390 protein-coding genes, 8 tRNA genes and 1 riboswitch are annotated in these 431099 nt (G+C 72.2%); of the genes, 150 read left to right on the top strand and 248 right to left on the bottom strand.

Annotation, left to right across the window (positions count from 1 at the left end; all coding sequences use genetic code 11):
- On the bottom strand, positions 1 to 149 hold a 149-nt coding region (locus tag ACZ6WH_RS27330; protein ID WP_469731414.1), incomplete at its 3' end, for a hypothetical protein.
- Positions 150 to 284: 135 nt separating this feature from the next.
- Here ACZ6WH_RS27330 and ACZ6WH_RS27325 point away from each other — a divergent pair.
- The 6 genes from ACZ6WH_RS27325 to ACZ6WH_RS27300 all read left to right on the top strand — a co-directional run bounded on the left by ACZ6WH_RS27325 (position 285) and on the right by ACZ6WH_RS27300 (position 5400).
- Positions 285 to 1670 carry a type III PLP-dependent enzyme domain-containing protein gene (locus tag ACZ6WH_RS27325; protein ID WP_469731368.1) on the top strand — a complete coding sequence of 462 codons (1386 nt, stop codon included), beginning with the start codon at positions 285 to 287 and terminating at the stop codon, positions 1668 to 1670.
- Positions 1671 to 1745: 75 nt separating this feature from the next.
- Complete coding sequence (locus tag ACZ6WH_RS27320; RefSeq protein WP_469731366.1) at positions 1746 to 3107, top strand: APC family permease; 1362 nt, start codon at positions 1746 to 1748, stop codon at positions 3105 to 3107.
- Positions 3108 to 3327: 220 nt separating this feature from the next.
- Positions 3328 to 3732 carry a hypothetical protein gene (locus ACZ6WH_RS27315; protein ID WP_469731364.1) on the top strand — a complete coding sequence of 135 codons (405 nt, stop codon included), beginning with the start codon at positions 3328 to 3330 and terminating at the stop codon, positions 3730 to 3732.
- Complete coding sequence (locus ACZ6WH_RS27310; protein ID WP_469731362.1) at positions 3729 to 4493, top strand: transcriptional regulator; 765 nt, start codon at positions 3729 to 3731, stop codon at positions 4491 to 4493. The genes ACZ6WH_RS27315 and ACZ6WH_RS27310 overlap by 4 nt, the downstream gene beginning before the upstream one ends.
- An 82-nt stretch (positions 4494 to 4575) precedes the next feature.
- Positions 4576 to 4968, top strand: a complete 393-nt coding sequence (locus tag ACZ6WH_RS27305) for a roadblock/LC7 domain-containing protein (RefSeq protein ID WP_469731360.1) — start codon at positions 4576 to 4578, stop codon at positions 4966 to 4968.
- Between the two features lie 57 nt (positions 4969 to 5025).
- The gene (locus ACZ6WH_RS27300) at positions 5026 to 5400 is read left to right on the top strand and encodes a hypothetical protein (RefSeq protein ID WP_432855300.1); all 375 of its coding nucleotides are present in this window, start codon (positions 5026 to 5028) and stop codon (positions 5398 to 5400) included.
- Positions 5401 to 5433: 33 nt separating this feature from the next.
- On the opposite strand, the gene ACZ6WH_RS27295 is transcribed toward ACZ6WH_RS27300, so the two are convergent.
- Positions 5434 to 6306, bottom strand: coding sequence for a MurR/RpiR family transcriptional regulator (locus ACZ6WH_RS27295; RefSeq protein ID WP_432855303.1), 873 nt, complete (start codon positions 6304 to 6306; stop codon positions 5434 to 5436).
- Between the two features lie 167 nt (positions 6307 to 6473).
- Between ACZ6WH_RS27295 and ACZ6WH_RS27290 the strand changes: the two genes are divergently transcribed.
- A complete protein-coding gene (locus ACZ6WH_RS27290) occupies positions 6474 to 7886 on the top strand; it encodes a purine-cytosine permease family protein (RefSeq protein ID WP_469731358.1) in 1413 nt (470 codons plus the stop codon).
- Between the two features lie 9 nt (positions 7887 to 7895).
- Positions 7896 to 8300 carry a hypothetical protein gene (locus ACZ6WH_RS27285; protein WP_469731356.1) on the top strand — a complete coding sequence of 135 codons (405 nt, stop codon included), beginning with the start codon at positions 7896 to 7898 and terminating at the stop codon, positions 8298 to 8300.
- A 395-nt stretch (positions 8301 to 8695) separates the two neighbouring features.
- Here ACZ6WH_RS27285 and ACZ6WH_RS27280 read toward each other — a convergent pair whose 3' ends face one another.
- The gene (locus ACZ6WH_RS27280; protein WP_399719813.1) at positions 8696 to 10078 is read right to left on the bottom strand and encodes a cystathionine beta-synthase; all 1383 of its coding nucleotides are present in this window, start codon (positions 10076 to 10078) and stop codon (positions 8696 to 8698) included.
- A gap of 202 nt (positions 10079 to 10280) precedes the next feature.
- On the opposite strand from ACZ6WH_RS27280, the gene ACZ6WH_RS27275 reads away from it, so the two are divergent.
- From ACZ6WH_RS27275 to ACZ6WH_RS27265, 3 genes are all read left to right on the top strand, one after another.
- Positions 10281 to 11306: an SGNH/GDSL hydrolase family protein gene (locus tag ACZ6WH_RS27275; RefSeq protein ID WP_432855313.1), complete on the top strand. Its 1026-nt coding sequence runs from the start codon at positions 10281 to 10283 to the stop codon at positions 11304 to 11306.
- Between the two features lie 217 nt (positions 11307 to 11523).
- The gene (locus ACZ6WH_RS27270) at positions 11524 to 12744 is read left to right on the top strand and encodes an acetyl-CoA C-acetyltransferase (protein ID WP_469731354.1); all 1221 of its coding nucleotides are present in this window, start codon (positions 11524 to 11526) and stop codon (positions 12742 to 12744) included.
- Between the two features lie 409 nt (positions 12745 to 13153).
- Complete coding sequence (locus ACZ6WH_RS27265) at positions 13154 to 14044, top strand: hypothetical protein (protein WP_469731352.1); 891 nt, start codon at positions 13154 to 13156, stop codon at positions 14042 to 14044.
- A 70-nt stretch (positions 14045 to 14114) separates the two neighbouring features.
- On the opposite strand, the gene ACZ6WH_RS27260 is transcribed toward ACZ6WH_RS27265, so the two are convergent.
- Entirely contained in the window at positions 14115 to 14435 is a 321-nt protein-coding gene (locus tag ACZ6WH_RS27260; protein WP_432855321.1) for a hypothetical protein, read from the bottom strand.
- A 98-nt stretch (positions 14436 to 14533) separates the two neighbouring features.
- Between ACZ6WH_RS27260 and ACZ6WH_RS27255 the strand changes: the two genes are divergently transcribed.
- Positions 14534 to 14764 (top strand): DUF4287 domain-containing protein, encoded by a 231-nt coding sequence (locus ACZ6WH_RS27255; RefSeq protein WP_030617501.1) that lies wholly within the window; start codon positions 14534 to 14536, stop codon positions 14762 to 14764.
- A 127-nt stretch (positions 14765 to 14891) separates the two neighbouring features.
- On the opposite strand, the gene ACZ6WH_RS27250 is transcribed toward ACZ6WH_RS27255, so the two are convergent.
- The 9 genes from ACZ6WH_RS27250 to ACZ6WH_RS27210 all read right to left on the bottom strand — a co-directional run bounded on the left by ACZ6WH_RS27250 (position 14892) and on the right by ACZ6WH_RS27210 (position 23306).
- Positions 14892 to 15776 (bottom strand): Bax inhibitor-1/YccA family protein, encoded by an 885-nt coding sequence (locus tag ACZ6WH_RS27250; protein ID WP_432855324.1) that lies wholly within the window; start codon positions 15774 to 15776, stop codon positions 14892 to 14894.
- A gap of 100 nt (positions 15777 to 15876) precedes the next feature.
- Entirely contained in the window at positions 15877 to 17247 is a 1371-nt protein-coding gene (locus ACZ6WH_RS27245; protein WP_469731349.1) for a nucleobase:cation symporter-2 family protein, read from the bottom strand.
- Entirely contained in the window at positions 17247 to 18332 is a 1086-nt protein-coding gene (locus ACZ6WH_RS27240) for an isopenicillin N synthase family dioxygenase (protein ID WP_469731347.1), read from the bottom strand. Before ACZ6WH_RS27240 ends, ACZ6WH_RS27245 begins: the two co-directional genes overlap by 1 nt.
- Before the next feature lie 243 nt (positions 18333 to 18575).
- Complete coding sequence (locus tag ACZ6WH_RS27235) at positions 18576 to 19502, bottom strand: LLM class flavin-dependent oxidoreductase (RefSeq protein WP_469731345.1); 927 nt, start codon at positions 19500 to 19502, stop codon at positions 18576 to 18578.
- 91 nt (positions 19503 to 19593) lie between these two features.
- Complete coding sequence (locus ACZ6WH_RS27230; RefSeq protein ID WP_469731343.1) at positions 19594 to 20178, bottom strand: NADPH-dependent FMN reductase; 585 nt, start codon at positions 20176 to 20178, stop codon at positions 19594 to 19596.
- Positions 20179 to 20350: 172 nt separating this feature from the next.
- Positions 20351 to 20956, bottom strand: a complete 606-nt coding sequence (locus ACZ6WH_RS27225; RefSeq protein ID WP_432855338.1) for a DsbA family oxidoreductase — start codon at positions 20954 to 20956, stop codon at positions 20351 to 20353.
- 38 nt (positions 20957 to 20994) lie between these two features.
- Positions 20995 to 22230, bottom strand: coding sequence for an MFS transporter (locus ACZ6WH_RS27220; RefSeq protein WP_469731341.1), 1236 nt, complete (start codon positions 22228 to 22230; stop codon positions 20995 to 20997).
- Positions 22227 to 22916 (bottom strand): YczE/YyaS/YitT family protein, encoded by a 690-nt coding sequence (locus tag ACZ6WH_RS27215; RefSeq protein ID WP_469731339.1) that lies wholly within the window; start codon positions 22914 to 22916, stop codon positions 22227 to 22229. Before ACZ6WH_RS27215 ends, ACZ6WH_RS27220 begins: the two co-directional genes overlap by 4 nt.
- Before the next feature lie 63 nt (positions 22917 to 22979).
- Positions 22980 to 23306, bottom strand: a complete 327-nt coding sequence (locus ACZ6WH_RS27210) for a VOC family protein (RefSeq protein WP_469731337.1) — start codon at positions 23304 to 23306, stop codon at positions 22980 to 22982.
- Positions 23307 to 23481: 175 nt separating this feature from the next.
- On the opposite strand from ACZ6WH_RS27210, the gene ACZ6WH_RS27205 reads away from it, so the two are divergent.
- A complete protein-coding gene (locus ACZ6WH_RS27205) occupies positions 23482 to 24150 on the top strand; it encodes a TetR/AcrR family transcriptional regulator (protein WP_432855350.1) in 669 nt (222 codons plus the stop codon).
- A gap of 203 nt (positions 24151 to 24353) precedes the next feature.
- The gene (locus ACZ6WH_RS27200; RefSeq protein WP_432855352.1) at positions 24354 to 25142 is read left to right on the top strand and encodes a response regulator transcription factor; all 789 of its coding nucleotides are present in this window, start codon (positions 24354 to 24356) and stop codon (positions 25140 to 25142) included.
- Positions 25143 to 25311: 169 nt separating this feature from the next.
- On the opposite strand, the gene ACZ6WH_RS27195 is transcribed toward ACZ6WH_RS27200, so the two are convergent.
- From ACZ6WH_RS27195 to ACZ6WH_RS27085, 23 genes are all read right to left on the bottom strand, one after another.
- Positions 25312 to 26604, bottom strand: a complete 1293-nt coding sequence (locus tag ACZ6WH_RS27195; protein ID WP_469731335.1) for an MFS transporter — start codon at positions 26602 to 26604, stop codon at positions 25312 to 25314.
- Positions 26601 to 27512, bottom strand: a complete 912-nt coding sequence (locus tag ACZ6WH_RS27190) for an alpha/beta hydrolase (RefSeq protein ID WP_469731333.1) — start codon at positions 27510 to 27512, stop codon at positions 26601 to 26603. The genes ACZ6WH_RS27195 and ACZ6WH_RS27190 overlap by 4 nt, the downstream gene beginning before the upstream one ends.
- A 127-nt stretch (positions 27513 to 27639) precedes the next feature.
- Positions 27640 to 27771 carry a hypothetical protein gene (locus ACZ6WH_RS27185; protein WP_432855361.1) on the bottom strand — a complete coding sequence of 44 codons (132 nt, stop codon included), beginning with the start codon at positions 27769 to 27771 and terminating at the stop codon, positions 27640 to 27642.
- A gap of 27 nt (positions 27772 to 27798) precedes the next feature.
- Entirely contained in the window at positions 27799 to 28005 is a 207-nt protein-coding gene (locus ACZ6WH_RS27180) for an acyl-CoA carboxylase subunit epsilon (protein WP_432855364.1), read from the bottom strand.
- 10 nt (positions 28006 to 28015) lie between these two features.
- Positions 28016 to 29521: an acyl-CoA carboxylase subunit beta gene (locus ACZ6WH_RS27175; RefSeq protein WP_469731412.1), complete on the bottom strand. Its 1506-nt coding sequence runs from the start codon at positions 29519 to 29521 to the stop codon at positions 28016 to 28018.
- A gap of 127 nt (positions 29522 to 29648) precedes the next feature.
- Entirely contained in the window at positions 29649 to 30395 is a 747-nt protein-coding gene (locus tag ACZ6WH_RS27170) for a 4'-phosphopantetheinyl transferase family protein (protein ID WP_469731330.1), read from the bottom strand.
- Positions 30392 to 30847: an acyl carrier protein gene (locus ACZ6WH_RS27165; protein WP_469731329.1), complete on the bottom strand. Its 456-nt coding sequence runs from the start codon at positions 30845 to 30847 to the stop codon at positions 30392 to 30394. Before ACZ6WH_RS27165 ends, ACZ6WH_RS27170 begins: the two co-directional genes overlap by 4 nt.
- Positions 30844 to 32319, bottom strand: coding sequence for an MFS transporter (locus ACZ6WH_RS27160; RefSeq protein ID WP_469731327.1), 1476 nt, complete (start codon positions 32317 to 32319; stop codon positions 30844 to 30846). Before ACZ6WH_RS27160 ends, ACZ6WH_RS27165 begins: the two co-directional genes overlap by 4 nt.
- Before the next feature lie 108 nt (positions 32320 to 32427).
- On the bottom strand, positions 32428 to 34734 hold the full coding sequence (locus tag ACZ6WH_RS27155) for an SDR family oxidoreductase (protein WP_469731325.1): 2307 nt from the start codon (positions 34732 to 34734) through the stop codon (positions 32428 to 32430).
- A gap of 1 nt (position 34735) precedes the next feature.
- On the bottom strand, positions 34736 to 35671 hold the full coding sequence (locus tag ACZ6WH_RS27150; RefSeq protein ID WP_469731323.1) for an aromatase/cyclase: 936 nt from the start codon (positions 35669 to 35671) through the stop codon (positions 34736 to 34738).
- A gap of 32 nt (positions 35672 to 35703) precedes the next feature.
- On the bottom strand, positions 35704 to 36489 hold the full coding sequence (gene fabG / locus ACZ6WH_RS27145; protein ID WP_469731321.1) for a 3-oxoacyl-ACP reductase FabG: 786 nt from the start codon (positions 36487 to 36489) through the stop codon (positions 35704 to 35706).
- Between the two features lie 95 nt (positions 36490 to 36584).
- Positions 36585 to 36848 (bottom strand): acyl carrier protein, encoded by a 264-nt coding sequence (locus tag ACZ6WH_RS27140; RefSeq protein ID WP_361567928.1) that lies wholly within the window; start codon positions 36846 to 36848, stop codon positions 36585 to 36587.
- Positions 36849 to 36910: 62 nt separating this feature from the next.
- Complete coding sequence (locus ACZ6WH_RS27135) at positions 36911 to 38125, bottom strand: ketosynthase chain-length factor (protein ID WP_432855381.1); 1215 nt, start codon at positions 38123 to 38125, stop codon at positions 36911 to 36913.
- Positions 38122 to 39393: a beta-ketoacyl-[acyl-carrier-protein] synthase family protein gene (locus ACZ6WH_RS27130; protein WP_432855384.1), complete on the bottom strand. Its 1272-nt coding sequence runs from the start codon at positions 39391 to 39393 to the stop codon at positions 38122 to 38124. Before ACZ6WH_RS27130 ends, ACZ6WH_RS27135 begins: the two co-directional genes overlap by 4 nt.
- Complete coding sequence (locus ACZ6WH_RS27125) at positions 39390 to 39719, bottom strand: TcmI family type II polyketide cyclase (RefSeq protein WP_361567920.1); 330 nt, start codon at positions 39717 to 39719, stop codon at positions 39390 to 39392. The genes ACZ6WH_RS27130 and ACZ6WH_RS27125 overlap by 4 nt, the downstream gene beginning before the upstream one ends.
- Before the next feature lie 59 nt (positions 39720 to 39778).
- Positions 39779 to 41251, bottom strand: coding sequence for an FAD-dependent monooxygenase (locus tag ACZ6WH_RS27120; RefSeq protein WP_432855387.1), 1473 nt, complete (start codon positions 41249 to 41251; stop codon positions 39779 to 39781).
- Positions 41252 to 41325: 74 nt separating this feature from the next.
- Positions 41326 to 42195 carry an SCO6745 family protein gene (locus ACZ6WH_RS27115; protein WP_469731319.1) on the bottom strand — a complete coding sequence of 290 codons (870 nt, stop codon included), beginning with the start codon at positions 42193 to 42195 and terminating at the stop codon, positions 41326 to 41328.
- A complete protein-coding gene (locus ACZ6WH_RS27110; protein WP_469731317.1) occupies positions 42192 to 42791 on the bottom strand; it encodes a hypothetical protein in 600 nt (199 codons plus the stop codon). The genes ACZ6WH_RS27115 and ACZ6WH_RS27110 overlap by 4 nt, the downstream gene beginning before the upstream one ends.
- Before the next feature lie 323 nt (positions 42792 to 43114).
- A complete protein-coding gene (locus ACZ6WH_RS27105) occupies positions 43115 to 44869 on the bottom strand; it encodes an acetyl/propionyl/methylcrotonyl-CoA carboxylase subunit alpha (RefSeq protein WP_469731410.1) in 1755 nt (584 codons plus the stop codon).
- 205 nt (positions 44870 to 45074) lie between these two features.
- Positions 45075 to 45773, bottom strand: a complete 699-nt coding sequence (locus tag ACZ6WH_RS27100; RefSeq protein WP_469731316.1) for a response regulator transcription factor — start codon at positions 45771 to 45773, stop codon at positions 45075 to 45077.
- A gap of 26 nt (positions 45774 to 45799) precedes the next feature.
- Positions 45800 to 46927, bottom strand: a complete 1128-nt coding sequence (locus ACZ6WH_RS27095) for a sensor histidine kinase (protein WP_469731315.1) — start codon at positions 46925 to 46927, stop codon at positions 45800 to 45802.
- Between the two features lie 374 nt (positions 46928 to 47301).
- Entirely contained in the window at positions 47302 to 48285 is a 984-nt protein-coding gene (locus ACZ6WH_RS27090; protein ID WP_469731314.1) for a ScbA/BarX family gamma-butyrolactone biosynthesis protein, read from the bottom strand.
- Between the two features lie 275 nt (positions 48286 to 48560).
- Complete coding sequence (locus ACZ6WH_RS27085; protein WP_469731313.1) at positions 48561 to 49148, bottom strand: TetR family transcriptional regulator; 588 nt, start codon at positions 49146 to 49148, stop codon at positions 48561 to 48563.
- A 332-nt stretch (positions 49149 to 49480) separates the two neighbouring features.
- On the opposite strand from ACZ6WH_RS27085, the gene ACZ6WH_RS27080 reads away from it, so the two are divergent.
- On the top strand, positions 49481 to 50617 hold the full coding sequence (locus tag ACZ6WH_RS27080; protein WP_469731312.1) for an IS701 family transposase: 1137 nt from the start codon (positions 49481 to 49483) through the stop codon (positions 50615 to 50617).
- A gap of 65 nt (positions 50618 to 50682) precedes the next feature.
- On the opposite strand, the gene ACZ6WH_RS27075 is transcribed toward ACZ6WH_RS27080, so the two are convergent.
- The 5 genes from ACZ6WH_RS27075 to ACZ6WH_RS27055 all read right to left on the bottom strand — a co-directional run bounded on the left by ACZ6WH_RS27075 (position 50683) and on the right by ACZ6WH_RS27055 (position 56027).
- Positions 50683 to 51624, bottom strand: coding sequence for an NAD-dependent epimerase/dehydratase family protein (locus ACZ6WH_RS27075; RefSeq protein ID WP_469731311.1), 942 nt, complete (start codon positions 51622 to 51624; stop codon positions 50683 to 50685).
- Positions 51621 to 52241, bottom strand: coding sequence for a ScbR family autoregulator-binding transcription factor (locus ACZ6WH_RS27070; RefSeq protein WP_469731310.1), 621 nt, complete (start codon positions 52239 to 52241; stop codon positions 51621 to 51623). Before ACZ6WH_RS27070 ends, ACZ6WH_RS27075 begins: the two co-directional genes overlap by 4 nt.
- A gap of 200 nt (positions 52242 to 52441) precedes the next feature.
- A complete protein-coding gene (locus tag ACZ6WH_RS27065; protein WP_432855414.1) occupies positions 52442 to 55033 on the bottom strand; it encodes an MFS transporter in 2592 nt (863 codons plus the stop codon).
- Complete coding sequence (locus ACZ6WH_RS27060; protein WP_432855417.1) at positions 55030 to 55587, bottom strand: MarR family winged helix-turn-helix transcriptional regulator; 558 nt, start codon at positions 55585 to 55587, stop codon at positions 55030 to 55032. Before ACZ6WH_RS27060 ends, ACZ6WH_RS27065 begins: the two co-directional genes overlap by 4 nt.
- A 358-nt stretch (positions 55588 to 55945) precedes the next feature.
- Positions 55946 to 56027, bottom strand: a tRNA-Leu gene (locus ACZ6WH_RS27055).
- Between the two features lie 428 nt (positions 56028 to 56455).
- Here ACZ6WH_RS27055 and ACZ6WH_RS27050 point away from each other — a divergent pair.
- Positions 56456 to 57238 (top strand): ABC transporter ATP-binding protein, encoded by a 783-nt coding sequence (locus ACZ6WH_RS27050; protein WP_432855420.1) that lies wholly within the window; start codon positions 56456 to 56458, stop codon positions 57236 to 57238.
- 66 nt (positions 57239 to 57304) lie between these two features.
- Entirely contained in the window at positions 57305 to 59842 is a 2538-nt protein-coding gene (locus ACZ6WH_RS27045) for an ABC transporter permease (protein ID WP_469731308.1), read from the top strand.
- A 72-nt stretch (positions 59843 to 59914) separates the two neighbouring features.
- On the opposite strand, the gene ACZ6WH_RS27040 is transcribed toward ACZ6WH_RS27045, so the two are convergent.
- The 14 genes from ACZ6WH_RS27040 to ACZ6WH_RS26975 form a co-directional block, all read right to left on the bottom strand.
- Positions 59915 to 61228 carry a class I SAM-dependent methyltransferase gene (locus ACZ6WH_RS27040; RefSeq protein WP_469731307.1) on the bottom strand — a complete coding sequence of 438 codons (1314 nt, stop codon included), beginning with the start codon at positions 61226 to 61228 and terminating at the stop codon, positions 59915 to 59917.
- A gap of 281 nt (positions 61229 to 61509) precedes the next feature.
- Complete coding sequence (locus ACZ6WH_RS27035) at positions 61510 to 62907, bottom strand: NAD(P)/FAD-dependent oxidoreductase (protein ID WP_469731306.1); 1398 nt, start codon at positions 62905 to 62907, stop codon at positions 61510 to 61512.
- Between the two features lie 409 nt (positions 62908 to 63316).
- Complete coding sequence (locus tag ACZ6WH_RS27030; protein WP_469731304.1) at positions 63317 to 64270, bottom strand: Ppx/GppA phosphatase family protein; 954 nt, start codon at positions 64268 to 64270, stop codon at positions 63317 to 63319.
- Complete coding sequence (locus tag ACZ6WH_RS27025; protein WP_469731303.1) at positions 64267 to 64818, bottom strand: DUF501 domain-containing protein; 552 nt, start codon at positions 64816 to 64818, stop codon at positions 64267 to 64269. Before ACZ6WH_RS27025 ends, ACZ6WH_RS27030 begins: the two co-directional genes overlap by 4 nt.
- Before the next feature lie 43 nt (positions 64819 to 64861).
- A complete protein-coding gene (locus ACZ6WH_RS27020) occupies positions 64862 to 65332 on the bottom strand; it encodes an FtsB family cell division protein (RefSeq protein WP_469731301.1) in 471 nt (156 codons plus the stop codon).
- 176 nt (positions 65333 to 65508) lie between these two features.
- Positions 65509 to 66789, bottom strand: a complete 1281-nt coding sequence (gene eno / locus ACZ6WH_RS27015) for a phosphopyruvate hydratase (protein WP_361567878.1) — start codon at positions 66787 to 66789, stop codon at positions 65509 to 65511.
- 364 nt (positions 66790 to 67153) lie between these two features.
- On the bottom strand, positions 67154 to 67831 hold the full coding sequence (locus tag ACZ6WH_RS27010) for a transglycosylase family protein (RefSeq protein ID WP_469731299.1): 678 nt from the start codon (positions 67829 to 67831) through the stop codon (positions 67154 to 67156).
- 4 nt (positions 67832 to 67835) lie between these two features.
- Positions 67836 to 68005: riboswitch (cyclic di-AMP (ydaO/yuaA leader) on the bottom strand.
- A gap of 277 nt (positions 68006 to 68282) precedes the next feature.
- Complete coding sequence (locus tag ACZ6WH_RS27005; RefSeq protein WP_469731297.1) at positions 68283 to 69338, bottom strand: transglycosylase family protein; 1056 nt, start codon at positions 69336 to 69338, stop codon at positions 68283 to 68285.
- Positions 69339 to 69452: 114 nt separating this feature from the next.
- A complete protein-coding gene (locus ACZ6WH_RS27000; RefSeq protein WP_469731295.1) occupies positions 69453 to 70847 on the bottom strand; it encodes a cytochrome P450 family protein in 1395 nt (464 codons plus the stop codon).
- A 236-nt stretch (positions 70848 to 71083) separates the two neighbouring features.
- Positions 71084 to 72055: a nucleoside triphosphate pyrophosphohydrolase gene (locus tag ACZ6WH_RS26995; RefSeq protein ID WP_469731293.1), complete on the bottom strand. Its 972-nt coding sequence runs from the start codon at positions 72053 to 72055 to the stop codon at positions 71084 to 71086.
- A 64-nt stretch (positions 72056 to 72119) separates the two neighbouring features.
- Complete coding sequence (locus ACZ6WH_RS26990; RefSeq protein ID WP_432855444.1) at positions 72120 to 72749, bottom strand: SurA N-terminal domain-containing protein; 630 nt, start codon at positions 72747 to 72749, stop codon at positions 72120 to 72122.
- Positions 72750 to 73003: 254 nt separating this feature from the next.
- A complete protein-coding gene (locus tag ACZ6WH_RS26985) occupies positions 73004 to 74833 on the bottom strand; it encodes a protein kinase domain-containing protein (RefSeq protein WP_469731292.1) in 1830 nt (609 codons plus the stop codon).
- Complete coding sequence (locus ACZ6WH_RS26980; protein ID WP_469731290.1) at positions 74830 to 75528, bottom strand: hypothetical protein; 699 nt, start codon at positions 75526 to 75528, stop codon at positions 74830 to 74832. Before ACZ6WH_RS26980 ends, ACZ6WH_RS26985 begins: the two co-directional genes overlap by 4 nt.
- A 176-nt stretch (positions 75529 to 75704) precedes the next feature.
- Positions 75705 to 77915, bottom strand: a complete 2211-nt coding sequence (locus ACZ6WH_RS26975) for an N-6 DNA methylase (protein WP_469731288.1) — start codon at positions 77913 to 77915, stop codon at positions 75705 to 75707.
- A gap of 279 nt (positions 77916 to 78194) precedes the next feature.
- Here ACZ6WH_RS26975 and ACZ6WH_RS26970 point away from each other — a divergent pair, with 279 nt between their 5' ends.
- Positions 78195 to 79013: a DUF4190 domain-containing protein gene (locus tag ACZ6WH_RS26970; RefSeq protein WP_469731286.1), complete on the top strand. Its 819-nt coding sequence runs from the start codon at positions 78195 to 78197 to the stop codon at positions 79011 to 79013.
- Positions 79014 to 79086: 73 nt separating this feature from the next.
- Here the strand turns inward: ACZ6WH_RS26970 and ACZ6WH_RS26965 are convergent, their stop codons facing one another.
- Positions 79087 to 79821: an HNH endonuclease family protein gene (locus tag ACZ6WH_RS26965; protein WP_432864411.1), complete on the bottom strand. Its 735-nt coding sequence runs from the start codon at positions 79819 to 79821 to the stop codon at positions 79087 to 79089.
- A 197-nt stretch (positions 79822 to 80018) separates the two neighbouring features.
- On the opposite strand from ACZ6WH_RS26965, the gene ACZ6WH_RS26960 reads away from it, so the two are divergent.
- A complete protein-coding gene (locus ACZ6WH_RS26960; protein ID WP_469731285.1) occupies positions 80019 to 81485 on the top strand; it encodes a DUF2079 domain-containing protein in 1467 nt (488 codons plus the stop codon).
- A gap of 152 nt (positions 81486 to 81637) precedes the next feature.
- Here ACZ6WH_RS26960 and mfd read toward each other — a convergent pair whose 3' ends face one another.
- The gene (gene mfd / locus ACZ6WH_RS26955) at positions 81638 to 85174 is read right to left on the bottom strand and encodes a transcription-repair coupling factor (protein WP_469731283.1); all 3537 of its coding nucleotides are present in this window, start codon (positions 85172 to 85174) and stop codon (positions 81638 to 81640) included.
- A 343-nt stretch (positions 85175 to 85517) separates the two neighbouring features.
- Between mfd and ACZ6WH_RS26950 the strand changes: the two genes are divergently transcribed.
- Complete coding sequence (locus ACZ6WH_RS26950) at positions 85518 to 87302, top strand: MFS transporter (protein ID WP_469731408.1); 1785 nt, start codon at positions 85518 to 85520, stop codon at positions 87300 to 87302.
- 28 nt (positions 87303 to 87330) lie between these two features.
- Here the strand turns inward: ACZ6WH_RS26950 and ACZ6WH_RS26945 are convergent, their stop codons facing one another.
- The 4 genes from ACZ6WH_RS26945 to ACZ6WH_RS26930 all read right to left on the bottom strand — a co-directional run bounded on the left by ACZ6WH_RS26945 (position 87331) and on the right by ACZ6WH_RS26930 (position 93992).
- Entirely contained in the window at positions 87331 to 88698 is a 1368-nt protein-coding gene (locus tag ACZ6WH_RS26945; protein ID WP_469731281.1) for a cellulose-binding protein, read from the bottom strand.
- Positions 88699 to 88872: 174 nt separating this feature from the next.
- The gene (locus ACZ6WH_RS26940; protein ID WP_469731406.1) at positions 88873 to 89808 is read right to left on the bottom strand and encodes an LCP family protein; all 936 of its coding nucleotides are present in this window, start codon (positions 89806 to 89808) and stop codon (positions 88873 to 88875) included.
- Between the two features lie 209 nt (positions 89809 to 90017).
- The gene (locus ACZ6WH_RS26935; protein ID WP_469731279.1) at positions 90018 to 92975 is read right to left on the bottom strand and encodes an SUKH-4 family immunity protein; all 2958 of its coding nucleotides are present in this window, start codon (positions 92973 to 92975) and stop codon (positions 90018 to 90020) included.
- 6 nt (positions 92976 to 92981) lie between these two features.
- Entirely contained in the window at positions 92982 to 93992 is a 1011-nt protein-coding gene (locus ACZ6WH_RS26930; protein ID WP_469731277.1) for an SMI1/KNR4 family protein, read from the bottom strand.
- Between the two features lie 294 nt (positions 93993 to 94286).
- Between ACZ6WH_RS26930 and ACZ6WH_RS26925 the strand changes: the two genes are divergently transcribed.
- On the top strand, positions 94287 to 94850 hold the full coding sequence (locus tag ACZ6WH_RS26925; protein ID WP_469731275.1) for a YwqJ-related putative deaminase: 564 nt from the start codon (positions 94287 to 94289) through the stop codon (positions 94848 to 94850).
- A gap of 8 nt (positions 94851 to 94858) precedes the next feature.
- Positions 94859 to 95389: an SUKH-3 domain-containing protein gene (locus tag ACZ6WH_RS26920; RefSeq protein ID WP_362213162.1), complete on the top strand. Its 531-nt coding sequence runs from the start codon at positions 94859 to 94861 to the stop codon at positions 95387 to 95389.
- A gap of 181 nt (positions 95390 to 95570) precedes the next feature.
- On the opposite strand, the gene ACZ6WH_RS26915 is transcribed toward ACZ6WH_RS26920, so the two are convergent.
- Positions 95571 to 97022, bottom strand: coding sequence for a sensor histidine kinase (locus ACZ6WH_RS26915; protein WP_469731272.1), 1452 nt, complete (start codon positions 97020 to 97022; stop codon positions 95571 to 95573).
- 157 nt (positions 97023 to 97179) lie between these two features.
- On the opposite strand from ACZ6WH_RS26915, the gene ACZ6WH_RS26910 reads away from it, so the two are divergent.
- From ACZ6WH_RS26910 to ACZ6WH_RS26880, 7 genes are all read left to right on the top strand, one after another.
- Complete coding sequence (locus ACZ6WH_RS26910; protein WP_469731271.1) at positions 97180 to 98043, top strand: hypothetical protein; 864 nt, start codon at positions 97180 to 97182, stop codon at positions 98041 to 98043.
- Positions 98044 to 98049: 6 nt separating this feature from the next.
- Positions 98050 to 98120 (top strand) — tRNA-Gln (locus tag ACZ6WH_RS26905).
- A 119-nt stretch (positions 98121 to 98239) separates the two neighbouring features.
- Positions 98240 to 99721 carry a bifunctional UDP-N-acetylglucosamine diphosphorylase/glucosamine-1-phosphate N-acetyltransferase GlmU gene (gene glmU / locus ACZ6WH_RS26900; RefSeq protein WP_432855476.1) on the top strand — a complete coding sequence of 494 codons (1482 nt, stop codon included), beginning with the start codon at positions 98240 to 98242 and terminating at the stop codon, positions 99719 to 99721.
- Positions 99722 to 99827: 106 nt separating this feature from the next.
- Positions 99828 to 100802, top strand: coding sequence for a ribose-phosphate diphosphokinase (locus ACZ6WH_RS26895; RefSeq protein ID WP_361567829.1), 975 nt, complete (start codon positions 99828 to 99830; stop codon positions 100800 to 100802).
- Between the two features lie 213 nt (positions 100803 to 101015).
- Positions 101016 to 101609 (top strand): 50S ribosomal protein L25/general stress protein Ctc, encoded by a 594-nt coding sequence (locus ACZ6WH_RS26890; protein ID WP_432855479.1) that lies wholly within the window; start codon positions 101016 to 101018, stop codon positions 101607 to 101609.
- Positions 101610 to 101726: 117 nt separating this feature from the next.
- Positions 101727 to 102320, top strand: a complete 594-nt coding sequence (gene pth, locus ACZ6WH_RS26885) for an aminoacyl-tRNA hydrolase (RefSeq protein ID WP_469731268.1) — start codon at positions 101727 to 101729, stop codon at positions 102318 to 102320.
- Between the two features lie 81 nt (positions 102321 to 102401).
- Complete coding sequence (locus tag ACZ6WH_RS26880) at positions 102402 to 102923, top strand: hypothetical protein (protein WP_432855485.1); 522 nt, start codon at positions 102402 to 102404, stop codon at positions 102921 to 102923.
- 72 nt (positions 102924 to 102995) lie between these two features.
- Here ACZ6WH_RS26880 and ppc read toward each other — a convergent pair whose 3' ends face one another.
- Entirely contained in the window at positions 102996 to 105683 is a 2688-nt protein-coding gene (gene ppc, locus ACZ6WH_RS26875) for a phosphoenolpyruvate carboxylase (RefSeq protein ID WP_469731404.1), read from the bottom strand.
- A 343-nt stretch (positions 105684 to 106026) separates the two neighbouring features.
- Here ppc and ACZ6WH_RS26870 point away from each other — a divergent pair, with 343 nt between their 5' ends.
- On the top strand, positions 106027 to 107019 hold the full coding sequence (locus tag ACZ6WH_RS26870) for an acyl-CoA desaturase (protein ID WP_469731265.1): 993 nt from the start codon (positions 106027 to 106029) through the stop codon (positions 107017 to 107019).
- Between the two features lie 22 nt (positions 107020 to 107041).
- Positions 107042 to 107728, top strand: coding sequence for a TetR/AcrR family transcriptional regulator (locus tag ACZ6WH_RS26865; RefSeq protein WP_469731263.1), 687 nt, complete (start codon positions 107042 to 107044; stop codon positions 107726 to 107728).
- 69 nt (positions 107729 to 107797) lie between these two features.
- On the opposite strand, the gene ACZ6WH_RS26860 is transcribed toward ACZ6WH_RS26865, so the two are convergent.
- Together ACZ6WH_RS26860 and ACZ6WH_RS26855 are read right to left on the bottom strand one after the other, a co-directional pair.
- On the bottom strand, positions 107798 to 108160 hold the full coding sequence (locus ACZ6WH_RS26860; RefSeq protein ID WP_469731261.1) for a VOC family protein: 363 nt from the start codon (positions 108158 to 108160) through the stop codon (positions 107798 to 107800).
- Positions 108161 to 108163: 3 nt separating this feature from the next.
- The gene (locus tag ACZ6WH_RS26855; RefSeq protein WP_469731259.1) at positions 108164 to 108988 is read right to left on the bottom strand and encodes a trans-aconitate 2-methyltransferase; all 825 of its coding nucleotides are present in this window, start codon (positions 108986 to 108988) and stop codon (positions 108164 to 108166) included.
- A 131-nt stretch (positions 108989 to 109119) separates the two neighbouring features.
- Between ACZ6WH_RS26855 and tamR the strand changes: the two genes are divergently transcribed.
- The 3 genes from tamR (at position 109120) to ACZ6WH_RS26840 (ending at position 112615) form a co-directional block, all read left to right on the top strand.
- Positions 109120 to 109617, top strand: coding sequence for a MarR family transcriptional regulator TamR (gene tamR / locus ACZ6WH_RS26850; protein ID WP_351597033.1), 498 nt, complete (start codon positions 109120 to 109122; stop codon positions 109615 to 109617).
- Positions 109618 to 109736: 119 nt separating this feature from the next.
- Entirely contained in the window at positions 109737 to 110519 is a 783-nt protein-coding gene (locus tag ACZ6WH_RS26845; RefSeq protein ID WP_469731257.1) for an SDR family NAD(P)-dependent oxidoreductase, read from the top strand.
- 86 nt (positions 110520 to 110605) lie between these two features.
- Entirely contained in the window at positions 110606 to 112615 is a 2010-nt protein-coding gene (locus ACZ6WH_RS26840; RefSeq protein ID WP_469731255.1) for a beta-galactosidase, read from the top strand.
- Positions 112616 to 112742: 127 nt separating this feature from the next.
- Here ACZ6WH_RS26840 and ACZ6WH_RS26835 read toward each other — a convergent pair whose 3' ends face one another.
- From ACZ6WH_RS26835 to galT, 4 genes are all read right to left on the bottom strand, one after another.
- Positions 112743 to 113549 carry a response regulator transcription factor gene (locus tag ACZ6WH_RS26835; protein ID WP_361558762.1) on the bottom strand — a complete coding sequence of 269 codons (807 nt, stop codon included), beginning with the start codon at positions 113547 to 113549 and terminating at the stop codon, positions 112743 to 112745.
- Between the two features lie 423 nt (positions 113550 to 113972).
- Positions 113973 to 115145 (bottom strand): galactokinase, encoded by a 1173-nt coding sequence (gene galK, locus ACZ6WH_RS26830; RefSeq protein ID WP_469731253.1) that lies wholly within the window; start codon positions 115143 to 115145, stop codon positions 113973 to 113975.
- Between the two features lie 15 nt (positions 115146 to 115160).
- Positions 115161 to 116126, bottom strand: coding sequence for a UDP-glucose 4-epimerase GalE (galE, locus tag ACZ6WH_RS26825; protein ID WP_469731251.1), 966 nt, complete (start codon positions 116124 to 116126; stop codon positions 115161 to 115163).
- Complete coding sequence (gene galT, locus ACZ6WH_RS26820; RefSeq protein WP_469731249.1) at positions 116123 to 117169, bottom strand: galactose-1-phosphate uridylyltransferase; 1047 nt, start codon at positions 117167 to 117169, stop codon at positions 116123 to 116125. The genes galE and galT overlap by 4 nt, the downstream gene beginning before the upstream one ends.
- A 266-nt stretch (positions 117170 to 117435) precedes the next feature.
- Between galT and ACZ6WH_RS26815 the strand changes: the two genes are divergently transcribed.
- Entirely contained in the window at positions 117436 to 119106 is a 1671-nt protein-coding gene (locus tag ACZ6WH_RS26815; protein WP_399709189.1) for a sodium:solute symporter family protein, read from the top strand.
- Positions 119107 to 119126: 20 nt separating this feature from the next.
- Entirely contained in the window at positions 119127 to 119438 is a 312-nt protein-coding gene (locus ACZ6WH_RS26810) for a hypothetical protein (protein WP_361558747.1), read from the top strand.
- 12 nt (positions 119439 to 119450) lie between these two features.
- Here ACZ6WH_RS26810 and ACZ6WH_RS26805 read toward each other — a convergent pair whose 3' ends face one another.
- From ACZ6WH_RS26805 to ACZ6WH_RS26795, 3 genes are all read right to left on the bottom strand, one after another.
- Entirely contained in the window at positions 119451 to 120158 is a 708-nt protein-coding gene (locus ACZ6WH_RS26805) for a helix-turn-helix transcriptional regulator (RefSeq protein ID WP_346098096.1), read from the bottom strand.
- A 324-nt stretch (positions 120159 to 120482) separates the two neighbouring features.
- Positions 120483 to 122366, bottom strand: coding sequence for an outer membrane protein assembly factor BamB family protein (locus ACZ6WH_RS26800; protein WP_469731246.1), 1884 nt, complete (start codon positions 122364 to 122366; stop codon positions 120483 to 120485).
- Between the two features lie 255 nt (positions 122367 to 122621).
- Positions 122622 to 124418, bottom strand: coding sequence for an ABC-F family ATP-binding cassette domain-containing protein (locus tag ACZ6WH_RS26795; protein ID WP_469731244.1), 1797 nt, complete (start codon positions 124416 to 124418; stop codon positions 122622 to 122624).
- A gap of 170 nt (positions 124419 to 124588) precedes the next feature.
- On the opposite strand from ACZ6WH_RS26795, the gene ACZ6WH_RS26790 reads away from it, so the two are divergent.
- Entirely contained in the window at positions 124589 to 125320 is a 732-nt protein-coding gene (locus ACZ6WH_RS26790) for an alpha/beta hydrolase (protein ID WP_432855518.1), read from the top strand.
- Between the two features lie 33 nt (positions 125321 to 125353).
- On the opposite strand, the gene ACZ6WH_RS26785 is transcribed toward ACZ6WH_RS26790, so the two are convergent.
- From ACZ6WH_RS26785 to rsmI, 6 genes are all read right to left on the bottom strand, one after another.
- Positions 125354 to 126274, bottom strand: coding sequence for a 4-(cytidine 5'-diphospho)-2-C-methyl-D-erythritol kinase (locus tag ACZ6WH_RS26785; RefSeq protein WP_469731241.1), 921 nt, complete (start codon positions 126272 to 126274; stop codon positions 125354 to 125356).
- On the bottom strand, positions 126271 to 127152 hold the full coding sequence (gene rsmA, locus ACZ6WH_RS26780) for a 16S rRNA (adenine(1518)-N(6)/adenine(1519)-N(6))-dimethyltransferase RsmA (RefSeq protein ID WP_432855524.1): 882 nt from the start codon (positions 127150 to 127152) through the stop codon (positions 126271 to 126273). The genes ACZ6WH_RS26785 and rsmA overlap by 4 nt, the downstream gene beginning before the upstream one ends.
- A complete protein-coding gene (locus tag ACZ6WH_RS26775; protein ID WP_469731239.1) occupies positions 127149 to 128705 on the bottom strand; it encodes a ubiquitin-like domain-containing protein in 1557 nt (518 codons plus the stop codon). The genes rsmA and ACZ6WH_RS26775 overlap by 4 nt, the downstream gene beginning before the upstream one ends.
- 103 nt (positions 128706 to 128808) lie before the next feature.
- Complete coding sequence (locus ACZ6WH_RS26770; RefSeq protein ID WP_432855530.1) at positions 128809 to 129678, bottom strand: TatD family hydrolase; 870 nt, start codon at positions 129676 to 129678, stop codon at positions 128809 to 128811.
- Positions 129679 to 129724: 46 nt separating this feature from the next.
- Positions 129725 to 130156 (bottom strand): hypothetical protein, encoded by a 432-nt coding sequence (locus tag ACZ6WH_RS26765; protein WP_469731236.1) that lies wholly within the window; start codon positions 130154 to 130156, stop codon positions 129725 to 129727.
- A gap of 174 nt (positions 130157 to 130330) precedes the next feature.
- Positions 130331 to 131200 carry a 16S rRNA (cytidine(1402)-2'-O)-methyltransferase gene (rsmI, locus tag ACZ6WH_RS26760; RefSeq protein ID WP_361558719.1) on the bottom strand — a complete coding sequence of 290 codons (870 nt, stop codon included), beginning with the start codon at positions 131198 to 131200 and terminating at the stop codon, positions 130331 to 130333.
- Positions 131201 to 131285: 85 nt separating this feature from the next.
- Between rsmI and ACZ6WH_RS26755 the strand changes: the two genes are divergently transcribed.
- From ACZ6WH_RS26755 to ACZ6WH_RS26735, 5 genes are all read left to right on the top strand, one after another.
- Positions 131286 to 133043: a dolichyl-phosphate-mannose--protein mannosyltransferase gene (locus tag ACZ6WH_RS26755; RefSeq protein ID WP_469731234.1), complete on the top strand. Its 1758-nt coding sequence runs from the start codon at positions 131286 to 131288 to the stop codon at positions 133041 to 133043.
- A gap of 658 nt (positions 133044 to 133701) precedes the next feature.
- Positions 133702 to 134631, top strand: a complete 930-nt coding sequence (locus ACZ6WH_RS26750) for a hypothetical protein (protein WP_469731232.1) — start codon at positions 133702 to 133704, stop codon at positions 134629 to 134631.
- Positions 134632 to 134946: 315 nt separating this feature from the next.
- Positions 134947 to 136605, top strand: coding sequence for a penicillin-binding transpeptidase domain-containing protein (locus tag ACZ6WH_RS26745; RefSeq protein ID WP_432855540.1), 1659 nt, complete (start codon positions 134947 to 134949; stop codon positions 136603 to 136605).
- 103 nt (positions 136606 to 136708) lie between these two features.
- Entirely contained in the window at positions 136709 to 137194 is a 486-nt protein-coding gene (locus ACZ6WH_RS26740; RefSeq protein ID WP_469731230.1) for a YbaK/EbsC family protein, read from the top strand.
- Complete coding sequence (locus ACZ6WH_RS26735; RefSeq protein WP_469731228.1) at positions 137191 to 138042, top strand: EamA family transporter; 852 nt, start codon at positions 137191 to 137193, stop codon at positions 138040 to 138042. The genes ACZ6WH_RS26740 and ACZ6WH_RS26735 overlap by 4 nt, the downstream gene beginning before the upstream one ends.
- A gap of 84 nt (positions 138043 to 138126) precedes the next feature.
- Here ACZ6WH_RS26735 and ACZ6WH_RS26730 read toward each other — a convergent pair whose 3' ends face one another.
- From ACZ6WH_RS26730 to ACZ6WH_RS26715, 4 genes are all read right to left on the bottom strand, one after another.
- Positions 138127 to 139341, bottom strand: a complete 1215-nt coding sequence (locus tag ACZ6WH_RS26730) for a serine hydrolase domain-containing protein (protein ID WP_469731225.1) — start codon at positions 139339 to 139341, stop codon at positions 138127 to 138129.
- 121 nt (positions 139342 to 139462) lie between these two features.
- Complete coding sequence (locus tag ACZ6WH_RS26725) at positions 139463 to 140248, bottom strand: energy-coupling factor ABC transporter ATP-binding protein (protein WP_469731223.1); 786 nt, start codon at positions 140246 to 140248, stop codon at positions 139463 to 139465.
- Positions 140236 to 140997: a cobalt ECF transporter T component CbiQ gene (gene cbiQ, locus ACZ6WH_RS26720; RefSeq protein ID WP_432855555.1), complete on the bottom strand. Its 762-nt coding sequence runs from the start codon at positions 140995 to 140997 to the stop codon at positions 140236 to 140238. Before cbiQ ends, ACZ6WH_RS26725 begins: the two co-directional genes overlap by 13 nt.
- Position 140998: 1 nt before the next feature.
- The gene (locus ACZ6WH_RS26715) at positions 140999 to 142171 is read right to left on the bottom strand and encodes an energy-coupling factor ABC transporter permease (protein WP_469731221.1); all 1173 of its coding nucleotides are present in this window, start codon (positions 142169 to 142171) and stop codon (positions 140999 to 141001) included.
- 490 nt (positions 142172 to 142661) lie between these two features.
- Here ACZ6WH_RS26715 and ACZ6WH_RS26710 point away from each other — a divergent pair, with 490 nt between their 5' ends.
- Positions 142662 to 145937, top strand: a complete 3276-nt coding sequence (locus ACZ6WH_RS26710) for a S41 family peptidase (protein ID WP_469731402.1) — start codon at positions 142662 to 142664, stop codon at positions 145935 to 145937.
- Positions 145938 to 146015: 78 nt separating this feature from the next.
- Here ACZ6WH_RS26710 and ACZ6WH_RS26705 read toward each other — a convergent pair whose 3' ends face one another.
- From ACZ6WH_RS26705 to ACZ6WH_RS26690, 4 genes are all read right to left on the bottom strand, one after another.
- Entirely contained in the window at positions 146016 to 146159 is a 144-nt protein-coding gene (locus ACZ6WH_RS26705) for a hypothetical protein (protein WP_432855560.1), read from the bottom strand.
- Positions 146160 to 146270: 111 nt separating this feature from the next.
- Positions 146271 to 147152 carry an SDR family oxidoreductase gene (locus tag ACZ6WH_RS26700; RefSeq protein WP_469731219.1) on the bottom strand — a complete coding sequence of 294 codons (882 nt, stop codon included), beginning with the start codon at positions 147150 to 147152 and terminating at the stop codon, positions 146271 to 146273.
- Complete coding sequence (locus ACZ6WH_RS26695; protein WP_469731217.1) at positions 147149 to 148141, bottom strand: alpha/beta fold hydrolase; 993 nt, start codon at positions 148139 to 148141, stop codon at positions 147149 to 147151. Before ACZ6WH_RS26695 ends, ACZ6WH_RS26700 begins: the two co-directional genes overlap by 4 nt.
- On the bottom strand, positions 148138 to 149661 hold the full coding sequence (locus tag ACZ6WH_RS26690) for a flavin-containing monooxygenase (protein WP_432855567.1): 1524 nt from the start codon (positions 149659 to 149661) through the stop codon (positions 148138 to 148140). The genes ACZ6WH_RS26695 and ACZ6WH_RS26690 overlap by 4 nt, the downstream gene beginning before the upstream one ends.
- A 219-nt stretch (positions 149662 to 149880) precedes the next feature.
- On the opposite strand from ACZ6WH_RS26690, the gene ACZ6WH_RS26685 reads away from it, so the two are divergent.
- Positions 149881 to 150636, top strand: a complete 756-nt coding sequence (locus ACZ6WH_RS26685; protein WP_432864423.1) for a MerR family transcriptional regulator — start codon at positions 149881 to 149883, stop codon at positions 150634 to 150636.
- Between the two features lie 55 nt (positions 150637 to 150691).
- Here ACZ6WH_RS26685 and ACZ6WH_RS26680 read toward each other — a convergent pair whose 3' ends face one another.
- Together ACZ6WH_RS26680 and ACZ6WH_RS26675 are read right to left on the bottom strand one after the other, a co-directional pair.
- Positions 150692 to 151639, bottom strand: a complete 948-nt coding sequence (locus ACZ6WH_RS26680) for a hypothetical protein (RefSeq protein ID WP_469731215.1) — start codon at positions 151637 to 151639, stop codon at positions 150692 to 150694.
- Between the two features lie 211 nt (positions 151640 to 151850).
- Entirely contained in the window at positions 151851 to 152648 is a 798-nt protein-coding gene (locus ACZ6WH_RS26675; protein WP_469731213.1) for an exodeoxyribonuclease III, read from the bottom strand.
- A gap of 67 nt (positions 152649 to 152715) precedes the next feature.
- On the opposite strand from ACZ6WH_RS26675, the gene ACZ6WH_RS26670 reads away from it, so the two are divergent.
- From ACZ6WH_RS26670 to ACZ6WH_RS26655, 4 genes are all read left to right on the top strand, one after another.
- Entirely contained in the window at positions 152716 to 153192 is a 477-nt protein-coding gene (locus ACZ6WH_RS26670; RefSeq protein ID WP_469731211.1) for a GNAT family N-acetyltransferase, read from the top strand.
- 135 nt (positions 153193 to 153327) lie between these two features.
- Positions 153328 to 154287: an ABC transporter ATP-binding protein gene (locus ACZ6WH_RS26665; protein ID WP_469731209.1), complete on the top strand. Its 960-nt coding sequence runs from the start codon at positions 153328 to 153330 to the stop codon at positions 154285 to 154287.
- Positions 154284 to 155264, top strand: a complete 981-nt coding sequence (locus tag ACZ6WH_RS26660; protein WP_469731207.1) for an ABC transporter permease — start codon at positions 154284 to 154286, stop codon at positions 155262 to 155264. The genes ACZ6WH_RS26665 and ACZ6WH_RS26660 overlap by 4 nt, the downstream gene beginning before the upstream one ends.
- A 38-nt stretch (positions 155265 to 155302) precedes the next feature.
- Positions 155303 to 155689 (top strand): GntR family transcriptional regulator, encoded by a 387-nt coding sequence (locus ACZ6WH_RS26655; RefSeq protein WP_432855581.1) that lies wholly within the window; start codon positions 155303 to 155305, stop codon positions 155687 to 155689.
- A gap of 24 nt (positions 155690 to 155713) precedes the next feature.
- On the opposite strand, the gene ACZ6WH_RS26650 is transcribed toward ACZ6WH_RS26655, so the two are convergent.
- Positions 155714 to 156580 carry a helix-turn-helix domain-containing protein gene (locus ACZ6WH_RS26650; protein WP_469731204.1) on the bottom strand — a complete coding sequence of 289 codons (867 nt, stop codon included), beginning with the start codon at positions 156578 to 156580 and terminating at the stop codon, positions 155714 to 155716.
- 131 nt (positions 156581 to 156711) lie between these two features.
- On the opposite strand from ACZ6WH_RS26650, the gene ACZ6WH_RS26645 reads away from it, so the two are divergent.
- Positions 156712 to 157176, top strand: coding sequence for a hypothetical protein (locus ACZ6WH_RS26645; protein ID WP_469731203.1), 465 nt, complete (start codon positions 156712 to 156714; stop codon positions 157174 to 157176).
- Here ACZ6WH_RS26645 and ACZ6WH_RS26640 read toward each other — a convergent pair.
- Positions 157173 to 160226: an alpha-mannosidase gene (locus ACZ6WH_RS26640; protein ID WP_469731202.1), complete on the bottom strand. Its 3054-nt coding sequence runs from the start codon at positions 160224 to 160226 to the stop codon at positions 157173 to 157175. The two genes, ACZ6WH_RS26645 and ACZ6WH_RS26640, sit on opposite strands and share 4 nt — an antisense overlap.
- 211 nt (positions 160227 to 160437) lie before the next feature.
- Here ACZ6WH_RS26640 and ACZ6WH_RS26635 point away from each other — a divergent pair, with 211 nt between their 5' ends.
- The 3 genes from ACZ6WH_RS26635 to ACZ6WH_RS26625 all read left to right on the top strand — a co-directional run bounded on the left by ACZ6WH_RS26635 (position 160438) and on the right by ACZ6WH_RS26625 (position 162696).
- Complete coding sequence (locus ACZ6WH_RS26635; RefSeq protein WP_469731200.1) at positions 160438 to 160953, top strand: M23 family metallopeptidase; 516 nt, start codon at positions 160438 to 160440, stop codon at positions 160951 to 160953.
- Positions 160954 to 161508: 555 nt separating this feature from the next.
- Positions 161509 to 161718 (top strand): hypothetical protein, encoded by a 210-nt coding sequence (locus tag ACZ6WH_RS26630; protein ID WP_432855596.1) that lies wholly within the window; start codon positions 161509 to 161511, stop codon positions 161716 to 161718.
- Positions 161719 to 161802: 84 nt separating this feature from the next.
- On the top strand, positions 161803 to 162696 hold the full coding sequence (locus tag ACZ6WH_RS26625; RefSeq protein ID WP_469731198.1) for a DUF2637 domain-containing protein: 894 nt from the start codon (positions 161803 to 161805) through the stop codon (positions 162694 to 162696).
- 200 nt (positions 162697 to 162896) lie between these two features.
- Here the strand turns inward: ACZ6WH_RS26625 and ACZ6WH_RS26620 are convergent.
- From ACZ6WH_RS26620 to galU, 7 genes are all read right to left on the bottom strand, one after another.
- Positions 162897 to 162969: transfer RNA gene (locus ACZ6WH_RS26620), tRNA-Ala, on the bottom strand.
- 75 nt (positions 162970 to 163044) lie between these two features.
- Positions 163045 to 164184, bottom strand: a complete 1140-nt coding sequence (sepX, locus tag ACZ6WH_RS26615; RefSeq protein ID WP_469731197.1) for a divisome protein SepX/GlpR — start codon at positions 164182 to 164184, stop codon at positions 163045 to 163047.
- Between the two features lie 151 nt (positions 164185 to 164335).
- Positions 164336 to 164968, bottom strand: coding sequence for a GNAT family N-acetyltransferase (locus tag ACZ6WH_RS26610; RefSeq protein WP_361558848.1), 633 nt, complete (start codon positions 164966 to 164968; stop codon positions 164336 to 164338).
- Positions 164965 to 165447 carry a MogA/MoaB family molybdenum cofactor biosynthesis protein gene (locus ACZ6WH_RS26605; protein WP_432864428.1) on the bottom strand — a complete coding sequence of 161 codons (483 nt, stop codon included), beginning with the start codon at positions 165445 to 165447 and terminating at the stop codon, positions 164965 to 164967. The genes ACZ6WH_RS26610 and ACZ6WH_RS26605 overlap by 4 nt, the downstream gene beginning before the upstream one ends.
- A 41-nt stretch (positions 165448 to 165488) precedes the next feature.
- Positions 165489 to 166001, bottom strand: a complete 513-nt coding sequence (gene moaC, locus ACZ6WH_RS26600) for a cyclic pyranopterin monophosphate synthase MoaC (protein ID WP_432855604.1) — start codon at positions 165999 to 166001, stop codon at positions 165489 to 165491.
- Positions 166002 to 166115: 114 nt separating this feature from the next.
- Entirely contained in the window at positions 166116 to 167438 is a 1323-nt protein-coding gene (glp, locus tag ACZ6WH_RS26595; protein WP_432855607.1) for a molybdotransferase-like divisome protein Glp, read from the bottom strand.
- 4 nt (positions 167439 to 167442) lie between these two features.
- Positions 167443 to 168345, bottom strand: a complete 903-nt coding sequence (gene galU, locus ACZ6WH_RS26590) for a UTP--glucose-1-phosphate uridylyltransferase GalU (RefSeq protein WP_432855610.1) — start codon at positions 168343 to 168345, stop codon at positions 167443 to 167445.
- Positions 168346 to 168401: 56 nt separating this feature from the next.
- On the opposite strand from galU, the gene ACZ6WH_RS26585 reads away from it, so the two are divergent.
- A complete protein-coding gene (locus tag ACZ6WH_RS26585; RefSeq protein ID WP_469731194.1) occupies positions 168402 to 169049 on the top strand; it encodes a 5-formyltetrahydrofolate cyclo-ligase in 648 nt (215 codons plus the stop codon).
- A 93-nt stretch (positions 169050 to 169142) separates the two neighbouring features.
- On the opposite strand, the gene ACZ6WH_RS26580 is transcribed toward ACZ6WH_RS26585, so the two are convergent.
- Positions 169143 to 171851 carry a penicillin acylase family protein gene (locus ACZ6WH_RS26580; RefSeq protein ID WP_469731192.1) on the bottom strand — a complete coding sequence of 903 codons (2709 nt, stop codon included), beginning with the start codon at positions 171849 to 171851 and terminating at the stop codon, positions 169143 to 169145.
- A 189-nt stretch (positions 171852 to 172040) separates the two neighbouring features.
- Here ACZ6WH_RS26580 and ACZ6WH_RS26575 point away from each other — a divergent pair, with 189 nt between their 5' ends.
- The 5 genes from ACZ6WH_RS26575 to mscL all read left to right on the top strand — a co-directional run bounded on the left by ACZ6WH_RS26575 (position 172041) and on the right by mscL (position 177776).
- On the top strand, positions 172041 to 173546 hold the full coding sequence (locus tag ACZ6WH_RS26575; protein WP_469731400.1) for a potassium/proton antiporter: 1506 nt from the start codon (positions 172041 to 172043) through the stop codon (positions 173544 to 173546).
- Positions 173547 to 173985: 439 nt separating this feature from the next.
- Positions 173986 to 175206, top strand: coding sequence for an MFS transporter (locus ACZ6WH_RS26570; RefSeq protein ID WP_469731398.1), 1221 nt, complete (start codon positions 173986 to 173988; stop codon positions 175204 to 175206).
- A 68-nt stretch (positions 175207 to 175274) separates the two neighbouring features.
- Positions 175275 to 175601 carry an FmdB family zinc ribbon protein gene (locus tag ACZ6WH_RS26565; RefSeq protein WP_432855619.1) on the top strand — a complete coding sequence of 109 codons (327 nt, stop codon included), beginning with the start codon at positions 175275 to 175277 and terminating at the stop codon, positions 175599 to 175601.
- Positions 175602 to 175759: 158 nt separating this feature from the next.
- Positions 175760 to 176593: an S-methyl-5'-thioadenosine phosphorylase gene (locus ACZ6WH_RS26560; RefSeq protein WP_469731190.1), complete on the top strand. Its 834-nt coding sequence runs from the start codon at positions 175760 to 175762 to the stop codon at positions 176591 to 176593.
- A 637-nt stretch (positions 176594 to 177230) separates the two neighbouring features.
- A complete protein-coding gene (gene mscL / locus ACZ6WH_RS26555; RefSeq protein ID WP_432855625.1) occupies positions 177231 to 177776 on the top strand; it encodes a large conductance mechanosensitive channel protein MscL in 546 nt (181 codons plus the stop codon).
- Positions 177777 to 177869: 93 nt separating this feature from the next.
- On the opposite strand, the gene ACZ6WH_RS26550 is transcribed toward mscL, so the two are convergent.
- Positions 177870 to 178085 carry a hypothetical protein gene (locus ACZ6WH_RS26550; protein WP_469731188.1) on the bottom strand — a complete coding sequence of 72 codons (216 nt, stop codon included), beginning with the start codon at positions 178083 to 178085 and terminating at the stop codon, positions 177870 to 177872.
- A gap of 20 nt (positions 178086 to 178105) precedes the next feature.
- On the bottom strand, positions 178106 to 178618 hold the full coding sequence (locus ACZ6WH_RS26545; RefSeq protein ID WP_432855630.1) for an AMP-binding protein: 513 nt from the start codon (positions 178616 to 178618) through the stop codon (positions 178106 to 178108).
- Positions 178619 to 178843: 225 nt separating this feature from the next.
- Here ACZ6WH_RS26545 and ACZ6WH_RS26540 point away from each other — a divergent pair, with 225 nt between their 5' ends.
- Positions 178844 to 180106, top strand: a complete 1263-nt coding sequence (locus ACZ6WH_RS26540) for an NAD(P)/FAD-dependent oxidoreductase (RefSeq protein ID WP_469731186.1) — start codon at positions 178844 to 178846, stop codon at positions 180104 to 180106.
- Between the two features lie 18 nt (positions 180107 to 180124).
- Here the strand turns inward: ACZ6WH_RS26540 and ACZ6WH_RS26535 are convergent, their stop codons facing one another.
- Entirely contained in the window at positions 180125 to 181207 is a 1083-nt protein-coding gene (locus ACZ6WH_RS26535) for a MerR family transcriptional regulator (RefSeq protein WP_469731184.1), read from the bottom strand.
- A gap of 224 nt (positions 181208 to 181431) precedes the next feature.
- A complete protein-coding gene (locus ACZ6WH_RS26530) occupies positions 181432 to 182697 on the bottom strand; it encodes an amidohydrolase (RefSeq protein ID WP_469731183.1) in 1266 nt (421 codons plus the stop codon).
- Positions 182698 to 182968: 271 nt separating this feature from the next.
- On the opposite strand from ACZ6WH_RS26530, the gene ACZ6WH_RS26525 reads away from it, so the two are divergent.
- The gene (locus ACZ6WH_RS26525; protein WP_469731182.1) at positions 182969 to 184087 is read left to right on the top strand and encodes a methyltransferase; all 1119 of its coding nucleotides are present in this window, start codon (positions 182969 to 182971) and stop codon (positions 184085 to 184087) included.
- A gap of 91 nt (positions 184088 to 184178) precedes the next feature.
- Here ACZ6WH_RS26525 and ACZ6WH_RS26520 read toward each other — a convergent pair whose 3' ends face one another.
- Positions 184179 to 184724: a group III truncated hemoglobin gene (locus ACZ6WH_RS26520; protein WP_469731180.1), complete on the bottom strand. Its 546-nt coding sequence runs from the start codon at positions 184722 to 184724 to the stop codon at positions 184179 to 184181.
- A gap of 347 nt (positions 184725 to 185071) precedes the next feature.
- Between ACZ6WH_RS26520 and ACZ6WH_RS26515 the strand changes: the two genes are divergently transcribed.
- The 3 genes from ACZ6WH_RS26515 to ACZ6WH_RS26505 all read left to right on the top strand — a co-directional run bounded on the left by ACZ6WH_RS26515 (position 185072) and on the right by ACZ6WH_RS26505 (position 187985).
- Positions 185072 to 185896, top strand: a complete 825-nt coding sequence (locus ACZ6WH_RS26515; RefSeq protein ID WP_469731178.1) for a L,D-transpeptidase family protein — start codon at positions 185072 to 185074, stop codon at positions 185894 to 185896.
- 54 nt (positions 185897 to 185950) lie between these two features.
- A complete protein-coding gene (locus ACZ6WH_RS26510; protein ID WP_469731177.1) occupies positions 185951 to 187075 on the top strand; it encodes a P1 family peptidase in 1125 nt (374 codons plus the stop codon).
- A gap of 307 nt (positions 187076 to 187382) precedes the next feature.
- Complete coding sequence (locus tag ACZ6WH_RS26505; RefSeq protein ID WP_469731175.1) at positions 187383 to 187985, top strand: YIP1 family protein; 603 nt, start codon at positions 187383 to 187385, stop codon at positions 187983 to 187985.
- A gap of 90 nt (positions 187986 to 188075) precedes the next feature.
- Here ACZ6WH_RS26505 and ACZ6WH_RS26500 read toward each other — a convergent pair whose 3' ends face one another.
- Positions 188076 to 188399 carry a hypothetical protein gene (locus ACZ6WH_RS26500; RefSeq protein WP_469731173.1) on the bottom strand — a complete coding sequence of 108 codons (324 nt, stop codon included), beginning with the start codon at positions 188397 to 188399 and terminating at the stop codon, positions 188076 to 188078.
- 459 nt (positions 188400 to 188858) lie between these two features.
- Between ACZ6WH_RS26500 and ACZ6WH_RS26495 the strand changes: the two genes are divergently transcribed.
- On the top strand, positions 188859 to 190046 hold the full coding sequence (locus ACZ6WH_RS26495) for a CaiB/BaiF CoA transferase family protein (protein WP_469731172.1): 1188 nt from the start codon (positions 188859 to 188861) through the stop codon (positions 190044 to 190046).
- 91 nt (positions 190047 to 190137) lie between these two features.
- Positions 190138 to 191418, top strand: a complete 1281-nt coding sequence (locus tag ACZ6WH_RS26490) for a L,D-transpeptidase (protein WP_432855663.1) — start codon at positions 190138 to 190140, stop codon at positions 191416 to 191418.
- A gap of 114 nt (positions 191419 to 191532) precedes the next feature.
- Here ACZ6WH_RS26490 and ACZ6WH_RS26485 read toward each other — a convergent pair whose 3' ends face one another.
- From ACZ6WH_RS26485 to ACZ6WH_RS26470, 4 genes are all read right to left on the bottom strand, one after another.
- Positions 191533 to 193626: a PTS fructose transporter subunit IIABC gene (locus ACZ6WH_RS26485; RefSeq protein ID WP_469731169.1), complete on the bottom strand. Its 2094-nt coding sequence runs from the start codon at positions 193624 to 193626 to the stop codon at positions 191533 to 191535.
- A gap of 157 nt (positions 193627 to 193783) precedes the next feature.
- Entirely contained in the window at positions 193784 to 194731 is a 948-nt protein-coding gene (gene pfkB / locus ACZ6WH_RS26480; RefSeq protein WP_432855666.1) for a 1-phosphofructokinase, read from the bottom strand.
- Positions 194728 to 195489: a DeoR/GlpR family DNA-binding transcription regulator gene (locus ACZ6WH_RS26475; protein WP_432855669.1), complete on the bottom strand. Its 762-nt coding sequence runs from the start codon at positions 195487 to 195489 to the stop codon at positions 194728 to 194730. The genes pfkB and ACZ6WH_RS26475 overlap by 4 nt, the downstream gene beginning before the upstream one ends.
- Before the next feature lie 390 nt (positions 195490 to 195879).
- On the bottom strand, positions 195880 to 196881 hold the full coding sequence (locus ACZ6WH_RS26470) for a sigma-70 family RNA polymerase sigma factor (protein WP_469731167.1): 1002 nt from the start codon (positions 196879 to 196881) through the stop codon (positions 195880 to 195882).
- 190 nt (positions 196882 to 197071) lie between these two features.
- Here ACZ6WH_RS26470 and ACZ6WH_RS26465 point away from each other — a divergent pair, with 190 nt between their 5' ends.
- Together ACZ6WH_RS26465 and ACZ6WH_RS26460 are read left to right on the top strand one after the other, a co-directional pair.
- The gene (locus ACZ6WH_RS26465) at positions 197072 to 197605 is read left to right on the top strand and encodes a GNAT family N-acetyltransferase (protein ID WP_469731165.1); all 534 of its coding nucleotides are present in this window, start codon (positions 197072 to 197074) and stop codon (positions 197603 to 197605) included.
- Between the two features lie 202 nt (positions 197606 to 197807).
- On the top strand, positions 197808 to 198230 hold the full coding sequence (locus tag ACZ6WH_RS26460) for a hypothetical protein (RefSeq protein ID WP_469731163.1): 423 nt from the start codon (positions 197808 to 197810) through the stop codon (positions 198228 to 198230).
- A gap of 42 nt (positions 198231 to 198272) precedes the next feature.
- Here the strand turns inward: ACZ6WH_RS26460 and ACZ6WH_RS26455 are convergent, their stop codons facing one another.
- Both ACZ6WH_RS26455 and ACZ6WH_RS26450 read right to left on the bottom strand, forming a co-directional pair.
- The gene (locus ACZ6WH_RS26455) at positions 198273 to 198815 is read right to left on the bottom strand and encodes a pyridoxamine 5'-phosphate oxidase family protein (RefSeq protein ID WP_469731161.1); all 543 of its coding nucleotides are present in this window, start codon (positions 198813 to 198815) and stop codon (positions 198273 to 198275) included.
- Between the two features lie 164 nt (positions 198816 to 198979).
- Complete coding sequence (locus ACZ6WH_RS26450; protein ID WP_432855681.1) at positions 198980 to 199402, bottom strand: pyridoxamine 5'-phosphate oxidase family protein; 423 nt, start codon at positions 199400 to 199402, stop codon at positions 198980 to 198982.
- Between the two features lie 235 nt (positions 199403 to 199637).
- Between ACZ6WH_RS26450 and ACZ6WH_RS26445 the strand changes: the two genes are divergently transcribed.
- Positions 199638 to 200726, top strand: a complete 1089-nt coding sequence (locus tag ACZ6WH_RS26445; RefSeq protein WP_469731158.1) for a questin oxidase family protein — start codon at positions 199638 to 199640, stop codon at positions 200724 to 200726.
- A gap of 146 nt (positions 200727 to 200872) precedes the next feature.
- Complete coding sequence (locus ACZ6WH_RS26440) at positions 200873 to 201370, top strand: MarR family winged helix-turn-helix transcriptional regulator (RefSeq protein WP_469731156.1); 498 nt, start codon at positions 200873 to 200875, stop codon at positions 201368 to 201370.
- A 127-nt stretch (positions 201371 to 201497) separates the two neighbouring features.
- On the opposite strand, the gene ACZ6WH_RS26435 is transcribed toward ACZ6WH_RS26440, so the two are convergent.
- Complete coding sequence (locus ACZ6WH_RS26435; protein ID WP_432855690.1) at positions 201498 to 203015, bottom strand: MFS transporter; 1518 nt, start codon at positions 203013 to 203015, stop codon at positions 201498 to 201500.
- A 176-nt stretch (positions 203016 to 203191) separates the two neighbouring features.
- On the bottom strand, positions 203192 to 203821 hold the full coding sequence (locus ACZ6WH_RS26430; protein ID WP_469731396.1) for a TetR/AcrR family transcriptional regulator: 630 nt from the start codon (positions 203819 to 203821) through the stop codon (positions 203192 to 203194).
- Between the two features lie 283 nt (positions 203822 to 204104).
- On the opposite strand from ACZ6WH_RS26430, the gene ACZ6WH_RS26425 reads away from it, so the two are divergent.
- On the top strand, positions 204105 to 205583 hold the full coding sequence (locus tag ACZ6WH_RS26425) for a M6 family metalloprotease domain-containing protein (RefSeq protein ID WP_469731154.1): 1479 nt from the start codon (positions 204105 to 204107) through the stop codon (positions 205581 to 205583).
- A 213-nt stretch (positions 205584 to 205796) separates the two neighbouring features.
- On the opposite strand, the gene ACZ6WH_RS26420 is transcribed toward ACZ6WH_RS26425, so the two are convergent.
- Positions 205797 to 206426 carry a TetR family transcriptional regulator gene (locus ACZ6WH_RS26420; RefSeq protein ID WP_469731152.1) on the bottom strand — a complete coding sequence of 210 codons (630 nt, stop codon included), beginning with the start codon at positions 206424 to 206426 and terminating at the stop codon, positions 205797 to 205799.
- A 139-nt stretch (positions 206427 to 206565) separates the two neighbouring features.
- Between ACZ6WH_RS26420 and ACZ6WH_RS26415 the strand changes: the two genes are divergently transcribed.
- The 3 genes from ACZ6WH_RS26415 to ACZ6WH_RS26405 all read left to right on the top strand — a co-directional run bounded on the left by ACZ6WH_RS26415 (position 206566) and on the right by ACZ6WH_RS26405 (position 207393).
- Positions 206566 to 206724: a hypothetical protein gene (locus tag ACZ6WH_RS26415; RefSeq protein WP_199896546.1), complete on the top strand. Its 159-nt coding sequence runs from the start codon at positions 206566 to 206568 to the stop codon at positions 206722 to 206724.
- Positions 206721 to 207143 carry a hypothetical protein gene (locus ACZ6WH_RS26410; RefSeq protein ID WP_469731151.1) on the top strand — a complete coding sequence of 141 codons (423 nt, stop codon included), beginning with the start codon at positions 206721 to 206723 and terminating at the stop codon, positions 207141 to 207143. The genes ACZ6WH_RS26415 and ACZ6WH_RS26410 overlap by 4 nt, the downstream gene beginning before the upstream one ends.
- Before the next feature lie 174 nt (positions 207144 to 207317).
- Positions 207318 to 207393: transfer RNA gene (locus ACZ6WH_RS26405), tRNA-Arg, on the top strand.
- Between the two features lie 238 nt (positions 207394 to 207631).
- Here the strand turns inward: ACZ6WH_RS26405 and ACZ6WH_RS26400 are convergent.
- Both ACZ6WH_RS26400 and ACZ6WH_RS26395 read right to left on the bottom strand, forming a co-directional pair.
- Positions 207632 to 208000 (bottom strand): hypothetical protein, encoded by a 369-nt coding sequence (locus ACZ6WH_RS26400; RefSeq protein WP_469731149.1) that lies wholly within the window; start codon positions 207998 to 208000, stop codon positions 207632 to 207634.
- A gap of 505 nt (positions 208001 to 208505) precedes the next feature.
- The gene (locus ACZ6WH_RS26395; RefSeq protein ID WP_469731147.1) at positions 208506 to 209036 is read right to left on the bottom strand and encodes a hypothetical protein; all 531 of its coding nucleotides are present in this window, start codon (positions 209034 to 209036) and stop codon (positions 208506 to 208508) included.
- 652 nt (positions 209037 to 209688) lie between these two features.
- Between ACZ6WH_RS26395 and ACZ6WH_RS26390 the strand changes: the two genes are divergently transcribed.
- Both ACZ6WH_RS26390 and ACZ6WH_RS26385 read left to right on the top strand, forming a co-directional pair.
- Entirely contained in the window at positions 209689 to 210795 is a 1107-nt protein-coding gene (locus ACZ6WH_RS26390; RefSeq protein WP_469731145.1) for a polyprenyl synthetase family protein, read from the top strand.
- A 589-nt stretch (positions 210796 to 211384) separates the two neighbouring features.
- Positions 211385 to 211789, top strand: coding sequence for a CAP domain-containing protein (locus tag ACZ6WH_RS26385; RefSeq protein WP_469731144.1), 405 nt, complete (start codon positions 211385 to 211387; stop codon positions 211787 to 211789).
- A 240-nt stretch (positions 211790 to 212029) separates the two neighbouring features.
- Here ACZ6WH_RS26385 and ACZ6WH_RS26380 read toward each other — a convergent pair whose 3' ends face one another.
- Positions 212030 to 212683, bottom strand: a complete 654-nt coding sequence (locus ACZ6WH_RS26380; RefSeq protein ID WP_469731142.1) for a PadR family transcriptional regulator — start codon at positions 212681 to 212683, stop codon at positions 212030 to 212032.
- A gap of 199 nt (positions 212684 to 212882) precedes the next feature.
- Between ACZ6WH_RS26380 and ACZ6WH_RS26375 the strand changes: the two genes are divergently transcribed.
- From ACZ6WH_RS26375 to recQ, 3 genes are all read left to right on the top strand, one after another.
- Entirely contained in the window at positions 212883 to 214355 is a 1473-nt protein-coding gene (locus ACZ6WH_RS26375; RefSeq protein WP_469731140.1) for a carotenoid oxygenase family protein, read from the top strand.
- A gap of 62 nt (positions 214356 to 214417) precedes the next feature.
- Positions 214418 to 215182 (top strand): VC0807 family protein, encoded by a 765-nt coding sequence (locus tag ACZ6WH_RS26370; protein ID WP_469731138.1) that lies wholly within the window; start codon positions 214418 to 214420, stop codon positions 215180 to 215182.
- Positions 215183 to 215491: 309 nt separating this feature from the next.
- Positions 215492 to 217633: a DNA helicase RecQ gene (recQ, locus tag ACZ6WH_RS26365; RefSeq protein WP_469731136.1), complete on the top strand. Its 2142-nt coding sequence runs from the start codon at positions 215492 to 215494 to the stop codon at positions 217631 to 217633.
- A gap of 175 nt (positions 217634 to 217808) precedes the next feature.
- Here recQ and ACZ6WH_RS26360 read toward each other — a convergent pair whose 3' ends face one another.
- Together ACZ6WH_RS26360 and ACZ6WH_RS26355 are read right to left on the bottom strand one after the other, a co-directional pair.
- Positions 217809 to 219497, bottom strand: coding sequence for a glycosyltransferase family 39 protein (locus tag ACZ6WH_RS26360; protein ID WP_469731394.1), 1689 nt, complete (start codon positions 219495 to 219497; stop codon positions 217809 to 217811).
- Positions 219498 to 219812: 315 nt separating this feature from the next.
- Positions 219813 to 222812 carry a D-alanyl-D-alanine carboxypeptidase family protein gene (locus tag ACZ6WH_RS26355; RefSeq protein ID WP_469731134.1) on the bottom strand — a complete coding sequence of 1000 codons (3000 nt, stop codon included), beginning with the start codon at positions 222810 to 222812 and terminating at the stop codon, positions 219813 to 219815.
- 239 nt (positions 222813 to 223051) lie between these two features.
- Here ACZ6WH_RS26355 and ACZ6WH_RS26350 point away from each other — a divergent pair, with 239 nt between their 5' ends.
- The 3 genes from ACZ6WH_RS26350 to ACZ6WH_RS26340 all read left to right on the top strand — a co-directional run bounded on the left by ACZ6WH_RS26350 (position 223052) and on the right by ACZ6WH_RS26340 (position 226023).
- Positions 223052 to 223819, top strand: a complete 768-nt coding sequence (locus ACZ6WH_RS26350) for a GOLPH3/VPS74 family protein (RefSeq protein WP_361558509.1) — start codon at positions 223052 to 223054, stop codon at positions 223817 to 223819.
- 847 nt (positions 223820 to 224666) lie between these two features.
- On the top strand, positions 224667 to 225533 hold the full coding sequence (locus ACZ6WH_RS26345) for a helix-turn-helix domain-containing protein (RefSeq protein ID WP_432855778.1): 867 nt from the start codon (positions 224667 to 224669) through the stop codon (positions 225531 to 225533).
- Between the two features lie 280 nt (positions 225534 to 225813).
- Positions 225814 to 226023, top strand: coding sequence for a DUF397 domain-containing protein (locus ACZ6WH_RS26340; RefSeq protein WP_432855780.1), 210 nt, complete (start codon positions 225814 to 225816; stop codon positions 226021 to 226023).
- A gap of 270 nt (positions 226024 to 226293) precedes the next feature.
- On the opposite strand, the gene ACZ6WH_RS26335 is transcribed toward ACZ6WH_RS26340, so the two are convergent.
- Positions 226294 to 227133 carry a hypothetical protein gene (locus tag ACZ6WH_RS26335; protein WP_469731132.1) on the bottom strand — a complete coding sequence of 280 codons (840 nt, stop codon included), beginning with the start codon at positions 227131 to 227133 and terminating at the stop codon, positions 226294 to 226296.
- A 196-nt stretch (positions 227134 to 227329) separates the two neighbouring features.
- On the opposite strand from ACZ6WH_RS26335, the gene ACZ6WH_RS26330 reads away from it, so the two are divergent.
- The 3 genes from ACZ6WH_RS26330 (at position 227330) to ACZ6WH_RS26320 (ending at position 231396) form a co-directional block, all read left to right on the top strand.
- Complete coding sequence (locus ACZ6WH_RS26330; protein ID WP_469731130.1) at positions 227330 to 228544, top strand: aminotransferase-like domain-containing protein; 1215 nt, start codon at positions 227330 to 227332, stop codon at positions 228542 to 228544.
- Positions 228545 to 228692: 148 nt separating this feature from the next.
- Positions 228693 to 229478 carry an SDR family oxidoreductase gene (locus ACZ6WH_RS26325; RefSeq protein ID WP_469731128.1) on the top strand — a complete coding sequence of 262 codons (786 nt, stop codon included), beginning with the start codon at positions 228693 to 228695 and terminating at the stop codon, positions 229476 to 229478.
- 361 nt (positions 229479 to 229839) lie between these two features.
- Complete coding sequence (locus ACZ6WH_RS26320) at positions 229840 to 231396, top strand: sodium:solute symporter family protein (RefSeq protein WP_432855791.1); 1557 nt, start codon at positions 229840 to 229842, stop codon at positions 231394 to 231396.
- Positions 231397 to 231493: 97 nt separating this feature from the next.
- Here ACZ6WH_RS26320 and ACZ6WH_RS26315 read toward each other — a convergent pair whose 3' ends face one another.
- A complete protein-coding gene (locus tag ACZ6WH_RS26315; RefSeq protein ID WP_469731126.1) occupies positions 231494 to 232603 on the bottom strand; it encodes an ADP-ribosylglycohydrolase family protein in 1110 nt (369 codons plus the stop codon).
- A 234-nt stretch (positions 232604 to 232837) separates the two neighbouring features.
- Between ACZ6WH_RS26315 and ACZ6WH_RS26310 the strand changes: the two genes are divergently transcribed.
- A complete protein-coding gene (locus ACZ6WH_RS26310) occupies positions 232838 to 233095 on the top strand; it encodes a hypothetical protein (RefSeq protein ID WP_030261803.1) in 258 nt (85 codons plus the stop codon).
- Positions 233096 to 233136: 41 nt separating this feature from the next.
- On the opposite strand, the gene ACZ6WH_RS26305 is transcribed toward ACZ6WH_RS26310, so the two are convergent.
- Positions 233137 to 235791, bottom strand: a complete 2655-nt coding sequence (locus ACZ6WH_RS26305; RefSeq protein WP_469731125.1) for a bifunctional FO biosynthesis protein CofGH — start codon at positions 235789 to 235791, stop codon at positions 233137 to 233139.
- Positions 235792 to 235978: 187 nt separating this feature from the next.
- The gene (locus ACZ6WH_RS26300; RefSeq protein ID WP_469731123.1) at positions 235979 to 236803 is read right to left on the bottom strand and encodes an LLM class F420-dependent oxidoreductase; all 825 of its coding nucleotides are present in this window, start codon (positions 236801 to 236803) and stop codon (positions 235979 to 235981) included.
- A gap of 162 nt (positions 236804 to 236965) precedes the next feature.
- Here ACZ6WH_RS26300 and ACZ6WH_RS26295 point away from each other — a divergent pair, with 162 nt between their 5' ends.
- The gene (locus ACZ6WH_RS26295) at positions 236966 to 238486 is read left to right on the top strand and encodes a CehA/McbA family metallohydrolase (RefSeq protein WP_469731121.1); all 1521 of its coding nucleotides are present in this window, start codon (positions 236966 to 236968) and stop codon (positions 238484 to 238486) included.
- A gap of 241 nt (positions 238487 to 238727) precedes the next feature.
- Here ACZ6WH_RS26295 and ACZ6WH_RS26290 read toward each other — a convergent pair whose 3' ends face one another.
- From ACZ6WH_RS26290 to ACZ6WH_RS26260, 7 genes are all read right to left on the bottom strand, one after another.
- Positions 238728 to 240296 (bottom strand): APC family permease, encoded by a 1569-nt coding sequence (locus tag ACZ6WH_RS26290; RefSeq protein ID WP_469731119.1) that lies wholly within the window; start codon positions 240294 to 240296, stop codon positions 238728 to 238730.
- A 291-nt stretch (positions 240297 to 240587) separates the two neighbouring features.
- A complete protein-coding gene (locus ACZ6WH_RS26285; protein ID WP_469731117.1) occupies positions 240588 to 242045 on the bottom strand; it encodes an aldehyde dehydrogenase family protein in 1458 nt (485 codons plus the stop codon).
- The gene (locus tag ACZ6WH_RS26280; protein WP_469731115.1) at positions 242042 to 243781 is read right to left on the bottom strand and encodes an N-acyl-D-amino-acid deacylase family protein; all 1740 of its coding nucleotides are present in this window, start codon (positions 243779 to 243781) and stop codon (positions 242042 to 242044) included. The genes ACZ6WH_RS26285 and ACZ6WH_RS26280 overlap by 4 nt, the downstream gene beginning before the upstream one ends.
- A gap of 32 nt (positions 243782 to 243813) precedes the next feature.
- Positions 243814 to 244938: an LLM class flavin-dependent oxidoreductase gene (locus ACZ6WH_RS26275; protein WP_432855814.1), complete on the bottom strand. Its 1125-nt coding sequence runs from the start codon at positions 244936 to 244938 to the stop codon at positions 243814 to 243816.
- A gap of 106 nt (positions 244939 to 245044) precedes the next feature.
- The gene (locus ACZ6WH_RS26270) at positions 245045 to 245830 is read right to left on the bottom strand and encodes an SDR family NAD(P)-dependent oxidoreductase (protein ID WP_469731113.1); all 786 of its coding nucleotides are present in this window, start codon (positions 245828 to 245830) and stop codon (positions 245045 to 245047) included.
- Between the two features lie 20 nt (positions 245831 to 245850).
- On the bottom strand, positions 245851 to 246762 hold the full coding sequence (locus ACZ6WH_RS26265; protein ID WP_469731392.1) for a TIGR03619 family F420-dependent LLM class oxidoreductase: 912 nt from the start codon (positions 246760 to 246762) through the stop codon (positions 245851 to 245853).
- A 62-nt stretch (positions 246763 to 246824) separates the two neighbouring features.
- The gene (locus ACZ6WH_RS26260) at positions 246825 to 248069 is read right to left on the bottom strand and encodes an amidohydrolase family protein (protein WP_469731390.1); all 1245 of its coding nucleotides are present in this window, start codon (positions 248067 to 248069) and stop codon (positions 246825 to 246827) included.
- Between the two features lie 220 nt (positions 248070 to 248289).
- Here ACZ6WH_RS26260 and afsR point away from each other — a divergent pair, with 220 nt between their 5' ends.
- From afsR to ACZ6WH_RS26215, 9 genes are all read left to right on the top strand, one after another.
- Positions 248290 to 251229 (top strand): SARP-family global regulator AfsR, encoded by a 2940-nt coding sequence (gene afsR, locus ACZ6WH_RS26255; RefSeq protein ID WP_469731112.1) that lies wholly within the window; start codon positions 248290 to 248292, stop codon positions 251227 to 251229.
- Positions 251230 to 251451: 222 nt separating this feature from the next.
- Positions 251452 to 251685: a hypothetical protein gene (locus ACZ6WH_RS26250; protein ID WP_432855823.1), complete on the top strand. Its 234-nt coding sequence runs from the start codon at positions 251452 to 251454 to the stop codon at positions 251683 to 251685.
- A gap of 232 nt (positions 251686 to 251917) precedes the next feature.
- The gene (locus ACZ6WH_RS26245; RefSeq protein ID WP_469731110.1) at positions 251918 to 253522 is read left to right on the top strand and encodes a class I adenylate-forming enzyme family protein; all 1605 of its coding nucleotides are present in this window, start codon (positions 251918 to 251920) and stop codon (positions 253520 to 253522) included.
- A gap of 167 nt (positions 253523 to 253689) precedes the next feature.
- The gene (locus tag ACZ6WH_RS26240) at positions 253690 to 255276 is read left to right on the top strand and encodes an ATP-binding protein (protein WP_469731108.1); all 1587 of its coding nucleotides are present in this window, start codon (positions 253690 to 253692) and stop codon (positions 255274 to 255276) included.
- Positions 255273 to 255701: a roadblock/LC7 domain-containing protein gene (locus ACZ6WH_RS26235; RefSeq protein WP_361558448.1), complete on the top strand. Its 429-nt coding sequence runs from the start codon at positions 255273 to 255275 to the stop codon at positions 255699 to 255701. Before ACZ6WH_RS26240 ends, ACZ6WH_RS26235 begins: the two co-directional genes overlap by 4 nt.
- Entirely contained in the window at positions 255698 to 256057 is a 360-nt protein-coding gene (locus ACZ6WH_RS26230; RefSeq protein WP_432855833.1) for a DUF742 domain-containing protein, read from the top strand. Before ACZ6WH_RS26235 ends, ACZ6WH_RS26230 begins: the two co-directional genes overlap by 4 nt.
- A gap of 37 nt (positions 256058 to 256094) precedes the next feature.
- Positions 256095 to 256667, top strand: a complete 573-nt coding sequence (locus ACZ6WH_RS26225) for a GTP-binding protein (protein ID WP_432864445.1) — start codon at positions 256095 to 256097, stop codon at positions 256665 to 256667.
- Entirely contained in the window at positions 256664 to 258199 is a 1536-nt protein-coding gene (locus ACZ6WH_RS26220; RefSeq protein WP_469731105.1) for a cytochrome P450, read from the top strand. Before ACZ6WH_RS26225 ends, ACZ6WH_RS26220 begins: the two co-directional genes overlap by 4 nt.
- Entirely contained in the window at positions 258124 to 259344 is a 1221-nt protein-coding gene (locus ACZ6WH_RS26215) for a cytochrome P450 family protein (RefSeq protein WP_469731103.1), read from the top strand. The genes ACZ6WH_RS26220 and ACZ6WH_RS26215 overlap by 76 nt, the downstream gene beginning before the upstream one ends.
- A 52-nt stretch (positions 259345 to 259396) precedes the next feature.
- Here ACZ6WH_RS26215 and ACZ6WH_RS26210 read toward each other — a convergent pair whose 3' ends face one another.
- Positions 259397 to 261262 (bottom strand): FadD3 family acyl-CoA ligase, encoded by a 1866-nt coding sequence (locus ACZ6WH_RS26210; RefSeq protein WP_469731101.1) that lies wholly within the window; start codon positions 261260 to 261262, stop codon positions 259397 to 259399.
- A gap of 177 nt (positions 261263 to 261439) precedes the next feature.
- Here ACZ6WH_RS26210 and ACZ6WH_RS26205 point away from each other — a divergent pair, with 177 nt between their 5' ends.
- The 3 genes from ACZ6WH_RS26205 to ACZ6WH_RS26195 all read left to right on the top strand — a co-directional run bounded on the left by ACZ6WH_RS26205 (position 261440) and on the right by ACZ6WH_RS26195 (position 263955).
- Complete coding sequence (locus ACZ6WH_RS26205) at positions 261440 to 262591, top strand: lipid-transfer protein (protein ID WP_469731099.1); 1152 nt, start codon at positions 261440 to 261442, stop codon at positions 262589 to 262591.
- Positions 262592 to 262756: 165 nt separating this feature from the next.
- On the top strand, positions 262757 to 263182 hold the full coding sequence (locus ACZ6WH_RS26200) for a Zn-ribbon domain-containing OB-fold protein (RefSeq protein ID WP_469731388.1): 426 nt from the start codon (positions 262757 to 262759) through the stop codon (positions 263180 to 263182).
- Positions 263179 to 263955, top strand: coding sequence for an enoyl-CoA hydratase/isomerase family protein (locus tag ACZ6WH_RS26195; protein WP_469731097.1), 777 nt, complete (start codon positions 263179 to 263181; stop codon positions 263953 to 263955). Before ACZ6WH_RS26200 ends, ACZ6WH_RS26195 begins: the two co-directional genes overlap by 4 nt.
- Before the next feature lie 12 nt (positions 263956 to 263967).
- Here the strand turns inward: ACZ6WH_RS26195 and ACZ6WH_RS26190 are convergent, their stop codons facing one another.
- On the bottom strand, positions 263968 to 264471 hold the full coding sequence (locus ACZ6WH_RS26190) for a hypothetical protein (protein WP_469731095.1): 504 nt from the start codon (positions 264469 to 264471) through the stop codon (positions 263968 to 263970).
- A 120-nt stretch (positions 264472 to 264591) separates the two neighbouring features.
- On the opposite strand from ACZ6WH_RS26190, the gene ACZ6WH_RS26185 reads away from it, so the two are divergent.
- Positions 264592 to 265470: a hypothetical protein gene (locus ACZ6WH_RS26185; protein WP_469731093.1), complete on the top strand. Its 879-nt coding sequence runs from the start codon at positions 264592 to 264594 to the stop codon at positions 265468 to 265470.
- Positions 265471 to 265499: 29 nt separating this feature from the next.
- Here the strand turns inward: ACZ6WH_RS26185 and afsK are convergent, their stop codons facing one another.
- A complete protein-coding gene (afsK, locus tag ACZ6WH_RS26180; RefSeq protein ID WP_469731091.1) occupies positions 265500 to 268097 on the bottom strand; it encodes a protein serine/threonine kinase AfsK in 2598 nt (865 codons plus the stop codon).
- A 705-nt stretch (positions 268098 to 268802) separates the two neighbouring features.
- Positions 268803 to 269567: a VOC family protein gene (locus tag ACZ6WH_RS26175; protein WP_469731089.1), complete on the bottom strand. Its 765-nt coding sequence runs from the start codon at positions 269565 to 269567 to the stop codon at positions 268803 to 268805.
- Positions 269568 to 269817: 250 nt separating this feature from the next.
- Here ACZ6WH_RS26175 and ACZ6WH_RS26170 point away from each other — a divergent pair, with 250 nt between their 5' ends.
- A complete protein-coding gene (locus ACZ6WH_RS26170; protein ID WP_432855862.1) occupies positions 269818 to 270465 on the top strand; it encodes a TetR family transcriptional regulator in 648 nt (215 codons plus the stop codon).
- Between the two features lie 259 nt (positions 270466 to 270724).
- On the opposite strand, the gene ACZ6WH_RS26165 is transcribed toward ACZ6WH_RS26170, so the two are convergent.
- Both ACZ6WH_RS26165 and ACZ6WH_RS26160 read right to left on the bottom strand, forming a co-directional pair.
- Entirely contained in the window at positions 270725 to 271225 is a 501-nt protein-coding gene (locus ACZ6WH_RS26165; RefSeq protein WP_469731087.1) for a nitroreductase family deazaflavin-dependent oxidoreductase, read from the bottom strand.
- A complete protein-coding gene (locus ACZ6WH_RS26160; RefSeq protein ID WP_469731085.1) occupies positions 271225 to 272421 on the bottom strand; it encodes an acyl-CoA dehydrogenase family protein in 1197 nt (398 codons plus the stop codon). Before ACZ6WH_RS26160 ends, ACZ6WH_RS26165 begins: the two co-directional genes overlap by 1 nt.
- Positions 272422 to 272618: 197 nt before the next feature.
- Between ACZ6WH_RS26160 and ACZ6WH_RS26155 the strand changes: the two genes are divergently transcribed.
- Positions 272619 to 273809, top strand: coding sequence for a thiolase C-terminal domain-containing protein (locus tag ACZ6WH_RS26155; RefSeq protein ID WP_469731083.1), 1191 nt, complete (start codon positions 272619 to 272621; stop codon positions 273807 to 273809).
- Positions 273810 to 273919: 110 nt separating this feature from the next.
- Positions 273920 to 274978 (top strand): aldo/keto reductase, encoded by a 1059-nt coding sequence (locus ACZ6WH_RS26150; RefSeq protein WP_469731081.1) that lies wholly within the window; start codon positions 273920 to 273922, stop codon positions 274976 to 274978.
- A 118-nt stretch (positions 274979 to 275096) separates the two neighbouring features.
- Here the strand turns inward: ACZ6WH_RS26150 and ACZ6WH_RS26145 are convergent, their stop codons facing one another.
- Entirely contained in the window at positions 275097 to 275987 is an 891-nt protein-coding gene (locus ACZ6WH_RS26145) for an alpha/beta fold hydrolase (protein ID WP_469731079.1), read from the bottom strand.
- Between the two features lie 95 nt (positions 275988 to 276082).
- Here ACZ6WH_RS26145 and ACZ6WH_RS26140 point away from each other — a divergent pair, with 95 nt between their 5' ends.
- Complete coding sequence (locus ACZ6WH_RS26140; protein ID WP_469731077.1) at positions 276083 to 276763, top strand: pyridoxine/pyridoxamine 5'-phosphate oxidase; 681 nt, start codon at positions 276083 to 276085, stop codon at positions 276761 to 276763.
- 125 nt (positions 276764 to 276888) lie between these two features.
- On the opposite strand, the gene ACZ6WH_RS26135 is transcribed toward ACZ6WH_RS26140, so the two are convergent.
- The 3 genes from ACZ6WH_RS26135 to ACZ6WH_RS26125 form a co-directional block, all read right to left on the bottom strand.
- Positions 276889 to 277377: a GNAT family N-acetyltransferase gene (locus ACZ6WH_RS26135; RefSeq protein WP_469731075.1), complete on the bottom strand. Its 489-nt coding sequence runs from the start codon at positions 277375 to 277377 to the stop codon at positions 276889 to 276891.
- A 164-nt stretch (positions 277378 to 277541) separates the two neighbouring features.
- Complete coding sequence (locus tag ACZ6WH_RS26130) at positions 277542 to 277970, bottom strand: Zn-ribbon domain-containing OB-fold protein (RefSeq protein WP_469731073.1); 429 nt, start codon at positions 277968 to 277970, stop codon at positions 277542 to 277544.
- Complete coding sequence (locus ACZ6WH_RS26125; protein ID WP_469731072.1) at positions 277967 to 278419, bottom strand: DoxX family protein; 453 nt, start codon at positions 278417 to 278419, stop codon at positions 277967 to 277969. The genes ACZ6WH_RS26130 and ACZ6WH_RS26125 overlap by 4 nt, the downstream gene beginning before the upstream one ends.
- A gap of 214 nt (positions 278420 to 278633) precedes the next feature.
- On the opposite strand from ACZ6WH_RS26125, the gene ACZ6WH_RS26120 reads away from it, so the two are divergent.
- Entirely contained in the window at positions 278634 to 280904 is a 2271-nt protein-coding gene (locus ACZ6WH_RS26120; protein ID WP_469731070.1) for an acetate--CoA ligase family protein, read from the top strand.
- Positions 280905 to 280980: 76 nt separating this feature from the next.
- On the top strand, positions 280981 to 281832 hold the full coding sequence (locus ACZ6WH_RS26115; protein ID WP_469731068.1) for an enoyl-CoA hydratase/isomerase family protein: 852 nt from the start codon (positions 280981 to 280983) through the stop codon (positions 281830 to 281832).
- A 61-nt stretch (positions 281833 to 281893) separates the two neighbouring features.
- Here ACZ6WH_RS26115 and ACZ6WH_RS26110 read toward each other — a convergent pair whose 3' ends face one another.
- Positions 281894 to 282652 carry a hypothetical protein gene (locus ACZ6WH_RS26110; RefSeq protein ID WP_432855886.1) on the bottom strand — a complete coding sequence of 253 codons (759 nt, stop codon included), beginning with the start codon at positions 282650 to 282652 and terminating at the stop codon, positions 281894 to 281896.
- A 6-nt stretch (positions 282653 to 282658) separates the two neighbouring features.
- Complete coding sequence (locus ACZ6WH_RS26105; protein ID WP_432855889.1) at positions 282659 to 283228, bottom strand: RNA polymerase sigma factor; 570 nt, start codon at positions 283226 to 283228, stop codon at positions 282659 to 282661.
- 231 nt (positions 283229 to 283459) lie between these two features.
- On the opposite strand from ACZ6WH_RS26105, the gene ACZ6WH_RS26100 reads away from it, so the two are divergent.
- A complete protein-coding gene (locus ACZ6WH_RS26100) occupies positions 283460 to 284119 on the top strand; it encodes a flavin reductase family protein (protein ID WP_469731386.1) in 660 nt (219 codons plus the stop codon).
- Here ACZ6WH_RS26100 and ACZ6WH_RS26095 read toward each other — a convergent pair.
- The 3 genes from ACZ6WH_RS26095 to ACZ6WH_RS26085 form a co-directional block, all read right to left on the bottom strand.
- Positions 284100 to 285401 carry an MFS transporter gene (locus ACZ6WH_RS26095; protein WP_469731065.1) on the bottom strand — a complete coding sequence of 434 codons (1302 nt, stop codon included), beginning with the start codon at positions 285399 to 285401 and terminating at the stop codon, positions 284100 to 284102. The genes ACZ6WH_RS26100 and ACZ6WH_RS26095 overlap by 20 nt on opposite strands.
- Before the next feature lie 126 nt (positions 285402 to 285527).
- Positions 285528 to 286595 carry a Zn-dependent alcohol dehydrogenase gene (locus tag ACZ6WH_RS26090; RefSeq protein WP_469731063.1) on the bottom strand — a complete coding sequence of 356 codons (1068 nt, stop codon included), beginning with the start codon at positions 286593 to 286595 and terminating at the stop codon, positions 285528 to 285530.
- Positions 286596 to 286649: 54 nt separating this feature from the next.
- Complete coding sequence (locus tag ACZ6WH_RS26085) at positions 286650 to 287561, bottom strand: SDR family NAD(P)-dependent oxidoreductase (RefSeq protein ID WP_432855898.1); 912 nt, start codon at positions 287559 to 287561, stop codon at positions 286650 to 286652.
- Between the two features lie 97 nt (positions 287562 to 287658).
- On the opposite strand from ACZ6WH_RS26085, the gene ACZ6WH_RS26080 reads away from it, so the two are divergent.
- Positions 287659 to 288594 carry a cyclase family protein gene (locus ACZ6WH_RS26080; protein ID WP_469731061.1) on the top strand — a complete coding sequence of 312 codons (936 nt, stop codon included), beginning with the start codon at positions 287659 to 287661 and terminating at the stop codon, positions 288592 to 288594.
- Between the two features lie 212 nt (positions 288595 to 288806).
- Here ACZ6WH_RS26080 and ACZ6WH_RS26075 read toward each other — a convergent pair whose 3' ends face one another.
- The 4 genes from ACZ6WH_RS26075 to ACZ6WH_RS26060 form a co-directional block, all read right to left on the bottom strand.
- Positions 288807 to 289283 (bottom strand): ATP-binding protein, encoded by a 477-nt coding sequence (locus ACZ6WH_RS26075; protein WP_469731059.1) that lies wholly within the window; start codon positions 289281 to 289283, stop codon positions 288807 to 288809.
- 414 nt (positions 289284 to 289697) lie between these two features.
- A complete protein-coding gene (locus tag ACZ6WH_RS26070) occupies positions 289698 to 290672 on the bottom strand; it encodes an acyl-CoA dehydrogenase family protein (RefSeq protein ID WP_469731057.1) in 975 nt (324 codons plus the stop codon).
- Positions 290673 to 290674: 2 nt separating this feature from the next.
- Positions 290675 to 291871 carry an acyl-CoA dehydrogenase family protein gene (locus tag ACZ6WH_RS26065; RefSeq protein WP_469731055.1) on the bottom strand — a complete coding sequence of 399 codons (1197 nt, stop codon included), beginning with the start codon at positions 291869 to 291871 and terminating at the stop codon, positions 290675 to 290677.
- A complete protein-coding gene (locus ACZ6WH_RS26060; protein WP_469731053.1) occupies positions 291871 to 293067 on the bottom strand; it encodes an amidohydrolase family protein in 1197 nt (398 codons plus the stop codon). The genes ACZ6WH_RS26065 and ACZ6WH_RS26060 overlap by 1 nt, the downstream gene beginning before the upstream one ends.
- A gap of 143 nt (positions 293068 to 293210) precedes the next feature.
- Here ACZ6WH_RS26060 and ACZ6WH_RS26055 point away from each other — a divergent pair, with 143 nt between their 5' ends.
- Positions 293211 to 294866, top strand: coding sequence for a class I adenylate-forming enzyme family protein (locus ACZ6WH_RS26055; protein WP_469731051.1), 1656 nt, complete (start codon positions 293211 to 293213; stop codon positions 294864 to 294866).
- On the opposite strand, the gene ACZ6WH_RS26050 is transcribed toward ACZ6WH_RS26055, so the two are convergent.
- Together ACZ6WH_RS26050 and ACZ6WH_RS26045 are read right to left on the bottom strand one after the other, a co-directional pair.
- Positions 294833 to 298285 (bottom strand): serine/threonine-protein kinase, encoded by a 3453-nt coding sequence (locus ACZ6WH_RS26050; protein WP_469731049.1) that lies wholly within the window; start codon positions 298283 to 298285, stop codon positions 294833 to 294835. The two genes, ACZ6WH_RS26055 and ACZ6WH_RS26050, sit on opposite strands and share 34 nt — an antisense overlap.
- A gap of 265 nt (positions 298286 to 298550) precedes the next feature.
- The gene (locus ACZ6WH_RS26045; protein ID WP_469731047.1) at positions 298551 to 300422 is read right to left on the bottom strand and encodes a serine/threonine-protein kinase; all 1872 of its coding nucleotides are present in this window, start codon (positions 300420 to 300422) and stop codon (positions 298551 to 298553) included.
- A 245-nt stretch (positions 300423 to 300667) separates the two neighbouring features.
- On the opposite strand from ACZ6WH_RS26045, the gene ACZ6WH_RS26040 reads away from it, so the two are divergent.
- Positions 300668 to 301936, top strand: coding sequence for a serine hydrolase domain-containing protein (locus tag ACZ6WH_RS26040; RefSeq protein ID WP_469731384.1), 1269 nt, complete (start codon positions 300668 to 300670; stop codon positions 301934 to 301936).
- A 124-nt stretch (positions 301937 to 302060) separates the two neighbouring features.
- Here the strand turns inward: ACZ6WH_RS26040 and ACZ6WH_RS26035 are convergent, their stop codons facing one another.
- On the bottom strand, positions 302061 to 303767 hold the full coding sequence (locus ACZ6WH_RS26035) for a glycerol-3-phosphate dehydrogenase/oxidase (protein ID WP_469731045.1): 1707 nt from the start codon (positions 303765 to 303767) through the stop codon (positions 302061 to 302063).
- 209 nt (positions 303768 to 303976) lie between these two features.
- On the opposite strand from ACZ6WH_RS26035, the gene ACZ6WH_RS26030 reads away from it, so the two are divergent.
- Entirely contained in the window at positions 303977 to 305227 is a 1251-nt protein-coding gene (locus ACZ6WH_RS26030; RefSeq protein WP_469731043.1) for a nucleotide sugar dehydrogenase, read from the top strand.
- 66 nt (positions 305228 to 305293) lie between these two features.
- Here the strand turns inward: ACZ6WH_RS26030 and ACZ6WH_RS26025 are convergent, their stop codons facing one another.
- The 4 genes from ACZ6WH_RS26025 to ACZ6WH_RS26010 form a co-directional block, all read right to left on the bottom strand.
- A complete protein-coding gene (locus tag ACZ6WH_RS26025) occupies positions 305294 to 306403 on the bottom strand; it encodes a GuaB3 family IMP dehydrogenase-related protein (RefSeq protein ID WP_432855926.1) in 1110 nt (369 codons plus the stop codon).
- A gap of 116 nt (positions 306404 to 306519) precedes the next feature.
- Positions 306520 to 308019 carry an IMP dehydrogenase gene (guaB, locus tag ACZ6WH_RS26020; protein ID WP_469731042.1) on the bottom strand — a complete coding sequence of 500 codons (1500 nt, stop codon included), beginning with the start codon at positions 308017 to 308019 and terminating at the stop codon, positions 306520 to 306522.
- Between the two features lie 159 nt (positions 308020 to 308178).
- Complete coding sequence (locus ACZ6WH_RS26015) at positions 308179 to 308754, bottom strand: sigma-70 family RNA polymerase sigma factor (RefSeq protein WP_030262963.1); 576 nt, start codon at positions 308752 to 308754, stop codon at positions 308179 to 308181.
- Positions 308755 to 309127: 373 nt separating this feature from the next.
- Positions 309128 to 309739, bottom strand: coding sequence for a response regulator transcription factor (locus ACZ6WH_RS26010; protein WP_003948568.1), 612 nt, complete (start codon positions 309737 to 309739; stop codon positions 309128 to 309130).
- 389 nt (positions 309740 to 310128) lie between these two features.
- Here ACZ6WH_RS26010 and ACZ6WH_RS26005 point away from each other — a divergent pair, with 389 nt between their 5' ends.
- Positions 310129 to 310458, top strand: a complete 330-nt coding sequence (locus ACZ6WH_RS26005; RefSeq protein ID WP_361558327.1) for a WhiB family transcriptional regulator — start codon at positions 310129 to 310131, stop codon at positions 310456 to 310458.
- A 98-nt stretch (positions 310459 to 310556) separates the two neighbouring features.
- On the opposite strand, the gene ACZ6WH_RS26000 is transcribed toward ACZ6WH_RS26005, so the two are convergent.
- Complete coding sequence (locus tag ACZ6WH_RS26000) at positions 310557 to 311468, bottom strand: LysR family transcriptional regulator (protein WP_432855931.1); 912 nt, start codon at positions 311466 to 311468, stop codon at positions 310557 to 310559.
- A gap of 229 nt (positions 311469 to 311697) precedes the next feature.
- Between ACZ6WH_RS26000 and ACZ6WH_RS25995 the strand changes: the two genes are divergently transcribed.
- On the top strand, positions 311698 to 312471 hold the full coding sequence (locus ACZ6WH_RS25995) for an SDR family NAD(P)-dependent oxidoreductase (protein WP_469731039.1): 774 nt from the start codon (positions 311698 to 311700) through the stop codon (positions 312469 to 312471).
- A gap of 130 nt (positions 312472 to 312601) precedes the next feature.
- Here the strand turns inward: ACZ6WH_RS25995 and groL are convergent, their stop codons facing one another.
- Positions 312602 to 314227, bottom strand: coding sequence for a chaperonin GroEL (gene groL, locus ACZ6WH_RS25990; RefSeq protein WP_432855938.1), 1626 nt, complete (start codon positions 314225 to 314227; stop codon positions 312602 to 312604).
- A gap of 132 nt (positions 314228 to 314359) precedes the next feature.
- Entirely contained in the window at positions 314360 to 314668 is a 309-nt protein-coding gene (groES, locus tag ACZ6WH_RS25985; RefSeq protein ID WP_019329594.1) for a co-chaperone GroES, read from the bottom strand.
- 275 nt (positions 314669 to 314943) lie between these two features.
- On the opposite strand from groES, the gene ACZ6WH_RS25980 reads away from it, so the two are divergent.
- The gene (locus ACZ6WH_RS25980) at positions 314944 to 316143 is read left to right on the top strand and encodes a THUMP-like domain-containing protein (RefSeq protein WP_469731382.1); all 1200 of its coding nucleotides are present in this window, start codon (positions 314944 to 314946) and stop codon (positions 316141 to 316143) included.
- Here the strand turns inward: ACZ6WH_RS25980 and tsaD are convergent, their stop codons facing one another.
- The 3 genes from tsaD to tsaB are packed head-to-tail and all read right to left on the bottom strand — an operon-like array spanning position 316144 to position 318492.
- Complete coding sequence (gene tsaD / locus ACZ6WH_RS25975) at positions 316144 to 317286, bottom strand: tRNA (adenosine(37)-N6)-threonylcarbamoyltransferase complex transferase subunit TsaD (RefSeq protein WP_432855941.1); 1143 nt, start codon at positions 317284 to 317286, stop codon at positions 316144 to 316146. It lies immediately after the preceding gene.
- Positions 317279 to 317749 carry a ribosomal protein S18-alanine N-acetyltransferase gene (gene rimI / locus ACZ6WH_RS25970; RefSeq protein ID WP_469731380.1) on the bottom strand — a complete coding sequence of 157 codons (471 nt, stop codon included), beginning with the start codon at positions 317747 to 317749 and terminating at the stop codon, positions 317279 to 317281. Before rimI ends, tsaD begins: the two co-directional genes overlap by 8 nt.
- A gap of 53 nt (positions 317750 to 317802) precedes the next feature.
- Positions 317803 to 318492 carry a tRNA (adenosine(37)-N6)-threonylcarbamoyltransferase complex dimerization subunit type 1 TsaB gene (tsaB, locus tag ACZ6WH_RS25965; RefSeq protein ID WP_469731037.1) on the bottom strand — a complete coding sequence of 230 codons (690 nt, stop codon included), beginning with the start codon at positions 318490 to 318492 and terminating at the stop codon, positions 317803 to 317805.
- A 142-nt stretch (positions 318493 to 318634) separates the two neighbouring features.
- On the opposite strand from tsaB, the gene ACZ6WH_RS25960 reads away from it, so the two are divergent.
- Complete coding sequence (locus ACZ6WH_RS25960) at positions 318635 to 319219, top strand: hypothetical protein (protein WP_469731035.1); 585 nt, start codon at positions 318635 to 318637, stop codon at positions 319217 to 319219.
- A gap of 467 nt (positions 319220 to 319686) precedes the next feature.
- Here the strand turns inward: ACZ6WH_RS25960 and ACZ6WH_RS25955 are convergent, their stop codons facing one another.
- From ACZ6WH_RS25955 to ACZ6WH_RS25935, 5 genes are all read right to left on the bottom strand, one after another.
- Positions 319687 to 319923 (bottom strand): hypothetical protein, encoded by a 237-nt coding sequence (locus ACZ6WH_RS25955; RefSeq protein WP_432855947.1) that lies wholly within the window; start codon positions 319921 to 319923, stop codon positions 319687 to 319689.
- A 231-nt stretch (positions 319924 to 320154) separates the two neighbouring features.
- On the bottom strand, positions 320155 to 320673 hold the full coding sequence (gene tsaE / locus ACZ6WH_RS25950; protein ID WP_361558299.1) for a tRNA (adenosine(37)-N6)-threonylcarbamoyltransferase complex ATPase subunit type 1 TsaE: 519 nt from the start codon (positions 320671 to 320673) through the stop codon (positions 320155 to 320157).
- Between the two features lie 95 nt (positions 320674 to 320768).
- Entirely contained in the window at positions 320769 to 322001 is a 1233-nt protein-coding gene (locus tag ACZ6WH_RS25945; protein WP_469731032.1) for an alpha/beta fold hydrolase, read from the bottom strand.
- Positions 321998 to 323176: an alanine racemase gene (gene alr / locus ACZ6WH_RS25940; protein ID WP_432855953.1), complete on the bottom strand. Its 1179-nt coding sequence runs from the start codon at positions 323174 to 323176 to the stop codon at positions 321998 to 322000. Before alr ends, ACZ6WH_RS25945 begins: the two co-directional genes overlap by 4 nt.
- 79 nt (positions 323177 to 323255) lie before the next feature.
- Positions 323256 to 324317, bottom strand: coding sequence for a L,D-transpeptidase family protein (locus tag ACZ6WH_RS25935; RefSeq protein WP_469731030.1), 1062 nt, complete (start codon positions 324315 to 324317; stop codon positions 323256 to 323258).
- A 186-nt stretch (positions 324318 to 324503) separates the two neighbouring features.
- Between ACZ6WH_RS25935 and ACZ6WH_RS25930 the strand changes: the two genes are divergently transcribed.
- Entirely contained in the window at positions 324504 to 325922 is a 1419-nt protein-coding gene (locus tag ACZ6WH_RS25930) for an NAD(P)H-hydrate dehydratase (protein ID WP_469731028.1), read from the top strand.
- Positions 325923 to 326055: 133 nt separating this feature from the next.
- Here ACZ6WH_RS25930 and ACZ6WH_RS25925 read toward each other — a convergent pair whose 3' ends face one another.
- The 3 genes from ACZ6WH_RS25925 to ACZ6WH_RS25915 form a co-directional block, all read right to left on the bottom strand.
- Positions 326056 to 326424, bottom strand: coding sequence for a holo-ACP synthase (locus ACZ6WH_RS25925; RefSeq protein WP_432855961.1), 369 nt, complete (start codon positions 326422 to 326424; stop codon positions 326056 to 326058).
- Entirely contained in the window at positions 326421 to 328268 is a 1848-nt protein-coding gene (gene glmS, locus ACZ6WH_RS25920; RefSeq protein WP_469731026.1) for a glutamine--fructose-6-phosphate transaminase (isomerizing), read from the bottom strand. Before glmS ends, ACZ6WH_RS25925 begins: the two co-directional genes overlap by 4 nt.
- Before the next feature lie 71 nt (positions 328269 to 328339).
- A complete protein-coding gene (locus ACZ6WH_RS25915; RefSeq protein ID WP_469731024.1) occupies positions 328340 to 328606 on the bottom strand; it encodes a hypothetical protein in 267 nt (88 codons plus the stop codon).
- 139 nt (positions 328607 to 328745) lie between these two features.
- Between ACZ6WH_RS25915 and coaA the strand changes: the two genes are divergently transcribed.
- Positions 328746 to 329735: a type I pantothenate kinase gene (coaA, locus tag ACZ6WH_RS25910; protein ID WP_469731022.1), complete on the top strand. Its 990-nt coding sequence runs from the start codon at positions 328746 to 328748 to the stop codon at positions 329733 to 329735.
- Positions 329736 to 329755: 20 nt separating this feature from the next.
- On the top strand, positions 329756 to 330697 hold the full coding sequence (locus tag ACZ6WH_RS25905) for a DUF389 domain-containing protein (protein WP_469731021.1): 942 nt from the start codon (positions 329756 to 329758) through the stop codon (positions 330695 to 330697).
- A gap of 20 nt (positions 330698 to 330717) precedes the next feature.
- Here the strand turns inward: ACZ6WH_RS25905 and glmM are convergent, their stop codons facing one another.
- The 5 genes from glmM to ACZ6WH_RS25880 all read right to left on the bottom strand — a co-directional run bounded on the left by glmM (position 330718) and on the right by ACZ6WH_RS25880 (position 336357).
- Positions 330718 to 332127: a phosphoglucosamine mutase gene (glmM, locus tag ACZ6WH_RS25900; RefSeq protein WP_469731019.1), complete on the bottom strand. Its 1410-nt coding sequence runs from the start codon at positions 332125 to 332127 to the stop codon at positions 330718 to 330720.
- Positions 332128 to 332279: 152 nt separating this feature from the next.
- Entirely contained in the window at positions 332280 to 332783 is a 504-nt protein-coding gene (rpsI, locus tag ACZ6WH_RS25895; protein ID WP_361558269.1) for a 30S ribosomal protein S9, read from the bottom strand.
- A 42-nt stretch (positions 332784 to 332825) separates the two neighbouring features.
- Positions 332826 to 333269 carry a 50S ribosomal protein L13 gene (rplM, locus tag ACZ6WH_RS25890; RefSeq protein WP_346092403.1) on the bottom strand — a complete coding sequence of 148 codons (444 nt, stop codon included), beginning with the start codon at positions 333267 to 333269 and terminating at the stop codon, positions 332826 to 332828.
- Between the two features lie 203 nt (positions 333270 to 333472).
- Positions 333473 to 334660, bottom strand: a complete 1188-nt coding sequence (locus ACZ6WH_RS25885; protein ID WP_469731016.1) for a glycosyltransferase 87 family protein — start codon at positions 334658 to 334660, stop codon at positions 333473 to 333475.
- A gap of 77 nt (positions 334661 to 334737) precedes the next feature.
- Positions 334738 to 336357: an ABC-F family ATP-binding cassette domain-containing protein gene (locus tag ACZ6WH_RS25880; protein ID WP_469731014.1), complete on the bottom strand. Its 1620-nt coding sequence runs from the start codon at positions 336355 to 336357 to the stop codon at positions 334738 to 334740.
- 109 nt (positions 336358 to 336466) lie between these two features.
- Here ACZ6WH_RS25880 and ACZ6WH_RS25875 point away from each other — a divergent pair, with 109 nt between their 5' ends.
- Positions 336467 to 337306 (top strand): hypothetical protein, encoded by an 840-nt coding sequence (locus tag ACZ6WH_RS25875; protein WP_469731012.1) that lies wholly within the window; start codon positions 336467 to 336469, stop codon positions 337304 to 337306.
- Between the two features lie 61 nt (positions 337307 to 337367).
- Here the strand turns inward: ACZ6WH_RS25875 and truA are convergent, their stop codons facing one another.
- From truA to ACZ6WH_RS25700, 35 genes are all read right to left on the bottom strand, one after another.
- Positions 337368 to 338219 carry a tRNA pseudouridine(38-40) synthase TruA gene (gene truA, locus ACZ6WH_RS25870; RefSeq protein ID WP_469731010.1) on the bottom strand — a complete coding sequence of 284 codons (852 nt, stop codon included), beginning with the start codon at positions 338217 to 338219 and terminating at the stop codon, positions 337368 to 337370.
- 74 nt (positions 338220 to 338293) lie between these two features.
- The gene (gene rplQ, locus ACZ6WH_RS25865) at positions 338294 to 338788 is read right to left on the bottom strand and encodes a 50S ribosomal protein L17 (protein WP_432855983.1); all 495 of its coding nucleotides are present in this window, start codon (positions 338786 to 338788) and stop codon (positions 338294 to 338296) included.
- A 160-nt stretch (positions 338789 to 338948) separates the two neighbouring features.
- Positions 338949 to 339971, bottom strand: coding sequence for a DNA-directed RNA polymerase subunit alpha (locus ACZ6WH_RS25860; RefSeq protein WP_003956430.1), 1023 nt, complete (start codon positions 339969 to 339971; stop codon positions 338949 to 338951).
- 110 nt (positions 339972 to 340081) lie between these two features.
- The gene (gene rpsD / locus ACZ6WH_RS25855; protein WP_361558249.1) at positions 340082 to 340708 is read right to left on the bottom strand and encodes a 30S ribosomal protein S4; all 627 of its coding nucleotides are present in this window, start codon (positions 340706 to 340708) and stop codon (positions 340082 to 340084) included.
- Positions 340709 to 340735: 27 nt separating this feature from the next.
- A complete protein-coding gene (gene rpsK / locus ACZ6WH_RS25850) occupies positions 340736 to 341140 on the bottom strand; it encodes a 30S ribosomal protein S11 (protein ID WP_004571845.1) in 405 nt (134 codons plus the stop codon).
- 63 nt (positions 341141 to 341203) lie between these two features.
- On the bottom strand, positions 341204 to 341584 hold the full coding sequence (gene rpsM / locus ACZ6WH_RS25845) for a 30S ribosomal protein S13 (RefSeq protein WP_030262856.1): 381 nt from the start codon (positions 341582 to 341584) through the stop codon (positions 341204 to 341206).
- Between the two features lie 199 nt (positions 341585 to 341783).
- A complete protein-coding gene (rpmJ, locus tag ACZ6WH_RS25840) occupies positions 341784 to 341897 on the bottom strand; it encodes a 50S ribosomal protein L36 (protein WP_003956441.1) in 114 nt (37 codons plus the stop codon).
- Between the two features lie 59 nt (positions 341898 to 341956).
- Positions 341957 to 342178 (bottom strand): translation initiation factor IF-1, encoded by a 222-nt coding sequence (gene infA, locus ACZ6WH_RS25835; RefSeq protein WP_030262853.1) that lies wholly within the window; start codon positions 342176 to 342178, stop codon positions 341957 to 341959.
- 187 nt (positions 342179 to 342365) lie between these two features.
- Positions 342366 to 343208: a type I methionyl aminopeptidase gene (map, locus tag ACZ6WH_RS25830; protein WP_469731006.1), complete on the bottom strand. Its 843-nt coding sequence runs from the start codon at positions 343206 to 343208 to the stop codon at positions 342366 to 342368.
- A 137-nt stretch (positions 343209 to 343345) separates the two neighbouring features.
- Positions 343346 to 344002 carry an adenylate kinase gene (locus ACZ6WH_RS25825; RefSeq protein ID WP_469731005.1) on the bottom strand — a complete coding sequence of 219 codons (657 nt, stop codon included), beginning with the start codon at positions 344000 to 344002 and terminating at the stop codon, positions 343346 to 343348.
- The gene (secY, locus tag ACZ6WH_RS25820) at positions 344002 to 345315 is read right to left on the bottom strand and encodes a preprotein translocase subunit SecY (RefSeq protein ID WP_361558238.1); all 1314 of its coding nucleotides are present in this window, start codon (positions 345313 to 345315) and stop codon (positions 344002 to 344004) included. The genes ACZ6WH_RS25825 and secY overlap by 1 nt, the downstream gene beginning before the upstream one ends.
- A 272-nt stretch (positions 345316 to 345587) precedes the next feature.
- A complete protein-coding gene (gene rplO, locus ACZ6WH_RS25815; protein ID WP_346092392.1) occupies positions 345588 to 346043 on the bottom strand; it encodes a 50S ribosomal protein L15 in 456 nt (151 codons plus the stop codon).
- Position 346044: 1 nt separating this feature from the next.
- The gene (gene rpmD, locus ACZ6WH_RS25810; protein ID WP_383411262.1) at positions 346045 to 346227 is read right to left on the bottom strand and encodes a 50S ribosomal protein L30; all 183 of its coding nucleotides are present in this window, start codon (positions 346225 to 346227) and stop codon (positions 346045 to 346047) included.
- The gene (gene rpsE / locus ACZ6WH_RS25805; protein ID WP_361558231.1) at positions 346224 to 346829 is read right to left on the bottom strand and encodes a 30S ribosomal protein S5; all 606 of its coding nucleotides are present in this window, start codon (positions 346827 to 346829) and stop codon (positions 346224 to 346226) included. Before rpsE ends, rpmD begins: the two co-directional genes overlap by 4 nt.
- Positions 346830 to 346875: 46 nt before the next feature.
- Positions 346876 to 347259: a 50S ribosomal protein L18 gene (rplR, locus tag ACZ6WH_RS25800; RefSeq protein ID WP_361558228.1), complete on the bottom strand. Its 384-nt coding sequence runs from the start codon at positions 347257 to 347259 to the stop codon at positions 346876 to 346878.
- A 3-nt stretch (positions 347260 to 347262) separates the two neighbouring features.
- Entirely contained in the window at positions 347263 to 347802 is a 540-nt protein-coding gene (gene rplF, locus ACZ6WH_RS25795) for a 50S ribosomal protein L6 (RefSeq protein WP_361558225.1), read from the bottom strand.
- A gap of 22 nt (positions 347803 to 347824) precedes the next feature.
- Positions 347825 to 348223, bottom strand: coding sequence for a 30S ribosomal protein S8 (gene rpsH / locus ACZ6WH_RS25790; protein ID WP_260639342.1), 399 nt, complete (start codon positions 348221 to 348223; stop codon positions 347825 to 347827).
- A gap of 290 nt (positions 348224 to 348513) precedes the next feature.
- The gene (locus ACZ6WH_RS25785; RefSeq protein ID WP_003956452.1) at positions 348514 to 348699 is read right to left on the bottom strand and encodes a type Z 30S ribosomal protein S14; all 186 of its coding nucleotides are present in this window, start codon (positions 348697 to 348699) and stop codon (positions 348514 to 348516) included.
- 5 nt (positions 348700 to 348704) lie between these two features.
- The gene (gene rplE / locus ACZ6WH_RS25780; RefSeq protein ID WP_030262823.1) at positions 348705 to 349265 is read right to left on the bottom strand and encodes a 50S ribosomal protein L5; all 561 of its coding nucleotides are present in this window, start codon (positions 349263 to 349265) and stop codon (positions 348705 to 348707) included.
- Complete coding sequence (rplX, locus tag ACZ6WH_RS25775; protein WP_030062892.1) at positions 349265 to 349588, bottom strand: 50S ribosomal protein L24; 324 nt, start codon at positions 349586 to 349588, stop codon at positions 349265 to 349267. Before rplX ends, rplE begins: the two co-directional genes overlap by 1 nt.
- Positions 349589 to 349591: 3 nt before the next feature.
- A complete protein-coding gene (rplN, locus tag ACZ6WH_RS25770; protein ID WP_003974257.1) occupies positions 349592 to 349960 on the bottom strand; it encodes a 50S ribosomal protein L14 in 369 nt (122 codons plus the stop codon).
- Between the two features lie 134 nt (positions 349961 to 350094).
- Positions 350095 to 350379, bottom strand: a complete 285-nt coding sequence (gene rpsQ, locus ACZ6WH_RS25765; protein WP_030619920.1) for a 30S ribosomal protein S17 — start codon at positions 350377 to 350379, stop codon at positions 350095 to 350097.
- The gene (rpmC, locus tag ACZ6WH_RS25760; RefSeq protein ID WP_004950453.1) at positions 350379 to 350603 is read right to left on the bottom strand and encodes a 50S ribosomal protein L29; all 225 of its coding nucleotides are present in this window, start codon (positions 350601 to 350603) and stop codon (positions 350379 to 350381) included. The genes rpsQ and rpmC overlap by 1 nt, the downstream gene beginning before the upstream one ends.
- Complete coding sequence (gene rplP, locus ACZ6WH_RS25755; RefSeq protein ID WP_052864765.1) at positions 350603 to 351022, bottom strand: 50S ribosomal protein L16; 420 nt, start codon at positions 351020 to 351022, stop codon at positions 350603 to 350605. Before rplP ends, rpmC begins: the two co-directional genes overlap by 1 nt.
- Positions 351023 to 351027: 5 nt before the next feature.
- A complete protein-coding gene (gene rpsC, locus ACZ6WH_RS25750) occupies positions 351028 to 351849 on the bottom strand; it encodes a 30S ribosomal protein S3 (protein ID WP_361558218.1) in 822 nt (273 codons plus the stop codon).
- The gene (gene rplV, locus ACZ6WH_RS25745) at positions 351849 to 352196 is read right to left on the bottom strand and encodes a 50S ribosomal protein L22 (RefSeq protein ID WP_361558215.1); all 348 of its coding nucleotides are present in this window, start codon (positions 352194 to 352196) and stop codon (positions 351849 to 351851) included. The genes rpsC and rplV overlap by 1 nt, the downstream gene beginning before the upstream one ends.
- A gap of 44 nt (positions 352197 to 352240) precedes the next feature.
- The gene (gene rpsS, locus ACZ6WH_RS25740) at positions 352241 to 352522 is read right to left on the bottom strand and encodes a 30S ribosomal protein S19 (RefSeq protein WP_030262810.1); all 282 of its coding nucleotides are present in this window, start codon (positions 352520 to 352522) and stop codon (positions 352241 to 352243) included.
- Between the two features lie 12 nt (positions 352523 to 352534).
- The gene (gene rplB / locus ACZ6WH_RS25735) at positions 352535 to 353371 is read right to left on the bottom strand and encodes a 50S ribosomal protein L2 (protein WP_361558211.1); all 837 of its coding nucleotides are present in this window, start codon (positions 353369 to 353371) and stop codon (positions 352535 to 352537) included.
- A gap of 40 nt (positions 353372 to 353411) precedes the next feature.
- A complete protein-coding gene (gene rplW / locus ACZ6WH_RS25730) occupies positions 353412 to 353735 on the bottom strand; it encodes a 50S ribosomal protein L23 (RefSeq protein WP_361558208.1) in 324 nt (107 codons plus the stop codon).
- Positions 353735 to 354385 carry a 50S ribosomal protein L4 gene (gene rplD / locus ACZ6WH_RS25725; RefSeq protein ID WP_469730998.1) on the bottom strand — a complete coding sequence of 217 codons (651 nt, stop codon included), beginning with the start codon at positions 354383 to 354385 and terminating at the stop codon, positions 353735 to 353737. Before rplD ends, rplW begins: the two co-directional genes overlap by 1 nt.
- An 8-nt stretch (positions 354386 to 354393) precedes the next feature.
- Positions 354394 to 355038, bottom strand: coding sequence for a 50S ribosomal protein L3 (rplC, locus tag ACZ6WH_RS25720; RefSeq protein ID WP_361558202.1), 645 nt, complete (start codon positions 355036 to 355038; stop codon positions 354394 to 354396).
- Between the two features lie 17 nt (positions 355039 to 355055).
- Positions 355056 to 355364, bottom strand: coding sequence for a 30S ribosomal protein S10 (gene rpsJ / locus ACZ6WH_RS25715; RefSeq protein ID WP_003948644.1), 309 nt, complete (start codon positions 355362 to 355364; stop codon positions 355056 to 355058).
- A 438-nt stretch (positions 355365 to 355802) separates the two neighbouring features.
- Positions 355803 to 356228 (bottom strand): aspartate 1-decarboxylase, encoded by a 426-nt coding sequence (gene panD, locus ACZ6WH_RS25710; protein ID WP_469730996.1) that lies wholly within the window; start codon positions 356226 to 356228, stop codon positions 355803 to 355805.
- Between the two features lie 103 nt (positions 356229 to 356331).
- Positions 356332 to 356916 (bottom strand): Uma2 family endonuclease, encoded by a 585-nt coding sequence (locus ACZ6WH_RS25705; RefSeq protein WP_469730994.1) that lies wholly within the window; start codon positions 356914 to 356916, stop codon positions 356332 to 356334.
- A 191-nt stretch (positions 356917 to 357107) separates the two neighbouring features.
- Entirely contained in the window at positions 357108 to 357635 is a 528-nt protein-coding gene (locus ACZ6WH_RS25700) for a DUF4232 domain-containing protein (protein WP_469730992.1), read from the bottom strand.
- 394 nt (positions 357636 to 358029) lie between these two features.
- Between ACZ6WH_RS25700 and ACZ6WH_RS25695 the strand changes: the two genes are divergently transcribed.
- The gene (locus tag ACZ6WH_RS25695) at positions 358030 to 358617 is read left to right on the top strand and encodes a Uma2 family endonuclease (protein ID WP_469730990.1); all 588 of its coding nucleotides are present in this window, start codon (positions 358030 to 358032) and stop codon (positions 358615 to 358617) included.
- Positions 358618 to 358759: 142 nt separating this feature from the next.
- Here ACZ6WH_RS25695 and tuf read toward each other — a convergent pair whose 3' ends face one another.
- From tuf to ACZ6WH_RS25625, 14 genes are all read right to left on the bottom strand, one after another.
- Positions 358760 to 359953: an elongation factor Tu gene (gene tuf, locus ACZ6WH_RS25690; RefSeq protein ID WP_361558190.1), complete on the bottom strand. Its 1194-nt coding sequence runs from the start codon at positions 359951 to 359953 to the stop codon at positions 358760 to 358762.
- 165 nt (positions 359954 to 360118) lie between these two features.
- Positions 360119 to 362239, bottom strand: coding sequence for an elongation factor G (fusA, locus tag ACZ6WH_RS25685; RefSeq protein ID WP_361558187.1), 2121 nt, complete (start codon positions 362237 to 362239; stop codon positions 360119 to 360121).
- A gap of 39 nt (positions 362240 to 362278) precedes the next feature.
- On the bottom strand, positions 362279 to 362749 hold the full coding sequence (rpsG, locus tag ACZ6WH_RS25680; protein ID WP_030262788.1) for a 30S ribosomal protein S7: 471 nt from the start codon (positions 362747 to 362749) through the stop codon (positions 362279 to 362281).
- Between the two features lie 2 nt (positions 362750 to 362751).
- Positions 362752 to 363123 carry a 30S ribosomal protein S12 gene (rpsL, locus tag ACZ6WH_RS25675; RefSeq protein WP_003948652.1) on the bottom strand — a complete coding sequence of 124 codons (372 nt, stop codon included), beginning with the start codon at positions 363121 to 363123 and terminating at the stop codon, positions 362752 to 362754.
- A gap of 377 nt (positions 363124 to 363500) precedes the next feature.
- On the bottom strand, positions 363501 to 363974 hold the full coding sequence (locus ACZ6WH_RS25670) for a DUF1707 and DUF4190 domain-containing protein (RefSeq protein WP_469730987.1): 474 nt from the start codon (positions 363972 to 363974) through the stop codon (positions 363501 to 363503).
- Positions 363975 to 364176: 202 nt separating this feature from the next.
- On the bottom strand, positions 364177 to 368076 hold the full coding sequence (locus ACZ6WH_RS25665) for a DNA-directed RNA polymerase subunit beta' (RefSeq protein ID WP_399710150.1): 3900 nt from the start codon (positions 368074 to 368076) through the stop codon (positions 364177 to 364179).
- A gap of 96 nt (positions 368077 to 368172) precedes the next feature.
- Complete coding sequence (rpoB, locus tag ACZ6WH_RS25660; RefSeq protein WP_432856012.1) at positions 368173 to 371655, bottom strand: DNA-directed RNA polymerase subunit beta; 3483 nt, start codon at positions 371653 to 371655, stop codon at positions 368173 to 368175.
- 617 nt (positions 371656 to 372272) lie between these two features.
- Positions 372273 to 372659, bottom strand: coding sequence for a 50S ribosomal protein L7/L12 (gene rplL, locus ACZ6WH_RS25655; protein WP_030262775.1), 387 nt, complete (start codon positions 372657 to 372659; stop codon positions 372273 to 372275).
- Between the two features lie 128 nt (positions 372660 to 372787).
- Positions 372788 to 373315, bottom strand: coding sequence for a 50S ribosomal protein L10 (gene rplJ / locus ACZ6WH_RS25650; RefSeq protein ID WP_361558178.1), 528 nt, complete (start codon positions 373313 to 373315; stop codon positions 372788 to 372790).
- Positions 373316 to 373728: 413 nt separating this feature from the next.
- Positions 373729 to 374451, bottom strand: coding sequence for a 50S ribosomal protein L1 (gene rplA / locus ACZ6WH_RS25645; RefSeq protein ID WP_031050924.1), 723 nt, complete (start codon positions 374449 to 374451; stop codon positions 373729 to 373731).
- A gap of 106 nt (positions 374452 to 374557) precedes the next feature.
- Positions 374558 to 374992 carry a 50S ribosomal protein L11 gene (rplK, locus tag ACZ6WH_RS25640; RefSeq protein ID WP_156726493.1) on the bottom strand — a complete coding sequence of 145 codons (435 nt, stop codon included), beginning with the start codon at positions 374990 to 374992 and terminating at the stop codon, positions 374558 to 374560.
- A gap of 166 nt (positions 374993 to 375158) precedes the next feature.
- On the bottom strand, positions 375159 to 376028 hold the full coding sequence (gene nusG / locus ACZ6WH_RS25635) for a transcription termination/antitermination protein NusG (RefSeq protein ID WP_432856018.1): 870 nt from the start codon (positions 376026 to 376028) through the stop codon (positions 375159 to 375161).
- 73 nt (positions 376029 to 376101) lie between these two features.
- Positions 376102 to 376398 (bottom strand): preprotein translocase subunit SecE, encoded by a 297-nt coding sequence (secE, locus tag ACZ6WH_RS25630; RefSeq protein ID WP_030619976.1) that lies wholly within the window; start codon positions 376396 to 376398, stop codon positions 376102 to 376104.
- A gap of 110 nt (positions 376399 to 376508) precedes the next feature.
- Positions 376509 to 376581: transfer RNA gene (locus ACZ6WH_RS25625), tRNA-Trp, on the bottom strand.
- A gap of 183 nt (positions 376582 to 376764) precedes the next feature.
- Here ACZ6WH_RS25625 and ACZ6WH_RS25620 point away from each other — a divergent pair.
- Both ACZ6WH_RS25620 and ACZ6WH_RS25615 read left to right on the top strand, forming a co-directional pair.
- Positions 376765 to 378000, top strand: a complete 1236-nt coding sequence (locus ACZ6WH_RS25620; protein WP_469730982.1) for a pyridoxal phosphate-dependent aminotransferase — start codon at positions 376765 to 376767, stop codon at positions 377998 to 378000.
- A 166-nt stretch (positions 378001 to 378166) separates the two neighbouring features.
- Complete coding sequence (locus ACZ6WH_RS25615) at positions 378167 to 379186, top strand: adenosine deaminase (RefSeq protein WP_469730980.1); 1020 nt, start codon at positions 378167 to 378169, stop codon at positions 379184 to 379186.
- Positions 379187 to 379208: 22 nt separating this feature from the next.
- Here the strand turns inward: ACZ6WH_RS25615 and ACZ6WH_RS25610 are convergent, their stop codons facing one another.
- On the bottom strand, positions 379209 to 379811 hold the full coding sequence (locus tag ACZ6WH_RS25610; protein WP_469730978.1) for a TetR/AcrR family transcriptional regulator: 603 nt from the start codon (positions 379809 to 379811) through the stop codon (positions 379209 to 379211).
- A gap of 71 nt (positions 379812 to 379882) precedes the next feature.
- Here ACZ6WH_RS25610 and ACZ6WH_RS25605 point away from each other — a divergent pair, with 71 nt between their 5' ends.
- Positions 379883 to 380521: an NAD(P)-dependent oxidoreductase gene (locus tag ACZ6WH_RS25605; protein WP_399709763.1), complete on the top strand. Its 639-nt coding sequence runs from the start codon at positions 379883 to 379885 to the stop codon at positions 380519 to 380521.
- A gap of 15 nt (positions 380522 to 380536) precedes the next feature.
- Here the strand turns inward: ACZ6WH_RS25605 and ACZ6WH_RS25600 are convergent, their stop codons facing one another.
- The 6 genes from ACZ6WH_RS25600 to ACZ6WH_RS25575 form a co-directional block, all read right to left on the bottom strand.
- A complete protein-coding gene (locus ACZ6WH_RS25600) occupies positions 380537 to 381592 on the bottom strand; it encodes a UDP-N-acetylmuramate dehydrogenase (RefSeq protein ID WP_469730976.1) in 1056 nt (351 codons plus the stop codon).
- A gap of 63 nt (positions 381593 to 381655) precedes the next feature.
- Positions 381656 to 382090 carry a MaoC family dehydratase gene (locus ACZ6WH_RS25595; RefSeq protein WP_469730974.1) on the bottom strand — a complete coding sequence of 145 codons (435 nt, stop codon included), beginning with the start codon at positions 382088 to 382090 and terminating at the stop codon, positions 381656 to 381658.
- Positions 382091 to 382095: 5 nt separating this feature from the next.
- The gene (locus ACZ6WH_RS25590) at positions 382096 to 382551 is read right to left on the bottom strand and encodes an FAS1-like dehydratase domain-containing protein (protein ID WP_432856034.1); all 456 of its coding nucleotides are present in this window, start codon (positions 382549 to 382551) and stop codon (positions 382096 to 382098) included.
- Positions 382552 to 382651: 100 nt separating this feature from the next.
- Positions 382652 to 382816 (bottom strand): 50S ribosomal protein L33, encoded by a 165-nt coding sequence (gene rpmG, locus ACZ6WH_RS25585; RefSeq protein WP_003956487.1) that lies wholly within the window; start codon positions 382814 to 382816, stop codon positions 382652 to 382654.
- 88 nt (positions 382817 to 382904) lie between these two features.
- Positions 382905 to 382977 (bottom strand) — tRNA-Met (locus ACZ6WH_RS25580).
- A 46-nt stretch (positions 382978 to 383023) separates the two neighbouring features.
- A tRNA-Thr gene (locus ACZ6WH_RS25575) sits at positions 383024 to 383096 on the bottom strand.
- Positions 383097 to 383268: 172 nt separating this feature from the next.
- Between ACZ6WH_RS25575 and ACZ6WH_RS25570 the strand changes: the two genes are divergently transcribed.
- The 4 genes from ACZ6WH_RS25570 to ACZ6WH_RS25555 all read left to right on the top strand — a co-directional run bounded on the left by ACZ6WH_RS25570 (position 383269) and on the right by ACZ6WH_RS25555 (position 387151).
- On the top strand, positions 383269 to 384528 hold the full coding sequence (locus tag ACZ6WH_RS25570) for an amidohydrolase family protein (RefSeq protein ID WP_469730972.1): 1260 nt from the start codon (positions 383269 to 383271) through the stop codon (positions 384526 to 384528).
- Positions 384529 to 384696: 168 nt separating this feature from the next.
- A complete protein-coding gene (locus tag ACZ6WH_RS25565) occupies positions 384697 to 385359 on the top strand; it encodes an SDR family oxidoreductase (RefSeq protein ID WP_469730970.1) in 663 nt (220 codons plus the stop codon).
- Positions 385360 to 385805: 446 nt separating this feature from the next.
- The gene (locus tag ACZ6WH_RS25560) at positions 385806 to 386264 is read left to right on the top strand and encodes a hypothetical protein (RefSeq protein WP_469730969.1); all 459 of its coding nucleotides are present in this window, start codon (positions 385806 to 385808) and stop codon (positions 386262 to 386264) included.
- 110 nt (positions 386265 to 386374) lie between these two features.
- On the top strand, positions 386375 to 387151 hold the full coding sequence (locus tag ACZ6WH_RS25555; protein WP_469730967.1) for an NUDIX domain-containing protein: 777 nt from the start codon (positions 386375 to 386377) through the stop codon (positions 387149 to 387151).
- Here the strand turns inward: ACZ6WH_RS25555 and ACZ6WH_RS25550 are convergent.
- A complete protein-coding gene (locus ACZ6WH_RS25550) occupies positions 387135 to 388268 on the bottom strand; it encodes an XRE family transcriptional regulator (RefSeq protein WP_469730965.1) in 1134 nt (377 codons plus the stop codon). The two genes, ACZ6WH_RS25555 and ACZ6WH_RS25550, sit on opposite strands and share 17 nt — an antisense overlap.
- Positions 388269 to 388923: 655 nt before the next feature.
- On the opposite strand from ACZ6WH_RS25550, the gene ACZ6WH_RS25545 reads away from it, so the two are divergent.
- From ACZ6WH_RS25545 to ACZ6WH_RS25475, 15 genes are all read left to right on the top strand, one after another.
- The gene (locus ACZ6WH_RS25545) at positions 388924 to 389691 is read left to right on the top strand and encodes a DUF4097 family beta strand repeat-containing protein (RefSeq protein ID WP_469730963.1); all 768 of its coding nucleotides are present in this window, start codon (positions 388924 to 388926) and stop codon (positions 389689 to 389691) included.
- A 39-nt stretch (positions 389692 to 389730) separates the two neighbouring features.
- Positions 389731 to 390180: a transcriptional regulator gene (locus ACZ6WH_RS25540; protein WP_469730961.1), complete on the top strand. Its 450-nt coding sequence runs from the start codon at positions 389731 to 389733 to the stop codon at positions 390178 to 390180.
- A gap of 87 nt (positions 390181 to 390267) precedes the next feature.
- Complete coding sequence (locus ACZ6WH_RS25535) at positions 390268 to 390525, top strand: DUF6284 family protein (protein ID WP_469730959.1); 258 nt, start codon at positions 390268 to 390270, stop codon at positions 390523 to 390525.
- Positions 390522 to 390728, top strand: coding sequence for a hypothetical protein (locus ACZ6WH_RS25530; protein WP_469730957.1), 207 nt, complete (start codon positions 390522 to 390524; stop codon positions 390726 to 390728). Before ACZ6WH_RS25535 ends, ACZ6WH_RS25530 begins: the two co-directional genes overlap by 4 nt.
- The gene (locus ACZ6WH_RS25525) at positions 390725 to 391873 is read left to right on the top strand and encodes a hypothetical protein (protein ID WP_469730955.1); all 1149 of its coding nucleotides are present in this window, start codon (positions 390725 to 390727) and stop codon (positions 391871 to 391873) included. Before ACZ6WH_RS25530 ends, ACZ6WH_RS25525 begins: the two co-directional genes overlap by 4 nt.
- Entirely contained in the window at positions 391873 to 392265 is a 393-nt protein-coding gene (locus ACZ6WH_RS25520; protein ID WP_469730953.1) for an RRQRL motif-containing zinc-binding protein, read from the top strand. Before ACZ6WH_RS25525 ends, ACZ6WH_RS25520 begins: the two co-directional genes overlap by 1 nt.
- A 1-nt stretch (position 392266) precedes the next feature.
- Positions 392267 to 392584 (top strand): hypothetical protein, encoded by a 318-nt coding sequence (locus ACZ6WH_RS25515; protein ID WP_469730951.1) that lies wholly within the window; start codon positions 392267 to 392269, stop codon positions 392582 to 392584.
- A gap of 11 nt (positions 392585 to 392595) precedes the next feature.
- Positions 392596 to 392754, top strand: coding sequence for a pRL2-8 (locus ACZ6WH_RS25510; RefSeq protein ID WP_469730950.1), 159 nt, complete (start codon positions 392596 to 392598; stop codon positions 392752 to 392754).
- A 144-nt stretch (positions 392755 to 392898) separates the two neighbouring features.
- A complete protein-coding gene (locus ACZ6WH_RS25505) occupies positions 392899 to 395016 on the top strand; it encodes an FtsK/SpoIIIE domain-containing protein (protein WP_469730948.1) in 2118 nt (705 codons plus the stop codon).
- Between the two features lie 203 nt (positions 395017 to 395219).
- Positions 395220 to 395696 (top strand): hypothetical protein, encoded by a 477-nt coding sequence (locus tag ACZ6WH_RS25500; protein ID WP_469730946.1) that lies wholly within the window; start codon positions 395220 to 395222, stop codon positions 395694 to 395696.
- Between the two features lie 82 nt (positions 395697 to 395778).
- Positions 395779 to 396435, top strand: coding sequence for a DNA cytosine methyltransferase (locus tag ACZ6WH_RS25495; RefSeq protein ID WP_469730945.1), 657 nt, complete (start codon positions 395779 to 395781; stop codon positions 396433 to 396435).
- Positions 396432 to 397265, top strand: coding sequence for a bifunctional DNA primase/polymerase (locus tag ACZ6WH_RS25490; RefSeq protein WP_469730942.1), 834 nt, complete (start codon positions 396432 to 396434; stop codon positions 397263 to 397265). Before ACZ6WH_RS25495 ends, ACZ6WH_RS25490 begins: the two co-directional genes overlap by 4 nt.
- A gap of 1 nt (position 397266) precedes the next feature.
- Complete coding sequence (locus tag ACZ6WH_RS25485; protein WP_469730939.1) at positions 397267 to 398742, top strand: ATP-binding protein; 1476 nt, start codon at positions 397267 to 397269, stop codon at positions 398740 to 398742.
- Positions 398743 to 399225: 483 nt separating this feature from the next.
- On the top strand, positions 399226 to 399435 hold the full coding sequence (locus ACZ6WH_RS25480; protein ID WP_469730937.1) for a helix-turn-helix transcriptional regulator: 210 nt from the start codon (positions 399226 to 399228) through the stop codon (positions 399433 to 399435).
- Positions 399432 to 400796, top strand: coding sequence for a tyrosine-type recombinase/integrase (locus ACZ6WH_RS25475; protein WP_469730935.1), 1365 nt, complete (start codon positions 399432 to 399434; stop codon positions 400794 to 400796). The genes ACZ6WH_RS25480 and ACZ6WH_RS25475 overlap by 4 nt, the downstream gene beginning before the upstream one ends.
- A gap of 153 nt (positions 400797 to 400949) precedes the next feature.
- Here ACZ6WH_RS25475 and ACZ6WH_RS25470 read toward each other — a convergent pair.
- A tRNA-Tyr gene (locus tag ACZ6WH_RS25470) sits at positions 400950 to 401031 on the bottom strand.
- 200 nt (positions 401032 to 401231) lie between these two features.
- Between ACZ6WH_RS25470 and ACZ6WH_RS25465 the strand changes: the two genes are divergently transcribed.
- The gene (locus ACZ6WH_RS25465) at positions 401232 to 401720 is read left to right on the top strand and encodes a YajQ family cyclic di-GMP-binding protein (protein WP_432856093.1); all 489 of its coding nucleotides are present in this window, start codon (positions 401232 to 401234) and stop codon (positions 401718 to 401720) included.
- A gap of 130 nt (positions 401721 to 401850) precedes the next feature.
- On the opposite strand, the gene ACZ6WH_RS25460 is transcribed toward ACZ6WH_RS25465, so the two are convergent.
- From ACZ6WH_RS25460 to ACZ6WH_RS25405, 12 genes are all read right to left on the bottom strand, one after another.
- Entirely contained in the window at positions 401851 to 402243 is a 393-nt protein-coding gene (locus ACZ6WH_RS25460; RefSeq protein WP_362212854.1) for a YccF domain-containing protein, read from the bottom strand.
- Positions 402240 to 403103: a zinc metalloprotease HtpX gene (gene htpX / locus ACZ6WH_RS25455; protein WP_432856099.1), complete on the bottom strand. Its 864-nt coding sequence runs from the start codon at positions 403101 to 403103 to the stop codon at positions 402240 to 402242. The genes ACZ6WH_RS25460 and htpX overlap by 4 nt, the downstream gene beginning before the upstream one ends.
- Positions 403104 to 403260: 157 nt before the next feature.
- Positions 403261 to 404844, bottom strand: coding sequence for an NADH-quinone oxidoreductase subunit N (locus tag ACZ6WH_RS25450; protein ID WP_469731377.1), 1584 nt, complete (start codon positions 404842 to 404844; stop codon positions 403261 to 403263).
- A 2-nt stretch (positions 404845 to 404846) separates the two neighbouring features.
- On the bottom strand, positions 404847 to 406526 hold the full coding sequence (locus ACZ6WH_RS25445) for a complex I subunit 4 family protein (protein ID WP_469730932.1): 1680 nt from the start codon (positions 406524 to 406526) through the stop codon (positions 404847 to 404849).
- Positions 406527 to 406617: 91 nt separating this feature from the next.
- Complete coding sequence (locus ACZ6WH_RS25440; RefSeq protein ID WP_469730930.1) at positions 406618 to 408648, bottom strand: NADH-quinone oxidoreductase subunit 5 family protein; 2031 nt, start codon at positions 408646 to 408648, stop codon at positions 406618 to 406620.
- Positions 408645 to 409019, bottom strand: a complete 375-nt coding sequence (gene nuoK / locus ACZ6WH_RS25435) for an NADH-quinone oxidoreductase subunit NuoK (protein WP_469730927.1) — start codon at positions 409017 to 409019, stop codon at positions 408645 to 408647. The genes ACZ6WH_RS25440 and nuoK overlap by 4 nt, the downstream gene beginning before the upstream one ends.
- On the bottom strand, positions 409019 to 409633 hold the full coding sequence (locus tag ACZ6WH_RS25430; protein WP_432856108.1) for an NADH-quinone oxidoreductase subunit J family protein: 615 nt from the start codon (positions 409631 to 409633) through the stop codon (positions 409019 to 409021). The genes nuoK and ACZ6WH_RS25430 overlap by 1 nt, the downstream gene beginning before the upstream one ends.
- Positions 409630 to 410175: a NuoI/complex I 23 kDa subunit family protein gene (locus ACZ6WH_RS25425; protein ID WP_432864462.1), complete on the bottom strand. Its 546-nt coding sequence runs from the start codon at positions 410173 to 410175 to the stop codon at positions 409630 to 409632. The genes ACZ6WH_RS25430 and ACZ6WH_RS25425 overlap by 4 nt, the downstream gene beginning before the upstream one ends.
- Before the next feature lie 108 nt (positions 410176 to 410283).
- On the bottom strand, positions 410284 to 411249 hold the full coding sequence (locus ACZ6WH_RS25420) for a complex I subunit 1/NuoH family protein (RefSeq protein WP_469730924.1): 966 nt from the start codon (positions 411247 to 411249) through the stop codon (positions 410284 to 410286).
- Positions 411246 to 412709 carry an NADH-quinone oxidoreductase subunit C gene (locus tag ACZ6WH_RS25415; protein ID WP_469730922.1) on the bottom strand — a complete coding sequence of 488 codons (1464 nt, stop codon included), beginning with the start codon at positions 412707 to 412709 and terminating at the stop codon, positions 411246 to 411248. Before ACZ6WH_RS25415 ends, ACZ6WH_RS25420 begins: the two co-directional genes overlap by 4 nt.
- Positions 412706 to 413452, bottom strand: a complete 747-nt coding sequence (locus ACZ6WH_RS25410; RefSeq protein ID WP_469730920.1) for an NADH-quinone oxidoreductase subunit B — start codon at positions 413450 to 413452, stop codon at positions 412706 to 412708. The genes ACZ6WH_RS25415 and ACZ6WH_RS25410 overlap by 4 nt, the downstream gene beginning before the upstream one ends.
- A complete protein-coding gene (locus ACZ6WH_RS25405; protein WP_052864802.1) occupies positions 413443 to 413844 on the bottom strand; it encodes an NADH-quinone oxidoreductase subunit A in 402 nt (133 codons plus the stop codon). Before ACZ6WH_RS25405 ends, ACZ6WH_RS25410 begins: the two co-directional genes overlap by 10 nt.
- A gap of 241 nt (positions 413845 to 414085) precedes the next feature.
- On the opposite strand from ACZ6WH_RS25405, the gene ACZ6WH_RS25400 reads away from it, so the two are divergent.
- From ACZ6WH_RS25400 to rarD, 6 genes are all read left to right on the top strand, one after another.
- Positions 414086 to 415279, top strand: a complete 1194-nt coding sequence (locus ACZ6WH_RS25400) for a sensor histidine kinase (protein ID WP_469730917.1) — start codon at positions 414086 to 414088, stop codon at positions 415277 to 415279.
- A gap of 177 nt (positions 415280 to 415456) precedes the next feature.
- Positions 415457 to 416794, top strand: coding sequence for a sensor histidine kinase (locus ACZ6WH_RS25395; RefSeq protein ID WP_469730915.1), 1338 nt, complete (start codon positions 415457 to 415459; stop codon positions 416792 to 416794).
- A 257-nt stretch (positions 416795 to 417051) separates the two neighbouring features.
- Positions 417052 to 417711, top strand: a complete 660-nt coding sequence (locus ACZ6WH_RS25390) for a LuxR C-terminal-related transcriptional regulator (RefSeq protein ID WP_432864465.1) — start codon at positions 417052 to 417054, stop codon at positions 417709 to 417711.
- A gap of 332 nt (positions 417712 to 418043) precedes the next feature.
- Entirely contained in the window at positions 418044 to 420014 is a 1971-nt protein-coding gene (locus ACZ6WH_RS25385) for a 2-oxoacid:acceptor oxidoreductase subunit alpha (RefSeq protein WP_469730913.1), read from the top strand.
- Positions 420007 to 421101 carry a 2-oxoacid:ferredoxin oxidoreductase subunit beta gene (locus ACZ6WH_RS25380; RefSeq protein ID WP_432856129.1) on the top strand — a complete coding sequence of 365 codons (1095 nt, stop codon included), beginning with the start codon at positions 420007 to 420009 and terminating at the stop codon, positions 421099 to 421101. Before ACZ6WH_RS25385 ends, ACZ6WH_RS25380 begins: the two co-directional genes overlap by 8 nt.
- Before the next feature lie 282 nt (positions 421102 to 421383).
- Entirely contained in the window at positions 421384 to 422430 is a 1047-nt protein-coding gene (rarD, locus tag ACZ6WH_RS25375) for an EamA family transporter RarD (protein WP_469730910.1), read from the top strand.
- Positions 422431 to 422602: 172 nt separating this feature from the next.
- Here the strand turns inward: rarD and ACZ6WH_RS25370 are convergent, their stop codons facing one another.
- From ACZ6WH_RS25370 to ACZ6WH_RS25355, 4 genes are all read right to left on the bottom strand, one after another.
- The gene (locus tag ACZ6WH_RS25370) at positions 422603 to 423529 is read right to left on the bottom strand and encodes an ABC transporter permease (protein WP_469730908.1); all 927 of its coding nucleotides are present in this window, start codon (positions 423527 to 423529) and stop codon (positions 422603 to 422605) included.
- Entirely contained in the window at positions 423516 to 424613 is a 1098-nt protein-coding gene (locus ACZ6WH_RS25365) for an ABC transporter ATP-binding protein (RefSeq protein WP_469730906.1), read from the bottom strand. Before ACZ6WH_RS25365 ends, ACZ6WH_RS25370 begins: the two co-directional genes overlap by 14 nt.
- Positions 424614 to 424767: 154 nt before the next feature.
- Complete coding sequence (locus tag ACZ6WH_RS25360; protein WP_469730905.1) at positions 424768 to 426024, bottom strand: LolA family protein; 1257 nt, start codon at positions 426022 to 426024, stop codon at positions 424768 to 424770.
- A gap of 201 nt (positions 426025 to 426225) precedes the next feature.
- A complete protein-coding gene (locus ACZ6WH_RS25355; RefSeq protein ID WP_469730902.1) occupies positions 426226 to 427239 on the bottom strand; it encodes a polyprenyl synthetase family protein in 1014 nt (337 codons plus the stop codon).
- A 248-nt stretch (positions 427240 to 427487) separates the two neighbouring features.
- On the opposite strand from ACZ6WH_RS25355, the gene ACZ6WH_RS25350 reads away from it, so the two are divergent.
- The gene (locus tag ACZ6WH_RS25350) at positions 427488 to 428960 is read left to right on the top strand and encodes a peptide MFS transporter (protein WP_469730899.1); all 1473 of its coding nucleotides are present in this window, start codon (positions 427488 to 427490) and stop codon (positions 428958 to 428960) included.
- Positions 428961 to 428980: 20 nt separating this feature from the next.
- Positions 428981 to 430978, top strand: a complete 1998-nt coding sequence (locus tag ACZ6WH_RS25345; RefSeq protein WP_469730897.1) for a CocE/NonD family hydrolase — start codon at positions 428981 to 428983, stop codon at positions 430976 to 430978.
- Positions 430979 to 431099: the final 121 nt, after the last annotated feature.

The raw sequence follows: 431099 nt of genomic DNA, 5'->3' as shown, positions 1-431099 counted from the left end.
GTCCCCCCGTAGACGACGAGCTTGTCCGGATGCTCGGCCACCTCCGGATCCAGGTTGTTCTGCAGCATCCGCAGGGCGGCCTCCTGCTGCCACCCCCGGGCGCTCAGTTCCGTACCACGCGATGCTCGCACGGGTCGCGGTCCTGACATGCCCTGCCTCCTGCCCTCGGCGGTGCCCAGCACCGAGCCCGGCACTGGATCAATGTATTCACATATTGGCTTGGATGAATATAGCTAGTCAATGGCGCCATGGCGGACCCGCGCGGCAGGTGGTGGAGTGGCGTCATGACCTTCACGGGCGGTACCGGAGGCGGGACGGAACGGGCCGCGCGACGGGAGCGGGCCGTCGCGGCGGCGGTGGCGCGCGGCCTGGTCGGGCCCGACGCGCCGATCATCGGGCTGCTGGACGTGGCGGGCATCCGGTCGGGCGCCGCCGCGCTGCGGGCCGCGTTCGCCGCCGTCACCGACGCGCCGGTACTGCATGCCTTCGCCGTCAAGGCGACCCCGCTGGTCCCCGTCCTGCGACTGCTGCACGAGGCGGGCATCGGCGCCGAGGTCGCGAGCCCCGGCGAACTGGCGCTGGCCAGGGCCGCCGGGGTACGCCCCTCGCACACCGTGCTGGACTCCCCCGCCAAGACCCCGGCCGAGCTGCGCGAGGCGCTCGCGCTGGGCATCGCGGTCAACGCCGACAACCCGCAGGAGCTGGCCCGCATCGACGCGCTGATCTCCTCGGCCGCCACCCTCCCCCATGGCCCTAAGGGCATGGGAGGTGCCCCCATACCGCTCGGGCTGCGGGTGAACGCGCAGGTCGGCGCGGGCAGCATCGAGGCGCTGTCCACGGCGACCGAGACCTCGAAGTTCGGCGTCGCACTGCGGGACGAGGGCGCCCGGCAGTGGGTGGTCGACGCCTGCCGCGCACGGCCCTGGCTGACCCGGCTGCACACCCACTCCGGCTCCCAGGGCGTGCCGCTGGAGCTGATGGCGCGGGGCGTGCGGGCGGCGTACGAGCTGGCCGAGGAGATCAACGCAGCGGTGGGCCGGCCGCAGATCGACACCGTGGACATCGGCGGCGGGCTGCCGGTGAACTTCGCCTCCGAGGCGGACGAGCCCACCTACGAGGAGTACGCGCGGGTCCTGAAGGAGCAGGTGCCGGGGCTGCTGGACGGCAGGTACGGCCTGGTCACCGAGTTCGGCCGGTCGCTGCTGGCCAAGCACGGCACGGTGCTGGCCCGGGTGGAGTACGCCAAGACCTCCGGCGGCCGGCCGATCGCCGTCACCCATGCGGGCGTACAGGTCGCCACGCGTACCGTCTACGCGCCCGCGGCCTGGCCGTTGCGGATCGCCGCGTTCGACGGCGCGGGGCTGCCGAAGGGCGGCGCGCCGCTCGCGCAGGACGTGGCGGGCCCGGCCTGTTTCGCGGGCGACCTGCTGGCCGAGAACCGCGCGCTGCCGCCGCTGGCGCAGGGCGACCACGTGGCGGTGCTGGACACCGGCGCCTACTACTTCGCGCACCACTACGGCTACAACAGCCTGGCCAGGCCCGCCGTGTACGGCTTCGCCGAGGACCCGGACGGCACGGCCGTCTTCGCCACCGTACGGAAGGCCCAGTCGTCGGAGGACATCGTGCGGGAGGCCGGCGGCCCGGAACGCGACGCGCTGTCGCGGCTCTGAACTTCCTCAACCGGCGCTTCCGGGCGGCCGGTGGCGGGCAGTAGCCCCCGCAATCGACTCTCGGGGGAGGTCCTGATGACGGACACCACCAATCCGGGCTCCACCGCGCCACCCGAAGAGACCGGCCTCAAGCGCGCCATCGGCCCCAAACTGCTGATCCTCTTCGTGATCGGCGACATCCTCGGCACCGGGATCTACGCCACCACCGGCAAGGTCGCGGGCAAGGTCGGCGGCGCGGTGTGGCTCCCGTTCGTGATCGGCTTCGTCGTGGCGCTCCTGACGGCCGCCTCGTACGCCGAACTGGTCGGCAAGTACCCCCGGGCGGCCGGTGCCGCGCTCTACACCCAGAAGGCGTTCAAGGTTCCCTTCCTGACCTTCATCGTGGCCTTCATGGTGATGTGCTCGGGGCTGTCCTCGGCGAGCGCGGCGGCCCGCGCGTTCGGCGGCGACTACCTCGCGGAGTTCACCGACGCGGTACCGCCCACGGTGGTCGCGGTCCTCTTCGTCCTCGCGCTCGCGGCGCTCAACCTGCGCGGCGTCTCGGAGTCGGTGAAGACCAACGTCGTCCTGACGCTGGTCGAGGTGACCGGCCTGCTGGTGATCCTGGCGATCGGCGCGTACGCGGTCCTCACCGGTGCCGGCGAGCCGGCCCGGCTGACCGACTTCGAGGCGTCCGGGAGCGGCGGGTACGCACTGGTGACCGGCGTACTGGGCGCCACCGCGCTCGGCTTCTTCGCGTTCGTCGGCTTCGAGGACTCGGTGAACATGGCCGAGGAGACCCGGGACCCGGTCCGCACCTTCCCGCGCGCGCTCTTCATCGGCGTGGCCGTGACGGGCACGATCTACGTCCTGGTCGCGCTCGCCTCGTCGCTGCTGGTGGACCACCGCACGCTGGAGAAGTCCAGCGGGCCGCTGCTGGAGGTGGTCAAGGCCGGCGGGCTGGACTTCCCGCCGAAGCTCTTCGCACTGATCGCCCTCTTCGCCGTCACCAACTCGGCGCTGATCAACATCATGATGGCCTCGCGGCTCTGCTACGGCATGGCCAACGAGCGCATCCTCCCCAGGGCGATGGGCCGGGTCCTGGCCCGGCGCCGTACCCCCGTCGCGGGCATCGTCTTCGTCTCGCTGCTGGCCGTCGGCCTGGTCGTCACCGGCGAGATCGAGGGGCTGGGCGACACCACGGCGTTCCTGCTGCTGTGCGTCTTCGCGGTGGTCAACATCGCGGTGCTGGTGCTGCGGAGGGACCGGGTGGCGCACGCCCACTTCCGTACCCCGACGGTGCTGCCCGTGCTGGGCGCGCTCGCGGCTCTGGTCCTCGCCGGTCCGCTGGCCGACCGGCCGCTCGACGTGTACGTCCGGGCGGGGGTGCTGCTGCTTATCGGCGTGGCCCTGTGGGCGGTGAACAAGCTCGTCCTGAAGGCGCGTGGCGAGGACTGACCCACGGCGGTGCGGCCGGCGCCATCGGCCATCAGATTTCGGTCACCCGATCCGATCATGTGATGACATGCTCCGGTCGCACCGTTGCCCATAGCGTCGGCTTGCACCATGTTCCGACAGAGTTCGCCCATACTCCCCGCTTCGTCCGGCCCGGTACGTAATCTCGCCGCCTCAGCCGCACATTTGGGCGCCGCACACCGTCGCGGGGAGAGGAGTCGGCGTGCCCGGGATCGACAAGTGCCTGCTCCATGCCATGGAGCTGCCGGGCGCCCGCGGGGCCGCCATCGTGGACTGGACCAGCGGGCTCGCGCTCGGCACGGTCGGGGAGCCGTCCGGGAGCGACTTCGAGACCACCGCGACCGAGACGGCCGAACTGGCCCGCATGGCCGCCGAGCACTCGGTCTTCGCCCCGGCCCCCGCGGACCCCGCGGACCTCCCGGGCAAGGAACCGCCCGTGGAGGACCTGATCGTCACCACCCGCACGGGCTTCCACGTCATGCGGTTCGTCGCGACCACCTTCGACAGCAGCGTCTTCCTCCACCTCTGGCTGGACCGCGACACGGGCAACCTGGCGCTCGCCCGCATCCGGCTCCAGAGCATCGCCGAACGGCTGGTGCTCGGATGAGGACTGCCGTCTCCCCGATGCTCGTACGGCTGGCCGACGAGCGGGCCACCGGCGTACTGATCCGCGAGCGCGGCACGCTCTACCTCGCCGAGGGACAGGTCGTGCACGCCGAGAGCCCGGCGGCGCCGGGCATCGACGTCCTGCTGTCCGCCACCGGGCGGCTGCCCAGGGCGGGCTGGGAGGAGGCCCTCGCCCGGGCCGGCGCCCGCCAGGAAGTGGGGCGCTTCCTGGTCGACAGCGGCCGGCTGGCCGGCGGCGAGCTGGAACTCTGCCATCTGGGCGCGCTGTTCGACGCCGCCTTCTTCGCCCTCGCGCCGAGCAGCGGCCCGTCCCGCTTCCGTTACGGCGTCTCGCACTGGATCGGCCCGGTCCGGCCGGTACCCGCGGCGGTCGTGGCGCACGAATCCTCGCGCCGCCGGGCCCTGCTGGCCGCCGTCTGGCCGTATCCGGACGTCGACAGCGCCCCCGTGGTGCCCCGTGCCCCGACCGCCGGCCGGTGGATCCCCCTCCGGCAGCGCGTCGTCCTGAGCCTCGCCGACGGGGTCCGCACCCCCGAAGCCATCGCCCGGGCGCTGGGCCGCCCGGCCTTCCACACCCTGCTGGAGGTGCGCCGGCTGGCCGCGGGCGGGCTGGTGGAGACACCCGCCGCCCCCGCGCCCGCGCCGGCGTCCCCGGCTCCCGACTGGGCCGCCAGGCAGTACGCCGCCCCGGACATCACCCTGCTACGCCGGCTCCGCGACGCTCTGGAGGAAAGCCTGTGACGACGCACGACACGAACCCTTGGGCCGTCCGCTCGCCGTCATGAGGCGCGCTCTGAGGCAGCGCGCCGAGAGGAGACAGCTGATGACGACGGAAGCCGACGCGCTCGGTGAACTGATCGGACTGCGCGCCCGCGTGCCGCAGTTGACCGGTGCCCTCGCGGCCAGCACCGACGGACTCGTGCTGGCCCACGACACCGCCGGCACCGAGGCGGAGAGCGTTGCCGCGCTCACCGCCGCGGCGCTCGGCGTCGCCCTGCGACTGGCCGAGACGACCGGCCAGGGCGAATTCCGCGAGCTGCTGTTGCGCGGCGAGGACGGCTACATCGCGCTGTACGCGGCGGGCTCGTCAGCGGTCCTGACCCTGATCGCCGAACCTCGCGTCAACGTGGGCCGGCTCCATCTGGAGGCCCGCCGGTCCGGCGCGCGCATCGGCGAAGTGGTCGACAGCGCTCTGGAACGTCTGGAGAACACCTGACCCATGACCGCCACCCCTGCACGGAAACCCACCCGACGGAAAGGAAGTGCGCCTCTCATGGCCAACACCGAAGCCGTACTGAAGGAAGCGATGACCTCCATCGAGGGCGTGCTCGGCGTCGCCCTCGTCGACTACTCCAGCGGCATGGCCCTGGGCACCATCGGCGGCAGCAAGGATCTCGACCTGTCGGTGGCCTCGGCGGGCAACACCGATGTGGTCCGCGCCAAGGTACGCACGATGGAACAGCTCGGCCTGAAGGACGAGATCGAGGACATCCTCATCACGCTGGGCACGCAGTACCACCTCATCCGGCTGCTCAAGGGCCGGGGCAACAACGGCCTCTTCCTCTACCTCGCACTGGACAAGGAGCGCTCGAACCTGGCGATGGCCCGGCACCAGCTGAAGCGGATCGAGGTGCAGCTGGACGTGTGATTCCGGGGCCCGGCCGACGCCGGGCCCCGCCGGTCACTCCACGAACAGCCCCCGGGCCACCGCCTTCGCGTCGAACGCCTCCAGGCTGGCCTGGGCGTGCGGGAGCGCGTCGCACATGGCCTCCAGCAGGACCCGGCCGAGGAGCATGGGGGCGCAGACCGTGTCGAAGGCCAGCCCGGTGCCGACCGCGGCGGGCAGCATGAGGTCGGTGTGGCGGGCGACCGGCGCGAAGGCGCTGTCCGCGACGGTGACCACGGTCAGGCCCGCGGCCCGGGCGTACTCCAGCGCGTCGAGCACCTCGCGGGGATGGCGGGGCAGCGCGAAGCAGAGCAGGACCGTGGCGCCCGCGCGCACCGCCCCGTCGATCCGGTCGGCGAGCATCGAGCCGCCCTCGTCCAGCAGCCGCACGTCGGGGTGGACCTTGCGCGCGAAGTAGGCGAAGCCCGCGGCCTGGGCGACCGCGGCACGCAGCCCGAGCACCGGCAGTACGGGAGACGCGGCGAACAGCCGGCCGGCCTCCTCGACCGGTGCGGGGTCGGCGAGCGCGGCCGCCAGCTCCTGGAGGTTGCCGATCTCCTCCTGTACGGCCTGCTGGTACTCGTTGAGGGAGTCGGCGGCGGCCGTGCCGCGGTCGGGGGTGACGTCCCGCAGGTGGCGGCGGAGCGCCGGGTAGCCGTCGAAGCCGAGGGCGACCGCGAAGCGGGTCACCGAGGGCTGGCTGACGCCGGCCAGCTCGGCCAGCTCCACGCTGGAGAGGAAGGGCGCGTCGGCGGCCCGGCGCACCATGCAGTGCGCGATCCGGCGCTGGGTCGGCGTCAGCCGGTGCCCCTCGAAGAGCTTCTGCAGTCGCGCCGCCGCCCCGGCGGCCGCCTCGGTGGCGCCCTCGCCCCCGTTGTCCGCGCTCATCGTGTCCTCTCGGTCCGCTCCCCGGCGTGTGCTGCCCGACTCTACGTAATCCCGGGCCCGGCCCGCCGGGCCGAAGCAGTCACCAGCGTCTTCGCTCCAGACTATTGCATTTTCATTCACTTGCGCTTGATGCTGAATGAATTCATGCAGCGAGAGAGGGACGGGCCATGGCCGGAGTGGTGGAACAACGCTCGATCGATGTCGTACCGGACGCCGAACGGCACGGCACCGCGTTCAGTCAGTTCACCCTCTGGCTGGGCGCCAACCTGCAGATCACCGCGGTGGTCACCGGCGCGCTCGCCGTCGTGTTCGGCGCCAACGCCTTCTGGTCGGTGCTCGGCCTGCTGCTCGGCAACCTGCTGGGCGGCGCGGTGATGGCCCTGCACTCGGCGCAGGGGCCGCGGCTCGGCCTGCCGCAGATGATCTCCTCGCGGGCCCAGTTCGGCGTGCGCGGCGCCGTCGTCCCGCTGGCCCTGGTCATCATCATGTACATCGGCTTCTTCGCCAGCGGCACCGTGCTCGCCGGCCAGGCGGTCGGCCACCTGACCCACCTCGGCGACACCACCGGCATCATCGCCTTCGGCGCGATCACCGCCTTCGCGGCGGCCGTCGGCTACCGCCTCATCCACGCCCTCGGCCGGATCGCCGGCCTGGTCTGCGCGGTGGCCTTCGTCTACCTCGGCGTACGCCTGCTGGAGCGGGCCGACCTGGCGGCGCTGCTGCACGACCGCGCCTTCGACTTCCCGGTCTTCCTGCTGGCCGTCTCGCTCTCCGCGTCCTGGCAGCTGGCCTTCGGCCCGTACGTCGCGGACTACTCGCGCTACCTCCCGCGCCACACCTCGGCCCGCGCGACCTTCTGGTGGACGCTCTCCGGCTCGGTGCTCGGCTCGCAGTGGTCGATGACGTTCGGAGCGCTGGCGGCGGCCGCGGCCCCGGCGGCCTTCGTCGGCCACGAGGTGTCCTACATCGTCGGGCTGGGCGGCGTGGGCCTGATGGCCTCGGTGCTCTACTTCGTCATCGCCCTCGGCAAGCTGACGATCAACGTCCTGAACACCTACGGCAGCTTCATGTCGATGGTGACCAGCATCAGCGGCTTCCGCGGGCAGCACACGCTCTCGCCGCGCGGCCGCAGCCTCTACTTCGCCGGGATCATGGTCGTCGGTACCGCGGTGGCCCTGCTCGGCAAGACCTCCTTCCTGACCTCCTTCAAGGACTTCCTGCTCTTCCTGCTGACGTTCTTCACGCCCTGGTCGGCGATCAACCTGGTCGACTACTACCTGATCTCCAAGGAGCGGTACGACATCCCGGCCCTGAGCGACCCGGCGGGCCGGTACGGCGCCTGGAACGGCAAGGCGCTGCTGGTCTACGGGGTCGGCCTGATCGCCCAGCTGCCGTTCCTGGTCACGCACTTCTACACCGGGCCGCTGGTCGCCCCGCTCGGCGGCGCGGACGTCTCCTGGATGGTCGGCCTCGTGGTGCCGGCCGCGCTGTACTGGTTCGCCGCGCGCCGGGACACCGACCGGATCCCGGCCGCGGATACGGGGGCTGTCCCTACTGCCGAGGCGGCTCCCCGTCCGTAGCCTTCGAGCATGGCGACTGGTGACCCTGAGCTGAGGAAAGAACTCGACGCGACGCTGCACGCGCGCAGGGAGCTCGGTCCGGACTACGAGACCGAGCTGCTGGACTCCTTCGTGGAGAAGCTCGACCGGACGGTGGACCAGCGGGTCCGGCGCCGCCTGGCGGAGCGGCAGATGCAGGTGGCCAGGGGGGCGCGCCCCCGGCAGGAGGGCCTGCCGGGCGGGTTCGGCGAGCGCTTCGGGTTCGCGGCGCTCTCGCTGGTGCTGGCCGTGCCGCTCTCCGCGATCGGCGTGACCCACGCCGGGCTGGTCGGCCTGCTGGTGACCTGGGCCGGCATCCTCGGCGTGAACGTCGTCCAGGCGGGCCACGCCACCGGACGCTTCCGCCGGGCGTGGGCGGACCGCGACGACGAGTAGCCGGGCGGGCGGCCGGCGGACGGGGGTTCCGGCCCCCGGCCGCGTGGGCCGGGGGTCCGGACCGCTCCGGGGGAGCGAGTCCACGGAGGAACGTTCTTGCGGGGACCGCCGCACCCCGGCTCGCGCCGGGGGCGGGACGACGGCGGTCCCCGCGGGGGACGCGGACCGGGCGAACCGGTCGGACGCGTCCTGGCGATCGGGAGGTCCGGGAGCCGCTCCGGTCGTCCTGTTCGCCGCACTGACCAATCTGCCCGACCCGTGTTAAGTCCGTGCTGCGTCCGCGTGACACATGCGTACACCTTGCGTCGACCGGGCTTTTCCTTACGGTCACTTGATGCCGCGTCGGCTCTCGCGCCCCGCTGACCTGCGGCTCCCCTCCCGTACGCGCGACGCGGTCAGCGTGCTCCGCGGGCCAGGAAGGCCAGCAGGTCCTGCCGGCTGACGACCCCGGTCGGCTTGCCCTCCACGAGCACGATCGCGGCGTCCGCGCGTTCGAGCACGGCCATCAGGTCGGCTACCGGCTCGCCCGCGCCGACCTGCGGCAGCGGCGCGGACATGTGCTTCTCCAGCGGGTCGGCGAGCGAGGCCCGCTGCGCGAACAGCGCGTCCAGCAGCTCGCGCTCCACCACCGAGCCGATGACCTCGGCGGCCATCACGTCCGGGTGCCCGGCGCCCGGCTTCACGATCGGCATCTGCGAGACGCCGTACTCGCGCAGCACCTCGATGGCCTGGCCGACGGTTTCCTCGGGGTGCATGTGCACCAGTTCGGGGATGCCGCCGTGCTTGTTGTGCATGACGTCGGCGACCCGCTCGGTGTCCCCGGTCTCCAGGAAGCCGTAGTCGTTCATCCAGTCGTCATTGAAGATCTTCGATAGGTAGCCGCGGCCGCTGTCGGGCAGCAGGACCACCACCACGTCGTCCGGGCCGAGCCCCTCGGCGACCTTCAGCGCGCCCACCACGGCCATCCCGCAGGAGCCGCCGACCAGCAGGCCTTCCTCCTTGGCGAGGCGCCGGGTCATCTGGAAGGCGTCCTTGTCGGACACCGCGACGATCTCGTCGGCGACGGTGCGGTCGTAGGCGGAGGGCCAGAAGTCCTCGCCGACGCCCTCGATCAGGTACGGGCGGCCGGAGCCGCCGCTGTAGACCGAGCCCTCCGGATCGGCCCCGATGACCTTGACCTTGCCGTCACTGACGTCCTTCAAGTACCGCCCGGTCCCGCTGATGGTGCCGCCGGTGCCCACGCCCGCCACGAAATGCGTGATTCGGCCGTCGGTCTGCTCCCACAGTTCGGGCCCCGTGGACTCGTAGTGCGAGCGCGGGTTGTCCGGATTGCTGTACTGGTCCGGCTTCCAGGCACCCGGCGTCTCGCGTACCAGCCTGTCGGAGACGTTGTAGTACGAATCGGGGTGCTCGGGGTCGACGGCCGTCGGGCAGACCACGACCTCGGCGCCGTAGGCCCGCAGCACATTGATCTTGTCCGTCGACACCTTGTCGGGGCAGACGAAGATGCACTTGTAGCCCTTCTGCTGGGCCACGATCGCCAGGCCGACGCCGGTGTTCCCCGAGGTCGGCTCCACGATGGTGCCGCCCGGTTTCAAAGCGCCCGAACGTTCCGCCGCCTCGATCATCCGCACCGCGATCCGGTCCTTCACGGATCCGCCCGGATTGAAGTACTCGACCTTGGCCAGGACGGTTGCCCGTACGCCGTCGGTGACGTTCTTGAGCCTCACAAGCGGGGTGTTGCCCACGAGGTCAATCATCGATTCATAAACCTGCACGGTGGTCTCCGCGGTAAGGGGCGCGCTGTCCTGCGCCCGTCCGGCCAGCCTATTGCGCTCACCCCTGAAGGGCAGGTGCGTTGCGAGGAGCGCCCCGCGGGGCAAGACGTTCTTGACACGAGTTTCGCGAGTCCGCGGGGCGCGCGCCGGCATTCACGCCCGACGCGCCCCCGTACACGCACTGCGGGGAGGTGCCCGGCCGATGCCGATGACGATGTCCAGGGCGAGAGTGGCACGCCGGATCGCTACGGCCGCCGCGGTCGGCAGCGGAGGCATCGGGCTGCTCGGCGTCGCCGCGGTCGGCCTCCTGCTGACCGAGGTGCGGCTCGCCCGGCGGACGGTCGGCGGCTCCAGCGAGCTGCCGCCGCCCGCCGACGGCCGCTACGGCGCCGCCCTCTGGTACCGCACCGACCGGCCCGCGCTGCGGCTCGGCTTCCTCGGCGACTCCACAGCCGCCGGGCAGGGCGTCACCCGCCCCCGCCAGACGCCCGGGGCGCTGCTGGCCTCCGGGCTGGCCGCGGTCGCCGAGCGCCCGGTCGACCTGCGCAACGTCGCACTGCCCGGCGCGCAGTCCGACGACCTGGAGCGGCAGGTGACGCTGCTGCTGGCGGACGGTCCGGCGCCGGACGTCTGCGTGATCATGATCGGCGCGAACGACGTCACGCACCGCATGCCGCCCGCCCGCTCCGTCCGCATGCTCTCGGAGGCGGTGGCCCGGCTGCGCACGGCGGGCAGCGAGGTGGTGGTGGGCACGTGCCCCGATCTCGGCTCGGTCGAGCCGGTGTACCAGCCGCTGCGCTGGGTGGCCCGGCGGCTGAGCCGGCAGCTGGCCGCGGCGCAGACCATCGGGGTGGTGGAGAACGGCGGGCGGACGGTGTCACTGGGTGACCTGCTGGGACCCGAGTTCGAGGCCAATCCGCGCGAGCTGTTCAGCTCGGACAACTACCACCCCTCGGCCGAGGGGTACGCCACCGCCGCGATGGCCGTGCTGCCCACGCTGTGCGCGGCGCTCGGCCTGTGGCCGGAGGAGGAGAGCCCGGAGCCGGAGCGGCGCGAGAGCTTCCTGCCGGTCGCCGAGGCGGCGGCGCAGGCGGCGTCCGAGGGCGGTACGGAGGTCACCGGCAGCCGGGCGCCGTGGGCGCTGCTCAAGCACCGCAGGCGGCACCGGATCCCGGTGCACGACGCGGAGGCCACGGCGGCCGAGGCCGAGGAGGAGGCGACCTCGTAGCGGTCGTGGCGGCAGTGCGGACACGGCGCCGTGCCGGACGGGCGGCGCCGCCCCCTTGCGCGCGGCCCGCCGGATGGGTAAGCATCCGCTCAGTACGGAGGTAAGCAGTCGCTTAGAAAAGAGGCCCGCATCACAGCGCAGGAACCGTGACCTTCGCTGTACGTGCAGGTAGCTTCCCTCAGAGTCCTGAGAAGCCTTTTCCCCTTGGAGCCGCGTGATGCCCGAAGCCGTGATCGTCTCTGCCGCCCGCTCCCCGATCGGCCGCGCCTTCAAGGGCTCGCTGAAGGATCTGCGCCCGGACGACCTGACCGCCGAGATCATCAAGGCCGCGCTGGCCAAGGTCCCCGAGCTGGACCCGAAGGACATCGACGACCTGATGCTCGGCTGCGGCCTGCCCGGCGGCGAGCAGGGCAACAACCTGGGCCGCATCGTGGCCGTGCAGATGGGCATGGACCACCTGCCCGGCTGCACCATCACCCGGTACTGCTCCTCGTCCCTGCAGACCTCCCGGATGGCGCTGCACGCCATCAAGGCGGGCGAGGGCGACGTCTTCATCTCGGCCGGCGTGGAGACCGTCTCCCGCTTCGCCAAGGGCAACTCCGACAGCCTGCCCGACACCCACAACCCGCTCTTCGCCGAGGCCGAGGCCCGCACCGAGGCGGTCGCGCAGACCGAGGGCTCGACCTGGCACGACCCGCGCGAGGACGGCCTGGTCCCCGACCCGTACATCGCGATGGGCCAGACCGCGGAGAACCTCGCCCGGCTCAAGGGCATCACCCGCCAGGACATGGACGAGTTCGGCGTACGGTCGCAGAACCTCGCCGAGCAGGCCATCAAGAACGGCTTCTGGGAGCGGGAGATCACCCCGGTCACCACCCCGGACGGCACGGTCGTCAGCAAGGACGACGGCCCGCGCGCGGGCGTCACCCTGGAGGGCGTGCAGGGCCTCAAGCCGGTCTTCCGCCCCGACGGCCTGGTCACCGCCGGCAACTGCTGCCCGCTCAACGACGGCGCTGCCGCGCTGGTGATCATGTCCGACACCAAGGCGCGTGAGCTGGGCCTGACCCCGCTGGCCCGCATCGTCTCCACCGGCGTCTCCGGCCTCTCCCCCGAGATCATGGGCCTGGGTCCGGTCGAGGCCTCCAAGCAGGCGCTGCGGCGCGCCGGCCTGTCCGTCGGCGACATCGACCTGGTCGAGATCAACGAGGCGTTCGCCGCGCAGGTCATCCCCTCCTACCGGGACCTGGGCATCGACCTGGACAAGGTGAACGTCAACGGCGGCGCCATCGCGGTCGGCCACCCCTTCGGCATGACCGGCGCCCGGATCACCGGCACGCTGATCAACTCGCTCCAGTGGCACGACAAGCAGTTCGGTCTGGAGACGATGTGCGTCGGCGGCGGCCAGGGCATGGCGATGGTCATCGAGCGGCTGAGCTGAGCTGCAGCGGAGGGTAGGGGTCGGGTGCGAGGAACGAGTGCCCGGCACCTGCCCGCAGCGGAAGCGAAGCTCAGCGCGACCACAAGCACGAGCGGCTGAGCTGAGCCGCGAGCCGGCCGTCACCGTCGTCCCGGCAGTGCGTTTGCGGACCGTATGTGTCAACTCAGGCACCCTCCGCGACGCTTGGTGACTCCCGTCACCCGGTGACAAGATCGTTGCGCTAACTCCCCCAGGATTGTGATGAATGCCCTGGGGGAGTCGCGTTTTCCCAGGTCGAGCGGGGGTCACCCGAACGTACGAGGCCCAAGGCCACCAGCATTTGGGGACATAGCGCACTGCAAACGGTCGCCGACCCACGGCAGGCTGAGGTAGGAAGTCGGGGGGACATTCTGCTACCGGGAGTACGCCAGTGACCGCCATCACCATCCTCCTGCTGCCGGCCGCGGCCATCGCCGTGGCACTGGGAGCGGCCTCCCTGCACACCACTCGCACCCTGCGCCGCGAGGTCGCCGGGCTGCGGGCCGAACTCCGCACCGCCCGCGAGGACGGCGCCGCCGCCCTCGCCGCCATTCCCGCCGCCCGCCCGGCACCCGCCGCCGAGACGCCGCTGGAGGACATACGTGCCGCGGTGGCCGACGCGCTGGCCGAGGAGCGGGAGCGCGAGCTCGCCGAGGCCCGCGCCTTCTGGGCCGCCCAGGAGGCCCGCGACGCCGCCGACTCGCCCTCGCTCATGACGGGCCCCGCCGTACCGGGCGAGGAGACCGCACCCGGCGACGGCTTCGACCGCTTCTACCTGCCGCGGCAGGCCGACTTCGCGGGCCTGGACCCGGACGTGCTGGGCTCCGAGCCGCTGTTCGGCATGGACGAGATCGACCTGGAGCCGGTGGAAGCGCCGGCCGACGGGGCCGTCGAGGAGGCGGAGTCCGCCGAGCTGGCCGCCGCGCGCCGGCGCCACCCCTCGCACCCGGACTTCTCGCCCTCCCCCGCCATCGGTGACCACGAGCGCACCGTGGCGCGCCTGGAGGAGCTGGCCGAGGACCGTACGCCGCTGGCCGACGTGCGCCCGGGCCCGCTGGGCACCCTGGACGTCTACGTCTTCGCCGACGGCACGACCGTCTGCATGACCCCCGGCCACCGCGAGACGGCCGAGCGGGTCGCCGAGGCGCTCCGCGAGGGACACACCACCGTGCTGCTCGGCGGCTCGGGCGTCTCCGGCGCGTACGCGCTGACCTTCGCCTGGGGCGAGGGCCGCGACGACAGCGTCTACGTCCTCGCCGACCGGGTCATCGCCTCCCTCTGAGGCGTCCCGCCCGCCGCCCCGGCGGCGGCCCCCGTGGACCGGGCCCAGTACCCGCCCGGTCCGGGACCGCTCAGCAGCGCGCCGCGGTCCGCCGTACCTCTTCCACGGCCTGTGCCACGTCCTCGGCACGGGCCGTTTCCGCGTCCCGCAACGCATACGCCAAGTCATGGCCGGAAACCGCCACTTGGTCGCCGACCGAGAACGGCCCGGCGTCCGGCAGCTCGCGCGGCTCGGTGCCCGGTTCCTCCAGGCGCTGCGCGCGCAGCACGAACTCCCTGGCGAGGGCCATTCCTTCGGCGGCGGCGCCCCGCGTCAGGGCGCTCTGCGGGAGGGCCCTGAGCCGGTCGGCGAGGGCGTCCACGGCGGACAGCAAAGGCATCACGTCAAGCACGGCGTGAGCCTATGCGCCACTCCCGGGTGGTTGCCAACGCCGGAACGCTCAGGCACGGTGTGCTGAAGGACCAGCATCGAACGCGTCCGGAGGCGCCGATGTCCCAAGTCTTCTCCGAAGAGACCCACCGGAACCTGCTCTCCCGTATCCCCCACTGCACCGGCCGCGAAGTCTCCGAGTGGCTTCGCACGGTCGAGGAAGGCCCCGCTCTCTTCCGCTTCGAGGAGAAGGTCAGCTGGCTCCGGGGCGCGCACAACCTCGCCTACGGACACGCCAAGGCGATCGTGCACGAGTACGACCTGCGGCGCGCGGCCCGGAAGTTGTTCTAGCGGACGTTCCCGTGCATGGTCCGGTCCCGTGACCGGGCCGCGCCGGAAACCCGAAGGGCCCGCGAGAGGCATACCTCCCACGGGCCCTTTGCCGTGTCCGGGACCGCGCGGCCCGGACCGGCAGGCGCTAGTCGTCGCCGTTGAGGATGGCGACCAGGCGCAGCATCTCCAGGTAGATCCACACCAGCGTCATGGTGAGACCGAAGGCCGCGAGCCAGGACTCCTCACGCGGCGCGCCGTAGGCGATGCCGTCCTCGACCTGCTTGAAGTCCAGGGCGAGGAAGAGCGCGCCGAGCAGCACGCCGGCGATGCCGAAGACGATGCCGAGGCCGCCGCTGCGGAAGCCGAGGCCGTCACCGCCACCGAACGCCATGAAGAGCAGGTTGACGACCTGCAGCAGCAGGAAGCCCATGGCGGCGATGATCACGAAGCGGGTGAACCGCGCGTTGACCCGCACGATGCGGGTCTTGTAGGCGATCAGCATCACGGTGAAGACCGCCATGGTGCCGAGCACCGCCTGCATGGGCGCGCCGGGGGCCACCCACTGGTTGATCGCGTTGCTGATCGCGCCGAGGAAGAGGCCCTCGAACGCCGCGTACGCCAGGATCAGCGGCGGCGACGCCTTGCGCTTGAACGACTGGACCAGGCCGAGCACCATCGCGATCAGCGCGGCGCCGATGGCCAGGCCCATGGAGAGGTCCATGATCCATGCCACGGCGGCGCCGACGACGACGGTGCCGAGCGTGAGGCCCGTACGGACGACGACGTCGTCCATCGTCATCGGGCGGGTCTGCGGGACGTACGGCGGGGCCTGGGTCGTGTCCTGCTGACCCTGGGCGTAGGGGTTACCGCCCGCGTACGGGTTGGCGTCCGCGTAGGGGGCCTGTCCGGCGTAGGGGTTCGTCCCCGCGTAAGGGTTGGCGGCGCCCCCGGCCTGCGGCGGCGCATTGAAGCCGGCGTAGCCGTTTCGGCTGAACCCCCGTCGCGAGAAGACCGGGTTGCTGCTCCTCATCTCACTCCTCCATGGCCGCCCTGCGCGGCCTTGGCCTCAAGGGTAATGGCTTGGCAAAGCCACGTCCCTACTCCTCAAGCAGGATCTTCACGGAAATCCCTCATCGCTGTGGTGCAGGACCGGACTCGGAAGAGGGTGCCCGGCGGGCCGCGGGCGACACATGGTGGAAGAGCAGATTGAGGACGAACGCGGTGAGCGCGGTGCAGGTGATCGCGGAGCCGAAGACGATCCGGACCCCGGCGGGCAGCCCGTCGTAGATGTGCGGCGCGGTGACCGGGACCATCCCGGCGGCCAGCGAGACGGCGACGACCAGCAGGTCGGGGCCGTCCCGGAAGTCCACCCGCTGGAGTATGCGCAGCCCCACGGCCGCCACCATGGCGAACATCACCAGGGCCGCCGCGCCCACCACCGGGTCCGGCAGCGCGGCCACGACCGCGCCGAGCCGGGGCAGGCAGCCCAGCACGATGAGGACCGCCCCGGCGGCGGCCGTGATCCACCGGCTGCGGACCCGGCTCATCTCCACCAGGCCGAGGTTCTCGGCGAAGAGCGTGTCGGGGAAGGAGTTCATGCCACCGGCCAGCACCCCGGAGAGGCCGTCGGCGGCCAGCCCCCGGGCGAGGTCCCCGGAGGTCAGCGGCCGGTCCGTCATCTCGGCCACCGCCAGCATGCTCGCGGTGGACTCCGTGAAGATCACCAGCATCACGACACACATGGCCGCCACCCCGGCCACCGGGAACTCCGGCGGCCCGAAGTGGAACGGCTCGGGCACCCCGGCCCAGGCCGTCCCCCCGGCCCGCGAGAAGTCGGTGAGCCCCAGCGGCACCGCGGCGGCGGTGCCGGCCACCAGCCCGAGCAGCACCGCGATCTGCCCGAGGAACCCCCGGGAGAGCCGGGTCAGGGCGATGATCACGAAGACGACCCCGGCGGCGAGCAGCAGCCGCTCGGGCGCGGCGTACCCGGGCGCCGCTGGGTCCTCGCCCGCCACCAGCTGCGTCCCCACGCCCATCAGGGACAGCCCGATCACGGTGATCACACAGCCGCCGACCAGCGGCGGGAAGAAGCGCACCAGCCGCGCGAACGGCACCGCCACGAGCAGGCCGAAGACCCCGCCCGCCAGCATCGAGCCGTAGACGGCGGGCATGCCGTACTGCTGCGAGATCAGGATCATCGGAGTGATCGCGGCGAAGCCGGCCCCGGCGACGACGGGCAGCCGCACGCCCAGGAGGCGTCCCGCGCCCACGCTCTGCACCACCGTGATCACCCCGGCGATCAGCAGGTCGGCCGTGATGAGCAGGGCGATCGTGTCCTGCGGCAGGTCCGCCGCCGCCCCGAACAGCAGCGGTACGGCGAGCGAGCCCGTGTACATGACCAGCACGTGCTGGAGGGCCAGGACGAGCGTCCGGCCGAGCGGCGGCACCTCGTCCACGGGGTGGCGCGGGCGCTCCGCCGCCGCGGTGCGCACGGCCGCCATCAGGCGCCCGCGCTCTCCGACGCCGACCGCAGCCGTGCGGCCTCCCGCGCGGCGTCCTCGTTGGGCCGCAGCGCCCGCGACCCGGCGAGCTTGGCCGCGATGTGCTCTCCGATGGTGACCGGCTCGTACAGCGGCCGGGCGCCCGGCTCGACGCAGCCGGGCAGCGCGCTGATGACGGCGTCGTGGTTGCCGTCGTGGAAGTACGCGGCCGACCGCCGCCGTACGAGGCGCCCGTCGGCGTCGGTGGGCGGCAGCACCCGGTGCAGGGTGGAGCGCCACCGGTCGTCGGTCCAGCGGGCCAGCGCGTCGCCGAGGTTGACCAGGACGGCGCCCTCGGCCGGTACGACGTCGTGCCAGGTGCCGTCGGTGGCCAGGATCTGCAGGCCGGGCACGCGGTCCGCCCACAGGACGGTGACGATGCCGTAGTCGGTGTGCGCGCCCATGCCCATCTGGCGCTTGTCGACCACGCTCTCGCCGGGCGGCAGCGCGTAGTTGTTCATCCGCAGCACGTCGACCGAGCGGTGGGTGTACGGCGCGAAGTAGCCCTCCTCCAGGCCGAGTGCCACGGCGAACACCTCGGTGAGCCGGCGCGCGAGCGCCCCCGCCTGCGCGAACCACTCCTCGACCGCCGCCCGGAACCCGGGCACCGCCGCCGGGTCGGGCCACAGGTTCGCCGGGAAGTGCTCGGCGGGCAGCGCGGCACCGGCGTACGGGCCGTGCGGCGCCCCGGCGTCGACGCCCACGTTGAACGCCTCGAACAGGTCCTCCGGCGAGGCCACCCCGAGGCTCAGGCTGAGCTTCTCCGCCTTCGGCGGGGTGTACCCGCGGTTGATCTCGGGCGGCGCGCACAGCGCCCGCTTCGCCGCCGGCGGCAGCCCGAAGAAGGCGTCCATCGCCGCCGCCAGCCCGGCCGCCGCGCTCTCGGGGATGCCGTGCCCGGTGATCTGCATGAATCCGACGGTGCGCGCGGCCTCGTCCACGGCCGTCGCGACCGCCGCCCGGTCCTCGGCCGTCCCGTACCGCCAGCCGGACAGGTCGATGACGGGGACGTCGAGTGCGCCGCCGGTGCCCTGTGCCTCGCCCATCGCGTGCGTCCTTCCGCAGCTTCAACAGTTTGTTGCGGCATGGTGCACCCGTGCTGACGCTTCGTCAATTACCGTCCGTATGACGGGAAACGGCGGGGCGCACGAGGGCGCGGCGAGGGGCGGACGCGGCGGAAGGCAGGCCGGACGGGGGCGCCGGCCTGCCTTCCGGGCGTGTCCCGCCGGGCGCCGGAGCGCCGGCGGCGGGACACGGCAGGCGACGGGGGACGCCTGCGGGAGAGTGGCTCAGGAGAGTTCGCGCAGCACGAGCTGCCGCGCCTCGGCGAGCAGGTCGGCGCAGCGGTGCCAGTCCGGCACGGGGGTGGTGAAGACCAGCTGCTCGGCGCCGGCCCGGACGAACTCGGTGAGCTGCTCGGCGACCTGCTCGGGGTCGCCGGTGACGGCCAGGCCGCCGGCGGTCTCGAGGTCCAGTCCGTAGGACGCGACGAGCGAGGCGGCGTAGCGGTCGCGCAGGCCGTCGGTGGCGCCGCGCGGGGCGAGGGCGCCGTGGATCATGGTGGCCAGCCGGGGCGCGGGGCGCTTCTCCTCGGCGGCCAGCTCCCGGAGCCGGTCCCCCGTGGCGCGGAAGGCGTCCGGGGTCTGCAGGGCGCCGAGCCAGCCGGTGCCGTACCGCGCCGTGCGGCGCAGCGCGGAGTCGGCGAAGCCGCCGATCCACACCGGCGGGACGGGGACGGCGGGGGCGAGCGTGCACTCCGGGGTGCCGGGCACGTCGGGGAGGCGTGTCGGGCGGCCGGCCAGGAGCTGCGGGAGGAGGCGCAGGAAGGCGTCCGTGCGGCGGCCCCGGTCGGCGTCGGTGGTGCCGGCCGCGTGCCATTCCGTTCCGCCGCCGCCCACGCCGATGCCCAGGTCCAGGCGGCGGTCTCCGGCGAGGTACTGGAGGGTGCCGACCTGGCGGGCCGCCCAGGAGACGGTGCGCAGCGAGGGGAGGTAGACGGACCAGCCGATGCCGATGGTCCGGGTGGCGGCGGCAGCGGCGGCCAGGACCAGGCCGGAGTCCAGCGCGGGCGCCTCGCCGAGCGTGAGGTGGTCGCCCGCCCAGAGTCCGTCGAGACCGGCCTCCTCGGCCCGGCGGGCGGCCTGCGCAACATCGGGCAGGACATCGCCGGGCGCGCCGATCGAGGGCAGGGTGATGCCGATCCGGGGGATGTTCACGGGGCCTCCAAGCGGCGGCCCGCCGTGCCCCGCTGCGCGGTCGGCACAGCGGGGCAGGGACCGGGCTGCGGGGTTCGGTACGGGCGGGTGTTCAGGCCTGGTAGGGGGAGTCGGCGCGGGCGGTGCGCAGCGCGCGGCCCCACCAGGTCAGCTGGTCCAGCAGCTTCTTGGCGGCCACCTCGGCGCCCTCGGGCGCGGCACCGTCCTCGAAGGCGCCCCAGGGGTTGTGGAAGCTGATCATCTCGCGGATGGTCATGGCGTGGACCTCGGCGAACACCTGGCGCAGGTGCTCGGCCGCGCGCAGGCCGCCGCCCATGCCGCCGTACGAGACGAGCCCGACGGGCTTGGCGGCCCACTCGCTCAGGTGCCAGTCGATGGCGTTCTTCAGCGAGGCCGGGAAGGAGTGGTTGTACTCCGGGGTGATCACGACGAAGGCGTCGGCCGCCTCCAGGCGCGGGGTGATGCCGTCCTTGATCTCCTGCGTGGCGGAGTCCAGTTCCTGGCCGAAGCCGGGGATGGCCAGCGGCAGCGGGTGCTCGATCACGTCGATGACGTCGACCTCGACGTCGGGGTGCTGGGCGGCCTGCCGGACGAACCAGTCGCCGACCTTGGCGCCCAGGCGGTTCTCGCGCACGCTCCCGATCACGACGGCGAGCTTCAGGGGTGCAGTACTCATGGGTTCTCCATGTTCAGAGTGGGTGCGGAATGCGGGGGCGGGGCCGGTGCGCACAGGGCGGGGCCCGGTGCTGCCGCTGTCTGCCGGCCACGCTACTGGCGGGATGTCACGCGCGGGCGGCTCGCGCCCTCACCATCAGCGGCTTTGGCAAGTCACTTGGCGTTCCCGCCGGTTACGCGGTGCGCGCGCCGGCCAGCAGCCGCTCGAACGCGGCCGGGCTCTGGTCGCCCACGAGGGGGGTGGTCCCGTCGGCGAGGAAGACCGGTACGGCGCGTACGGCCAGGGCGCGGGTCCGCTCCAGGCGGCGCGTCAGCTCGGCCTCGTCGTCGGCGTCGGGGGCGCTGTTCAGGCCCGCTTCGGCGGCCAGCCGGGCGAGCGTCCCGGTGTCGGCGATGTTCAGGCCGTCGGTGAAGTGGGCGCGGAAGAGGCGCTCGGCCACCTCCTCGCCGCGGCCCTGCCGCTCGGCGTGGGTGAGGAGGAGGTGCGCGGGGCGGGTGTTGGCGTTCACCGCACGGTCGTAGTCCAGTACCAGTCCCTCGCCCGCCGCCTTCTTCGCCATGGCGGCCGCGGAATCCAGCGCCGCGGGGCCGAACTTGCGCTGCAGGACGGTCTTGAGCGGCTCCGGCGTGTGCGGCGCCGCGGGGTCGAGCTGGAAGGGGAGGAAGGTCACCTCGGCGCTGCCGCCGGCCGCGCGGTGGCTCCGCAGCGCCTGCTGCAGGTGGTGGTAGGCGAGGTAGGAGTGGGCGCAGATGACGTCCAGGACCAGGGTGATCTTCATCGGAGCCTCCGGGGCGTGGTTCGGTAGCGGGCCGCGGGTCAGCGCACGGTGGCGGTCTGCGGTGCGGACTGGGTCTCGGCGGTGTCGGACGGGTCGGTGTGGGCACCGCGGCGGGCGGTGCGGGCGAGCAGGAGGGCGGCCAGGGCGAGCGCCGGCACCCCGGCGACCAGGATGAAGCCGGCTTCGAAACCGATGGCGGCCAGCAGCGGGCCGACCAGCAGCGGCGAGACGAACTGCCCGGCGAAGGTGGCGGTTCCCGACAGCGAGGTCGCCTGGCCGCGGACGGCCTCGGGGACGCCCTCGCCGATCAGCACGGTCACCACCGGGAAGAACACGCCCTGTCCCAGGCCGAAGAGGACCGGAACCAGGAAGAGCAGCACCGGCTGGCTCGTCACGGCCAGGAGAACGAAGGTCACGACCCACAGGGCGACGGCGGTGTGCAGCAGGGTGCGCTCGCCGAACCGTTCGCGCAGCGGGGCGTAGCCCAGGCCGATCAGGCTCATCACGGCGGACATGGCCACGGTGTAGAGGGAGACCAGCATCGGGCTCTTGACGCCCGCCTCGGCCAGCTGCTGGGGCAGGAAGACCATCAGCGCGTACAGCAGCAGGGAGGAGAGGAACTGCAGGCCGTACCAGGCGAGGAGGATGCGGTGGCGGCGCAGCAGGGCCAGGGCGCCCATGGGCCGGCCCGCCCGGCCGCCGGCGGGGGCGGTGTGCTTGGGGAGGACCGCGACGGTGGCGAGGCCGAGCGGGACGGCGATGAGGTAGATCGCGAAGGGCAGGTGCCAGGAAACGCCGCCCACGGCGCCGGCGGCCAGCGGCCACACGACCCCGCCGAGGCTGGTGGCGGTGGAACGCCAGCCCATGGCGCGGTCCTTGGCGCGGCCCTGGTAGAGCGAGAGCAGGGCGACGGTGGTGCCGGCGAAGACGAAGGAGGCGCCCGCGCCGAAGATCAGGCGGCTGACGATCAGCGCCGGGTAGCTGTCGAGGAGCGCTCCGGCACCGCCGGCCACGCCGTAGACCAGGAGGCCGACCGCGAGCGGCAGGCGGGTGCCGAAGCGGTCCAGGAGACGCCCGGCGAACGGGCTGACCAGGGCTATCCCGAGGCTGTGGACGGTGACGACGAGCCCGGCGGCGGTGCCGCTCACGCCCAGGTCGCCGCGGAGGACCTCGATGACCGGGGAGAGCACCGAGCCGGCCATGACGGTCAGGGTGGAGGCGAAGAGCAGGAGGGGGAACACGCCCGTGCGGGGCGAGCTGGTGGCGGCGGTCATCGGGCCACTCCGATCGCGAGGGGGCGCACGGTGGCGCGGGTGGGCAGGCCGTGGTTGGTCAGGCGCAGGACGCGCCCGTTGAAGGCCATGAGGGGCTGGATGAGGCCGTCGACGCAGACGAGGAAGGCGAGGGTGCCGATGCCGACCGGGCCGCCGAGCAGCCAGCCGAGGGTGAGCAGGACCCCCTCGATGCCGACCTTGGCGAGCCAGAACGGCACGCGCAGACGCTGGTTGAAGCTGATGACGAGCAGGTCCATGGCGCGGATGCCGGTACCGCTCATGATGATCAGCGCGGAGCCGTAGGCGCACAGCAGGACCGCGACGACCAGCGCGGGCACCGGGGCGAGCCAGCCCAGGTCGGCCAGGCGCATCAGGTCGATCAGCGAGCCGCAGAGCAGGAAGGTCACGAAGGGCATCACGACCGGACGGCGGCGGTTCCACACGGACCACACCAGGATGCAGACGGCGGCGATGGCGGCCTGCGCCAGCCCGATCGTTCCCGGCAGGTGCTCCAGCAGCCCGAGGGAGAGGACGTCGAGCGGGTCCACCCCCATCCCGGCGTGGATGAAGAGCGTGGCTCCGGCGGCGAAGACGACACAGCCGACGAGGTAGAGCGCGAGGCGCGGGAGCCGGTTGTGGAGGGTGGCGGGGGCTTCGGTGCGAGAGGGGGCGGAAGTGCTGGACACGACGGTCTCCCGGGGCGAGGTGTGGGGATCCGGCTGCCGCCCGCTGCCGCGGGCGGCGGGCGCTCAGGCGTTGACGAAGATGAGGTTGTTGCCCTGCGGGTCGGTGATCTCGAAGCGCTCACCGGTCTTGTGCGGGGCGATGTCGGTGACGCCCAGGTCGGACAGGGCCTCGTGGGCGGCGGGGATGTCGACCTCGGTGAACGCGATGCTGATCGGCTGGTCGCCCTTGGTGTTGGTGACGATCAGCTCGCCGCCGTGCCCGGTGTCGAAGACGACGGTGGTGCCCGGGTACTCCTGCAGGACCTTCAGGCCCAGCCGGTCGCGGTAGAAGGCGACCATGGCGTCCAGGTCGTCGCAGAAGAGCTTGGTGACCGTGAGCTTGCCGAACATTGTGGTGTCCTTTCGGGAAGGTCCCGGGCCGGCCGGGGAGTGCCGGCGGAGCGAGAGGAGGTGGGACGAGGAGCGGAGATCCGCGGGCTTCCCCGGCGGCTCCGACACGAAGTAAACTACACCGTGCAGTTCACCTTGTAAACCGCCCAGTGCAATTTGAGGAGTCCGGCCTGCCATGACGCCTGCCGCCGCCCCCCGTACGACCCCCGAAAACGCCCCCACCGGCCGCCCCGGAAAGCGCGCCGCCATCGACTGCGCGGCCCGTACCGTCTTCGGGAGGGAGGGCTACAGCCGGGCCAGCGTCGACGCCATCGCCGCCGAGGCGGGCGTCTCCAAGCGCACGATCTACAACCACCACCAGGACAAGGAGCACCTCTTCCGCGCCGTCGTGCAGCAGAGCTCGCAGGCCGTCGCCGAACACCAGGAAGAGCTGATCGACCGCCACCTGGGCGACCCGGGGACGGACCTCGCCGCCGCGCTGACCGCCCTGGGCCACGCGCTGGCCGTCCCGCAGACCGACTTCGAGAGCCACTTCGCCCTGGTCCGCGTGATCTTCGCCGAGGCGCCGTACCTGCCGCCCCACGTCCTGGAGAGCTGGCGCGGCACGGGCCCGCACCGGGTGCGCGCCCGGCTGGCCGAACGGCTCGGCGGGCTGGTGAAGGCCGGCGTGCTGCGCGACCGCGTCGCCCCGGAGACGCTGGCCCTGCAGTTCACCCAGCTGGTCACCTCGGAGGTGTACGAGCGCTCCTTCCACGGGGCGCTGCCGCTGGCGGCGGACGAGACGACGGCCCTGGTCGAGTCCGGCGTCGCGGCCTTCCTCGCCCTGCACGGCCCCGCCTCCTGAACCGCGGGGCGGGCTCAACCTAGGTGCTATCGACCGTCCCGCGCGGACGTCGGCGTGCCACTGTGCTCTGGGCAGCGCCCGGGGGGCGCATCGACGGGGGTCATGCCCGTACTCCGTCGTACGCACGGGCGGAACCGCAGCGCCGCGGCCGCGTCCGCACCCTCCTCGCAGCCCGCGTCCGCCCGCGAACTCAGGAGGAGCCCGTGTCACAGACGGTCAGAGCACTCCCCCACCCGGAGCTGCCGTCACCGGTACGCCCCGGCCCGCCGCCACTCACCGCACAGCCGGCCGGGCCGTGGCGGGTGCTCGTCGTCGAGAACGACGCCCGCACCGCCCAGACCCTCACCCGGAGCCTGGAGCGCCACGGCCACCAGGTCAGGACCGCCGCGACCGGCGCCGCCGCGCTGCGGGAGCACCACCACGCCGACGTGATCCTGATCGACCTCGAACTGCCCGACGTGGACGGGCTGGAGATCTGCCGGTCCATCGCCGCCGTGTGCGACACCCCGCTGCTCGCGGTCACCGCCCGCGACAGCGAGGTCGACCGGGTGCTCGGGCTCCAGGCCGGTGCCGACGACTACCTGGTCAAGCCCTACGGATTCCGTGAACTGCTGGCCCGTATGGGCGCGGTGATGCGCCGGGCCCGCCCCGCGGCCACGGCCGGCGCGGTCCTGCAGCTGGGGCCGCTCGTCGTCGAGCAGACCACCCGCACCGTGCAGCTGCACGGACGGCCCGTCCCGCTCACCCGCAAGGAGTTCGACCTGCTGCTCCTGCTGGCCTCCCGGCCCGGCGCCGTGGTCACCCGGCGGCAGATCCTCCAGCAGGTGTGGCAGGACACCGACACCCCGCGCAGCCGGACGCTGGACACCCACGTCAACGGATTGCGCCGCAAGCTCGGCTCCGGCGACTGGATCGTCACCGTGCGCGGCGTCGGTTTCCGGCTCGGCCAGCCCCGGAACGTCCTCTCCGGCGAAGTGAGGTCCCCCGCATGAGCCCCACCGGTACCGGCCTCGTCCTGCGCCGCTGTCCCCGCCCGCGCGCCACGGCCGTCGTCCGGCCGTGCACGACCGCCGCCCGTACACCCGTGACGGTCACGGTGCGGCGACGGCCACGCGGTACGGCTTCCCGGCCACGGGGCGGGCCCGGCCGGGAAGCCGCCGGCTATCCGTGCGAAGCGGACGCCGGCTCGTCCTCCGCCGGGCGGGCCGCGCCGGACGGGACGGGCCGGGTACCGGTCCGCCGGCCGCGCGGGGCGGCGACGGCGCAGGCGGCCAGCGCCCCGGCCAGGCAGACCGCGCCGGCCACCCACAGGCCGCTGCGGGCGCCGGCGGCGCCGGCCAGCCAGCCCGTGAGCAGGGCGCCGATCGGGGTGGTGCCCTGATAGATGACGGTGTAGAGCGCCATGACGCGCCCGCGGTAGGCGGCCTCGGTCCCCAGCTGCACGCGGTGGTTGGCCGCCTGCGAGAAGACCATCATCGCGAAGCCGGTCAGGGCCAGCGACAGCAGCGCGACGGGGAATGTGGGCGCGAGCCCGGAGCAGATCTCCGTGACGCCGAAGGCCACCGCCGCGGCCAGCACGAGCCGCTGCCCCGGCCGGCCCCGCCGCACGGTGGTCACCAGCGCCGCGAGCAGGGAGCCGGCCGCCATCGCCGCGGTCAGCAGTCCGAAGGTGCCGGCTCCCGTGTCGAAGACCGTCCTGGCCAGCAGCGGCAGCGTGACCTGGAAGTTGAAGCCGGCCAGGGCCAGCAGGGCGACCAGGGCGAGCGGCAGCAGCAGGTCGCGCCGCGCGGCGACGTACCGCAGCCCCGCCACGACACCGCCGCGGGCCGCGCGGGCGGTGCCCCGGTGCAGCTCGTGCGGGCGCATCAGCGCCAGCGCGGCCACCGTACCCAGGTAGCTGGCCGTGTTCAGCACCAGCACGGCCGGGGAGCCCCAGACGCTGATGAGCCCGCCGGCGGCGGCCGGCCCCAGCACCCGCGCGGTGTTGAAGTACGCGGCGCTCAACGCCGAGGCGTTCGGCAGCAGTTCACCGCCGACCATCTCGCTGACGAAGGACATCCGGGCCGGGATCTCCACCGCGTTGACCACGCCCAGGGCCGCAGCGCAGCCGATGATGTGCCACAGCCGCAGGCCGCCGGTGAGCGCCGCGGCCGCCAGCAGGCCGGCCAGGAGGGCGGCGGCGAGGTTGGCGGCCAGCAGCAGGCGGCGCTTGTCGTAGCGGTCCGCCAGCCGTCCGCCCAGCAGCGTCAGCAGCAGGACGGGGGCGAACTGGGCGGCGGTGACGGCACTGAGCGCGGCGGCCGAGTCCCCGGTGAGCCGCAGCACGAGCCAGTCCTGCGCGGTGAACATCATCCACGTACCGGTCACCGAGGCCAGCTGCCCCAGCGTGAACAGCCGGAAGTTGCGCACCCGCAGCGACGCGGTCATGCCGCGGAGCACGCCGCCGCCGGTCATCGGGCGCCCGCCCCGGCACGCGCCACGCACTCCTCCAGGAACGCCAGGACGCCCAGGTGGTAGCCGCGTGCCGTCCGGCCCAGGCTGATGTTGTGGCCCGCGTCGGCCAGCCGCTCGACGCGGACGAGGGGCGAGGCCAGCCGGGCGGTCATCGCGTCCACGGTCCACCGGTCGGAGCGCCACCACTTCTCGTGCTCGGCGAAGGTGAAGCGCACCGGCACCCGGACGTCGCGGGCGACCGACGGATAGGTACGCGGCCAGCAGGGCACGTCCCGCAGTTCGTTGCGGGGTATCGGGCCCACCAGGGGCTCGGCCATGCGGAACGTGCCCGGCGGGTAGAGGGCCAGCGGGCCCCAGTGCAGCCGGTGGCCGCGGCGGCCGACGGGGTCGGCGAGCCGGTCGGTGCCGACGGCCCAGCGGTCGCTGATGCCGGACACGTCGACGCCGAGCAGCTTTGGCCCGCCGTCGCCGCCGTCCCGGGCCGCGGTCATGAGGGCGAGCTTGCCGCCCATCGAGTGCCCCAGCAGGAAGAAGCCGGCGCCCACCGGGTGCTCGCGCGCGTGGCTCTCCAGCGCCGCCCGGACGTACCCGGCCTGCTCGGCGAGGGGCAGGCCGTCGGGCAGCGCGGCCGCCGAAGCGCCGTAGCCGGGCCGGTCCAGGGCGAGTGCCGCGTAGCCGCAGGAGGCGGCGAGGGAGAGCATCGAGGTGGCCGGGTCGGCCCGGCCGTGGAAGTAGCCGGCCCGCATGCCGCCGCCGTGCAGCGCGACGAGCACGGCACGCGGCGGGCCGCCGGACGGCAGGGCGAGCAGCCCGGACAGGCGGAACGGGCCCGCCGCGACCTCGACGGGCCGGACCGGATCGTCCGGCGGGGTGGCGGGCGGTGCCGCGGGCGGCGAGAGCTGGGGCATGGCGGGACTCCAAGTCGGGTGGGTGCCCGGCGGTGGCACGGAACGCGGAGGGCGGGCCGGGGGCGGTGCGGAGGCGGACGTGCGCGGGCGGGCGCCGGGAAACGGCGCCCGCCCGGGATGCGGCCGGTCAGTCCGTACCGCGGATGATGTGCGGTTCGGCGTCGAAGTCGTCCTCGGCCTCCAGGGGCGGCAGCGGCCACCCCGTCCGTCGCGGACCGGTGTCCTCGACGGGGCCGGGGGCTTCCTGTGTCACGGTCACGGTGTTTCCTCCTCGTACGGCACGGCGTCAGGCGGCCAGCGCCTGCCAGCTGCGCGGCCCGGAGCCGCGCTCCACGCGCTCCAGGCGGCGCCAGCCCGCGGTGACGGGCCGGACCGGCGCGGGGTCTTCGGGAGCGGCGGCCATGACCCTGAGCAGGACGGCGGTGACGGCCGCCAGCTCCTCGGGGGTGGGCGAGCCCTTCTCCACGCGGATCACGTCGCGTGCTGCGTCCACTGCGTTCTCCTCACTGGGGCGGGTTGCCGTGCTTGCGGGCGGGCAGGCCGGCGTGCTTGCTGCGGAGCATCGCCAGCGAACGGACGATGACCTGTCGCGTGCTGCGCGGGTCGATGACGTCGTCCACCAGGCCGCGCTCGGCGGCGTAGTAGGGGTGCATCAGCTCCTCGCGGTACTCGCGGATCTTCTGGGCGCGGGTGGCCTCCGGGTCGTCGGCGGCGGCGATCTCCCGGCGGAAGATGACGTTGGCCGCGCCCTCCGCGCCCATGACGGCGATCTCGTTGCTGGGCCAGGCCAGCGCGAGGTCGGTGCCGATCGAGCGGGAGTCCATGACGATGTACGCGCCGCCGTACGCCTTGCGCAGCACCAGGGAGATCCGCGGGACGGTGGCGTTGCAGTAGGCGTACAGCAGCTTGGCGCCGCGCCGGATGATGCCGTTGTGCTCCTGGTCGACGCCGGGCAGGAAGCCGGGTACGTCCACGAGCGTGACGAGGGGGATGTTGAAGGCGTCGCAGAACTGCACGAAGCGCGCGGCCTTCTCACTGGCCTCGATGTCCAGGACGCCGGCGAAGTGGGCGGGCTGGTTGGCGACGATGCCGGCCACCTCGCCGTCGAAGCGGGTCAGGGCGCACACCACGTTGCCCGCCCAGCCCGGCTGCACCTCGAAGAACTCGCCGTCGTCGGCGATCTCCTCGATCACCCGGCGGATGTCGTACGTGCGGCCCGGCTCGGCCGGCACCACGTCCAGCAGCTCCTCGCACGACCGGTCGACGGGGTCGGTGGCCGGTGCGGAGGGCGGCAGTTCGCGGTTGTTGGACGGCAGCAGCGAGAGCAGATAGCGCACCTCTTCGAGGCAGGTCCGCTCGTCGTCGTACGCGAAGTGGGCCACGCCGGAGGTCTCGGCGTGCACGTCGGCGCCGCCCAGCCCGTTCTGGGTGATCTCCTCACCGGTCACCGCGCGGACCACGTCCGGCCCTGTGATGAACATCTGCGAGGTGTCGCGGACCATGAAGACGAAGTCGGTCAGCGCCGGGCTGTAGGCGGCACCGCCGGCGCACGGGCCGAGCATCACGCTGATCTGCGGGATGACGCCCGACGCCTTGGTGTTGCGCTGGAAGATGCCGCCGTAGCCGGCGAGCGCGGAGACGCCCTCCTGGATCCGGGCGCCCGCGCCGTCGTTCAGCGACACCAGCGGGGCGCCCGCCTGAAGGGCCATGTCCATGATCTTGTGGATCTTCTGCGCGTGCGCCTCGCCCAGCGCGCCGCCGAAGATCCGGAAGTCGTGCGCGTACACGAAGACGGTACGGCCGTGCACGGTACCCCAGCCGGTGATCACACCGTCGGTGTAGGGCCGCTTGCCCTCCAGGCCGAACCCGGTCGCCCGGTGCCGGCGCAGCGGCTCCACCTCGGTGAACGAGCCCTCGTCCAGGAGCAGTTCGATGCGTTCGTGCGCGGTGAGCTTGCCGCGGGCGTGCTGGCGCTCGGTGGCCTTCGGATCAGGTCCCTGCCGGGCCATCTCCTTGAGTGTTTCCAGCTCCGCCAGATGGGCCTCGGGCGGCAGCACGGTCGGGGTGACATCGGTGACGGTCACGGAGATCTCCTCTTGCGGGTCGGTGGGGTACGGCCGGTCGCCGCCGCGCCGGTCAGCCGGCGGGCAGCGGGGCCGGGGCGCCGGTGCCGGCCGGCACGGACGCGCCGCCGGGCAGCAGGACGGCGGCCGGCAGCCGGTGCACGGCCCGGGGCGCTTCGGCCGCGCCCCGGTAGGCGACGGCCCCGTCGTGGTGCGGGCCGCAGTCGATGTCCAGGACGGACCAGCCCGGCGGCCGCCGGGCGGCGTCCGCGCCGAGGTAGTCGGCGGCCGGCGAACGGCTGAGCCCGGTGCCCAGCGCCTTCAGGTACGCCTCCTTGCGCGTCCAGACGCGGCCGAAGGCGGCGCAGTGGCCGGGCGGTGGTACGTCCTCGATCTCGGCGCGTTCCGCCGGGTGGAGCGAGCGGGTGCACACCTCGACGGTGCCGGGACGGGGCCGGCGCTCCACGTCGGCGCCGACGGTCTCGGAGGCGACGGCGACGAGCACCATGCCGCTGCTGTGCGAGAGCGAGAAGTGCAGCGGCGGGTCGGGGTGGGCGACGGCGGGCCGCCCGTGCGGGCCGCCGCAGCCCGGACACGGTTCGCGGACGAACGGCACCCGGTCCGGGGCGAGTCCGAGGTAGTGGCCGAGGACCCGGCGCAGGGCGATGTGCGCGGAGACGTACAGCACCCCGTCGTGGGGCCGGGTGAAGGAGCGGCCGCGCGCCTGCTCGCGCTCGTCCAGTTCGGAGCCGTCGAGCAGTGGTCCGAGCTGTTCGGGGCGGGGCAGGCGGAGCAGCCAGACGTCGAGGAAACCGTTCATGCGGACTGCCCGGTGCGGTGGCCGTGGCCGAGGGGTCCGAGCTGTCCGGCGAGGCAGTCGATGAGCTCCTGGGCGCTGTTGGCCAGGAGCAGCATCTGGAGGTTCACCTCCACCTCCAGGGCGCGTTCGATGCGGTTCTGGAGCTGGAGCCCGGCGACGGATCCGATGCCGAGGCTGTTCATCGTGCGCCCGGCGACGCCGATGTCGCGGGGCGCCACGCCCAGGACGCGGGCGAGCTCCCGGCGTACGTAGGCGTCGATGATCCGGGTGCGCTCCGCCAAGGGCAGCGTCACCATCACGGACCGGCCGGGGACCGCGACCTCCGGTCCGAGGAGGTCGTCGTCTGCCTCGTCGTCGAACTCCCAGCCGTCGACGTCCCACGCGTCGACGTCCCAGGTCTCGCTGTCCCACGTACCGACGTCCCAGGCAGCCGGGGTGTCTTGGACGGTCATCTGACTTCCTTCTGTGAGGCGTGGACGGGGGCGGGAACAGCGGTGCGCGCGGGCGCCGGTGCCGCGCCGGCATCGGGCCCGGTGGTGCGGCGGCGGAGGCCCGCCAGTGCCGTGACCACGCCGAGCAGGCCGACGGCGGCGACGAGCAGATGCGCGGGCCGCTGGTCCGGTGTCCCCGTGCCGGTCGTCAGCAGGGCGGCGGCCAGCGCGGGCATGAGGACGGCACCGGCCTGGACGGCCGTCTGGTACGCCGCTCCCGCGACCGCCTTGTCGGCGTCGGCCGCCTCCGAGACGGCCTGGGTGTTCAGCGCGGTGAAGGCCAGCACGAAGCCGGCGCCCACCAGCAGCAGGCTGGGCAGCAGCCCGGTGACGTACGAGGTGTCCTCGCGCAGCAGCAGGAGGTGTCCGGCGAACGCGGACAGCGAGCCGAGGGCGATCAGCGGCCGGGCCCCGAAGCGCTCGACCATCGCCCCGGAGTGCAGTGCCGTCAGGGCCAGCGGCACGCTCGCGGGCAGGAAGGCCAGCGCGGCCCCCAGCGGGCCGGAGCCGAGCTCGTCCTGGAGCTGGAGCGTGGCGATGAACAGCATGCCGAGGTAGGACCCGTTGAGGCAGGCGGCGCCCAGGGCCGACCGGCCCAGCGCCGTGCCGCCGCGGACGGACCGGGGCAGCAGCGGGGCTGCCGACCGGCGTTCGCTCACCACCAGCAGGGCCAGCAGGACCGCGGCCGTCAGGAGCAGTCCCGTCGTGCGCGGGCCGGTCCAGCCGCCGCCGGGCGCCCAGGCGAACGCGCCGGCCAGGGCCGCCGTACCGCCGGTCAGCAGCAGGACGCGCCCCAGGGGCAGCGGCTGCCGCTCCTCCGGTGGCACGGGCGCCTGCGCGGGGATGAGCCGCAGCCCGGCCAGGAACAGCACGGCCACCACCGGGGCGGGGAAGGCCAGCGTGAGGCGCCAGTCCCAGCCGGTCAGCACGCCGGAGAGGACCAGGCCCGCGGTGAAGCCGCTGGCGCCGAAGAGCGTGTAGACGGAGATCGCGCGCCGCCGCACGGGCCCCGCGGGGAAGACGGACATGATGATGGCGAGCCCCATCGGTGCCGTCAGCGCGGCGCAGCCGCCCTTGACGAAGCGGGTGGCCACCAGCAGTACCGGGTCGGTGGCGACGCCCGCCACGAGGGACGCGACGGCGAAGACGGCCAGCGCGCCCAGGTACAGGCGCCGCCGGCCCCAGCGGGCGGCCAGCCGCGGCCCGAGCAGCAGCAGACCGGCGAAGCCCAGGGCGAAGCCGCTCATGGTCCACTGCGTTCCGGCGGGCGGCAGGTGCAGGTCGGCGCCGATGGCGGGCGCCGCCACGACCAGTACGGACACCTCCAGGGCGTCGATGAGCATGTTGCCGGCGAGGACGGTCAGCAGGCCCCACCGCCGGGAACCGGCGGCGGCCGGCTCGGAGCGGGGCACGGAAGGAGTCGTTGGCGTCATGGTGGTCTTCCCGAGGCGAGAGGGGGCTGGTCCTGGGGGCGCGGGGTCCGGACGTCCGGGTGTCCGGACCCCGCTGCCGGCGCGTGCGGCCGCGCCGGCCCGTCCGGTTCAACCCAGCAGGGTGCCGCCGCTGGCGTCGAGGAAGGCGCCGGTGACCCAGCGGGCGTCGTCGGTGGCGAGGAAGGTGACGACGTCGGCGACGTCCTCGGGCTCGCCGACCCGGTTGAACGCGGAGAGCTGTGCCATCTGCTCCACGGCCTCGGGGATGTCGAACACCGGGTTGCCGTTGCGGGTGATGCCCGGCGCGACGCTGTTGACCGTGATGTTGCGCGGCCCCAGGAGCTTGGCGAAGTGCAGCGCGAGCTGCTCGACCGCGCCCTTGGTCATCGCGTAGGCGATCTCCTCGGGGTTGGCGAAGTGGGTCAGCCCGGAGGAGATGTTGATGATCCGGCCGCCGTCCGGCATGTTCTTCAGCGCGCGCCGGATGAGGAAGAACGGCGCCTTGGCGTTGACGGCCACCAGCCGGTCGAACTTCTCGGGCGTCGTGTCGTCCACGGAGACGCCGCCCATCTCACCGGCGTTGTTGACGAGGATGTCCAGATCGGTCGTGCCGGTGCGCTCCTTCAGGCCCGCCTCCAGGCCGAGGAACAGCTCGTGCACATCGCCGGGCACGCCCAGCTCGGCGCGGACCGTGAACGCCCGGCCGCCGTCCTTCTCGATGAGGGCGACGGTCTCGGCGGCCGCCTCCTCGTTGCTCGTGTAGTGCACGGCGACCAGCGCGCCCTCGTGCGCCAGCCGCCGGGCGGTGGCCCGCCCCATGCCGCGGCTGGAGCCGGTGACCAGTGCCGTCTTTCCGTTGAGCCTGCCCATGGTGTTCCCTCCCTGTGCGACCGCCGGCGCGGCCGTGTTCGTCAGTGGTGCGTCGGCCGGCCGGGTCAGGCCGAACCAGCGGTGCAGTGCGGTGTCCAGGCCGTCGGCCGTCCGCCCGGTCCAGGCGACGTGGCCGTCGGGCCGGACCAGGACGGTGCCGGCCCCGGCCAGCGGGTGGCCGTCCGTTCCGCCGGCGAGCCGGGCGGACAGCACGGTGAGCCGGTCGGTACGGCCGGCGGCCGCCTGCCGCAGCGGCGCTTCGGCGTCCTCCTCGCCGGACAGGTCCAGCAGCAGGCCGCGGCCGGTGCGCAGCAGTGCCGCCGCGGTGGTGGCGCCGCCGTCGGCGCGGACCAGCGGGGTGTGCGGGAGCCGGGCGCCCAGCAGCGGGTGGCTGCCGGGGCCGACGTCGTACCGGATGTCCAGGCCGGAGATCATCCCCGCCAGGTGGGCGCGTACCGGCTCCTTGGCGATCAGTTCGGCGACGACGGAGCGCAGCGCCTCCACCTCGGGGCCGCCCAGCAGCAGCATGGCCTGCGCCTGGATGTTGGACCGTACGCGGGCGCCGACCGCGTGCCGTTCGTCGTGGTAGCTGTCCAGCAGGCCCTCGCTGCCGAGCCTGCGGACCTGGATGGCCAGTTTCCAGCCGAGGTTGACCGCGTCCTGGAGACCCAGGTTCAGTGCCTGGCCGCCGATGGGCATCTGCTGGTGCGCGGCGTCGCCGGCCAGCAGGACGCGCCCGTCGCGGTAGGCCGTGGCCTGCCGGTCGGCGTCGCCGAAGGCGTTGACCCAGAGCGGGGTGCCGCCGCTGATGTCCTCGCCCGTCACCCGCCGCCACACCGTGGCGACCTCGGCGAAGTCCGGGTCGCCGGTGCGCCCGCCGGCCGGGCGGCCGAACTCGTGCACCATGACGCGGGTGACGCCGTCGTTCCGCCGGGCGGCGATGGCCAGCCCCTTCTCCAGCCGCTCGAAGCGCCGGTCGGGGATGTCCAGGCCCGCCACGTCCGCGCGCAGCAGCTCGCGCCCCGCGTCCCGGCCGGGGAAGTCGGAGCCGGCCAGGCGGCGCACGGTGCTGTCCTCGCCGTCGCAGCCGACGACGCACAGCGCCGAGACGGTGACGGTCCGGCCGTCCCCGGTCACCGCCTCGACCTCGACCCGGTCGTCGAGGACCGACAGACCGCGCACCTCGTGGCCGCGGCGTACGTCGGTGCCGAGCGACCGCACCCACTCCCCCAGCAGTTCCTCGGTGCGGTGCTGCGGGACCTTCCACTGGCCGGGGTGGCTGCTGTCGAGCGTCAGGTCCAGCGGGATGCCGCCGAAGTGGCCGCGCGGTTCGCGGGGCGGGGTGCCCAGCTCCTCCAGCAGCCCGCGGGAGTCGAGGATCTCCATGGTGCGGGCGTGCAGGGTGGAGGCCCGCGACTCGGTGGTGGGGGCCGTGCGCTGTTCCAGCACGACGACCTCGGCACCGCCCAGCCGCAGTTCTCCGGCGAGCATCAGCCCCACGGGTCCCGCGCCGACGACGATGACCTGGGTGTCCAGTGCGGCCATGTCAGCGACGCGCCTCGGCGTAGTCCTTGGCGTGGCCCAGGGTGGCCCGGCTGTTGGTGCTGAGCGCGGTGCGCACGTACTCCTTGGCCTCCGCGACGCCGGCGTCGGCGCCGAGGATCCTGGTGATGTTGGCGGTGTTCAGGACGACGGTGTGCTGCGAGGTCGCGGCCACGCCCTCGTCGGTCTCCTCGAACGTCCACCGGCCGGTGTGCAGGGTCATCAGCGCCGGGAGCGTGACCTGCTTGTACGCGATCTTCTGCGGCGGGAAGCAGACCCGGTACGACTTGGTGGTGTGCGTGGAGCCGTCCTTGGCGCGGGTGTCCATCTCCAGGCTCTGCAGCCCCGGGACGTCCTCCTCCAGGCGCACCGACGCGACGTGCGGGAGCCGCTCCTCCCAGAGCTGGGCCTCGTTGATGAAGTCGTAGGCGTCCTTGGCGGAGCCCGCGATGTGGACCGTGTCCTCGAAGGAGAAGGTCAGCTCCGCCGACGCGTGGGCGAGTTCGACGTTCTCCTTCAGCGCGGCCAGCTCGGACCGCGAGTTGCGGTCGACGGCCTCGTCGATCCACTCCAGGGAGGACGGGTCGTCGTCGATCGCGCGGTAGTCGTGCAGCAGCCGGATCCTGGACTCGCCCTCGCCCAGCGGCTCGATGATCCAGGTGCCGCCCATGGCGGCGACCGGCGGCGCGGAGACCTCCTGGCGGAAGGTGATCCGCAGGGCCTCGGGGTCGAGGGTGCGGCGGGACGTCCAGTTCTTGGCCGTGCCGTTGGCGGTGGCCCAGATCCGGATGCGCTCCTCGTTGCCGCCCTGCTCGACGTGGTCGACGTAGAGGGTCGGCGGGAAGATGCGGGGCCAGTTCTCCACCTCGGCGAGCAGGCGGTAGACCTCGGCGGCGGGGGCCTGCACGGTGATCTCGTGCTCGACCTCACGGACCGTCATGGTGAACTCCTTGGGGAAGTCGGTAAGGGGGATCAGAAGTTGCCGAGGCCGCCGCAGACGTTGAGCGCCTGCGAGGTGATGGAGGCGGCGGTGTCGGAGGCGAGGTAACCGACCAGGCCCGCGACCTCCTCCGGGGTGGAGTAGCGGCCGAGCGGGATCTTGGACTGGAACTTCTCGAGGATGGCGTCCTCGGTGGCGTTGTACGCCTCGGCGTAGCCCTGGCGCACCCGCTGGGCCATCGGGGTCTCGACGTAGCCGGGGCAGACGGCGTTGACAGTGATGCCGGTCGGGGCCAGCTCGTTGCCCAGGGCCTTGGTGAAGCCGACGACGCCGTGCTTGGAGGCCGAGTACGGGGCGCCGAGGACGACGCCCTGCTTGCCGGCCGTGGAGGCGATGTTGATGATGCGGCCGCGGCTCTTGTGGCGCATCCGGCCCGTGGTGAGCACCTCACGGGTCAGGCGGAAGACGCTGTTGAGGTTGGTGTCGATGACGTCGTGCCACAGCTCGGTCGCGATGTCGGCGGTCACGCCGCCGCCGCTGCGGCCGGCGTTGTTGACCAGGACGTCGACGCTGCCGTGCCGGTCGACGGCGGCCTGCACGAAGGCGTGCACGCTGGCGTCGTCGCGGACGTCCAGCTCGGTGCCGTCGGCCTCGATGCCTTCCTCGCGCAGCTGCTTGACGGTCCGGGACACGTTCTCGGCGTTGCGGGCGCCGAGGAAGACGGTGTGGCCCTGCTCGCCCAGCAGGCGGGCTGCGGCCAGGCCGATGCCGCTGGTGCCACCGGTGATGAGGGCGAGACGCCCGGAGGTGCGGGACATGGAGAGGCTCCTTGGGTCGGGTCCGGCCGGTGCCGGGAAGGGGGAGAGGAACCGCCCGGGGCGGCCGCGGCGGGGGCGGCCGCCCCGGCACGGGGTCAGGCGGCGGCGAGGGCCAGGTGGGCGTTGACCACCTCGACGAGCGCGCGCGGGGTGGTGGCGTCGGTCAGCGCGGAGTCGTCCAGCGTGATGCCGTACTCGCGCTCGATGCGGCCGCCGGTCTCCAGCAGGGCCAGCGACTCGTAGCCCAGCTCCTCGAACTCGGTGTCGAGGATGTCGCCGTTGAGGTCGACGCCCTCGTCGGCGCCGGCGCCCTCCAGGAGGATGCGCTTGAGGTCGTCCAGGGTGAAGACAGCAGACATGTGCGTTCCTTCGGGTTCGGAGTTCGGGTGTGTCCCGCGCCGTTGCGGGACACGGCAGGTGGTCAGCCGTCGGCGCGGAGCACGACGGCGGAGTTGAAGCCGCCGTGGCCGCGGGCCAGCACCAGCGCGGTGCGGACCTCGGCGGTGCGCGGCTGGCCGACGACCAGGTCGAGGTCGTAGGCCGGGTCGGGGTCGGTGTGCACGGTGGGCGGGATGAGCCCCTCGTCCATCGCCAGCAGGGCCGCGGCGACGTCCAGCGGCGCCGCGCCGGAGTACAGGCGGCCGGTCATGGTCTTCGGTGCCGTCACCGGGACGCCCCGGGCGCCGAAGACGGTGCGCAGCGCGTCCGCCTCGATCCGGTCCAGCTCCACGGTTCCGGCGGCGTCGGCGAAGACGACGTCCACGTCCTGCGGGCGGCAGTCCGCCTCGCGCAGGGCCAGCTCGATCGCGCGGCGCAGGCCCGGCTCCCCGCCGGTACCCGGCTTGGGGTCGAACGTCGCGGCGTAGCCGACGAGTTCGCCGTAGATCCGGGCGCCGCGGGCGCGGGCGGCCGCGGTGTCCTCCACGACGAGGAGGGCGCCGCCCTCGCCCGGCACGTGGCCGCGCGCCGCCGCGTCGAAGGGCACGTAGGCGCGGTCGGGGTTGTCGCTGGTGGACAGCCGGCCGCTGGTCAGCTGGGCGGCCCAGCCCCACGGGCAGATCGAGGCGTCGACGGCGCCCGAGACGATCAGCGGGGTGCCCTTGCGGATCTGCCGCCGGGCCTGGGCCAGCGCGTCGAGGCCGCCGGCCTGGTCGCTCACGAGGACGCCGCTGGGGCCCTTCATGCCGTTGCGGATGGAGATCTGTCCGCTGTTGACGGCGTAGAACCAGGCGAAGGACTGGTACGCGCTGACGTACTGGCTGCCTTGGCTCCACAGCTTCTGCAGCTCGTTCTGGCCGAACTCGAAGCCGCCGGAGGAGCTGGCGGTGATGACGCCCATGTCGAAGGCGGGCTGCGCGCCGGGGTCGATGCCGGCGTCGGCCAGCGCCCAGTCGGCGGCGACCAGCGCCAGCCGCGTCATGTGGTCGGTCTGCGGGATCAGCCGGCTGGGCAGGTGGGCCGCGGCGTCAAAGCCGGGCACCTCGCCGGCCAGCGTCGCCGGGTAGGACGAGGGGTCGAAGCGGGTGACACGGCCGATGCCGCTCTTGCCGATCCGGGTGGCCGCCCAGAAGTCCTGGGTGCCGAGGCCGTTGGGAGAGGCGACTCCCAGGCCGGTCACTGCCACGGAGGTGGTCATGCCTCGCTCCTCTCGGGCCGGGCGAGCACCATCGCGGACTGGAAGCCGCCGAAGCCGCTGCCCACGGTCAGCACGGCGTCGGTGCGCTGCTCGCGCGCGGTGACCGGGACGTAGTCCAGGTCGCATTCGGGGTCGGGGGTGTGCAGGTTGGCCGTGGGCGGCACGACGTGGTGCTCCATGGCCAGCGCGCTGGCGGCGATCTCGATGGAGCCGATGGCCCCGAGCGAGTGGCCGACCATGGACTTGATGGAGCTGACCGGCGTGGCGTAGGCGTGGTCGCCCAGGCTCTTCTTGAACGCGGCGGTCTCGTGGCGGTCGTTCTGCTTCGTGCCGGAGCCGTGCGCGTTGATGTAGTCGACGTCCTCGGCGTTCAGCCGCGCCTCGGCCATGGCGACGCGGATGGCCTCGGCCATCTCCGCGCCGTCCGGGCGCAGGCCGGTCATGTGGTACGCGTTGGAGCGGGTGGCGTAGCCGGCGATCTCGGCGTAGATGTGCGCGCCGCGCGCCTGCGCCGCGGTCAGCTCCTCCAGGACGAAGAAGGCCGAACCCTCGCCCAGCACGAAGCCGTTGCGGGTGTTGTCGAAGGGCCGGGAGGCCGTCTCGGGGCTGTCCTGGCGGGGCGTGGTCGCCTTGATCGCGTCGAAGCACGCCATCGTGATGGGCGAGATGGGAGCGTCGGAGGAGCCCGCGATCATGACGTCGGCGCTGCCCTCGCGGATCAGCTCGACGGCGTGGCCGACCGAGTCGATGCCGGACGTGCAGCCGGTGGAGACGACGGTGGCCGGGCCCTGCGCGCCGGTCGCCCAGGCGACCTCGGCAGCGAACGAGCTGGGCACGAGGAAGTCGTACAGGTGCGGCACGCCGTAGGTGTGGTCGACCAGGTCCAGCCGGCCGCCGTCGCTGACGGTGCGGTACTCGGTGTCCAGGCCCATGGTGGCGCCGACGGCGCTGCCGACGGTGACGCCGGTGCGGAACGGGTCGAGGTCCGCGAATTCCAGGCCGCTGTCGCCGACGGCCTCGCGGGCCGCGACGACGGCGAACTGGGCGGCCCGGTCCATCCGGCGGATCTCCTGCGGGGACAGGCCGTGCAGCTCGGGGTCGAAGTCGATCTCCGCCGCCACCCGGGAGCGGAAGGAGGAGGCGTCGAAGAAGGTGATGCCGCGGGTCGCGGTGCGGCCCTCGCTCAGCAGGCTCCAGAAGTTCTTGGTGCCGACACCGCCGGGGGCGAGGACCCCGATGCCGGTGATGGCGACGCGTCGGGCGCTCACGCGGAGGCCTCCCAGTTGTAGAAGCGGGTCGCCATCGCGTCGGCGGGCGAGCGCCAGGTGGCCGGGTCGTACGCCTCAATGAAGGGCTTGAGGTCGTCGCTGATCTGCACGAAGCGGGGGTCGGTCTTCGCTTCCTCGATGAGCTCGCCGCCGTTGTCGGCGTCGAAGTCCTGAAGGTGGAAGTAGAGGCCCCGGTACGAGAACAGCTGGCGGCGGCGGGTGCCCATGCGGTGGGGCATCTCCGTGCCGTCGAACTCGCCGAAGAGGCGGGCGACGTCCTCCGCGGACTGCGGGTTCATCCGCGCGACGATGAGGGTGCTGTGCATGAGTGGGTTCTCCTTGTCGGCCGGTGGGAGTCCGGCGCTGCGGTCGGTGCGGAGGTGCTTCAGCGGGCGGGGCCGAACCACCGCTCCAGGGACATGGGCAGGTCGTGGTGGCTGCCGGGGGCCGCCCAGGCCACGTAGCCGTCGGGGCGGACGAGGACGGCGGCGGTGCCGGCCAGCGCGCTGCCCGGGGCCGGCTGTCCGGTGGCGGTGACGATGTCGACGCGGTCCGCCCAGCCGGCCGCGCGGTTCCGCAGGACGGCGTTGTCGGCCAGGTCGAGGAGGACGCCGCGGCCGGGGTGGAGCAGCGCGGTGCTGCTCGTGGTGCGGCCGTCGGGGCGGGTCAGTGCCAGGTCGGGCATGCGGCGGCCGAGCAGCGGGTGGGTGCCGCCGCCGGCCTCGTACCGGATCTCCAGGCCGCTGACCATCGCGGCGAGGTGCTTGCTGACGTCCTCGTAGCCGATCAGCTCGTTCAGCACGTCGCGCAGCGGCTGGATCTCGGCGCCGGAGAGGAACAGCAGGCCCTGGGCCCGGGTGTTCATCAGGAGGCGCCGGCCCACCGCGTGCCGCTCGTCGTGGTACGTGTCCAGCAGGGCCTCGGGGGCGCGTCCCTGGGCGACGGCGGCGAGCTTCCAGCCGAGGTTGACCGCGTCCTGGATGCTGGTGTTCATGCCCTGGCCGCCGGCCGGCAGGTGGATGTGGGCGGCGTCGCCGGCGAGGACGACGCGACCGCGGCGGTACTGGGTGACCTGGCGGGTGGCGTCCCCGAAGGAGCTGACCCAGACCGGCTCGCCGTGCGAGATGTCCTGGCCGGTCACGCGCTTCCAGCCGGCCACGACCTCTTCGAAGGAGGGGGCGCTGCCGCGGCGCTGCGGCGGGGTGCCGCGCTCGCAGAGGATCAGGCGGGTGATGCCGCCGGGCAGCGGGCCCACCATGACCATGCCGCCCTCGAAGGTCTCGCCGATCATGCGCGGGTCCAGGTCCAGGCCCTTGACGTCGGCGAGGAACATCTCCAGCGTCGACGCGGTGCCGGGGAAGTCGAACCCCGCCGCCTTGCGGACGGTGCTGCGGCCGCCGTCACAGCCGACCAGGTAGCCGGTGCGCAGCGTCTGCGTGTCCCCGCCGGGCGTCCGGACGGTGACCTCGACCGCGTCGCCCTTGTCGGTGAAGGAGACGAGTTCGTGGCCGCGGCGCAGGTCGGTGCCCAGCTCGCCGACCCAGGCCTCCAGCACCTCTTCGGTCTGCGACTGGGGGATGGTCTTGGCGGCCTGGTGCGCGCCCTCCAGCACGCCGAAGTCGACGGGCAGGCCGCCGAAGTGGCCGACGTTGCTGGTCTCGATGTCTCCGAAGCGGGGCAGCAGCCCGCGCTGGTCGAAGATCTCCATGGTCCGCGCGGTGAAGCCCAGGCCGCGGGACTCACCGGTCCGCTCGGGCAGGCGCTCCAGGACGATCACGTCGACCCCGGCGAGCCGCAGCTCTCCCGCGAGCATGAGACCGGCCGGGCCGGCCCCCACAACTATCACTGCAGCGTCCATTGCCTCTTTCTCCTTGGGTGGGCGAGTGGTCCCGTCGGGGCGCGACGGTCCGTGCCGTGGTGCGGCGGCCGCGGTCACGCGTCGGCGAAGACCGGCAGCAGGGGGGCGGGGAAGACTCCGGTGCCGGCGGCGGTGGTCACCAGGCGGCGGCACAGGGTGGTGAGCCGGGCGACGCCTTCGGCGCCCAGGTGTGCGTAGGGAGCGGCGTCCAGGCGGTCGGTGTCCCGCTCGACCTGTGCCCGCAGCTCCAGACCGCGGGCGGTCAGCGCCCCGGCCGTGTCCATGAGGCCGCGGCCGCGCAGCCGTTCCTCGGCGGCGGTCCAGTCCTCGTCGGTCCAGCCGCGCTTGGCCATCACGAAGGCGCGGGGCATGCCCCCGGGCCCTGCGGAGTGCGAGACCAGCCCGTCCAGGCCGGCCAGTCCCGCGTGGCTCAGTACGGCGAAGTGCCCGTCGCCGCGGTACTCCCGCAGCAGCGTCGCGGCGTGCCAGAGGGCCAGGTGCGGCCGGTCCGGCACAGGCAGGTCGGCGTGGGCCGCGAAGAGCGGACGGCCGGCCCGTTCGCACCCTTCGGTGGCGCGCAGGGCCAGCTCGGCGGCCTCGGCGGTCTCGGGTGCCTCGGCGAACTCCTCGCCCAGGCAGCGGCGCAGGGTCGTGTCGGCGGCGCGCAGGCGCTCCGCGAGCACGACGGCCGGGGGCACCCGGTCCCAGAGTGCCGGGAAGTGGCCCGCGATCAGCCGGTGGGCGAAGCCGTTGGTGACGGCGGTGAGGGTGCCAGGGCCCGCCGGGCCCAGGGCCGCGGTCCGGGCGGCGAAGTAGCCGGCCATCGGGTCGTCGACGCCGTGGGCCGCCAGGTTCTCGTCCAGGTCCGGGGTGAAGTAGAGGAGCGAGTGGAGGGAGTTGAGGTAGAACTGGCAGCGGTTGGCCGGGGTGGCGTCGATGGTCACGGGCGCACCGCGCTGTGGTGGAGGTGGTAGCGGGTGTAGCCGATGGGCCGCACCCCGGGGATGGCCTCGTAGGCCGCGCGGGCCCGGCCGGAGCAGGCGTCCCGCAGGAAGGTCTCGTGCGCCTCGTCCGAGGTCCACTCCGCGTAGTTCAGCACCCGGGTGCCGTCGACGCTGGTGTGGAAGTGCGTACCGAGCAACCCGTCCTTGGCGTACGGGCCTTCGCGCCCGACGGTGCCGGTGATCTCCTCGATCACATGGCGCTGGCGCAGCGGGCCGTCGGTGTCGAAGGACGCCGCGACCATGCAGCCGGGGGGCTCGGCGGCGGCACCGTCCGGCACGAAGCTGCGGTACAGCCGGTACTCCACCGGCTCCGCGCAGGCGGCCCCGGCCAGCGAGCGGGTGAAGGGGCGGTAGGCGGTGGCGGAGGCGCACTGGGCGTAGGTCAGTACGGTGTCGCCGGCGGCGCTGAGGTAGCTGCTGAAGGAGAGGATGTCGTCCGGCCACTCCGCGGTCTCCCACTGGGCGGTGACCTCGTCCAGGTCCTTCAGGGCCGTGGTGCGGTCGGGGGTGTACCAGTGGCTGACGAACACCGCCACGGCCCCGGCGTGACGTACGTCCGGGAGGGTCGGATGGCACAGCAATTTACTGCCCTCTCTTCTGGCGGTGGTCCAGGAACGGCTTGGCGATGGTCCGGGAGCGGCGCGGGCTGCGGTGCGCCGGGCGGCCGACCGGGCCGGCCCCGTAAATTCGCTCCGGATTTCCCGGGAAAATGCCGGGTTAATTCTTCTCGACCGGCCGGAGGTTTTCCCTGGCGGCTGATATCTCTATTCTCGCCGCCCGGCCCGCACCGCTCAAGGCATTCCGTGTCAGATGAATGTCAACTTGCGTCAGGTCTTCGCGCCGGTACCGGTGCGGCTTTTCAGTCCTTGATTTCGCAGATGACGGCGCCCGCGGTGAGGGAGGCGCCGACCTCGGCGGTGAGGTCCTTGACGGTGCCGGAGCGGTGGGCGTTCAGCGGCTGTTCCATCTTCATGGCCTCCAGGACGACGATCAGATCGCCTTCCTTGACCTCCTGGCCGTCCGCCACCGCGATCTTGACGATGGTGCCCTGCATCGGGGAGGCCAGGCTGTCGCCGGAGGCGGCGGAGCCGGACTTCTTGGCGGCCTTGCGCTTGGGCTTGGCGCCGCCGGCGACCGCGGCGCGCGCCAGCGGCATGCCGAGGGAGGAGGGCAGCGAGACCTCCAGGCGCTTGCCGCCGACCTCGACCACGACCGACTCGCGGTTGCTCTCCCCGTCGGCCTCGGCGTCGGCCGGGACGGCGAAGGGCTGGATGTCGTTGACGAACTCGGTCTCGATCCAGCGGGTGTGCACGGCGAACGGGTCCGAGGTGAACGCCTCGTCCTTGACCACGGTGCGGTGGAAGGGGATGGCGGTGGCCATGCCTTCGACGGTGAACTCCGCCAGGGCGCGGGCGGCGCGCTGCAGGGCCTGCTGGCGGGTGGCGCCGGTGACGATGAGCTTGGCGAGCAGGGAGTCCCAGGCCGGGCCGATGACGGAGCCGGACTCCACGCCGGCGTCCAGGCGGACGCCGGGGCCGGCGGGGGCCTCGAACTTGGTCACGGTGCCGGGCGCTGGCAGGAAGTTGCGGCCCGGGTCCTCGCCGTTGATGCGGAACTCGAAGGAGTGGCCGCGCACCGGCGGGTCGTCGTAGCCCAGTTCCTCGCCGTCGGCGATGCGGAACATCTCCCGGACCAGGTCCAGGCCGGTGACCTCCTCGGTGACCGGGTGCTCGACCTGCAGGCGGGTGTTGACCTCCAGGAAGGAGATGGTGCCGTCCTGGCCGACCAGGAACTCGCACGTGCCGGCGCCCTCGTAGCCGGCCTCCTTCAGGATCGCCTTGGAGGCGCGGTAGAGCTCGGCGTTCTGCTCGGCGGTCAGGAACGGGGCCGGGGCCTCCTCCACCAGCTTTTGGTGGCGGCGCTGCAGGGAGCAGTCGCGGGTGGAGACGACGACGACGTTGCCGTGCTTGTCGGCCAGGCACTGGGTCTCCACGTGCCGCGGGCGGTCCAGGTAGCGCTCGACGAAGCACTCGCCGCGGCCGAAGGCGGCGACCGCCTCGCGCACCGCGGAGTCGTACAGCTCGGGGACCTCTTCCAGGGTGCGGGCGACCTTCAGGCCGCGGCCGCCGCCGCCGAAGGCGGCCTTGATGGCGATGGGCAGGCCGTTCTCCTCGGCGAAGGCGACGACCTCGTCCGAGCCGGAGACGGGGTCCTTGGTGCCGGCGACCAGGGGGGCGCCGGCGCGCTGGGCGATGTGGCGGGCGGCGACCTTGTCGCCCAGGTCGCGGATGGCGTGCGGCGGCGGGCCGATCCAGATCAGTCCGGCGTCCAGCACGGCCTGGGCGAATTCGGCGTTCTCGGAGAGGAAGCCGTAGCCGGGGTGGATGGCGTCCGCGCCGGAATCGGCGGCGGCGGCCAGGACCTTGGCGATGTCCAGGTAGCTGGTGGCAGGAGTGTCACCGCCCAGGGCGTATGCCTCATCCGCCGCACGGACGTGCAGGGCATCCCGGTCCGGCTCGGCGTAGACCGCTACGCTTCCGATCCCGGCGTCCCGGCATGCACGGGCAACGCGGACAGCGATTTCGCCACGGTTGGCGATGAGCACCTTGCGCACGATGATTCCCTCCTCAACGGGAATTGTCATACCCGGTGTTCCGCGCCTTCGGGGTCAGCGGTTCCAGATCAATGCACCGGACGTGCCACCCACCTTTCTTCACAGGAATGGCGCCGCACAAGGTTTCCTTTTCAAGAAGTCGGTCAGGGATCTCAAGAAAGCGCGGAGAATGTCAGCGGAATGACAAGTGCGGTACCGGAAGCCGTCATGCCGCCCGGACCGTCCACTGGCGCCCGGCACCGCCGGGCGGGTCCGGCAGCGGCGCGGGACCGGCCGGGCGCTCCGGCGCCGGCGGCCGGGCGGCGCCCGGCGCGCTGATCAGTCCGGCGGCGAGCGCCTTGGCCACCGCGTCGAGCCGGGACACGGCGTCGAGCTTGCGGAAGGTGGTGTGCAGATGGCGCTTGACGGTGCCGGTGGTGATGCCCAGCCCGCGGGCTATCTGCTGATTGGTCATGGCGGCCGCCGCGCCGCTGAGCACCTCCCGCTCGCGCCGGGACAGCGCGGCGTGCGGGGCGCGCCCGGCGCCGGGCACCGCGGCGGGGAACAGCGCCCCGAGCACGTCGAGCAGCGCCTCCCGCCCCGCGTCCCGCGGCAGGTAGCCGTGCACACCGGCGGCGCGCAGGGCGTGGTGGTCGGCCCGGGTGCCGCCGCCCGGCAGGGCCAGTACGACGGTGTCGGGCACCAGGCGGCGCAGCGAGCGTACGGTGCGTACGGCGCTTCCCGGTGCCGACCAGGGCTCCAGGAGGATCACTTGGGGGCGCAGGGCGACGGCCTTGCGCAGGGCTTCGTGCTCGCCGGTGGCGTGGCCGAGGAGGCGGAGGCCGGGCTGGGCGTGGAGCAGGACCGTGAGGGCGTCGCGCAGCAGGGCGTTCTCGCTGGCGATGACGGCGGTGATGCGTGGCATGGTCGGTTCCCCTTCTCTTTCGGCGGTCAGCCGGCCTGGTAGCGGGGCAGGTGGACGTCGACTCGGGTGCCGTCGCCGGCGCGGCTGGTGACCGCCAGCCGCCCGCCCACCGATTCGATGCGCTCGGACATGGCCCGCAGTCCGTGCGCGGGGCGCGCGGAGAGCGTGTGGGCGACGTCGAACCCCCGTCCGTCGTCACAGACTTGGGCATGCGCCCACCTGCGGGTCGTACGGACGGTGACGGTCACGGTCCTCGCCGCGGCGTGGGTACGGGCGTTGAGCAGCGCCTCCCGCAGTACGAGCAGGAGTTCGCGCCGGAAGAGTTCGGGCAGGGTGGTCTCGTCCCCGGACAGGTGCCAGCGCACCTCCGGGCCGTCGGGCAGCCCGCGCAGGAAGTCCTCCAGGGCTTCGCGCAGGCGGGGTACGGGGGTACGCGCGTGCAGCCCGGCCACGAGGTCGCGGCCGTTCTCGGCGGCCTGCGCGATCAGGCGGTACGCGGCCGACAGCCGCTCGGATCCGGGCGCGGTGCCGGTCCGGGCGCGCAGGTGGTCCAGCGCCGTGGCCAGCGGGGTGACGAGGCGGTCGTGGACGTCCCGGGCGAGTTCCCGGCGGCCCTGCCAGGCGTCGACCGCCCGGGGGCGGGGGCCCGCCGCGTCGGCGAAGGTCTCCCGGACGGCCCGCAGGAGCGGAGCCGTCGCCTCGGGGCTCATCCCCTGCGTGAGCAGGCACTCGGTCAACAGCGTCGCCGCAGCCAGCAGTTGATCGGGCGGGAGGTCGGCGACGGCCGGGGCCGCGGGGTGTTCCGGGGCGCCTGCGTCCGGGACCGCGGAGAGCGCGGGCCGCTGCCGCGCGGGCCGGCCGGCGCCCCGGTCGAGTGCCTGTCGGGCGAGCGTCAACAGGGCCCGGAGCGCGCCGTCTTCGGGCGGCGCGCCCGGCAGCCGGCCGGGGCGGGAGCGCAGCAGGACGGCGAAGCGGTGCAGTGCGGCGTCGGCCGGGTCCGCCGCCGGGCCGCCGCTCCGGTGCTCCCGGCGCGGCGCGGCCGCATCGTCGGGTACGGCGCCGAGCGGGCGGACGCGCGTGGCGGTCGCGCGGCTGAGCCCTTCGTTGAGGGCGCTGGTGAAGACGTCCGCCAGCAGGGTGGATGCCGGGTCCATCAGCGGTTCTCCTCCGGAACGGACGGGCCGGACCGGTCGGCGCACCACTGGGTGGTCTGCGCCGGCGCACGGTGTGGACGTGCGGTCATTGCTGCTCCTCGTGCACGACGGGCTGAACGCCAGTGAAACAATGCGAACAACCTCTATGTTTTTAGGAGAGAAAAATGCCCAGGGCGTCACCACGGCCGCGGAGCGCGCGGGCATCCGCCCCGGCAGGGGCGCGGCGCGGTCCGGGCAGCGGTGACGGCGTCCTGGTGCGGGCCTCCGCGCACCCCCTCGCCACGGGAAAGGCACAGGGAAAAGGGGGTGCACGGGTGAAAGGCGCGGAACGTCGCGGTGGGCGGACGGCGGCGGCTGCGCCGCGGGCCGGCCGGTCAGACGAGGGCGGGAGCGGCCTCGCGCGGAGCGAGCACGGGCAGCGGGAAGGAGCCCGGCGCCCGCTCCACGGCGATGTCGGCGGCGAAGCAGACGGTGCCGTGCTGACGCATGTTCACCCGCACCCGGCAGCGGCCCGACGGGTCGGCGGGCAGCGCCTCGACCTCGACCCAGCAGGGGGCGTCCAGTTCGACGTAGCGGTGGAACTCGGTGTGCATCGTCACCGGGACGACCGGCAGCGGATCGGCCATGGCCTGCGTCGCCTGGCGGGCGGCCTCCAGCAGCAGCATGCCGGGCACGTGGTCGACCGGGTGATCGAACAGGACCGGGTGGCCGGTGTCGACGCACAGCTGCCACCGGCCGGTCGCGGCGTCCGGGGAGAGCACCACGTCGTAGGGCGAGACACGGCCCACCCGCCGGGCCGGCAGCGGCAGGCCGGGAAGGACGGCGTCGGCCATGGCGCGGTGCGCGTCGGCGTAGGAGCCGCGCAGCCGCCGGTAGACGGCGGCGCTGTGCACGGTGAAGCGGGTACGGGCCTCGCCGAGCCGGCGGCTGCCCTGGTACGCCTCGGCGTGCAGGACGATGGCCGACGCGTGGCTGCTGCGGCGGGTGACGGCGGTGCAGCGGACGACCAGCCGCACCGGTATCTCGGGCCCCGCGGCCTCCATGGCGGCGGCGTCCATGCTGTAGGTGAAATCGTCCCAGATCAGCTGGTGTCCCAGCGGCACGCCGTAGGCGGCGTGGGAGAGCAGGGGGAGCAGCTGACGGACGGTCTCGGCGAACAGCAGGGGGTCGTAACTCCCGTTGCCGCTCAGGTAGAAGCTGTGCGCGTGGGGCCGGCGGGCGAGCACTTCGTAGGTGTCGGGGCCGGTTTTGCGCCACCCCGTGAGCAGTACTTCGTCCGCGTCGAGCTTGTGGACGAACTGCTGCGGAATGGCTTCGTAGTGAGTCGCGGCGTGTGTGACGGTGGCGAACCGGGGCACGTCAGCATCCTTTCCCTCGTTGTGCTGGACGCACAAGGCAGCTGGGTCGTGGCACGCCATAACATAGAGGGCATTCTTTTTTTTGTCGACCACCGGCCGCCCGCCGGATCGCTTCAGCCCCACCCGCACCAGCAGTGACCAGCAAGCCTGCTGTCCGAAGACTTTCGCCCGCGCATTTCAGGAACGAGTCATTCCGCCCGTACAGCAGGTAAATCACGCCGAACTGTTCGCTCCGGAGCCCCGCCACGGCACGCCACGACCGGCGGGGCGCAGCGTCAGCGCACCACCGCCGCCGACGCGCGGATGCCCCGCATGACCGCCGCCCAGATGTGCGCGAGGGCCGCCGACTCACCGGAGTCGGGCCGGGCGTGCAGGGCGACGGCGGCGCCGTTCAGCAGGTGCGCGGCGAGCTGCACCACGGTCTCCACCTCGACCTCGGCGGTCAGGTCCCTGCGCCGCCGCGCGGACTCCAGCATGGCGCGCACCGCGGGCTCCCACACCGCCTGCCACCCGCCGGCGGCCACGACCCGCTCCTCCTCCAGCCGCACCGTCGCGCGGACCGTGGCACTGCGGGCCAGCAGATCGGCCAGGTCGCAGGCCAGGCCGGACATGGCGGCCAGCGGGTCACCGCCCCGCTCCCCCGCCTCGGCCACCACGGCCCCGGTCTCGGCGGCACCCTCCTCCGCGACCGCCTCGGCCAGCTCACTCTTGGCCCGGAAGTGGAAGGTCAGCGCACCCATGGAGACGTCCGCCTCCTTGCACACGCCCTGCAGCGACGTACCCGCGTAACCATGGCGGGCGAACTCCCCGGCCGCCGCACGCGTCAGGCGTCCACGGGTGACCACTGCGCGTTCCTGCTTCATCTGATGCCACCAATTCGACAGACCTCACCCGGCAGCCGCCGTCCGGGCGGCCGGGCCTGAAGGGGATCGGGGGCTTTCGGACGGAGACACCGCGAACACAGCGACGGCCCCTCGGCCGCACGTCCTCACCGCAATCCCCGTGGAAAGAGACGTTAACCCGCTGTACATGCCACGAAACACCCCGCGACGTCGCGCCGTGACGGCTTTGGCAGGTCACCGGCCGTGGAGCAACGCTCCCGTGCGACCTGCGCAGGCCCCCTTCAAAAAAATAGAGGTTGTTCGCTATTCTTTTGGCCCGGACAACTCTGCCCGCATGTTCGAAGGGAGCCGCCATGACCGAGCATCACGGGAGCGGCCCGGTACGGCCGGTGCCGCACCACCCGGCCGACGACCTGGCTCGGCACCTGTTCCAGGACCTCCCGCGCGCCGACCAGCGCCGGTGGGCCACCGCCTATCTCCGGGGCCTGTGCTCCACTCCGGGAAAGAAGTCCGTACGCAACATGGCCTGGACGGTGAGCACTTCGGACACCGCGTGGCAGTCGCTGCACCAGATCGTCAACGCCAGCACCTGGCGCTGGGAGCCGGTCCGCCGGCGCCTCGCCGACTGGTGCGTACGCCAGCTCCCGCCGCGCGCACTGGTTCCGGCACCCGTGCTGATCCCGAAGCGCGGGCAGCACTCCGTCGGCGTGCACCGGCGCTTCGACCCCGCCAGCGGCCGGACCCTGGGCTGCCAGTGGGCCTTCGGGCTGTTCCTGGCCACCGAGTACGGCACCACGCCCCTCGACTGGCGGCTGCACCTGCCGGGCCGCTGGAGCGAGGACGCACGGCTGCGCACCCGGGTCTGCGTACCCGAGTCCGAGCGCTCGCGCGCGCCGCACGACCTCACGCTGGACCTGCTCGACCACCCCGCGGCGCCCGAGGTGCCGGTCCTGGCGACCGCCGCCCATCACACGGGCGTACAGCCCCTGTTGGCGGCGCTCACCGCACGCGGCCACGGCTTCGCGCTGCGCGTCCCGGCCACCACGCCGGTCACCATCGGACTGCTGCGGCCCACCCGGCACGTGCGCGGGCCGCAGCCGACCGGCGCGCTGCCGGCACGCCAGTTCCTCCAGCGGCTGGGCCGCGCCGCCACCGCGCCGCTGGGCCCGGCCGCCGCACATCTGCGCCTCGCGCCCGCGATGGTGCACGTCCCGGGCAGCCCGCGCCCGCTCCAGCCCGTCGCGACCTGGCAGCCCGAGGGCGGGCCGCGCCACATCTGGCTCACCGACCTGCCCGCCGCGCGGCTCGCCGCCCTCGCCGACCTGCTGACCGTCCCCTTCGCCCCCGCGGCCGACTCGCTCGTGAACCACGGGCTGCACGATTTCGAAGGCCGGTCCTACCCCGGCTGGCACCGCCACATGACGCTGGTCTCCGCCGCCCACGCGCACCACGTCCGGACGGCCGCCGCCGCCTGGCAGCAGGCGGCCTGAGCGCCCCCCGTACCGGGCTCCGCGGACCGCCGCACCGGCCGTCCGCGGACGGCCCGCCGCGCGGCTCAGGCGTCGGCGCCGGCCGCCGCTCCGGCCAGGTGTGCCCCGTACCAGGGGGCCGACTCGGCGAGGCGGTGCAGCGGGCCGGGGCCGGCCGGCACGCCCGCCAGCCGCCAGATCTCCTCGCTGCGGTACCAGTGCTCGCGCGCGAACAGCTCCAGCTGACGCTCACTCATGGCACCTGGCTGCGCGCGCAGTTGGTCCACGCAGCGCTCCCAGTCCCAGCTCTCGCGCGGCACGGCGGGGAGCACGCCGAGACCGGCGAGGGTGTCCAGTACGGCACCGATGCGCACCGGCTCGGGGTGGGCCGCGTGGTGCACGCCGCTCGCCACCTCCGTGTCACCGCAGGCCAGTCCGGCGATGAGCGCCGCGAGGTCCCGCACGTCGACCAGCGACAGCCGGGCGTCGCCGCCGTCCCACCGGGCCGGGACCCGGCGGACCAGTTCGGCCAGCGCGGGCACGACCCACCGGTCCCCCGCGCCCGTGATCAGGTACGGCCGCAGCACCACGGCGCCCGCGTCCAGCGCCGCCCGCTCCCCGGCCAGCCGGGTACGGCTCGCGGCGGACACCGGGGCCGGCGCGATCCCGTCCACGGCGATCCCGCGGTGCGGTCCCAGCCCGTACACCGCGGCCGTCGAGAGGTGGACGATCCGCCGCACCCCGGCCCGCCGCGCCTCCCGCAGCAGCGCCCCGGTGCCGACGATGTTCACCGCCCGGCACGCCGCCTCCTCGCCCGACACCCGGGAGGCCAGGTGCACGAGGACGTCGGCCCCCTCGGCGGCGCCGTGCAGGGAGTCCGGTGCGGTCAGGTCGGCGCGCACCGCGCCGGGGCCGCCCGTCCGGGAGAGCGCCCGTACGGTGATGTCCTCGCCGCGCTCGCGCAGCGCCGCGCGCACCGCGGAGCCGATGAAACCACTGGCCCCGCTCAGCAGTACCGTGCGCGTCACGCCGCGGCGCCCGAACGCCGCGCGACCTCCATCAGCTCCGGCAGGCTGTCGGGCTGGGCGATGCCCGGGAGGATGTAGCGCCACATCCGGCCGATCCGCTCCGGCAGGTCGGCCCGGTCGGGGCCGGTGAGCAGGTTCGACATCACCTGCGACCCCGTATACGCGGCGACGAGCAGCTGCGCCACGTCGGCGACCTCCACCTCGTCCCGCAGATCGCCCTTGCCGCGGGCCGCCTCCAGCTCCCCGCGGAACAGGTCCGCCCACATGTCGTACGGGCTGAAGTCCCGCAGCCCGACCTGGCCCTGCTCGACGGCCAGCGTCACGCCCGCACGGAAGAGGACGTTGCTCTGCATCTGGCGGGCCAGGAAGAACGTCAGCTCGATCAGCTGCGCCAGCCCCTCGGGCCGCTTCGGCAGCGCCAGGTCGGCGGCCTGCTCGTTGATGACCGCGCGGGCGAGGTTCTCCTTGGACTTGAAGTGGAAGTACATCGCGCCCTGGGTCGTGCCGGCCGCCGTCATGATCTTGCTGATGCTGGAGCCGGCGAGACCGTACTCGTCGAAGACCTGGGCGGCGGCACGCAAGATGACACCTCGCGTACGGATCGCTCGGTCCTGCATTGCTCGCGCCACTGGTACTCCAGCCCACTCAGTAAAGAAAACGACTGACCTCTATGTTACCGCCCGTCCACTTCACCGAAATGACCGCGGAGCACGTCGACACGGCATCCCCACATTTCCCGGCGCCCGCTTCGGGGCGGTTCCGGTGAACGGAACGGGCCGGGCACACCCCCTTCCGGGAGGCGTGCCCGGCCCGTCCGTCAGGCCACCGTGTCGTGGGCCAGATCGATGTCGAACCCGGTACGGCCGCCGTCCTCCAGCCGCAGCGACGCCACGGCCGGCGCGTATCCGCTGGCGATGACCGTGTACTGGCCGCCGTCCAGGTCGGTGAAGGCGTACGCGCCGTCCTCACCGGTGATGACGGAGCCCACGGTGTTGCCCGCCGGGTCCAGCAGGGTCACCCGCGCCTCGGCGAGCGGCCCGCCCTTGGGCGACCGCACGGTCCCGGTGACCCGGGCACAGGGCGCGAGCCGCGCCTCGTACCAGTTGGCCTCGCCGGAGCCGACCTCGGCCTGGAGCGCCGCGGGGCGGTGGCCCGCCGCGCTGACGGCCAGCGTGTAGCTGCCCGGGACCAGGTCGGCGAAGACGAAGCCGCCGTCCTCGCCGGCCACGGCCGTGGCGACCACGTCGCCCCGCAGGTCCGTTGCCACGACCAGCGCGCCCGGCACCGGGGCCGCGCCCCGGCTGTCGCGCACCTGGCCGGTCAGCCCGGCCGCGCCCTTCAGCGCCAGGTCGTACTGGACCGGCTCGTCCCCGACCACCACGGTCGCCGCCTGCGGCTGGCGGGTGCCGGCCGACGCGATCAGGACGTACGTCCCGGCCCCCGGAGCGGACAGGCCGTAGCTGCCGTCCTGCGCGGTACGGGCGTGGCCGAGCTGGCGGCCGCCGATGTCGATCAGCGTCACCGCGGCGCCGGCCAGCGGGTCCCCCTGGCCGTCGCGCACCTGCCCGGCGATGCCGGGGCCCGTGACCGGGCCGGCACTGGCCGCAAGCGCGGCGGCCGGCGTCGGCGCGGCATCGGCCGCGGTTTCCGTAGCGGCGGCGGGGGCCACCGCGGCAACGGCGGCAGCCGTTCCGGTACCGGCGTCCGCAGCGGCGCCGGCCGTCTCGCCCGCTTCTTCGGAGGCGCGCGCCTGGAGGCCGGAGACCTGCCGCAGCGGCACCTCCTTGACGAAGAGCACCAGCACGAACGCCACCGCGATGATGATCGCGCCCAGCAGGAACACGCCGTGCATCGAGTCGGTGAAGCCGCGCTTGAACGGCTCGGCCAGCCGCGGGTCGAGGTGCTGGATGAACGAGGAGTCGTTCAGGACCGACGGCGAACCGCCGCCGCCCGAGCCCTTGAACATCTCCAGCACCGGCTTGTTGGCCGGGTCCCGCAGGACCGCCGGGTCGTGCAGCGCCGCCTGGAAGCTGTCGGTGGAGACCGCCGACCTGAAGGCCGAGGAGATCTTGTCGCCGACCGTGCTGAACAGCAGGGACAGGAAGATCGCGGTACCGGCGGTGGCGCCCATCTGACGGAAGAACGTGGACGAGGCGGTCGCCACGCCCATGTCGCCCGGCGGCACGGCGTTCTGCACCGCGAGCACCAGCGTCTGCATGCAGGAGCCCAGGCCCAGGCCGAAGACGACCATGTAGACCATGGTCTGCCACAGCGGGGTGTCCCACTGGACCCGGAAGTGGAAGAGCAGCAGGGCCGCCACCATCAGCAGGGTGCCGATGACCGGGAAGATCTTGTACTTGCCGGTCTTCGAGGTGATCTGGCCGGTGACGATCGAGGCGATCATCATGCCCGCCATCAGCGGCAGCATCTCCAGGCCCGACTTGGTGGGGCTGGAGCCCTTCACGATCTGGAGGTACTGCGGGATCATCATCATCCCGCCGAACATGCCCATGCCGATGAACACGGACAGCAGGCTGGTCTTGCTGAAGGTGCCGTTGCGGAACAGCCGCATCGGGATGAGCGCGTCGTCGCCGATCCGCCGCTCGACGAAGATCCAGGCGATGATGCCCACCACGCCGATGACGTAGCAGCTGATGGACCGCGTCGAGTCCCAGCCCCACTCGCGGCCCTGTTCGGCGACGAGCAGCAGTGGGACCACGCCGATGGCGATGGTGAGCGCGCCCCACCAGTCGATCCGCCGGTCGCGGCGGGTGTGCGGGATGTTGAGCACCTTGGCGACCACGAAGAGCGCGATGATGCCCACCGGCACGTTGACCAGGAAGACCCAGCGCCAGCCGGTGATGCCCAGCAGGGTGGCCTGGCCGGCCAGCGCGCCGCCGATGAGCGGCCCGGCCACGCTGGACGTGGCGAACGTACCGAGCATGTAGCCCTGGTACCGGGCGCGTTCCCGCGGCGGGACGATGTCACCGATGATCGCCAGGGCCAGCGACATCAGGCCGCCGGCGCCGAGGCCCTGGATCGCCCGGAAGACGGCCAGTTCGGTCATCGAGGTGGAGAAGGTGCACAGCACCGAGCCCACGACGAAGATGGTGATCGCCGCGAGGTAGTACGGCTTCCGCCCGTGCAGGTCGGAAAGCTTGCCGTACAGCGGCGTGGCGATCGTCGAGGTGATCAGGTAGGCGGTGGTCGCCCAGGCCTGCTGGCTGAGACCGTGCAGATCGTCGGCGATGGTCCGGATGGACGTGCTGACGATGGTCTGGTCGAGGGCGGCCAGGAACATGCCCAGCATCAGGCCGCTGAGGATGGTCAGAATCTGCCGGTGACTGAGGGCCCCGGTCCCGGCCTTCGGCGCCGCCCCGGATATGTGGGGGGATGTCGTGGTGCTCACGCTGCTGCGTCTTTCTCCTTCACGGCGGTGTCCCGGCATTCCGCGGGTTCGGACGAGGGGCGGACGTGCCGCGCCTCCTCCAGATCGTCATTGAGGCGGCCCATGAGCCGGACCAGATGCTCCCGGTCCTCCTCGGGCCAGGGCTCCAGTACCGCGGCCAGCTTGCTGTCGCGCTGTCGCCGGTACTCGCCGAAGGCCACGTGCCCGGCGTCGGTGGCGCGCAGGAGTGTTCCCCTGCGGTCCTCCGGATCCGGGTAGCGCTCGACGAGTCCCCGGTCCACCAGCGAGCGCACCTGGCGGCTCACGGTCGAGAGGTCGAGCAGGGCGTCGGCCGCCAGGTCGGTGGCGCGCCGGTCCCCGTTGGTGACCAGCTTGGCCAGCAGGACGCGGTCGGCGGCGCCGGCGTCCGTCTTGGCGCTCCGGCGCCACGCGGTGACCAGCCGTCCGAACCGTACGATCTCCGAGCCCAGCCCGGCGGCCGCCCGCTCCAGCCGCGCCGCGGTCTCCGCGGCGCCGGCTTCCTCTTCCTCCCGGGCGCGGACGGCGTCATCCATCGCCCCTCCCCCTTGTATTCATGGTTGCTTGTAGCTACCAATGGAGTCTCCCCGATGTTGCTTGTATTCAGCAAGCCGGGGCCGCGGCGCCGGGACGGGCGCCGCCTCGCCTCCGTAAAGGGGTGGACGGAAAAGCCTCAGCAGGCGGTCAGGAAAAGGCAAACAAGAAATAAAAGGACATCTGAAACCGGCAGCAAACGCCGAGATTGTCGACCACACAGGCCGTGTGGCGACTTGGTGAGTTTTTACCCTTGAGATCCGCTCGCCGTCGCACGGACCCGGCGCCTACGGGTGCGCCGCGCGGCCGCCCCGCGTCGCCGCCACGACGGCAGCGGCGCTCGCACGCTCGGGAGAGGCGTGCCCGGAGCCGGACTTGAACCGGCACGGCCCGAAGGCCAGCGAGGTTTAAGCTCGCCGTGTCTGCATTCCACCATCCGGGCCCGAAACCCCCCACGCCGTCACGAAGACGGCACCACGAGCCTAGCCCGCGACACCACTCGAACAGCGGCGGGAGGCCCTGAGGTTGTCTTATTTTATTGGCAACTGAGGGTGCATCAGCACGTGGTACTCGCCTTCGGCACATGCCCAGGGCCGAACCGCCCCGCTCACGTGTCAACGGTGCCGTCGCCCCCGGATTGACGGAAACTCGCTGTCCTCCGCCCCCTGCTCCCCAGTCTCCCCGGGCCCCCGCCGTCGCGTCAGCGCCTCAGGGTCGCCCTCATCCCCAAGGAGGACCCAGGGGCTCACGGGTCCGACCGCAGTCCCCCCGAGAGACCGGCGCAGGGGCTGACGCCCGGCCCGATCCGCTCCCGGACGATGGAATCCGACCGTTTACACGGCCCCTACGTCCCGACAGGAGCACCATCCCGTGACCACCACCCACACCGGCGTCCCCACCGCCACCCGCGCCACCGCGGTGGCCGCCCGCGCCACGGATCTCACCAAGGTCTACGGACAGGGCGAGACCCAGGTGGTCGCCCTGGACGGCGTGAGCGTCGAGTTCCGGCAGGCCGAGTTCACCGCGATCATGGGCCCCTCCGGCTCCGGCAAGTCCACGCTGATGCACTGCATGGCCGGCCTGGACACCATCTCCCGCGGTTCGGCGCGGATCGGCGAGACCGAGCTGACCGGCCTGAAGGACAAGAAGCTCACCCAGCTCCGCCGGGACAAGATCGGCTTCATCTTCCAGGCGTTCAACCTGCTGCCCACACTCAGCGCGCTGGAGAACATCACGCTGCCGATGGACATCGCGGGCCGCAAGCCCGACAAGCAGTGGCTGGACCGGGTCGTGGAGACCGTCGGTCTCTCCGGGCGGCTCAAGCACCGCCCGAGCGAGCTCTCCGGCGGCCAGCAGCAGCGCGTCGCGGTGGCCCGCGCGCTGGCCTCCAAGCCCGAGATCATCTTCGCGGACGAGCCCACCGGCAACCTCGACTCCCGCTCCGGCGCCGAGGTCCTGGGCTTCCTCCGCAACTCCGTGCGCGAGCTGGGCCAGACCGTGGTGATGGTCACCCACGACCCGGTGGCCGCCGCCTACGCGGACCGGGTGGTCTTCCTCGCCGACGGCCGGATCGTCGACGACATGGCCGCCCCTACCGCCGAGAAGGTGCTGGAGCGCATGAAGGGCTTCGACGCCAAGCGCCGTACGAGCTGACCCGCCCGTACGTGCCCCGCACCGCCGCCCCGTCCTCCGGACCTCACCTTCAGGACTGACCCACTCATGTTCCGTACCGCCTTGCGCAACGTCTTCGCGCACAAGGCCCGGTTGCTGATGACCGTGCTCGCCGTGCTGCTCGGCGTCGCCTTCGTCTCCGGCACCCTGGTCTTCACCTCGACCGTCTCCGACGCCTACCAGCGCTCCTCCCAGAAGGGCTTCGACGACGTCGACGTCGCCGTCACACCCGCCTGGTCCGACAGCCCCTCCGCCAACCCCGGCGAGTCCCCCCGGCTGAGCCAGGGCCTCCTGGACAAGGCGGCCGGCGTCCCCGGCGCCGCCCGCGTCACCGGCGACGTCTCCGGCTTCGCCGCCGTCGCCGGCGAGGACGGCAAGCTCCTCGGCGACGGCTTCAGCAGCCAGGGCCACAACTACTACCCGGGCAAGGACGGCCAGGACCACCGCTACCCGATGCGGGACGGCCAGGCACCGGCGAACCCGGGCGAGATAGCGCTCGACGCGAAGACCGCCGACCGCGCCGGCTTCCACGTCGGCGACACCGTACGGCTCTCCGTCGACGGCCCGGTCCGCAAGGAGAAGCTCACCGGCATCTTCACCACCGACGACGGCAACGCCGCGGCCGGCGGCAGCCTCGCCCTCTTCGACACCGCCACCGCGCAGAAGCTCTACGCCGCGCCGGGGCAGTTCGACCAGATCCACGTCAAGGCCGCGGCCGGCACCTCCCAGGCCCAGCTGAAGGACCGTATCGACGCGATCCTGCCGAAGGACCGGGCCGAGACGACCACCGGCGAGAAGCTGGCCGACGACCAGGCGAAGTCGATCGCCGAGAGCATGAGCTCGATGCGCTCCAGCCTGCTGGTCTTCGCCGGGATCGCGCTCTTCGTCGGCATCTTCATCATCGCCAACACCTTCACCATGCTGGTCGCCCAGCGCACCAAGGAACTGGCGCTGCTGCGCGCGGTCGGCGCCAGCCGCCGCCAGGTGACCCGCTCGGTCCTCATCGAGGCGTTCGTCGTGGGCGCGGTCGCCGGGGTCGCCGGACTCGCGGCCGGTGTCGGCATCGGCGCCGGGCTGCGCTCCCTGATGGGCGCCACCGGCCAGACCCTGCCCGACGGCCCGCTGGTCGTCTCCCCCGGCACGGTCCTGGCCTCGCTCGCCGTCGGCATCGTGGTGACCATGCTGGCCGCGTGGCTGCCCGGCCGCCGGGCCGCGAAGATCCCGCCGGTGGCCGCCATGAACAGCGTGCACGCCACCGCCTCCACCAAGTCGCTGGTCGTCCGGAACACCCTCGGCGCGGTCGTCTCGGCCGCCGGCGCGGCCCTGGTCCTGCTGGCCACCGGCATGGGCGACGGCGGCAAGGCCCCGATGGGCGGCGGCGCGGCGCTGCTGCTGGTCGGCGTCTTCATCCTGACCCCGCTGCTGTCCCGGCCGCTGATCGCGGCGGCCGCCCCGGTCCTGCGCGTCTTCGGCATCTCCGGCAAGCTCGCCCGGCAGAACGCGGTACGCAATCCGCGCCGCACCGCCGCCACGGCCTCCGCGCTGATGATCGGCCTCACCCTGATCACCGGCCTGACCGTGATCGCGGGCAGCGCGCAGCAGGCCGTCGACAAGATGGCCACCGACTCCATGAAGGCGGACTACGTCGTCAGCATGGTCAACAAGGGCCCGCTCTCCCCGGACGTCGCCGCCGAGCTGGCGGACAACCCGAAGGTCACGGCGTCCAGCCCGATGCGCAACGCCCCGGCCCGCGTCGACGGCGACATCGAGTACCTCACCGGCGTCAACGGCAAGGACCTCGCCGAGCTGACCCGGCTGGACCTCAAGGCCGGCTCCCTCGACGGGCTCACCGCGGACAAGACCGTCGTGGACAGCGACACCGCCAAGGAGCACGGCTGGCACGTCGGCTCGACGCTCACCACGACGTACGAGGACGGCAAGCGCGGCCGGCTCACCGTCGGCGGGATCTACGAGGGCAACGAGCTGATCCGCGGCATCCTGCTGGACACCGCCACCCTGGACCCGCACCAGAGGAACGCGTCCGACATGCAGGTCATGGTCAAGACCGCGGGCGGCCCGTCGGAGGCCACCCAGGACGCGCTGGCCAAGGCGCTCGGTGACAACCCGGCCATCGCGGTCCAGGACAAGAAGGACGTCTCCGAGGGCATCGCGCAGATGATCACCCTGATGCTGAACATCCTGTACGGGCTGCTGGCCATGGCGGTGATCGTCGCGGTCCTCGGCGTGGTCAACACCCTCGCGATGTCGGTGTTCGAGCGCTCGCAGGAGATCGGCATGCTGCGGGCGATCGGCCTGGACCGGCGCGGCATCAAGCGGATGGTCCGCCTGGAGTCCCTGGTGATCTCCCTCTTCGGCGGGGTGCTCGGCATCGGCCTCGGCGTCTTCTTCGGCTGGGCCGGCGGCAAGCTCATCGAGGGCGACCTGGCCACGTACGAAATGGTGCTGCCCTGGGGCCGGATGGCGCTCTTCCTGGCGCTCGCCGCGGTGGTCGGCGTGCTGGCGGCGCTCTGGCCGGCCCGCCGCGCGGCCCGGCTGAACATGCTGGCCGCGATCAAGTCGGAGTAGCCCGCACCGCCGCACACGGCGGGAGCCCCGGTCCCTGCGGACCGGGGCTCCCGTCGTGTCACGGCCGGGCGTTCAGCCCCGCCACTCCCGTGCCCGCAGGGGCATGCCGGAGGTCCCGCCCTCCGGCGTGCGGACCGCGAGGACCTGGTTCACGCCGATGCGGTTGCGCTCGAAGGAGAGCGCCGAGGCGGCCATGTACAGCCGCCACACCCGGGCCCGCCCCGGCGTGGTCAGGCGCACGGCACGGTCCCAGTGGCGCTCCAGGTTGGCCACCCACTGACGCAGCGTCAGCGCGTAGTGCTCGCGGATCGCCTCCACGTCACGCACCTCGAAGCCGGCGTCCTCCAGCGCGCCGACGGTCCGGCCGACGGGGGCCAGTTCGCCGTCGGGGAAGACGTACCGGTCGATGAACTCGTCGACGTGGTAGCTGTCCTCGTCGGCCATCGGTCGGCGGCCGATCTGGTGGTTGAGCAGCCGGCCGCCGGGCTTGAGCAGGCCGTAGAGGTCGGCGGCGTACTCGGCGTACCGGGCCCGGCCCACGTGCTCGGCCATCCCGATGGAGGAGATCGCGTCGTACGGGCCGTCCTTGACCAGGCGGTAGTCCTGCACCCGGATCTCGATGCGGTCGGTGAGCCCGGCCTCGGCGACGCGCTTGCGGGCGTACGCGGCCTGCTCCTCGGAGAGGGTGACGCCGACCGCGCTCACGCCGTAGCGCTCGGCGGCGTGCAGCACCATCGAGCCCCAGCCGCAGCCCACGTCCAGCAGCCGCTCGCCCTCCTGGAGGTTCAGCTTGCGGCAGATGAGGTCGAGTTTGTCGCGCTGTGCCTCTTCCAGGGTCGCGTCCGGACTCTCCCAGTAGGCGCAGGAGTAGACCATGGACGGGCCGAGGACCAGCTCGTAGAAGTCGTTGCCGACGTCGTAGTGGTGGCTGATGGCCTGCTTGTCGCGGCGCAGCGTGTGCAGCGGGCCGTGGCTCTTGGGGGCCTCTTCGGCGGGCGGCCGGGGCGGGATCGGGGCGCCGGCGAGCGAGAGGAGTTCGCGGGCCGCGCTGCGGACCTCGGGGCGGGCCAGCGCGCGGAGGACGGCGGCGCGCTGCGGCTTGGCGTCCTCCTCGGGGCCGCGCTCCCAGATCATTTCCGCGAGACCGTCCAGGGCGGCGTAGAGGTCGCCGTCGACGTCGAGGTCACCGGCCACCCAGGCGCGGGCCAGGCCCAGTTCGCCGGGCTTGAAGAGCAGGTGGCGCAGGGCGCGCCGGTTCCGGAAGACGAGGGCCGGGGCTCCCGGGGGACCGGACTCGCTGTGGTCCCAGGCCCGGATGCGTACGGGGAGCGGGGCGCCCAGTACCTCCTCGGCGAGCTTGGTGAGCCGTCCAGCGGCGTCGGCCATGTCGCACACCTCCGTATTGACGAGTCGGGGCGAGATAGTTTCACCCACCACGTAAACGCCTGGCGGGGCCCGGGTAGTCCCGTTCGTTCGTAAGGGAACAGCAAAGCCCGGATCCGGCGCCATTGTGAATACGCCGAAGGGGCGGCGCGCGCGGCCGGTCTGCGCACCGGCGTACGGCCCCTCACCACGGATACGCCGAAGGGCGCCTGCCCCACGGATGGCAGGCGCCCTTCGGCGTATGTGTGCGGCCGGCTTCCCGGCGAGGGCCGGGAAGCCTGAGCTCAAGAGGCCTTGGCGGCCGTCTTGTCGTCCTTCTTCTCCTCGGCGGCGGCAGCCGGCTTCGGAGCGGGCTTGGCGGCCTCGTAGAACTCCTCGCGGGGGTTCTCCATGGCGCCGAGCGAGGTGATGTCGCGCTTCTGGAACACGTTGAGCGTCCACTCGGCGATCACACGGACCTTGCGGTTCCAGGTCGGCATCGCCAGACCGTGGTAGCCGCGGTGCATGTACCAGGCGAGACGGCCCTTGAGCTTGATCTTCATCTTGCCCATGACGATCATCGCGACGCCCTTGTGCAGGCCGAGACCGGCGACCGCACCCTTGTTGGCGTGCTTGTACTCCTTCTGCGGGAAGCCCCGCATGCCGGAGACCACGTTGTCGCCGAGCACCTTGGCCTGGCGCATCGCGTGCTGGGCGTTCGGCGGGCACCAGGCGTTCTCGTTGCCGTTGGCGCGGCCGACCAGGTCCGGCACCTGGGCGTTGTCGCCCGCGGCCCAGATGTAGTCGGTGCCCTGCACCTGAAGGGTGGCGGCCGCGTCGACGTGACCCCGCGGGCCGAGCGGGAGACCGAAGCGCGCGAGCGCCGGGTTCGGCTTGACGCCGGCCGTCCACACGACGGTGTTGGCGTCGACCTCGAGGCCGTTGCTGAGCACCACGTGGCCGTCGACGCAGGACGGCATGGTGGTCTTCAGGTAGACCTCGATACCGCGGGACTCCAGGTGCTCCTTGCCGTACTGGCCGAGCTCGGGCCCGACCTCCGGCAGCACCTTGTCAGCGGCGTCGACGAGCACGAAGCGCATGTCCTCGCGCTTCACGTTGTTGTAGAACTTGGCAGCGTCGCGCGCCAGGTCCTCGACCTCGCCGATGGTCTCGGCGCCCGCGAAGCCACCGCCGATGAAGACGAAGGTGAGCGCCTTGCGGCGGATCTCCTCGTCGGTCGTCGACTCGGCCTTGTCGAGCTGCTCAAGCACGTGGTTGCGCAGGCCGATGCCCTCCTCGACGCCCTTCATACCGATGCCCTGCTCGGCCAGGCCGGGGGTCGGGAAGGTGCGGGAGACCGCGCCCATGGCGATGACCAGGTAGTCGAAGGGCAGCTCGTACGCCTCGCCCACGAGCGGGGCGATCATGGCGACCTTGCGGTCCTGGTCGATGGTGGTGACGCGGCCGGTGAGAATCTCGGCACCCGGCACAGCGCGTCGCAGCGGGACGACGACGTTGCGCGGCGAGATGCTGCCGGCGGCAGTCTCGGGGAGGAAGGGCTGGTACGTCATGTACGAGCGCGGGTCGACGACCGTGACGGTCGCCTCGCCGTACCGCATCTTCTTGAGGATGCGGCGTGCCGCGTACAGGCCTACGTACCCACCGCCTACTACGAGGATCCTGGGACGCTCCGTGGTGCTCATGTCATCGAGTATCCACCCCCACTTGGGGGGTCGCTCGTGAGGGCCTTCACAAGCAAGGAAGAGGGGTCTGCTACACTCCGCGCCTTCGTGATCGACGCCATAGTCACGCGGGGGAACCACAGGGTCCCGCCGAGCGTTGCACACCCCTCCTCATCAGGGCTTGCGGCCCTTTGTGAGGCTGGACCACGCGTCACATAAGCGCGTCTTTAAGCCCGCCGAAACCGCACATTCCCCGGTGCGCGCTCACAGGTGAGCCCCGAAGGGACGAGTGCGGGTCGACTTGTTGCCCCATCGGGCGCTTTTTTCATGTGAAGAGTTTCACGAACATTTTCTCCGGCACGCCACGAAGGGGCTCCGGAACGCGTCACTCACGCGCCCCGAAGCCCCTCCCCGTACCTTCCAGAAGCCCTCAGCGGGCCTCTCGGGCAACGCTCCAGGCGATGCCGTCCAGGATGTCGTGCTCGGAGACGACGACCTCCTGAGCGCCCGTACGCTCCATGATCGAAAGCAGTACGAGGGCACCCGCAGCGATCACGTCGACCCGGCCCGCGTGCATCACCGGGATCGCCGCGCGCTCGTCGTGCGTGGAGCGCAGCAGCCGCTCGGTGATCTCCCGGACCTCCGTCAGCGGGATCCGCGCGTGGTGGATGGCGGCCGAGTCGTACTCCGGCAGCCGCAGGGCGATGCCCGCGAGCGTCGTCACCGAGCCCGCGAGCCCCACCAGGGTGTGCGCCCCGTCCAGCGGCACGGTCTCCGCGGCCTTGTCCAGCGCCGCCGCGATGTCCGCCGTCATCGCGGCGATCTGCTCGGCCCCCGGCGGGTCGATGACCTCGCCGTCCCGGACGAGGTGCCGCTCGGTCATCCGGACACAGCCGACGTCCACGGAGCGGGCGGCCTGCACGGAGCCGGCACCGAGCACGAACTCCGTCGACCCGCCGCCGATGTCCACGACCAGGTAGGGCTCCTCCATGTCGGCGCGGCCCGTCAGCTCCTTCGTCGCGCCCGTGAAGGAGAACTCCGCCTCCTGGTCGCCGGTGATGACCTCGGGCTCGACGCCCAGGATGTCCACCACGCCGCGCACGAAGTCGTCCCGGTTCTCCGCGTCGCGCGAGGCCGAGGTCGCCACGAAGCGCAGCCGCTCCGCGCCCAGCTCCTCGATCACGGCGGCGTACTCCCGGCAGGCCGCGAAGGTCCGCTCCAGCGCCTCCGGCGCCAGCCGGCCCGTACGGTCCACGCCCTGGCCGAGCCGGACGATCTTCATCCGGCGGTCCAGGTCCTTCAGCTCGCCGGTCTCCGGGTCCAGGTCCGCGACGAGCAGACGGATGGAGTTGGTACCGCAGTCGATGGCGGCGACGCGCTTCACTCGGAGGCTCCCTCTTCCTGGTTTCCCTCGTTCCCGCACGGGCCCACGCAGGGGCCCTTCCGCCACCACTCCGGCAACATGGCGATGGCCTCGTCGCCCAGCGGGTTCACGCCGGGCCCCGCCGCCAGCGAGTGGCCGACCAGGACGTGCAGGCACTTCACCCGGTCCGGCATGCCGCCCGCGCTCGGGAAGCCCTTCAGCTCCTCGATGGCGTCGCGGCGCCGGATGTAGTCGTCGTGGGCCGCGCGGTAGGCGTCGGCCAGCTCCGGGTCGGTGGCCAGCCGGTCGGTCATCTCCTTCATCACGCCGTTCGCCTCCAGCGTGCCGATCGCGGAGGCCGCGCGCGGGCAGGTGAGGTAGTACAGCGTGGGGAAGGGCGTGCCGTCCTCCAGGCGCGGGGCCGTCTCGACGACGTCCGGGTTGCCGCAGGGGCAGCGGTGCGCGATGGCGCGCAGGCCGCGGGGCGGGCGGCCCAGCTGCTCCCGGAACGCCGCGACGTCCGCGTCGGTGGGCTCGGTGGGCTCGGTCTGGGGAGGCGGCGTGTCCATGCAGGCTTCTCTTGTCGTCAGGGTTGTACGGTCGGCCGCCCCATCATCCCCCGGCGGCGCGCCCTCGCGCGTCGGCGGAGTCCAGGCCGGACCAGATCGGTTCGTACCACGGGCGCTGCACGGCGCCCTGTCCGGCGCGCGGCCGGCTCGCGCCGGTGCCGTCCACGACGGTGTAGCCCGTCTCGCCGGGCAGTACGTAGTGCAGGTGGCGGCGGGCCTGCTGGCGCACGTACGCGGGGTCCTGCCAGCGGGCCTTCTCCTGGCGCAGCCGCTGTACGGCGTCCTGCGTGGTCTCGGCCTGGCGGCGCTGGTCGTCGATGTCCGAGCGCTGGGAGACGTAGGCCCTTATCGGGTACGCCAGGGCCACGACCAGCGAGCACAGGACGAGCGCGAGCAGCGCGGCGCGGCCGGTGAGCCGGCTGCGGCGCGGGGAGCGCGCGCGGTAGACCCGGGCCGCGGCCTGCTCGCCGAGCGCCTTGAGCCGGGTCGCGGTCGAGAAGCGTTCCGCGGACACCTGCCGCCTCCCCTGCCTCGCCTCGTACATACGTCCCCGGCAACGGTACGGGACCGCTGCCGGGGACGTACGGAAGCCGGGGCTTTCCGGCCGCGGGGCCGTCAGCACTCAGCCTTTGAGGCGCGGGGTGTCAGCCTTTGAGGCGCGGGCGTCAGCCCTTGAGCCGCAGGGCCGACTCAGCCCTTGAAGCGCGGGAACGCGCTGCGGCCCGCGTACACCGCGGCGTCGTCGAGGATCTCCTCGATGCGCAGCAGCTGGTTGTACTTGGCGACGCGCTCGGAGCGGGCCGGGGCGCCGGTCTTGATCTGGCCGCAGTTGGTGGCGACGGCCAGGTCGGCGATGGTGACGTCCTCGGTCTCACCGGAGCGGTGCGACATCATGCACTTGAAGCCGTTGCGCTGGGCCAGCTCGACGGCGTCCAGGGTCTCGGTCAGCGAACCGATCTGGTTGACCTTGACCAGGAGGGCGTTGGCGGAGTTCTCCTCGATGCCGCGGGCCAGGCGCTCGGGGTTGGTGACGAACAGGTCGTCGCCCACGAGCTGCACCTTGCTGCCGAGCTTCTCGGTGATGACGTTCCAGCCGGCCCAGTCGTCCTCGAACAGCGGGTCCTCGATGGACACGAGCGGGTACGAGGCGACGAGCTCCTCGTAGTACTCGGTCATCTCGGCGGCCGAGCGCTCCTTGCCCTCGAACTGGTACTTGCCGTCCTTGTAGAACTCGGAGGCGGCGACGTCCAGCGCGAGCGCGATGTCCTGGCCGGGGGCGTAGCCGGCCTCCTTGATGGCCTCCAGGATGAGGTCGAGGGCCTCACGGTTGGAGCCCAGGTTCGGGGCGAAGCCGCCCTCGTCGCCCAGGCCGGTGGCCAGGCCCTTGGCCTTCAGGACCTTCTTGAGGGTGTGGTAGACCTCGGCACCCCAGCGCAGCGCCTCGGAGAAGGACTCCGCGCCGATCGGGGCGATCATGAACTCCTGGATGTCCACGTTGGAGTCGGCGTGCGACCCGCCGTTGAGGATGTTCATCATCGGAACGGGCAGCACGTGCGCGTTCGGGCCGCCGAGGTAGCGGAACAGCGGCAGGTCGCTGGCCTCGGACGCGGCGTGCGCGACGGCCAGGGAGACGCCCAGGATCGCGTTGGCGCCCAGGGAGCCCTTGTTGTCGGTGGCGTCCAGGTCGAACATCGCCTGGTCGATGAGGCGCTGCTCGGTGGCGTCGTAGCCGACCAGCTCGGGGCCGATCTGCTCGATCACGGCGAGGACAGCCTTCTCGACGCCCTTGCCGAGGTAACGGTTCGGGTCGCCGTCACGCAGCTCGATGGCCTCGAAGGCGCCGGTGGAGGCGCCGGACGGCACGGCAGCGCGGCCGGTGCTGCCATCGTCGAGGCCGACCTCGACCTCGACCGTGGGGTTGCCTCGCGAGTCGAGGATCTCGCGAGCTACGACGACGTCGATCGACGGCACGTTGTCTCCTTCATGGGTGTCATCTGGAGTTCTGCAACACGAGCCTAACGGCCCGGGGACCGTCCGCCTGCCCCTAGCCCCTTCCGTGAGACGAAAAAGGACCCAAAGGCCCTCAATACGGGAGGTAAGAACCGGTTTTCATGGCGGACATATCTGCCATAACGGGCACTACGCATCTGAGCGGCGGCCCGCCCGGATGCCTGCGCGCCAAAGCCGCCCCGCAAACGTGAAGCCCCGCCGTGACGCGCTCGGGGGCTTCGCGTCGCGGCGGGGCGGTCACACGGGCCGGGCCGCACGCCGATCGTGCACCGATCGGACGGCGGCCCCGGCCGGGGGGGCTGTCAGGACCCGTCAGTGAGGCGGATCAGACCTCGAGCTTCTGGCCCGGGAAGATCAGGTCGGCGTTGTCGCCCACGGTCGACTTGTTGTTCTCGTAGACCGTCTTCCAGTTCTCGCCGTGCGCCTTGGCGATCTTGCCCAGGGTGTCGCCGGACTTCACGGTGTAGTTGCCGTGGCCCTGCTTCGGGGCGGCCTTGGGCTGCACCGACTGCGGCTTCGGGGCGGCCTGCTGCTTCGGCGCCTCCTGCTTGGGGGCGGCCTGCTGCTTCGGCGCCTCCTGCTTCGGGGCCTGCTGCTGGGCCTGGCCGGAGCCGGTGTCCACCTGCGCGGCCGGGCCACCGGCGGTCAGGCCGCCGGCACCGGCGCAGCCCCAGGCACCCGGGCCCTGCATGGCGAGCAGCTTCTCGGCGGTGGCGATCTGCTGGTCCTTGGTGGCCAGGTCGGCACGCGGCGCGTACTTGGTACCGCCGGCGGCGGCCCAGGACTGGTTGTTGAACTGCAGGCCACCGTAGTAGCCGTTACCGGTGTTGATCGACCAGTTGCCGCCGGACTCGCACTGGGCGACCTTGTCCCAGGTGGCGACCGAGGCGGCGTTGGCGGAACCGGCGGTCATCAGCGGAACGGCCACGGCGGCGCCGGCGACACCGGCGAGCGTGACGACGCGGACGGCCTTCGAGGGGCGGCGGTGCTTGCCCTTGAGCATGGTTGTTCTTCCTCACCGACGCCTGCGAGGTGAGCTGTCGGGTTCGGGCTGTGAGTGGCCCGGCCGGACGCGCTTCCGCACACCCGGCTTCACCCCAAGCCGCCCGCTGCGTTTCCACTGCGGTGACGGCACTTACCTTGGGTCCCCCGCTCCTGCCTACGGCGCTTGCGCGACGGTTGTCCGACCGATCACCGGCAGGATTCGGCGAATGATCGGCGGGCCCGCTTGGTGCGAGCGGTGAAGAACGTAAACACACACCCCTCGGCGGTTCAAACCACCCTTTCGTAGGACAGTTGACCGTTTTCGATCATCGAAACCATCCGTTTGCGCAGGTCGAACACGGTATGGAAACAACGGATACGGCGGGCGGAAACGCTCCGGGACGAGACCCATGTCTCACTTTCCCCAATTGGGTACAACCCGGCCGCACTTATGCCGCCCGCCCCCTGCGTCACTGCCCCAGATCGAGCCGCTGACCAGGGTGGATAAGGTCCGGATCGGTCCCGATGACGCCCTCGTTGGCGGCGTACAGGCCGGTCCAGCCCCCGGTCAGCCCGCGCTCCTCGACGATCGCGGACAGGCTGTCGCCGGGCCGCACCGTGTACGTGTCGTCGCCACCCGAGGTACCGCGGTGCGCGTCCCCGCCGCGCGAGGCGTGCCGCCCCGTGGAACGGCCGTCCTTCCCCTTGCCGTCCGCCCTCTCGCCCGCACCGTCGCCCGCCGAGCCGCGGTGGCGGCCGGTACCGGGGGCCGAGGGGTCGCCGGAAGGAGCGGACGCGTCGCCGGACGGCCGGTCGGCGGAGCCGCCCGCATCCCGCCCCGCGGAGTCCTCACCGGAGTCCGCGCCGGAACCCTTGTCGGCGTCCGTGGCGCCGTCGGACGGCTTGGCGGTGGCGTCGCCGGACGGCTCGGCGTCGGGCTCGTCCGCCGGCGGGGTCGTGGCCTCATCGGAGGGGTCGGTCGTGGCGTCGCCGGACGGCTCGGAGGAGGCACCGTCGGACGGCTGCGCCGAGTCGCCGCCGCCCTCCTCGCCCGTACCGGCGGACGGGCCGCCGGAGGCGTCGTCGCCGGACTCCGAGGGCTGCGGGGCGGGCGCCTCCGACCCGCCCGGGTCCACGTCGGGTATCAGGCCGTCCACGTCCAGGCGGGCGTTGACGGCGCAGCTGGGCCAGGCGTCCGGGCCACGGTCGTTCAGGATCGACTCGGCGACCGCGATCTGCTGGGAGCGGCTGGCGAGGTCCGGGCGCTCGGCGTAGGACTCGCCGCCGTAGTCCCGCCACATCTGGAGGGTCAGCTGGAGCCCGCCGTAGAAGCCGTTGCCGGCGTTGGCGCTCCACATGCCGCCGCTCTCGCACATGGCGACGCGGTCCCAGGTGGCGGTGTCGGCGGCCTGCGCGCCGCCCGCCGTCAGCAGCGGCAGGGCCAGGCCCGCACCCGTGACGGAGGCCGCCACCAGGAGGGCGGGGGCCTGGCGGGGGCGGCGGTGTCTACCGTTGCCGGAGCGCATGCGAATGCCTTTCGAGCGGCGGCTTGAGTTGTCGCACGCAAGGTAGCGGGGGCCCGGTCCGGTCTCAAGCCGGTGTAGCGGAGATCACGCGTGGATCACGCCGCTGACGCCACGTCAGTTCAGGCCCTGTTCCGCACCCTTGTCTCGTTCCGGTACCTGCGGGAATGCCCTTTCTGACACCCCGTCCGAAGCGCCCGGCTGCTCGGGCGTGAACCGCACCGGCAGGGCCCGGAGCCCGCGCATGATCAGGCCGCCGCGCCACCGCAAATCGTCCGGATCCGCAGCCGGCTCCAGATCGGGCAGCCGGGTCAGGAGGGTCGCCAGCGCCGTACGGCCTTCGAGGCGGGCCAGCGGCGCGCCCAGGCAGTAGTGGATGCCGTGCCCGTACCCGAGGTGCTGGTTGTCGCGGCGCCCGAGGTCCAGCGCGTCCGGCTCCTCGAAGCGCGCCGGGTCCCGGTCCGCGGCCGCCAGTACGACCAGCACAGGGTCGCCCGCGGCGACCGTCTGCCCGCCGATGGTCAGCTCCTGCGTCGCGAACCGCCAGGTCGCCAGCTCCACCGGCCCGTCGTAGCGCAGCAGTTCCTCGACCCCGGTGGCGAGCAGTTCCTCGTCGCCCGCGGCCAGCGCGGCCTGCAGCCGCGCCCGCTGTCCGGGGTTGCGCAGCAGGGCGTAAGTACCGTTCCCGATCAGGTTGACCGTCGTCTCGAACCCGGCGAAGAGCAGGATGAACGCCATCGCCGCCGCCTCGTTCTCGGTGAGGTGCTCGCCATGGTCGGAGGCGCGGATGAGGGCCGAGATCAGATCCTCGTCCCCGGTCTCCTGCGCCGCCAGCGACTCCCGCTTGCGGTGGATCAAGTCGGCCAGATACGCACGCATCTTCTTCACGGACCGGGCGACTCCGCCGCGCGGTCCCCCGCCGTGCCGGATCATCATCCCGGCCCAGTCCCGGAAGTCGTCCTGGTCCTCGCGCGGCACGCCCAGCAGGTCGCAGATCGCGTAGATGGGGAGCGGGAAGGCGAACTCATGGATGAGGTCGGCCTCGCCGCGCGCCGCGAAGCCGTCGATCAGCTGGTCGGTGAGCTCCTGCACGCGGGGCGCGAACCGGGCCACCGTACGCGGGGTGAACGCCTTGGCGACGAGGCGGCGCAGCCGGGTGTGGTCCGGCGGGTCGATGTTGAGCAGGTGCGTCATCAGGTTGGCGCTGCGCTCGCCGGGGATGCCGACCTTGCCCTTGCCGTGCGCGGCCTCGCTGTGGTGCTGCGGGTTCTTCGACAGCCGGGGGTCGGCCAGCGCCTCGCGCGCGTCGGCGTAGCGGGTGACCAGCCACGCCTCGACGCCGCTGGGAAGCGTGGTCCTGCGCACCGGCGCGTGCTCCCGGAGCCAGGCGTACGCGGGATACGGATCGGCGGCGAACTCCCAGGTGAAGAGCTCGGGACAGGCGGAGGGGGAGGTGGAGGTGGAGGTGGAGGTGGAGGGGGTTGTGGAGGCGGAGGCGGTGGTGTCGTGCACGCTTCGACCGTATCCGGTTGTCCACCGGCCCTATCCGGTTGTCCACAGGGCCCGGTCACTGTCAGTTGTCCACAGGGCCCGGTCACTGTCAGTTGCGGCCGGTAGCGTTTGTGGGAGTGCGGTGGAGGTGGGGGAGGGGCTTTCGCCGTGGGGGTGGGGGTGGGGGTGGGATTGGCGCCGGCCCCCGACTCGACTCCCTGTGGTTGGGGAGAGGGAGGGGCCCTGCCAGGAATCAGCTAGACCGCCCCCTCCGCCCCCTCCGCCGCCACAATCGCGTCCCGATACGTACGAGCCGCCGCCCGCAAGGCGGTTTCCGGGTCGGTGCCCTCTTCCTGGGCCCGCGCGGCCAGCGCCAGCAGTTCGTAGCCGATGCCCTCGCCCGTGACCGGCACGTCGAGGCCGGCGGTACGGGCCCGGGACGCCAGCTTCGCGGCCAGCGCCAGGGCCGGCTGCCCCAGCGGCACGCCCTCCGTCACGGACTCCCGCTGCTTCTCGGCGGCCTTGGTCCGCAGCCAGTGGGCCCGGACCTCCTCCGGCGTCGCGGCCTCCTCGTCGCCGAAGACGTGCGGGTGCCGGTTGATCAGCTTGTCGACGATGATGCCCGCGACGTCGTCGACGGAGAACGGCTCGTCGGGGTCGTCCTGCGCGATCCGGGAGTGGAAGACGACCTGGAGCAGCACGTCGCCCAGCTCCTCGGCCAGCGCCTCCCGGTCGCCCTCCTCGATCGCCTCGACCAGCTCGTACATCTCCTCCAGGCCGTACTTCGCCAGGTCCTCGTGGGTCCGGACGCCGCTCCACGGGCAGGCGACCCGGATCCGGTCCATGACCTGTACGAGGTCCAGCAGCCGGGCGCCTGGCAGGTCGTACGAACCGGGCAGCAGCTCCAGGTCGGGCATCGCCTCACGCCCCGAACCGGCGAGGCGGGCGAGCCCGTCGGTCAGCGCGCTCTCCCCGGCGGCCGAGGTCAGCACGACGGCCGTGCGCCCGCCGGCCACGCAGTAGTCGACCAGCTCGCGGGCGGTGGGCTCGGCGGTCTCGGCCGCGATGCCCGCCTCGGCGAGGTAGGGCAGCTGCGGGTGGTCGGGGTCGCCGCACAGCACGCGGTCGGCGGTGCGCAGCGTCTGCCACGCGGGCCAGGACAGCAGGCCGGGTGCGACCCGGTGGCTGGTGGTGAGCAGGACCAGGCGGCCGGTGGCGGAAGCGTTCACCCGTCGAACGTAACGCACGGGGGCGGGTGGCCGGGCGGCAGGCCGGACGCCTGCCGCCCGGACGTCACACCTGCTGCTTCTGCTCCGTACGCACCCACGGGGTCTTCGCCTCGCCGAGCATGACCTGGCGGTCGTTCCACTTGCCGAAGCGCGGGTTCACGTCGATGCCGAGGTCACGCGAGCTCTTGGCCAGTTCTTCGGCGAGCTTCTGCTGCCCCTGCGGCGTCTGGCGGTTCACGCCGAGCTTCTTCGCGATCCCGTCCATCAGGATCTGGTTGCGGGCCATGCCGTCGATCTCGCCCGGCGCGATGGCCTGCTGGAGCGACATCGCCTTCAGCCGCTCGGCGCCACCGGCCCGCCGCTCGGCGGTGTTCCGCCACTTCTGTACCTCGGACCGGCTGGCCTCGACGCCGGCGTCCTTCGCGCTGCGTGCCAGCACCCGGTCGAAGATCATGCTGTTGAGCATGGTCACGCTGAGCCGTCCGGTGTTCTGGATCATCTGCGCGCCCTGCGGGGCGCCCTCCTGGGCGGTACGGACGTTCTTCACCCGCGCCTGGAGCTGCGCCACGGTGATCCGCTCGCCTCCGACGACGGCCGCGGCACCGGGGTGCGCGTCGCTGCCGCAGGCGGACAGGAGCGGGGCCGCCACGAACGCGGCGGCGGAAACGGCGAGCGCAGTCCTACGGCGGAGCATTCGGCCTCCCGGCGAAGATCATGAACGCAGCGGGGGGCCTTCAGCACCTCGCGGGCGTATCGGTCCTGGCGTTGATCGATGGTATGGAGTCCGCGCGACACGGACCAGCAATTCGACCAACGATTGCGGCACTTTTGTGTTTCGTACCCCGCGTCCGGCAGGTGTCCCCGCGTACGAGGGCGCTGCGCCCCGACTGCTGCCCCTGTGTACGAGGGACCGTACGAGGGACGCCGCGCCCGGCGTCACCGCCCCGTTCAGCGGACGCGGGCCAGCCACTCCAGGGTGCGGCGTACCTCGGCCGGGAACGCGTGGTGCGCGCCGTGCACCCGCTCCGCGTCGTACAGCAGCCGGGCGAGCGTCTCCTGCGCCGCACCGCGCTCGCCGAGCGCCAGCAGCAGATGGCCGATGGAACGGCGTATCTCCAGCGGGCGTACGGGGTCCTCGGGCGCCGCTTCGAAGTGCGGCAGCAGCGTGCGGTACTCCTCCAGGGCGGCCGCGGCCTCGCCCAGCTGCTCCAGGCACTGGGCGGCCTCGAAACGGAACTGCAGCGCCTGGCGGCCCGCGCGCGGGCCGGAGTCGCGCGCGAACTCCTCGGCCAGCAGCCGTAGTTCCGGCAGTGCGCGGCGGTACTGCCCGTCGTCCATGAGCGTGGCGGCGTACTGCTTGCGCAGGGTACGGACGACCGGCGAGTGCGCGCCGTGCCGTGCGGCCGCGGCCGGCAGGATGCCGCCGAGGATGTCCACGGCCTGGGTGATCCGCCCGTGGTCGAGCAGTCGCTTGACCTCTTCGACGGCGGCGGCGACGTCCACGGTGGCGGCGCCCGGCCCGCCGGACACGGCCGCGGGGGCGGGGACGGAGACGGGTACAGGTACGGGCGCCGGTCCGGAGGTGCGCGGGTCCGTGCCCACGGCCATCGGGGACGGGACGGCGGCGGCAGCGACGACCGGGACGAACGGCGCGGGGACGGCGGTGGCGGGCGGCGCGGGCGGGGCGAGCGGATATGCCTCTGCCGGGGCTTCCTCCGCTGCCGTACGCGGCGCCGGTACGGCTGCGCTCGGCGCCGGTACGGCCGTGACCGCCGTCCGTGCGGCCGTGACCGCCGCCCGGGGAGCGCCCGACGGGCGGCCCGCCCGTCCCGGCCACGGTGCGTGCGGCAGCAGGAAGGGCCGGGTCGGGTCCATGGGCGCGACGGGCAGCGGCAGCCCGCCGGCCCCTTCGCTCCCGGCTACCGCTCCCGCGTCCGCGCCCGCGCGGGGAAGGAGGGGAGCCAGCGCCCGGTACACCTCCTGCGCGTCGGCCGGGCGGTGCTCGGGGTCCTTGGCCAGCAGCCGCAGCACGACCGCCTCCAGCTCCGCCGGGACGTCGGCCCGCAGTTGCCGCACCGGTACCGGCTGTTCGTACAGATGCCGGTGCAGCACGCCGAGCGCCGTGGAACCGGCGAACGGTACGGATCCGCTGAGCAGTTCGTGCAGCAGCACCCCGAGCGCGTACAGGTCGGTGTACGGGCCGACCGTGCCGCCCATGGCCTGCTCGGGCGCCATGTACGCGGGACTGCCGATGGGCGAGCCGGTGTGGGTGAGGCGGGTGGTGTCGGTGTCCAGTGCCGAGGCGATGCCGAGGTCCAGGACGGTGACCGTGCCGTCCGCCTTGACCATGACGTTCCGGGGCTTGAGGTCGCGGTGCACGATCGGTACCGCGTGCACGGACGCCAGCACCGCGCAGAGCTGGGCGGCCACGCACACCGCCCAGGTCCAGGGGTACGGGTCGTGCTCGGCGAGGTGGTCCGCCAGGTCGGCCCCCTCCACGTACTGCATGACCAGGTACAGGTCGTCGCCGTCGCTGCCCGCGTCGTGCACGGTGACCAGGCCCGGGTGGTCGACCTGCGCGGTCACCCGGCACTCGCGCGCGAAGCGGTGGCGCAGCTCCTCGGCGTCCGGGGCGCCGGCCAGCCGGTCGGGGCGGAGCAGTTTGACGCCGACGCGGCGGTCCAGGCGGCGGTCGTAGGCGATCCAGACCTGGCCCATGCCGCCCTGGCCGAGCAGTGCGGAGAGTTCGTACCGCCCGGCGATGACTCTGCCGTTCACGGCCTCCCCTCCTCGTGCGGCCCCTGACCCCCGCGGCCGTCACCCGGGGAGCCGTCGCTCCGCCGGAGGTAGTCGCTCAGCTCGTCCAGTTCGGCCCGCACCTGCTCGATGCGCTGCGGCCTCCCGGGTGCGGCGTACGCCTGCGCTCCGTGCGCCGGAGTTCCGTACGCCTGCGCTCCTTGGGCCGGTGCTCCGTAGGCCTGTGCTCCTTGCGCCTGTCCTCCGTGCGCCGGTGTCCCGTAGGAGGGCACGCCGTACGCGGGTGCCCCGTAGGCGGGGGCGGCGCCGTACCCGGGGGCGCCGTACGGCGGTGTCCCGTGCGGCTGCGTGGTCCGGCTGTGGTCGGGCGGGTACGCCGTGAGGGAACGGGCACGGGCGCGGATGTCGACGACGAGGTAGTACGCCACGGCGCCTGCCATCTGGAGGAGGATCACCGCCATCGCGGCGTCCCCGCGCCAGTCGCTCTCGGGCACCGAGCCGACCACGGCCAGCAGCGGGACGGTGACCACCGCGTCCACGCCGAAGAGCCACCAGGCGACCGGGCTCCGCCGCACCAGCGCGGCGCGCAGCAGCGTCACCCAGGCGAGCATGCCGAGACTGAGCACGGCGACGCCCACGAAGACCACCCGCAGCAGCGCGACCGTGCCCGGCCGGAGGGAGCGGGGCGGTGGCGGAGCCGGGGCTGGGCCGTGCATTGCTGCTCCTGGTCGGTATGGCCGTCGTGGCGGTTTTTTTCGAGCGTATATACCGACACCGACAGTGCCGCCGGGGTTGTACGGGTCCGCATCGCGGTCCGGTCACAACCGCCGCCCGGCCGCCGGACGGAGCCGCCGAGTGCCCGGGGCGCCCGCCCCGAAACCCACCGCGGGCCTCACCCCGGGGGCAGGGAACCGTCCGTCAGACCGTCGTACAGGCCCTGTGTCAGCCGCTCCCCCAGGCGGGCCGAATCCCGCAGCGCTTCCTCGAAGGCGGCGAGCGCCCGGAAGCGTTCGCCGTACGCGCGCTGCTCGGCCGGGGGCAGCCGGGGCAGTTGGAGGCGGCGGACGTCGAGCCGGGTGGCGGTGGAGGCGTAACTGCTGGCCTGGCGGTTGTTGGCGGTGCCGCGCAGGAACCCGGCCAGGAACCACGGGTCCAGCGCGGCCTGGTCGGGCCGCAGCAGGAAGAGGTTCCGGCCGAGCGCCGCGCCTTCGGTGGCGGCGTCGACGACCCGGGCGATGGCTCCGCCGCCCAGCACGGGCACGACGACGTCGCCCGCGCGGAGGAGGACGGGCTCCTCGGGGGCGTCACCGGTGCCCGGTTCGGGGAGGGTGCCGGAGGGCGGCGTGCCGCCGATGACGTCGTGCTCGGTGAGCTGGACGGGGCCCTCGCCCGGCGCCGCGGTGCCGGGTCCGCCGGCCCGCAGCAGCAGCGCACCGGCCCGGGCCAGCTCGCCGACCGTGGTCAGCGGCCAGCGCGCGGGCGCCGCCCGGCCGGCGGGTGCGGGGGCCGGGGCGAGGTCGGTCGTACGGGCGAGGGCCGCGGTCAGCTCCTCGTGCGCCCGGGCCAGTTCGGCGGGGCCGCCGGCCGCGGCGGGCGGCGGGAGGTGCCGGGCGGGGGCGAGGTCGACGTCGTCGTCGAGCAGGTCGATGGCGGCCAGCGAGCGCCGTACGCCCGGCCGTTCCTCGATGCCGCCCTCGTGGTCGAAGGCGCGCCAGGCGTCCAGGACCGTGCCGCGCACCGTTTGCCAGTCGAGCTTGTCGCGGCCGCCCGGGGCCAGTTCGGCGGTGTCCACGACGAGGAGGTGCGGGGCGGGCGGCGGGGCGCTGCCCGGCCGGTGCAGCACCCAGAGGTGCAGCGGGATGCCGTACGGCGGGGCCGCGCCGGCGGGCAGGGCGATGACGGCCCGCAGCGCGCCGCGGCGCAGCAGGTCGGCGCGGATGCGGCGGCCGGAGCGGCGGGAGGCGGCGGCGGGCGGCATGAGCAGGACGGCCGTACCGCCGTCCCGGAGACGGGCCAGCGCGTGCTGGACCCAGGCCAGCTCCGATTCCGTACGGGCGGGGAAGCCGTACTCCCAGCGGGGGTCGTAGGCGAGGGCGTCGTGCCCCCAGTTGCGCTCGTTGAAGGGCGGGTGACTGAGGACGGCGTCGACCGCCAGGTCGGGGAAGGCGTCGGCGCGCAGGGTGTCCGCGGCCTGCACCCGGACCTGGGTCTCCGGTGACTGCAGGGCCAGGCGCAGGGCGGTGAGCGCGGCGAGATCGGCGTCGGCCTCCTGCCCGTACAGCGCGGCGGGCCCCCGCGGCGCCCCGGCTCCGCCGCGGTCCGCTCCGCCCGTACCGGGCGGGGTGTGTCCCTCGCCGAGGGGCGCCGCGTCGTCCGGGCCGTCCCCGGCGGCGGGCTCCCGCAGGGGGTACAGCAGCGTGCCGGTGCCCGCCGCCGGGTCGAGGACGGCCGTGGCGGGGCCGGCCAGCTCGGCCATGAGGGCGGCGAGGCCGGGCGGGGTGAGGGTGTACTGCCGGGGGTTGGCGTCCAGGTGGCGGCCGAGCAGGAACTCGTAGGCGTGCGGCGCGCCTTCGGCCTCCTCGGCCAGCTCCGCCGCCGCCCGCACCAGGGCGCTGGAGGGGGCGAGGGCCTCGCGAGTGAGACCGGTGACGGGGTGGGCGGGGCCGAGCCGGGCGGTCAGGACGGCGTCCAGGGCGGGCGGCAGAAGGCCGGTCAGCTCGGCGTCGTCACCGGCCTTGGCCAGTCCGCGCCAGACGGCGGGGCGGTCGCGTACGAGGAGGAGGACGGCACCGACGTGCCGCAGGGCGGCGGCGGCGCCGGCCGGGTGGCCCGTGACCTGCTGCCACACCCGCTCGCGCAGCGGGACTTCGGCGAGCTTGCCCTGATCGCGCAGCCACTGCTCGACGGCGGTCAGCGCGAAGGCGGGGCTGGCCTCCGTCCCGCCGACCGGTTTGGGGAAGTCGGCGTGGCGGCGGCGCCAGTTGCTGACCGCGGCCCGTCCCACGCCGGCCAGGCGCGCGATGCCCGCAGCGGTCACCTCCGCCGCGACCACGGCTTCCAGCGGGGTCTCCGCCGGGGTCTCCGGTGTTGCGTTGTCCGGCACCTGACTGGCTCCCGTCCCGTCGCTCCGTCGCGCGCTGTGACGCCTGTGTCAGCGAGCATACCCACGACGCCACCGCCAACCCATTCACGCCGTGAATACACACTTTCCCGTGAATCGTGTTGACTCGGTTCACAGCCTCTGGTGTTATTGAGCCATCGCGGTACCTGCTCCACCTTTCTCAGCTTTCTCGGCTTTCTCCGCTCTCTGCGTTTTTCTCCTCTTTCTCCTTCAGGTCGCTTCGCCAGAACCGATCGAGACTCCCGGAAGGGACCCACAGTCATGTCCCAGCAGATGCAGTTCCCGCCCGGCCCGCCGGTTCCGATGGGCGCTCCGGCGCCGCAGACCGCGCGCAACGGCCTGGGCGTCGCAGCCCTCGTGCTCGGCGTGATCGGCGTGCTGTCCGGCCTGATACCGCTGCTGTTCTGGCTCGCCGGCACGCTCGGTCTGCTGGCGCTGATCTTCGGTCTGGTCGGCCGCGGCCGCGTCAAGCGCGGCCAGGCCACCAATAAGGGGGTCGCGCTCGCGGGCCTGCTGCTGGGCATCGCCGCGATGGTGGTGGCGGTGATCGGCGCGGTGATCACCTTCACCGCGGTCAAGGGTGCGGTGGACGATATCAACAAGTCGCTGGAGTCGTCGGCGCAGCCGAAGACCGGCACGACGGGCGAGGACGCCGCCGACACCGAGGGCGGTGCGAGCGGTTCGGGGAGCGAGGCGCTGCACGCCGGTGACACCGCCGAGTACGACAGCGGGCTGAGCGTCACGGTCTCCAAGGCCACGTCGTACAGCCCCGACGACTTCGCCGTCGGCCACAAGGGCAGCAACAAGGCCTACAAGATCACCGTGCAGCTGGAGAACAAGGGCAAGGAGAAGTTCGACAGCACGCTGACCCTGGTCGAGGCGCGGGCCGGCGAGGACGGCAAGAACGCCGAGCAGATATTCGACGGCTCGGTGGGCAAGGGCTTCACCGGCAAGATCCTGCCGGGCAAGTCCGCCTCCGTGGAGTTCGCCTTCGACGCCCCGGCCACCGCGAAGAACCTCGACGTCGAGGTGGCGCCGGGCCTGGAGCTGGACGCCGCCCAGTGGGAGCTGAAGCTGTAACCCCCGGAGCAGTTCCGCGACGGGGCCCGGCCACCACGGCCGGGCCCCGGTGCATTCCCGGGAAAGGAGGACGCTACTTCGCGTGGAAGCGGGGCGGGGCCGCGGTGGGGTTGCCGCCGGCGGGGAGCTTCTCGGCCGGGCAGGTGCGCAGGACCTTGCCCATCGCCGCCTTCTCCGCCCGGGTGACCCACAGGCCGTACTTCTTCTTCACCGCGACCTGGTGGGCGACGTAGTCGCAGCGGTAGCTCTTGTCGGCCGGGAGCCAGGTGGCCGCGTCGCCGTCGCTCTTCTGCCGGTTGGCGGAGGCACCGACGGCGATGAGGTTCAGCGGATCGTTGGCCAACGCGATGCGCTTGGCGGCCGGCCACTGACCGGCGCCCTTCTGCCAGGCGTCCGACAGCGCCACCACATGGTCGATGTCGACCAGGCTGTCGCCGCGCCGGAAGAACACCCGCTGCCCCGTGTACGGATCCTTCGTCAGCTCGCCCGAGGCCACCTTGCAGTGCCCGTCCTGGAAACGCACCCGCGTCAGGTCGCGCTTGAGGATGTCCTCTCGCGTCGGGCAGCCGTTGCTGTCGGTGTCGGCCCAGGCGGTACCGAACCGCTCCCGCTCGTAGCCGGTCTTCGGGGCGCGGCCCTTGACCGTCAGCGAGCCGAGCCCCGACAGCGCGCTGCCCGGTTCGCCGGTCGCCGAGGGAACGTCCGGGCTTCCCCGTCCGTCTCCCTGGGGGGAGCCGCCCGGCGGGGTGCAGCCGGCCAGGGCGAGCGTCGCGGCCAGGGCGGCAGCGGGGAGCGCGGCGCGGCGCAGGGGAAGCGCGGACCGTATCAAGGGGGCGTCCAATCTTCGGTTGAGGCAGGGCGGGCGGCGGAGCGCGGCGGCGCGTGCCGTCACCGGGTGACCGTACGTCGGCCATCCCGTACGACGGGCCGTCCGACGTGTAGGACGAGCCGTCCGATTCGAAGGTTTCGAGTACCTTTTCGGAAGTCGACAGAGTAGGGATCCGCATGGAAACGGCCGCAGCCACCGCGGCGGGCGACGCCGGCGCCCGGACCCCGGCCGCGGCCGAAGAGCGCCCCGGGCACGGGCCGGGCCGCCTTCGCGGCGCGGCCACCGCGCTCCGCGCCCCGCGCCTGGACCCGTACTGGACGGCCGTCGTCCTCTTCGCCCTGTTCACCACGCTGTCCGTGCAGCGCTACCGCACCCTGGGCACGATCTCCTGGGACCTCGGGATATTCGAGCAGGTCATACGGTCCTACGCGCATCTGCAGGCGCCGGTCGCGGACCTCAAGGGGCCGGGCGCGAACATCCTCGGGGACCACTTCAGCCCGGTCCTCGCCCTGCTCGCCCCGCTCTACCGGCTGCTCCCCTCCCCCGTCACGCTGCTCACGGCGCAGGCCGCGCTCTTCGCGCTGTCCGCCGTCCCCGTCACCCGGTGCGCGGGCCGGCTGCTCGGCCGTCGCGCCGGACTGGCGATCGGCGCGGCGTACGGACTGTCCTGGGGGCTCCAGCGCGCCGTCGACTTCGACTTCCACGAGATCGCGTTCGCGCTGCCGATGATCGCCTTCGCGCTGGAGGCGGTGGTGCGCGGGCGGTGGACCGCGGCGGCCTGCTGGGCGGCACCGCTGGTCCTGGTCAAGGAGGACCTGGGGGTGACCGCTGCGGCCATCGGCGTGATCATCATGATCCGGGCGCGGCGGGCGGTGCCCGCGGGCATCGCGCTGGCCGTCTTCGGGCTCGCCGCCACCGCCCTCACCCTCGGCGTGATCATCCCGGCGTTCAACGGCGCCGGCTCGTACGACTACTGGAGCAAGCTCAGCGGCGACGGCGGCCCGGCCCCCGTCATCCCCTTCGACACGGCCGTCCGCACGCTGCTGTGGACCCTGCTGCCCACCACCGGCCTGCTGGCGCTGCGTTCACCGCTGCTGCTCGCCGCCGTGCCGACGCTCGGCTGGCGGTTCGTCTCGCACGACGACCACTACTGGGGCACCGACTGGCACTACAGCGCCGTCCTGATGCCGGTGGTCTTCCTGGCGCTGATCGACGCGCTGCCCCGGTTCCGTGCGAGCGGCCGTCCCTGGCTGCGCGGTTACGCCGCGCACCTGCCGGCCGCGGCGGCGGCCGCCGCGCTCGCGCTGACCACGTCGCTGCCGCTGGCCCGGCTCACCGAAGCGGCCACGTACCGCGTGCCGGACTCCGTCGCCCAGGCCGAGGCGCTGCTCGCCCGCGTCCCCGACGGCGCGACCGTCGAGGCCGACGTCCGGCCCATCAGCCGCCTCACCGGCCGTACGACGGTGTACTGGATAGGGGACACCCGCGGCATAGCCCCGGACTACGTCGCGGTCCAGCTCCGCGACGGGCGGACCACGCCGCAGGCCGCCACGGAGGCCGCCGACCGCCACCCGGGCACGGTCTACGTACCGGACGGCGAGGCGGGCGGCCTGACCCTCCTCAAGCGGGCCGGGAAGGACTGAGCGATGGCGGGCCCCGGTCCCGCCACGCGCCCCCGGCCCCGGCACCGTCAAGACCCCAGGACCGGTATCTATGACCCCAAGGCCGACGTCTACGACCCCAAGGTCGACATCTACGACCCCATGACCGACGTCTACGACCCCAATGCCAGCGTCTACGACCCCAGGATCGACGTCAGGAACTCCCCGACCCACGACAGCAGTTCGCGGCCGACCACCGGCTTGCCGCCGATCTTGCCGGTGGTCGGGCGGGGCACCAGGACCTGGTGGGTGGCCGGCTTGATGACCGTACGCGGGTACAGCCGCTTCAGCCGCAGCTCCTGGGACTCGCGCAGCTCGACCGGGCCGAAGCGGACGTTGGAGCCCTGGAGGGTGATGTCGGTGACGCCGCAGGCCCGGGCGAGCATCCGCAGGCCCGCGACGAGCAGGAGGTTCTCCACCGGCTCCGGCAGCTTGCCGTAACGGTCGGTCAGCTCCTCGCGGACGGCCTTGATGTCCTCCTCGGAGTTGGCGGAGGCGATCGCGCGGTACGCCTGGAGGCGCAGCCGCTCGCCGGGCGCGTAGTCGTGCGGGACGTGCGCGTCGACCGGCAGCTCGATCTTGACCTCCAGCGGCGGCTCCTCCTCCACGCCGCCCTCCAGGGAGGCGCGGTAGTCCGCGACGGCCTCGCCGACCATGCGGACGTACAGGTCGAAGCCGACGCCCGCGATGTGGCCCGACTGCTCGCCGCCGAGGAGGTTGCCCGCGCCGCGGATCTCCAGGTCCTTCATCGCGACGTACATGCCGGCGCCCATCTCCGTGTGCTGGGCGATGGTGGCCAGGCGCTCGTGCGCGGTCTCGGTGAGCGGCTTCTCCGGCGGGTAGAGGAAGTAGGCGTAGCCGCGCTCCCGGCCACGGCCGACCCGGCCGCGCAGCTGGTGCAGCTGGGAGAGGCCGAAGTTGTCGCCGCGTTCGACGATCAGGGTGTTGGCGTTGGAGATGTCGATGCCGGACTCGACGATGGTCGTGGCGACCAGCACGTCGGACTTCTTCTCCCAGAAGTCGACCACGACCTGTTCGAGGGCCGACTCCGACATCTGTCCGTGGGCCGTGGCGATGCGCGCCTCGGGGACGATCTCACGCAGCCGGGCGGCCGCGCGGTCGATGGACTCCACACGGTTGTGGATGTAGAAGACCTGGCCCTCGCGGAGCAGTTCGCGGCGGATGGCGGCGCCGATCTGCTTCTCCTCGTACGGCCCGACGAAGGTGAGGACGGGGTGCCGCTCCTCGGGCGGGGTGGTGATCGTGGACATCTCGCGGATGCCCGTCACGGCCATTTCGAGGGTACGGGGGATGGGGGTCGCTGACATGGTCAGCACGTCGACGTTGGCGCGGAGCTTCTTCAGCTGCTCCTTGTGCTCGACGCCGAAGCGCTGCTCCTCGTCGACGATGACCAGGCCCAGGTCCTTGAACTTGGTCTCGGAGGAGAACAGGCGGTGGGTGCCGATGACGATGTCGACGGAGCCGTCCTTGAGCCCTTCGAGAGTGGCCTTGGACTCGGTCTCGGTCTGGAAGCGGGAGAGGGCACGGACGTTCACGGGGAACTGGCCGTAGCGCTCGGTGAAGGTGCCGAAGTGCTGCTGCACGAGCAGCGTGGTCGGCACGAGCACGGCGACCTGCTTGCCGTCCTGGACCGCCTTGAAGGCCGCGCGGACCGCGATCTCGGTCTTGCCGTAGCCGACGTCGCCGCAGATCAGCCGGTCCATCGGGACCGTCTTCTCCATGTCCTCCTTGACCTCGGCGATGGTGGTGAGCTGGTCGGGCGTCTCCGCGTAGGGGAACGCGTCCTCCAGCTCGCGCTGCCAGGGGGTGTCCGAGCCGAAGGCGTGCCCTGGCGCCGCCATCCGCGCCGAGTAGAGCTTGATCAGGTCGGCGGCGATCTCCTTGACGGCCTTCTTCGCGCGCGCCTTGGTCTTGGTCCAGTCGGCGCCGCCGAGGCGGTGCAGCGTCGGGGCCTCGCCGCCGACGTACTTGGTGACCTGCTCCAGCTGGTCGGTGGGGATGTAGAGGCGGTCGCCGGGCTGGCCGCGCTTGGCGGGCGCGTACTCCACGAGGAGGTACTCGCGGGTGGCGCCCTGGACCGTGCGCTGGATCATCTCGATGTACCGGCCCACGCCGTGCTGTTCGTGGACGATGTAGTCGCCCGCTTCGAGGGTGAGCGGGTCGATGGTCTTGCGGCGCCGGGCCGGCATCCGCGTGGCGTCCTTGCCGGCCGCCTTCTGGCCCGAGAGGTCGGTCTCGGTGAGCACCGCGAGCTTCAGCTGCGGATCGACGAAGCCGTTGTCGACCGAACCGCAGGAGACGTGCACGACGGACGGGGAGATCTCCGCCAGTTCCGGGTCCAGCCGGGCGGCGATGCCCTCGCCGCCGAGCACCTCGACCGTACGCGCCGCGGGACCGTGGCCCTCGGTGAGGTAGACCGTGCGCCAGCCGTCGGCCAGCCACTGCTTGGTGTCGGCCAGCGCGCGCTGGGTGTCGCCTCTGTACGTCTCGGGGGCGTGCATGCCGAGCTTGAGGGTGTCGCCGTCGTCGGCCCCCGCCTCGTCGGCGGCGAACTGGGAGACCGACCACCACATCATGCCCAGCTCGCGGGCGCGGTCGCGGACGTCGGCGATGCCCCACAGGGAGGCCGCGTCCACATCGATCGGCGCCTCTCCCCCGCCGGCCGTCGCGGCCCAGGACGCCTGGAGGAACTCCTGGCTGGTGGCGACCAGGTCGGCGGCGCGCGTACGGACCCGCTCGGGGTCGCAGACCACGGTCATGGCGCCGGCCGGGAGGACGTCCAGCAGCAGCTCCATGTCGTCGACGAGGACCGGGGCGAGGGACTCCATGCCCTCGACCGCGATGCCCTCGGCGATCTTGCCGAGCAGTTCGCCCAGCTCGGGGTGGTCCTCGGCGAGGGCCGCCGCGCGCTCCCGTACGGAGTCGGTGAGCAGCAGCTCGCGGCAGGGCGGCGCCCACAGGCCGTGCTCGGCGATCTCCAGGGAGCGCTGGTCGGCGACCTTGAAGTAACGGATCTCCTCGACGTCGTCGCCCCAGAACTCGACCCGCAGGGGGTGTTCCTCGGTGGGCGGGAAGACGTCCAGGATGCCGCCGCGTACCGCGAACTCGCCGCGCTTCTCGACCAGTTCGACGCGGGCGTACGCGGCGGCCGCGAGCCCGTCGACGATCTCGCCGAGGTCGGCGGTCTGCCCCGTGCGCAGCGCGACGGGCTCCAGCTCGCCCAGCCCCTTGACCTGCGGCTGCAGTACGGAACGGACGGGCGCCACGACGACGGAGACGGGACCGGCCGCCGGGTCGTCCTTGCTCGGGTGGGTCAGGCGGCGCAGCACGGCGAGGCGGCGGCCGACCGTGTCCGAGCGGGGCGAGAGGCGTTCGTGCGGCAGGGTCTCCCAGGACGGGTACTCCACGACGCCGTCGGCGGGCAGCACGGAGCGCAGCGCGGCCGCCAGGTCCTCGGCCTCCCGGCCGGTCGCGGTGACCGCGAGCACCGGGCGCCGCGCATCGCGGGCCAGCGCGGCGACGGCGAACGGGCGGGCGGCCGGCGGGCCGACCAGGTCCACATGGCGGCGGTGCCCGTCGACGGCCGCCTCGACCGCTTCGGCCAGCGCCGGGTCCCGTACGACGGCGTCGAGCAGTCCTGTCAGGCTCATGAAAAGGCTTCCGTCCCAGGGAGTCGGACAACGCGAACGACCGGCCGCTTCCTTACCGCGGGCTGGGCGCGACGCACGGGCCGTACGTGACGCCGGCAGCCGGTGCGCGGTGAGCGGGCCGGGGTTTCCCAGGGTACGCCCGCCCGCCGACAGCCACCGGTCGTACCGGCCGCCGGCGCCTGTCCGCCCCGGCCCGCCTCTTTCCGCCGTCGCCCGCTCCGGTGCGCGGGCCGTCTCGTTGCACGAGAAGCACCGTTCCGCAATCCGGGCCCGCGTGGAATGGTGTCCCGTACACGGATACGGCGGAGGGGGCACGGTGAGCGGGACCGGTGGAGGCGGCACGGTGAGCGGGGCCGGCGGACGTACGGACCCGGAGCGGACCGCGGCGGCAGCACCGGAGACGGCGGGGACGGACGGCGCGGCACCGAAGGCAGCCGGCACGGCACCGAAGGCGGCCGATACGGCGCGGGCGGCCGGCGGGCCCGGGGGCGCCACCACCCGGCGCGGTCCCGTCGTCGCGGCCCTGATGCTCGGCATGGCGCTCGCCGCGCTGGACTCCACCATCATCGCCACCGCCGTCCCCCAGATCGTCGGGGACCTCGGCGGCTTCTCGGTCTTCTCCTGGCTCTTCTCCGGCTACCTGCTGGCCGTCACCGTCACCCTGCCCGTGTACGGCAAGCTCTCGGACACCTTCGGCCGCAAGCCCGTCCTCGTCACCGGCATCGTGATCTTCCTCGCCGGATCGCTGCTGTGCGCGGGCGCCTGGAACATGGCCTCCCTGATCGCCTTCCGCGTCCTGCAGGGCCTCGGCGGCGGCGCGCTCCAGGGCACCGTGCAGACCATCGCCGCCGACCTGTATCCGATGAAGGAGCGGCCCCGGATCCAGGCCAGGCTCTCCACCGTCTGGGCCACCTCCTCCGTGGCCGGGCCCGCGCTCGGCGGCCTCCTCGCGGCGTACGCGGACTGGCGCTGGATCTTCCTCGTCAACCTGCCGGTCGGCGCGGTCGCCCTCTGGCTCGTGCTGCGCCACTTCTTCGAGGACAGGAGGGACTTTGAAAACAGGAGGGGCCCGGAGAGCAACAAGAAGGGCTTTCGGGGCAGAAGGGGCGGCGAGGGCGCCGGCGACCGGTCCCGATCCGCCCGGCCGGTCATCGACTGGCCCGGCGCGCTGGCCATCTTCGCCTGCGGCGGGCTGCTGCTGACCGCGCTCGTCCAGGGCGGCGTCGCCTGGCCCTGGTTCTCCACGCCCTCGCTGCTCCTGCTGGGCGGCAGCGCCCTGTGCGCGGCCGCCACCGTGCTCATCGAACGCCGCGCCGCCGAGCCGATCATCCCCGGCTGGGTCTGGCGCCGCCGCACCATCTCCACCGTCAACCTCGCGCTCGGCGCCCTCGGCCTGCTGATGGTCGCCCCGACCGTCTTCCTGCCCACCTACGCGCAGGCGGTGCTCGGCCTCGGCCCGATCGCGGCCGGCTTCGTGCTGTCCACCATGACCATGAGCTGGCCGATAGCCGCCGCGCTCAGCAGCCACGTCTACAACCGCTTCGGCATCCGCACCTGCGCGCTGATCGGCATGACCGCGAGCACGCTGGTCCTGCTGGCCTTCCCGCAGCTGCCCTACCCGGGCGCGGCCTGGCAGCCGGCGCTGCTCTCGCTCGCGCTGGGCGCCACCCTCGGCCTCTTCCAGCTGCCACTGATCATCGGCGTGCAGTCCTCCGTCGGGTACGCCGAACGGGGCACCGCCACCGCCTCGATCCTCTTCTGCCGCCAGGTCGGCCAGTCCGTCGGGGCCGCGCTCTTCGGGGCCGTCGCCAACGCCACCCTCGCCGGGCGACTCGCGGACGCGCCCGCCGGCCTCCGCGCCGGGCTGCCGGACGGCCTGGACGCGGTGTCCCGCGCCCTCGAACACGCGGGCGCGCTCACCGACCGCGCCGCCGACTACCTGCGCCGCGCCGTGGACGTCACCGTCGAGCACGTCTACTACGGCGCGGCGATCGCCGGACTCCTGGCGCTGGTCGCGCTGCTCTTCGCACCGCGCCGCTTCCCCGTGCACGCGGACGCACGGGACGGCGACATACGCGACGGCGACGTACGCGACGGCGTGGAGACCGCGCCCGCCAAGAAGAGCTGACGGGCCGCCGGCTCCGGGGAGAGCGGCCTCAGCCCTCCGTGCGCGGCAGCTCGGTTTCGAGCGTGTCCTCCTCGTCCGGGTCCACGCCACGCTTGGCGGGCGCCTCTTCGGAGCCGGCGACGGCGGCCGCCTCGGGGGCGGCCTCCACGCTGCCTTCGTACGCGGGCGCTTCTTCGTACACGGGCGCTTCTTCGTACACGGGGGCCTCCTCGTCCGCGGGCTCCGCCCGGTACGTGTGCGGCTTCTCGTGCGTGGCCCCTTCTTCGTACGAGTCGTGCGTGGCCCCCTCTTCGTACGACTCGTGCGAGGGTCCCTCTTCGTACGACGCCGCGCCGTACGAGGTCTCCGCGTCGTATGTGGTCTCCGCGCCGTGCGACGTCTCAGCGTCGTACGAGGTCTCCGCTTCGTACGAGGCTTCTCGCGTCGCCTCTTGGCCGGCGTTCTCGGCCGTGTCGTGCCGCGCGGCCGGTGCCTCTTCGGTGTGCTCGCGCACGGCCTCGGCGCTGTCCGCCGTCACGTCGTACACATGGCCGGAATCCTGTGCGTCCGCCGTGCCGCCGGCGTCCGGCTCCGGCTCGGCCGCGTCCGGGTCCTTGCCCATGAGGGTGGCCAGGCTGCTGCGTACGTGTGCCATGTGGGAGCGCAGTTCCTCACGCCGCTCCTCGTGCTCGCGCAGCGTCCGCTCCGTGGCGCGTTCGACGCGGGCGGCCTCGGCCTCGGCCCGCGCGATCAGATCGGCGCTGCGGGCCGCGGCCTCCTCGTCGATCTCGCGCGCGGTCTCCTCCATCTTGGCGTAGTAGCGCTGCACCTCCACGATGCGCGCCTCGCCGCGCTCCTCCAGGACCGCGACCCGCTGATCCATGGCCGCGTCCTGCTCGGCCAGCTGCTGCTCGGCCGCCGCCCACTTGTCGGCCAGGCTCTTCTCCTGGTCCTCCAGCACCTCGGCGGTGCGCCGGCGCATCTCGCGCAGCGACTCCTGGGCCTCCTGGCGCAGCTCCTCGGCCTCGTCGGTGGCCTCCGCGACCGCCGTACCGGCCTCGGCCTCGGCCTCCTCCACGGCCCGCACCGCGGCGTCCTCGGTCTCCCGGTGCAGTTCGAGCGCGTAGGTGTCGGCGGCGTCGCCCTGCTCCCGCGCGTACTCCGCCGCCTCGTCCCGCAGCCGCTCGGCGGTCGACGCCGCCTCGGTGCGCAGCCGCTCCGCCTCGGACTCCGTCGTGGTCAGGATCAGCCGTGCCTGCTCACTCAGGGATTCGTAGGTCTGGGGCGGCATCTGGGCGAGGTACTCGCGCAGCCGCTCCAGCTCCGCGGTCATCTCGTTGGCCAGCACGGTGAGGCGGGCCGCCCGTTCCCAGCAGGAGTCGCGGTCCACCGAGAGCCCTTCGACCCTGCGGTCCACGTCCTCCGGACGGTAGCCACGCCCTCGTACGACCTCGAACCCGTGAGGCGACACCGATGCACTCATCCCTCAAAGCCCCTCTCCGACAGTGACGTGGTCCGGCGCACATCTTTGTTGATCCGTCCGAAGCACCCATAACGCGACACTCCGCACCTATCCCTGCCCAAGGATGCGTCACTTTTCGGCAGAAGTCGGAATCGGCTCGTCGGCGCGCACGGCACGGAAGAGCCGCCGGGCCCTCTCCTCGTCCCACACGAGCACGTCCCCCGCGCCCGCGATCTGCTCGCCCGGGCCGGTCACCGGCACCGTCACGGCCTTCCCCGAGCCGTCCGCCACCTGTTTCATCGACAGTCCCATCTGCGTCAGGTCCACCACGCCCGTACGGTCGTCCACCCGCAGTGCGGCCAGTGCCGCGTCGAGCGCCGGCACCACCCGGAAGGGGTTCAGCAGCACCCCGGGGCCGAGCATCCGCGCCGACACCGCGCTGATCAGTGCCCGCTGCCGCTGCACGCGTCCCAGATCGCCCCGTGGATCGCTGTAACGGGCCCGTACGTACGCCAGCGCCCGCACGCCGTTCATGTGCGAGCAGCCCGCCGGGAAGTCCGCGCCCGACTTCTCGTCCTTCAACGGCGCGTCCAGGCACAGCCGGACCCCGCCGAGCGCGTCCACGACCTGGACCAGGCCGAGGAAGTCGACCTCGGCGTAGTGGTCGACGCGCAGGCCCGTGGCCTGCTCGACGGTGCGCGAGAGCAGCTTCGCGCCGCCGATCCCGTACGCCGCGTTGATCTTGTTCTTGCCGTGCCCCGGGACCGTGACATAGCTGTCCCGCGGCAGGCTCACCAGATACGGCCCGCTGTCCCCGTAGTGCAGCAGCATCACCGTATCGGTGTTGCGCCCCGCGTCATGGCCCACGTGCAGCTCCTGCTGCTGCCCGGGGGACAGATCGCGCCGACTGTCGGAACCGACCAGCAGCCAGTTCGTGCCCTTGCCGGAGGACGGCCGCCCCGAGTAGCCGCTCACCGCGTCCATCTGGCGCAGCTGTCCGCCCGCCCAGAAGAACAACGCGACCGCCAGCGCGAGGGCCAGCAGCACCACCACCGTCACCAGCAGCGCGATCCGCCGCGGCCAGGACCGCTTACGGCGGCGCCGCCCGCGCCCGCCGCGGTACAGCGTCGACGAGCTCGGCTGCGGCAGCGACGGAGGGGCCATACCGGCATGATCGTGGCGCCCGACCCGCCTCGCAGGTCGAGCGCCACGTATGACACGTCGTCACCGCCGTACGGGGGACGCTCCCCCGCGGCGGGACCGGGCCGTACCGCCTACAGCAGGCCGTCCCACATCTGCTCCAGCAGGACCGACCACCAGCTCTCGGGCGAGCCGAGCGCCGCCGGGTCCAGCGCCGCCAGCTGCACCTGGAAGTCCGTGGTCCAGCGGCCCGCCTGCTCCGCATTCAGCCCGTACCGCAGCCGCCACATCCGGCCCAGCATCGCCAGGCAGCGCACGAACTCGGGCAGCCCGGTGTTCACGAACTGCGGCGTCGCCGCCTGCCCGCCGGGGCCGGCCTCCAGCGGCACCGCCACGATGTGCGCCGTGCCGTACTGGACGCACAGCTGACGGCCGAAGTCCGTGCCCATCACCAGGTACGAGCCCGCGTCCGGAGCCGGCTGCACGCCCCGCTCCTGAGCCAGCTCCGCCAGTGTCGGCACCGGACGGCCCGGCTGCGCCTGCCCCCAGAAGAACGGGCCGAAATCGACCGGCACACCGGCCCACACCAGGGTCTGCGCCACGACGTCGGGCACGCCCTGCCGGGAGACCGCCCGCTGGTCGAAGCGGAACACCCCCTGCGGCCCGAACGCCTGCTCCAGCTCCTGGCCGATCGCCTGCGGCGGCGCCGGCGGCGCGGGCTGGATCTGCGACGGGTGCGGCAGCGGCACCCGCACCGGAGCCGGGCGGGCCGGGCCGTCCGCCACCTGGTGCAGCTCGCCCTGGTGCTCGACCAGATGACGTACGCCCTGCTGACGCGAGGCGTGGTCGTGGCCGTACGCGGCGGTGTTGCTGATCCGCACCTGCGGCCAGGTCTCCCGGATCATCCGGGCGCAGTAACCACCCGGCAGATCGCAGGACTCCAGCTCGGTGTGGAGCTCCAGCACCTGCTGCGGCGGCACGTTCAGGCCGCGCAGCTCGTGCAGGATCTGCCACTCCGGGTGCGGCGTACCGGGCGCCGAACGCCGGATGATCTGCTGCTCGGAGCCGTCGGGCGCGCGGTACCGCAGCACGGCCATGTAGCCGGGGCCGACGGTCGGCTGACCGGTCGGCGCCTGCGGATAGCCGTACGCGCCGGGCCCGGCGGGCGCACCGGGGTGCTGCCCCATGGGCGGCGCGGGCGGCGGCGCACCGGGACCTGCGGGCGGCGGCGCACCGGGACCGGGCGGGGGCGTACCGGGGCTCGCCAGCATGGTGGCCGCCGCGTGCACGCCCCCACCGGGCGCGCCGGGAGCGGCCGGAACGGCCGGCGGCGCATGGGGAGCCGGGGGCGGCGGCGGAGGCGTACCGGGGCCCGCCGCGCCGGGCGTACCGGGCGGCGAGGGAGGCGGCGGCGTACCGCCACCGGTCCGGCCGGCCCCGGAGTTGCCGGGCAGCGACGCACCGTCGGCCAGCATCGTGGCGGCCGCGTGCACGCCCCCACCCGGAGCGCCGGGCGCGCCGGGGGCACCGGGAGTGCCGGGAGCACCCGGAGTGCCGGGCGCGCCCGGAGGCGGCGTCTGCGAACCGTCCGCCGCGTCCGGGGCGCCGGCGGGTCCCGCCGCATTCGGGTCCAGCTGGGACACCAGCTGCGTCGGCACGTATCCGCCCGCCGGGCCACCGGGCGGCGCCGACGGCGGCGTACCGGGGTCGTGCGGGGTGATCTCGGCCTTGTCGGTCGCCTCGTCCGCGATCTCGGCGGGCGACGGCCGACCGGCCCCGGGAACACCGGGAGGCGGCGGCGTACCGGGCGCCGGGGGCGGCGGCGTACCAGGGGCAGCAGGCGGCTGCGCACCGGGAGCAGCGGACGGCGGCGTACCAGGGGCGGCGGACGGAGGCGTACCGGGAGCAGCGGACGGCGGCATACCGGGGGCAGCGGGCGGCTGCGCACTCGTGCCCGGTGCCGGGGCCGCCCCGGGGGGCGGCGGGAGGTGCGTCACGGGCGGGCCGGACGGGGGCGGCAGCTCCGAGAGCACCGGGCCGGCTCCGGGAGCGGCGGCATGCGGGTCCTCGATGGCGGGCGCGACCGCGGTGGGCGGCAGGTTGCTGCCGCCCGGCAGCAGTTCGGTCTTGGCGTCCGGGCGCACCGAGGGCCGGTCCGACTTCGCGGCCGCGCCCTCCTCCATGTCCAGCTGCGGCGCGAACACGGTTGCGGGCAGCCCCACCGACCGGTCGTCGGCGTCGTCGTCCGCGGTGATGTCCGTGCCCTCCCAGGAAGGCGCGGCGGGCGCGCCGGAAGCCGGCGCGACGGACTCCTCCGGGCCCCGCTCCGCCGCCGTCACCGGCTGCGGCTCCGCCGCGACGGGAGGCGCGGGCGGCGCGGCGGGCGCGGCCGGCGGCTGAGCGGGCGGCGGCACGGCAGCGGCGGCCGACGGCTCGGCGGCCGGTCCCGCGAACGGCTCGGCAGGCGACGCGGCGGCGGGCGGCTCGGCATGCGGCGGCTCGGCATGCGGCGTCACAGCCGACGGCTCAGCGGCAGACGGCTCGACAGGCGGCGCCGCAGCCGGCGGTTCAAAGGCAGGCTCAGCAGCAGAGAACTCAGCAGCAGCCGGCTCGGCAACCGGCTCGGCGGCAGGCTCGGCCCCGGACGGCTGTGCGGCCGACTGCGTCCCCCGTGCCCCCTGTGTCCCCGCCGGCTCCGACCCCGACCGCCGGTCCGGGATGCCGATCGCGTCCGCCGCCTCCTGCAGCCACTCCGGCGGCGTCAGCAGGAACGACGTCTGCTCCAGATCGATGCGCTGCGGCGGCACCTCGGGCGCCGGCGCGGCGTCCGGCACCGCACCGTACTCCTCCTCGTACCGGCGGATCACCTCACCCACCGGCAGCCCCGGCCACAGCGTCGTCTCACCGCTGTCCCGGGCGATCACCAGCCGCTGCCGGCCGCCGTCCCCGGCCGGGCCGCCCTCGCGGTCCTCCGCCCAGGCCACAAAGCCCAGATCGAACTCCCGTACCCGCACCTCACGCTGCTGGTACGCCGGCACCTCGCCGTTGACCCAGCGCTCCGCACGCTCCTGCGCCTGCGCGAACGTCACCATCGCGCCTCACCCCTCCACCGGAACGGCGTGCGCGAAGCCGCCGTCCACCATCAGGTTCGCCACGGTCTCCAGCTCCGGCGGATTGCCCGCGAGGCGCTCCAGGAACTCGTCGAAGTCCGCACCGCACGGCAACAGCAGCCGCTCCACCCGCTCCTGGACCGTCCAGCCGTCCCGGTCCCGCGCGTCGTCGTACGCGCAGAACCACACCGACCCGACCGCGTCCCCCTTCACCTTCACGGCGATCACGCCGCCCTGGACGAACCCGACGCCCAGATAGTCCTTCGTGAAGTGGTCCCGCAGACACTTGTTCACATAGACCAGATCGTTCACGGCCGCGTCGTCCCGCACCGTGAAGAACGGCTGGTCCACCAGCAGTCCCAGCTCCGGATCGAGCGCGGCACCCACGGGCGCGCACCCGCCCGCCGCCTTCAGGAACGCCCGGTACGCGCCCGGAAGCCGGTACCCCAGCGCCTCCTCGGCCTGCAGCACCGCGTCCTCGGTCACGGACACGTCGCGGTACGGCAGTCCGAAGTGCGCGGGCCGCGTCTCCTGCAAGGGCCGCGTGCCGCGCTTCTCGTGGTCCACCGCCGCCGTCGCCAGCCCGCCGTGGTGCCGCAGCAGCGCCTTCACCTCGACCGGCACCAGCTGCAGCCGCCGGGTGCCCGCCACGTGGTGCCACGTCCAGCCGTGCGGCGTCGCCACCGACGGCACGTCCTCCCACAGCTCATGGCCCTCCGCGTGCAGCGCGGCATTGGCCGACACGAAGTCCGTGAGCCGCAACTCGTCGACCCCGAAACCGTCCGGCGGCTCGGCGATCTCCGCCGCCGCCCGCGCGTACGGCGAGAAGTCCGGGAACCCGTTCCCGTCCATCCGCACGCCCCTCGGGAAGCGCGCCGCCCGTACCGGGTCCGGGAAGTGCACGACCTGCCCGGCGTAGGCCGTGTTCGGTGGCGCGGCATGTCCCCCAGCCTGGCGGCTGGGCGGTACCCCCAGCCCACTGAATGGACCTGTCGTCATGGCGGATGCCCCCTGGCTGGAACTGGCTACTGCCGCACAGCCTAAGCGGTACGGCAACCCCCGCCCCCGCCCCCGGCCACCCCCGGCGACCGGCCACCGGGCACCCGTCGGCCGTCCGCGGCAAGCCCGCACACCCGTACTGGCACACCCCCGACCGGCCGACTGTCACGGACCGGTGACAAGGACTGTCACCGACCAGTGACACCCGCACGGCAAGCCCGACTTCCGCAACACCCAGCGCGTTTGGCAGGCTGACCCCCGCAGACGGGGGGATGCAGGGAGGGAAAGCACCGCATGAGCACAACCGCACAGTCCACAGCACAGTCCACCGAGCGGACCGCAGAAGAGCACACCGCACCGACGCCGGCGCACCCCGCCGGCGATCCCCGCATCGGCTGGAGCAGCACCGCCGACCACGACGGACCGCCCACACTCCGGCACCGCCGCGACGGCATCCTCCCCACCGTCGCCGCCGCCCTGTCCGTCCGCGGCGAGACCCTCACCTGCACCGCGAGCAAGTCCGAACAGCCGCCCACGCTCCACCCGCTCGTCCAGGACTTCCTCGACACCCTCAGCACCGCACAGCGCGAGCGCTTCACCGGCCGCTGCCCCGAAGCCGTCCTGCTCTCCCGGCACCTCACCGCCGTCGAGGCCAACCGCTCCAAACGCCAGTCCAAAAAACCCCTCACCAACGGCGAGGCCCGCCGCTCCCTGAAGCACTCCAAACTCACCGCCCGCCACATCCGCGAGGACGGCGACCCCCAGCACGGCCACTACGCGGCACCCTGCCGCTCCTGCGACGCGCTCCTCGCCTTCTTCGGCGTCATGCCCGTCGGCTTCGCCTCGGCAGGGAGCTGAACCGCACCATGACCCCCTCCACCCCCGCCACCACGGCGTACGACCGCGCCGCCGGCGACACCACACGCTTCCCCGTCGCCGTCGACGCCGCCCTGCACGAAGCCGGCTGGCAGCCCGGCCGCTGGGACATCAAGCAGGCCGAACGCTGGGCCGACGCCCTCCGCGAGCACACCTCGCCAGGCGGCCACCGGCACACCGTCTTCCCCGCCGCCGTCGAAGCCTGGGCCGAATTCGGCACCCTGCGCATCAGCGCACCCGGCCCCGGCCGGCACATCGCGCCCACCCCCTTCGAGATCGACCCGCTGTACGGCATCCACCTCGCCCGCACACTGGGCGACCTCGGCCGCGCACTGGACACCCAGGTCGCCCCCCTCGGCCGCGAGGCCGACAGCCAGGCCACCCTCGCCATCGACGCCCAGGGCCGCGTCTACAGCCTCGACCACACCGGCGACTGGTACCTCGGCCACGACCTCGACCAGGCCCTCGGCACCCTCGTCCTCGGCAGCCGCCCCACCCGCCTGACGGTCGCCACGGACTGACCCGGAACACCTGGACCGGCCCGAAGCACCTGGACCGGCCCCGGGGCACCTGGACCGGCCCGAAACACGTGCCGGCCTCGGAACACCTGAACGGACCCGGAACACCTGGACCGGCCCGGGGACAGGCGCCCGCGCCACGCCCTACGGACCTGCCGCCGCAGCGGGGCGAGGCCCTCTCCCGTCACGGCTGCGGCGCCTCGCCCGCGGGGAGCACCGCCGACACCCGGAAACCACCCGCGTCCGTCGGGCCCGAGACGAACACCCCGCCCAGGCCGGTCACCCGCTCACGCATCCCCACCAGACCATTGCCCCCGCTCGGCAGGCCCGCGTCCGCCGCACCACGCGCCGAAGGACCGTTCTCCACCTGCACCGCGACCTCCCCCTCACGATGCGCCAGCCGCACCCGCACCGCCGCCCCCGGCGCGTGCTTGTGCACGTTCGTCAACGCCTCCTGCACCACACGGAACGCCGCCTGCTCCACCCCCGGCCCGTACACCCCCGGCTCCCCGTCCAACGACAGCTCCACCACCGTGCCCGCGGCGCGCGACTGATCCACCAGCGCCGCCACCTCCGCCAGCGACGGCCCCTCCCCCTCGCCCTCCGCCGGCCCGGACGCCCCGCGGCCCGCCTCGGCCCGCCCCCGCACCGCACCCGGCGCACCGCCCGCGGCCGCCCCACCGGCCCCGGCGCCCGCCGGCCCCGCGGACTCCGGCATCCGCGGCACCCGCGACACCTTCGACGCCACCGCCACCAGCCGCTCCGGCTCGTCCGACACCCGCGCCGACGCCGCCGCGCCCTCCCCCGTACGCAGCACCCCCAGCATCTCCCGCAGTTCCGTCAGCGCTTGCCGGCCCATGTCCCCCACCAGACCCGCGTTCCGCGACGCCTTCTCAGGATCCTTCAGCGCCACCGCCTGCAACGCCGCCGCGTGCACCACCATCAGACTCACCCGGTGCGCCACCACGTCGTGCATCTCGCGCGCGATCCGCGTCCGCTCCTCATTGCGCGCCCACTCCGCGCGCTCCTCGGCGCGCTCCGCGAGCAGCATCAGCTCCCGCTCCAGGCCGTCCGCGCGCTCCCGCAGGCTCTCCACCAGCCGGCGCCGCGCCCCCACATACAGCCCCAGCAGCACCGGCGGTGCCGTCAGAACCAGACCCAGCGCCACCGACGACAGCGGCACGAACCACCACGGCGGGTCGAAGTCCTCCTGCGACGCCACGTCCTGCGCCATGTTCAGGCTCGTGATGATCAGCGTGCCGACGACGGACATCCCCGCCAGCAGCACCGTGAACCGCCGCGGCACGTCCGACGCCGCCAGCGTGTACAGACCCACGACCGTCAACAGTCCGCCCAGCTCCGCCGGGGACACCGCGATCGAGACCAGTACGACGACAATCGGCCACTTGCGGCGCACCAGCAGCACCGGGCCGACCAGCAGTCCGAGCACGATTCCCGCCGCCATCGGCAGCCGGGACTCCTGCGCGAACTGCACCCCCTCGAAGACGCACTCCACCGTCGAGGCGACCGCCAGGAACACGTCCAGCACAGCGGCACGGCGGCGTTCCCACCACCACGGCCCGCTGTGCGGTGCGCCCCTGACGCCCCCGGCGTCCCTTACCCCCGTCGTGGTCATACCGCCCACCCTACGGGCGCCCGCCACCGTTTTCCGGCCACGGCCACCACCCTGCAGCACGCCCGTTACGGGCCAGTACCTGCGACTTTCCCCCGAAGCGACGAATCACCCGGCATTTCCGGCGCGTCCGCCCATCCGACCGCCGACGCTTTGCACCGTGACAAACACCCACACGGGCTTCGAGCCCCTGCGCGACGAGGCGGTAGCGCTCCGCCGCGCGGGCCTCAGCCGCCGCCAGATCCGCGACCGCCTCCACATCCACAACAACGACCTCCTCAACCGCCTCCTGGACGGCGTACCGGTCCCGGAATGGACCAAGCGCCCGAACGCCAAGGACGACCTCCGCGCCCGAGCCCGCGAACTCCGCTCGCAGGGCATGACGTACGACCAGATCCAACTGGAGCTGGGCTGCTCCAAGAGCTCGATCTCCCTGTGGGTGCGGGATCTCCCGAAGCCGGAGCGGCGACGCACCCCGGAAGAGGCTTCCGCGATCGCCAGGCGAGGCTGGGAAGCGACACTGCGGCGCCGCGAGGAGGAGCGCCGAGCGACGAAGCAGCGGGCAGCGGAGGAAATCGGCGGACTGAGCGACCGCGAGCTACTGATCGCGGGCGCCGCCCTGTACTGGGCGGAAGGCGGCAAGAGCAAGCCGCACGCGCCGCGGGAGCGGGTCACCTTCATCAACAGCGACCCGAACATGATCCGGGTCTACCTCGCCTGGCTCGGCCTGCTCGGCGTGGAGCGGGACCGGCTGGAGTTCCGCGTGTCGATCCATGAGTCCGCCGACGTGCCGGGCGCCGAGCGCTTCTGGGCCGAGCTGGTCGGGATCGATGCAGCAGAGCTGCACAAAACGACGCTCAAGAAGCACAACCCGAGCACCGTCCGCAAGAACGTGGGAGACGATTACCACGGCTGCCTGACGGTCCGTGTCGCCCGAGGAGCTGATCTGTACCGTCGCATCGAAGGCTGGTGGTACGGCATAGTAGGGGGCGTCCGTGATCCCCGAGAGCGGAAACGGACATAAGGGTAATCCCGGGTCGTCTAAGGGCAAGACGTCAGATTTTGGTTCTGATCATGGGGGTTCGAGTCCTCCCCCGGGAGCCTAAAAGTTCGGGTCCTGACCGCCAGGTCGGGACCCGTCCGCGTTTCGGCTGCAATACGCACCGGTATCCTTCGGGTGTCCACCACCCGAAGTAGCCAAGAAGCCGAAGGGCATCCCCGTGAGCGCCAACCGCCCGGCCGCCGTCGTCGTTCTCGCAGCGGGTGAGGGCACCCGCATGAAGTCGGCGACCCCGAAGGTCCTGCACGCGATCTGCGGCCGCTCTCTCGTCGGCCACGTCGTCTCCGCCTCCCGCGAGCTCGACCCCGAGCACCTCGTCGTGGTCGTGGGCCACGCCCGTGAACAGGTCACCGCGCATCTCGCCGAGATCGACGCGGGCGTCCGCACGGCGGTGCAGCACGAGCAGAACGGCACCGGGCACGCCGTCCGGATGGGGCTGGAGGAGCTGACCTCCGGCGGTTCCGGCGAGGCCGGCGCGCCGGGCGTGGAGCTGGACGGCACGGTGGTCGTCGTGTGCGGCGACACCCCGCTGCTGACCGGCGCGACCCTCAAGGCGCTGTCCGAGACGCACGCCGCCGACGGCAACGCCGTCACCGTGCTGTCCGCCGAGGTGCCGGACGCGACCGGGTACGGGCGGATCGTGCGGGACGAGGCCACGGGCGCGGTCACCGCGATCGTGGAGCACAAGGACGCCACGGACGCGCAGCGCGCGATCCGGGAGATCAACTCCGGTGTCTTCGCGTTCGACGCGCGGCTGCTGATCGATGCGCTGGGCAAGGTGCGGACGGACAACAGCCAGGGCGAGGAGTACCTCACCGACGTGCTGGGGATCGTGCGGGAGGCCGGGCACCGGGTGGGTGCGGCGGTCGCGGACGATCATCGGGAGATCCTGGGCATCAACAACCGCGTGCAGCTGGCGGAGGCGCGCCGGCTGCTGAACGAGCGGTTGCTGGAGGCGGCGATGCTCGGCGGTGTGACGGTCGTGGATCCGGCGACGACGTGGCTGGACGCGGCGGTGACGTTCGAGCCGGACGCGGTGGTGCATCCGGGTACGCAGTTGCTGGGTGCGACGCATGTCGGCGCGTTCGCCGAGGTGGGTCCGCAGTCGCGGCTGTCGGACACGACGGTCGGCGAGGGTGCGGTGGTGTCGTTCACGGTGGCGGACGGGGTGAAGGTCGGCCCGGGGGCGAGTGTGGGGCCGTACGCGTATCTGCGGCCGGGTACGGAGCTGGGGCCGAAGGCGAAGGCCGGCACGTACGTGGAGATGAAGAACTCGAAGATCGGCGAGGGCACGAAGGTGCCGCATCTGTCCTATGTGGGCGACGCGACCATTGGCGAGTACACCAACATCGGTGCGGCGAGCGTCTTCGTGAACTACGACGGTGAGGCGAAGCACCACACGACTGTGGGGTCTCACTGCAAGACGGGGTCGGACAACATGTTTGTGGCTCCTGTCACGATCGGGGACGGTGCGTACACCGCGGCGGGCTCCGTGATCACCAAGGATGTGCCCCCGGGTTCGCTGGCTGTCGCGCGTGGACAGCAGCGGAATATCGAGGGCTGGGTCGCTCGCAAGCGACCGGGAAGCGCCGCCGCGCAGGCCGCTTCGGCTGCTCGCCAGGAGAGCAAGGACGAGCAGTGACCGGGCAACGGGTGCGCCGTGCGGGGCGTACCGTGATAAGCGCACGCAACGTGGACGGCGCACCCCCAGCGCCCTCATGTTTGACAGCTTGGCAAGGAGATTTGCTGTGACCGGGATCAAGACGACCGGCGAGAAGAAGCTGATGCTCTTCTCCGGCCGCGCCCACCCCGAGCTGGCGGAGGAGGTTGCTCACCAGCTGGGTGTCGGCCTGGTCCCGACGAAGGCGTTCGACTTCGCGAACGGTGAGATCTACGTCCGCTATCAGGAGTCGGCGCGTGGCGCGGACTGCTTTTTGATTCAGAGCCACACGGCTCCGATCAATAAGTGGATCATGGAACAGCTGATCATGATCGATGCTCTGAAGCGCGCTTCGGCGCGGAGCATCACGGTGGTCATCCCGTCGTACGGTTACGCCCGTCAGGACAAGAAGCACCGCGGCCGCGAGCCCATCTCGGCCCGCCTGGTGGCGGATCTGCTGAAGACGGCGGGTGCGGACCGCATCGTCACGGTGGACCTGCACACCGACCAGATCCAGGGCTTCTTCGACGGTCCGGTGGACCACCTGTTCGCGCTGCCGGTGCTGGCGGACTACGTGGGTGCGAAGGTCGACCGGAACAAGCTGACGGTGGTCTCCCCCGACGCCGGCCGCGTGCGGGTGGCCGACCGCTGGTGCGACCGGCTGGACGCCCCGCTGGCGATCGTGCACAAGCGGCGCGACAAGGACGTGGCGAACCAGGTCACCGTCCATGAGGTCGTGGGTGACGTGAAGGACCGCGTGTGTGTCCTGGTCGACGACATGGTGGACACCGGCGGCACGATCTGCGCGGCCGCCGACGCGCTGTTCGCGAACGGTGCGGCCGACGTCATCGTCACGGCGACGCACGGCATCCTGTCCGGCCCGGCCGCCGACCGTCTGAAGAACTCCAAGGTGAGCGAGTTCGTGTTCACCAACACCCTGCCGACGCCGGGTGAGCTGGAGCTCGACAAGATCACGGTGCTGTCGATGGCGCCGACGATCGCGCGGGCGATCCAGGAGGTCTTCGAGGACGGCTCGGTGACCAGCCTCTTCGAGGAGCAGTGAGCTGATTTCCGGCTTAACAGGGGCTTCCACGCGGAGCTTCCGTAGATCGATTTTCTGGGCGGCCTCCCCGCCGGGTAGACTCATCGAGTTGCTCGGCGAGGGAGGCCGTACTCATACGTACGGGGCTCCGTTATCGACGCGCTCTTCGTAGCAGGTCTGTCGTGGGCCGGGTGACGGTCTCTGATCCGCGAGAATTACTACGAGGAGTGCACCATGGCCGAGGTGAAGATTTCCGCCGAGCTGCGTACCGAGTTCGGCAAGGGCAGCGCCCGTCGTCTGCGTCGTGAGGACAAGGTTCCCGCCGTTGTTTACGGTCACGGTTCCGAGCCGCGCCACGTGGCCCTGCCGCACCACGACACGCTGATGGCGCTGAAGAACTCGAACGTCCTGATCAGCCTGGACATCGACGGCAAGCAGGAGCTGGTGATCCCCAAGGACGTGCAGCGCGCCACGCTCCGCATGGGCATCATCAACCACGTCGACCTGCTGCTGGTCCGCCGCGGCGAGAAGGTCAACGTCGAGCTGGCGATCCACACCGAGGGCGAGCTGGCCCCGGGCGGCAACCTGCTGGAGCACGTCCTGAACACCCTGCCGGTCCAGGCCGAGGCGACCCACATCCCCGAGTCGGTCACCGCCGACATCGCGGGTCTGGACGCCGGCCAGTCGGTCCTGGCGAAGGACATCAAGCTGCCCAAGGGTGTCTCCCTGGACGTCGAGGACGACGCCATCGTGCTGCAGGTCGTGGCCGCGCAGGCCGAGGCCCCCGCCGAGGACGAGGCCGAGGCCGAGGAGGGCGCCGAGGCCTGAGCCTCGGACCGCCTCTGACGGCCGTCCGTTCCGACGGAGGCCGTCACCGGTTCTTCCGCCGCCGTCCCGTTCGTTGCGAGCGGGGCGGCGGTTTTTCTTACGTACAGGAGTGCAGCTGTGAGTGAGGGCGCGGCGGGGCCGTGGCTGGTGGTGGGGCTGGGGAATCCGGGCCCCGAGTACGCCGGTAACCGGCACAACGTGGGGTTCATGGTGGCCGATCTGCTGGCGGAGCGGATGGGCGGCCGGTTCAAGGCGCACAAGGCGCGGGCGCAGGTGGTCGAGGGCCGGATCGGTCCGCCGGGGCCGGCGAGCCGTCGGGTGGTGGTGGCGAAGCCGTCGTCGTACATGAATCTGTCGGGTGGCCCGGTCACGGCGCTGCGGGACTTCTACAAGGTCCCGGTGGAGCGGATCGTGGCGGTCCATGACGAGCTGGACATCGGCTACGGGGCGCTGCGGCTGAAGCTGGGCGGTGGCGACAACGGGCACAACGGCCTGAAGTCGATGACGAAGTCGATGGGTGCGGAGTACCACCGTGTGCGGTTCGGTATCGGGCGGCCGCCGGGGCGGATGCAGGTCGCGGACTTTGTCCTGAAGGACTTCTCGTCGGCGGAGCGCAAGGAGCTGGACTACTTCGTGGACCGTGCGGCGGACGCGGTGGAAGCGCTGGTCACAGAGGGGTTGGAACGGGCGCAATCCGCCTACAACTCCTGAGCGGGACAGCGCGGGACGACGTCTGACGAACCGTTCTGATCGAGTTGACCGGGCGTACTCGCATGGCCAAGGATCACCGCCATGTCCAGGACAGGTACGACAGGGACCAAGAAGCGCAGCCGTACCCGGCGGGCGGGCGAGAGCGCCTTCGGGTTGCTGCTCGTGCTGAAGAACACGCTGATGGCGCTGCTGGCGCTGCTGCTGCTGGTGGCCGGCGCGTGGACGTCGTGGAACACGGCGCAGTACGCGATGCTCGTGCAGGCCAAGGAGCGCGGCACGATGACGGTCGCGGGATGCGACGACGACCGCTGCTGGGGTCCGTACGTGCCGACGGGCGGGGACGGGCAGCGCCGGGCGAAGGTCGTGCTCGCGGAGACGGCGGCGCCGGAGAAGGGTCAGCGGGTCGAGGTCACGGTGGAGCCGGACACGGACCGCGCGGTGCGTACGGGTCCGGGCGGGATCCTGTACGCGTGGGTGCCGCTGGGCGGTGCGCTGCTGCTGGCGTCGCTGGTGGTGGCGGGCGGCCTGCGCATGCGCAGGACGGCGTGGGCCGTCGGTTTTTCCGGGGCCGCGTTGCTGGTGGCGGCGTTCTTCGCGCTGTAGTCGCGGTGACGAAGGGGCCGGCGCCGGGCGCCGGCCCCTTGTTTGTCCTCAATCGCCGGACGGGCTCAATTCTCAGCCCGTGTTGCGCAGCCCCGCTGCCACACCGTTCACGGTGAGGAGCAGCGCACGTCCCAGCACCGGGTCGGCTTCCTCGCCGCGCGCGGCGGCCTCGCGCTGGCGGGCGAGGAGGGAGACCTGGAGGTAGGAGATCGGGTCCAGGTAGGCGTCGCGGATGCGGAACGTCTGCTGGAGGGCCGGGTTGGACTCCAGCAGCTCGGCCTCCCCGGTGACCCGGAGCACTTCCTGGACGGTGAGCTCGTGCTCGGCCTTGATCACGTCGAAGACGTGCTTGAGCTCGTCGGGCACGAGGGTGTCGACGTAGTGCTGGGCGATCCGCAGGTCGGTCTTGGCCAGCGTCATCTCGACGTTGGACAGGAAGTTGCGGAAGAAGTGCCAGTGCTCGTGCATCTCGCCGAGGACGGCGTCCAGGCCGGCCTCGCGGGCGGCCTTGAGGCCGGTGCCGACGCCGAACCAGCCGGGGACGATCTGCCGGGACTGGGTCCAGCCGAACACCCACGGGATGGCGCGGAGGCCGTCGAGGGAGACGCCCGAGCCGGGGCGGCGGGAGGGCCGCGAGCCCAGGTGCAGGTCGGCGAGCTGGTCGACGGGGGTCGAGGCGAGGAAGTACGTCGGCAGGTCCGGGTCCTCGACGAGCTTGCGGTACGCGGCGTGCGCGGCGTCGGAGACGGTCTCCATCGTGGCGTCCCAGCGGGCCAGCGCCTCGTCGGACTGGCGCGGCGCGGTGTGCAGGGCGGAGGCCTGCAGGGTGGCCGCGACGGTCAGTTCCAGGTTCTCGCGGGCCAGGGACGGCACGAGGTACTTGTCGGAGATGACCTCGCCCTGCTCGGTGACCTTGATCTCGCCTTCGAGGGTGCCGTAGGGCTGGGCGAGGATCGCGTCGTGGGAGGGGCCGCCGCCGCGGCCGACGGTGCCGCCGCGGCCGTGGAAGAGGCGCAGCCGTACGCCGTGCCGGTGGGCGACGTCGCGGAGCAGGCGCTGGGCGCGGTGGATCTCCCACTGGGAGGTGGTGATGCCGCCGAACTTGGAGGAGTCGGAGTAGCCGAGCATGACCTCCTGGACGTCGTCGCGCAGGGCGACGAGGCGCCGGTAGGAGGGGTCGGACAGCATCTCGTCGAGGAGCTTGTCCGCGATCTTCAGCTCGTCGGTGGTCTCCAGGAGCGGCACGATGCCGACCTTGGCCCAGCCGGCGTGCAGGTCGATCAGGCCGGCTTCGCGGGCGAGGACGGCGGCGGCGAAGACGTCGTCGGAGCCGGCACACATGGAGATGATGTACGACTCGATGACCTCGGGGCCGAAGGTCTCCTTGGCCTCGCGGACCGTTTCGAAGACGCCGAGCGTCTTGGCGCCGGCCGCGTCCAGCGGGGCGGGGCTGGGGGCCAGCGGGCGGCGCGAGCGAAGCTCCTTGGCCAGCAGCTTGCGGCGGTAGTCGCGCGGCATGTCCACGTAGCGCCAGGACTCCTCGCCGAGGCGGTCGAAGAGCTGGCCGAGGGCGTGGTGGTGGGCGTCGGCGTGCTCGCGGACGTCCATGGTGGCGAGCTGGAGGCCGAACGCGGCGATCGTCCGGATCGTGCGCTCCAGGCGGCCGTCGGCGACGAGGCCGCCGCGGTGCTCGCGCAGCGAGGTCTGCAGGAGGGCGAGGTCGTCGATCAGCTCGCGGGTACCGAGGTAGTCGCGGCCGGCGACGTGCGGGGTGTCGTTGGCCAGGCGCTCGCGGGTGTTGACGAGCTTCTGGCGGATGCAGGTCGCCTTGAGGCGGTAGGGCTCCTCGCTGTTCAGCCGCTTGTAGCGGGGGCTGATCTCGGGGAGGAGGTCCAGGTCCTGCTGGAGGGAGGCGAGCAGCTCGTCGGTGGCGCCGCAGTTGCGGATGGAGTTCGACAGCGCGCCGCGCAGTTCGTCGATGTGCTCCAGCGCGTCGGTGATGCCGTGCTCGTGCTGGAGGATGAGGACGTCCCAGGTCACCTGGGGGGTGACGTTGGGGTTGCCGTCGCGGTCGCCGCCGATCCAGGTGCCGAAGGTGAGGGGGCGGGTGCCGGCGGGGAGCTGGACGCCGGCCCGCTCCAGCTCGGCGGCGAGGTCCTCGAGGACGTCGCCGACGGCGCCGCGGCCGAGCTCGTCGAGGTAGTAGATGGCGTTGCGGGCCTCGTCGGTGGGCTCCGGGCGCGCCACGCGCAGCTCGTCGGTCTGCCAGATCAGGTCGATGTTCTCGGCCAGCCGGAGGTCGGCGCGGCGGCGGTCGCCGGCTTCGGTGGTCTCCAGCAGCTCGGCGACCTTGCGGAGCTTGGTGAGGACGGAGCGGCGGGCGGCCTCGGTGGGGTGCGCCGTGAAGACGGGGCGCACGGCGAGGTGCGCCGCGGTCTCGCGGAGGTGCTCGGGGTCGGCGTCCTTGAGCATGTCGGCGGTGCGGGCGAGGATGCCGCCCTCGGCGGCGCGCTTGGCGCGCAGCTCGCGTCCGCGGTGCACCTGCTCGGTGACGTTCGCGAGGTGGAAATACGTGGAGAAGGCCCGTACGAGCTTGGTGGCGGTGATCAGGTCGGTGTCACCGAGGAGCTCAGCGGCGGCCTCGCCGTCGGTCCGCGTCAATGCGCGTACCCGCTCCACCAGATCGAGGAGCTCGGGCCCCTCCTGGCGTACGAGGGTCTCGCCGAGCAGATCGCCGAGGCGGCGGATGTCGGCGCGCAGGGCGCCGTTGCCGGCTTCCGCCGTGTCGGGGGCCCCGGAGTGGGGGGCCTGCTGGGCGGCGTCGGTGGAGATGTCGGCACTGCTCACAGGTGCGGCTCCTTGCAGTGTTGAGCACGTCTGGGCTGGTGAGTGTCGTGTGGACACTCCCTGGTGGCGGGTTGCGGACCGCGCTGTCCGACGCCTCAAGAATAGATCTCCGCTTTTCGGGCGGTCACACCGTCCGCTCTGTGAGAGGGGCTGTCGGGCCGGTCACACCCTTGTACGGTGTGGCGGCACTGCCATACTTACGAGACCGTAGGTTACGGAACCGTAGCCCTGCCTCCGACCCCAGCGAGGGACACACATGACCGCTGGCCCCGAAGTCGTCGAGAAAACCGTCAAGTCCGCCGATACCCCACTGCCCTCCGCGACGCTGGGTAGCGACAGCAAACGTTCCGTCGAACAGATCACGCTGCTGCTGTTCATCACCGTGCCGTTCCTGGCCCTGGTGGCCGCGGTTCCGCTGGCCTGGGGCTGGGGCGTGAGCTGGCTCGATCTGGGGCTGCTGGTGGCGATGTACTTCATCGGCTGCCACGGCATCACGATCGGTTTCCATCGCTACTTCACCCACGGGTCGTTCAAGGCGAAGCGGCCGCTGCGCATCGCACTGGCGATCATGGGGTCGCTCGCGGTGGAGGGCCCGCTGGTGCGGTGGGTCGCGGACCACCGCAGGCACCACAAGTTCTCCGACGCCGAGGGTGACCCGCACTCGCCGTGGCGTTACGGCGAGACCGTGCCGGCCCTGCTGAAGGGCCTGTGGTGGGCGCACATGGCGTGGATGTTCGACGAGGAGCAGACGCCGCAGCACAAGTACGCGCCGGATCTGATCAAGGACCCGGCGATCCGCGCGATCTCCCGCCAGTTCGTCCTGTGGACGTCCGTCTCGCTGCTGATCCCGCCGCTGGTCGGCGGGCTGGTGACGATGTCGTGGTGGGGCGCGTTCACCGCGTTCTTCTGGGGCTCGCTGGTGCGGGTGGCGCTGCTGCACCACGTCACGTGGTCGATCAACTCCATCTGCCACGCGGTGGGCAAGCGGCCCTTCAAGTCGCGGGACCGCTCGGGCAACGTCTGGTGGCTGGCGATCCTGTCCTGCGGTGAGTCCTGGCACAACCTGCACCACGCCGACCCGACCTGTGCGCGGCACGGCGTACTGAAGGGGCAGCTGGACTCCAGCGCGCGGCTGATCAGCTGGTTCGAGCGGCTGGGCTGGGCGTACGACGTGCGCTGGCCGAACGCATCCCGGCTCGACTCCCGCCGCCAGGAGAAGACCGCGCCGGGGGGCGCAGCCCGGTCGTAGCCGGGGGAGGCATGATTGTCAGGTGGCGATCGATGGCAGCAGCGTGAGTGGCAGCAAGGACAAGGCGTCTTCCGGTGCGGGCGCGCGGCGCGCGCGGCGGGTCCGCATGACGGGCAAGGAGCGCCGTGAGCAGCTGCTGGACATCGGGCGCACGGTGTTCGCCGAGCGCGGCTTCGAGGGCACGTCGGTGGAGGAGATCGCGGCGAAGGCCGGGGTGTCCAAGCCGGTGGTCTACGAGCACTTCGGCGGCAAGGAAGGGCTGTACGCGGTCGTCGTGGACCGGGAGATGCGGCGGCTGCTGGACATGGTGACGGGTGCCCTGACCGCGGGGCACCCGCGCGAGCTGCTGGAGCAGGCGGCGTTCGCGCTGCTGGACTACATCGAGTCCTACACCGACGGCTTCCGCATCCTGGTGCGGGACTCCCCCGTGGCCCAGTCGACGGGCACGTTCGCCTCGCTGATCAGTGACATCGCGACGCAGGTCGAGGACATCCTGGGCCTGGAGTTCAAGGCGCGGGGGTTTGAACCGAAGCTGGCGCCGCTGTACGCGCAGGCGCTGGTCGGCATGGTCGCGCTGACCGGCCAGTGGTGGCTGGACGTCCGCAAGCCGAAGAAAGCGGAAGTGGCGGCGCACCTGGTGAACCTCGCCTGGCACGGCCTGGACGGGCTGGAGCCGAAGCCGCGGCTGATAGGCCACCGCAAGGCGTGAGCGGGGCCACATCCGCCCCAAAGTTCACCCGAAAGAGTGAGCGGCGCAGAGGGCTTCAGATGCGCCGCGTCAGCACAGGGGTTCGAGGAATTCCAGTCGGTTGCCGACCGGGTCGTGGGAGTGGAAACGACGGTGGCCCGGCAGAGCGTCGTCCCAGGTGACGTCCGCGCCGTGCGCGGCGAGCCGGGCGGCGAAGGCGTCGATGTCCGTGACGAGGATGCCGGGGTGGGCCTTGGCCGCGGGCCGGAAGCCGGCCTCGACGCCGAGGTGGAGACGGACCGTACCGGCCTCGAACCAGCAGCCTCCACGTGCGACGAGAGCAGTCGGCTTGGGCACCTGGACCATGCCCAAGACTCCCTCGTAGAACGCGGTCAGCGTGCGCTCGGAGCCGGGCGGCGCCGCGAGCTGGACGTGGTCGAGGCCGGTGATCATCCGCTATATCTCCTTGCGTGCCACGGCGAAGATCCGCCGGAAGGGGAAGACGGTGCCGTGCGGCCCCGCCGGATAAGCCTTGCGCAGCAGGTCGCGGTACTGGTCGAGGAACTCCTCGCGGGCCTCGGGGTCGTCCTCCAGCTCCGTGAGGACGGGACGCAGGGCGGTCCCCTTCACCCAGTCCAGCACCGGGTCCTCGCCCCGCAGGACTTGCACGTACGTGGTCTCCCAGGTGTCCGCCGCGCAGCCCAGGTCGATCAGCCGCTTCAGGTACTCCTCCGGCTCCAGTACGTGCACGAAGCGCCGCCCCTGGTCTCCCAGTCGGGCCCGCCACCGAGGGGTGTCGCACAGGTCGCCGAGGAGGGCGTGGCTGGGCGAGGTGAAGTTGCCGGGGACCTGGAAGGCGAGGGTGCCGCCGGGGGTGAGGGAGTCGATCCAGGGACCGAAGGACTCGGCGTGGCCGGGGACCCACTGCAGTGCCGCGTTGGAGACGATGAGGTCGAAGGGTTCGTCGGGGGTCCAGGTGGCGGCGTCGGCGGGGGCGAAGTCCAGCAGCCCGCCGCCCGGCGTGGGGCCCTCGTAGGACCGGGCCCTGGCCAGCATGTCGGCGGAGCTGTCGAAGCCGGTGATGTGCGCGTCGGGCCAGCGGTCGGCTATCAGGGCCGTGACGTTGCCGGGGCCGCAGCCCAGGTCGGCGATGCGCGGGCGGCGTGCGGCGGGCAGGTCGGGGATGCGGGCGAGCAGGTCCAGGAACGGGCGGGTGCGGTGGGTCGCGTGGCGGAGATACTGCTGTGGGTCCCAGGTCGGCGCAACGTGCGTGTCGTGCATGGTCGAACCCCTCTGCTGATCGGGCCAGTGCCGGTGGAGCAGGAACTGCTGCCGACGCTGCCCAATCGTCCAGGAAAATATATCTTGACGTCAAGAGACTTCACGTCGACACAACCACTACACTGATCGACATGGAGGACGAGGTCGACCGACTGGTCGCTGCATGGCGCCGCGAGCGCCCCGACCTCGATGTGGAACCACTCGAGGTGCTCAGCCGCGTCAGCCGGCTCGCCCGGCATCTCGACCGCGCGCGGCGGCTGGCCTTCTCCGAGGTGGGCCTCGAACCCTGGGAGTTCGACGTCCTCACCGCGCTGCGCCGGGCCGGCTCGCCGTACCAGCTCTCCCCCGGCCAACTGCTCACGCAGACCCTGGTCACCTCCGGCACCATGACCAATCGTATCGACCGGCTCGCCAAGAAGGGCCTCGTCGAACGGCTGCCGGACCCCAGCGACCGGCGCGGCGTCCTCGTCCGGCTCACCGCGGAAGGACGCGACCGCGCCGATCAGTCGCTGGCCGGGCTGCTCACCCAGGAGCGGGCGATCCTGGCCGAGCTGTCCCGCGCGGAGCGCGGTGAACTGGCGGGCCTGCTGCGGCAGTTGACGGCCCCGTTCGACAACATCCCGGGCTAGCGCCCCGTCAGGGGCGCGGGGAACTGCGCGACCAGCCACAACGGCGCCGCGCCCGGCGACCGGGCCGCATGGAGTACGCCCCCTTGCCCGGAGGGCCCCCGTGGACTTGGATCGCGGCCATGAGCCACCAGCGTGATGCGCCGGCCACGGCGCATCGGTTCCACGGCCGTACGTACCTCGTCACCGGCGCCGCCTCCGGGATCGGCGCCGCCACCGCCGACCGGCTGGCCGCCGAGGGCGCCGGCGTCCTCCTCCTCGACATCGACGACGAGCGCGGCGAGCGCACCGCGCGCCGCATCCGCGCCGCCGGCGGCACCGCCTCCTACGAGCGCTGCGACGTCACCGACGAGGCCGCCTGGCAGCGCGCCGTGGCCGCGGCCAGGGGCCGCTACGGGCCGGTCGACGGCCTGGTCTCCAACGCCTTCACCCACTACGCCGCGCCCGCCGACCGCACCCCGCGCGCCGACTGGGACCACCAGCTCGCCGTCAACCTCACCGGCGCCTTCCTCGGCGTCCGGGCCGCCCTGGACGACCTGCGGGAACGGCAGGGCGCCGTGGTGCTCACCTCCTCCGTGCACGCCCTGGTCGGGCTGCCGGGCCGGCCCGCGTACGCCGCCTCCAAGGCGGGCCTGACCGGCCTCGCCCGCCAGCTGGCCGTCGAGTACGGCCCCGACGTACGGGTGAACTCCGTGCTGCCCGGCCCCGTCCTCACCCCGGCCTGGGAAGGCATCGCCGAGGAGGACCGGCGGGCCACCGCGGCCGAGACCGCGGCCGCGCGGCTGGGCCGGCCCGAGGAGATCGCCGCCACGATCGCCTTCCTGCTCTCCCCGGACGCCTCCTTCGTCACCGGCGCGAGCCTCGTCGTCGACGGCGGCTGGAGCGTCCTGAAGAACTCCTCCTGACCAGCCACGGCCGGCCACGACGAGCACGCGGCCGGCAGCACCGCAGCGACCACGCGACCCGACAAGCCCCCAGGGGGGACCGCGCGATGGGAATCCGGTACGGCGGGGACTACAACCCCGAGCAGTGGCCCGAGGACGTACGGGCCGAGGACCTCGTCCTCATGAAACAGGCGCACGTCACGATGGTGACCGCCGGGATCTTCTCCTGGGCCCGGGTCGAACCCCGGCCGGGCACCTACGACTTCGGCTGGTTCGACCGCGTCATGGACGGCCTGGACCAGGCCGGCGTCGCGGTCTGCCTGGCCACCATGACCGCCTCACCGCCGCCCTGGCTCGCCCACCGGTACCCCGAGATCCTCCCCGAGGACGCCGACGGCACCCGGCGCTGGCCGGGCGCCCGCCAGCACTACTGCCCCTCCAGCCCGGTCTACCGCGAACACGCCGTCCGCCTCGCCGAACGTCTCGCCCACCGCTACGCCGGGCACCCCGCGCTCGCCCTGTGGCACATCGGCAACGAGTACGGCTGCCACACCCGGCAGTGCTACTGCGACGTCTCGGCCCGCGACTTCCGCCGCTGGCTGCGCGAGCGGTACGGGACCGTCGAGGCGCTCAACGACGCCTGGTCCACCGCCTTCTGGTCACAGGGCTACGGCGACTTCGAGGAAGTGCTGCCGCCGCGCGCCGCGCCCACCTCCGCCAACCCGGCGCAGCAGCTGGACTACCTCCGCTTCAGCGACGACGCGCTGCGCGCCTGCTACCTGGCCGAGAAGGAGGTGCTGAACCGCGTCACACCGGACGTGCCCGTCACCACCAACCTCATGCCGGACCACAAGCCCGTAGACGCCTTCGCCTGGGCCCGCGACATGGACGTCATGGCGCTGGACTTCTACCAGGACCCGCACGTCCCCGACGACCACGTCCGCGCCGGCTACAACTTCGACCTGATGCGCTCGGCCCGCGGAGGACAGCCCTGGCTGCTCCTCGAACAGGCCCCCAGCGCCGTCAACTGGCGCCCCCGCAACGGCCCCAAGCCGCCCGGCGCGATGCGGCTGTGGAGCTGGCAGGCCGTCGCCCAGGGCGCCGACGCGGTGCTGTTCTTCCAGTGGCGGCAGTCGCTCGGCGGCGCCGAGAAGTACCACTCCGCGATGGTCCCGCACGGCGGCACCGACACCCGCGTCTTCCGCGAGGTCACCGAGCTGGGGCGGGAGCTGGCCGCCGTACCGGGCATCGAGGGCACCCGCTCCGAGGCGCAGGTGGCGCTGCTCGCCGACTGGGACAGCCGGCGCGCCCTGGAGCTGGACTCCCGCCCCTCCACGGCGCTGGAGGCCCCGGAGCGGGCGCTGGCCCACTACCGCCCGCTGTTCGAGGCGGGCGTCGCCTGCGACATCGTCCCGCCCGACCGGGACCTGACCGGCTACCGCCTGGTCGTCGTCCCCAACCTCTACCTGCTGCGCACCGAGGACGCCGAGCGGCTGGCCGCGTACGTGCACGGCGGCGGGCACGTACTGGTGTCGTTCTTCTCCGGCATCGTCGACGCGCACGACCGGGTGCACCCCGGCGGGTATCCGGCGCCGCTCCGCGAGCTGCTGGGGCTGTGGGTGGAAGAGTTCCGGCCGCTGGACGAGGGCGCCAGGCTGCTGCTGCGCGGGCGGTACTCGGGCCGCGCCGACCTCTGGGCCGAGGACATCGTCCTCGAAGGCGCCGGCTCCGTCGTCGACTTCGTCGGCGAGGACCCGGCGCTGCGGCCCGCGATCACCCGCCACTCCTACGGCCGGGGCACCGCCTGGTACGTGGCGACCCGCCCCGACCCGGGCCTGATGCGCTCCCTGGTGGACGACGTACGGGAGGCGGCGGGTGTCACGCCCGTCCTGCCGGGGCTGCCGTCCGGTGTGCAGGCGGCCGTGCGCTCCGGGGCCCGCGCGCGGTACCTCTTCCTGCTCAACCACGGGCAGGAGCCGGCCGACGTACCGCTGCCGGGGCCGATGACCGACGCGCTGGCGCAGGCCGCGCCGCGGGCGGCGACCGTGCATCACCTCACCCTGCCGGCCCGCGGCGTGGCCGTCCTGACGGAGCCCGGCCCGCAGGCCGGCTCCTGAGCGGCGCCCGCGCCCGGGGGCAAGGCCCGGGCGCGGGGCGGTCAGGGTCTGCCGGCGGCCGGGCCACCGCACCGGCCGCCGGCGGCCGTACCGGCCGGGGTGCGGCGGCCGGCGGCCCTCGCGCCCGTCACGGGACCGACACCGACGCCGTCGGCACCGGCTGCGCCGCCGGGGACGACGGGGGCGGCTCCAGCTCGACCGGCCCCACCCCGGCCCGGCGCGCCAGCGCCACCGCCGCGAGCGTGGAGTGCACGCCGAGCTTGCCCAGCACGTTCTGCATGTGGGTGCGGACCGTGTGCGGGGAGAGGAACAGCCGTTCCGCGACCGCCTTGCGGCCGAGCCCCGCGACCATGCAGCGCAGCACCTCGCGCTCGCGCGGGGTAAGCGACTCCACCAGCCGCTCGCTCTCGGTGCGGTGCTTGCGCGCCGCCGTCAGCTCCCGCAGCACGCCCGTCAGGAGCGCGGGCGGGAGGTGCGTCTCGTCCCGCAGCACGCCGCGGATCACGGCCAGCAGGCGGGAGAGCGAGCAGTCCTTGGCGACCCAGCCGCCGGCCCCCGCCTGGAGCGCGGCAGCGGCCCTGCGCGGGTCGTCCTTCTCCGCGAGCACCACGGCACGGACCATCGGATGGGTGGTGCGGACCGAGGTGACCAGCGAGATGCCGTCCACGGGCGCGCCGTCGGACGCGCCGTCCCGCGGCACCTGGGGCCGCATGGGGACCGCCGCGAGCGGCGCGACGGCCGCGCCGAGGTCGGCGTCGACGAGCATGACGTCGAAGCGCCGGCCCTCGGAGGCCGCTCGCTCCAGACTGCGCAGGGCCGCCGGTCCGCTCCCGGCCGCCGCCACGTCCACGTCCTGTTCGGCCGCGAGGGCGGCCGCCAGGGACTCGGCAAAGATGCGGTGGTCGTCGACCACCAAGACCCGGATGCGTTGCACTGAGGACCCCCTGTCTCGGGGAACGGGCAGGAATGGGTACGCGCGCCCGCGGCGGGGACGCCGCAGCGGCACGGCCGCCGCCGTGCTGCACCGCTTGTCCCACCCCGGGCGCCGTACCCTCCTCCCCGCGCCGCGTTCGGCGGGGAGGGTCCAGCTCGCCCCCTGATCGGCACCGGCCCCCACCGGTGCTCTGTTCAGCGTACGTACGGGGTCCGGCAACGGAAGCCGATTGGCAAAACTGCCCGACCCATGTGTTCAGGGTGGGGCAGTCGGCTCACCACGGGGCGCCAGTACCCGGTGATCGGCTCATTCCGACCGGTTACCGCCGGATGCCGGCGGGGCTCTCGGCCAGTCACGGATACCGGCTGACAGGGGATCACGGGTGTGCGGTGACGGGCGCCCGTGCCCCCGCCGCCGCGTCCGTCACGCCAGCCGCCGGGCCCCCGCGCTCGGCACGGCGGGGAAGATCCGCGGCGCGGCGTACCCGGCCGCCGCGAACGCCTCGGTGACGGCCTTGCCGACGTCGTCCGCCGTCACCTCTTCCACCAGCACGATCGCCGACCCGCCGAAGCCGCCGCCGGTCATCCGCGCGCCCAGCGCCCCGGCCCGGTTCGCGGCGTCGACCACGAGGTCCAGCTCGGCGCAGGAGACGGCGAAGTCGTCGCGGAGCGAGGCGTGCCCGGCGGTCAGCAGCGGGCCGATGCCGCGCGGGTCACCCGCGTCGAGGCGCGCCATGACGTCCTCCACCCGCCGGTTCTCGGTCACGATGTGCCGTACCAGGGGTCGCACGGCCGTCTCGTCCGCCAGTGACTCCAGCGTCTGCGCGAGATCGCCGTACGCCACATCACGCAGGGCGCGTACGCCGAGTGTGCGCGCGGCCCGCTCACAGCCGGCGCGGCGTTCGGCGTAGGCCCCGTCCCCCAGTTCGTGCTGGACGCGGGTGTCGACGACCAGCAGACGGAGTCCGGCCGCCGCGAGGTCGAAGGGGACCTGGCGGCGGGTGAGGTCGCGGGTGTCCAGCAGGAGGGCGTGGCCCTCGGTGCAGCACGCCGAGGCGGTCTGGTCCATGATCCCGCAGGGCACGCCGACGAAGGCGTTCTCGGCCCGCTGCGCGAGCCGGGCCAGCTCCTGCCCGTCCAGGTCCAGGCCGTACAGGTCGTTCAGCGCCAGGGCGGTGGCGACCTCCAGGGCCGCCGAGGAGGAGAGTCCGGCGCCGGTGGGCACGACGGAGTCGAAGTGCAGGTCGGCGCCGCCGCCGACGGGCAGCCCGGCCTCCCTCATCGCCCACAGCACGCCGGCCGGGTAGGCCGCCCAGCCGCCGTCGGACGCGGGTTTCAGCGCCTCCGTACGCAGCTCCACGATGCCGCCCCGGACGTTGCCGGAGTGCAGGCGCAGCACGCCGTCGGTGCGGGGCGCCGCGGCGGCGATCGTGGTGTGCGGCAGGGCCAGCGGCATCACGAAGCCGTCGTTGTAATCGGTGTGCTCACCGATGAGGTTGACCCGCCCGGGAGCGGCCCATGTCCCCGCGGGGGCGGTCCCGAACACCTCGCGGAAGGCGGCGGCCGTGCGGGCCGCGCCGTGCTGCGTGTCTGTCACCCGGACTCCTTCGTCCTATTGCTGCTGGATCTTCTGGGCGAACGCCCAGGCGTCGGCCACGATGCCCGACAGGTCCGCGCGGCGCGGCCGCCAGCCCAGCCGCTCGGTCGCCGTCCGCGCCGAGGCGACCAGGACCGCCGGGTCGCCGCCGCGGCGCGGGGCCACGACCTCGGGGACCGGGTGGCCGGTGACCTGGCGGACGGTCTCGATGACCTCGCGCACGGAGAAGCCGTTGCCGTTGCCGAGGTTGCAGATCAGGTGTTCCCCGGCGGTCGCCGCGTCCAGGGCCAGGAGGTGCGCGTCGGCGAGATCGGCGACGTGGATGTAGTCGCGGATGCAGGTGCCGTCCGGCGTCGGGTAGTCGTCGCCGAAGACGGAGATGTGCTCCCGGCGGCCCTGGGCGACCTGGAGGACGAGCGGGATGAGGTGCGACTCGGGGTCGTGCCGCTCGCCGCAGTCGCCGTACGCGCCGGCCACGTTGAAGTACCGCAGCGACACCGCGGCCAGGCCGTGCGCCGCGCACTCGCCGCTGATCATGTGGTCGACGGCGAGCTTCGAGGCGCCGTACGGGGAGGTGGGGGCCGTGGGGTCGGTCTCCGTGATGGGGGTGTTCACGGGCTCGCCGTAGGTCGCGGCGGTGGAGGAGAACACCAGGGTGCGCACGCCCGCGACGCGCATCGCGGCGAGCAGGTCCATGGTGCCGCCGACGTTGTTGCGCCAGTACTTCTCCGGGTCCACGACGGACTCGCCGACCTGCGAGAACGCGGCGAAGTGCAGCACGCCGTCGAAGGAGCGGTCCAGCCACTTGCCGGCGTCCTGGACCCGTCCCTCGATGAACTCGGCGCCCGCGGGGACGCCCTCGCGGTGGCCGGTGGACAGGTCGTCCAGGACGACGACCTCGTGGCCGGCCTCCAGCAGGTGGGCCGCCACGACGCTGCCGACGTATCCCGCTCCGCCGGTCACCAGGTACTTCTTGCTCACGCGCTCGCTACCTCTCGCAGTCGCTGCGCCGCGGCTTCCGGCGGCACATCGTTGATGAACACATTCATGCCGGATTCGGAACCCGCGAGAAACTTCAGCTTGCCGGGAGTGCGTCGGATGGTGAAGAGCTCCAGATGGAGAGCGAAGTCCGCACGGTGCGGGGCGCGCACCGGCGCCTGGTGCCACGCGGCGATGTACGGCGTCGGCGGCTCCCCCGCTCCGAAGATCCGGTCGAACCGTCGCAAGACTTCCAGGTACAGCTGTGGGAACTCTGTGCGCGCGTCCTCGTCGAGGGCGAGCAGGTCGGGGACGCGGCGGCGGGGGTAGAGGTGCACCTCGTACGGCCAGTGCGCCGCGTACGGCACGAAGGCGACCCAGTGCTCGCTCTTCAGGACGACACGGCTGCCGTCGGCGAGCTCGTCGGCGACGACGTCGTCGAAGAGGTTGCGGCCGCCGGTGCGCTCCCGGTGCGCTTCGGCCGAGGCGAGCATCCGCTCGGTACGGGGGGTCACGAAGGGATACGCGTAGATCTGCCCGTGCGGGTGGCCGAGGGTCACGCCGATCTCGGCGCCGCGGTTCTCGAAGCAGAAGACCTGCTCGACGTCCGGCAGCTGGGTGAGCTCGGCGGTCCGGTCCGTCCAGGCCTCCAGGACCAGCGCCGCCTGCTCCTCGGTGAGGTCGGCGAAGGAGGCGTGGTGGTCGGAGGTGAAGCAGACGACCTCGCAGCGGCCGGTGCCGCCGGCGAGCGAGGGGAAGCGGTTCTCGAAGACGGCGACGTCGTAGTCGGCGGCGGGGATCTCCGAGAGCCGGCCGTCCCGCGAGGGGCAGAGCGGGCACTCGTCGGCCGGCGGGTGGTAGGTGCGGCCCTGGCGGTGCGAGGCGACGGCCACCGAGTCGCCGAGGAGGCGGTCGTGGCGGATCTCGGAGGCGGTGGTGACCCGCGGCAGGGGGCGCTGGTCGACGGCGTCGCGCACGGCGTCGTCCCGGGAGTCGTAGTAGATGAGTTCCCGGCCGTCCGCGAGCCGCGTGGACGTCTTCTTCACTGATGCTCCTCGCCGAGCCGACGACCAAACACAAACAAACATAATGAACCATGAGCCAACAGATCCGTCAACGCGTCGACCGTACGCCGCTTGCCAGGCACGCAGCGTCACTTGATCGGGTGACTCGATCACGATCCAACAAACAAAACAAACAAAAGTGTTCAGTTTCCGAGGAGCCGAGCGTAGCTTTCTGAGCGTTCACGGCAAGGGCGCCCCGCACCAACGGCAGTTTCTGGGGGCGCTGCCCCCAGACCCCCGGAGCACCCATGATCACGTTGGCCGAAGGGCTACGCCTCCCGACGAACGGGCTCGACTACACCATCCTGGCGATCTATTTCGCCGTCGTCCTGGGTATCGGCTTCGCCGCCAAACGCAGCGTGAAGACCAGCCTGGACTTCTTCCTGTCCGGCCGGTCACTGCCCGCCTGGGTCACCGGCCTCGCGTTCGTCGCCGCCAACCTCGGCGCCACCGAGATCCTCGGCATGGCCGCCAACGGCGCGCAGTACGGCGCGTACACCGTGCACTGGTACTGGATCGGCGCCATCCCCGCCATGGTCTTCCTCGGCCTGGTGATGATGCCCTTCTACTACGGCTCCAAGGTCCGCTCCGTACCGGAGTTCCTGCTGCACCGCTTCGGGCCGTCCTCCCACCTGCTGTCCTCGATCATCTTCGCGGTCTCGTCCGTGCTGATCGCGGGCGTGAACCTCTACGCGATGGCGATCGTGCTGGAGGCGCTGCTGGGCTGGCCGGAGTGGGTGGCGATCGTCGTCGCCGGCTTCTTCGTCCTCGCGTACATCACCATCGGCGGCCTGTCCTCCGCGATCTACAACGAGGTCCTGCAGTTCTTCGTCATCCTCGCCGCGCTGATCCCGCTGACCATCGTCGGCCTCAAGCGCGTCGGCGGCTGGGACGGCCTGACCGGCAGCCTGACGGACAGCCACGGTGGTGACTTCCTCACCGCCTGGGGCGGCACCGGCATCGGCGAGTCCAACCCGCTCGGCGCCAACTGGCTGACCATCGTGCTCGGCCTCGGCTTCGTGATGAGCTTCGGCTACTGGACCACCAACTTCGCCGAGGTGCAGCGCGCGCTGTCCGCGAAGAACCTCTCGGCCGCCAAGCGCACCCCGCTGATCGCCGCCTTCCCCAAGATCTTCATCCCGCTGGTCGTGGTCGTGCCCGGCCTGATCGCGCTGGTCATGGAGCCCTCGCTGGGCAAGACCAAGGACGGCCTCCAGTACAACGACGCCATCCCGGTCCTCATGCGCGACCTGCTGCCGAACGGCGTGCTGGGCATCGCGGTGACCGGTCTGCTCGCCGCGTTCATGGCCGGTATGGCCGCCAACGTCTCCTCGTTCAACACGGTCTTCACCAACGACATCTGGGCGGCGTACCTGAAGAAGGGCCGCGAGGACGCGTACTACCTGAAGACCGGCCGGGTGGTCACCGCGGTCGGCGTGCTGATCGGCATGGGCACGGCGTTCATCGCCTCCAGCTTCAGCAACATCATGAACTACCTGCAGACGCTGTTCTCGTTCTTCAACGTCCCGCTGTTCGTGGTGTTCATCATCGGCATGTTCTGGAAGCGCACCAGCGCCGCCGCCGGTTTCTGGGGCCTGCTCTCCGGCACCGTGGCCGCCATGGTCAACTACTTCTGGTTCTACAAGCAGGGCATCATCGCGATCCCCTCCGACCAGGGCGCCAACTTCGTCTCCTCGATCGTGGCGTTCGTCGTCGGCGCGGTGGTGATGTTCGTGATCACCCTGGTGACCAAGCCCAAGTCCGCGGAGTCGCTGGCCGGCCTGGTCTACGGCACCCGCTCGCCCGGCATGGAGGAGCTGCCCGCCGAGGGTGACGACGCCTGGTACCGCAAGCCGGCCCTGCTGGGCTGGGGCGCGGTCGTCCTCGCCGCCCTCTGCTACATCCCCTTCTCCTTCTGAGGCCCACAGGAGCACACACCATGAGTGACTACCAGCACGAGGTCGAGGAGCTGGAGCGCAAGTCCGCGACGGCGGCCCGGCTCTTCGACGTACGCCGCATCATCGGCGGACTCTTCGTCCTCTACGGCGTGATCGTCACGATCGCCGGCCTCACCGCGTCCGACGCGGACCTGAAGAAGGCCCAGGACATCAACATCAACCTCTGGACCGGCCTCGGCATGCTGATCCTCGGCGTGGTCTTCCTGCTGTGGATGAAGCTGCGTCCCGCCGAGGCACCGGCCGTCGAGGAGACCGGCGCCACGGACGGCGCTGCGAGCGGTACGACGGACTGACCCGGCGCGCGATCACTGCGGCGGGGCCTGCTGCGGCCCCGCCGCGTTCGCGTTGCTGACCGCGGCCCGGTCCAGCAGCCCCGTACGGGCCGCCAGCGCCGCCGCCTCCAGCCGCGAGCCCACGCCCAGCTTCATCAGCACCCGCTGCACGTGCGTACGGGCGGTGCTCGGCGCGATGCCCATGCCGGCCGCGATGAGCCGGGTGTCCTCGCCCTCCGCGACCCTGACCAGCACCTCCACCTCGCGCGGGGTCAGCATCTGCAGCAGCCGGGCACCCTCGTCGTCGGGCTGGGCAGCCGGGTGCAGCAGCTCCTCGAAGGCCTGCTGGAGCAGGGCCGGGGCGATCGCCGCCTCGCCCGCCCTGGCCTTCATCATCGCCCGCTCCACGCCCTCGATCCGCTCGTCGTGGCGGACGTAACCGGAAGCGCCGGCGGCGAACGCCGCGGCGATGCCGCGCGGGTTCGGCACCGGGCCGAGCACCACGACGGCCACCTGGGGCCGCTCCTTCTTGATGCGTACCACCGGGTCGAACACCCCGGGCTCGGCGGGCGCTGCCGTCCCCATGAGGCACACTTCCGGCGCTCTGCTCACCACCAGATCCGCCGCCCCGGCACTCGGCGCGGCCGCCGCGAGCACCCTGTGCCCGCGCAACTTCAGTGCCGAGGCGAGCGCCTCGGCGAGCAGGCGGTGGTCGTCGACCACCATGAGCCGCACGCCCATTCAGCAACCCCCCCATTCCCCGGCGATCCCAGCCCCCCGGCCCTTCGCCGGGCCCCTTTGCATCCGGAAGCTACACGCTTGTTCGACATCGTGCGCCCCCTACCGGGCAGAAGCCCGTTGGAATGCTGAAATCCCGGCCATTCTGGGCCACTTGCCGTCCGGTGCCGATCATTTCCGTCCGGAGGCGTACGCGGTCGGTACGGCCACCCGCCGGATCGCGCCCCGCCCGACGCCGGCGCCCCCGCTACCCCCGGTACGACGGCGGCCCCGCCCTACGGTTCGTAGGGCGGGGCCGCCGGGACAGGCCGTGGGCCTGCGGGTCGCTCAGCTGCCGAAGGCCAGGCCCAGGTACTTGTCGTCGCCCAGGCCGTACTTCGTGCCGGACATGATGTCCTGGTTCAGGAACAGCCGGCCGTGCTCGTACACCGCGCGGGTCATGCCCGGGCGCAGGCTGCGGGCCGCGTCGGCGGTCTCCTTCGGGAGGTTGAGGAAGACCGTCTTCTTCCCCTCGTCCGCCGGGTCGATGCTGACGACCTGGCCGCCCTTGTCGCTGTAACCGTCCTGGTAGGCGATGAGCTTGTCGCCGGCCATCCGGATCGGCACGATCTCCTGGTCGACCTCCGAGGGAACCTTCCAGGTCGCGGAGCCGGTCTTCAGGTCGAAGGCGACGATCTCGTTCTGCTGGGAGAAGGAGCGGCCGCCCACCGCGTCGTGCGACTTGGACGGCAGGTAGAGGTACTTGTCGTCCGCGGTCGCCGTGACGCACCGCTCCACGCCGCCGGTGATGCCGCAGTTGGGCTTGTACTTGTCGTCCTGCAGGGAGATCTGTGCCTGCTGCTTGCCGGAGTCGTCGATGACGACCATGTCCGTGATACCGGACTCCCCCGCGGAGATGCCGACCACGACCGGGCCGTTGGTGGACACCACCTCGGCACTCTTCACGCCCTTGGGTGCGTCGTACGTCCACTTGGGCTTGCCGGTGGCCGGGTCGATCTGCTGAACCTGGGTGGTCTGGGAGCCGTACTCACCGCAGCGCACGATCGCGACCAGCTTCTTGCCGCCGCCGATGCCCCGGTCCAGGCACTGCATCGAGGCGTCGTTCCCGTTGTCGCGCCGGTGCCACAGCTCCTTGCCGGAGATGTCGTACGCGACCTCGCCGTTGCCCGGCCAGGAGGCGACGACCGCACCCTCGCTGAAGGTGACGCCCATGCCGATGCTGGAGGCCTGCCGGCCGCCCGGCATCGTCTTCTGCCAGTCGAACTTGCCGGTGTCGATGTCCAGCAGCGCCATCTGGCTGCAGGGCTCCCGCGAGGTCTCGCCCTTGCGCGGGCCGGCCTCGAAGACGACCGCGGCCTTGCCCTCCTCGGTGGCGTACGGCGAGGAGCCGCAGATGATGCCGTCCATCGGGAGCTTGTACTTCGGCTTCTTCGCATCCAGGTCGTAGCCGATGATCTCGGCCTTGCCGACCTTGGCGTAGGTCTTCTCCGTCGCCCAGGCGCCGTTCAGCTGCACCACGGACTTCTCCGGCGGGGGCACCGGGACGTTGAACAGCAGCTTGCCGGTGGACCCGGCGGGCTTGGTCTCCGGGTTCAGCGCGACCTTGCCGCCCTTGAGGGCCACCGGGCCGTCCCCGCCCTGCGAGCCGCCGTCGGAGCCCTGGCTGGAGCCCTTGGCGTCCGGCCCCGGCTCGTCACCGCCCTTGCTGTTGGCGAACCACACGCCGCCACCCACGATCAGCGCGACCGCGACCACCGCCGCGACGACGATCATGATGCGGGTGCGCTTCGGATCGCCGCCGCTCCGCGGCGGCACGGGACCGCCCGGGTACGGCGCGGTGGGCGCGTAGGCGTTGCCGTACGGACCGGGCTGACCGGGCTGGCCCGGGGCCGGGTACCCGTACCCGGGCTGCGCGCCGTACGGGCCGGGCGGCGGGCCCTGCGGCTGGCCGGGGGCCTGCGGCGCCTGGGGGTAGCCGTACGCACCACCGGCCGGCCCCTGCGGGGGCTGTCCCGGAGGCGGCGGGGGAGCCTGCGGCGGCTGAGCCGGGGCATGGGGCGGCTGCGGCGGGGCCTGGGGCGGCTGGTTCGGCGGCTGCGGCGGCTGCTGGCCGGGCTGCTGCGGGTAGCCGTACGAAGGATCCTTGGGCGCGCCGAAGCCGCCGGACGGTGGCTGACCGGGCGGTGGTGGCGGCTGCGGCGGCTGGGTCATCGGGCGTTACCTCTTCACGCCGGCCCATGGCTCCGAATCGGCCTCCCCCGCAATCCCGAGCGGCAAAGCCCCCCAGGATGGAGTGAATCAGACATAAGGCGCGGCAATTAACGGCAGTTGAGCGGGAGTTCTTTGTACCACTCGGCACCGACACCGCACCGGCGCGGTACGCCGCCGTCAGAGGGGCGAGACCGGCCCGGGACACTCCCGCGACGCACCCGTTACGCACGCCGCCGTCCCGGGCCGCACAGGCCGCTACGCGTCCTCCGCCAGCTCCAGCCAGCGCATCTCCAGCTCGTCCTTCTCGTCCGACAGCTCCCGCAGCTGCGCGTCCAGTTCGGCGACCTTGGCGAAGTCGGTGGCGTTCTCGGCGATCTGCGCGTGCAGCTTCGCCTCCTTCGTACCGATCTTGTCCAGCTGCCGCTCGATCTTCTGGAGCTCCTTCTGCGTCGCGCGGTCCACCGCAGCGGACTTCTGCTTGGGCGCGGCGGCCGCCGGTGCCGGCGCCGCGGCCTGCGCCATCCGCTCCCGCCGCTCGATGTACTCGTCCAGGCCGCGCGGCAGCATCCGCAGCGTCGCGTCGCCCAGCAGCGCGAACACCCGGTCCGTGGTCCGCTCGACGAAGTACCGGTCGTGGCTGATGACGACGAGCGAGCCGGGCCAGCCGTCGAGCAGGTCCTCCAGCTGCGTGAGCGTCTCGATGTCCAGGTCGTTGGTCGGCTCGTCGAGGAAGAGCACGTTCGGCTCGTCCATCAGCAGCCGCAGGATCTGGAGCCGGCGCCGCTCACCGCCGGAGAGGTCGCCGACCGGCGTCCACTGCTTCTCCTTCGTGAAGCCGAACTTCTCGCACAGCTGCCCTGCGGTCATCTCCCGGCCCTTGCCGAGGTCCACCCGCTCCCGCACCTGCTGCACGGCCTCCAGGACCCGCAGCGCGGGGCTCAGCTCGCCGACCTCCTGCGAGAGGTAGGCCAGCTTCACCGTCTTCCCGACGATGATCTTCCCGGCGGCGGGCTGTGCCTCGCCCTCGGTGCGCGCCGCGTCGGCCAGCGCCCGCAGCAGAGAGGTCTTGCCCGCGCCGTTGACGCCCACCAGGCCGACCCGGTCGCCGGGGCCGAGCTGCCAGGTGAGGTGCTTGAGCAGCACCTTGGGCCCGGCCTGTACGGTCACGTCCTCCAGGTCGAAGACGGTCTTGCCCAGCCGGGAGCCGGCGAACTTCATCAGCTCGGCGTTGTCCCGCGGCGGCGGCACGTCCGCGATCAGCTCGTTGGCGGCCTCGATGCGGAAGCGCGGCTTGCTCGTGCGCGCCGGGGCGCCGCGCCGCAGCCAGGCCAGCTCCTTGCGCATGAGGTTCTGCCGCTTGGCCTCCTCGGAGGCGGCGATCCGCTCCCGCTCGGCGCGGGCGAACACGTAGTCGCTGTAGCCGCCCTCGTACTCGTGCACGTCACCGCGCTGCACGTCCCACATGCGCGTACAGACCTGGTCCAGGAACCAGCGGTCGTGGGTGACGACGACGAGCGCGGAGCGCCGCGCCCGGAGGTGCCGCGCGAGCCAGGAGATGCCCTCGACGTCCAGGTGGTTGGTCGGCTCGTCGAGGACGATCAGGTCCTGCTCGGCGATCAGCAGCTTGGCGAGCGCGATGCGGCGCCGCTCGCCGCCGGAGAGCGGGCCGATGACGGTGTCCAGGCCCTGCGGGAAGCCGGGCAGGTCCAGGCCGCCGAAGAGCCCCGTCAGCACGTCGCGGATCTTGGCGTTGCCCGCCCACTCGTGGTCGGCGAGGTCGCCGATCACCTCGTGCCGGACGGTGGCCTCCGGGTCGAGCGAGTCGTGCTGGGTCAGCACACCGAGGCGCAGCCCGTTCACGTGCGTGACGCGCCCGTTGTCCGGGGACTCCAGCTGGGCGAGGATCCGGATCAGGGTCGTCTTGCCGTCACCATTTCGGCCGACGACGCCGATCCGGTCTCCCTCGTTGACGCCGAGGGAGACGCCGTCGAGCAGCGAGCGCAGTGCGTACGCCTTGCTGACGGCTTCCAGATTGACGAGGTTCGCGGCCATCTCACTCCTGCGCTTCGCATCGGTCGGCCTTCCAGCCTAGTCCGGCCCGCGGTGCACACCCGCATCACGTCCGTGGTGGTAGCGCACGACGGCACCCGGCGGTCCGGGTCCGGCATCGTCGGCTCCCGGCCGCCCGCCGTCGCGACCTGGGGCCTTGCTAGCGTCGCGCTATGACAGTGGATCTCGAAGTGGATGTCGAACACGGGCTGCCCTACGGGCCGAGCGGCAAGCTCCTGGACGTGTACCGGCCGGCCGGGGCCGCGGTTCCGCCCCCCGCCGTCCTGCTGTGGCACGGCATCGGCCCGGACGAGCGGGACGTCCTGGCGCCGCTGGCCCGTACGGCCGCGGCCCTGGGCGCAGTGGTGTTCGTCCCGGACTGGCGCCCGGACGCCGAGGACCGGGGCCGTACGCACCTGCTGGAGTCGCTGGCGTACGTGCGCGAGCGGGCGGCCGTGCACGGCGCGGACCCGGAGCGGACCGTGCTGGCCGGCTGGTCGACCGGCGCCACCTCCGCGGTCGGCGCCGCGCTGGACCCGGACGCCGTCGGCGGCTGGCGGCCCTCGGCGGTGGTCGGCGTGGCGGGCCGGTTCGACATACCGGACCGGTTCGGCGGGGCGGCCGCGCTGGAGCGGATCGCCGCGGGCGCGGCCCCGGCCGTCCCCGTCCATCTCGTGCACGGCAGCACGGACCCCGTGGTGCCCGCGCAGCACTCCCGCGACCTGGCGGAGGCGCTGCGCGCGCGGGAGCTGCCGGGCACGCTCGACGAGTGCCCGGCGGACCACGCCGGGGTGATCATGACCGCGTACGACCCGGCCGTGAACCGCTGCGTCGCGGCGACCGACGAGGACGTGCTCCGGGCCGGCCGCCGCGCCGCCGAGGTCATCGTCGGCGCCGCGGGCTGAGGACGCGCGGCCGGCCGGCTCCCGGCGCGGCGGTCAGCCGATGACCGTCGCGCCCGGGGCCGGGCTGTCCGCGACGCGCGCCGACCGGCAGGTGCCGGATGCCAGGAGCGCCTCGGCGACCCGCTCCGCGGTCGCGCGGTCGGCGGTGAGGAAGGCCGTGGTCGGGCCCGAGCCGGAGACCAGGGCCGCCAGGGCGCCCGCGTCGGTGCCCGCCTCCAGCGTCGCGGCGAGCGAGGGGAAGAGCGACAGGGCGGCGGGCTGGAGGTCGTTGGAGAGCGACTTGGCCAGCGCCGCGGCGTCGCCCGTGCGCAGCGCCTCCAGCAGGGCCGGGGACGCCTCGGGTGCCGGTACGTCGCTGCCCTCGGTCAGCCGGTCGAACTCGCGGTAGACCGCGGGCGTGGACAGCCCGCCGTCCGCGGCGGCGAACACCCAGTGGAAGGCGCCGCCCACCTCCAGCGGCGCCAGCTTCTCGCCGCGCCCCGTACCCAGCGCGGCCCCGCCGACCAGGCTGAACGGTACGTCGCTGCCCAGCTCGGCGCAGATGTCGAGCAGTTCGGCGCGGCTCGCGCCGGTCCCCCACAGGGCGTCGCAGGCGAGCAGCGCGCCCGCGCCGTCCGCGCTGCCGCCCGCCATGCCGCCCGCGACCGGGATGTCCTTGGCGATGTGCAGGTGGACGCGGGGCTCGATGCCGTGCCGGGCGGCCAGCAGCTCGGCGGCGCGCGCGGCGAGGTTCGTACGGTCCAGCGGGACCTGGTCCGCGTCCGGCCCCGCGCAGGTGACCGTGAGGGTGTCGGCGGGTGCCGCGGTGACCTCGTCGTACAGGCCGACGGCGAGGAAGACGTTGGCGAGGTCGTGGAAGCCGTCGGCACGCGCCGCGCCGACGGCCAGCTGGACGTTGACCTTCGCGGGGACGCGGACGGTGACGGGCTCGGGAGCGGTGCGGGGCGCGGTCACTGGGCTGCGGCTTCCTTGTGCTCGGCGATGCGGGCGAACTCTTCGACGGTCAGCGCCTCCCCGCGGGCCTGCGGCGAGACGCCCGCCGCGACCAGCGCGGCCTCGGCGGCGGCGGCCGAGCCCGCCCAGCCGGCGAGCGCGGAGCGCAGCGTCTTGCGGCGCTGGGCGAAGGCGGCGTCCACCGCGGCGAAGACCTGGTCCCGGCTCGCGGTGGTCTCCAGCGGCTTGTCGCGGCGGACGAGGGAGACCAGCCCGGAGTCGACGTTGGGCGCGGGCCAGAAGACGTTGCGGCCGATGGCCCCGGCCCGCTTGACCTCGGCGTACCAGTTCGCCTTGACCGACGGGACGCCGTAGACCTTGTTGCCGGGGCGGGCCGCCAGCCGGTCGGCGACCTCGGACTGGACCATCACGAGGGTGCGCTCGATGGTCGGGAAGGTGGCCATCATGTGCAGGAGGACGGGGACCGCGACGTTGTACGGGAGGTTGGCGACGAGCGCGGTGGGCGGCGGGCCCGGCAGCTCGGTGACCTTCATCGCGTCGGAGTGGACGAGCGCGAAGCGGTCGGCGCGCTCCGGCATCCGCGCCTCGACCGTCGCGGGCAGCGCGGCCGCCAGCACGTCGTCGATCTCCACTGCCGTGACCCGGTCCGCGGCCTCCAGCAGCGCCAGGGTCAGCGAGCCGAGGCCCGGACCGACCTCGACGACCACGTCGTCGGGGCGCACGTCGGCCGTCCGCACGATCCGGCGGACGGTGTTGGCGTCGATGACGAAGTTCTGGCCCTTCTGCTTGGTGGGGCGCACGCCGAGCGTCGCGGCCAGTTCGCGGATGTCGGCGGGGCCCAGGAGCGGGCCGGGATCATCGGTGCTGCTGTTGGTCACTGGTGAAGCTTACGGCCGCACACCGGCCACGGGCTCGCCCCCCGGCTGACGTACAGCTTCTTGGCCCGGTACGTCTGCTCCTCGGGAGGCGCGTCCTGCGGGGCGCCGCTCCCGCCGAGCGAGTGCCAGGTGGGCCGGTCGAACTGGTACAGCCCGCCGTACGTGCCCGAGGCGTCGACCGCGTCGGGCCGGCCGCCCGTCTCGCACTGGGCGAGCCCCTGCCAGTTCAGGTGGTCGGCGCCGGCCACACCGGAGGGCACGGCCGCGGTGCCCACGTGCACGACCTCGGGGCGCGACGGGCGCAGCACCTCCTGGCGCAGCAGCCGCGGCCGCTGCCGGACCCCGTTGACGGTGCGCAGCTGGTACGTGACCCGGCGCACCCCGGGCCGGCCGGGCTGGACCACCGACTCGGTGCCCTTGAAGAGCGTGGGGTCGTCGACGCGCTGCGTCTGGAAGTCGATCGCCTCGTCCCGGACCTCCCGGGAGCCGGTCACGCGCAGCACCGAGATCGTCTGGCCCTCGCGGGGGAAGCTGTCGAGCGGTACGGAGGCGGTGTCCTCGCCGCGCAGCCGGATGCCGGCCTGGTCGAGCGCGGCACGCACGGTGGCGGCGTTGGTCCGCACCGACCGGGCGCGGCCGTCGGCCATGAAGGTCACCGTGCGCTCGGTGCGGACGGCCAGCTCCATGCCGTGCCGGGCGATGGGCCGCGAGCGCGAAGCGGAGAGGTAGGCCCCTTCGGCGCGCACGCCGAGCTGGCGCAGCGCGCCCTCGACGGTGGTGGCCGTGGTCCACACCCGGCGGCGGTGGCCGTCCAGGGTGAGCACGACGGGCCGGCCGTAGCGCACCGCCACCTCGTCGCCGCTGGTCAGCGGGGCGTCGGCGCCGGGCGCGACAATGTCGTGCGGGCCGACCGGCACGCCTTCGGAGGCCAGCAGCTCGCCGACGTCCCCGGCGAAGGTGTGCAGCCGCCGCGGGTCGCCGTCGACGCTGAGCCGGACCGCCTTGTCGTGCGCGACGAAGGCGGTGGTGCCGCCGGCGAGGAACGCCACGACCAGCGCCTGCGGGACCAGCCTGAGCAGCCCGTCGGGGCGGTCGGCGAACCGCTTCCTGCGGGCCGCGCGCCGGGCGGCGGCGCGTCCCGCGGTCCGGCTCCCGGCCAGGCCGCCGATGGCCGGGAGCCGGTCGTACGACGGCGGCTCGGCCGCCGCCGGGTCCGGCTGCTCCGGTGCGTACGACTGCGCGGCGGGTGCGTACGACTGCGTCTGCGTCGTGGGTGCGTACGACCGGGCCGCGTACGACGGCGCCGGGTGCGCCTCGTACGGCTCGTGCACGTCGTACCGCTCGTGGACCCCGGACGGCTCGTGGACCTCGTACGGGGCGTGGCTCTCGTACCCGTCGTACGACCGGGCCGCGCGCACCGCCGCGTACGTGTCGTACACCTGCGCCTCGTCGGGCGGCCCGTACGGCCCGTACTCCTGGGTCTCGTGGTCCCCCGGCGGATACGCCTGCGGCTCGTACGCCGGGGCGTATCCGTATCGCTGCGAATGACTCACGACGCTCCACGTGCCCGGGACCGGTTGACGGGCCGGAATGTAGCGGAGAGGGGGATCACTCCCCAAAGTCGCGCGACTACGGAACGTGGTGTCCGGCGCCGCCTCAGTACCCGAAAGCCCGGGCGGTGTTGGCCGCGACGGCCGTGGCCAGCGCGTCCTCGCCCATGCCCGTCACCTCGGCCATGGCCCGGAGCGTGACCGGAATGAGGTACGGCGCGTTAGGCCGACCGCGGTAGGGCGCGGGCGTCAGGAACGGGGCGTCAGTCTCGACGAGCACCAGCTCCGGCGGGGCCACGGCCAGCGCGTCCCGCAACGGCTGCGCGTTCTTGAAGGTCACGTTGCCGGCGAAGGACATGAAGTAGCCGGCCTCGGCGCACACCTTCGCCATCTCGGCGTCGCCGGAGTAGCAGTGGAAGACGGTCCGCTCGGGCGCGCCCTCCTCGCGCAGCACCCGCAGCACGTCGTCGTGGGCCTCGCGGTCGTGGATGACCAGGGCCTTGCCGTGCCGCTTGGCGATCTCGATGTGCGCACGGAAGGAACGCTCCTGCGCGGCCATGCCCTCCGGGCCGGTGCGGAAATGGTCCAGGCCGGTCTCGCCGACGCCGAGGACGTGCGGCAGCGCGGCGAGCCGGTCGATCTCCGCGAGCGCCTCGTCCAGCGCCGCGTCACCGCCCGGCTCCCTGGCCCCCTGCCGCGACCATCCGTCGGGGTCGCCCAGCACGATCCGCGGCGCCTCGTTCGGATGCAGCGCCACCGCCGCGTGCACCGCGTCGTACGCGGCGGCGGTCTCCGCGGCCCAGCGCGAGCCGTTCACGTCGCAGCCCACCTGGACCACCGTCGTCACGCCGACGGCCGCGGCCTTGGTGAGTGCTTCCTCGACGGTGCCGTTCTGCATGTCGAGGTGGGTGTGCGAGTCCGCCACGGAGACCCCGAGCGGTTCGGGCAGCGGCGGCGGTGCGTCCTTGGAGCTCATGCCGCGATCCTACGAGGGGTGCGGGCCCCCGCCGCGGCTCAGGCCCTCACCTGCGGTGCTGGAACGGGTGCAGCAGGTCGGACAGGTGCCAGTGGTGGTGGCCGCGCCGCTCCCGCGCGCCGTCACCGGAGTCGCCGGGGTCGCCGCCCTGGCCGGTCGTGGGCTGCGGCTTGCGCGGCGCGTAGAGGCGCTCGGCGGCCGCCGAGACCATGGAAACCTGACCGGCCCGCATGATCCGGACTATGTGCCCGCCGCACTGGCGGCAGGTGGGCCTGGTCAGCGGCGAGGGGACCCGCTCGCCGTCGGCGTAGTAGACGACGCGCGGCTCACCGGACACGTCCACGTGGTGCTCGATGTCGTAGGCCTGCTCCCAGCCGTGCCCGCATTTCATGCAGGCGAAGGAGTAGGCCTCGTGCGCGGAGGGTTCGGTGCGGGTCGTGTGCCGTGTCCCGCTCGTGGTTCCCACAGGTTCAGTCATCGCAGCTCCTCTTGTCCGCCGGACAAGCTCTCGCTCTCGGGACGGAACGTCCCACCTCCAGTGGACGCCTTTCCGAGCTGCGATGCAGCAAAGGTTCTCCCTGTTGGCCCAGATTTGGGCGGGCCGAGGAAAAAGTCCTCGCAGGGCCGACCTCCGCTTTACCTTCCAGACCCGTCATTTACCCGCGCGAGAGTCACCACGCTCCGCGTTCTTTGCCGCCACGACCGCGTCGAAGACCTCCCGCTTGGGTACCCCCGCCTCGGCCGCGACCCCGGCGATGGCCTCCTTGCGCCGCTCGCCGGCCTCCTCACGGACCCGCACCCGGCGCACCAGCTCCTCCGGCCCCACGTCCCCCGGACTCGGCTCGGGCGCCCCCTCCACCACGATCGTGATCTCGCCGCGCACGCCCTCGGCCGCCCACTCCGCCAGCTCTCCGAGCGGCCCCCGGCGCACCTCCTCGTACGTCTTCGTCAGCTCGCGGCAGACGGCGCCGCGCCGGTCCGGGCCGAAGACCTCCGCCATGGCGGCGAGCGCGTCGGCCAGCCGGTGCGGCGCCTCGAAGTACACGAGCGTGCGGCGCTCGGCGGCGACCTCCTTCAGCCGCCCCGTCCGCTCCCCCGCCTTCCGCGGCAGGAAGCCCTCGAAGCAGAAACGGTCCACCGGAAGTCCGGAGACCGCCAGCGCGGTGAGCACGGCCGACGGGCCCGGCACGGCCGTCACCTTCACGCCGCGGTCGACGGCCGCGGCCACCAGCCGGTAGCCGGGGTCGGAGACGGAGGGCATGCCCGCGTCGGTGACCAGCAGCACCCGCGCCCCGCCTTCGAGCGCCTCGGCCAGCTCCGGGGTGCGCGCCGACTCGTTCCCCTCGAAGTACGACACCACCCGGCCCGTGGTGTGCACGCCGAGCGCGGTCGTCAGCCGGCGCAGCCTGCGGGTGTCCTCGGCCGCGATCACGTCGGCGGCGAGCAGCTCGGCGGCCAGCCGCGGCGGAGCGTCCTCGGTGTCGCCGATGGGGGTCCCTGCGAGTACGAGCGTTCCAGTCACGGCCCCATCCTTTCAGGCCCGCCGGCATCCTTCCCGCCGCGCGGAGAGACGGGCCTCTCACAGGGCGCTTCCCTACGATGGCCCGGTGACGAGTGACACCGCGACCAACGACCGGCGCGCCGACGACCGCGGCCGGCCCCCGGCGGCCGCCGCGCGGGCGCCCCACGGCGGCGTCCTGGCGCCGACCGCCTGGCTGCGGCGGCTGCGCCGCTTCGGCTACACCGCACGCGCGGAGCGGGACGTACGCACCCGGCTGCTCGCACCCTTCCCCACCCCGCAGGTCTCCCCCCGCGCGGCCCGCCTCGCCGCCTGGGGACTGCCCCTGCTCGTCGCCCTCCTCGCCGGCATCCTGCGCTTCTGGCGCCTGGGCAGCCCGGACAAGGTGATATTCGACGAGACGTACTACCCCAAGGACGCCTGGTCCCTGCTCCAGTACGGCTACGAGGGGACCTGGGCCAAGAGCGCCAACGACGCGCTGGTCGGCGACCCGTCACGCATCCTGCTGAGCCCCGAGCACTCCTACGTCGTCCATCCGCCGCTCGGGAAGTGGCTGATCGCGCTGGGCGAGTGGGCCTTCGGCATGAACCCGTTCGGCTGGCGCTTCATGACGGCCCTGCTCGGCACCCTCTCGGTGCTGATGATCTGCCGCATCGGCCGCCGCCTGCTGCGCTCCACCGCCCTGGGCTGCCTGGCGGGCCTGCTGCTCGCCGTGGACGGCCTGCACTTCGTCATGAGCCGTACCGCGCTCCTCGACCTGATCGTCATGTTCTGGGTCGTGGCCGCGTTCGGCTGCCTCCTGGTCGACCGGGACCGCACCCGCGCCCGGCTCGCCGCCGCGCTGCCCGTCGGTGAGGACGGACTGGCCCGCCCCGACGAACGGATCGGCGACCGGCTGGGCCTGGGGTGGCGCCCCTGGCGCCTGGCCGCCGGCCTCTGCCTCGGCCTCTCCGCCGCCACCAAGTGGAACGGCCTGTACTTCCTCGCCGCCTTCGCCCTGATGTCGGTCCTCTGGGACGCCGGCGCCCGCCGCACGGCAGGCGCCCGCCACCCGTACCGCTCCGCCCTCCGCCGCGACGTCGTCCCCGCCTTCCTCTCCACCGTGGTCCTCGCGGCGGCCACCTACCTCGCCTCCTGGACCGGCTGGATCGCCACCAAGGGCGGCTACTACCGCGACTGGGCCACCAGCCCCGAGGGCCGCGCCGGCGGCTGGACCTGGCTGCCCGACTGGCTGCGCAGCCTGTGGCACTACCAGCACGAGGTCTACGAGTTCCACACCCACCTGACGTCCACCCACACCTACCAGTCCAACCCCTGGAGCTGGCTGGTCCTCGGCCGCCCGGTCTCCTACTTCTACGAGGACCCGAAGGCCGGGCAGGACGGCTGCACGGCCGCCGAGGGCTGCGCCCGCGAGGTCCTCGCGCTCGGCACCCCGCTCCTGTGGTGGGCCGGCTGCTTCGCGCTGCTGTACGTCCTCTACCGCTGGCTGTTCAAGCGCGACTGGCGGGCCGGCGCCATCGCCTGCGGCATCGCGGCGGGCTACCTCCCCTGGTTCCTCTACCAGGAACGCACGATCTTCCTCTTCTACGCCGTCGTCTTCGTCCCGTTCCTCTGCCTGGCCCTGGCCATGACGCTCGGCGCCCTCATCGGCCGCCCCACCGAACCCACCACGGAACCCGGCATCCTCCTCACCGGCGAACGCCGCCGAGCAGTCGGCATCGTCGCCGCCGGCATCCTGGTCCTGCTGATCGTCTGGAACTTCATCTACTTCTACCCGGTCTACACGGGCCTCCCGATCCCCAAGTCCGCGTGGCAGGGGCGGATGTGGTTCGACACCTGGGTCTAGCCGTCCAGCTGGGTGCGGTGCATCTGCCGTAGCGGGGGCGGGCACTTCCGTGAGTCACGGGTACGTCGGCGGTGCCCTTGTGGCGGGGGCTTTTCCCGACCGGGTTGCCGCGCTCCGAATCACCGTGCCTTGCTGGAACGCAGTCGCAGGGCAAGGGAACGGGGAATGTCGTGCGCGCACCGGGACGGAAGATCCTCAGGAGGATGCTCACATCCTCCGCTGCCGTATGGGTCATCTGTGTCGCGGGGTGCGGGAATCAGCCGGGCGGAGGCGTGGAGACGCCGCCCGGTCCGCCCGGCCACTCACAGGGCCCCAGGGACACCCAGGCGCCGCCCAGTGCGCCGCCCGGGGGTGGGGAGACGGACATTCCACCGGTGTCGCGGCCTGGCCACAGTGCGGAGCGCGATCCGGGAAACGCGGACCGGACCCCGGGAGAGACGGCCGATCCGGGCGTTCGCCCGTCCTCGGTGCAGGGATCCCATGAATCCCCTCCCGCCCCAGGGGGTCAGAACCCCTCCCTCGGCATCGTTCCGCCCGTGCCGTCCACCCCGGCCCCGCGCCGCTGCGAGCAGGCCTCCGCGCCGGCGACGAAGTGCCCGACGGTCACGCCGGACACGGCCGCGCCGGCTCCGGGGCCCACGCGGCCCTGAACGGTGCGATGACCGACGACGCGGCTCCGGAGCCGGGGTCGGAGCCGACCCCGGTTCCGGACGACACCGCTCCTCCCGCTGCCGCTGCCACCGCCCCCGCCGGCCGCGGCATCGAGTTCGCGAACACGGCGCTGGGCGCCAGTTCCCTTTTCCTCGCCCTGATGCTCTACGCGGGACTCATGCACAACGCCTCGTACTACGGCTACTTCCACATCGACACGTTCGCCGTCGGATTCGACGCGCTGGAATTGGCCGTGACGAGCCTGCGCCTGATGACCCTGCCCGTGCTCACGGCGCTGGCACTTGTCGCCTTTCTGCCCCGACTCCCGGAATTCCTGACCACACTGGGCGTGCCCGCCGTCGTCCTCCGCACCATGCGGCGGTCCGGGGCCCTCCTCGCGAAAGGGCATCTCGTCCTCGTCGCCCTCGGAATTGCCCTGCTGTTCTTCTGGCGCCTTCTTCAACCGCACACCTGGGTCGCCCCCCTGATGGTGATGTGCGGGCTGCTGATGGGGCAGACCGCGGCCGCCGCGCCGGGGCCGGGCACGGCGAAGCCGGTCCGGCACCGGGCGATTCCGCTCGCGGTCGCGGGGATCTTCGGGATGTGGCTGATCGCTCTGGCGGCCGGGCGCATGGGGCAGGCGGACGCGGAGGCGGACGCCGCCGGGGTGGCGCGGCGCGTGCCCGTCGTGGTGTTCAGCACCGAGCTGCTGAGCATGACCGGGCCGCCCGGTCTGGACGCGCCCGTGGATCTCGGAAAGAGCAAGCACTACCGGTACCGCTACACGGGGCTGCGCCTCCTCGTGGAGCGCCACGACCGCTACTACCTGATCCCGATGGGCTTCGACCGCGACACCGATCCGACGTACGTGATCAAGGACGACGACTCCGTCCGCATCGAACTGCATCCCGGCGTCACGGAAGGCGGGGCAAGGTAACAGGCCTGGCGGGTGTCCGGCCACGTGTGAGGGAGTTCATTCACTTCCGGCCGGATACACAGGGCTACCGGCCGCCGGGGGCGCGCCGCGGGGTCGATGCGGTGGCGCCGCTGGCCGGGGTGGTTGCGGGGCGGATTCAGGCGTACCGGATGTGACTTTTCCGTGACCGCCGCATCGACTGAGTGTCACCGGACCGATGCCGGAACGAGATGCGCGAGGGTCACTCCAATACCGCGTGTCCCATAGAGTGCGCTGCACGTTCTTGTGTGCGTGTCCCAAGGACGACCAGGCTTCTTCGGGAGGGGAACGTAAGTCATGCGCCGCGAGGTGAGGTACGGGCTGATCGGCGGGGCGATCGCCCTCGTCGCGGGAGGCGTCGGCGGGTACACCCTGATGGGAAGTTCCGGTGACGAGGCCCCGCAGCAGGAAGTCATGGCGGCGGACGGCAAGTCGGGGGACGGCGAGCAGTCGGTGAAGACCGGGCCGCTGTCCGCGCAGGAGGTGAAGACCGCCGCGAGCGGCTTCCTGGACGCCTGGCAGTCGGGCGACGCGGCGAAGGCCGCGAAGTACACCGACGACGCCGAGGCGGCCGCCACCGCGCTGAAGGGCGTCAGCGAGCAGGCCCACTTCACCAAGGTGACGCTCACGCCGGGCGCTCGTAAGGGTGACACGGTGCCGTACGAGGTGGCCGGGCAGATCGCGTACAAGGGGCAGCGGGCCGCCGTCTCCTACAACACCTCGCTGACCGTCGAGCGGGACAAGTCCACCGGCAAGCCGGTGGTCGGCTGGCAGCCCACGCTCGTGCACCCCGGCCTGTCCGAGGGCGACACGCTGCGTACGGGCGCGGGCGAGGCGCCGCCCATCAAGGCCGTGGACCGCAACGGCAAGGAGATCTCCAAGGAGACCAACCCGGAGCTGGCCGGCGTCCTGGACAGCCTGCGCACCAAGTACGGCGACAAGGCCGGCGGCACCCCGGGCGTGGAGTTCTTCATCCAGCGCGCCAAGAGCGACAACAAGGCCACGCAGAAGCCGGACCAGACCCTGAAGGTCCTCTCCAAGGGCACCCCCGGCACGCTGAAGACCACCCTGGACGCCAAGGTGCAGGCCGCCGCGCAGAAGGCCGTCGCCGGGAAGAGCAAGGCCTCGGCGGTCGCGGTCAAGCCCAGCACCGGCGAGATCCTGGCCATCGCCAACTCGCCCACCAAGGGCTTCAACGTCGCCACGCAGGGCTCGCTCGCGCCGGGCTCCACGATGAAGGTCGTCACCTCGTCGATGCTCATCGACAAGGGCCTGACCTCGCCGAACAAGAACCACCCGTGCCCGAAGTACGTGACGTACGGCGGCTGGAAGTTCCAGAACCTCAACAAGACCGAGATCAAGAACGGCACCTTCGCGCAGAGCTTCGCCGCTTCCTGCAACAACGCCTTCATCTCGATGGCCAAGAAGCTCAGCGACGACGACCTGACCAAGCAGGCCCGGGACGTCTTCGGCCTCGGCCAGACCTGGAACACCGGCATCCCCAGCTTCGACGGCAACGTCCCGGTGCAGAGCGACGCGCAGATGGCCGCCTCGCTCATCGGCCAGGGCGGGGTCCGCATGAACCCGCTCAACGTCGCCTCCATCGCGGCCACCGTCCAGTCCGGCAGCTTCCACCAGCCGTACATCGTCTCCCCGGACCTCGACCACCGGTCGCTGGCCAAGGCCTCCCGGAACATGAAGCCGGAGACCGCGTCCGCGCTGAAGTACCTGATGAAGCTGACCGCCACGTCCGGCACCGGCGCCAAGGCGATGTCCGGCCTCAGCGGTGACATCGGCGCCAAGACGGGCTCGGCCGAGGTCGACAACCAGAAGAAGCCGAACGCCTGGTTCACCGCCTACAACGGCGACCTCGCTGCCTCCGCCGTCGTCCCCGCCAGCGGTCACGGCGGCGACAACGCAGGACCGGTCGTCCGCGCCATCCTCGACCAGGGCTGACGGCCCCGGCTTCGCAGCACCTCCGGAAGGGGGCGGTCCGCATTGCGGACCGCCCCCTTTTCCCGGTCGCATGGCCCGTACAGCTTTCGCTAGCGTGCGGGGCATGAGTACTTCTGCCGACGCTCATCCCCTGTTCGCCGAGGCGCTGCGCGAGCTGGGCCTGGAAGTCGCGGTACGCCGCTTCCCCGACGCGACCCGCACGGCGGCACAGGCCGCTGCCGCCGTCGGCTGCGAGCCCGCCGAGATCGTCAAGTCGCTGGTCTTCGCGGCGGACGGGGTGCCGGTCCTGGTCCTGGTGGACGGCTCCTCCCGCGTGGACATGGAGAAGGTCCGCGCCGAGCTGGGCGCGCAGCACGTTGGACGGGCTGACGCCGCGGTCGTCCGCGAGACCACCGGGTACGCCATCGGCGGTGTACCGCCCTTCGGGCACCGCACCCGTACCACCGTCCTCGCCGACCGGGGGCTGCTGGCGCACGGCACGGTGTGGGCAGCGGCCGGCACCCCGCACACCGTCTTCCCGCTCGACCCCAAGTCGCTGATCGAGCACGCGGGCGGCCGCGTCGTGGACGTCCGCGAGCACACCCCGTGACCCCGCTCGTCGTCGCCGCCGTCCTGACCGCCGCCGTCACCCACGCCGGCTGGAACGCGATCGCCCACGGCATACGCGACCAGCTCCTCGCCTTCACCCTCGTCGGCACCGGCGGCGCCGTGTGCGGCGTGGTGCTCGCCGCGGTCTCCCCGCTGCCCGCCGCCGGCTCCTGGCCGCTGCTCCTCGCCTCCGCACTGCTGCACGTCGTCTACCAGGCGCTGCTCATGCGGTCCTTCCGCCTCGGCGACTTCGGGCAGATGTATCCGATCGCGCGCGGCACCGCGCCCCTCGTGGTCACCGTCCTCGCCGCCGTCTTCGTCGGCGAGCTGCCCGACGCCTGGGCGCTGACCGGCGTCGCCGTGGCCTCCGCCGGTCTCCTGGGCGTAGCGCTGTGGGGCATCCGCGGCTCCGGTACGCGGCCGCACTGGCCCGCGATCATCGCCTCCGTCGCCACGGGCCTGGCCATCGCCTCGTACACGACGGTCGACGGGGTGGGCGTCCGCGAGTCCGGCACCCCGCTCGGCTACATCGGCTGGCTGATGCTCCTGGAGGGCATCGCGATCCCGGCGTACGCGCTGGCCACCCGGCGCCGCGCGCTCTTCGCCGAGCTGCGTCCGTTCGCGGCCCGCGGGCTGCTCGGCGGTGTGCTGTCCGTGCTCGCGTACGGCCTGGTGCTGTGGGCCCAGACCCGCGCACCGCTCGCGCCCATCGCGGCGCTCCGCGAGTCCTCGATCATCGTCGGCGCCGCGATCGGCGCCATCTTCCTGAAGGAACGCTTCGGCGCGCCGCGCATCGCCGCGGCGGGCCTGATGGTGGTCGGCATCGGCCTGATGCTCCACACGAGCTAGCCGGGCCACGAGTACGCCGGTGGGGACGGGGGCGGCGGCGCTGCGGCGCCGGCGGCCCGCCGCTTCGGGGGCCCGTGACCGTCCTCAGACGGCCGTGCGGAGCGCGCGGACCAGCGCCTGGGCCCGCGGGTCGGCCGTGACGTTCTTCTGCATGCCGTTGGTGACGTAGCCGAAGGACGTACCGGATTCCGGGTCCGCGAAGGCGAGGGCGCCGCCACGGCCGGGGTGGCCGAAGGAGCCGGGTGCCAGCAGCGGGGCGGCGGGGCCGTGCAGCATGTAGCCGAGGCCGAAGCGGGAGGCGGCGACGAGCGTGCGGTCCGGGCCCGCGGACTCCTCCGTGCGGGCCAGCGTCAGCGTGGCGGGGGCGAAAAGGCGCGGATGGCCGTCCACCGGGCCGATGAGCGCCGCGTACAGGCGGGCCAGCGAGCGGGCCGTCGCGATGCCGTTGGAGCCGGGCAGCTCGGCCGCCCGGAAGGCCGGGTCGTTCTCGTCGGCGTGCGGCGTGATCGCCGCGAAGGCCCGGCGGGTGGGCGACGTGGGGTCCTCGTACGCCTCGGCCACGGCCCGCTTGGGCCGTACCTTCAGGCCCGCCCCCTCGGGGGCCGGCGGCGGGGTGATCTCGGCGAGCCGGCCGGCCCGGCCGCGTGCCGCCTCCGTCTCGGGGAGGCCGATCCACAGGTCCAGGCCGAGCGGCCCGGCTATCTCCTCGGCCACGAACGTGCCGATCGAACGGCCGGTGACCCGCAGCACCAGCTCGGCGAGGAGCCAGCTGAACGTCTGGGCGTGGTAGCCGTGGTCCGTGCCCGGCTCCCACGCGGGCGCCTGCGCGGCGACCGCGGCCGGGCCGCTGACGCCGTCGACGGCCTCGGCGGGGGTGAGCGGGGTGTCCAGGACGGGCACCCCGGCCCGGTGCGAGAGCAGGTGGCGGACGAGCGTGCGCTCCTTGCCCGCGGCCTTGTACTCGGGCCAGTACGTGCCCACCGGCGCGTCCAGGTCCAGCTGGCCGCGCTGGTGGAGGAGGAGCGGTACGACGGCGGCGACGCCCTTGGTCGCGGACCGGACGACCTGCGCGGTGCCCTCTTCCCAGGGCGTCCCGGAGCCCTCGGCACCCTCGACGCCCGCGGCACCCTCGGCAGCGGCGGTGCCGTCGCGGTCGCCCGCCCACAGATCCACGACCTTGCGCCCGTGCCGGTAGGCGGCGACGGCCGCCCCCCGCTCGCCGCGCCGCGCGAAGTTCGCCGCGAAGGCATCGCGGACCGGCTCGTAGCCGGCCTCGACCGTGCCGTGGACGTCCACCACTGTTCCCGCTTCCCACTCATCCGTCGCGTTTGTGACCCATCCATGGTGCAACGCGCCGATCAGTGCTGATGACCAGGAACCCACTGGCCGTGGGGAGGGTCACAGGGGGAAACGGGAACCGTCACACGGGCGCGGTCACCGATCGGGGATCGAAACCGAAGGGCAGTTCGAGCCGGTGCGTGGCCATCAGCTCGGCGTCGCAGAGCAGGTCCTGGGTGCGGCCGTCCGCCGCGATGACGCCGCCGGAGAGGACGACCGAGCGGGGACACAGCTCCAGCGCGTACGGGAGGTCGTGCGTGACCATCAGGACGGTGACGTCCAGGGACCGCAGCACGTCGGCGAGTTCACGGCGGGAGGCCGGGTCGAGGTTGGACGAGGGCTCGTCCAGTACGAGGATCTCGGGGCGCATGGCGAGGACCGTGGCGACCGCGACCCGGCGGCGCTGCCCGAAGGAGAGGTGGTGCGGCGGGCGGTCGGCGAAGCCGGCCATGCCGACGCGGTCGAGCGCCTCCGTGACCCGCTCGTCCAGTTCCGCGCCGCGCAGCCCGGCAGCGGCCGGGCCGAACGCGACGTCCTCGCGGACGGTGGGCATGAACAGCTGGTCGTCGGGGTCCTGGAAGACGATGCCGACGCGGCGGCGAATCTCGGCGAGGTGGCGCTTGGCCACGGGGAGGCCGGCGACGGCGACGGAGCCGGCGCCCGCTTCGAGGATGCCGTTGAGGTGGAGGACGAGGGTGGTCTTGCCGGCGCCGTTCGGGCCGAGCAGGGCCACCCGCTCGCCGCGGGCCACGGTCAGGTCGACGCCGAAGAGGGCCTGGTGGCCGTCGGGGTAGGCGTACGCGAGCCCGGAGACCTCCAGGGAGGGGGCGGCGTCGGGGGTGCGGTGGTGCGGGGTCATAGCGTCCATCCCAGCAGGCAGACGGTGAGTGCGGCGAGCGGGAGCGCGGCGGCGGAGGTCCACTGGGCGCGGCCGGCGGTCACCTCGTCGGTGACCGGCATGGTGCCGGTGTAGCCGCGGCTGACCATCGCGAGGTGGACCCGCTCGCCGCGCTCGTAGGAGCGGATGAAGAGGGCGCCGGCGGACTTGGCGAGCACGCCCCAGTGGCGGACGCCGCGCGCTTCGAAGCCGCGCGAGACGCGGGCGATGCGCATCCGGCGCATCTCGTCGGTGATCACGTCGCCGTACCGGATCATGAAGGACGCGATCTGGACCAGCAGCGGCGGCATCTTCAGGCGCTGGAGGCCGAGGAGGAGCGCGCGGAGTTCGGTGGTGGACGCCAGCAGTACGGAGGCGGCGACGCCGAGGGTGCCCTTGGCCAGGATGTTCCAGGCGCCCCACAGGCCGGACTCGCTGAGCGACATGCCGAGCGCGTGCACGCGCGGGCCCTCGGCCACGAAGGGCATCAGGAGCGCGAAGGCCACGAACGGGACCTCGATGAGCAGCCGCTTGAGGACGAAGCCGGCCGGCACCCGGGCCGCCGCCGTGACCGCCGCGAGGAGCACCGCGTACAGGCCGAAGGCCCAGACCGCCTCGCGCGGGGTGGAGACGACGATCAGGACGAAGGCGAAGACGGCCGCGATCTTGCAGTGCGCGGGGAGCGCGTGCACGGGCGAGTGCCCGTCCCGGTAGAGCTTGTGCGCGTGTCCGGCACCCACGTCAGACCTGCTCGGGGGCGCGCTCGTCGGTGGCGGCCGGGGCCGTGTCCCGGCGGCGGCGTACGACGAGGAAGACACCGCTGCCGACGGCCAGGGTCGCGCCGACGCCGATCACGCCGGCCAGGCCGCCGGAGAGCCGGGCGTCGGTGATGTCCTTGACGCTGTAGTCGGCGAGCGGGGAGTCCTTGGCCGCGTGGTCCTCCTCGTGCCGGTCGATGCCCTTGTCGTGGGCGACCTTCTCCAGGCCGTCGGGGCTGGCGGAGGCGTAGTAGCTGATGCCGCCGGCGCAGACCAGGGCGGCGGCGACGCCCGCGAGCCAGACGCGCTTGGTGGAACGGGGCGCGGGTGCCGGCGTGGCCGTCTGCGGCTGGGCCGGGTCCGCGGGGGCGGCCTCGGACGCGGCGACGGGGGCGGGCTCGGCGGCGGGGGCGGTCACGGCGGGCTCGGTACGGGGCGCGCCCGGGGCCGCCGGGGCGGCGACGGGGGTCACCTTCAGTTCGAGCGGCTTGCTGAGGCCGCGGGCGCCGTACACGAGGTCGGGGCGTACGGCGATGACCGCGCCGACGGTGAGCGCGGTGATGGCGGCCTCGCCGATGCCGATGAGGACGTGCACGCCGACCATGGCGGTCAGCACCTTGCCCGTGGAGACGTCGGCGGTGCCGCCGAGCGCGTAGATCAGGGTGAAGGCGAGGGCCGCGGCCGGGACGGAGAGCAGGGCCGCGACGAAGCTCGCGACGGTGAGGGAGCGGCGCTTGCGCGGCAGGACCTTCACCAGGCCGCGGAAGACGGCGTACGCGACGACCGTGGTGACGATGGCCATGTCGGTGATGTTGACGCCGAGCGCGGTGAGGCCGCCGTCGGCGAAGAGGACGCCCTGCATGAGGAGGACGACGGAGACGCAGAGGACCCCCGTGAAGGGGCCGACGAGTATCGCCGCCAGTGCCCCGCCGAGGAGGTGGCCGCTGGTGCCGGCGGCGACGGGGAAGTTCAGCATCTGGACGGCGAAGATGAACGCGGCGACCAGGCCCGCGAGCGGCGCGGTGCGCTCGCCGCCGAGGCCGTCACCGCCCAGCTCGCGGCGGGCGCCGCGCAGGCTGACCGCGACGGCGGCAGCGGCGACCACGCCGGTGGCCACCGAGACCGGTGCGTCGATGAATCCGTCGGGGACATGCATGGCTGGGAATCTCCGCTCGTGGCCGGTAACCCACTCATGGTGGTCGTACTGCAAATCATGTGCAAGAGCGCTCTTACCGCGGAACTGCCCGTTCGGAGTGGTCGCCACCCCTCCCCGCACTCCCGTGCGCCTCCCCCGTACACGGGCAAAAGGTGGCAACTACGAGCGATTCCGCGAAGCCGAGGCGGTCCGAAACCGTCAGCCGGACCCTGGCGGTGCCGCGGTATGACATCGGCCACCACGACCGCCCGGCGGGACGACGAGAAGGCGGGCGAGTGCGCGCAGGAGCGCACCGCCGCATGAGCTCCGGCGTGCGCCCGGAGGGAACCGTGGGGCAAGGCTCCACTCGCTGTCATCCCTTGGGATGAGATACGCAAGTCGAGTTGCCGCGGCCTGTCCGGGCCGAAACGATGGACGGGTGAGCGACGCACAGGAGGCCGTCGAGCCGCCCTCGGAGACGCAGTCCGCCGCCGCACCGGCCCGTGGCCGCCTGCGGCCCGTCAAGCCGGACGGAGGTTCCACCGGCGGTTCCTACCTCCGCTTTCCCCATATTCACGGGGACACGGTGTGCTTCGCGGCCGAGGACGACCTGTGGGTGGCCCCGGTGGTGCCCGAGGACGCCGAGCCGCCCCGCGCCTGGCGGCTGACGGTGGACCGTACCCGCGTGAGCCACCCGCGCTTCTCCCCCGACGGCGGCGAGATCGCCTTCACGACGTGGCGCAGCCTGGATCCGGAGGTGTACGTCGTCCCGGCCGAGGGCGGCCCGGCCCGCCGGCTGTCGTTCTGGGGCAGCGTGGACGCCCGGGTGTGCGGCTGGACGCCGGACGGCGACATCCTCGCGGTGTCCTCGCACGGCCAGCCGTTCTCGTACTACTCCTGGGCGTACAGCCTGCCCACGGACGGCAGCCCGGGCGGCCGGCTGCCGTGGGGCCCGGTGTCGAACATCGCGGTCGCCGACCTCGCGGGCGAGCGGCAGACGCTGCTGCTCAGCGGCACTCCGCCACACGAGCCCGCGTCGTGGAAGCGGTACAGAGGCGGCGCGACGGGGCGGCTGTGGCTGCACGGCACGCAGCTGGTGCCGGAGGTCGACGGCCATCTGGACTCGCCGATGTTCGTGGGCGGCCGTATCGCCTTCCTCTCCGACCACGAGGGCGTCGGCAACGTCTACTCCTGCCTCCCGGACGGCACGGACCTGCGCCGCCACACCGATCACGCGGACTTCTACGCCCGGCACGCCGCCAGCGACGGCGAGCGGATCGTCTATCAGTGCGCGGGCGAGCTGTGGCTGGTGGAGGACCTGAGCCCGGGGGCCGTGCCGCGCAGGCTGCCGGTCCGGCTCGGCGGGCCGCGCACGGGCCGCCGTACGCACCAGGTGCCGGCGGCCGCCAACGTCACCTCCCTCGCGGTGGACGCCACCGGCCGGGCGAGCGCGGTCGGGGTGCGCGGCAGCCTGTACTGGCTCACGCACCGCGACGGACCGGCGCGCACCATCCACGACGCCCCGGGCGTACGGGTCCGGCTGCCGGAGATGCTGGGCGACACCGGCCGCATCGCGTACGTCACGGACGTGGTGGGCGAGGACGCCATCGAGATCGCCGACCTGCCCAAGGCGTCAGGGCCGGGCGAGCCCCGGCGGCTCGCCGCCGGCCGGCTCGGCCGGGTGCACGAACTGGTCGCGTCCCCGGACGGCGAGCGGCTGGCGGTGGCCGCCAACGACGGTCGGCTGCTCCTGGTGGATGCCTCCGAGGAGGGCGACGGCGAGGTCACCGAGCTGGTGCGCTCGGAGAACGGCCCGGTGCGCGACCTGGCGTTCGCGCCCGATTCGAAGTGGCTGACCTGGTCGCATCCGGGCATCGGCCGGTCGCTGCGGCAGATCAAGATCGCCAAACTGGGCGACGGGCCCGTCGTGGACGTCACCAACGGGCGCTTCGAGGACGAGCAGCCGGTCTTCACCCGCGACGGCCGGTACCTCGCCTTCCTGTCCTGGCGCGGCTTCGACCCGGTCTACGACGTGCACACCGGCGACCTGTCCTTCCCGCTGGGCTGCCGCCCGTACCTGGTCCCGCTCTCCTCGGCCACCCCCTCGCCCTTCGCGCTCTCCCCCGAGGGCCGGCCCGCGGCGGGCGGCCTGGACCCGGTGGACACGGCGGCCGAGGGCATGGTGCTGGTGGAGGTCGAGGGGCTGGCCAGCCGGGTGACGCCGTTCCCGGTCGCCGCCTCGAAGTACTCCGCGCTCGCGCCGGTGGCGGGCGGCGGGCTGGTCTGGCTGCGCTGGCCGATCTCCGGGGCGCTGGGCGAGACCTTCGCCAACCCCGACAACACCTCCGGGCAGCCGACGCTGGAACACTTCGACCTGGTCAAGGCCAAACGTACGGAGCTGACCAGCTCGCTGGACTCGTACGCGCTCAGCGGCGACGGCACCCGTCTGGTGATCAACGACGAGGGCGACCTGCGGTCGGTGCCCGCGATCGAGACCCCGGACGCCGACTCCACGGTCTTCCTGGACCTGCGGCGCATCCTGCACGACGTGGACCCGGCGGCGGAGTGGCGGCAGGCGTTCGACGAGGCGGGCCGGATCGTCCGCGCCTACTTCTGGGACCCGGGCATGTGCGGCATCGACTGGGCCGGCGTCCTGGACCAGTACCGCCCGATGGTCGAACGGGTCGCCTCCCCCGACGAGTTCGCCGACCTGCTCCGCGAGGTGCTGGGCGAGCTGGGCACCTCGCACGCGTACGTCACCGGCGCCCGCCGCAACGAAGGCCCGCCGCACTACCAGCGCGCGATCGGCCTGCTCGGCGCCAACTTCGTCTGCCGCGACGGCCGCTGGATCCTCAAGCGCATCCTGCCCGGCGACTCCTCCGACTCCAAGGCCCGCTCCCCGCTGGCCGGTACGGGCATCCGCGAGGGCTCGGCGCTCACCCACATCGACGGCCGCCCGGTCGACCCGGTCGGCGGCCCGTTCCCGCTGCTCGCCGCGGCCGGCGGCACCACCGTCGAGCTGACCTTCTCGCCCGCCGAGGGCGACGGCCCGGCCCGCCGGGTGGCCGTCGTACCGCTGATCGACGAGCGGCCGCTGCGGTACCAGGACTGGGTGGCCAAGCGCCGCGACGTGGTCCGCGAGCTGAGCGGCGGCCGGTGCGGCTATCTGCACATCCCCGACATGGGCGGGTCCGGCTGGGCGCAGTTCAACCGCGACCTGCGGATGGAGGTCTCCCGGCCCGCGCTCATCGTGGACGTGCGGGGCAACGCGGGCGGCAACATCTCCGAGCTGGTCATCGAGAAGCTGACCCGCACGATCGTGGGCTGGGACCTGACCCGGGACGCGCAGCCGGTGACGTACGTGTCGAACGCGCCGCGCGGCCCGGTCGTGGCGGTCGCCGACGAGATGACCTCCTCCGACGGCGACATGATCATCGCGGCCTTCAAGCTCCAGGGCATCGGCCCCGTGGTGGGCCTGCGCACCTGGGGCGGGGTGGTCGGGATGACCGGCCGGCACCGCCTCGGCGACGGCACCTCCATCACCGTCCCGATGAACGCCGCGTGGTTCGATGCGTACGGCTGGGACGTGGAGAACCACGGCGTGGAGGCGGACATCCAGGCGCTGCGCTCGCCGCTCCAGTGGGCCGAGGGCCGCAACCCGCAGCTGGGCGTCGCCGTCCGTACGGCGCTGGAGCTGCTGGAGCGGCACCCGGCGACGGACCCGCCGGGGCTGGCCGACGTCCCCGACAACCGGCGGCCGGCGCTGCCGCCGCGCGCCGACGGCTGACCGCGGCAACGGCCGGCAGGCAACAGGTGAGGGGCGCATCCGCTTCGGATGCGCCCCTCACCTGTCACCGATCGCGCCTCAGGCCTCCATGCCCTCCTCGGCGGCGGTGCGCGGCCGGGTCGCCGCCTCCGGAGGCCGTTCCGGCACCTCTTTCTCGCCCGCAGCGCGCGCCCGCTCGTCGAGCTCGCGCTGCTTGGCCCGGAACTGGTCTATGAGGCCCATGACGTGTACTCCCGTGGGGTGACGACAGAACTCACCCCAGGGTGCCATATGCGTACATAGAGAGCATTTCGGACATCACGCTCTGTGGGGTGCTCCGCCCCGCCGCGCGGACTACCGCTCGGACCGCGCGGTCTCGTCCGCCGCGCCGCCCGCGCCCACCAGCCCGATCTTCATGCCCTCCAGCCGGTCGCCGAAGCGCTTCATCTCGCGCTGCCCGACCGAGCCGATGATCCCGGGCAGGTAGCCGCGGATCGACTGCATCCCGCGCAGCCACCACTGGCCGTAGACGTGCGCGGAGCGGCGCTCGATGCCCGCCACGATCCGGTCGACCGCCGGGCCGAGCGGGTACGTCTTGTTCGACGGCCAGGGCAGCCGCTGGCGCAGCTCGCGCATCACGTCGTCCTGGTCGGCGCCGCGCACCATGTCGGTGTCGGTCCAGCTCAGGTAGCCGACACCGACCTTGACGCCCTTGTGGCCGACCTCGGCGCGCAGGCTGTGCGCGAACGCCTCGACGCCCGACTTGGACGCGCAGTACGCGGTCATCATCGGCGCCGGGGTGATCGCGGCGAGCGAGGCGATCTGCAGGAAGTAGCCGCGGGACTCCATCAGGACGGGCAGGAAGGCCCGCCCGGTGACGGCGCCGCCGATGAGGTTCACCTCGATCACCCGCCGCCAGGCGACCGGGTCGGAGTCGACGAACGGGCCGCCGGTGGCGACGCCCGCGTTGGCCACCACCGCGTCGACCTTGCCGAAGTGCGCCTTCACCTCCTGCGCGATCCGGGCGAGCGCCTCGTGGTCGGTGACGTCGGCGTGCCAGTGGGCCGCCTCGCCGTGCAGGGAGACCGCGACCTTCTTCAGCTCGTCCGGCTCCAGGCCGACCAGCGCGAGCTTGGCGCCGCGCGCCGACAGCTTGCGTGCCAGCAGCTCGCCGACGCCGCGTGCCGCACCGGTGACGACGACGACCTGGCCCTCCAGGGTCCTGCGTCCGCTCATGCCGACTTCTCCTTCGCTTCCCCGGCGCGCCGCGCCTTCGTCTTCTGCTTCGGGGCGACCGCGGCCGGCTCGGGGGCGGCCGCGGTCAGGTGGTCCCGGACGAGCTCGCGGATGCGGTCCGCGACCGCGTCCGGCGCCTCGATGGGCGTCATGTGGCCCAGGCCCGGCAGCTCGGTCAGGCCCAGGCAGTTGGGCAGTACGGAGGCCAGCCGGCGGGCGAGGACGATCGGGGTGAGCCGGTCGGCCGTGCCCGCCACGATCGCGGTGGGCACCTCCAGCCGGGCCACCTCGCCGGTCAGCTCCAGGCCGGCGAGCACCTTTCCCCACCGGGCGCGCACCCCGGAAGGGCAGGCGTGCACGATGCGGGCGCACGCCTCGATCTGCTCGGGGGTGGCGGCCGGGCCCATCGTGGCGTACTTCAGGACGCGCTTGCCGGGCGCCGTGACGGGGCCCAGCGGGGCGCGCGAGCCGAGGACCGCGCGGTGGGCGAAGCGGCGCGCGCCGGGCGAACGCAGCGGGATGACCATGGCCTCCGCCGCGAGGTCGGCGGCGCCGGTGCTGCACAGCAGGACGGCGGCGGCACGCTCGCGCATGCCGGTGCGGCGGGCCGCGGCCATCGCGGTCATGCCGCCCATGGAGTGCCCGGCCAGTACGGCTCTCTCGCCGGGCTCCAGCGCGGCGGCCAGTACCGCTTCGAGGTCGTCGGCGAGCGCGTCGGTGCTGTAGCCGCCGGGGCCCGCCGCCGGGCTGCGGCCGTGCCCGCGCTGGTCGTAGACGACGACCTTGTGGTCGACGGCCAGTTCGCGGACGACCGGGGCCCAGAAGGCGGTGGAGCAGGTCCAGCCGTGGGCCAGGACCACGGCCGGCGCGCCCTCGGGGCCGTGCACCTCGGCGTGCAGCCGGGAGCCGTCGGTGGAGGTGACCGTCAGCTCGCGGCGGGCGGCGGGCGGGGCGTAGCGCCCGGTGGTGACGTACGGCGGGCGGCTCATGCGACGGCCTCCACGGTCTGCTCGGCGGATGTGTCGTGCTGCGCAGGCGCGCGCAGCACCTCGTACTCGGCGAGGTCGACCCGGCGGGTGACCTTGCGGAACTCGGAGGTGGTGCCGGGCCAGACGGTGGTGTTGCGGCCGTTGGCGTCCAGGTACCAGCTGTCGCAGCCGCCGGTGCTCCAGACGGTGCGCTCCATGCGCTTCTGGACGGCGGCGGACCAGGCGTGCACCGCGGAGGGGCGGGCGTCCAGGGCTGTCCGGTCGCCCAGCAGGTCGAGCTGGCGCAGGTAGTCGACCATGTAGTTCAGCTGGGACTCGATCATGAGGATCATCGAGCTGTTCCCGAGGCCGGTGTTGGGCCCGATGATGGTCAGGAAGTTGGGGAAGCCGGCCGCGCTGCCGCCGCGCAGCGCCTCCATGCCGTCCTTCCACTCCTCGGCGAGGGTGGTGCCGTGGGCGCCGGTCACCCGCGCGGCGATGGGCATGTCGGTCACGTGGAAGCCGGTGCCGAAGATGATCGCGTCGACCTCGGTCTCGGTGCCGTCCGCGGCGACCAGGGTGTTTCCGCGCACCTCCTTCAGGCCGGAGGCCACGACGTCCACATTCGGCTCGGCGAGCGCCGGGTAGTAGCTGTTGGACAGCAGGATGCGCTTGCAGCCGATGGTGTAGTCGGGGGTGAGCCTGGCGCGCAGCGCGGGGTCCTTGACCGCCCGGTGCATGTGCGCCTTGGCCAGCGCCTGGACCACGCCCAGCTCCTTGGGCCGCTTGGTGAACGCGGAGACCTGGAGCTCGCGGATGCCCCACAGCAACTGGCGGCGGAGCGCGCGGGTGGCGGGCACCTTGGTGTGCAGCCAGTGCTCGGCCCGCGTGATCTTCCGGTCGGCGCGCGGCATGACCCACGGGGGCGTCCGCTGGAAGACGGTCAGCCGGTCCACGGTCGGCTGGATCGCGGGCACGATCTGGATCGCCGAGGCGCCCGTACCGATCATCGCGACCCGCTTGCCGCGCAGGTCGTAGTCGTGGTCCCAGCGCGCCGAGTGGAAGACCTTGCCCTCGAAGCCGTCGAGCCCGGGGACGTCGGGGATCTGCGGGTCGGAGAGTGGCCCGGTGGCCGACACCACCATGTCGGCGGTGAGCGTGCCCCGCGCCGTCTCGACCTCCCAGTACAGCCGCTCGGTGTTCCACCGCGCACTCCTGACCTCCGCGTTGAAGCGGAGGTGCGGCCGCAGCCCGAAGGTGTCGGTGACCCGCTCCAGGTACGCCCGTATGTGCGGCTGCCCGGAGAAGTTCCGCGGCCACTCCGGGTTGGGCGCGAAGGAGAACGAGTACAGATGCGAGGGCACGTCGCAGGCGCAGCCCGGGTAGCTGTTGTCGCGCCAGGTGCCGCCGACCGAGTCGGCGCGTTCCAGGACGACGAAGTCGGTGATCCCCTGGCGGCGCAGCCGGACGGCGGCCCCCAGGCCGCCGAACCCCGATCCGATCACCACCACCCGTACGTGCTCGTGCTCGCGCTCGGCCATGCCGCGCCTCCTGTGTCCGTACCGTCGACCGCTCCGAACCGCGCCAGTAATCACTGGCACAGTCGGAGAGTAGGACAGCTCCGTACCGAGCGGTAGGGGTTGAGCGAAAGGAAGTTACCGGCGGTTGCACCTGCCGGCGGCGCCGGGCACCCGGCATAGGGTGAAGCCGTGGAAGCGAACACAGGCACGGAGGACGGCCCGAAGGAACGCGAGTTCCGCATGTCCGAGCTGGCGGCGGAAGCCGGCATCACGGTCCGTACGCTGCGCTTCTACCGCGAGCGCAAGCTCATCCCGCCGCCCCGCCGCGAGGGCCGGATCGCCTGGTACAACGAACACCACCTGGCCCGGCTGCGGACGATCGCGGCGCTGCTGGAGCGCGGCCACAACCTCGGCGGCATCGCGCAGCTGCTCACCGCCTTCGAGAGCGGCCGTGACCCCGGCGAGCTGCTCGGCCTGGACAGCAGCTCCCTCGTGGCGCCGTTCTCCGAGGAGACCCCGGTCCGCCTCACCCCCGAGGAGCTGGCCGACCACTTCAAGGACGACGTGACGGCCGACAACCTCGCCACGTCCCTGGACATCGGCTATCTCGCCGTCGACGGCGACGAGTTCGTACACATCAGCCGACGGCTGCTGGACGCCTCCACGGCCCTGGTCGCCGAGGGCGTACCGCTCGCCGCCGTCCTGGACGCCGGGCGTCAGGTGCGCGCGCACGCCGACGCGCTCGCCGAGCTGTTCATCAAGGTCATCCGTACCCACGTCCTGCGGGACGTGCTGGCCCGCGTGGAGTCCGGCGCCGGCCTCGGCCCCGACGAGCTGACCCGGCTCGCGCAGACCATCGACAAATTCCGCCCGCTCTCCAAGGGCATCGTCGACGCCGAGCTGTCCATGGCCATGGACCGCGCCATCGGCGCCGAGCTGGCCTCCTGGTCGGACAGTCCGGCGCCCCCGGCGGGCGGGGCCCCGGACGACGACTGAGCCCGCCTCCGGCACCTGCGCCGGAAACGGGCTCAGCCCTTGGTGGTGCTGTCGGCTACGCGCCTGCCGGGTGCCCCGCCGCGGGCACGGAGGCCGGGTGCTGACCGCTCTCGTGGTGGCCGGCCGGGTGCTGACCGGTCTGGTGGTGGCCGCCCTGGGGCTGACCGCTCTGGTGCTGACCGGCCGCGGGCGTGGCCGCCTCCGGCTTGGCGGCGGCCTGGTGCTGCCCCGCCTGCGGCTTCGCGGCCTGCGGCTTGGCGGCCTGGGGCTTGGTGCTCTGCGGCTTCGTGCTCTGCGGCTTGGTCGCCTGGGGCTTGGTGGCCTCCGGCTTGCCGGCCTCGGGCTTCGTCGGCTCCGGCTTCCCGGCTTCCGGCTTCGCGGCCTCCGGCTTGCCGGGCTCGGGCTTGCCGGCCGGCTGCTGCACCGGGTCCGGCTTCGGCTTCGACGCAGCCGCCTGCTGCACCGGCTTCAGCTTCCAGATCTGCCGCTGGCTCCGGTCCGAGCAGGGCTTCAGGGCGACCCGGTCGCCCTTCGCGCGGTCGATGACCTCGGTGAGGCAGTACGTCCGGACGGGCGCGCGCAACTGGCTGCGACTGGGGTCCGTGCCGGTTCTCCGGATCTGGTAGCCGTCACCGTGCCGGGTGAACGTCCAGTCCGTCATGTGCTTCGCCGAGCAGGACGGGAACATCAGCTTGCGCGCGGGGCTCGTGCCGAGGCAGCCCTTCTTCGCCTCGCTCCGCAGCTGGAACCGGTCCGCGTGCGGCTTCAGGCCGAACACGTCGGTCGGGCCCTGGCTGCCGCAGGTGATGAGCGACAGGTCGAGCATCCCCTTGACCGCGCGCGGGGCGAGGCAGCGGCCGTCGACGGCACTGGCGATGCGGAAGTCTCCCTTCGCCGGGGCCGCGGGCCGCTCGGCGGAGACGGCCGAAGCGGTCCCCGCCTGAGCCAGCAGCAGCGCCGCTCCGGCCAGGGCGCCGGAGGCGGCCTTGATCCTGTAGGGCATGGTGCGTTTCCTCTCCTGGGTCGCCGCGACCGGAACCGGCTCACGGCATCAATGTCGACAAAACGCAACAAAGCATGAAAACAGGAGAGATGCCGACTAACACGCATGAGTGGGTGAAAGAAACGGCGCGCTGGAGTGCCGCACTCGGACACGCGGGTGAACGTGCGCGGAGCCGCCCGGGGCCCCTCGCCCCGGGCGGCTCCGCGCCGTCTCAGACCTCGTAGACCGCCGTGACCGGAGCGTGGTCGGACCAGCGCCGGTCATAGGAGGCGGCGCGTTCGACGTACGCCTTGCGGGCGCGGTCGGCGAGGCCCGGGGTGGCCATCTGGTAGTCGATGCGCCAGCCCGCGTCGTTGTCGAAGGCCTTGCCGCGGTAGGACCACCAGGAGTACGGGCCCGCCACGTCCGGGTGGAGGCCGCGGACGACGTCCCGGTAGCCGGCCTCGTCCAGGACGCGGGTGAGCCAGGCGCGCTCCTCGGGGAGGAAGCCGGCCTTCTTCTGGTTGGCCTTCCAGTTCTTCAGGTCGGCCTCCTGGTGGGCGATGTTCCAGTCGCCGCAGACCACGACCTCGCGGCCGTCCGCCGCCGCCTTGGCCTTCAGCTCCGCCAGGTACGGCAGGAACTCCGCCATGAAGCGCTCCTTCTCGTCCTGCCGGTCGGTGCCGACCTCGCCCGAGGGCAGGTAGAGGCTGGCGACCGTGACGCCCGGCAGGTCGGCCTCGACGTACCGGCCGCTGGTGTCGAACTCGGCCGAGCCGAAGCCCACCCGCACCCGGTCCGGCTCCCGCCGGGTCAGCAGCGCGACACCGGCCCGGCCCTTGGCCGCCGCCGGCGCGTACGTGGCGAACCAGCCCTCCGGCGCCCGCACCTCCGCCGGGAGCTGTTCGAGTTCGGCACGCACCTCCTGGAGGCAGACCACGTCGGCGGCGGTCTCCGCCAGCCACGGCACGAAGCCCTTCTTGGAGGCGGCCCGCAGGCCATTCACGTTTACTGAGGTGACGGTGAGCATCCGGGCACGATAACCGACCCAGGCACCACACTCCCCTCACCCATCGGACGCACGTACGATTCCAGGAATGGAGATTCGTCCGGTTCGTTATGACCATCCCGACGCCGTGAAGCTCGACGAGCTCGTCCAGCAGGAGTACGTACTGCGCTACGGCGACCCCGACGTGACGCCGCTCGACCCGGAGATGTTCGTGCCGCCGAACGGCATCTACCTCCTCGCGTACGAGGACGGCCGGCCGCTGGCCACCGGGGGCTGGCGCACCCAGGACGCCAACGACGACGGATACGCGGACGGCGACGCCGAGATCAAGCGGATGTTCGTGACGGCCGAGGCGCGCGGGCGCGGGCTGGCGCGGCGCATCCTCGCGGCGCTGGAGGACGACGCCCGCGCGGCGGGCCGGACCCGCATGGTGCTGGAGTCGGGCATCAAGCAGCCGGAGGCGCTGGCGCTGTACGCGTCCAGCGGCTATCTGCCGGTGACGAAGTTCGGGCACTACCGCTTCTACGAGGAGAGCCGGCACCTCGGGAAGTCCCTGCAGCGCTGACCGGCACACCGGCCTCTCGCGCGGCTGATCAGCGGTAACCCCCCTCACCTCACGACCTGTTTGACAGCGGCCGAGGCCGCTCCCCATACTCATTCCACTAATTAACTAGTGGAAGTAGGGAAGGGGGGTCGGCGCATGAGCGACCCGACAGAACAGGGCGGCGGCGGGTCCGGCGGCTGGGCGGTCGAGGCACACGGGCTGGGCAAGAAGTACCGGCGGGGATGGGCGCTGCGGGACCTCTCGTTCCGGGTCCCGGCCGGCCGGATCTGCGCGCTGGTCGGGCCGAACGGCGCGGGCAAGAGCACGTTCCTCGGGGCGGCCACCCGCCTGGTGCAGCCGTCCGCCGGGACGCTGGAGCTGTTCGGCGTGCCGGTCACCGACCCGGCCGTGCTGGCCCGGTTCGCCTTCCTGGCCCAGGACAAGCCGCTGTACAAGCGGTTCACGGTGGCCGAGACGCTGCGGATGGGCCGCGAGCTGAACCCCGAGTGGGACCAGGCGGCGGCCGAGCGGATCGTGCGCTCCGGGGACGTCCCGCTGACCGCAAAGATCGGCACGCTCTCCGGCGGCCAGCGCACCCGGGTCGCGTTCGCGCTGGCCTTCGGCAAGCGCCCGCGGCTGCTGCTGCTCGACGAGCCGATGGCCGACCTCGACCCGCTGGCCCGGCACGAGCTGTCCGGGCTGCTGATGGCCGAGGCCGCCGAGCACGGCACGACCGTGATCATGGCCTCCCATGTGCTCCCCGAGCTGGAGGACATGTGCGACTTCCTGCTGGTGCTGACCGGCGGCCGACTCCGGATGGCCGGTGACACCGACGTGCTGCTCGCCGCGCACGCCCTGGTCACGGGCGCGACGGAGGACGGCACGCTGCCCCGGGCGCTGACCGCGGCCTGCACGGTCGTGGAGAACCGCGTCACGGGACGCCAGTTCACCGCGCTGGTCCGCGGTGACACACCGGGGGTCGAGGTCCCCGAGGGGCCGTGGGAGACCGTGTCACCCGGCCTGGAGGAGGTCCTGCTCGGCTACCTCCGCGCCGCCGACGCACCGCCCCTGATCACCGCCGCCGCCCGGACCGAGACCCGCCTGGAGGCGGCATGAGCACGCTGACCGGTACGAAGAAGCCCGCGGGCACCCCCGCGTCCGCCCGCAGCGGCGGCCTCCTGCACGGCCTGCCCTGGCTGGTCTGGCGCCGCAACCGCACGGCGTTCCTGCTGCTGGCCGCGATCACCGTGGTGGTCTGCGCGTACTGCCTCTACCAACGCGCCGGCGTGGTGGAGTTTGTCGCGCAGTACGGCAACGACTCGCGCTACGCCGAGAAGTTCGACGAGGCGTACAAGCCGGTGTTCGACCGCCTCTACGCGCTGTCCTCCCTGCCCGGGCTCCTCGGCATCTTCCTCGCGGCGCCGCTCATCTCGGGCGAGCAGGAGCACGGCACCGTGCGGCTGGTCACCACGCAGTCGGTTTCGCGTACCCGCTGGATCACCGCGACCGTGCTGCTCCCCCTGCTGATCGTCCTCGTCTGCTCCACCCTGCTCTCCCTCTCCTTCACCGCCCTGTGGTCGCCGGCGAGCCGGCTGGTGAACTACGGCGACTGGCTCGGCGGAACCATCTTCGACATCACGGGCCCGGTGCCGGTCGCCATGGCCCTGTTCCTCACCAGCTGCGGCTTCGCCGTGGGCCTGCTCATCCGCCGCGTGGTCCCCACGATGGTCGTGATGCTCGTCGTCTCGTTCGGCACCTCGGTCGTGTGGGACTGGCTCCGGGTCCGCCTGGTCGCCCCGCACAGCGCCACCGCCCCGGCCAAGGGTGACTACCCGACGATCCCGGACTCCGCCATCAACCACGACCAGTGGCTGGGCACCTCCGACGGCCGCCTGCTCGGCTACGGCAGCTGCGTCGACGCCAAGAGCGAGGCCGCGTGCATGGCCGACAAGGGCATCGTGCATAAGATCGTCGAGTACTTCACCTTCGACCAGATGCCGGGGATGCAGTGGCGGGGCTCGGCCGTCCTCGTCGTACTGACCGTTCTGGTCGTGGCGTTCACCGTGCTGTGGACCCGCCGGCGGCCGCTCTGAAACACCCACCGCAGATCCCCGGGCGAAAGGCCCCGACCATGGTCGAATTCCGCATCGACCGGCGCAGTGGCGTCGCCACCTACCTCCAGATCGTCCAGCAGGTCCGGCAGGCGCTGCGGCTGGGCACCCTCGTGGAGGGCGACCGGCTGCCCACCGCCGCGCAGGTGGCCGCCGCCACGAAGGTCAACCCCAACACCACGCTCAAGGCGTACCGGGAGCTGGAGCGCGAGGGCCTGGTGGAGCCGCGTCCGGGCCTGGGCACCTTCGTGAGCCGTACGCTCGCCCGGCCGGAGTCCGAGGGCGACACGGTGCTCCGGTCCGAACTGGCGGACTGGCTGGACCGCGCCCGCGCTGCGGGCCTGGACCGCGAGGACGTGGAGGCACTCCTCGCGGCCGTACTGGAGGACCGCTTCCCCCGCCCCTGACCCGGCGGCCGGGCGTACGGAGCCCTACGGGGTGCCGGCGGGCGGGTCGAGCGTGCGGAGCACCTCCGCCGTCCGCTCGTCCAGGGGGAAGAAGAGTTCGATGGCCAGCTCGGAGAGGGTGACGTCGTTGGGGGCTCCGATGACGGCCATGGTGCTGAACAGGGCCAGTTCGCCGTGCGGGGTACGGAAGCGCAGCGGGACGACGGCCTCCGAGGTGTGCGGGGCCGCGCCGCCCTCGGAGGACGCGACCGCCGCCTCCTCGGGGGCGTAGGCGCGCACCTCCTCGTAGAGCGCGCGCAGCCCGGGGTCGCCGGTGGCCTCGGCCTGGCGGTGCAGCCGCTCCAGGAAGTGGTCCCGCACCTCGGGCAGGTTGGTGCAGCGGGCGGCCAGCCCTTCGGGGTGCAGCGCCAGGCGGGCCACGTTGGCCGGGGACGCGAGCAGCTCCGGGGGCACGCCGTCGAAGAGGACGCCCATGGCGGGATTGCCGGTGACGACGTTCCAGCCGCGGTCGACGACCACGGCCGGATACGGGCGATGGGCTGCCAGCATCATGTCCAGGGCGCCGCGCACGGACCGCAGTCCCTCGTCGTCCAGCGCCCGCTCCCGGTAGGCGGGCGCGTAACCGGCCGCGAGCAGCAGCCCGTTGCGCTCCCGCAGCGGCACGTCGAGGTGGTCGGCGAGCCGCAGCACCATGGCGCGGCTGGGACGGGACCGACCGGTCTCCACACAGGACAGATGGCGGGCGGAACTACCGGCGAGCAGCGCCAGTTCCAGCTGGCTGAGCCGGCGGCGGCGCCGCCAGTCGCGCAGCATCGTGCCGACCCGCGGCCGGTCCGCCGAAGCGGCGGCCCGGCCGGACACGCCTGCCGCGTGGGTGAGTCGGGCGGTCATGCCGGTGAGCCTAGCGGGGCCGGTCGCGGCGTCCATGACCTCGGAGGTCATTGCCCGCCCCACCCGCCCCTTGCCACCGTTCGGTGCGTACGGACGGCCCGTACGCACCGCCGTAGGCCAAGGAGGCCCGCATGACCACCTCGGCCTCGCCCCGCACCGCTCCGGGCACCGCGAAGAACCCCGCCCGCGACGCGTCCTGGCTGCTGCGGACGGTGCTGCGGACCGACAGCGTCAGCACGGCCGCCTTCGCGGTACTGATGCTGGTGGAGAGCGCGCTGACCGCCACCCCGCTGGGCATGCCGCGCGAACCGGCGGTGGTCTCCGGGTGCGGCATGGTCTGCGGCGCCGTGGCCTTCTGGCTGCTCGCCCGGATGCCGGTGCTGCCGCCCCGCCTCGTGGCCGCCGCGATCGCGCTGAACGCCGTGTGCGGTGTCGCGTTCGCCGTCCTGGCCTGCACCGGCCTGGTCCCGCTGACCGGCTTCGGCCGGGTGTTCCTCGGTGCGGGCGCGCTGATCGTCGCGGTCTTCGCCGACCTGGAGTACCTGGGCCTGCGCCGCGTCCGCCGGTCGGCGCAGGCCCGGGTCCGTACCGCCTAAGAGGTTCCGGAGGCCCCCCGGCCGTTCCGGGAGAGCCGCAGCGTGAGGATCTGGAACGGCCGCAGTGCCAGGGCCACCCGCCCGCCGTCCGTCACGGTGTACGGGGGCGTGTCGGCGAGCGGCCGTTCCAGCAGGTCGGTGGCGTACGCGGCGGTGACGGGGAAGCCCGCCGTGAGCGTGGCTCCGGCCCGGCCGCCGGCCGCTTCGTAGAGCCGCACGACGAGGTCGCCGCCGCGGTCCTCGGCGAGCTTGACCGCCTCCACCACCACCGCGTCGTTGTCCACGCCCACCAGCGGCTCGACCGGCCGCGCGCCCCGCACCGCGCGCTCCGGCAGGTTGATCCGGTGCCCCTCGCGCACCGCGTCCAGCGTGCCGGCGCCGGGCGCCAGCGCGTACCGCAGCCGGTGCCGGCCCTGGTCGGTCTCGGGGTCCGGGTAGCGCGGGGCGCGCAGCAGGGACAGCCGGACCGTGGTGGTCTGGCCGCCGTCGCGGCGCACGTCACGCGTGACGTCGTGCCCGTACGTGGAGTCGTTGACCAGCGCCGCGCCCCAGCCGGGCTCCTCGACCTGGATCCAGCGGTGCGCGCAGATCTCGAACTTGGCCGCCTCCCAAGAGGTGTTGGTGTGGGTGGGCCGGTGGACGTGGCCGAACTGGGTCTCGGCGGCGGACCGGTCGGCCTTCACGTCCAGCGGGAAGGCGGCCTTGAGGATCTTCTCCCGCTCGTGCCAGTCGACATCGGCGGACAGGTCCAGGACCGCGGCACCGGCCCGCAGGGTGAGGGTCTGGGTGACCGTGGACTTCCCGAAGGCGCGCCGCACCTCGACGGTCGCCGCGTCCGGCCCGTCGGCGGCCAGCCGCAGCTCCTCGGCATCCGTCAGGTCGGTGACCCGGTGCCGGTAGAAGGCGTCGAGGTCCCAGGCGTCCCAGAAGTTGGGCAGGTCCGGGTGGAGCTGGAGGAGGTTCGCGGGCCGACCGGGCGCCAGGGTCTCGCGGCGGGCCCGCAGGTCGTACGCGGAGACCAGCAGCCCACTGCCGTCGATCTCGGCACGCAGCAGGCCGTTGGCGAGGACCCAGCCGCCGCCCGGCCGCTCCTCCGCGGTGACCCGCGCCTCGTGGGCCGTGGCCGCGCGGGCCGCGCCGCCGGCCGGTACGCCGCGCCGGGCGTGCGGCGCCGCGTTGAACACGATCTCCTCGTCACCGGAGCCCGCGAGCGCCCGCTGCGCGGCGTCGACGACGTCCCGCAGCTCGGCGTGGACCCGGGCGTAGGTCTCCCGGGCCTCGCGGTGCACCCAGGCGATGGACGAGCCGGGCAGGATGTCGTGGAACTGGTGGAGCAGCACCGTCTTCCACAGCCGCTCCAGCGCGTCGTACGGGTAGGCGTACCCCGGCACGCGTACCGCGGCGGTCGCCGCCCACAGTTCCGCCTCGCGCAGCAGCGACTCGCTGAAGCGGTTGCCCTGCTTGGTCTTCGCCTGCGAGGTGTAGGTGCCGCGGTGCAGCTCCAGGTACAGCTCGCCGACCCATACGGGGGCCGCGTCCGCGTACTCCTCGTGCGCCTTCTCGAAGAAGACGGCGGGACGTTCGACCACGACGCGGGGCGAGCCCTCCAGGTCGCGGCAGCGCTCGGCGCGCGCCAGCATCTCGCGGGTGGCGCCGCCCCCGCCGTCGCCGTGCCCGAAGGGTACGAGGGAGCGGGTGCCGCGGCCCTTCTCGCGGTAGTTGCGCGCCGCGTGCGCCAACTCGTCGCCGCTCAGCTCGGAGTTGTAGGTGTCCACGGGCGGGAAGTGGGTGAAGACGCGGGTGCCGTCGATGCCCTCCCACCAGAACGTGTGGTGCGGGAAGGCGTTGGTCCGGCTCCAGGAGATCTTCTGGGTGAGGAACCACCGGGCCCCGGCCAGCTTCACGAGCTGGGGCATGGCGGCGGTGTATCCGAAGGAGTCCGGCAGCCAGACCTCCTCGGTCTCGATCCCGAACTCCTCCAGGAAGAACCTTTTCCCGTACAGGAACTGCCGGGCCATGGCCTCCCCGCCGACCATGTTGGTGTCCGACTCGACCCACATCCCGCCGACCGGCACGAACTGCCCGGACGCGATCTTCTCCTTCACCCGGGCGAAGACCTCGGGCCGGTGTTCCTTGATCCAGGCGAGCTGCTGGGCCTGGGACATGGCGAACACGAAGTCCGGGTGGTCGTCCATGAGGGCCGTCATGTTGGCGCAGGTCCTGGCGACCTTGCGGACGGTCTCGCGCAGCGGCCACAGCCAGGCCGAGTCGATGTGGGCATGGCCGACGGCGCTGAGGCGGTGCGCCGACGCGCGGGCCGGTGCCGCGAGCGCGGCGGCCAGTTCGGCGCGGGCCCGCCCGGCGGTGCCCGGTACGTCGTCGGTGTCGAGGGTATCCAGGGCACGTTCGAGGGAGCGCAGGATCTCGTGACGGCGCGCGTCGTCCTCCGGGAGCTGCTCCATCAGCCCGGCCAGCACCTCCAGGTCCTGGATCAGCTCCCACACGGCCGGCTCGAAGACGGCCAGGTCCAGGCGGTTCAACTGGTAGAGCGGGGCGTCACCGGAGGTGAGCCGGTCACCTTCGTACGTGGGCCGCTGGACGTTGAGCACCGGATTGGCCGCGGCCTCGACGTACAGCTCGACCTCCTCGCCGCCGGCCACCCGGTCGCCGATCCGCACCCAGGCGTTGCGCGGGTTGAGCGCCTTCACCGCCTCGCCGTTCGCGCGGTACACCAGGCCCTCGCTCTGGAAACCGGGCATGTTCAGGTCGAAGCCGAGGTCCAGTACGGCCTCCACCGCGCGCCCCGCCCACTCCTCGGGCACCCGCCCGGTGAGCCGGAGCCAGCTGGTGCCCCAGGCCGGTCCCCACGCGTCACCGGCCGCGGCCGGCGCGTACGGCGCCGTCAGCCCCTCCGCGACCGGCACCGGCTCGCCCGGCGCGTCCCAGCGGCCCACCTCCAGCGGCACGGAGGCGCTGTACAGGGCGGGCCTGACGCGTTCGTCCAGTACGCGGCGGAGGCGGTGTTCCACGATGCTGCGGTCGTCGTGCATGCGGCGGCTCCGGTGGGAGGCGTGGGGCGGGCCCGGGGCGTACGGCCCTTCCTCCACCCTGCCCGGTGCGCGAGCCCCGGTATGCACGGCGCGCGCCACCCGCACCCGCGACACGCCCGGCGTCCGGCCGGTACCGATCGGTCCACGCCATTGACCCGTGCGGCGGGTTTCCACATTGCAACGGACCGCGGGACACGGTGGGGTCGCCCCTATGACAGCGCTCAAGGAACTGACACTGCTCGGCACGGTGCCCACCGCGATCGCCTCCGCGCTGGTGCTGACGGTCCCTCAAGGCCCCGCCGCGGCCAAGGCCGCCGGCGGCTGGACCCGGCCGATCACCGCGCCGTACTACATCTCCTCCTCGTACGGCGTGCGCGGCGACTGGGCGGCCGGCCACCACACGGGCGTGGACTTCGCCGTACCGACCGGCTCCCGGGTCCGCTCGGTCGGCCCCGGCACCGTGGTCCTGGCGCGGCGCTCCGGTGCGTATGGCAAGGCGGTCACCGTTCGCATGCGCGACGGTCACTACATCGCGTACGGCCACCTCTCCAAGATCTCGGTCCGGCCGGGGCGCTCGGTGGGCGCCGGCTCGCGGCTGGGCTCCAGCGGTGCGACCGGCCGGGCCAGCGGCCCGCACCTGCACTTCGAAGTGCGCAACGCGCGCGGCTACGGAAACGACGTCAACCCGCTCCGGTACCTCTCCCGGCGCGGCGTACACATGAAGTAGGACCGGACGGGCCGCTCTCCGACGCGGACCGGCCCCGGCCCCGGTACGGGTGGTGCACGCGTGCCGTCCGGGACCACCGGATTGGCCGGTCCCCGTCGGAGGGCCCCGCCGACGGCCGCCGACGGCGAATCGCACAACGTACTGCGCGCCGCCGACATTTTCGGGCCGCCACCCGAAAATCGGTATATCGAGCAGGACCCCACTCACCCCCTGCACTCAAATACATTTCACGTTCAGCTGCGCGACCGGGCAGTCGATCGGGGCATTTCCGGGGGCGGCCCGCCGTGCCCAGCGACCGCCGCGGCGCCGGGCAAGTCGGCGGACCGACCGGGTCTACGGAGCGGGCGGGGCCGGGATCTCGCGCCTGTGGGTGACGCCGCGCCACTCCGGACGGGCCCGCTCAGCATATTTACCCAAGGGATTTCTATTGCAGAAAAACATCAGCCGGTAGGCATTCTCGACGGCTGTAAAATCAAACTCGAATTACCCGAATGCCACGTTTCTCCGCGCCAATTTCTTCGTTGACGGAGTATGCCTGAGACAAGCATTCCGCGAATGCGGCGACTCGGTGCCTGGCAGCTGAGTTCAGCGGCCGCCGGACCGGCCGGCGCCGGTCAGAACGTGCACCTGGAGCGTGCCGGGCAGTGCGTGCGACTGGAGCACACCGGCGACCTGCTGGAGGTGCTGCTGTCGGCCCTCGACGGGATCGAGGCCGCCCTGGGACCGCGGGACCGCGCGGAACGCCCGCCAGGCATCAGACGGTAGGGGTCTCCCGCCGGTCCCGGCCGTCCTGCCGTCCGGGCCGCCCCGCCTCGGTCCCGGTCCCCATCGAACCCCACGAGAGCCGACGTGTACGACACTCCCCAGGTCCCCTACCCGAGCGGTTCCGGCTACCCGGACGGCCCCGGTTTCCCCGACGGTGCCGGCTTCCGCGACGGCCCCGGTTTCCGCGACGGCCCCGTCTTTCCGGAAGGCACCGGATACCAGGACGGCTCCGGACGGCACCGGCTGCCGCGCCAGACCGCCGACGAACTCGGCTCCGCTCCCGGCTTCGATCCCGGCTTCGCCGGCATGCCCCTCTTCCGGGACGACGTAGTGCTCGGCAGCACGGCCGACGGCTGGGACGCCGCCGTGGTGGAGGAGCTGGAGGGCGAGCTCGCGCAGCTCCTGGAGACGGCCGAACAGCCCGTGGTGGCACCGCAGCCCGTGCCGGCCCCTCAGCCCACCCCGGCCGTGCCGCCCACTCGGCACCGCAAGACGTCACTCCTCCGCAAGTGCGCCCGCAACTGGTCCTGGCGGCGGGCGCTGAGCATGGCGTCCGTGACGCTGACCGCCCTGATCGTCATCGCGGTGAGCATCCTGGGCGCGCTGGCGTCCTACCCCTCGCTCCGCGCCCTGGCCGGCGGCGTCGCCCCGCGCCACATCGCCGACCTGTGGCCGCTGCTCATCTACGGCCCCTGGATCGCGGCCACCCTCTCCATCCTGCGGGCCCGCGCCTACCGCCGCCGTACCGCGCAGTCCTGGCTCGTCGTCATCTTCTTCGCGGCCGTCGCCATGCTGCTGTGCATCGCCCACACCCCGACGACGCCGGCCGGCATCACCGTGGCCGGGCTGCCGCCGGTGACGGTCCTGCTCTGCTTCCACCAGCTCGTCCGCCAGCTGGACCTCTCCCCCGCACCCTCCGTCGTCGCCCGGCACGCCCAGAACGCCAAGGGCAACCACCGCCAGCGCACGGGGTCCTGACCGACCGCACGGGAGATCCTGACCGACCGCGCCGGGCCGGCCCCCTCCGGTCCGGCGCGTCGGTGCGTCCGGCCTCGGGACAGACCGCCCGTCGCCCCACCGACCGCCCCGCCGTGAGCCGCCCGTCCGCCGCACGACCGATTGCCCCAAGAACGACCAGAGCCCCTGCCGGTGTTCCCCGGCAGGGGCTCTGATGTCGGTGGACCTGAGGGGATTCGAACCCCTGACCCCCTCGTTGCGAACGAGGTGCGCTACCAGCTGCGCCACAGGCCCTTGCGACGAGTGAAACTCTAGCATCCCTCCGGCCGTGCTCGGAAATCGCTTCCCGCGCTGGTCAGGGACGGCGGCTCACTCGTTCGCCGCCCGCGGGCGGTCCAGCCCCTCGTCGGCCGGAGCGGCGTACTGGTCGAAGAGCGGAGTACGGCCGCGACGGCCGCCGGCCGGGCGCTCCCGGCCGGGCGCGTGACGCTGATCGGCGCCGGCGCCGCCCGCACCCGGCGCGCCGGGACCGGACGCCGGTCCGGCCGGGGCGCCGGCACCCGCGGCCGGTCCCGCGCCGCCCGCGGTGCTGGAGCGGGCGGAGCTCCAGGCGTCGTCGGCGCCGAGGTCGACGGGGCCGCCGGAGCGCGGCGCCACGGGAGCGGTGACGTACGTGGGCAGCGGCACCGGGACCGGGTCCCAGCCCGCACCGTCGCCGGCGCCCGTCGAGCGGTGCTGCTGCTCGGGCCGCTCGGCGGGGGCGCGGCGGCTCACGCTCGGCGCGGGCTCGGGGCCCGCCGGCTCAGGTACGGGGGCGGCCGGTGCGGCGGGGCTCTCCTCGCCGGCCGGCCGGAGCCCCGCCCGAGGAGGGCGGGCACGGCCCTCCCGGAGCCGTTGCGCGGCGACCTCCGCCTGCCGCTGGTCCATCGTGAAGGCGAACCGGCGGCGCTCCTGTACGCGGAGGTACACGATGTACGCGCTCAGCAGGACGGCCGGGACGGCGGGCGCCCACAGGTAGGTGATGCCGCCCACGCCGGCGACGACCGCGCCGACGGTGAAGACGAGGAAGAGCACCGTGATCGTGCGGCGGCGGCGCGCGAGCACCCGGGCCCGCTTCGTGCGCTCGGCGGACGAGGGGCGGTGCTGCGCCGGCGACGGGGGCTGGACGGTCGTGGGCGCCTCGCGCTCCTCGGGGGCGCGGGCGTCGGCGGGGTGCCCGCCGGGCGGGCGGTCCTCGTCCACGGGCGTGCTTGCGGACCGGACGCCGGCCTCTTCGGCCTGGACGTCCGGGTCCCGTTCCCCGCTCGCATCGTCGGCCGAGCGCCCTTCCTGCCCCTTGGCGTAACGGCGTTCCATCGCCGCCCGCCCGGACAGGAGCCGGATGGCGGTGCTGAAGCGCTCCGTGGGACGGGCCTCATTGAGCTCGTCCTGCCTACGGAGCCACATCGGCACCAAGTAGGCGGCCCAGGCCCCGACGATGACTGCGTAGATGAGGCCGCTGCTGCTCACGCCTCACACGGTAGAGGGGTTTGAGCGGGGCCATCCGCCAATTGAGCCGGTGTGTCGCACGATCTGGCTGATATCTCGAACTTTTTTTGTGATTGTTGCGATCAACGCACTGCGAATGTGTCGAATTGATGGATTAATTCGAACACATATTTCATTTGTGGGATGTCCCTGAGGTGCCGGGCTTCTCCCGGTGCCACCGCGCGAGCAGCCCGCCCGGTACTTCCTCGGCCGTGAGCGCGAAAACCAGGTGGTCGCGCCAGGCGCCGTCGATGTGCAGATAGCGGGGGCGCAGGCCCTCCTCGCGAAAGCCGAGCTTTTCCACTACCCGGCGACTGGGCACGTTCTCGGGGCGAATGCACACCTCGATGCGGTGCAGACCGACCGTCCGGAAGCAGTGGTCGACGGCGAGCGCGACCGCGGTGGGCATGACGCCGCGTCCCGCGACGCCTTCGTCGACCCAGTACCCGATATGGCCCGAACACATCGATCCCCACGTGATCCCGGCGACCGTCAGCTGACCGGCGAGCCGGCCCCGGTACTCCACGACGAACGGCAGCATGCGGCCCGCGTGCGCCTCCGCCCGCAAGTGCCGCACCATCTGACGGTAGGTCGGCCGCTGGACCGGCGGCGCTCCCGGCGGCGCGGGCGGGATGGTGGCCTCCCACGGGCGCAGCCAGTCGCGGTTGCGCCGGTTGACCTCGCGCCAGGCCCGCTGGTCGCGCAGCCTTATCGGGCGGAGGGCCGTGTCGCCGTCCGCCAGCTCCACCGGCCAGGGCGCGTTCAGTGCGTGCTCCCGGCCGGTCTCGGGTGGTCGCCCCCGCGGAGCTGTTCGACGGCGTGCACGAGGAGCCGTTCCAGTACGGCGAGGCCGTCCCGGACGCCGCCGGTGGAGCCGGGCAGGTTCACGATCAGGGTGCGGCCCGCGACGCCCGCCAGGCCCCGGGAGAGGGCCGCGGTGGGCACCTTGGCCAGCCCCTCGGCGCGGATCGCCTCGGCGATGCCGGGGACCTCGTGGTCGAGCACCCGGCGGGTGGCCTCCGGCGTCGCGTCGGTCGGCGAGATGCCGGTGCCGCCGGTGGTGATCACCACGTCGTGGCCGCCGGCCACCGCCTCGCGCAGCGCGGCCTCCACGGGGTCGCCGTCCGGGACCACCCGGGGACCCTCGACCTCGAAGCCCAGCGCGGTGAGCGCTTCGGCGATCAGCGGGCCGCCCTTGTCGGCGTAGACCCCGGCGGCGGCGCGGTTGGAGGCCGTCACGACCATGGCCCGGTAGCGCGACGGGCCTGCCGGGTCCGTGTGCGCGCTCACGCGCCCGCCTCCGTACGGCCGGCCGCGCCCTCGCGCGTCCAGAGGCCCGACTTGCCGCCGCTCTTCTCCTCCACCCGTACGTCGGTGATGACGGCGCCCTTGTCGACGGCCTTGACCATGTCGATCACCGTCAGCGCGGCGACCGTGACGGCGGTCAGCGCCTCCATCTCCACGCCGGTGCGGTCGGTGGTCTTCACCGTGGCCAGGATCTCCACCGCGTCGTCGGCCACCGAGAGGTCGACCTTCACACCGGAGACGGCGAGCGGGTGGCAGAGCGGGATCAGGTCGGGGGTGCGCTTGGCGCCCATGATGCCCGCGATGCGGGCCGTGGCGAGGGCGTCGCCCTTCGGGACACCCTCACCGCGCAGCAGTTCGACGACGCGCGGCGCGACGAGGACCCGGCCGCTGGCGCGGGCGACGCGCGCCGTGACGTCCTTCTCGGATACGTCGACCATGCGGGCCGCGCCCGCCGCGTCGATGTGGGTGAGGTGTTGCTGACCGCTGCTCATCGTTCTCCCGGTCCGGACCGTGCCGCGCCTGTGCGACGACACCGTACCCGCAGGGGGCGGCCGCCACCCCGGCAGCCGGGCGCTACGGGGACACGGCCGATCCGGACCGGTGCGCTAGCCGAGCAGGAGCACGTCCACCTCGTCGCCCGCGGCGACCTCCGTGACGTCCTCGGGGACCGCGATCAGGCAGTTGGCGTGCGCGAGCGCCTTGATGAGGTGCGAGCCCGCGCCGCCGACGGGGGTGACCGTGCCGGACACCGGGTCGTGGCGGCCGCGCAGGAACTGCCGCTTGCCCTTCGGGGAAGAGGTGATGTCCTCGGTGCACCGGACCCGCTCGGTGAAGCGGTGCACGTCCTGCAGGCCCATCAGGGTGCGGATGGCGGGGCGCACGAACAGTTCGAAGGACACGTAGGAGCTGACCGGATTGCCGGGGAGCGCCAGCAGCGGGGTGCGGTCGGGGCCGATGAGCCCAAAGCCCTGCGGCTTGCCCGGCTGCATGGCGAGCCGCCGGAACTCCACGCTGCCCTCCTCGCCGGAGAGGTCCGCCAGCGTCTCCTTGACCACGTCGTACGCGCCGACGCTGACGCCGCCGCTGGTGACGACGATGTCGGCGCGGATGAGCTGGTCCTCGATGGCGGCGCGCAGCGTCTCGGCGTCGTCGGCGACCGCGCCGACCCGGTACGCGATGGCACCGGCGTCCCGGGCGGCCGCGGTCAGCGCGAAGCTGTTCGAATCGTGGATCTGGCCGGGACCGAGCGGCTCGCCGGGCTGGACCAGCTCGCTGCCGGTGCCCATGACCACGACGCGGGGGCGCGGCCGTACCTTGACGGTGCCGCGGCCGATGGCGGCGAGCAGGGCGATCTGCGGCGGCCCGAGGACCGTGCCGGCGGCGAGCGCGGGCTCGCCCGCGGTGACGTCGCTGCCCCGGGCGCGCACATGGGCGCGCGCCTCCACGGGGCGGTGCACCCGGACCTCGCCGCTCGCGCCCGCGGGGTCGGCGCTGTGGGCGCGCATCGTGGCGGCGGGGCCGCCGCCCGTGCCGCCGTCGGTCCACTCCACGGGGACGACGGCCTCGGCCCCCGGGGGCAGCGGGGCGCCGGTCATGATGCGGGCGGCCTCGCCGGGCCCGACGGTGGGCAGGTCGCCGCTGCCTGCCGCTACGTCACCGACGACGGTGAGCGCGGCGGGGAACTCCTCGGTCGCCCCCGCGACGTCGGCGACGCGCACCGCGTAACCGTCCATGGAGCTGTTGTCGAAGGGCGGCAGCGCGACGGGCACGGTGACGTCCTCGACCAGGACGCAGCCCTGGGCGTCCAGCAGCTGGAGCTCGATCGGCTCCAGCGGGCGGATCTTGGAGAGGACGTCGTCCATGTGGTCGGCCACCGACCAGACGCGGTCGTGGTGGCTGGTCCGGTCGGTGGTGCCGCTCCCGCTCAAAGCCCTACATCTCCTCGGTGACGTAACTGCGCAGCCAGGCCTTGAAGTCCGGGCCCAGGTCCTCACGTTCGCATGCCAGTCTGACAATGGCACGCAGGTAGTCGCCACGGTCACCGGTGTCATAGCGGCGTCCCTTGAAGACGACGCCGTGCACGGGGCCGCCGATCGAGGGGTCGGCGGCGAGCGCCTGAAGGGCGTCGGTCAGCTGGATCTCTCCGCCGCGGCCCGGCTCGGTCTTGCGCAGCACCTCGAAGACGGCGGGGTCGAGCACGTAGCGGCCGATGATGGCGAGGTTGCTGGGCGCGTCGGCCGGGTCCGGCTTCTCGACCAGGTCGGAGACGGTGACGACGTCGTCCTCGCCGGTGGGCGTCGCGGCCGCGCATCCGTAGAGGCCGATCTGGGCGGGGTCGACCTCCATGAGGGCGATGACGGAACCGCCGTGCTCCTCCTGGACCTGGACCATGCGCTGCAGCAGCGGGTCCCGGGGGTCGATCAGGTCGTCGCCCAGGAGGACGGCGAAGGGCTGGTCGCCCACGTGCGGCGCGGCGCACAGCACCGCGTGGCCCAGACCGCGCGGGTCGCCCTGGCGCACGTAGTGCATCGTCGCCAGGTCGCTGGACTCCTGTACGCGGGCGAGCCGCGACTGGTCGCCCTTGCGGCTCAGCGCCTCTTCGAGCTCGTAGTTGCGGTCGAAGTGGTCCTCCAGCGGGCGCTTGTTGCGGCCGGTGACCATCAGGACGTCGGAGAGCCCCGCGGTGACGGCTTCCTCCACCACGTACTGGATGGCTGGCTTGTCGACGACCGGCAGCATTTCCTTCGGGGTCGCCTTGGTGGCGGGCAGGAAGCGGGTGCCGAGACCGGCCGCCGGGATGACAGCCTTACGGATCCGAGTACGCGATTCAGTCATGCGCCACACGATAACCGGAGCTATGTGACGCTTCATGATGGTCCGGTAAAAAGCGCATGAGAGTGGAGCAAGGGCGCACAGTGACCACGAATGACGCTAGAAAGCGCGCGTTGCGACAAGACCTCATCGAGGTGAGGAACTCGTTTCCTAGGGATGACGTGTCGGCGACCGGATCGGTTCTGTCCGAGCGGGCACTGCAGCTCGACGAGTTGGCGGAGGCCCGGACGGTCGCGGCGTACGTGTCCGTCGGCCGGGAGCCGTCCACCCGCGCGCTGCTCGACCGGCTGCGGGAGACCGGCGTGCGCGTGCTGCTGCCGGTCCTGCTGCCCGACAACGACCTGGACTGGGCGGCGTACGAGGGCCCTGAGCGGCTCGTGAAGGCCGGACGGGGGCTGCTGGAGCCGGCGGGGCCCCGGCTCGGCCCGGAGGCCGTCACGGAGGCGGAGGCGGTGCTTCTGCCCGGTCTCGCGGTGGACCGGCGGGGGCTGCGTCTCGGCCGCGGGGGCGGCAGTTACGACCGGGTGCTGGCCCGGCTGGAACGCGCCGGTGCCACGCCGGCGCTGGTGGTGCTGCTGTACGACGGCGAGGTGCTGGCGGAGGTGCCGGCCGAGGCGCACGACCGGCCGGTACAGGCGGCGGTGACGCCGTCGGGGGTGCACCGCTTCACGGCGGCGCCCGCGGAGGGCCGGAACCACGGCCACTGAGGTCCGGAACGACGCCCGCCGGGCCGCCCCGATGTTCTCGGGACGGCCCGGCGGCCGGTTTCGTACGGCCGGCGCGGCACGCCGGCGGCGGCGTCACGGGGACAGCGTCAGCGTGTCCTTCGCCGCTGCCTTGACGGCCTTCTCGGAGAAGGCCCAGGGCAGCAGTTCGCCCTTGACCCACTTGCCGGTCTGGTCGTCGTAGTGGGCGTTGTACGCGTGCCCCGAGGCGCCGGTGAGGTTGATCCACCGCGACTTGTCGAGGTCGGAGAGGTTGACGACCATCCGCATCGAGGGCACCCAGACGACCTGGTAGCCGCCGGCCGCGTTCCAGCCGGTGGCGTCCACGGCCGCCTCGCCGCCGCCGAGGTTCCAGGGACCGCGGTTGAACAGACCCTGCAGCATGCCGGGACCGTCCGTACCGAGGGTCTGGTTCTTCAGCGTCAGCTGGTGCAGGCGGCCCCAGCTCCAGGTGTTGATGTTCTTGCCGAGCTTCGCGGTCAGCTCGTAACGCGCGTCCTGCATGGCGTGCGCGAGGAGCTGGTCGCGGTTCTTGTCACCGGGGCGGCCGGGCCGGTCCTCGGTCTTCCACCAGTCGTTCTCCGGGTCGTTGAGGATCTTCCGTACGACCTCGAACCAGCGGTCGCCGCCGTCGGGCTGGGCGGAGTCCTTGGCGCGCTCACCGCATTCGCGGACCCACTTCTGCAGGTCGTCGGCCGGGCCGGTGGAGTTCGCCGGGTGGACCGTCAGGCACTGGCCGTCGACACGCAGCTCCTTGGGCATCTTGTCGCCGAAGGCCAACTTGAGGGTGTTGCGCCAGACCGCGTTGAAGTACGCGGCCGCCGCCGAGTCGGACTCCTGGGTGTAGTTCCAGCCCTCCAGGAGCTGCTGCGCCTCGCGGACGTACTTGTCCTTGACGTCGAGCTTCAGCAGGTACGGCGTGAGCAGTTCGGCGATCTCGCTGCTGTTGTCCAGCTGCATGGTCTGCATGTCGTGCGTGGAGATCTTGCCGCCGTCCTTGATCTTCGACTTGATCAGGTCGTCGATCCGCTGGCTGCGCGCCCCGTAGCCCCAGTCCCTGGTGAGCAGGTACGGGTACTTGTCCTGGTCGATCACGGCCTGGTTGGCGGTGACGATGTAGCCGCTCTTGGGGTTGAGCTCCCAGGGCAGCGCGGACTGCGGGATGTAGCCGTCCCACTTGTAGGCGGGGTCCCAGCCCGGCGCGGGCAGCGAGCCGTCGCCCTTGCCGCGCACGGGGATGCGGCCCGGCGCCTGGTAGCCGATGTTGCCCTTGGTGTCGGCGTAGATCAGGTTCTGGGACGGCACCTCGAAGTTGCGCGCCGCCTTGCGGAACCCGTTCCAGTCCGACGCCCGGTTCATCTCGAACACGGCGTCCATGGAGCGGCCGGGACTGAGCGCGGTCCACTTCAGGGAGATGGCGTAGCCGTCGCCGCGGTCGGGCGCGGAGTTGCCCACCGGGGCATCCTTGCCGACCTTGGCCAGCTCGTCGTCGCGGTCGGAGACCACGGGCCCGTTGTTGGTCGACCGCACGGTGATCGTCCGGTCGGAGCCGCCGGCGACCTTGATGGTCTCCTTGCGGGTCGTGAAGGGCACCTCACGGTCGTCGTAGAGGTAGCCGTTCTCGCTGACCTTCTCCAGGTACAGGTCGGAGACGTCGGCCCCGAGGTTGGTCATGCCCCAGGAGATGTCCTGGTTGTGACCGATGACCACGCCCGGCATGCCGGAGAACGTGAAGCCGGAGACGTCGTAGTTGCAGTTCGGACTCTGTGATCGGCAGTGCAGGCCCATCTGGTACCAGAGCGAGGGCATCTGGGGCGCCAGGTGCGGGTCGTTGGCCAGCAGTGGCTTGCCGGTGGTGGTGTGCTTGCCGGAGACCACCCAGGAGTTGGACCCGATGCCGTTGCCGTTCGGGCCGAGCAGCGCGGGCACGTCGTCGAGCGTCTTCGAGAGCGAGGAGAGCCGGCTCTGAAGGGCCCCGGCGGCGCCGGCCGCGGACTGGGTGCCGCTCGCGGTGGCCTCGGGGTCGAACTCCTTGGTCGCCGGGTCGACGGCGCCGCCCTGCACGATCGGCTTGTTGCGGTCGTACGGGTACGACGGGTAGAGCTCGGCGATCTGCTTCTGGGAGAAGCGGCTCGTCATCAGGGACCGGTCGATCTCTTCCTGCATGTTGCCGCGCAGGTCCCAGGCCATGGCCTTGAGCCAGGCCACCGAGTCGGCCGGCTTCCACTTGCCGGGCTTGTAGTCGTTCTGCAGGCCGAGCGCCGCGTATTCGAGGGAGAGCGCCGAGCCCTCGTGGTCCTCCAGGTAGGCGTTGACTCCTGCGGAGTAGGCGTCGAGGTACTTCTTCGTGCTGTCCGACAGCTTGGTGTCGTACTCCTTCTGCGCGGTCTCGTGCCAGCCGAGGGTGCGCAGGAACGAGTCGGTCTTCACCTGGCTCTTGCCGAACATCTCGGAGAGGCGGCCGGACGTCATGTGGCGCCGCACGTCCATCTCCCAGAAGCGGTCCTGGGCCTGGACGTAGCCCTGGGCGCGGAAGAGGTCCTCATCGGTGTCGGCGTAGATCTGCGGGATGCCGTTGCCGTCCCGCATGACGTCCACCGGGCTGGAGAGGCCCGGCATCTTCAGGGACCCGGTGGTCTCCGGATAGGAGGCGCGGACGGTGCTCACGCCCCAGAACGTCCCGTAGCCGACGCCCGCCACGAGCAGAAGCACGACCAAGATGACGACGAGGCGGGCGCGCCGCCCCTTTTTCTTCGGAGCGGGGCCGGACTTGTTGGCGGGCATCTCTGTCCTTCGAGGGGCAGGGTGGGAGTGCTGGAGCAACCATAGGCGCACCGGATCGGCGACCCCTACGCGGAGTCACCACCAACGGCCCCGACATTCAAGCAATGGTAAATTGTTAGGGTCAGTAACTAGATATAGTAAGTAAAATCCGGGCCTCCGCCCGGACAGCAACCTGGAAGGACCCGGCCCCTGACTGTCGACCGCCTCAACGAACTCCTGCTGGTCTGCTCCTTCGTGCTGCTCATCGCCGTGGCGGCCGTACGGATCTCCTCGCGCAGCGGGCTCCCCAGCCTGCTCATCTACCTGGGGATCGGCGTCGCCATAGGGGCGGACGGCATCGGAGTCCGCTTCAGCAATGCCGAACTGACGCAGATCCTCGGCTATGCCGCACTTGTGGTGATCCTGGCCGAAGGCGGTCTCGGCACGAAGTGGAAAGAGATCAGACCGGCGCTGCCCCAGGCGGCGTTGCTCTCCACCCTCGGTGTCGCGGTGAGCGTGGGGGTCACCGCGGCCGGTGCGCACTATCTGGTCGGGCTGGAGTGGCGGCAGGCGCTCCTCATCGGCGCTGTGGTCTCCTCCACCGACGCCGCGGCGGTCTTCTCGGTGCTGCGCAGCGTGCCGCTGCCGGCCCGCCTCACGGGCGTCCTGGAGGCCGAATCGGGCTTCAACGACGCCCCCGTGGTCATCCTGGTCGTCGCGTTCTCCACCGCGGGCCCGGTCGAGCACTGGTACGTCCTCATCGGCGAGATCGCCCTGGAGCTGGCCATCGGCGCCGCGATCGGCCTGGCGATCGGCTGGCTCGGCGCGTTCGGCATGCGGCACGTGGCGCTGCCCGCCTCCGGCCTGTACCCGATCGCCGTCATGGCCATCGCCGTCTCCGCGTACGCAGCGGGCGCCCTCGCGCACGGCTCCGGCTTCCTCGCGGTCTACCTGGCGTCGATGGTGCTCGGGAACTCCAAGCTGCCGCACTCCGCCGCCACTCGGGGCTTCGCCGAGGGGCTGGGCTGGCTCGGCCAGATCGGCATGTTCATCCTGCTCGGCCTGCTCGTCACGCCGCACAACCTGGGCGACGACATCCTGCCCGCGATCGTCATCGGGCTGATACTGACGCTGGTCGCCCGCCCGCTCTCCGTAGTGCTCACCCTGCGGCCCTTCCATATGGCGTGGCGCGAGCAGACGCTGCTCTCGTGGGCGGGGCTGCGCGGCGCCGTACCCATCGTGCTGGCGACGATCCCGATGGTCGGCAAGGTCCCCGAGAGTGAACGTGTCTTCAACATCGTTTTCGTCCTCGTGGTCGTCTACACCCTCGTGCAGGGGCCGACGCTGCCCTGGCTGGCCCGGCGGCTGCGGATCGGCGACAAGGAGGAGGCCGCCGACCTCGGCATCGAGTCCGCGCCCCTGGAGCGGCTGCGCGGCCATCTCCTGTCCACCGCGATCGGCCCCAAGTCGCGGATGCACGGCGTGGAGATCGCCGAGCTGCGGCTGCCGGCCGGCTCCGCGGTCACCCTGGTGGTCCGGGACGGCACGAGCTTCGTACCGTCCCCCACGACCGTCCTGCGGCGCGGCGACGAGCTCCTGGTCGTCGCCACCGACCCGGTGCGGGACGCCGCCGAGCGGCGCCTCCAGGCGGTCTCCCAGGGCGGCAAGCTGGCGGGCTGGCTGGGGACGAGCGGGGCGTCGGCACCCCGGCGATGAGGGGGCGCGGGCCGCCCCTCCGAGGCGGCCGGAGCTCTCGCCCTCAAGGGATGGGCGCTGCCCGGACGTTCCCAGGTGTGGGACACATCTCACCAATGGGATCGCAGGCTGCGGCACCCTCTCGCCTGTAGTATGTGAGGGCAATGCACGACACCCACTCTGCCTGATGCAGAGCTGGCGCGACCGCTCGGCGGCCGCGGTCCCCTGCGTGACGCAGCCACCTCTCAGGTGCGGACCCGGTATCACTCGGTCCAGCGCGAGAGGACAGCTCTCGGCGCGTTCCCCGTGATGACCTCACGAGCGCGTCACCAGGCGGCGGAAAGGCCCGGCCGTGGCATCCACGGTCCAGAACGCAGCAACCGTCCAGGACGAGCCGGCGACCACCGGCAGTGCTCCTGCGGGGAACCCCTCCGGCAAGCGCCCCGGATACGGACAGCTCCTGCGCACCCCGGGAGCCTGGGCGTTCGTCCTGCCCGGCTTCCTGGCCCGGCAGCCCTTCGCGATGCTCACCATCGGCATCGTCCTGCTGGTCCAGCACACCACCGGCTCCTTCGGCACCGCGGGCGCGGTCTCCGCCGCGACCGGTATCTCCATGGCCCTGTTCGCCCCGCAGAGCGGCAAGCTCGCCGACCGCTTCGGGCAGCGCGCCGTGCTGCTCCCCGGAGTCGCCGTGCACTCGGTCTCCGTGGCGGCCCTGATCACCCTGGCCCTGCTGCACGCGCCGCTGTGGGCACTGTTGGCCGTCGCGGTGCCCACGGGCGCCTCGACGCCTCAGGTGGGGCCGATGGTGCGCGCACGATGGGCGGCGCGGCTGAGCGACAGCCCTCTGATGTCCACCGCGGCGGCCTTCGAGTCCGTGACCGACGAGTTCACCTTCGTGGTGGGCCCGGTGCTGGCCACCGCCCTGTGCACGAGCGTCCACCCGGCTGCCGGCCTGATCGCCGAGGCCGTGCTGACGCTGGCCGGCGGCCTGCTCTTCGCGTCGCAGCACCGCAGCCAGCCGGCCGCGCACCGCACGCGGCAGCCCGGCGAGACGCGCGCCTCGGCCCTCTCCGTGCCCGGCGTGCGGGTGCTCATCGCCGTCTTCCTCGGCATCGGCTCGGTCTTCGGCGGCATGCAGGTCTCGCTGACGGCCTTCACGGAGTCCATCGGGCAGCCGGGCATCAACGGCGTGCTGTACGGCATCTTCGCGGCGGGCAACATGACCGCGGGCATCGCCTGCGGCGCGATCGCCTGGAAGACCGGCCCGCGCCGCCGGCTGCTGGTCGCCTACGGGCTGCTGGCGCTGGCCACCACTCCGCTGTGGGCGCTCTCCGCGGTTCCGCTGCTGGGCGCGACCGGCCTGGTGGTCGGCCTGTGCATCGCCCCGGCCCTGATCACCGGCTACACGCTGGTCGAGTCCCTGGTGCCGGCCTCGGCCCGTACGGAGGCGTTCACCTGGCTGACCGGCGCGGTGGCGCTGGGACAGGCGGCGGCCGCCACGACCGCGGGACAGCTCGCGGACCGCTTCGGGCCCAGCGCCGGCTTCTTCGTGCCGCTGACCGGTACGGCGCTGGCCTTTCTGGTGCTCGCGGGGCTGCGCGGACGCCTGGTTCCGCCCGGTAAGGGACGGGTCGCGGCGCGTGGAGTCGGTCACCGTGTGCCGGTCACAGTGGACTGACGCGCCGGAATACTGCACTATGGATCGTCGTTAGCACTCATTGAGTGAGAGTGCCAGGAGGAAGACTAGTGCCGACCTACCAGTACCAGTGCACCGAGTGCGGCGACGGCCTTGAGGCCGTCCAGAAGTTCACCGACGACGCACTCACCGAGTGCCCGAACTGCCAGGGCCGTCTGAAGAAGGTCTTCTCGGCGGTCGGCATCGTCTTCAAGGGCTCCGGCTTCTACCGGAACGACAGCCGCGGCTCCTCTTCGAGCAGCAGCCCGGCGTCGGCCTCGACGTCGAGCTCGTCCTCCTCGTCGAGCGGCTCCGACAGCAAGTCGTCGAGCTCCTCCTCGACCACCTCCGGCAGCAGCTCCGCCTCGACCACGTCGAGCAGCAGCTCCGCCGCCTGACAGCTCTCCCCCTGAGGCCCCGCCGGCCCTGAGACCGGCGGGGCCTCAGGCATGAGTGGCCGGCTCCGCGCGCCCGGTCCGCACCCGCCGCCACACGTCATCACTTCGTCATCCGCGCCCCGCCCCCACGGCGGGAAGGCGCGGCTAGTGTGGCCGCCATGGCGGATGCGGAGATCGGTGTAATCGGCGGTTCGGGCTTCTACTCCTTCCTCGACGAGGTGACCGAGGTCACGGTCGAGACCCCGTACGGGCCGCCCAGCGACTCGCTCTTCCTCGGGGAGGTCGCCGGCCGGCAGGTCGCCTTCCTGCCCCGGCACGGCCGCGGCCACCACCTCCCGCCGCACCGCATCAACTACCGCGCCAATCTGTGGGCACTGCGCGCGGCCGGCGTCCGCCAGGTCCTGGGCCCGTGCGCGGTCGGCGGCCTGCGCCCGGAGTTCGGGCCCGGCACGCTCCTCGTACCGGACCAGATCGTGGACCGCACGAAGTCCCGTACGCAGACGTACTTCGACGGGGTGCCGCTCCCGGACGGCAGCATGCCGAACGTGGTGCACACCGCCTTCGCCGATCCGTACTGTCCTGCCGGCCGCCGGGTCGCCGCCGACGCGGCACGCGGGCGCGGCTGGGAACCGGTCGACGGCGGCACGCTCGTGGTCATCGAGGGCCCGCGGTTCTCGACGCGAGCGGAGTCCCGCTGGCATGCCGCGCAGGGCTGGTCGGTGGTCGGCATGACGGGCCACCCCGAAGCCGTCCTGGCCCGCGAACTGGGCCTCTGCTACACCTCGCTGGCCCTGGTCACGGACCTGGACGCGGGCGCCGAGGCGGGTACGGGCGTCTCCCACGAGGAGGTGCTGCGGGTCTTCGCGGAGAACGTCGGCCGGCTGCGCGAGGTCCTCTTCGACGCGGTGGCCGCACTGCCGGCGGGCACGGCGCGCGGCTGCGACTGCGCCGCCGCCCACGGCGACCTGGAGCTGGGGATCGAGCTGCCCTGACGGCAGGCGCCCACCCCCCGCGGGTGACGGGGATGTCCACAACCGGCGGGTAGCGGCCCCGCCCGTCCACAGGCCCCGACGGCCTCCGACGATTTCGGTCAGGGTGATCCCGTCCGACGGCCCGGCGCACCGACGCCGGACGCGTGATCCCCTTTCTCCGGCGGTGACCGAAATGACGCCTTCCCCATACACCAACCCCCCGCTGCCCACACCCCCGTTGTGTGAGGTTCCACACTTCGAGCCATTCCGCATCAGCGGTGCGCGACGCCGGCGTGCACCCCTGCCGAAAACCCGGCGGTACGCCGTTTTCGCTGGCCTGGCGGCCATCGCGGCCGCCCTGGCGATCACCTCACCGGTCGGCGAAACCCGCGCCGAGGGCGGTTTCGGCCATTCCGTTCTACTGGCCGATACGCACATGGCAAGCAAAACTGTGAAGAACGGTGGGGCAGCCACGCGATGTCGCGATGTGGCGATTTCGCCCCGTACGGCGGTAACGCCATGCTGACCCGTACTCACGCTCCGTCCAACCGCCGGTCCGTTGTGACCGCTTGGGCGGCCGTGTCCCGCCGTTTCGTAAGTTGTGCCGACGCCCCGGACGGGCGCGGCGTCCGTAGTACGTGTGGAAAGAGGCTGTCAGGTGAGCGACGAGAAGAGCGGCGTCCTGCAGGGATTCAAGGAATTCCTGCTGCGCGGCAACGTGGTCGAGCTTGCGGTTGCCGTCGTGGTCGGAGCCGCGTTCACCAACATCGTGAACGCCGTGGTCAAGGGCGTCATCAACCCGATCATCGGTGCGCTCGGGTCGCAGAACCTGGACCACTACAAGACCTGCCTGAGCTCCACGTGCAGCCCGGACCCGAAGACCGGCGAGTTCACCGACGGGATCTACATCCTCTGGGGCTCGGTGCTCAGCGCCGCGCTGACGTTCCTGATCACCGCCGCGGTCGTCTACTTCCTCATGATCCTTCCGATGAACAAGTGGAAGGCGCGTCAGGAGGCCAAGAACCCGGTCGAGGAGGGTCCGGTGGACCCGACCGAGGTCGAGCTGCTGGTGCAGATCCGCGACGCGCTGGTCAGCCAGCGGAACGGCTCGGAGCCGGTCACCGGCGCGGGCGCGATCCCCGGCCCCGCCTCGGGCCCCGTCTCCACGGAGAAGTCGGTCTCCACGGACACGTCGCAGAACTGACGCGTACGGCCGTTCCACGCCACGGACACGGCTCTCCGGACAGCCGCGTAAGCGGCGGCTCCGGAGAGCCTCCGGCACCGCTCGGCGGAGCCGTCAGAGGTGGTGGGGCGGCTTCTCGTCCAGGAAGCGCGCCAGGTCGGCGGCGCTTCCGCCACCCGGCCGGGGACGCTCGCCCCAGCCCCGGTCCGTGTCGTCGGACGACTGCTGGTCCAGCGGATCATCGAAGATCAACGCGGCAGCCCCCGGCCGGCTCTCGCCCGCGCTCGGGCGGTCCTCGTTCTCGGTCGCGGCGTCCGCTGTCTCACTCACCCCTCCAGGGTACGACCGGTTCAGTCGGCCGTGAGGGCCTCGTGCCACCAGCGGTCGCGGCCCGGCTGCCAGGCGACGGGGCGCGGGCAGCGGCTCACGACGAGCACCGTCCGTACGTCCGTGCCGCCGCGCGCCAGGGCCCGGTCCAGCACGGACTTCACCGGGCGCACGGCGCCGTCCCAGAAGCCGGCGTCGGCGGTGATCACGACCTTCGCCCCGGAGCTCCTGAGCCGCTCGGCGAGTTCGGGGGCCCGCATCGACACGGGCAGGGTGCTGCGCACCGCGTCGATCCGGCCGCAGGCCAGCGTGACGATCACCGATTCGGGGACCAGGGGCAGATGGACGGCCACCCGGTCGCCGGTGCGGATGCCGGAGCGGGCCAGGGCGGCGGCGGCCCGTACGGACTGGTCGATGAGCTGCTCGTGGGTCAGCTCGTCGAAGCGGCCCGGCTCACCGGTCCAGCTCAGGGCGACCTTCATCGCTTGCGGGGCGAGGCCCCGGTCAGCGGGCTCGGAGGGTACGCGGCGCAACATGTGGCCAGCGTGGCGGCCGTGGATCAACGTTCATTGAACGTGCGATGGATGCCTCTGCCATCGACCTTGCGGAGCCCCCCGGTACCGGCGCCCCGAGCCGGCGCGGAGCGTCCTGGTGTGGCCTCGCCCTCCCACCCTGCCCCTGAGAGCCTGTGGGCAACCCGCCGGGCGGGCTTCCGGTCCCGGTCCGGCGGTGCACACCGCTCACCGACTCAGGAGGCGCAGATGTCCACCTCACCCCACCAGCCGCACGGGCCCTCGTCCCCGTCCGGGGCCTCGTCCGGGGACCGCTCCCGGGTCCACCACGGCATCGTCATCGTCGGTGGCGGCACCGCCGGCATCACCGTGGCCGCACGGCTGCGGCGGGCCGGAGCGCCGGACGTGGCGGTGCTGGAGCCCTCCGGCACGCACTGGTACCAGCCGCTGTGGACGCTGGTCGGCGGCGGCCAGGCGCCGCTGCGGGCGTCGTTACGCACCGAGGCCGAGGTCATGCCCGCCGGCGTGCACTGGCTGCGGGAGTCGGCGGTGTCCGTCGACCCGGCGGCCCGTACGGTCGGCACGGCGTCGGGCCGGACCGTGTCGTACGACCGGCTGGTCCTCGCGCCGGGGCTGCGGCTGGACCCCGACGGCGTGCCCGGCCTCGCGCAGGCCCTCGGCCACGATGGCGTGACCAGCAATTACGTCCCGGAACTGGCGCCGCTCACGTGGGAGCTGATCCGTGGCATGAAGAGCGGCACGGCAGTGTTCACGATGCCGGCCGGGCCGGTGAAGTGCGGCGGCGCGCCGCAGAAGATCGCGTACCTGGCGGCCGACCACTGGCGCAAGCGCGGCGTGCTGGACCGGATACGGATCGTGCTCGTGCTGCCCGAGACGGCGATGTTCAAGGTGCCGGAGTTCGGCCGGGTGCTGGAGGACGTGGCCCTGCGGTACGGCATCGAGGTACGGCTGCGGTCGGAGATGGTGTCCGTGGACGGCGCGGCGCGCGAGGCCGTGATCGTGAACCACGCGACCGGCGACAAGGAGACGATCTCCTACGACCTGCTGCACGCCGTGCCGCCGCAGGCGGCCCCCGAGTGGATAGCCGGCGGACCGCTGGCCGATCCTGACTCGCCCTTCGGTTACGTGAAGGCCGATCCGGCGACGCTGCAGCACCCGGACCACCCCGAGGTGTTCGCGCTCGGGGACGTGGCGAACCTCCCGACGTCCAAGACCGGCGCGGCGGTACGCAAACAGGCCCCGGTGCTGGTCGCCAACCTCCGGGACTCGCTGCGCGGCCGGCCGCTCCGGGCCCGGTACGACGGGTACACGTCCTGCCCGCTGGTCACCGCGCGCCACAAGATGCTGCTGGCCGAGTTCGACTACGAGCTGAAGCCCGCTCCTTCGGTGCCGTTCCTGGACACGACGAAGGAGCGGACGGACATGTGGTTCCTCAAGCGGTACGGACTGCCGCAGTTCTACTGGCACGGGATGCTCAAGGGCCTGGCCTGACCCCGTCGCCCCCGGCGGTCACTCCGCGGCCGGGAGCGTGTCCGCGACGACGCAGCTGACGTTGTCCGGGGCCCCGGCCGCGCGGGCGAGCCCGATCAGGTCGCGTACGGCCTGTTCGGGCGTGCCCCCGGAGGCCAGGACGCCGCGCAGGTCGGCGTCCCGGACCACGCCGTACAGACCGTCCGAGCAGAGGAGGTAACGGTCGCCGGGCCGGGCGTCGTGCAGCTTCAGGTCCGCGACGGGGACCTCGTCGTCCCGGCCGTTCAGCGCCCGCAGCAGCAGGGACCGCTGCGGGTGCGCCGACACCTCCTCCGGGGTGAGGCGGCCCTCGTCGACGAGGGACTGGACGAGGGTGTGGTCGTGCGTGATGCGGAAGAAGCCGCCGTCGCGGAACAGGTAGGCGCGGGAGTCCCCGACGTGCACCAGCGCCAGCCGGGAGCCGGTCCACAGCATCGCGGTGAGGGTGGTGCCGCTGTCCTCGCCCGCGCTCCGCTCCGCGACGGCACGGTTGGCGCGCCCGACCGCCTCGCTGAGGGTGTTGAGGATGTCGCCGGGCAGCGGGGCCGGGGCGTCGCCCAGGCCCCGCAGCGCCTCGATGGCGGCGCTGCCGGCCGCCGCGCCGTCCGCGCCGAAGCCGTCGGCGACCGCGAGCAGGCGGCTGTCCGCGTACGCCGTGTCCTGATTGCCTTCCCGTACCAGTCCGGCGTCCGAAAGGGCCGCATAGCGGATGCCGGTGATCGTCCCGTGGGTCATGGTCGGGTCCCTTCCTCGTAGTTGGTCGATGAGGAAGGCGGCCAGGTCACGTCGGGCCGCGGTGTCCGCCTCGACGCCCGTCCAGTACCTCGCGATCTCCGCGGCGGCCTCGGCGGGGGCCAGGTCGCACACCGTCCGGATGCGGGCCAGCGGCATGCCCAGGCGGCGCAGCCACGCCACCAAGCGGGCCCGTTCGAGCTGGTCCCGGGCGTAGAAGCGGTAGCCGTTGAACGGGTCGACGCGGGCCGGGCGCAGCAGGCCCAGCTCGTCGTAGAGCCGCAGCGCCTTCGGGGACAGCCGGGAGGCCCGTGCGAACGCCCCGATCGTCAGCAGACCGTCCGCCACCATCCGTCGCCCCTCCCCCGTGCGCCGTCATGGCCGCAGCCATAGCCGTGGCCGTGCGGGGTCTTGGCCCGCCCGGCCGCCTTCCACGACCGAGGCTGGGCTCTGCCCCAGGGGCAAGGTCAACGCGGCAACCGGAGCACCCCCACGGGAACGCCCCCGGAGACCTGACGCAGCGGCCCCCGACAGCCGGCAGACGTCAACCGGCAACCGGCCTCAGTCCCCAGGCCTCAGGCCTCTCCGGCCTCAGTCCCCCGCCGCTTCCCTCCCAGACCGGTCAGGGCGGCCGCCACCAGGGCGCGGGTGCCCATCGTCAGGGTGGGCTGCTGGACGGGGGCGAACCGGGCGGAGTGGTTGGACGGGATGTCCTGGGAGATCCGGCCCGCCTCCAGGGCCTTGCGGAAGGCGACCGGGTCCCAGCCGCCGAGCCACCAGTAGTACAGCGGGGCATCCGCCGCGGTCGCGAGCACGCCCGCGTCCTCGCTGCCGGAGGCCGGGTCGTACGGGAACAGCGCCTGCTCGCCGAAGAGCCCGGCGAAGGCCGCGTTGACCTCGCGCAGCGCGTCGGAGTCGTTGCGGGTGACGGGGAAACCGGCGATGGTCTCGGTCTCCGGGGCGTGCGCCGCGCCGGACGCCGCGGCCTCGGCGTGGGCGATGCGGTCGACGGCGGCCAGCACGCGGGCACGCACCTCCTCGTCGAAGGTGCGGATGCTGAGCTGGACGGTGGCGTGGTCGGGGATGACGTTCGGGGCGTCGCCCGCGTGGAAGGAGCCGACGGTGACGACGGCCTGTTCCCGCGGCGCGGTCTCGCGGGCGACGACGGACTGCACGCGCTGCACGAAGGCCGCGGCCATCAGGATCGGGTCGACGGTGGTCTCGGGGCGGGAGCCGTGGCCGCCGGTGCCGTGGAAGGTGATCCGCAGGCTGTCGGCGGCGGCCATGCAGGCGCCGTCGTGGTACGCGATCAGGCCCGCGCCCAGCGGCGCGACGTGCTGGGCGTAGACCACGTCCGGCACCGGGACCCTGTCGTAGAGACCGTCGTCGATCATCTTCTGGGCGCCGCCGCCGTCCTCCTCGGCGGGCTGGAAGAGCGCGACGAGGGTGCCGGACCAGTGGTCGCGTCCGGCGGCGAGCAGCCCGGCGGCGCCGATCAGGCAGGTGACGTGGACGTCATGGCCGCAGGCGTGCATGACGCCGTCGTGGGTGGAGGCGTACGGCAGCCCGGTCTGCTCGGTCACGGGGAGCGCGTCCATGTCGGCGCGCAGCAGGACCGTCGGTCCGTCGCCGTTGCGCAGGACGCCCACCACGCCGGTGCGGCCGATGCCGGTGAGCACGTCGAAGCCGTCGGCCTTCAGGCGCCGGGCGACCTCGGCGGCGGTGCGGGTCTCCTGGAAGGACAGTTCCGGGTGCCGGTGGAGATCTTCGTAGAGGGCTTCGAGGTCCGCCATGCGGGCGTCGAGCGGGGCCAGGACCATCTCTCGCGCGCGATCGCTCATGTGCCGTATTCGATCACGGAAGGGCCATACCGGGACAGCGGACGCGGCGCGTCCGGCGGGTGCCGCGCGTCACTGCCGCGACCCGCGGTGACGAGGCCGTGGGAGGCCGTGGGTGGCCGGAGTTCGCAGGGTGTTCGGGAGGCGCCGGTGACAGGCGGGCCCGGCGCTGCCACGGTGGACCCTCGATACGGGACGACTCAGCCCGGTTCATGTGAGTGACGGGAGGCGGACGTTGACCACATCTTCAGCCGGCCGGTCCACGGAGCGGCCCATGGCCCCGCCCACGGCCCCGCTCGCCGGCCGTCCGGCGAACCCCGCCGACGGCAGGGTGCCGGAGGACCCGGTCGCCTTTCTGATCGAGCACGCACTGGGGCATCTGTTCTCCGCCGCGCTGCGCACCGCCGTGCAGTACCGCGTCGCCGACCACCTCGCGGAGGGGCCGCGTACGGTCGAGCAGCTCGCCGAGGCCACCGGCACGCACGCTCCCCACCTGCGGCGCCTGCTGCGCTACCTCGCCACCCGGGACGTCTTCCGCGAGGACGCGACCGGGGCCTTCCATCTGACGCCGGGCGCGCGGCCGCTCCGTTCCGATGTGCCGCACTCCCTGCGGGACGCGGTGCTGATGATGACCGACGAGACGTTCCGGCGGTCCTCGGCGGCGCTGGCGGAGACCGTACGGACCGCCGGGCCGTCCTTCGACCGGATCTTCGGGGCGCCGCTCTTCGAGTTCCTGGCCGCCGATCCCGGGACGCGGGAGCTGTTCGACACGGGGATGGCGTCCCTGTCCGGGCCGGTGGACGGGCCGGTCGCGGAGAGCTACCCGTTCCCCGAGGGCAGCACGGTCGTCGATGTCGGGGGCGGGCGGGGCGGGCTGCTGCGTGCCGTCCTGGAGCTGCACCCCTCGGTCTCCGTTGTGCTCCACGACCAGGAGCCGGCGATCGCCCGGCACGTGCTGGACGTGCCGGAACTGGCGGGCCGCTGGCGCACCGAGACGGGCGACTTCTTCGCGTCCGTGCCGGAGGGCGGCGATGTGTACGTGCTCAAGCACGTGCTGCACGACTGGTCGGACGCGGCGTGCGTGGACATCCTGCGGCGGGTCCGGGACGCGGTGCCGGCGCACGGCCGGCTGCTGATCGTGGACTCCGTACTGCCGCCGGGCAACGCGCCGCACTACGGGAAGGCGATGGACGTGGCGATGATGGCGGTCGTCGAGGGCAGGGAGCGGACCGCCGAGGAGTACGCCACGCTGCTGTCGGCGGCGGACTTCCGGCTGACGCGCGTGCTGTCCACGCCCGCCTTCCCCTCGATCGTGGAGTCGGTGCCGGCGGCGCGGACGGCACCCCGGGCGACGGGCGGGACGGGCGCCGCGGCAAGCGCCCCGCGGCCCTGACCGGCCGGCCCACGCGGCTCACGGGGCTCACGGGCAACCGCCCGACCCGATTACGGCGGCACCGGACCCGTCACCGCCGTCGCCGCCCCCGTCACGGCGTCGCCGCCCCCGGTACGGCCCGGCCCGGTACGCCCGCCCCCGGTCCCTGCAGCCGCAGGGCGGCCAGCGGTATGAAGCCGCCGGGGCCGCCGCCGGTGTCCGCGGCCCGCCCGTACAGGCTGCGCAGCATCGAGACCGCCAGCCGCTCGCCCTGGCTCTTGGCGCGCTCGGCGCGCGGCCCGGCGTGCAGGCCGTCCACCGTGGCCCGCCACAGCTGGACCCAGCGCCCGAAGTGCGCGGCGGTCAGCGGCCGGGCGCGGTGCAGCCCGGCGTGCACCCCGAAGACATCGCGGCGGTGATCGGCGGTGCGGAACAGCGCCCGCTCCCAGAAGTCGGTGATCACCGGCAGGTGGGCGGTCAGGTCGGTGCCCGCGACCTCGGAGAAGTGCGGGCCGATCAACGGGTCGGCGAAGGCGGCGGTGTAGAAGCGGCGCAGCAGCCGGTCGAGGTCCGGGCGGCCCGCGATGTCCGCGCGCTCCTCCGGGAGGTCGCCCGCCGGTCCCTCGGGCCGGGGTGCGGGCATGGGTGTGTCGGTCACGTCCTCGCTCCTGCCGCTTCTCCGCGCTCCCCCCTGTCCATGGTGCCCCACCCGCAGCCGTGGCTCATCCGGAGCAGAAAAGCGGGGGTTCCAGGGGGCCGGATCCGGTCATCCCCCGGTGTCATGGAGGCAGCGACCGCCCGGGCCGCCGTACAGTACGCGCGCCAACTGTCCGTCGCACGCCGGGGGATGTCCGCGTCCCTGGGGCATCGAGCGCCTCAGGGCATGATGTGCGGATCAGGTGGAAGCAAGGGCCCGGGGAGACTGAGCGCGCCCCGGGAAGGGTAGGGTACGTATTGCCCCTTTTTATGCCCAGCAAGCGCCGTCGCGCGAGGAGTTGTCACACCATGGCAGGCCGGCACGCCCAGCCCAGTGAGCGAATACGCCTGTCCCGACGCGGCAAGGCCGCCGGTGGTGCGGCCGTGGTGGTGCTGGTGGGCACCGCGCTGTGCGCCTGGCCCGCCTCGGGGGACGATCACCGCGCCGACGGGACCTCCGTCACGGCACAGGACAGTCCCACCGCCGGCACGTCGTCGAAGCAGCGGCCGACCGGGCTCAAGCAGGGCTCCCCCGTCCGTTCCGAGCCGGGCCACATCCCCGGGCTCGACGCGTCGATGCGGGACCGCATTCCGGCCAAGTCCCAGCAGGTCCTGGTCGTCACGGGCGAGGACACCGACTCCCACGACTCCACCGTCACGCTCTACACCCGCGCCAAGGACTCCGAGAAGTGGTCCGCCGGCGACGCCTGGCCGGCGCACAACGCCGCCAAGGGCTGGACGAAGGACCACCACTACGGCGACCTGCGCTCCCCCGAGGGCGTGTTCTCGCTCAGCGACGCGGGCGGCAAGCTGGCTCCGCCGCGCGGCACGAAGCTGCCGTACGACCACAACTCCTCCTTCGTGGCCAACGGATCCGGTGTGGAGGGCGAGCCGCTGGCCGGCGCGTTCGACTACGTGATCGCGATCGACTACAACCGCGTCCCGGGCTCCTCGCCGCTGGACACACGGCGTCCCGAGGGCGCGGCCAAGGGCGGCGGCGTCTGGCTGCACGTCGACCACGACGGCCCGACCCAGGGCTGTGTCAGCCTCAAGGCCGACAAGATGCGCGAGCTGCTGCGCACGCTGGACCCGGCCAAGCACCCGGTCATCGTGATGGGCCCCTCGGGCCGCTGAGCCCCGCCCGGCGCGGCCTGCCCCGCGCCGCGCACCCCGTGGTACGCATGACGCATGGCTGACGCACCCGGCGCCCCGTCCCGCACCCCGCACGGCCCCCGTGACGCGCTGACGGACGTACCGGGCCTCCGGGTCGGGCACGCGCAGCGCACCGAGGACGGGTACCTCACCGGCACGACCGTCGTCCTCGCCCCCGAAGGCGGCGCGGTCGCCGCCGTCGACGTCCGGGGCGGCGGGCCCGGCACCCGGGAGACCGACGCGCTGGACCCGCGCAATCTGGTGCAGCGTGTGGACGCCGTCGTACTGACCGGCGGCAGCGCCTTCGGGCTGGACGCGGCATCGGGCGTGGCGGCCTGGCTGGAGGACCGCGGGCGGGGCTTCCAGGTGGGGCCGGAGCCCGCACAGGTGGTGCCGGTGGTGCCGGCCGCCGCGCTCTTCGACCTCGGGCGGGGCGGCGACTGGCGGGCCCGCGCGGACGCGGCGCTCGGCCGTGCGGCCGTCGAGGCGGCGCACCGTACCGCTCCGGGCGCCGCGGTGCCACAGGGCAACGTGGGCGCGGGGACGGGCGCGGTGGCCGGCGGGCTGAAGGGCGGCGTCGGCACGGCGAGCGTCGTCCTGCCCTCCGGGGTGACGGTCGCGGTACTGGCGGTGGCCAACGCCGCCGGCTCGCCGGTCGACCCGGTGACCGGGATGCTGTACGGGCGGCTGTACGAGGGCGGGGCGCGGCCGCCGGCCCCCGAGAACCACACGGCGGCGGTGCGGCGGCTGGCCGCGGCCCGCGCGGAGTCGGCGGCCCGCTCGGCGGCGTCGGCCCGCCCGCCGCTGAACACCACCCTCGCCGTCGTCGCCACGGACGCCGCCCTCACCCGCGCCCAGGCTCAGAAGCTGGCGGGCACCGCCCACGACGGGCTGGCCCGCGCCGTACGCCCGGTCCACCTGCTCTCGGACGGCGACACGGTCTTCGCGCTGGCCACCGGCGACCGGCCGGTGGTGCCGGAGAGCGCGGCGGCCGACCCGGCGTTCGCCGTGCACGCGGAGGCCGGCGCGGTCAACGAGATCCTGGCCGCCGGCGCCGACATGCTGACCCGCGCCGTCGTGAAGGCCGTGCTGGCCGCGGAGAGCGTGGACGGGCCGGGCGGGGTCTTCCCCTCGTACGACGATCTGTACGGGGCGCCCTGAGGGCCCTGAGCGCCTTTCAGACCCTCTCGTGGCAGCCTTTCAGGCCCCCCTCATGACGACGGTCTTGTGGCGGCCTTCCGGGCCCCTTTCGTGGCGCCGGTCTCGTGACAGCCTTTCAGGCCCCTCGTATCAGGCCCCTCGTAGCGCCGGTTCCTCACGCACCCTCAGACGCCCGCCGCAGCGCGAGCGCGGCCTTCTCGGCGTCGCGCCGGGTGCTCACCGAGACGTACTCGGCAGCACGGCGGCGTACCGCGCCGCACCGCTCCCGCCGGATCGCCGCGCGAATCCCGGTGGTAGAAACGGCCTTATGTCCATACCGCCGCCCACACTCGTCCAGCCGGCCCCCGCAGCGCAGCCCGCCACCCGGCGCCGGCTGTGGTGGCACCGGCTGGTCCTGGGGCTGTGGTACCGCCCCGTGGAGGTGCTGGACGAGGCGCGCGACCGCGGCGCGTGCAGCGCTGCCGTGCTCCTGACGCTGCTCGGCGGCGCGCTCGGACTGCTGGCCTCGGGGTCGTTCCGGTCGCAGTGGCGGACCGGGCCGCGCGAGGTGGTGTGGCAGCTCGCCGGCGTCACCGAGGCGGGCGTGCTGGTCGCCAGCCTCGGACTGGGGCTGGTCACGCACGCCATGGCCCGCACGCTCGGCGGCAACGGCCGGCTCCGCCCGACGGTCAGCCTGTTCGTCGTGGTGTTCTGGGTGACGGATCTGCCGCGGCTGCTGCTGGCGTTCCTCCTCCCCGAGCAGCACCCCGTCGCCCAGGCGGTGGCGCTGACGACCTGGGGCTTCGGTTGCGCGCTGGCGGTACTGCTCATCCGGGGCCAGCACCACCTGCCGACGCTGCGCGCGGCGTGCTCGGTGGCGGTCCAGATGCTGGCGTCACTGGCGCTGCTCAAGCTCGGCCCGGTCGGCTGACGTCCCTACGCCGTCAGGCTGACGGGCTCTCACCCGGGAGCTGACAGGCCCTCATCCGCCCTCATCCGGCGGCAGCCGGTGCGGGCCGTCTCAGTGACGCCGGGTCAGCTCGCGCACCAGGCCGGCGAACGCCTCGCGCTCGGCCGCGGTCAGCTCGACGCTCTCCGACGGCGGGACGGCCTGCCGCGGTACGGCCTTCAGCAACCGCTGCGCCGCGCCCGGCGGCTGGGGCGCGGGGCGGTCCCTGCGTACGGTTCTGACCAGTCCGACGGCCCAGGCGAGCGTCGCGAGCAACAGGACGGCCAGGCCGATCTGCTGCAGGGTCGAGACGGAGGGGAGCATCCGGTCCTCCATGACGTACGGGCGCGGCGCCGGCGCGCTGGGCCCCGGCGGCTGACGCGGATCAGTAGACACCACGCCTCGGTACTTATGACAGGTTTTTATAGGACTTAGGCCCTGAAGTGATGCATCTCCCACCACTACCGGACCTTCCCGCATCACTCAGGGTCCTTCCCGCATCACGCCACAACCATCCCTCATCCCACCGCATCAGGTGTGCCCCCCTCAAGAAACGCCGGTGCCACCGCACGAATCCGGCCACGGTTCCGCGCCGCCTCCGCAATGATCCGGCGGGCCACGGCGCGGCACCCCGACTTCCGCCCGTTTCACCGGTATGTCCGCACCACTCCTGCACGGTGGAGTCCGGCGGGGCGCGTTGGACGCATCGGCGGGTTCCGCCCGGCCAAGATCGTCCGCGAGCATGGCGGCGCACCACTCACTCGATACGACAACCGGCCCAGCCGTACGGAAAAGCCGGACAACCGGCCCACCCGACAACTGGACCACCGGACAAGCCGAAAACCCGACGGAGGAGTGCGCGTGGATCGTACGGACCTGCCGAAGCCGCTCGACGGGGTGCTCGTCGCCGACTTCAGCCGGGTGCTGGCGGGGCCGCTGGCCGCCGCGACCCTGGCCGACCTGGGCGCCCGGGTGGTGAAGGTGGAACGGCCCGGCGCCGGCGACGACACCCGGTCCTGGGGCCCGCCGTTCGCGGCCGACGGCACCGCCGCGTACTTCGACGCCGCCAACCGCTCCAAGTACGGCCTCGCCCTGGACCTCTCCGCGCCGGACGACGCCGAGGCCGCCCGCGAACTGACGGCCAGGGCCGACGTCCTCATCGAGAACTTCCGGCCCGGCGCGCTGGCCAAGTACGGCCTGGACCCGGTGTCCTCGCTCGCCGCCAACCCGGGCCTGGTGCACTGCTCGATCACCGGCTTCGGCTCGGGCGAGGGCGCCCACCTGCCCGGCTACGACTTCGTGGTGCAGGCGGTCGGCGGGCTGATGAGCATCACCGGCGAGCCCGGCGGGCCGCCCCTGAAGGCCGGCGTGGCGCTGGTGGACGTGCTGACCGCGAAGGACGCCACGACCGCGATCCTGGCGGCGCTGCGCCACCGGGACCGTACGGGCGAGGGCCAGCACGTCGAGGTGAACCTGCTGTCCTCGCTGCTGGGTTCGCTGGTCAACCAGGCGTCGGGGCACCTGGCCACCGGCCGCGACCCGGGCCCGATGGGCAACCGGCACCCGAGCATCGCGCCGTACGAGACGCTGGCCTGCCGCGACGGGCTGCTGGCCGTCGCGGTGGGCAACGACCGGCAGTTCCGGGCGCTGGCCACGGCGCTCGGCGCCCCGGAACTGGCGGACGATCCGCGCTTCGCGACCAATCCGGACCGGGTGGTGCACCGTTCGGAGCTGGTCAAGGAGCTGGAGGGGCGGCTGGCCGCGGACACCCCGCGGGGCTGGACCGCGCGGCTGAGCGCGGTATCGGTGCCGTGCGGGCCCGTCAACACCCTGAGCGAGGCCGTCGAGTTCGCGACGGATCTGGGGCTTGATCCTGTCGTTCCGGTCGGCGCCGACCGGGTACCGCAGGTACGCAGCCCGCTGCGGCTCTCCCGTACGCCGGTGGCCGAACCCACCGCGCCGCCGCGGCTGGACGAACACGGTACGCAGCTCCGCGAGTGGCTGGCCGGACCTTCCGACCAGCCACTTCCCCCACACGTGTGACATCCGTCACAACATATGGAGAGCTGCAACCAAAACGGCTCACAGTCGCTGTTTAAGAACAGTGGACCAACACTCTTGCCTGGAGCAGCTCGTGACAACGCCGGACAACGCCGCGCCCGCACAGCCCCGCAATTCGCGCTCCGCGCGCTCGCTGCGGCGCGGCCTCGCGGCGGCCGCACTGCTCGCGGCCGGCGCACTGGCCATGACCGCCTGCGGTGGCGACGCCACCGGAGCCGGGAACAAGGACGGACAGGCCGGGGCCGACGCCGCGGCAGCCAAGGACGCTTCGAACGCCAAGATCAAGGTCTCGGCGAAGGACGGCTCCAACGGAGCCAGCATCAACGGCACGAACGTCAAGGTCAGCGGCGGCAAGCTGACCGAGGTGACGCTCACCAGGACCGACACCGGCGAGAAGATCGACGGTTCCATATCCGGCGACGGCGCGAGCTGGAAGCCGGACGCACAGCTGGAGCGCGGTACCAAGTACCAGCTCTCGGCGAAGGCCAAGGACTCCGAGGGCCGCGCCGCGACCGAGAACTCCTCGTTCACCACGGTCTCGCCCGCCAACAGCTTCATCGGCACCTTCACCCCGGACGACGGCAAGACCGTCGGCGTGGGCATGCCGGTCTCCTTCAACTTCGACAAGGCCATCACCGACCAGAAGGCCGTGCAGTCGCACATCACGGTGACGTCCAGCAGCGGCCAGGAGGTCGTCGGCCACTGGTTCGGCAACCAGCGCCTGGACTTCCGCCCGCAGGACTACTGGAAGGCCGGCTCCAAGGTCACGATGAAGATCGACCTGGACGGCGTGGAGGGCGCCAACGGCGTCACCGGCGTCCAGGACAAGACGGTCACCTTCACCGTCGGCCGCTCCCAGGTCTCCACCGTCGACATGAACACCCAGACCATGACGGTCGAGCGGGACGGCAAGACCCTCAAGAAGATCCCGATCTCCGGCGGCAGCCCCGAGAACCCGACCTACAACGGTCAGATGGTGATCTCGGAGAAGTTCAAGGAGACCCGGATGGACGGCTCCACGGTCGGCTTCACCAAGAAGGACGGCAAGGGCGAGTACGACATCAAGGACGTGCCGCACGCCATGCGGCTGTCCGCCTCCGGCACGTTCATCCACGGCAACTACTGGGGCGCGCCCTCGATCTTCGGCCAGGCGGGCACCAGCCACGGCTGCGTGGGCCTGCGGGACGCCAAGGGCGCCAACGGCGACACCCCCGGCAAGTGGTTCTTCGACAACTCGCTCATCGGTGACGTGGTCGTCGTGAAGAACTCCAAGGACGAGACGGTCAAGCCCGACAACGGCCTCAACGGCTGGAACATGTCGTGGGACCAGTGGAAGGCCGGCAGCTCCGCCTGACCGCGCTGACCTGAAAGAACACCACCCCGCTGCCGGGCACTGGCAGCGGGGTGGTGTGTTTTCGGGGGCGGCGCCGTGCGCGGGAGCGCCGGGCCGCCCGCGGCCGCGGACCGGTCAGGCCGCGACCGGCTCCTGCCGGGCCTCCGCGCCCTGCCGCGCGTCCTCGGCGGCGGGCGCCGCCGGCTCCGTACCGGTCTTCCGCAGCCCCTTCAGGACGACCACCAGGACCGTGCTGACGGCCACTCCGGCCACGATCGCCACCAGGTACAGCAGCGGCTGGCCGATCAGCGGGACCACGAAGATGCCGCCGTGCGGGGCGCGCAGGGTGCAGCCGAAGGCCATCGACAGCGCGCCGGTCACCGCGCCGCCCGCCATCGCGGAGGGGATGACGCGCAGCGGGTCGCCCGCCGCGAACGGGATCGCGCCCTCGGTGATGAAGGAGGCGCCCAGCACCCAGGCGGCCTTGCCGTTCTCCCGCTCGGCCTTGGTGAACAGCCTGCCGCGCACGGTAGTCGCCAGCGCCATCGCCAGCGGCGGGACCATGCCGGCCGCCATCACCGCCGCCATCACCTTCAGGCTGCCGTCGTTGGGGTTGGCCAGGCCGCCGACCGCGAAGGCGTACGCGACCTTGTTCAGCGGGCCGCCGAGGTCGAAGCACATCATCAGGCCGAGGATCACGCCCAGGATGATCGCGTTGGCGCCGGTCAGGCCGGACAGCCAGTCGGTCAGCGCCTTCTGGAGCGCGGCGATCGGCTTGCCGATGACCAGGAACATCAGGAATCCGACCACCGCCGAGGAGATCAGCGGGATCACCACCACCGGCATGATGCCGCGCAGCGGCGCGGGCACAGCGACCCGTTGAATGGCCATCACCACCGCGCCCGCGAGCAGACCGGCGATCAGGCCGCCGAGGAAGCCCGCGTCGATGGTCAGCGCGATCGAGCCGCCGACGAAGCCGGGCACCAGCCCCGGCCGGTCGGCCATGCCGTACGCGATGAATCCGGCCAGTACGGGCACGAGGAAGGTGAAGGCCACGTTGCCGATCTGGAAGAGCAGCGCGGCCCAGCTGCCGGTCTCGGTCCAGACGAAGTGCTCGGCGACGGACGGCGCCTTGTTGATCTCGTAGCCGCCGATCGCGAACGCGAGGGCCATCAGCAGGCCGCCCGCGGCGACGAACGGCACCATGTAACTGACGCCGGTCATGAGCCACTTGCGCAGCCGGGTGCCGAAGCCTTCGTGCGCCTCGGCGTCGCGGTCCATCGGCGCGTCGGGGCGTGCGGCCGGCGCGCCGACCTCGCCGCGTGCGGCCTTCTCCCGTACTTCGGCGATCAGTTCGGCGGGGCGGTTGATGCCGGCCTTCACGCCGACGTCGACGACCGGCTTGCCGGCGAACCGGTCCCGGTCCCGTACCTCCACGTCGTGCGCGAAGATCACGCCGTCCGCCGCCGCGATCACCGCCGGGTCGAGGCGGGTGAACCCGGCCGACCCCTGTGTCTCCACGACCAGTTCCACGCCGGCCGTCTCCCCCGCCTTCGTCAGCGACTCGGCGGCCATGTAGGTGTGCGCGATGCCGGTGGGGCAGGAGGTGACGGCGACGATACGGAAGGGAGTCCCGGAGGGCTGCGCGGGCTCTTCCGGTGCGGGGTCCTCCGCTGCGGGCTCCTCCGGTGCGGGGGCTGCCGGCGCGGGGGCTGCCGGTGCGGCCTCGGGCTGCGCGGCCCCGGCCGCCGGCTCTTCGGCCTCCGCGTCCGCGGCTTCCGCCTCCGGCTCGTCCCCCCGTACCAGCGCGGCCGCTCGCGCCGGGTCGTCCGCCGACCGCAGCGCGCCGGTGAACTCCGCGTCCATCAGGTGCCGGGCCAGCGTCGAGAGGATCGACAGGTGGTCGGCGTCGCCGCCCGCCGGGGCGGCTATCAGGAAGATCAGGTCGGCCGGGCCGTCCGCCGCGCCGAAGTCGATGCCGGCGGCGCTGCGCCCGAAGGCCAGCGTCGGCTCGGTGACATGGGCGCTGCGGCAGTGCGGGATGCCGATGCCGCCGTCCAGCCCCGTGGGCATCTGGGCCTCGCGCGCGGCCACGTCCGCGAGGAATCCCTCCAGGTCGGTGACGCGGCCGGCCGCCACCATCCGTTCGGCCAGCGACCTGGCGGCCGCGTCCTTGGTGTCGGCGGACAGGTCGAGGTCGACCAGGTCCGCGGTGATCAGCTCACTCATCGCGGGCTCCCTTCAGAAACCGGCAAATCCAGCCTGTTCAGGCAGACATCCAGCCCGTCCAGGCAAGACCCAGCCCGGCCTGGGGGTACCTCCCAGCGGTTGCTGGGGGAGCTTGAGGACAATCGAACGGCGGGGAGCCCCCGACGCACAGGACCGTTCATGACACGGCCTCCGTCAACGGCCGGTCCATCGGCACCGCGTCGGTCACCGTCACGTCCGACGGCCGCAGATCGTCGGGCGCCGGCATCACGCTCCCCGGCAGCTGCACCGCCGCCGCGCCATGCGCCACCGCTTCGGCAAGCGCACGCGTACCCGCGCCGCCGGCCGCGAGGAAGCCGGCCAGCGACGCGTCGCCCGCGCCGACGTTGCTGCGTACGGCGTCCACCTCGGCGGTGCCGTAGTACGTGCCGGTGGCGTCGACCAGCAGCTGCCCGTCGGCGCCGAGCGACGCGAGCACCGCGCCGGCGCCCAGCGCGCGCAGCTCCTCGGCCGCCTTGACCGCGTCGCCGATCGTGGCGAGCGGGCGGCCGACGGCCTGCGCCAGCTCTTCGGCGTTGGGCTTGACCACGTCGGGGCGGGCGCGCAGGGCGGCCGTCAGCGACGGGCCCGAGGTGTCCAGGGCGATCCGGGCCCCGGCCCGGTGCGCGCGGGCGACCAGGTCGGCGTACCACTCGGGGGCCAGCCCGCGCGGCAGGCTGCCGCAGCAGGCGATCCAGGCGGCGCCCGCCGAGCGCTCCCGCACGGTCTCCAGCAGCGCCTCGGACTCGGCCGGAGACAGCTCGGGGCCGGCCGCGTTGATCTTGGTGAGAGTGCCGTCGGGCTCGGCGACCGCGATGTTGGAACGGGTGGCCCCGGCCACCGGGACCGGCGCGACCTCGATGCCCTCGGCCACCAGCAGGTCGGCCAGCGCCTGCCCGGCCGGACCGCCGACCGGCAGCACGGCGAGCGTCTCGTGCCCGGCGGCCGCGACCGCCCGGGAGACGTTGACGCCCTTGCCGCCGGGGTCGACCCGGTCGGCGCCGGCCCGCAGCACGGCGCCGCGCTCCAGAGCGGGCACCTCGTACGTGCGGTCCAGGCTGGGGTTGGGGGTGACGGTGAGGATCATGCGCGTACTACTTCCGTGCCCGCGCGCTCGATGGCGAGGGCGTTCTCGGGGCTGAGCCCGGTGTCGGTGATCAGGACATCGACGTCGGAGAGGTCGCCGAAGCGGGCGAAGTGCTGCTGCCCGAACTTGGACGAGTCGGCGATCAGCACGACCCGCCGGGCGGCGGCGATCACCGCGCGCTTGACGGCGGCCTCGGCGAGGTCGGGCGTGGTCAGGCCGCCCGCCGGCGAGAAGCCGTTCGTCGCGAGGAAGAGGACGTCGGCGTTGATCTCGCGGTAGGCGCGCAGCGCCCAGTCGTCGACGGCGGCCCGCGTACGGTGCCGGATACGGCCGCCGACGAGGTGCAGGGTGAGCCCGGGGTGGTCGGCGAGGCGGGCCGCGACCGGCAGACCGTGGGTCACGACGGTGACGTCGGACTCCAGGGGGAACTCCGCGGCCAGCCGGGCCGCGGTGGTGCCGGCGTCCAGGATCACGCTGCCGTCGTCGGGCAGCTCGGCGAGCGCGGCCCGCGCGATGCGGTCCTTCTCGTCGGCGGCGACGGTGTCGCGCTCGGCGAGGTCGGGCTCGAAGTCCAGCCGGCCCGCCGGTATCGCCCCGCCGTGTACCCGGCGGACCAGTCCGGCGCGGTCCAGCGCCTTCAGGTCGCGCCGTACGGTCTCGGCGGTGACCTGGAATTCCTCGGCGAGGGAGAGGACGTCGACCCGCCCGCTGTCCCGGGCGAGGCGCAGGATCTCCTGCTGGCGTTCCGCTGCGTACATGCGACCTGGGTCCGTTCCGTTTCTGTCCGCCCGTTGCCCGAACGTGTGGTTTCACTCGCAGACTACGTCTGGATTTCCGCAAAGTAAACAGACTCGGGCACAGGACAGACGCAAACGGGCATTACGAGGATGACAGGGGTGGCGGGGATGACAGGGGTGGCGGGGATGGCGGCGGTGCCCTACGGGCGAGCCCGGGGGGGGCGGGGCCGGGCGCGGGCCGGGCGGGGGCCGGGCGCGGGCCGGGGCCGGGCGCGGGCAGCGAAGAGCCCCGGCGCTCGGGGGAGGGCGCCGGGGCTCGTATGGGGGGGGACACCCGTTGCCGGGGTCCCGGGCATGTCGGGGACCCATCGGGCGGGTCCCGTCGCGGCAGGCGGGAGAAGCGTTACCGCGTCACGCCGCGGCGTCGAAGCCGGTGTCGTGCGCCATGCGCTTCAGCTCCAGCAGCGCGTGCTTCTCTATCTGGCGGATCCGCTCGCGGGTCAGGCCGTGCTGCTTGCCGACCTCGGTCAGGGTCCGCTCGCGGCCGTCCTCTATGCCGTACCGCGCCTTGATGATCGAGGCGGTGCGGCCGTCGAGGCGGTCGATCAGGTCCTCCAGCTCCTCGCTGCGCAGCAGCGTGAGCACGGACTGCTCGGGCGAGGCCGCCGAGGTGTCCTCCAGCAGGTCGCCGAACTGGGTCTCGCCCTCGTCGTCCACGGACATGTTCAGGCTGACGGGGTCGCGGGCCCAGTCCAGGACGTCGCTGACCCGCTCCGGCTTGGCGCCCAGCTCCGCGGCGATCTCCGCGTGCTCCGGGTCGCGGCCGTGCTCGCGGTTGAACTCGCGCTGCACGCGCCGGATCCGGCCCAGCTCCTCGACCAGGTGGACGGGCAGCCGGATCGTACGGGACTGGTCGGCGATGGACCGCGTGATCGCCTGGCGGATCCACCACGTCGCGTACGTGGAGAACTTGAAGCCCTTGGCGTAGTCGAACTTCTCGACCGCGCGGACCAGGCCGGCGTTCCCCTCCTGGATCAGGTCCAGCAGCGGCAGACCGCTGCGCGGATAGCGGCGGGCGACCGCTACGACCAGGCGGAGGTTGGAACGGATGAAGACGTCCTTGGCCTTCTCGGCCTCGTCGACCAGTGCCTGCAGCTCCTCGGGCGTCGCGCCGGCGGCGTTCCCGTCGCTCACCTCGCCGTCCAGGATCTGCCGGGCGTAGACACCCGCCTCGATCGTCTGGGACAGCTCGACCTCTCTGGCGGCGTCGAGCAGGGGTGTGCGCGCGATCTCGTCGAGGTACATGCCGACCAGGTCGCGGTCGGCGATCTCCCCGCCTACGGCGCGAACGCTGTTTGCCCCGTCAGCACCGCTCTTGGTGGGCTGACGACGGGCGACGGCACGGGTTGCCATGCGAGTTGCTCCCTCTGCGATGAGTCGGTCGCGGGATGGTGGCGGCCGGGACACCTGATCCCTGCTGTCTGCGGGCCGGGTGCCCCCGTCTGATGGAAACAACGGCTGGAAACCGGACAGAATTCCCACGACAACCCCTCGTTTTTCTGATCATGCAGTACCCTGCGTTCCCACCGAGGGAGACCACAGCATGTCAGGATGCGGGGAAGTGCAGGTCAGGCCGGGCGCCGAGGTCGACCTCCAGGCCCTCACGGACCTCTACAATCACTACGTCCGTGAGACGGCGATCACATTCGACACCGAGCCGTTCACCCCCGAAGAGCGCCGTCCTTGGCTGCTCTCCCACCCCCAAGACGGTCCTCACCGCCTCCTGGTTGCCCGGGAGGCCGCGCCGGAGGGGCCGGGCCGGCTCCTCGGGTACGCGACCACCAGCCCCTTCCGCCCGAAGCCCGCGTACCGCACCTCCGTCGAGGCCACGGTCTACCTCGCCCCCGAGGCGACCGGCCGGGGCATCGGCACGCTGCTCTACAAGGCGCTCTTCGAGGCCCTGGAGGGCGAGGACGTGCACCGCGCGTACGCGGGCATCGCGCTCCCCAACCCCGGCTCGGCCGCCCTGCACGCCCGCTTCGGCTTCCGCCACGTCGGCACGTACGGCGAGGTGGGCTACAAATTCGGCCGCTACTGGGACGTCGCCTGGTACGAGAAGGAGCTCGGCGAGCACTGACTCCGCGAGCACGGGCCCGACGGGCGCCGACTCCGCGGGCACCGGCTCGGTGGGCACTGACTCCACAGGCACCGGCCCGGCTGGCACTGAGGGGACGCGTCCGCTGGCCTGCAGGGGGCGCCGGTACCGGGCCCGGCTGTTCCGGTTGACGGGGGCCACGGCCGGGTGCCTCCTGGTAGGAGGGCGAGAGAGAGGAGCCGTCATGCAGACGCACGCTCGCACCCGCACCTCAGCCACCACGGCCGCCGCCCCGCGCGGGCATCACCTGGCCGCCTCCACCGGTGTCCCCCTCGTGGGCGGTGTCGCCTACGGCATCTACGCGGGGCTGCTCGACCACAGCACCGGATCGAGCGCCGTCCACGCCTTCCTGCTCGGCCTGATCGCCACCGTGGTGACCGCGGGCCTCGGGCTGGCCCTGATGCACAGCCAGTCCCGCATGATCACCGAAGCGCGGGCCCTCGCGTACGGCGTGCTCTTCGGGGCCACGATGGGCTTCCTCTACAGCCTGGCGGGGACGTCGACGGCATTGAAGGCCTCCGGTGTGGGCGCGGTCTTCGGCGTGATCATGTTCGTCGTCGCCACGTACCTCTTCCGCACCCACGGCGCCCCGGGGGACCGGCGGTAGCCCGCCCTTCGTGCAGCCCGCCCCGCCGGCCTCGGACCGCGTTCAGTCCACGGTCGGCGGGGCGTCGTCGTTGCCGCGCCGGACGGTCCGCACAGGACGGCCCGGACGCCATGTCTCCAGCACCATGTGCGGGTCCTCGACGTGCGTGCGCACCACCTCGGTGAGCTCCACCCGGAAGAGGTGGAAGGGCAGCGGCATCTCCACCTCTTTCGCGTACCGCGCGAGCGTCTCGGCGTCCCCGACCTCCACGGCCCGCCCCGCGATCCGCACGTCGCCGTCCACCATGTCGGCGCCCGAACCCGGGTTGGCGTGCAGCGCGAACCGCGGATCGCGCTGCAGGTCCCGCGCCTTCCAGGAGCCCGGCATCATGCCGAGCCACAGTTCGCCGCCGCGGAAGTCGGCCTCCAGGCCGGTCAGCCTCGGGGAGCCGTCCGTCCGCACGGTCGCGAGCACGTGGTGCGCGTACGCGCCGAACCTCCGCTCGACCCACTCCGCGAGAGCGGGCTCCGCCGCCGCGAACTCCGACCAGCCGACCGCCTTCTTCTGTTCCTGCGCGTGCCGCGCCTCGTGCGCCGTGTTCGTCATGACTCCACCCTGAAGGCCATACCCGACGCCTTCTGTCGGGTTTTTTCGGCTGATCCGGGCGTCGGGGTGATCCGGCTGACCGGGGCGAATCCGGGTGATCCGGCTGATCCGGGTGTCTCCGGAACGGCCCGGCAGCCCGCTGTGGCCCCCGGCGCGACGCGCTCTCAGGCGGGCCCGGCGTCGGCCGAGACCCAGTGCTCCGGCGTGAGGCGGACGGCGACGGCCTCGGAGCCCTCCGAGAGCGCCTGCCGGACGTAGTCCTCGACCCGCTCCGGGGGCACGTACCGCTCGGCCACCTGCTTGACCTCCTCGGGGGTGACCGCCGCCAGCCGGGCCGGCCCCTCCGCCGTGACGTACCGGTACGTCGGCGCGACGCGCTGCACGGCCAGCGAGAAGCGACCCGCCGCCTCGATGAGCCGCGCCTTGCGCGACGACCGGCCGGTGAAGATCAGGAAGTCGCCGCCGGGGCGGTAGCTGTACCAGACCGGCACGGCCAGCGGCGCGCGTGCGCTCCCGGAGTCCACTGCCAGCACGGCGACGTGCGGCTCGGCGAGCAACTGGTCACGTTCTTCCACGGTGAGCGGCATCGCTGCGCCTCCTGGGGGCGTCGATGTGCGGTGGAGGGGCCGGCGAGCGCCCCGTACGACGTCGTACGACTGCTCAACGAAGGGCCGCCGACGGGCTATTCCTCGTGCCGCGCCGGACCCGCCCCACGAAGGCGTACGCCCCGCGGCATAGGGCGGCCGACGTAGGGCGGCCGTTCGAGGGGCATCGGGACCGTGGTCCGTTACGCCCGCTCCCCCGCCTCCCTAGCCTCGGCACATGGACACCACAAGCGGTTCCGCGCACCCCACCGACGGCACTCTCGACGAGGCCCTGGAGCGGCTGCACGCACGCGGCCCGGAGTTCGACGGGTACCTGAGCAACCACGGCCCGATGGCGGTCGAGGCGCTGGTCCGGCACGGCCGGGCCGGCTCCGTGCACCGCTGGCTCGACACCTACGAGGACCGGCTGGAGGACCGTCCGCGCGCCGAGAGCACCATCACCGACGCGAACTGGCGGGAGGCACTGGGCGACCCGCGCCGGGTCACCGACTGGACCGCCTACATGGGCCGTCAGCTCGACGGCCGTCCGTGGCGCGAGGTGCTCGCCGAGTGGTGGCCGCGGCTGCTCCCGGGCATCGCGGGCGCCGCCACGCACCCGGTCATCCGGGTCGGGCACGCCGTCCGCACGCTCACCGAGGACGGCGAGGAGCAGCCGCGCGTGGCGGAGCTGGCCCACGCGCTCGGCTACTGGGCGGCGCGCCACCTCCCCCTCGGCGACGTACCGGCCCCCGCGGGCCAGGACGGCCCGGAGGCCGCGCTGTGGGACGTACCGCCGGTACCGGAGCAGGAGGGCGGCATCCTGCAGCGGCTGGCCCAGCTGGCGGAGACACCGGGCTGGCCCGCGGCGGCGGCGGCACTGCGCCCCGCGGCCGGACCGGCGGACGCGCGGGCGCTGCTCGCCGAGGTCGTCGCGGCGGCCACCGTCCGGTACGCGGTGGACGCGGCCGCCGAGCCGGTGATGCTGGTGCACGCGGCGACCGCCCCGAACGCCGTCCTGCGGACGCTCCCGGCGCTGCCCGAGCACCTGTGGATCCCGAGCCTGTACACCGCCTGGGCCGCGAGCGCGGCGGTGACGGCGGCCTACGCCCCCCGCCGTACCGGCCGCCCGCAGAGCGCCCCGACCGGGACGCCGGCCCCTCCCCGGCCCGACGAGCTGGCCGACGCCTTCGAGCGGGCTGCCGCGCACGGCGACGCGCACGCGATCAAGCTGACGGACACCGCGCTGGACGTGGCCGTCGCCACCGGCCTCCCCGAGGCCCTGCGGGCGGCGCATCAGGCGGTCACGCTGATTCCTTCGGAGAGCTGAGGCCCCGGGGCCCCGAAAGGCTGAGTTTTCCGGCTCCGGAGAGCCGCCCCCGCGGGCCCCGAAGGGCGCACTTCCCCGCCCTTCCCGCCTCCGCCCGCTCTTGTTAAATCTTCAAGAAGCGCGGGAGCAATGAGACAGTGGATGGTATGAGCAACGACATGGCGGGTGAGCCGCGCTGGCTCAACGACGAGGAGCAGTACGCCTGGCAGTCGTACCTGCACGCCACCATCCTCCTGGAAGATCACCTCGACCGTCAGCTGCAGCGTGACGCCGGTCTGCCGCACGTCTACTACGGCCTGCTCGTCCAGCTCTCCCGGGCCCCGCGCCGGCGGCTGCGGATGACCGAGCTGGCCCAGAACGCCAAGATCACCCGGTCCCGGCTCTCGCACGCCATCGCCCGCCTGGAGAAGAACGGCTGGGTCCGGCGGGAGAACTGCCCGTCGGACAAGCGCGGCCAGAACGCCATCCTCACGGACGAGGGCCTGAAGGTCCTCCAGGAGGCCGCCCCGGGCCATGTCGCGACCGTACGGGCCGCGCTCTTCGACCGGCTCTCCCCCGAGCAGGTACGCCAGCTCGCCGAGATCTGCCGCTCCGTGGCGGACGGTCTGCAGCCGCACGGCGCCGACCTCCCCTGGCTGCGCTGAACTCCACTCCCGAAGGTGCGGCGCACGCCGCGTACCGGAAGCACGCACCGCGCACGACGAAAGGGGCGCCCCGAGGGGCGCCCCTTATTCACGTCTGCATCTTCACGTCTGCTGCTTCACGACTGCCTCAGTGCGCCAGCACCGGCACCGGTACCTCCTCGGCGGCGTCCACGCCGTCCGCCGAGCTCGCGGCCGGTGTACCGGCCCCGGGCCGCCCGGTGTTGACGAAGACGAACGCGATGGCCGAGGCGAGGACCAGGATGCCCGCCGCCCACCAGATGGCGGTCGTGTAGCCGTGCACCATCGACTGGAGCCGGAGGACGTCGGCGGAGCGCGCACCGGCCGCGTGGGCGGTCGCGTACGCCGTGGTCGCGCCGGCCGCGATCGTGTTCAGCAGGGCCGTACCGATCGCGCCGCCCACCTGCTGCGAGGTGTTGACCATCGCCGAGGCGACACCGGCGTCCTGCGGCCGCACGCCGTGCGTGGCGAGCGACATGGCCGGCATGAAGGCGGTACCCATGCCGAGGCCGAGCAGCAGGAACGCGGGGAGGATCAGCGCCGGGTAGGACGTGTCCAGGTCGATCCGGGTCAGGGCGAGCATGCCGAGCGCGGCGAACAGGAAGCCGGGGGCCATCAGCAGCCGCGGCCGGACCCGGGTCATCAGCCGCGCGCCGATCTGCGTCGAGCCGGTGATCATGCCCGCGATCATCGGAAGGAAGGCCAGACCGGTCGTGACCGGCGTGTATCCCTTCACGACCTGCAAGTAGTAGGTCAGGAAGAGGAAGAGACCGAACATGCCGATCACGGCGAGGCCGAGGGAGGCGTAGACACCCCCGCGGTTGCGGTCGGTGACCACCCGCAGCGGCAGCAGCGGGGACTTCACCCGCGACTCCACGACCGCGAACGCCACCAGCAGCACGCCGGCCGCCACGAAGAGGCCGACGGTCGCGCCGGAGCTCCAGCCGTCGGACTCGGCGCGCGTGAAGCCGTAGACCAGCGAGACCAGTCCGGCCGTGGCCAGGACGACGCCGGGGACGTCGAGCCGGGAGGGGTTGCGGCCCTCGGCGGGCTCCCGGATGACCAGCAGCGCGCCGGCCGCCGCGACCACGGCGAACGGGATGTTCACGAAGAACGTCCAGCGCCAGTCCAGGTACTCGGTCAGCACGCCGCCGAGGATCAGGCCGACGGCGCCGCCGCCACCGGCGATGGCACCGAAGATGCCGAACGCCTTGGCCCGCTCGCGCGCCTCGGTGAAGGTCACCGCGAGCAGCGACAGCGCGGCCGGCGCCAGCAGCGCACCGAACACGCCCTGCAGCGCGCGGGCGCCGAGCAGCATCGCGGTGCTGCCCGCCGCGCCGCCGAGCGCGGAGGCGAGCGCGAAGCCGACGAGACCGATGACGAAGGTGCGGCGGCGGCCCCACAGGTCGGCGATGCGGCCCCCGAAGAGCAGCAGTCCGCCGAAGGCGAGGGCGTACGCGGTGATGACCCACTGCCGGTTGCCGTCGGAGATCCCGAGGTCCGCCTGGGCGGAGGGCAGCGCGATGTTCACGATCGTCGCGTCGAGCACGACCATGAGCTGGGCGAGGGCAATGAATATGAGCGCTTTCCAGCGCCTCGGGTCCACGTTCTGGACGGTTTTGGACATGGGTGGGTCCACCTAGGGTGCGAAGAAGGAAAAAAGGGGTCGGGTGCCGCACAACGGCGTGGCGCGGAAAAGGCGTTGCGTGAACTGTGAGAGCGGCGTGCGCCGCGGAGGGCGCCGCCTACTGGTGCCGGGTCACCGGTGACCGGCCTTGCGGAGCGGGGAGCGGACGGCCTCTGTCACCGCCGGCATTGCTGCCGGAGGTCGTCCAAGGTGGCCGCCGAACCGGGCAGTTCGGACCTCGCCGGAGCCATCAGGCCGTCCAGGAACAGCTGGAGGTGGCGGTGTACGAACCTGTCGAAGTCGGCGCAGCGGTTGCCCGGCAACGGCCGCGTGAGCTGGGTGATCGCGACCATCAGGTCACCGACGGCGATGTCGGCGCGCAGTAGGCCGCTCTCGCGCGCGGCACCCATGAGGGCCTCGACGGCCCCCTCCAGGCGGTCCCGCGCGGCGAGCAGGTCGGGGTGGTCCTTGTCGACGCCGTCGGAGAGGAGCGGGCAGAGCGCTCCGATGCGCTCCTCGACGGCGGCGTGCACGAAGGTCCGGAGCGCCTGGAACGCGTCGCCCTCCGCCACGAGCGCGCGCTCCGCACGGTCCGCCGTGCGGTCCATGACGGAGAGCGTGACGTGGTGGATCAGGTCGGCGCGGTCCGGGAAGTGCCGGTAGAGGGTGGCATTGCCGACGCCGGCCCGGCGCGCGACCTCGTCGAGCGGGACGTCGGCCCCGTGCTCGACCATGATCTCGCGAGCGGCCGCCACGATCCGCTCCCGGTTGCGCTGCGCATCGGCCCGCAGACGGGGCTGGTGCATCTTCGTGGCGGCGGTGGAGGCGATGGTCACGTCGGCTCACTCCTTTCGGGTACGGCGTACGACGTCGTCTTGAGGTGCTGCGCGGTACGCAGGTCCGCGGACCGGAAACGGGGAGCGGGTCCCCGCTTCGTGCGGACGACTGGTTAAACGGGGACAGGTTCCCCGGTTATTTCCCGCACCGAGTGTGACCTGACCCACACGCGTCCGCCACCGAGAACGCCCGCCGGCACCGGATGACGTAACCCGGCGGGCAGGCGGCCGCTCGCCGCCCCAGGGTGAGCACATGAGGCAGATACCGTCCGCCCTGCTCGCCGCCACGGCCGTCGCGGTCGCGCTGGTCGTGCCGGCCCTCGACACGACGGGGCCCCGCCCCGGTGGCGCCGACCGGCACGGCGACGGCCACCCGGCCGCTTCACCGTCCCCGGAGGCGCGGCGCGGCGCGGCCCTACGGGGGCGGGGCGACGCACAGCACGAGGACGGCGACGGGGACGGCATACGAAGAACCCCTGACGGCCGCCCCCGAAGCCCCGACGATCGCGCGGACGAGCCGCACGCGCCCGGAGCTGCGGCCAGCCGCCCGGCCCCCCGCGGGGCCGCCGCGGCCCTTCCCGCCGGCCGCTGCGCCCTCCCCGGCTCCCTGACCGCGGTGTCCGAGGCGGCGGCCACCCCGCCCGGTTTCGTCCGCGCCACCGGCCGCGTACGGGCCCTCACGGCGCTCATCGACTTCCCCGACGTACGCGCCGGGATCAGCCCCCGCAAGCGCTACGGGGAGTTCTTCCCCGCCGTCCCCCGCTTCTTCCGCGGCAGCTCGTACGGCAGGCTCGACTACCGCTCGACCCCCGTCCTGAAGTGGATCCGGATGTCCCGCCCGCTCGCCTCGTACCGCATCGGGCGCGGCACCTCCTTCAGTCCCGCCTCGAACAACGGCTATTACGCGCTGGCCAAGGAAGTCGTGCGCGCCGTCGACCGCCAGGTGGACTTCCGCGCGTACGACCTGGTGAACGTGCTGGTCACGCCGGAGGCGGGCCCGCCGGCGACCGAGAACGTCTGGTCCGTCACCTTCAGCGGCGGGCCGCTGGGCCTGAAGACGGGCGACGGGACGCAGCTGAAGAACGTGTCGTTCATCTGGAGCCGGCAGACCGGCCCGAGCGCGTACCGGGTCCTCAACCACGAGAACGCGCACTCCTTCGGCCTGCCCGACCTGTACTTCACGGACGGCCGCGCCGACCCGCACCCGGTGGGCCACTGGGACCCGATGGACGTGGACTGGGGCCCCGAGAACGACTTCCTGGGCTGGCACAAGTGGAAGCTGGGCTGGCTGACACCGGGCCAGGTGGACTGCGTGCACCGCCCCGGCTCCGTCACCACCCACCGGCTCACCGCAGCCGCCACCCCCGGCGGAACGAAGATCGCCGTCGTCCCGACCTCCCGGCACCGCGCCTACGTCGTCGAGGCGCGCCGCACCGGCCCGCTCGACCCGACGGCGTGCCGGCCCGGCGTCCTGGTCTACCGCGTGGCCACCGACATCCCGTCGGGCAAGGGCCCGGTCCGGGTCTCCGACGCCACCCCGAGGAGCGCCGGCTGCTACCGCAAGGACCCGAACGTCCGCGCGGGCCTGACGGACGCCACGTACCGCCCCGGCCAGACCTTCCGCGCCGACGGCGTCTCCGTCGAAGTCCTCCAGGACCGCCCACCGACGGGCGGACCCGACAACTCGGCGGACACCTTCCGAGTCCGGATCACCACCCCCGGACGCCCCTGACCACCCGGGACGGGGGCGCACCACCACCGCCCATAGAGGCCCGCCTGTCGCGCGCTTACGAAGACCCGACCTCGACGCCCCAAGAAGGCCGACCCGTCGCACGCCCAAGAAGAAGGCCCGGCCTTGGCTCCCCTCCCCAGAAAGGGCCCAGCCTTATGAGGGGGCCATGAGGGGCTATGCGGGGCGAGGGGGCCATGAGGGGCTATCAGGGGCTCAGTCCCGCCAGTGCCGTCGCCCCAGACTGATGAGCCGCAGCTGCCTGCGCGCCCGTTCGGCGAGCCGTTCGCAGGCGGCCGCGTCGCCGTCGTCCGCGGCATCCAGGATCGCCGATGCGGTCATCACGAGGTGGTCGACGTACATCTCGGCGAGCATCAGCAGATCGTCGTCGCTCCAGCCGTCCGACACCGGCTGCGCCCGCAGCGCGGACGCCACCTCGGCGGCGAACCGGGCCAGTTCGGCGGCTATGGCCCGGCGCACCGCCCGTACGCCGCCGTGCCGCTCCCGCGCGATGAAGCGGATGTGCGCGGGGTTCTCCCGGACGAACCGTTCGACGACCGCGACCGTACGGTCGATCCGCTCCTCGGCGTCCGGCTGCTCGGCGAGGATCGCGCGGACCACGTCGTGCAGGCTGCCGAGCGACTCCTCGACCAGCGCGACGCCCAGGTCGGGGATGTCCCGGAAGTGCCGGTAGAACGCCGCGGGGGCCACCCCCACCATCCGCGTCACCTCACGCAGCCCGATGCTGCTGAGGCTCTGGTCGGCCAGCAGCCGCAGCCCGGCGTCGAGGAGCGCCTGTCGGGTCTTCTGCTTCTGGGCCTGGCGGACGCCGGTGGTGTGACTCATGCCATTCAGTAAACATCCGTTCTCCGACGCGATCCACCCCGGGGGCGCGCTAGACTGGTGAGTCAGTGAACAAGTGTGACACCAACTGTTCACCCAACAGAACGATCAAGGCCACTCACCTCACCCGGAAGGGCCAGAAATGATCTTCCTTGTCGCAGCCTTGCTCCTCCTGGGAGTGCTCGTGGGCACCGCGGCACACCTCCCGCTCGCCGCGACGCTCACCGCGGCCGCGGCGATCGCCGCCTGGCTGCTGATCTTCGCCGTCCGCGAATACCGCGCGAAGGAGGCCCGTCGATGACCACCCTCATCCACCGCGCCGGCACCGAGTCCGCAGAGGCCCGCACCGACGCCGACAAGACCGGCCCCGAGTCCGGCACCACCTCGGCCACGGGCACCACCAGGACCGACACGGCGACGGCCGACACCGCGACGACCACCGACGCCGCCACGGCCGATGTCTCGTCCAGCACCCGCCGCAAGGGGACCCAGGCCGACGGCATGGCCGTGGCCTCCTTCATCCTCGGCCTCGTCGGCCTGCTGGTCATGAACCTCGTCCTCGGCCCGCTGTCCCTCGTCCTGGGCGCCGTGGCCCTTCACCGGGGCACCAGCCGGCGCGGCCGCGCCCTCCTCGGCATGGCCCTCGGCGCCGCTGACCTCGTCGTCCTGGCCGCCATCGTCACCGTCGACGGCGCGGTCAGCTGGAACTTCCCCGTGTGACCCGGGCCCGCCACGGGGCCGCGCCACGCCGCCACGGGAACGGGAGCCCCCCGACCACCCAGCGGCGAGACCGGGCGCGACCCCATCCGCTACCCTGTTCACGGCCAGCCGATGGTGCGTACACCGCCCGCCGCGACCCACGTCCGGGGCGCACCGCACCACCACTGACCGCCCGCCTCCGTAGCTCAGGGGATAGAGCACCGCTCTCCTAAAGCGGGTGTCGCAGGTTCGAATCCTGCCGGGGGCACCAGGCAGAACGGCCCGGACCGATAAAGGTCCGGGCCGTTTTGACGGCAGCAGTTGACGGCAATCACCTCTCTGCGAGCGTTGTACGAGATCCGCGAGCTCAACCGCGAGAAGACCATGCATCAGTGGCCAGTGTTCGAGGCGACGAGCGTATGGATCAGGGTGTGGCGGCTGTGATGGCTGGGCTGGCTGGCACTGTCGGCGCTCCAGTTGGTGCCCTGGCCGGCCTCCGTGGGGCTCAACTAGGGGCGCACAAAGCTGTAGAAGCCGCCAGGATGCAGGTCGAGGGGCAGTCCGAAGCCGAACATCGGCACTGGATTCGAGAGCAGCGCCGACAGGCCTACACCCACACCAATCACATGTACGTCGAGGTTCTCCACAGCCTTCGCGCCTGCGCGGACGCCCTGAGGAACGGACGCATTGAACTGGCTACTGAACGATTGTCGGTTGCGGATCGTGTCGTCATAGATTTGCAGGTAGCAGTCTTCGATCTGCGGCTCTGGGGACCGCGCAATGTGGTGCGTGAGGCCAAGGACCTCCGTCGCGCCGCCAACCGGGCTATCGAGATGCTTAAAGCCTGACACGAAGAGCGTTGCTCCGGTGGAGATCACACAGTTCAGCAAACCGCCTTCAACGAATCCATGGACGCACTGAGCTCCCCCTATGGCGAGTACTTGAGGGCGACAGCTGAAACCCTCGGAACGCTCGACGCCGAGCCCAACGCGCTCGGACAGCGGAACGCACCGAACAACGTCCCCGTTAGGGGGCATACACAAACGGGCGACGGAGTCAGATGCATGCGTATGCGACACCGCCTCGTGGGCACCATTCGCCCGGTCTTTCTTTTTCCGGACCGACACCCGGCGCACATCTTCATGGCCGACCCTCGCCCGGCAAGGGCCCGCGTCCACTACTGACCTAAATTCATGACAGATCAACTTTTATCGAAGCAGGTGGTCGCACGGGATGACGGCACAGCGTCTGCGGCGCTACGACCGGGTACCAGGTGACAGCGTCGAGCCACGACGGGATGTCGCCCCGGGTGAGGGCGTCCAGCGCGTGCTGGGCACGGTGGCCCTGCACGGCCGTCCGCTGGGGCGACGTATCGGTAGCAGCTTACGTTCGCCTACGGAAGAACCACTCGGGTGGCCTCGGAGGGTAGGGAATTTCTCCAGGAATTCGAAGCTCTGCCCGAATGGCCTTCTCGAATCCAAAAAGACACGCACCGAAGTTTTCGTATCGTTGGCGCCAGACTTGTTCATCCCACGCCAGCTCACCGCGGGCGAAATCCTGCAGCTGCCATACCGAACGGTTCAGCAGGTATGCAGCCTCGACTATCGCAGGGGTCGCGAGCAAACGGACGCACTCAACGCTTATATTGCGTTCCATGTGGGCATCCTCAAGTTCCTTCTGGAGCCGCCTACTGTCTTCATCTGTTGGCACGCCGTCCAGAACCATAGTCCTGACGATCGCAACGACGCGCTGGGCGTTGACCAAATGTTTGGAGTAGGCCTGCAACTGCAACTCGCTCCACCGCCTGGACCTGTCGGCCTTGCGGCGATGCCTTTCGATGGTGAAGGTCCCTAGAAATGACATTGCCGCACCAACGACGACGGCAAGAACGGTGACGATCTGCTGCCCAATCATGTGGTGCCTCCCGGAGACGGCATACTGGCCATTACCCACTCGGCCGAAGGTGGACGACCACCGCGCCCGCTCCAGCGCGGCCGCGCGACCCGCCCGCTGTTCAACTGTCCGCCGCAGCACGCTCGGCGGTGAAGCCATCAGCGACGCGCCCCCTGCAGATCTCGCGCGTAGCGGCGTCACCTCGACGCGACCCGCGGCGGATTACGTCTCCGGAGGCTGAAGTTGCGTATTCGGCCCGGCCCCGAGAGTGCGCGGCGATCCTGCCGGGGGCACCAGCGTGAAGGCCCCGACCGGTCCGGTCGGGGCCTTCGGCGTGTGTGGCCGACGGAATGGCTCGGCAATCTCCTCGGAAGCTACGGGTGGTTGAGACGCCTGGTCGGCGGATCCGCGCCATGGAACGGGAGTTCTTACGCCGCTCCAGTGATCTTGCCGGGAGCGGGCACGCCGCTGGCGAATACCCCGGGCCGGCACGGTTAGGTGCATACGTGGCAAGTGAACTCTTGACGCGCCCGCGGGTTTTCGCGGGATCGCGTACGACGTCGTTGTCGGTGATGTAGGTGGAGCACGGGGCCTCCTCGCACCGATCGGTGAGCGGCCGCTCGCGCGGCCGGGTGGCAGTAGGACGACGGCGGTCGGCGGGCAGGAGGTGCGGGTGTCCGCGCTGAGCAGCATGGCCGCGGCCGTGCCCGCTTCGAGCGAGGGCCCCGGCAGCACCGGCAGCGCCTCCGGCCCGGCAAGCGGAGACGCGGGAAGCGGAGACGCGGGGCTGTTCGCGTGGGCGAGGGAACTCGTCACGCCCGCCCTGCGCCGGGCCGTGGAGGGCCTGCCCGCGCCGCAGCGGGAGATCATCGGGTACCACCGCGGCTGGCACGGAGCGGCCGGCCCCGCCGCGGAGGGCGGCGGAAAGGCCGTACGCCCGGCCCTCGTCTTCCTCTCGGCGACGGCGGTCGGCGCGGCGCCCGAGAGCGTGATCCCCGGAGCGGTCGCGGTCGAGCTGGTGCACGACTTCTCCCTCCTGCACGACGACGTCATCGACGCGGACCCGCTGCGCCGCCACCGGCCTGCCGTGTGGGCGCGGTACGGGACGCCGGCGGCGGTGCTGACCGGCGATGCCCTGCTGATCAGGGCCCTCGCCGTACTCGCCGCCGGCCCGAGCCCGTACAGCGCGGCGGCCACGGGGGAACTGTCCCGCATGCTGGAGGACTTGCTGCGCGGCCAGAGCCAGGACGTGGCCTTCGAGAGCACCGCCCGGGTGGCTCCTGAGCAATACCTGGAGATGGCCGCAGGGAAGACGGGTGCCCTGATGGCGTGCGCGTGCGCGCTGGGAGCGCTGCTGACCGGCGCGTCCGAGGCCCGGACGGCCGGACTGCGGGACTTCGGCCGCCACCTGGGCATCGCCTTCCAGTGCGCGGACGATCTGCTGGGCATCTGGGGAACCACCCGGCGCAGCGGGAAGCCGGTGGGCGCGGACGTCGCGGCGCGCAAGAAGTCGCTGCCGGTCGCGGTGGCGCTGGCCGATTCCGGGCCCGCCGGGCGGCGGCTGGCCGCACTGTACGACGGTACGGAGCCGCTCTCGGCCGCGGACGTCACGACGGCCACCGACCTGATCGAGCGGGCCGGCGGCCGGGAGGCGACGGAGCTGGAGGCCAGGCGGCAGGTGGAGGCGGCGATGCGGGCGCTGGCGCGCGCGGAGCCCGTACCGTCGGTGTACCGCCAACTGCACGACCTCACCCTGCTGCTGACGCGGCGGGACAACTGAAGGAGTACGGCGACCAGCAACCAGCGACCATGGATATTCCATTGTGGCATTTCGGGACAGCTGGCACGGCGAATTTTGGCAACAGCGGAACAGCAGAACAGCGGAGAAACGGAACAGCGGCAGCACACCCATCGCACGGAAAAACCGTAGCTCGCCGGACTTTCGGTGATCAGCGTGTACGGCTTCAGATGGCGCGCGGCGAACGCACACTACTTTGGGAAATCCCCTCGAAGGAGGAGAGCGCACCGGAACGATGCCCCAGCAGCCGAAAGTCGCTTTTCGTGAAAGCACAGGAATTCACCCGCTGACCGTTTCCGTGTGTGTCCGGTGGCGAAGTCCGCGCCGACGAGTGAGGCTGTGAGGCGAATAGGACGGTAACGCGTACGGGCGGGAGCGGCAGCGAATGGTCGGGCGGCCGGAAGGGCGAGGAAACATCTCGCGGCGCGAACGGGTACTGCCCCTCGCGGTGCTGTTGCTGGCAATGACCGCAACGGCGGCTGCCGGTGCGCCCTTTTCGTACCCGGCCGACGCTGCCCCGTACCCGGCCGGCACCGCGGACCGCACCGGGCACGCGGCAACCGCGGACCGCATGTCCCTTCCGGACCGCGGCCGTTCGCCGTCTGCCGTCCTGCGGCTCGTCAACGACCGGCGCGCGCAGGCCGGCTGCCGCCCGGTACGCGAGCACCCCGCGCTGACGCGGGCGGCGCAACGACAGAGCGCGCACATGGCCCGCACGGAGACCCTCACACACAGCGGCCCGGGCGGGCGCCGGCCGGGCAGCCGGCTCGCGGCAGCGGGGTACCGCTGGAGCCGCGTCGGCGAGGACCTGGCCCAGGGACAGCCCGATGCGGCCACGGTCGTACGGGAGTGGATGCGCAGCCCCGGGCACCGGCGGACCCTGCTCACGTGCGCGTACGAGCACGCCGGCGTGGGCGTCACCGGCGGCGGCCGGGAGGGGCCGTGGTGGACGATCCTGCTCGCGACCCGCCGCTAGGCACCGCGGACGCCAGGGACCGCTTTCAGGGCTCTTCCTGGCGCTCCCCCGGCGGGTCTTGGCCCTCGTGGGCGCCGGCCGGTCACAGGCCGCCGTACGCCCTCACACACCCAGGGCCGTACGCCCTGGCACCTCTTGCGCTGGGCGACGACGACAGGAAGGCGAACGATGATGGCGCTCAGGCGCCGCCGCCGCGCTAACGGTGTTGACGCTCAGGCGCCGCGCGAACCACATTGACGCTCAGGCACCGGGCGCCTCGTCCGCCGCGCCGCCGCCCTCCCCCGCGCCGCCACCCTCCGCCGGGCCACCCGCGCCCCCCTGACCGGCGTGCTCGCCCCCCTGACCGGCGTGCTCGCCCTCCTGGTTGTCGATCTGCGTGATGGCCCACCGGGCCCAGTCGCGGGACGCGGGGAGCATGTGGAGGCCGAAGCCGGCGGCCAGGTGCCCGAAGGCGAGCGGGTCGGGCAGGACGCCGTCGTGCACATCGAAGCCACCGGACTCGACGAGCGCGGTCAGGGCATCGAGGTCGCGCTGGACCGACGCGGCGTAGTCCGCGAGCACGCTGCGCGCCTCCTTCGGGTCGAGCGCGGAGAGAAGGAAGAGCCGCAGCACGAACTCGTTGCGGACCACAGGGGTGCGGGGCGGGTTCAGCAGCCACTGCCGCAGGTCCGCACGGCCCGCCTCGGTGATCGCGTACGTCTTGCGGCCGCGCGCGCCCTCCTCGACGACCTCGGCGAGACCGTCGGCGGCCAGCCTGTTGAGCTCTTGGTAGACCTGGTTGTGCTTGGCGTGCCAGGCGTAGCGGTCCAGGCTCCGCTCGAACTTCTTGGTCAGCTCGTACCCGCTGCCCGCCTCATCGGCCAGCAGCCCCAGCAGTGCGTACCGCAGCGACATCGCGTCTCTCCGCCCTTCTCCTTGCCACGATCATCCTAGCCCAGCGACATATAGAAGTTGACACGTGCTAGCCAACGTGTCATTTTCTACATGTCGAAGTTGAGTGCAGGCGGCGACATCCAGCGGTACGCGCCGGAAGGCGACGACGGCCACGGATGGCACGCGCACGGAGGGACTGCCCAGGGGGATGAACGACGCGATGACCGACAGGACGACACGGATATCCGGCACCGCCGAACACGGGGCGAAGAGCGCACCTTCGGGTACGGAGGCCCGCCCGCTGACCCTGTCGGGCCATCTCACGCCCGTACCGGACGAGATCGACGCGTACGACCTTCCGGTGAGCGGCACGCTGCCCCCGGAGCTGCGCGGCCGCTACCTCCGCAACGGCCCGAACCCACTGCCCGAGAGGGGCGGCGGGCACTGGTTCCTCGGGCACGGAATGCTGCACGGCATACGGATCGCCGACGGCCGCGCCGAGTGGTACCGGAACCGCTGGGTGCGCACCACCCACCTCGCCGGCATCCCGGCCACCCGCCCCGACGGCACTCGCGACCTGGCGACCAACCCGGCCAACACGCACGTCATCGAGCACGGCGGCAGGCTGCTCGCCCTGTGCGAGAGCGGCCTGCCGCACCGGGTGACGCCCGACCTCGACACGCTCGGGCCGGAGGACTTCGGGGGCCGGCTGCGCACCGCCATGACGGCGCACCCCAAGGAGGACCCGGCCACCGGAGAGCTGCACTTCTTCGGGTACGCGCCGACGCCCCCGTATGTCACGTACCACCGGATGTCGGCCTCCGGGGAGCTGGAGCACAGCCGCGTGATCGACGTTCCGGCGCCGACGATGATGCACGACTTCGCGCTCACCGAGCGGTACGTGCTCTGGCTCGACCTGCCCGTCACCTTCGACGCGGCGCTGCGCGGCAACGGCATGCCACTGCGCTGGAACGACGCGTACGGCGCCCGGCTGGGCGTGATGGAGCGGTCCGGCGAAGGCCCGGTGCGGTGGTTCGACATCGAGCCCTGCTACGTGTTCCACGTCGGAAACGCCCGGGAGGACGCGGCGGGGCGGATCGTGCTGGACGCCGTGCGGTACGACCGCGCCACGTTCAACGGCCTGTGGGCGGCGATCGGCGGCGAAGGCGCCGGCCAGACGCCCCCTGCCCCCGGGACGGGCCCGCCGGGCGCCTCCGGGACGGCGGGGCCGGTGCTGTACCGGTGGACGCTCGACCCGGCGGCCGGAACGGTCGGCGAGGCTGCGCTGGACGATCTCGCGGTCGAGTTCCCGACGCTGCACGCCGGGCACGTGGGGCGCGCCCACCGGTATCTGTACCTGGCTTCGGACGCGCCGAGCGGCGCGGTGGTGCGGTACGACGTGACCACCGGGGAGCGGCACACGCACGACGTCGGCCCGGACCGGGCGGCCGGCGAGGCGGTGTTCGTCCCTGCCCGGAACGCGCGCGCCGAGGACGAGGGCTGGCTCCTGACGATCGTCACCGACCGCTCGGGGGCCGCCTCGGAACTGCTCGTCCTGGACGCCACCGACGTCACGGCGGCCCCGGTCGCCTCGATCCGGCTGCCCCGCGCGGTCCCCGCGGGCTTCCACGGCTCCTGGATCGCCGACGATGACGGGCCCGACGGCGGCCTCGGGAACGGAGCCGGACGATGAACACCTCCCTTCACCACGACAGGCAGCGAGGAGACGGAACAGTGCACACGGGGGCGAAGACCATGGATCCGAACACGGCAGCGGAGCGACCCGAAGAACCCGGCGAGCGGCCGCAGCCGGCATCGGGAGCGGCGGCCGTCACCTCCACAGGGGCGGCGACGGGCGCGCCCGTGGAGGAGACCACGACCGCCGCACGTGGGGGCGAGCGATGGTGGAGCGGTCTCGGGGACATGTTCTCCACGCTCTTCTGGGACGTCGGCCTGTCGATCGCCGTGTACTACCTCCTGCGGGCGTGCGGCGTCGGCGTGTACCCCTCGATGCTGGGCGCCACGGTCGCCGCCGCGCTCCGGGTGGTCTACGTGGCGGTCCTCCCCCGCCGCTTCGACGTGTTCGCGGCGTTCATGCTCTCCGTGTGGGGCGTCGGCCTGCTGCTGTCCTTCGTGAGCGGTGACGCGCGCTTCGTCCTGGCCAAGGACTCGGTGCCGACCGGCCTGGCCGGGCTGATCTTCCTGGGTACGGCGGTGGCCGGGCGCCCGATGATCTACGCGGTCGTGCGGCGCACCCAGGGACGCACGCAGCGCGCGCTCGCCGACCTGGAACGGCGCTGGGCCACGGAGCCGGCGTTCCGGCGCACGCTCACGGTCATGACCTGCGTCTGGGGCATCGGCATGCTGGCCGAGGCCGTCGTCAGGCTCCCGATGATCTACCTCCTTCCGGTCGACGCGGCCACCGGCCTCTCGGGTCTGATGCAGCTGTCGACCTTCGGCCTGCTGACCGTCTACACGGTGGTGCACCGCAAGTGGGCCACCCGCCACCCGCGGCACTGACACCGCGGACACACGGGGCGGCGGGGTACGGCGCGGGGGGCCGTACCGCGTCGCCCTGTGCGCGTTGCGCCACGAGTGGCGGTACCGGGACACGGTCCGCACCTGAATCGCGACCGGGAGGCCACCGCGTGTGCGTCGGGCGACAGCGTTCCGTGACCGTGACGTGCGCGCGCCTCGGCTCGCCCGGGGAGCGGCGGCGGGGGCCGGTTATGACCTCGCTCACGAGGCTTTGGCCAACACCCGGCGTGCTCGGCGGGAGTTGTCCACAGGCTCAGCGGCGGGGTGGTCATGGCTCGTAAGCTGCCAGACATGAACGACGTGGACGGTGGACTGGACGAAGCTCCGGGGGTCGCGGGCGCAGGCGCCGGCCCGGGCGGAGGCGAGGGTGCGCGGACCGGTGGGGCGCCGGGCGGTGAGGCGCTGGAGGTCCTGCACCGGGTCTTCGGCTACGACGCGTTCCGCGGCAGTCAGCAGGAGATCGTCGATCATGTCATCGGCGGCGGCGACGCGGTCGTGCTCATGCCGACCGGCGGCGGCAAGTCGCTCTGCTACCAGATCCCCTCGCTCGTGCGCCCCGGCACGGGCGTCGTCATCTCTCCGCTGATCGCGCTGATGCAGGACCAGGTCGACGCGCTGCGGGCGGTCGGCGTCCGCGCGGGGTTCCTCAATTCCACGCAGGACCTGGAGGAGCGCCGCCTGGTCGAGGCGGAGTTCCTCGCCGGCGAGCTGGACCTCCTCTACCTCGCGCCCGAGCGGCTGCGCGTGGAGCAGACCCTCGGCCTGCTGGAGCGCGGGAAGATCTCCCTCTTCGCCATCGACGAGGCGCACTGCGTCGCCCAGTGGGGCCACGACTTCCGCCCCGACTACCTCGCCCTGTCGATGCTGCACGAGCGCTGGCCGGACGTGCCGCGGATCGCGCTCACCGCCACGGCCACCGAGGCCACCCACACCGAGATCACCTCCCGGCTGCGCATGGAGCAGGCCCGGCACTTCGTGGCCAGCTTCGACCGGCCCAACATCCAGTACCGCATCGCGGCCAAGAGCGAGCCGAAGAAGCAGCTGCTGGAGCTGTTGCGCACGGAGCACGCCGGGGACGCCGGCATCGTGTACTGCCTCTCCCGCGCCTCGGTGGAGAAGACCGCCCAGTTCCTGGTGCAGAACGGCATCGAAGCGGTGCCGTACCACGCAGGGCTGGACGCGCAGGTCCGCGCGCGCCACCAGTCGCGCTTCCTCCGCGAGGACGGCCTCGTGGTCGTCGCGACGATCGCGTTCGGCATGGGCATCGACAAGCCGGACGTGCGCTTCGTGGCGCACCTGGACCTGCCCAAGTCGGTGGAGGGGTACTACCAGGAGACCGGCCGCGCCGGGCGGGACGGCCTGCCGTCCACGGCCTGGCTGGCCTACGGCCTGCAGGACGTGGTCCAGCAGCGGAAGATGATCGACGGTTCGGAGGGCGACGAGGCGCACCGGCGGCGGCTGGCGTCCCACCTCGACGCGATGCTCGCGCTGTGCGAGACCGTGGAGTGCCGTCGAGTGCGGCTGCTCGCCTACTTCGGCCAGGAGAGCAAGCCGTGCGGCAACTGCGACACGTGCCTGGCGCCGCCGCAGTCCTGGGACGGCACGGTGCCCGCCCAGAAGCTGCTCTCCACGGTCGTCCGGCTGCAGCGCGAGCGCGGGCAGAAGTTCGGCACGGGCCAGATCGTCGACATCCTGATGGGCCGCAAGACCGCCAAGGTCATCCAGTTCGACCATGACGCGCTCAGCGTGTTCGGGATCGGCGCCGACCTGCGGGAGGCGGACTGGCGAGGCGTCGTACGGCAGTTGCTGGCACAGCAGCTGCTGGCGGTCGAGGGCGACTACGGCACGCTGGTGCTCACCGGGACGAGCGGCGAGGTGCTGCGCGGCGAGCGCCAGGTCCCGATGCGGCGGGAGCCGGAGAAGCCCGCGCGCGCGGCGCGCACGAAGACCGCGAAGGGCAAGCGGGCGCCGGTGGACCTGCCGCCGGAGCTGGTGCCGGTCTTCGAGGCGCTGCGGGCCTGGCGCGGGCAGACCGCGAAGGAGCAGGGCGTCCCGGCGTACGTGATCTTCCACGACGCCACGCTCCGCGAGATCGCCACGGCCCGGCCGTCCACCGTCGCCGAGCTGGGCACGGTCAACGGCGTCGGCGAGAACAAGCTCGCGAAGTACGGCGAGGCCATCCTGGAGGTGCTGGCCGACGGGCCGAACACCACGGATGCGAGCGCCGAGGGGGCGAGCGCCGCGGGGCCGGCCGACAGTGGTCGGGCCGGCAGCGCCCGGTCAGGTGGCGGTCGCGCCGCCGGCGGTCCGGGGGCGGCTTCCTCAGGCACGGCTGCGGCGGGCGCCGGGCGGTCCGCCGCCCCGGAGGCCGACTGGGACTGGGACATGGAAGAGCCGCCGGCGGAAGAGGACCGTGAGGGCGCCTATGGATGAGTCGCCTCAGGAGGCCGCCCTTGGGTGAGTCGCTTTGGGGGCTGCCCTGGGAGGCGAGGCCGTCCTTGATGAGTCGCCCTTGGTGAGTCGCTCTTGGGTGAGCCGCCCTTGGAGGGGTCGCCTTGGAGGAGCCGTCCTGCAAGAGCCGCCTCGTCGATGAGGCGGGCCGGGGGCGTCAGTCGTCGCAGTGGCCCGGGCGGGCGTAGACCGAGACGCGGGCGCCGGTGACGTCGCGGCTGGTGCAGCGCTCGAAGGCGTCGCGGAGGACCGTGCGCTTGGTGATCTCCCGGGAGTTCTCGTCCTCCGGCTCGCCACGGGGGTCGCCGAGCACGACGATGCGCTCGTCGGCGCGCATCCGGGCCTCGATGCGGTCGGCGGACACCTCCGTGCCGTACAGGGATCCGGAGGCCGCTGGTGACCGGGACAGCGCCAGGTCGGTCAGGCCGCGGAACTGCTCCGGCTCGGACAGCGTCCACACCCGCCGCCGGGCCGGCATGAAGAGCAGCCCGTCGCCGGGCTTCGCCACCTCCCGCACGGCCCGGACGACGGCGGTGGCGTCGTCCTTGCGGCTCGCCGGGTCGCGCAGGTGGACGGAGACAGGCAGCAGCCCGGCCAGTACGGCAACGAGCGCCCATACCGTCCGCCGGCGCACCCGCACCGCCCGGTCGACCTCCGCGCTGTCCTCCGCACTGCCCTCCACGCCGCCACCCGCGGCGGCCCCCACACCGTTCCCCGCTGCGTCCTCGGTTCCGTTCCCCGCTCCGTCGCCCGCGCCGGTCTCCGTGCCGCCCCCGACGCTGTCCTCGGTCCCGTACCCCTCGCTGTTCTCGGTTCCGTACCCCATGCCGTCTTCGGTTCCGTCCCCCGCGCCGTCGCCCGTCAGTGGCCGGAGCGCCCGGTCAAGGGCGGCGCCCGCCAGGAGGGCGAAGCCGACGACGTAGTACAGGACGTAGCGGTCGACGTACACCGGCTTGAGATGCGAGAGCAGCATCAGCGCTGCCTGCGGGACGATCAGCAGCGGGACGGCGAGCGGCCGCAGCCGGACCGGCCCACGGGTCCGTACCGGTACGCGCGCGCAGAGCACGCCCACGACCGCCAGCACCGCGAAGGTCACTAGCTGCACGGGGTCGGGCCACAGGATCCAGCTGAGCTGAGCCGACTGCCCCGCACTGAACAGCGCGAGCGGCGCGAGCCCGACGGCCACCACGCCGCCGGAGACGAGCCAGGTGCGGCGGACAGCGGCGCGCGCGGCGCTCGGTACGCCGGCCAGTACGACCGTCACGCCGTGTGCCGCGAGCACCAGCATCGCGAACTCGTGCAGCAGACAGGCGGCGAGCGTCACGACCGCGTACCCCGCCCACCGGCGCCGCGCGGCCCCGGGCACGCGGAACAGCCCGAGCCACGAAGCGGCGACGGGCCCCACGACAGCACTCGCGTCGAGCGCGCGGACGAGGAGGTATGTGGACCACGTGACCAGCGCGCAGACGAGCGCGTACGACCGGCCCTCCTGCCCGTACTCCTGAACCAGCGGCAGCACCGGGAAGACCAGACCCGCCGCGACACCGGCGCGACGCCCGGCCACCCGCGCCCCCAGGAGCGCGACCCCGGCCGCCGCCGCGGTCATCGCCAGCGCGGACGGCAGTCGCAGGGTCGTCACGCCGCCGCCGAACACGGCGAACAGGCCGTGCATGAAGAGGTAGTAGAGACCGTGTACGGCATCGGCGTGCTGCAACGCGTGCCACAGGTCGGGGAGGCTGCGGTGGGCCATGTCGTACGTGACGGCCTCGTCCCGCCAGATGCTGCCGCCGCGGCGGATGCCCCACAGCCCGAGCACGAGCGCCAGCGCACACGGAGCCGCCACGATCCTCGCCCAGGGCGCCGCTTCGGCACGCGGGAGGCCCGCGGCCGGCCGGGCGTTCAACGCGGTACCGATGACGGGCTCCTGAGTGGCCTTGGCGGCCTTAGTAGCTTTAGCGACCTGAGTGAGGGGGCCGGGACTCGCGCCCCGGGGACCGGACTTGCGTGCCCCGGAAGAGCCTTCGGGCCCGGCAGCGCCGCTTCACATTACCGCCCGGCGGCCGTACCGGGATGAATCACCCGTCCCTCTCGAACGTCCCCGAACGCGGGAGGGGCCGCTCGCAGCTGGTGCGAGCGGCCCCTCCCGGCCGGTTCCGACCCGTCAGCTCACGCGGGTGAGCTTGGCGCCGAAGGTCGGTTCGGCCAGGCTCTTCTGGAGTTCCACGGGCACCTTCACCTGGCCGGGCCCGCTGCCCGCCGTCAGGACGCCGACCTTCGTCCCCGCCTTCGCCTCGTGCGGGATGGTCTTTCCGTTGTCCGACAGCCCCAGCTTCACCGTCAGGCCGTTCCAGCCGACCGCCTTGACGTCCTCGGTCACCACGACCGGCGTGGTACCGCCGAGCCCGTCGTCGACCACGCCGACGACATCGCCCTTCTTCAGGACCGTACGGTCCTCCAGCGCGCCCTGCGTCGTGGTGAGCAGTCCCTTGCTGACGGCGTTGGCGGTGTCGATGATCGGCGTTCGGTGCTGGCCGAGCACCGCGCCGACGATCAGCTGCGTCGTGTCACCGACCTGCTGACGGCCCGCGAAGAGCAGGTTGCCGCCCGCCTTCGAGGTGGAGCCGGTCTTGAGGCCGATCGCGTTGTTGTACGGCGGCAGGGTGTTGTAGTTGCGCCACTGCTTGCCGGACGGGTCCGTCCACGACGGCAGCTTGGTGATGTCGACCAGCGCCGGCATCTCCATCGCCTTCTTGCCCAGCTTCACCTGGTCCTCGGCGGTACTGACGGTGGTCTCGATCAGACCGCTGGGGTCGGTGTACGTGGTGTTCTTCATGCCGAGTTCCTTGGCGGTGGCGTTCATCTTCTTGACGAACGCCTCCTGGGAACCGGCGTCCCAACGGGCCAGCAGGCGAGCGATGTTGTTGGCGGACGGGATCATGACAGCGGACAGCGCGTCCTTCTGCGTGATCGTGTCGCCTTCCTTGACGGTGTCGAGCACCGACTCGTCGCCGTGCCCGGCGCCCTTCTTGCCGTCCTCCTCGGCCTGCTTGTCGATCCGGATCTTCTTCCCCGGCTTACCGGGCTTCAGCGGATGGTCGCGCATGATGATGTACGCGGTCATCGTCTTGGCGACGCTGCCGATCGGCACCGGCTTCTGATCGCCGTACGAGCCGATCGGGCCGAGCCCGGAGACGTCGACGTACGCCTGGCCCTCGGACGGCCAGGGCATCGACGGCTTGCTGCCGTCGAAGGAGTACGTGGCGTCCGAGGTCAGCGTGAGGCCCGGGTCGGGGAGCGGGCGCACGGCCTGCACGATCACGAAGACGAGCAGGAGCAGCAGGGCCAGCGGGGTCCAGATCTTGAACCGCCGCACGATCGTGCGGATCGGGGTCTCCGGCGGCGGCGGAGTGTTGGTGAGCTGCGCCAGCAGGTCGAGCGGGGGCAGCGGCTGCTGCTTCGTACGCTCGGACTCGGGCAGCGCGCCGGGCCCCGCTTCGGGGGCGGCGGGCGACGACTGGGCGGCCGGCGGCTGGGGGCCGGCCGGGGGCACGGCGGCCGGCATCGCGGCGGTCGCGGCCGGGTCGCCCTGCGCCTTGGCGGCTTCCGCCGGGGCCTTGTCCTTGGGAGCGTCCGCGGCGGCGCCGGGCTTGCCGGTGGGCTTGACCACGGGCTTCGGCGACTTGACCGGCCGCTCGTCCGTCGACTTCAGCGCGACGAACTGGCTGGTCCGCTCCGAGTCCCGCTCGGCTTCCTTCTTTTCGCCCTTGCCGACCGCGGCGTCAGCGTTCTTATCGGCTTCGGCCGACTTCTTGCTCTTGTCGGCTTCGGCCGACTTCTTGCTCTTGTCGGCTTCGGCCAGCTTCTTGTCGGTCGACTTATCGGTCGACTTCTTATCGGCTTCGGCCGCCTTTTTGTCGTCAGCCGACTTCTTGTCTTCCGCCGGCTTCTTGTCAGCCGCCGGCTTCTCGCCTTCGGCTGCCTTCTTGCCGTCGGCCTTGTCGTCGGCCGCCTTCTCGGGGGAGGCGGTGGTCTTGCCGTCCGACTCCAGCTCTGCGGCGGGCTTGGCGCCCTTGGGGACGTCAGCCTTCTCGGCGGCGTCCTTGTCCGCGTCCGGGGTGCCGGCCGCGGCCTTCTTCGCGGCATCGGAGCGCTTCGGGATGGCCGCCGCCGTCGCCTTACGGGCCTCGGCGTCCTTCTTGGCGTCCTTCGTGCCCTTGCCGCCCTTGTCGCCCTCGGAGTCCTTCGCGGCGCCCTTGTCGTCCTTCGCGGCGCCCTTGTCGTCCTTCGCGGCGTCCTTGCCGGTGCCCTTCTTGACGCCCTTCGGATTCACGGCAGCAAACACTCGGGTCGCCTCGTCGGCCGGGGGCGACTTCGGGGCCAGCGTGCCGAAAACCGCCGTCGGCTGGTCCACCTGATCGGCGCCCTGCTTGCCCTTGGCGCCCGGCTTCCGTACGGGCAGCCCGGACTCGGCGTCCTCGCCACCCTTCACAGCGTCCTTCGCCGCGTCGTCGGCCTCGGAGTCAGTGGCCCCGGCGACGTCGCCCGCAGGGACCCTCTCGGCGCCGGAGGGGCCTTCAGAGGCTCCGTCGCGCGCCTCCGCCGTCTCCGCGCCCTCTGCGCCCGCCTCGTCCTCCTGGGCGCCCTTGCCCGCCACCCAGGCGGCCACCGCCGCCTTGAGCCGGGCGTCGCCCTTCTCGGGCGCGCGCTGCTCGGCATCAGCCCCCTCGGGGCCCGCCGTCTCCGCGTCCGGCTCCCCCAAGGCCGCGGCTGCGCCCCCCGGCTTCCCCGAAGTCACCTTCTCCGCGTCCGACTCCTCGGCGTCCGACGCCGCCCCCGCGTCCCGCTTCCCGCCTGCGGCCTTCGTGCCGGCGGCCTTCCCACCGCCGGCCTTCTCGCCGCCCGACATCGCGTCGTCCGCCGTCGCGTCGTCCGCCGCCGAAGCGTCCGCCTTCGGGGCCTCCGGATCCGCCGCCTTCGGGGCCTCCGGCTCCGCGCCGTCCCGGTCTGTGTCCGGTGCAACCGAATCCGGCTCCGCCGACGTCTCCGTCTCCGTATCCGTCGGCGCATCGCGGAAGACCGCGAGCCGCGGATCGCGTTCGCTCCCCGCCGTCTCCCCCGACGACTGCTTCTGCTCCGACTTGTCGGGGGACTCGCCCGCCACCGGTGTCTCCTTCGTATGTCGCGCTACTGCTGTGCCCAGTGTTGCCAAGTGTCCTGTGTGCGAGAAGCGCGGCTGCGCCGCCGCGCGGTCCCGGGCCCGCGTCCTGCTCTCGGAGGCTGTCACCCACGCAGTAGACGAGAACGACATACCTACCGGTTCCCTACCGAATCACCCACGCACTCTCGACAGATGAATGTGAGAGGGGTCACCCTGTCATTCATCCACGCGGGGAGGCATGGATGGGCAGGAGCCGCAGAACAATTCCGGAGGAGCTTCTGCTGCTCGCTTTGGACCCGGCCACGGGAACCACAGCGCAGCCGCAGTCGCTCGACCTCGGTCTGGCCGGGGCCCAGCTAGTGGAGCTGGCTCTGGCAGGACGGATAGCCCCTGACGGGGATCGTATCGCCGTGGTACTGCCACGGCCGACTGGAGATCCGACACTGGACTCCGCACTCGAGTTGTTGCGACGCCGCGGCAGCCCGGTACGCGCGGTCCACTGGATCGGCGGGCCCCGGCTGGGGCTGCGCCAGACCTACCTCACGCATCTGGAGCGGTGCGGCATGGTGCATGCCGTGGCGGGTCAGATGTGCGGGGTGCTGCCGACGACTCGCTACCAGGCGACGGACACGGCCATCAGCCGGGAAATCAGGGCCCGGCTGGACAACGCGATCCGCACCGGCGTACCCCCGGACCCGCGGACCGCGGCGCTCGCCGCACTGGCCCACGCGGTCGGTCTCGGCAAGCATCTCTACCCCGGGAACGAAGGGCGCTCGTCGCGCTCCCGCCTCCGGGACCTCATCCGGCACGACCCCATGGGCGGGCTGGTCGCGCACGCCGTCATGGACGTGCAGAACGGCGTCGCGGCGCAGCCGAGGCGCGCACCGGCAGCGGGGCCCGCCCCCGGAGCCGGCGGCCGGCAGCCCGCAGCCCGGGCGACGGACGGGACGCCGGGCGGCGTTCCGGTGCAGCCGCGGCGGGGCAGCATGGCCCGCGTCGGCGCCCGTTAGCCGGACGAGCAGGAGCAGGACGGACAGGACTCGGCAGCGCAGGATCCGTACGACGGGCCCGGACGGACGGGCCGGCCGGACGCGTTCCGGCGCAGTTCGCAGGACGGACAGCAGCAGGACGGACATCGGCAGGACGCCGCCGACCCCAGGGCGGCACCGGCACGAGCGGTGATCGCGCGGCAGCAGCGCGCGACGGCCGCCCGAGCGGGAACCCCCGTCCGCGGCAGCAACCACGCAGCACCCCTCACCCACACCGACACCATCGGCAAAGTAGCGCCCGGCGACGAACCGCCCGCCAACGCGGAGTACCCGCGGAGTACCCGGCGGCGGAACAGCCGGCGACGCAGTACCCGGCACACACCGCAGCACCAGTACCGACACCAGCACCGACAGCACCGTCCCCAGGTCCCGTTCGGGAGCCGCAGCAAGCGCGGGGTGGCGGGCCTGCCGTTCCGGACGACGGCGGACCCGCCACCCCGCGTGCATGTCCGGGGCCGGACGCGACCGGACAGGGCCGGGACGGGACCGGAGAGGGCCGGACGGGGCCGTTCCGGAGCCCGGCGCCCGGACCGGGCCTGAGCGCCCCTGGCCGGGCCGCACGCCCGCGCAGACGGGCCCCGCGCCGCGTACGGATTCGCGCACCGCTCACCGGGGGCCGCGACGCGTCCGTACGCGCTCCCGGTATCCGCCCGTACGTCGCAGTGGCGGGGTCCGGCCCGCCGCATCGCGTAGCGCCTCTCGTACCCGCACCTACCTTGTCCGGCCATTTCCCAGCGCGGCGCCGACCGGTGGTGGCAATCTGCTGAACAGGAAAAAACAGCAGTCCGGAGCCGGAGGTGCACGTCCCGTGGCGTCCAATGTGAATCCGACCGTCAGGCGTCGCCGGTTGGGCCAGGAGCTGCGCAGGCTCCGGGAGCTCAAGGGCATGACCGCGGAGGAGGTCGCGGAGCGGCTGCTGGTCTCGCAATCGAAGATCAGCAGGCTGGAGAACGGCCGTCGCAGCATCAGCCAGCGCGACGTCCGCGATCTCTGCGGCGTGTACGAAGTCGAGGATCACCGCATCGTCGATTCGCTGATGCAGATGGCGAAGGACTCCCGCCAGCAGGGCTGGTGGCACGCCTTCGGCGACATCCCGTACAGCGTCTACATCGGCCTGGAGACGGAGGCCGCCTCGCTGCGGGTGTACGAGTCGCTGCTCGTGCCCGGCCTGCTGCAGACGCCCGGTTACGCGGAGTCCGTGATCCCCGGCACCGTCCCGGAACTGGCCCCGGACCAGCTGGAGAAGCGCATCCAGGTGCGCATGCGGCGCCAGGAGCGGGTCAGTGAACCGCACACCCCGCTGCGGCTGTGGGTCGTGCTGGACGAGAGCGCGCTGCGCCGCGTCGTCGGCAGCCACCTCATCATGCGCGAGCAGCTGGAGCACCTCGTGGAGATGAGCAGGCTGCCGCACGTGACGGTGCAGGTGCTGCCGTACGACACCGGGGCGCACGCCGGGATGTCCGGCACGTTCTCGATCCTGGAGTTCGACGACGCGGCCGACTCCAGCGTGGTGTACATCGAGGGCGTCACGAGCGACCTGTACCTGGAGAAGACCAACGACGTGCACAAGTACACGATCATGTACGAGCACCTGCGCGCGCAGGCCCTCAACGCCGACCAGAGCCGGGAGTTCATCGCCGAGGCCGCCAAGCAGCACGCCGACAGCACGGATTGAGCCGGGCCTCCCCGACGCCCTCGCGGGCTGCCACCCACCGCTGCGACCTGGCCGGAAGGCGCTTGCTCGACGGCCGGGCGACGGGCTCCGGAAAGCCGGACGACGGGTTTCGGAAAGGGAGTGGGGCAAGGTACACCCGCTCCACTTTCCCTGAAAAGAGATCAAGGAATATGCCATACGAATGGGTGACACACCTCTGGCGTCGGTGATGTTGGCGCGTAGCGTCATGCATACCGAATCCGCGCCAAGTCGCGGCAACCCAGAGTGAGTCGGAGTGAACATGGCCATTCAGCCCAATTCCGCGTTTTCCTGGCAGAAGTCCTCGTACTCCGGTGGCAACGGAGCCTGCGTCGAGGTCGCAGTGCCGGCCGTCCAGGCCATCGCGGTGCGCGACTCCAAGGACCCCGACGGTCCCCGCCTGACGTTCGACAGCGCCGCCTGGAGCACGTTCGTGGCCGAGGTCGGCGCCGGTACGTACGACCTGGCCTGAGCGGGTCGTCGTCGCACCTCTCAGAAGTCCGCGTCCTGCACACGCGTACTGCCCCTCAGCACCTCCCCGTACCGTTCCACAACCGCACAACTCCATAAGAGCACCACTGCACCACAGCACCACTGCACGACCGCACCACACACAATTTCATCGCTTCACCGCACCACACCGCACCACCGCAACGAGCCCTCTCGACTGGATCGCCGTCCCGGCCGAGGGGGCTCGGCCCGCTCCACCACCGGCCCGCCTCCCGCGTGAGCTCCCCGCCCGTCAGCGCAGCTGATCCACGTAGCGGTCCGTCCCCGGCACGGTCGGGATGAAGGGCGCGACCAGCTCCACCCTCCCCAGTCCGGATGCCGCCACGTCGGTGTCCAGCCCTTCGAAGGTGTCCGCCCAGCAGTCCCGCGGGTCCGCCTCCAGGAACCACAGCAGTGTCAGCCGGGTGTCCACGCCCGCCACCTGCTCCACGTACGCCATCCGGTCCGCCGGCAGTGGCGTCGGCCGGAAGGCCGTGACCAGCGCCGCCCGTGAGCCCGCGAGCCGGGCCGGCAGCTGTCGCGTACGCAGCCACTCCAGCAGCTCGGCCCGCCGTCCGGGCTCCGCCGCGTCGATCACCTGAAGGACCAGCCCGGCGTACGGGTGGTCCAGGGCGTGGAAGTCGCGCGGTCCGGCGGCGCCGTCCCGGTACACGGTCGCCTCGTGGTCCTGGAAGGCCGTGAAGACGTGGGTACGGGCCTGGTGGACCCGGCCGTCGCGGTTGAGGCGGCGGTTGATGGCCACCGTCCAGCGCATATGGTCGTCGTAGCGGCCCTCGGTGAGCCAGTACGTGGACAGGTAGCAGCCGGCCGTGACCGGGCGGGCCACCGCCGACGGGTCCGGATAGCGCAGGAGTTGCAGGTCGCGGGTGGCGACCCAGCGGCGCCCCGCGAAGATCCACGGCATGGCCATCGCGCCGGCGATGAAGTGGTCGTCCTCGTACCAGCGGTTGTAGGCGTGCTCCTGGCCGGGGTGCGGCTCGACCATGGTGATCAGCGCGTGCCCGGGGCGCACTCCGTACGGTCCGACGGCGGCCAGTTCCCCGTACGCTCCGCTCCTGGTGTCTTCGGTCATGGGACAGGTGTAGCTGACGCAACGTCAGATGGGGAGGGGTGCGTCGGCACCGGAGCGGGAGGGGGCCGCCGCCCGCGGGCGCCCAGGATGTGGAAAGCCGTGCACGCCGGGCGGGCGCCTGCATAAGCTCCATGCCCTCTGCAGCTAACGCCTGTTAACGGCGTTGGCGCGGGACGAGTGATTGGAGTCAGCCGTCATGCCGGAAACCGCCACCGCATCCACCCCCGCCGCCGCGGCGCCCCCTCCCGGGCTTGCCGGGCGGGCGTCGCGGACGGGGGCCTCGCCCGTACGGGAGATCCTGGCGCTGACCGCCCGGCCCGAGGTGATCTCGTTCGCCGGCGGGCTGCCCGCGCCGGAGCTGTTCGACGCGGCCGGCATGGCCGAGGCCTTCGGGCGGGTGCTGGCCGACCGGCCACGGCAGGTGCTCCAGTACTCGACCACCGAGGGCGACCCGGCGCTGCGCGGGATCGTCGCCGAGCGGGCCACCGGGCGCGGTCTGCCCACGGACGCCGGCGACGTGCTGATCACCACCGGCTCGCAGCAGGGCCTGACGCTGTTGTCGACCGGGCTGCTGGAGCCGGGCGACACGGTCGTGGTCGAGGACCCGTGCTACCTCGCGGCCCTGCAGATCTTCTCGTTCGCGGGCGCCCGGGTCGTGCCCGTGCCCTGCGACGACGACGGGCTGATCCCCGAGGCGCTGGACGAGATCGTGGCCCGGGAGCGGCCGAAGCTGCTCTACACCGTGCCGACGTTCCAGAATCCGTCCGGGCGCACGCTGCCCGCCGAGCGCCGGGCCGCGATCGGTTCGGTCGCCGCGCGCCGCGGCATGTGGATCGTGGAGGACGACCCGTACGGCGAGCTGCGCTTCGAGGGCGAGGCGGTGCCGTGGGTGGCGACGTTCCCGGGGGCCGAGGACCGTACGGCGCTGCTCGGGTCGTTCTCGAAGATCCTGGCGCCCGGACTGCGGCTGGGCTGGCTGCGGGCGCCGGCCGTGCTGCGGCGCGCCTGTGTGATCGCCAAGCAGGCGGCGGACCTGCACACCTCCACGGTCGACCAGGCGGCGACGGCGCACTACCTGACCCATGCGGACCTGGCCGGGCACCTGGAGCGGGTGTGCGGCGCCTACCGGGAGCGGCGGGACGCACTGCTGGCGGGGCTCGCGGACGCGCTGCCGGAGGGGTCGCGCTGGAACCGGCCGGCGGGCGGGATGTTCGTCTGGGCGCAGCTGCCCGCCGGGTACGACGCGACGGAGCTGCTGCCGTCGGTGGTCGAGCACGACGTGGCCTACGTGCCGGGGGCGCCGTTCTTCGCCGGGCCGGCCGACGCGGGGGCGATGCGGCTGTCCTTCGTGACGCACTCTCCGGAGGAGATCCGGGAGGGGCTGCGGCGGCTGGGCGCGGCGCTCCGTTGAGGTGACTCCGGTAGCGCTCTGCGCGGCCGCGTTCTGGTGGTACGCACCGGGCGGTGCCGGGGAGGGCGCCACTGGCAGCACCCTTCCGTGACGGTCCCCTCCGGTCCTACGCTGACGACCCGTCAGCACGGGACCGGAGGGGATTCGCATGCTCCTGCAGGGCAAGACCGTGGTCGTGTCGGGCGTGGGGCCGGGGCTGGGGTTCCGGGTCGCGGAGGCCTGCGTACGGGACGGGGCCTCCGTCGTGCTGGGCGCCCGTACGGAGGAGCGGCTCGCGGCGTGTGCCGAGCGCATCGATCCGGCGGGCGGGTGGACGGCCTGGCGGGTGACCGACATCGGGGACGAGGCGCAGTGCACGACCCTCGCCGGGCTCGCCGAGGAACGGTTCGGCGGGGTGGACGCGGTGGTCCACGTGGCCGCGCTGGACGGGCACTTCGGCGGCCTGGGCGACGCGGACTTCGACGAGTGGCAGCGGGTGGTGGACGTCAACCTGTTCGGGACGCTGCGGATGACGCGGGCCTGCCTGCCGTCGATGCGGGCGCGTGGCGGCGGCTCGGTCGTGATGATCGGCACCCAGTCGTCGGTGGCCGCGCCCTCGCAGGTGCGGCAGGCGGCGTACGCGGCGTCCAAGGGGGCGCTGGTCTCCGCGATGTACTCGCTGGCGCGGGAACTGGGCCCGGACCGGATCCGGGTGAACACCGTGCAGCCGGGCTGGATGTGGGGCCCGCCGGTCGAGGCGTACGTACGGATGACCGCGACGGCCGAAGGGGTGCCGGAGGCGGCGGTGCGGGACCGGCTCGCGGAGCGCATGGCGCTGCCGGAGCTGGCCACGGACGGCGATGTGGCCGAGGCGGCGGTCTTCCTCGCGTCCGACCGTGCACGGGCCATCACGGGCCAGTCGCTGCTGGTGAACGCGGGTGAGCTGATGCGGTGACGCGCTTCGGGGCGCGCCGGACCGGCCGGGCGCCCCAAGGGCGCCCCGTACGAACAACCTCCTCTCCGCACCGCACGGGATCCCGCTCCCGTGTGGTGCCGCCGCATGCGCGGAGCCTGGCGAAGCGTCCGCTCATGGTGCGGTCGCCGTCGCCCGCACGACAACGAGGCGCGGGGTCAAGAGAGAGTAAAATCGTTCGGTTAGGTGACCCGAGTTCACATCCGTGACCTACAAACCCTCTTGACCAGCTCCCGTACCGACGGTTCAATCCCGGAAGTCCCCACTCCCGCACGGGGGCGCCGCCGAGGCGAAGTGCTGTTGCGTTCTTGCACGTTCACAAGGCGGACCCCTTGGAGGGGGCATGAACGGTCTCGACTGGGCTGTGCTCATCGGATACTTCGGCGTCATGGTCGGCATCGGCGTGTGGTCGCACAAACGCGTCGACGACGTGAGCGACTTCTTCACCGCGGGCGGCCGGATGCCGTGGTGGCTGTCCGGCATCTCGCACCACATGTCCGGGTACAGCGCCGTGATGTTCACCGGGTACGCGGGCATCGCCTACCAGTACGGCATCACCTCGTACGTCACCTGGTCCTTCCCCATTGCGATCGGCATCGCCATCGGGGCCAGGCTGTTCGCCGGCCGGCTCAACAGGCTGCGTTCCCGGCTGCATGTCGCGTCGCCGCTCGAATACCTCAAATCCCGCTACAACCTGTCCACGCAGCAAGCGCTCGCCTGGTCCGGGGTGCTGCTGAAGATCGTGGACGTGGGTGCGAAGTGGGCCGCGATCGCGACCCTGCTGTCCGTGTTCACCGGGGTGTCGCTCAACCAGGGCATCCTGATCACCGGTGCCGTCACGGCCGTCTACTGCACGGTCGGCGGGCTGTGGGCGGACGCGCTCACCGAACTGGGCCAGTTCGTCATCCAGCTGCTGGCGGGCGTGGCCATGCTGGTGACCGTGCTGGCCGAACTCGGCGGCGTCAGCGCCCTGTGGACCGTCTGGGACGACCTGCCGGACACCCACACCCAGCCGACCGTGGGCCCGTACACGCTGACCTTCCTGCTCGCCTACCTGTTCATCAAGACCTTCGAGTACAGCGGCGGCATGTGGAACCAGGCGCAGCGCTACATGGCCACCGGCAGCGCCCAGGAAGCGCGGCGTTCGGCCCTGTTGTCGGCCGCGCTGTGGTTCGTCTGGCCGGCGGTGCTGTTCTTCCCGATGTGGGTCGCGCCGCTGCTGGTCAAGGCGCAGAAGCCGGACGCGTCGGACTCCTACGCGCTGCTGACCGAGCATCTGCTGCCGCACGGGCTGCTGGGGCTGGTCATCGTGGGCTTCTTCTCGCACACGATGGCGATGTGCTCCTCGGACGCCAACGCCATCGCGGCGGTGTTCACCCGGGACATCGCGCCGGCCGTCTCGGCGAAGGCCAGGGCCTGGTCGCACCGGGCGGGGCTGGTGGCCGCGCGGCTGTCGACGCTGGCCTTCCTCGGGCTGTCGATGGCGATCGCGACGCAGGTGAACTCGCCGGCCTTCGCCGGCATCATCTCGGTCGTGATCAAGTGGGTGGCCGGTCTGGTCGGGCCCATCTCGATCCCGTTCCTGCTGGGCATGCTGCCGGCCTTCCGCAGGTCGGGGCCGGTCGCGGCGCTGACGTCCTGGGCGGCGGGCCTGTTCGCGTTCTGGCTGACGAACTACGGGATCACGGGCGTCTCGCTGCAGATCCAGATCGTCTCGCCGGTCGCCGTCTCGCTCGTGCTCTTCGTGCTGATCGGGCTGGTGAAGCCGGAGGACACCCCGGAGCGGGACGCGGTACTGGCCCGGATCAACTCCGACGGGGACGGCGACGGCCCCGGAGGCGCCGCGGTCCTGCCCCTCCCGGAGCAGGGCGCTCCGCAGGGCCAGGAGAAGCCTGTGTGACGCCGGCCCCCGTGGGGCCGTCGGGGCCCGTCCTACGGGGCCTGCGCCATGCGCTCCCGTAGGGCGGGCCCGCGCACGGCCCGTGAAGCGGGCGGGGCTACGCCCTCGGGTACCGCGCCAGCCAGCCGGGGGCCGAGTTGGCGGGGCCGTGGAGGGCGGGGCCCTGGGTCATCTCCATGGCGAAGTCGTCGGCGAGCTGGAGGACGGTGGCGCGGCCCTCCAGCTCGACCAGCCAGACCGGCGGCAGCGCCGTCTCGCCGTGCAGCGTGCCGAGCAGGTTGCCGCAGAGCGACCCGGTGATGTCGGAGGGGCCGCCGTGATTGACGGCGAGGAGCAGCCCGTGCCGGATGTCCTCGGCGACCAGCGCGCAGTACACGGCGATGGCCAGGGCGCTGCCGGCGTGCCCGGCCTCGCCCAGCGACTCGACCCGGGCGGCGGTGGGCATGCCCTGCCGCACGGCGCCCAGGGCCCGCTTGAGCGCGTCGGTGGTGTCCTCGTGGCCGGGGCGGGTCGCGAGGTGCGCCAGCGCCTTCTGGACGGCGCTGTCGAGGTCCTCGCCGCGGGCGAGGGAGTGGACGACCACGGCGTACGCGCCGGCCGCCAGATAGCCGGTGGGGTGGCCGTGGGTCTGCGCCGCGCACTCCACGGCGAGCTGGAAGACCAGCTGGGGTTCCCAGCCGACCAGCAGCCCGAAGGGCGCCGAGCGCATCACCGCGCCGCCACCGTCGGCCTGCGGGTTGCGCGGCGCGTCCAGGGTGCCCATCACCTGGTCGCCGAGGCCGGTGAGGCAGTCGCGGGCCGGGTCGCGGCGGGCGTACAGCCACTCCTCGCGGGCCAGCCAGCCGTCGTCCGAGCGGCGCTCGTCCGGGCCCCAGTCGTGCTGGGTGACGGCCCAGCGGCGGTACGCGCGGTACAGGTCGGTGGGCGGGTGCCAGGCGCCGGTGTCGCGGCGTACCTGGGCCCGTATGAGGCCGTCGACGGTGAAGAGGGTGAGCTGGGTGGCGTCCGTGACGGCGCCGCGCTGTTCGAAGACGGCCACGTAGTCGGTCAGCCCCTCGGCGCCGTGCGCCTGGCGGAGGGCGTCCAGGGAGGCTCCCGCGGCACCGGCCCCGAGGGCGTCGCCGATCGCTCCGCCCAGGAGGCAGCCGCGTACCCGGCTGCGGAAGTCCTGCTGCTCGGCGCGGCCCCAGATGGCGTTCGCGCTCACTGTGTCCCTCCCGGCACTGCGCCCTCCCGGACCGTGCTGCCGCGCCCGGCGCCCTTTGACGCCCGTCTGACGCAGGGCACTGTAATAGACAAAGATTCGGCCACCAGCGGGCAGGAAGGGAATGCGAAGAGGTACCCATCAGGCGGCTTTTGATCGATAACGGAACTTTCCGTTCACCTGTGCAATATGGGCACAGCAGTCATCCTCCGCCCCTGCCGTGGGCATGCTCCGTCCATGTCCGAGTACGAGTGGGACCGCACGACCATGGCCGTCGTCGCGTGCGCGCTGGCCGGAGACAGCGAGGGGGCGGTGGAGCTGCTGCGGCCGCTCCCGCAGCGCGACACCTGCCACATCGCCGTACGGCTCGCGGCGATGGCGGCCGACGCGCTCATCACCGCGGCCGAGGACGCCGGCGGCGACCGGGCCGAGGCCCTGGCCCGCTGGCAGCAGTGCATCCTCCAGCACGAGACGGAGCACAGCGGCGAGGGCTGAGGCGGCCGGGCCGCCCGGTGTGGCCGGGCGGCCCGGCGCCGCTACTCCAGCACCGGCAGCAGCTCCGGCAGATGCCCGTCGGAGCGCCTGGCCGCCTCCTGGCGTTCCTCGGGCACGGGCCCGTACGTGGTCGTCCGGGCGCGGGCCGGACGCCCCGCCTCCTCGGCGATGGCGACCAGGTCCCGCACCGAGCGGTAGGAGCCGTAACTGGACCCCGCCATCCGGGAGATCGTCTCCTCCATCAGCGTGCCGCCCAGGTCGTTGGCGCCCGAGCGCAGCATTTCGGCCGCGCCCTGGGTGCCGAGCTTGACCCAGCTGGTCTGGATGTTGGGGATGTACGGGTGCAGCAGCAGCCGCGCCATCGCGGTCACCGCACGGTTGTCGCGCGAGGTGGGCCCCGGACGGGCGATGCCCGCCAGGTAGACCGGCGCGTTGGTGTGGATGAACGGCAGCGTCACGAACTCCGTGAAGCCCTCGACGCCCTTCTCCCGTGCCGAGCGCTGGAGGTCGGCCAGCAGCCGGAGGTGGCCGAGCCAGTGCCGGGGCTGGTCCACGTGCCCGTACATCATCGTCGAGGAGGAGCGGATGCCCAGTTCGTGGGCGGTCGTGACGACCTCGATCCAGGTGGCCGTGGGCAGCTTGCCCTTGGTCAGCACCCAGCGCACCTCGTCGTCGAGGATCTCGGCGGCCGTACCGGGGATCGAGTCGAGCCCCGCCTCCTTGGCGGCGGTCAGCCACTCCCGGATGGACATCCCCGTACGGGTCGCGCCGTTGACGACCTCCATGGGCGAGTACGCGTGGACGTGCATCCCCGGGACGCGCTCCTTCACCGCACGCGCGATGTCGAAGTACGCGGTGCCGGGCAGGTCGGGGTGGATGCCGCCCTGCATGCACACCTCGGTCGCGCCCACCTCCCACGCCTGCTGGGCACGGTCGGCGACCTGGTCCAGGGAGAGCGTGTACGCGTCGGCGTCCGTACGGCGCTGCGCGAAGGCGCAGAACCGGCAGCCGGTGTAGCAGACGTTGGTGAAGTTGATGTTGCGCGTGACGATGTACGTGACGTCGTCGCCCACCGTGGCCCTGCGCAGGTCGTCGGCGATGCCGCAGAGCGCGTCCAGGGCCGGCCCGTCGGCGTGCAGCAGGGCCAGCGCCTCGTCGTCGCCGAGCTTCGTGGGGTCCTCGGCCGCCTGCTTCAGTGCGGCCCGTACGTCGGTGTCGATGCGCTGCGGCACCATGCCGGGCGCCGCGGCCTCGCGGAGCGCCTCCCAGTCGCCGTACACCTCGTCGAAGTCGTTCCGGCGGTCACCGGTGCGGCCCTCGGTGTCGATGGTGCGGTGCAGGTCCGTACGGCCCGAGCCGTGCAGCGAGAACTCCTCGTCCGGCTCCTGCCAGGGGTGCCCCTCGACCACCGCGTCCTCGCGCGCGAGGCCCGTCTCGGGGTCGGCGAGCGCCCGTACGTGCGGCACCAGCCGCGGGTCCAGCCAGGGCTCGCCGCGCAGCACGAACTCCGGGTAGACGGCGAGACGTTCCTTCAGCTCGAAGCCGCTCTCCGCGGAGCGCGCGGCCAGCTCCTCGATCTGGGGCCAGGGGCGCTCGGGGTTGACGTGGTCCGGGGTGAGCGGCGAGACCCCGCCCCAGTCGTCGATGCCGGCCCCGATGAGCCGCCCGTACTCCGCGTCCACGAGGTTCGGCGGCGCCTGGAGACACCCCGACGGGCCCATGATGTGCCGCGCGACCGCCACGGTGGCGACCAGCTCGTCCAGCACCGCGTCCGGCATGCCGCGCATCGCGGTGTCCGGCTTGGCGCGGAAGTTCTGGATGATCAGCTCCTGGACGCCGTGGTACGCCCGGGAGACCCGGCGCAGCGCGAACAGCGAGTCCGCCCGCTCCTCGTACGTCTCCCCGATGCCGATCAGCAGGCCACTGGTGAACGGCACGGAGCTGCGCCCGGCGTCCTCCAGGACGCGCAGCCGCACCGCGGGCTCCTTGTCGGGCGAGCCGTAGTGCGGGTTGCCGGGCTCGCTCCACAGCCGCTCCGAAGTGGTCTCCAGCATCATGCCCATCGAGGGCGCGACCGGCTTGAGCCGCTGGAAGTCCGTCCAGGACATGACGCCCGGGTTCAGATGGGGCAGCAGCCCGGTCTCCTCCAGGATGCGGATCGCCATCGCCCGTACGTAGGCGAGCGTGTCGTCGTACCCCTCGGCCTCCAGCCACTCGCGCGCCTCGGGCCAGCGGTCCTCCGGCTTGTCCCCGAGAGTGATCAGGGCTTCCTTGCAGCCCATTTCGGCACCGCGGCGGGCGATGTCCAGGACCTCGTCCGGGGACATGAACATCCCGTGCCCCTCGCGGCGCAGCTTGCCGGGCACGGTGGCGAAGGTGCAGTAGTGGCACTTGTCGCGGCACAGACGGGTGAGCGGGATGAAGACGCTCTTGGAGTACGTGATGACGCCGGGGCGGCCCGCGGCGTCCAGCCCCGCGTCCCGCACCCGGGAGGCGGAGGCACACAGATCGTCCAGGTCGTCGCCGCGCGCCTGGAGGAGCACGGCCGCCTCGGCCACGTCCAGCGCCACGCCGTCCCGCGCGCGCTTCAGTGCCCGGCGCATGGCGTTCGCGGTCGGCGCGGGGCGCCGGTTTCCCTGCGGAGGCTGCTCGGCCCCCTGCGGTGGCTGCTCGGATCCCTGCGGGCTGGAAGTCATTCTCCGAGGATACGAGCGGGCGACGGGGCGACCGGCGGGCCGTCGAGGCCGTTTTGTGTGCTAATGATCACCCCACCCGGAGGTTCCCTCCGGGTGCCGTCCGGGCAGGCGCCCGGCCACCCCGCGCCGCACGCACCTCACCGGCACAGCACCGCGCGCGCCTCCCCCGCGGCCCACCGCACACGTCTCACAGATGCTCCGCGTACGCGTCGAGCGTCCGCAGCACCTCCCCCTCGCCCGCCGGCGGCAACTGCACCACCACCTCGTCCACGCCCAGCTCCTGAAAATGCGCCAGCTTCCCCGCCGAAGGCCGCACCGCGTACGGGACGACCACCGGCTCCCCCTCCCGGCCGGCCTCCGTCCACATCCGGCGCAGTTCCGGCACCGCCTCGGAAAGGCCCCCGCCGCCGATCGGCAGCCAGCCGTCCGCGTACTCCGCGATCTGCGCGAACAGCTTCGGCCCCGCCGCGCCGCCGACCAGGATGCGCGGCGCGCCCTTCACCGGCTTGGGGTGGGCGTGGCTCGCCCGCACCGACCCGAAAGCCCCGTCGTACGCGGTCGGTTCGTCCGCCCACAGCGCACGCATCAGCGCGATCCGGTCCTTGGTGAGCGCCCGCCGCGACGGCCACTCCACACCGTGATCCGCGGCCTCCTCCACGTTCCAGCCGAAGCCGACGCCCAGCGTGAACCGCCCGCCGGAGAGGAAGTCCAGCGTCGCCACCTGCTTCGCCAGGTCGATCGGGTCGTGCTGGGCGACCAGCGTGATGCCCGTGCCCAGCGCCAGCCGCTCGGTGACGGCCGCCGCCTGGCCCAGCGCCACGAACGGGTCGAGGGTACGGCCGTACTCGCGCGGCAGCGGCTCACCCATCGGCGCCGGGGTGTCCCGGGAAGCCGGGATGTGAGTGTGCTCGGGCAGATACAGCCCGGCGAACCCGCGCTGCTCCAGCTCGCCGGCCAGCCGCACCGGCCGGATGGCCTCGTCGGTCAGGAAGATCGTGGTCGCGATCCGCATGGCGTCGCCTCCGCGTCAGCCGTCCTGTTCAGGGGTGTGGTGAGCGCATGTTGCCGCACCTTCGCCGAGTTATCCACAGGCCTTTCCGTCTGTGTCACACCCGCGTACAACAGTTTTCACACGACGCGGGAGAGACCCGGAAGAACCGACGGAGGAGCTGCGATGGACCGGCGCGACATCCTGAGACTCGGTGCCGTCGCGGGCGCCACCGGAGCGCTTACGCTCGGCCCCGTGAACTTCGCAGGCGCCGAGGGGCGCACGGACGGATCCGCCGAGGACGGACCGGCCGAGGAGACCCGGACCGTCTCCGGCCATCTCCCGACCGGCGCGCCCGATTTCGTGTACGTCCCGGTGGAAGTCCCGCGCGGCGTCCGCGAGATCGCCGTCTCGTACCGGTACGACAAGCCGACCGTCCCCGCCGGCACCAACGGCAACGCCTGCGACATCGGCATCTTCGACCAGCGCGGCACGGAGCTGGGCGGCGCCGGCTTCCGCGGCTGGTCCGGCGGGGCACGCGCCGAGTTCTTCCTCCGCGCCGACGCCGCGACGCCCGGCTACCTCCCCGGCCCGGTCCGCCCCGGCACCTGGCACATCGCCCTCGGCCCCTACACCGTCGCGCCCCAGGGCATGGACTACGAGATCACCGTCACCCTGCGGTACGGCGCGGCCGGCACGACACCAAAACCGGTCTACCCGCCCGAGCGCGCCAAGGGCCGCGGCCGGGCGTGGTACCGCGGCGACAACCACCTCCACAGCGTCCACTCCGACGGCAGACGCACCCCGGCGGAGATCGCCGCCCTCGCCAGAGCGGCGGGCCTGGACTTCCTCACCACCACCGAGCACAACACCACCTCCGCCCACGGCGCGTGGGAGGGGCTGTGGGGCGACGACCTCCTCATCCTCACCGGCGAGGAGATCACCACGCGCAACGGCCACGTGGTGGCCATGGGCACCGACCCCGGCGTCTTCGTGGACTGGCGGTACCGCGCCCGGGACAACGCCTTCGGGAAGTTCGCCCGTGCCGTCCGCCGGGCGGGCGGCCTGGTCATCCCCGCGCACCCGCACGCCACCTGCATCGGCTGCAACTGGAAGTTCGGACTGAACGAGGCCGACGCGGTGGAGGTGTGGAACGGCCCGTACACCGCGGACGACGAGATCACGCTCGCGGAGTGGGACAACACGCTGGTCGCCCACGCCCAGGGGCGCGGCGCGTGGCTCCCCGCGGTCGGCCACAGCGACGCCCACCGTGACCCGGACGTGGTGGGCCTCCCGCAGACCGTGGTGCTCGCGGACGACCTCTCCCGGCAGGCCGTTCAGGACGGCATACGGGCGGGCCGCGTCTGGATCGCCGAGTCCGCGAAGATCGGTCTCTCCCTCACCGTCACCGGGGAGCGCGGAGAGCACGCCGGCATCGGCGAGCGGCTGCGGGTGACCGGTACGTCCTCGGTGACCGCCCGGCTGGAGGTGAGCGGCGCCCCCGGCTGCACGGTCTCGTACGTCACCGACCAGGGCCTGCGGTACTCCGAACCGCTGCCGGAGTCCGGCTCCGGCACGGTCACCTGGCGGACCACGGCCGACAACGCCGCCTACATACGCGCCGAGGTCCGCCACCCGGCGACGACACCGGGCCTCCCGGGCCCGATGGCAGCCCTGACCAACCCTGTATTCGTGGGACGGGGGTGAGGGGCGCCGGCGGGGCTTGAGGGGCGGGGGCGGGGCGAGGGCGGAGAGAGCTGCCGTTGAGGGGGTGGGGAGGAGGGGGTGGGGAGGGGGCGGGGGGGGGAGGCCCCCGGGGAGGAGCTACAGCCAGGTACGTGGAGCCTCAGCCCCCCTCACACCCCGCCTCGCCCCGCCCCCTGGCCCGCGGGTCGTCTCCCGACCCCCAACCCCCGGACTCCGGCCCTACCCTCAGTTCAGTCCTCCCTCAGTCCTCCACCACCAGCGCCGGTGTGTTCCGGGTCAGGACCTCGCCGCGGAAGAAGGCCGGGCTGCGGCGCTGCATGACGAGCATGAGGACCAGGCCGAGTGCGAGCAGGCCGACGCCGATGACGAAGACCGAGCCGATGCCGAGGACGGAGCTGCCGGTGCCGTAGGCCGGGTCCCAGATGTCGACGAGCGTCTTCACGAAGACGCCGGTCAGCAGCAGTCCGCCGAGGGCCGGGAAGATGCCCTTGAAGATCAGGTCGCGGACGGAGTTCCGCAGGTCGGAGCGGAAGTACCAGGCGCAGGCGAAGGCCGTGATCGCGTAGTAGAAGCAGATCATGAGGCCGAGCGCGTAGATCGTGTCGACGAGGACGTTCTCGCTGAGGAAGGTCATCACGGCGTAGAAGGCGCCGGTGGCGACGCCGGCCGCGATGGTGGCGCGGCCCGGCGACTGGAACCGCGGGTGGATGCGGGCGAAGGAGGCCGGCAGCGCCTCGTACGTGGACATCGCCAGGACCGTGCGGGCGACCGGGATGAAGGTGGTCTGCAGCGAGGCGGCGGCCGAGGCGAGTACGGCGACGAAGAGCAGCACGCCGAGGGCGGAGCCCATGACCGGTCCGGCGAGGGTCGCGAAGACGTTGTCCGAGGTGTCGGGGTTGCCCAGGCCCAGGCCCTTGGTGCCGACGCCGGAGAACATCTGCGCGGCCACCGCGGTGGTCAGGTAGGAGCCGATGAGGACGACCATGGCGAGCATGGCGGCGCGGCCGGGGGTCTTCTCGCTGCCGGAGGTCTCCTCGTTCACGGTGAGGCAGGTGTCCCAGCCCCAGAACATGAAGATCGAGAGGGAGAGTCCGGCGGTGAAGGACGCGAACGACTTGACCTCGAAGGGGTTCAGCCAGGACCAGTGGAAGTCGATGGAGCCGGGGAAGTCGCCGGCCCTTGCCTTGCCGATGGCCATCGCGACGAACACGACCAGGACGGCGAGCTGCAGTCCGACCAGTGCGTACTGGATGCCTTTGGTGGTGGTCACGCCGCGGTAGCTGATCGCGGTGGCGATGGCGACGAAGGCGAGGCAGGTCAGGACGTGGACGGGTTTGTTGCCGTCCAGGGCGGCGATGGAGTCGCTGCCGGTGAGCTGGCCGAGGAGGAGATAGAAGAACGAGGTGGCGACGCCGGCGAGGTTCGACAGCACGATGATCGTCGCGATCACGAGGCCCCAGCCGCACATCCAGCCGACGCGGGGCCCGAAGGCCTTCACCGTCCAGGTGAAGGAGGTGCCGCAGTCGGGGACGGCCTTGTTCAGCTCGCGGTACGCGAAGGCGACCAGCAGCATCGGCAGGAAGCCCGCGAGGAAGACCGCGGGCATCTGGAGGCCGACCTCGCCCACGGTGGGGCCGAGGGTGGAGGTCAGGCAGTAGACGGGCCCGACGGTGGACACGCCGATGACGGCGCTGCCCAGCAGGCCGACGGAGTTGCCGCTGAGGCCTTTGCTGCGGGTTTCGCCCGATGCGTCGCCATTGACGCTCGTTACCGTGTCTCCGGCCGGTGGCCGAGGGTCTACCTGAACCATGAACAGGACGTTAAGCGCTGCTGTATTCGTATCCGGATGATCGAACTCCGGGGCCTACACCTTCCTTGTGAAGGTGAATTGAGCAGAGTGGCCACTACATAGAAGGTCAATAACAGTCCCTGCCAAGCAACAGCAAGGTCCATTAGTTGAGATCCGGATTACGGGAACCGCAGCCATGTCCGTTTTGTAGCGGTTCAAAATTTTCCCGTCGGTGTCCGTTATTCGGACTCCGGGCCGTCTTCAGACGCCGCGAGCGGCCTCGCGGCGCCTGCCCGTCCCGCTCCGTTCTCCTCACCCGGGCCAGACGAGCGACTGCAGTTCGCTGTACGCACGCAGCGCGTAGGAGCCGACGTCGCGGCCCACTCCGCTCTGCTTGAAGCCGCCGAACGGGGCCTCCATGTTGCGGCCGACGGTGTTGATGCCGACCCCGCCCGCCCGCAGCCGGCCGGCCACCCGGAAGGCCCGCGCGACATCGCCGGACCAGACGTAGTCGATCAGCCCGTAGTCGCTGTCGCCGGCGAGCGCGACGGCCTCCTCCTCGTCGTCGAAGGGCAGCACCGCGACGACCGGGCCGAAGATCTCCTCCCGGACGATCCGCATCCCGGGGGCGCAGTCGGCGAAGAGGGTGGGGGCGACGTACCAGCCGCGGTCCCGCGCCGGGCGCTCGCCGCCTGCCACGAGCCGGGCGCCTTCCTTGCGGCCGAGTTCGACGTAGGACTCGACGCGGTCGCGGTGTGCGGCGGAGATGACCGGGCCGACGACCGTGTCCCGCTCCCTCGGGTCGCCCACCTTCAGGGCCCCGGCGTACCGCGCGAGCCCTTCGACCAGCCGCTCGTAGACGCCCCGCTGGGCGAGCACCCGGGTGGGCGCGGTGCAGATCTGGCCGCTGTAGAAGGAGAAGGTGGTGCCGATGCCGGCCACGGCAGCCGTCAGGTCGGCGTCGTCGAAGACGAGTGCGGCGCCCTTGCCGCCCAGCTCCATGAGCTGGCGTTTCATGCCGCGGCCGCACTCCTCGGCGATGGCCCGGCCGACCGCCGTACTGCCGGTGAAGCTGACCATGTCGACGTCCGGCGCGGCCACCGCCGCCTCGCCCGCCTCGGGGCGCGAGCCGGTCACCACGTTCACCACGCCCGGGGGCGCCCCGGCCTCCGCCAGTGCCTCGGCCATCCGGAAGACCGACAGCGGGTCCTGGGGCGCGGGTTTGACGACGACGGTGTTGCCCATGGCGAGGGCCGGGGCGATCTTGCCCGCCGGGTTGGCCCAGGGGTTGTTGTAGGAGGTGATGCAGGTGACGACGCCGACCGGGCGGCGGACGGCGAGGGCGCCGAGGACAGCCGCCTTGCCCATCGGTCCGGCCGGGTTGACCTGCGGTGGCAGGGGTTCCTCGACCGGTTCCAGGGCGCCGCGGGCGTACCTCTCGAACCGGGCGGCGCCCACCGCGACCTGCATGCCCCGCGCGGTGGCGGTGGTCGCGCCGGATTCCGCGCGGGCCAGTTCGGCGTACGGTCCGGCCCGGTCCCGGATGATCTCCGCGGTGCGGGCCAGGATCCGGGCGCGTTCCTCGGGGGCGGTGCGCGACCAGCCGTCGAACGCCTCGCGGGCGGCGGCGGCCGCCGCGTACACCTGTTCCCGGCTCGCCTCCGGAGCGTGCCCCACGACCTCCTCGGTCGCCGGGTCGGTCACGTCGTAGTGGCCGTGGTCCGGTGCCACCCACCGGCCACCGATGAACAGCCCCTGCTCGTCCGTCACCGGGTGCTCACCGTCTCGGTGTCCCGTCCGGAGCGCAGCACGGTGCCCGGCACCTCCCCGGTCAGCTCGTCGTCGCGCAGGGTCTGTACGCCGTTGACGCGTACGCTCACCACGCCCAGCGCGCGGGAGTCGAGCCGGGGGCTGTCGCCTGGCAGGTCGTGGACGAGGGTGGCGGGCCCCGCGTCGATGCGTGCGGGGTCGAAGAGGACGAGGTCCGCGTGGTACCCCTCGGCGATCCGGCCGCGGTCGCGCAGTCCGAAGAGGCGTGCGGGGGCGTCGGTGAGCATCTGCACGGCGCGTTCCAGGCCGACGAGCCGGCGTCCGCGCAGGCAGTCGCCGAGGAAGCGGGTGGTGTAGGGGGCGCCGCACATCCGGTCCAGGTGGGCGCCCGCGTCGGAGCCGCCGAGCAGGACGTCCTCGTGTTCCCAGGTCTGCCGGCGCAGTTCCCAGCTGTCGGGGTCGTTGTCGGTGGGCATGGGCCACAGGACGGTGCGGAGGTCGTCGGCGGCGCAGATCTCGACGAGGCAGTGGAAGGGGTCGAGGCCGCGTTCGGCGGCGATGTCGCGGACGACGCGGCCGGTGAGCCCTTCGTTGGCGGGTGAGTAGGTGTCGCCGATGACGTAGCGGTCGAAGTGGGCGAGCCGCCGGAAGACGCCGGCTTCCTTGCTGTTGGCGCGGCGCAGCATTTCCTCGCGTACGGCCGGGTCGCGCAGCTTGGCGATCCGTTCCCCCACCGGCAGTCCCAGGACGTCGCCCCAGCCGGGGATGAGGTTGAGGGCGCAGAAGGTGCCGAGGGACATGTTCATGGGCGTGAGGATGGGCATGGTGAGGGCGACGATGCGGCCGCCTTCCTTGCGGGCCCGTTCACTGGCGAGGAGCTGGCGCGGGACCCGTTCCGGTACGGCGGCGTCGATGGTGAGGACGTTCCAGTTCAGGGGGCGTCCGGCGGCTGCCGACATGGCCACGAAGAGGTCGATCTCGGCGTCGCTGAACTGGTCCAGGCAGCCGGCGACGATGGCTTCGATCTGGGTGCCTTCGTGGTCGGCGACGGCGCGGGAGAGGGCGAGGAGTTCGTCGGGGCCGGCGTGCCGGGAGGCGACGGGCTCGCCGTCGCCGTCGGAGTGCGAGGAGGACTGGGTGGTGGACAGGCCCCAGGCGCCCGCGCCCATGGCCTCGTGGAAGAGGCGCAGCATCTCCTCCAGTTGACCGGGGGTGGGCTGTCCTCCGATGGCGTCGGCGCCCATGACGTGGCGGCGGAGTGCGCAGTGGCCGACCATGAAGCCGGCGTTGACGGCGGTCCGTCCTTCGAGGGCGTCGAGGTAGTCGCCGAAGGTGTGCCAGTTCCAGGGGGCGCCCTGTTCGAGGGCGACGAGGGACATGCCTTCGACCTTGCTCATCATGCGCCGGGTGTAGTCGGCGTCCTCGGGGCGGCCGGGGTGCAGCGGGGCGAGGGTGAAGCCGCAGTTGCCGCCGACGACCGTGGTGACGCCGTGGTGCATGGAGGGGGTGGCGTAGGGGTCCCAGAAGAGCTGCGCGTCGTAGTGGGTGTGGGGGTCGACGAAGCCGGGGGCGAGGACGAGTCCTGTGGCGTCCTCGCTGGTGCGGGCTGGTTCGGCGACCGTGCCGGGTTCGGCGAGTACGGCGATCCTGCCGTCGCGGATGCCGAGGTCGGCCGGGTACGCGGGGGCGCCGGTGCCGTCGACGACGGTGGCGCCTTTGATCAGGTGGTCGAGCATGGTGCCGGTCCTCCTCTCGGGCAGGGGGCGGGTCAGCCGGCCGCCCGGCGGAAGCGGGTGGTGCGGTGCACGGGGTCGGTGTCGATCTTCGGGATGACGTGTTCGCCGAGCAGCTTGATGGTGGTGAGGGTGTCCTCGCGGGAGACGCCTACGGGCAGGCCGAAGGAGAGCTGGTCGGCGCCGGCCTGTTCCCAGCGCTTGCACTGCCGCAGTACCTCGTCCGGGTCGCCGCAGATCATCAGTTCCTCGGCGATCAGCAGCTCGATGATCTCCTCGGTGTAGTCGGGGAGGAGTTCGGGCCACTCCGGGATCCCGTCGGGCCGCGGGAAGGTGTCGTGGTAGCGGAAGAGCAGCGACTGGAGGTAGTTCAGGCCGCCGTTGACGGCGATCTCGACGGCTTTCCGGTGGGTCTCGGCGCAGATCGCGGTGGAGGTGACCATGACGTTGTCGTTGACGAAGGCGCCGACCGGTTCGGCCTCCTGGATCGCGGACTTGTAGGACTCCAGGACCCATTCCATGTCGGAGACCTTCTGGACGCTGAAGCCGAGGACGCCGAGGCCCTTCTTGGCGGCCATGGCGTACGAGGAGGGGGAGCCGGCGGCGTACCACATGGGCGGGTGGCCCTTGCCGTACGGCTTGGGGAGGACCTTGCGGGGCGGGAGTTCCCAGTGCTTGCCCTTGAAGCCGACGTACTCGTCCTGGAGCCACATCTTGGGGAACTCCGCGATGGTCTCCTCCCAGAGTTCCTTGGTGTGGTTCATGTCGGTGACGCCCGGCATGAAGCCCAGGATCTCGTGGCTGCCCGCACCGCGCCCCGAGCCGAACTCGAAGCGGCCGCCGGAGAGGTGGTCGAGCATGGCGACCTTCTCGGCGACCTTGACGGGGTGGTTGACCGGGGCGAGCGGGTTGAAGATGCCGGAGCCGAGGTGGATGCGTTCGGTGGCGTGTGCGAGGTAGCCGAGGAAGACGTCGTTGGCGGAGAGGTGGGAGTACTCCTCCAGGAAGTGGTGCTCGGAGGCCCAGGCGTACTTGAAGCCGGACCGGTCCGCCTGGATGACGTACTCGGTCTCCTCGATCAGCGCCTTGTGCTCCGCCTCCGGGTCGGCCGCCGCGCGCGCCGCCGGAACGTATCCCTGTACAAAGAGCCCGAATTCCAAGGGGTCCACCCTCCTCATTTTTCTGACGCTCCGTCAGATTTATTGCGTCGACTGTTCCACCGGCGACCGGTCCGGTCAATACCTGACGGGTCGTCAGTGACGCCCCTCAGAAGAGCCCCACGCCCGCCAGCCAGCCGCCGTCGACGACGAACGGCTGCCCGGTGATGTACGAGGAGTCGGCGCAGGACAGGAACAGCGCCAGCCTGGCCACCTCCTCGGGCCGTCCGGCCCGGCCCAGCGGCACGAGCTTCCGGTACAGCTCGTCCACCGCCTGCTGGGCGGCGGCCGGGTCCGCCGCCGGGTCGAACGCGGCCGGGTTGGCCATCGGGGTGTCCACGGCCCCCGGGCACACCGCGTTCACCCGGATCCCGCGGGGCGCCAGCTCCAGCGCGGCGACCCGGGTCAGCCCGAGGACGGCGTGCTTGCTCGCGGCGTAGGCGCCGACCAGCGCCATGCCGGTGAGGCCGGTGTACGAGGAGGTGTTGACGATCGTGCCGCCGCCGGCCGCCCCGATCTCCGGCGCGACGGTACGGATGCCCAGGAAGCAGCCGGTCTGGTTGACCTGGACGACCTCCTGGAACTCCGCGAGCGGCGTCCTGGTCAGCTCGTTGAAGCGGAGGATCCCGGCGTTGTTGACCAGCCCGTCGATCGCGCCGAAGGCGTCCTTGGCGGCGGCGACGGCGGCCGTCCAGTCGTCCTCGCGCGACACGTCCAGATGCACGTAGCGCGCGGTGTCCTCGCCCAGCTCCTTCGCGAGCGCGCGGCCCTGTTCGTCCAGCACGTCCGCGAGGACGACCCGGGCGCCCTCGGCCGCGAACAGCCGCGCCTCCTGCTCCCCCTGTCCGCGCGCGGCGCCGGTGATCACGACGACCCGCCCGTCGAGCTTGCCCATGCCTGCACTCCTCGGTGGGGTCAACCGGCGAGCAGCGGGGCCACGTCCGCCCCGAAGGCCGCCATCTGATCGGTCAGCTCGTCGCGGCTCCGGCTGCGGAAACGGAGCTGGATCTGATGCACGCCGAGCGCGCGGTACTCCCGCAGCGAGGCGGCGATACGTTCCGGCGGCCCGGTCAGCGTCCACTTGCCGGTGTCCCAGGCGGGCTCGCCCACGTACACGGGCTCGGCGATGGCGCCGATCACCACCGGGTCGGTCACGCCGGCCCGCTCGCGGAGCGCGGCCAGCTTCGCGATCTGCCCCGGCAGCCGGTCCCTGCGGTCGCCCTGCGGCAGCCAGCCGTCGCCTCGCTCGGCGGCCCGGCGTACCGCTGCCGGGGAGGAGCCCCCGACCCACAGCGGGGGGCGCGGCGTCTGGACCGGCCGCGGCGCCTGCCCCAGCTCGGCGAAGGCGAACCGCTCCCCCGCGAACTCCGGGAACTCCTCGGGCCCCAGGGCCGTTTTCAGGGCATCGACCGTCTCGTCCAGCACGGCCCCCCGGCCCTCGAAGTCCACCCCCAGCGCCTCGAACTCCTCCCGTACGTGCCCGGCGCCGACCCCGAGGATCAGCCGTCCGCCCGAGAGCCGGTCGAGCGTGGCGTACTGCTTCGCCGTGAGCAGCGGGTGCCGCAGCCCGACCACCGCCACATGGCTCAGCAGCCGTACGTGCTCGGTCACGGCGGCGAGGTGCGCCAGCGTGGCCACCGGGTCGTACCACACGGTGCTCATCGCCCCGGCCAGCCGGCGCGGGATCGCCACGTGCTCGCAGCAGGCGACGTAGGCGAAGCCGTGCCGGTCGGCGGCCCTGGCGATCTCCACCAGGTCGGCGGGGCCCGCGGCCGCCTCCCACGCCTCGGTGTAGAGCGTGCTCTGCGACTGCACGGGCAGCTGCATGCCGTACACCAGCCGGCCCTCGGGCGGCCGCCAGACCTGCCCGGGTGGCGCCGCCGGGGCGGTCACCGGGCCCCCGGCCCCGGCCAGCGGCCGTCCGCCGTCAGGCCCAGCAGCTCGATGGCGTTGCCGCGGACGATCCGCTCGACGACGTCCGGGGCCAGGTGCCCCATCTGTGCCTCGCCGACCTCCCGGGACTTGGGCCAGGTGGAGTCGGAGTGCGGGTAGTCCGTCTCGTACAGCACGTTGCCGACGCCGATCGCGTCGAGGTTCTGCAGGCCGAAGGCGTCGTCGAAGAAGCAGCCGTAGACGTGCTCGGCGAAGAGTTCGGAGGGCGGCCGGAGGACCTTGTCGGCCACACCGCCCCAGGCGCGGTTCTCCTCCCAGACCACGTCGGCGCGCTCCAGGATGTAGGGGATCCAGCCGATCTGCCCCTCCGCGTACATGATCCGCAGGTTCGGGAAGCGCTCGAACTTGCCGCTCATGAGCCAGTCGGTCATCGAGAAGCAGCAGTTGGCGAAGGTGATCGTGGAGCCGACGGCGGGCGGCGCGTCGGCCGAGGTGGAGGGCATCCTCGACGACGACCCGATGTGCATGGCGACGACCGTGCCGGTCTCGTCGCAGGCCCGCAGGAAGGGGTCCCAGTAGTCGGTGTGGATGCTGGGCAGGCCCAGGTGCGGCGGGATCTCGCTGAAGCAGACGGCGCGCACCCCGCGGGCCGCGTTGCGCCGCACCTCCAGGGCGGCGAGTCCGGCGTCCCACAGGGGGATGAGGGCGAGCGGTATGAGCCGGCCCTGCGCCTCGGGGCCGCACCACTCCTCCACCATCCAGTCGTTGTAGGCGCGTACCCCGAGGAGGCCCAGCTCCCGGTCGGACGCCTCGGTGAACGTCTGGCCGCAGAAGCGCGGGAAGGTGGGGAAACACAGCGCCGACTGGACGTGGTTGACGTCCATGTCCGCCAGCCGCTCCGGCACGCTGTACGAACCGGGGCGCATCTGTTCGTAGGTGATCCCCTCCAGCCTGATCTCGTCCCGGGAGTAGCCGACCGCGGTGTCCAGGCGGGTGAGGGGGCGGTGCAGGTCCTCGTACACCCACCAGTCGGCGAGCGGCCCGTCGTCGCCCGGCGCGCCCATCTTCGGGGCGAACCTGCCGCCCACGAAGGTCATTTCCTTCAGGGGCGCGCGCACGATGCGCGGGCCGGTGTCGTGGTACTTCGAGGGCAGCCGGTCCCGCCAGACGTGCGGTGGCTCCACCGTGTGGTCGTCCACCGAGATGATCCTCGGGAAGGTTTCCGGGGTCTCCGTGTGCATCGCCATGCGCCTCACGGTAGCGCCGATCTGACGAACCGTCAGCTAGTGGGAAGCGGACGATTTCCCTCCGGGGAGCGGCCCGGCGTCCGGCCCTCGCGGCCTTCCGCCCCGGTGGATCACAAGGGGAGGGATTGTGCACAGACCTGACCCCTACTGACGCAGGGGCCGCCGACAAGGCAGACTGGCCGATGCGAACGCGATGCACAGGCAGGGGGAGACCATGGACGAGAGTCCGGGGCAGGGGCAGCAGCTCCGCTTCACCGTGCTCGGTCCCGTACGGGCCTGGCGGGGCGGCACACCGCTCGCGGCCGGCACCCCGCAGCAGCGTGCCCTGCTCGCCGCCCTGCTGCTGCGCGGCGGACGCACCGCGACCGCGGCCGAACTGGTCGACGCCATCTGGGGCGACGAGCCCCCGCACGCGGCCCTGGCGGCACTGCGGACCTACGCCTCCCGGCTGCGCAAGGCACTGGGCGACGACGCCGACGCGCTGGTGAGCGAGTCCGGCGGCTACGCCCTCCAGTCCGACCCGCCGGGCGCCCACGACCTCGACCTGGACCGCGCCGAGGCCTTCGCGGCCGAGGCCGAGAAGGCCCGCGCGAGCGGCGACCGCTGCCGCGCCCGTGACCTGCTGGTATCCGCCCTCACCCTGTGGGACGGCGAACCGCTCGCGAGCGTGCCCGGACCGTACGCGGAGAATCAGCGCACCCGCCTGGAGGAGTGGCGGCTCTCCCTCACCGAGACCCGCCTCGACCTCGACCTGGAGCTGGGCAGCCACGCCGAGGCGGTGTCCGAGCTGACCGCGCTCACGGCCGCCCACCCGCTGCGCGAACGGCTCCGCGAACTCCTCATGCTCGCGCTGTACCGCTCCGGACGGCAGGCCGAGGCGCTGGCCGTCTACGCCGATACCCGCCGTCTGCTCGACACCGAGCTGGGCGTCGACCCCTGCGCCTCCCTCGCCGAACTGCACCAGCGCATCCTGCGCGCCGACGCCGGCCTGGAGGCGCCCAGCCCGCCCCCGGAGGAGCACACCGGCGCGAGCCCCGCCGTCCTGCGCCCCCAACAGCTCCCGGCCACCGTCGCGGACTTCACCGGGCGCGTCCCCTTCGTCGCGGAGCTGGGCGCCCAGCTCGCCACCGCCGAGGGCAGCGTCATGGCGGTCTCCGCGCTCACCGGCATCGGCGGCGTCGGCAAGACCACGCTGGCCGTCCACGTCGCGCACGCGGCGCGCGAGCACTTCCCCGACGGCCAGCTCTACGTCGACCTGCAGGGCGCCGGCCACACCCCCGCCGAGCCGGAGGCCGTGCTCGGCGCGTTCCTGCGCGCGCTCGGCACCCCGGACTCCTCCATCCCCGACGGGCTGGAGGAACGGGCCGCGCTGTACCGCTCCACGCTCGCCGGGCGCCGCGTGCTGGCGCTGCTGGACAACGCGCGGGACTCCGCCCAGGTACGGCCGCTGCTGCCCGGTACGGAGGGCTGCGCCGCGCTGATCACCAGCCGCGCCCGCATGATCGACCTGGCCGGGGCCCACCTCATCGACCTCGACGTGATGAGCCCCGAGGAAGCGCTGACGCTCTTCACCCGCATCGTCGGCGAGGAGCGGGTGGGGGCCGAACGCAAGGCCGCCATGGACGTCGTGGGCGCCTGCGGCTTCCTGCCGCTGGCCATCCGCATCGCCGCCTCCCGGCTCGCCTCCCGCCGCACCTGGACCGTCTCCGTACTGGCCCGCAAGCTCGCCGACGAGCGCCGCCGCCTGGACGAGCTGCGCGCCGGCGACCTGGCCGTCAAGGCCACCTTCGAGCTGGGGTACGGGCAACTGGAGCCGGTGCAGGCCCGCGCGTTCCGGCTGCTGGGGCTGGCCGACGGCCCCGACATCTCGCTGGCCGCCGCGGCGGCCGTGCTGGACATGGACGTCGACGCCGCCGAGGAGCTGATCGAGTCCCTGGTCGATGCCTCGCTCCTCGAATCGGCGGCCCCCGGCCGCTACCGCTTCCACGACCTGGTCCGCCTCTACGCGCGTGCATGCGCCGAGCGTGACGAGCACCCGCCGTCCGAGCGCGCCGCGGCCCTCTCCCGCCTGCTGGACTTCTACCTGGCCTCGGCGGCCCGCATGTACGCCCTGGAGCGTCCCGGCGACCGGCTCGTGGACCACATGGAGAGCACCCGCTACCCCGGACTGGCCTTCGAGGACCGCGCGGTGGCCCTGGAGTGGCTGTTCAGCGAGGCGGGCTGCCTGCTGGCCTGCGCGCAGCAGTCCACCGGCGCCGACACGGTACGCCGCGCCGCCGACCTGCTCCTGCTCACCAAGGACCTGGCCGAGTCCGGTGCCGACGCGCGCCAGCACGACCAGGCCAACATGACCGTCCTCGCCGCCGCCCGGGCCCTGGGCGACCAGCACGCCGAGGCCCGTATCCACACCTCGCTCGCCTACATCCGCACGCTGGCCGGGCGGCTGGACGACGCCGACGACCACGCCAAGTCGGCGATGCTGCTCGGGCTCGCGACGGACGACCCGATCTCCTCCTCGTACGCGCCCAACGACCGCGGCATCATCGCGGGCGCCCTGGGCCGGCACGACGACGCCGAGGCGTACCTCAGCCAGGCGCTGGTGGCCTTCCGCGACGACCGCAACCAGCAGTCCGAGGCCAGCGCGCTGTGCAACCTCTCGCGGGTCCACCTCGACACCGGGCGGGTGGACAGCGCCATCGAGCTGGCCGAGGAAGGCGTCGCGATCTACCACAGAATCGGCGCCACCCGCCGGCTGGCCAACGGCATGTACGCGCTGGCGCTCGCCTTCACCGCCGCCGGGCATCTGGACGACGCGGCGCAGCAGCTCAACGCCGCGCTGACCATCTTCCAGGACAGCCGGCAGCCCTTCTGGGAGGGCATGACGTACTTCCGGCTGGCCGAGGTCGATCTGGCGGCCCAGCGGCCGGCCCGCGCCGCCAACTACGCCGAGCAGGCCCTGACCGCGCTGCGCGGCGTCGGCGGCGAGCTCTGGCGCGCCAACGCGCTGACCACGCTGGGGCGGGCGCTGAGCCAGGTCGGGCACACCGGCCGGGCCCGGGTGTGCTGGCAGGAGGCGCTGAGCGTGTACGAGCGGCTCGGCGCGGCGGAGAGCACGCAGGTGCAGCAGCTGCTCTCCCCGGCCGCCGTCGCCTGACCGGGCATCACCCCAGTTCGGCGACGTAATCGCCGCCGTTTATCGATCGTTCATCGCCGCGCGTCACTCTTCTACGTACCGATCCGCCGCCTCGGGGGGCAAGCGGCTCGGTATCGAGGCCCCACCGTATGGTGTTCGGCCCTTGGTTCACCCGTCCGGCGACCCACGGGGGAGTCGCCGGGCCGGTGGACCGCAAGCGCCCACACACAGGAGTTGATCACTGTGAGCACCGAGAAGAAGGTTCCACGGACAGGCGACAAGGACGTCATCAAGCCGCTCGACAGCCACCGGCCCATCATCGGCGAAGAGGTCGTCGCGATGGGCGACAGCCACCGGCCGATCATCGGTGACGAGGTGCTGGCGGCGCAGGACGCCCCGCGTCCGGTCGCGGCGGACGGCACGATGGCGCCGCAGGACAGCCACCGGCCGATCGCCGAGCCGAAGCTGGAGCACTGATCTCGCGTACGGCCCGCTGAACCACAACCCGGGGGATCGCAGGGGCCGGCTCCGACGGCAAGGAGGGGATGCCGTCGTAGCCGGTCCCTGCGGCATGTCCGGGGGCGGGGCGGCCGGTCGGGGGGCGGCGTGACCGTTCAAAAGGGAGGACGCACTACCTGACGGCCCGTCAGTTCTGCTGCTACAGTCGCGCCACATCCGTCCCGTCCCGACCGTTGCCGGGAGGCGCGCCGTGCAGGAGTTGGCTCGGATACGTACGCTCTGGGAGCTGGTCGAGCGGCGGGCCGCCGCGTCGGCCGACGCGGCGATGTTCTACGAGGCGGACGGGCGGACCGTCACCTTCGGGGAGGCGCGGGAGCGGGCGCTCCGCGCGGCGGCCGGCTTCCGGGAGCTGGGCATCGGCGCGGGGACGCGGGTGGCGTGGCAGCTCCCGACCCGGATCACCACGGTGCTCGCCTCGCTCGCGCTGGCCCGGCTGGGGGCCGTGCAGATACCGGTCATCCATCTGCACCGGGAGCGCGAGGTCGGCTTCGTACTGGCCGAGTCCGGCGCGGAGTTCTTCCTGGTGCCGGGCGTGTGGCGGGACGTCGACTTCGCGGCGCTGGCCCGCCGGGCGGCGCCGGAGGGGACGCGGACCGTCGTCGTGGGCGACGGGGCGGGGCTGCCCGAGGGCGATCCGGCCACCCTGCCGGAGTTCCCGCCGGGCGGCGTCCGGCAGCGGGCGGGCGCGCCGGAGCCCGCCTCCTGGATCTACTACACCTCGGGGACGACGGCGGCGCCGAAGGGCGTGCGGCACACGGACGCCTCACTGATCGCGGGCGGCGCCGGGCTGGCGGCCGCGATCGGGATGTCGGCCACGGACATCGGGTCGATCGCCTTCCCGTACGCGCACATCGCGGGGCCCGACTACGTCGTCGCCATGCTGGTCGGCGGGTTCCCCGCGGTGGTGCTGGAGACGTTCGCGCCGGGCGCGGCGGCCGGTACGTACGCGCGCCTCGGCGTCACCATGGCGGGCGGCAGCACCGCCTTCTACCAGGCATTCCTGGACGAGTCGCGGCGACGGGAGGGCGACGCGAAGCTGATCCCGTCGCTGCGGGTGCTCTCGGGCGGGGGCGCGCCGCTGCCTCCGGAACTGTACGCCGCGGCCGGCCGCGAGCTGGGCTGCGCGGTGCTGCACGGGTACGGGATGACGGAGTGCCCGATGATCACGATGGGCGCGCCGCACGACAGCGACGAGCAGCTGGCGCGGACGGTGGGGCGGCCGGTGCCGGGCGCCGAGGTGCGGATCGCCGGGCCGGACGGCCGGGCGCTTCCCGGCGGGGAGACCGGGGAGGTGACGCTCAAGGGGCCGATGCTCTTCCAGGGGTACACGGATCCGGCGCTGACGGCTGCCTCGTTCGATGCCGACGGCTGGTTCCACACCGGCGACCTGGGGTTCCTGCGCGCGGACGGCCATCTCGTGCTGACCGGGCGGCTGAAGGACATCATCATCCGCAAGGGCGAGAACATCTCGGCCCAGGAGATCGAGGACCTGGTGCACGGCCATCCGGCGGTGGCGGAGGCGGCGGTCGTCGGGCTGCCGGACCGGGAGCGCGGGGAGCGGGTGTGCGCGGTGGTCACGCTCGCGGACCCGGGCGGGCCGCCGCTGACCCTGGAACAGCTGACGGACCATCTGCGGCGGTCGGGACTGATGACGCAGAAGCTGCCGGAGCAGCTGGAGGTCACGGATTCGCTGCCGCGGGGCGGCCCGCTGGGCAAGGTGCTGAAGAACGTGCTGCGGGAGCGGTACGCGGACGAACCCGTTACCGACCAGGAAGGGTTCACAATTGGAAGTTGACATTCCGGGCGTTTCCGACGTGACCGCCGGTAAAACGGAGTGATCTTGTCCACACGGAATGCCGCTTTCCCACTTCCCCGTGCGAAAGGTCACTTGGTGGGTAACATCGCGGCGGCGATCAGGTGTTCGTACACCGTCGCCAAGCCGCCCCCCACACGAGGAACCCGATGACTTCCATACCGGCGACACTGTTCTGGTGCCTGACCGCAGGCACGGCCGCCGCGGTGGTGATGATCTTCTTCCTGGTCCGTGGCCGGCAGCGCGGCCAGGCCCTGCGCCGGCACCTGGCCACGGCCGAGGCCCGCGCCTCCGCCGCCGAGCGCGGTCACACCGAGATCGCCGCGCAACTCCGCGCCACCGAAGCCGAGATCCGTCACCTCGCCGAGGCCCGGCTGCCCGACCTCGCCACCGCCCTCGCCCACCCGCACGTCAAGGTCCGCGGCCTGAACGACCCGCGCTTCACGGGCACCGACCTGGACCAGGCGCTCACCGGGGCCCTGGAGCAGCTCTCGCAGGCGGTCACCAAGGAGCGGGCCCGGGTGGACGAGGCGGCGCAGGCCGCGATGCGCGGCGCCACCACGACCATCCAGGCGCTGCTGTACCGGCTCCAGACGCTCCTCCAGGAGATGCAGCACCGGTACGACGACCAGGCCGTCGCCCAGGACCTGCTGCAGGCGGACTTCCTCAACGAGCAGGCGCTGCGCCGGGTGCAGACCACCGGCGTGGTCTGCGGTGCCTGGCCGGGGCTGACCCGCGACGACTCGCACCTCGCCGACCTCGTGGTCGGCTCCATGTCGCGGCTGCGCGGCTACGAACGCGTCCAGGTCAGCAACCTGCTGCGGGACCCGGTCGGCGTGGTCGCCCGCGCCGTCGAGCCGGTGGCCATCGCCCTCACCGAGCTGCTGGCCAACGCGCTGCACCACTCCCACCACGAACTGCCCGTCGCCGTCACGCTCCAGCAGGGCAACCGCGGCGCCTCCGTCATCGTCGACGACTACGGCATCGGCATGCACCGCGACGAGGTGGAGCACGCCATGCACCTGCTGGGCGGCGGGGAGCGGGTGCTGCTCACGGAGCTGGGCGACCCGCCGCGGTCCGGCTTCGCGGCCGTGGGACAGCTGGTGCGGCAGTACGGCTTCACGGTGCACGTCGAGTCCTCGCCGTACGGCGGCGTGCGCGCGGTCGTGTACATCCCGGGCGACCCGCTGCTGACGCTGATGAACCAGGACACCCAGCCGATGTCGGTGATGGCGCCGCTGCCGCCGCAGATGATGCGGGCGCACTCGACGCCGCTGACACCGCCGCAGGCCGCACCGCTCACGGCACCCACAGCGGGCGCCACTCCGGTGACCGCGGGAGAGCACCTGTCCGCACGCGCCCCGGAGGCTGCCATGGAGCGCACGCCCACTCGTACGCCCGCCGATACGCCCGAGCGCGCGCCGGAGGTCGAGCCTGCGCGTGCGCCGGAGTCCCTGGATGTCCGTACGCCGGACTCCGCGCCCGCTCGTACGCCCGAGCACGGGCCCGCTTCCGCGCCGGACTCCGCGACCGACCCGGCGACCGGACTGCCGCGCCGCCGGCGCCGCCGCCCCTCCGCCGAACCCGAAACCGCTCTCCCCCGTACGGAACCCGTAGCCGAGCGCAGCCCCCAGGAGTCCGCCACGCGCTGGGCCGCCCTGCAGCGCGGCACCCTCTCCGGGCGGGCCGAAGCCGACAACCGCATTCCGCGCCCCGAAGGGAACGACCGAGCATGAGCACCCCCGTCCGCCGCCGCGTCACGCAGGACCAGTCCTGGGTGCTGGCGCCGCTGCTGGAACTGCCGCACGTCCTGCACGCGGCCGTCATCTCCGGCGACGGCTTCATCGAAGGTTCCTCGCCCGGCCTCGCCCGCGAGGCGGCCGAGGGCGTGGCCGCCATGATGTCGGCGCTCCAGGGCGCGGGCCGCGCCGTCACCGCCGCGTTCACCGGCCAGGACGACGCCAAGCTGCGGCAGACCGTCGTGGAGTCCGAGGAGGGCTGGGTGCTCGCCATCCCGGCCGGCGAGAACACCTGCCTCGCGGTCTTCGCCGCGCCCGACGTCAACATGGGCGTCGTCTCGCACCAGATGCAGGTGCAGGTCGCCACGCTCGGCGCGAAGGCGATGAGCTCGCCGCCGCGGGAGACGGGCTCGTCCGCATGACGCCCCGCCAGAGCAACCGGCGTCTCGTACCGGCCTATCTGGCGACCGGCGGCCGCACCCGCCCCAGCCGCAACACCCTGGACCGGCTCACCGTCCTGTACGGCGCCACCGTCACCGCGCCCGCCGAGCTGCGCCCCGAGGCGCTCCGCCTCCTGGCGCTGCTGCGGCCGGGCGCGCTGACCCTTGCCGAGACCGCCTCGCACCTGCGGCTGCCGGTCAGCGTCGTGAAGGTCCTGGTGGCCGACCTCGTCGACGCCGGCCACCTGCACGCCCGTTCCCCCATCCCCGAAGCCGAACAGATCGACCGGCAGATTCTGGAGAGGGTCCTCGATGGACTCCGCACTCTCAAGTCCTAGCGCAGCGGGCGGCACCGACAGCGCCGCCGAGGGCGCCATGTACCTGTCCGGCACCGACCAGACCCTGGTGAAGCTGCTGGTCGCCGGCCCCTTCGGCGTCGGCAAGACCACGTTCATCCGAGCCCTGTCGGAGACCCCGCCGCTGCACACCGAAGAGGTGATGACGCAGACCGGCGCGTTCGTCGACAACCTGGCCGGGGTGCGTGACAAGACCACGACCACCGTCGCCATCGACTTCGGGCGGATCACGCTCGCCGGCGACCTGGTGCTGTACCTCTTCGGCACGCCCGGCCAGAAGCGGTTCCGGCCGCTGTGGCAGGACATCGCGCGCGGCGCGGTCGGCGCGCTGGTCCTGGCCGACACCCGCAGGCTGGCCGACTCCTTCGAGGTCATGGACATCATCGAGGAGGCCGGGCTGCGGTACGCGGTCGCGGTCAACGCCTTCCCCGACGCACCGGCGCACCCCGTCGAAACCCTGCGCGACCACCTCGACCTGCACGACGACACCCCGCTGGTGGTGTGCGACGCGCGCGACCGCGAACAGTCCCTCGACGCACTGATCGCCCTGGTCGGGCACGTCCTGGACCACACGCCCGGAGACACCGCATGACCTCCCCCCATGAGCCCGGGGCCCTGCCGCCCGAGAACCACGCGTACGGGAACGGCGCCCCGGCGCCCGACTACGGGACCGGTGCGCCGTCGCCCGCGTACGGGGCCGGTGCGCTGCCGCCGGAGAACGCCGCTCCCGGCGGGGCCGAGCCGCCCCCCGGCTGCCCGGCGCACGGTGGCGGCCCGGCGCACGGTGGCGGCGCGGCAGCCCCGTTCCCGCCCCAGGCGTCCCACGCCGCGCCCTACGACCCCGCGCAGGACATCGTGCGGCTGTACGGCCCGGACTTCGCGGCCGACCCGCACGGCATCTATGAGGTGCTGCGGCGGCAGGGGCCGGTCGCGCAGGTCGAGATCGCGCCGGACGTGCCCGCGATGCTGGTCACCGACTACCGCGCCGCACTGGAGCTGCTGAACGACGAGGCCACCTGGTCCAAGGACTCCCGGCCCTGGATGCCGACCGTACCTGCGGACTCGCAGGTCATGCCGATGCTGGCCTGGCGGCCCAACGTGTTCTTCAGCGACGGCGAGGCGCACGACCGCTACCGCAAGGTGATCACCGACAGCTTCGCGCTGATCGAGCCGCACGAGCTGCGCTCCTACGTGCGCGGCGCGGCGGACCAGCTGATCAGCCGGTTCGGCGCCGAGGGCCGGGTCGACCTGATCTCCCAGTACGCGCGCAGCCTGCCCCTGATGATCTTCAACCGGGTCTTCGGGCTCCCCGACTCCTACAGCGACCGGCTGATCTCCGCCCTCGCCGACATGCTGGACGGGGCCACCCCCGAGCAGGCCGCGAAGGCCAACGAGAACTTCACGGGCTACATCATGGAGCTGGTGGCCGCCAAGAAGGAGCGCCGCGGCCCCGACCTCACCTCCTGGTTCATGGACCACCCCGCCGGGCTCACCGACGAGGAACTGATCCACCAGATCGTCATCACCATGGGCGCCGGGCACGAACCGACCACCAACCTCATCGGCAACGCGCTCGCCCGCATGCTCTCCGACGACCGGTACTACGGCACCCTGTCCGGCGGCGCGCTCACCGCCCGCGACGCCATCAACGACGTGCTGTGGAACGACCCGCCGCTGGGCAACTACTCCGCGCACTACCCCCGCCGGGACGTCTTCTTCCACGGCACCTGGATCCGCGCGAACCAGCTCACCCTGGTCTCGTACGCCGCGGCCAACGCGCAGTTCGGCACCACGCCGCTGGAGCAGCCCCGCGCGGGCGGCGGCGCGCACCTGTCCTGGGCCGCCGGGCCGCACGCCTGCCCCGTACGCCCCACCGCGCTGCTCATCGCGACCACCGCGATCGAGCGGCTCACCGCCTGGCTCTCCGACATCGAACTCACGGTGCCGTTCGAGCAGCTGGAGTGGCGGGTCGGCGCGTTCCACCGCGCGCTGGCCGCGCTTCCGGCCCGCTTCACCCCCCTCACCCCCGATCAGGCAGGAGCTACCCCATGGGACAGCAGCCCGTCGCCATCGACCCGGCAGGCACCGACCTCCCCGGCGAGGCCGCCCGCCTCCGCGCGATAGGCCCGGCGGCGCTCATCGAGCTGCCCGGCGGTATCCAGGCCTGGTCGGTGGGCGGGCACGGCCTGCTCAAGCGGCTGCTCGCCGACGACCGGGTCAGCAAGGACCCGCGGCAGCACTGGCCGGCCTGGCGCAACGGCGAACACCACGACAGCTGGCTGCAGTCCTGGGTCGGGGTGACCAACATGTTCACCGCCTACGGCACCGACCACCGCCGGCTCCGCAAGCTGGTGGCGCCCGCCTTCACCGGACGGCGCACCGAGGCCATGGCCCCGCGCGTCGAGCGGATCACCAAGGAGCTGCTGGCCGACCTGGAGGCGGTCCCCGCCGGCGAGCCGGTCGATCTCATCTCCTCCTACGCACTCCCCCTTCCGATGCGGATGATCTGCGAACTCTTCGGCATTCCCGAGGAGTCACGGGTCGAGGTCGGCTCGGTCATCGACGAGGTCATGGACACCTCCGCGACCCCGGAGCAGGCCTCCGCCACCGCCGCGAAGATCGCCGCCGTGCTGGGCGACCTGATCGCGCTGAAGCGGCGCGAGCCCGGTGACGACATGACCAGCGTGCTGGTCTCCACCCGCGACGACGACGGCTCCCGCCTGGAGGAGCGGGAACTGCTCGACACCCTCCTGCTGGTGATCGGCGCGGGCTACGAGACCACCGTCAACCTCATCGGCAACGCCGTCCACGCCCTGCTCGTCCACCCCGAGCAGCGCGCCCTGCTGGCCGAGGGGCGGGCCGGCTGGGACGACGTCATCGAGGAGACGCTGCGCTGGGCGCCCAGCATCGCCAACCTGCCGCTGCGGTACGCCGTCGAGGACATCCCGCTGGCGGACGGCACGGTCATCCGGCAGGGCGACCCGATCCTCGCCGCCTACGCCGCGGCCGGCCGGGACCCCGAGCGGCACGGGCCGGACGCGGACACCTTCGAGCTGAGCCGCGCCGACCGCGAGCACCTCGCCTTCGGCCACGGGGTGCACTACTGCCTGGGCGCCCCGCTGGCCCGGATGGAGGCGCGCACCGCCCTGCCCGCGCTCTTCGAGCGCTTCCCGGACCTGGAGCTCGCGGTGTCCGCCGACGAACTGCGGGCCACCGGCTCCTTCATCGGCAACGGCCTCCAGTCGCTACCGGTGCGCCTCAACCGCTGACCGGACCGCCTCAGCCGGTGGCCGGTCCGCCGCAGCCGGTGGCCGGTACGTCTCAGCCGCCGACCGGCCGGCCACGGGTCGCCGGTCCGCCGGTGGCCCGGCCGGCCGCGGCCGTCGGTGTGCGGCGGAGCCGTTCCTTGAGGACCTTGCCGCCCGCGTTGCGCGGCAGTTCGGGCAGGAAGCTCACCTCCCTCGGCACCTTGTAGTTGGCCATCTCCCGGCGCGACCAGACGATCAGTTCGTCCCCCGTCACCGTCGCGCCGGGGCGCCGCACCACGTACGCCCGGCCGACCTCGCCCAGCCGGGCGTCGGGTATCCCGATCACGGCGGCGTCGGCGACGTCCGGGTGCCGGAGCAGCAGTTGCTCGATCTCGGCCGGATAGGCGTTGAACCCGCCGACGATGAACATGTCCTTGATGCGGTCGGTGATCCGGAGATTGCCCGCCTCGTCCAGGACGCCCACGTCGCCCGTGCACAGCCAGCCGTCGGGCGTGACGGCGCGGGCGGTGCCCTCGGGATCCTCGAAGTAGCCCGTCATGACGTGGTAGCCGCGCACCCGTACCTCGCCGGGCCGGCCCGGCGCCACCGGGTGTCCCTTCGCGTCGACCACCGCGACCTCGGTGCCCGGTATCGCCCGGCCCGACGTGCCCGCGACGATCCCCGGCGGGTCGCCGCGCCGGCACATCGTCACCACGCCCGAACTCTCCGACAGGCCGTACGCGGTCAGTACGGTGGCGACGCCCAGCTCGCCGCGCAGCTGCTCGACCAGCTCCAGCGGCACCACCGCAGCGCCCGTCACCACCAGCCGCAGCGTCGAGAGGTCGTGCCGCTCGCGCGCGGGGTGATCCAGCAGCTGCCGGTGGAGGGAGGGCGGGCCGGGCAGGACGGTGATGCGCTCGGCGGCGACGTTGGCGAGGGCGGTGTCGGCGCTGAAGACCGGCTGCGGCACGATCGTGGCGCCCCGCAGCAGGCAGGCGAGGACCCCCGCCTTGTAGCCGAAGGTGTGGAAGAACGGGTTGACGACGAGGTAGCGGTCGCCCTCGCGCAGCCCCGCCAGCTCGCTCCAGACGCCGTACGCGCGCAGCGTCTGGGCGTGGGTGATCACGGCGCCCTTGGGGCGGCCCGTGGTGCCCGAGGTGAACACGATGTCCGAGGGTGCCTCGGGCGGCACGGCGTCCGCGCGCTCCCGTACGGCCGCTGCGGGCACCCGCTCGCCGCCGGCCAGGAACTCCCGCCAGGTGCGCAGGCCGACGGGGGCGTCGTCCGCCAGCACCACCACGTCGCGCAGGTCCGGCAGCCCCGGCAGCGGGCCGCTCCCGGGACCTTCCGCGGTGGCCCGGCGCAGCGAGGCGACGTACGAGGTGCCGAGGAAGGTGCCGGTGACGAAGAGCAGCCGGGCGCGGGTGCGGCGCAGGACGTCCGCGGCCTCGGCGCCCTTGAAGCGGGTGTTGACCGGTACCAGGACCGCGCCCGCCGAGACGGCGCCGAGCGCGGAGACGATCCAGTCCGTGGTGTTCGGCGCCCACACCGCCACCCGGTCGCCGGGCGCGACCCCGGCGGCGACGCAGGCCGCGGCCGCGCGCTCCACCCGCACGCCCAGCTCGGCGTACGAGACACGGGTCCGTCCCTCGGCGACCGCCTCGCGCGCGCCGTAGCGCGCTGCCGCCGCCCGCACCAGCCGCGGAAGCGTCCCGAACTCCACATCGGCACGCGGATCCGCCGCCTCGCCCGCCCCGGCGGCCGCCTCCCCCGGCCCGTCGCCGACGCGGCCCTCGACGCTCTCGACCCGCTCGCCCCCCTCGGGGCTCCGGGCGCCCTCGACGCTCTCGGTGCTCTCGGTGCTTCCGCCGGCCCCGCCGCTCCCGGGCGGGGCACCGGCGCCCTCGTCGTCCCGCTGCCGCTGCACGTCGCCGGGCATCGCCCCTGCCTCTCTCCCCCGGCGGCGGTGCGGGCCGTACGGGGTGTCCGGGAGTCCGCCCGGGGGCCGTGCGGCGCGTACCGGCCGGGAGATCCCTGTGCCAGTTAGCTGACTACCCGTCAGATTAGCGGTAGCCTCCTCGGCTGTCAGTACGGACGACCGAGCACGGAGGTGGCGATGGGGACGGCCCTCAAGGACGCTACGGCGATCGTCGGCATCGGCCAGACGCCGTTCGCCAAGCAACTCCCCGAGTCCGAGAAGACACTGGCCTGCCGCGCGATCACCGCGGCCCTCGCCGACGCCGGCATCGCCCCCTCCGAGGTCGACGCCTTCGCCTCCTACACGATGGAGGAGACCGACGAGGTCGAGGTCGCCAAGGCCATCGGCGCGGGTGACGTCACCTTCTTCGCCAAGACCGGCTACGGCGGCGGCGGTTCCTGCGCCACCGTGACCCATCTGGCCGCCGCCATCGCGACCGGCCAGGCCACCGTCGGCGTCGCCTGGCGCTCGCGCAAACGCGGCTCCGGCCCCCGCCCCTGGAAGAACACGGCCGCTCAACTCCCCACCCCCGCTCAATGGACCCGCCCCTTCGGCCTGCTCCGCCCGGCCGACGAGATCGGGATGCTCGCCCGTCGCTACATGCACCAGTACGGAGCCACCCGCGACCACCTCTTCAACGTCGCGCTGGCCTGCCGCAACCGCGCCAACCAGAACCCCGCGGCCGTCATGTACGACCGCCCGCTGACCCGCGAGATGTACATGACCTCCCGCTGGATCAGTGAGCCGCTCTGCCTCTTCGACAACTGCCTGGAGACCGACGGGGCGCTGGCCTGCGTCCTGGTCTCGGCCGAGCGCGCCCGCGACTGCCGGTCCGCCCCCGTCTACGTCCACGCCGCCGCCCAGGGCCTGCCCGCCCAGCACCACGGCATGGTCAACTACTGGAACGACGACCCGCTCACCGGGCCCTCCTGGACAGCGGCACGTCATCTGTGGAAGTCCGCGGACTTCGGCCCGCAGGACGTGGATGTCGCCCAGATCTACGACGCCTTCACCCCGCTCGTCCCCCTCTCGCTGGAGGGCTACGGCTTCTGCGGGCGCGGCGAGGGCGCGGCCTTCACCGAGGGCGGCGCCCTGGAGATCGGCGGCCGGCTCCCCCTGAACACCGGTGGCGGCGGCCTCTCCGAGGGGTACGTCCACGGCTTCAACCTGATCACCGAGGGGGTCAAGCAGCTGCGCGGCACCAGCACCGCGCAGGTGCCCGACGCCGCGACCTGCCTGGTCACCGCCGGCGAATGCGTCCCGACTTCCGCTCTCCTGCTGAGGAGTTGACCCACTGTGACGTTCATGAAGCCGAGTGTGACACCGGCCGCCGACAGCCGCACCACGCCGGCCCGGCCTGTGGATAACTCTCCCGCAGCGGCCGGGCCCGCGGCCGAACCCGCCGCCACCGCGCCCACCGCCACCGCCGGGGAGCCCCTCACCGCCGACGGCTTCCTGCTCCCCGTCCCCGACGAGGACGGAGCACCGTTCTGGGCGTACGCGGCACGCGGCGAACTGCGCGTCCAGGCCTGCGCCGACTGCGGCGAACTGCGCTTCCCGCCCCGCCCCTGCTGCCCGCGCTGCCAGTCCTTCGCGAGCGAGTGGCGGCGGATGAGCGGCCGCGGCCGGATCTGGTCCTACGTCCGGCCGCACCCGCCGCTGCTGCCCGCGTACGCGGCCCTGGCCCCCTACAACGCGATCGTCGTCGAACTGGCCGAGGCGCCCCGCATCCGGCTGGTCGGCAACCTCGTCAGCGCCCCCGGCGCAGCGCTGGATTCCGTTCCCCCGGAACGGCTGCGCATCGGCGCTGCGGTGAAGGTGGCCTTCCACGAACTGGCGGACGGCGTGACCGTGCCGCGCTGGCTGCTGGAGCGCCCGTGACCGTACATGTCGACACCCGGGCCGGCGCGGGCGTCGCGCTGGTCACCCTCGACCGGCCCGACCGCCACAACGCCATCGACCTGGAGACCGCCGGCGAACTGGCGGACGCCTGGCGTGCCTTCCGTTTCGACGGCACCGTACGCGCCGCGGTGGTGACCGGCGCCGGCGGCCGGGCCTTCTGCACGGGCATCGACCGCTCGGTCCGCGTGCCGCAGCCGCCGTCCCCCTACTCCCTCGACGACCCGCTGCTCCGCATCGGCCCCAAGGCGGCCGACCTGTGGAAACCGGTGATCGCCGCGGTCGACGGCATGGCCTGCGGCGGCGCCTTCTACCTGCTGGGCGAGTGCGAGTTCGTCGTGGCGTCGGAGACCTCGACGTTCTTCGATCCGCACACGACGTACGGCATGGTCAGCGCGTACGAGTCGGTGCTCATGGCGCAGCGGATGCCGTACGGGGAGATCGCCCGGCTCGCGCTGACGGGCACCGCCGAGCGGCTCGGCGCGCGCCGCGCCCACGAGGTGGGGCTGGTGTCGGAGCTGACGCCGCCGGGCGAGGCGGTGCCGGCCGCGCTGCGGGTGGCCGAGACCATCGCGGCACAGCCCACCGAGGCCGTGCAGGGGACCGTACGGGCCCTTTGGGCGGCCAAGGAGGCGACCCGCGAGCGGGCGCTGGCGCACGCCCCGCAGCTGATCGCCCTCGGCAACCTGCCGCCGGAGCGGCAGGCCGGGCTCTTCGAGGAGCGGCGGAAGGGGACGGCCCCTCGGGTGCGGTGATCCGCCGCGGGGTCAGCCGACGCTGCGCACCTCACAGCGTGTGACCTTGCCGGCCCGGTCGGGGTGGGCCATGGGGATACGGAAGACCGGGTCCCCGGCCATGTCGTCCTCGTTGTCCAGGGCGGGGTCGACCGTCCGCTCGCCGGTGTCCACCACGGAGCCGTCCGCGCCGCGGAACTCCACCGTGATCGTCACGTCGGCGTACGGGTCGTTGCCCGTCAGCCGGACCTTCGCGCCCGGCCGCTTCGCCTTCGGGTGCTCCGAGACGCACTCCACGACGGTGCCCAGCGGCGTCGCGGCATCGCTCGGGCTGCTGTCCGAGCCCCCGCTCCCCGAGTAGTCGTCATCGTCGTAGTGGTGGCTGCTGCCGTGGGAACCGCCGCTGCTGGAGTGCGCACTGCAGCCTCCGCCGCCACCGTCGCCGCCGTGACTGCCGTGACCGTGCGGCCGGAAGCCGGTGAGCGTGACGAGAACGACGGCCACGACGGCCGTGAGCCGCAGATGACGGCGTGCCATGAAATCCCCCGAGTGCTTGACGAGCACACGTCACGATACAGCCACCGCATTGCCGTGGCGGGGCCCGGCGGCACGGCGTAGCGTCGGCGGTGGAGGACATCAGCGAAGCGAAACGAGGCGATGCTGGTGGTTCGCAACGTCATCGGCTCCCTGATCGCCCTCATCGGAGCGGCGGCCGCCGTATGGAGCCCCTTCCGTCCTTGGTACGACGGCCGTCACGGCGAGGACTTCCGCGTCGCCGACCTCTTCAACGGCATCACCGGCACCGGCGCGGACGTCATGCGCTCGCTCCTGCTGCCGATGCTGGCCGGGGCCGTGCTCACGCTGCTCGGCGTCCTGCTGAGGTCGCGGCTGCTCGTCACGCTCGCCGGCCTGGTCGTCCTGGGCTTCACCGTCCTGTGGATGGTGCGGCAGGGCCAGGCCGCCGGCAGCCTCACCGCCGGGAGCGGAGGCAGGGGGCTGGGCGTCGGCGTGGCAGCGGCCGTGGGCGGCGGCATCCTGCTGTTGCTGGGCGCCCTCATGATGAGCGGCCGCCGCCGCGTACGCGCCCGCAGACGCCGCAGGAGGGACGAGCAGGACGACGAGCAGGCCTACGGACCGACGCCCTACGGAGAGCCCGAGGGCCGGTACGCCTACGAGGGCGGCGCCCCCGCTCCGTACGAGGGCGGCGCTTCCCCTCCCTACGAGGGCGAGCCGCGGGGCGGCCCCTATGCCTACGGGGAGCCGCCGGGCCCGGGGCCGTACACGGGACACCCGGACGTGCCCTACGGAGGGCCGGGACCGCTCGGCGGCGCCCACCAGGAGCCCTGGCCGCCGACGCACGACGGCACGACGCCGCCGGCCGGTACGCCGCGGGCCGTGCCGCAGGAGCCCCGCCCCGACGGGACGCCGCCGGACGGCCCCTACCGGGACGAGCCCGCCGGGCCCACGCAGCGGCTGCCGCGCATCCCGGGCGACGAGCGGCAGCAGGGCCGCGACCGCCCGCCCGAGGAGCGCTGAGACCTCAGGCCCGGACAGGCGCGGCGCTCCTAGGAGCGCCGCGCCTGTCCGGTCCCTTTGGCCGCGTCCAGCGCGTACACGCAGCGGTCCTTGCTGCAGGCGTAGACGACGCCCGCCGCGGCCACCGGGGTACCGGTGATCTCGCCGCCGGTCGCCAGCTTCCAGCGCAGCTGTCCGCCCATCGCGTCCAGCGTGTACAGGCAGTGGTCGGCGGACCCGAAGTGCACCCGGCCGTCCGCGGCCACCGGCGCGCCGATGACCTCGCCGCCCGCCTGGAAGCGCCAGCGGGGCGTGCCCGTCACCGCGTCCAGCGTGTACAGGGCGTTGCCGCTGCCCAGGTGCACCGCGCCGTCGGCGACCAGCACCGGCTCGGTCGACTGGCGCGCCTCGGTGGCGATCCGCCAGCGGTCCCGGCCGTCGTTGGCGTCCAGCGCGTAGACCGTGCCGAGGTAGTCGGCGAGGTAGATGCCGCCGCCGGTGACGGCGGGCCCGGGGGCGTAGGCGGGCGGCGAGAGGAAGACCGCGGGCGCCTCGAAATGCCAGCGGACGTCGCCGCGGCTGATGTCGATGGCCAGGACGCGGGTGCCGGCCACGACGTAGACCACGCCGTCCGGAGCGGTCAGCAGGCGCACCGGCACCCCGCCGCAGGACGCCGCGTCCCCCACGGGGTACGACCAGCGTTCGGCGCCCGTACGGGCCTCCAGCGCCTTCAGCCGCGCGTCCGCCCACACGTAGACCGTGCCCTCGTGCACGACCGGGCCGGACTCGGCGGTCTCGAAGTCGGTCTGCGCGCCGCCGATCTCCCACAGCAGCTCGCCGTTGGCCGCCTCCCAGGCCTGCACGCCGCCGCCGCGGGTGCCGGTGACGACCGTGCCGCGGTCCACGCCCAGGCTGTAGACCCAGCCCTCGGTGTTCAGCCGCCACAGCTCGGAGCCGTCGGTGGCGTCCAGCGCGTACAGGCTCGGGCCGTCCGAGGCGTGGATCCGGCCGTCCGAGACGGCCATCGCCCAGGCGACCTCGCGGGTCTTGAACTGACGCCGTCCGCTGGCCACGTCCAGCGCGTGCACCTCGAAGGACGTGACGTACAGCAGGTCGCCGGAGACGACCGGGGTGCCCCACACGTCGTTCGACATGCGGAACCGCCAGGGGCGCCAGCGGCCGGGGCCGCCCTGCGCCGCGGGGTCGCCCGGCCGGCCGGGCGCGGGCGCGCCGGGACCGGCCTGCGGGCCCGGTGTCTGCGGGGGCACCGCGGGCGGCGGTCCGGCGGGCCCGGACGGGGCCTGCACGCCGGCCGGCGGCCGCACCCAGTTGGTCGCCCCTCCGGGCTGTGCCTGCGGGGCCGGTGCGTCCGCCCGGGGGCCGGGCCCTATCGGGGCGACGGAGCCGCCGAGCCGCAGGGAGCCGTCCGGGCCCTCCGCCTCCTGGGGCAGCGGTGCGGCGGGCGCGACCGGGCCGGTGGGCGCCCCCTGCGCGAGCGGCGCGCCGCCGCGCGGGTCGCCGATCCGGCGTGCGCCCGGCCCGACCGCCGCGGAAGCGGCCCAGCCGGGATCGCCCGTGGCCGCGGGCATCGGCGCGCTCTCCTGGCGCTGCGGGGCCGGCCGGGAGGCGGGCGGCGCCGGCGGCTGCGCGGGCGGGGCGACGGGCGGCCGCTCCTGCTCGGAGTACGCGCCACGGGCGCCGCGCCCCGAGGAGGCGGCGGCCCGCTGGGCGGCCTGCCGCGCGGCCGCGACCCGGCCGCCACGCCGGCTCTCGATCAGGCCCACGGCGTTCCCGGGGAGCCAGGCCGAGGCCGTACCGCTGTCGTCGGTACCGGATCCGAACAGATGCGGCGCCAGCTGGGACTGCAGGTCGGCGGGGCTGGGGCGGTGTTCGGCGGCCATCTGCATCGTGGACTCGATCAGCGGCCGCAGCTCGTCGGGCAGCCCTTCGAGGTCCGGGCCCTCGCGCAGCAGCATGAAGACCGTCTCGACCGGGTTGGCGCCGTGGAAGGGCGCGTGTCCGGTGGCGGCGAAGACCAGGGTGGAGCCGAGCGAGAAGATGTCGCTGGCGCCCGTGACGCTGCGCGAGTCGCGCGCCTGTTCGGGTGACATGTACGCGGGCGTGCCGACGGCGACGTTCGTCATCGTCAGGCGGGTGTTCGACACCCCGCTGGCGATACCGAAGTCGATCACTCGGGGACCGTCCTCCACGACCAGCACGTTCGACGGCTTCAGGTCACGGTGGACCAGCCCCGCGCCGTGGATGGACTGCAGGGCCTCGGCGACGCCGGCCGCCAGCCAGCGCACCGCCTGGGCCGGCAGCGGCCCGCACTCATTGACTATTTCTTCCAGCGACGGGGCAGGGACGTACGCGGTCGCCAGCCAGGGCACCGCCGCGCGCGGATCGGCGTCGACCACCGCCGCGGTGTAGAAGCCGCTGACCGCCCGCGCCGCCTCGACCTCACGCGTGAAGCGGACCCGGAACAGCTGGTCCTCGGCGAGCTCGGTACGGACCGTCTTGATCGCCACCCGCCGGCCGGACGCCGAGCGCGCGAGATACACCAGCCCCATACCGCCGGCACCGAGACGGCCGAGCACCTCGAACGGGCCGATCCGCCGGGGATCGTGCTGCGTCAGCTGCTCCACCACTTGCCTGCCACCTCCCCGTGGGGCGTCAAAGAGACTCTCAAAAGCCAAGAGCCGCCGAGAGCCACTGCCCCGAGCAGCGTCTCACCGCCTGGCCGATTCGGCCGTACGCATGCTGATTCTTCCTGGCGAAGCCGACGGTTGCGAACCCGGGGGCTTCCCGCCGTGTCCCGTGTCCCGCCGAGCGGTACGCACAGGGGTCGTTACCTGCCGTTACACCCCACGTGCGGAAGCCCGCCGGGTCCGGTTCACACGCCGGTCGCACATATGTCCGGTGACCACCGGGTGGCCGAGGTCACGGCCGTACGCCCCGGCCTGATCTCCCCGGGCTCCGGTCCGTGCACCGGTGTGCCGTCCGTCGTCGCCATTCACTTCCCCGTACGTACTGTTCGTCCCGCTCGCTCAACGGATTCCGCGGAGCCTGCGGACCCGTTGCCGGACCGCGCCGCCCGCGGCCCGGCAACGGGAGCTGCCTCTGGCCCCAATTCTGCTGTGCCGAAAGCCGTTCGGGGGCCATGACCACGAACTAATTGCCGGACGGGCACGCCTACTTGGCAAGAGGAGTGACTTTTTGCGCCGTCTTGACAGGTTATGCACCGCGAGGCGTCAAGCAAACGTTCACACTTCTGAGGCGGGAGGGACGGGTGTGGTGGCCAAGACGGGAGGCGAGAGCGCCCCCGATGGCCGCGCCCGCTGCGGGGCCACCGGCTACCTCGGGGCCATCAGCCCGAAGGCCGCGCCCTGATTGTCGACCACCAGGGCGAGGGGGCCGCCGGGCGTCCCCTGGGGCTCGCTGAGGACCTTGCCGCCCTGCCGGACCACCGTCCGCACGGCCGTCTCCATCTCCTCCACCAGGAAGAAGACGGTGAAGTGCGCGGGCAGCTCGGCCGGCGCCCGCGCGTCCAGCACGATCCGGCAGCCGATCTCGCGCTCCTGCCCCGCGACCCGCCACGGCAGGAACGTCGCGGTGGCCCCCGGGTCATCCGTCACGCCTTCAAAGCCGAAGACGTCCCCGTAGAAGACGTCCACCGCCTCGGGGGCCCGCGTACTGAGGCCCATCCATACGTAGGAGCCGGGCTCGGCCCGCGCCTCGAAGCCCTCGTGCCGGCCGGCCTGCCAGGCACCGAAGACCGCTCCCCCGGGGTCGACGCCCAGCATCATCGCGCCCAGGTCGCCGACCGGCGTGACACCCGTGATCACCTGGCCGCCCGCCTCCCGGACCCCGGCCACGGTGGCGGCGAGGTCGGAGGACGCGAAGTAGACGCCCCACACGGTGGGCATCCGGCCGTCCCTCTTGGGCATCAGCCCCGCGGCCTTCCGACCGTCGAGCAGTGCGGTGGCGTAGCTGCCGAAGTCGGGATCGCTGCCCACGAAGGACCAGCCGAACAGCTCACCGTAGAAGCGCTTGCCCGCTTCCAGGTCGGGCAGCATCGCGTCCGCCCAGCAGGGCGCGCCATCCACAAAAGCCGTCATACGGACAAATTAGCCCGGGATCTCCGCGTGCGCCCCCGGATGCGGCCTCCGGCGATACCCCCGGGAGGTTGTCCATCGAGATTGTCCACAGGCTGTTGATAAGACGATTCACTTGTTCAGGCCAAAGCGGCCGGACCGGATTCGCGGCCCCGAAGTCAGGCGGCAGAAGCCCCTTCGGGGCCCGTTGCGCCCCATCCCCATTTGCAGGCAGCCAAATCGCGCTCCGATCACCCCTCGGTAAGCTGACGGCATGACAGGACAAGTTCGAACCGTCGACGGCAGAGTCGCCGGCCGCCGCGGGCAGGCGACCCGGCAGAAGCTGCTCGACTGCCTCAGCGAGATGCTCAGTTCGTCCCCGTACCGGGACGTCAAGGTCATCGACGTCGCACGCAAGGCGGGCACCTCACCCGCGACGTTCTACCAGTACTTCCCCGATGTCGAGGGCGCCGTCCTCGAGATCGCCGAGGAGATGGCCAAGGAGGGCGCGAACCTGACCGAACTGGTCGCCGGGCGCTCCTGGGTCGGCAAGTCCGGCCGCCAGACGGCCGAGGAACTGGTCGACGGCTTCCTCTCCTTCTGGCGCAAGCACGACGCCATCCTGCGCGTCGTCGATCTCGGTGCGGCGGAGGGCGACAAGCGGTTCTACAAGATCCGCATGAAGATCCTGAACGCCGTCACCAACTCCCTTACGGACTCCATCAAGGAGCTCCAGGCCAAGAACAAGGTGGACAAGGAGGTCAGCCCGGCGGCGATGGCCGGCTCGCTGGTCGCCATGCTCGCCGCGGTCGCCGGCCACCAGAAGGGCTTCACCAGCTGGGGCGTCAAGCAGGCCGAGCTCAAGCCGAACCTCGCGCTGCTCGTCCACCTCGGCGTCACGGGCAAGAAGCCCGCCAAGTAACCGGGGCGCGGCGTGCGACCGCCGCCCCCGGTACGAGGCGACGACGGCCTCGGCACGCCGTGCTGCCGACGCGTCCTCGCCGGTCCGCCCTTCGTCCTGCCATATCTGCACACCGCATCGGGCACCGTCCGGCTCCCATGGGAGCCGGACGGTGCCCGATGCGTATCCGCGCCCGGTACCGAGTGCGCAGCCGATCCCGTACCCGGCGGCGGGGACGCGTCCGTACGCCGTACGGGGTGCGTAGGCGGTCCCTACGGAATCAGCGCCGGACGAGCCGGAACAGCCGGATCTCGCGCGTCACCCGTGACTGGTAAGCGGCGTACGGCGGCCAGAAGGCCAGCACCGCCCGCCAGGCGGCGTCCCGCTCCGGCCCGGTCAGCGGCACGGCACGGACCGGGATGTCGCGACCCCGCCAACTGATCTCGGCATCCGGGTGCTTGAGGAGGTTCGCGGTCCAGGCCGGGTGTCCGGGCCGGCCGAAGTTGCTGCCGATCAGGACCCAGCCGCCGTCCGGCTCCGGCATGCAGGCCAGCGGGGTACGCCGCGGCAGTCCGCTCCGCGCGCCGGTCGAGGTGAGCAGGACGCCCGGCAGCATCCGGGCGCTGAGCAGCACCTTTCCCCGGGTCAGCCGGTGCACGGCGCGGTCCAGGGCCGGCACGAGGTGCGGCGCCGCCCTGGCGAACACCCGGGTCGCCGACACCTTCTGCACCAGCCGCACCCCGAACCGCACCGGTACCGCCGTCCCTCCCGTCGCCCCCATCAGGCCGGCACCGCCGCTCCCGTACGGCGCTCCGCGAACAGGCCGCACATGTCGGCGGCGTGCGCGCGCAACCGGTGCGCCGGGCCGAACAGCAGCTCGTCGCCGGCCGCGCGCCGGGCGTACCGCTGCGCCGCGCGCTCTTCAGGGGAGCCCGTACCGCCGTGCAGCTGTACGGCCTCGGCCGCCACGGCACGCAGCGTCTCCAGCGCCTGCGCCGGGGCGAGGCCGCACTCCCCGGGCGCGCCGCGTCCGGCGTCCGCCTCCCAGGCGGCGCAGTACGCCGCCGCGCGCGCGGACCGCACCGCGGCGTACAGGTCGGCGAGCCGGTGCCGCACCGCGGGGTCGCCGGTGCCGGACCGGACGTGCGCGGCGGCGCGGGCCAGCGCGGCGTCGGCCGCGCCCACGGCCTCGGCGGCCAGCGCGGCGGCAGCCGTCGCCCCCGCAGCGGCCAGCGCGGCGGGCACGCCCGCACCCTCCTCGTCCTCGCCCAGCAACGCGGCGGGCACGTCCCGCAGTTCGAGGCGGGCCTGCGGCCGGGTCTCGTCGAGCGCGGCCGACCGGGTCCGCCGCAGGCCCGGTACGCCGGCACGTACGACGAAGAGCAGCGTGCGGCCGTGTGCGTACGCCCCGGCACGCGCGGCCACCAGCAGCACGTCGGCGCCGTATCCGTGGAGCACCTGATCGGCCTCCCCGTAGAGCCGCCACCCGCCGCTGCCGTCGGCCCGGGCCTGGATGCCACCGGCGCGGCCGCCGCCCGCCCAGTCGCCCGTGTTGGGCCCGGTGAGCGCGAGCGCGGTGGCCAGCCGTGCGCCCGGTACGGCCAGCGTGCCGGTCAGCTCGCCGGCCGCGAGGGCGGGCAGCAGCGCGCTGCGCTGCGCCTCGCTGCCGAGCGCGAGGAGCAGCGGCGCGGCCAGCGCGGCGGTGGGCAGCAGGGGCGAGGGCAGCAGCTCGCGGCCGGCCTCCTCGCAGGCGAGGGCCAGTGCGGTGGCCCCGCGGCCGGCGCCGCCGTACGCGGTCGGCAGCACGAGACCCGGCAGTCCGAGCCGCCCGGCGAGAGTCCGCCACAACTCCTCGTCGTGGTCCCGCGGGCCTTCCCCGGCGGCCCCCGGTCCGTCCGGGCCGTGGTGGGCCCGCAGCAGTGCGCGCAGGGCGCGGCGGCGGTCCTCGTCCTGCTCCTCGGTGAACGCGGCATCCATCGGCGGGCTCCTCCCGGCCGTACGGTGATACCCGTCTGATCTGACGGGCCGTCATGGTAGGGAGCAGCAGCGCACTTTCCCAGCCCCGTGCACCGACCTCCCGGTCGTACGCACCGACCTCCCAGCCGCGTGCACCAACCCGCCCGTCCCCTGCACCGCCCTGCCCGGCCGTCGTTATCTGATGTACCGTCAGATTCATGACTCCAGGGACCGGGACTCCCGCACGTACCCGCAAGGTCGCCGTCGCCGGAGTGGCGCTGGCCGACTGCGGCCGGGTCGACGACGCCACCCCCTACGCCCTGCACGCCCAGGCCGCCCGCCGCGCGCTGGCCGACTCCGGGCTGGACCGCTCGGCCGTCGACGGATTCGCCTCGGCCGGGCTCGGCACGCTCGCCCCCATCGAGGTCGCGGAGTACCTCGGCCTGCGCCCCACGTGGGTCGACTCGACGTCCGTCGGCGGCGCCACGTGGGAGGTGATGGCCGCGCACGCCGCCGACGCGATCGCCGCCGGGCACGCCGACGCGGTACTGCTGGTGTACGGCTCGACCGCCCGCGCCGACCTCAAGGCGCGGCGCCGCACCGCCGACCTCTCCTTCGGGGCCCGCGGCCCGCTGCAGTTCGAGGTGCCGTACGGCCACACCCTGATCGCCAAGTACGCGATGGCCGCGCGCCGCCACATGCACCAGTACGGCACGACGCTTGAACAGCTCGCCGAGGTCGCCGTGCAGGCGCGCGCCAACGCCGCGGCCAACCCGGACGCGATGTACCGGGACCCGATCACCACCGACGACGTGCTGTCCGGCCCGATGATCGCCGACCCCTTCACCAAGCTGCACTGCTGCATCCGCTCCGACGGCGGCTGCGCCGTCCTGCTCGTGGCCGAGGACCGGGTACCGGACCTGGCCCGGCCGCCGGTGTGGATCCTCGGCTCGGGCACCGCCGTCTCGCACAGCGCGATGTCGGAATGGGACGACTTCACGGTCTCCCCGGCGGCCGTCTCGGGACGGCTGGCCTTCGAACGGGCGGGCGTTTCCCCGGCGGAGATCGAGGTCGCGCAGATCTACGACGCGTTCACCTACATGACGCTGGTGACGCTGGAGGACCTCGGCTTCTGCCCGAAGGGCGAGGGCGGCGCGTTCGTGGAGAAGGGGCGGCTGCTCCGGGACGGCGCGCTGCCGACCAATACCGACGGCGGCGGGCTGGCCGCCTGCCACCCCGGGATGCGCGGACTGTTCCTGCTGGTGGAAGCCGTACGACAGCTGCGCGGCGAGGCCGGCGACGGCCGCCAGGTACGCCGGGCCGGCGGGCGTCCGCCGCGGCTCGCTGTCGCCTCGGGCACCGGCGGCTGGTTCTGCTCCTCGGGGACGGTGGTGCTCGGGGCCGATTGACGGGTGGTGCGAGGGGCCGGCTCCGGGGGCGCTGAGCCCTGGGCCGGGGTTGCGTTGGAGCACGCTCCAGCTCGTAGCGTCCGGTCCACGACCCGACCCGAGGGGGAGCGATGCGCTACACACTGTTCGGCAGGACCGGTCTCCGGGTGAGCGAACTGAGCCTGGGCACCATGACGTTCGGCGAGGAGTGGGGCTGGGGCGCCACCGAGGACACCAGCCGCTGCCTCCTCGACACGTACGCCGACGCGGGCGGCAACTTCCTCGACACCGCGAACAACTACACGGACGGCAGCGCCGAACGAATCGTCGGCGGCCTGCTCGCCGGCCGCCGGGACCGGTTCGTGCTGGCGAGCAAGTACACCTGCGCCACCCGCAAGGGCGATGTGAACGCGGGCGGCAGCCACCGCAAGAACCTCGTCCAGTCGGTCGAGGCGAGCCTGGAGCGGCTGCGGACCGACCGTCTGGACATCCTGTGGGTGCACGCGCGCGACAACTTCACGCCCGTCGAGGAGGTCATGCGGGCGCTGGACGACATCGTGCGGGCCGGCAAGGTCCTGTACGTCGGGGTGTCCGACTGGCCCGCCTGGGAGATCGCGCAGGCCAACACCCTCGCCGAACTGCGCGGCTGGACCACCTTCGCCGGTTCGCAGCTGCGCTACAACCTGCTGGAGCGCACGCCGGAGCGCGAACTGCTCCCGCAGGCCCGCGCCTTCGACCTGGCCGTCCTCGCCTGGGCGCCGCTGGCCGCCGGCAAGCTCACGGGAAAGTACCGCCGCGGCGAGTCCGGCCGGCTCACCACCCACGACGGGGACAACCGCACCGACCACACCGAGGAAGCGGTCCTCTCCGCGGTCCTGGACATCGCCGAGCAGGGCGGCTGGAGCCCGGCGCAGGTCGCGCTGGCCTGGCTGCGGCAGCGGCCCGGCAACATCATCCCGATCGTCGGCGCCACGAAGGAGAGCCAGCTCCGGGACAACCTCGCCGCGACCGGCGTGCGGCTGGACGCCGACTCGGTGGCCCGGCTGGACGAGGCGAGCGCGGTGCCCCTCGGCTTCCCCCACCAGTTCCTGCGCGAGCCGGGGATCACCGAGACGGTGTACGGCGACCGCTGGTCCGACATCGACGACCGGCGCTCCACCCACCGCCGCACGGTGCACGAGGTCCGCTAGCGACCGGCCCGCACGGTGTACGGGGCCCGGTAACGCCCGCCCCGCACGGCGTACGTGGCCCGCCGCCGCCCGGCCCGTACGGTGCGCGAGGCACGCCGGCGCCCGGCCCCCCGTCGTGTCACCCGTCGAGCAGCGTCCTGAGGACCGGGGCGGCGTGCGTCCACAGGAGCGTGCCGCCCGTGTCCGGGATCGCGTGGCGCCGCGCGCCGGGTATGCGGCCGGCGAGCCGGGCGCCGTGGTCCGGCGAGTGGGTGGGTGCGGCGTCCAGCGCGCCGTACCAGAGGTCCACCGGCACCCGGATCACCGCCGGGTCGAACGGCCAGTGGCTCATGGTCAGCAGCGTGTCCCGGGCGTACCCGGCCGGGCCCTGGCCGAAGCCCTCGGCCATCGCCTCCTGGAAGGCAGCGGCGAACGCGGGCTGCTCCAGGAGCGCCCGGTCCCGCTCCCCGCTGCCCGCCACGACCAGCTCGTACAGCGTCTCCGGGCTGCCGAACCCGGCGAACGACCGCTCGGCGGCCACCGGATCCACCGCGGCCCGGTCGATCAGATACCGCACCTCCTCCGGCAGCAGCCGGTCGAAGGCGGGCGCGGCCAGCTCGTCCGTACCGGAGACCACCGCGAGCCGGGTCAGCACGCCCGCCGCCGCGCAGGCCAGCGCGAACGGCGCGCCCTGCGAGAAGCCGACGCCGCGCAGCCCGGCGAGCCCGCGCAGCGCCGCGAACTCCCGGACGTCCTCCGCCCAGCCGGTGAGCGTGCGTCCGGGCGACGGGTCGGAGGCACCCAGCCCCGGGCGGTCCACGGAGATCAGCCGTACGCCGAGCCCGTCCACCGCCTCCGCGCCGAAACCGAGCCGCCGGGACGTGGCGGCGCCGGGGCACAGCAGCACCGGCACACCGTCCTCGGGCCCCCACTCCGCCCAGGCCAGCCGTCGTCCGCCGGCGAGCCGGACGGCCCCGAGCCGGGCGGGCGCGGGCACGGCGACGGCCGCCCCGGTCTCGATCGCAGTCATGGCACCACCCTCGGCCGCCGGGACGGGCCGCCGCAACCGAATTGCCGGTGGGGCCACGAGGGACGCGGGCGGCTCCCCGACGTACGCTGCCCGGCATGACCACCACGGACGAAACCCCCGAGGCCCACGCCTTCCGTGACCTGCTGCGCAGCCTGCGGGTCTGGACCGGCGAGCTGCCGGAGTTCGACCCGGACACGGCGCCCGCTGCGCCGCTTCCGCTGTTCCGGCAGTGGCTCGGCGAGGCGGCCGCCGCGGGCGTTCCGGAGCCGCACACGATGACGCTGGCCACCGCGGACGCGGCGGGCGCCCCGTCCGCCCGGATCGTGATGCTGCACGACGCCGACGAGGACGGCTGGCACTTCGCCTCGCACCGAGGCAGCCGCAAGGGCCGTGAGCTGGCCGCCCGCCCGCGCGCCGCGCTGTGCTTCTACTGGCCGCTGGTCGCGCGCCAGGTGCGGGTCACCGGGGAGGTCGTCGCCGGCACTCCCGAGGAGAGCGCGGCCGACCTGCACCGCCGTTCCCCCGGCGCGCTGGCCGCGGCACTCGTGGGGCGGCAGAGCGAGGTCCTGGACTCCCGTGCCGAGCTGGACCGGGCCTCGGCGGAGTCCTGGGAACGGGCGCAGCGCGAGCCGGACGCCGACGTGCCGAGCTGGACGGCGTACGTGCTGCGCCCCGAGGAGGTGGAGTTCTTCCAGGGCGACGACCGCCGCCGCCACCTACGGCTGAGCTACCGGCGGTCGGACGACGGCTGGCAGCGGGTCCTGCTGTGGCCGTGACGCCGCCGGTCGGCCGGGCGGAGCCGGACCGACCCCGACGCCGCTCGTCGGCCGGGCCCGGTCGGGGTCGTTGGGCCCGCAGTGGCCTCGGCGGCCGTCCGGGGCTTCGGCGGCCGTCCGGGGCCTCAGAAGCGCTGGTACATGATGTGCAGTCCGACGTACCCCTTCGTCGGGTGCAGGAAGCCCTCCGGCAGGGTCGTCATGATCTCGAAGCCCAGTGACCGCCACAGCGCCACCGCGCCCGTGTTGCTCTCCACGACGGCGTTGAACTGCATCGCGCGGTAGCCCTCGGCGCGGGCCCAGCGGAGCGCGTACTCGCCCATGGCCCGGCCGACGCCCTTGCCGCCGTGCGCCGGGTCGACCATGAAGCTCGCGCCGGCGATGTGGGAGGCCGCGCCCATGTGGTTGGGGTTCATCTTGGCCGAGCCCAGGACCGTGCCGTCCTCGTCGACCGCCACGGCCGTGTGGCCCGGCGGGGCGAGCATCCACAGCGCGCGGCCCGCCTCCTTGTCGAGGTCGCGCGGGTAGGTGTACGTCTCCCCGGCGGCCACGATCGCGTGGAAGAACGGCCAGACGGCGTCCCAGTCCTCGGTGGTGGCTTCTCTGATCCGCATCCGCCCAGGGTCCCGCCGCCCGCGGCGCGGTGCCACCGAATAACCGCCGGAGTCGCCGACCGGTGGCCGACCCCGGCCGCCGATCGGCGGCCGGGGTCGGCCACCCGGCGACGTCCGAGGACCGCTGCCACCGGCCACCGGCCCGCCGGCTACCGGTCCACCGGTTACCGGTCCGCCGGCCGGAAGACCGGGACGGCGGGCCCGTCCTCGCCGTCGGTGCGGAAGCCGGCCCGCAGCGCCATCCCGATGCGCAGCTCCGCCTCGGGGCAGTCGACGACCTCGGTCATCATCCGCGGTCCTTCGGCGAGGTCCACGACGGCGGCCGTGTACGGCACACGGCCGCCGAACGGCGGCAGGTCGTTCCGGTGCACCACGGACCAGGTGTAGAGCGTGGCGCGGCCGCTCGCCTCCTCCCAGATCACGTCCTCGCTCCAGCAGCGCGGGCAGAACTCCCGGGGGTAGTGGTGCGCCACGCCGCAGTCCGCGGCCCGGCAGCGCCGGATCAGCAGCCGCCCGTCCGCCGCCGCGTCCCAGTAGGGCCGGGTGAAGGCATCGGTCTCGGGCAGGTCGTACCGGGGTGCGGTACCGGTCATCGGAAGAGTCCCATCGCGGCGTCGAGCGACCAGGTCTGCCAGCTCATCGCGCCGAGCGCGACGAGCGAGATGAGGGCCATCATCGAGTTCTGCCCCTGCTCGGCCCAGTCGTGGATCATCAGTACGAGGTAGAGCAGGTTGAGCAGCAGCCCGGCGACCAGCGCGACCGGCGTGAGGAAGCCGAGGACGAGCCCGGCCCCGAGCGCGAGTTCGGCGTGGACGACGACGTGTGCCATCACCTTGGGGCGGGGCCGTACGACCACGTCGAAGCCGCGGCGCACGGCGGCCCAGCGGTGCTCGGCCGCCACGTCGGCGGCCCACGCGATGCCCGTACCCCGCTCGAACCAGGCCTTCTTGTCCTTGTGGCGCCAGCTCTCCAGCCACCACAGGCCCAGGCCGATACGGAGCACGGCGAGCCATTCGGGGCCGCCGAGCCAGATCGTCTGCATCGCACCTCCCGCACGCCGCATATTATTGACGGCTCGTCAGATTCAGTGGGAGGTGACAGTTCAGCGGAGAGCGGGGAGGTACGCAAGAGGGGTCGCAGCATGAGCCGACTCCCGCCGAGTACGGCTTGCGCGGGGCATTCCTGACTGGCCGTCAGTTATGTAACCTGACTGAGCGTCAGATACGTAACGGCGGTCAGACGGGAGCGGCGAAGCGATGCTGGGATCCACTCATGGCACCCTCACCACGCACTCGCGGCCCGCCCGGGTCGTGGCCTGCGACGGCACGACGCCGCGGGCCGTGCACGGGACGGCAGGCCCGGGCACCGGCCCCGGGGCCGGCACGGGCGTCGGCGGCCGGGGCGACACCGGCGTCCTGGACGTGAGCGGGCGTCCGCTCGCCGCGGCCGTACCGGACCTGGACCGCTTCTTCCGGCCCGAGTCCGTGGCCGTCGTCGGCGCCTCGGACAGCGAAGGGCGGCCCCACACCGGCATCACCCGCCGGCTGGTCGACTGGGCCGAACGGGTCGGCGCCCGGCTCCACCCGGTCAATCCGGGCCGCGCCACCGTCTTCGGTCTGCCCTGTCACGCCTCCGTCTCCGACCTGCCGGAGCAGGTCGATCTCGCCGTCCTGCTGGTCGCCGACCCGCTGCCGGTCGTCGAGGAACTGGCGGGCAGCGGGGTGAGGTTCGCGGTCGCCTTCGCCTCCGGCTTCGCGGAGACCGGCGCGGACGGCGCGGCCGCCCAGGAACGGCTGGCCGCGGCCGTCGCCCGATCGGGGATCCGGCTGCTCGGCCCGAACACCAACCTCAACGCGTTCGAGACGTTCCGCGAGGACCTGGACGGGCCGTCGATCGCGCTGATCACTCAGTCGGGGCACCAGGGCCGCCCCGTCTTCGCCCTCCAGGAACTCGGCATCCGCCTCTCCCACTGGGCCCCCACCGGCAACGAGGCCGACCTGGAGACCGCGGACTTCCTCTCCTACTTCGCCTCCCGTCCCGAGGTCGGCGCCATCGCCGCGTACGTGGAAGGGCTCAAGGACGGCCGCAGCTTCCTGCTCGCCGCCGACCACGCGGCGCGCAACAAGGTGCCGGTCGTCGCCGTGAAGGTCGGCCGCACCGAGACCGGCGCCCGTACCGCCGCCTCGCACACCGGCAAGCTCACCGGCGCCGACGAGGTGGTGGACGCTGCGATGCGGCAGTTCGGCGTGGTCCGCGTGGACGGCCTGGACGAGCTGCAGGACACCGCGGCGCTGCTCGCCAGGGCCAGGCCGCCGGCCGCCGAGGGCATCGCCGTCTATTCGATATCGGGCGGCACCGGCGCGCACTTCGCCGACCTGGCGACCGCGGCGGGGCTGCGGCTGCCCACGCTGGGCGAGAAGAAGCAGCGGGAGCTGCACCAGTGGATCCCGGACTACCTCGGCGTCGCCAACCCGATCGACAACGGCGGCCACCCGGTCGGTGACTGGCGCGGCCGGAAGATCATCGACGCGATCCTGGCCGACCCGTCCGTCGGCGTGCTGATCTGCCCGATCACCGGCCCCTTCCCGCCGATGAGCGACAAGCTGGCGCAGGACCTGGTGGACGCGGCGGAGCAGACGGACAAGCTGGTGTGCGTGGTCTGGGGCTCGCCCGTCGGCACCGAGGACGCCTACCGGAAGACCCTGCTCGGCTCCTCGCGGGTGGCCACCTTCCGCACCTTCGCGAACTGCATCACGGCCGTCCGCGCCCACCTGGAGCACCACCGCTTCACCGCCTCCTACCGCTCCCCCTTCGAGGACGCGCCGCGCACCCCCTCGCCCTCCGCGCGCAAGGCGCAGGCGCTGCTGCGCCCGGGCGAGCAGCTCAGCGAGCACGCCGGGAAGCAGCTGCTGCGCGCCTACGGCATCCGCGTGCCCCGCGAGCAGCTGGTGACCAGCGCGGCGGGGGCCGTCCGGGCCGCGGCCCAGATCGGCTACCCCGTCGTCATGAAGGCCTCCGGCCCGCGGCTGGCGCACAAGAGCGAGCTGGGGCTGGTGAAGATCGGGCTGACCTCGGCCAGTCAGGTCCGGGACGCCTACCGCGAGCTGACGGACATCGCGCGCTACGACGACCTGCCGCTGGACGGCGTGCTGGTCTGCCAGATGGTCGAGCCGGGGGTGGAGATGGTGGTCGGCGTGACGCCCGATCCCCTCTTCGGGCCGACCGTGACCGTGGGGCTGGGCGGGGTGCTCATCGAGGTCCTGCGGGACACGGCGGTCGCGGTGCCGCCCTTCGGCGAGGACCAGGCGCGCGCGGCGCTCGGCCGGCTGCGCGGCGGCGCGCTGCTGGACGGGGTCAGGGGGGCGGCCCCGGCCGACACCGACGCGCTGGTCGAGGTCATGCTGCGGGTCCAGCGGATGGCGCTGGAGCTAGCCGACGGACTGGCCGAGCTGGACATCAATCCCCTGGTCGTCCTGCCGAAGGGGCAGGGCGCCGTGGCGCTCGACGCGCTCGCGGTCTGCCACTGAACGCCGCCCGGCCGCAGCCGCCGTACGCCACCGTGAACCCGCTCGCGACCGCATCCGAAGCTGGAGCTGCCCGACCATGACGACCTCCCCCGACGGTCCCGGCGGGACCTCCGACTCCTCCGATTCCTTGATACTCCGCACCACTGACAACGGCGTGCTGTGGATCACCCTCAACCGGCCGCAGGCGCTGCACGCCCTCACCGCCGACCAGCGGGAACGCATCATCGCGCGGCTCGCGGACGCCTCCGCCGACCCGGCCGTGCGCGCCGTGGTGCTCACCGCCACCGGCCGGGCGTTCTGCGCGGGCGCCGACCTCCGCGGCCCGGACGCCGGGACCGCACCGGGCGGCGGTGCCCCGGAGCGGATCGCGGGCGATGTCGCGCGGCTGATCCGGCAGGGTGCCCAGCGCCTGATCGCCGCGGTCATGGACTGCGAGAAGCCGGTCGTCGCGGCGGTGAACGGCACCGCCGCCGGCCTCGGCGCGCACCTGGCGTTCGCCTGCGACCTGGTGCTCGCGGCCGAATCGGCGGTGTTCATCGAGGTGTTCGCGCGCCGCGGGCTGGTGCCGGACGGCGGCGGCGCGTACCTGCTGCCCCGGCTGGTCGGGCCGCAGCGGGCCAAGGAGCTGATGTTCTTCGGCGACGCGGTGCCGGCCGCCGAGGCGGAGCGGATCGGCCTGGTCAACCGGGTGGTACCGGACGGCGACCTGGCGAAGACGGCAGCCGCCTGGGCGGACCGGCTGGCGGCCGGCCCGACGCGTGCCCTCGCCCTGACCAAGCAGCTGGTCAACGGCTCGCTGGAGGCCGACCGCGGCGCGGCCTTCGCCGCCGAGGCCGCCGCTCAGGAGATCAACATGACGACGGCGGACGCGCAGGAGGGGGTGGCGGCCTTCGTGGCGCGCCGCTCCCCCGCGTACCGGGGCCGCTGACCCCGCCCTCGTGGTGCGCCGCCGCGCGCGGTCTCCGCGACGGCGCGCCACGGCACCGCGGCTACGTCTGCTCGCTGGGGCAGAGCGGTACCTGGTGGACGTCGCGGGTGTGGACGGCCGGCAGCCAGCCCTCGGCGCCCTCCATGGACGTCACCCGGTACCAGCGGTTGGCGATGGCACCGGTCCGGTCCCGTACGAGGCGGCCGTCGGTGATGACGCACTCCGTGGCCAGCCGGTCCTTGTTCCAGACCCGGCCCGCCACGTTGCCGGGCGCCGAGTACGCCTGGTGCGGGTCCCGCGCCAGGCGGAGCGCGCACCGGTCGGTACGGGCCTTCTCGCACGTCGGTTCGCTGTTGTAGACGGTGACCTCCAGCCCCGTGCCGGGTCCGGGAGGCGAGGGGCGCTCGCCACTCGTACCGACCATCCGCCACACCCCGAAGGCCAGCGCCAGTGCCGCCACGACGAACAGCGTGGTCATCAACTGCGGCCGCCTGCGCAGGTACGACAGGGGGTTGCGCGGGGCTCCCGGGGCGGGCGCGGACTCGGCGATGCGGGTCCACAGCCCGGGAGGTGGCTGGATTTCCTCGTCGGCGGCACGGAGCCGCTCGCGCAATATCGTTTCAGCAGCGCGCCGCCCCCGGCCGTTCCGATAGCCGGTCCGGTGGTTCCGCTGCCCGCCGCCGGGGCCGCCGCGCGGACCACCCACGGAACCGCCGCCGGTACCGCCCCGGCCGTTGCCCGGCCCCGTGGCTCCGTCCTCCGGGTCCACCGGGCCGTTCCCCGGGTCCACGTGCGTGTTGCCCGTGTCGTTCCGCTCCACGTGTGCTCACCTCCCCGCGAGGTCGTACGGCGAAGCGGCGAGGTACTCCCGTAACCGCTCCAGGGCGCGCCTTCGGTGCCGGACCGCCGTGCACCGCTGCACCTTCATGATCCTGGCGGCCTTCCCGAGGGTGTAGCCGTCCAGGTCGACAAGGATGACCAGGCCGGCCTGGCGGTGCGTGAGCCGGCTCAGCAGCCGTACCGCCTCCAGTTCCGCCTGCCGGCGCTCGCGCCGGCCGTCCCAGCCGGCCCCGGGCAGCTCGCGCATGAGCGCGCCGCTGCCGGGCCCGTCGTCCGGTCCGCCCTCACCGATCAGCGCCTGCCGCCGCTCCCGGCGGTCCGTCTCCCGGGCCACGCTCAGCAGGGCGGTGAAGGCGCGGGCGTACGGCTCGGGGTGGGCCAGGAAGCGGTACGGGCGCGCGGCGAGCTTCAGGTAGGTCTCGTGCACGATGTCCTCCGCCGCCTGCCGGGACCCTGCCAGCAGCACGGCGCGCCGGTAGAGCCGCGGAAGCAGTCCGCTGAAGACGTCGTCGAAGGACGGCGACGGAAAGGGTGACGACGGCATCGCATCGGCCATGAGGTGGAACTCTCCCGAATCCGATACGGGTCCGGCCGTGAGGGAGATACCCGGCATGATCCGCCGCCAACCGGCCGTATACCGACAATCATTCGGTTCGCCGCCGATCCGCCACCGGGCGCCGCCCGCGCAGCCCGCCCAGACCCGCACGCCCCGCCACTACCCATCTGACGGCCCATCAGATTCAATGGGCAGGGAGGAAGGGAGCGCAGCATGATGGGTCATGCCGGCATGGCGGCCACGGCGGTGCGCTATCTGCGCGCGGTGGGCGCCGCCACCTCGGCCCCCGCGGCACCCGGGCCCGGGGCTCCGCCCGATGTCCCGCCCGGCGGCCCGGGAGCGGCCGCCAGGCCCGTTCTGCGGGCCGTGCGCGAGGACGAGCGGGCCCCGGTCGACGGCGCCGAATTCCGGCGCGTGCTGGGCCATTTCGCGAGCGGCGTCACGATCGTCACGGCACCCGGCGACGCGGCGGCGCCCGCGCCCGCCGGCTTCGCCTGCCAGTCGTTCGCCTCGCTGTCCCTCGATCCGCCGCTGGTGGCCTTCATGGTGGCGCGCACGTCGACGACCTGGCCGCGGATCGCCCGGGCCGGCGTCTTCTGCGTGAACGTCCTGGGCGCGGACCAGGGTGCGCTGTGCCGCGCCTTCGCGGTGCGCGGCGCCGACAAGTTCGCCGGGGTCCGGCACACCCCGGCGCCGGTGAGCGGATCGCCGCTGCTGGCGGGCGTACCGGCGTGGATCGACTGCACCGTGCAGGCCGTCCACACCGGCGGCGACCACCTGGTCGTGGTGGGGAAGGTGGACGCGCTCGGCACGGACGAGACCGCGGCCGCCACGGGGCCGCTGCTCTTCCACCGGGGCGGTTTCGGGGAGTTCAGGCCGTTGCGGGACTGACCCTTCGCCGGATCACCAGCGCCATCAGGACCGCCAGGGCGCACAGCGCTCCGGAGGCGTACCAGACCGGGTCGTACGTCCCCAGGGTGTCGCGCGCCAGGCCGCCCACGAAGGCGATGAGCGCCGCGCCCACTTGGTGGGAGGCCAGGACCCACCCGAAGACGATCGCGGCGTCCTCCCCGTAGTGCTCGCGGCACAGCGCAATCGTGGGCGGCACGGTCGCGACCCAGTCCAGCCCGTAGAAGACGATGAAGAAGAGCATCGGCGGATGCACGGCGTCCGAGAGCAGCATCGGCAGGAACATCAGGGAGACACCGCGCAGCCCGTAGTAGGCGGCGAGGAGCCGGCGGCTGTCGAAGCGGTCGGTGAACCAGCCGGAGGCGACCGTCCCGAGGATGTCGAAGACCCCGATGACCGCGAGCAGCGAGGCGGCCAGTGTCATCGGCATGCCGTGGTCGTGGGCCGCGGGCACGAAGTGCGTCTTGACCAGGCCGTTCGTGGTGGCGCCGCAGATCGCGAAGGTACCGGCGAGCAGCCAGAAGGGCCCGGTGCGCGCGGCGTCGGCGAGCGCCGTCAGCGCACGCTTGGCGGCGCCTCGCCGGGGCGCGGGCCGGGGCACGAACTCGCGTGCGCCGTACGGCGCCAGGCCCACGTCCGCCGGGTGGTCGCGGAGCAGCAGCCAGACCAGCGGTACGACGGCCAGGGCGGTCAGCGTGACCGTGACGGCCGCGGGCCGCCAGCCGTGGCTCTCCACGATCCAGGACAGCAGCGGCAGGAAGACCAGCTGCCCGGAGGCGCCCCCGGCGGTGAGGATGCCGGTCACCAGGCCGCGCCGCTCGACGAACCAGCGGCCGGTGACGGTCGCGGCGAAGGCCAGCGCCATGGAACCGCTGCCCAGGCCGACCAGGACGCCCCAGTAGAGGATCAGTTGCCAGGAGGCGGTCATCCCTACGGTGAGCCCGGCACCGGCCGCGATCACCACGAGCGCGGCGGCGACGACCCGGCGGATGCCGAAACGGTCCATCAGCGCGGCGGCGAACGGCGCGGTGAGCCCGTACAGGGCGAGGTTGACCGAGACCGCGAACCCGATGGTGCCGCGCGACCAGTGGAACTCCTCGTGCAGCGGCTCGATCAGCAGGCCCGGGAGCGAAGCGAAACCGGCGGCGCCGACGAGGGTGAGGAAGGTGACCGCGGCGACGGACCAGGCGCGGTGCGGCCCGCGCCGCCGGGTGGGCGGTACCGATGCCGTCGAGGCTTCTCGGAGTTCTGGAGTCTGCGTCACCCGATCAGCTTCCGGCAGCGGGCAGCGCCCGGCGAGTGGCCTGATGGCCACGATCCATCAGGATCGGGCCATCAGCAGGTCGAACGGCCGCGGGTCAGAACAGCAGCAGGTCGGAAGGGCCGCAGGTCAGAAGAGCAGCACCCCGCGCGCCACGCGCCCCGCCTCCGCGTCCGCCACCGCCTCGGCGAAGTCCTCCACGGGGTACGTCCGGGTCACCAGCTCGTCCAGCAGCAGCCGCCCCGCCCGGTACAGCGCGGCATAGCGCGCGATGTCCCGCTGCGGCCGCGAGGAGCCGTACCGGCAGCCCAGGATCGACTTGTCCAGGTACATCGAGGACACCAGGAACGAGGCCTCCGCGTCGGCCGGCGGGACACCCAGCAGGACCGCCTGGCCGTGCCGGTCGAGCAGGTCGACCGCCTGCCGGATCAGCCGCGTACTGCCCACGCACTCGAAGGTGTGGTCGGCCCCCGTCGGCAGGACGGCGCGTACCGCCGCGACGGTGCCCGGCTCGGTCGAGGCGTCCACGAAGTGCGTCGCGCCGAACTGCCGGGCCGCCGCCTCCTTCGCCGGATTCGCGTCGACCGCGACGATCGTGGTCGCGCCCGCGATGCGGGCGCCCTGCAGGACGTTCAGGCCGATACCGCCCGCCCCGATGACCACCACCGACTCGCCGTGGCCCACCCGGGCGCGGTTGAGCACGGCCCCGACCCCGGTCAGCACGCCGCACCCCAGGAGCGCGGCGGAGGCCATCGGGAGGTCATCGGGGATCTTCACCGCCTGGACGGCGCTGACGACGGTGCGTTCGGCGAAGGCGGAGTTCGCGGCGAAGTTGAAGAGCCGGGTGTCACCGCGGCGGAACGGCCTGCCGGGCCTGCCGATCGCCCGCCGGCACATCGTCGGCCGGCCCCGGTCGCACTCCGCGCAGGTCCCGCAGTTGGCGAGCGTGGACAGCGCGACATGGTCGCCCGGTGCCACGTGCGACACGCCGTCCCCCACGGCCTCGACGACCCCGGCGCCCTCGTGGCCCAGCACGACCGGCACCGGAAAGGGGATCGTCCCGTCGACCACCGACACGTCGCTGTGACACAGCCCCGCCGCGCGGATGCCGACCAGCACCTCCCCCGGGCCCGGATCGCGCACCTCCAGGTCCGTGACGACCTGCGGCGCCTTCCCGTCGAAGATCACACCGCGCACGAGGGCCACCTCTCCTCCACCGGACCCTCGGGGGCGCCGGCCGTCCGGCCCCGGCTAGGCATTGGGCCGCTCCCCGGCCGACGCCGCGGCTGCCATCTCCTCCAGGCGGGCCAGCATCGGCATGGGGTCGGTCCCGACCGTCCCCGGGAGGAAGCCGGCGATCTTCTCCGGGGTCCAGGGGCCGTCGGCGTACCCGGCGCGCAGTTCGCGGGGCTGGGCCCAGACCGCGATCTTCGGCCCGGCGACCGTGTACACCTGCCCGGTGATCCGCTCCTCCTTGGCGCGGTCGCTCAACAGGTAGACGACCAGGGCCGCGACGTCCTCGGGTTCGCCGATCTCCGTGAGTTCCATGGGGACGCCGGCGGACATCCGGGTGCGCGCGACGGGCGCCACGGCGTTCGCGGTCACGCCGTACTTGTGCAGGCCCAGCGCCGCGCTGCGCACGAGGGAGATGATCCCGCCCTTGGCGGCGGAGTAGTTGGCCTGGGAGACGCTGCCCTGGTGGTTCCCGCTGGTGAAGCCGATGAGGGTGCCGGCCTTCTGGCGGCGCATCACCGCGGCGGCGGCCCGGAAGACGGTGAACGTCCCCTTGAGGTGGGTGGCGAGCACCGGGTCCCACTCCGCCTCGGACATGTTGAAGAGCATCCGTTCGCGCAGGATGCCGGCCACGCACACCACGCCGTCGATGCGCCCGTACCGGGCGAGGGCCGTGTCGACGATGCGCTGCCCGCCGTCCATCGTGGCCACGTCGTCGGCGACCGCGACGGCCTCGCCGCCGGCCGCCTCGATCTCCTTCACCACCCCGGTGGCGACCTCGCTGCTGGGTTCGCTGCCGTCCATCGAGACGCCGTAATCGTTGACGATCACCTTGGCGCCCTCGGCGGCGGCCGCGAGGGCCACGGCCCGCCCGATGCCGCGGCCGGCCCCGGTGACGGCGACCACCTTGCCGGTCAAGAAGTTCCCCATGCCGCGCCCCTTCCCGCAGTTTCTGACGGACCGTTAGATTTTTGAGCAGACGCGGTACGAAGACAAGCCCCACGGCCGAATCACCCGAGGAGGGCCCATGCCCCTGCCGCAGGAGTTCCACGACATCGCCGGACGCGTGAACAACTGGGGTCGGTGGGGCCCGGACGACGAGCGGGGCACCCTGAACCTGATCACCGCCGACGTGGTGCGCGCCGCCGCCGCGAGCGTCGTCAGCGGCCTGCGCGTCCCGCTCGCGCTGCCGCTCCAGCAGGACGGCGTGCAGACCGGCGCCATCCCGGGGCGGGTCAACCCGCTGCACACGATGGTCGCGGTCAACCATGAGATGTTCGGCCCCGACACGGTCGCGACCAGCGACGACGTGGTGACCATGGGCCTGCAGGCGGCCACCCACTGGGACGGCCTCGCCCATGTCTCGCACTCGGGGCGGCTCTACAACGGCCGCCCGGCCACCGCCGTCACCGCCCACGCGGGCGCCACCGCGCTCGGCATCGAGAAGGTGCCGCCGGTCGTCTCCCGCGGGGTACTGCTGGACGTGGCCCGCGTACGCGACGGCGGCGGCGACCGCCCGCTGGACGGCGCGCACGCCGTCACCCCGGAGGACCTGGCGGCGGCGGAGGAACTGGCGGGCACGGCCGTACGCGCGGGCGACGTGGTGCTCGTACGCACCGGGCAGATACGGCGCTACCTGGCGGGCGACAAGCAGGGGTACGCGTTCCCCTCACCGGGGCTGTCGGTGCGCACCCCGGAGTGGTTCCACGCCCGCGACGTCGCCGCGGTCGCCACGGACACCCTCACCTTCGAGATCTTCCCGCCGGAGATCGAGAACCTGTGGATGCCCGTGCACGCACTGCACCTGGTCGAGATGGGGATGCTGCAGGGCCAGAACTGGAACCTGGAGGAGCTGTCGGCGTCCTGTGCGGCCGAGGGACGGCACACGTTCCTGCTCTCGGCGGTGGCCGAGCCGTTCACCGGGGGCGCGGGGGCGCCGGTCGCACCCGTGGCGGTGCTGTAGCGGCCGGGCCTCGGGGCGCCCGGCCGAGGTGGCGGTGCGCCCATGCGCACCCCGAGCGCGGCACCGCGGACCGCCACCCGGCTCCGGGCGCGACCCGCACTCGCCGAGGGGGCGCCTCCCCCGTACCCTCGGCGTCCCCTCGCGGCGAATCGCTGCCCCCAAGCGTGATCAAGTCGCCACAGCACGTCAACACCTGGTCTGGACTTTTTCCGTTACACCCGGTTTGTGACGGCGCACGGCTGCTCGAACGCACCCACCGCAGCGGGCTCCGCGCCCCTCAGCAGCGAACGGCCGCGGTCCACCTCGCACCAGATGCGCTTGCCGACCCCTTCGGGCTGCCAGCCCCAGCGGTCGGCCAGGCCGTCGACCAGCTCCAGCCCCCGGCCGTTGGTGTCGTCGCCCTCCGCGCGACGCTGCCGCGGCGGGCGGGCGCTGCCGTCCACCACTTCCAGCCGGACGGTTCCGACCACGGGTCCTGTCCCGGAGAAGCGCAGCCGCAGCTCGGCGGGCGAGCCGGCATGCACCACGGCGTTGGTGACGAGCTCGGAGACCAGCAGGATCAGCGTCTCCGCCAGCGGCTCGTCGGCCCCTATGCCGGACCCGGCCAGCCGCGACCGGGCCCACCTGCGGGCCCGACCCACCTCAGCGGGGTCGGGCCGCACTTCCAACTGCACCTGAAGCACCTGCACCGCTCACACCATCCGAACCGGCGGAAACATCGCCTCGCGCCTCCACGGGATCACGGTGCGTGACCCCGGCGAAGCACAGCATGGTTGACGTTCAGTCACCCCAACAAGCGCTTCAGGCATATTCCAGCGGAAGGGAGTATGCGTGCTGCATACTGTGCGACGCGCAGTGCGGGGAGTCGAACGCGGGGGTTTCGCGGGCCCCCGCCCGGTGCCAGCGGCACGCATCCCGCGCCCCGGAGATGCCTCACAGGCAACGCCGGGCCGGTTGCGCCTCAGAACCACTCGCACCCGAGCGAGCGTACCCGAGCGGCACACCGACTCCCCCGCGTAACGAGTCACGCGAAGGACACAACCCGATATCGACGCTGCGTGACCGCTCATGCGTGCGGAGTCCGACATTCCTCCCAACGACGGTCACAGAGCGACATGCCCGGCGGCCAGCGCCCCGGCCAGCAGCTCCGCCCCGTCCGCCGCCCGCTGCCACGCCTCCGCGCGGAGCCAGGCGCGCTTCAGTGCGAGATGCACGTCCGCCTCCCAGGTGAATCCCGTACCGCCGTGCACCTGAAGACAGTCCCGGGCATTGCCCGTGGCGGCCTCGTCGGCGAGCAGCTTCGCGCCCGCCACCTCCGCCGGATCCCCGGTGACGGCGGCCGCATGGACGGCGCTTCGGGCGATCTCCACGCGTACCAGCATCTCCGCGCACAGGTGCTTGACCGCCTGGAAGGAGCCGATCGGCGCCCCGAACTGCTCCCGCTGACCCGCGTACGCCACCGCCGTCTCCAGCGCGCGCACGGCGCCGCCCAGCTGCTGCGCCGCGGTCAGCAGCACGGCGTCGCGGCGGAGCCGGGGGACGTCCACCGCGTACGGCACGCCGGGCCGGCGGTCGAGGACCCGGGCGAGGGGCGTGAGCGGGTCGACCGAGCGCACCGCCGCGGTCCGCAGCTCCCCGGCCGCGTACCGGTGGGCGGCGTCGGCGCCCACCACGATCACCTCGTCGCAGTCGGCCGGGTGTTCCCACAGCACGGGTGCCGCCGTCGCGTCGCACAGCCCCGCGATCCGCTCGCCGGCCGCCGCCCCGTCCACGGCGCCCGCCAGCAGCACCCCCGCCACCAGCGGCCCCGGCAGCAGCGCCCGCCCGGCCTCCTCCATGACCAGCACCGCTTCCTGCGGCCCGAGCCCGGCGCCGCCCGCCGCCTCGGGCAGCAGCAGCGAGAAGAAGCCCGCGCCGGCCAGCTCGCGCCACAGGCCGCGGTCCAGCACGGGCCCGGCACCGGCCGCCTCGTACGCGTCGACCGCCGCCCGCAGCCGCTCCGGGGGGAACCGCCCGGCCAGCAGCTCCCGCACGCCGGCGCGCAGCGCCCGTTGCTCGTCGGAGAGGTGGAAGTCCACGGTCAGCGTCCCTTCGGGAGGCCGAGGATCCGCTCGGCGACGATGTTCCGCTGGATCTGCGAGGTACCGGCCGCGATCGTGTACGAGAGGGACGAGAGCCGGTCGGCGACCCACTCCTCGTCCGCGTCGAGCGCCCCGGCGCCCAGGACCTCGGCGGCCGCGTCGTACAGCTCCTGGCGCGCGTGCGAGAACCGCAGCTTGAAGACGGAGCCGCCGGTGCCGGGCACGCCTCCGCCGCCGCCCCGGGCCCCCGGTTTCGCCCGGCCGCCACGGGTGGCCCGCACGGCCTCGCTGACGTTCCACTGCGTGAGCCGCCACAGCGCGGCGAACTCCGCTGCCAGCCGCCCCAGCCTGCGCCGCAGCACCGCGTCGTCCCAGCGGCCGTTCTCCCGCGCCCTGCGGGCCAGCGCGGCCAGCACCCGACGGCAGGCCACCACCTCGCCCACGAAGGCGGTGCCGCGCTCGAAGGAGAGGGTCACCATCGTCACCCGCCAGCCGTCGTTCTCGGCCCCCACGCGGTTGGCGACCGGCACCCGCACCTCGTCGAGAAAGACCTCGGCGAACTCCGCCGACCCGGCGAGCGTGCGCAGCGGCCGCACGGTGATGCCGGGCGCGTCCATGGGCATCGCGAGCCAGCTGATGCCGTGGTGCCGGGGCGCTTCGGGGTCGGTGCGGACCAGCAGCTCGCACCAGTCGGCGACCTCGGCGTGCGAGGTCCAGATCTTGCTGCCGCTGACCACGTAGGAGTCGCCGTCCCGCACCGCCTTCGTGCGCAGCGCCGCCAGGTCGGACCCGGCCTCCGGCTCGCTGAAGCCCTGGCACCAGATCTCCTCGCCGCGCAGGATCGGCGGCAGCCAGCGGGCGCGCTGCTCCGCCGTGCCCTCGGCGGCGAGGGTGGGCCCGGCGTGCAGCAGGCCGACGAAGTTCGCCCCCACGTACGGCGCGCCCGCGCGTTCGGTCTCCTCCAGGAAGATCAGGTGCTGGGTGGGCGTCGCGGCCCGCCCGCCGGCGTCGGCCGGCCAGTGCAGCCCCGCGTACCCGGCGTCGTACAGCGCCCGCTGCCAGGCCGTGTCGTAGGCGCGGCGGCCGGGCCAGTCGGTCGCCGCGGGCTTCGGGGGCAGCTTCGGCAGCACCTCGGACAGCCACTCCCGCAGCCGGGCCCGGAAGTCCTCCTCCTCGGCCGTGTACGTGAGGTCCATCAGCGGGCCCGGTCGAGGTCCAGGTCCAGCATCCGGATGGCGTTCCCCCGCATCAGCTTGTACGTGGTCTCGTCGTCCAGCCCCTTCACGTGATCGAGCGCGACCTCCTTCGTGTGCGGGAAGGTCGAGTCCACGTGCGGGTAGTCCGTCTCGAAGGTCGCGTTGTCCCGGCCGACCGCGTCCAGCGAGGCGACGCCGTGCTTGTCCCGGAAGAAGCAGCAGAAGATCTGCCGGTAGTAGTAGGTGGAGGGCGGTTCGGGGATCAGGTCGCGCACCCCGCCCCAGGCCCGGTGCTCCTCCCACACGTCGTCGGCCCGCTCCAGCGCGTACGGGATCCAGCCCATCTGGCCCTCGCTGTAGGCGAGCTTCAGCCGGGGGAACCGCACCAGGACGCCGCTGAAAAGGAAGTCCATCATCGAGGCCATCGCGTTGTTGAAGGACAGCGAGGCCTGGACGGCGGGCGGCGCGTCGGGGGAGGCGGCGGGCATCTGGGAGCTCGACCCGATGTGCATGTTGACGACCGTGCCGGTCTCCTCGCAGACGGCGAAGAAGGGGTCCCAGTAGCCGCTGTGGATGGACGGCAGGCCGAGGTGGGTGGGGATCTCGCTGAAGGTCACGGCCCGCACCCCGCGCGCGGCGTTGCGGCGGATCTCGGCGACGGCCAGGCCGATGTCCCAGAGCGGGATGATGCACAGCGGGATCAGCCGGCCGCCGCTGTCGCCGCACCACTCCTCGACCATCCAGTCGTTGTACGCCCGCACACAGGCCAGCGCGACCTCCTTGTCGTGCGCCTCCGCGAAGGTCTGGCCGCAGAAGCGGGGGAAGGTCGGGAAGCACAGGGACGCCTCGACGTGGTTGAGGTCCATGTCCTTCAGCCGTTCGGCCGGGTCCCAGCAGCCGGGGCGCATCTCGGCGCGGGTGATGCCCTCCAGGGTCATGTCGTCGCGGTCGAAGCCGACGGCGGCGATGTTGCGCTTGTACGGGAACCTCAGGTCCTCGTAGATCCACCAGTCGGTGGGCGGCCCTTCGGGATCCATGGTGATGACGTACTTGCCGCCCACGTACTCCAGCTCACCGATGCCCGCGGTCAGCGGCCTGGGCCCGCGGTCCCGGTACTTCTTCGGCAGCCAGGTCCCGAAGAGGTGCGCGGGTTCGATGACGTGGTCGTCGACGCTGATGATGCGCGGTAGCTCCATCGCAGTCCCCTGTCCTTTTCTGATGGACCGTCAGATGACTGTCGCATGCAGGCTAGCCCCGGCCCCCTGGACCGACAAGGTGCGAGCCCTTACGCTCCCGAATGAACCTGACGCTACGTCAGCTACCGGCCCCGGGAGGACGGATGGCAGGCGAGACGCTGTGGGACCTGGTCACCTACCGCGCCGGACGGAGCCCGGACGCCACCGCGCTCATCCAGGCGGACGGCGCTCCCGAGGACGACGTACACCTCACCTTCGGCGCGCTGCACGCCCGCGCGGAAAGGGTCGCGGCCGGGCTGTACGCGCGGGGCGTACGCCCTGGCAGCCGGGTCGTCTGGCAGCTCCCGACCCGCATCGAAACGGTCCTGGTCACCCTCGCGCTGGCCCGGATCGGCGCGGTGCAGAGCCCGGTCGTGCCGCTCTACCGGGACCGCGAGGTCGCCCACGTACTGCGCCGCACCGCCGCGGAGTTCTTCCTCTCGCCCGGCACCCGGCGCGGCGTCGACCACACCGCCATGGCCCGGCGCGCCGCCGAGCGACTGCCCGGCCCGCTCACCGTCCTGGACGTGTACGCGGCGCTGCCCGACGGGGACCCCGGCCGGCTGCCGCCACCGCCCGCCGACGCCGGCGAGACCCGCTGGATCTACTGGACCTCCGGCACCACCGCGGGCCCGAAGGGCGTACTCCACTGCGACCGCGCGCTGCTCACGGCCGGCACCGACCTCGGGCGCGCGCTGCGCCTCACCGCCCGCGACGTCGGCTCGATGGCGTTCCCGTACGCCCATGTCGCGGGCCCCGACTACACCGTGATGCTGCTCCGGCACGGCATCCCGGCCGTCCTCTTCGAACACTTCGCGCTCCCCGAAGCGCTCGCCGCGTACCGCCGGCACGGCGTCACCGTCGCCGGCGGCTCCACCGCGTTCTACCAGCTCTTCCTCGACGCACAGCGGCAGCGGTCCGCGGCCGGGCCGCTGCTTCCCGCGCTGCGCCTGTTGGCGGGCGGCGGCGCGCCCAAACCACCCGGGCTGTACGACGACGTCGTCCGCGAGCTGGGGTGCGCCCTCACCCACGGGTACGCGCTGACCGAGGCCCCGATGGTCACGATGGGCGACCCGCTGGACAGCGACGCGCACCTGGCCACGACCGACGGCCGCCCGCCGGCCGGCATGGAGATCCGCATCGGCCCCGACGGGGAGATCCGGCTGCGGGGCCCTGCCGTGTGCCGGGGGTACCTCGGTGAACCCGACCCCTTCGACGCCGACGGGTTCCTGCCCACCGGGGACCTCGGGCACCTCACCCCCGAAGGGCATCTGGTCGTCACCGGGCGGCTGAAGGACATCATCATCCGCAAGGGCGAGAACGTCTCGGCGCGCGAGATCGAGGACCTGCTCCAGCGCCATCCGGACCTCCGGGACGCGGCCGTCATCGGGCTGCCGGACGCCGGGCGCGGGGAGCTGGTGTGCGCGGTCGTCGAACAGCGGGACGGCGCCGGGACGATGACACCGGAGTCGCTGGGCGCCTGGCTGCGGGGGCGCGGACTCGCCCCGCACAAGGTGCCCGAACGGGTCGAGGTGGTGGACGCGCTTCCCCGCGGCGCGACGCTGCGCAAAGTGCTCAAGGGCGAGCTGCGCGCCCGCTTCACGCCGGGCGCGGGCGGCCAGCCGGGCGCGGGCGGGGTGCCGGTTCGTCCGGTGCCCTCGGGCGGCGGAAGCTCCGCGCCTCAGGGGCAGCGGCTACAGGAAAAGCAACCTCAGGCGCAGGACCCTCAGGGGCGGAAGGACGTGGACGCCTGCTCGTAGCAGCGGTCCACCTGGGCGCGCTCGCGGTCCGGGCCGATGACCAGCACGAGGTGGTAGCGGCCGCCGTCCAGCAGCGCCAGATTGCGCGCGTACGTCGCGGCGTCGCTGTCCTCGCCCCAGGTGAACGTGCCCTCGGCCATGGACGTACGGCCGACGTCGGTACGCCGCAGTCCCGAGGTCGAAGTCCAGCTCGCGTCCCGGAACGGCGCCAGCTCCGCCTCCTTGTCCTGCTGGTACGCCATCGGGTCGGAGCCGAACCGCTTCGCGGTGTCCCGGCCCGGCACCACGATCAGCGTGAAGTCGCCCTTGGTGTACCGCACCTGGCCCTTGCCGTTCCTGGCGTGCCGCTGCCAGCCCTTGTGCACGGCGATCCGGAAGCCCTCGGGGTCGTCGCGCATCTCGAAGCCGTCGGCGAGGCCGGCCGGGGCCGTGGTCTGCGAGTGACTGCTCCCGGAGTCCGTGCCCTCCGGTTGCGACCGCGCCGGGTCGGGCGCGGGCGCGCCGGTCGCGGCGCCGCTGGGGCCGGCGCTCCGCGCGCCCCCCGAGGCACCCGCGTCCGAGCCGGCCCCGGGCAGGAACAGCACGGCGATCAGCACCGCCCCGACGACCAGCAGCAGGACGAGGCCGAGCAGCAGCATGCCCAGCCGCCGGGGGCCGCCGCGGGGCGCGCGGTCCCGGTCCGGCTGCGGCTCCCGCTGCCGCCCGCGGTCGGGGACGCGAGGGCTGTCGTGGTCACGGAAGCCGTCGTGATCACGAACGCCGTCGTGCTCGCGGAAGCCTTCGTAGTGGTGCGGTGGGGGTGGCGGGGGCGCGGGGGCGGAGCGCACGGGAGGCGGCGGCGCGGGCCGCGCCGCGCGGGCCGCGGGTTTGTGCGGGCGCTCCCGGCCCGGACGCGGCTTCTTGTGCCGGCCGCGGCGCACGAGCTCGCCGCGGCGCCGGACGATCGGCAGCCGGCGCGGATCGCCGCTCGGCCCGAGTGCCGGCACGGTCACCACGGCGTGGCCGGCGTCCGGCTCCGGGGCAGTACGGACCAGTGAGCTGAGCCAGCCACGCAGCTCCTCGAAGTCCGGCCGGTCGGTCGGGTCCTGGCGCAGCAGCGACTCGACCACCGGACGCAGCGCACCGCACTCCTCGGCATGCGCGGGCGCGCGTGAGCACACCAGCTGGACCAGTTCGGCGGCGCCGTCCTCGGGGTACGGGGCATGGCCCTGCACGCTGCGGAACAGCAGGGCGCCGAGCGCCCAGAGGTCGGTGGCCGGCCCGACGGGCGGCGCGAGCTGCCAGTTGGCGTGCACGGGGCCCGCCTGTTCGGGCGCCCAGCGTTCGGTGACCGCGCCGACCATGGTGATCCGCGCCTGCCGCGCCCGCTCGGCCGCCGGCCCACTCCCGGAGTACCCACCGGTGTTCGCGCCGGAGTACCCGCCCGGATACGCGCCGGTGGCCGTGCCGGAGTACCCGCCCGAGTACGCGCCGGTGGCCGTGCCCGGCCGCGAGCTGTTCGGCACCTCGGCGCGCGGACCGGGAACGGCGCCCGGCGCGGGGCCGGCGCCCGGTCCGAGGCCGGTGCCCGGACGTGGCACAGGCGTACCCGCGGTGCCGGTGGCCGGACGTGGCGGGGGCGGGCCCGCGGGACCGGCGCCCGGGGTGGTCGAGCCCGGGGGCAGTGCGTGCGTACCGCCCTGGGGTCGGCCTTGGGGTCGGCGCATCGGGTCCGGCAGGCCGCCGCCGTACGTGGCGCTGCCGGGCGGGGCCGGCTGCCGCGCGGCGGGCGGCGTCCCGTTCCCCTGCCGCCGGTCGCCGCCCGGCTGCCCCGGTTGCGGCACCCCGGGCGGGCCGGGCGGCAGCTGCGGAGACGTGGGCGAAGCCCCGGCGGGACGGCCCTGCGGCGCGGCAGGCTGCCCCGGCGGGCCCGGCCGGCGCTGCGGTACACCGGGGGGACCCGGCGGAAGCGCACCCGGCTGGGCGGCAGGGGCTCCGGGCGGCGCGGTGGGCGCGCCCTGCGGGGCGGCGGAACGGTTTCCCTGAGGGGGCCGGCCCTGCGCAGGCCGGTCGTTTCCGGGGGCCGCCGGTCCCGGCTCGCCGCCCGGTCCACCGCCCGGCCCGACATGATCCCCGTACGGGCCGGACCGCTGCCCGTCCTCCCGGCTCCGGCCCTGTTCCGGATCCTGGTCGTGCGGACGGCCGGCTTCGGGCGCGGCGCCGCCCCGGTCGGGCCGGTACGCCGCGTGCGCGTCGTGCGCGGTACGTGCGGCCGCGGCCCTGGCCCCGGCCCGGTAGGCGGCGATCGCCCCGGCCCGCGCCCGCCGCGGATCGTCCTCGGCTCCACGGCCCGGCTCATGCCCCGGCTGCTGCCCCGCCTCCGGCACGGCCCGCGTCACCCCACCGCGTCCCGACCCTTCCGCCGCCGACACCCGCGGCCCCGGCACCCCGGACGCGCCCGCGCCCCCGGCAGCGCCCGCACCTTCGGATGCTCCCGCGCCCCCCGAAGCGCCCGCGCCCGCGTCCCGGCCCGCGCCGGCGCCCTCACCCGCGCCTCCGAAACCGCCCGCACCGCCGGCACCGCCCGCAGCCCCCGGACCACCGGCACCGCCCGAACTCCCCCTCGCAAGCCCCGCGCCCGCAGGACCGCTCGCCCCCGGCGTGCCCCCGCCGGCAGGAGCGCCCCCCGCGCGCCACTCCCGTACGACTCCCGGGTGGACGGCGCCCGGGGGCGGTGCCGACTCGCGCGGGGTCGACTCGTGCGGGGCCGACTCACGCGGTACCGGGTCGTAGCCGCACAGGGCTTCTTCCGCGGCGCCGGCGGCCAGGCCGGTGAGGACGACGCGGCCGTCGTCGCACACCAGGACCGTGCGCGGGGTGATGTTGCGGTGCGTCCAGCCGTGCGCGTGCAGGGCGCGCAGGGCGGTGAGGACGTCGGCGGCGATCTCCGCCGCGCGGTGCGGGGACAGCGTCCGCTCGGCGAGCAGCGCCGACAGCGGCCGCGCGGAGATCCGTTCGCTGACGATCCACAGGCTGCCGTCCTGCGCGAAGACGTCGAAGACCTGGTCGAGCCGGGGGTGGTCGGGGAGGCGCGCGGCGGCCGTCGCGGCCTCCAGGGCGCGCCGCACCACGGGGTCGGACGGATCGCGGTCGGCCCGCGAACCCGCGCCGTGCCCGGCGCCCGCGCCCGGCCCCGTACGCCGGCCCCGGCTGCCACCCCCGTCGCCGTACGCCCGGCCGTACCCGCCGTATCCGCCGTCCGCCTCGTACTCGTCGACCAGCTCCGCGTCCACGACCTCGGGGAGCGGGACCTGACGGACCAGCACCTCCTGGCCGCTGTGCGTGTCCAGCGCGCGGACCAGGGACGGTTCGGGCGCGTCCGGCGGCGGCGCCGGAAGGCGGTAACGCTCGGCGAGCACTCGCCCCGCGTACTCGTCCACGACGCCTCCCCAGTGCGCGCGATCCCGCGGCCACCTGACGGACCGTTCCTACCCCCCGGCGGAGCGGTCCGTGGTCAGTTCCGGTCGCAATACTGCCGATTTACGGCTGCCTACGGTCTATGCGGTGCCACGATACGTGTCCCGGGTGCGCCTGGGGACCGCTCGGCGCAACAGTCCTCACCCGCCCCGGCAGCTTTCTGCCATGGGGGCGGGTGCGGACCGGCGTCACACGCGAAACGGAAGGGTCAGTCCCTCACAGGAGGGATCAGTCCTTCACCTCGAAGGTGCGGAAGGCGGTCTCCCGGAGCTGCCGGCACTGCTTGTCCGACCAGGTGCCCGCCTTGCAGGAGAGCATGATGGCGTAGCCGTGGTCGCCGTCGGCCTTGAAGCCGCGGTTCAGCACGCGCACCTTCTGACCTTGCTGCTCACGGGTGAACGACCAGTCGGCGACGGTCGGGTAGTCCCGCCAGTCGGCCTTCTTGATCCCGATGAGCTGGTAGCCCGAGCTGCTGCCGCGCACCGCGGGCTCCAGGCTCCGCCAGGCCGCCGCCGCGTCGTCCGTCGGCTTGGGGTTGTAATCGACCTGAATGCGCGGGAAGCCGCCGGACGCGCTGTATATGGCGCCCGACCCCTGGCCCGCCGTGGCGGTCTGCTTCCATCCCTTCGGCATCGCCATCGAGAAGTGGAACCGGCCGTTGGAGATGTTCTCGAAGCCCGCCGGGACGTCCTTGCCGTCGCTCTCGTTCTCGTCGGGCTCGTCCTCGTCCGGCTCGTCCTCGTCCCCCGTCGGCTTGCTGCTCGCCGACCCGTCCGGCGAGGCGCTGCCGGTCTCCGGGCTCGGCTTGCCGTCGTTCTTCGGCTCGTCGGAGGAGGCGGGGGCCGCGTCGGCGCTCTTCCCGCCCTCGGCCGCGCCCTTGTTGCCCGTGTCGTCCCCGCCGCTCAGCGCGAAGGCGAGCACCGTGCCGAGCACCGCGAGGACGGCGACCACCGCGACGATGACGAGCGTGCGCTTCGGCACGACGTCGGTCAGCGAGGCCCGGCCGACACCCCCCGGCTCGCGGCCGGACGCGGGCGCCCCACCGGACGCCGGCTCGGAACGGGTCGCGGCGGCGGCCGTCGCGGCGTTGCGCACCGACTTCAGGGCGCCGCGCATCCGCTCCCTGGCCGGCTCGGCGGCCGCGCCCGCGGACGCGGCGGCCGGTCTCGGCGGCGCCGCGGGCTTCGGCGGCAGCGCCATCATGCGCGTCGCCTCGGCGGGCTTCTCGGGCGGCTTGGGACCGGTGTCCTCGGGCGCGTTGACGGCGTCCGTCAGCAGCGCGCGGGCGGCCTCGTCCGACAGCCGCTGCGCCGGGTCCTTCACCAGCAGCCCGTAGATGACCTCCTCGAGCCCGTCGGCGTTCTTCGGCGGGTCCACCGGCTCGGTCATCACCGCGGTCAGGGTGGCGATCGCCGAACCCTTGTCGTACGGGGGCACGCCCTCGACACAGGCGTACAGCAGGCCGCCCAGCGACCACAGGTCGGACGGCGGGCCGGGCTTCTGGCCACGGGCGCGCTCCGGCGCGATGTACGAGGGCGCGCCGACGAGCATGCCGGTGGAGGTGACCGAGGGGTCGCCCTCGACCTGGGCGATGCCGAAGTCGGTGAGCACGACCCGGCCGTCCTCGGCGATCAGGACGTTGGACGGCTTCACGTCGCGGTGCAGGATGCCCTCGCGGTGCGCGGCGCACAGCACGTCGAGGACGGCGAGGCCGACCTCGGCGGCGCGGCGCGGGGTGAGCGCGCCGTCGTCGCGGATGACCTCGGCGAGCGAGCGGCCCTCGACCAGCTCCATGACGATCCAGGGGCGGTCGTCCTCGTCGACCACGTCGTAGACCGTGACCGCGCCGTTGTTGCGGATCCTGGCGATCGCCTTCGCCTCGCGCAGCGTGCGGGTGATCAGGCGGCGCTTCTCGTCCTCCTCGACCCCGCCCGGGAAGCGCAGCTCCTTGACCGCGACCGTGCGACCGAGGACCTCGTCCCGCGCCCGCCAGACCGTCCCCATGCCGCCCCGGCCGAGGACATCGGCCAGCCGGTAACGGCCGGCGAGCAGCCGGCCCGGCTCGCCGTCCTTGGCGCTCTTGGCGTCCTCGTCGCCCACTGAATCCCCTCTGCAATCCAGCCGAGTTGGCAACCTCAACACCAAACTGCCCCAACTCGGACAACCCACCCTGGCAGAGCCTTCATTCTCCCTCATCCGTGGCGGTGGGGAAGGCCCGGGTCCAGCAGGAGTTCGCGCTGGGCACCCGTCATGATGGGCCCGACGACCGGGAGTCCCGATTGACCTTGCGATCCGTGAATTTTAGCCGCGCGGCAGCGCTGACGGCTGCCTTCGGCGTGCTTCTCATGGCCGGATGTGCCGCCCACCACCGTGCCCCGGCGCACACCACGGCGCCGGATGCGCCCGGCGCGCGGCCCCCCGCCGGGGCACGGCCGGGCTCCGGCGCGGCCGCGCCGCCGCCCGCGGCCCGTACGCCGCGCCCCGCTCCGAGGGAATCCGCGTCCGGCCGGGCCACGCCGCCCCGTACCCGGCACACGCCCGGGCCGCCGGCCGAGCCGCGGCACACGGCGCGGCCGCCGAAGCCCGCGACGGCCCGGGCGGTCCGCGCGCTGGCCGCGGGCGAGGCCCCGGGGGCCGCCGCGCTGACGACCCGTGACGGACGCCGGTTGGCCTCGCGATTCACCGCGGCGGGCGTGTCGGACGTGCGGACCGACCGGCGCATCACCCCCGCCGACCATTTCCGCGCCGGCAGCCTGACCAAGACCTTCATCGCCACGGTCGTGCTCCAGCTGACCGCCGAGCACCGGCTCTCCCTGGACGACACCGTCGGCCGGCTGCTGCCCGGTCTCGCGCCCGGCGCCACGGACCCGAGCTCCGTCACCGTCCGCGAACTGCTGGACCACACCAGCGGCCTGTACAACTACACCGCCGACCCGGAGCTGTCGGCGGAGCTGCACGGCGCCGGTTTCACCGCCCACCGCTACGACACGTACACCCCGGACGAGCTGCTCCGGATCGCGCTGTCGCACGCCCCGGCGGACGCGCCCGGCGCGCGGTACGCCTACTCCAACACCAACTACCTCGTACTGGGGCAGATCATCGAGGCGGTCACCGGGCACTCGTACGCCGCGGAGGCGCAGCGGCGGATCGTCACCCCGCTGGGCCTGTCGGGCACGTCCTTTCCCGGGACCGATCCGCGCCTGCCGCGGCCGTACGGGCGCGGCTACTCACAGGTGGGGGCGGAGCGGGTGGACAGTACGACGCTGGACCCCAGCCGGGCGGGCGCGGCGGGCGAGCTGGTCACGACGCTCGGCGACCTGAACCGTTTCTTCGCGGCGCTGCTCGGCGGCCGGCTGCTGCCGCCCCGTCAGCTCGCCCAGATGCGGGACGAGGAGGACACGGACGGGGCGTACGGGCTGGGCCTGTACGGCACGCGGCTGCCGTGCGGCGTCACGGTCTGGGGCCACGACGGCGACATCAACGGCTCGTACGCGCAGACGGCGGCCACCCCGGACGGACGGCACGTGCTGACCCTGCGGCTGAACACGGATCAGCCGGGCGCGCCCCAGCGCATCCGCACCCTGCTGACGGCGGAGTTCTGCCCGCGCGCCTGACGTCCGCACGTCTGATGTCCGTACGCCTGACGTCCGCGCACCTGAAGTCCGCGCACCTGAAGTCCGCACGCCGGGCGCGGCGCCCGGTGGTCACCCGCCACCGGACGCCGCGCCCGGCGATCGCTCAGCGCGGCACGATGTCCGGCGCGCCGAGCCGGGCCGCGTCCGCCGTCAGGTCGTCCGGCTGCCGCTGGGACTCACGCTCGGCCTCGACGCGCTTCTCGTAGTGCTCGATCTCCCGGTCGACCTGGTCCTGGTCCCAGCCCAGCGCCGGCGCCATCAGCTCGGCGACCTCGCGCGCGCTGCGGGTGCCCCGGTCGAAGGTCTCGATGGAGATCCGGGTGCGCCGGGTCAGCACGTCGTCCAGGTGCCGGGCGCCCTCGTGGGTGCAGGCGTAGACGACCTCGGCGCGGAGGTAGTCGTCGGCGGCGGCCAGCGGCGCGCCGAGCGACGGGTCCTCGGTGATCAGCGCCAGCACCTCCTCGGCGAGCGAGCCGTAGCGGTTCAGCAGGTGCTCTATACGGGCGACGTGCAGGCCGGTGCGCGCCGCGATGTGCGCCCGCGCGTTCCACAGCGCCTTGTACCCCTCCGCGCCGACCAGCGGGACGTCCTCGGTGACGCACTCCGCGACCCTCTGGTCCAAGCCGTGCACCGCCTCGTCCACCGCGTCCTTGGCCATGACCCGGTACGTCGTGTACTTGCCGCCCGCGACCACGACCAGGCCCGGTACGGGGTGCGCGACGGTGTGCTCGCGGGACAGCTTGCTCGTCGCGTCCGACTCACCCGCCAGCAACGGCCGCAGCCCCGCGTACACGCCCTCGACGTCGTCCCTGGTCAGCGGGGTCGCGAGGACCGCGTTCACATGCTCCAGGAGGTAGTCGATGTCGGCGCTGGAGGCGGCTGGGTGCGCCTTGTCCAGGTCCCAGTCGGTGTCGGTGGTGCCCACGATCCAGTGCCGTCCCCAGGGGATGACGAACAGCACGCTCTTCTCCGTGCGCAGGATCAGCCCGGTGGTGGAGTGGATGCGGTCCTTCGGCACGACCAGGTGGATGCCCTTGGAGGCGCGGACGTGGAACTGGCCGCGCTCGTTGATCAGCCCCTGGGTGTCGTCGGTCCATACGCCCGTGGCGTTGACGATCTGCCGGGCGCGCACCTCGTACTCGCCGCCGGCCTCCACGTCCTGCACCCGCGCGCCGACCACCCGCTCGCCCTCACGGAGGAAGCCGATGACCCGGGCCCGGTTGGCGACCGCGGCACCGTACGCGGACGCGGTGCGCACGATGTTGGCGACGTACCGGGCGTCATCCATCTGGGCGTCGTAGTACTGCAACGCGCCGACCAGCGCGTCCTTCTTCAGGCAGGGCGCGACCCGCAGCGCGCCGGAGCGGGTGAGATGGCGGTGGGCCGGCAGCCCGCGGCCGTGCCCGGAGGAGAGCGACATCGCGTCGTACATCGCCACGCCGGTCCCGGCGTACCAGCGCTCCCAGCCCTTGTGCTGGAGCGGATAGAGGAACGGCACAGGCTTCACCAGATGCGGCGCGATCCGCTCCAGCAGGAGCCCGCGTTCCTTCAGCGCCTCCCGTACCAGCGCGAAGTCCAGCATCTCCAGATAGCGCAGCCCTCCGTGGATCAGCTTGCTGGAGCGCGATGACGTGCCCGAGGCCCAGTCCCGCGCCTCGACCAGGCCGGTGGACAGTCCGCGTGTCACCGCGTCCAGAGCGGTGCCGGCGCCGACGACGCCGCCGCCGATGACCAGCACGTCCAGCTCGCGTTCCGCCATCCGTGCCAGTGCTCCGGCGCGCTCGGCCGGTCCCAGTGTCGCTGTCCTCACCACTGCCTCCCGCTTCGGTCGGTGCTGTGATCGCTGCCACACCCCGTAGACGATTCTGTCCGGAGGCGGCGGGGCCAGCCACCCTCCGCGCGCTGACTGGGTGGGAAGACGCCACTCCGCACCCTTGATCCACCAATCCCCATTCTGGGTCAAATGTCGGCTTAGTCTACTTATGCGTCACCTGGAATCGCTCGGGAAGGACGGCCAGCATGCCCGCAGACCTCGCCGTCATCGGACTCGGCCACATCGGCCTCCCCCTCGCCCAGGCCGCCGTCGCCGCCGGCCTCGGCACCATCGGATACGCCCCCGAACCACACACGGCCGCGGCGCTCGGCGCCGACGGCCCGCTCTCCCCCACCGAAGTGCGCCGACTGCTCACCGCCGGCTTCCGCACCACCACCGACCCCGCCGCGCTCGGCCGGGTCCGTACGGCGGTCATCTGCGCCCCGACCCCGCTCGGCGAGGACCGCGCCCTGGACCTGCGCGCGGTGGCCGACGCCGCCCGCACCCTCGCCGCACATCTGCGCCCCCACACCACGGTGATCCTTGAGTCGGCGGGGTACCCCGGTACCACCGAGGAATTCCTCCGGCCGCTCCTCGAAGCGGGCTCCGGCCTCACCGCGGGGCGCGACTTCCACCTCGCCTGCTCCCCAGCCCGGTACGACCCCGGCAACCGCCGCTACGGGCACACCAACACCCCGAAGGTCATCGGCGGCCTCACCCCCGCCTGCACCGAAGCCGCCGCCGCCTTCTACGGCCGGCTCACCGACAAGGTCGTCCGCGCCCGCGGGCCAAAGGAAGCCGAGACCGCCGGCCTCCTGGAGACCAACTACCGGCACGTCAACATCGCCCTGATGAACGAGATGGCCGTGCTCTGCCACGACATCGACGTGGACCTCTGGGACGTCATCCGCTGCGCCGAGACCAAGCCCTTCGGCTTCCAGGCCTTCCGCCCCGGACCCGGCGTCGGCGGCCACGCGGCCCCCGTCGACCCCCACCGCCTCGCCGGCCGGGGCCGCACGTCCGGCGGCCACCCGCTCCGCATGGTCGAACTCGCCCAGGAGGTCAACGGGCGGATGCCCCGGTACGTCATCCAGCGCTGCGCCACCCTCCTCAACGAGCACGGCAAGTCGGCGCGTGGCGCCCGCATCCTGCTCCTCGGCGTCACGTACAAGCCGGACATCGCCGACCAGGAGGGCTCACCGGCCCGCGAGATCGCCGCCCGGCTGCTGGAGCTGGGCGCCCACCTGACGTACCACGACCCGCACGTCCCCCAGTGGCGCGTCCTCGGCCGCCCCGTGCCCCGCGCGGACTCCCTCTACGAGGCCGCCTCCGGCGCCGACCTCACCCTGCTCCTCCAGCACCACCGCACGTACGACCTCCAGGGCCTGGCGGTCAAGGCACAGCTGCTGCTGGACACACGGGGAGCGACGCCCACGGGGGCGGCGTACCGGCTCTGAACGCCCGCGGGCATGCGAGAGGGGTCCGGCCGCAGCGGCCGGACCCCTCTCGTGAAGACGCGCGTATCAGGCGGTCACCGTGACCTCGACCCGCTGGAACTCCTTCAGGTCGGAGTAGCCGGTCGTGGCCATCGCACGGCGCAGCGCGCCGAAGAAGTTCATCGAACCGTCCGGGGTGTGCGACGGGCCGAGCAGCACCTCCTCGGTCGTGCCGACCGCACCGAGGTCCATGCGCTTGCCGCGCGGCACGTCCTCGTGGACGGCCTCCATGCCCCAGTGGTGGCCGCGGCCCGGCGCGTCGGTGGCACGGGCCAGCGGGGAGCCCATCATCACGGAGTCAGCGCCGCAGGCGATGGCCTTGGGCAGGTCGCCGGACCAGCCCACGCCGCCGTCCGCGATCACGTGCACGTAGCGGCCGCCGGACTCGTCCATGTAGTCACGGCGCGCGGCCGCGACGTCCGCGACGGCGGTGGCCATCGGGACCTGGATGCCCAGGACGTTACGGGTGGTGTGCGCGGCGCCGCCGCCGAAGCCCACCAGCACGCCGGCCGCGCCGGTACGCATCAGGTGCAGTGCCGCGGTGTAGGTCGCGCAGCCACCGACGATGACCGGAACGTCCAGCTCGTAGATGAACTGCTTCAGGTTCAGCGGCTCGGCGGCGCTGGAGACGTGCTCGGCCGAGACGGTGGTGCCGCGGATCACGAAGATGTCCACGCCCGCGTCCACGACGGCCTTGGAGAACTGGGCGGTGCGCTGCGGGGAGAGCGCGGCGGCGGTGACCACACCGGAGTCGCGCACCTCCTTGATGCGCTGGCCGATCAGCTCTTCCTTGATCGGCGCGGCGTAGATCTCCTGGAGGCGGCGGGTCGCGGCGGGCTCGTCCAGCTCCGCGATCTCCGCGAGCAGCGGCTCCGGGTCCTCGTACCGGGTCCACAGGCCTTCCAGGTTGAGCACGCCCAGACCGCCCAGCTCACCGATGCGGATGGCGGTCTCCGGGGAGACCACGGAGTCCATCGGCGCGGCCAGGAACGGCAGCTCGAACCGGTAGGCGTCGATCTGCCAGGCGATCGAGACCTCCTTCGGGTCGCGGGTGCGCCGACTCGGTACGACGGCGATGTCGTCGAAGGCGTACGCCCGGCGGCCGCGCTTGCCGCGCCCGATCTCGATCTCAGTCACTGTGTGGCCTTTCCTCTGTGTCTGCCGTTCCAGTATCCCCGACACGCTGAGGAGCCCGCGGACGGGCGTCCGCGGGCTCCCCCTCAACCGTGCGGCCCGGAACCGGGCCTACCCGCTCAGCGGGCGTTGTAGTTCGGTGCCTCGACCGTCATCTGGATGTCGTGCGGGTGGCTCTCCTTGAGGCCCGCCGAGGTGATCCGCACGAAGCGGCCCCGCTCCTGGAGCTCCGGGACCGTGCGGCCGCCGACGTAGAACATCGACTGGCGCAGGCCGCCGGCGAGCTGGTGGACGACCGAGGAGAGCGGGCCGCGGTAGGGCACCTGGCCCTCGATGCCCTCGGGCACCAGCTTCTCGTCGGAGGCGACGCCCTCCTGGAAGTACCGGTCCTTGGAGAAGGACTTGCGGTCGCCGCGGGTCTGCATCGCGCCGAGCGAGCCCATGCCCCGGTAGGACTTGAACTGCTTGCCGTTGATGAACATCAGCTCGCCCGGGGACTCCTCGCAGCCGGCGAGGAGGGAGCCGAGCATGACCGTGTCGGCGCCCGCGACCAGGGCCTTCGCGATGTCACCGCTGTACTGGAGGCCGCCGTCGCCGATGACCGGGACACCGGCCTCCTTCGCGGCGAGCGAGGCCTCGTAGATCGCGGTGACCTGCGGGACGCCGATGCCGGCGACCACGCGGGTGGTGCAGATGGAGCCGGGGCCGACGCCGACCTTGATGCCGTCCACGCCGGCGTCGATCAGCGCCTGGGCGCCGTCACGGGTGGCGACGTTGCCGCCGACCACGTCGACGGAGGAGTTCGACTTGATCTTGGCGACCATGTCGCCGACCAGCCGGGAGTGGCCGTGCGCGGTGTCCACGACGATGAAGTCCACGCCGGACCCGATCAGCGCCTGGGCCCGCTCGTAGGAGTCACCGGCGACGCCGACCGCGGCGCCGACCAGCAGCCGGCCCTCGGAGTCCTTCGCGGCGTTCGGGTACTGCTCGGCCTTCACGAAGTCCTTGACCGTGATGAGGCCCTTGAGGATGCCCGAGTCGTCGACCAGCGGCAGCTTCTCGATCTTGTGGCGGCGGAGCAGCTCCATGGCGTCCACGCCGGAGATCCCGACCTTGCCCGTGACCAGCGGCATCGGGGTCATGACGTCACGGACCTGACGGCCGCGGTCGCTCTCGAAGGCCATGTCTCGGTTGGTCACGATGCCGAGCAGCTTGCCCGCAGCGTCGGTCACCGGCACGCCGCTGATGCGGAAGCGCGCGCACAGGTCGTCGGCCTCGGCCAGGGTCGCGTCCGGGTGCACCGTGATCGGGTCCGTGACCATGCCGGACTCGGAGCGCTTGACCAGGTCGACGTGGTTGGCCTGCTCCTCGATGGAGAGGTTGCGGTGCAGCACGCCGACGCCGCCCTGACGGGCCATGGCGATCGCCATCCGGGCCTCGGTGACCTTGTCCATCGCCGCGGACAGCAGCGGGACGTTCACGCGGACGTTCTTCGAGATGTACGAGGAGGTGTCGATCTGGTCGGGCGCCATGTCCGAGGAGCCCGGCAGCAGCAGCACATCGTCGTAGGTCAGCCCGAGTGTCGCGAATTTTCCGGGCACTCCGTCGACGTTGGTCATGACACCTTCCCAATGGCCTTGATCAGTGCGGATGTCCATGCTAACGGGAATGACCGGTGGCTCATTCCACGAGCAAGATCACCCGCATTCTTTGTACCTTCACACGTACGGATCAGGGCGCGCCGAAGCCGCCCCGCTCCGTACGCGGAGCGGCGGCGCCTACTGTTCGGCGAGCGCCCGGAGCCGGCTGAGCGCGCGGTGCTGCGCGACCCGTACGGCACCCGGCGACATCCCCAGCATCTGCCCGGTCTCCTCCGCCGTCAGCCCGACCGCCACCCGCAGCAGCACCAGCTCGCGCTGGTTCTCCGGCAGGCTGGCCAGCAGCTTCTTGGCCCACTCCGCGTCGCTGCTGAGCAGCGCCCGCTCCTCGGGCCCGAGCGAGTCGTCCGGCTGCTCCGGCATCTCGTCCGAGGGCACGGCCGTGCTGCCGGGGCCGCGCATCGCGGCCCGCTGCAGATCGGCGACCTTGTGACCGGCGATGGCGAAGACGAACGCCTCGAAGGGCTTTCCGGTGTCGCGGTAACGCGGCAGCGCGCAGAGCACCGCCACGCAGACCTCCTGCGCGAGGTCCTCGACGAAGTGCCGCGCGTCACCGGGCAGCCTGGAGAGCCGCGTACGGCAGTAGCGCAGGGCGAGCGGGTGCACGTGGGCGAGGAGGTCGTGCGTCGCCTGCCGGTCCCCCTCGACGGCACGTGCGACGAGCCCGCCGATCTCCTGGGTCCCGTCCTCGCGCATCGGTCCATGGTGCCTTGACGCCGCACGGTTCGCGGCATCGCCCCCGTAGTTGTGCACCGAAGTGTTATGCGTCGGTGTGCCAGCACTCACGTCCCACGCCTCCCCCTTTCGGGTGTTGCCCATGCCGGACCCGAGACGTCGCCCACGGCGTTCACCGGTGCCGCGCGGCACCGTCAGGGGCATGTCCGTCATGAGGTCTCTTCTGGCCGAGTGAGAAGCCCCGGCCCTGGAGCCGGGGAGGAGTCACACCTCAAGCATGCGGCATCGCGTGAGGTTTCGGCGCCGGACGGCGGCAGAGCGGGGCCGTGGCACGCGCCACCCCGTCAGGACGGCGCGCGCCGCGGCCCCGCTGTGCCCTCATGCGGCGGACGGCTCAGCGGACCAGGCCCCAGCGGAAGCCGAGTGCCACGGCGTGCGCGCGGTCGGAGGCGCCGAGCTTCTTGAAGAGCCGTCGGGCATGCGTCTTGACCGTGTCCTCGGAGAGGAACAGCTCGCGCCCGATCTCGGCGTTGGACCGCCCGTGGCTCATGCCCTCCAGCACCTGGATCTCCCGCGCGGTGAGCGTCGGGGCCGCACCCATCTCGGCGGACCGCAGCCGGCGCGGGGCGAGGCGCCAGGTCGGGTCGGCGAGCGCCTGGGTGACGGTCGCGCGCAGCTCGGCGCGCGAGGCGTCCTTGTGCAGATAGCCGCGGGCGCCGGCGGCGACGGCGAGCGCCACCCCGTCGAGGTCCTCGGCGACGGTGAGCATGATGATCCGGGCGCCCGGATCGGCGGACAGCAGCCGGCGCACGGTCTCGACACCGCCGAGGCCGGGCATGCGTACGTCCATCAGAATCAGGTCCGAGCGATCGGCACCCCAGCGGCGGAGCACTTCCTCGCCGTTGGCCGCGGTCGTCACGCGCTCGACGCCGGGGACGGTCGCAACCGCCCGACGGAGCGCCTCTCGGGCAAGCGGGGAGTCGTCGCAGACGAGGACGGAAGTCATGGCCGTCCTCCGCAGCTGATGCGCGTCACGTTGTGCCTCCAGGCTGGTACGTATCGTCACCTGTGCGATTGACGGCCTCGGACACCTGCCCGGGGAGTCCCTCTGTCAACCGCTTCCGCACTCTCAACGACGGTCACCCGAAAGAGTTACGGGCTGAGGAGCCGTTTTCGACACTCTATGTGAGGGGCCGGACACGCAGCAGCAAGACCCGCGCCCCTTGGCGCCTCACTTTCTGCAAGCAGTCCGCTTTGCCCTGTTTGGTGACTTTTCTTCCGTGTTTCTTGGTTCTGGGGCAAGATTCGAGAAGAGTCATATTTACATCTACTTAGAAGGTAGATGTACGGTCTTGACCAGGAGCCCGATACCGCCACGCTTCGAGGGGACTAGCAATGGCAGATTTCTCCCGCCTTCCGGGCCCGAACGCAGACCTCTGGGACTGGCAACTGCTCGCCGCCTGCCGCGGCGTGGACAGTTCGCTCTTCTTCCACCCCGAGGGCGAGCGCGGTGCGGCCCGCAGCGCGCGTGAGACGTCGGCGAAAGAGGTCTGCATGCGCTGTCCGGTACGCGCCGAGTGCGCGGCGCATGCGCTGGCCGTTCGTGAGCCCTACGGCGTCTGGGGAGGACTGACCGAGGACGAGAGGGAAGAGCTGATGGGCCGGGCCCGCCACCGCCTGGTGCCGGCGGGCGGCCCGGGGCACGCGACGATGTCCGGCGGCTGACGCCGGGCCCGACACCCGAACAGACGAAACGTTTCTCCACTGCGGCCGCCCACGGCGGTGCGGCCTCCCGTACCGCCGGGCGAGCGACGCGGGGCAGGTCAGCGGCGGCCCGCGGCCGCCAGCTGGTCGAGCATCGCCGTCACCGCCGGGACCTGGGCCAGGTCCGGGAGGGTGAGGGCCACGATCTCGCGCTGCACGACCGGCTCCAGCAGGATCGTGCGCGCGCCCTTGGGCCGTACCGAGGACAGCGCCAGCTCCGGGAGCGCGGCGACGCCCAGCCCGGCGCCGACCAGGCCGATCACGGCCGGATAGTCGTCGGTGGCGAAGTCGATGCGCGGCGTGAAACCGGCGTTCTCGCACACCGAGACCAGGTGCCGGCGGCAGCGCGGGCAGCCCGCGATCCACGGCTCCTCGGCCAGCTCGGCGAAGCCGGCCCGGCCGACGCCGGCGAACCGGTGCCGCTCGGGCACGAGTCCCACCAGCCGGTCCGTGAGCACCCGGCGGACCACCAGGTCGTCCCACTCGGACTCGGCGGCCGGGTCGGCGCCCGGCACTTCGGGGTAGCGGAAGGCCAGCGCGATCTCGCAGTCCCCGCCGCGCAGCATCTCGATGGAGCGCGGCGGCTCCGCCTCGTCCAGCGACACCGCCGTACCGGGGTGCGCGGACCGCATCGCGGCCAGCGCGGTCGGCACCAGCGTGGAGCTGCCCGAGGGGAAGGACACCAGCCGCACCCGCCCGGCCCGCAGCCCGGCGATCGCGGCGACCTCCTCCTCGGCGGCGGTGAGCCCGGCGAGGATGCCGGCGGCGTGCCGTACGAGGGCCTCGCCCGCCTCCGTGAGACGCATTTCACGGCCGGTGCGGACGATCAGCGGCGTGCCGGCCGACTGTTCCAGCGCCTTTATCTGCTGGGAGACGGCGGGCTGGGTGCAGCCGAGCTCCCGTGCGGCGGCGGAGAAGGAGCCGGTCCGCGCGACGGCGCGCAGCACACGGAGATGACGGGCCTCGATCATTCCTCAAGCATAAGCACTACTTGGGGCGCAGTCGGAATATTCGGTCACCGCTTTGGAGCGGCCGAAGCCCGCAGGAGGCAGGCATTCCGGGCGGACCTTTCGTCGTGAAACCGACCATCAATGGACCGAATGGCATCGGTGCCCGGCACTGAGGTCCCTTGCCGCACACCGCACCTGACGACTCGCGGCCCGGGCGGGCGGGACCGCTCCGGGCGGATAGCGTTCTCTTATGACGACTGCATTGGTCACGGGAGCGACGGCGGGCATCGGAGCGGCGTTCGCGCGCCGGCTGGCGGCCGACGGGCACAACCTGGTGCTGGTTGCCCGTAACGAAGAGAAGCTGCGCGATCACGCGGCCGAACTGCACGACCGGCACGGCGTCGAGGTCGGGGTGCTGGTCGCCGACCTGGCGACGGAGGAGGGCATCACGGCCGTCGAGGAACGGCTGGACGACCGCAAGCACCCGGTGGACCTGCTCGTGAACAACGCGGGCTTCGGCAACAAGGGCGAGTTCCTCGAAGTCCCCATGGCCGACGAGCTGACGATGCTGAAGGTGCACTGCGAGGCGGTGCTGCGGCTGACGTCGGCGGCGGTGAAGGGGATGCGCGAGCGGCGGCGCGGCGGGGTGGTGAACGTCGCCTCGGTCGCGGCCTTCGTACCGCGCGGGACCTACGGCGCGAGCAAGGCGTGGGTCGTGCAGTTCACCCAGGGCGCGGCGCGCGACCTGGCGGGGAGCGGGGTGCGGCTGATGGCGCTGTGCCCCGGCTTCGTCCGTACCGAGTTCCACGAGCGCGCGGGCATGGGCACGGACAACATCCCCGGCTGGATGTGGCTGGGCGCCGACAACCTGGTCGACGCCGCGATGAAGGACCTGGCCAGGGGCCGTTCGCTGTCCATCCCCGACCCCCGGTACAAGGCGCTGATGGGCGTGGTGAAGCTCGCCCCGCGCAACCTGCTGGGCGGCGTCACGTCCCGCACGGGCCGCAAGTACGGGCCGCAGTAGGGAAGCGAAAACGCGACGGGCCCGGCACCCCTTCAGGGATGCCGGGCCCGTTCGTACCGCAACCACCGCTTGAGTTACCCCCGCGGCGAGTAACCAGGTCCGCGAGAGCGGCGGCGGTTCAGCCGCAGAATCAGTGCGCGTGGCCGTGGCCGTGGCCACCGGCCTCGGGCTCCTCCTCGGCCGGCTTCTCGACGACCAGGGTCTCGGTCGTGAGCAGCAGGGAGGCGATGGAGGCGGCGTTCTCCAGGGCGGAGCGGGTGACCTTGACCGGGTCGATGACGCCGGCCTTCACCAGGTCGCCGTACTCGCCGGTGGCGGCGTTGAAGCCGTTGCCCTTGTCGAGCTCGGCCACCTTGGAGGTGATGACGTAGCCCTCGAGACCGGCGTTCTCGGCGATCCAGCGCAGCGGCTCGACGGCGGCGCGGCGGACGACGGCGACACCGGTGGCCTCGTCGCCCTCCTTGCCGAGGTTGCCCTCCAGCACCTTCACGGCGTGGACCAGAGCGGAGCCACCACCGGAGACGATGCCCTCCTCGACCGCGGCGCGGGTCGCGGAGATGGCGTCCTCCAGACGGTGCTTCTTCTCCTTGAGCTCGACCTCGGTGGCCGCACCCACGCGGATGACGCAGACGCCACCGGCGAGCTTGGCGAGGCGCTCCTGGAGCTTCTCGCGGTCCCAGTCCGAGTCGGTGGACTCGATCTCGGCCTTGATCTGGTTGACGCGGCCCGCGACGTCCTCGGAGTTGCCGCCACCGTCGACGATGGTGGTGTCGTCCTTGGTCACGGTCACGCGGCGGGCGGTGCCCAGCACGTCCAGACCGGCCTGGTCGAGCTTGAGGCCGACCTCCTCGGCGATGACGGTCGCACCGGTGAGGGTGGCCATGTCGCCGAGCATCGCCTTGCGGCGGTCACCGAAGCCGGGGGCCTTCACGGCGACGGCGTTGAAGGTGCCACGGATCTTGTTCACGACCAGGGTCGACAGGGCCTCGCCCTCGACGTCCTCGGCGATGATCAGCAGCGGCTTGGAGGAGCCGGCCTGGATGACCTTCTCCAGCAGCGGCAGCAGGTCCTGGATCGAACCGATCTTGCCCTGGTGGATCAGGATGTACGGGTCCTCGAGGACGGCCTCCATCCGCTCCTGGTCGGTGACCATGTACGGGGAGAGGTAGCCCTTGTCGAAGGCCATGCCCTCGGTGAAGTCCAGCTCCAGGCCGAAGGTGTTGGACTCCTCGACGGTGATGACACCGTCCTTGCCGACCTTGTCCATCGCCTCGGCGATGAGCTCGCCGACCTGCTTGTCCTGGGCGGACAGGCCGGCGACGGCGGCGATGTCGGACTTCTCGTCGATCGGGCGGGCCGTCGAGAGCAGGTCGTCGGACACGGCCTTGACGGCGGCGTCGATGCCCTTCTTCAGGGCGGCGGGGGAGGCACCGGCGGCGACGTTGCGCAGACCCTCGCGGACCAGCGCCTGGGCCAGGACGGTGGCGGTGGTGGTGCCGTCACCGGCGATGTCGTTGGTCTTGGTCGCCACCTCCTTCACCAGCTGGGCGCCGAGGTTCTCGTACGGGTCGTCGACCTCGACCTCGCGGGCGATGGTGACACCGTCGTTGGTGATGGTCGGGGCGCCGAACTTCTTGTCGATGACGACGTTGCGGCCCTTGGGGCCGATCGTCACCTTGACCGTGTCGGCAAGCTTGTTGACGCCGCGCTCGAGGGCGCGACGGGCGTCCTCGTCGAACTTCAGAATCTTCGCCATGAGTTACGTGTCCTTAGTCGTACTCTCAACGAACTGCGCCCCTGCCCCGGGTGGTGAGACGCGGGAACCAGGGGCGCAGGTCAGAAAAGCTGGGTGCAGTACCGGTGTCCGAGGTGAGCCCGGACGCCGCGACTACTTCTCGACGATCGCGAGAACGTCGCGGGCGGAGAGGACGAGGTACTCCTCGCCGTTGTACTTCACCTCGGTGCCGCCGTACTTGCTGTAGAGCACGACGTCGCCGACGGAAACGTCGAGCGGAAGACGGTTGCCGTCCTCGAAGCGGCCCGGGCCCACGGCCAGGACGACGCCCTCCTGGGGCTTCTCCTTGGCAGTGTCCGGAATGACCAGGCCCGAAGCCGTGGTCTGCTCGGCGTCGAGCGGCTGGACCACAATGCGGTCCTCGAGCGGCTTGATGGCAACCTTGGAGCTGGCGGTCGTCACGATCCGACCTCCCCCTTCGGAGATCTCACGGGGTTAACTGTCTGAGGTGGCGACCAGGTCGATCCGTCGTCGCGGGTGCCGGACCTGCCCGTCGCGCGTAGCTTTCGCTCGCTTCCCGGGCGTGCGCCCGGTCGGCTCGCTGTTTGGCACTCTCCAACGGGGAGTGCCAGCGCCGAGACTATGACGCGGTTAGCACTCGGTCAAGCGGAGTGCCAACGTGGCTCGGCGGGAGTTCCGTGGCCTGCCCGGACGGCGGTCTCGTGACCTGCCCCAGAATGGGCCGGGTGAACCCTCTCGACGCCTTCCACGCGCTGCTCAGTGACGAGGGCCGGACCCTGCTGGCCGGCCTCCGCGACCACGACCCCGCCCAGGAGCTCGCCACCGCCACCAGGCTGCGCCGCGAGCACCCCGCCGAGCTGGTCTCCGCGGCGCTCGGCCAGGCCCGGCTGCGGCAGCGCGCGGTCGCGAAGTTCGGCGCCGAGGACGCGTACCGGATGTTCTTCACCCCGAACGGCGTCGAGCAGTCCACCCGCCGCACCGTGGCCGTGCACCGCGCGGCACGCCTGTCCGCGCTCGGCGTACGGTCCGTCGCCGACCTGTGCTGCGGCATCGGCGGCGACGCGCTCGCGTACGCGCGGGCCGGCATCTCCGTACTGGCCGTCGACCGCGACCCGCTGACCGCGGAGGTGGCGCGGGCGAACGCCGAAGCACTGGGTCTCGCGGACCTGATCGAGGTGCGCTGCGCGGACGTCACGGAGATCGACACGAGCCCGTACGACGCGGTCTTCGTGGACCCGGCGCGGCGCGGCGGCCGCGGCCGGGTATTCGACCCCGAGGCGTACTCCCCGCCGCTCTCCTGGGCCATCGAGGCGGCCCGCAAGGCCCCGCGCGCCGCGCTGAAGATCGCGCCCGGCATCCCGCACGAGGCGATCCCCGAGGACGCGGCGGCGGAGTGGATCTCGGACGGCGGCGACGTGAAGGAAGCCGTCCTCTGGTTCGGCACCGAGCCCGGCTCCGTACGCGCCACCCTGCTGCCCTCGGGCGCCTCGCTCAGCACCACGGCGCCGCTCCCCGACCCGCCCGTGCGCCCCGTGGGCCGCTATCTCTACGAGCCGGACGGCGCCGTCATCCGCGCCCACCTGGTCGCAGAGGCCGCCGCCGAGCTGGACGGCGGGCTGATCGACGAGACCATCGCGTACGTCACCGCCGACGAGCTGCGCCCCACCCCGTACGCCGCCGCCTACGAGATCACCGACGAGCTGCCGTTCAACCTGAAGAAACTCAAGTCGCTCCTTCGTGAACGCGAGATCGGCGTGCTGACGGTCAAGAAGCGCGGCTCCGCCGTCGAGCCGGAGGAGATCCGCCGCAAGGTGAGGCTCCGCGGCCCGAACGCGGCCACGGTCCTGCTCACCCGCGTCGCGGGCGCCCCGACCATGCTCGTCGGGCAGCCCGCGCCGCGGCCGGCCGGCGGCTGATCACGAGTACAGGTTGTCCTTGCTGACCTCGTGCACGTGGTCGTGGCCGTGACCGTGCCCGTGGTGGGAGTGCGGGACGCCGTGCCGGTGCTGGTGGCCCGGGGCCGGGACGTGCGGCTCGGTGACCGGCAGGGAGGAGTCGGCGGACAGCTCCCAGGCGGAGTGCGGCCGGTTCCGCGCGACCATCTCGGCGCCGAGGGCCGCGACCATCGCGCCGTTGTCCGTGCACAGCTTCGGGCGCGGCACGCGCAGCGTGATGCCCGCGTCCTCGCAGCGCCGCTCGGCCATCGCGCGCAGCCGCGAGTTGGCCGCCACGCCGCCGCCGATCATCAGGTGCTCCACGCCGTGGTCCTTGCAGGCCCGTACGGCCTTCCGCGTCAGCACGTCCACGACGGCCTCCTGGAACGACGCCGAGACGTCGGCCACCGGGACCTCCTCGCCGGCCGCGCGCTTGGCCTCGATCCAGCGGGCCACGGCGGTCTTCAGGCCGGAGAAGGAGAAGTCGTACTTCGGGTCCCGCGAACCGGTCAGGCCGCGCGGGAACGCGATCGCCTCCGGGTCGCCCTCGCGCGCCATGCGGTCGATGACCGGGCCGCCGGGGAAGCCGAGGTTCAGCACCCGCGCGACCTTGTCGAACGCCTCGCCCGCCGCGTCGTCGATCGTCGAGCCGAGCGGCCGCACGTCGGAGGTGATGTCCGGCGCGAGCAGCAGCGAGGAGTGGCCGCCGGAGACCAGCAGCGCCATCGTCGGCTCGGGCAGCGCACCGTGTTCGAGCTGGTCGACGCAGATGTGCGAGGCGAGGTGGTTGACGCCGTACAGCGGCTTGCCGAGGGCGTACGCGTACGCCTTGGCCGCCGAGGTGCCCACGAGCAGCGCTCCGGCCAGGCCCGGCCCGGCCGTGACCGCGATGCCGTCCAGGTCGGAGGCGGCCACGCCGGCGTCCTTCAGGGCGCGCTGGATGGTGGGGACCATCGCCTCCAGGTGGGCGCGCGAGGCGACCTCGGGGACGACGCCGCCGTAGCGGGCGTGCTCGTCGACGCTGGAGGCGATCGCGTCGGCCAGCAGGGTGTGCCCGCGGACGATGCCGACACCGGTTTCGTCGCAGGAGGTCTCGATGCCGAGGACGAGCGGTTCGTCAGCCATTGATCGGTGTTCCTTGTACGAGGGATTCGGAGGTGTAGCGCATGACCAGGGCGTCGACGTTGCCCGGCTGGTAGTAGCCGCGGCGGAAGCCGATGGGCTCGAAGCCGAAGCGTTCGTACAGCCGCTGGGCGCGGAGGTTGTCGACGCGCACTTCGAGCAGCACTTCGTGGCACTCGAAGGCGGTGGCGGCGGTGAGCAGGTCGGTGAGGAGCCTGGCGCCCAGCCCGGAGCCCCACTGGTCGCGGGCCGTGGCGATGGTCTGGACGTCGCCGGTGCCGTCGACGGCGGCGAGCCCGCCGTAGCCGACGAGCCGGCCGTCCCGCTCGGCGACGGTGTAGTGGCGGTTCGCGCCGCGCCCGCGGGAGTGCGCCAGCTCGGACCAGAACATCCCCCGGGACCAGGCGTCCTCGGGGAACAGCTCCTCCTCCAGCGCCAGCACCGGCTCGATGTCCCACCAGCGCATCTCGCGCAGCACGGCGGCGGGCGCGGTGGCGGCGGACTGGTCGGCGTGGGCGGTCACTTGGGGGTGACCACCTTGTAGTTGGCCGGGACCTGCGCGTCCGGCCGGCGCAGGTACAGCGGCTGCGGGGGCAGCAGCGTCTCGCCACGGGCCAGCTTCTCGGCGGCGAGCGCGCCGAGGGCCGCCGCCGACTGGTGCTCGGGCCCGTCGGCGCGCAGGCCGTCGAAGGTGCCGTCGTACAGCACCGCGCCGGCGCCCACCGCCGGCACCCCGGCGACCTGCTCGGCGATGTCGGCCGGGCGGTCGACGGCGGGCTCGGTGGTCCGCGTACGGAAGTCGTCGTACCGGGCCCAGTAGACCTCCTTGCGGCGCGCGTCCGTCGCCACGACGAAGGGCTCCTCGATCCCGGAGGCGTACGCGATGCCGTCCAGCGAGCACAGGCCGTGCACGGGCACGTCCAGGGCCGCGCCGAAGGTGGCGGCGGTGACCAGGCCGACGCGCAGCCCGGTGTACGGGCCGGGGCCGACGCCCACGACGATGTCGGTGACCGCGTCGAGCTTCACGCCGGCCTCGGCGAGCACCCGGTCGACGGCGGGCAGCAGCAGTTCGCCGTGGCGGCGGGCGTCCACCTCGCGCGCCTCGGCGAGCACGCGGGGAGCGGCCGGGCCGCCGCCGGTGTCGGGGGCGCAGCTGAGCAGCGCGGCGGAGACGGCGGGGGTTGCGGTGTCAAGGGCAAGCAGCAGCACGCCCTCAAGACTACGGCGCGGCGGACGCCGCCCTGCCGGGTGCTGCGCTCGCCGGTACGCTGCGTGCTGGGACTCCGGCACGCCGTGTGCCGGCCTTCGGACCTCGGACACGTACGGATCCGTACGGAAAGGTGGCACGGCGGTGGCCGCTAGGAGCAGCTCGATCGTGACGGCTCTCACCGTGGTGGCACTGGCCGCGGTCGGTTTCCTGGGCTTCCAGGCCTCGGCCGACGCCTCCGCCCCCCTGAAGCCGGTGCGCTCGGCCAAGGGCGGCTCGGCCTCGCCGGCGCCGTCGGGCGACCACAAGCCCAAGGAGTCGGCGGAGGAGAAGGAGAAGCGCGAGACCGCGGTGCCGGCGCACTCCGGTTCGGGCAAGCGCGTGGTGTACGCGCTGGACGACCGACGGGTGTGGCTGATCGGCCCGAAGGAGCAGGTCCTGCGCACGTACGAGGTCGTACCGAGCAAGGTCAGCCCGGCGCCCGGGGCGTACTCGGTGACCACGCGCTCGGCGAGCGTGACCGGTTCCGACGGAATCCCGATCGAGAACGTCGTACGGTTCGCGACGGTCGACAACGTGGTGGTCGGCTTCAGCGCGGCGGTCGACGGCTCGATGCCGCAGCCGGACGCCCAGCAGAAGAAGACGGGCGGCGTCCGCGAAAAGCGCGCCGACGGCACGGCCATGTGGAAGTTCGCCACGATCGGCACGAAGGTCGTCGTCGTTTCGTAGCCTTCGCGGCTTCGCGGCTGCCGAGGGCGCCATGCGCCCGCTGTCCCGAGGCTGCCCGGGGCCGGTCGGAACGCGACCGGTGCCGCTCGGCGGGTGACCGCACCCGCCCGGCGATGCTCGGCGGGTGACCGTATCCGGTCGCCTCTCGCACCCCGAAGCGCGGCCCCGCATCCCCCCACCCGGGGGTTACCCAAGGGGGGGTGGCGCATGCGGGGCGGCGGAGGGTGCCCGGGAGGCGTTGGTGCACCCGTACGGCGCAGCGGGGCGGCGCGGGCTGATGAATCACCCGTACGGGCTACGAGGTGCCGTGGCGGCGAGTGGACGGTCTTTCCGCGCGGCCGGAGCGGACACCACTGCCGCGCCGGGCGCCTGCGCGGCGTCGCAGGTCGGCGCCGCGCCCGGTGTGCACGCGGCGTCGCGGTCGTCGCGCCGGGCCTGCGTGACGGCGCGGTCGGGGCGCGGCGTGCCTACGCCGCGTCGCGGTCGCTGTTCGGCAGGTGGGGGGCCTCTGGGGCGGGCTCGGGGCGGGTTTCGGCGGTGGCCGGGGCCTCGGGGGCTTCCGGGGGCGTGGAGACCGCGCTGGCGGCCGCACAGGACGCCAGGAGTTCGTTCATCGTCGGCCGGGGGCCGTCCTCGCGCCGGAACGGAGACGGTTCGCTGTCGTCGCGGCGGGCCGCCGCGGCGAGGGACTGGTGGGCCGACATGGATGCCTCCCGGGGCTCCTGGGGCGAGCGGGCATAGTTAGGTAGACCTAACCGGCTCTCTCCCTCCATGTGACCACGCCCGGTACCGCCGACGCAACATCTTGCCGACGGCTTGTCGGAAACTACGGAGCACTACGGAGCCCCTCGCCCCGGAAACGACGGCCCGCGAGGGGCCGCGACCGCGCCCTGTTCAGCGCTCCTGGAGCACGCTTCGCTCCTGGAGCACGCTGCTCAGAGTTCCTGGAGCACGCTCAGGTCGCTGCCCGCCCAGCGCTCGCCGACGCCGGTGACCGTCACCTCGCGGACGTCGTCCTCGTCCTCCGCCACGGCCGCCGCGGCGCCCACCGTGCGCGCGATCGTGACGTGCAGCCGGTCCTCGGACAGCTCCTCGACCTTGCCCTCGCCCCACTCCACGACGACCACGGACTCCGGCAGCGAGACATCCAGGTCCAGGTCCTCCATCTCGTCCAGGCCGCCACCGAGCCGGTAGGCGTCGACATGCACCAGGGGCGGGCCCACATGCAGCGAGGGGTGCACCCGGGCGATGACGAACGTCGGCGAGGTGACGGCGCCGCGTACGCCCAGGCCCTCACCCAGGCCCCGGGTCAGCGTCGTCTTGCCCGCGCCGAGCTCCCCGCTCAGCAGCACCAGATCGCCCGGCCGCAGCAGGCCGGCGAGCCGGCGGCCCAACTCCTGCATCCGGTCCGGAGACTTGACGGTTACCTGCGTGATGGCGTCGGTGGTGCTCATGCCGCCGATGGTACGAGGCCGGGCGGACACCGCGCGCCACGGCGGCGGCCGCCCACTCCCCGGACCGGGCGGCGGCCCCCTCCCCCGGCCGGGCGTCAGGCCCGGGCCGGCCGCCGGGCGCGGGATTCCGACACCGCGCGGGCGACCAGGGCCGTCAGGCGGTCGTTGACCAGATCGGGGTGTTCCAGCATGACCAGGTGGCCGGCGTCCGGTACGCAGACCAGCTCCGCCGCCGGGAGCAGATCGCCGATCGCTCGGCTGTGCTCGGGCGGCGTGATCAGGTCACCGTCGCCGGCCAGTACGAGCGCCGGTACGCCGTCGTAGGCCGCCAGCGCCGCCGTCTTGTCGTGCACGGCGAACGCCGGGAAGAACTCCGCCACCACATCGATCGGCGTCGCCTCGATCAGCCGCTCGGCGAAGCGCGCGACGCCCGGGTCGACGTCCTTGGGCGAGCCGAAGGAGTACCGCTTCACCAGCCCGGCGAAGAGGTCGGCCGTGGCCCGCCGGCCCTTCTCGACCAGCTCGCTCTGCGCGCCCAGCGCCTTCAGCACCCCGGGCGCGAAGCGGTGGAACGCCTTCACGCCCAGCGACGGCAGCCCGAAGGCGACCTCGCTCAGCCGCCCGGCCGACGTGCCGATCAGGCCGACGCCCACCACGCGCTCGGCGACGTACTCCGGGTACTGGTCGGCCAGCGCCATCACCGTCATGCCGCCCATCGAGTGCCCGATCAGCACGATCGGGCCCTCCGGCACGGCGGCGTCCAGCACCGCCTTCAGGTCCCGGCCCAGCATGTCGATGGTGACCGGTTCGGTGCCCTCGATCTGGGCGTGCCCGCGGGAGGAGCGGCCGTGGCTGCGCTGGTCCCAGTGGACCGTACGGACGTTGCCGCGCAGCGCGGCGCGCTGGAAATGCCAGGCGTCCTGGCTGAGGCAGTAGCCGTGGCTGAAGACGACGGTGGGGGCCGCGGAGCGTCGCCCCAGGGCCCCCAGCAGGCGCCTGCGGCGGGCCTTCTGCGCCTCGCCGTCCGGGCGCTCGTCCGGCTCGTCGGTCTCGTAGTACAGCTCGGTGCCGTCCTCGGCGTACGCCCTGCCCGGCGTGCCGCGCAGGGTGCCGTACGGGCCCGCCGAGTCCAGTGCCGTCCGCGCCTTGCGGCGCACGCCCCGGCCGACCGTCAGCCGCTCCAGCGCCACCCCCGCCGCTGCGCCGGCCGCGACCACGCCGATCGCGGCGCCGGCGATGCCCGCGTGCCGGCCGGCGCGGGCCCAGCCGCCCGCGGCCTCGGCTGCGGCCCCGGCCACGCCCGGGACGCCGTGCGTGCTCTCGCTCATGTCCCGTCCCCCGTTCCGTCGTCCTCCGGGACATTCCCTTGCTCGGGGACATAGACGCGTGGCACCCGGCTTCCGATGCGGGTGACGATCTCGTAGCCGATGGTTCCGATGGCCTGTGCCCAGTCCTCGGCGGTCGGCTCGCCGCGGTCCCCCGGCCCGAAGAGCACCGCCTCGTCCCCCGCGGCGGCGGTGTCCCCGCCGAGGTCGACGACGAACTGGTCCATCGCGACCCGGCCGGCGATCGTCCGCCGCTTGCCGGCGATCAGCACCGGGCCGGTGCCGGAGGCGTGCCGCGGAATGCCGTCGGCGTAGCCCAGCGGGACCAGTGCGAGCGTGGTGTCCCCGGGGGTCGTGTAGTGGTGGCCGTACGAGACGCCGTGGCCGCCCGGTACGTGCTTGACCGATGCCAGGGAGGCGGACAGCGTCATCACGGGGCGCAGCCCGAAGTCGGCGGGCGTGCCGACCTCCGGGCTCGGCGAGACGCCGTAGACGCCGATCCCGGCGCGGACGAGGTCGAAGTGCGCGTCGGGGCGGGTGAGCAGGCCCGGGGTGTTGCAGATGTGCCGGACCTCGGGCCGCAGGCCGGCCGCCTCCGCGGTGGCGAGCGCGTCACGGAAGGCGGCGAGCTGAGCGTCGACGGAGGGGTGGCCGGGCTCGTCGGCGCAGGCGAAGTGCGACCAGACGCCGGTGACCCGGATGAGGCCCTCGGCCTCGGCGGCGCGGGCGGCCTCGGTCAGCTCCGCCCAGTCGGCGGGCGGGCAGCCGTTGCGGCCGAGGCCGGTGTCGATCTTCAGCTGGACGCGGGCCGGGCGGCCGGCGGCGTGCGCCGCGTGGCGCACCTCGTGCAGCGCCCACAGCCCGCTCACCGAGACGTCGATGTCGAGCAGCACGGCCTTGCGCCACGGGCCGCCGGGCGTCCACAGCCACGCCATGAGGCGGCCGGTGTCGCCCGCCTCGCGCAGCGCGAAGGCCTCCTCGGGGAGTGCCGTGCCCAGCCACTCGGCGCCGGCCTCGCGGGCCGCGGCGGCGCACCGCACCGCGCCGTGCCCGTACCCGTCGGACTTGACCACGGCCATCAGCTGCGCACGCGGAGCGCGCGCCTTCAGGGCACGCACGTTCGACCTCAGTGCGTCGAGGTCGATGGTGGCGCGGGCGCGCAGTGCTCTCTCGTTCATCGTCATCAGTGTCTCAGGTGCGGCGGGCGGAGCCCTTCCGACCGCCGCGATGAGGTGCTTTCGAGCGCCTGATGCCGGGTCACTCGGCCGGTTTGCGGCCCCAGACGAAGACGTCGTCGCCCTTCCTGAGGATGTTCCACAGCTTGGCCGCGTGCGGCCTCCGCATGTTCACACAGCCGTACGAGCCGGGCGGGCTGTAGATGTTGCCGGAGATCCCGTGGAAGGCCTGGCCGCCGTCGAAGAACTGGGAGTGCGGCATCGGCGAGTTGTAGATCGTCGAGTGGTGGTGGCGGTTGCGCAGGTAGACCTTGTGCTTGCCGGGACGGGTGGGGTAGCCGGCCCGTCCGCTGCGGATCGCCACCGGGCCGAAGATCACCTTGTCGTGGTTCTGCACCCACATGATCTGGCGCGGCAGGTCGACGCAGGCCACCCGCGGCGCCCAGTGCTCGCCCTTCTTGCGCATCCGGGGCACCGGACAGCGGCCCTCCTTGTTCGGGTCCGCCTTGGCCTCCAGGAGCCGGATGGTGCCCCAGGTGGCCGGGCCGGCGAAGCCGTTGGCCGGGCTGATGTTCTCCTTCTTCTGCAGGGCGCTGATGGCCTTGCAGTCCGCCGGCGACTGCTTGCCGTCCACCTTCAGCTTCAGATACCGCTCCACCTGCTTCTGGAAGGGACCGGTGGCGGTGGTGCAGGCGGGCGCCGCCGGCTCGGCCTTGGCGCTCTCCGGGGCGCGCAGGACCTCGGTACGCGGCACGTACTCCACGACCGGGGCGTTCTCGGCGCGGGAGTCGGCCTCCTGCGCGCCGGGCTTGCCGGCCGACGGCTTCCCGGGCTTCCCCGGCTTGCCGGTGTGCTTGCCGGGCTTGCCGCTCTGCTTCCCGGGCTTGCCCGTGTGCGCACCGGGCTTCTTTCCCGGCTTCTTCCCGGGCTTCTTCCCGTGGGCCGACGGCTTCGACTCGTACGTCTGGTCGGGCGTGTCCTTCGGCTGCGCGGAGTTGGGGACGCCGGGGACCAGCTCGGACACGGTGTAGACGTGCGGCTTCTGCGGCCCGGGGTCGGCGGTGGCCCCGGGGGCGACCACGAGACCCAGCAGGGTGGCCGTGCCCGTGGCACCGGCCAGCAGGGTGGAGAAGTATCGGTTCATACGATCAGGTGTGCCGTGGCGGGGGCTCCGCGCCCCGCGGAGGGACGCAGGTTCGCCCTGGCGAGCGGGATTTTCGGCCGGGCGGAGGTGCCGGGCGAGCGGGCCGCGCCGCAGGCGCCGACGGTACGGGCCTGGCGCGCCGGGCCGGGCGGGCGTGGCCGCCGCCCGCCGGGTGAGACTGGGGGCATGCGGACTGCTTACAGCGTGGCGAAGGTGCGGGCGGCGGAGCGGGACCTGATGGCGCGGCTGCCGGACGGCGCCCTGATGCAGCGGGCGGCCGCGGGCCTGGCGGTGGCCTGCGCGGACCTCCTGGGGCGGGTGTACGGATCGCGGGTGGTGCTGCTGGTGGGCAGCGGCGACAACGGCGGCGACGCGCTGTACGCGGGCGCCCGGCTGGCCCGCCGGGGCGCCGGGGTGCGCGCGGTGCTGCTGTCCCCGGAGCGGGCGCACCAGGGCGGTCTGGCGGCCCTCCGGGCGGCGGGCGGCCGGGTGTCGGCCGATCCGCGTGCCGACATCGGCCGTGCGGACCTGGTCGTGGACGGCATCGTGGGCATCGGCGGCAAGGGCGGGCTGCGGCCCGCGGCGGCGGAACTGGCCGACGCGGCGCGCTCCGCGACCGTCCTGGCGGTGGACCTGCCGAGCGGGGTGGACGCGGACACCGGCGAGGTCGGCGGGGCCGCGGTACGGGCGGACGCGACGGTGACGTTCGGCGCGTACAAGCCGGGGCTGCTGATCGACCCGGCGCGCGAGTACGTGGGCGCGCTGCGGCTGGTGGACATCGGCCTGGAGCTGCCGGAGCCGGACGTCGAGGCGCTCCAGCACGCGGACGTGGCGGCGCTGCTGCCCGTCCCGTCGGCGGACAGCGACAAGTACCGGCGCGGCGTCGTCGGCGTCGTGGCGGGCTCCGCACGCTATCCGGGCGCCGCGGTGCTCTCGGTGTCGGGCGCGCTGCGCGGCGGCGCGGGCGCGGTCCGGTACGTGGGTCCCGGCGCCGACGCGGTGATCGCGGCGCACCCGGAGACGCTGGTGCACGCGGGCCCGCCGTCGAAGGCGGGGCGGGTACAGGCGTGGGTGACCGGGCCGGGCCTGGGCGACAACGAGGAGGCCATGGCGGACGTGCTGGCGTCCGACGTGCCGGTGCTGGTCGACGCGGACGGGCTGCGCTACCTGGACCCGGCGCGGCTGCGGGCCCGTACGGCGCCGACGCTGCTCACCCCGCACGCGGGCGAGGCGGCCGCGCTGCTCGGCACGGCGCGCGAGGAGGTGGAGTCGGCACGGCTGCACTCGGCACGCGAGCTGGCCGGCAGGTACGGCGCGACGGTGCTGCTCAAGGGCTCCTCGACGCTGATCGCCGGTCCCGACGGCGGCCCCGTCCGCGTCAACCCGACCGGTACCGGCTGGCTGGCCACGGCGGGCAGCGGCGACGTGCTGTCCGGGATGGCCGGTTCACTGCTGGCCACGGGCCTCGCGCCGCTGGAGGCGGCGTCGGTGGGCGCTTACCTGCATGGCCTGGCGGCCCGGCACGTAGCGGAAAAGGCCGTGCCGCTGACCGCCTGCGACGTGGCGGCGGCTCTGCCGGAGGCATGGCTGTCGGTGACCGACTAGGCGCACCCATCAGGGGCGCGGGGCGTGTCGACATGCGGCTCCGCCGCGCGGGCGCGCCCGGCCGGAACGGCGCCGCACGGGGCCACCGAGACGCCGCCCTACGGCGCGTTTCGGGACCCGCCGACCTGGACGGTCACCCCTCCGCGATCACCACCGCCGACGCCACCCCCGCGTCATGGCTGAGCGAGACGTGCCAGGACTGCACCCCGCGCTCCGCCGCTGCGGCGGCCACCGTGCCCCGCACCCGCAGGCGCGGCTGCCCGCTGTCCTCGACGTACACCTCCGCGTCCGTCCAGTGCAGCCCGCGCGGCGCGCCCAGCGCCTTGGCCAGCGCCTCCTTAGCGGCGAACCGGGCCGCGAGGGAGGCGGTGCCGCGCGGCTCGCCGCCGGGCAGGTACCGCTCGCTGTCGACGAAGAGCCGGTCCAGCATCTGGGGCGTGCGCTCCAGCGCGGCGGCGAACCGGTCGATCTCGGCGACGTCGATGCCGACCCCGATGATCATTCGACGGTCACCGACTTGGCGAGGTTGCGCGGCTGGTCGACCTCGTTGCCGCGGGCCGTGGCCAGCTCGCAGGCGAAGACCTGGAGCGGCACGGTGGCCACGAGCGGCTGGAGCAGGGTCGGCGTCACCGGGATGCGGACGAGGTGGTCGGCGTACGGCACGACCGTCTCGTCGCCCTCCTCGGCGATGACGATGGTGCGGGCGCCGCGGGCCCGGATCTCCTGGATGTTGGAGACGATCTTGTCGTGCAGGACGGAGCGGCCGCGCGGCGACGGCACGATCACCACCACCGGCAGGTCCTCCTCGATCAGCGCGATCGGCCCGTGCTTCAGCTCGCCCGCCGCGAACCCCTCGGCGTGCATGTACGCCAGCTCCTTGAGCTTCAGCGCGCCCTCCAGGGCGACCGGGTGGCCCACGTGGCGGCCGAGGAAGAGGACGGTGTTCTTGTCCGCGAGGCCGCGGGCCAGTTCCCGTACCGGCTCCATCGTGCCCAGCACCTCATCCACCTGGGTGCCGATCTCGGCCAGCTCCTTGACCACGGCTCGGATCTCGTCGCCCCACTTCGTGCCCCGCACCTGGCCCAGGTAGAGCGCGACCAGGTAGCAGGCGACGAGCTGGGTGAGGAACGCCTTCGTGGAGGCGACGGCCACCTCGGGCCCGGCGTGCGTGTAGAGCACGGCGTCGGACTCGCGCGGGATGGTCGAGCCGTTGGTGTTGCAGATGGCGAGGACCTTGGCGCCCTGCTCGCGGGCGTGCCGCAGCGCCATGAGGGTGTCCATGGTCTCGCCGGACTGGGAGATCGCGACGACCAGCGTGCGGTGGTCCAGGATCGGGTCGCGGTAGCGGAACTCGCTCGCCAGCTCCACCTCGCACGGGATGCGCGTCCAGTGCTCGATGGCGTACTTGGCGATCAGCCCCGCGTGGAAGGCCGTGCCGCACGCCACGATCACGACCTTCTGCGCCTCCCGCAGCACCCCGTCCGGGATGCGCACCTCGTCCAGCGACAGCCGCCCGTCCGTGCCGATCCGCCCCAGGAGGGTGTCCGCGACGGCCTTGGGCTGCTCGGCGATCTCCTTGAGCATGAAGTAGTCGTAGCCGCCCTTCTCGGCGGCCGAGGCGTCCCAGTCGACGTGGTACGGGCGCACCTCGGCCGGGCGGCCGTCGAAGTCGGTCACCTGGACGCCGTCCCGGCGGACCTCGACGACCTGGTCCTGGCCCAGTTCGACGGCCTCGCGGGTGTGCGCGATGAAGGCGGCCACGTCGGAGGCGAGGAACGCCTCGTCCTCGCCGAGGCCGACGACCAGCGGGGAGTTCCGGCGGGCGCCGACCACCACGTCCGGCGCGTCGGCGTGCACGGCCACGAGGGTGAACGCGCCCTCCAGCCGGCGGCAGACCTGCCGCATCGCCTCGGCGAGGTCTCCGCACGAGGAGAAGGCCTCGGCCAGCAGGTGGGCGGTCACCTCGGTGTCCGTCTCGGAGGCCAGTTCGTGGCCGCGGTCGGTCAGTTCGGCGCGCAGCGCGGCGAAGTTCTCGATGATGCCGTTGTGCACCACCGAGACCCGTCCGGCGTTGTCCAGGTGAGGGTGGGCGTTGGCGTCGGTGGGCCCGCCGTGCGTGGCCCACCGGGTGTGCCCGATGCCCGTGTTGCCGGCCGGCAGCGGGCGCACGGCCAGTTCCTTGTCCAGGTTGGCGAGTTTGCCGGCCTTCTTCGCCGCCGCCAGGCCGCCGTCGGCGAGCACCGCGACGCCCGCCGAGTCGTAGCCGCGGTACTCCAGCCGCTTCAGTCCGGCCAGTACGACGTCAAGGGCCGACTGGCCGCCCACGTATCCCACGATTCCGCACATGGAGGCAGCCTACGGCGCGCGCAGATCATTGCCCCGGTGCCGTACGGGTCACCGGCCGGGGGCCGTCCGGGTCATTGCCCTTCCTCGATCCGGTCGATGGCCTCCTGGACCAGTTCGAGGAATTCCACCTCTTCGCAGCGCGGCTTGCTGCCCATCTCGTACAGGACCAGGCAGTCCGCCAGCTCCTCCCCCAGGTCCTCGTCGGGCAGTTCGGCGGCCAGTTCGCTGTGCACCAGGCCGGCGTGGCCGCCGCCCTGCGCCGGCACTCTCACCTCTTCGGCACCGGTTCTCTTCTGCCGTTGCCGTACGTAATCGAGCAGGCGTGTCACTGTGCCCACCCCCCATTTCTCGCGACGCAGTGATTGACGCGTTCCCCCGCGACGGACGGTACCGGGGATTACCTGATTGGTATAGACATGCGGTATTCCGCCACCCCCCGGGATGAGCCGCGGCGGGTGGCTGCGGACAATGGGCGACGTGCCCATGACGACAGAGCAGCCGCAGCAACGACGCCGCGCCGACGCCACGCCGTACGTCGACATGACCCGCGCGGAGTGGAGTGCCCTGCGCGAGAAGACCCCGCTCCCGCTGAGCGCCGAGGAGGTCGAGCGGCTGCGCGGCCTGGGCGACGTCATCGACCTGGACGAGGTGCGCGACGTCTACCTGCCGCTCTCCCGGCTGCTGAACCTCTACTTCGGGGCCACCAGCAGCCTCCGCGGCGCCCTGAACACCTTCCTCGGGGACCGGGAGGGGCACGGCGCCCAGGAGGGCACGCCGTTCGTGATCGGCGTCGCCGGCAGCGTCGCGGTCGGCAAGTCCACCACGGCCCGCCTGCTCCAGGCACTGCTGGCCCGCTGGCCCGACCACCCGCGGGTGGAGCTGGTGACCACCGACGGCTTCCTGCTGCCCAACGCCGAGTTGCACCGGCGCGGCCTGATGTCCCGGAAGGGCTTCCCCGAGTCCTACGACCGGCGCGCCCTGACCCGCTTCGTGGCCGACGTGAAGTCCGGCAAGGCCGAGGTCACCGCGCCGGTCTACTCCCACCTCATCTATGACATCGTCCCCGGCGAGCGGCTGACCGTGCACCGCCCGGACATCCTCATCGTCGAGGGCCTGAACGTCCTCCAGCCCGCGCTGCCCGGCAAGGACGGCCGCACCCGGCTCGGGCTCGCCGACTTCTTCGACTTCTCGGTGTACGTGGACGCCCGTACCGAGGACATCGAGCAGTGGTACCTGGGACGGTTCCGCAAGCTGCGCGAGACCGCCTTCCAGAACCCCTTCTCCTACTTCCGCAAGTACGCGCAGGTCTCGGAGGAGGAGGCGCTGGACTACGCCCGGCTCAACTGGCGCACCATCAACAGGCCGAACCTGGAGCAGAATGTGGCCCCGACCCGCGGGCGCGCGAACCTCGTGCTCCGCAAGGGTCCTGACCACAAGGTGCAGCGGCTCTCGCTGCGCAAACTCTGACGTCCCCGAGGAATGCCACCGTGCTGCACCTGCGCCTGATCGTCCCGGCCGACCGTACGGAGGAGGTGACCGGCCTGCTCCGGCGCACGGTCGGCACCACCCACCTGGTGGTGCTCGCGGGTGCCGCACTGGACCCGGCCGGTGATGTGATCACCTGCGACGTCGCCCGGGAGGCCGGGGACGAGCTGCTGCGCGGACTGCGCGAGCGCGGCATCGACGACTGCGGATCGATCGCCGTCGAGGACATCGACCTGTCGCTCTCCAGAAGCGCCGTCCGGGCCGAGGAGGACGCGCCGGGCGAGGGCGCGGACGCCGTCCTGTGGGAACAGCTCGGCGAGGCCACCCACGAGGAGTCCACGCTCACCGTCACCTACGTCGCCTTCCTGACGCTGGCGACGATGCTCGCGGCCTGCGGTGTGGTGCTGGACAACGCGCTGCTCATCGTGGGCGCGATGGCCGTCGGGCCCGAGTTCGGGCCGCTCGCCGGGATCTGTACGGCACTGGTGCAGCGTGCCCCCCGCCTCGCCTGGCGGTCACTGGTCGCGCTGCTCGTCGGCTTCGCGGTGGCGATGCTCCTGACCGTCGGCTTCAGCTACCTGATGGACGGGATGGACCTCTTCAGCGCGCATCAGCTCGAGGCCGACCGTCCCAACACGTCCTTCATCTGGCAGCCCGACCCGCTGTCGTTCGTGGTGGCGTTCCTGGCCGGCATCGCCGGCACGCTCTCGCTGACCTCGGCGAAGTCCGGCGCGCTGGTCGGCGTCGCGATCTCGGTCACGACCGTCCCCGCCGCAGCAAACGCCGCGGTGGCCTTCCTCTACGGCGACTACGGCCAGACCTGGGGTTCCAGCCAGCAGCTGCTGCTGAACCTCGCCGGCATCGTCGTCGCCGGCACGCTGACGCTGGTGGCCCAGAAGTACTTCTGGGCCGGGCAGCGCCGGCGTGCCGTCCGGAAGGCCTGAGGCCCGGACCGACGGCGGGGTCAGCCCAGCGCCGACTTCACCACGTCGGCCAGCCGCCCCGCCACCGCGCGCGCCTGCTCCAGGTCGGCCGCCTCGACCATGACCCGGACCAGCGGCTCCGTACCGGAGGAACGCAGCAGCACCCGGCCGGTCGCGCCCAGCTCCCGCTCCGCGTCGGTGACCGCGGCCGACAGCTCGGCGGAGGTCGTCACCCGGGACTTGTCCACGTCCGGCACGTTGATCAGGACCTGCGGCAGCCGCTCCATCACGCCCGCCAGCTCGGTCAGCGAGCGGCCGGTCGCGGCGACCCGCGCCGCCAGCATCAGGCCGGTCAGCGTGCCGTCACCGGTCGTGGCGTGGTCCAGCACGATGACGTGCCCGGACTGCTCGCCGCCCAGCGCGAAGCCCTGGGCCTTCATCTCCTCCAGGACGTACCGGTCGCCGACCGCGGTGCGCACCAGCTCGATGCCCTCGCGCTCCAGCGCCAGCTTGAAGCCCAGGTTGGACATGACGGTGGCGACCACGGTGTTCTGCCGCAGCGTGCCGGCGTCCCGCATGCCCAGCGCGAGCACGGCGAGGATCTGGTCGCCGTCGACCTCGTTGCCCTCGTGGTCCACGGCCAGGCAGCGGTCCGCGTCGCCGTCGTGCGCGACGCCCAGGTCGGCACCGTGCTCGACGACCGCTGCCCGCAGCTTGTCCAGGTGGGTGGAGCCGCAGCCGTCGTTGATGTTCAGGCCGTCGGGGTCGGTGCCGATCGTGATGACGTCGGCGCCGGCCCGCGCGAACGCCTCCGGGGAGACCCGCGCCGCGGCGCCGTGCGCCCCGTCGATGACGACCTTCAGCCCGTCCAGGCGGTTCGGCAACACGCCGACCAGGTGCGCGACGTAGTTGTCGAAGCCCTCGGCGTAGTCCTTGACCCGGCCCACGCCCGCGCCGGTCGGCCGGTCCCACGGCTCACCGGAGGCGTGCCCGCGGTACATGCTCTCGATCCGGTCCTCCAGCTCGTCGGCGAGCTTGTGCCCGCCGCGCGCGAAGAACTTGATGCCGTTGTCGGGCATCGGGTTGTGGCTGGCGGAGAGCATCACGCCCAGGTCCGCGCCGAGCGCGCCGGTGAGGTACGCCACCGCCGGGGTCGGCAGCACGCCCACCCGCAGCACGTCAACGCCCGCGCTGGCCAGCCCCGCCACCACGGCGGACTCCAGGAACTCCCCCGACGCCCGCGGATCGCGCCCGACCACGGCCACCGGCCGGTGATCTTCAAAGGTGCCCTCCCGCCCGTCACCCGACCGCCGCCCCGGCTGGACAGGGCTTCGCCCCGGCTCCTCCATCAGCACATGCGCCGCAGCGACCGACAGCCCGAGCGCCAGCTCCGCCGTCAGGTCCGCATTGGCGACACCGCGTACCCCGTCCGTGCCGAAGAGTCGTCCCACTGGTGTCCTCCGAGTCATTTCGCTTGGACCAGACCGTTATGACCGTTCTGTACAGGTATACGCCTATCTGGTCCCGGATAGCCGAACGCCCCGGCGGCACGAGAAGTGCCACCGGGGCGTTCCAAGCAGCTGCGCGTCGCAGCAAGCGGCAATTAGCGCTTGCTGTACTGCGGCGCCTTGCGGGCCTTCTTGAGACCGGCCTTCTTGCGCTCGACCGCACGGTCGTCGCGGCTCAGGAAGCCGGCCTTCTTCAGCGGGCCACGGTTGTTCTCGACGTCCGCCTCGTTCAGCGCACGGGCCACGCCCAGGCGCAGCGCGCCGGCCTGGCCGGAGATGCCGCCGCCGGAGATGCGGGCGACAACGTCGTAACGGTTGTCCAGCTCGAGCACCTTGAAGGGCTCGTTGACTTCCTGCTGGTGCACCTTGTTCGGGAAGTAGCCCTCGAGGGTGCGGCCGTTGATCTTCCACTGGCCGGTGCCCGGGATGATCCGGACGCGGGCAATGGCGTTCTTGCGGCGGCCCAGGCCGGCGGCCGGCTGCGGGTCACCGAAGCGGGAGGCGAGCGACTCGGAGGTGTACTCACCCTCCAGCGGCGCCTCGGTCTCGGTGGTGTACTCCTCGACCTCGAGCGGGGTCTCGGCGGTGGTCTCAGCCACGATGCTCCTCAGATTCTCTTCGTCTTAGGGGTGTGGCCGGACTTACTGCGCGACCTGGGTGATCTCGAACGGGACCGGCTGCTGAGCAGCGTGCGGGTGCTCGGCGCCCGCGTAGACCTTCAGCTTCGAGAGCATCTGACGGCCCAGGGTGTTCTTGGGGAGCATGCCCTTGATGGCCTTCTCGACAGCCTTCTCGGGGTTCTTGTCGAGCAGCTCGTCGTAACGGACGGAGCGCAGACCACCCGGGAAGCCGGAGTGGCGGTAGGCCATCTTCTGCTCGCGCTTGTTGCCGGACAGGTGCACCTTGTCGGCGTTGATGATGACGACGAAGTCACCGGTGTCGACGTGAGGGGCGTAGACCGGCTTGTGCTTGCCCCGCAGGAGGGACGCGGCCTGAGATGCCAGACGGCCCAGGACAACGTCCTGCGCGTCAATGATGTGCCACTGGCGCTGGACATCGCCGGGCTTGGGGCTGAACGTACGCACGTTTTAGCCTTCGCTTCTAAGTGATTGGGACCTGTACTGGGCCACTTCGAACGACGATCCGGGAGTGGCGGCTCCGGGTGACGCAACCCATCGCCCGCCGTCGGTCATCGGTCCGGTGGACCGGCGTAAGGGCCCCTCACGTGAGATAGAGCAAGCCAATACGCATAACAAACATGCAGAATACCGGGCCTCCCCCAGGCGGGTCAAAACGCGCCCGGTACCGGGGTCCGGTCCTCGCCACTCCGGTCCGGGCGGCGCAGACAGGCGCAGGCGACCACCGCGGCGAGCGTCCACAGCATCGCCGCGTCCTTGAAGGCCCGCCGTCTGACGTCCTCCAGATACGGCCAGTCCAGCCCGGCGACCTGCGGCACGAGAGCGGCCCAGAACCACACCGTACGGGGCACGGCGCCGGGCACCACGGCCGAGGCCAGCAGGGGCCCCAGCACCACCAGCAGATAGTGGTCGAAGGACGGCCGGGACACCAGGAAGGCCGCGAGCAGCAGCATCGCCGCGGTCTCGACGAGCCGGAGCGGCCCGTCGTCCCCGCGCCGCCAGCGCAGGTACGCGCAGCCCACGCCCGCGGCGGCCGCCGCCACCGCCAGCCCGTAGGCCGGTGCCGGCGGCACCCCGAGCCTGGTCAGGACGGCTCCGAGCGAGGCGTCGTACGGCCGCGCGAAGGCGTCCTGGCCGCGGAGGAGGAACGGCAGCGTACGGGTGAGGAACATGCCGGGACGCGGCATCACCAGCGCCGCCGCCAGGGACACGGCCGCCGGCACGGCGACCGCGACGGCCACCGCGCCCCACCGCCGGGCGAGGACGAACAGCAGCAGGACCGGCAGCAGCATCGGCTTCAGGGCCAGCGCGCACCCGATCACCGCGCCCGCCGCCGCCCACCGCGCACGGCGGGCCAGCAGCAGCGCGAGCGGCAGTGCCACGACCGAGGCGAGCGTCCAGTTGCCGAGCGTGACGAGGTTGCGGAACGGCTGGAAGAACGGCAGCGCGGCCACGACCAGCACCGCGAGCCGGCTGTCGGCCCGTACGCCGAAGATCCGCAGGCTCAGGAACCAGCCCAGCAGTACGAGGCAGACCCCGGCCGCCGGCACCAGCCACGGCAGCCACCGCTCGGGCAGCAGCGCCTCGGGCACCGCCGCGAGCACCGCCCCCGGCAGGTACAGGAACCGCTTGTCGGCGTAGGGAGCACCGCCGTCCAGCAGCGCCCGCGCCGCCTTCACCGCGAAGGCGTTGTCCATGCCGAGGTGACCGCCGCGCCGTACGGTCGCCACGACCACCACGGCCGTCAGCCCCGCGGCGACGGCCCGCAGCGGCCAGGGAGCGGGCCGCAGCAGCCATGCCACTCTGGGCGATTGCCCCGCTTTGTCCTCCGGCGTCACGCGGCCAGATTAGAAGGCGCCGGCCCTACCGCTCCCGCTCGACACGGCGCACCACCACTTCCCGACGCCCCTGCCGGCTACCTGGCCCGCTCCACCCGCCGCTCGTCCCACACCGGCTCCGACGTCTCCCGGACCCGGCCGTCCGAGCCGAAGACCAGATACCGGTCGAAGGAGCGCGCGAACCAGCGGTCGTGCGTCACCGCCAGCACCGTCCCCTCGTACGCCTCCAGCCCCTCCTGCAGCGCCTCCGCGCTCTCCAGGTCCAGGTTGTCCGTCGGCTCGTCCAGCAGCAGCGCCGTCGTGCCCGCCAGCTCCAGCAGCAGGATCTGGAAACGGGCCTGCTGGCCGCCGGAGAGGCGGTCGAAGCGCTGCTCGGCCTGGCGCTCCAGCTCGTACCGGCGCAGCGCGCTCATCGCCCTGCCGCGGTCCTTGGCGTGCTCCGTCCAGAGGATGTCCAGGAGGGTGCGGCCCTCCAGCTCCGGGTGCGCGTGGGTTTGGGCGAAGTGGCCGGGGACGACGCGGGCGCCCAGCTTCCACGCGCCGGTGTGTGCCACGTCGTCACCGGCGAGCAGCCGCAGGAAGTGCGACTTGCCGGAGCCGTTCGAGCCCAGCACCGCGACCCGCTCGCCGTAGAAGACCTCCAGGGAGAAGGGCTTCATCAGGCCGGTCAGTTCGAGGTCCTCGCAGGTCACGGCCCGGACGCCGGTACGGCCGCCGCGCAGCCGCATGGTGATCTCCTGCTCGCGCGGCGGCTCCTGCGGCGGACCCGCCTCCTCGAACTTCCGCAGCCGCGTCTGGGCTGCCTGATAGCGCGAGGCCAGGCCGTCGTTGAAGGCCGCCTTGTTCTTCAAGGTATTGACCAGCTGCTTCAGCTGCGCGTGCTTCTCGTCCCAGCGCCGCCGCAGCTCCTCGAAGCGCGCGAAGCGCTCCTTGCGGGCCTCGTGGTACGTGCCGAAGCCGCCGCCGTGCACCCAGACGTCACTGCCCGCCGGGCCCGGCTCGACGCTGACGATCTTCTCCGCTGAACGGGCCAGCAGCTCCCGGTCGTGGCTGACGAACAGGACCGTCTTCTGGGTCTCCCGCAGCCGCTCCTCCAGCCAGCGCTTGCCGGGCACGTCCAGATAGTTGTCCGGCTCGTCCAGCAGCAGCACCTCCTCCGGGCCGCGCAGCAGCGACTCCAGCACGAGCCGCTTCTGCTCGCCCCCGCTGAGCGTGCGCACCTGCCGCCACTGCGCCTTCTCGTACGGCACCCCGAGCGCGGCCATGGTGCACATGTCCCAGACCGTCTCGGCCTCGTATCCGCGGGCCTCCGCCCAGTCGCTCAGCGCCTGCGCGTACGCCATCTGCGCGGCCTCGTCGTCGACGGTCATGACGGCGTGCTCGGCCTCGTCCACGGCCTTCGCGGCGGTCCGCAGCCGCGGCGGCGCCACCGACACCAGCAGGTCCCGCACGGTCCGCTCATCGCGCACGGACCCCACGAACTGCGGCATCACGCCCAGCCCGCCGGTGACCGTCACCGCGCCGCCGTGCGGCTGCAGCTCCCCCGCGATCAGCTTCAGCAGCGTCGTCTTGCCCGCGCCGTTCGCCCCGACCAACGCGACCGTGGCGCCCTCACCCACCCGGAAGGACACGTCGGCCAGCAGCACCCGCCCGTCCGGCAGGTAGTACTCCAGATGTCCCGCCTCCACATGTCCCATACGGGGAATTCTCGGCCCGGGGCACCGCACGGAACAAACGGGTTTCCCCGGGCCCGCCCGTCAGGCGGCCGAAGTCCTTCTGTGACCTGTGCGCATTAGGATGCGCGCCATGAGCTTTGGGGAAGGGGGGCCGTTCGGCCCCGGGGGATCCGGTCCGTCGTCCACTCCGGACTGGGCCGCACTGGCGGAACAGAGCGAAGCACGCGGCAAGCGCAGACGCTGGCTCCTGATCGGCGGCGGCGCCCTGGCCACCGTGGCGGTGGCCGGCATCGTCGCCACCGCCGTGATCGCCGGCAACGACAACGGCAAGCCGTCCTCGCTCCCGTCACCGGAGAAGCTGCCCGACGAGCCGGACGACCCGAAGCCCACCTTCTCCGACGTCACGGTCCCGCCCCCGCCGGACCCGATGGACTACATCACCGACAGCAAGAAGGACACCGCGCCGCTCACCGCCGCCTCGCTCTTCCCCGACAAGCAGCTGAAGGCCGGCGACCGCGTCTACCCGAAGGCCACCACCAGCAGCACCGGAAGCTGCGCGAGCGTCGCCCAGGGCGGCCTCGGCGCGGTCCTCAAGAAGCACGGCTGCGAGAAGCTGCTGCGCGCCACGTTCTCCAAGGACGGCGTGGCGGTGACCGTGGGCATCGCCCGGTTCGACACCAAGGCAGCGGCGGCCGCGGTGAAGGAGGAGTACAAGCCCAACCTCGCGGCGCTCGCCGGCGGCAAGGTCGCCCCGTTCTGCCAGGGCACCGACTGCCGGACCTCGGCGAACTCGGCCGGCCGGTACGCGTACTTCACGATCGCCGGCTACCTCAACGGCAAGCCCGTCGTCACCAGCGAGACCAAGGCCCTCCAGGCGAGCCGGGACGGTGCCGCGTACGCCTGGGGCCGGGTCATGCAGCGCGGCCGGGACCAGGCCGACGCGGCGGCGAAGAAGCAGCTCCAGAACTGAGGCCGGCCGCGGCGGGCGGGGGCACGCGGCCCCGCCCCCGCGCACCGCCCCGCCGCCGTGCTCAGCAGCAGCCCGCGCCCGGCAGGGTCCGCTTGTTCCGCGCCTCCTTGTTGCGGGCGGCCAGCAGCTCGTCGGCCGGATAGCCGACCTCTTCCAGGGTCAGCCCGTGCGGCCGTACGACGTGCACCGCCGAGTCCCGCACCCCGGCCGCCAGCACCTTGCCCGGCCACTCCACGGGCCGGTGCCCGTCCCCGACGAACAGCAGCGCGCCCACCAGCGAGCGCACCATGTTGTGGCAGAAGGCGTCCGCCTGCACGGTCGCCGTGATGATCCCGTCCGCGCCGCGCTCCCAGCTCAGCTCCTGGAGCGTACGAATGGTCGTGGCGCCCTCACGCCGCTTGCAGTACGCCGCGAAGTCGTGCTCGCCCAGCAGCGGCAGCGACGCCTCGTTCATCGCCGCGACGTCCAGGTCCCAGTCGTGCCAGAGCACATGCCCGCGCAGCAGCGGGTCGACGCCGCCGGGGTGGTCGGTGACCCGGTACGCGTACCGGCGCCAGATCGCCGAGAACCGCGCGTTGAAGCCGGCCGGCGCCTCGCTCACCCGCCAGATCCGTACGTCCTTCGGCAGCCGCCCGGCGAGCCGCCGGCGCAGCTTGTCGCCGTGCTCGGCCCACAGCTCCCGCGGCAGGTCCACCTGGGCCACCTGCCCCCGGGCGTGCACGCCCGCGTCGGTCCGCCCCGCCACGGTCAGCTCGTACGTCTCCGACGCCCGCAGCACGGTGCGCAGCGCGTCCTCGATCTCTCCCTGGACCGTCCGCCGCTCCCGCTGCTTCGCCCAGCCGGAGAAGTCCTTGCCGTCGTAGGAAAGATCCAGCCGCACCCGTACGAACCCGGGCTCCACCTCATCGCTCACGCGCACATCCTCTCAAGCGGAACGGGCCCGCTCCCCCAGCGGGGAACGGGCCCGTTCAGCGGCCTGGATCAGGCTCAGGCGTCCTTGGACTCCTCGGCCGGGGCCTCGGCGGCCTCGTCCTTGGTGTCCTCGGCCTTGGCGGCCTCGTCGGCCTCCTTCACCGCGCGCTTGGTCGCGGCCTCGGCCTCGTCGACGGTGGCCTTCTTGGCGATCTCGCCCTCGACCAGCTCGATGACGGCCATCGGGGCGTTGTCGCCACGACGGTTGCCGATCTTGGTGATGCGGGTGTAGCCACCCGGGCGCTCGGTGTAGCGCGGGGCGATCTCGGTGAAGAGCGTGTGGACGACGCTCTTGTCCGTGATCGTCGCGAGCACCAGGCGACGGTTGTGGATGTCGCCCTTCTTCGCCTTGGTGATCAGCTTCTCCGCGACGGGGCGCAGGCGGCGGGCCTTGGCCTCGGTCGTGGTGATGCGGCCGTGCTCGAACAGCGACTTCGCGAGGTTCGCGAGCAGAAGACGCTCGTGCGCGGCGCTGCCGCCCAGACGGGCTCCCTTGGCGGGACGCGGCATGGTGTTTCTCCTTCACTCTGCACCGGCCGTGTCAGGTACCGGTGTCAGTTACCGAACGGGCGGCCGCCCGTCGGAAACCCGCGCCCCGTGAGGGGCGCGGGGAACTGCGCGACCAGCCACAGCGGGCCCGCAGTCGAAATCAGGCCGTCAGGCCCGAGTCTCAGTACTGCTCGGTCTCGACGAAACCGGCGTCCGCGTCGTCATCGGCGCCAAACGCGTCAGCCGCAGCGGTCGGGTCGAATCCGGGCGGGCTGTCCTTGAGGGCCAGGCCCATGCCGGCCAGCTTCGCCTTGACCTCGTCGATCGACTTCGCACCGAAGTTGCGGATGTCGAGCAGGTCCGCCTCGGAGCGGGCGACGAGCTCACCCACGGAGTGGATGCCCTCGCGCTTGAGGCAGTTGTACGACCGAACGGTGAGCTCCAGCTCCTCGATCGGCAGCGCCAGATCGGCGGCCAGGGCGGCGTCCGTCGGGGACGGGCCCATGTCGATGCCCTCGGCGTCGATGTTGAGCTCGCGCGCCAGACCGAACAGCTCGACCAGGGTCTTGCCGGCGGACGCCATGGCGTCACGCGGGCGCATGGCCTGCTTGGTCTCGACGTCGACGATCAGCTTGTCGAAGTCGGTGCGCTGCTCGACTCGGGTCGCCTCGACCTTGTAGGTGACCTTCAGCACGGGGCTGTAGATGGAGTCGACCGGGATGCGGCCGATCTCCTGGCCCACCTGCTTGTTCTGCACCGCGGAGACGTAGCCGCGACCGCGCTCGACGGTCAGCTCCATCTCCAGCTTGCCCTTGCCGTTCAGCGTGGCGAGGACCAGGTCCGGGTTGTGGACCTCGACACCGGCCGGGGGCGCGATGTCGGCAGCGGTCACCAGGCCGGGGCCCTGCTTGCGCAGGTACATCACGACCGGCTCGTCGTGCTCCGAGGAGACGACCAGCTGCTTGATGTTGAGGATGAGGTCGGTGACGTCCTCCTTGACGCCCGGCACGGTGGTGAACTCGTGCAGGACACCGTCGATACGGATGGACGTGACCGCCGCACCCGGAATCGAGGAGAGGAGCGTACGACGCAGGGAGTTGCCGAGGGTGTAACCGAAGCCCGGCTCCAGCGGCTCGATCACGAACCGGGAGCGGTACTCGTCGACGACCTCTTCGGTCAACGAGGGACGCTGAGCGATCAGCATGTTTTTGATCCTTCAGTCGAGGACGCCCGCTATTTGACGCCCGCTGTACTACAAGGGTACGGGCGGTACGGCCCGAAAGAGCCCGTACCGCCCGCGACCGCAGATCCCTACTACTTGGAGTAGAGCTCGACGATCAGCTGCTCCTGCACCTGGGTGTCGATCACCGGGCGCTCGGGCAGGGAGTGCACGAGGATCCGGAGCTTCGAGGGGATCGCCTCCAGCCACGCCGGGACGGTCTTCTCGCCGGCCTCGGCCTGCGCCACCTGGAAGGGGGTCAGGTTCCGAGAGCCCTCGCGGACCTCGATGATGTCGTTCACGGAGACGCGAGCCGACGGGATGTCGGTCTTGCGGCCGTTCACGTTGATGTGGCCGTGACGGACCAGCTGACGGGCGTGGTCGCGGGACTTCGCGAAGCCCGCGCGGTAGACCACGTTGTCCAGCCGGGTCTCAAGGATGCGAAGCAGGTTCTCACCGGTCTTGCCGGTCTTCTGGTTCGCCTCCTTGTAGTACCCAAGGAACTGCTTCTCAAGAACACCGTAGATACGGCTGCACTTCTGCTTCTCACGCAGCTGCAGCAGGTACTCGCTGTCCTTGGTGCGCCCGCGACCGTGCTCACCCGGGGGGTAAGGACGGATCTCGATCGGGCACTTTGCGCTCTCGCACTTGCTCCCCTTGAGGAAGAGCTTCTGCTTCTCCCGACGGCAACGCTTGCAGTCGGCCCCGGTGTAACGCGCCATTGTCTAGTTGTCTCCTACTTCAGCGGATCAGACGCGGCGGCGCTTCGGCGGGCGGCAGCCGTTGTGCGGGGTCGGGGTGACGTCCTGGATCGAACCCACCTCGAGGCCGGTGGCCTGGAGGGAGCGGATCGCGGTCTCACGGCCGGAGCCGGGACCCTTGACGAAGACGTCGACCTTGCGCATGCCGTGCTCCTGCGCGCGACGCGCGGCCGACTCGGCGGCCATCTGCGCGGCGAACGGGGTGGACTTGCGCGAACCCTTGAAGCCCACGTGACCGGCCGAAGCCCAGGAAATCACGTTGCCGGTGGGGTCGGTGATCGAAACGATCGTGTTGTTGAACGTGCTCTTGATGTGAGCGTGCCCGTGGGCGACGTTCTTCTTCTCCTTGCGGCGCACCTTCTTGGCGCCGGCCGTACGGCCCTTCGGAGGCATGAATTACTCCCGTGGAGGTGGTCGGTCCTACAGCGAAGACCGCTGATAAGCGTCCGCTGAGGACTACTTCTTGCCCGGCTTCTTCTTGCCGGCGATCGCGCGACGCGGGCCCTTGCGGGTACGAGCGTTCGTGCTGGTGCGCTGGCCGTGGACGGGCAGGCCACGACGGTGGCGCAGGCCCTGGTAGCAGCCGATCTCGACCTTGCGGCGGATGTCGGCCTGGATCTCGCGACGGAGGTCACCCTCGGTCTGGAGGTTGGCGTCCACGTACTCGCGGATCTTGACCAGGTCCTCTTCGGGAAGGTCACGAACGCGGGTGTTCGGGTCGACACCGGCAGCGGCGAGGGTCTGCTTCGCCAGCGTGCGGCCGATGCCGAAGACGTAGGTGAGGGCGACCTCCACACGCTTTTCGCGCGGGATGTCAACACCTGAAACGCGTGCCATCGAATGGCTCCTGTGTTGAATCGGGGGTCTTCCGCAGAGTCATTCCTGACCGCCGACCGCTCGCTTGCCGGAGCAGTGGTACGGCCCAGGTCTCCGGCCCCCGCCGGAGGTGTCGTCGGCCTTTACGGCCGGACGGGCTCTGCGTATGTACGTATCGCTTGCGTCGCGCGAAGAACTGCGAAATGCAGGTCGGCGTGCGTCAGCCCTGGCGCTGCTTGTGGCGCAGGTTGTCGCAGATGACCATGACCCGGCCGTGGCGGCGGATCACCTTGCACTTGTCGCAGATCTTCTTGACGCTCGGCTTGACCTTCATGGGATGTGAGGTTCTCCGGGTCAGTGCCTTGCCCCACGGGAGCGGGGCGCGGGCAAGATCTACTTGTAGCGGTAGACGATCCGCCCACGCGTCAGGTCGTACGGAGAAAGCTCCACGACGACCCGGTCATCCGGGAGGATACGGATGTAGTGCATCCGCATCTTGCCACTGATGTGCGCGAGGACCTGGTGACCGTTCTGAAGCTCCACCTTGAACATCGCGTTCGGGAGGGACTCGATCACGGTGCCCTCGATCTCGATGGCACCTTGCTTCTTGGCCACGCTTCGCCCTTCGAATCGGCTACCTTGATCAGCTCTCGTCAGAATCACCCGATTCCCGCGTCCGGGGACGCAGGCATGCGGATGCACGAGAGCCGACGCGTCAGTCTACGTCAGCGCACCCGAAAAGACGAATCCACGATTATTGCCCAGCCGAGGAGATCGTTACGCTTGGGGCGTCCCCTGGTCCTTAAGACCTTGGGGAAGGATCGGGAGCGGTCTCGATGCCCAGCTCGGCCAGCTTGGCCTTGCCGCCGTCCGGGGCGGTCAGGACCAGGGGGCCTTCTTCGGTCAGCGCGACCGAGTGCTCCCAGTGCGAGGACCAGCCGCCGTCGTTCGACTTCACGGTCCAGTCGTCCTCGAGGACGTGGGTCTTCGCGGTGCCGAGATTGACCATCGGCTCGATGGCGATGCAGAAGCCCGGGACCAGCTTGGGGCCGCGGCCGCGCTTGCGGTCGACGTAGTTCAGCAGGTGCGGGTCCATGTGCATCTGGGACCCGATGCCGTGGCCGCCGTAGTCCTCGACGATGCCGTACTTACCGGCGGAGGGGCGCGGCTGGCGCTTGATGTAGCCCTCGATGGCCTTGGAGATGTCGACCAGGCGGTTGCCCTTGCGGACCGCGGCGATGCCGGCCCACATCGACTCCTCGGTCACCCGGCTGAGCTCGACCAGCTCCGCGGAGTGACCGGAGCCCACGAAGGCGGTGTACGCGGCGTCGCCGTGCCAGCCGTCGACGATCGCGCCGCAGTCGATGGAGATGATGTCGCCGTCCTGGAGCACGGTGTCGGCGGACGGGATGCCGTGCACGACCACGTCGTTCACGGACGTGCAGATCGTCGCGGGGAAGCCGCCGTACCCGAGGAAGTTCGACTTCGCGCCGTGCTCGGCGAGCACCTTGCGCGCCGCGTCGTCCAGGTCCTTGGTGGTGGCTCCGGGCACGGCCACCTCGCGGGTGGCGGCGTGGATAGCGGCGACGACCAGCCCCGCCTCGCGCATCTTCGCGATCTGCTCGGGGGTCTTGATCTCCAGCATTGAGCTGACGCCTTCCTGAACCGACGACTCGAACGTTTCTTCATTGCGGGCGGCCGCGAAAGCCGCTCCCGTACACGATACGGCCGCGGCGCCCCTGCCGGGTGCCGCGGCCGTATCGAAGAGCCGGTGCGTACCGCCTACGCGGCGTCGCGCTCCAGCGCGCCCATGGCCCGCCGGGTGACCTCGTCGACCTTCCCGAGTGCCGGGATGGTCACCACGAGGTCCTGCGCCTTGTAGTAGTCGATGATCGGCTCGGTCTCCGTGTGGTAGACCTCCAGCCGCTTGCGCACGGTCTCCTCGCGGTCGTCCTCGCGCTGGTACAGCTCGCCGCCGCAGATGTCACAGCTGCCGTCCGTCTTCGACGGGCTGTACTCGACGTGGAAGATGTGCTTGCCGTCCTTGCGGCACATCCGGCGGCCGGAGATCCGCTTGACGACCTCGTCCTCCGGGACCTCCAGGTCCAGCACCGCGTCCAGCTTCAGGCCGGCGTCCTCCAGGATCCCGTCCAGCGCCTTGGCCTGCGCGAGGTTGCGCGGGAAGCCGTCCAGCAGGAAGCCGTCCGTCGCGTCGGTCTGCTCCATGCGGTCCTTGGCCATGCCGATCGTGACCTCGTCCGGCACCAGGTTGCCCGCGTCCATGTAGGCCTTGGCCGCCTTGCCGAGCTCGGTGCCCTGGCTGATGTTGGCGCGGAACAGGTCACCCGTGGAGATGTGCGGGATGGCGAGGTTCTCGGCGAGGTACGCAGCCTGCGTACCCTTGCCTGCCCCAGGAGGACCGACGAGGACGATTCGCATCAGCGGAGGAACCCTTCGTAGTTACGCTGCTGAAGCTGGCTCTCGATCTGCTTCACGGTCTCCAGACCCACACCCACGATGATCAGGATGCTCGTCCCGCCGAACGGGAAGTTCTGGTCCGCGTTGAAGAGCACCAACGCCACCGTCGGCACCAGTGCGATGAGACCCAGATACAGCGAGCCCGGCCACGTGATCCGGTTGAGCACGTAGCTGAGGTACTCGGCCGTCGGGCGACCAGCCCGGATACCCGGGATGAAGCCACCATACTTCTTCATGTTGTCGGCAACTTCTTCGGGGTTGAAGGAGATGGCGACGTAGAAGAAGGCGAAGAACACGATCAGCAGGAAGTACGTAACGATGTAAACCGGGCCATCTCCACGCTGGAAATGTGTCTGAAGCCACGTGGCCCAGCCCGCCTTGGAACCGCTGAACTGCGCGATCAGCGCCGGGATGTAGAGCAGCGACGACGCGAAAATGACAGGAATCACACCTGCCTGGTTCACCTTGAGCGGGATATAGGTGGACGTTCCGCCGTACGAACGACGACCGATCATCCGCTTGGCGTACTGCACCGGAATACGGCGCTGAGCCTGCTCGACGAAGACAACCAGCGCGATCATGACGAGTCCGATCGCGATCACGGAGCCGAACTCGATCCAGCCGTCGGCGAGCTTGCCGGACACCTTGATCTGCCACAGCGCGGCCGGGAAGCCGGAGGCGATCGAGATGAACATCAGGATCGACATGCCGTTGCCGATACCGCGGTCGGTGATGAGCTCACCCAGCCACATGACGACGCCGGTGCCGGCGGTCATGCAGATGACCATCGTGATGGTCGTGAAGATCGCGGGGTCCGGAATGATCTCGTTGCGCAGGGTGCAGGTGCTGAACAGCGAGCCACTGCGGGCGGTGGCCACGAGGCCGGTGCCCTGAAGGATGGCCAGCGCCACGGTGAGGTAGCGGGTGTACTGCGTGATCTTCGCCTGCCCGGACTGGCCCTCCTTCTTCAGGGCCTCCAGCCGTGGGATCACCACGGTGAGCAGCTGAAGGATGATGCTTGCCGTGATGTACGGCATGATCCCCAGCGCGAAGAGTGTGATCTTGAGCAGCGCACCGCCGCTGAACATGTTCACCAGACCGAAAAGCCCACTACCGGAGCCGGCCTGCTTCATGCAGGCTTCGACATTGGAGTAGTTGACTCCCGGAACCGGTACGTGCGCCCCGAGCCGATACACCAGCACGATGCCCAGCGTGAACAGCAGCTTCTTGCGCAGGTCGGGCGTCTTGAACGCTCGGGCGAACGCGGTGAGCACGGTGCCTCCTGCGCCCCCCGCCTCGTGGGCGAGAGGTGACGGTCTTGAGGATCTACGAATACTGAGCGGCCGAAAACCGCGTGGCCCCCGGCCACGCGGCGTATTCTCCGCGGCCCGCCGCATCAGGTACCCGACGCGGCAGTCCCCGGCGAAAGTACAGCAATAGTGCACGCCACCTTACCGGCGACCATGCCCCCCTTGGAACGACCAACCGGGGATGCCCCAATTCGTGGGCATCCCCGGTCAGTTGATTCACTCGCGTGCGAGCCGCGTCAGAGCAGCTCGGTGACGCTGCCGCCCGCGGCGGCAATCTTCTCCTTGGCGGAGCCGGAGACGGCGTCGACCGTCACCTGCAGCGCCACGGAGATCTCGCCCTGGCCCAGGACCTTGACGAGCTCGTTGTTGCGCACCGCGCCCTTGGCGACCAGGTCGGCCACCGTGACCTCGCCACCCTGCGGGTAGAGCGCGGCCAGCTTCTCCAGGTTCACGACCTGGAACTGCTTGTGGGCGGGGTTCTTGAAGCCCTTCAGCTTCGGGAGGCGCATGTGGAGGGGCATCTGCCCACCCTCGAAGCGCTCCGGAACCTGGTAACGGGCCTTCGTGCCCTTGGTACCACGACCAGCGGTCTTACCCTTGGACGCCTCACCACGACCCACACGGGTCTTGGCGGTCTTGGCGCCCGGGGCAGGACGGAGGTTGTGGACCTTCAGCGGGTTGTTCTCCGCCATGTCAGTCGACCTCCTCGACCGTCACGAGGTGACGCACGGTGTGCACCATGCCGACGACCTCGGGACGGGCATCCCGCACGACGCTGTCGTTCAGCCGCTTGAGGCCGAGCGAACGCAGCGTGTCACGGTGGTTCTGCTTGCTACCGATGTAGGACTTGGTCTGGGTGATCTTGATGCGCATCACGCATTCACCCCGGCACGCGCCCGCAGCAGAGCGGCGGGAGCAACGTCCTCCAGCGGCAGGCCACGACGGGCGGCGATCTCCTCGGGCCGCTTGAGGCCCTGGAGCGCCGTCACCGTGGCGTGCACGATGTTGATCGGGTTCGACGAACCGAGCGACTTGCTCAGCACGTCGTGAATGCCGGCGCACTCGAGCACGGCGCGCACCGGGCCACCGGCGATCACACCGGTACCGGGGGAAGCAGGCTTGAGCAGGACGACGCCCGCGGCCTTCTCGCCCTGGATGGGGTGCGGGATGGTGCCGGCGATACGGGGGACCTTGAAGAAGTGCTTCTTGGCCTCCTCAACGCCCTTGGCGATGGCGGCCGGCACCTCCTTGGCCTTGCCGTAACCGACACCCACGGTGCCGTCACCGTCGCCCACCACGACCAGCGCGGTGAAGCTGAAGCGACGACCACCCTTCACAACCTTGGCGACACGGTTGATGGCGACAACACGCTCGACGTAGGCGGTCTTCTCGGCAGCTGCGCCGCCGTCCCGCCGGTCCTTACGGTCCCGCCGCTCGCCGCCACCGGCGCCGCCACCGCGGCGCTGGGGTCCAGCCATTGGAATTACCTCTCTCTGTTACGTCCGCTAGCTACGGAACCGGGGCTCAGAACTTCAGCCCGGCTTCGCGGGCGGCGTCGGCCAGAGCGGCAATCCGCCCTGCGTACTGCTTGCCACCACGGTCGAACACGACAGCCTCGACACCGGCAGCCTTGGCACGCTCGGCGACCAGGGCGCCGACCTGCTTCGCCTGGGCGCTCTTGTCGCCCTCGCCACCGCGGATCGACGCGTCCAGGCTCGACGCCGAGGCCACGGTGTGGCCCTTGATGTCGTCGATGACCTGCGCGGTGATGCCACGGTTGGAGCGCGTCACGACCAGACGAGGACGCTCCGGGGTACCCGAAATCCGCTTGCGGATGCGGATGTGGCGACGCTTAGCGGCGGCGCGCTTGTAGGCGTCGCCCTTCGCGATCTTCACACCGTATGCCATGGCTTACTTACCAGCCTTTCCGACCTTGCGGCGGATGACCTCGCCGGCGTACTTGACGCCCTTGGCCTTGTACGGGTCGGGCTTGCGCAGCTTGCGGATGTTCGCGGCGACCTCGCCGACCTTCTGCTTGTCGATGCCCTCGACGCTGAGCTTGGTCGGGGACTCGACCTTGAACGAGATCCCCTCGGGGGCCTCGACCAGGATCGGGTGGCTGTAGCCCAGCGAGAACTCCAGGTTGGAGCCCTTCGCCTGGACGCGGTAACCCACACCGCTGATCTCGAGCGCCTTGCTGTAGCCCTGGGTCACGCCGGTGATCATGTTCGCCACCAGCGTGCGGGACAGGCCGTGCAGGGCCTTGTTCTGACGCTCGTCGTTCGGGCGGGTGACGGCAATGGCGCCGTCCTCACCCTTGGCGACATCGATCGGCGCGGCGACGGTGTGCTGAAGGGAACCCTTGGGGCCCTTCACGGAGACCGTCCGGCCGTCGATGGTGACGTCCACACCAGCGGGAACCTGGATGGGCAGCTTGCCAATACGCGACATTAGCTATTCCTCCGTTCCCTGGTTACCAGACGTAGGCGAGAACTTCTCCGCCTACACCCTTCTTGCTGGCCTGCTGACCGGTCAGGAGACCGTGGGACGTGGAGATGATCGCCACGCCCAGGCCGCCGAGGACCTTCGGCAGGTTGGTGGACTTTGCGTAGACCCGCAGGCCCGGCTTCGAGATCCGCTTGATGCCGGCGATCGAGCGCTCGCGGTTCGGGCCGAACTTCAGCTCGAGGACGAGGTTCTTGCCGACCTCGGCGTCCTCGACCTTCCAGCCGGTGATGTAGCCCTCCTGCTGGAGGATCTCCGCGATGTGCGACTTGATCTTGCTGTGCGGCATCACGACGGTGTCGTGGTACGCCGAGTTCGCGTTACGCAGACGGGTCAGCATGTCTGCGATGGGGTCAGTCATGGTCATGAATTGGCCTTCGGCCTCTCTCGCCGGGGTTTCCTATATGCGCCATCCCTCTCCCCACTCATGGGCGGGACGGGTGCGGCACGGGGACCTACGGCGTAGTAAGCGACTTTGAGCGGACACGAGGTCCGCGGTCGGTCTCGGGCGGCGGGCGCCCAACCCTTCCACTCTAGGTGATGAAGGGGTGGGCTCCCGCCGTCCGGCTGCTTACCGAGAGTCTCCGGTAATTCCCATTCGATCCTGTCGCCCGCCAGGGCGCCCTTCAGGGGCGGTGGTTGGGCGGCGGGTGGGAATTACCAGGAGCTCTTGGTCACGCCCGGCAGCTCGCCACGGTGAGCCATCTCACGAAGGCACACGCGGCACAGGCCGAACTTGCGGTAGACGGAGTGCGGACGGCCGCAGCGCTGGCAGCGGGTGTACGCGCGCACACCGAACTTCGGCTTACGAGCAGCCTTGGCAATCAGAGCCTTCTTCGCCATCTCGCTCACGCCTCCTTGAACGGGAAGCCGAGGTGACGCAGAAGGGCACGGCCCTCGTCGTCGTTGGTCGCCGTGGTGACCACGGTGATGTCCATACCCCGGGTGCGGTCGATCTTGTCCTGGTCGATCTCGTGGAACATGACCTGCTCCGTGAGACCGAAGGTGTAGTTGCCGCGGCCGTCGAACTGCTTCGGCGACAGACCACGGAAGTCGCGGATGCGCGGCAGCGCGAGCGACAGCAGGCGGTCCAGGAACTCCCACATGCGGTCACCGCGGAGGGTGACGTGGGCACCGATCGGCTGGCCCTCACGCAGCTTGAACTGCGCGATGGACTTACGGGCCTTGGTCACGGCCGGCTTCTGGCCGGTGATCGTGGTGAGGTCGCGGATGGCGCCCTCGATCAGCTTGGAGTCGCGGGCGGCGTCGCCCACACCCATGTTGACCACGATCTTGGTCAGGCCGGGGATCTGCATGACGTTCTCGTACGAGAACTCGTCCTTCAGCTTCCCGGCGATCTCTTCGCGGTAGCGCTGCTTGAGGCGCGGTGCGTTGGTGGTGGCAGTCATCAGATGTCCTCACCGGTCCGCTTGGCAACGCGGATCTTGTTGCCCTCGTCGTCGAAGCGGTACCCGACGCGGGTAACGACCTTGTTGCCGTCCTTCTCCACCACGAGCTGAACGTTGCTCACGTGGATCGGGGCCTCGGTCGTCACGATGCCGCCGGTCTTCGAACCACGAGCGGTCTGGCCGGCCTTGGTGTGCTTCTTGACCCGGTTGACACCCTCGACCAGGACACGGTCCTCGCGGGGGAAGGCCTGAATGACCTTGCCCTGCTTGCCCTTGTCCTTACCGGTGATGACCTGGACCAGGTCGCCCTTCTTGATCTTCATCGGTTACAGCACCTCCGGCGCGAGCGAGATGATCTTCATGAACTTCTTCTCGCGCAGCTCACGGCCCACGGGGCCGAAGATACGGGTGCCGCGGGGGTCGCCATCGTTCTTGAGGATGACGGCCGCGTTCTCGTCGAAGCGGATGTACGAACCGTCGGGACGGCGGCGCTCCTTCACGGTGCGCACGATGACCGCCTTGACGACGTCACCCTTCTTCACGTTGCCACCGGGGATCGCATCCTTCACGGTGGCGACGATGACGTCACCGATGCCCGCGTAGCGTCGGCCCGAGCCACCGAGAACACGGATGGTGAGAATTTCCTTCGCACCCGTGTTGTCGGCGACGCGCAGCCGAGACTCCTGCTGGATCACGTCTATCTCCTGATCGTCTGCCGGTTCCCGGCAGGGACGCTCCTAGTGGCGCGTCCCTGCCGAGCCTGGCGGAACTTTTCCGAGGGAATCCCCCTCGGGGGGATGTGCTTGCCTTCGCAATTCCCTAAGGGGAATTACTTGGCCTTCTCGAGGATCTCGACGACGCGCCAGCGCTTCGTCGCGGACTGCGGCCGGGTCTCCATGAGGAGGACACGGTCGCCGACACCCGCGGCGTTCTGCTCGTCGTGCGCCTTGAGCTTGTTCGTACGACGGATGACCTTGCCGTACAGCGCGTGCTTGACGCGGTCCTCGACGGCGACGACGACGGTCTTGTCCATCTTGTCGCTGACGACCAGACCCTCACGGGTCTTGCGGAAGCCGCGCTCCTGCTTCTTCTCAGTCACATTCGTCTCGCTCATCAGGCGCTCTCCACCGTCTCGATGCCGAGCTCGCGCTCACGCATCAGGGTGTAGATCCGGGCGATGTCCTTGCGGACGGCCTTCAGCCGGCCGTGGTTCTCAAGCTGTCCGGTCGCCGCCTGGAAGCGGAGGTTGAACAGCTCCTCCTTGGCCTCACGAAGCTTCGCAACGAGGTCCTCGTTGTTCAGCTCGCGCAGCTCGGTCGCCTTGGTACCGGCCGCCATCACGACTCACCTGCCTCGCGCCGCACGATGCGGCACTTCATCGGAAGCTTGTGGGCGGCGCGGGTCAGCGCCTCCTTGGCAACCTTTTCGTTCGGGAAGGACAGCTCGAACATCACCCGGCCGGGCTTGACGTTCGCGACCCACCACTCCGGAGAACCCTTACCGGAACCCATGCGGGTCTCGGCAGGCTTCTTCGTCAGCGGACGGTCGGGGTAGATGTTGATCCACACCTTGCCGCCACGCTTGATGTGACGGGTCATGGCGATACGAGCGGACTCGATCTGCCGGTTCGTCACGTAGGCCCCGGTCAGGGCCTGGATACCGTACTCACCGAAAGCGAGCTCGGTACCACCCTTGGCCATGCCATGGCGCTTGGGGTGGTGCTGCTTGCGGTGCTTGACCCTGCGAGGGATCAGCATGTCGGTCAGGCCTCCGTTCCGGTGCTCTCAGCCGGAGCAGCGGCAGCGGCCTCGGCCTTGGGGGCCTCGGCAGCGGCGTTCTGCTGCTGCGGCTTGCGGCCGCGACCACCGCGCTCGCCACCGCGACGCGGGCGGTCGTTGCCACCGCGGGCCGGGCGGTTACCCGCACGGGCAGCGGCGTTCTCCGCGCGAACCTCGGCGATGTTCTTGACGTCGCCCTTGTAGATCCAGACCTTCACGCCGATGCGGCCGAAGGTCGTACGGGCCTCGAAGAAGCCGTAGTCGACGTTCGCACGGAGCGTGTGCAGGGGCACACGGCCCTCGCGGTAGAACTCCGAGCGGGACATCTCGGCGCCGCCGAGACGACCGCCGCACTGGATCTTGATGCCCTTGGCGCCGGCCTTCATCGTCGACTGCATGCTCTTACGCATGGCGCGACGGAAGGAGACACGCGAGGACAGCTGCTCCGCGACGGCCTGCGCGACCAGCTGGGCATCGGTCTCGGGGTTCTTGACCTCGAGGATGTTCAGCTGGACCTGCTTGCCGGTGAGCTTCTCCAGCTCACCGCGGATGCGGTCGGCCTCGGCGCCGCGGCGGCCGATGACGATGCCCGGACGGGCGGTGTGGATGTCAACGCGGACGCGCTCACGGGTGCGCTCGATCTCCACCTTGGAGATACCGGCGCGCTCCATGCCCTTCGTCATCATGCGACGAATGGCGACGTCTTCCTTGACGTAGTCCTTGTACAGCTTGTCGGCGTACCAGCGGCTCTTGAAGTCCGTGGTGATGCCGAGCCGGAACCCGTGCGGGTTTACCTTCTGGCCCATTACCGGGTTCCTTCCTTGCTGCTGACGACCACGGTGATGTGGCTGGTCCGCTTGCGGATCCGGTAGGCACGGCCCTGGGCGCGCGGACGGAAGCGCTTCAGGGTCGGGCCCTCGTCGACGTACGCCTCGCTGATGAACAGCGAGTTGGCGTCCGTGTGGTCGTAGTTGTGCGCGGCGTTGGCAATGGCGCTGTCCAGCACCTTGCCCACCGGCACGCTCGCGGCCTGCGGGGCGAAACGCAGGACCGCCTGAGCCTCCGTGGCATCCATGCCACGGACAAGGTCCACCACGCGGCGGGCCTTCATGGGCGTGACACGCACGTAGCGCGCCTGGGCCCTGGCTTCCATGGTTGTCCCTTCGGTGTCAGTCATAGTCTTCGCTCTTCCGCAGATCAGCGACGACGCGACTTGCGGTCGTCCTTCTCGTGGCCGCGGAAGGTGCGGGTCGGCGCAAACTCGCCGAGCTTGTGGCCGACCATCGACTCGGTGACGAACACCGGGACGTGGGTCTTGCCGTTGTGCACCGCCAGCGTGTGGCCAAGCATGGCCGGCACGATCATGGAGCGACGGGACCAGGTCTTGATGACGTTCTTGGTGCCGGCTTCGTTCTGAACATCCACCTTCTTGATCAGGTGGTCGTCGACGAAGGGCCCCTTCTTGAGACTGCGCGGCATCTAAACCCGCTCCTAGCGCTTCTTGTTCGTCTTGCGGCGGCGGACGATGTACTTGTTCGAAGCCTTCTTCGGCGAACGCGTACGACCCTCCTTCTGACCCCACGGCGAGACCGGGTGGCGACCACCGGAGGTCTTGCCCTCACCACCACCGTGCGGGTGGTCGACGGGGTTCATCACGACACCACGCACGGTCGGGCGGACGCCCTTCCAGCGCATGCGGCCGGCCTTGCCCCAGTTGATGTTCGACTGCTCGGCGTTGCCGACCTCGCCGACAGTGGCGCGGCAGCGGACGTCGACCAGGCGGATCTCACCGGACGGCATGCGCAGGTGGGCCATCTGGCCCTCCTTCGCCAGCAGCTGCACGGAGGCACCCGCGGAGCGGGCGAACTTCGCGCCGCCGCCGGGCCGCAGCTCGATGGCGTGGAGCGTCGTACCGACCGGGATGTTGCGCAGCGCCAGGTTGTTGCCGGGCTTGATGTCGGCGCCAGGGCCGTTCTCAATCCGGTCACCCTGCGACAGACCGCGGGGCGCCAGGATGTAGCGCTTCTCGCCGTCCGCGTAGTGCAGGAGCGCGATGCGCGCGGTGCGGTTGGGGTCGTACTCGATGTGCGCGACCTTGGCCGGCACGCCGTCCTTGTCGTGACGACGGAAGTCGATCACTCGGTAGGCGCGCTTGTGGCCACCGCCCTGGTGGCGAACGGTCACACGACCGGCGTTGTTACGGCCGCCCTTGCTGTGCAGCGGGCGAACCAGCGACTTCTCCGGCGTGGACCGCGTGATCTCGACAAAGTCGGCGACGCTGGAGCCACGACGGCCCGGGGTCGTCGGCTTGTACTTGCGGATACCCATTTCTCAGTCCTCGTCCGATTCCGGACGATCCAGACCGCCGTTAGGCGGTCGGACCGCCGAAGATGTCGATGCGGTCGCCCTCGGCGAGGGTCACGATGGCGCGCTTGGTGTCAGCGCGCTTGCCGAAACCGGTGCGGGTGCGCTTGCGCTTGCCCTGCCGGTTGATCGTGTTCACCCCGGTGACCTTGACCGAGAAGACCGCCTCGACGGCCTGCTTGATCTGGGTCTTGTTGGCACGCGGGTCGACGATGAACGTGTACTTGTTCTCGTCCAGCAGCGCGTAGCTCTTCTCGGACACGACGGGCTTCTTCAGCACGTCACGGGGGTCCGTGAAGGTCTTGCTGGTGACGACGGCCTCACTCATCAGGCGTCGCTCCCTTCGGTCTCAACGGCCTTGGGGCCAGACACGAAGGACTCGAGAGCGGCCTTGGTGAAGACCACGTCGTCGGAGACGAGCACGTCGTACGTGTTCAGCTGGCCCGGCTCCAGGATGTGAACCTGGGGCAGGTTGCGGGCGGACAGCCACGCGGCCTCGTCGGAACGCTCGGCGATCAGGAGCAGGTTCTTGCGCTCCGAGATCTTGCCGAACAGCGTCTTGGCGGCCTTGGTGGAGGTCGCACCCTCGACCACGCCGGAAACGACGTGGATGCGCGAGTTGCGGGCCCGGTCGGTGAGGGCACCGCGCAGGGCGGCGGCCTTCATCTTCTTCGGGGTCCGCTGCGAGTAGTCACGCGGCACGGGGCCGTGGACGATGCCACCGCCGGCGAACTGCGGCGCACGGGTCGAACCCTGACGTGCGCGGCCGGTGCCCTTCTGGCGGTACGGCTTCTTGCCACCGCCGCGGACCTCGCCACGGGTCTTGGTCTTGTGCGTGCCCTGACGGGCAGCGGCCAGCTGTGCGACGACGACCTGGTGGATCAGCGGAACGCTGACCTTCGCGTCGAAGATCTCCGCGGGGAGCTCGACGGTCCCGGCCTTGTCGCCTGCCGGCGAAAGGATGTCAATGGTGCTCATCGGTTACCTCAGGCCCCCTTGGCCGCGGTACGGACCAGGACGAGGCCGCCGTTCGGACCAGGAACTGCGCCCTTGATGAGCAGCAGACCCTTCTCCGCGTCAACGGCGTGGACGGTCAGGTTCTGGGTGGTGACCCGCTCATTGCCCATACGGCCGGCCATCCGCATGCCCTTGAACACGCGGCCCGGGGTGGCGCAGCCACCGATGGAGCCCGGCTTGCGGTGGATGCGGTGCGCACCGTGCGAAGCCTTGCCACCGGCGAAGCCATGGCGCTTCATGACACCGGCGGTGCCCTTGCCCTTGGTCTTGCCGGTCACGTCCACCTTGATGCCGGCGTCGAAGACCTCGGCGTTGATCTCCTGGCCGAGGGAGTACTCGCCGGCGTCGGCGGTACGGACCTCGACGAGGTGACGGCGGGGGGTGACATCGGCCTTGGCGAAGTGGCCCTTGAGGGGCTTGTTCACCTTGCGCGGGTCGATCTCGCCGAAGGCGATCTGGACGGAGTCGTAACCGTCCTGGTCTGCGGTGCGCACCTGGGTGACGACACAGGGACCGGCCTTGACCACGGTGACCGGGACAACACGGTTGTTGTCGTCCCAGACCTGGGTCATGCCGAGCTTCTCGCCCAGGAGGCCCTTGATCTGCTTAGTCATTCTCAGCTCACCGGCCCTCAGAGCTTGATCTCGATGTCGACGCCGGCCGGAAGGTCGAGTCGCATCAGGGAGTCAACGGTCTTCGGCGTCGGGTCGAGAATGTCGATCAGGCGCTTGTGCGTGCGCATCTCGAAGTGCTCGCGCGAGTCCTTGTACTTGTGCGGCGACTTGATGACGCAGTACACGTTCTTTTCAGTGGGCAGCGGCACCGGGCCCGCGACCGACGCACCAGTGCGGGTCACCGTCTCGACGATCTTCTTCGCCGAGCTGTCGATGACCTCGTGGTCGTAGGCCTTGAGCCGGATGCGGATCTTCTGTCCCGCCATGGCTACTTAGTAGTCCTTTGTCTCGTAACGCTCTGGGACCCGGTGCGTTCACGTCCTCGTCCGCCACATCCTGCGGTCCGTCCGACCCACGCGGTCGGGCGTGTCGCATCCCTTCCCGCACATCTCCGCAGGGGAGATCCTTCGAGAAGGAGGACGTGGGGTCATGGACACCCACCGGGCGCCTGGCTGAGGCACCCCGCTGAGCTTCCCGGAAGATTCCCGTACTTCCACCCCTGAGAAGGGATGACGAATACCTGGGACTCGCTTCCGGTCCTCCCGGCGGGAGGCGCGCAGCATCGGCACTCAACCGAGCAACTTGGCTAGTGTGCCATATGGGGCACACGGCTGGCCAACCGAAGGGGAGAGAGTACCCCACGCCACACCGCGCGAATCCTCGGGCCCGCCCGAGCACCTCCGGACGGACCACCCCGCCCCCGCTCAGCCGGCCGGAACGACCGCCTGCGGGCTGCGCTCCTGGTCGCTCCCCGGCACCGGCGCGGACGCGTCGGCGCCCAGCGCCACGATGCGGTTGCCGGCGTCGACATGCACGACGCTGGGCTTCAATTCCCTCGCCTCGGCATCCTCGACCTGCGCATAACTGATGAGAATGACCAGGTCACCGGGGTGGACGAGATGCGCGGCCGCGCCATTGATCCCGATGACCCCGCCCCCCCGCTCCCCCTCGATCACGTACGTCTCCAGCCGGGCGCCGTTCGTGATGTCGACGATGTGGACCAGCTCGCCGGGCAGCAGATCGGCGGCCTCCATCAGCTCCGCGTCGACCGTCACCGACCCTACGTAGTGCAGATCGGCCTGGGTCACGGTGGCCCGGTGGATCTTGGACTTGAACATGGTGCGCAGCATGGCGTCACTCCTGTGTGAGGCAGGTCGCGCCCCCGGTACGAGGTGCGCGCCGACTCCGCCATGCTAGGGCGCCGGAACGGGGTGGCAAGAGTGTCCCGGCTCACTACAGGCGATCGACCTCGGTCAGGTCGATGTCGACGGTGAACGGCACGGTCGTCTTCAGCCGCTCGCGGTGAATGCCTGCCGGCACGTACTCCTTGGTGACCGGGTCCAGTGCGTACTCGTGCACCACGGGGTGGTCCTTCTCCCCCGCCATCTCCACGAGCCAGAAGTGCGGGATGCCGGCTGCCGCGTACTTCCCGGGCTTGCTGTCGCGGTCCCGGGACGCGGAGTCGGGCGAGACGACCTCGACCGCGAGCACGACGTCGGCCGCCTCGTACCGGGTCTGCCGCCGGCCCTGCACGGCGTCGGCGCGGAGCACGAGGACGTCGGGCTCGGGTGCGTTGCGCGCATCCAGGACGACGGCCATTTCCCGGCGCACCCGGAAGCGCTCCGGCACGGTCCGCCTGAGCCCGCTCTCCAGCAGGTACATCACCAGTGTGTGGAAATCCCGCTGCGGACTCACAAAGACCAGGCTCCCGTCGATCAGCTCGGTGTGCGGCGGGAGATCGGGCAGAGCGAACAGGTCGTCCACGGTGTAGCCGTCCGGCGGCGGCACCGGCCAGATGCGCTGCGGTTCGGCGGTCATGATTCCTCCCATGGACGAGGTGGTGGACCGTGTACCCACAGTAGCGGCGGGATCGGATCATGCACCGCCCGAAAGGACGGGAACATCTGCCCGTCGTTGACACGGCTGCGCACATGGCGGTGCCTCCGGCCGCGCATGGAGGGCGCGGCCGGAGGCACGGCGGTCCGGGGCCGCCCGGCTCCCGGGGGGCGTCAGCCGGCCATGGGGAGCTTCGCGGACCAGGCGGTCAGGCTCAGCGTCCCGTTGTCCACGTCGTCCTCCAGCGGGACGACGCTGTGGGAGTTGCTGCCCGTCGGGGAGACCTGGAGGTACTTGGCCGGGGCCGGGTCGGCGCCGGTGTGCGTCCAGACCAGGTCCGCGTAGGCGACGCCGCCGGGCTTGAGCGTGACGGTGCGGGCGCCCGGGTCCTTGGCGAAGTACGTGTCACCGTGGCGCACCTCGGTGTCGAGCGCGGTGTGCCCCGCGCCCTCCAGCGCCAGCCCGGCGTAGCCCTTGATCGCGCAGGTCTCGTCGCCGGTGTTCTTCACCTTCAGGTAGGTGCCGGCGTGGTTCATCCCGACCTGGCTCTGCCCGGCGTCGGTGGTCGTCACCTTCAGCGTCCCCGGCTGGCAGGCCCCCGCGCCCGCGCCGCTCTCCGCGGCGACGGCCGCCCCGGCGATCCCGCCCGTCGCGAGTACGGCGACAGCGGCAGCGGTCACGGCAATACGCAGACCACGCATGGTCATCAGCTCCTTCTCCCCTGCGGGTGCGCCCGGTAGTGCAGTCCCGCTCCTCAACTGGCACGTACCAGCCTGACGACCACCACTGATGACCGGCTAATACCTCACTAACGCGCCACTTGCCCCGTTGTCCCGACCCCACCACCTGGACGAGCGGTCATATGCCAATGAAATGTTCCGTCACTCCTCGCCGCCATGGTTGACCCCATGGACACTCCCCCGACGAGCCCGCCTGCCGGCCCGCCACCGCTCCCGCTAGCGACGAGCCCTCACCCCTCGGCCGCGCAAGCCGGGGGCGGCCCACCCGTCCGTCGCTAGCATGAAGGCGATGTCCCCGACAGCGGCGCGGCCGAGCCGTCGGCGCACGTGCCGACCGAGACGAGGAGCGGACGCCATGACCATCGCCCCGGACGACGCACAGCGGGACGCCCTTCTGTACCGGGCCATGAGGGACTTCATCCAGTCGATGGATGACACCCTCCCCGGCAAGTTCGAGATCACGAAGGAAGGGATCGTCCACGACATGATGGCTCCCGCCGGACCCCACGAGCTGACGGTGTTGCGGGTCCGGAAGCGCCTCGAAGAGGTGATGCCGGAGGAGCTCGTCGCTCACACGGGCACGCCCGATGTCGAGGGCGAGGCGCAAGGCATCATGCGTCACCCGGACATCATGGTCATCGCGGAAGAGGACATGGAGGTCGAGGGCTCTTTCGACCCGCGCGCCCTCATCGCCGCCGTCGAAGTGGTCTCCCGTTCCAACCCTGACAACGACTGGGTGGGCAAGATGCGGGACTATCCCCTGCTCGGCATCCCCGTCTACGCGCTCTTCGACCCGCGCAGCGCGTCCGGGGCCGTGTTGTCCGGGATCCACGACACGCCTCTTGGACCCCGCTACTCGGTGCGCAAGGACTTCGTCTACGGCGAAGACGTCGCCGTCGGGGAGTGGGTCATCTCGACGCGGGACCTCCCGCGGTACCCATAGCCGGTCGCACGGCTCTCCCCGCGGCATGCCCCGTAGGCACGCGCGCCCCCGTAGACACGACAAAGGGCCCCGCACACCCGAAGGTGTGCGGGGCCCTCGCTCGCAAGGAGCGCCGGGTCTCCCCGATCGTCAGTAAGCGGACTTACTTGACGATCTTGGTGACCTGGCCGGCGCCGACGGTCCGGCCACCCTCACGGATGGCGAACTTCAGGCCCTCCTCCATGGCGACCGGCTGGATCAGCTGGACGGACATGGAGGTGTTGTCGCCCGGCATGACCATCTCGGTGCCCTCGGGGAGGGTCACGACGCCGGTCACGTCCGTGGTACGGAAGTAGAACTGCGGGCGGTAGTTGTTGAAGAACGGGGTGTGGCGGCCACCCTCGTCCTTCGACAGGATGTAGGCCTGGGCCTCGAACTCGGTGTGCGGCGTGACCGAACCGGGCTTGATGATGACCTGGCCGCGCTCGACGTCCTCGCGCTTGATACCGCGAAGCAGCAGACCGACGTTCTCACCGGCCTGGCCCTCGTCCAGCAGCTTCCGGAACATCTCGATGCCGGTGACCGTGGTGGTGGTCTTCTCGGTCTTGATGCCGATGATGTCGACGGTCTCGTTGACCTTGAGGACACCACGCTCGATACGACCGGTGACAACGGTGCCACGGCCGGTGATCGTGAAGACGTCCTCGATCGGCATCAGGAACGGCTTGTCGGTGTCGCGCTCCGGCTCCGGGATCGCCTCGTCGACGGCGGCCATGAGCTTGAGGACGGAGTCGCCCCACTCCTTGTCGCCCTCGAGCGCCTTGAGCGCCGAGACCTTGACGACCGGAACGTCGTCGCCGGGGAACTCGTACTCGGAGAGGAGCTCACGGACCTCGAGCTCGACGAGCTCCAGGATCTCCTCGTCGTCCACCATGTCGGCCTTGTTCAGGGCGACAACGATGTAGGGAACGCCGACCTGGCGGGCCAGGAGCACGTGCTCCTTGGTCTGCGGCATCGGACCGTCGGTCGCGGCGACCACGAGGATCGCGCCGTCCATCTGGGCGGCACCGGTGATCATGTTCTTGATGTAGTCCGCGTGACCCGGGCAGTCGACGTGGGCGTAGTGACGGTTCTCCGTCTGGTACTCGACGTGCGCGATCGAAATCGTAATACCGCGCTGGCGCTCCTCAGGAGCCTTGTCGATGTTCTCGAAGGCCGAGGCCTCGTTCAGGTCCGGGAACGCGTCGTGCAGCACCTTGGTAATGGCGGCCGTGAGGGTCGTCTTACCGTGGTCGATGTGACCGATGGTGCCGATGTTGACGTGCGGCTTAGTCCGCTCGAACTTCGCCTTCGCCACTGGGGTCCTCCTGTGGAGTGGTTCTGTACGCCTTACTCATCGGCGCCAGGTGATCTTTGCTGGGGTGCCGGCTGACGGGGGCAATCCTCACGGATGGCGGGGATTGCCCCGTCAGTCGGTGTCAAGCCTAAAGCGTGTCGGGATCCGACTCTGACGAGACGGGTCTTACTCGCCCTTGGCCTTCGCGATGATCTCCTCGGCGACGTTCCGCGGAACCTCGGCGTAGGAGTCGAACTGCATCGAGTAGCTCGCGCGACCCGACGTCTTGCTGCGGAGGTCTCCGACGTAGCCGAACATCTCCGAGAGCGGAACCAGGCCCGTGACGAGCTTGGCACCGTGACGGTCCTCCATGGACTGAATCTGTCCACGGCGGGAGTTGATGTCGCCGATCACGTCGCCCATGTAGTCCTCGGGCGTGGTGACCTCGACCTTCATCATCGGCTCGAGCAGGGCCGGGGAGGCCTTGCGCGCGGCCTCCTTGAAGGCCATCGAACCGGCGATCTTGAACGCCATCTCGGAGGAGTCGACCTCGTGGAAGGCACCGTCGAGGAGCGTGACGCGGACACCCGTCAGCGGGTAGCCGGCGAGCACACCGAACTCCATGGCCTCCTGGCAGCCGGCGTCCACGGACGGGATGTACTCCCGCGGGATGCGGCCACCGGTGACCTTGTTCTCGAACTCGTAACCGTCGCCCTCGAGGGGCGCGATCGCGATCTGCACCTTCGCGAACTGGCCGGAACCACCAGTCTGCTTCTTGTGCGTGTAGTCGAGACGCTCGACGGGCTTGCGCAGCGTCTCGCGGTACGCGACCTGCGGCTTGCCGACGTTGGCCTCGACCCGGAACTCACGCTTCATACGGTCGACCAGCACGTCGAGGTGCAGCTCGCCCATACCCGCGATGATGGTCTGGCCGGTCTCCTCGTCGGTGTGGACCTGGAAGCTCGGGTCCTCCTCGGCGAGGCGCTGGATGGCGACACCCAGCTTCTCCTGGTCGCCCTTGGACTTGGGCTCAATGGCGACCTGGATGACCGGGGCCGGGAACTCCATCGACTCCAGGATCACCTGGTTGGAGGAGTCGCACAGCGTCTCACCGGTGGTGGTCTGCTTCAGACCCATGACGGCGACGATGTCACCGGCGCCCACCGACTCGATCTCCTCACGCTTGTTCGCGTGCATCCGGTAGATCTTGCCGATGCGCTCCTTCTTGCCCTTGACCGAGTTCAGCACCTGCGTGCCGGACTCGAGGCGACCGGAGTAGACCCGGATGAAGGTGAGCTTGCCGAGGTGCGGGTCGCTCGCGATCTTGAAGGCAAGAGCGGCGAGCGGCTCCTCCTCGGAGGGGCGGCGCTTGATGACCTCGTCGGGGTCGTTGACCGCGTGGCCCTCGATCGCCTCGACGTCCAGCGGCGACGGCAGGTAACGCACGACCGCGTCCAGCAGCGGCTGGACACCCTTGTTCTTGAAGGCGGTGCCGCAGAACACGGGCGTGACGGTGGTGTTCTCCGCCTTGCCGGCGCTGATGGTGATGCGGCGGATCGCCGCGTACAGCTGCTCCACGGTGGGCTCCTGGCCCTCCAGGTACAGCTCCATCAGCTCTTCGTCGTTCTCGGCGACCGTCTCGAGGAGCTTGCCGCGCCATTCCTCGGCAGCCTCGATGTGGGTGTCCGGGATGTCGACGGTGTCGTACATCTCGCCCTTGGCGGCCTCGGCGGACCACAGCAGGGCCTTCATGGTGACGAGGTCGACGACGCCCTTGAAGTCCGCCTCGGTGCCGATCGGCAGCTGCATCACGATCGGGGTCGCGCCGAGGCGCTCCGTGATCATGTCGACGCAGCGGTGGAACTCGGCGCCGGTGCGGTCGAGCTTGTTGACGAAGCAGATACGCGGAACGCCGTAGCGGTCCGCCTGACGCCACACCGTCTCGGACTGGGGCTCAACGCCGGCAACGCCGTCGAACACCGTCACGGCACCGTCGAGCACGCGCAGGGAGCGCTCCACCTCGACGGTGAAGTCGACGTGCCCCGGGGTGTCGATGATGTTGATGGTGTGGTCGACGTTCTCCAGCGGCCAGTGACAGGTGGTGGCAGCAGAGGTGATCGTGATGCCACGCTCCTGCTCCTGCTCCATCCAGTCCATGGTGGCAGCGCCGTCGTGGACCTCACCGATCTTGTACGAAACACCGGTGTAGAACAGGATCCGCTCGGTGGTCGTCGTCTTGCCCGCGTCGATGTGGGCCATGATCCCGATATTGCGGACCTTGGCCAGGTCAAGTGAAGTGGTAGCCATAAGGCTTTCGTCTTCTCTCGGTCTCGATGTGGGTAGCGACTACCAGCGGTAGTGCGCGAAGGCCTTGTTGGACTCGGCCATCTTGTGCGTGTCCTCGCGCTTCTTGACCGAAGCGCCGAGGCCGTTCGAGGCGTCCAGCAGCTCGTTCATGAGGCGCTCGGTCATGGTCTTCTCGCGGCGGGCGCGGGAGTAACCCACGAGCCAGCGCAGCGCCAGGGTCGACGCGCGACCCGGCTTGACCTCGACCGGAACCTGGTAGGTCGCGCCACCGACACGGCGGGACTTGACCTCGAGGGTCGGCTTGATGTTCTCCAGCGCGCGCTTCAGCGTGATGACCGGGTCGTTGCCGGTCTTCTCACGCAGGCCCTCCATGGCGCCGTAAACGATGCGCTCGGCGGTGGAGCGCTTTCCGTTCAGCAGCACCTTGTTGATGAGGGAGGTCACCAGAGGAGAGTTGTAGACCGGGTCGATGATGACCGGGCGCTTCGGGGCGGGGCCCTTACGAGGCATTCTTACTTCTCCTTCTTGGCGCCGTAGCGGCTGCGAGCCTGCTTGCGGTTCTTGACGCCCTGCGTGTCGAGGGAGCCGCGGATGATCTTGTACCGAACACCCGGCAGGTCCTTCACACGACCGCCACGCACGAGCACGATCGAGTGCTCCTGCAGGTTGTGGCCCTCACCCGGAATGTAAGCGGTGACCTCGATGCCGCTGGTCAGACGCACACGTGCGACCTTACGCAGGGCCGAGTTCGGCTTCTTCGGGGTGGTGGTGAAAACACGCGTGCAGACGCCGCGGCGCTGGGGCGAACCCTCAAGTGCGGGCGTCTTGTTCTTCTCGACCTTGTCCTGCCGGCCCTTGCGGACCAGCTGCTGGATCGTAGGCACCGTTTCTCCGGTTTCTGTGTGCCAGTCTCGGTAAAGCTAACCTGGAACTTCGCCGACCCACGAGGTCGGGTGTGTCGAATACCGCAGACTTCCTCGCTGGAACGAGGAGCGGCGGATTACGGTGTCGAGACCCGGCTTCGTGCGCACCGGCACCGCCCGCCCGAAGGCTTGAGGAGATGCGCGCACGGCAGGCCAGGGACACCCCAGGCACAAGGTCAGAGCGTACCTACCGCATGGGCTGCGGTCAAAACAAATGCACACGCGTAGGACACGCCGGACTCCTTCGGCGCTGCCGCCACCGTAGTGGGCCGGTGCGGCATACGGAAGAACGTCCTCGGCCCCGATGCGGCGGGCCCGGCGGCCGGCCCGCCGCCCGCTCAGGTCTTCGGCAGCAAGGCCAGCAACGTGACCAGCATCACCAGGCACCAGCCCCCGATCGCCAGCCAGCCGAGCACCACGCCGGTCAGCGCCATACCGTCGCCCCGCTCCCCGCTGCGGCGGATCTCCGTACGTGCCTTGTGTCCGAGGATCACCGCGGGCACGGCGGTGACCCCCCAGGTCAGCGGGGTGAGCAGACCGCAGATCATGGCGCCGGCCGCGGACGGATTGGTCCGTTGCGGCGGTGGCAGTGGAAGGAAGGTCGGCGGGACCATCGGCTGCGGCAGCAGCATCGGCTGCGGCACCGGCCCCTGCGGCAGGTCCCCCACCAGTAAGTGCAGGTCCGAATAGGTCACGGACTGGTACGCGCGGGCGACCCGCTGCTCGTACTCGTCCTTGGAGAGCCGCCCCTCGGCGAACCCCGCCTTCAGCACATCGACCGCCCGCTCCCGGTCCGCGTGCGAGGCACGCATGGCGGGCACCTGACGAGGCGGGTGGGCCGGCGGGCCACCCTGCCATGGTTCGAACGCCACCTCTATGACCTCCCCCAGGCCGGAGCGCTGACCGTCCCATCATCCCCCAGACACCGCAGGGCGGTCACCCGACATGAGGATGACCGCCCTGTGGCTGCGCTTTTATGTTGTGCCTCGCGTGCCGGCCGCCGCCGGCCACCGCTTACTGGTTGTACGGACCGTAGTCGTAGTCCTCCAGCGGGACGGCCTGGCCGGAGCCGGTACCGAACGGCGAGTAGTCGATGTCGTCGTAGCCGACGGCCGAGTACATCGCGGCCTTGGCCTCCTCGGTCGGCTCGACCCGGATGTTGCGGTAGCGGGACAGGCCCGTACCGGCCGGGATGAGCTTACCGATGATGACGTTCTCCTTGAGGCCGATGAGGCTGTCGGACTTGGCGTTGATCGCCGCGTCCGTCAGGACTCGGGTCGTCTCCTGGAAGGAGGCGGCCGACAGCCAGGACTCCGTCGCCAGCGAGGCCTTGGTGATACCCATCAGCTGCGGACGGCCGGAGGCCGGGTGGCCACCCTCCGCCACGACGCGACGGTTCTCACCCTCGAACTTCGAGCGCTCCACCAGCTCGCCCGGCAGCAGCTCCGCGTCGCCGGACTCGATGATCGTCACGCGGCGCAGCATCTGCCGGATGATGATCTCGATGTGCTTGTCGTGGATCGCCACGCCCTGGCTGTTGTAGACCTTCTGGACCTCGCCGACCAGGTGGACCTGGACCGCACGCTGGCCGAGGATGCGCAGCACGTCGTGCGGGTTGATCGCACCGACGGTCAGCGGCTGGCCGACCGTGACGTGGTCGCCCTCGCCGACCAGCAGACGGGCACGCTTGGAGACGCCGTAGGACGTCTCGTCGCTGCCGTCGTCCGGCGTGACGATGACCTTCTTGGTCTTCTCGGTCTCCTCGATCCGCACGCGGCCCGCGGCCTCGGAGATCGGGGCGACACCCTTGGGCGTACGGGCCTCGAAGAGCTCGACGACTCGCGGCAGACCCAGGGTGATGTCGTCACCCGCCACACCACCGGTGTGGAAGGTACGCATCGTCAGCTGGGTGCCGGGCTCACCGATGGACTGGGCGGCGATGATGCCGACCGCCTCACCGATGTCGACCAGCTTGCCGGTGGCCAGCGAACGGCCGTAGCAGAAGGCACAGGTGCCGACCGCGGACTCACAGGTCAGGACCGAGCGGGTCTTGACCTCCTCGACGCCGTGCGCGACCAGCTGGTCGATGAGCACGTCACCGAGGTCCACGTTGGCCGACGCGATGACCTTGCCGTCCACCACGACGTCCTCGGCGAGCATCCGCGCGTACACGGAGGACTCGACGTCTTCCGCCTTGCGCAGCACGCCGGTGGCGTCCTTGCTCGCGATCCGCAGCTTCAGACCGCGCTCGGTGCCGCAGTCCTCCTCGCGGATGATGACGTCCTGGGAGACGTCCACGAGACGACGGGTGAGGTAACCCGAGTCGGCGGTACGGAGGGCGGTGTCGGCGAGACCCTTACGGGCGCCGTGCGTGGAAATGAAGTACTCCAGCACGGAGAGACCCTCGCGGAACGACGCCTTAATGGGTCGCGGGATGGTCTCGTTCTTCGCGTTCGACACCAGACCACGCATACCGGCGATCTGCCGCATCTGCATCATGTTTCCTCGGGCACCCGAGTCAACCATCATGAAGATGGGGTTCGTCTTGGGGAAGTTCTCGTTCATCGCCTCGGCGACCTCGTTGGTCGCCTTGGTCCAGATGTTGATCAGTTCCTGCGTGCGCTCGTCCTTGGTGATCAGACCGCGCTCGTACTGCTTCTGGACCTTCTCGTCCTGGGCCTCGTAGCCCGCGACGATCTCCTTCTTGGCCTCCGGCACGACGATGTCGGAGACGGCGACGGTGACACCGGAGCGGGTGGCCCAGTGGAAACCGGCCGCCTTCAGGTTGTCCAGGGTCGCCGCGACGATGACCTTCGGGTACCGCTCGGCCAGGTCGTTGACGATCGCGGAGAGCTGCTTCTTGCCCACCGAGTAGTCGACGAACGGGTAGTCCTCGGGCAGCAGCTCGTTGAAGAGCGCGCGGCCCAGGGTCGTCCGCAGGCGGAAGCTGTCACCGGGCTGCCACTCGGGCTCGCCCTCCTCCGGAGCCGGCGGGGTCCAGCCGCGGGGCGGAACCGTGCCGATCGGGAAGCGGATGTCGACCTTCGCCTGGAGCGACAGCTCCTTGGCGTCGAACGCCATGATCGCCTCGGCGACCGAACCGAAGGCCCGGCCCTCACCGATGACCTTGCGCTCCTCCTCGTCGGTGGTGAGGAAGAACAGGCCCAGCACCATGTCCTGGGTCGGCATGGTGACCGGACGGCCGTCGGCCGGCTTGAGGATGTTGTTCGAGGACAGCATCAGGATGCGGGCCTCGGCCTGCGCCTCGGCGGACAGCGGCAGGTGCACGGCCATCTGGTCACCGTCGAAGTCCGCGTTGAACGCGGTGCAGACGAGCGGGTGAATCTGAATGGCCTTGCCCTCGACCAGCTGCGGCTCGAAGGCCTGGATGCCGAGGCGGTGCAGGGTGGGCGCACGGTTCAGCAGAACCGGGTGCTCGGCGATGACCTCTTCGAGGACGTCGTACACGACCGTGCGGCCGCGCTCGACCATCCGCTTCGCCGACTTGATGTTCTGCGCGTGGTTCAGGTCGACCAGGCGCTTCATCACGAACGGCTTGAAGAGCTCCAGCGCCATGGCCTTCGGCAGACCGCACTGGTGCAGCTTCAGCTGCGGGCCGACGACGATGACGGAACGCGCGGAGTAGTCCACACGCTTACCGAGCAGGTTCTGACGGAAACGGCCCTGCTTGCCCTTCAGCATGTCGCTGAGGGACTTCAGCGGGCGGTTACCGGGACCGGTGACCGGGCGACCGCGGCGGCCGTTGTCGAACAGCGCGTCGACGGCCTCCTGCAGCATCCGCTTCTCGTTGTTCACGATGATCTCGGGGGCACCGAGGTCGAGAAGACGCTTGAGGCGGTTGTTGCGGTTGATCACACGGCGGTACAGGTCGTTCAGGTCGGAGGTCGCGAAGCGGCCACCGTCCAGCTGCACCATCGGACGCAGGTCCGGCGGGATGACCGGGATGCAGTCGAGCACCATGCCCTTGGGGCTGTTGCTGGTCTGCAGGAACGCGGAGACGACCTTCAGGCGCTTGAGCGCACGGGTCTTCTTCTGGCCCTTGCCGGTACGGATGATCTCGCGGAGGCGCTCGGCCTCCTCCTCCAGGTCGAAGGTCTCCAGGCGCTTCTGCAGGGAAGCGGCACCCATGGAGCCGTCGAAGTACGTGCCGAAGCGGTCACGCAGCTCGCGGTAGAGGAGCTCGTCGCCCTCCAGGTCCTGGACCTTGAGGTTCTTGAAGCGGTTCCAGACCTCGTCCAGGCGGTCGATCTCGCGCTGCGCACGGTCGCGCAGCTGCTTCATCTCACGCTCGGCACCCTCGCGCACCTTGCGGCGCACGTCGGCCTTGGCGCCCTCGGCCTCCAGCTCGGCGAGGTCGGTCTCCAGCTTCTTGGCGCGGGCCTCGAGGTCCGCGTCGCGGCGCTGCTCGATCTGCTGGCGCTCGACGGAGACGTGGGCCTCCAGCGAGGGCAGGTCGCGCGTACGGCGCTCCTCGTCCACCCACGTGATCATGTAGGCGGCGAAGTAGATGACCTTCTCGAGGTCCTTGGGGGCGAGGTCCAGCAGGTAGCCCAGCCGGCTCGGCACGCCCTTGAAGTACCAGATGTGCGTGACGGGGGCGGCCAGCTCGATGTGGCCCATCCGCTCACGGCGCACCTTGGCGCGGGTGACCTCCACGCCGCAGCGCTCGCAGATGATGCCCTTGAAGCGGACGCGCTTGTACTTACCGCAGTAGCACTCCCAGTCCCGGGTGGGGCCGAAGATCTTCTCGCAGAAGAGGCCGTCCTTCTCGGGCTTGAGGGTGCGGTAGTTGATGGTCTCCGGCTTCTTGACCTCGCCGTGGGACCACTGACGGATGTCGTCAGCGGTGGCAAGGCCGATCCGCAGCTCGTCGAAGAAGTTGACGTCGAGCACTGTCGTCAATCCCTCTTTCAGGGTCGAGTCTCAATCATGGTCTGAGGGGGTCCGGGGTGGGGCCGGGACCTCGCGGGGAGGTCCCGGCCAGACCCGTCAGACCTCTTCGACGCTGCTCGGCTCGCGCCGGGACAGGTCGATACCGAGCTCCTCCGCAGCGCGGAAGACGTCCTCGTCGGTGTCGCGCATCTCGATGGACATGCCGTCCGAGGACAGCACCTCCACGTTCAGGCACAGCGACTGCATTTCCTTGATGAGCACCTTGAAGGACTCGGGAATGCCGGGCTCGGGGATGTTCTCGCCCTTGACGATGGCCTCGTAGACCTTCACGCGGCCGGTCACGTCGTCGGACTTGATCGTCAGCAGCTCCTGGAGGGCGTAAGCGGCGCCGTACGCCTCCAGCGCCCACACCTCCATCTCACCGAAGCGCTGGCCACCGAACTGGGCCTTACCACCCAGCGGCTGCTGGGTGATCATCGAGTACGGACCGGTCGAGCGGGCGTGGAGCTTGTCGTCGACCAGGTGGTGGAGCTTGAGGATGTACATGTACCCGACCGAGATCGGGTCCGGGAACGGCTCGCCGGAGCGGCCGTCGAAGAGCTGCGCCTTGCCGGAGCTCTTGACCATGCGCTCGCCGTCGCGGTTGGGCAGCGTGGAGTCGAAGAGACCCTGCAGCTCGTCCTGGCGCGCACCGTCGAAGACCGGGGTGGCGACGTTGGTCCGCGGCGCGACGTCGTCGGCGCCGATGGACTGCAGCCGCTCCTGCCACTCCTCGGCACCCTCGACCTTCCAGCCCTGGCTGGCGAGCCAGCCGAGGTGGATCTCCAGGACCTGTCCCGGGTTCATTCGGGACGGGACACCCAGGGGGTTGAGGATGATGTCGACCGGGGTGCCGTCCTCCAGGAACGGCATGTCCTCGACCGGCAGGATCTTCGAGATGACGCCCTTGTTGCCGTGCCGGCCGGCGAGCTTGTCACCGTCGGTGATCTTGCGCTTCTGCGCGACGTAGACGCGGACCAGCTGGTTCACGCCCGGGGGCAGCTCGTCGCCCTCCTCGCGGTCGAAGACGCGCACGCCGATGACCTTGCCGGTCTCACCGTGCGGCACCTTCAGCGAGGTGTCACGGACCTCACGGGCCTTCTCACCGAAGATCGCGCGGAGCAGGCGCTCCTCCGGGGTCAGCTCGGTCTCACCCTTCGGGGTGACCTTGCCGACCAGGATGTCGCCGGCGACGACCTCGGCACCGATGCGGATGATGCCGCGCTCGTCGAGGTCGGCGAGGACCTCCTCGGAGACGTTCGGGATGTCCCGGGTGATCTCCTCGGGGCCCAGCTTGGTGTCACGGGCGTCGACCTCGTGCTCCTCGATGTGGATCGAGGAGAGGACGTCGTCCTGCACGAGGCGCTGCGACAGGATGATCGCGTCCTCGTAGTTGTGACCCTCCCACGGCATGAACGCCACGAGCAGGTTCTTGCCGAGCGCCATCTCGCCTTCGTCCGTGGACGGACCGTCGGCGAGGACCTGGCCCTCGATGACCCGCGCGCCCTCGTCCACGACGACCTTCTGGTTGAAGGAGGTGCCCTGGTTGGAGCGGGTGAACTTGGCGACGCGGTACGTGGTGTACGTGCCGTCGTCGTTGGCGACGGTGATGTAGTCCGCGGAGACCTCCTGGACCACACCGTCCTTCTCGGCCTTGATGACGTCGCCGGCGTCGACCGCGCAGCGGTACTCCATGCCGGTACCGACCAGCGGGGCCTCGGCCTTGATGAGCGGCACGGCCTGGCGCATCATGTTCGAGCCCATGAGCGCGCGGTTGGCGTCGTCGTGCTCCAGGAACGGGATCATGGCGGTCGCGGCCGACACCATCTGGCGCGGCGAGACGTCCATGAAGTCCACCTCGTCGACGGTGACGAGGTCGGCCTCGCCGCCACGACGGCGGACCAGGACACGCTGCTCGGCGAAGCGCATGTCCTCGGTCAGCGGCGCGTTCGCCTGGGCGATGATGAAGCGGTCTTCCTCATCGGCCGTGAGGTACTTGACCTCTTCGGTGACCTGGCCGTCGACGACGCGGCGGTACGGGGTCTCGATGAAGCCGAAGACGTTCACCCGGCCGTACGAGGCGAGCGAACCGATCAGACCAATGTTGGGACCCTCGGGGGTCTCAATGGGGCACATGCGGCCGTAGTGCGACGGGTGCACGTCACGGACGTCCAGGCCGGCCCGCTCACGGGAGAGACCACCCGGGCCCAGCGCCGACAGACGGCGCTTGTGGGTCAGACCCGACAGCGGGTTGGTCTGGTCCATGAACTGGGACAGCTGGCTGGTGCCGAAGAACTCCTTGATGGAGGCGACGACCGGCCGGATGTTGATCAGGGTCTGCGGCGTGATCGCCTCGACGTCCTGGGTGGTCATGCGCTCACGCACGACGCGCTCCATACGGGCGAGACCCGTACGGACCTGGTTCTGGATCAGCTCGCCGACGTTGCGCAGGCGGCGGTTGCCGAAGTGGTCGATGTCGTCGGTCTCGACGACGATCTCCGTGCCGTTCTCGCCGATCGTCTCGGTCTCGCCGGCGTGCAGCTTCACGAGGTACTTGATCGTGGCGATGATGTCGTCGGTGGTCAGCACACCGGCGTCGAGCGGCTCGTCCCCGCCCAGCTTCTTGTTGACCTTGTAGCGGCCGACCTTCGCGAGGTCGTAGCGCTTCGGGTTGAAGTAGAGGTTCTCCAGCAGCGTCTGCGCGGCCTCACGCGTCGGCGGCTCGCCCGGGCGCAGCTTGCGGTAGATGTCGAGCAGCGCGTCGTCCTGGCCCTGGGTGTGGTCCTTCTCCAGGGTGGCGCGCATCGACTCGTACTCGCCGAACTCCTCCAGGATCTGCTCGGTCGTCCAACCGAGGGCCTTGAGGAGCACGGTGACCGACTGCTTGCGCTTGCGGTCGATGCGGACACCGACCATGTCGCGCTTGTCGATCTCCATCTCCAGCCAGGCACCCCGGGACGGGATGATCTTGGCGGAGAAGATGTCCTTGTCGGACGTCTTGTCGATCTGGCTGTCGAAGTAGACGCCCGGCGAGCGGACCAGCTGCGAGACGACGACACGCTCGGTGCCGTTGATGCAGAAGGTGCCCTTGTTGGTCATGAGCGGGAAGTCGCCCATGAAGACCGTCTGGGACTTGATCTCGCCGGTCTCATTGTTGGTGAACTCGGCGGTGACGAAGAGCGGAGCCGCGTACGTGAAGTCGCGCTCCTTGCACTCGTCGATGCTGTTCTTCGGGGGCTCGAAGCGGTGGTCGCGGAACGTCAGCGACATCGACCCGGAGAAGTCCTCGATCGGGGAGATCTCTTCGAAGATCTCCTCCAGACCGGACTTGGTGGGGACGTCCTGACCGGACTCCAGCGCAGCCTCGACGCGACCCTTCCATGCGGCGTTGCCGAGCAGCCAGTCGAAGCTTTCGGTCTGCAGCGCAAGGAGGTTCGGAACCCCGAGGGGCTCCTTGATCTTCGCAAAAGAGATGCGCAGCGGGGCGGTGCTGTCGCCGTTGTTCGTATTGGCAGTCGAGGCGTTGCGCGAGGCGGCCAAGAGGGGGTCCTTCCGAGGGCTCGGACTCACTACGCGCGTACCGGTCCCACGTCCGCACAACCGGCAAGAAATCCCTGGTCAGGGATGTCTGAACCGCAGTGCTGAGATGTGGGTATGCCCCTGGTGACGGGCAGGGAGCAGCTAACAGGCAGCGCAAAGGGTCAGTGTAGCCACTCGGCACACTGATGTCCAGCCCGGGTTTTCGGAGACCGGCTCTGCACCCAATCTCTCCTCCGGAAGGTGACTCCCTCTAAGAGGGATACCCCTCGTTGTAGTTCTTCACGCTCAGCGCCTGCTGCATACCGTGCGCCCCTGGGCGCACATCGATACTGCCCTCTTCGTCGGCGATCCATGCCTCGGACTCCGGATCGCTTCCGACGTCGCGTCCCTGAGAATTGCGCGCCGCGTGCTGTTCGTCAAGGCCCCCCACCCCTGCGAGATCGTCACGGGACACATGGGCCGGACAACGAAGATCACCATACTCGCACGGGAGTGCGCGGCAACCCGGCAAGGACATCGGAACGCCGAAGGGCGACCACCCGCATGGGTGATCGCCCTTGGCACGGGACCCGGTGAGACCGGGGTCCCGGAGGTGTTCAGTCAGCGACTGACAGAGGTCACTTGACCTCGACGGAGGCGCCGGCGCCCTCGAGGGCCTCCTTGGCCTTGTCCGCGGCGTCCTTGGCGACCTTCTCGAGGACCGGCTTCGGGGTGCCGTCGACGAGGTCCTTGGCCTCCTTCAGACCCAGGGAGGTCAGCTCACGCACGACCTTGATGACCTGGATCTTCTTGTCGCCCGCACCGGTGAGGATGACGTCGAACTCGTCCTGCTCCTCAGCGGCCTCGGCGGCCGGGGCGCCCGGGGCACCGGCGGCGGCAACGGCGACCGGGGCGGCAGCCTCGACGTCGAACTTCTCCTCGAAGGCCTTCACGAACTCGGAGAGCTCGATGAGGGTCATCTCCTCGAACTGCGCGAGCAGGTCTTCCTGGCTGAGCTTCGCCATGGTGGCGGTCCTTCCACTAAATCGGCTGGTGCCGGATGTACATGTCGGCGGGCGTACGTCTGGCCCGCTGTGGCGTCCCGGCGCTCAGGCGTGCTGCCTGGGCAGGGGCTGCCAATGTGCGAGCCGAATTACTCGGCACCGCCCTGCTCGGCCTTGCTGCGAAGCGCGTCCGCGGTGCGGGCGAACTTCGTGAGCGGGGCCTGGAAGGTCGCCGCGGCCTTGGCCATGGATCCCTTCATGGCGCCCGCCAGCTTGGCGAGCAGAACCTCGCGGGACTCGAGGTCCGCAAGCTTCTTGATGTCGTCAGCGGAGAGTGCCTTCCCCTCGAAGACACCGCCCTTGATGACGAGGTTCTGGTTCTCCTTGGCGAAGTCACGAAGACCCTTCGCCGCCTCGACCGGGTCACCGGTGACGAAGGCGACGGCCGTCGAGCCCACAAGGTGCTCGTCCAGCACGGAGATCCCGGCCTCCTGGGCCGCGATCTTGGTCAGCGTGTTCTTCACCACACGGTACTGAGCGTTGTCACCGAGCGAACGACGCAGCTGCTTGAGCTGCGCAACAGAAAGTCCGGTGTACGCGGTGACGACAGCGGCGTTGGAGTTACGGAACTTGTCCGTGATCTCCTCGACAGCATCGACCTTGTCAGGACTTGCCATGAGCCTCGGCCTCCTTCCGGGTGATGAGGACCGCGCAGAAGGGGCTGGGCAAAACAAACGCCCCGGCGCAGGCGCACGGGGCAGACTCGACCGGAGACATGCGTATCCGGGAATTCTTCCAGCGTCACCTGCGCAGGCCGTCCGCAGCTAGCGGATCCTTCGGCCACCGCACACCCGGATGGGCGCACAGAGACAACCAGCGGTCTTTGGCTTCTCCGTTACGGTACGCGAACCACTCGCGTGCAGGCAAATCGCCTCCGTACGGCCGTACCGCCGCGGGCCGCTCCCCCGGGCGGCCGCCGGCCCCGGAGCCCCGTACGGGCCGCACAGGCGCCGTACAAAGGGGTCGGGCCCCGCACCTGAGGAACAGGTGCGGGGCCCGGCTCACGCAGTACGCGCGGCTGTCGTCAGGCTCAGACGGCGGCCGGGTCCTCCTCGACGAGGAGGTTGCGGGTGCGGTTGGCGTCCAGCGGAACGCCGGGGCCCATCGTGGTGGTGATGGTGGCCTTCTTGATGTAGCGGCCCTTGGCGGCGGACGGCTTGAGGCGGTTGATCTCCTCGAGCGCCGCGGCGTAGTTCTCCACCAGCTTGGTGTCGTCGAAGGACACCTTGCCGATGATGAAGTGGAGGTTCGCGTGCTTGTCCACGCGGAACTCGATCTTGCCGCCCTTGATGTCGGTGACAGCCTTGGCGACATCCGGGGTGACGGTGCCGGTCTTCGGGTTCGGCATCAGACCACGGGGACCGAGCACGCGGCCGAGGCGGCCGACCTTGCCCATGAGGTCCGGGGTGGCGACGACGGCGTCGAAGTCCAGGCGGCCCTTGGAGACCTCGTCGATGAGCTCGTCCGCGCCGACGATGTCGGCGCCGGCGGCTTCCGCGGCCGCAGCACGGTCGCCGGTCGCGAAGACCAGGACCCGGGCGGTCTTACCGGTGCCGTGCGGGAGGTTCACGGTGCCACGGACCATCTGGTCGGCCTTGCGCGGGTCGACACCCAGACGCATGGCAACCTCGACGGTCGCGTCGAACTTGGCGGACGAGGTGTCCTTGGCGAGACGGACGGCCTCGAGCGGGGCGTACAGACGCTCCCGGTCGATCTTCGCGTCCGCGTTGCGAAGAGTCTTGCTGCGCTTCACTGCTGCTCCTGAATGCAGTTACGCCATGCGGCTCGTGCCGCCTGGCAGGTGGAGTCGTGGTCCGGGCCAGCGCCTGGCCCTGCCACGGAGGTGCTACGAGGTGCGGTCAGCCCTCGACCGTGATGCCCATGGACCGGGCGGTACCCGCGATGATCTTCGACGCGGCATCCAGGTCGTTGGCGTTCAGGTCTTCCATCTTGGTCTGCGCGATCTCGCGGATCTGCGCCTCGGTGACCTTGGCGACCTTGGTCTTGTGGGGCTCGCCGGAGCCCTTCTCCACGCCCGCGGCCTTCAGGATCATCTTGGCGGCCGGCGGGGTCTTCGTGATGAAGGTGAAGGAGCGGTCCTCGTAGACCGTGATCTCCACCGGCACGACCCAACCGCGCTGCGACTCGGTCGCGGCGTTGTAGGCCTTGCAGAACTCCATGATGTTGACGCCGTGCTGACCCAGCGCGGGGCCGACCGGCGGAGCCGGGTTCGCGGCACCGGCCTGGATCTGGAGCTTGATGAGCCCCGTGACCTTCTTCTTCTTGGGAGGCATTGCTCTCTCCGGGTCCTAGTGAGAGTTTCCAGCGACCACCCGGTCATCCGGATGGAGGCATACCGCACAACGATAACGGGTATAGAGGTGCGGCTAAAAACCGAGCAGGTCAGGCCGGTCGCGATGACCCGCCTGACCTGCTCGGAAGTGCGTGTTCCAGAACGCGTCAGTTCTTCTGGATCTGGTCGAAGCTCAGCTCGACCGGGGTCTCGCGGCCGAAGATCTCGACAAGGCCCTTGACCTTCTTCGAGTCGGCGTTGATCTCGTTGATGGTGGCCTGCAGCGTGGCGAACGGGCCGTCGGTGACGGTGACCGAGTCGCCCACCTCGAAGTCCAGCACCTGGACCTCGACCTTGCGCTGCGGCGTCGGCTTGCCCTCGGCCTCGGCGGCCTCCTTGGCGGCCTTCTCCTCGGCCTCCGGGGCGAGCATCTTGACGATCTCGTCGAGCGTGAGCGGGTACGGGTCGTAGGCGTTGCCCACGAAGCCGGTGACACCCGGGGTGTTGCGGACGACGCCCCAGGACTCGTTCGTCAGGTCCATGCGCACGAGCACGTAGCCCGGGAGCTTGTTCTGACGGACGTTCTTCCGCTCGCCGTTCTTGATCTGGACGATCTCTTCCTCGGGGACCTCGGCCTGGTAGATGAAGTCCTCGACGTTGAGCGAGACGGCGCGCTGCTCCAGGTTGGCCTTCACGCGCTTCTCGTAGCCCGCGTAGGTGTGGATGACGTACCACTCGCCGGGCAGACCGCGCAGTTCGTCGCGGAGCGCCGCGATCGGGTCGACGGGCTCCTCGTCGGCCGCGTCCTCGGCGACCTCGTCGGTGGCCTCGGCCTCGTCCTCGACGTGCACCGCCGCTTCTTCGGCGGGCTCGCCGGCGGCAGCGTCCTCCGCGTCGAGCTCGTCGACGGCGTCGGCGCCCTCGACGATCTCCTGCGGGGTGTCGTCGCCCTCGACCTCGGCCGTAGCCGCCGCGTCGACGTCGGCCGCTGCCGCCGCGACGGGCTCGGCGGGCTCGTTCAGGTTCGGGTCAGACACTGTGGCTGCTTCTTCCTGGCTTCAAGGGGTTGAACATGCGAACGGGCGCCCGCTTCAGGCGCCCATCGCGGGATCAGGCGAAGACGTAATCGACGACTTCTTTGATTCCCAAGTCAATCACGGTTACGAGACCAATGACGATGACTACGAAGACGATCACCACGGTGGTGTACGTCGAAAGCTGATTTCGCGTCGGCCAGACGACCTTGCGGAGCTCCGCGATGATCTGGCGGTAGAACAGTGCGAGCCGGGCGAGAGGGCCCTTCTTGCCGCGCTTGCCGCCGCGGCGGGGCTTCTTCTTGGACTCGGTGGCGTCGTCATCGGAGCGACCACGCTCAGGCATGTCGATGGAGCCCAGGGCGTCCGTCACTCGTCCTCACCTGAATCCGGGTCGTGGCCGTGCCGCGCCCGGTAGAGCCCGCACGGCGGTGCATTGCCTTACGTACGCGTGCACGCACCCCGGTGAAGAAGTGCGTGTAGCAGGGCCGGAGGGACTTGAACCCCCAACCGCTGGTTTTGGAGACCAGTGCTCTACCAATTGAGCTACGACCCTTTGTGGTTCCCCCAACCTACAGCATGCGACCGGCGCAGAGTGTGCACGGCCGATGACGACCCGTCGGGGAGCCAACGGTGGTCGAGTGTACGTGGTCAGCGGCCGGGCGTCGAACGGGAACCTCCGTGGCGGCCGGGACAAACCCCTGTGCCGGGCACCCGGCCGGTCTGGGACGATGCAGGTATGAGTGCTGCTACTCCTCCCGCACAGTCCCCTACCGAGCGTCGCGTGTCGGCCCGTGTCGGCGCGATCTCCGAGTCCGCCACGCTGGCCGTGGACGCCAAGGCCAAGGCCCTGAAGGCCGCCGGGCGCCCGGTGATCGGCTTCGGCGCCGGTGAGCCCGACTTCCCGACCCCGGACTACATCGTCGAGGCCGCGGTCGAGGCCTGCCGCAACCCCAAGTTCCACCGCTACACGCCGGCCGGCGGCCTCCCGGAGCTCAAGTCCGCGATCGCCGCGAAGACGCTGCGCGACTCGGGTTACGAGGTCGAGGCCGCCAACATCCTGGTGACCAACGGTGGCAAGCAGGCCATCTACGAGGCGTTCGCGGCGATCCTCGACCCGGGCGACGAGGTCGTCGTGCCGGCCCCGTACTGGACCACCTACCCCGAGTCGATCCAGCTCGCGGGCGGTGTACCGGTCCCGGTCGTGGCCGACGAGACCACCGGCTACCGCGTGAGCGTGGAGCAGCTTGAGGCGGCCCGCACGGAGAACACCAAGGTCGTGCTCTTCGTGTCGCCGTCCAACCCGACCGGCGCCGTCTACAGCCGCGAGCAGGTCGAGGCGATCGGCCGCTGGGCCGCCGAGCACGGCCTGTGGGTCATGACGGACGAGATCTACGAGCACCTCGTCTACGGCGACGCGGAGTTCTCCTCGCTGCCCGTCGTGGTGCCGGAGCTGCGCGACAAGTGCGTCGTCGTCAACGGCGTGGCGAAGACGTACGCGATGACCGGCTGGCGGGTGGGCTGGGTCATCGGCCCCAAGGACGTCATCAAGGCCGCGACCAACCTGCAGTCGCACGCCACGTCGAACGTCTCCAACGTCGCGCAGGCCGCCGCCATCGCGGCCGTCTCCGGCGACCTGAAGGCCGTCGACGAGATGAAGGTCGCCTTCGACCGCCGCCGCAAGAAGATCGTGCAGATGCTGAACGAGATCGACGGCATCGTGTGCCCGGAGCCGGAGGGCGCGTTCTACGCGTACCCGTCGGTGAAGGGCCTGCTCGGCAAGGAGATCCGCGGCAAGCGTCCGCAGACCTCCGTGGAGCTGGCCGAGGTCATCCTGGAGGAGGCCGAGGTCGCGGTCGTCCCGGGCGAGGCCTTCGGCACGCCGGGCTACCTGCGCCTCTCGTACGCGCTGGGCGACGAGGACCTCGTCGAGGGCGTGTCGCGCATCCAGAAGCTGCTGGCTGAAGCGAAGTGACACCACATACGGATTTCCGTAGGTGACCGCCTTCGGAAATCCGTAGGTGACGTGTGAAACGGCGGGTCCCGGAAGTTGTCCGGGACCCGCCGTTCGTCTGTTCGCGGAACCCTTCGTTCGGGGAGGGGCCTACCGGATCGGCGGTTGTGTGCGGCAAGATCCTGGAATGGAGCGTGCCCGAGATCTCCGTCTGCTGCCCAAGGCCCATCTGCATCTGCACTTCACCGGCTCGATGCGGTCCTCGACCCTGCTGGAGCTCGCCGAGAAGTACGGCGTCCACCTGCCGGAGGCGCTGAGCGGCGGCGAGCCACCGAAGCTGCGGGCGACCGACGAGCGGGGCTGGTTCAGATTCCAGCGGCTCTACGACATCGCGCGGTCCTGCCTGAGAACGCCCGAGGACATCCAGCGGCTGGTGCGCGAGGCGGCCGAGGAGGACGTCCGGGACGGCTCCCGCTGGCTGGAGATCCAGGTCGACCCGACCTCGTACGCGCCGCGGCTGGGCGGGCTGATCCCGGCGCTGGAGATCATCCTCGACGCGGTCGCCGCCGCCTCCCGCGAGACCGGGCTCGGCATGCGCGTCCTGGTCGCCGCGAACCGCATGAAGCACCCGCTGGACGCCCGTACGCTGGCCCGCCTCGCGGTGCGCTACGCCGACCACGGGGTGGTGGGTTTCGGCCTCTCCAACGACGAACGGCGGGGTTTCGCACGCGACTTCGACCGGGCGTTCGCGATCGCCCGGGACGGCGGGCTGCTCGCCGCACCGCACGGCGGCGAGCTGTCGGGCCCCGCGAGCGTCCGGGACTGCCTGGACGACCTGCACGCCGGCCGGGTCGGGCACGGCGTACGGGCCGCCGAGGACCCGCGCCTGATCGGGCGGCTGGCGGACTCCGGGGTGACCTGCGAGGTGTGCCCGGCCTCGAACGTGGCGCTGGGCGTGTACGAGAAGCCCGAGGACGTGCCCCTGCGGACGCTGTTCGACGCCGGGGTGCCGATGGCGCTGGGCGCGGACGACCCGCTGCTCTTCGGGTCCCGGCTGGCGGCGCAGTACGAGATCGCCCGCGAGCACCACGGCTTCTCGGACGCCGAACTGGCCGAACTGGCGCGGCAGTCGGTACGCGGCTCCCGTGCGCCGCTGGACGAGCAGCGGCGGCTGGTGGCGGACATCGACGCCTGGCTGGCGGGCTGAGCGGCGCGGGCTCCGAGGGGCCTCAGCCGATGCCCGTGAGGACCGTACGGGCCAGCCGCGCGGCGAAGTCGTCCGCTCCCCCGCCCTGCCCGGCGCCCGGCTCCGTGAAGGCCGTGAAGAAGACGTGCTGGAAGCAGGCGCCGAGCAGCAGCGCGGCGGCGGCCTCGGGGTCGGCGTCGGCGCGGATGCGGCCGCGGTCCCGTTCGCGGCGCAGATAGCGGGCGAGCTGGTCGCGCGGCTCCTGCGGCCCGGTGCCCAGCTCGGCCAGCCCTTCCCGGTGCCTCCGGAGCAGCGCGGGTTCGGCGAAGAGCGAGCCGGCGATCGGCAGGGTCTGCGCGTACAGATCCACGGCCCGGCGGGCGACGGCCGTGAGGCACTCCGCCACGGTGCGCTCCCCCGGGTCGGCGGTGAGCTCCTCCAGCAGCGGGCCGACGCTCGGCAGCCGCTCCTTGAGCACTCGTACGAAGATCTCCTCCTTGTTCGCGAAGTGCTTGTAGAGCGCGGCTTCGGAGCAGCCGGCGCCGCGCGCGATCTCCTTGGTCGTGGCCCGGGCGAGGCCGGTGGTGCGCAGCAGTTCGTGGGCTGCGTCGAGGATCCGTACCGGCGTTGACTTCTGGGTGGGCATTCACTCACCCTAAGGGGTGAGTGGGCACTTACTCACCCCTTGCTCACCCTTCTCTGGGAGGTGCGGACATCATGGCGCTCCGGCTCACGGTCTTCGGCGCGACCGGCGGTATCGGACAGGAGATCGTCAAGCAGGGCCTCGCGGCGGGCCACGAGGTCACGGCGGTGGTGCGTGATCCCGCGCGGCTGACGGTCTCGGGGCCGGGCCTGGAGGTGGTGCGGGCCGAGCTCGCGGACCCGGAGGCGCTGCGCCCGGCGGTGGCGGGGCGGGACGCGGTCCTCTCCGGGCTGGGCGCGCGCTCCCGCAAGGAGGCGGGGACCGCCACCCGGGTGACCGTCCCCGTCCTGCGCGCCATGGAGGCGGAGCAGGTACGGCGCCTTCTGGTGGTGAGCGCGGCGCCCGTGGGCCCGGTGCCGGCGGGCGAGCCGTTCCTGGACCGGGCGGTGCGGGCGGTGATCGGCACGGTCCTGAAGGACATCTACACCGACCTCACCGCGATGGAGGCGGAGCTGGCCCGCTCCACGACGGACTGGACCGCCGTGCGCCCGCCGAAGCTGACCGACGGGCCGGCGACCGGCACGTACCGCACGGCCGTCGGCGGGACGCCGCGCAGCGGCCGGACGATCTCCCGCGCCGACGTGGCGCACGCGATGCTCGCGATGGCCACGGACGCGGCGACCGTGAAGCAGGGCGTGGGCGTGGCCTACTGAGCCGCGCCGCGCGCCTCAGAGCCCGACGCCCACCATCACGGGCTCGTTGACCAGGGTCACCCCGAAGGCCGCGCGCACGCCGTCGCGCACCTCGCGCGCCAGCGCGAGCAGGTCCTCCGTCGTCGCCGCTCCCCTGTTGGTGAGCGCGAGCGTGTGCTTGGTGGAGATCCGGGCCGGCCCGTCGCCGTACCCCTTGGTGAAGCCGGCCTTGTCGATCACCCAGGCGGCCGAGGTCTTCGTCCGCCCGTCCCCGGTGGGGAAGGCGGGCGGCATGACGTCGTCACCGAGACGCGCGTGCACCTTGGCGACGAACTCCTGGTACTCGTCGGCCGTGAGGATCGGGTTGGTGAAGAAGGAGCCCGCCGACCAGGTGTCGTGATCCTCGGGGTCCAGGACCATGCCCTTGCCCGCGCGCAGCTTGAGCACGGTCTCGCGGGCGGTCGCCGCCGGCACCCGGTCCCCCGCCTCGACGCCCAGCACGCGGGCGGTCTCGGGGTACTTGATGGGCGCGGACAGGCCGTCGGCGTCCTCCAGGGCGAAGCGGACGCGCAGCACGACGTACCGCTCGGGGTGCTCCTTGAAGCGGCTGTGCCGGTACGAGAAGTCGCACTCGGCGTTCGCCAGCGTCACCGTCTCGTCCGTCTGGCGGTCGAAAGCGATCACTTCGGTGATGGTGGACGACACTTCCTGGCCGTACGCACCCACGTTCTGGATGGGCGTGGCGCCTGCCGAACCGGGGATGCCGGCCAGGCACTCGACGCCCGCCAGGCCCGCCTCGACCGTGCGGGCCACGGCCTCGGACCAGTTCTCACCGGCCGCGAGGGTCAGTTCGGTGCCGTCCAGCTCGAAGCCGCGGGTCGCGATGCGCAGCGCGGTGCCCTCGAAACCCTTGTCACCGATGACGAGGTTGGAGCCGCCGCCGACGAGCAGCAGCGGGGTGCCGCTCGCGTCGGCCTCGCGGACGGCCGCGATCACCTCGTCGTCGGTCGTGGCCGTGACGAGCCGCGCGGCGGGCCCGCCGAGCCGGAAGGTGGTCAGGGGGGCGAGGGGGGCGTCGTGAAGTTCCTGCACCCCTCAAGAGTACGGGGGCGCCCCCGGCACCGGCCGGGAGCGGCCCCCTGCACACCCGGCGTCTCAGGCGAGCCGCACGACCGCCCGCGACATCCCCAGCACCTTCTGCCCGGCGCTGGTGGCCGTCAGGTCGACCCGTACCGTCCGCGCGTCGTCGTCGAGCTTCGCCGCGACCTTGCCCGACACCTCGATCACCGCGCCCTGGTCGTCGTTGGGCACGACCACCGGCTTGGTGAAGCGCACGCCGTACTCGGCCACCGCCGACGGGTCGCCCGCCCAGTCCGTGATCACCCGGGCCGCCTCGGCCATGGTGAACATGCCGTGCGCGATGACGTCCGGGAGGCCCACCTCCTTGGCGAACTTCTCGTTCCAGTGGATCGGGTTGAAGTCGCCGGACGCGCCCGCGTACCGGACGAGCGTGGCGCGCGTCACGGGGAAGGTCTGCGCGGGCAGTTCCGTGCCGACCTCGACGTCGTCGTAAGAGATCTTCGCCGTCATCGCTGTCAGGCCTCCTCGTCGGCCGCGCGGGCCACCAGCTTGGTGACGGCCGTCACCACGTGCTCACCGGCCTCGTCGTACACCTCGCCGCGGACGTCGAGGATGTCGTTGCCCGCGAGGGACTTGATGGTCTCGATGGTGGAGGTGACGGTCAGCCGGTCACCGGAGCGCACCGGACGGGTGTACGAGAACTTCTGGTCGCCGTGCACCACCCGGCTGTAATCCAGGCCCAGCTGCGGGTCCTCGATCACCTGGCCTGCGGCCTGGAAAGTGATGGCGAACACAAAAGTCGGCGGAGCGATCACATCGGGATGACCGAGCGCCTTGGCGGCTTCGGTGTCCGTGTAGACCGGGTTGGTGTCACCGATCGCCTCGGCGAATTCCCGGATCTTCTCGCGGCCCACTTCGTACGGAGTGGTGGGCGGATACGTCCGTCCGACAAAGGACTGGTCGAGCGCCATGGCTCGCAACCTCCTGGGGTGTGACGCAGGCTCCAACGCCACGAGGCCGCCCCCGGCGTGGGGACGGCCTCGTAGTTACTGCTTCAGTACAGCGCCTTTGTTATCGCGTCTCGCGGTGCGCAGTGTGCGAGTTGCAACGCGGGCAGTGCTTCTTCATCTCAAGACGGTCCGGGTTGTTACGCCGGTTCTTCTTGGTGATGTAGTTCCGCTCCTTGCACTCCACGCAGGCCAGCGTGATCTTCGGGCGGACGTCGGTGGCAGCCACGTGAGTGCTCCTTGACGAACAAGATGGACGGATTAACGCATGAAGAGTAGCCGATCGGAGGACCGACCCCACAATCGGCTACTGTGTGTAGCGGTGACCGGACTTGAACCGGTGACACAGCGATTATGAGCCGCTTGCTCTACCGACTGAGCTACACCGCTGTGATGCGAGTGGGACTCACCCGAAGGTGAGTACCTCACACACCAGAGCCCCAATACGGAATCGAACCGTAGACCTTCTCCTTACCATGGAGACGCTCTGCCGACTGAGCTATTGGGGCGAGCGATGAAGACATTACACGGCCGACAGCCAAACGTGAAATCCGAATCGACCCGCCGCCCCAACTGCCACGTGCACCACACCGGTACGACTATTCCGCGCCTGCTCGAAGGCGCCCGTACCGCGCCCTAGGCTCGGACCACGCTGCGTGATCTTGCACCCCTAGGAGCGCGATGGCCGACAGCAGTCAGCAGCCGAATCCGGGGAAGCCGCACGGGGCCGGCCGGTCCGAGCGGCCCGAGGCGAACTCCCTGACGCTGTGCGGCGCCCGGCTGGCCGACGGCCGGACGGTGGACGTCCGGCTCGGCGGCGGGCGCATCGAGGCGGTCGGCACGGCGGGCCGGCTCGACGCCCTGGGACACCGCATCGACCTGCACGGCTACCTGCTGCTACCGGCCCCGGCCGAGCCGCACGCGCACTGCGACACGGCGCTGACCGCCGACTGCTCCGGGCCCGCCTCCGACGACCCGGACGACGTGCAGCGCCGCACCACGGAGTCGGCACTGCTGCATCTCGGGCACGGCGCGACGGCGCTGCGGACGCACGTACGGATCGGTGATGTCTCCGGGCTGCGCTCGCTGGAGGCCGTCCTCCAGGCCCGCCGCACGCTGCACGACCTCGCCGACCTGACCGCCGTGGCCGTGCCGCGGCTGCTGACCGGCGCCGCGGGCGCTGACGGGCTGGCGATGCTGCGGGACGCGGTGAAGATGGGCGCCACGGTCGTCGGCGGCTGCCCCGACCTGGACCCCGATCCGGCGGGCTACGCGGAGACGGTTCTGGAGCTGGCCGCCGAGCACGGCTGCGCCGTCGACCTGCACACCGACGGCGACGACCCGGCCCGGCTGGGGCGGCTGGCCGCGATGGCCGGCGGGCTGCGGCCCGGCGTGGCCATCGGGCCGTGCGCGGGGCTGGGCCGGATGCCGTGGCGGGTGGCCGCGCGCGCGGCCGAGCAGCTGGCGGCGGCCGGCGTCACGGTCGTCTGCCTGCCGCAGGGCGACTGCGCGGGTCTGGAACGACCCTCCTCGCAGGTGACGGGCCCGGCGCCGGTACGGCTGCTGCGGGCGGCCGGAGTCCGGGTCACGGCGGGCAGCGGCGCCCTCAGGGACGCGGCGAACCCGGTCGGCCGGGGCGACCCGCTGGAGGCCGCGTACCTGCTCGCGGCGCGCGGCGAGGCGACCCCCGAGGACGCGTACGAGGCGGTGAGCGCGGCGGCGCGGGAGACGCTGGGCCTCCCGGAGGTGCGTGTGGAGGCGGGCTTCCCGGCCGAGCTGCTGGCCCTGCGCGGGAACAGCGTCGCGGCCGCGCTGTCCCTGGCGTACAGCCGGATCGTGGTGCACCGGGGGCGGGTGGTGGCCCGGACGAGCGCGGTCCGCGAGTACTGCGACTCCGAGGCGACGGTGGCGCTGGAGCTGCCGCGCCAGTCGCAGCGCTGAGCGGCCCTGCGGCGCGTGCGGAGCACCGGCGGGCCTCCGGGTATTCGGGGCTGTTCGGCCACGTCCCGCGGGCGCGCTGTGCGCCGGATGGCGTGGAACGCGCGCGCCCGACGGCGTGTGCGGGGCTTCGGCGCCCGGTCCGCCGCGTGCGGGCGTACGGTCGGGATCATGCGCATTGTCATCGCAGGAGGACATGGTCAGATCGCGCTGCGGCTGGAGCGCCTGCTCGCCGCGCGCGGGGACGAGGTCGCGGGCATCATCCGGCGGCCCGAGCAGGCCGGGGATCTGCTGGCCGCCGGCGCCGAACCGGTCGTACGGGACCTGGAGTCGGCCTCGGTCGACGAGGTCGCGCGGCATCTGGAGGGCGCGGACGCCGCGGTCTTCGCCGCGGGCGCGGGGCCCGGCAGCGGTGAGGACCGCAAGGAGACCGTGGACCGCGGCGCCGCCACGCTCTTCGCGAACGCGGCCGAGGCCGTCGGCGTACGGCGGTTCGTGGTGATCTCGGCCATGGGCGCGGACAGCGAGCCGCCGGAGGGCACCGACCCGGTCTTCGCCGCCTACCTGCGCGCGAAGGGCGCGGCGGACGCGGACGTACGAGCCAGGACGGCCCTGGACTGGACGATTCTGCGGCCGGGCCGGCTGACGGACGACCCGGGCACCGGGTCGGTGCGGCTGGCCGAGTCCACGGGCCGGGGCGAGGTCACCCGGGACGACGTGGCGGCGGTGCTGGCGGCCCTGCTGCAAGAGCCGGCGACGAGCGGCCGGACGCTGGAGCTGATCGGCGGCGACACCCCGGTCGAGGACGCCGTACGGAACGCGGCACAGGCCTGACAACCGGGCCTTCGGCGGCCGGCCGCCGAAGGCCCCACGGCCGCACAGCGCAGCGAAAACGCCAAAGGCCCCCACTCTCGTGGGGGCCTTTCGCTCTCCTGTGGCGGCGCCAGGATTCGAACCTGGGAAGGCTGAGCCGGCAGATTTACAGTCCTCTCAAGATCGCCACTAGACACCTCGGCTGACCTGCGTGGACGGCCGGAGGGTCGCGGCGTCTCGCTCTCGCCGTCCACGTGTCGTCCAAGGAGAATCCGGAATGATTTGTTCCGAGTAGGCTTCCGCCCCCGGAGGGACTCGCGCACCCTCAGCTTGGGAAGTTCACGCGCATGGACCCCACAATCGCCGCCGCGCTCGTGTCAACGCCAGTCGCACTTCTCGCTGCCGCGGCCGCATATGGCGCTGGTCGCGTCCAAGGGCGGGGCTCCTATCAGGGAGCTGTTGACGCCGTGCGCCGCCAACACCAGCGGGACGCCTACGCCACCCTCCTCGGTGCAGCCAACAGCTACTTCCGTAAAACCAGCTGGGCAACGTGCTCCGAACAAGCCTGCGATCGGTTGGGCATCTCCTACCCGCCGAGGGCGAGAAAGGAAGAGGCTGACCGCCAGACCTGTCTCATCCGAGCCGGGGTGTCAACCGAGCAGTTGCGGCTGGCTACCGCCGTTGTCGAACTCGAAGGTCCTGAGCACATAGCGGAGATCGCGGTGCGCATCGAGGACGCTGCCCTGAACCTGCATGCCAACGCTCTCCACGGCGATGTCCCTCGCACCCTCTACGACATGCGCGATGGCAATCCGGCTCCCGCTGGGGAGCCCAACGACGATCTGGACCTGCTGAAAGCTATTTCCGCATTCACCGAAGTCGCCCGTGCCCACCTCAACGGCGGTAGGGCGTCCGGACGGCGTTGACCCCCTGTGCCAAACCAGCTGGCTAGCGGCGAGACGTGGCTCTGTCTGTGTCGAATGCCCACGGATACGCTGGTACGCGCCAGCCGACGAACCAGGAGAGTGCTCTGAGGATGGGACCGAAGTCGACCAAGGTCTACTCAACGATCCGCGAGTGGATCACTTCGGGGAAGTTGCAGCCGGGAGACAAGCTGCCTTCCGAGCGAACGCTGAGCGAGGATCTGGAGATCGGCCGCACGGCCCTCCGGCAAGTGCTGGCACGTCTGGCCGCTGAGCGGCTGATCCGGGCTTACGGGCGTAGCGCTTACCGAGTGGCTGGCGGGGTGAGCATCGAGCCGCCCGAAGGGCTGGAGCCCTGGAAGATCCACGGTGAACGCAACCTCTACGACAACCGCTGGGTGAAGCTGGACCTCTTCGACGTGGAACCGCCCGGCGTGGAGCGCTTCGAGCACCACGTCGTCACGCTCCACCACGTCGCGATCTCAGCGGTGCTGGACGACGAGGATCGAGTGCTGATGCTCTGGCGCTACCGCTTCGTGCCACAGCAGTGGGGTTGGGAACTTCCCGGCGGGATCGTCGACCCTGGTGAGGACGCCCACATGACGGCTCTCCGCGAAGTGGAGGAGGAGACCGGCTGGCGCCCCGACAGCCTGGAGCACGTAGTCACGTACCAGCCGATGGTGGGCATGGTCGACAGCCCTCACGAAATCTACGTGGGGCGCGGCGCGCAGCGCATTGGCGAACCGACCGATCTCGAAGAGGCCGGCCACGTCGCCTGGGTACCACTCGCCGACATCCCCGGCTTGATGGCCAAGGGCCAGCTCATGGGGTCAGGGACTCTCGTCGCCCTTCTCCACCTCCTCGCCAGCTCTCCTACATCTGCCCCGTGAGCAGGTCGATCCGGCGGCGATGACGCACTGAGCCCGTACGGTTCGCCAGCAGGCGTGCGTGACGGAGATGCTCGCGCGCCTGGTCGGCCTCGCCGCGCGCCTGATGAGCCTGCGCCAAGTCGCACCGCAGACCGGCTTGGGCGCGAACGAAGGTCGGGTCCATCGTGTCGAGAGCCTCGTACAGGCTGCCAACGGCGTCATCGTCGCCGAGTAGAGCCAGGGCGTTGCCTCGCCAGCGGGACAAGTGCCCGTGATTCAGGAAGACGCTCAGCATGTCAGGGTCGCGAGCCTCCTCCCCGCCCGGGAGGCACGCGACCGCCCTTTCCAGCGCCCCACGACAGTCGTCGTCCTTACCTGCCTTCGCGCAGATTTCAGCCTCCGCAGCATGAAGCCATGCCCGCAGACGGGGCGAAAGTCTGTCTCCCCCAGTGGCCTGCGCGTTGCGCACCAGCTCAACGGCAAGTTCCGGACGACCGGCATCACACAGGACGTACGCCTGCTCTCCCATGGCGTGAGCCGCGTACATAGGCGCGTCCGCCTCTTGGGCAGCCCGCTTGCCCAGCTCGTAGTGCCGCCACGCTCTCTCGACGGCACCGGCGTCCAATGCCTGCCACGCCGCAAGAGTCGCTGCACCCGTGAGGGCGAGCGCGATCGGCTTCCGTGCATCAGGAAGCACCGCGAAGGTGAGCGCGTCTTCGAGGGCGGAGAGGTGACCGTTCATCTGGTCCACCAGACTCGCGGCGCCCATCTGCCGATCCATGGTCCGGAACAGTTCCGTCTGATCCATGAACGTGCTCACCATGGATTTGCTGACGCTGCGCGCTGAATCGACGCGTTCGATCAGCTCCTCATAGCCGCCGACGACTGGTGGCGCTGAAATGGCGGCCGGTACGCCACGCAGCTCGTCATCGGTGACGCCGAGCAGCGGACGGAGGATTGCGGCGTAGCGGTCCGAGAGCGACCGCCGGTCGTTCTCCCATTCGGACACGTAGACGCGCAGGCTCGCGGTCGACGCCACATCGATCAGGTGCTGCCGCGCGTACCGCTCGATCTCGCGGATCAATCGGTCCTGCGACCAACCACGAGCCGCCCGCGCTTTTTTCAGCCCGTCACTCATGCGCCCCCTCCACCGGGTCGATCGATCGTTCCGTCTCAGCATGCCGCACATCGCCGCAGGTCGGCAGGGGTTAACACCAATTGAGTTAAGGCCAGTTGGCTACCGATGCCTCCCCTTTTCACAGCACCGTAGTTGCGCAGGGAGACGCGCCCCAAAGGCAAATCTTCCGTAGGCGCTTGACGACTGGTGCGCACCAGATGCAATCTATTGGTGCGCACCAGATGGAGCGCAAGGGAGAGGCCCTTACGGACTCCTCCCGCACAGGGCGGACACGCTGCAAGACCGCCCGACAAGGCCAGGGGACAGGGTTTCGGCCCGACTGGCGAGGTGGCCCGGTGACCGCGAGCAACGGCCGGAGGGTGGGGACGAGGTCCCCCTTGCAGTGCAAATTCCGTGTCCGCAACACCGGAAGGGAGAGGGCGGGTGGATCAAAGACATCTCTGGGCGCCGCCGTGATCGACCGGCCGGCGGCGCCTGTGCATCACCCCAGTTCGCGAGCGAATTACCGCCGACGGACAAGCCGGTCGCCCTTCTTCCTGCCATCGCAGCGGCTATCGCTGCGGCCGGTTGCTTCCTCCGCCCGTCCGGCCCTCGTGGTCGTACGGGCGGGGCTGAGGGGAGCCGGGACGGTCCCGCTTCCGAGAGGAATTCACCCATGACTGAGCGCACCTTCGTCTCCCAGACCTCCGGCCCGATCGTGCTGGGCCTGTCGCTGCCCGTCGGGCAGATCCGAGTCCAGGTCAGCGACAACGTGACCACGGCCCGGGTGGTACTTCGCACCGAGGACACCACCGGCCCGGCGGCCGACGCCGTCGAGCGGGCCCGCAGCCGCCAGAACGGCCAGGCGTTCGGCATCGAGGTGCCGGAGATGCCGGGCAACGTGATGGTGCAGAGCGTGCGCGGCAACCGCGTCGTGCAGACCGCCGGCACCGTCTACGGCTCGGTGACCGGCATGACCATCATCAACGGCCGCGTGGTCACCGGCGGCAGCACGATGCAGACGGTCAGCTCGATCGAGGCCACCGTCCTTCTGCCCGCCCACTCCTCCCTCGCGGTGGTCACCACCTCCGCCGACGCGGACCTGTTCGGCTCCGTCGAGCGGCTGGAGTTCCGCTCCGTCTCCGGCGACCTGAACGCCGATGGCGTCCGGGACATGACCGCCAACACCACCTCCGGGGACATCGAGGTCGACCGGGTCAGCGGACGCATCACGGCCCGCTCGGTCTCCGGAGACGTTGACCTCCGCCTCTACAGCGGCCAGGACGCGGACCTGAACACCACCTCCGGCGACGTGAGCGTCGCGGCCACCGACGCCGCCTCCGGCTTCCTGCGGGCTCACAGCGTCTCCGGCGACGTGAGGCTCTCCGGCACCCGGCACCTGCGGGTGAGCGCCGACAGCGTCTCCGGCCGCGTCCGCCGCTGATCTTCCTCAGCACCGCCCATCCCGTTCGAAGGAGTCCCCGTGCCTGCTGCCACGTTCGCCGCTGTCTTCGTCGCCCTGTACGTCGCTCACAGCGTGGGCGACCACTGGGTGCAGTCCTCGCACCAGTCGGTCACCAAGGGCCGCCCCGGCTGGGTCGGCCGCCTCGCCGACACCCGCCACGTCGCCACCCTGACCGCCACCAAGGCCCTGGTGCTCGTCCCCGTCGTCCTGCTGCTGGACCTGCACCTGTCCGCGGTCGGCCTCATCGCGGGTCTCGGCATCGACGCCATCACGCACTGGTGGGCGGACCGACGCAGCACCCTCGCCTGGCTGGCCAAGGTCACTGGCAAGAGCGAGTTCTACCAGCTGGGCGCCCCGCGCGAGGGCAAGGACGACAACCCGCACATCGGCACCGGCTCCTACGCCCTGGACCAGTCCTTCCACCACCTGTGGCTGTTCGTGGCGGCCCTGATCATCGCCGTCGCCTGAAGACCCTCTACAACGCCGCGCGGCCCTGGTGCTGGCACACCAGGACCGCAGTGCGGCCGCACCCACTGAGTTTGAGGAGCAACGACCATGAAGCACATCGTCACCATCGGCGAGGCCGTTACCGCGTTCGAGCCCTGGATGGAGCCCACCGACGCGGAGCTGAACGCGATCGAGCAGGAGATGCCCGCCATCGAGGCGGACGTCGAGCTGCTGGACGCGCAGATCGCCACCCTGGACCGGCCGGTCACCGAGCTGGACATCCGCCGCATCCGCCGGGCCCGCCGCAAGGTGCTGGCCGCCCACGCCACGCTCGCCAACCAGGCCGAGACGGGGGACGCGGCATGAAGGCGCTGATCTCGTTCCTCGCGGCCTTTTGGCTGCGCTTCGGTCCGCTGGTGATGGCCGCGCTGATCGCCGCCAGTTGGGCGCCGGGGGTGCCCTCCTGGGGCCGCTTCGTGGTGGGCACGGTCTCCTGCTTCGTCTGCCTGCACTGGGCGAAGGTGCACAGCGCCCGCCGCGAGCGCGGCCAGGACGGGGGTGCGGCATGAGCCTGAGCACTTACCGCGAGGAGCGGCGGGCCGACCAGGCCGCCGAGGCCGAGCAGCGCCGGATCGATGCTGCAGCCGCGGAGGAGCGGCGGGCCGAACGGCAGAGGGCGGCCGATGAGCGGGCGGCGCGGCTGCGGGAGCAGGCCCGAGCCGACAAGCAGGCCGACCGCGCCGACCGCGAGGCGCGGCGCCGTGAGCGGGCCGAGCGCCGGGCGGTGGCGCTGACGCCTGAGCGGATCTACCGCAACGGGACGCTCGCGCTGGTTGTAGCATCCGGACTCGCCTCGCTGCCCGCGCAGATCGCGCACTTCGTCTCCATCTCGGTGATGCTGCTGCCCGTTCCGTTGGGGCTGGAGGGCGCGGCGTGGGTGATGGCGGCCGGTGTCGCCTACGCCGATGCCCGCTCCGCGCCCGGCTGGGTGCGCTGGCTACTGCGGTTCCTGGTCGCGGCCTGCGCCACCTTCGCAGCCTCCATCAACTACGGCTACGGCCTGTCCCTCGCCGACGGCCCGCACGGGCTGTCCGCCGACAACGCCCAGGCGGCCGGCGCCGGGCTCGCCGCCGTCACCGTCCTGGGTCCGGTCGTCTTCGAGATCCGTCAATGGGTCTCCACCCTCGCCGCACGCGACGACGACGCCAAGGAGCGCCGCCGCCACGCGGCCCGCCGCCGTCGCCACCACCGGGACGTGCTCCGTGTCGCGCGACGGCTCATCTCCGCTGCGCCGTACGGGACGCTGGCCGCGGAGGAGGCGTGGAAGCGGGCGTGGGAGGTCGTGCACGGGCCGACAGAACCCGGTATGACGCCGCGTCTGGAGAAGCGGGCGGTAGCCGCTGCCACGCAGCTCATGGAAGCGCGTAAGCCGGACGCCGACGCCGTCGGCCGACGCATCCGTGCCGGTCTCACGCACCCGCAGTTCGTGCTGCCCGACACCGGCAACGTCGTGCCGCTGCGGCGCGAAAAGCCGCAGGTCGCGACCCAAATGCCCCCCGCTTCCGGGAAGGCGGCGAAGGCCCGCAAGCGGCCGGTCCCGCCCCGGCGCAAGAAGGGGGACAGCGCCCCCTACCATCCGGCGGCACGAGCCGTGGCGGCCGATACCGCCCGCCGCGCTACGCCCGCTTCCGGCGGCATGGCTGAGGCCGCCTGATGTCCCCGGCGTTCGGCAAGTGCTACGACCCCTCCGGCGCCCGCTACGGCATCCCGACCTACCCGTGGCGCCTGGCGCCGGACGGGCTGGCCACCCGGCGCCAGTTACGGGCCCGCGGCCTGCGGCCCGGAGGGCAGCCGATAGCTGCTCAGCTCATGCGGCAGAACTGCCGCCGTGGCGGCGTCCAGGTCGCCTACCTATACGACATCAACCAGGCCCGCCCGGTCCGGCCCATGACCTCGCGGAAATGGGGCGCGCTGGCCCTGGCGATGCTCGCTCGCCGCACCTGCCCGGCCTGCCACCAGGACGCCGGATACGTCATCTCGGCCTCACTCGGCATGTGCGTGCCCTGCGCCTACCCCGACCCTTCGAACTCCCCGAGGAACAGCTGACATGAGCAACTCCGACATCCGCCGCCTGGACCGCGAGATCCGGGCCACCGAGAAGAAGCTGGAAGCGGTCCGACGGGGTGAGTCGTGGCCGATGAACGGCCGTGAGCGCCGGGCGATGGCCCGCGCCCTGGCCAACGGCTCCTACCGCGCCGCCCGAGGTCGCAGCACGGACCGCGCCGAGGAGCAGATCGACTCCACCGGCAGCGCTGCCGAGATGCGGCTGAACGCGGAGCTGACCGCCCTGCACGCGGAGCGGCAGAGGCTCATGACCGAGGCCGCTCGCGACAAGGCGGCCAAGAAGTCGTCGGGGCGGTGGTGACCGTGCCCGGCATGGAGACGCCTCCCGGCGAGTGCCCGCAGTGCTGGCAGCACGCCCACGACCGGCGCGTTCACCGCAAGCTCGGCCCGCGCGAGGACTGCCCGCAGTGCGTGGACCACATGGTCAACGGCTGCCCCTACCTCGTGCCCAAGAAGTCCCGCTGGTGGTGACCGCTCCCGCGGGCGCACTGCCCACCGCGTGACGCTCACCCGCATGTCTCTGCTGCCCGGGGTGGCCGCCTCTTTCCACGGACACGGCCACCCCGGCTCTCCCGCTCACTCCGCCCTTGAGGGGCAGTCAGGAGCACTCCCAGCATGTCTGAGAACGTCGTCCACCTCCACAAGCCCACCGACCCCCCGGCCCCCGACACGGCCCCCACCGTGCTGACCGTGGTCCCCGACGCCCCGCCGGCACCGCCCGTACCGCTGTGGGTGCGCTCCGGGCGCGCGGTGAAGACCGCTGCCACGCACGAGTCGACCAAGGCCACCATCCGCGCGGCGGCCCGGCACAGCCTCTACACCCTCAACGGCGGCCGGATCGTGGCCCGTCGCACCTGGGACGGCCGCACCGGCGCCCGCTACGAGCGCATGATCCGTGCCGCCGAAGCCGCGGGGAACCTGGAAGCGGCCGAGGAGTGGGAGGAGCGGCTGCAGCGCTTCCGCGCCGCCCGCCACCACCGCCGCATGGACCTGCTCCACTCCCCGGCCGAGGCCGCCAAGGGCGTGGCCGTCGGCGCCGGCGTGAGCATCGGCGTGCTGGTCGGCCTCGGCATCGTGATGGCCCTCAACACCGGGCACGTCGGTGACGTCATCACCCCGCTGACCGCGACGATCGACTTCATCGCGCTGCTGATCCGGATCGTGCAGGTCGTGTGGGGCCCGGCGCTCTCCATCGGCCCCTTCCTGGCCCTGTTTGCCCTGTGGTCGGTGGGCCGCAAGCAGCAAGCCGCACCGAACTGGGCCCTCCCGGCGAACGCCCGGTCGGACGAGGGCGAGCCGATCACACCGTCGATCGTGGTCAAGGCCCTGCGCGACCTCGGAGTCCCGGCCCTGCGCAACGCCATCAAGGAGATGGGCGACGCCGGCGCGTCCATGCTGGGACCGATCACCATCGCCGGATGCGGCGTGGAAGTCGACGTCACCCTCCCCTCCGGGGTGTCGACCAACGAGGTACAGAGCAAGCGCCGCAAGCTGGCCGAGAACCTCACCCGGCACGAACACGAAGTGTTCATCACCATCCCGCAGGCAGCCCGCACGGTCCGGCTGTGGGTGGCCGACTCCGGGGCGCTGGATGAGCCGATCGGCCCGTCCCCGCTGGTCACCGACGACACGCTGACCGCCGACTACGCCAAGGGCCGCGCCCCCTGGGGCCAGGACCTGCGCGGGGACGCCGCCGCACTGAGCCTCTACCAGCGCCACCTGCTCATCACGGGCCTGTCCAACCAGGGCAAGACCGTGGCCCTGCGCTCCCTGGCCCTGTGGCTCGCGCTGGACAAGTCGGTGCAGTTCCTCATGGGCGACCTCAAGGGCGTGGGCGACTGGGCCATGTTCGATGGTCTCGCCACGACCCTGATCCAGGGGCCGACGGATGAGCACGTGATCCAGGTGACCGAGATGGTCGAGGGCGCGGTGGACGAGATGAACCGCCGCATCCAGGCCCCGCCCGGCACCACCTTCCCGCCGCTGATCGTGCTGGTGGATGAGGCGCAGGTGGCGTTCATGTGCCCCGCCAAGGACGAGGACAAGCGCCCGTATGGCGGGTCGAAGGCCAACTCCCGGTACTTCATGGCCGTCCGGAAAATCCACAACCAGGGGCGGGCCGTGAACGTGCTGATGTGGCAGGGCACCCAGGACCCGACCAACGAGAACCTTCCCAAGCTGGTCCGCGAGGGCGCCCACACCCGCGCCTCCCTCGCCCTGGGCACCGAATCCCAGGCCCGCATGGCTTTGGGAGACAAGGCCGTCGACGGCGGGGCGGCTCCGAACCTGCTGCGTCCGGGCCTGGACCGGGGAACCCTGGTCGTCGCCTCCGACGGCATCACCATCCCGGCCGGCCAGTCCTCCATCACGGTGCGCACGCACTACATCGACGACGACGCCGCCGAGGCCATCACCGACCGGGCCAAGGCCCTGCGCGACGGCGTCACCACCCTGCACGCCATCGAGCGAGAAGAAGAGCACGACCCGCTTGCGGACATTGCCGCTGTCGTCGGCGACGCGACCCGCGTGCGGACCAAGGACGTACTGGCGCGGCTCGCGACACGGAACGCGGACGCCTACGGCGGCTGGTCCTTCATCGACCTCAAGCGCGTCCTGGACGACGCCGGCGCCGAGCCCTACAAGTCCGACGGCGTCATGGTCGTCGCCCGCGACCGCCTCGCCCGCGCCCTCGCCAACCGCGACGGAGAGGCTTCCGCTTCCGCCGACGGATGACAGGGAGCGCACCGCCGACGGGTCAGGGAGGCAGGGAGAACTCCCTGACCGCCTCCCTGACCCACCTCCCTGGCCCTGACCTGCGCAAATGATCATTCAGGGAGTCAGGGCGGCACGCAGGTCAGACCCCCGAAACCCCCTCCACGCGGCACCCCGAAGGGGGTGTCTCTGCCTCCCTGGCCAAATGCCGGAAGGGATTCCGCATGTACCCCGACACCACCCCGCAGACGCCCTCGTCGGACGCCGGGCTGAGCGAGGTTCAGGCCGAGGCCGAGGCCCGGCGGATCATCGCCGACGCCTACCGGCCCACCGCCTACCGCGACGACACCCCCATCCCCGCCCACGGCGACACCCCGCCCGTCGCCCAGCCCGGACGGCCCCCGATGAGCCAGGGCGCCACCGACGCCAGCGTGCTCATGCTCGCCGGCGGCGCCACCACCGCCATGGTCGGCGGCACGGCCGCGCTGGTGATGTACGTGTCCCAGTTCGCCGACCCGGTCGTATGCGGGCTCGTGTTCGGCGCCCCGACCGCCCTCGTGCTCGCGCTCGGACGGCTCGCCAAGAAGGCCAGGCCCGCCCCGGACGTCCACCACCACTACGAGGGCCCCGTCCACCAGGACCAACGCCACGTCCAGAGCAAGACCACCGGCGTATGGGCCAAGACCAACAACCAGCAGTAATGCCAAGGGCGGCCCCCCATTCCGCCAAGAACCGGGGCCGCCCTCGCTACCAGAACTCCCCAGAGAACTGGAGGTCTCCAGGATGACCCAACCCACCGACATGCGGCGAGCCTTCCGCGGACCCAGGCCGCGCTTACTGGACCTGTGCTGCGGTGCCGGCGGCTTGGCCATGGGCTACCACCTCGCCGGGTTCGACGTCACCGGCGTCGACATCCACCCCCAGCCCAACTACCCCTTCATCTTCCACCAGGCCGACGCGCTGGACTTCGTCCGCGACCACGGCCATGAGTACGACCTCATCCACGGCTCTTGGCCGTGTGAGCACTACGCCCGGGTGACCCGCTGGCGCGGGCGCCGCGAGGACCACCCCGACCTGCTCGCCCCGGGCCGGGAGGCCATGCAGGCCACCGGCCGCCCGTACGTGATGGAGAACGTGCCGGAGACCGCCTGGGCGGGGCTGCTGCGGCCGGACTACCTGCTGTGCGGGACCCAGTTCGGCCTCCCGATCCGCCGGCACCGGGTCTTCGAGACCTCCTGGGGCGGCGGTGGCGATCTGGTGTCGCCGTGCTGGCACCGCAAGGGCCTGCTCGCCTTCGAGCACAAGGGCGAGCGCGCCTATGCCGACGCCATGGGCTGCACCTGGATGACCAACCTGGAGGCCCGCAAGGCCGTCCCCCCGGCCTACAGCCACTGGATCGGCCAGCAGTTCCTCGCCCACGGGCTGGAGGCGGCGGCATGAGCCAGCATCTCCAGACCGCACTGAGGCTGGCAGCCACCGGGGTTCCGGTGCTGCCGCTGCGGGCGGGCAAGCTCCCGTTCGGCAACTGCCGCACCTGCGCCGGCAGCGCCTGTGGCGACCGGCCGAACATGCTGGCCGCCGGCCCCTGCCAGTGCCCCAGGGTGTGCCACGCGTGGGCCGCCGCCACCACCGACCCCCGCGTACTCACCTCCCCAGCCTGGGCCACCGCATGGCGGCAGGCTGCGGCCGTCGCCTACCACCCGGGCGGCACCGGGCTGACCGTAGTCGACCTCGACAACCCGGCCGCCGTCGCCTGGGCCCGCCAGACCCTGCCGCCCACCCGCACAGTGCCCACGACGCGCGGGGAGCACTGGATCTACCGCGGGACGATGCAGTCCTCCAACGGGGTCCGGCCCGGCGTGGACATCAAATCCAGGATGTCCTACGCCCGCTGGCTCGGGCCTGGAACCGGCGCCATGGCGTCGCTGCCGGACCAGGTGCGCGCCCTGGTCGTGAAGGAACCCCGCACGGTTCGGCCCGCGCCTCAGGCCATCAGCGTGCCCGCCGGGGAGGGGGAGTGCCGTCACCGCACGCCCGTCTACCTGGAGCGGGGCATCGCCATGGCGGAGCAGCGCATCACCGAGGCCCGCGAGGCGATCCACACCACGGTCTACCGGACCTTTCTCGCCGTGCTCTCCGCACATGGCCGGTGCGGGTGCCTGACTGAGGCTCATGTCGCGCGGCTGTTCGCTGCCGCGCAGGCCAAGGGCGAGCGGCTCCGGCACTGCACGGATGCGTGGACCAATGCCCGCACCACGTTGGGACTGTGACATGTCCGAGGACGACAAGACCCCGGCCCGCGAGGTCATCACCGACTACGCCCAAGCCCACTTCCGCTACTTCCGCACCGCCGACGGAACCGTCTACGCCCAGAAGAACGGCCACCCCGTCGCCCGCCCCATCCGCTCCCAAGGCACCACCGGCAGCCACCGCCAGGAACTCATGATCGGCCTGTTCAAGGACGGGCGCGGCGTGTTCAACGGCACCGCCCTCAAGGAGGCACTGGACTTGATCGAAGCACTCGCGCTCACCGAGGACACCCAGCCCGTCCACATCCGCGTCGCCCCCGGATTCGACGGCGCCACCTGGCTCGACCTGGGCCGCAACGACGGGAAGTCCGTCCGCATCCACTCCACCGGCTGGGACATCCGCACCCCCGACCCGCAGGAAGTGCGCTGGCGGCGCACCCAGCTCACCGGGGAACTGCCCCTGCCGACCAAGGACACCGACGGCAAGGGCATCGACCTCCTGCTGCGGCTGTGCAACTTCGCGACCGCCGAGACCGAGTGCCTGGCCCTCGCCTGGCTGATCGGCTGCCTGGGGCCGTCCGTGCCCGTCCCCGCTCCGTTCCTCACCGGGCCGCAGGGGGCGGGCAAGTCCACCGGGGGCCGGATGCTAGTGCGGATCATCGAGGGCATGAGCGGGGACCTGCGCCGCGCCCCGAAGGACGAGGAGAACCTGATCGCGGCCGTGGCCGCCGGGTGGGTCACCGCTCTGGACAACCTCTCCCACCTGACACCGGACCTCTCCGACCTCATGTGCTGCATCGTCACCGGAGCGGAGACCATCAAGCGTGCCCTGTTCACCGACGGGGACGTGGTCCGCTCCCGCTACCGCCGTCCCCTGCTGCTGACCGGCATCGACGTCGGCGTCGTCCGGCCCGACCTCGCCGAACGCCTTCTCCCGCTGCGCCTGGAGCGGCCCAAGGTTCGGCGGACCGAGGCCGAGCTGTGGGCGGAGTTCGAAGAAGCGCTGCCCGTGATCCTCGGCTCCCTCCTGGACCTCACCGTCCAGGTCCGTGCGGCCGAGGCCGACATCCCCACCGACCTGCGCATGGCCGACTTCGCGCACCTGTGCGCGCAGCTCGACGCAGCAACCGGCCTCGGGGCGCTGGGCGCCTACCGGGCCAGCCTGGACGACCTCAACGACGACGTCATCGAAGGCGACCTCCTGGCGCAGACCGTGCTGAAGCACGCCGCCGGCCTCGAAGCGGGCGCAGAGGTACGCATGACGTCCTCCGAGTGGCTGCACTGCCTCACCGGCCTCTACAGCGGTGAGGACTGCCGTCCCCTGCCGAAGGGCTGGCCCACCACGGGCAAGGTCCTCTCCGACCGGCTCAAGCGCCTCCAGCCGACCCTCGCCGCCCGGGGCGTCCTCGTCGACTGGGGCCGCACCAGCGCCGCTCGCTACATCGAAATGACCCGACGCCCGACCCAGGTGCCGCACCAGCAAGAGCCCATGCTCTGACCGCGCGGGACCTGCACAAGCAAGAGGAGCACCACCTCGCACCACGCCGGGGGTGCTTCTCTTGCTGTTCGGCGCCTCGGCGCCGCCCGAAGGTCGCGCCGCGAAGCGGCTCCTTCTTCACGCCCTGAGGCGCGCACTACAACAGACACCCCCTTCTCTTTTCCTAAGAGAAGAGACGCTGCGTCACCCGCGTCGCCAAAGGGCGGAAAACGGCCCTGACCTGCTGCTACAGGGGTGACGCAGGACGGCCGCGACTACGTCACCTCGCGTCACCCGCGTCACCCGTGACGGAAGCCTGCGTCACGGGTGACGCGACGCAAAGCCTTTACGTCACCCAAATCCGCAGGCCAGACGCGCGTATGTCGCGGATGACGTGGTGACGCAGAAATCCCCACCTCGGACAGACGCGGGCCCCCAAGAGCCCCCGGACCCAGGCCCCGCCCGCCTTGGGCTCCCCTCTCCTCACCTCAAGGAGATCTCCGCATGAGCACCCCCACCCGCCGGCGCCGCGCGCCGAAGGACGAGCTGATCCCCCTGAGCGACGTCCTGGAAGAACTCTGCATCAGCCGCCCGACCTGGTACCGGTGGCGCGATCGCGGTTACGCGCCGGAGGCACATCGCACGCCATCCGGTCGCATCTGTGTGCGCCGAAGTGTCCTGGACGCCTTCAAAGACGAATTGGAAGCCGCGTGACCGAGTGGAGCTACACCGTCAAGATCTGGGCCATCCGGAAGCGCGAATACCGGAAGCCCTACCAACTTCGCTGGAAGGTAGGCACACGCCCCCACTCCGAGTCCTTCCTGACGCTGGGACTCGCCGAGAGCCGCCGTGCTCAGCTCATCACTGCCGCCCGTGAGGGTGAGCCGTTCGACGTGGACAGCGGGCTGCCCAAGTCCATGGTCGCGAAAGACCGGGACATCTCCTGGTACGAGCACGCCCGCCGGTACATCGAAATGAAGTGGCAGCACTCCCCCGGCTCTACCCGACGGACCCTCGCCGAGGCCATGGCTAGCGTTGCGCCCGCACTCGTGAAGGACACAAAGGGGATGCCGGACGCCCGAGCTGTACGCACAGCTCTCTACAGCTGGGCGTTCAACAAGAACCGCTGGGAGGAAGAGCCGCCGGCGGACGTGGCGAAGGTGCTGGCCTGGTTCGAGCGGAAGTCTCTGCCCGCCTCCCGGCTCGCCGATCCCCTGCTCATCCGGGCCGCTCTGGATGCTCTCTCCAAGAAGCTGGACGGGACGACGGCCGCGGCGGCGACGATCCGCAGGAAGAGGGCGATTTTTCACAATGCCCTTGAGTTCGCCGTGGAGGCAGAACTCCTGACGGAAAACCCGCTGCAGCGGGTGCGGTGGAAGGCACCCGAGCAGGTCGAAGAGGAGCTGGACCCGGCGTGCGTGCCAGACCCTGAGCAGGTCGCGAAGCTCCTGGCCGCTGTGCGGGACCAGAGCGCCCGCGGCCGTCGGCTCGTGGGCTTCTTCGGCTGCATGTACTACGCGGCAGCGCGTCCGGCGGAAGTCATCGGCCTGCGGCTCCAGGACTGCGACCTCCCGCGCCGCGGCTGGGGCACTCTGCGGCTCCGCGAGACGCGCCCGCGGTCGGGCTCAGCGTGGACGGACAGCGGCGACGCCCACGACAGGCGTGGGCTGAAGCACCGGCCCCGAAAGGCGGTCCGAACGGTCCCCATCCCGCCCGAGCTGGTGTCGCTGCTGCGGTGGCACGTCACGGCGTACGGCGTGGCCCCGGACGGCCGCCTCTTCCGCACGCAGCGCGGCGGACTGGTCCAGGACACCGGATACGGCGAAGTCTGGGCGGAAGCTCGGTCCAGGGCCCTCATCCCGGCCCAGCGCGAGTCATCAGTGGCCAAGCGCCCGTATGACCTTCGTCACGCGGCCGTCTCCACCTGGCTCAGCTCCGGTGTGGAGCCTCAGCTGGTGGCCAAGCGCGCCGGCCACAGCGTCGCCGTCCTGTTCCGCGTCTACGCCAAGTTCCTCAGCGGCGGTGACGAGGCCGCGAACGCCAAGATCTCGGCTCGCCTCGGCCGCCCCGCCTGAGGGGCAGGCAATCCCGTCCACGGCCCGTCCACACAGCGCGAGACGGAGCGTTCGAACGCGAGACAGGGCGAGACAATCCCCCGATCGTGGCGGCGCATGACAAAGGGCCCGTGACCTGGCTTTTCAGCAGGTCACGGGCCCTTCATATCCGTGTGGCGGCGCCAGGATTCGAACCTGGGAAGGCTGAGCCGGCAGATTTACAGTCTGCTCCCTTTGGCCGCTCGGGCACACCGCCTGGGGTTGCTGCCGGGAGTCCCGCCTGGGCGGTGCTCCGTGGCAACGACGTAAACCATACCTGATGGCGGGGGGTGGTCCGCCACTCGGTTCCGCGCGCCCTGATCATGACCGGGGCCGCGGCACGGGTGGCTAGGCTTGCGGGGCGGTCCGGGACGGGCCGCGTCCCTGACGGATCTACCCACGAGGAGCCAACTCAACATGGCCGACTCCAGTTTCGACATCGTCTCGAAGGTCGAGCGGCAGGAGGTCGACAACGCCCTCAACCAGGCCGCCAAGGAGATCTCGCAGCGCTACGACTTCAAGGGCGTGGGCGCGTCGATCGAGTGGTCCGGCGAGAAGATCGAGATGCGTGCCAACGCCGAGGAGCGGGTGAAGGCTGTCCTCGACATCTTCCAGTCCAAGCTGGTCAAGCGCGGGATCTCGCTGAAGGCCCTGGACACCGGCGAGCCGCAGGCCTCCGGCAAGGAGTACAAGATCTTCGCTTCGATCGAGGAGGGCATCTCCCAGGACAACGCGAAGAAGGTCGCCAAGATCATCCGTGACGAGGGCCCCAAGGGCGTCAAGGCCCAGGTCCAGGGTGACGAGCTGCGCGTCTCCTCCAAGAGCCGCGACGACCTCCAGTCCGTCCAGCAGCTCCTGAAGGGCAAGGACCTGGACTTCGCCATCCAGTTCGTGAACTACCGGTAGGCGCTGCGCCCACGGGCCACGGACACACCGGACGGGGCGGCACCACACACCGCGGGCCGCCCCGTCGGCGTACGCGGGCACGGGCGGCCGGGCGGGGGCACTGGGCCCGCCGCGGGCCGTCCGGACCGCCTCAGCGCGCCGCGAAGGGCTGGTCCGTGGGGACGATCTCGCGGCCCAGGGGCATCAGGGAGACCGGGATCAGCTTGAAGTTGGCGATGCCGAACGGGATGCCGATGATCGTGACGCACAGGGCGACGCCCGTGACGATGTGCCCGATCGCCAGCCACCAGCCCGCGAGCAGCAGCCAGATGCCGTTGCCCAGGCAGGAAGCGGCGCCCGCGTCGCGCCGGTCGACCGTGGTGCGGCCGAACGGCCAGAGGGCGTACACGCCGATCCGGAAGGAGGCTATGCCCCAGGGGATCGTGACGATCAGGATGCACATGATCACGCCGGCCAGGGCGTACCCGAGGAACAGCCAGAAGCCGGAGAGGACGAGCCAGATGACATTCAGGATGGTTTTCACGGTCGGTACCCTGCCAGTTCCTCCAGACGGCTGATGCGCTCCCGCATGGGCGGGTGTGTCGAGAAGAGCTTGGAGAGCCCCTCACCGGCCCGGAACGGGTTGGCGATCATCATGTGGCTCGCCGTTTCCAGCCGCGGCTCGGGCGGCAGCGGGAGCTGCTGAGTGCCGTACTCCAGCTTCCGCAGGGCCGAGGCCAGGGCGAGCGGGTCGCCGGTCAGCCGGGCTCCGGAGGCGTCCGCCTCGTACTCCCGGGAGCGGCTGACGGCCAGTTGGATGAGGGACGCGGCGACCGGCCCGAGGATCATGATCAGCAGCATGCCGAACAGCCCGGGGCCCTCGTCGTCGTCCGACCTGCCGATCGGGATCAGCCAGGCGAAGTTCACCAGGAACATCACCACGGAGGCGAGCGCGCCCGCGACCGAAGAGATCAGGATGTCGCGGTTGTAGACGTGGCTGAGCTCGTGCCCGATGACGCCGCGCAGCTCGCGCTCGTCCAGCAGCTGCAGGATGCCCTCGGTGCAGCAGACCGCGGCGTTGCGCGGGTTGCGCCCGGTGGCGAAGGCGTTGGGGGCCTGGGTGGGCGAGATGTACAGGCGCGGCATGGGCTGGCGGGCGGCCGTGGAGAGCTCGCGGACCATGCGGTAGAGCTGGGGCGCCTGGAACTCGCTGACCGGGCGGGCCCGCATGGCGCGCAGGGCGAGCTTGTCGCTGTTCCAGTACGCGTACGCGTTGGTGCCCAGCGCGACGAGGACGGCGACGACCAGGCCCGTACGGCCGAACATACTGCCGATGACGATGATGAGCGCGGACAGTCCTCCGAGGAGAACCGCGGTCCTGAGCCCGTTGTGCCGGCGGTGCACGGTACGCCCTCCAGGTGGTGCGGCAGGGGAACCCTTTGCGATTACGTGTCCACTTTTCAGTGGACCCTCCGTTTCTGGTCAACGCCAGACGGCGGAGCGTGGTTCCCTGCGCCCCCTGGAGAGGGCGTTCGTCCGTTCGGGTGCGCCTCCTCGGGCGCTAGAGGAGTGCTCCGGAGGCGAAGCGCAGGACGAGCTGCGGCGCCCCGGAGAGCACGATGCCGACGAGCGCGGTGAGGCCGACCGCGGTGGCCAGCGCCGCCGGGATACGAGGCCGGGCAACGGGCGCTGCGGCGCCCTCGGGGGCGGCTTCCGGCGCGCGGAAGAGGACCGCGGTCCACTGCAGGTAGTAGTAGAGCGCGATCACGACGTTCACGGCCATCACGACGGCCAGCCAGGCCAGGCCCGCGTCGACGGCCGCGGAGAAGACCGTGACCTTGGCGAACAGGCCGATGATGCCCGGCGGCAGACCCGCCAGGCACAGCAGGAAGAAGCCGAGGGCCAGCGCGTACAGGGGGCGGGAGGCGTACAGGCCCCGGTAGTCGGCGATGCGGTTCTGCGGGTGCGTACGGGCCACGAGGGCGGCCACCGCGAAGGCCCCGAGGTTCACCGCCGCGTACATCAGGGCGTACGCCACCGTGGAGCCGACGGCGTGTGCGGTGTCATCGGCGTACGCGGCGGACGCGATCGGCACCAGCAGGTACCCGGCCTGGCCCACGGAGGACCAGGCGAGCAGGCGTACGGCGCTGTGCGCACGGTCGGGGCGCTGGCGCAGCGCGGCCACGTTGCCGACCGTCATGGTGAGCGCGGCAAGTACGGCGAGCACGGGGCCCCAGACGTCGCCGTACGAGGGGAACGCCTCGACGGTGACGACGATCAGGCCGGAGAAGCCGACGGCCTTGCCGACCACGGAGAGGTACGCGGCCACGGGGAGCGGCGCGCCCACATACGTGTCGGGCACCCAGAAGTGGAAGGGCGCTGCGGCCGTCTTGAAGGCGAAGCCCACGAGGGTGAGGGCGACGCCGGCCTTGGCCAGGATGTCGAGCCGCGGGTCCGGCTGTGTGAGGGCCTCGGCGACCTGGGCCAGGTGCAGGCTGCCGGTGGCGGCGTACACGAAGCTGACGCCGAGCAGCATCACCGCGGTGGCGGTGACCGAGGACAGGAAGAACTTCAGCGCCGCCTCGGAGGACAGCTTGTCGCCGCGCCGGATGCCCACGAGGGCGAAGGCGGGCAGCGACGCCACTTCGAGGGCGATGACCAGCGTGGCGAGGTCCCGGGAGGCCGGGAGCAGGGCCGCACCGGCCGCGGAGGACAGCAGCAGGAACCAGAACTCGCCGCCGGGCAGCTTCTGGTCCTTGATCGGGTTGATCGACAGCAGGGCGGTGAGCAGCGCGCCGCCCAGGACGAGCAGCTGGACGACGACCGCGAAGTGGTCGGCGGCGTAGCTGCACACCTCGGGACGGCCGGTGAGGCAGAAGGTGGTGCGGTCGCCCCTGAGGAGCGGCAGCAGGGACAGCCCGGCCAGAACCAGGCCCGCGACGCTGATCCAGCCGAGTACCGGCTTGCGGCGCTCGGAGAGGAAGAGGTCGGTGACGAGCACGATCAGCGCGAAGAGGGCGGCGAGGGTCGGCGGCGCGATGGCGAGCCAGTCGACGGACTGGACGAGGCTCGCGACACCGCCGGCGGCCTGCGCGGCGGTGCCGCCGGCTGCTGCGCTCCCGGCGCCCGCGGCGAGGACAGTCATCATCAGCTACCGCCTCCGAGGAGGTTCTGCACGGCCGGGTCGGTGAGGCCCAGCAGGGCCGCGGGCCAGAGACCGGCGAGGACGGTGAGGGCGGCCAGCGGGGTCCAGGCCACGTACTCGTAGGGGGCGACGTCGGGGACGGCGGGGGCCCTCTCCTTGACGGCGGTGGGGGCCGTGGCGACGGTGGTCGAGGCGGCCTGGCCGGGGGCCACCCCGGCGGTCGCGCCCTCGCCGGGGGCGGCGGCCAGCGCGTCCTGCTCGGCGGTCTCCTTGCTGCCCATGCAGACCCGGCGGACGACGACGAGGAGATACGCGGCGGTGAGCAGGGTGCCGATGCCCGCCAGGACCATGAAGGTCAGGAAGGCGGGGCGGCTGAGGCCGTCAGCGGGTTTGAACGCGCCGAACATCGCAAGCATCTCGCCCCAGAAGCCGGCCAGGCCCGGCAGGCCGAGCGAGGCGATCGCGGCGAAGGCGAGCAGGCCGCCGAAGCGGGGCGCGCGGCCGTAGAGCGCGGCACCGGTGCGGCCCGCGAGCCGGTCCAGATCGGTGGTCCCGTACCGGTCCTTGAGCGCGCCGACCAGGAAGAAGAGCAGGCCGGTGATGAGGCCGTGGGCGATGTTGGCGAAGAGCGCGCCGTTGATGCCGGTGGGCGTCATGGAGGCGATGCCGAGCAGCACGAAGCCCATGTGGCCGACCGAGCTGTACGCGATCAGGCGCTTGAGGTCGCCCTTCGCGCCGCGGCGGGCCAGCGCCAGGCAGGCGAGCGAGCCGTAGATGATCCCGATCGCGGCGAAGGCGGCGAGGTACGGCGCGAAGGTGTGCATGCCGTCCGGCGCGATCGGCAGGGCGATGCGCACGAAACCGTAGGTGCCCATCTTCAGCAGGACGCCGGCCAGCAGGACCGAGCCGACGGTGGGCGCCGCGGTGTGGGCGTCGGGCAGCCAGCTGTGCAGCGGCCACATCGGCGCCTTGACCGCCAGGCCGATGCCGATCGCGAGCACCGCCAGCAGCTGAACGGTGTGGCTGAGCTGGGACTTCGGGCCGTTGTCAGTGGCGAGTGCCACCATGTCGAACGTGCCGGACTTCAGGCCGATGAGGAGGAGGCCCAGCAGCATCACGACGGAGCCGAGCAGCGTGTAGAGGATGAATTTCCACGCCGCGTACGTCCTGTTCTCGCCGCCCCAGCGGTTGATCAGGAAGTACATCGGGATGAGGACCATCTCGAAGGCGAGGAAGAAGAGCATCAGGTCCAGCACGGCGAAGGTCGCCAGGGTGCCGGACTCCAGCACGAGGATCAGCGCGACGAATGCCTTGGGGGACGGGCCCGCCGGCATTTTGAAGTACGAGTACAGCGCGCAGAGGAAGGTCAGCAGCGCGGTCAGGACCAGGAGGGGGAGCGAGATGCCGTCGATGCCGAGGTGGATACGGATGCCCAGCGCCGGGATCCAGCCGATATCCGTCTGAGCCTGCATGCGGGCGGGGTCGCCGTGGTCGAAGCCGGCCGCGAGCGCGACGGACGCGGCCAGGACGACACCGGTGACGGTCACGCCGTGCCGCAGCACGACCTGCTCCGGGTTGCGTCCCTTCAGGCCGGGCGGGGCGGGGAGCAGCGCCGCGAGCGCGCCGATCAGCGGGAGCACGACGACGCCCGCGAGAAGGATCTGCATGGCGTGGTGGCTCATGGTCAGGCCCTCCTCAGGGTTTCGGCTCCTGCGAGCCCGGACGGTGGCTGGGGGTGCGGGGGTCGTCCCCCGGGAGATTGCAGCATCAGTGTCAGGCTCCCGTGCCCGTAGCGACGAGGACGGCGGCGACGGCCAGCACGAGTGAGCCCGCGAGCAGCGCGCCGAGGTAGGTCTGCACGTTGCCGGTCTGCGCCCGGCGGACGGCCGTGCCCAGCCAGCGGGCTCCGGTGCCGGCGCCGTGCACGTACGTGTCGACGACCTCGCGGTCGAGGAAGCGGACGAGCCGGGCGGCGGCGCGTACGGGCCGGACGAAGAGGGCGGTGTAGACGGCGTCGAGGTGGAAGCCGCGGGTGGCGGGGGCGTGCAGCGGGCCGAGCAGGAGACGGCCCGGGTCTGCCGGGTCCGGGGCTCCGGCGTTGTCGCCGTACGCCGCGGCGTGCGTGGCGATGGCCTCTTCCTCGGAGACCGCGGGCGACGCGTCCGGGTCCACCGCGACCGCGCCGAGGGGCGCGCGGGCGGCGACCGCGGTCGTATGCCGCCAGGCGCCGTACATGATCAGCGCGCCGGCCAGCGCGAGGCCGGTGCCGAGGACGGAGGTGACCAGGGTCGGCGTCAGTTCGTTTCCGTCGAACCAGTCCGGGAGGACGGGCGCGGCGATGCCGAACGCGGCGGTGGGAAGGAAGAGCACCCACAGCACGGCGTTCATGACCAGCGGCTGCTTGCCGTGGTCGGGGGCCTCCTGGGGGCCGCGGCCGAAGAAGGCGAGCAGCCACAGGCGGGCCGCGTAGGCGGCGGTGAGGAGGGCGGTGACCAGACCGGCGACGAGGACGGTCCAGCCGGCGGCGGTGGGCACGGACCCGAGGTCGTGGGCTCCGCCGAACGCGAGGTGGGCCTCGCCGACGGCGGCGTGCTCCGCGGCGCCGAGGACGGCCTCCTTGGAGAAGAAGCCCGCGAAGGGCGGGATCGCGGCGAGCGCGAGCAGCGCCACGGTCACCGTCCAGAAGGCGTCGGGGATGCGCTTGGACAGGCCGCGCATCCGCGACATGGCGGCGAGCGAGTTGGTGCCGGCCGCGTGGATGATCACGCCGGCGCCGAGGAAGAGCAGCGCCTTGAAGGCGCCGTGCGAGAGGAGGTGGAAGACGGCCGCGCCGCGGTCGCCGACGGCCAGCGCGCCGGTCATGTAGCCGAGCTGGCCGACCGTGGAGTACGCCAGGACGCGCTTGATGTCGTCCTGGGCCAGGGCCGCGAGCGCCGAGCCGACCATGGTCACGGCGGCCATCACGGCGAGCACGACCAGCGCGGCGGCGGACGCCGCGAAGACCGGGAGGAGCCGGGCGATGAAGTAGACACCGGCCGCGACCATCGTGGCGGCGTGGATCAGCGCGGAGACCGGCGTGGGGCCGGCCATCGCGTCGGGCAGCCAGGTGTGCAGCGGGAACTGCGCGGACTTGCCCGCGACCCCGGCGAGCAGCAGCAGCGCGACCAGCGTCGGGTGGTGCAGCTCGCCGCCGGCGACGGCGTTCAGGATGCCGGTGATGCGGAAGGTGCCGGCGTCCGCGGCCAGCGCGAAGAGCCCGAAGAGGAAGGGGACGTCGCCGAGCTTGGTGACCAGGAAGGCCTTGAGGGAGGCGGACCGGGCGGCCTCGGTCTCCCAGTAGTGGCCGACGAGGAAGTACGAGCAGATGCCCATGATCTCCCAGCCGACCAGCAGCACCATCAGGTCGCCGGAGTAGACGACGAGCAGCATCGCGGAGGTGAAGAGGGAGACCAGCGCGGCGTAGGAGGCGTAGCGCGGGTCGTCGCGCAGATAGCCGGTGGAGTAGATGTGCACGCACGTGGCGACGGTGCCGACGAGCACCGCCACCAGGGCGGCGAAGCCGTCGATGTGCAGGGCCAGCTCGATGGGGACCGAGCCGGTCGGGGTCAGCTCCGTCGCGGCGTCGACGGCCGCTCCCCCGCCCTGCCGTACGGCCACGACGACGGCCAGCGCGGCCGCGGCGAGGGTCGGCAGGACGGCCAGCGGCCGCACGAAACCGGGCGCGCGCCGTCCCAGGAGGAGGCCGAAGGCGGCGCCGAGGAACGGCAGGAGGGGGACGAGGACGGCGGTGGTCGTGGTCGTCACGCGGCGGCCTCCGCCTGCTGGTCGGACGGGTGGTGCGCGCGCTCGTCCGTGCCGTCTCCGGTGGGGCGCTCGGCGAGGTCGGTGAGCCGGTCGACGTCGGAGCTGCCGCGGTTGCGGTACACGAGCAGGACGATCGCGAGGCCGATGCCGATCTCGGCGGCGGCGACGGCGATCGTGAAGAGGGTGAGCGCCTGGCCGGCGTGCAGGGCGTCGCGCAGCCAGACGTCGAAGGCGACGAGGTTGAGGTTGACGGCGTTGAGCATCAGCTCGACGGACATCAGGACCAGGATCGCGTTGCGCCGGGCGAGGACGCCGTAGAGGCCGACGCAGAAGAGGAGGACGGCGAGGACGGCGGGGTAGGCGAGATGCATCAGCGCTGTCCCTCTCGGCGTGCGGAGTCGGGCACGGTGCCCGCGGCGGCGCCCGGTACGGACCGGCCGTCCGGCGTGTCCGCCCCGTCCTTGCGGGACAGGACGATCGCGCCGACGAGGGCGGCCAGCAGGAGCACGGACAGCGCCTCGAAGGGCAGCACCCAGTGCTGGAAGAGGCTGCGCCCGGAGACCTCGGTGGAGCCCTGGACGGCATCGAGGTCGATCCAGGACGCCCGGAAGGCGTCGACGACGACCCAGACGAGGACCGCGGCGGAGGCCACGGCCACCAGGAGCGCGGCCCAGCGGTTGCCGGAGTCGGCGTCCGGGGACCGGCCGATGGGCGCCCTGGTCAGCATCAGTCCGAAGAGGAGGAGGACGACCACGGAACCGACGTAGATGAGCACCTGTACCCACGCGATGAACTCCGCGGTGAGCAGGAGGTACTCCACGGCGATCCCGCCGAGGGCGACCACCAGCCACAGGGCGGCGTGCACCAGCTGCTTGGTGGTGACGGTGACCACGGCCGCGCCGAGCGTGACCAGGCCGACGAGGAGGAACGCGATCTCCACGCCGCTGGGCGTCAGGAAGCCGTGGCTTGCGGCGGCGAGCGTCACGCTTCCTCCCCCTCGGCCGGGCCGGACCCGCCGGCCTGCTCGGCGGCCTGCCGGGCCTCCTCGGCCTCCTTGGCCTGCTGGGCGGCCAGCTTGTCGGCGGCCTTCTGCGCGGCGGTGATCTCCTTGGGCTGCTCAGCGCCCGGGTCGAGCGCGGGCGGCTCGGGCACCGTCCACATCCACTCGCGCAGCTTGTCGCGCTCGTGGGTCAGTTCGTGGATGTCGGTCTCGGCGTACTCGAACTCCGGCGACCAGAAGAGGGCGTCGAACGGACACACCTCGATGCAGATCCCGCAGTACATGCACAGCGAGAAGTCGATGGCGAAGCGGTCGAGCACGTTACGGCTGCGCTCGCGGCCCCCGGGGGCGGCCGGCGGCACGGTCTCCTTGTGGGAGTCGATGTAGATGCACCAGTCCGGGCACTCACGGGCGCACAGCATGCAGACCGTGCAGTTCTCCTCGAACAGCCCGATGACACCACGGGTACGGGGCGCCAGCTCGGGCTGGACGTCCGGATACTGCTCGGTGACCGTGCGCCTGGTCATCGTGCGGAGGGTGACGGCCAGCCCTTTGGCGAGGCCGGAACCGGGGAACGAACGGGGCCGCCCGGAGGGCGTCGTTGAGGGGTGGTGGTCGGGCGACGGGCGGGACATTTAGGAGGTCACCACCTTGATGACGCCGGTGAGGGCGATCTGGGCGAGAGCGAGCGGGATGAGGCAGGTCCAGGCGAGCTTCTGCAGCTGGTCCTCGCGCAGGCGCGGATAGCTGACCCGGAGCCAGATGACGCCGAAGGCCAGGACGACGGTCTTCAGCAGCATCCAGAGCCAGCCGAGTCCGTCGGCGCCGAAGGGACCGTGCCAGCCGCCCAGGAAGAGGACCGCGGTCAGCGCGCAGAGCACGACGATGCCGGCGTACTCCGCGAGCAGGAAGAGCGCGAAGCGGAGACCGGTGTACTCGGTGTACGCGCCGAAGATGATCTCCGAGTCGGCCACCGGCATGTCGAACGGCGGGCGCTGCAGCTCCGCGAGCCCGGCCGTGAAGAACACCAGGCCGCCGACGATCTGCCACGGCACCCACCACCAGTGGAAGGCGTCGAGGATGCCGGGCAGCGACAGCGTGCCCGCGGCCATCGCGACGGACGCGGCGGCGAGCAGCATCGGCAGCTCGTACGCCAGCAGCTGCGCGGCCGTACGGAGACCGCCGAGCAGCGAGAACTTGTTCGCCGACGCCCAGCCCGCCATGAGGGAGCCGAGGACGCCGACGCCCATCACCGCGAGCACGAAGAAGACGCCCGCGTCGAGCGCCTGTCCGACCGCGTTGCCCGGGCCGACCGGGATGGCGATCAGCACGAGGAGGTACGGCAGCAGGGCGACGGCCGGCGCGAGCTGGAAGATCCTGCGGTCGGCGCCCGTCGGGACGATGTCTTCCTTCTGCGCGAACTTCACGCCGTCGGCGACCAGCTGCGCCCAGCCGTGGAAGCCGCCGGCGTACATCGGGCCGAGACGGCCCTGCATGTGCGCCATGACCTTGTGTTCGGTCTGCCCGATGACCAGCGGGAAGACGAGGAAGACCACGAAGACGGCGAGCACGCGGAGCACGATCGCGAGCGTGTCACTCATGCGGTGCCGCCTCCAGTCTCGTCGTCGGTGCGGGTGGCGCCGTGGGCGCCTTCGGGCCGGGCGGTGCCTTCGGGTGCGTCGGCCGGCGCGTCCTCGGAAGCGCCGCCCTCGTCCTCGGGGGCGTCCTTCTTGGGGGCCTCCTCAGGGGCCTCTTCGGAGGCCGCCTTTGCGGGCTGTGCCTCGGGGGACTCCGCCTTGGAGGGTTCGGTCCCCGAGGGTTCCGCCCCGGAGGGCTCGGCCCCGGAGGCCTTCGCCTCGAACGCGGGACGCGCATGGTGCCACGGTGCGTCCGAGGAGCGCGGAGCAGTCCGCGGGGCGGACGCCGCCGCACCGGTCTCGGGCGCACCGGCCTCAGGCGTACGGGCCTCCGGCGTACGGGCCTCAGGCGTACGGGCCGGGTCGGCCGCCGCTTCCTTGGCGGCCTCGGCGGCCTTCGGGGCCTCCGTGTCCTTCGGCGGCTCGACGCCCTTGGACTCGGGCTTCTCGGTGGCCGCCGCGGCCTGCTGACTCGCCGAACCGGCGCTCGCGCTGCGCGTCCGGCGGGCCGGACGCTCGCCGGCCGCACCGGCCGCCGCCTCCCGGCCCGCGCCGGCCGCCCGGCCGGCCCCGGCACGCCCCACGGCACCGGCACCGCCGGCCGCTCGGGCGCCGCGGGCGGCACCGCGTGCCGGACGGGCCGGAGCGGGCGGCAGCTGGCCCTTGAGCGGGCCCCACTCGTTCGGGTCGGGGACGCCCGGCGGCAGCATCTGGCGGCGCTTGGGGCCGCCGTGCTCGGACTCGCCGGGCTCCTTGGCACCCGGCCACGCCTTGGCGACCCGCGCGGCGAGCACGAAGTCCTTGCGCAGCGGGTGGCCTTCGAAGTTCTCGGGCAGCAGCAGCGGCGTGAGGCCCGGGTGGCCGGCGAACTCCACGCCGAACATCTCGTGCGTCTCACGCTCGTGCCAGCCGGCGCCGGCGTACACGTCGATCGCCGTGGGCAGTACGGCCTTCTCGTGCGGCACAGTCGTCCGTACGAGGAGCCGCCGGGCCCCGCCGGGGCGGGACACGTCGGCGACGTGCGCGCAGACGCGGAAGCCGGTGCCCGGCTCGTCGACTGCGCTCAGCCAGTCGAAGTACGTGCAGCCCAGGGCGTCCCGGGCGGCGGTCAGCGCGTCGGTCCAGGCGGTTGCCGGTACGTCGACGGTGAGCAGGCCGTACGCCTCCTCGGCCGTGGCACCGGCACCGAAGATCTGCTCGGCCGACTCCGGCAGCCATCCCACGGGAGGGGCGGGAGGAGCGGGCGGGGCCTCGGCGGTCCCGTCGCCCTCGGGCGCTTCGGCGGACGCCCCTTCGGGGGCCGCGCCCGTCGCCTTCTCAGGTGCGGTGTCCTTCGCCTTCTCGGGGGCCGTGCCCGACGCACCCTCAGGTGCCGCGCCCGTCGGCTCCTCGGGCGTGCCCGGCTCTGGCGGCTGGGCCGTCATCGGGTGTCCTCCCCGGTCTGCTCGGACGGCGGCTGCTCGGTGGTCTGTCGCCCGGCGTCCGGCTGCCCGGCATCCGGCTGTTCGGCCGACGGCCGGCCCGTCGCGGCGGGCGGCGCCGGCGGGGCGACCAGGCCGCTGCGCAGCGCCTCGGTGGACGCCCGGCCGGCGCGCTTGCCCGCCTTGACGGCCTTGCCGCCGTGGCCGTAGCGCTCGCCCAGCGACTCGCGGGCGATCTTCTCCTGGAGCTTGAGGATGCCCTGGAGCAGCGCTTCGGGGCGCGGCGGGCAGCCCGGTACGTAGACGTCCACCGGGATGATCTGGTCGACGCCCTTGGTGACGGAGTACGAGTCCCAGTACGGGCCGCCGCAGTTGGAGCAGGCCCCGAAGGAGATCACGTACTTCGGCTCGGGCATCTGCTCGTACAGCCGCTTCACCGCGGGCGCCATCTTGTCCGTGACCGTGCCGGACACGACCATCAGGTCGGCCTGGCGCGGGCCGGGCGCGAACGGGATCACGCCGAGCCGGATGAAGTCGTGGCGCGCCATGGAGGCGGCGATGAACTCGATCGCGCAGCAGGCGAGCCCGAAGTTGAAGACCCACAGGCTGTAGCGGCGGCCCCAGTTCAGGACCACCTTCATCGGTTCGGGGGCCAGGCGGGCCAGCGGGCCGAGGCGGCGCGGCTCGGGCAGGAGCTCGGGGCCCGGCGAGGCTCCGTTGGCCGCGGAGGCGGGGGTCACGTCCATTCCAGGACGCCCTTCTTCCATGCGTAGAGCAGGCCGACGGCGAGGAAGCCGAGGAAGATGAACATCTCCACCAGCGTGATGCCGCCGAAGCCAGGGGCGGCGTAGACCGTCGCCCAGGGGAAAAGGAAGATCGAGTCGACGGCGAAGATGACGTACAGGAACGCGTAGACGTAGTAGCGGACCTGGGTGTGCGCCCAGCCCTCCCCCACGGGGTCCACGCCGCACTCGTACGTGAGCAGCTTCTCGGGTGTGGGCACCACTGGACGCATCAGCCGGCCCGCCCCGAAGGCCACGGCCACGAAGAGCACACCGATCACGGCGATGAGCCCGACGGCCGAATAGCCCTGGAAGTAGTCCGCGGCGCTGATGGTGCGTACGGTCGTGTCCGGCACGTCCGCCCCTCGCTCCCTGACTGCTCGTGTGCAGCGGGCCGCCTTCACGCCCCGTAGGCGCCCGGCCACCCCTCTGCAACCGCTTTCGCCGAACTTTTTCGACGATCTGTACGCACGGGAGTCTAGGCCCTGCGCGGCTCCGGACGAGCAGTCCCATCTGCGGGAAGGTGGGGATATCCCCACTTCGCCCCACCTATCCACCCCATGGCACCGGGCCGCGCGTCCCGGCAAGCTGACCGGCATGACGGTGACCTCCGACCCGGGCACACGCGCCGATGCCGGCCCCGACGACGGCGTGGCCCCGGCCCCGCCCCCGCCCCGCGCGGCCCTGAGCGCGGCCACCTGGCGGGAGATCGCGCATCTGCTGTGCAACCTGCCGGTGGCCGTGGTGGCCTTCGGGCTGCTGGTCGGCTGCCTCGTGGCGAGCCTGGGGCTGTCGGTCACGGTCATCGGGCTGCCGCTGCTCGCACTGGTCCTGCTGGGCTGCCGGCAGTACGGGAGGCTGGAGCGGGCCAGGGCCCGCGTGCTCCTCGGGGTGCGCGTCGACCGGCCGAGCCCGCCGCTCGTCCGGGAGCCGGGCTTCTTCCCCTGGCTGTGGGCGCATCTGAAGGACCCGGTCGGCTGGCGGCACGCGCTGCACGCCTTCGTGCGGCTGCCCTGGGGCGTCCTCACCTTCACGCTGACCTTCGTGTCGCTGTTCGTGGCCTGGCCGGCGCTGCCGTGGCTGGCGCGCTGGCTGTCGAACGTGGACCGGGCGCTGGTACGGGGGCTGCTGTCGCCCTCCGACGAGCTGGAGCGGCGGATCGCGGAGCTGGAGTCGGGGCGGGGCACGGTCGTGGACACCGCGGCGGCCGATCTGCGGCGCATCGAACGCGACCTGCACGACGGCGCGCAGGCCCGCCTCGTGGCGCTGGCCATGGGCCTCGGGCTGGCCAAGGAGAAGCTGCTGGAGGACCCGGACGCGGCGGCCCGCATGGTGGACGAGGCGCACGGCGAGGTGAAGCTGGCCCTTCAGGAGCTGCGCGACCTGGCCCGCGGCATCCACCCGGCGATCCTCACCGACCGCGGCATCGGACCGGCCCTGTCGGCGCTCGCGGCGCGCTGCACGGTGCCGGTCACCGTCACGGTGGACATCGGGGCGCGGCCCGCGCCGGCCATCGAGGGCATCGCGTACTTCACCGTCTCCGAACTGCTGCAGAACGTCTCCAAGCACGCGGCCGCGCGCAGCGCCTCCGTGGAGGTGTGGCGGTCCGGGGACCGGCTGCTGCTCCAGGTGCGCGACGACGGGCGCGGCGGGGCGCGGCTGGACGCGGGCAGCGGGCTGGCCGGCCTGGCCGACCGGCTCGGCTCGGTGGACGGGCTGTTCGTCCTCGACTCGCCGGCGGGCGGGCCGACGCAGGTCACGGCCGAACTGCCGTGGCGCAGCGCGCCCTGACGACCGCTGCCGCGCGGGGTGGGGAAAACCCGAGGTTCAAGACGCCGACCGGCTCCATGTCCCCTGCGGTCCGGAACGGACAAGGTGGACGTACGCCACCACCGAAGCGCCCGCCACCCGGCATCCGAGGGCGACCACAAGCGCCGCACACCGGCAGAACGGACGGGACGAGACACCATGGACACCGCATACGGCCCGACACCCCGGGCACCGCACGCCCCCGAAGGGCGCGGCACGGGCCGCATCCCCTTCGTACTGCGCGCGCCCTTCTCCGGCCGTACCTGGCGGGAGTTCCTGCACCTGCTGCTCGGTCTGCCGATCGCCGTCGTGATGTTCAGCTACGCGGTCACGATGTTCTCGCTCGGCGCGGGGCTGCTGGTCACCTTCCTCGGGATACCGGTGCTGGCCGCCGGCCTCGCCGGCTGCCGCGGTCTCGGCGCCGTGGAGCGGGTACGGGCGCGGGCCCTGCTCGGGCTGGACGTCCGCGCCCCGGAGCCCGTGCGGACCGCCCGGCCGGGTCTCATGAGTTGGGTGGGCGGCGTCCTCAAGAGCGGGGTGTCCTGGCGGCACTTCCTCTACTGCCTGCTGCACTTCCCGTGGGCCGTCTTCGCGTTCTCCGTCTCGGTGACGCTGTGGTCGGCCGGCTGGGGCCTCCTCACGTACCCGCTGTGGCGCTGGACCTTCCCGATGTACCTCGGCCAGGACGGCCTCCAGCTCTACGGCGACGGGACGCACGGCAGCTATCTGGACACCCCCGGCGAGATGGCCGTGACCAGCGCCGCCGGCCTGTTGCTGGTGCTGGCGTGGGGCGGCGCGGTGCGCGGCCTGAGCCAGGTGGACCGGCTGCTGGTGCACGGACTGCTCGGCCCCTCGCGGCTGGCCGACCGGGTCACGGAGCTGGAGTCGGACCGTACAGCGGTGTCCGATACCGCGGCGGCCGACCTGCGGCGCATCGAACGCGACCTGCACGACGGGGCGCAGGCCCGCCTCGTGGCGCTGGCCATGGACCTGGGGCTGGCCAAGGAGAAGCTCCAGGAGGACCCGGACGCGGCGGCCCGCATGGTGGACGAGGCGCACGGCGAGGTGAAGATCGCGCTCCAGGAGCTGCGCGACCTGGCCCGCGGCATCCACCCGGCGATCCTCACCGACCGCGGCCTGGGCCCCGCGCTCTCGGCGCTCGCCGCGCGCTGCACCGTGCCGGTGGAGGTGAGCGTGGACCTGACGGCGCGCCCCGCCGCTGCGATCGAGGGCATCGCGTACTTCACCGTCTCCGAACTGCTGCAGAACGTCTCCAAGCACGCGGCCGCGGACAGCGCGTCGGTCGACGTGTGGCGGGCCGAGGACCGGCTGATGGTGCTGGTGTCCGACGACGGCCGGGGCGGCGCGCACACCGGATCGGGCAGCGGTCTGGCGGGGCTGGCCGAGCGGCTGGACGCGGTGGACGGACTGCTGGTCGTCGACTCGCCGACGGGCGGGCCGACGGCGGTCACGGCGGAGCTGCCCTGGCGCGACTGACACCGGGGGGAATCGGCCGGCCGGGGCGGGTGGCGCTTCGCGCGGCGGAGGGGGAACACCTGCCTCCGCCGTTCGGCGTACCGCGCCCGCGGGCCGGTGATCGTACGGCTTTTCGCCCGCCGGCGCGGCCGTCCACAACCGGCCATTCCGAGTTATCCACAACCCGCACGGTGATCCGACGCGTGCGTCCGAATCCTGGGATGCTGAAAAGCGTCGAACCAGAACGGGGTGGGGGAGCCGAGATCGTGGAGAACAGCGTGCGGGTGGTCATCGCCGAGGACTCGGTGCTGCTGAGAGAAGGGCTGACGCGGCTGCTGACGGACCGGGGGCACGAGGTCGTCGCGGGTGTGGGGGACGCCGAGGCGTTGATCAAGGTCATCGGGGAGCTGGCGGACGGCGGGGAGGCGCCGGATGTGGTCGTCGCGGACGTCCGTATGCCACCGACACATACGGACGAGGGGGTGCGCGCCGCGATCCGGCTCCGTCGGGACCACCCCGACCTGGGAGTACTGGTGCTGTCGCAGTACGTGGAGGAGCAGTACGCGACGGAGCTGCTGGCCGGTTCGAGCCGGGGCATCGGCTATCTGCTCAAGGACCGGGTAGCAGAAGTGCGTGAGTTCGTCGACGCGGTGGTGCGGGTGGCGGAGGGCGGCACGGCCCTCGACCCCGAGGTCGTCGCCCAGTTGCTGGGCCGCAGCCGTAAGCAGGACGTACTGGCCGGTCTCACGCCGCGGGAGCGTGAGGTGCTGGGACTGATGGCCGAGGGCCGGACGAACTCCGCGATAGCCCGGCAGCTGGTGGTGAGCGACGGCGCGGTGGAGAAGCACGTCAGCAACATCTTCCTCAAACTTGGCCTGGCCCCGAGTGACGGGGATCACCGCCGTGTGCTTGCGGTACTCACCTACCTCAATTCCTGATCGCCTGACACCCTGTCAGTCAATGGCGCCGGTGCGGGGGGCGTCACTCCGGCACGGAGTACGGAGCGCTGAACCAGCGTTGAAGCACGGAGCGTCTACAGAAGAAGCCGCGGGGGGCGGATAATTCATGACGAAGTACGACAGAGCGGCACCTCGCTCGCGCGTCCACGATGCGAGCACGGCGTCTCATTTTCACGTCCACCATGTGATCGCCTCCAGGAAGGCGACCCTTACAGACGTACGATGGCCGTGGGACGACAGGTCCGCACGATGCGTCCCGGATGCCCTGCCCACGGCGGGGACACCCAAGGCCCCGAGGGAGGTCCGAAGCAGTGACCAGCCAGGTCAGTAGCCCAGCCGACAAGACCGACGGTGCACTCGCGGGGGAACGGCCGCACACCCCCGCGACGGAGAACGGCGCCGGCAAGGAGGTCCGCCGGCTGGACCGGGTCATCATCCGGTTCGCGGGCGACTCCGGTGACGGCATGCAGCTCACGGGTGACCGGTTCACCTCCGAGACGGCCTCGTTCGGCAACGACCTGTCCACGCTGCCGAACTTCCCCGCCGAGATCCGTGCCCCCGCCGGCACGCTGCCCGGCGTCTCCAGCTTCCAGCTGCACTTCGCCGACCACGACATCCTCACGCCGGGTGACGCGCCGAACGTCCTGGTCGCGATGAACCCCGCGGCGCTGAAGGCCAACCTCGCGGACGTGCCGCGCGGCGCGGACATCATCGTGAACACCGACGAGTTCACCAAGCGCCCGATGGCGAAGGTCGGTTACACCACCAACCCGCTGGAGGACGGCTCGCTGGAGGCGTGGAACGTCCACCCGGTGCCGCTCACGACGCTGACCATCGAGGCCCTCAAGGACTTCGGTCTCTCCCGGAAGGAGGCCGAGCGCTCCAAGAACATGTTCGCGCTCGGCCTGCTGTCGTGGATGTACCACCGCCCGACGGAGAGCACCGAGGCGTTCCTGCGGCAGAAGTTCGCCAAGAAGCCGGAGATCGCGGAGGCCAACGTCACCGCGTTCCGGGCGGGCTGGAACTTCGGTGAGACCACGGAGGACTTCGCGGTCTCCTACGAGGTCGCGCCCGCGACGAAGGCGTTCCCGACGGGTACGTACCGGAACATCTCCGGCAACCTCGCGCTGTCCTACGGCCTGGTCGCCGCGGGTCGCCAGGCGGACCTGCCCGTCTACCTCGGCTCGTACCCGATCACCCCGGCCTCCGACATCCTGCACGAGCTGTCCAAGCACAAGAACTTCGGTGTGCGGACGTTCCAGGCGGAGGACGAGATCGCGGGCATCGGCGCGGCGCTGGGCGCGGCGTTCGGCGGCGCGCTCGCCGTGACGACCACCTCGGGCCCGGGCGTGGCGCTGAAGTCGGAGACGATCGGCCTGGCCGTCTCCCTGGAACTGCCGCTGCTGATCGTGGACATCCAGCGCGGCGGACCGTCGACGGGCCTGCCGACCAAGACCGAGCAGGCCGACCTGCTCCAGGCGATGTACGGGCGCAACGGCGAGGCGCCGGTGCCGATCGTGGCGCCGCGCACCCCGGCGGACTGCTTCGACGCGACCCTGGACGCGGCCCGTATCGCACTGACGTACCGCACGCCGGTCTTCCTGCTCTCCGACGGCTACCTGGCCAACGGCTCCGAGCCGTGGCGCATCCCGGAGGTCGACGAACTGCCCGATCTGCGCGTGCAGTTCGCCACCTCGGCCAACCACGAGCTGGCGGACGGCACCGAGGTCTTCTGGCCGTACAAGCGCGACCCGCAGACCATGGCCCGCCCGTGGGCGGTGCCCGGTACGCCGGGCCTGGAGCACCGCATCGGCGGCATCGAGAAGCAGGACGGCACGGGCAACATCTCCTACGACCCGGCCAACCACGACTTCATGGTCCGTACCCGGCAGGCCAAGGTCGACGGCATCGAGGTGCCCGACCTGGAGGTCGACGACCCCTCGGGCACCGCCGACACCCTGGTCATCGGCTGGGGTTCGACGTACGGGCCGATCACCGCGGCCGTGCGCCGGGTGCGCCGCGCCGGCGGTGAGATCGCCCAGGCCCATCTGCGGCACCTCAACCCCTTCCCGGGGAATCTCGGTGCGGTGCTGGGGCGTTACGACAAGGTGGTCGTCCCCGAGATGAACCTGGGCCAGCTCGCGACGCTGCTGCGGGCCAAGTTCCTCGTGGACGCCCAGTCGCACACCCAGGTGAGCGGGATGCCGTTCAAGGCGGAGCAGCTCGCCGCCCACCTCCAAGAGGTAATGAAGCAGGGCCCGAAGGAGGCCATCAATGACTGAGACGATCGCGGAGGGTGCGTCGCAGATCGAGGCGCTTTCCCTGGTGCCCAAGGCCGAGGCCAAGCAGTCCATGAAGGACTTCAAGTCCGATCAGGAAGTGCGCTGGTGCCCCGGCTGCGGCGACTACGCCATCCTCGCCGCCGTGCAGGGCTTCATGCCCGAGCTCGGCCTGGCGAAGGAGAACATCGTCTTCGTCTCCGGCATCGGCTGTTCCTCCCGCTTCCCGTACTACATGAACACCTACGGGGTGCACTCCATCCACGGGCGTGCCCCGGCCATCGCCACGGGCCTCGCCTCGTCCCGGCGCGACCTGTCGGTGTGGGTGGTCACCGGTGACGGCGACGCGCTCTCCATCGGCGGCAACCACCTCATCCACGCCCTGCGGCGGAACGTCAACCTCAAGATCCTGCTGTTCAACAACCGGATCTACGGGCTGACCAAGGGGCAGTACTCGCCCACCTCCGAGGTCGGCAAGATCACCAAGTCGACGCCGATGGGGTCGCTGGACGCGCCCTTCAACCCGATCTCGCTGGCGATCGGCGCCGAGGCGTCCTTCGTGGCGCGCACCGTCGACTCCGACCGCAAGCACCTCACCTCGGTGCTCCGCCAGGCCGCGGAACATCCGGGCACGGCGCTGGTGGAGATCTACCAGAACTGCAACATCTTCAACGACGGCGCGTTCGAGGCGCTCAAGGACAAGGAGCAGGCGCAGGAGGCCGTGATCCGGCTGGAGCACGGGCAGCCGATCCGGTTCGGCGCCCCCGCCGAGGACGGCCTGGGCTCCAAGGGCGTCGTGCGCGACCCGGCCACGGGCGACCTGCGGGTCGTCGACGTCACCCAGGAGGGCACCGCGGGCGTGCTGGTGCACGACGCGCACAACCCCTCCCCCACCACGGCCTTCGCCCTCTCCCGACTCGCCGACGCGGACACCCTGCACCACACGCCCATCGGCGTGCTGCGCAGCGTGGACCGGCCCGTCTACGACACGGAGATGAGCGACCAGCTGGACGCCGCCATAGAGCAGAAGGGCAAGGGCGACCTCGCCACCCTGCTCGCCGGCAACGACACCTGGACGGTCGTCGGCTGACGCCCTGCGGGGCGGCCACGGCCGCCGCGTTCTCCCGGCTGCCCGGGACCGGTTCGCGTACCGGTCCCGGGCAGTCGCGCGTGTGGCCTGCCCCCCCGCTGGTCCCCGTCGGCCCCCGGCGGCCTCCGGCAGGGGCCTCTCACCCACTGATCCCCGGCGACCCCTGCCCGGATCCGGATCTGTAACTACCGTATTTGAGATACGGGAATGACAGGCGGGGCGAGCGGCGCTACCTTTCGGAGTGCCGCGCCGTACCGCGTCCGCCCCGCCCAGGAGGAACCCTTGCCCGCTCAGTCCGACCAGCGCACCGGCCTGGTCTACGGCTTCGTCGCGTACGGCCTGTGGGGCTTCCTCCCCCTCTACTGGCACCTGCTGTCCGCCGCCTCCGCCACCGAGATCCTGGCCAGCCGGATGGCCTGGTCGCTGCCGGTGGCCCTCGTCATGCTGGCCGCGCTGCGCCGCTGGTCGTGGATACGCCCGCTGCTGCGGGAGCCGAAGCGGCTCGGCCTGATCGTGATCGCGGCCGCCGTCATCTCGGTCAACTGGTACCTCTACATCTGGGCGGTCAACACCGGCCACGTGCTGGAGGCGTCCCTCGGCTACTTCATCAACCCGCTGGTCAGCATCGCCTTCGGCGTGCTCTTCCTGCGCGAGCGGCTGCGCCCGCTGCAGTGGACCGCGGTGGGCGTCGGCACGCTGGCGGTATTGATCATGGCCATCGCGTACGGCCGGGTGCCGTGGATCGCGCTCGCGCTCGCGTTCTCCTTCGCCACGTACAGCCTGGTGAAGAAGGGGATCAAGCTCGGCGGCATCGAGGGGTTCAGCACGGAGACGGTGATCCAGTTCCTGCCCGCGCTGGCCTGCCTCGTGCTGCTCGGCGTGCGCGGCGAGTCCGGCCTCGTCAACGGCGGTATCGGCCAGGCCGCGCTGCTCGCGGGCAGCGGCCTCGCCACCGCGCTGCCGCTGATCGCCTTCGGCATGGCCGCGGTCCGGCTGCCGCTGTCGGTGCTCGGCATGCTCCAGTACCTCGCGCCGACCTTCCAGTTCGTGCTGGGCCTCACCGTCTTCCACGAGACGATGCCGCCCGAGCGCTGGGCGGGCTTCGCCCTGGTGTGGCTGGCCCTGGCCGTCCTGACCTGGGACGCGCTGCGCACGGCCCGCTCGTCCCGGGCCGCGCTGGCCGCCGCCCGCGCCTCGGCCGCCGAAGCGGTGGCGGAGGGCGCCGGCCCGGAGGCCGTGGCGGAGGCGGTCGGCACCGCCGCCGAGCCGACCACCACGTCGGCAGCCGGATCGACCGCCGAGCCGACGCCGTCGCCCGCCAAGCCATGACCGGCCGGGGGCCGGGAGCTCCGGGGGCCGCGATCTCACGACTCGGCCGGCTCCGAACCGGCCACGACGCCGTCCCCCGTCAAGCCGTGACCGGCCGAAGCCGGGAGACGGGAGCCGGGCCCCGCGCCCTCGCGCCCCGGCCCGCTCCGATCCCCGCACCGCACGCCGCCCCTCAGGCCGTCACGTCCCGCGTGGTGAAGCGGGCCCACGCCGCCGTGCCGAAGACCAGTACGTAGACCGCCTGGAGGCCCAGGTTGGTGCGGATGTCGTCCCAGTAGACCGGGTCGCGCAGCAGGTCGGCGAAGCTCAGCCAGTAGTGCGGGAAGAGGTAGGGCTGTACGGGCGCCAGCTGGGGGATGGTGTCCAGGATCTGCGCGGTGACCACCAGCCCCACCGTCGTCGCCATCGCCGCGATCCCGCTCCCGGTGAGCGTGGAGACGAACAGGCCCAGTGCCGCCACCCCGGTCAGCGACAGCGCGACCGTGCCCGCGACGGCGAGCGCCCGCAGCAGGCCCTCGGCGAACGGCACGGCCGTACCGGACAGCAGCGTGACCTCGCCCAGCGGGAACAGCAGCGCGCCGACGGCCAGCGCGGAGGCCGCCACCACCAGGGTCGCGGCCAGCGAGAACACCAGCGCGGTGACGTACTTGACGAGCAGCAGGCGGGTCCGCCCGGCCGGCGCGACCAGCAGGTACCGCAGCGTCCCGGCGCCCGCCTCGCCCGCGACCGCGTCCCCGGCGACCACCGCCAGCGCCATCGGCAGGAACACCGGGAGCGTGGCCGCGAGCGAGGTGAAGACCAGGAAGAGGCCGTTGTTGGTCACCAGCGAGATGAAGGCCGGGCCACCCCGCCCGCCGTCCGCGGTCTGGACCCGTACCGCGATCCCGACCAGGACCGGTACGCAGGCCAGTACGGCGAGCAGCATGAGCGTGCGGCGCCGCCGGAACGTCGTACCGAGCTCGTTGCGCAGCAGGCCGAGCGACCACAGGGCGCGTGGCGTGCGTACGCCCGGCGCGCCCGGTTCCCCGTCCGCCGCCCGGTCCGGCATCCGCGCCTGGCCCCGCCCCTTCCCCCGCACCGCCGTGTCAGTCCGCGACATCGAAGCCCTCCCCCGTCAGTGCCACGAAGACGTCCTCCAGTGAGGCGCGTTCGGTCCCGAAGCCGCGGACGCGTACCCCGGCCGCGACGAGCGCGGCGTTCAGTTCGGCCGGATCCGGCTCCTCCCCGCCCGGCCCCGGCGGCAGCTCACCCGTCACCCGGTCCCCGGTGACCACGAGGTCGGCGAGGCCCTGCTCCTTGAGGACCCGTACGGCGTCCGCGGTGTCCGGGGTGGTGACGGCCAGCCGGCCGCGCGCTCCGGCCGCGAGTCCGGCGACCGTGCCCTGGGTGATCAGCCGGCCGCGGGACATCACCGCGGCGTGCGTACAGACCTGCTCGATCTCGTCCAGGAGGTGGGAGGAGAGGAAGACGGTCGTGCCGTCGGCGGCCAGTTCGCGCACCAGGCCGCGGATCTCGCGCATGCCCTGCGGGTCCAGGCCGTTGGTCGGCTCGTCCAGGATCAGCAGGTCGCGGGGCTGGAGCAGGGCGGCGGCGAGCCCGAGCCGCTGCTTCATGCCGAGCGAGTACGCGCGGGCCCGCTTGCCGGCAGCGGCGGCCAGGCCGACCCGTTCCAGGGCCGCGGCCACTCGCGCCTGCCGGGTGCGGGGGTCGGCGGTCGCATCGGCGGCGTCGTACCGCAGCAGGTTGGCCCGGCCGGTGAGGAAGCCGTAGAGGGCCGGGCCCTCGATGAGCGCGCCGACCCTGGGCAGCACCCGCCGCGCGGCCGCGGGCATCGGCTCGCCGAGCAGCCGGGCGCTGCCCTCTGTCGGCCGGATGAGCCCCATCAGCATGCGGATGGTGGTGGTCTTGCCGGAGCCGTTGGGGCCGAGGAAGCCGAAGATGCTGCCGGGCGGCACGGACAGGTCGAGCCCCTCGACGGCCGGCCGGCCGCTCCCGTACGTCTTGGTCAGCCCGCGCGTCTCGATGACGGGCGGACAAGCGGCGCCGCCCGCCGGTTCCCGGCCGCCCTCCGGGTCCCAGCCGGCCTCCCGCTCCGTGCCGCTCTCCCGCTCCGTGCCGGCCTCCGGAGCCGCTCCACGGTCCCCGTTCGCTCCACGGTCCCCGTCCGACGACGGTGGCGCCATGCGCTCCCCCACTGTGAGCCGGGCCGAAGGGCGCTGCCGCGCAGAAGCGCGGGCCGCGCCCTCCGGCCGTCCGCCGGGACCACCGGGTGGTGGCCGAGTACCGCCACCGCGGTCACTCCACCGCGGTCACTTCACCGCAGTCGCTCCACCGCGGTCACTTCGCCGCGTTCGCCGCCTTGACCAGGGTCTGCCGGTCGACGGCGCCGACGTACACCGTGCCGTCGTCCGTCATCAGGGCGTTCACCAGACGGGTGCTGAAGACGTGACCGGAGCCGAACGAGCCGGTCACCTTCTCACCCATCGAGTCCAGGAACTTGGCGGCGTCGCCGGCCGCGCCCGGCTTGCCCCCGGGGGCCGCCTTCTCGCCCTGGCCCTTGCCGCCGCCGTCGATCTTCGCGATCGCGGTCCAGCCGTGGCCGATGACGTCCATGCCGCCGGAGTCCCGGCCGCCCGCCTCGCCCAGGCCGTGCGGCAGGCCGCCGGGCAGCTTGTTCGGGAGGTCATCGGCCTTGCGGTCGTGCTGCGTACGGACCTCGTCGCCGTCGATGACCTTCGCGTCCTTGGGCGGCTTGAACGCGAACGTGCCCGCCTCCGGCTCGGCGAAGTCCACGGAGGTGAAGCCCGCCTCGACGACCGGTGCGCCGCCGCTCTTCGGGGCCAGCGTGAAGCGCAGCGGTACGCCGTTCTGCGCGTCCACCGCGACGCGGATCGAGCCGACGGTCGAGCCGGACTGCTTGGGCTTGATCAGCAGCTGGTAGGCGTCCCGGCCGGCGACCTTGGCGGTGCCGTCGACGGTGACCGACGTGGTGTCACCGGCCGCCGCGAGCGCCTGCTCTGCGAGCTTCTGCGGGGTCATGTCCCCCATCGACCGCGGCGCCGCCTGCTTCTCGGCCTTCGGGCCGGTGGCGCGGAAGGCGGTGTTGCTGCCGCTGTCGTACGCCCATACCTTGTCGCCGTTGCGGACCAGGCTGTACTCGGCGGCCTTGTCGAGGAGCGACACCCGCTGCCGGTCGGCGCCGTCGGCGGCCACCCGCAGCGTGTGCGTGCCGGAGGCCAGCTCCATCAGCTTGTCCTTGGGGGCGGCGGCTCCGCCGTCCTTGTCCCCTCCCGCGCCGCCGAACGCACCGGCGCTCATCCCTCCGGGCAGCTCCGGCAGGCCGAGGTCGGTGCTGATCTTTACCGTGCCGGACAGCTGCTGTACGTCCGACGCCGCTGCCTTGGCGATGAGGTCCTGAGCGGATATCTCCGGCAGGTCGGGGGAGCCGGCGAACGCCGGGACCAGCCCGATCGTCGCTGCCGCCACCCCCGCCACCGCGACCGGAACGCCGTAGCGGACGACCTTGCTCCGTCGCGGCCGGTCCCCTCCGTCGTCCCATTCGCCGGTGATCCGTGTCGGTTCGTTCCGTGGCATGTGCTCTACCTCCGTCGTAGGCGGCGGTCCCGTCCCGATGCACTCGTCCACACCTCGGGCTCATTGTGGCCCGCTCCGCCGTGGCGTGGTGGTGTCAATGCCACCAAATCCGCCAGCACAAAGCGTCAGCCCCGGGTCTGGAACGGTGTACTGCTGAAGGATGAGACCGCCCCTGAGAAGAGGGGAAGCCGGCGGCGGGGCTCAGCCCGCCCGGTGCACCACCGCGTCGCACAGCTCCTGGAGCGCCGTCTTGGCCGGGCACTCCGGCAGCGGCACCAGCGTCGCGCGGGCCTCCTGCGCGTACCGGACGGTGTCGCGGCGGGCCTGCTCCAGGGCGGGGTGGGCGCGCAGTCCGGCCAGCGCCTCGGCGTGCCGGGCGTCGTCGGTGAGGTCCTGCTCCAGGAGGTCGGCCAGCGCGCGGTCGGCGTCGGTCGCGCGGTCCGAAGCGGCGAGCGCCCGGAGGTGCAGGACCGGCAGCGTCGGGATGCCTTCGCGCAGGTCGGTGCCGGGGGTCTTGCCGGACTCGTGGGAGTCGCTGGCGATGTCCAGCACGTCGTCGGCGAGCTGGAAGGCGGTGCCCAGCCGCTCGCCGTACTGCGTGAGGATGTTGACCGTGGACTCCTCGGACCCGGCCATCATCGCGCCGAAGCGGCAGGCGACGGCGATCAGCGAACCGGTCTTGCCGGCGAGGACGTCGAGGTAGTGGTCGACCGGGTCGCGGCCGTCGCGCGGGCCGGCGGTCTCCAGGATCTGGCCGGTCACCAGCCGTTCGAACGCCTCGGCCTGGATGCGGACCGCCTCCGGGCCCAGGTCCGCCAGCATGTGCGAGGCGCGGGCGAAGAGGAAGTCGCCGGTGAGGACCGCGACGGAGTTGTCCCAGCGGGCGTTGGCGCTGGGCACACCGCGGCGCACGGTGGCCTCGTCCATGACGTCGTCGTGGTACAGCGTCGCGAGGTGCGTCAGCTCCACGACCACGGCCGAGGGCACCACGCCCGGGGCGTGCGGGTCGCCGAACTGCGCGGCGAGCATTCCCAGCAGCGGCCGGAAGCGCTTGCCACCTGCGCGGACGAGATGCTGCGCGGCATCGGTGATGAACGGCACGTCGCTCTTGGTGGCCTCCAGCAGGCCCTCCTCGACAGCCGCCAACCCGGCCTGGACATCGGCCTCAAGAGCCTGGTCCCGCACGCTCAGCCCGAAGGGCCCGACGACGGTCACGAGGGTTACTCCTGTCTGCTGACGATCAAACTGATTGTCGATCTGTCGCTGTCTCCACCATTGGCCAGCGTATCCGGTCCCAGTTCGATCACCGTGAGCGCCCGCCCGTCTCCATGGTCCCCGCGGCCGACGGGCCGCGCGGGCCCGGGCCCGGTATGTTCTTGATCACCCAAGGTCATGGGTTTTGCACTCGGAGGAACGGAGAGCAGAAGCAAGTTAATCGCCCGCCAGCCCCAGGAGCCACACCCGTGTCCGGACCACCGCACCCTCGCGACGACCGTTCGTTCCTCGGCCACCCACGAGGCCTGCTGACCCTCTCGGGCCTGGAGGTCTGGGAGCGGTTCTCCTTCCTCGGCATGCAGGCCATCCTGGTCCTGTACTTCGCCGACACGGTCGCGCACGGCGGACTGGGCATGGCGGAGAACACCGCCGCGTCGGTCACCGCCGCCTACGGCACCCTGGTCTACCTCGTCTCGGTCGCCGGCGGCTGGCTCGCGGACCGGATGCTCGGCTCGTACCGCGCGGTCCTGTGGGGCGGCGTCCTCATCGCCTGCGGCCACTACTCCATGGCGGTGCCCACGGCCGCCATGACCTGGGTGGGCCTGGGACTGATCATCGCCGGTACGGGGCTGCTGAAGCCGAACGTCTCGACCATGGTCGGCAAGCTCTACGCCACCGAGGACGAGCGCCGGGACGCCGGCTTCGCGCTGTACTACATGGGCATCAACATCGGTGCCTTCCTCGCCCCGCTGATCATCGGCTGGCTGGGCCAGAAGCAGGGCTGGCACTGGGGCTTCTCGGCCGCCGCGGTCGGCATGACGCTGGGCCTGATCCAGTACATCGCGGGCCGCAAGGGGCTCGCCGGCCGCAAGCACAGCGCGGAGTTCGCCCTCCCGCAGTCGGCGATGCGCCGCGCGACCTGGCTGATCGCCGGCGGCTGCGTACTGGTCGCCGCCGTCGCCACGGGCCTGGCCCTGGCCGGCTGGCTCACCATGGACCGCACCGTGGACGTCCTGACGGTGATCTCCGTGCTCGCGCCCGTCGCCTATTTCGTGGTGATGTTCCGCAGCCCCCGGGTCAGCGCCGAGGAGCGCGGCCGGCTCCGCCCCTACCTGGTGCTCTTCGCCGCCTCCGTCGTCTTCAACTTCGTCCTCTTCCAGTCGTACTCGACGATGACGCTGCTGGCGGCGAACCATGCCGACACCGCGATCCTCGGCTGGGAGTTCCCCTCCACCTGGTACAACTCGGTGCTCGGCGGCGCCGAGGTGCTGCTCGCGCCGGTCGTCGCGGCCGTCTGGGTCAAGCTCGGCAGGCGCCAGCCGCACGCCTCGCACAAGATCGCCTACGGGGTGATCCTGGGCGGCCTGTCCTTCCTCGTCATGGTGCCCGCCACGCACGGGCGCACCGGCGACTGGACGATGGCCGCCTGGTGGATCCTGATCTCCTTCGTGCTGCTCGGCCTCGGCGACATCCTGCTGGAGACCACCGGCATGTCCGCGACGACCAAGCTCGCGCCCGCCGCCTTCGCCAGCCAGACGATGGCCCTGTGGTTCCTCTCGCTCGCCCTGGCCAACGGCATCCAGGCACAGGCCGTGAAGTTCTTCGGCGAGATCTCCGACGAGCTGTACTTCGGCCTCAACGGCGGCTTCGCGGTCGTCGTGGGCCTCGCGGTGATCGCCGCCGGCCCGTGGCTGCGCCGCACCATGCACCCCGTCCACTAACGCTCATTGGACCTGCCCCCATGCACATCCGGACCGACTTCCCGCACCGGACGTTCCAGGAGGACGTCCGCATCCCCCTCCCGGACGGCACCCAGCTCTACGCCCGTATCTGGCGCCCGTACGGCACGGAGCCCGTGCCGGCCCTCCTCGAATACCTGCCCTACCGGCTGAGCGACTGGACCGCGCCGCGCGACGCGCAGCGCCACCCCTACTACGCGGGCCACGGCTACGCCTCCGTCCGCGTGGACGTCCGCGGGCACGGCAACTCCGAGGGCATGCCGACCGACGAGTACTCCGAGACCGAGCTGGCCGACGGCATCGCCGTCATCGAGTGGCTGGCCGCACAGCCCTGGTGCTCCGGCAAGGTCGGCATGTTCGGCATCTCCTGGGGCGGCTTCAACAGCCTCCAGCTCGCGGCCCGCGCGCCCGAGGCGCTGAAGGCGATCGTCACGGTCTGCTCGGCGGACGACCGCTTCGACAACGACGTGCACTACATCGGCGGCTCGCTGCTCGCCGTCGACATGCACGCCTGGGCCGCCACGATGCTCGCCTTCGTCTCCCGGCCGCCGGACCCCGCGCAGGTCGGCGACGGCTGGCGCAAGCAGTGGACCGACCGCCTCGAAGCGGTCGATCCCTTCCTCCACACCTGGCTGGGCCACCAGTCCCGGGACGCGTACTGGCAGCACGGCAGCGCCTGCGAGGACTACTCCGCGATCAAGGCGGCGGTGCTCGCCGTCGGCGGCTGGCACGACCCGTACCGCGACACCGTGCTGCGGCTGATCGAACGCCTCGACGCGCCCGTACGCGGTCTCATCGGGCCCTGGTCGCACCAGTACCCGGACCGCGGCCTGCCGCCGGGCCCCGCGATCGGCTTCCTCCAGGAGACCCTGCGCTGGTGGGACCACTGGCTCAAGGGCGAGGACACCGGCGTCGAGGACGACCCGCTGCTGCGTTCCTGGATCAGCGAGTCGCACCCGCCGGCCACCGTCTACGACGAGCTGCCCGGCCGCTGGGTCGCCGACCCCGCCTGGCCCTCCCCGCACATCACGCCGACGGCGCACACGCTGCCCGGCGACCGGCCGCTGCTGGTCCGCTCGCCCCAGCACACCGGCGTCGACGCGGGCCGCTACTTCCCGTTCGGCAACGACGCGGACCTGCCGCCGGACCAGCGCGAGGAGGACGGCCGCTCGGTCTGCTTCGACCTGCCGGAGCTGACCGAGCGGGTGGAGATCCTGGGCCGCCCCCGGATCACCCTGCGCCTGACGTCCGAGGTGCCGCGCGGCCAGGTCATCGCCCGCATCTGCGACGTGGCGCCCGACGGCTCCTCGACGCTGGTCACCCGCGGGGTGCTCAACCTGCTCACCCGGCACGGCCGGGACCGGGCCGTCGAGTGGATGCCGGGCACGACGGAGGACGTGACGTTCGAGCTGAACGGCATCGGGCACGCGTTCCCCGCCGGGCACCGGATCCGCGTCGCGCTCTCCTCCGCGTACTGGCCGTGGGTCTGGCCGCACGCGGGCAGCGAGGCCGGCTGGACGGTCGACCCGGCCGCCAGCTCCGTAGAACTGCCGGTCCGCACCCCGCGCGCCGACGAGCCGGAGATCACCTTCGAGCAGCCCGAGCAGTCCGAGCCGCTGGGCGTGGTCTTCCCCGGCGGCGGTGACCAGCGCCCCGAGCGCAAGGTGACCCGGGACGTCGCGGCCGGCACCTGGACGCTGGAGGTCGACCCCCGGTACGGCGGCACCCGGATCTACCCGGACGGACTGGAGTTCACCGAGGACGCGCTGGAGACGTACCGCATCGACAGCGCCGACCCGGAGAGCGCCACGACCCGCTCGGACTGGTCGATCCGCCTGCACCGCCCGGACCTGGGCTGGGACGCCCGCATCGAGACCCGCTCGGAGATCACCACGGCCGGCGGCGACTTCGTGACGGAGAACGAGGTCGTATGCCGGGACGGCGAGGAGGAAATCTTCCGCCGGAGCTGGCAGCGAAGGATTCCGCGTACGGCGGTGTGAGCCCGAAGAGCGGGCGGGGGGGGGGGGGGGCGTGTTTTCGCGATCCGGCCGCCGCGCCCCCGGGGGGGGGGGGGGGGGGGGCCCCCCACACCCGCGGGGCGGCCCCCCCCCCCCCCACCCC

Source organism: Streptomyces sp. NPDC050806, from assembly GCF_055586425.1.
The sequence above is the reverse complement of the archived record's forward strand: the minus strand, read 5'-3'. Positions and strand labels throughout refer to the sequence as shown.

Excerpts from the sequence above, each read along its gene's own strand:
- ACZ6WH_RS26155 (WP_469731083.1), top strand. The coding sequence starts at position 272,619 with ATGACTCCAGGGACCGGGACTCCCGCACGTACCCGCAAGGTCGCCGTC.
- ACZ6WH_RS26140 (WP_469731077.1), top strand. The coding sequence starts at position 276,083 with ATGACCACCACGGACGAAACCCCCGAGGCCCACGCCTTCCGTGACCTG.
- ACZ6WH_RS26150 (WP_469731081.1), top strand. The coding sequence starts at position 273,920 with ATGCGCTACACACTGTTCGGCAGGACCGGTCTCCGGGTGAGCGAACTG.
- ACZ6WH_RS27245 (WP_469731349.1), bottom strand. The coding sequence starts at position 17,247 with ATGGCGGCCGTGCGCACCGCGGCGGCGGAGCGCCCGCGCCACCCCGTG.
- rplE (WP_030262823.1), bottom strand. The coding sequence starts at position 349,265 with ATGACTGCCACCACCAACGCACCGCGCCTCAAGCAGCGCTACCGCGAA.
- ACZ6WH_RS27150 (WP_469731323.1), bottom strand. The coding sequence starts at position 35,671 with ATGACGGTCCGTGAGGTCGAGCACGAGATCACCGTGCAGGCCCCCGCC.
- ACZ6WH_RS26005 (WP_361558327.1), top strand. The coding sequence starts at position 310,129 with ATGGCAGATTTCTCCCGCCTTCCGGGCCCGAACGCAGACCTCTGGGAC.
- ACZ6WH_RS25930 (WP_469731028.1), top strand. The coding sequence starts at position 324,504 with ATGCGGACTGCTTACAGCGTGGCGAAGGTGCGGGCGGCGGAGCGGGAC.
- rplO (WP_346092392.1), bottom strand. The coding sequence starts at position 346,043 with ATGGCGGAGAACAACCCGCTGAAGGTCCACAACCTCCGTCCTGCCCCG.
- ACZ6WH_RS26310 (WP_030261803.1), top strand. The coding sequence starts at position 232,838 with ATGTCCGAGTACGAGTGGGACCGCACGACCATGGCCGTCGTCGCGTGC.
- rpsJ (WP_003948644.1), bottom strand. The coding sequence starts at position 355,364 with ATGGCGGGACAGAAGATCCGCATCCGGCTCAAGGCCTACGACCACGAG.
- ACZ6WH_RS26870 (WP_469731265.1), top strand. The coding sequence starts at position 106,027 with ATGACCGCTGGCCCCGAAGTCGTCGAGAAAACCGTCAAGTCCGCCGAT.
- ACZ6WH_RS26105 (WP_432855889.1), bottom strand. The coding sequence starts at position 283,228 with ATGGCCGATGCGATGCCGTCGTCACCCTTTCCGTCGCCGTCCTTCGAC.
- nuoK (WP_469730927.1), bottom strand. The coding sequence starts at position 409,019 with ATGCATCTCGCCTACCCCGCCGTCCTCGCCGTCCTCCTCTTCTGCGTC.
- ACZ6WH_RS26015 (WP_030262963.1), bottom strand. The coding sequence starts at position 308,754 with ATGCGCGAGGACGGGACCCAGGAGATCGGCGGGCTCGTCGCACGTGCC.
- ACZ6WH_RS27010 (WP_469731299.1), bottom strand. The coding sequence starts at position 67,831 with ATGCTCAAGGGCAAGCACCGCCGCCCCTCGAAGGCCGTCCGCGTCGTC.
- ACZ6WH_RS26990 (WP_432855444.1), bottom strand. The coding sequence starts at position 72,749 with ATGCTCCGCCGTAGGACTGCGCTCGCCGTTTCCGCCGCCGCGTTCGTG.
- ACZ6WH_RS26325 (WP_469731128.1), top strand. The coding sequence starts at position 228,693 with ATGCTCCTGCAGGGCAAGACCGTGGTCGTGTCGGGCGTGGGGCCGGGG.
- ACZ6WH_RS26130 (WP_469731073.1), bottom strand. The coding sequence starts at position 277,970 with ATGACCGGTACCGCACCCCGGTACGACCTGCCCGAGACCGATGCCTTC.
- ACZ6WH_RS26215 (WP_469731103.1), top strand. The coding sequence starts at position 258,124 with ATGGGACAGCAGCCCGTCGCCATCGACCCGGCAGGCACCGACCTCCCC.
- ACZ6WH_RS25555 (WP_469730967.1), top strand. The coding sequence starts at position 386,375 with ATGGGACCGAAGTCGACCAAGGTCTACTCAACGATCCGCGAGTGGATC.
- ACZ6WH_RS25945 (WP_469731032.1), bottom strand. The coding sequence starts at position 322,001 with ATGAGCGAGAGCACGCACGGCGTCCCGGGCGTGGCCGGGGCCGCAGCC.
- rpsH (WP_260639342.1), bottom strand. The coding sequence starts at position 348,223 with ATGACCATGACTGACCCCATCGCAGACATGCTGACCCGTCTGCGTAAC.
- ACZ6WH_RS26430 (WP_469731396.1), bottom strand. The coding sequence starts at position 203,821 with ATGCACCAGCCCCGTCTGCGGGCCGATGCGCAGCGCAACCGGGAGCGG.
- ACZ6WH_RS27230 (WP_469731343.1), bottom strand. The coding sequence starts at position 20,178 with ATGAGTACTGCACCCCTGAAGCTCGCCGTCGTGATCGGGAGCGTGCGC.
- ACZ6WH_RS27285 (WP_469731356.1), top strand. The coding sequence starts at position 7,896 with ATGGCGACTGGTGACCCTGAGCTGAGGAAAGAACTCGACGCGACGCTG.
- fusA (WP_361558187.1), bottom strand. The coding sequence starts at position 362,239 with ATGGCTACCACTTCACTTGACCTGGCCAAGGTCCGCAATATCGGGATC.
- ACZ6WH_RS27140 (WP_361567928.1), bottom strand. The coding sequence starts at position 36,848 with ATGTCTGCTGTCTTCACCCTGGACGACCTCAAGCGCATCCTCCTGGAG.
- ACZ6WH_RS26540 (WP_469731186.1), top strand. The coding sequence starts at position 178,844 with ATGTCCACCTCACCCCACCAGCCGCACGGGCCCTCGTCCCCGTCCGGG.
- ACZ6WH_RS27060 (WP_432855417.1), bottom strand. The coding sequence starts at position 55,587 with ATGGATGACGCCGTCCGCGCCCGGGAGGAAGAGGAAGCCGGCGCCGCG.
- moaC (WP_432855604.1), bottom strand. The coding sequence starts at position 166,001 with ATGAGCAGCGGTCAGCAACACCTCACCCACATCGACGCGGCGGGCGCG.
- ACZ6WH_RS26280 (WP_469731115.1), bottom strand. The coding sequence starts at position 243,781 with ATGCTCGACCACCTGATCAAAGGCGCCACCGTCGTCGACGGCACCGGC.
- ACZ6WH_RS26630 (WP_432855596.1), top strand. The coding sequence starts at position 161,509 with ATGCGGCGACTCGGTGCCTGGCAGCTGAGTTCAGCGGCCGCCGGACCG.
- ACZ6WH_RS26145 (WP_469731079.1), bottom strand. The coding sequence starts at position 275,987 with ATGACTGCGATCGAGACCGGGGCGGCCGTCGCCGTGCCCGCGCCCGCC.
- ACZ6WH_RS26675 (WP_469731213.1), bottom strand. The coding sequence starts at position 152,648 with ATGCTCACCGTCACCTCAGTAAACGTGAATGGCCTGCGGGCCGCCTCC.
- ACZ6WH_RS26120 (WP_469731070.1), top strand. The coding sequence starts at position 278,634 with ATGCTGGGATCCACTCATGGCACCCTCACCACGCACTCGCGGCCCGCC.
- ACZ6WH_RS27085 (WP_469731313.1), bottom strand. The coding sequence starts at position 49,148 with ATGAAGCAGGAACGCGCAGTGGTCACCCGTGGACGCCTGACGCGTGCG.
- ACZ6WH_RS26525 (WP_469731182.1), top strand. The coding sequence starts at position 182,969 with ATGGCCCCGCCCACGGCCCCGCTCGCCGGCCGTCCGGCGAACCCCGCC.
- fabG (WP_469731321.1), bottom strand. The coding sequence starts at position 36,489 with ATGTCCCGCACCTCCGGGCGTCTCGCCCTCATCACCGGTGGCACCAGC.
- ACZ6WH_RS25995 (WP_469731039.1), top strand. The coding sequence starts at position 311,698 with ATGACGACTGCATTGGTCACGGGAGCGACGGCGGGCATCGGAGCGGCG.
- ACZ6WH_RS27045 (WP_469731308.1), top strand. The coding sequence starts at position 57,305 with ATGTTCCGTACCGCCTTGCGCAACGTCTTCGCGCACAAGGCCCGGTTG.
- ACZ6WH_RS25705 (WP_469730994.1), bottom strand. The coding sequence starts at position 356,916 with ATGACCGCCGAACCGCAGCGCATCTGGCCGGTGCCGCCGCCGGACGGC.
- ACZ6WH_RS26640 (WP_469731202.1), bottom strand. The coding sequence starts at position 160,226 with ATGCACGACGACCGCAGCATCGTGGAACACCGCCTCCGCCGCGTACTG.
- ACZ6WH_RS25700 (WP_469730992.1), bottom strand. The coding sequence starts at position 357,635 with ATGCGTGGTCTGCGTATTGCCGTGACCGCTGCCGCTGTCGCCGTACTC.
- ACZ6WH_RS26240 (WP_469731108.1), top strand. The coding sequence starts at position 253,690 with ATGACTTCCATACCGGCGACACTGTTCTGGTGCCTGACCGCAGGCACG.
- ACZ6WH_RS26340 (WP_432855780.1), top strand. The coding sequence starts at position 225,814 with ATGGCCATTCAGCCCAATTCCGCGTTTTCCTGGCAGAAGTCCTCGTAC.
- ACZ6WH_RS25530 (WP_469730957.1), top strand. The coding sequence starts at position 390,522 with ATGAAGGCGCTGATCTCGTTCCTCGCGGCCTTTTGGCTGCGCTTCGGT.
- ACZ6WH_RS26725 (WP_469731223.1), bottom strand. The coding sequence starts at position 140,248 with ATGGACGCTATGACCCCGCACCACCGCACCCCCGACGCCGCCCCCTCC.
- ACZ6WH_RS26890 (WP_432855479.1), top strand. The coding sequence starts at position 101,016 with ATGGCCGAGGTGAAGATTTCCGCCGAGCTGCGTACCGAGTTCGGCAAG.
- ACZ6WH_RS27325 (WP_469731368.1), top strand. The coding sequence starts at position 285 with ATGACCTTCACGGGCGGTACCGGAGGCGGGACGGAACGGGCCGCGCGA.
- ACZ6WH_RS27205 (WP_432855350.1), top strand. The coding sequence starts at position 23,482 with ATGACGCCTGCCGCCGCCCCCCGTACGACCCCCGAAAACGCCCCCACC.
- panD (WP_469730996.1), bottom strand. The coding sequence starts at position 356,228 with ATGCTGCGCACCATGTTCAAGTCCAAGATCCACCGGGCCACCGTGACC.
- ACZ6WH_RS27290 (WP_469731358.1), top strand. The coding sequence starts at position 6,474 with ATGGCCGGAGTGGTGGAACAACGCTCGATCGATGTCGTACCGGACGCC.
- ACZ6WH_RS27070 (WP_469731310.1), bottom strand. The coding sequence starts at position 52,241 with ATGCAGGACCGAGCGATCCGTACGCGAGGTGTCATCTTGCGTGCCGCC.
- ACZ6WH_RS26385 (WP_469731144.1), top strand. The coding sequence starts at position 211,385 with ATGTCCCTTCCGGACCGCGGCCGTTCGCCGTCTGCCGTCCTGCGGCTC.
- rpsS (WP_030262810.1), bottom strand. The coding sequence starts at position 352,522 with ATGCCGCGCAGTCTCAAGAAGGGGCCCTTCGTCGACGACCACCTGATC.
- rpsM (WP_030262856.1), bottom strand. The coding sequence starts at position 341,584 with ATGGCACGCGTTTCAGGTGTTGACATCCCGCGCGAAAAGCGTGTGGAG.
- ACZ6WH_RS25670 (WP_469730987.1), bottom strand. The coding sequence starts at position 363,974 with ATGCGTGCCTCGCACGCGGACCGGGAGCGGGCGGTCGATGTGCTGAAG.
- ACZ6WH_RS26635 (WP_469731200.1), top strand. The coding sequence starts at position 160,438 with ATGACAGCGCTCAAGGAACTGACACTGCTCGGCACGGTGCCCACCGCG.
- ACZ6WH_RS27100 (WP_469731316.1), bottom strand. The coding sequence starts at position 45,773 with ATGCCACGCATCACCGCCGTCATCGCCAGCGAGAACGCCCTGCTGCGC.
- rplQ (WP_432855983.1), bottom strand. The coding sequence starts at position 338,788 with ATGCCGCGTCCCGCCAAGGGAGCCCGTCTGGGCGGCAGCGCCGCGCAC.
- ACZ6WH_RS26270 (WP_469731113.1), bottom strand. The coding sequence starts at position 245,830 with ATGGGCAAGCTCGACGGGCGGGTCGTCGTGATCACCGGCGCCGCGCGC.
- ACZ6WH_RS25400 (WP_469730917.1), top strand. The coding sequence starts at position 414,086 with ATGACGGTGACCTCCGACCCGGGCACACGCGCCGATGCCGGCCCCGAC.
- glmS (WP_469731026.1), bottom strand. The coding sequence starts at position 328,268 with ATGTGCGGAATCGTGGGATACGTGGGCGGCCAGTCGGCCCTTGACGTC.
- groL (WP_432855938.1), bottom strand. The coding sequence starts at position 314,227 with ATGGCGAAGATTCTGAAGTTCGACGAGGACGCCCGTCGCGCCCTCGAG.
- rplK (WP_156726493.1), bottom strand. The coding sequence starts at position 374,992 with ATGCCTCCCAAGAAGAAGAAGGTCACGGGGCTCATCAAGCTCCAGATC.
- ACZ6WH_RS26300 (WP_469731123.1), bottom strand. The coding sequence starts at position 236,803 with ATGCGGATCGCGACCACGATCTTCCTGACCGACGAGGCCATCCGGCCG.
- ACZ6WH_RS26410 (WP_469731151.1), top strand. The coding sequence starts at position 206,721 with ATGACCACCCTCATCCACCGCGCCGGCACCGAGTCCGCAGAGGCCCGC.
- ACZ6WH_RS27300 (WP_432855300.1), top strand. The coding sequence starts at position 5,026 with ATGGCCAACACCGAAGCCGTACTGAAGGAAGCGATGACCTCCATCGAG.
- ACZ6WH_RS26000 (WP_432855931.1), bottom strand. The coding sequence starts at position 311,468 with ATGATCGAGGCCCGTCATCTCCGTGTGCTGCGCGCCGTCGCGCGGACC.
- ACZ6WH_RS26080 (WP_469731061.1), top strand. The coding sequence starts at position 287,659 with ATGCCCCTGCCGCAGGAGTTCCACGACATCGCCGGACGCGTGAACAAC.
- ACZ6WH_RS25550 (WP_469730965.1), bottom strand. The coding sequence starts at position 388,268 with ATGAGTGACGGGCTGAAAAAAGCGCGGGCGGCTCGTGGTTGGTCGCAG.
- ACZ6WH_RS26800 (WP_469731246.1), bottom strand. The coding sequence starts at position 122,366 with ATGACCCAGCCGCCGCAGCCGCCACCACCGCCCGGTCAGCCACCGTCC.
- ACZ6WH_RS26210 (WP_469731101.1), bottom strand. The coding sequence starts at position 261,262 with ATGCCCGGCGACGTGCAGCGGCAGCGGGACGACGAGGGCGCCGGTGCC.
- ACZ6WH_RS26165 (WP_469731087.1), bottom strand. The coding sequence starts at position 271,225 with ATGGGGGCGACGGGAGGGACGGCGGTACCGGTGCGGTTCGGGGTGCGG.
- ACZ6WH_RS26925 (WP_469731275.1), top strand. The coding sequence starts at position 94,287 with ATGAGCACAACCGCACAGTCCACAGCACAGTCCACCGAGCGGACCGCA.
- ACZ6WH_RS26855 (WP_469731259.1), bottom strand. The coding sequence starts at position 108,988 with ATGCACGACACGCACGTTGCGCCGACCTGGGACCCACAGCAGTATCTC.
- ACZ6WH_RS27135 (WP_432855381.1), bottom strand. The coding sequence starts at position 38,125 with ATGACCACCTCCGTGGCAGTGACCGGCCTGGGAGTCGCCTCTCCCAAC.
- rplB (WP_361558211.1), bottom strand. The coding sequence starts at position 353,371 with ATGGGTATCCGCAAGTACAAGCCGACGACCCCGGGCCGTCGTGGCTCC.
- ACZ6WH_RS26530 (WP_469731183.1), bottom strand. The coding sequence starts at position 182,697 with ATGAGCGATCGCGCGCGAGAGATGGTCCTGGCCCCGCTCGACGCCCGC.
- rplC (WP_361558202.1), bottom strand. The coding sequence starts at position 355,038 with ATGACTAAGCAGATCAAGGGCCTCCTGGGCGAGAAGCTCGGCATGACC.
- ACZ6WH_RS26330 (WP_469731130.1), top strand. The coding sequence starts at position 227,330 with ATGCCGGAAACCGCCACCGCATCCACCCCCGCCGCCGCGGCGCCCCCT.
- ACZ6WH_RS27025 (WP_469731303.1), bottom strand. The coding sequence starts at position 64,818 with ATGGACACGCCGCCTCCCCAGACCGAGCCCACCGAGCCCACCGACGCG.
- ACZ6WH_RS26220 (WP_469731105.1), top strand. The coding sequence starts at position 256,664 with ATGACCTCCCCCCATGAGCCCGGGGCCCTGCCGCCCGAGAACCACGCG.
- ACZ6WH_RS26450 (WP_432855681.1), bottom strand. The coding sequence starts at position 199,402 with ATGCCGCTCACCGTGGAAGAACGTGACCAGTTGCTCGCCGAGCCGCAC.
- ACZ6WH_RS26055 (WP_469731051.1), top strand. The coding sequence starts at position 293,211 with ATGGCAGGCGAGACGCTGTGGGACCTGGTCACCTACCGCGCCGGACGG.
- ACZ6WH_RS25480 (WP_469730937.1), top strand. The coding sequence starts at position 399,226 with ATGAGCACCCCCACCCGCCGGCGCCGCGCGCCGAAGGACGAGCTGATC.
- ACZ6WH_RS26580 (WP_469731192.1), bottom strand. The coding sequence starts at position 171,851 with ATGCCCGCCAACAAGTCCGGCCCCGCTCCGAAGAAAAAGGGGCGGCGC.
- ACZ6WH_RS26295 (WP_469731121.1), top strand. The coding sequence starts at position 236,966 with ATGGACCGGCGCGACATCCTGAGACTCGGTGCCGTCGCGGGCGCCACC.
- ACZ6WH_RS26205 (WP_469731099.1), top strand. The coding sequence starts at position 261,440 with ATGGGGACGGCCCTCAAGGACGCTACGGCGATCGTCGGCATCGGCCAG.
- rplW (WP_361558208.1), bottom strand. The coding sequence starts at position 353,735 with ATGAGTGAGGCCGTCGTCACCAGCAAGACCTTCACGGACCCCCGTGAC.
- ACZ6WH_RS26085 (WP_432855898.1), bottom strand. The coding sequence starts at position 287,561 with ATGGGGAACTTCTTGACCGGCAAGGTGGTCGCCGTCACCGGGGCCGGC.
- ACZ6WH_RS25445 (WP_469730932.1), bottom strand. The coding sequence starts at position 406,526 with ATGAGCCACCACGCCATGCAGATCCTTCTCGCGGGCGTCGTCGTGCTC.
- rpmC (WP_004950453.1), bottom strand. The coding sequence starts at position 350,603 with ATGGCGGCCGGTACCAAGGCGACCGAGCTGCGCGAGCTGAACAACGAG.
- rplR (WP_361558228.1), bottom strand. The coding sequence starts at position 347,259 with ATGGCATACGGTGTGAAGATCGCGAAGGGCGACGCCTACAAGCGCGCC.
- ACZ6WH_RS26670 (WP_469731211.1), top strand. The coding sequence starts at position 152,716 with ATGGAGATTCGTCCGGTTCGTTATGACCATCCCGACGCCGTGAAGCTC.
- ACZ6WH_RS25860 (WP_003956430.1), bottom strand. The coding sequence starts at position 339,971 with ATGCTGATCGCTCAGCGTCCCTCGTTGACCGAAGAGGTCGTCGACGAG.
- ACZ6WH_RS26880 (WP_432855485.1), top strand. The coding sequence starts at position 102,402 with ATGTCCAGGACAGGTACGACAGGGACCAAGAAGCGCAGCCGTACCCGG.
- ACZ6WH_RS25880 (WP_469731014.1), bottom strand. The coding sequence starts at position 336,357 with ATGGGACATGTGGAGGCGGGACATCTGGAGTACTACCTGCCGGACGGG.
- ACZ6WH_RS26135 (WP_469731075.1), bottom strand. The coding sequence starts at position 277,377 with ATGCGGATCAGAGAAGCCACCACCGAGGACTGGGACGCCGTCTGGCCG.
- ACZ6WH_RS26750 (WP_469731232.1), top strand. The coding sequence starts at position 133,702 with ATGACCGACGACGCGGCTCCGGAGCCGGGGTCGGAGCCGACCCCGGTT.
- ACZ6WH_RS26190 (WP_469731095.1), bottom strand. The coding sequence starts at position 264,471 with ATGGCACGCCGTCATCTGCGGCTCACGGCCGTCGTGGCCGTCGTTCTC.
- ACZ6WH_RS26765 (WP_469731236.1), bottom strand. The coding sequence starts at position 130,156 with ATGACTGAACCTGTGGGAACCACGAGCGGGACACGGCACACGACCCGC.
- mfd (WP_469731283.1), bottom strand. The coding sequence starts at position 85,174 with ATGAGCCTGACAGGACTGCTCGACGCCGTCGTACGGGACCCGGCGCTG.
- ACZ6WH_RS25605 (WP_399709763.1), top strand. The coding sequence starts at position 379,883 with ATGGCGCTCCGGCTCACGGTCTTCGGCGCGACCGGCGGTATCGGACAG.
- ACZ6WH_RS25485 (WP_469730939.1), top strand. The coding sequence starts at position 397,267 with ATGTCCGAGGACGACAAGACCCCGGCCCGCGAGGTCATCACCGACTAC.
- ACZ6WH_RS26225 (WP_432864445.1), top strand. The coding sequence starts at position 256,095 with ATGTACCTGTCCGGCACCGACCAGACCCTGGTGAAGCTGCTGGTCGCC.
- ACZ6WH_RS26680 (WP_469731215.1), bottom strand. The coding sequence starts at position 151,639 with ATGCCCTACAGGATCAAGGCCGCCTCCGGCGCCCTGGCCGGAGCGGCG.
- map (WP_469731006.1), bottom strand. The coding sequence starts at position 343,208 with ATGCTGGAGATCAAGACCCCCGAGCAGATCGCGAAGATGCGCGAGGCG.
- ACZ6WH_RS25420 (WP_469730924.1), bottom strand. The coding sequence starts at position 411,249 with ATGAGTGACACGCTCGCGATCGTGCTCCGCGTGCTCGCCGTCTTCGTG.
- ACZ6WH_RS25410 (WP_469730920.1), bottom strand. The coding sequence starts at position 413,452 with ATGGACGTGACCCCCGCCTCCGCGGCCAACGGAGCCTCGCCGGGCCCC.
- ACZ6WH_RS27160 (WP_469731327.1), bottom strand. The coding sequence starts at position 32,319 with ATGACGCCAACGACTCCTTCCGTGCCCCGCTCCGAGCCGGCCGCCGCC.
- ACZ6WH_RS25590 (WP_432856034.1), bottom strand. The coding sequence starts at position 382,551 with ATGGCGCTCGACCAGTCCTTTGTCGGACGGACGTATCCGCCCACCACT.
- ACZ6WH_RS26460 (WP_469731163.1), top strand. The coding sequence starts at position 197,808 with ATGCAGACGCACGCTCGCACCCGCACCTCAGCCACCACGGCCGCCGCC.
- ACZ6WH_RS25545 (WP_469730963.1), top strand. The coding sequence starts at position 388,924 with ATGACTGAGCGCACCTTCGTCTCCCAGACCTCCGGCCCGATCGTGCTG.
- ACZ6WH_RS25565 (WP_469730970.1), top strand. The coding sequence starts at position 384,697 with ATGCGCATTGTCATCGCAGGAGGACATGGTCAGATCGCGCTGCGGCTG.
- ACZ6WH_RS27195 (WP_469731335.1), bottom strand. The coding sequence starts at position 26,604 with ATGACCGGCGGCGGCGTGCTCCGCGGCATGACCGCGTCGCTGCGGGTG.
- ACZ6WH_RS26505 (WP_469731175.1), top strand. The coding sequence starts at position 187,383 with ATGTCCATACCGCCGCCCACACTCGTCCAGCCGGCCCCCGCAGCGCAG.
- ACZ6WH_RS27220 (WP_469731341.1), bottom strand. The coding sequence starts at position 22,230 with ATGACCGCCGCCACCAGCTCGCCCCGCACGGGCGTGTTCCCCCTCCTG.
- ACZ6WH_RS26695 (WP_469731217.1), bottom strand. The coding sequence starts at position 148,141 with ATGAGCCGCCCGCCGTACGTCACCACCGGGCGCTACGCCCCGCCCGCC.
- ACZ6WH_RS26115 (WP_469731068.1), top strand. The coding sequence starts at position 280,981 with ATGACGACCTCCCCCGACGGTCCCGGCGGGACCTCCGACTCCTCCGAT.
- ACZ6WH_RS26585 (WP_469731194.1), top strand. The coding sequence starts at position 168,402 with ATGAGAGTGGAGCAAGGGCGCACAGTGACCACGAATGACGCTAGAAAG.
- ACZ6WH_RS25505 (WP_469730948.1), top strand. The coding sequence starts at position 392,899 with ATGTCTGAGAACGTCGTCCACCTCCACAAGCCCACCGACCCCCCGGCC.
- ACZ6WH_RS25980 (WP_469731382.1), top strand. The coding sequence starts at position 314,944 with ATGGGCCGGGTGAACCCTCTCGACGCCTTCCACGCGCTGCTCAGTGAC.
- ACZ6WH_RS27225 (WP_432855338.1), bottom strand. The coding sequence starts at position 20,956 with ATGAAGATCACCCTGGTCCTGGACGTCATCTGCGCCCACTCCTACCTC.
- ACZ6WH_RS25875 (WP_469731012.1), top strand. The coding sequence starts at position 336,467 with ATGAGCTTTGGGGAAGGGGGGCCGTTCGGCCCCGGGGGATCCGGTCCG.
- ACZ6WH_RS26485 (WP_469731169.1), bottom strand. The coding sequence starts at position 193,626 with ATGAGTGAGCTGATCACCGCGGACCTGGTCGACCTCGACCTGTCCGCC.
- ACZ6WH_RS26060 (WP_469731053.1), bottom strand. The coding sequence starts at position 293,067 with ATGGAGCTACCGCGCATCATCAGCGTCGACGACCACGTCATCGAACCC.
- galU (WP_432855610.1), bottom strand. The coding sequence starts at position 168,345 with ATGACTGAATCGCGTACTCGGATCCGTAAGGCTGTCATCCCGGCGGCC.
- ACZ6WH_RS25825 (WP_469731005.1), bottom strand. The coding sequence starts at position 344,002 with ATGCGAATCGTCCTCGTCGGTCCTCCTGGGGCAGGCAAGGGTACGCAG.
- ACZ6WH_RS26260 (WP_469731390.1), bottom strand. The coding sequence starts at position 248,069 with ATGCACACGGAGACCCCGGAAACCTTCCCGAGGATCATCTCGGTGGAC.
- tamR (WP_351597033.1), top strand. The coding sequence starts at position 109,120 with ATGGAGGACGAGGTCGACCGACTGGTCGCTGCATGGCGCCGCGAGCGC.
- afsR (WP_469731112.1), top strand. The coding sequence starts at position 248,290 with ATGGACGAGAGTCCGGGGCAGGGGCAGCAGCTCCGCTTCACCGTGCTC.
- ACZ6WH_RS26560 (WP_469731190.1), top strand. The coding sequence starts at position 175,760 with ATGGCGGATGCGGAGATCGGTGTAATCGGCGGTTCGGGCTTCTACTCC.
- ACZ6WH_RS25395 (WP_469730915.1), top strand. The coding sequence starts at position 415,457 with ATGGACACCGCATACGGCCCGACACCCCGGGCACCGCACGCCCCCGAA.
- ACZ6WH_RS25515 (WP_469730951.1), top strand. The coding sequence starts at position 392,267 with ATGAGCAACTCCGACATCCGCCGCCTGGACCGCGAGATCCGGGCCACC.
- ACZ6WH_RS26545 (WP_432855630.1), bottom strand. The coding sequence starts at position 178,618 with ATGTTGCGCCGCGTACCCTCCGAGCCCGCTGACCGGGGCCTCGCCCCG.
- ACZ6WH_RS27295 (WP_432855303.1), bottom strand. The coding sequence starts at position 6,306 with ATGAGCGCGGACAACGGGGGCGAGGGCGCCACCGAGGCGGCCGCCGGG.
- ACZ6WH_RS26175 (WP_469731089.1), bottom strand. The coding sequence starts at position 269,567 with ATGACGGCTTTTGTGGATGGCGCGCCCTGCTGGGCGGACGCGATGCTG.
- ACZ6WH_RS25490 (WP_469730942.1), top strand. The coding sequence starts at position 396,432 with ATGAGCCAGCATCTCCAGACCGCACTGAGGCTGGCAGCCACCGGGGTT.
- recQ (WP_469731136.1), top strand. The coding sequence starts at position 215,492 with ATGAACGACGTGGACGGTGGACTGGACGAAGCTCCGGGGGTCGCGGGC.
- ACZ6WH_RS26395 (WP_469731147.1), bottom strand. The coding sequence starts at position 209,036 with ATGATTGGGCAGCAGATCGTCACCGTTCTTGCCGTCGTCGTTGGTGCG.
- ACZ6WH_RS26170 (WP_432855862.1), top strand. The coding sequence starts at position 269,818 with ATGACAGGACAAGTTCGAACCGTCGACGGCAGAGTCGCCGGCCGCCGC.
- ACZ6WH_RS25360 (WP_469730905.1), bottom strand. The coding sequence starts at position 426,024 with ATGCCACGGAACGAACCGACACGGATCACCGGCGAATGGGACGACGGA.
- rpsK (WP_004571845.1), bottom strand. The coding sequence starts at position 341,140 with ATGCCTCCGAAGGGCCGTACGGCCGGCGCCAAGAAGGTGCGCCGCAAG.
- pfkB (WP_432855666.1), bottom strand. The coding sequence starts at position 194,731 with ATGATCCTCACCGTCACCCCCAACCCCAGCCTGGACCGCACGTACGAG.
- ACZ6WH_RS26845 (WP_469731257.1), top strand. The coding sequence starts at position 109,737 with ATGAGCCACCAGCGTGATGCGCCGGCCACGGCGCATCGGTTCCACGGC.
- ACZ6WH_RS26690 (WP_432855567.1), bottom strand. The coding sequence starts at position 149,661 with ATGGCCGAGCGCGAGCACGAGCACGTACGGGTGGTGGTGATCGGATCG.
- ACZ6WH_RS26650 (WP_469731204.1), bottom strand. The coding sequence starts at position 156,580 with ATGACCGCCCGACTCACCCACGCGGCAGGCGTGTCCGGCCGGGCCGCC.
- ACZ6WH_RS26770 (WP_432855530.1), bottom strand. The coding sequence starts at position 129,678 with ATGAGCTCCAAGGACGCACCGCCGCCGCTGCCCGAACCGCTCGGGGTC.
- ACZ6WH_RS26125 (WP_469731072.1), bottom strand. The coding sequence starts at position 278,419 with ATGCAGACGATCTGGCTCGGCGGCCCCGAATGGCTCGCCGTGCTCCGT.
- ACZ6WH_RS26455 (WP_469731161.1), bottom strand. The coding sequence starts at position 198,815 with ATGACGAACACGGCGCACGAGGCGCGGCACGCGCAGGAACAGAAGAAG.
- ACZ6WH_RS27310 (WP_469731362.1), top strand. The coding sequence starts at position 3,729 with ATGAGGACTGCCGTCTCCCCGATGCTCGTACGGCTGGCCGACGAGCGG.
- rimI (WP_469731380.1), bottom strand. The coding sequence starts at position 317,749 with ATGCGCTGGTGGGACATCGAGCCGGTGCTGGCGCTGGAGGAGGAGCTG.
- ACZ6WH_RS27170 (WP_469731330.1), bottom strand. The coding sequence starts at position 30,395 with ATGAACGGTTTCCTCGACGTCTGGCTGCTCCGCCTGCCCCGCCCCGAA.
- ACZ6WH_RS27250 (WP_432855324.1), bottom strand. The coding sequence starts at position 15,776 with ATGAGGAGCAGCAACCCGGTCTTCTCGCGACGGGGGTTCAGCCGAAAC.
- ACZ6WH_RS27125 (WP_361567920.1), bottom strand. The coding sequence starts at position 39,719 with ATGCACAGCACCCTCATCGTCGCGCGGATGAACCCGCAGTCCGCGGAG.
- ACZ6WH_RS27210 (WP_469731337.1), bottom strand. The coding sequence starts at position 23,306 with ATGTTCGGCAAGCTCACGGTCACCAAGCTCTTCTGCGACGACCTGGAC.
- ACZ6WH_RS25525 (WP_469730955.1), top strand. The coding sequence starts at position 390,725 with ATGAGCCTGAGCACTTACCGCGAGGAGCGGCGGGCCGACCAGGCCGCC.
- ACZ6WH_RS25535 (WP_469730959.1), top strand. The coding sequence starts at position 390,268 with ATGAAGCACATCGTCACCATCGGCGAGGCCGTTACCGCGTTCGAGCCC.
- ACZ6WH_RS26235 (WP_361558448.1), top strand. The coding sequence starts at position 255,273 with ATGAGCACCCCCGTCCGCCGCCGCGTCACGCAGGACCAGTCCTGGGTG.
- ACZ6WH_RS27120 (WP_432855387.1), bottom strand. The coding sequence starts at position 41,251 with ATGGACGCTGCAGTGATAGTTGTGGGGGCCGGCCCGGCCGGTCTCATG.
- ACZ6WH_RS27270 (WP_469731354.1), top strand. The coding sequence starts at position 11,524 with ATGCCCGAAGCCGTGATCGTCTCTGCCGCCCGCTCCCCGATCGGCCGC.
- ACZ6WH_RS26380 (WP_469731142.1), bottom strand. The coding sequence starts at position 212,683 with ATGTCGCTGCGGTACGCACTGCTGGGGCTGCTGGCCGATGAGGCGGGC.
- ACZ6WH_RS25450 (WP_469731377.1), bottom strand. The coding sequence starts at position 404,844 with ATGACTGTCCTCGCCGCGGGCGCCGGGAGCGCAGCAGCCGGCGGCACC.
- rpmJ (WP_003956441.1), bottom strand. The coding sequence starts at position 341,897 with ATGAAGGTCAAGCCGAGCGTCAAGAAGATCTGCGACAAGTGCAAGGTG.
- ACZ6WH_RS25380 (WP_432856129.1), top strand. The coding sequence starts at position 420,007 with ATGACTGAGACGATCGCGGAGGGTGCGTCGCAGATCGAGGCGCTTTCC.
- ACZ6WH_RS26265 (WP_469731392.1), bottom strand. The coding sequence starts at position 246,762 with ATGCAGCTGCCCGTGCAGTCGCAGAGCACGCTCTACACCGAGGCGTGG.
- ACZ6WH_RS25465 (WP_432856093.1), top strand. The coding sequence starts at position 401,232 with ATGGCCGACTCCAGTTTCGACATCGTCTCGAAGGTCGAGCGGCAGGAG.
- ACZ6WH_RS26915 (WP_469731272.1), bottom strand. The coding sequence starts at position 97,022 with ATGACCACGACGGGGGTAAGGGACGCCGGGGGCGTCAGGGGCGCACCG.
- ACZ6WH_RS25365 (WP_469730906.1), bottom strand. The coding sequence starts at position 424,613 with ATGGCGCCACCGTCGTCGGACGGGGACCGTGGAGCGAACGGGGACCGT.
- ACZ6WH_RS26420 (WP_469731152.1), bottom strand. The coding sequence starts at position 206,426 with ATGAGTCACACCACCGGCGTCCGCCAGGCCCAGAAGCAGAAGACCCGA.
- ACZ6WH_RS25935 (WP_469731030.1), bottom strand. The coding sequence starts at position 324,317 with ATGAACCGATACTTCTCCACCCTGCTGGCCGGTGCCACGGGCACGGCC.
- ACZ6WH_RS26970 (WP_469731286.1), top strand. The coding sequence starts at position 78,195 with ATGTCCCAGCAGATGCAGTTCCCGCCCGGCCCGCCGGTTCCGATGGGC.
- ACZ6WH_RS26100 (WP_469731386.1), top strand. The coding sequence starts at position 283,460 with ATGGCGGCCACGGCGGTGCGCTATCTGCGCGCGGTGGGCGCCGCCACC.
- ACZ6WH_RS26475 (WP_432855669.1), bottom strand. The coding sequence starts at position 195,489 with ATGTACGCAGCGGAACGCCAGCAGGAGATCCTGCGCCTCGCCCGGGAC.
- ACZ6WH_RS26305 (WP_469731125.1), bottom strand. The coding sequence starts at position 235,791 with ATGACTTCCAGCCCGCAGGGATCCGAGCAGCCACCGCAGGGGGCCGAG.
- ACZ6WH_RS26030 (WP_469731043.1), top strand. The coding sequence starts at position 303,977 with ATGCCCGCAGACCTCGCCGTCATCGGACTCGGCCACATCGGCCTCCCC.
- ACZ6WH_RS26510 (WP_469731177.1), top strand. The coding sequence starts at position 185,951 with ATGGCTGACGCACCCGGCGCCCCGTCCCGCACCCCGCACGGCCCCCGT.
- ACZ6WH_RS26745 (WP_432855540.1), top strand. The coding sequence starts at position 134,947 with ATGCGCCGCGAGGTGAGGTACGGGCTGATCGGCGGGGCGATCGCCCTC.
- ACZ6WH_RS26980 (WP_469731290.1), bottom strand. The coding sequence starts at position 75,528 with ATGCACGGCCCAGCCCCGGCTCCGCCACCGCCCCGCTCCCTCCGGCCG.
- rplD (WP_469730998.1), bottom strand. The coding sequence starts at position 354,385 with ATGAGCACCATTGACATCCTTTCGCCGGCAGGCGACAAGGCCGGGACC.
- rpsC (WP_361558218.1), bottom strand. The coding sequence starts at position 351,849 with ATGGGCCAGAAGGTAAACCCGCACGGGTTCCGGCTCGGCATCACCACG.
- ACZ6WH_RS26415 (WP_199896546.1), top strand. The coding sequence starts at position 206,566 with ATGATCTTCCTTGTCGCAGCCTTGCTCCTCCTGGGAGTGCTCGTGGGC.
- ACZ6WH_RS27175 (WP_469731412.1), bottom strand. The coding sequence starts at position 29,521 with ATGGCCCGGCAGGGACCTGATCCGAAGGCCACCGAGCGCCAGCACGCC.
- ACZ6WH_RS27040 (WP_469731307.1), bottom strand. The coding sequence starts at position 61,228 with ATGGCCGACGCCGCTGGACGGCTCACCAAGCTCGCCGAGGAGGTACTG.
- ACZ6WH_RS26230 (WP_432855833.1), top strand. The coding sequence starts at position 255,698 with ATGACGCCCCGCCAGAGCAACCGGCGTCTCGTACCGGCCTATCTGGCG.
- ACZ6WH_RS26645 (WP_469731203.1), top strand. The coding sequence starts at position 156,712 with ATGACCACCTCGGCCTCGCCCCGCACCGCTCCGGGCACCGCGAAGAAC.
- ACZ6WH_RS25955 (WP_432855947.1), bottom strand. The coding sequence starts at position 319,923 with ATGTCGGCCCACCAGTCCCTCGCCGCGGCGGCCCGCCGCGACGACAGC.
- ACZ6WH_RS25500 (WP_469730946.1), top strand. The coding sequence starts at position 395,220 with ATGTACCCCGACACCACCCCGCAGACGCCCTCGTCGGACGCCGGGCTG.
- ACZ6WH_RS25370 (WP_469730908.1), bottom strand. The coding sequence starts at position 423,529 with ATGTCGCGGACTGACACGGCGGTGCGGGGGAAGGGGCGGGGCCAGGCG.
- rplF (WP_361558225.1), bottom strand. The coding sequence starts at position 347,802 with ATGTCGCGTATTGGCAAGCTGCCCATCCAGGTTCCCGCTGGTGTGGAC.
- rpsG (WP_030262788.1), bottom strand. The coding sequence starts at position 362,749 with ATGCCTCGTAAGGGCCCCGCCCCGAAGCGCCCGGTCATCATCGACCCG.
- ACZ6WH_RS26445 (WP_469731158.1), top strand. The coding sequence starts at position 199,638 with ATGGACACCACAAGCGGTTCCGCGCACCCCACCGACGGCACTCTCGAC.
- ACZ6WH_RS26705 (WP_432855560.1), bottom strand. The coding sequence starts at position 146,159 with ATGGGCCTCATAGACCAGTTCCGGGCCAAGCAGCGCGAGCTCGACGAG.
- guaB (WP_469731042.1), bottom strand. The coding sequence starts at position 308,019 with ATGACCAACGTCGACGGAGTGCCCGGAAAATTCGCGACACTCGGGCTG.
- ACZ6WH_RS26700 (WP_469731219.1), bottom strand. The coding sequence starts at position 147,152 with ATGAGCGGACGCAGGACCCTGGAGGGCCAGGTCGTCGTCGTCACCGGT.
- ACZ6WH_RS26815 (WP_399709189.1), top strand. The coding sequence starts at position 117,436 with ATGATCACGTTGGCCGAAGGGCTACGCCTCCCGACGAACGGGCTCGAC.
- ACZ6WH_RS25425 (WP_432864462.1), bottom strand. The coding sequence starts at position 410,175 with ATGACCAGGCGCACGGTCACCGAGCAGTATCCGGACGTCCAGCCCGAG.
- ACZ6WH_RS26685 (WP_432864423.1), top strand. The coding sequence starts at position 149,881 with ATGTCCGAGCTGGCGGCGGAAGCCGGCATCACGGTCCGTACGCTGCGC.
- ACZ6WH_RS26335 (WP_469731132.1), bottom strand. The coding sequence starts at position 227,133 with ATGACCGAAGACACCAGGAGCGGAGCGTACGGGGAACTGGCCGCCGTC.
- ACZ6WH_RS25620 (WP_469730982.1), top strand. The coding sequence starts at position 376,765 with ATGAGTGCTGCTACTCCTCCCGCACAGTCCCCTACCGAGCGTCGCGTG.
- ACZ6WH_RS26790 (WP_432855518.1), top strand. The coding sequence starts at position 124,589 with ATGACAGTGGATCTCGAAGTGGATGTCGAACACGGGCTGCCCTACGGG.
- ACZ6WH_RS26065 (WP_469731055.1), bottom strand. The coding sequence starts at position 291,871 with ATGGACCTCACGTACACGGCCGAGGAGGAGGACTTCCGGGCCCGGCTG.
- ACZ6WH_RS26440 (WP_469731156.1), top strand. The coding sequence starts at position 200,873 with ATGAGCAACGACATGGCGGGTGAGCCGCGCTGGCTCAACGACGAGGAG.
- ACZ6WH_RS27095 (WP_469731315.1), bottom strand. The coding sequence starts at position 46,927 with ATGGACCCGGCATCCACCCTGCTGGCGGACGTCTTCACCAGCGCCCTC.
- tsaD (WP_432855941.1), bottom strand. The coding sequence starts at position 317,286 with ATGGCTGACGAACCGCTCGTCCTCGGCATCGAGACCTCCTGCGACGAA.
- ACZ6WH_RS25415 (WP_469730922.1), bottom strand. The coding sequence starts at position 412,709 with ATGACGGCCCAGCCGCCAGAGCCGGGCACGCCCGAGGAGCCGACGGGC.
- ACZ6WH_RS26660 (WP_469731207.1), top strand. The coding sequence starts at position 154,284 with ATGAGCACGCTGACCGGTACGAAGAAGCCCGCGGGCACCCCCGCGTCC.
- ACZ6WH_RS26795 (WP_469731244.1), bottom strand. The coding sequence starts at position 124,418 with ATGGCCGCGAACCTCGTCAATCTGGAAGCCGTCAGCAAGGCGTACGCA.
- ACZ6WH_RS26655 (WP_432855581.1), top strand. The coding sequence starts at position 155,303 with ATGGTCGAATTCCGCATCGACCGGCGCAGTGGCGTCGCCACCTACCTC.
- ACZ6WH_RS26040 (WP_469731384.1), top strand. The coding sequence starts at position 300,668 with ATGGCCGGATGTGCCGCCCACCACCGTGCCCCGGCGCACACCACGGCG.
- rplV (WP_361558215.1), bottom strand. The coding sequence starts at position 352,196 with ATGGAAGCCAGGGCCCAGGCGCGCTACGTGCGTGTCACGCCCATGAAG.
- ACZ6WH_RS27320 (WP_469731366.1), top strand. The coding sequence starts at position 1,746 with ATGACGGACACCACCAATCCGGGCTCCACCGCGCCACCCGAAGAGACC.
- ACZ6WH_RS26290 (WP_469731119.1), bottom strand. The coding sequence starts at position 240,296 with ATGGTTCAGGTAGACCCTCGGCCACCGGCCGGAGACACGGTAACGAGC.
- ACZ6WH_RS26535 (WP_469731184.1), bottom strand. The coding sequence starts at position 181,207 with ATGGTGGCGGACGGTCTGCTGACGATCGGGGCGTTCGCACGGGCCTCC.
- ACZ6WH_RS26740 (WP_469731230.1), top strand. The coding sequence starts at position 136,709 with ATGAGTACTTCTGCCGACGCTCATCCCCTGTTCGCCGAGGCGCTGCGC.
- ACZ6WH_RS26960 (WP_469731285.1), top strand. The coding sequence starts at position 80,019 with ATGGAAACGGCCGCAGCCACCGCGGCGGGCGACGCCGGCGCCCGGACC.
- ACZ6WH_RS26320 (WP_432855791.1), top strand. The coding sequence starts at position 229,840 with ATGAACGGTCTCGACTGGGCTGTGCTCATCGGATACTTCGGCGTCATG.
- ACZ6WH_RS25510 (WP_469730950.1), top strand. The coding sequence starts at position 392,596 with ATGGAGACGCCTCCCGGCGAGTGCCCGCAGTGCTGGCAGCACGCCCAC.
- ACZ6WH_RS26010 (WP_003948568.1), bottom strand. The coding sequence starts at position 309,739 with ATGACTTCCGTCCTCGTCTGCGACGACTCCCCGCTTGCCCGAGAGGCG.
- ACZ6WH_RS26375 (WP_469731140.1), top strand. The coding sequence starts at position 212,883 with ATGACCGACAGGACGACACGGATATCCGGCACCGCCGAACACGGGGCG.
- ACZ6WH_RS25495 (WP_469730945.1), top strand. The coding sequence starts at position 395,779 with ATGACCCAACCCACCGACATGCGGCGAGCCTTCCGCGGACCCAGGCCG.
- ACZ6WH_RS26665 (WP_469731209.1), top strand. The coding sequence starts at position 153,328 with ATGAGCGACCCGACAGAACAGGGCGGCGGCGGGTCCGGCGGCTGGGCG.
- ACZ6WH_RS26805 (WP_346098096.1), bottom strand. The coding sequence starts at position 120,158 with ATGGGCGTGCGGCTCATGGTGGTCGACGACCACCGCCTGCTCGCCGAG.
- ACZ6WH_RS26935 (WP_469731279.1), bottom strand. The coding sequence starts at position 92,975 with ATGGTGACGTTCGCGCAGGCGCAGGAGCGTGCGGAGCGCTGGGTCAAC.
- ACZ6WH_RS26350 (WP_361558509.1), top strand. The coding sequence starts at position 223,052 with ATGGGCAGGAGCCGCAGAACAATTCCGGAGGAGCTTCTGCTGCTCGCT.
- rplJ (WP_361558178.1), bottom strand. The coding sequence starts at position 373,315 with ATGGCAAGTCCTGACAAGGTCGATGCTGTCGAGGAGATCACGGACAAG.
- ACZ6WH_RS25520 (WP_469730953.1), top strand. The coding sequence starts at position 391,873 with ATGTCCCCGGCGTTCGGCAAGTGCTACGACCCCTCCGGCGCCCGCTAC.
- ACZ6WH_RS25610 (WP_469730978.1), bottom strand. The coding sequence starts at position 379,811 with ATGCCCACCCAGAAGTCAACGCCGGTACGGATCCTCGACGCAGCCCAC.
- ACZ6WH_RS27005 (WP_469731297.1), bottom strand. The coding sequence starts at position 69,338 with ATGCGCTCCGGCAACGGTAGACACCGCCGCCCCCGCCAGGCCCCCGCC.
- ACZ6WH_RS25570 (WP_469730972.1), top strand. The coding sequence starts at position 383,269 with ATGGCCGACAGCAGTCAGCAGCCGAATCCGGGGAAGCCGCACGGGGCC.
- ACZ6WH_RS27275 (WP_432855313.1), top strand. The coding sequence starts at position 10,281 with ATGCCGATGACGATGTCCAGGGCGAGAGTGGCACGCCGGATCGCTACG.
- ACZ6WH_RS25925 (WP_432855961.1), bottom strand. The coding sequence starts at position 326,424 with ATGATCATCGGGGTCGGCATCGACGTCGCCGAGATCGACCGGTTCGCC.
- ACZ6WH_RS25785 (WP_003956452.1), bottom strand. The coding sequence starts at position 348,699 with ATGGCGAAGAAGGCTCTGATTGCCAAGGCTGCTCGTAAGCCGAAGTTC.
- ACZ6WH_RS25595 (WP_469730974.1), bottom strand. The coding sequence starts at position 382,090 with ATGACGGCGAAGATCTCTTACGACGACGTCGAGGTCGGCACGGAACTG.
- ACZ6WH_RS25345 (WP_469730897.1), top strand. The coding sequence starts at position 428,981 with ATGCACATCCGGACCGACTTCCCGCACCGGACGTTCCAGGAGGACGTC.
- ACZ6WH_RS26160 (WP_469731085.1), bottom strand. The coding sequence starts at position 272,421 with ATGGATGCCGCGTTCACCGAGGAGCAGGACGAGGACCGCCGCCGCGCC.
- ACZ6WH_RS27080 (WP_469731312.1), top strand. The coding sequence starts at position 49,481 with ATGACCGAGCATCACGGGAGCGGCCCGGTACGGCCGGTGCCGCACCAC.
- rpsD (WP_361558249.1), bottom strand. The coding sequence starts at position 340,708 with ATGGCGCGTTACACCGGGGCCGACTGCAAGCGTTGCCGTCGGGAGAAG.
- ACZ6WH_RS27305 (WP_469731360.1), top strand. The coding sequence starts at position 4,576 with ATGACGACGGAAGCCGACGCGCTCGGTGAACTGATCGGACTGCGCGCC.
- ACZ6WH_RS26425 (WP_469731154.1), top strand. The coding sequence starts at position 204,105 with ATGAGGCAGATACCGTCCGCCCTGCTCGCCGCCACGGCCGTCGCGGTC.
- ACZ6WH_RS26930 (WP_469731277.1), bottom strand. The coding sequence starts at position 93,992 with ATGACGACAGGTCCATTCAGTGGGCTGGGGGTACCGCCCAGCCGCCAG.
- ACZ6WH_RS25615 (WP_469730980.1), top strand. The coding sequence starts at position 378,167 with ATGGAGCGTGCCCGAGATCTCCGTCTGCTGCCCAAGGCCCATCTGCAT.
- ACZ6WH_RS26185 (WP_469731093.1), top strand. The coding sequence starts at position 264,592 with ATGCTGGTGGTTCGCAACGTCATCGGCTCCCTGATCGCCCTCATCGGA.
- ACZ6WH_RS27155 (WP_469731325.1), bottom strand. The coding sequence starts at position 34,734 with ATGGCCGCACTGGACACCCAGGTCATCGTCGTCGGCGCGGGACCCGTG.
- ACZ6WH_RS26860 (WP_469731261.1), bottom strand. The coding sequence starts at position 108,160 with ATGATCACCGGCCTCGACCACGTCCAGCTCGCGGCGCCGCCCGGCTCC.
- ACZ6WH_RS26840 (WP_469731255.1), top strand. The coding sequence starts at position 110,606 with ATGGGAATCCGGTACGGCGGGGACTACAACCCCGAGCAGTGGCCCGAG.
- rplP (WP_052864765.1), bottom strand. The coding sequence starts at position 351,022 with ATGCTGATCCCTCGCAGGGTCAAGCACCGCAAGCAGCACCACCCCAAG.
- rpsE (WP_361558231.1), bottom strand. The coding sequence starts at position 346,829 with ATGGCTGGACCCCAGCGCCGCGGTGGCGGCGCCGGTGGCGGCGAGCGG.
- ACZ6WH_RS26370 (WP_469731138.1), top strand. The coding sequence starts at position 214,418 with ATGGATCCGAACACGGCAGCGGAGCGACCCGAAGAACCCGGCGAGCGG.
- ACZ6WH_RS26515 (WP_469731178.1), top strand. The coding sequence starts at position 185,072 with ATGGCAGGCCGGCACGCCCAGCCCAGTGAGCGAATACGCCTGTCCCGA.
- alr (WP_432855953.1), bottom strand. The coding sequence starts at position 323,176 with ATGAACGAGAGAGCACTGCGCGCCCGCGCCACCATCGACCTCGACGCA.
- ACZ6WH_RS26605 (WP_432864428.1), bottom strand. The coding sequence starts at position 165,447 with ATGGTCGTGACGGCCTCCAACCGCGCCGCCGCCGGGGTCTACGCCGAC.
- ACZ6WH_RS27190 (WP_469731333.1), bottom strand. The coding sequence starts at position 27,512 with ATGCCCCAGCTCTCGCCGCCCGCGGCACCGCCCGCCACCCCGCCGGAC.
- ACZ6WH_RS27255 (WP_030617501.1), top strand. The coding sequence starts at position 14,534 with ATGTCCCAAGTCTTCTCCGAAGAGACCCACCGGAACCTGCTCTCCCGT.
- ACZ6WH_RS26920 (WP_362213162.1), top strand. The coding sequence starts at position 94,859 with ATGACCCCCTCCACCCCCGCCACCACGGCGTACGACCGCGCCGCCGGC.
- ACZ6WH_RS25695 (WP_469730990.1), top strand. The coding sequence starts at position 358,030 with ATGACCATCGCCCCGGACGACGCACAGCGGGACGCCCTTCTGTACCGG.
- ACZ6WH_RS27240 (WP_469731347.1), bottom strand. The coding sequence starts at position 18,332 with ATGGGCGAGGCACAGGGCACCGGCGGCGCACTCGACGTCCCCGTCATC.
- rplX (WP_030062892.1), bottom strand. The coding sequence starts at position 349,588 with ATGAAGATCAAGAAGGGCGACCTGGTCCAGGTCATCACCGGTAAGGAC.
- ACZ6WH_RS26465 (WP_469731165.1), top strand. The coding sequence starts at position 197,072 with ATGTCAGGATGCGGGGAAGTGCAGGTCAGGCCGGGCGCCGAGGTCGAC.
- ACZ6WH_RS27165 (WP_469731329.1), bottom strand. The coding sequence starts at position 30,847 with ATGACCGTCCAAGACACCCCGGCTGCCTGGGACGTCGGTACGTGGGAC.
- ACZ6WH_RS27035 (WP_469731306.1), bottom strand. The coding sequence starts at position 62,907 with ATGAGCACCACGGAGCGTCCCAGGATCCTCGTAGTAGGCGGTGGGTAC.
- ACZ6WH_RS26435 (WP_432855690.1), bottom strand. The coding sequence starts at position 203,015 with ATGTCCAAAACCGTCCAGAACGTGGACCCGAGGCGCTGGAAAGCGCTC.
- tsaE (WP_361558299.1), bottom strand. The coding sequence starts at position 320,673 with ATGAGCACCACCGACGCCATCACGCAGGTAACCGTCAAGTCTCCGGAC.
- ACZ6WH_RS26470 (WP_469731167.1), bottom strand. The coding sequence starts at position 196,881 with ATGGCAACCCGTGCCGTCGCCCGTCGTCAGCCCACCAAGAGCGGTGCT.
- rplL (WP_030262775.1), bottom strand. The coding sequence starts at position 372,659 with ATGGCGAAGCTCAGCCAGGAAGACCTGCTCGCGCAGTTCGAGGAGATG.
- ACZ6WH_RS26810 (WP_361558747.1), top strand. The coding sequence starts at position 119,127 with ATGAGTGACTACCAGCACGAGGTCGAGGAGCTGGAGCGCAAGTCCGCG.
- ACZ6WH_RS26715 (WP_469731221.1), bottom strand. The coding sequence starts at position 142,171 with ATGCATGTCCCCGACGGATTCATCGACGCACCGGTCTCGGTGGCCACC.
- rpsQ (WP_030619920.1), bottom strand. The coding sequence starts at position 350,379 with ATGAGCGAGACGAATGTGACTGAGAAGAAGCAGGAGCGCGGCTTCCGC.